The 461,373-nt window shown below is 53.4% G+C and carries 376 protein-coding genes, 3 tRNA genes, 2 other RNA genes, 14 pseudogenes and 1 riboswitch (1 of these 396 only partly in view); of the genes and pseudogenes, 252 read left to right on the top strand and 143 right to left on the bottom strand.

Going from position 1 to position 461,373, the window contains the following annotated elements; translation table 11 throughout:
- From mlaC to ABIE29_RS04735, 7 genes are all read left to right on the top strand, one after another.
- Positions 1-599, top strand: partial view of a phospholipid-binding protein MlaC gene (gene mlaC / locus ABIE29_RS04765; protein WP_429617056.1) — the 3' portion only. It extends 31 nt beyond the left edge of the window; the window shows 599 of its 630 coding nt (coding positions 32-630); its start codon lies beyond the left edge, outside the window; its stop codon occupies positions 597-599.
- A complete protein-coding gene (gene mlaB, locus ABIE29_RS04760) occupies positions 599-901 on the top strand; it encodes a lipid asymmetry maintenance protein MlaB (RefSeq protein WP_429617055.1) in 303 nt (100 codons plus the stop codon). Before mlaC ends, mlaB begins: the two co-directional genes overlap by 1 nt.
- Before the next feature lie 155 nt (positions 902-1,056).
- Entirely contained in the window at positions 1,057-1,311 is a 255-nt protein-coding gene (gene ibaG, locus ABIE29_RS04755) for a BolA family iron metabolism protein IbaG (protein ID WP_021180689.1), read from the top strand.
- A gap of 53 nt (positions 1,312-1,364) precedes the next feature.
- The gene (murA, locus tag ABIE29_RS04750) at positions 1,365-2,624 is read left to right on the top strand and encodes a UDP-N-acetylglucosamine 1-carboxyvinyltransferase (RefSeq protein ID WP_429617054.1); all 1,260 of its coding nucleotides are present in this window, start codon (positions 1,365-1,367) and stop codon (positions 2,622-2,624) included.
- 361 nt (positions 2,625-2,985) lie between these two features.
- Positions 2,986-3,702: a DUF4123 domain-containing protein gene (locus ABIE29_RS04745; RefSeq protein WP_429617053.1), complete on the top strand. Its 717-nt coding sequence runs from the start codon at positions 2,986-2,988 to the stop codon at positions 3,700-3,702.
- A 21-nt stretch (positions 3,703-3,723) separates the two neighbouring features.
- Positions 3,724-4,053: a hypothetical protein gene (locus tag ABIE29_RS04740; RefSeq protein WP_429617052.1), complete on the top strand. Its 330-nt coding sequence runs from the start codon at positions 3,724-3,726 to the stop codon at positions 4,051-4,053.
- Positions 4,002-4,490, top strand: coding sequence for a tetratricopeptide repeat protein (locus ABIE29_RS04735; RefSeq protein WP_429617051.1), 489 nt, complete (start codon positions 4,002-4,004; stop codon positions 4,488-4,490). Before ABIE29_RS04740 ends, ABIE29_RS04735 begins: the two co-directional genes overlap by 52 nt.
- A 105-nt stretch (positions 4,491-4,595) precedes the next feature.
- Here ABIE29_RS04735 and degS read toward each other — a convergent pair whose 3' ends face one another.
- From degS to zapG, 3 genes are all read right to left on the bottom strand, one after another.
- Positions 4,596-5,654: an outer membrane-stress sensor serine endopeptidase DegS gene (gene degS, locus ABIE29_RS04730; RefSeq protein ID WP_429617050.1), complete on the bottom strand. Its 1,059-nt coding sequence runs from the start codon at positions 5,652-5,654 to the stop codon at positions 4,596-4,598.
- An 89-nt stretch (positions 5,655-5,743) separates the two neighbouring features.
- On the bottom strand, positions 5,744-7,117 hold the full coding sequence (gene degQ / locus ABIE29_RS04725) for a serine endoprotease DegQ (RefSeq protein ID WP_429617049.1): 1,374 nt from the start codon (positions 7,115-7,117) through the stop codon (positions 5,744-5,746).
- Positions 7,118-7,315: 198 nt separating this feature from the next.
- On the bottom strand, positions 7,316-7,714 hold the full coding sequence (gene zapG, locus ABIE29_RS04720) for a Z-ring associated protein ZapG (protein WP_021180680.1): 399 nt from the start codon (positions 7,712-7,714) through the stop codon (positions 7,316-7,318).
- A 229-nt stretch (positions 7,715-7,943) separates the two neighbouring features.
- Between zapG and zapE the strand changes: the two genes are divergently transcribed.
- From zapE to sspB, 5 genes are all read left to right on the top strand, one after another.
- Positions 7,944-9,074 (top strand): cell division protein ZapE, encoded by a 1,131-nt coding sequence (zapE, locus tag ABIE29_RS04715; protein ID WP_429617048.1) that lies wholly within the window; start codon positions 7,944-7,946, stop codon positions 9,072-9,074.
- A 295-nt stretch (positions 9,075-9,369) separates the two neighbouring features.
- Positions 9,370-9,798 (top strand): 50S ribosomal protein L13, encoded by a 429-nt coding sequence (rplM, locus tag ABIE29_RS04710; protein WP_021180678.1) that lies wholly within the window; start codon positions 9,370-9,372, stop codon positions 9,796-9,798.
- Positions 9,799-9,813: 15 nt separating this feature from the next.
- A complete protein-coding gene (gene rpsI / locus ABIE29_RS04705) occupies positions 9,814-10,206 on the top strand; it encodes a 30S ribosomal protein S9 (protein WP_429617047.1) in 393 nt (130 codons plus the stop codon).
- A gap of 388 nt (positions 10,207-10,594) precedes the next feature.
- Complete coding sequence (sspA, locus tag ABIE29_RS04700) at positions 10,595-11,236, top strand: stringent starvation protein SspA (protein WP_024483694.1); 642 nt, start codon at positions 10,595-10,597, stop codon at positions 11,234-11,236.
- 5 nt (positions 11,237-11,241) lie between these two features.
- Positions 11,242-11,742 carry a ClpXP protease specificity-enhancing factor gene (gene sspB, locus ABIE29_RS04695; RefSeq protein ID WP_429617046.1) on the top strand — a complete coding sequence of 167 codons (501 nt, stop codon included), beginning with the start codon at positions 11,242-11,244 and terminating at the stop codon, positions 11,740-11,742.
- A gap of 484 nt (positions 11,743-12,226) precedes the next feature.
- On the opposite strand, the gene ABIE29_RS04690 is transcribed toward sspB, so the two are convergent.
- On the bottom strand, positions 12,227-13,645 hold the full coding sequence (locus ABIE29_RS04690) for a glutamate synthase small subunit (protein WP_429617045.1): 1,419 nt from the start codon (positions 13,643-13,645) through the stop codon (positions 12,227-12,229).
- Between the two features lie 11 nt (positions 13,646-13,656).
- Positions 13,657-18,117 carry a glutamate synthase large subunit gene (gene gltB, locus ABIE29_RS04685; protein WP_429617044.1) on the bottom strand — a complete coding sequence of 1,487 codons (4,461 nt, stop codon included), beginning with the start codon at positions 18,115-18,117 and terminating at the stop codon, positions 13,657-13,659.
- Positions 18,118-18,814: 697 nt separating this feature from the next.
- Here gltB and ABIE29_RS04680 point away from each other — a divergent pair.
- The 4 genes from ABIE29_RS04680 (at position 18,815) to mtgA (ending at position 23,814) form a co-directional block, all read left to right on the top strand.
- Positions 18,815-19,741 carry a TIGR01212 family radical SAM protein gene (locus ABIE29_RS04680; protein ID WP_429617043.1) on the top strand — a complete coding sequence of 309 codons (927 nt, stop codon included), beginning with the start codon at positions 18,815-18,817 and terminating at the stop codon, positions 19,739-19,741.
- Positions 19,742-19,855: 114 nt separating this feature from the next.
- Positions 19,856-22,195, top strand: a complete 2,340-nt coding sequence (arcB, locus tag ABIE29_RS04675; RefSeq protein ID WP_429617042.1) for an aerobic respiration two-component sensor histidine kinase ArcB — start codon at positions 19,856-19,858, stop codon at positions 22,193-22,195.
- Between the two features lie 237 nt (positions 22,196-22,432).
- Positions 22,433-23,086, top strand: coding sequence for an isoprenoid biosynthesis glyoxalase ElbB (elbB, locus tag ABIE29_RS04670; RefSeq protein ID WP_429617041.1), 654 nt, complete (start codon positions 22,433-22,435; stop codon positions 23,084-23,086).
- A complete protein-coding gene (mtgA, locus tag ABIE29_RS04665) occupies positions 23,083-23,814 on the top strand; it encodes a monofunctional biosynthetic peptidoglycan transglycosylase (RefSeq protein ID WP_429617040.1) in 732 nt (243 codons plus the stop codon). The genes elbB and mtgA overlap by 4 nt, the downstream gene beginning before the upstream one ends.
- A 376-nt stretch (positions 23,815-24,190) precedes the next feature.
- On the opposite strand, the gene dolP is transcribed toward mtgA, so the two are convergent.
- The 4 genes from dolP to ABIE29_RS04645 are packed head-to-tail and all read right to left on the bottom strand — an operon-like array spanning position 24,191 to position 27,780.
- The gene (gene dolP, locus ABIE29_RS04660; RefSeq protein ID WP_429617039.1) at positions 24,191-24,766 is read right to left on the bottom strand and encodes a division/outer membrane stress-associated lipid-binding lipoprotein; all 576 of its coding nucleotides are present in this window, start codon (positions 24,764-24,766) and stop codon (positions 24,191-24,193) included.
- A 10-nt stretch (positions 24,767-24,776) separates the two neighbouring features.
- Positions 24,777-25,367, bottom strand: a complete 591-nt coding sequence (diaA, locus tag ABIE29_RS04655; protein WP_021806942.1) for a DnaA initiator-associating protein DiaA — start codon at positions 25,365-25,367, stop codon at positions 24,777-24,779.
- 50 nt (positions 25,368-25,417) lie between these two features.
- A complete protein-coding gene (locus ABIE29_RS04650) occupies positions 25,418-25,771 on the bottom strand; it encodes a YraN family protein (RefSeq protein ID WP_429617086.1) in 354 nt (117 codons plus the stop codon).
- Positions 25,768-27,780 carry a penicillin-binding protein activator gene (locus tag ABIE29_RS04645; RefSeq protein WP_429617038.1) on the bottom strand — a complete coding sequence of 671 codons (2,013 nt, stop codon included), beginning with the start codon at positions 27,778-27,780 and terminating at the stop codon, positions 25,768-25,770. The genes ABIE29_RS04650 and ABIE29_RS04645 overlap by 4 nt, the downstream gene beginning before the upstream one ends.
- Positions 27,781-27,842: 62 nt before the next feature.
- Here ABIE29_RS04645 and rsmI point away from each other — a divergent pair, with 62 nt between their 5' ends.
- Together rsmI and rnpB are read left to right on the top strand one after the other, a co-directional pair.
- Positions 27,843-28,706: a 16S rRNA (cytidine(1402)-2'-O)-methyltransferase gene (rsmI, locus tag ABIE29_RS04640; RefSeq protein ID WP_429617037.1), complete on the top strand. Its 864-nt coding sequence runs from the start codon at positions 27,843-27,845 to the stop codon at positions 28,704-28,706.
- A 41-nt stretch (positions 28,707-28,747) separates the two neighbouring features.
- Positions 28,748-29,126: RNase P RNA component class A (gene rnpB / locus ABIE29_RS04635), an RNA gene on the top strand.
- A gap of 47 nt (positions 29,127-29,173) precedes the next feature.
- On the opposite strand, the gene ABIE29_RS04630 is transcribed toward rnpB, so the two are convergent.
- A complete protein-coding gene (locus ABIE29_RS04630; RefSeq protein ID WP_429617036.1) occupies positions 29,174-29,875 on the bottom strand; it encodes a pirin family protein in 702 nt (233 codons plus the stop codon).
- A gap of 107 nt (positions 29,876-29,982) precedes the next feature.
- Here ABIE29_RS04630 and ABIE29_RS04625 point away from each other — a divergent pair, with 107 nt between their 5' ends.
- Positions 29,983-30,888 carry a LysR family transcriptional regulator gene (locus ABIE29_RS04625; protein WP_429617035.1) on the top strand — a complete coding sequence of 302 codons (906 nt, stop codon included), beginning with the start codon at positions 29,983-29,985 and terminating at the stop codon, positions 30,886-30,888.
- 239 nt (positions 30,889-31,127) lie between these two features.
- On the opposite strand, the gene ABIE29_RS04620 is transcribed toward ABIE29_RS04625, so the two are convergent.
- The 11 genes from ABIE29_RS04620 to ABIE29_RS04570 form a co-directional block, all read right to left on the bottom strand.
- On the bottom strand, positions 31,128-32,114 hold the full coding sequence (locus ABIE29_RS04620; RefSeq protein WP_429617034.1) for a glutathione S-transferase family protein: 987 nt from the start codon (positions 32,112-32,114) through the stop codon (positions 31,128-31,130).
- A gap of 76 nt (positions 32,115-32,190) precedes the next feature.
- Positions 32,191-32,586: a DoxX family protein gene (locus ABIE29_RS04615; protein WP_024528174.1), complete on the bottom strand. Its 396-nt coding sequence runs from the start codon at positions 32,584-32,586 to the stop codon at positions 32,191-32,193.
- 279 nt (positions 32,587-32,865) lie between these two features.
- The gene (locus tag ABIE29_RS04610) at positions 32,866-33,153 is read right to left on the bottom strand and encodes a YqjK-like family protein (RefSeq protein ID WP_429617033.1); all 288 of its coding nucleotides are present in this window, start codon (positions 33,151-33,153) and stop codon (positions 32,866-32,868) included.
- Positions 33,131-33,550, bottom strand: coding sequence for a phage holin family protein (locus ABIE29_RS04605; protein WP_429617032.1), 420 nt, complete (start codon positions 33,548-33,550; stop codon positions 33,131-33,133). The genes ABIE29_RS04610 and ABIE29_RS04605 overlap by 23 nt, the downstream gene beginning before the upstream one ends.
- A gap of 2 nt (positions 33,551-33,552) precedes the next feature.
- Complete coding sequence (locus ABIE29_RS04600) at positions 33,553-33,858, bottom strand: DUF883 family protein (protein WP_429617031.1); 306 nt, start codon at positions 33,856-33,858, stop codon at positions 33,553-33,555.
- A 163-nt stretch (positions 33,859-34,021) separates the two neighbouring features.
- On the bottom strand, positions 34,022-34,393 hold the full coding sequence (locus ABIE29_RS04595) for a DUF1090 domain-containing protein (protein WP_429617030.1): 372 nt from the start codon (positions 34,391-34,393) through the stop codon (positions 34,022-34,024).
- A 225-nt stretch (positions 34,394-34,618) separates the two neighbouring features.
- Positions 34,619-34,990 (bottom strand): EnvZ/OmpR regulon moderator MzrA, encoded by a 372-nt coding sequence (mzrA, locus tag ABIE29_RS04590; RefSeq protein WP_429617085.1) that lies wholly within the window; start codon positions 34,988-34,990, stop codon positions 34,619-34,621.
- On the bottom strand, positions 34,990-35,664 hold the full coding sequence (locus tag ABIE29_RS04585) for a DedA family protein (RefSeq protein WP_429617029.1): 675 nt from the start codon (positions 35,662-35,664) through the stop codon (positions 34,990-34,992). Before ABIE29_RS04585 ends, mzrA begins: the two co-directional genes overlap by 1 nt.
- 207 nt (positions 35,665-35,871) lie before the next feature.
- Complete coding sequence (locus tag ABIE29_RS04580) at positions 35,872-36,321, bottom strand: hypothetical protein (protein ID WP_429617028.1); 450 nt, start codon at positions 36,319-36,321, stop codon at positions 35,872-35,874.
- 188 nt (positions 36,322-36,509) lie between these two features.
- Complete coding sequence (exuR, locus tag ABIE29_RS04575) at positions 36,510-37,286, bottom strand: transcriptional regulator ExuR (protein ID WP_429617027.1); 777 nt, start codon at positions 37,284-37,286, stop codon at positions 36,510-36,512.
- A 117-nt stretch (positions 37,287-37,403) separates the two neighbouring features.
- A complete protein-coding gene (locus ABIE29_RS04570; RefSeq protein ID WP_429617026.1) occupies positions 37,404-38,702 on the bottom strand; it encodes an MFS transporter in 1,299 nt (432 codons plus the stop codon).
- A gap of 396 nt (positions 38,703-39,098) precedes the next feature.
- Between ABIE29_RS04570 and uxaC the strand changes: the two genes are divergently transcribed.
- From uxaC to ABIE29_RS04555, 3 genes are all read left to right on the top strand, one after another.
- A complete protein-coding gene (gene uxaC, locus ABIE29_RS04565) occupies positions 39,099-40,511 on the top strand; it encodes a glucuronate isomerase (RefSeq protein WP_429617025.1) in 1,413 nt (470 codons plus the stop codon).
- Between the two features lie 20 nt (positions 40,512-40,531).
- Positions 40,532-42,022, top strand: coding sequence for a UxaA family hydrolase (locus tag ABIE29_RS04560; RefSeq protein ID WP_429617024.1), 1,491 nt, complete (start codon positions 40,532-40,534; stop codon positions 42,020-42,022).
- Between the two features lie 76 nt (positions 42,023-42,098).
- Entirely contained in the window at positions 42,099-42,710 is a 612-nt protein-coding gene (locus ABIE29_RS04555) for a YgjV family protein (RefSeq protein WP_429617023.1), read from the top strand.
- Positions 42,711-42,944: 234 nt separating this feature from the next.
- Here ABIE29_RS04555 and sstT read toward each other — a convergent pair whose 3' ends face one another.
- The 4 genes from sstT to ABIE29_RS04535 all read right to left on the bottom strand — a co-directional run bounded on the left by sstT (position 42,945) and on the right by ABIE29_RS04535 (position 46,787).
- Positions 42,945-44,180, bottom strand: coding sequence for a serine/threonine transporter SstT (gene sstT / locus ABIE29_RS04550; protein WP_429617022.1), 1,236 nt, complete (start codon positions 44,178-44,180; stop codon positions 42,945-42,947).
- 300 nt (positions 44,181-44,480) lie between these two features.
- Positions 44,481-45,209 carry a glutamine amidotransferase gene (locus tag ABIE29_RS04545; RefSeq protein WP_429617021.1) on the bottom strand — a complete coding sequence of 243 codons (729 nt, stop codon included), beginning with the start codon at positions 45,207-45,209 and terminating at the stop codon, positions 44,481-44,483.
- 1 nt (position 45,210) lies between these two features.
- The gene (locus tag ABIE29_RS04540; RefSeq protein WP_429617020.1) at positions 45,211-46,191 is read right to left on the bottom strand and encodes a Gfo/Idh/MocA family protein; all 981 of its coding nucleotides are present in this window, start codon (positions 46,189-46,191) and stop codon (positions 45,211-45,213) included.
- A gap of 89 nt (positions 46,192-46,280) precedes the next feature.
- The gene (locus ABIE29_RS04535; protein ID WP_429617019.1) at positions 46,281-46,787 is read right to left on the bottom strand and encodes a M48 metallopeptidase family protein; all 507 of its coding nucleotides are present in this window, start codon (positions 46,785-46,787) and stop codon (positions 46,281-46,283) included.
- A 149-nt stretch (positions 46,788-46,936) separates the two neighbouring features.
- On the opposite strand from ABIE29_RS04535, the gene rlmG reads away from it, so the two are divergent.
- Positions 46,937-48,076, top strand: a complete 1,140-nt coding sequence (gene rlmG, locus ABIE29_RS04530; RefSeq protein WP_021180645.1) for a 23S rRNA (guanine(1835)-N(2))-methyltransferase RlmG — start codon at positions 46,937-46,939, stop codon at positions 48,074-48,076.
- Between the two features lie 39 nt (positions 48,077-48,115).
- Here the strand turns inward: rlmG and ABIE29_RS04525 are convergent, their stop codons facing one another.
- A complete protein-coding gene (locus ABIE29_RS04525; RefSeq protein WP_429617018.1) occupies positions 48,116-50,137 on the bottom strand; it encodes an FAD-dependent oxidoreductase in 2,022 nt (673 codons plus the stop codon).
- Between the two features lie 285 nt (positions 50,138-50,422).
- Between ABIE29_RS04525 and ABIE29_RS04520 the strand changes: the two genes are divergently transcribed.
- The 3 genes from ABIE29_RS04520 to ABIE29_RS04510 all read left to right on the top strand — a co-directional run bounded on the left by ABIE29_RS04520 (position 50,423) and on the right by ABIE29_RS04510 (position 55,487).
- The gene (locus ABIE29_RS04520) at positions 50,423-52,042 is read left to right on the top strand and encodes an ABC-F family ATP-binding cassette domain-containing protein (protein WP_429617017.1); all 1,620 of its coding nucleotides are present in this window, start codon (positions 50,423-50,425) and stop codon (positions 52,040-52,042) included.
- Between the two features lie 74 nt (positions 52,043-52,116).
- Positions 52,117-53,823, top strand: a complete 1,707-nt coding sequence (locus ABIE29_RS04515) for an amidohydrolase (protein WP_429617084.1) — start codon at positions 52,117-52,119, stop codon at positions 53,821-53,823.
- Between the two features lie 323 nt (positions 53,824-54,146).
- Positions 54,147-55,487 carry an APC family permease gene (locus tag ABIE29_RS04510; protein ID WP_074031190.1) on the top strand — a complete coding sequence of 447 codons (1,341 nt, stop codon included), beginning with the start codon at positions 54,147-54,149 and terminating at the stop codon, positions 55,485-55,487.
- 144 nt (positions 55,488-55,631) lie between these two features.
- Here the strand turns inward: ABIE29_RS04510 and ABIE29_RS04505 are convergent, their stop codons facing one another.
- A complete protein-coding gene (locus ABIE29_RS04505; protein ID WP_429617016.1) occupies positions 55,632-57,146 on the bottom strand; it encodes a PLP-dependent aminotransferase family protein in 1,515 nt (504 codons plus the stop codon).
- A 120-nt stretch (positions 57,147-57,266) separates the two neighbouring features.
- On the opposite strand from ABIE29_RS04505, the gene ABIE29_RS04500 reads away from it, so the two are divergent.
- Positions 57,267-58,532, top strand: a complete 1,266-nt coding sequence (locus tag ABIE29_RS04500) for a 4-aminobutyrate--2-oxoglutarate transaminase (protein ID WP_429617015.1) — start codon at positions 57,267-57,269, stop codon at positions 58,530-58,532.
- 12 nt (positions 58,533-58,544) lie between these two features.
- A complete protein-coding gene (locus ABIE29_RS04495) occupies positions 58,545-59,999 on the top strand; it encodes an NAD-dependent succinate-semialdehyde dehydrogenase (protein ID WP_429617014.1) in 1,455 nt (484 codons plus the stop codon).
- A gap of 112 nt (positions 60,000-60,111) precedes the next feature.
- Here ABIE29_RS04495 and yfcF read toward each other — a convergent pair whose 3' ends face one another.
- Positions 60,112-60,747, bottom strand: coding sequence for a glutathione transferase (yfcF, locus tag ABIE29_RS04490; protein WP_429617013.1), 636 nt, complete (start codon positions 60,745-60,747; stop codon positions 60,112-60,114).
- A 119-nt stretch (positions 60,748-60,866) separates the two neighbouring features.
- Positions 60,867-61,520: a Qnr family pentapeptide repeat protein gene (locus tag ABIE29_RS04485; RefSeq protein WP_429617012.1), complete on the bottom strand. Its 654-nt coding sequence runs from the start codon at positions 61,518-61,520 to the stop codon at positions 60,867-60,869.
- Between the two features lie 205 nt (positions 61,521-61,725).
- On the opposite strand from ABIE29_RS04485, the gene ABIE29_RS04480 reads away from it, so the two are divergent.
- The 8 genes and pseudogenes from ABIE29_RS04480 to ABIE29_RS04445 all read left to right on the top strand — a co-directional run bounded on the left by ABIE29_RS04480 (position 61,726) and on the right by ABIE29_RS04445 (position 71,506).
- Complete coding sequence (locus ABIE29_RS04480; RefSeq protein ID WP_429617011.1) at positions 61,726-63,183, top strand: EmmdR/YeeO family multidrug/toxin efflux MATE transporter; 1,458 nt, start codon at positions 61,726-61,728, stop codon at positions 63,181-63,183.
- Positions 63,184-63,287: 104 nt separating this feature from the next.
- Positions 63,288-66,062, top strand: coding sequence for a DUF2339 domain-containing protein (locus ABIE29_RS04475; protein ID WP_429617010.1), 2,775 nt, complete (start codon positions 63,288-63,290; stop codon positions 66,060-66,062).
- Positions 66,059-67,435 (top strand): DUF3999 family protein, encoded by a 1,377-nt coding sequence (locus tag ABIE29_RS04470; RefSeq protein ID WP_429617009.1) that lies wholly within the window; start codon positions 66,059-66,061, stop codon positions 67,433-67,435. Before ABIE29_RS04475 ends, ABIE29_RS04470 begins: the two co-directional genes overlap by 4 nt.
- 356 nt (positions 67,436-67,791) lie before the next feature.
- Positions 67,792-68,759, top strand: a pseudogene (locus ABIE29_RS04465) (IS5 family transposase).
- 86 nt (positions 68,760-68,845) lie between these two features.
- Positions 68,846-69,079, top strand: a complete 234-nt coding sequence (locus ABIE29_RS04460; protein WP_429617008.1) for a hypothetical protein — start codon at positions 68,846-68,848, stop codon at positions 69,077-69,079.
- 6 nt (positions 69,080-69,085) lie between these two features.
- Positions 69,086-69,574: a hypothetical protein gene (locus tag ABIE29_RS04455; protein WP_429617007.1), complete on the top strand. Its 489-nt coding sequence runs from the start codon at positions 69,086-69,088 to the stop codon at positions 69,572-69,574.
- A gap of 39 nt (positions 69,575-69,613) precedes the next feature.
- Positions 69,614-70,642: an alpha/beta hydrolase family protein gene (locus tag ABIE29_RS04450; protein WP_429617006.1), complete on the top strand. Its 1,029-nt coding sequence runs from the start codon at positions 69,614-69,616 to the stop codon at positions 70,640-70,642.
- A 34-nt stretch (positions 70,643-70,676) separates the two neighbouring features.
- Positions 70,677-71,506, top strand: a pseudogene (locus ABIE29_RS04445) (DUF4942 domain-containing protein).
- Between the two features lie 93 nt (positions 71,507-71,599).
- Here the strand turns inward: ABIE29_RS04445 and ABIE29_RS04440 are convergent.
- A tRNA-Ile gene (locus tag ABIE29_RS04440) sits at positions 71,600-71,676 on the bottom strand.
- Positions 71,677-71,824: 148 nt separating this feature from the next.
- Between ABIE29_RS04440 and mug the strand changes: the two genes are divergently transcribed.
- A complete protein-coding gene (gene mug / locus ABIE29_RS04435) occupies positions 71,825-72,313 on the top strand; it encodes a G/U mismatch-specific DNA glycosylase (protein ID WP_429617005.1) in 489 nt (162 codons plus the stop codon).
- A gap of 49 nt (positions 72,314-72,362) precedes the next feature.
- Here mug and rpoD read toward each other — a convergent pair whose 3' ends face one another.
- The 3 genes from rpoD to rpsU all read right to left on the bottom strand — a co-directional run bounded on the left by rpoD (position 72,363) and on the right by rpsU (position 76,459).
- The gene (gene rpoD / locus ABIE29_RS04430; protein WP_024528266.1) at positions 72,363-74,201 is read right to left on the bottom strand and encodes an RNA polymerase sigma factor RpoD; all 1,839 of its coding nucleotides are present in this window, start codon (positions 74,199-74,201) and stop codon (positions 72,363-72,365) included.
- A gap of 156 nt (positions 74,202-74,357) precedes the next feature.
- Positions 74,358-76,106, bottom strand: coding sequence for a DNA primase (dnaG, locus tag ABIE29_RS04425; protein ID WP_429617004.1), 1,749 nt, complete (start codon positions 76,104-76,106; stop codon positions 74,358-74,360).
- Positions 76,107-76,243: 137 nt separating this feature from the next.
- Positions 76,244-76,459, bottom strand: coding sequence for a 30S ribosomal protein S21 (gene rpsU / locus ABIE29_RS04420; RefSeq protein ID WP_001144069.1), 216 nt, complete (start codon positions 76,457-76,459; stop codon positions 76,244-76,246).
- A 324-nt stretch (positions 76,460-76,783) separates the two neighbouring features.
- Here rpsU and tsaD point away from each other — a divergent pair, with 324 nt between their 5' ends.
- Entirely contained in the window at positions 76,784-77,797 is a 1,014-nt protein-coding gene (gene tsaD, locus ABIE29_RS04415; RefSeq protein ID WP_115159962.1) for a tRNA (adenosine(37)-N6)-threonylcarbamoyltransferase complex transferase subunit TsaD, read from the top strand.
- Between the two features lie 30 nt (positions 77,798-77,827).
- Here tsaD and plsY read toward each other — a convergent pair whose 3' ends face one another.
- Positions 77,828-78,466 (bottom strand): glycerol-3-phosphate 1-O-acyltransferase PlsY, encoded by a 639-nt coding sequence (plsY, locus tag ABIE29_RS04410; RefSeq protein ID WP_429617003.1) that lies wholly within the window; start codon positions 78,464-78,466, stop codon positions 77,828-77,830.
- Positions 78,467-78,573: 107 nt separating this feature from the next.
- Between plsY and folB the strand changes: the two genes are divergently transcribed.
- On the top strand, positions 78,574-78,933 hold the full coding sequence (gene folB, locus ABIE29_RS04405) for a bifunctional dihydroneopterin aldolase/7,8-dihydroneopterin epimerase (protein ID WP_429617002.1): 360 nt from the start codon (positions 78,574-78,576) through the stop codon (positions 78,931-78,933).
- Between the two features lie 140 nt (positions 78,934-79,073).
- Entirely contained in the window at positions 79,074-79,898 is an 825-nt protein-coding gene (gene bacA / locus ABIE29_RS04400) for an undecaprenyl-diphosphate phosphatase (protein WP_429617001.1), read from the top strand.
- A 103-nt stretch (positions 79,899-80,001) separates the two neighbouring features.
- Here bacA and ABIE29_RS04395 read toward each other — a convergent pair whose 3' ends face one another.
- Together ABIE29_RS04395 and ABIE29_RS04390 are read right to left on the bottom strand one after the other, a co-directional pair.
- A complete protein-coding gene (locus ABIE29_RS04395) occupies positions 80,002-80,316 on the bottom strand; it encodes a CcdB family protein (protein WP_429617000.1) in 315 nt (104 codons plus the stop codon).
- A 2-nt stretch (positions 80,317-80,318) separates the two neighbouring features.
- Entirely contained in the window at positions 80,319-80,555 is a 237-nt protein-coding gene (locus tag ABIE29_RS04390) for a type II toxin-antitoxin system CcdA family antitoxin (protein WP_429616999.1), read from the bottom strand.
- A gap of 295 nt (positions 80,556-80,850) precedes the next feature.
- Between ABIE29_RS04390 and ABIE29_RS04385 the strand changes: the two genes are divergently transcribed.
- The 3 genes from ABIE29_RS04385 to lldD are packed head-to-tail and all read left to right on the top strand — an operon-like array spanning position 80,851 to position 83,148.
- Entirely contained in the window at positions 80,851-81,210 is a 360-nt protein-coding gene (locus ABIE29_RS04385; protein WP_429617083.1) for an L-lactate permease, read from the top strand.
- On the top strand, positions 81,207-81,989 hold the full coding sequence (gene lldR / locus ABIE29_RS04380) for a transcriptional regulator LldR (protein WP_429616998.1): 783 nt from the start codon (positions 81,207-81,209) through the stop codon (positions 81,987-81,989). Before ABIE29_RS04385 ends, lldR begins: the two co-directional genes overlap by 4 nt.
- 16 nt (positions 81,990-82,005) lie before the next feature.
- Entirely contained in the window at positions 82,006-83,148 is a 1,143-nt protein-coding gene (gene lldD, locus ABIE29_RS04375; protein ID WP_429616997.1) for an FMN-dependent L-lactate dehydrogenase LldD, read from the top strand.
- A gap of 74 nt (positions 83,149-83,222) precedes the next feature.
- Here the strand turns inward: lldD and ABIE29_RS04370 are convergent, their stop codons facing one another.
- Both ABIE29_RS04370 and ABIE29_RS04365 read right to left on the bottom strand, forming a co-directional pair.
- Positions 83,223-84,458 (bottom strand): multifunctional CCA addition/repair protein, encoded by a 1,236-nt coding sequence (locus ABIE29_RS04370; RefSeq protein ID WP_429616996.1) that lies wholly within the window; start codon positions 84,456-84,458, stop codon positions 83,223-83,225.
- Positions 84,459-84,566: 108 nt separating this feature from the next.
- A complete protein-coding gene (locus ABIE29_RS04365) occupies positions 84,567-85,184 on the bottom strand; it encodes a TIGR04211 family SH3 domain-containing protein (RefSeq protein WP_429616995.1) in 618 nt (205 codons plus the stop codon).
- Positions 85,185-85,462: 278 nt separating this feature from the next.
- Between ABIE29_RS04365 and ABIE29_RS04360 the strand changes: the two genes are divergently transcribed.
- The 4 genes from ABIE29_RS04360 to yjeH all read left to right on the top strand — a co-directional run bounded on the left by ABIE29_RS04360 (position 85,463) and on the right by yjeH (position 92,751).
- Positions 85,463-86,770, top strand: a complete 1,308-nt coding sequence (locus ABIE29_RS04360; protein ID WP_429616994.1) for an inorganic triphosphatase — start codon at positions 85,463-85,465, stop codon at positions 86,768-86,770.
- Between the two features lie 47 nt (positions 86,771-86,817).
- Positions 86,818-89,655, top strand: a complete 2,838-nt coding sequence (gene glnE / locus ABIE29_RS04355; protein WP_429616993.1) for a bifunctional [glutamate--ammonia ligase]-adenylyl-L-tyrosine phosphorylase/[glutamate--ammonia-ligase] adenylyltransferase — start codon at positions 86,818-86,820, stop codon at positions 89,653-89,655.
- 255 nt (positions 89,656-89,910) lie between these two features.
- Positions 89,911-91,341 (top strand): bifunctional D-glycero-beta-D-manno-heptose-7-phosphate kinase/D-glycero-beta-D-manno-heptose 1-phosphate adenylyltransferase HldE, encoded by a 1,431-nt coding sequence (hldE, locus tag ABIE29_RS04350; RefSeq protein ID WP_429616992.1) that lies wholly within the window; start codon positions 89,911-89,913, stop codon positions 91,339-91,341.
- Between the two features lie 156 nt (positions 91,342-91,497).
- Positions 91,498-92,751, top strand: a complete 1,254-nt coding sequence (gene yjeH / locus ABIE29_RS04345) for an L-methionine/branched-chain amino acid transporter (RefSeq protein WP_429616991.1) — start codon at positions 91,498-91,500, stop codon at positions 92,749-92,751.
- A 29-nt stretch (positions 92,752-92,780) separates the two neighbouring features.
- Here the strand turns inward: yjeH and ubiK are convergent, their stop codons facing one another.
- Positions 92,781-93,059 (bottom strand): ubiquinone biosynthesis accessory factor UbiK, encoded by a 279-nt coding sequence (ubiK, locus tag ABIE29_RS04340; RefSeq protein ID WP_429616990.1) that lies wholly within the window; start codon positions 93,057-93,059, stop codon positions 92,781-92,783.
- A 147-nt stretch (positions 93,060-93,206) separates the two neighbouring features.
- A riboswitch (FMN riboswitch) is annotated at positions 93,207-93,368 on the top strand.
- 111 nt (positions 93,369-93,479) lie between these two features.
- Between ubiK and ribB the strand changes: the two genes are divergently transcribed.
- Complete coding sequence (ribB, locus tag ABIE29_RS04335) at positions 93,480-94,133, top strand: 3,4-dihydroxy-2-butanone-4-phosphate synthase (RefSeq protein ID WP_429616989.1); 654 nt, start codon at positions 93,480-93,482, stop codon at positions 94,131-94,133.
- A 59-nt stretch (positions 94,134-94,192) separates the two neighbouring features.
- Here ribB and zupT read toward each other — a convergent pair whose 3' ends face one another.
- Positions 94,193-94,960 (bottom strand): zinc transporter ZupT, encoded by a 768-nt coding sequence (zupT, locus tag ABIE29_RS04330; RefSeq protein ID WP_429616988.1) that lies wholly within the window; start codon positions 94,958-94,960, stop codon positions 94,193-94,195.
- A 207-nt stretch (positions 94,961-95,167) separates the two neighbouring features.
- Here zupT and ygiD point away from each other — a divergent pair, with 207 nt between their 5' ends.
- On the top strand, positions 95,168-95,950 hold the full coding sequence (gene ygiD, locus ABIE29_RS04325; RefSeq protein WP_429616987.1) for a 4,5-DOPA dioxygenase extradiol: 783 nt from the start codon (positions 95,168-95,170) through the stop codon (positions 95,948-95,950).
- 85 nt (positions 95,951-96,035) lie between these two features.
- On the opposite strand, the gene ABIE29_RS04320 is transcribed toward ygiD, so the two are convergent.
- Both ABIE29_RS04320 and ABIE29_RS04315 read right to left on the bottom strand, forming a co-directional pair.
- Complete coding sequence (locus tag ABIE29_RS04320; RefSeq protein ID WP_024483037.1) at positions 96,036-97,196, bottom strand: glutathionylspermidine synthase family protein; 1,161 nt, start codon at positions 97,194-97,196, stop codon at positions 96,036-96,038.
- Positions 97,197-97,199: 3 nt separating this feature from the next.
- A complete protein-coding gene (locus ABIE29_RS04315; protein ID WP_429616986.1) occupies positions 97,200-97,856 on the bottom strand; it encodes a DUF1190 family protein in 657 nt (218 codons plus the stop codon).
- A 339-nt stretch (positions 97,857-98,195) separates the two neighbouring features.
- On the opposite strand from ABIE29_RS04315, the gene ABIE29_RS04310 reads away from it, so the two are divergent.
- The 4 genes from ABIE29_RS04310 to dhaM are packed head-to-tail and all read left to right on the top strand — an operon-like array spanning position 98,196 to position 102,489.
- The gene (locus ABIE29_RS04310; protein WP_429616985.1) at positions 98,196-99,296 is read left to right on the top strand and encodes a glycerol dehydrogenase; all 1,101 of its coding nucleotides are present in this window, start codon (positions 98,196-98,198) and stop codon (positions 99,294-99,296) included.
- Positions 99,297-99,346: 50 nt separating this feature from the next.
- The gene (gene dhaK, locus ABIE29_RS04305) at positions 99,347-100,414 is read left to right on the top strand and encodes a dihydroxyacetone kinase subunit DhaK (RefSeq protein WP_429616984.1); all 1,068 of its coding nucleotides are present in this window, start codon (positions 99,347-99,349) and stop codon (positions 100,412-100,414) included.
- A gap of 9 nt (positions 100,415-100,423) precedes the next feature.
- Positions 100,424-101,062, top strand: a complete 639-nt coding sequence (gene dhaL, locus ABIE29_RS04300) for a dihydroxyacetone kinase subunit DhaL (RefSeq protein ID WP_429616983.1) — start codon at positions 100,424-100,426, stop codon at positions 101,060-101,062.
- The gene (gene dhaM, locus ABIE29_RS04295) at positions 101,059-102,489 is read left to right on the top strand and encodes a dihydroxyacetone kinase phosphoryl donor subunit DhaM (protein ID WP_429616982.1); all 1,431 of its coding nucleotides are present in this window, start codon (positions 101,059-101,061) and stop codon (positions 102,487-102,489) included. The genes dhaL and dhaM overlap by 4 nt, the downstream gene beginning before the upstream one ends.
- On the opposite strand, the gene dhaR is transcribed toward dhaM, so the two are convergent.
- Together dhaR and tolC are read right to left on the bottom strand one after the other, a co-directional pair.
- Entirely contained in the window at positions 102,486-104,435 is a 1,950-nt protein-coding gene (gene dhaR, locus ABIE29_RS04290) for a dihydroxyacetone kinase operon transcriptional regulator DhaR (protein ID WP_429616981.1), read from the bottom strand. The genes dhaM and dhaR overlap by 4 nt on opposite strands.
- A gap of 159 nt (positions 104,436-104,594) precedes the next feature.
- The gene (gene tolC / locus ABIE29_RS04285; protein WP_429616980.1) at positions 104,595-106,016 is read right to left on the bottom strand and encodes an outer membrane channel protein TolC; all 1,422 of its coding nucleotides are present in this window, start codon (positions 106,014-106,016) and stop codon (positions 104,595-104,597) included.
- Positions 106,017-106,299: 283 nt separating this feature from the next.
- Here tolC and nudF point away from each other — a divergent pair, with 283 nt between their 5' ends.
- The 6 genes from nudF to ABIE29_RS04255 all read left to right on the top strand — a co-directional run bounded on the left by nudF (position 106,300) and on the right by ABIE29_RS04255 (position 111,765).
- Positions 106,300-106,932: an ADP-ribose diphosphatase gene (gene nudF, locus ABIE29_RS04280; protein WP_021806860.1), complete on the top strand. Its 633-nt coding sequence runs from the start codon at positions 106,300-106,302 to the stop codon at positions 106,930-106,932.
- The gene (locus tag ABIE29_RS04275) at positions 106,933-107,358 is read left to right on the top strand and encodes a DUF1249 family protein (protein ID WP_021179514.1); all 426 of its coding nucleotides are present in this window, start codon (positions 106,933-106,935) and stop codon (positions 107,356-107,358) included.
- Positions 107,359-107,385: 27 nt separating this feature from the next.
- Positions 107,386-108,213 (top strand): 3',5'-cyclic-AMP phosphodiesterase, encoded by an 828-nt coding sequence (cpdA, locus tag ABIE29_RS04270; RefSeq protein ID WP_248945599.1) that lies wholly within the window; start codon positions 107,386-107,388, stop codon positions 108,211-108,213.
- Complete coding sequence (gene yqiA / locus ABIE29_RS04265) at positions 108,213-108,788, top strand: esterase YqiA (protein ID WP_429616979.1); 576 nt, start codon at positions 108,213-108,215, stop codon at positions 108,786-108,788. The genes cpdA and yqiA overlap by 1 nt, the downstream gene beginning before the upstream one ends.
- 89 nt (positions 108,789-108,877) lie before the next feature.
- Entirely contained in the window at positions 108,878-110,773 is a 1,896-nt protein-coding gene (parE, locus tag ABIE29_RS04260; protein ID WP_429616978.1) for a DNA topoisomerase IV subunit B, read from the top strand.
- 92 nt (positions 110,774-110,865) lie between these two features.
- Positions 110,866-111,765 (top strand): LysR substrate-binding domain-containing protein, encoded by a 900-nt coding sequence (locus ABIE29_RS04255; RefSeq protein WP_429616977.1) that lies wholly within the window; start codon positions 110,866-110,868, stop codon positions 111,763-111,765.
- Between the two features lie 155 nt (positions 111,766-111,920).
- Here the strand turns inward: ABIE29_RS04255 and ABIE29_RS04250 are convergent, their stop codons facing one another.
- Both ABIE29_RS04250 and ABIE29_RS04245 read right to left on the bottom strand, forming a co-directional pair.
- Entirely contained in the window at positions 111,921-112,232 is a 312-nt protein-coding gene (locus ABIE29_RS04250; protein ID WP_429616976.1) for a putative quinol monooxygenase, read from the bottom strand.
- Between the two features lie 45 nt (positions 112,233-112,277).
- Complete coding sequence (locus tag ABIE29_RS04245) at positions 112,278-112,859, bottom strand: NAD(P)H-dependent oxidoreductase (RefSeq protein WP_024483025.1); 582 nt, start codon at positions 112,857-112,859, stop codon at positions 112,278-112,280.
- Between the two features lie 278 nt (positions 112,860-113,137).
- Between ABIE29_RS04245 and parC the strand changes: the two genes are divergently transcribed.
- From parC to ftsP, 3 genes are all read left to right on the top strand, one after another.
- Complete coding sequence (gene parC, locus ABIE29_RS04240; protein WP_429616975.1) at positions 113,138-115,411, top strand: DNA topoisomerase IV subunit A; 2,274 nt, start codon at positions 113,138-113,140, stop codon at positions 115,409-115,411.
- A gap of 300 nt (positions 115,412-115,711) precedes the next feature.
- Positions 115,712-116,443, top strand: a complete 732-nt coding sequence (locus tag ABIE29_RS04235; RefSeq protein WP_429616974.1) for a 1-acylglycerol-3-phosphate O-acyltransferase — start codon at positions 115,712-115,714, stop codon at positions 116,441-116,443.
- Positions 116,444-116,541: 98 nt separating this feature from the next.
- Positions 116,542-117,957, top strand: coding sequence for a cell division protein FtsP (gene ftsP / locus ABIE29_RS04230; protein ID WP_429616973.1), 1,416 nt, complete (start codon positions 116,542-116,544; stop codon positions 117,955-117,957).
- Here the strand turns inward: ftsP and ABIE29_RS04225 are convergent.
- Positions 117,954-118,868 (bottom strand): LysR family transcriptional regulator, encoded by a 915-nt coding sequence (locus ABIE29_RS04225; RefSeq protein ID WP_429616972.1) that lies wholly within the window; start codon positions 118,866-118,868, stop codon positions 117,954-117,956. The genes ftsP and ABIE29_RS04225 overlap by 4 nt on opposite strands.
- Before the next feature lie 135 nt (positions 118,869-119,003).
- Here ABIE29_RS04225 and xapA point away from each other — a divergent pair, with 135 nt between their 5' ends.
- Together xapA and ABIE29_RS04215 are read left to right on the top strand one after the other, a co-directional pair.
- Positions 119,004-119,825, top strand: coding sequence for a xanthosine phosphorylase (gene xapA / locus ABIE29_RS04220; protein WP_024529143.1), 822 nt, complete (start codon positions 119,004-119,006; stop codon positions 119,823-119,825).
- Between the two features lie 73 nt (positions 119,826-119,898).
- Positions 119,899-121,158, top strand: a complete 1,260-nt coding sequence (locus ABIE29_RS04215) for a nucleoside permease (protein WP_429616971.1) — start codon at positions 119,899-119,901, stop codon at positions 121,156-121,158.
- 36 nt (positions 121,159-121,194) lie between these two features.
- On the opposite strand, the gene ABIE29_RS04210 is transcribed toward ABIE29_RS04215, so the two are convergent.
- The 3 genes from ABIE29_RS04210 to ABIE29_RS04200 are packed head-to-tail and all read right to left on the bottom strand — an operon-like array spanning position 121,195 to position 124,543.
- Positions 121,195-122,124 (bottom strand): PfkB family carbohydrate kinase, encoded by a 930-nt coding sequence (locus tag ABIE29_RS04210; protein WP_429616970.1) that lies wholly within the window; start codon positions 122,122-122,124, stop codon positions 121,195-121,197.
- Positions 122,121-123,518 carry a purine-cytosine permease family protein gene (locus ABIE29_RS04205; protein ID WP_429616969.1) on the bottom strand — a complete coding sequence of 466 codons (1,398 nt, stop codon included), beginning with the start codon at positions 123,516-123,518 and terminating at the stop codon, positions 122,121-122,123. Before ABIE29_RS04205 ends, ABIE29_RS04210 begins: the two co-directional genes overlap by 4 nt.
- A gap of 8 nt (positions 123,519-123,526) precedes the next feature.
- On the bottom strand, positions 123,527-124,543 hold the full coding sequence (locus ABIE29_RS04200; protein ID WP_429616968.1) for an ADP-ribosylglycohydrolase family protein: 1,017 nt from the start codon (positions 124,541-124,543) through the stop codon (positions 123,527-123,529).
- A 216-nt stretch (positions 124,544-124,759) separates the two neighbouring features.
- Between ABIE29_RS04200 and ABIE29_RS04195 the strand changes: the two genes are divergently transcribed.
- The 4 genes from ABIE29_RS04195 to ABIE29_RS04180 all read left to right on the top strand — a co-directional run bounded on the left by ABIE29_RS04195 (position 124,760) and on the right by ABIE29_RS04180 (position 129,571).
- Positions 124,760-125,494, top strand: a complete 735-nt coding sequence (locus ABIE29_RS04195) for a GntR family transcriptional regulator (protein ID WP_429616967.1) — start codon at positions 124,760-124,762, stop codon at positions 125,492-125,494.
- Positions 125,495-125,581: 87 nt separating this feature from the next.
- Complete coding sequence (locus ABIE29_RS04190; protein ID WP_422527696.1) at positions 125,582-127,747, top strand: YgiQ family radical SAM protein; 2,166 nt, start codon at positions 125,582-125,584, stop codon at positions 127,745-127,747.
- Between the two features lie 238 nt (positions 127,748-127,985).
- Positions 127,986-128,258, top strand: coding sequence for a type II toxin-antitoxin system antitoxin HipB (gene hipB / locus ABIE29_RS04185; RefSeq protein WP_024529137.1), 273 nt, complete (start codon positions 127,986-127,988; stop codon positions 128,256-128,258).
- Positions 128,258-129,571 carry a type II toxin-antitoxin system HipA family toxin gene (locus ABIE29_RS04180; RefSeq protein ID WP_429616966.1) on the top strand — a complete coding sequence of 438 codons (1,314 nt, stop codon included), beginning with the start codon at positions 128,258-128,260 and terminating at the stop codon, positions 129,569-129,571. Before hipB ends, ABIE29_RS04180 begins: the two co-directional genes overlap by 1 nt.
- 9 nt (positions 129,572-129,580) lie before the next feature.
- Here the strand turns inward: ABIE29_RS04180 and ABIE29_RS04175 are convergent, their stop codons facing one another.
- From ABIE29_RS04175 to yqhD, 4 genes are all read right to left on the bottom strand, one after another.
- Positions 129,581-130,186 carry a transglycosylase SLT domain-containing protein gene (locus ABIE29_RS04175; protein ID WP_429616965.1) on the bottom strand — a complete coding sequence of 202 codons (606 nt, stop codon included), beginning with the start codon at positions 130,184-130,186 and terminating at the stop codon, positions 129,581-129,583.
- A gap of 148 nt (positions 130,187-130,334) precedes the next feature.
- Complete coding sequence (gene dkgA, locus ABIE29_RS04170; protein ID WP_429616964.1) at positions 130,335-131,150, bottom strand: 2,5-didehydrogluconate reductase DkgA; 816 nt, start codon at positions 131,148-131,150, stop codon at positions 130,335-130,337.
- An 87-nt stretch (positions 131,151-131,237) separates the two neighbouring features.
- Positions 131,238-132,284 carry an NADPH-dependent aldehyde reductase Ahr gene (gene ahr / locus ABIE29_RS04165; protein ID WP_429616963.1) on the bottom strand — a complete coding sequence of 349 codons (1,047 nt, stop codon included), beginning with the start codon at positions 132,282-132,284 and terminating at the stop codon, positions 131,238-131,240.
- A 156-nt stretch (positions 132,285-132,440) separates the two neighbouring features.
- Positions 132,441-133,604 carry an alcohol dehydrogenase gene (gene yqhD, locus ABIE29_RS04160; protein WP_429616962.1) on the bottom strand — a complete coding sequence of 388 codons (1,164 nt, stop codon included), beginning with the start codon at positions 133,602-133,604 and terminating at the stop codon, positions 132,441-132,443.
- Positions 133,605-133,825: 221 nt separating this feature from the next.
- On the opposite strand from yqhD, the gene ABIE29_RS04155 reads away from it, so the two are divergent.
- Positions 133,826-134,710 (top strand): AraC family transcriptional regulator, encoded by an 885-nt coding sequence (locus tag ABIE29_RS04155; RefSeq protein WP_235166928.1) that lies wholly within the window; start codon positions 133,826-133,828, stop codon positions 134,708-134,710.
- Here the strand turns inward: ABIE29_RS04155 and ABIE29_RS04150 are convergent.
- Positions 134,707-135,729, bottom strand: a complete 1,023-nt coding sequence (locus ABIE29_RS04150) for a zinc-dependent alcohol dehydrogenase family protein (protein WP_429616961.1) — start codon at positions 135,727-135,729, stop codon at positions 134,707-134,709. The genes ABIE29_RS04155 and ABIE29_RS04150 overlap by 4 nt on opposite strands.
- Before the next feature lie 105 nt (positions 135,730-135,834).
- On the opposite strand from ABIE29_RS04150, the gene ABIE29_RS04145 reads away from it, so the two are divergent.
- Entirely contained in the window at positions 135,835-136,740 is a 906-nt protein-coding gene (locus tag ABIE29_RS04145) for a LysR substrate-binding domain-containing protein (protein ID WP_429616960.1), read from the top strand.
- Positions 136,741-136,754: 14 nt separating this feature from the next.
- Here ABIE29_RS04145 and ABIE29_RS04140 read toward each other — a convergent pair whose 3' ends face one another.
- Positions 136,755-137,411 carry a DedA family protein gene (locus ABIE29_RS04140; protein ID WP_429616959.1) on the bottom strand — a complete coding sequence of 219 codons (657 nt, stop codon included), beginning with the start codon at positions 137,409-137,411 and terminating at the stop codon, positions 136,755-136,757.
- Between the two features lie 489 nt (positions 137,412-137,900).
- Between ABIE29_RS04140 and exbB the strand changes: the two genes are divergently transcribed.
- Both exbB and exbD read left to right on the top strand, forming a co-directional pair.
- Positions 137,901-138,893 (top strand): tol-pal system-associated acyl-CoA thioesterase, encoded by a 993-nt coding sequence (gene exbB, locus ABIE29_RS04135; protein WP_429616958.1) that lies wholly within the window; start codon positions 137,901-137,903, stop codon positions 138,891-138,893.
- 3 nt (positions 138,894-138,896) lie between these two features.
- Positions 138,897-139,319 (top strand): TonB system transport protein ExbD, encoded by a 423-nt coding sequence (gene exbD, locus ABIE29_RS04130; protein WP_429616957.1) that lies wholly within the window; start codon positions 138,897-138,899, stop codon positions 139,317-139,319.
- Positions 139,320-139,375: 56 nt separating this feature from the next.
- Here exbD and ABIE29_RS04125 read toward each other — a convergent pair whose 3' ends face one another.
- The 4 genes from ABIE29_RS04125 to ABIE29_RS04110 all read right to left on the bottom strand — a co-directional run bounded on the left by ABIE29_RS04125 (position 139,376) and on the right by ABIE29_RS04110 (position 144,691).
- The gene (locus tag ABIE29_RS04125; RefSeq protein ID WP_429616956.1) at positions 139,376-140,194 is read right to left on the bottom strand and encodes a shikimate 5-dehydrogenase; all 819 of its coding nucleotides are present in this window, start codon (positions 140,192-140,194) and stop codon (positions 139,376-139,378) included.
- A 114-nt stretch (positions 140,195-140,308) separates the two neighbouring features.
- Complete coding sequence (gene abgT / locus ABIE29_RS04120) at positions 140,309-141,835, bottom strand: p-aminobenzoyl-glutamate transporter (protein ID WP_429616955.1); 1,527 nt, start codon at positions 141,833-141,835, stop codon at positions 140,309-140,311.
- Positions 141,836-141,926: 91 nt separating this feature from the next.
- Positions 141,927-143,378 (bottom strand): M20 family metallopeptidase, encoded by a 1,452-nt coding sequence (locus ABIE29_RS04115; RefSeq protein WP_429616954.1) that lies wholly within the window; start codon positions 143,376-143,378, stop codon positions 141,927-141,929.
- A complete protein-coding gene (locus tag ABIE29_RS04110; RefSeq protein ID WP_429616953.1) occupies positions 143,375-144,691 on the bottom strand; it encodes a M20 family metallo-hydrolase in 1,317 nt (438 codons plus the stop codon). The genes ABIE29_RS04115 and ABIE29_RS04110 overlap by 4 nt, the downstream gene beginning before the upstream one ends.
- 271 nt (positions 144,692-144,962) lie before the next feature.
- Between ABIE29_RS04110 and ABIE29_RS04105 the strand changes: the two genes are divergently transcribed.
- Positions 144,963-145,859, top strand: a complete 897-nt coding sequence (locus ABIE29_RS04105) for a LysR family transcriptional regulator (protein WP_429616952.1) — start codon at positions 144,963-144,965, stop codon at positions 145,857-145,859.
- Between the two features lie 17 nt (positions 145,860-145,876).
- On the opposite strand, the gene ABIE29_RS04100 is transcribed toward ABIE29_RS04105, so the two are convergent.
- Positions 145,877-146,353 carry a hypothetical protein gene (locus ABIE29_RS04100; protein ID WP_429616951.1) on the bottom strand — a complete coding sequence of 159 codons (477 nt, stop codon included), beginning with the start codon at positions 146,351-146,353 and terminating at the stop codon, positions 145,877-145,879.
- Positions 146,354-146,357: 4 nt separating this feature from the next.
- Positions 146,358-147,173: a winged helix-turn-helix domain-containing protein gene (locus ABIE29_RS04095; protein WP_429616950.1), complete on the bottom strand. Its 816-nt coding sequence runs from the start codon at positions 147,171-147,173 to the stop codon at positions 146,358-146,360.
- Positions 147,174-148,072: 899 nt separating this feature from the next.
- Here ABIE29_RS04095 and ABIE29_RS04090 point away from each other — a divergent pair.
- The 15 genes and pseudogenes from ABIE29_RS04090 (at position 148,073) to ABIE29_RS04020 (ending at position 181,743) form a co-directional block, all read left to right on the top strand.
- Positions 148,073-148,654: a response regulator transcription factor gene (locus tag ABIE29_RS04090; protein WP_429616949.1), complete on the top strand. Its 582-nt coding sequence runs from the start codon at positions 148,073-148,075 to the stop codon at positions 148,652-148,654.
- Between the two features lie 122 nt (positions 148,655-148,776).
- Positions 148,777-150,954, top strand: a complete 2,178-nt coding sequence (locus ABIE29_RS04085; RefSeq protein ID WP_429616948.1) for a hypothetical protein — start codon at positions 148,777-148,779, stop codon at positions 150,952-150,954.
- Complete coding sequence (locus tag ABIE29_RS04080; RefSeq protein WP_429616947.1) at positions 150,924-151,673, top strand: DUF3142 domain-containing protein; 750 nt, start codon at positions 150,924-150,926, stop codon at positions 151,671-151,673. The genes ABIE29_RS04085 and ABIE29_RS04080 overlap by 31 nt, the downstream gene beginning before the upstream one ends.
- Before the next feature lie 132 nt (positions 151,674-151,805).
- Entirely contained in the window at positions 151,806-152,060 is a 255-nt protein-coding gene (locus tag ABIE29_RS04075) for a type II toxin-antitoxin system Phd/YefM family antitoxin (RefSeq protein WP_021179555.1), read from the top strand.
- Entirely contained in the window at positions 152,060-152,365 is a 306-nt protein-coding gene (locus tag ABIE29_RS04070) for a type II toxin-antitoxin system RelE/ParE family toxin (RefSeq protein ID WP_429616946.1), read from the top strand. The genes ABIE29_RS04075 and ABIE29_RS04070 overlap by 1 nt, the downstream gene beginning before the upstream one ends.
- Positions 152,366-152,761: 396 nt before the next feature.
- Positions 152,762-153,808 (top strand): LacI family DNA-binding transcriptional regulator, encoded by a 1,047-nt coding sequence (locus ABIE29_RS04065; RefSeq protein ID WP_429616945.1) that lies wholly within the window; start codon positions 152,762-152,764, stop codon positions 153,806-153,808.
- Positions 153,809-153,931: 123 nt separating this feature from the next.
- Positions 153,932-155,239 carry an MFS transporter gene (locus ABIE29_RS04060; RefSeq protein WP_429616944.1) on the top strand — a complete coding sequence of 436 codons (1,308 nt, stop codon included), beginning with the start codon at positions 153,932-153,934 and terminating at the stop codon, positions 155,237-155,239.
- A 35-nt stretch (positions 155,240-155,274) separates the two neighbouring features.
- Positions 155,275-156,039: an SDR family NAD(P)-dependent oxidoreductase gene (locus ABIE29_RS04055; protein WP_429616943.1), complete on the top strand. Its 765-nt coding sequence runs from the start codon at positions 155,275-155,277 to the stop codon at positions 156,037-156,039.
- Positions 156,040-156,088: 49 nt separating this feature from the next.
- Positions 156,089-156,511, top strand: coding sequence for an RbsD/FucU domain-containing protein (locus ABIE29_RS04050; protein ID WP_429616942.1), 423 nt, complete (start codon positions 156,089-156,091; stop codon positions 156,509-156,511).
- 136 nt (positions 156,512-156,647) lie between these two features.
- Positions 156,648-157,220, top strand: a complete 573-nt coding sequence (locus ABIE29_RS04045; protein ID WP_429616941.1) for a type 1 glutamine amidotransferase family protein — start codon at positions 156,648-156,650, stop codon at positions 157,218-157,220.
- A gap of 252 nt (positions 157,221-157,472) precedes the next feature.
- Positions 157,473-157,634: pseudogene (locus ABIE29_RS04040) on the top strand (transposase); the annotation flags it as partial.
- 791 nt (positions 157,635-158,425) lie between these two features.
- On the top strand, positions 158,426-159,535 hold the full coding sequence (macA, locus tag ABIE29_RS04035; protein WP_429616940.1) for a macrolide transporter subunit MacA: 1,110 nt from the start codon (positions 158,426-158,428) through the stop codon (positions 159,533-159,535).
- Positions 159,535-161,481: a macrolide ABC transporter ATP-binding protein/permease MacB gene (macB, locus tag ABIE29_RS04030; RefSeq protein ID WP_429616939.1), complete on the top strand. Its 1,947-nt coding sequence runs from the start codon at positions 159,535-159,537 to the stop codon at positions 161,479-161,481. The genes macA and macB overlap by 1 nt, the downstream gene beginning before the upstream one ends.
- A 169-nt stretch (positions 161,482-161,650) precedes the next feature.
- Positions 161,651-181,015, top strand: coding sequence for an amino acid adenylation domain-containing protein (locus tag ABIE29_RS04025; RefSeq protein WP_429616938.1), 19,365 nt, complete (start codon positions 161,651-161,653; stop codon positions 181,013-181,015).
- A gap of 68 nt (positions 181,016-181,083) precedes the next feature.
- A complete protein-coding gene (locus tag ABIE29_RS04020; RefSeq protein WP_429616937.1) occupies positions 181,084-181,743 on the top strand; it encodes a 4'-phosphopantetheinyl transferase family protein in 660 nt (219 codons plus the stop codon).
- A gap of 1 nt (position 181,744) precedes the next feature.
- Here ABIE29_RS04020 and ABIE29_RS04015 read toward each other — a convergent pair whose 3' ends face one another.
- Together ABIE29_RS04015 and ABIE29_RS04010 are read right to left on the bottom strand one after the other, a co-directional pair.
- Positions 181,745-182,290: a hypothetical protein gene (locus ABIE29_RS04015; protein WP_429616936.1), complete on the bottom strand. Its 546-nt coding sequence runs from the start codon at positions 182,288-182,290 to the stop codon at positions 181,745-181,747.
- Between the two features lie 23 nt (positions 182,291-182,313).
- Positions 182,314-182,466 carry a hypothetical protein gene (locus tag ABIE29_RS04010; RefSeq protein WP_429616935.1) on the bottom strand — a complete coding sequence of 51 codons (153 nt, stop codon included), beginning with the start codon at positions 182,464-182,466 and terminating at the stop codon, positions 182,314-182,316.
- Between the two features lie 493 nt (positions 182,467-182,959).
- Here ABIE29_RS04010 and ABIE29_RS04005 point away from each other — a divergent pair, with 493 nt between their 5' ends.
- A complete protein-coding gene (locus tag ABIE29_RS04005) occupies positions 182,960-183,730 on the top strand; it encodes a histidine phosphatase family protein (protein WP_429616934.1) in 771 nt (256 codons plus the stop codon).
- A 209-nt stretch (positions 183,731-183,939) separates the two neighbouring features.
- On the opposite strand, the pseudogene ABIE29_RS04000 reads toward ABIE29_RS04005, so the two are convergent.
- From ABIE29_RS04000 to ABIE29_RS03980, 5 pseudogenes are all read right to left on the bottom strand, one after another.
- A pseudogene (locus tag ABIE29_RS04000) lies at positions 183,940-184,023 on the bottom strand (hypothetical protein); the annotation flags it as partial.
- Positions 184,024-184,065: 42 nt separating this feature from the next.
- Positions 184,066-184,458, bottom strand: a pseudogene (locus ABIE29_RS03995) (type VI secretion system tip protein VgrG); the annotation flags it as partial.
- A 17-nt stretch (positions 184,459-184,475) separates the two neighbouring features.
- Positions 184,476-184,652, bottom strand: a pseudogene (locus ABIE29_RS03990) (Clp protease N-terminal domain-containing protein); the annotation flags it as partial.
- A gap of 170 nt (positions 184,653-184,822) precedes the next feature.
- Positions 184,823-185,302: pseudogene (locus tag ABIE29_RS03985) on the bottom strand (Hcp family type VI secretion system effector).
- 31 nt (positions 185,303-185,333) lie between these two features.
- Positions 185,334-185,545: pseudogene (locus ABIE29_RS03980) on the bottom strand (OmpA family protein); the annotation flags it as partial.
- A gap of 66 nt (positions 185,546-185,611) precedes the next feature.
- Here ABIE29_RS03980 and ABIE29_RS03975 point away from each other — a divergent pair.
- A complete protein-coding gene (locus ABIE29_RS03975; RefSeq protein ID WP_429617082.1) occupies positions 185,612-185,872 on the top strand; it encodes a DUF2645 family protein in 261 nt (86 codons plus the stop codon).
- 216 nt (positions 185,873-186,088) lie between these two features.
- Here ABIE29_RS03975 and ABIE29_RS03970 read toward each other — a convergent pair whose 3' ends face one another.
- From ABIE29_RS03970 to ABIE29_RS03955, 4 genes and pseudogenes are all read right to left on the bottom strand, one after another.
- The gene (locus ABIE29_RS03970; protein WP_429616933.1) at positions 186,089-186,511 is read right to left on the bottom strand and encodes a SufE family protein; all 423 of its coding nucleotides are present in this window, start codon (positions 186,509-186,511) and stop codon (positions 186,089-186,091) included.
- On the bottom strand, positions 186,512-187,723 hold the full coding sequence (locus ABIE29_RS03965; RefSeq protein ID WP_429616932.1) for an aminotransferase class V-fold PLP-dependent enzyme: 1,212 nt from the start codon (positions 187,721-187,723) through the stop codon (positions 186,512-186,514).
- A gap of 85 nt (positions 187,724-187,808) precedes the next feature.
- Complete coding sequence (locus ABIE29_RS03960) at positions 187,809-188,369, bottom strand: TetR/AcrR family transcriptional regulator (RefSeq protein WP_429616931.1); 561 nt, start codon at positions 188,367-188,369, stop codon at positions 187,809-187,811.
- 1,257 nt (positions 188,370-189,626) lie between these two features.
- Positions 189,627-190,061 (bottom strand): annotated as a pseudogene (locus ABIE29_RS03955) (IS110 family transposase); the annotation flags it as partial.
- Positions 190,062-190,999: 938 nt separating this feature from the next.
- Between ABIE29_RS03955 and ABIE29_RS03950 the strand changes: the two are divergent.
- Complete coding sequence (locus tag ABIE29_RS03950; protein ID WP_429616930.1) at positions 191,000-191,245, top strand: AbrB/MazE/SpoVT family DNA-binding domain-containing protein; 246 nt, start codon at positions 191,000-191,002, stop codon at positions 191,243-191,245.
- A complete protein-coding gene (mazF, locus tag ABIE29_RS03945; RefSeq protein ID WP_429617081.1) occupies positions 191,245-191,577 on the top strand; it encodes an endoribonuclease MazF in 333 nt (110 codons plus the stop codon). The genes ABIE29_RS03950 and mazF overlap by 1 nt, the downstream gene beginning before the upstream one ends.
- A gap of 112 nt (positions 191,578-191,689) precedes the next feature.
- On the opposite strand, the gene ABIE29_RS03940 is transcribed toward mazF, so the two are convergent.
- From ABIE29_RS03940 to ABIE29_RS03930, 3 genes and pseudogenes are all read right to left on the bottom strand, one after another.
- Positions 191,690-191,959 (bottom strand): LuxR C-terminal-related transcriptional regulator, encoded by a 270-nt coding sequence (locus ABIE29_RS03940; protein ID WP_429616929.1) that lies wholly within the window; start codon positions 191,957-191,959, stop codon positions 191,690-191,692.
- Positions 191,960-195,328: 3,369 nt separating this feature from the next.
- Positions 195,329-196,241, bottom strand: a pseudogene (locus ABIE29_RS03935) (STY4528 family pathogenicity island replication protein); the annotation flags it as partial.
- A 244-nt stretch (positions 196,242-196,485) separates the two neighbouring features.
- The gene (locus ABIE29_RS03930; RefSeq protein WP_429616928.1) at positions 196,486-196,881 is read right to left on the bottom strand and encodes a transposase; all 396 of its coding nucleotides are present in this window, start codon (positions 196,879-196,881) and stop codon (positions 196,486-196,488) included.
- A 1,135-nt stretch (positions 196,882-198,016) separates the two neighbouring features.
- Between ABIE29_RS03930 and ABIE29_RS03925 the strand changes: the two genes are divergently transcribed.
- Positions 198,017-198,265, top strand: coding sequence for a hypothetical protein (locus tag ABIE29_RS03925; RefSeq protein WP_429616927.1), 249 nt, complete (start codon positions 198,017-198,019; stop codon positions 198,263-198,265).
- Positions 198,266-198,363: 98 nt separating this feature from the next.
- Positions 198,364-198,806: pseudogene (locus ABIE29_RS03920) on the top strand (ParA family protein); the annotation flags it as partial.
- A gap of 123 nt (positions 198,807-198,929) precedes the next feature.
- Here the strand turns inward: ABIE29_RS03920 and ABIE29_RS03915 are convergent.
- Positions 198,930-199,769 carry a helix-turn-helix domain-containing protein gene (locus tag ABIE29_RS03915; protein WP_429616926.1) on the bottom strand — a complete coding sequence of 280 codons (840 nt, stop codon included), beginning with the start codon at positions 199,767-199,769 and terminating at the stop codon, positions 198,930-198,932.
- 256 nt (positions 199,770-200,025) lie between these two features.
- Here ABIE29_RS03915 and ABIE29_RS03910 point away from each other — a divergent pair, with 256 nt between their 5' ends.
- From ABIE29_RS03910 to ABIE29_RS03800, 23 genes are all read left to right on the top strand, one after another.
- Positions 200,026-200,292: a phage holin family protein gene (locus tag ABIE29_RS03910; protein ID WP_429617080.1), complete on the top strand. Its 267-nt coding sequence runs from the start codon at positions 200,026-200,028 to the stop codon at positions 200,290-200,292.
- A 206-nt stretch (positions 200,293-200,498) separates the two neighbouring features.
- Positions 200,499-200,864, top strand: coding sequence for a hypothetical protein (locus tag ABIE29_RS03905; protein WP_429617087.1), 366 nt, complete (start codon positions 200,499-200,501; stop codon positions 200,862-200,864).
- Positions 200,746-201,066: an Rz1-like lysis system protein LysC gene (lysC, locus tag ABIE29_RS03900; protein WP_429616925.1), complete on the top strand. Its 321-nt coding sequence runs from the start codon at positions 200,746-200,748 to the stop codon at positions 201,064-201,066. Before ABIE29_RS03905 ends, lysC begins: the two co-directional genes overlap by 119 nt.
- Positions 201,067-201,098: 32 nt before the next feature.
- The gene (locus tag ABIE29_RS03895; protein WP_429616924.1) at positions 201,099-201,524 is read left to right on the top strand and encodes a lysozyme; all 426 of its coding nucleotides are present in this window, start codon (positions 201,099-201,101) and stop codon (positions 201,522-201,524) included.
- A 172-nt stretch (positions 201,525-201,696) separates the two neighbouring features.
- Positions 201,697-202,146 (top strand): phage tail protein, encoded by a 450-nt coding sequence (locus ABIE29_RS03890; RefSeq protein ID WP_429616923.1) that lies wholly within the window; start codon positions 201,697-201,699, stop codon positions 202,144-202,146.
- An 18-nt stretch (positions 202,147-202,164) separates the two neighbouring features.
- Positions 202,165-203,229, top strand: a complete 1,065-nt coding sequence (locus ABIE29_RS03885; protein WP_429616922.1) for a phage tail sheath family protein — start codon at positions 202,165-202,167, stop codon at positions 203,227-203,229.
- Positions 203,230-203,248: 19 nt separating this feature from the next.
- Positions 203,249-204,658 carry a phage tail sheath family protein gene (locus tag ABIE29_RS03880; protein ID WP_429616921.1) on the top strand — a complete coding sequence of 470 codons (1,410 nt, stop codon included), beginning with the start codon at positions 203,249-203,251 and terminating at the stop codon, positions 204,656-204,658.
- A gap of 41 nt (positions 204,659-204,699) precedes the next feature.
- Positions 204,700-205,968, top strand: a complete 1,269-nt coding sequence (locus ABIE29_RS03875; protein WP_429616920.1) for a phage tail sheath family protein — start codon at positions 204,700-204,702, stop codon at positions 205,966-205,968.
- Positions 205,965-206,420: a phage tail protein gene (locus ABIE29_RS03870; protein ID WP_429616919.1), complete on the top strand. Its 456-nt coding sequence runs from the start codon at positions 205,965-205,967 to the stop codon at positions 206,418-206,420. Before ABIE29_RS03875 ends, ABIE29_RS03870 begins: the two co-directional genes overlap by 4 nt.
- A complete protein-coding gene (locus ABIE29_RS03865; protein ID WP_429616918.1) occupies positions 206,417-206,584 on the top strand; it encodes a DUF5908 family protein in 168 nt (55 codons plus the stop codon). The genes ABIE29_RS03870 and ABIE29_RS03865 overlap by 4 nt, the downstream gene beginning before the upstream one ends.
- A complete protein-coding gene (locus ABIE29_RS03860) occupies positions 206,581-207,270 on the top strand; it encodes a hypothetical protein (RefSeq protein WP_429616917.1) in 690 nt (229 codons plus the stop codon). The genes ABIE29_RS03865 and ABIE29_RS03860 overlap by 4 nt, the downstream gene beginning before the upstream one ends.
- Positions 207,267-208,862 carry a phage baseplate assembly protein V gene (locus tag ABIE29_RS03855; protein ID WP_429616916.1) on the top strand — a complete coding sequence of 532 codons (1,596 nt, stop codon included), beginning with the start codon at positions 207,267-207,269 and terminating at the stop codon, positions 208,860-208,862. Before ABIE29_RS03860 ends, ABIE29_RS03855 begins: the two co-directional genes overlap by 4 nt.
- 21 nt (positions 208,863-208,883) lie before the next feature.
- Entirely contained in the window at positions 208,884-209,306 is a 423-nt protein-coding gene (locus tag ABIE29_RS03850) for a GPW/gp25 family protein (protein ID WP_429616915.1), read from the top strand.
- Positions 209,303-209,722: a hypothetical protein gene (locus ABIE29_RS03845; RefSeq protein ID WP_429616914.1), complete on the top strand. Its 420-nt coding sequence runs from the start codon at positions 209,303-209,305 to the stop codon at positions 209,720-209,722. Before ABIE29_RS03850 ends, ABIE29_RS03845 begins: the two co-directional genes overlap by 4 nt.
- Before the next feature lie 47 nt (positions 209,723-209,769).
- The gene (locus tag ABIE29_RS03840) at positions 209,770-212,409 is read left to right on the top strand and encodes a hypothetical protein (RefSeq protein ID WP_429616913.1); all 2,640 of its coding nucleotides are present in this window, start codon (positions 209,770-209,772) and stop codon (positions 212,407-212,409) included.
- A complete protein-coding gene (locus tag ABIE29_RS03835; RefSeq protein WP_429616912.1) occupies positions 212,402-215,296 on the top strand; it encodes a hypothetical protein in 2,895 nt (964 codons plus the stop codon). The genes ABIE29_RS03840 and ABIE29_RS03835 overlap by 8 nt, the downstream gene beginning before the upstream one ends.
- Positions 215,297-215,531: 235 nt before the next feature.
- On the top strand, positions 215,532-216,512 hold the full coding sequence (locus ABIE29_RS03830) for a hypothetical protein (RefSeq protein ID WP_429616911.1): 981 nt from the start codon (positions 215,532-215,534) through the stop codon (positions 216,510-216,512).
- Positions 216,513-216,588: 76 nt separating this feature from the next.
- Entirely contained in the window at positions 216,589-217,566 is a 978-nt protein-coding gene (locus tag ABIE29_RS03825) for a hypothetical protein (RefSeq protein ID WP_429616910.1), read from the top strand.
- 117 nt (positions 217,567-217,683) lie between these two features.
- Positions 217,684-218,010, top strand: a complete 327-nt coding sequence (locus ABIE29_RS03820; RefSeq protein WP_429616909.1) for a hypothetical protein — start codon at positions 217,684-217,686, stop codon at positions 218,008-218,010.
- A 559-nt stretch (positions 218,011-218,569) separates the two neighbouring features.
- Positions 218,570-219,973 carry a contractile injection system tape measure protein gene (locus ABIE29_RS03815; protein WP_429616908.1) on the top strand — a complete coding sequence of 468 codons (1,404 nt, stop codon included), beginning with the start codon at positions 218,570-218,572 and terminating at the stop codon, positions 219,971-219,973.
- A gap of 3 nt (positions 219,974-219,976) precedes the next feature.
- Positions 219,977-222,055 carry an ATP-binding protein gene (locus ABIE29_RS03810; RefSeq protein WP_429616907.1) on the top strand — a complete coding sequence of 693 codons (2,079 nt, stop codon included), beginning with the start codon at positions 219,977-219,979 and terminating at the stop codon, positions 222,053-222,055.
- Between the two features lie 37 nt (positions 222,056-222,092).
- Entirely contained in the window at positions 222,093-222,989 is an 897-nt protein-coding gene (locus tag ABIE29_RS03805; RefSeq protein WP_429616906.1) for a DUF4255 domain-containing protein, read from the top strand.
- A 473-nt stretch (positions 222,990-223,462) separates the two neighbouring features.
- Positions 223,463-230,881: a YwqJ-related putative deaminase gene (locus ABIE29_RS03800; RefSeq protein WP_429616905.1), complete on the top strand. Its 7,419-nt coding sequence runs from the start codon at positions 223,463-223,465 to the stop codon at positions 230,879-230,881.
- A gap of 227 nt (positions 230,882-231,108) precedes the next feature.
- Here the strand turns inward: ABIE29_RS03800 and ABIE29_RS03795 are convergent.
- A pseudogene (locus tag ABIE29_RS03795) lies at positions 231,109-231,243 on the bottom strand (IS5/IS1182 family transposase); the annotation flags it as partial.
- Positions 231,244-231,283: 40 nt separating this feature from the next.
- Between ABIE29_RS03795 and ABIE29_RS03790 the strand changes: the two are divergent.
- Positions 231,284-232,107 (top strand): annotated as a pseudogene (locus ABIE29_RS03790) (IS5 family transposase); the annotation flags it as partial.
- A gap of 105 nt (positions 232,108-232,212) precedes the next feature.
- Here the strand turns inward: ABIE29_RS03790 and ABIE29_RS03785 are convergent.
- Positions 232,213-232,288, bottom strand: a tRNA-Phe gene (locus ABIE29_RS03785).
- A 396-nt stretch (positions 232,289-232,684) separates the two neighbouring features.
- Here ABIE29_RS03785 and ABIE29_RS03780 point away from each other — a divergent pair.
- The 5 genes from ABIE29_RS03780 (at position 232,685) to speF (ending at position 241,358) form a co-directional block, all read left to right on the top strand.
- Positions 232,685-233,866: a NupC/NupG family nucleoside CNT transporter gene (locus ABIE29_RS03780; protein WP_429616904.1), complete on the top strand. Its 1,182-nt coding sequence runs from the start codon at positions 232,685-232,687 to the stop codon at positions 233,864-233,866.
- Positions 233,867-233,934: 68 nt separating this feature from the next.
- The gene (locus tag ABIE29_RS03775) at positions 233,935-235,878 is read left to right on the top strand and encodes a bifunctional 2',3'-cyclic-nucleotide 2'-phosphodiesterase/3'-nucleotidase (RefSeq protein WP_429617079.1); all 1,944 of its coding nucleotides are present in this window, start codon (positions 233,935-233,937) and stop codon (positions 235,876-235,878) included.
- A 17-nt stretch (positions 235,879-235,895) separates the two neighbouring features.
- On the top strand, positions 235,896-237,197 hold the full coding sequence (locus tag ABIE29_RS03770; protein WP_429616903.1) for a pyrimidine-nucleoside phosphorylase: 1,302 nt from the start codon (positions 235,896-235,898) through the stop codon (positions 237,195-237,197).
- 168 nt (positions 237,198-237,365) lie between these two features.
- Positions 237,366-238,712, top strand: a complete 1,347-nt coding sequence (locus tag ABIE29_RS03765) for an OprD family outer membrane porin (protein WP_429616902.1) — start codon at positions 237,366-237,368, stop codon at positions 238,710-238,712.
- 486 nt (positions 238,713-239,198) lie between these two features.
- The gene (gene speF, locus ABIE29_RS03760) at positions 239,199-241,358 is read left to right on the top strand and encodes an ornithine decarboxylase SpeF (protein ID WP_429617078.1); all 2,160 of its coding nucleotides are present in this window, start codon (positions 239,199-239,201) and stop codon (positions 241,356-241,358) included.
- 513 nt (positions 241,359-241,871) lie between these two features.
- Here the strand turns inward: speF and mltC are convergent.
- The 3 genes from mltC to mutY form a co-directional block, all read right to left on the bottom strand.
- A complete protein-coding gene (gene mltC / locus ABIE29_RS03755; RefSeq protein WP_429616901.1) occupies positions 241,872-242,948 on the bottom strand; it encodes a membrane-bound lytic murein transglycosylase MltC in 1,077 nt (358 codons plus the stop codon).
- 65 nt (positions 242,949-243,013) lie between these two features.
- Positions 243,014-243,286 (bottom strand): oxidative damage protection protein, encoded by a 273-nt coding sequence (locus ABIE29_RS03750; protein ID WP_024484083.1) that lies wholly within the window; start codon positions 243,284-243,286, stop codon positions 243,014-243,016.
- Positions 243,283-244,383 (bottom strand): A/G-specific adenine glycosylase, encoded by a 1,101-nt coding sequence (gene mutY / locus ABIE29_RS03745; RefSeq protein WP_429616900.1) that lies wholly within the window; start codon positions 244,381-244,383, stop codon positions 243,283-243,285. Before mutY ends, ABIE29_RS03750 begins: the two co-directional genes overlap by 4 nt.
- Before the next feature lie 180 nt (positions 244,384-244,563).
- Here mutY and trmB point away from each other — a divergent pair, with 180 nt between their 5' ends.
- From trmB to ABIE29_RS03725, 4 genes are all read left to right on the top strand, one after another.
- A complete protein-coding gene (gene trmB / locus ABIE29_RS03740; RefSeq protein WP_429616899.1) occupies positions 244,564-245,283 on the top strand; it encodes a tRNA (guanosine(46)-N7)-methyltransferase TrmB in 720 nt (239 codons plus the stop codon).
- Positions 245,283-245,609 (top strand): YggL family protein, encoded by a 327-nt coding sequence (locus ABIE29_RS03735; RefSeq protein WP_429616898.1) that lies wholly within the window; start codon positions 245,283-245,285, stop codon positions 245,607-245,609. The genes trmB and ABIE29_RS03735 overlap by 1 nt, the downstream gene beginning before the upstream one ends.
- Positions 245,610-245,689: 80 nt before the next feature.
- Complete coding sequence (glsB, locus tag ABIE29_RS03730) at positions 245,690-246,613, top strand: glutaminase B (RefSeq protein WP_429616897.1); 924 nt, start codon at positions 245,690-245,692, stop codon at positions 246,611-246,613.
- A gap of 40 nt (positions 246,614-246,653) precedes the next feature.
- On the top strand, positions 246,654-247,370 hold the full coding sequence (locus tag ABIE29_RS03725; RefSeq protein ID WP_429616896.1) for a DUF2884 domain-containing protein: 717 nt from the start codon (positions 246,654-246,656) through the stop codon (positions 247,368-247,370).
- A gap of 111 nt (positions 247,371-247,481) precedes the next feature.
- On the opposite strand, the gene hemW is transcribed toward ABIE29_RS03725, so the two are convergent.
- From hemW to ABIE29_RS03695, 6 genes are all read right to left on the bottom strand, one after another.
- Complete coding sequence (gene hemW / locus ABIE29_RS03720) at positions 247,482-248,633, bottom strand: radical SAM family heme chaperone HemW (RefSeq protein WP_429616895.1); 1,152 nt, start codon at positions 248,631-248,633, stop codon at positions 247,482-247,484.
- On the bottom strand, positions 248,623-249,219 hold the full coding sequence (rdgB, locus tag ABIE29_RS03715; protein WP_429616894.1) for an RdgB/HAM1 family non-canonical purine NTP pyrophosphatase: 597 nt from the start codon (positions 249,217-249,219) through the stop codon (positions 248,623-248,625). The genes hemW and rdgB overlap by 11 nt, the downstream gene beginning before the upstream one ends.
- An 18-nt stretch (positions 249,220-249,237) precedes the next feature.
- A complete protein-coding gene (yggU, locus tag ABIE29_RS03710; protein WP_429616893.1) occupies positions 249,238-249,528 on the bottom strand; it encodes a DUF167 family protein YggU in 291 nt (96 codons plus the stop codon).
- Positions 249,525-250,079, bottom strand: coding sequence for a YggT family protein (locus tag ABIE29_RS03705; protein ID WP_025120085.1), 555 nt, complete (start codon positions 250,077-250,079; stop codon positions 249,525-249,527). The genes yggU and ABIE29_RS03705 overlap by 4 nt, the downstream gene beginning before the upstream one ends.
- Positions 250,080-250,160: 81 nt before the next feature.
- Positions 250,161-250,982 (bottom strand): pyrroline-5-carboxylate reductase, encoded by an 822-nt coding sequence (gene proC / locus ABIE29_RS03700; RefSeq protein WP_429616892.1) that lies wholly within the window; start codon positions 250,980-250,982, stop codon positions 250,161-250,163.
- A gap of 10 nt (positions 250,983-250,992) precedes the next feature.
- Positions 250,993-251,706, bottom strand: coding sequence for a YggS family pyridoxal phosphate-dependent enzyme (locus ABIE29_RS03695; protein ID WP_429616891.1), 714 nt, complete (start codon positions 251,704-251,706; stop codon positions 250,993-250,995).
- Between the two features lie 20 nt (positions 251,707-251,726).
- Between ABIE29_RS03695 and ABIE29_RS03690 the strand changes: the two genes are divergently transcribed.
- From ABIE29_RS03690 to ABIE29_RS03670, 5 genes are all read left to right on the top strand, one after another.
- The gene (locus tag ABIE29_RS03690) at positions 251,727-252,719 is read left to right on the top strand and encodes a type IV pilus twitching motility protein PilT (RefSeq protein ID WP_429616890.1); all 993 of its coding nucleotides are present in this window, start codon (positions 251,727-251,729) and stop codon (positions 252,717-252,719) included.
- 177 nt (positions 252,720-252,896) lie between these two features.
- Entirely contained in the window at positions 252,897-253,529 is a 633-nt protein-coding gene (locus tag ABIE29_RS03685) for a response regulator (protein WP_429616889.1), read from the top strand.
- Positions 253,522-257,037 carry an ATP-binding protein gene (locus ABIE29_RS03680; RefSeq protein ID WP_429616888.1) on the top strand — a complete coding sequence of 1,172 codons (3,516 nt, stop codon included), beginning with the start codon at positions 253,522-253,524 and terminating at the stop codon, positions 257,035-257,037. Before ABIE29_RS03685 ends, ABIE29_RS03680 begins: the two co-directional genes overlap by 8 nt.
- Before the next feature lie 134 nt (positions 257,038-257,171).
- Positions 257,172-257,603, top strand: a complete 432-nt coding sequence (locus tag ABIE29_RS03675) for a DUF1090 domain-containing protein (protein WP_429616887.1) — start codon at positions 257,172-257,174, stop codon at positions 257,601-257,603.
- An 83-nt stretch (positions 257,604-257,686) separates the two neighbouring features.
- On the top strand, positions 257,687-259,855 hold the full coding sequence (locus tag ABIE29_RS03670; RefSeq protein ID WP_429616886.1) for a fimbria/pilus outer membrane usher protein: 2,169 nt from the start codon (positions 257,687-257,689) through the stop codon (positions 259,853-259,855).
- On the opposite strand, the gene ruvX is transcribed toward ABIE29_RS03670, so the two are convergent.
- The 6 genes from ruvX to ABIE29_RS03640 form a co-directional block, all read right to left on the bottom strand.
- On the bottom strand, positions 259,818-260,240 hold the full coding sequence (gene ruvX / locus ABIE29_RS03665; RefSeq protein ID WP_429616885.1) for a Holliday junction resolvase RuvX: 423 nt from the start codon (positions 260,238-260,240) through the stop codon (positions 259,818-259,820). The two genes, ABIE29_RS03670 and ruvX, sit on opposite strands and share 38 nt — an antisense overlap.
- Positions 260,240-260,803: a YqgE/AlgH family protein gene (locus tag ABIE29_RS03660; RefSeq protein ID WP_429616884.1), complete on the bottom strand. Its 564-nt coding sequence runs from the start codon at positions 260,801-260,803 to the stop codon at positions 260,240-260,242. Before ABIE29_RS03660 ends, ruvX begins: the two co-directional genes overlap by 1 nt.
- A 65-nt stretch (positions 260,804-260,868) precedes the next feature.
- Positions 260,869-261,819 carry a glutathione synthase gene (gene gshB / locus ABIE29_RS03655; protein ID WP_429616883.1) on the bottom strand — a complete coding sequence of 317 codons (951 nt, stop codon included), beginning with the start codon at positions 261,817-261,819 and terminating at the stop codon, positions 260,869-260,871.
- 32 nt (positions 261,820-261,851) lie between these two features.
- A complete protein-coding gene (gene rsmE / locus ABIE29_RS03650) occupies positions 261,852-262,583 on the bottom strand; it encodes a 16S rRNA (uracil(1498)-N(3))-methyltransferase (RefSeq protein WP_429616882.1) in 732 nt (243 codons plus the stop codon).
- 68 nt (positions 262,584-262,651) lie between these two features.
- The gene (gene endA / locus ABIE29_RS03645) at positions 262,652-263,350 is read right to left on the bottom strand and encodes a deoxyribonuclease I (RefSeq protein WP_429616881.1); all 699 of its coding nucleotides are present in this window, start codon (positions 263,348-263,350) and stop codon (positions 262,652-262,654) included.
- 114 nt (positions 263,351-263,464) lie between these two features.
- Complete coding sequence (locus ABIE29_RS03640; RefSeq protein WP_429616880.1) at positions 263,465-263,965, bottom strand: SprT family zinc-dependent metalloprotease; 501 nt, start codon at positions 263,963-263,965, stop codon at positions 263,465-263,467.
- A gap of 146 nt (positions 263,966-264,111) precedes the next feature.
- Between ABIE29_RS03640 and ABIE29_RS03635 the strand changes: the two genes are divergently transcribed.
- From ABIE29_RS03635 to ABIE29_RS03625, 3 genes are all read left to right on the top strand, one after another.
- On the top strand, positions 264,112-266,073 hold the full coding sequence (locus tag ABIE29_RS03635; protein WP_429616879.1) for a peptidase U32 family protein: 1,962 nt from the start codon (positions 264,112-264,114) through the stop codon (positions 266,071-266,073).
- 354 nt (positions 266,074-266,427) lie between these two features.
- Positions 266,428-268,074, top strand: a complete 1,647-nt coding sequence (gene fumA, locus ABIE29_RS03630; RefSeq protein WP_429616878.1) for a class I fumarate hydratase FumA — start codon at positions 266,428-266,430, stop codon at positions 268,072-268,074.
- A 197-nt stretch (positions 268,075-268,271) separates the two neighbouring features.
- Entirely contained in the window at positions 268,272-269,213 is a 942-nt protein-coding gene (locus ABIE29_RS03625; protein WP_429616877.1) for a helix-turn-helix domain-containing protein, read from the top strand.
- Between the two features lie 71 nt (positions 269,214-269,284).
- Here the strand turns inward: ABIE29_RS03625 and ABIE29_RS03620 are convergent, their stop codons facing one another.
- The gene (locus ABIE29_RS03620) at positions 269,285-270,280 is read right to left on the bottom strand and encodes an XdhC family protein (RefSeq protein ID WP_429616876.1); all 996 of its coding nucleotides are present in this window, start codon (positions 270,278-270,280) and stop codon (positions 269,285-269,287) included.
- Entirely contained in the window at positions 270,280-270,861 is a 582-nt protein-coding gene (locus ABIE29_RS03615) for a nucleotidyltransferase family protein (RefSeq protein WP_429616875.1), read from the bottom strand. Before ABIE29_RS03615 ends, ABIE29_RS03620 begins: the two co-directional genes overlap by 1 nt.
- A 255-nt stretch (positions 270,862-271,116) precedes the next feature.
- On the opposite strand from ABIE29_RS03615, the gene ABIE29_RS03610 reads away from it, so the two are divergent.
- Genes ABIE29_RS03610 through ABIE29_RS03600 form a run of 3 tightly spaced genes read left to right on the top strand, consistent with a single transcriptional unit; the run spans position 271,117 to position 275,707 of the window.
- Positions 271,117-273,906, top strand: coding sequence for a xanthine dehydrogenase family protein molybdopterin-binding subunit (locus ABIE29_RS03610; RefSeq protein ID WP_429616874.1), 2,790 nt, complete (start codon positions 271,117-271,119; stop codon positions 273,904-273,906).
- Positions 273,903-274,454, top strand: a complete 552-nt coding sequence (locus tag ABIE29_RS03605; protein ID WP_429616873.1) for a (2Fe-2S)-binding protein — start codon at positions 273,903-273,905, stop codon at positions 274,452-274,454. The genes ABIE29_RS03610 and ABIE29_RS03605 overlap by 4 nt, the downstream gene beginning before the upstream one ends.
- Positions 274,454-275,707, top strand: coding sequence for a c-type cytochrome (locus tag ABIE29_RS03600; protein WP_429616872.1), 1,254 nt, complete (start codon positions 274,454-274,456; stop codon positions 275,705-275,707). The genes ABIE29_RS03605 and ABIE29_RS03600 overlap by 1 nt, the downstream gene beginning before the upstream one ends.
- 1 nt (position 275,708) lies before the next feature.
- On the opposite strand, the gene ABIE29_RS03595 is transcribed toward ABIE29_RS03600, so the two are convergent.
- From ABIE29_RS03595 to ABIE29_RS03585, 3 genes are all read right to left on the bottom strand, one after another.
- Positions 275,709-276,659, bottom strand: coding sequence for a glycoside hydrolase family 43 protein (locus tag ABIE29_RS03595; RefSeq protein WP_429616871.1), 951 nt, complete (start codon positions 276,657-276,659; stop codon positions 275,709-275,711).
- A gap of 9 nt (positions 276,660-276,668) precedes the next feature.
- Positions 276,669-278,069: a glycoside-pentoside-hexuronide (GPH):cation symporter gene (locus ABIE29_RS03590; protein ID WP_429616870.1), complete on the bottom strand. Its 1,401-nt coding sequence runs from the start codon at positions 278,067-278,069 to the stop codon at positions 276,669-276,671.
- 193 nt (positions 278,070-278,262) lie between these two features.
- Positions 278,263-279,639, bottom strand: a complete 1,377-nt coding sequence (locus ABIE29_RS03585) for an amino acid permease (protein WP_429616869.1) — start codon at positions 279,637-279,639, stop codon at positions 278,263-278,265.
- A gap of 607 nt (positions 279,640-280,246) precedes the next feature.
- Between ABIE29_RS03585 and pdhR the strand changes: the two genes are divergently transcribed.
- From pdhR to lpdA, 4 genes are all read left to right on the top strand, one after another.
- Complete coding sequence (pdhR, locus tag ABIE29_RS03580; protein ID WP_021179689.1) at positions 280,247-281,011, top strand: pyruvate dehydrogenase complex transcriptional repressor PdhR; 765 nt, start codon at positions 280,247-280,249, stop codon at positions 281,009-281,011.
- 165 nt (positions 281,012-281,176) lie between these two features.
- The gene (aceE, locus tag ABIE29_RS03575; RefSeq protein ID WP_429616868.1) at positions 281,177-283,840 is read left to right on the top strand and encodes a pyruvate dehydrogenase (acetyl-transferring), homodimeric type; all 2,664 of its coding nucleotides are present in this window, start codon (positions 281,177-281,179) and stop codon (positions 283,838-283,840) included.
- Between the two features lie 13 nt (positions 283,841-283,853).
- The gene (aceF, locus tag ABIE29_RS03570) at positions 283,854-285,719 is read left to right on the top strand and encodes a pyruvate dehydrogenase complex dihydrolipoyllysine-residue acetyltransferase (protein WP_429616867.1); all 1,866 of its coding nucleotides are present in this window, start codon (positions 283,854-283,856) and stop codon (positions 285,717-285,719) included.
- A gap of 233 nt (positions 285,720-285,952) precedes the next feature.
- Positions 285,953-287,377: a dihydrolipoyl dehydrogenase gene (gene lpdA / locus ABIE29_RS03565; RefSeq protein ID WP_429616866.1), complete on the top strand. Its 1,425-nt coding sequence runs from the start codon at positions 285,953-285,955 to the stop codon at positions 287,375-287,377.
- Positions 287,378-287,475: 98 nt separating this feature from the next.
- On the opposite strand, the gene ABIE29_RS03560 is transcribed toward lpdA, so the two are convergent.
- Positions 287,476-287,598, bottom strand: coding sequence for a hypothetical protein (locus tag ABIE29_RS03560; protein ID WP_255518680.1), 123 nt, complete (start codon positions 287,596-287,598; stop codon positions 287,476-287,478).
- Positions 287,599-288,287: 689 nt separating this feature from the next.
- On the opposite strand from ABIE29_RS03560, the gene acnB reads away from it, so the two are divergent.
- From acnB to mdcH, 9 genes are all read left to right on the top strand, one after another.
- Positions 288,288-290,885: a bifunctional aconitate hydratase 2/2-methylisocitrate dehydratase gene (acnB, locus tag ABIE29_RS03555; protein ID WP_429616865.1), complete on the top strand. Its 2,598-nt coding sequence runs from the start codon at positions 288,288-288,290 to the stop codon at positions 290,883-290,885.
- A 220-nt stretch (positions 290,886-291,105) separates the two neighbouring features.
- On the top strand, positions 291,106-292,767 hold the full coding sequence (gene mdcA / locus ABIE29_RS03550) for a malonate decarboxylase subunit alpha (RefSeq protein ID WP_024528340.1): 1,662 nt from the start codon (positions 291,106-291,108) through the stop codon (positions 292,765-292,767).
- Positions 292,767-293,621 (top strand): triphosphoribosyl-dephospho-CoA synthase, encoded by an 855-nt coding sequence (locus tag ABIE29_RS03545; protein ID WP_429616864.1) that lies wholly within the window; start codon positions 292,767-292,769, stop codon positions 293,619-293,621. Before mdcA ends, ABIE29_RS03545 begins: the two co-directional genes overlap by 1 nt.
- A 21-nt stretch (positions 293,622-293,642) precedes the next feature.
- On the top strand, positions 293,643-293,942 hold the full coding sequence (locus ABIE29_RS03540) for a malonate decarboxylase subunit delta (protein ID WP_021806268.1): 300 nt from the start codon (positions 293,643-293,645) through the stop codon (positions 293,940-293,942).
- Entirely contained in the window at positions 293,935-294,771 is an 837-nt protein-coding gene (locus tag ABIE29_RS03535; protein ID WP_429616863.1) for a biotin-independent malonate decarboxylase subunit beta, read from the top strand. The genes ABIE29_RS03540 and ABIE29_RS03535 overlap by 8 nt, the downstream gene beginning before the upstream one ends.
- Complete coding sequence (mdcE, locus tag ABIE29_RS03530; RefSeq protein WP_429616862.1) at positions 294,768-295,574, top strand: biotin-independent malonate decarboxylase subunit gamma; 807 nt, start codon at positions 294,768-294,770, stop codon at positions 295,572-295,574. The genes ABIE29_RS03535 and mdcE overlap by 4 nt, the downstream gene beginning before the upstream one ends.
- A 167-nt stretch (positions 295,575-295,741) precedes the next feature.
- Positions 295,742-296,701, top strand: a complete 960-nt coding sequence (locus ABIE29_RS03525; protein ID WP_024484330.1) for an AEC family transporter — start codon at positions 295,742-295,744, stop codon at positions 296,699-296,701.
- 12 nt (positions 296,702-296,713) lie between these two features.
- The gene (locus ABIE29_RS03520; protein WP_429616861.1) at positions 296,714-297,337 is read left to right on the top strand and encodes a malonate decarboxylase holo-ACP synthase; all 624 of its coding nucleotides are present in this window, start codon (positions 296,714-296,716) and stop codon (positions 297,335-297,337) included.
- Positions 297,337-298,266 carry a malonate decarboxylase subunit epsilon gene (gene mdcH / locus ABIE29_RS03515; protein ID WP_429616860.1) on the top strand — a complete coding sequence of 310 codons (930 nt, stop codon included), beginning with the start codon at positions 297,337-297,339 and terminating at the stop codon, positions 298,264-298,266. Before ABIE29_RS03520 ends, mdcH begins: the two co-directional genes overlap by 1 nt.
- On the opposite strand, the gene ABIE29_RS03510 is transcribed toward mdcH, so the two are convergent.
- Positions 298,263-299,183, bottom strand: coding sequence for a LysR family transcriptional regulator (locus tag ABIE29_RS03510; protein ID WP_429616859.1), 921 nt, complete (start codon positions 299,181-299,183; stop codon positions 298,263-298,265). The genes mdcH and ABIE29_RS03510 overlap by 4 nt on opposite strands.
- Before the next feature lie 207 nt (positions 299,184-299,390).
- Between ABIE29_RS03510 and yacL the strand changes: the two genes are divergently transcribed.
- Complete coding sequence (gene yacL, locus ABIE29_RS03505) at positions 299,391-299,753, top strand: protein YacL (protein ID WP_429616858.1); 363 nt, start codon at positions 299,391-299,393, stop codon at positions 299,751-299,753.
- 75 nt (positions 299,754-299,828) lie between these two features.
- Here the strand turns inward: yacL and speD are convergent, their stop codons facing one another.
- The 3 genes from speD to ABIE29_RS03490 form a co-directional block, all read right to left on the bottom strand.
- Positions 299,829-300,623 carry an adenosylmethionine decarboxylase gene (gene speD / locus ABIE29_RS03500; RefSeq protein WP_429616857.1) on the bottom strand — a complete coding sequence of 265 codons (795 nt, stop codon included), beginning with the start codon at positions 300,621-300,623 and terminating at the stop codon, positions 299,829-299,831.
- 69 nt (positions 300,624-300,692) lie between these two features.
- The gene (gene speE, locus ABIE29_RS03495) at positions 300,693-301,556 is read right to left on the bottom strand and encodes a polyamine aminopropyltransferase (RefSeq protein ID WP_429616856.1); all 864 of its coding nucleotides are present in this window, start codon (positions 301,554-301,556) and stop codon (positions 300,693-300,695) included.
- Positions 301,557-301,710: 154 nt separating this feature from the next.
- Positions 301,711-302,058, bottom strand: coding sequence for a YacC family pilotin-like protein (locus ABIE29_RS03490; protein WP_037375824.1), 348 nt, complete (start codon positions 302,056-302,058; stop codon positions 301,711-301,713).
- A 172-nt stretch (positions 302,059-302,230) separates the two neighbouring features.
- Here ABIE29_RS03490 and cueO point away from each other — a divergent pair, with 172 nt between their 5' ends.
- Together cueO and hpt are read left to right on the top strand one after the other, a co-directional pair.
- Positions 302,231-303,847 (top strand): multicopper oxidase CueO, encoded by a 1,617-nt coding sequence (gene cueO, locus ABIE29_RS03485; protein ID WP_429616855.1) that lies wholly within the window; start codon positions 302,231-302,233, stop codon positions 303,845-303,847.
- Positions 303,848-304,033: 186 nt separating this feature from the next.
- A complete protein-coding gene (gene hpt, locus ABIE29_RS03480) occupies positions 304,034-304,570 on the top strand; it encodes a hypoxanthine phosphoribosyltransferase (protein WP_429616854.1) in 537 nt (178 codons plus the stop codon).
- A 41-nt stretch (positions 304,571-304,611) separates the two neighbouring features.
- Here hpt and can read toward each other — a convergent pair whose 3' ends face one another.
- Complete coding sequence (can, locus tag ABIE29_RS03475; RefSeq protein WP_429616853.1) at positions 304,612-305,271, bottom strand: carbonate dehydratase; 660 nt, start codon at positions 305,269-305,271, stop codon at positions 304,612-304,614.
- Positions 305,272-305,472: 201 nt separating this feature from the next.
- Here can and ABIE29_RS03470 point away from each other — a divergent pair, with 201 nt between their 5' ends.
- The 3 genes from ABIE29_RS03470 (at position 305,473) to ABIE29_RS03460 (ending at position 308,615) form a co-directional block, all read left to right on the top strand.
- Complete coding sequence (locus ABIE29_RS03470) at positions 305,473-306,396, top strand: ABC transporter ATP-binding protein (protein WP_024484343.1); 924 nt, start codon at positions 305,473-305,475, stop codon at positions 306,394-306,396.
- Positions 306,393-307,163: an ABC transporter permease gene (locus ABIE29_RS03465; protein WP_429616852.1), complete on the top strand. Its 771-nt coding sequence runs from the start codon at positions 306,393-306,395 to the stop codon at positions 307,161-307,163. Before ABIE29_RS03470 ends, ABIE29_RS03465 begins: the two co-directional genes overlap by 4 nt.
- A 159-nt stretch (positions 307,164-307,322) precedes the next feature.
- Complete coding sequence (locus ABIE29_RS03460) at positions 307,323-308,615, top strand: polysaccharide deacetylase family protein (RefSeq protein ID WP_429616851.1); 1,293 nt, start codon at positions 307,323-307,325, stop codon at positions 308,613-308,615.
- A 206-nt stretch (positions 308,616-308,821) separates the two neighbouring features.
- Here the strand turns inward: ABIE29_RS03460 and panD are convergent, their stop codons facing one another.
- From panD to panB, 3 genes are all read right to left on the bottom strand, one after another.
- On the bottom strand, positions 308,822-309,202 hold the full coding sequence (gene panD, locus ABIE29_RS03455) for an aspartate 1-decarboxylase (RefSeq protein ID WP_429616850.1): 381 nt from the start codon (positions 309,200-309,202) through the stop codon (positions 308,822-308,824).
- Between the two features lie 136 nt (positions 309,203-309,338).
- Positions 309,339-310,193 (bottom strand): pantoate--beta-alanine ligase, encoded by an 855-nt coding sequence (gene panC, locus ABIE29_RS03450; RefSeq protein WP_429616849.1) that lies wholly within the window; start codon positions 310,191-310,193, stop codon positions 309,339-309,341.
- Between the two features lie 78 nt (positions 310,194-310,271).
- Positions 310,272-311,066: a 3-methyl-2-oxobutanoate hydroxymethyltransferase gene (panB, locus tag ABIE29_RS03445; protein ID WP_429616848.1), complete on the bottom strand. Its 795-nt coding sequence runs from the start codon at positions 311,064-311,066 to the stop codon at positions 310,272-310,274.
- 162 nt (positions 311,067-311,228) lie between these two features.
- Between panB and qseB the strand changes: the two genes are divergently transcribed.
- Entirely contained in the window at positions 311,229-311,891 is a 663-nt protein-coding gene (gene qseB / locus ABIE29_RS03440) for a quorum sensing response regulator transcription factor QseB (protein WP_429616847.1), read from the top strand.
- Positions 311,888-313,273, top strand: a complete 1,386-nt coding sequence (gene qseC / locus ABIE29_RS03435) for a quorum sensing histidine kinase QseC (protein ID WP_429616846.1) — start codon at positions 311,888-311,890, stop codon at positions 313,271-313,273. The genes qseB and qseC overlap by 4 nt, the downstream gene beginning before the upstream one ends.
- Here qseC and folK read toward each other — a convergent pair.
- The 6 genes from folK to thpR form a co-directional block, all read right to left on the bottom strand.
- Complete coding sequence (gene folK / locus ABIE29_RS03430; RefSeq protein WP_429616845.1) at positions 313,258-313,752, bottom strand: 2-amino-4-hydroxy-6-hydroxymethyldihydropteridine diphosphokinase; 495 nt, start codon at positions 313,750-313,752, stop codon at positions 313,258-313,260. The genes qseC and folK overlap by 16 nt on opposite strands.
- Positions 313,752-315,068: a polynucleotide adenylyltransferase PcnB gene (gene pcnB, locus ABIE29_RS03425; RefSeq protein WP_024528317.1), complete on the bottom strand. Its 1,317-nt coding sequence runs from the start codon at positions 315,066-315,068 to the stop codon at positions 313,752-313,754. The genes folK and pcnB overlap by 1 nt, the downstream gene beginning before the upstream one ends.
- 293 nt (positions 315,069-315,361) lie before the next feature.
- The gene (gene gluQRS / locus ABIE29_RS03420) at positions 315,362-316,273 is read right to left on the bottom strand and encodes a tRNA glutamyl-Q(34) synthetase GluQRS (RefSeq protein WP_429616844.1); all 912 of its coding nucleotides are present in this window, start codon (positions 316,271-316,273) and stop codon (positions 315,362-315,364) included.
- Positions 316,274-316,346: 73 nt separating this feature from the next.
- Positions 316,347-316,802 carry an RNA polymerase-binding protein DksA gene (gene dksA / locus ABIE29_RS03415; protein ID WP_021179742.1) on the bottom strand — a complete coding sequence of 152 codons (456 nt, stop codon included), beginning with the start codon at positions 316,800-316,802 and terminating at the stop codon, positions 316,347-316,349.
- Positions 316,803-317,009: 207 nt separating this feature from the next.
- Complete coding sequence (gene sfsA / locus ABIE29_RS03410) at positions 317,010-317,717, bottom strand: DNA/RNA nuclease SfsA (protein ID WP_429616843.1); 708 nt, start codon at positions 317,715-317,717, stop codon at positions 317,010-317,012.
- A complete protein-coding gene (gene thpR, locus ABIE29_RS03405) occupies positions 317,714-318,256 on the bottom strand; it encodes an RNA 2',3'-cyclic phosphodiesterase (protein WP_429616842.1) in 543 nt (180 codons plus the stop codon). Before thpR ends, sfsA begins: the two co-directional genes overlap by 4 nt.
- Before the next feature lie 67 nt (positions 318,257-318,323).
- Here thpR and hrpB point away from each other — a divergent pair, with 67 nt between their 5' ends.
- Positions 318,324-320,774, top strand: coding sequence for an ATP-dependent helicase HrpB (gene hrpB, locus ABIE29_RS03400; protein ID WP_429617077.1), 2,451 nt, complete (start codon positions 318,324-318,326; stop codon positions 320,772-320,774).
- An 83-nt stretch (positions 320,775-320,857) separates the two neighbouring features.
- On the opposite strand, the gene ABIE29_RS03395 is transcribed toward hrpB, so the two are convergent.
- The 8 genes from ABIE29_RS03395 to ABIE29_RS03360 form a co-directional block, all read right to left on the bottom strand.
- Complete coding sequence (locus ABIE29_RS03395; protein ID WP_429616841.1) at positions 320,858-324,847, bottom strand: non-ribosomal peptide synthetase; 3,990 nt, start codon at positions 324,845-324,847, stop codon at positions 320,858-320,860.
- Positions 324,848-324,926: 79 nt separating this feature from the next.
- On the bottom strand, positions 324,927-329,894 hold the full coding sequence (locus tag ABIE29_RS03390) for a beta-ketoacyl synthase N-terminal-like domain-containing protein (RefSeq protein ID WP_429616840.1): 4,968 nt from the start codon (positions 329,892-329,894) through the stop codon (positions 324,927-324,929).
- A 95-nt stretch (positions 329,895-329,989) separates the two neighbouring features.
- Positions 329,990-331,441 carry an efflux transporter outer membrane subunit gene (locus ABIE29_RS03385; protein WP_429616839.1) on the bottom strand — a complete coding sequence of 484 codons (1,452 nt, stop codon included), beginning with the start codon at positions 331,439-331,441 and terminating at the stop codon, positions 329,990-329,992.
- A gap of 94 nt (positions 331,442-331,535) precedes the next feature.
- A complete protein-coding gene (locus ABIE29_RS03380; protein ID WP_429616838.1) occupies positions 331,536-333,110 on the bottom strand; it encodes a DHA2 family efflux MFS transporter permease subunit in 1,575 nt (524 codons plus the stop codon).
- The gene (locus ABIE29_RS03375; protein WP_429616837.1) at positions 333,110-334,231 is read right to left on the bottom strand and encodes an HlyD family secretion protein; all 1,122 of its coding nucleotides are present in this window, start codon (positions 334,229-334,231) and stop codon (positions 333,110-333,112) included. The genes ABIE29_RS03380 and ABIE29_RS03375 overlap by 1 nt, the downstream gene beginning before the upstream one ends.
- Positions 334,232-334,602: 371 nt before the next feature.
- Positions 334,603-334,800: a YgaP family membrane protein gene (locus ABIE29_RS03370; protein WP_429616836.1), complete on the bottom strand. Its 198-nt coding sequence runs from the start codon at positions 334,798-334,800 to the stop codon at positions 334,603-334,605.
- Between the two features lie 118 nt (positions 334,801-334,918).
- Positions 334,919-336,325: a hypothetical protein gene (locus ABIE29_RS03365; protein WP_429616835.1), complete on the bottom strand. Its 1,407-nt coding sequence runs from the start codon at positions 336,323-336,325 to the stop codon at positions 334,919-334,921.
- Between the two features lie 43 nt (positions 336,326-336,368).
- Positions 336,369-336,926 carry an RNA polymerase sigma factor gene (locus ABIE29_RS03360; protein ID WP_429616834.1) on the bottom strand — a complete coding sequence of 186 codons (558 nt, stop codon included), beginning with the start codon at positions 336,924-336,926 and terminating at the stop codon, positions 336,369-336,371.
- Between the two features lie 263 nt (positions 336,927-337,189).
- On the opposite strand from ABIE29_RS03360, the gene ABIE29_RS03355 reads away from it, so the two are divergent.
- From ABIE29_RS03355 to ABIE29_RS03320, 8 genes are all read left to right on the top strand, one after another.
- Positions 337,190-338,299: a hypothetical protein gene (locus ABIE29_RS03355; protein WP_429616833.1), complete on the top strand. Its 1,110-nt coding sequence runs from the start codon at positions 337,190-337,192 to the stop codon at positions 338,297-338,299.
- Between the two features lie 614 nt (positions 338,300-338,913).
- Positions 338,914-341,415, top strand: coding sequence for a bifunctional glycosyl transferase/transpeptidase (gene mrcB, locus ABIE29_RS03350; protein WP_429616832.1), 2,502 nt, complete (start codon positions 338,914-338,916; stop codon positions 341,413-341,415).
- Between the two features lie 256 nt (positions 341,416-341,671).
- Positions 341,672-343,873 (top strand): ferrichrome porin FhuA, encoded by a 2,202-nt coding sequence (fhuA, locus tag ABIE29_RS03345; protein WP_429616831.1) that lies wholly within the window; start codon positions 341,672-341,674, stop codon positions 343,871-343,873.
- 47 nt (positions 343,874-343,920) lie between these two features.
- Positions 343,921-344,718, top strand: coding sequence for a Fe3+-hydroxamate ABC transporter ATP-binding protein FhuC (gene fhuC, locus ABIE29_RS03340; protein ID WP_429616830.1), 798 nt, complete (start codon positions 343,921-343,923; stop codon positions 344,716-344,718).
- On the top strand, positions 344,718-345,623 hold the full coding sequence (fhuD, locus tag ABIE29_RS03335) for a Fe(3+)-hydroxamate ABC transporter substrate-binding protein FhuD (protein WP_429616829.1): 906 nt from the start codon (positions 344,718-344,720) through the stop codon (positions 345,621-345,623). Before fhuC ends, fhuD begins: the two co-directional genes overlap by 1 nt.
- Positions 345,620-347,608: a Fe(3+)-hydroxamate ABC transporter permease FhuB gene (gene fhuB, locus ABIE29_RS03330; RefSeq protein WP_429616828.1), complete on the top strand. Its 1,989-nt coding sequence runs from the start codon at positions 345,620-345,622 to the stop codon at positions 347,606-347,608. The genes fhuD and fhuB overlap by 4 nt, the downstream gene beginning before the upstream one ends.
- 301 nt (positions 347,609-347,909) lie before the next feature.
- Positions 347,910-348,065, top strand: a complete 156-nt coding sequence (locus ABIE29_RS03325; RefSeq protein ID WP_429616827.1) for a Hok/Gef family protein — start codon at positions 347,910-347,912, stop codon at positions 348,063-348,065.
- Positions 348,066-348,511: 446 nt separating this feature from the next.
- Positions 348,512-348,664, top strand: a complete 153-nt coding sequence (locus tag ABIE29_RS03320) for a Hok/Gef family protein (protein ID WP_429617076.1) — start codon at positions 348,512-348,514, stop codon at positions 348,662-348,664.
- 129 nt (positions 348,665-348,793) lie between these two features.
- On the opposite strand, the gene metK is transcribed toward ABIE29_RS03320, so the two are convergent.
- Complete coding sequence (gene metK, locus ABIE29_RS03315; RefSeq protein WP_429616826.1) at positions 348,794-349,948, bottom strand: methionine adenosyltransferase; 1,155 nt, start codon at positions 349,946-349,948, stop codon at positions 348,794-348,796.
- Here metK and ABIE29_RS03310 point away from each other — a divergent pair.
- From ABIE29_RS03310 to ABIE29_RS03210, 21 genes are all read left to right on the top strand, one after another.
- Complete coding sequence (locus ABIE29_RS03310) at positions 349,947-350,093, top strand: hypothetical protein (RefSeq protein ID WP_429616825.1); 147 nt, start codon at positions 349,947-349,949, stop codon at positions 350,091-350,093. The genes metK and ABIE29_RS03310 overlap by 2 nt on opposite strands.
- 368 nt (positions 350,094-350,461) lie before the next feature.
- Positions 350,462-350,605: a hypothetical protein gene (locus tag ABIE29_RS03305; protein WP_429616824.1), complete on the top strand. Its 144-nt coding sequence runs from the start codon at positions 350,462-350,464 to the stop codon at positions 350,603-350,605.
- Positions 350,606-350,841: 236 nt separating this feature from the next.
- Positions 350,842-352,818, top strand: coding sequence for a biosynthetic arginine decarboxylase (gene speA / locus ABIE29_RS03300; RefSeq protein WP_429616823.1), 1,977 nt, complete (start codon positions 350,842-350,844; stop codon positions 352,816-352,818).
- A 227-nt stretch (positions 352,819-353,045) separates the two neighbouring features.
- Complete coding sequence (msrB, locus tag ABIE29_RS03295) at positions 353,046-353,546, top strand: peptide-methionine (R)-S-oxide reductase MsrB (protein ID WP_226906451.1); 501 nt, start codon at positions 353,046-353,048, stop codon at positions 353,544-353,546.
- Between the two features lie 20 nt (positions 353,547-353,566).
- Positions 353,567-354,289 (top strand): peptide-methionine (S)-S-oxide reductase MsrA, encoded by a 723-nt coding sequence (gene msrA, locus ABIE29_RS03290; protein WP_429616822.1) that lies wholly within the window; start codon positions 353,567-353,569, stop codon positions 354,287-354,289.
- 194 nt (positions 354,290-354,483) lie between these two features.
- Entirely contained in the window at positions 354,484-355,404 is a 921-nt protein-coding gene (speB, locus tag ABIE29_RS03285; RefSeq protein WP_024484368.1) for an agmatinase, read from the top strand.
- 147 nt (positions 355,405-355,551) lie between these two features.
- Complete coding sequence (gene rluF / locus ABIE29_RS03280) at positions 355,552-356,424, top strand: 23S rRNA pseudouridine(2604) synthase RluF (protein WP_429616821.1); 873 nt, start codon at positions 355,552-355,554, stop codon at positions 356,422-356,424.
- Positions 356,425-356,670: 246 nt separating this feature from the next.
- A complete protein-coding gene (locus ABIE29_RS03275) occupies positions 356,671-356,988 on the top strand; it encodes a Rieske (2Fe-2S) protein (protein WP_025123075.1) in 318 nt (105 codons plus the stop codon).
- A 2-nt stretch (positions 356,989-356,990) separates the two neighbouring features.
- Positions 356,991-357,299, top strand: coding sequence for a recombinase-like helix-turn-helix domain-containing protein (locus ABIE29_RS03270; protein WP_429616820.1), 309 nt, complete (start codon positions 356,991-356,993; stop codon positions 357,297-357,299).
- 20 nt (positions 357,300-357,319) lie between these two features.
- Positions 357,320-358,363 carry an aromatic ring-hydroxylating oxygenase subunit alpha gene (locus ABIE29_RS03265; RefSeq protein WP_024484371.1) on the top strand — a complete coding sequence of 348 codons (1,044 nt, stop codon included), beginning with the start codon at positions 357,320-357,322 and terminating at the stop codon, positions 358,361-358,363.
- A complete protein-coding gene (locus tag ABIE29_RS03260) occupies positions 358,360-359,115 on the top strand; it encodes an SDR family oxidoreductase (protein WP_429616819.1) in 756 nt (251 codons plus the stop codon). Before ABIE29_RS03265 ends, ABIE29_RS03260 begins: the two co-directional genes overlap by 4 nt.
- A 37-nt stretch (positions 359,116-359,152) precedes the next feature.
- Positions 359,153-359,947, top strand: a complete 795-nt coding sequence (locus tag ABIE29_RS03255) for an IclR family transcriptional regulator (RefSeq protein ID WP_024528299.1) — start codon at positions 359,153-359,155, stop codon at positions 359,945-359,947.
- A 405-nt stretch (positions 359,948-360,352) separates the two neighbouring features.
- Positions 360,353-361,294 carry a VOC family protein gene (locus tag ABIE29_RS03250; protein WP_429616818.1) on the top strand — a complete coding sequence of 314 codons (942 nt, stop codon included), beginning with the start codon at positions 360,353-360,355 and terminating at the stop codon, positions 361,292-361,294.
- Entirely contained in the window at positions 361,291-362,502 is a 1,212-nt protein-coding gene (locus ABIE29_RS03245; RefSeq protein WP_429616817.1) for an NAD(P)/FAD-dependent oxidoreductase, read from the top strand. The genes ABIE29_RS03250 and ABIE29_RS03245 overlap by 4 nt, the downstream gene beginning before the upstream one ends.
- Positions 362,503-362,526: 24 nt before the next feature.
- Positions 362,527-363,789, top strand: a complete 1,263-nt coding sequence (locus ABIE29_RS03240; protein WP_429616816.1) for an MFS transporter — start codon at positions 362,527-362,529, stop codon at positions 363,787-363,789.
- 20 nt (positions 363,790-363,809) lie between these two features.
- Positions 363,810-364,334: a cupin domain-containing protein gene (locus ABIE29_RS03235; RefSeq protein WP_021179767.1), complete on the top strand. Its 525-nt coding sequence runs from the start codon at positions 363,810-363,812 to the stop codon at positions 364,332-364,334.
- Positions 364,334-365,152 carry an alpha/beta fold hydrolase gene (locus tag ABIE29_RS03230; protein WP_429616815.1) on the top strand — a complete coding sequence of 273 codons (819 nt, stop codon included), beginning with the start codon at positions 364,334-364,336 and terminating at the stop codon, positions 365,150-365,152. Before ABIE29_RS03235 ends, ABIE29_RS03230 begins: the two co-directional genes overlap by 1 nt.
- Positions 365,149-365,943: an SDR family oxidoreductase gene (locus ABIE29_RS03225; protein ID WP_429616814.1), complete on the top strand. Its 795-nt coding sequence runs from the start codon at positions 365,149-365,151 to the stop codon at positions 365,941-365,943. Before ABIE29_RS03230 ends, ABIE29_RS03225 begins: the two co-directional genes overlap by 4 nt.
- Positions 365,944-365,956: 13 nt before the next feature.
- On the top strand, positions 365,957-366,751 hold the full coding sequence (locus ABIE29_RS03220; RefSeq protein WP_429616813.1) for an aspartate dehydrogenase: 795 nt from the start codon (positions 365,957-365,959) through the stop codon (positions 366,749-366,751).
- Between the two features lie 16 nt (positions 366,752-366,767).
- Positions 366,768-368,237: an aldehyde dehydrogenase gene (locus ABIE29_RS03215; RefSeq protein WP_429616812.1), complete on the top strand. Its 1,470-nt coding sequence runs from the start codon at positions 366,768-366,770 to the stop codon at positions 368,235-368,237.
- Positions 368,238-368,273: 36 nt separating this feature from the next.
- Entirely contained in the window at positions 368,274-369,911 is a 1,638-nt protein-coding gene (locus ABIE29_RS03210) for a thiamine pyrophosphate-binding protein (protein ID WP_429617075.1), read from the top strand.
- A gap of 56 nt (positions 369,912-369,967) precedes the next feature.
- Here ABIE29_RS03210 and ABIE29_RS03205 read toward each other — a convergent pair whose 3' ends face one another.
- Complete coding sequence (locus ABIE29_RS03205; protein WP_429616811.1) at positions 369,968-370,720, bottom strand: M48 family metallopeptidase; 753 nt, start codon at positions 370,718-370,720, stop codon at positions 369,968-369,970.
- Between the two features lie 237 nt (positions 370,721-370,957).
- Here ABIE29_RS03205 and tkt point away from each other — a divergent pair, with 237 nt between their 5' ends.
- The 4 genes from tkt (at position 370,958) to ABIE29_RS03185 (ending at position 377,438) form a co-directional block, all read left to right on the top strand.
- Positions 370,958-372,952 (top strand): transketolase, encoded by a 1,995-nt coding sequence (gene tkt / locus ABIE29_RS03200; protein WP_429616810.1) that lies wholly within the window; start codon positions 370,958-370,960, stop codon positions 372,950-372,952.
- Positions 372,953-373,232: 280 nt separating this feature from the next.
- Positions 373,233-374,297: an ABC transporter substrate-binding protein gene (locus tag ABIE29_RS03195; RefSeq protein WP_429617074.1), complete on the top strand. Its 1,065-nt coding sequence runs from the start codon at positions 373,233-373,235 to the stop codon at positions 374,295-374,297.
- Between the two features lie 308 nt (positions 374,298-374,605).
- Positions 374,606-376,375, top strand: a complete 1,770-nt coding sequence (locus ABIE29_RS03190) for an ABC transporter permease (RefSeq protein ID WP_429616809.1) — start codon at positions 374,606-374,608, stop codon at positions 376,373-376,375.
- Positions 376,368-377,438, top strand: coding sequence for an ABC transporter ATP-binding protein (locus tag ABIE29_RS03185; RefSeq protein ID WP_429616808.1), 1,071 nt, complete (start codon positions 376,368-376,370; stop codon positions 377,436-377,438). The genes ABIE29_RS03190 and ABIE29_RS03185 overlap by 8 nt, the downstream gene beginning before the upstream one ends.
- A gap of 85 nt (positions 377,439-377,523) precedes the next feature.
- Here the strand turns inward: ABIE29_RS03185 and ABIE29_RS03180 are convergent, their stop codons facing one another.
- The 3 genes from ABIE29_RS03180 to ABIE29_RS03170 form a co-directional block, all read right to left on the bottom strand.
- On the bottom strand, positions 377,524-378,129 hold the full coding sequence (locus tag ABIE29_RS03180) for a response regulator transcription factor (RefSeq protein ID WP_429616807.1): 606 nt from the start codon (positions 378,127-378,129) through the stop codon (positions 377,524-377,526).
- Between the two features lie 305 nt (positions 378,130-378,434).
- Complete coding sequence (locus ABIE29_RS03175; RefSeq protein ID WP_429616806.1) at positions 378,435-378,914, bottom strand: hypothetical protein; 480 nt, start codon at positions 378,912-378,914, stop codon at positions 378,435-378,437.
- A 6-nt stretch (positions 378,915-378,920) separates the two neighbouring features.
- Positions 378,921-379,721, bottom strand: a complete 801-nt coding sequence (locus ABIE29_RS03170; RefSeq protein ID WP_429616805.1) for a winged helix-turn-helix domain-containing protein — start codon at positions 379,719-379,721, stop codon at positions 378,921-378,923.
- A 590-nt stretch (positions 379,722-380,311) separates the two neighbouring features.
- On the opposite strand from ABIE29_RS03170, the gene ABIE29_RS03165 reads away from it, so the two are divergent.
- The 7 genes from ABIE29_RS03165 to ABIE29_RS03135 all read left to right on the top strand — a co-directional run bounded on the left by ABIE29_RS03165 (position 380,312) and on the right by ABIE29_RS03135 (position 387,274).
- Entirely contained in the window at positions 380,312-380,557 is a 246-nt protein-coding gene (locus ABIE29_RS03165) for a hypothetical protein (protein WP_429616804.1), read from the top strand.
- Positions 380,558-381,033: 476 nt separating this feature from the next.
- Positions 381,034-381,555, top strand: a complete 522-nt coding sequence (locus tag ABIE29_RS03160) for a fimbrial protein (RefSeq protein ID WP_429616803.1) — start codon at positions 381,034-381,036, stop codon at positions 381,553-381,555.
- A 276-nt stretch (positions 381,556-381,831) separates the two neighbouring features.
- The gene (locus tag ABIE29_RS03155) at positions 381,832-382,503 is read left to right on the top strand and encodes a fimbrial biogenesis chaperone (RefSeq protein ID WP_429616802.1); all 672 of its coding nucleotides are present in this window, start codon (positions 381,832-381,834) and stop codon (positions 382,501-382,503) included.
- Positions 382,504-382,659: 156 nt separating this feature from the next.
- Complete coding sequence (locus tag ABIE29_RS03150; protein ID WP_429616801.1) at positions 382,660-385,143, top strand: fimbria/pilus outer membrane usher protein; 2,484 nt, start codon at positions 382,660-382,662, stop codon at positions 385,141-385,143.
- 13 nt (positions 385,144-385,156) lie between these two features.
- Complete coding sequence (locus ABIE29_RS03145; RefSeq protein WP_429616800.1) at positions 385,157-386,164, top strand: fimbrial protein; 1,008 nt, start codon at positions 385,157-385,159, stop codon at positions 386,162-386,164.
- Positions 386,165-386,196: 32 nt separating this feature from the next.
- Complete coding sequence (locus ABIE29_RS03140) at positions 386,197-386,715, top strand: fimbrial protein (protein ID WP_429616799.1); 519 nt, start codon at positions 386,197-386,199, stop codon at positions 386,713-386,715.
- A gap of 100 nt (positions 386,716-386,815) precedes the next feature.
- Positions 386,816-387,274 carry a fimbrial protein gene (locus tag ABIE29_RS03135; RefSeq protein ID WP_429616798.1) on the top strand — a complete coding sequence of 153 codons (459 nt, stop codon included), beginning with the start codon at positions 386,816-386,818 and terminating at the stop codon, positions 387,272-387,274.
- A 323-nt stretch (positions 387,275-387,597) separates the two neighbouring features.
- Here ABIE29_RS03135 and ABIE29_RS03130 read toward each other — a convergent pair whose 3' ends face one another.
- From ABIE29_RS03130 to ABIE29_RS03120, 3 genes are all read right to left on the bottom strand, one after another.
- Positions 387,598-388,194 carry a helix-turn-helix transcriptional regulator gene (locus ABIE29_RS03130; protein ID WP_429616797.1) on the bottom strand — a complete coding sequence of 199 codons (597 nt, stop codon included), beginning with the start codon at positions 388,192-388,194 and terminating at the stop codon, positions 387,598-387,600.
- A 304-nt stretch (positions 388,195-388,498) separates the two neighbouring features.
- A complete protein-coding gene (locus ABIE29_RS03125; protein WP_429616796.1) occupies positions 388,499-388,978 on the bottom strand; it encodes a hypothetical protein in 480 nt (159 codons plus the stop codon).
- A 6-nt stretch (positions 388,979-388,984) separates the two neighbouring features.
- Positions 388,985-389,785, bottom strand: coding sequence for a winged helix-turn-helix domain-containing protein (locus ABIE29_RS03120; RefSeq protein WP_429616795.1), 801 nt, complete (start codon positions 389,783-389,785; stop codon positions 388,985-388,987).
- 418 nt (positions 389,786-390,203) lie between these two features.
- Between ABIE29_RS03120 and ABIE29_RS03115 the strand changes: the two genes are divergently transcribed.
- From ABIE29_RS03115 to ABIE29_RS03095, 5 genes are all read left to right on the top strand, one after another.
- Positions 390,204-390,761 (top strand): fimbrial protein, encoded by a 558-nt coding sequence (locus ABIE29_RS03115; RefSeq protein ID WP_429616794.1) that lies wholly within the window; start codon positions 390,204-390,206, stop codon positions 390,759-390,761.
- A 135-nt stretch (positions 390,762-390,896) separates the two neighbouring features.
- Positions 390,897-393,428 carry a fimbria/pilus outer membrane usher protein gene (locus tag ABIE29_RS03110; RefSeq protein ID WP_429616793.1) on the top strand — a complete coding sequence of 844 codons (2,532 nt, stop codon included), beginning with the start codon at positions 390,897-390,899 and terminating at the stop codon, positions 393,426-393,428.
- Positions 393,425-394,150, top strand: a complete 726-nt coding sequence (locus ABIE29_RS03105) for a fimbrial biogenesis chaperone (protein ID WP_429616792.1) — start codon at positions 393,425-393,427, stop codon at positions 394,148-394,150. The genes ABIE29_RS03110 and ABIE29_RS03105 overlap by 4 nt, the downstream gene beginning before the upstream one ends.
- Complete coding sequence (locus tag ABIE29_RS03100; RefSeq protein WP_429616791.1) at positions 394,147-395,400, top strand: hypothetical protein; 1,254 nt, start codon at positions 394,147-394,149, stop codon at positions 395,398-395,400. The genes ABIE29_RS03105 and ABIE29_RS03100 overlap by 4 nt, the downstream gene beginning before the upstream one ends.
- Positions 395,401-395,445: 45 nt before the next feature.
- Positions 395,446-395,949, top strand: coding sequence for a fimbrial protein (locus tag ABIE29_RS03095; RefSeq protein WP_429616790.1), 504 nt, complete (start codon positions 395,446-395,448; stop codon positions 395,947-395,949).
- Positions 395,950-396,001: 52 nt separating this feature from the next.
- On the opposite strand, the gene ABIE29_RS03090 is transcribed toward ABIE29_RS03095, so the two are convergent.
- The gene (locus ABIE29_RS03090; RefSeq protein ID WP_021806219.1) at positions 396,002-396,289 is read right to left on the bottom strand and encodes a putative quinol monooxygenase; all 288 of its coding nucleotides are present in this window, start codon (positions 396,287-396,289) and stop codon (positions 396,002-396,004) included.
- Positions 396,290-396,989: 700 nt separating this feature from the next.
- Between ABIE29_RS03090 and epd the strand changes: the two genes are divergently transcribed.
- From epd to fbaA, 3 genes are all read left to right on the top strand, one after another.
- On the top strand, positions 396,990-398,006 hold the full coding sequence (gene epd, locus ABIE29_RS03085; protein ID WP_429616789.1) for an erythrose-4-phosphate dehydrogenase: 1,017 nt from the start codon (positions 396,990-396,992) through the stop codon (positions 398,004-398,006).
- Positions 398,007-398,079: 73 nt separating this feature from the next.
- Positions 398,080-399,243: a phosphoglycerate kinase gene (gene pgk / locus ABIE29_RS03080; RefSeq protein WP_429616788.1), complete on the top strand. Its 1,164-nt coding sequence runs from the start codon at positions 398,080-398,082 to the stop codon at positions 399,241-399,243.
- Between the two features lie 155 nt (positions 399,244-399,398).
- Entirely contained in the window at positions 399,399-400,478 is a 1,080-nt protein-coding gene (gene fbaA, locus ABIE29_RS03075; protein ID WP_411751915.1) for a class II fructose-bisphosphate aldolase, read from the top strand.
- Between the two features lie 106 nt (positions 400,479-400,584).
- Here the strand turns inward: fbaA and ABIE29_RS03070 are convergent.
- Positions 400,585-400,698: pseudogene (locus tag ABIE29_RS03070) on the bottom strand (DUF1345 domain-containing protein); the annotation flags it as partial.
- A gap of 170 nt (positions 400,699-400,868) precedes the next feature.
- Here ABIE29_RS03070 and mscS (ABIE29_RS03065) point away from each other — a divergent pair.
- Together mscS (ABIE29_RS03065) and mscS (ABIE29_RS03060) are read left to right on the top strand one after the other, a co-directional pair.
- A complete protein-coding gene (mscS, locus tag ABIE29_RS03065; protein WP_429616787.1) occupies positions 400,869-401,735 on the top strand; it encodes a small-conductance mechanosensitive channel MscS in 867 nt (288 codons plus the stop codon).
- Between the two features lie 328 nt (positions 401,736-402,063).
- Positions 402,064-402,930, top strand: a complete 867-nt coding sequence (mscS, locus tag ABIE29_RS03060; protein WP_429616786.1) for a small-conductance mechanosensitive channel MscS — start codon at positions 402,064-402,066, stop codon at positions 402,928-402,930.
- Between the two features lie 191 nt (positions 402,931-403,121).
- Here the strand turns inward: mscS (ABIE29_RS03060) and ABIE29_RS03055 are convergent, their stop codons facing one another.
- Positions 403,122-404,321: an NAD(P)/FAD-dependent oxidoreductase gene (locus tag ABIE29_RS03055; protein ID WP_429616785.1), complete on the bottom strand. Its 1,200-nt coding sequence runs from the start codon at positions 404,319-404,321 to the stop codon at positions 403,122-403,124.
- Positions 404,322-404,550: 229 nt separating this feature from the next.
- Here ABIE29_RS03055 and ABIE29_RS03050 point away from each other — a divergent pair, with 229 nt between their 5' ends.
- From ABIE29_RS03050 to ABIE29_RS03040, 3 genes are all read left to right on the top strand, one after another.
- Positions 404,551-405,057, top strand: coding sequence for an RrF2 family transcriptional regulator (locus tag ABIE29_RS03050; protein ID WP_261461075.1), 507 nt, complete (start codon positions 404,551-404,553; stop codon positions 405,055-405,057).
- A 124-nt stretch (positions 405,058-405,181) separates the two neighbouring features.
- On the top strand, positions 405,182-405,805 hold the full coding sequence (argO, locus tag ABIE29_RS03045) for an arginine exporter ArgO (RefSeq protein ID WP_429616784.1): 624 nt from the start codon (positions 405,182-405,184) through the stop codon (positions 405,803-405,805).
- Positions 405,806-405,949: 144 nt separating this feature from the next.
- Positions 405,950-406,681 (top strand): oxidative stress defense protein, encoded by a 732-nt coding sequence (locus ABIE29_RS03040; protein ID WP_429616783.1) that lies wholly within the window; start codon positions 405,950-405,952, stop codon positions 406,679-406,681.
- A gap of 112 nt (positions 406,682-406,793) precedes the next feature.
- Here ABIE29_RS03040 and ABIE29_RS03035 read toward each other — a convergent pair whose 3' ends face one another.
- Positions 406,794-407,687, bottom strand: a complete 894-nt coding sequence (locus ABIE29_RS03035; protein ID WP_429616782.1) for a LysR family transcriptional regulator ArgP — start codon at positions 407,685-407,687, stop codon at positions 406,794-406,796.
- Between the two features lie 216 nt (positions 407,688-407,903).
- Here ABIE29_RS03035 and rpiA point away from each other — a divergent pair, with 216 nt between their 5' ends.
- Both rpiA and serA read left to right on the top strand, forming a co-directional pair.
- The gene (gene rpiA, locus ABIE29_RS03030; protein WP_429616781.1) at positions 407,904-408,563 is read left to right on the top strand and encodes a ribose-5-phosphate isomerase RpiA; all 660 of its coding nucleotides are present in this window, start codon (positions 407,904-407,906) and stop codon (positions 408,561-408,563) included.
- A gap of 382 nt (positions 408,564-408,945) precedes the next feature.
- Positions 408,946-410,184, top strand: a complete 1,239-nt coding sequence (gene serA, locus ABIE29_RS03025) for a phosphoglycerate dehydrogenase (protein ID WP_429616780.1) — start codon at positions 408,946-408,948, stop codon at positions 410,182-410,184.
- Between the two features lie 47 nt (positions 410,185-410,231).
- On the opposite strand, the gene ABIE29_RS03020 is transcribed toward serA, so the two are convergent.
- The 3 genes from ABIE29_RS03020 to zapA form a co-directional block, all read right to left on the bottom strand.
- Complete coding sequence (locus tag ABIE29_RS03020; RefSeq protein WP_429616779.1) at positions 410,232-410,840, bottom strand: 5-formyltetrahydrofolate cyclo-ligase; 609 nt, start codon at positions 410,838-410,840, stop codon at positions 410,232-410,234.
- Between the two features lie 52 nt (positions 410,841-410,892).
- Positions 410,893-411,076: non-coding RNA, 6S RNA (ssrS, locus tag ABIE29_RS03015), on the bottom strand.
- 41 nt (positions 411,077-411,117) lie between these two features.
- Positions 411,118-411,447 carry a cell division protein ZapA gene (zapA, locus tag ABIE29_RS03010; RefSeq protein WP_021179791.1) on the bottom strand — a complete coding sequence of 110 codons (330 nt, stop codon included), beginning with the start codon at positions 411,445-411,447 and terminating at the stop codon, positions 411,118-411,120.
- Positions 411,448-411,742: 295 nt separating this feature from the next.
- Between zapA and ABIE29_RS03005 the strand changes: the two genes are divergently transcribed.
- From ABIE29_RS03005 to ABIE29_RS02970, 8 genes are all read left to right on the top strand, one after another.
- Positions 411,743-412,321: a YecA family protein gene (locus ABIE29_RS03005; protein WP_024486381.1), complete on the top strand. Its 579-nt coding sequence runs from the start codon at positions 411,743-411,745 to the stop codon at positions 412,319-412,321.
- Positions 412,322-412,411: 90 nt separating this feature from the next.
- Positions 412,412-413,725, top strand: a complete 1,314-nt coding sequence (gene pepP, locus ABIE29_RS03000) for a Xaa-Pro aminopeptidase (protein WP_429616778.1) — start codon at positions 412,412-412,414, stop codon at positions 413,723-413,725.
- Position 413,726: 1 nt separating this feature from the next.
- Positions 413,727-414,905, top strand: a complete 1,179-nt coding sequence (gene ubiH / locus ABIE29_RS02995) for a 2-octaprenyl-6-methoxyphenyl hydroxylase (RefSeq protein WP_429616777.1) — start codon at positions 413,727-413,729, stop codon at positions 414,903-414,905.
- A 671-nt stretch (positions 414,906-415,576) separates the two neighbouring features.
- Entirely contained in the window at positions 415,577-416,779 is a 1,203-nt protein-coding gene (gene ubiI, locus ABIE29_RS02990) for an FAD-dependent 2-octaprenylphenol hydroxylase (RefSeq protein WP_429616776.1), read from the top strand.
- 517 nt (positions 416,780-417,296) lie between these two features.
- On the top strand, positions 417,297-418,394 hold the full coding sequence (gene gcvT, locus ABIE29_RS02985) for a glycine cleavage system aminomethyltransferase GcvT (RefSeq protein ID WP_429616775.1): 1,098 nt from the start codon (positions 417,297-417,299) through the stop codon (positions 418,392-418,394).
- A 29-nt stretch (positions 418,395-418,423) separates the two neighbouring features.
- On the top strand, positions 418,424-418,810 hold the full coding sequence (gcvH, locus tag ABIE29_RS02980) for a glycine cleavage system protein GcvH (RefSeq protein ID WP_429616774.1): 387 nt from the start codon (positions 418,424-418,426) through the stop codon (positions 418,808-418,810).
- Positions 418,811-418,895: 85 nt separating this feature from the next.
- The gene (gcvP, locus tag ABIE29_RS02975) at positions 418,896-421,775 is read left to right on the top strand and encodes an aminomethyl-transferring glycine dehydrogenase (protein WP_429616773.1); all 2,880 of its coding nucleotides are present in this window, start codon (positions 418,896-418,898) and stop codon (positions 421,773-421,775) included.
- Between the two features lie 174 nt (positions 421,776-421,949).
- The gene (locus ABIE29_RS02970; RefSeq protein ID WP_429616772.1) at positions 421,950-422,696 is read left to right on the top strand and encodes an SDR family oxidoreductase; all 747 of its coding nucleotides are present in this window, start codon (positions 421,950-421,952) and stop codon (positions 422,694-422,696) included.
- A gap of 543 nt (positions 422,697-423,239) precedes the next feature.
- Here the strand turns inward: ABIE29_RS02970 and ABIE29_RS02965 are convergent.
- Entirely contained in the window at positions 423,240-423,848 is a 609-nt protein-coding gene (locus ABIE29_RS02965; protein ID WP_429616771.1) for an HD domain-containing protein, read from the bottom strand.
- 245 nt (positions 423,849-424,093) lie between these two features.
- Between ABIE29_RS02965 and trhA the strand changes: the two genes are divergently transcribed.
- Both trhA and ABIE29_RS02955 read left to right on the top strand, forming a co-directional pair.
- Positions 424,094-424,768: a PAQR family membrane homeostasis protein TrhA gene (gene trhA, locus ABIE29_RS02960; RefSeq protein ID WP_429616770.1), complete on the top strand. Its 675-nt coding sequence runs from the start codon at positions 424,094-424,096 to the stop codon at positions 424,766-424,768.
- 231 nt (positions 424,769-424,999) lie between these two features.
- Entirely contained in the window at positions 425,000-425,497 is a 498-nt protein-coding gene (locus ABIE29_RS02955; RefSeq protein ID WP_429616769.1) for a DUF2165 family protein, read from the top strand.
- Positions 425,498-425,536: 39 nt separating this feature from the next.
- Here the strand turns inward: ABIE29_RS02955 and ygfZ are convergent, their stop codons facing one another.
- The gene (ygfZ, locus tag ABIE29_RS02950; RefSeq protein WP_429617073.1) at positions 425,537-426,529 is read right to left on the bottom strand and encodes a tRNA-modifying protein YgfZ; all 993 of its coding nucleotides are present in this window, start codon (positions 426,527-426,529) and stop codon (positions 425,537-425,539) included.
- Positions 426,530-426,829: 300 nt separating this feature from the next.
- On the opposite strand from ygfZ, the gene sdhE reads away from it, so the two are divergent.
- The 5 genes from sdhE (at position 426,830) to creD (ending at position 431,101) form a co-directional block, all read left to right on the top strand.
- The gene (sdhE, locus tag ABIE29_RS02945) at positions 426,830-427,096 is read left to right on the top strand and encodes an FAD assembly factor SdhE (protein ID WP_429616768.1); all 267 of its coding nucleotides are present in this window, start codon (positions 426,830-426,832) and stop codon (positions 427,094-427,096) included.
- Positions 427,077-427,499, top strand: coding sequence for a protein YgfX (locus ABIE29_RS02940; RefSeq protein ID WP_429616767.1), 423 nt, complete (start codon positions 427,077-427,079; stop codon positions 427,497-427,499). Before sdhE ends, ABIE29_RS02940 begins: the two co-directional genes overlap by 20 nt.
- A complete protein-coding gene (gene creB / locus ABIE29_RS02935; protein ID WP_429616766.1) occupies positions 427,499-428,194 on the top strand; it encodes a two-component system response regulator CreB in 696 nt (231 codons plus the stop codon). Before ABIE29_RS02940 ends, creB begins: the two co-directional genes overlap by 1 nt.
- Entirely contained in the window at positions 428,191-429,609 is a 1,419-nt protein-coding gene (creC, locus tag ABIE29_RS02930) for a two-component system sensor histidine kinase CreC (RefSeq protein ID WP_429616765.1), read from the top strand. The genes creB and creC overlap by 4 nt, the downstream gene beginning before the upstream one ends.
- A 103-nt stretch (positions 429,610-429,712) precedes the next feature.
- Complete coding sequence (gene creD, locus ABIE29_RS02925) at positions 429,713-431,101, top strand: cell envelope integrity protein CreD (protein WP_429616764.1); 1,389 nt, start codon at positions 429,713-429,715, stop codon at positions 431,099-431,101.
- Positions 431,102-431,136: 35 nt separating this feature from the next.
- Here creD and fldB read toward each other — a convergent pair whose 3' ends face one another.
- Positions 431,137-431,655, bottom strand: a complete 519-nt coding sequence (gene fldB, locus ABIE29_RS02920) for a flavodoxin FldB (protein WP_429616763.1) — start codon at positions 431,653-431,655, stop codon at positions 431,137-431,139.
- Between the two features lie 105 nt (positions 431,656-431,760).
- On the opposite strand from fldB, the gene xerD reads away from it, so the two are divergent.
- From xerD to ABIE29_RS02880, 8 genes are all read left to right on the top strand, one after another.
- A complete protein-coding gene (gene xerD / locus ABIE29_RS02915) occupies positions 431,761-432,660 on the top strand; it encodes a site-specific tyrosine recombinase XerD (RefSeq protein WP_021179811.1) in 900 nt (299 codons plus the stop codon).
- A 27-nt stretch (positions 432,661-432,687) separates the two neighbouring features.
- The gene (gene dsbC / locus ABIE29_RS02910) at positions 432,688-433,401 is read left to right on the top strand and encodes a bifunctional protein-disulfide isomerase/oxidoreductase DsbC (protein ID WP_429616762.1); all 714 of its coding nucleotides are present in this window, start codon (positions 432,688-432,690) and stop codon (positions 433,399-433,401) included.
- Positions 433,402-433,407: 6 nt separating this feature from the next.
- Positions 433,408-435,141, top strand: a complete 1,734-nt coding sequence (gene recJ, locus ABIE29_RS02905; RefSeq protein WP_429616761.1) for a single-stranded-DNA-specific exonuclease RecJ — start codon at positions 433,408-433,410, stop codon at positions 435,139-435,141.
- 150 nt (positions 435,142-435,291) lie between these two features.
- A protein-coding gene (gene prfB / locus ABIE29_RS02900) for a peptide chain release factor 2 (RefSeq protein WP_098929871.1) occupies positions 435,292-436,390 on the top strand; the annotation gives its coding sequence in 2 pieces (ribosomal slippage) (positions 435,292-435,366 and positions 435,368-436,390; 1,098 coding nt in all).
- Positions 436,391-436,399: 9 nt separating this feature from the next.
- Positions 436,400-437,917, top strand: a complete 1,518-nt coding sequence (gene lysS, locus ABIE29_RS02895) for a lysine--tRNA ligase (RefSeq protein ID WP_429616760.1) — start codon at positions 436,400-436,402, stop codon at positions 437,915-437,917.
- 157 nt (positions 437,918-438,074) lie between these two features.
- Positions 438,075-438,148 (top strand) — tRNA-Gly (locus ABIE29_RS02890).
- Positions 438,149-438,409: 261 nt separating this feature from the next.
- The gene (locus ABIE29_RS02885; RefSeq protein ID WP_429616759.1) at positions 438,410-439,810 is read left to right on the top strand and encodes an HdeD family acid-resistance protein; all 1,401 of its coding nucleotides are present in this window, start codon (positions 438,410-438,412) and stop codon (positions 439,808-439,810) included.
- Between the two features lie 396 nt (positions 439,811-440,206).
- On the top strand, positions 440,207-440,428 hold the full coding sequence (locus ABIE29_RS02880) for a hypothetical protein (RefSeq protein ID WP_021179822.1): 222 nt from the start codon (positions 440,207-440,209) through the stop codon (positions 440,426-440,428).
- A gap of 41 nt (positions 440,429-440,469) precedes the next feature.
- On the opposite strand, the gene ABIE29_RS02875 is transcribed toward ABIE29_RS02880, so the two are convergent.
- The 3 genes from ABIE29_RS02875 to ABIE29_RS02865 form a co-directional block, all read right to left on the bottom strand.
- Positions 440,470-440,844, bottom strand: coding sequence for a lysozyme inhibitor LprI family protein (locus ABIE29_RS02875; protein ID WP_429616758.1), 375 nt, complete (start codon positions 440,842-440,844; stop codon positions 440,470-440,472).
- Between the two features lie 119 nt (positions 440,845-440,963).
- Complete coding sequence (locus tag ABIE29_RS02870; RefSeq protein WP_429616757.1) at positions 440,964-444,044, bottom strand: efflux RND transporter permease subunit; 3,081 nt, start codon at positions 444,042-444,044, stop codon at positions 440,964-440,966.
- Positions 444,044-445,129: an efflux RND transporter periplasmic adaptor subunit gene (locus ABIE29_RS02865; RefSeq protein ID WP_429616756.1), complete on the bottom strand. Its 1,086-nt coding sequence runs from the start codon at positions 445,127-445,129 to the stop codon at positions 444,044-444,046. The genes ABIE29_RS02870 and ABIE29_RS02865 overlap by 1 nt, the downstream gene beginning before the upstream one ends.
- 1,241 nt (positions 445,130-446,370) lie before the next feature.
- Here ABIE29_RS02865 and ABIE29_RS02860 point away from each other — a divergent pair.
- From ABIE29_RS02860 to ABIE29_RS02795, 14 genes are all read left to right on the top strand, one after another.
- Positions 446,371-447,039, top strand: a complete 669-nt coding sequence (locus tag ABIE29_RS02860; protein ID WP_429616755.1) for a DsbA family protein — start codon at positions 446,371-446,373, stop codon at positions 447,037-447,039.
- Entirely contained in the window at positions 447,039-447,986 is a 948-nt protein-coding gene (locus tag ABIE29_RS02855; protein ID WP_429616754.1) for an ABC transporter, read from the top strand. The genes ABIE29_RS02860 and ABIE29_RS02855 overlap by 1 nt, the downstream gene beginning before the upstream one ends.
- Positions 447,987-448,010: 24 nt before the next feature.
- Positions 448,011-450,158 carry a peptidase domain-containing ABC transporter gene (locus ABIE29_RS02850; protein WP_429616753.1) on the top strand — a complete coding sequence of 716 codons (2,148 nt, stop codon included), beginning with the start codon at positions 448,011-448,013 and terminating at the stop codon, positions 450,156-450,158.
- Positions 450,158-451,333, top strand: coding sequence for an efflux RND transporter periplasmic adaptor subunit (locus tag ABIE29_RS02845; protein ID WP_429616752.1), 1,176 nt, complete (start codon positions 450,158-450,160; stop codon positions 451,331-451,333). Before ABIE29_RS02850 ends, ABIE29_RS02845 begins: the two co-directional genes overlap by 1 nt.
- Entirely contained in the window at positions 451,326-453,281 is a 1,956-nt protein-coding gene (locus ABIE29_RS02840) for an ABC transporter permease (RefSeq protein WP_429616751.1), read from the top strand. The genes ABIE29_RS02845 and ABIE29_RS02840 overlap by 8 nt, the downstream gene beginning before the upstream one ends.
- Positions 453,278-454,669, top strand: a complete 1,392-nt coding sequence (locus ABIE29_RS02835; RefSeq protein ID WP_429616750.1) for an efflux transporter outer membrane subunit — start codon at positions 453,278-453,280, stop codon at positions 454,667-454,669. Before ABIE29_RS02840 ends, ABIE29_RS02835 begins: the two co-directional genes overlap by 4 nt.
- A gap of 4 nt (positions 454,670-454,673) precedes the next feature.
- Entirely contained in the window at positions 454,674-455,924 is a 1,251-nt protein-coding gene (locus ABIE29_RS02830) for a beta-ketoacyl-[acyl-carrier-protein] synthase family protein (RefSeq protein ID WP_429616749.1), read from the top strand.
- 2 nt (positions 455,925-455,926) lie between these two features.
- Positions 455,927-456,730 (top strand): hypothetical protein, encoded by an 804-nt coding sequence (locus ABIE29_RS02825; RefSeq protein ID WP_429616748.1) that lies wholly within the window; start codon positions 455,927-455,929, stop codon positions 456,728-456,730.
- A 15-nt stretch (positions 456,731-456,745) separates the two neighbouring features.
- Positions 456,746-456,994, top strand: coding sequence for an acyl carrier protein (locus ABIE29_RS02820; protein ID WP_429616747.1), 249 nt, complete (start codon positions 456,746-456,748; stop codon positions 456,992-456,994).
- Between the two features lie 4 nt (positions 456,995-456,998).
- Entirely contained in the window at positions 456,999-457,733 is a 735-nt protein-coding gene (locus ABIE29_RS02815) for an SDR family NAD(P)-dependent oxidoreductase (protein ID WP_429616746.1), read from the top strand.
- 602 nt (positions 457,734-458,335) lie between these two features.
- Positions 458,336-458,884: a tyrosine-type DNA invertase gene (locus tag ABIE29_RS02810; protein ID WP_429616745.1), complete on the top strand. Its 549-nt coding sequence runs from the start codon at positions 458,336-458,338 to the stop codon at positions 458,882-458,884.
- 499 nt (positions 458,885-459,383) lie between these two features.
- Positions 459,384-459,908 carry a fimbrial protein gene (locus tag ABIE29_RS02805; protein ID WP_429616744.1) on the top strand — a complete coding sequence of 175 codons (525 nt, stop codon included), beginning with the start codon at positions 459,384-459,386 and terminating at the stop codon, positions 459,906-459,908.
- A gap of 99 nt (positions 459,909-460,007) precedes the next feature.
- Positions 460,008-460,682, top strand: a complete 675-nt coding sequence (locus tag ABIE29_RS02800; protein WP_429616742.1) for a fimbrial biogenesis chaperone — start codon at positions 460,008-460,010, stop codon at positions 460,680-460,682.
- 104 nt (positions 460,683-460,786) lie between these two features.
- Positions 460,787-461,373: FimD/PapC N-terminal domain-containing protein (locus ABIE29_RS02795; RefSeq protein WP_429616741.1), on the top strand; the 587-nt coding region annotated here is incomplete at its 3' end.

Here is a 461,373-nt window from a genome sequence, read left to right as displayed (position 1 = left end):
TGGTGGTTGCTCCGCTAGCTAATGCGGTCGATCAGACTAACCCCTACAGCCTGATGCAAGACGCAGCGCAGAAAACCTTCACCCGCCTGAAAAGCGAGCAGCCAAAAATCAAGCAGGATCCCAACTACCTGCGCGCCATCGTGCATGAAGAACTGATGCCGTTCGTGCAGGTGAAATATGCCGGTGCGCTGGTATTGGGCCGTTACTACAAAGACGCCACGCCAGCCCAGCGCGAAGCTTACTTCACCGCCTTCCAGGCCTATCTGGAGCAGGCGTATGGCCAGGCGTTAGCCATGTACCAAGGCCAGACCTATCAGATCGAACCGGAACAGCCGTTAGGCAATGCCGATATCATCGCGATCCGCGTGACCATCATCGATAAAGGTGGCCGCCCACCGGTGCGTCTGGATTTCCAATGGCGCAAGAACAGCAAAACCGGCCACTGGCAGGCGTATGACATGATTGCCGAAGGCGTGAGCATGATCACCACCAAGCAGAATGAATGGGCATCAACCCTGCGCCTCAAAGGCGTAGACGGTTTGACCCAGCAGCTGCAAGCGGCCGCCAAACAGCCGATCACCCTGGATCAGAAAAATTGATGGCCGCAGCGCTGAGCTGGGTATCACAACAGCAAACGCTGGTGCTGAGCGGCGAGCTGGATCGTGAGACGTTATTGCCGCTGTGGCAGCAGCGTGAGATGTTGTTGGCGGATAAAACCGTGATTGATGTGGCTCAGTTGCAGCGTGTGGACTCTTCCGGTCTGGCCCTGCTGCTGCATTTACGTGAGCAACGGCACCAGCAGGGAATTGAGATAAAAATTTCCGGCATCACCGAACGGCTGCAAACGCTGATCACGCTCTACAATTTGTCAGCAATAATACCTGTCGAAACCGCTAGTTAGCCGCATTTCTGGCTGTTAGACCGGGAAAAATCAGTTAAAGGCCCCTGTTGCTCAGGGGCTTTTTCTTTGGTTTAAGAAAGCGGCGGATTCTACTAAGATAGACGTCAAGAAGTCGCCCCGGGTGACTATGATCCTTCGATGCAGAATTGGATACTATGGAAAATAGCGAAATTAAAGACGTGCTGATGAAGGCGTTGGCACTGGAAGAAGCGCATGTGACCGGCGATGGCAGCCATTTTCAGGTGATTGCCGTGGGGGAACTGTTCGCCACCATGAGCCGCGTCAAGAAACAGCAAGCCGTCTATGCGCCGCTGATGGAATACATCGCGGACAACCGCATTCATGCTTTGTCGATCAAGGCATATACCCCAGAAGAGTGGCAGCGGGATCGCAAACTCAACGGATTTTAAGGCTGTTTGCCCAGCGGGCAGGCAGCTCAGAACAGATAACAGAGAGTAGTTAAATGGATAAATTTCGTGTGCATGGCCGTACCCGTCTCAGCGGTGAAGTGACCATTTCCGGGGCGAAAAACGCCGCCCTGCCGATCCTGTTTGCCGCCTTGCTGGCGGAAGAGCCTGTTGAACTGCAAAACGTCCCGAAGCTCAAGGACATTGACACCACCATCAAACTGCTCAGCCAGTTGGGCACCAAGATCGAGCGTAACGGTTCGGTCTATGTTGATGCCAGTGGCGTGAACGAGTTTTGTGCTCCCTACGATCTGGTGAAAACCATGCGTGCCTCCATTTGGGCATTGGGGCCGCTGGTAGCACGTTTTGGCCGTGGTCAGGTCTCGCTGCCCGGTGGCTGTGCCATTGGCGCACGTCCGGTTGACCTGCACATTACCGGCCTGGAGCAGCTGGGTGCGGAAATCAAACTGGAAGAGGGTTACGTTAAAGCCTCTGTGGAAGGGCGCCTGAAGGGCGCACATATCGTGATGGATAAGGTCAGCGTAGGCGCGACCGTCACCATCATGAGTGCCGCAACCCTGGCGACCGGTACCACCATCATCGAGAACGCGGCGCGTGAGCCGGAAATCGTTGATACCGCCAACTTCCTCAACACGCTGGGTGCCAAAATCAGCGGCGCTGGCACGGACAGGATCACCATTGAAGGCGTTGAACGCCTGGGTGGCGGAGTTTACCGTGTGCTGCCAGACCGTATCGAAACCGGTACCTTCCTGGTTGCCGCTGCCGTTTCTGGTGGCAAGGTGATGTGCCGCAATACTCGCCCAGATACGCTGGATGCGGTGTTGGCCAAACTGCGTGAAGCAGGGGCCGATATCGAAGTGGGTGAAGATTGGATCAGCCTGGACATGCATGGCAAACGCCCGAAAGCGGTAACCGTGCGCACGGCTCCACACCCTGGTTTCCCAACCGATATGCAGGCGCAGTTCAGCCTGTTGAACCTGGTAGCGGAAGGGACCGGCGTGATCACCGAGACGATCTTCGAAAACCGCTTTATGCACGTGCCTGAGCTGATCCGTATGGGTGCACACGCAGAAATCGAAAGCAACACCGTGATTTGCCACGGCGTAGAGCAGCTTTCTGGTGCACAGGTGATGGCGACCGATCTGCGTGCCTCTGCCAGCCTGGTATTGGCGGGTTGTATTGCCGAAGGCGTAACGGTGGTGGATCGTATTTATCACATCGACCGTGGCTACGAACGCATTGAAGACAAACTACGTGCGCTGGGTGCCAATATCGAACGTGTGAAAGGCGAGTAATCGTAACAGCTAATAACCTATGCCCCTTCTGGGGGGCGTAGGTGCTTCAATATCTTAGTGCCTCTCCCTGCTCCCTCCTTGATTGATCGATTAAAACCATTAGCCAGGTTTACGGTTAAGATTTTACTATAAAAAATTTCAATGTTTACAACGACATTTTTGCTATTAAGTGTCTGGAAACATTGATATCAGCTTTTATCCTCATTACTCTACGTATGCGGTAGATACTCCATACTCCAGTCATGCTAATGATATTCCCGCTAAAAGCGCCAGTTCGGTCGTGTTTCAATCGGGAAAGGCGCGTCATTGCCATTTGCGCGATCGCCACACTCATTATTTGCGTCGTCAAGGAAGAAGAGCCATGCAACAGACCTTACCGGACTGGCTGAGGAACACGGTTGGCACGCCGTTATACGCCGTTCTGGCCAATACCAACGGTGCTGAAGGCATCAAAGCCTATTACCGTGAGGACGGTAGCCGCACGCCTTTCGGGCTTTATGCCAACACACAATATGCCAACTGGTTTGAAGTGATGCCGGTGTTGGTGCAAATCAATGAAGGTAGTCCATTCCTGCGCTGGGTGGCAGAGACGCCCCTGCGCAATTGGGGCTGGCTGGCACGTTCGCCGCTGTCTCAGACAACCATTACGGACCATCTTCGTGGCCTGACCCAGGTGATCATGCCTTCAGGTAAAGAGGTGTTTTTCCGTTATTGGGATGGCCGGTTCCTCCCTACCTACTTTGACTATTACGGCGACCACTGGGGCGAGATCCTGCCGGTCTTTTCCGCTTATTGGGTTAATGGCCGAGCTTTCACCTGCCCGGTAATACCTGATGCGCCGTTACAGGTGTTCCCTTGGTGGCGAGTCCCTCAAGGTGTAGTGGATGCACAGCTGGATAAGGACGTATTGCCTCTGGTGCTCAATATCTGCCAGATCCTGCGGCGGGACTACGCCGATGTGGTTGCCCGTTGGCCTGACGCGATATTGGAGAAAAAAATACGCCGCCTGCTTACTCCGCAGCGCCGTCGCGATCCCCAGATCCTGGCCGAGATCCTGCGCACCCTCGCACACGCTTAATTATCATGGAGAGCCGATGTCATGGATTACTATCAGGGAAGAATCAGAACGCTTGAAGATTATACTCGCGTGTTGGAAGGGAAGTCTCCGCTCCCACAGTCAAAGTTGACCTTAGCCGATAAAGATGAGGATGTTAAGCAAATCCTGTCGGAGTTCAGCCAGGTGATGGCGAGCTACAAGAAGACCAATGCAGACTGGTGGTATGGCTCGCTGCTGAACATGAAACAGCAATTCATGCTTGGTGATATGGAGCGTGAGTCCGCCCCTCTGGAGGACAAATCGGTAGATATTGCTATGAGTTGCAGCATTCAGCCCCAGAGCAAGGTTATTCTTATGCCCAATTTAATCTAGGGTTAATGTATAGCCATGGTAATGGTATAGCAGCAGATCCAGAGCAGGCAATATTTTGGTACCGTAAAGCAGCAGATCAAGGCTTGGTTTATGCCCAATTTAATTTAGGCGTTATGTATGAGAATGGCAAGAAAGTAGTCTTCAACGACCAAGCCGAATATGAAGCAGTCAGTGGCGATGCATTTTCTTGTTTTTGCGAAATAAGAAATCATTATTCTGATGTTGTGTTTATGTGCAAAGGTGCTAAACGTAATGTCTATCCTTCCAGTATGTGCAGAGATATGTCTGGCGGGTTGATTGCCTATGAATTCCATGAGGGCAAGCACGCGAAATCAGAGGATATAGTTCCTATTTTCAATTTTGACGATGAAGATATAGTGTCTCCGGAAGAGCAAAAGCAGCATTTTTTATCTTGGGCACAATCTGAGCGATGTTGAATTCTATATCATAACTGCGTTTAATACCGCTTCACCTGTAGCGCCATTAGACGCAGCCGTTAAGAAAGTAATAAACCATCGCCTTGCTACGGATGATCTCTGCTGTTAGTTATTATCCTCCGGGAACTCACCCACCGCCATATGCAGCGTAATGCGTTGCCCATCGCGCAGCACCACCACCGGGATCTCCGTCCCAGGGCGGATCTCCGCCACCTGATCCATAGTCTCCAATACCGAAACCGCCGGTTTGTTATCGACGTTAATGATGATGTCATTAATATGGAACGCCGCATTGGCGGCCGGGCCGTTAGGGGTAATTTCGGTCACGATGATCCCCTGGAGGCGGTCGATGCCGGTCGCCGAGGTGCGCACCGGGATAATCTCTTTACCCTGAATACCAAAGTAGCCGCGGATCACCCGGCCATCACGGATCAGCTTATCCATGATCTTGGTTGCCAACTCTACCGGGATGGCAAAGCCTAGCCCCTCTGGTGTTTCGCCATCGGTGATCTTGTCATAGGTCAGCGTGTTGATGCCCATCAGCTCACCCAGGGAGTTAACCAGCGCACCGCCGGAGTTACCCCGGTTGATTGAAGCATCGGTTTGCAGGAAGGTTTGTCGCCCGGTGGTGCTCAGGCTGATACGCCCGGTAGCGCTGATAATGCCCTGGGTAACGGTTTGCCCAAGGTTGTACGGGTTACCGATCGCCAGCGCCACATCACCGATGCGTGCAGGGCGTGCGGTATTGATTGGGATCACTGGCAAGTTGCCAGGATCGATTTTCAGTACTGCCAGGTCGGTCAGGCTATCGGAACCGACCAATAACGCCTCGTAGCGGCGGCCATCTTGCAGTACGGCGGTGATCTGCTGGGCGTCTTTGATTACGTGGCGGTTGGTAATGATATAGCCGCGATCGTTCATGATCACACCGGAGCCCAGAGAGAGCACGTTGGCCGCGCCGCTGATGTTGCGGTTGTAGATGTTGACGACGGCAGGAGCAGCCCGGCGCACGCCGGTATTATAGCTGGCCGGAGTTTGATCGCTGGTATTCTCAGATTTGCTGGCGAATATGTTATTGGCGGAACGCAATACGGGCAGGGCGGCCAGCAGTATACCGGCGACGACCAAACCAATAACAATAGAACGCAAGAGCTTAGCAAACATAGAGTTTTAGTTAGTGTTGGGGAAGATGAAGGGAGGATAGCACGAGTTAACCGGGCGCAATATGCTGGCGCGCCCGGTTTCGCAACAAATTAACGCAGCAACAGATAAATGTTTTCGTCGCCACGTACGATGTTCAGCGCCATCACCGCCGGTTTAGCCTCGAGCAGCTTACGCAGTGCGTTGATGTTTTCAACGCGCTGACGGTTGACGCCGATAATCACATCCCCTTTCTGCAGGCCAAACTGTGCCGCCGGAGTGCCTTTATCCACCTTGTCGATCTTCACGCCTTTATCACCGTTTGGCAGCGCACCGTTGGTGAGTGCGGCACCTTGCAGCGCAGGCGACAACGTTTCGGCGTTGGTTGATACACTTTCGCTGTTATCCAGGGTGACGGCAACGTCCATGGGTTTGCCTTCACGCAGCAGGCCCACTTTAACTGTGGTGCCCGGTGCGGTGGTGCCCACTTTGGCTCTCAGCTCGGCAAAGCTGCTGATCGGCTTGCCGTCCAGGGAAATCAGAATATCACCGGCTTTGATCCCGGCTTTGGCTGCGGCGGATTTTGGCATTACTTCGCTGACAAAGGCCCCGCGTTGGGCGTCCGTATTGAACGCTTTCGCCATATCGGCGGTCATTTCACTGCCTTTGATGCCCAGCAGGCCGCGCTTCACTTCACCAAATTCAATCAGCTGCTTGCTCAGGCTCTGCGCCATGTTGCTTGGAATGGCGAAGCCGATGCCGATGTTACCGCCGCCCGGAGCCAGGATCGCGGTGTTAATGCCGATCAGTTCACCGTTCAGGTTCACCAGCGCGCCGCCGGAGTTGCCACGGTTGATGGAGGCATCGGTCTGGATGAAGTTTTCCAACCCTTCCAGGCTCAGACCGCTACGGCCCAAAGCGGAGATGATACCGGAGGTCGCCGTCTGGCCAAGGCCGAACGGGTTACCAACGGCCACGGCAAAATCACCAACGCGCAGTTTGTCGGAGTCGGCGATTTTTACCGCCGTCAGGTTTTTGACATCGCTGACCTGCAGCAAGGCAATGTCCGACTGTTCGTCGCGGCCAATCAGCTTGGCGTCATATTCGCGGCCATCATTGAGCTGTACGCTGATCTTGTCGGCGTTATTGATGACGTGGTTGTTGGTGAGGATGTAACCCTTCGTCGCGTCGATAATCACACCGGAACCCAGCCCTTCAAACGGGCGAGTGCTTTCTTTCGGTGTAGGCATGTTCGGGCCAAAGAAGAATTTAAACTGCTCTGGCAGCTGTGGCTGGCGTTGTACCTGAGTGCCTTCTACACGCACGCTAACCACGGCGGGTAGCACTTTTTCCAGCATTGGTGCCAGGCTTGGCAGCGACTCACCCGCAACGGCGGCAGGCATGGCTGCGTTGGCTGCCGGGACGGAGGCGAACGCCAGGCTAATACTCATTGCTAATGCATTAAGAATTAAAGTTCTTTTCTTCATTGGTTGTAGCTCTCTCAAAATCTGCCGGTGAATTTTTTTACGATACTGCCATGGCAATATCATTTGTGAAGTCTAGGACAATGAATTTACGCGAAAAGTTCACTTAATCGTCAAGAGTAAGCATAGTCAGGGCGGGGAGTTAGGACGAACAAAGTGAACAACCCGTGGGATCACCCCACGGGTCAGTATAACGGGGAATCAATTACCGCGTGGTGCGCCGCGCAGCAGGCCGGAGGCCCCTTCGGAGTAGTCACGTGGCATTTCTACTGGCGCCTGATCGTTATCCGCTTCCGCTTCGGTCAGGCGATAGCGGAATGGGTTGTCCTGCATCGGCAGATCCGGCAGCAGGTTATTGGAGCTTTTCGCCATATGCTGATACAACTGGCGATAGTCGCGTGCCATGTTATCCAGCAGTTCGGCACTGCGGGCAAAATGGCCAACCAACTCCTGACGGTACTCTTCAAGTTCGGTTTTGCTTTTATCCAGTTCGTTTTGCAGCACCTGTTGCTGACGTAATTTACTGTTACCAAAACGCATCGCTACCGCACCGATCACGATACCGACCACCAAACCAATCAGCGCATACTCCCAGGTCATGATGACTCCTATTTGACTTCGTTGTTCCGCAGGGATTTTTCACTTAATAATATCCACTATAACCGTTAACCTTGTCCGAGTGGAATCCTGATAAGCCAATACCTGCAGTTTGCAGGGGTTTTCTAGGGGCAAGACGCCGATAAATGTGGCGATCAGGGTGCGAAGCGGCCGCCATCCGCCGCGAAAATTGGATAAATAAATTCTCAGCGTTGTTAGGGATTGCGAATACATGCAGGCACAGTCACCGTTATCACGCTACCAGCAGGCGCTGGATGCGGGGGAATATCAGGCCGATGCGGTTCAGCGCCAGGCCGTTACGCAGTTGGATCAGATCTATCAGGCGTTGCAACAGCTACCGGCTCCCGCCGCCGCTAACGCTGGCAAGCGCCGCACGCTGCTCAACCGTTGGTTGGGTAAGCGTGAGGAAACCCCTGCTCAGCGCCCGGTGCAGGGGCTATATATGTGGGGAGGCGTTGGCCGGGGCAAGACCTGGTTGATGGATCTGTTCTTCCACAGCCTACCCGGCGATCGCAAACTGCGGTTGCACTTTCACCGCTTTATGCTGCGGGTACATGAAGAGCTGACGGAGCTGCAAGGGCAGGAAAACCCGCTGGAGATCGTCGCCGACGGCTTCAAGGCGCAAACGGACGTGCTGTGTTTTGACGAGTTCTTTGTCTCCGATATCACCGATGCCATGTTGTTGGCAACGCTGTTGCAGGCGCTGTTCGCTCGCGGTATTACACTGGTGGCTACCTCTAACATCATTCCGGACAACCTGTATCGCAACGGGCTGCAACGCGCACGTTTCCTGCCGGCGATCGATTTGATCAACGAGTATTGCAACGTGATGAACGTGGATGCAGGCATCGATTACCGGTTGCGTACCCTGACGCAGGCCCATCTGTATCTGACCCCGCTCAATCAGCAAACACAGGACACGATGGATCGCATCTTCCTCAAGCTGGCGGGCCACGCCGGGGAAGAGGCTCCGGTGCTGCAAATCAATCACCGGCCAATGCCCACCTTGCGCGCGGTGGAAGGGGTATTGGCGATCGATTTTCATACCCTGTGTGAAGAGCCGCGTAGCCAACTGGATTACATCGCGTTGTCACGCCTCTATCACAGCGTAATACTGTATAATGTGCGCATTATGGGGCCGCTGAAGGAAAATACCGCCCGCCGTTTCCTGGCGTTGGTGGACGAATTCTACGAGCGCCACGTCAAACTGGTGATTGCCGCCGAAGCTTCGATGTTCGAGATCTATCAGGGCGAACAGCTGAAGTTCGAGTTTCAGCGTTGCCTGTCCCGCCTGCAAGAGATGCAGAGCGAGGAGTATCTGAAGCTGCCTCATCTGCCGTAAACGGCGTTCGGGCCTGGCTTCCAGGCCCAGTTGCGTCCCCGATTATCGTTGCCAGATCGGCCCCCCGCGCTAAATCCGTTTTCCCGGTAAAAACAGGTCGACCTTTGTGAGCGACTTCTCTATAATCTTGCGACCCCACGTTACAACAAAGTTTTTTTCCCAAAACTTTGTATAGTGCCGGCAATGGCTATTCGAAGGGGTAGGTTTGCTGGACTTGATGGTCGTGTGAGCCTCAACTGTTTTCGAGCGTTGGGTGAACACCTACGTGTAACTAAATTATTGGGTAAGCTTTCTAATGAAAACTTTTACAGCTAAACCAGAAACCGTAAAACGTGACTGGTATGTTGTTGATGCAGACGGTAAAACTTTAGGCCGTCTCGCTACTGAACTGGCTCGTCGTCTGCGCGGCAAGCATAAAGCGGAATATACCCCGCACGTTGATACCGGTGACTACATCATCGTTCTGAACGCAGAAAAAGTTGCTGTAACCGGCAACAAGCGTACAGACAAGGTGTATTACCACCACACCGGCCACATCGGTGGTATCAAGCAAGCGACCTTTGAAGAGATGATTGCCCGCCGTCCTGAGCGCGTGATTGAAATCGCGGTTAAAGGCATGCTGCCAAAGGGTCCGTTGGGTCGTGCAATGTTCCGTAAACTGAAAGTTTACGCGGGCACCGAGCACACTCACGCGGCACAGCAACCGCAAGTTCTTGACATCTAATCGGGATTATAGGCAATGGCTGAAAATCAATACTACGGCACTGGTCGCCGCAAAAGCTCCGCCGCTCGCGTTTTTATCAAGCCGGGCAGTGGTAACATCATTATTAACCAGCGCAGCCTGGAACAGTACTTCGGTCGCGAAACTGCCCGCATGGTAGTTCGTCAACCGCTGGAACTGGTCGACATGGTTGGCAAACTGGATCTGTACATCACCGTTAAAGGTGGTGGTATTTCTGGTCAAGCTGGCGCTATCCGTCACGGTATCACCCGTGCACTGATGGAGTACGACGAGACTCTGCGTGGTGAATTGCGTAAAGCTGGCTTCGTCACTCGTGACGCGCGTAAAGTTGAGCGTAAGAAAGTCGGTCTGCGTAAAGCACGTCGCCGTCCGCAGTTCTCCAAGCGTTAATTTTTTCTGCTTCGGCAGGACGATTTACGCGAAAAACCCGCCTCTTCGGCGGGTTTTTTTATGCCTGTAATCAGATTAAAATTAATTAAAATCAGTGTGTTAGGTGATAAATTAACGCATAGTCACCACAAAACAGTCAAAATCTGGTAAACTATCACCCACTTTTGCGCCTGTTCGCCGTGCAGTGCTGTCAGTCTACCTCCGAGGCCGTTTTCCAGACCTAAGGTTTATCTGTGAGCTGCGGGCTTGCGGTCACGATTATTCAGGATAGCAGCCTGAGATACCCAATCAATTTCACGTCGCAGCCAGGCGGCAACAACGCAATGGCTCGTGGAGTGATGGGTATTTTGGCTATTCGCCGTATTTTCTAGATAACTTGGAGGTTTTCATGGCTGTCGCTGCCAACAAACGTTCGGTAATGACGCTGTTCTCTGGCCCGACCGACATCTTTAGCCATCAAGTACGTATCGTACTGGCGGAAAAAGGCGTCAGCGTCGAGATCGAGCAGGTAGAACCCGATAATCTGCCACAGGATCTGATCGACCTCAACCCATACCAAACGGTACCGACGCTGGTTGATCGCGAGCTGACGCTGTATGAATCCCGTATCATCATGGAATACCTTGATGAGCGTTTCCCTCATCCGCCGTTGATGCCGGTGTACCCGGTGGCACGTGGTGAAAGCCGTCTGATGATGCTGCGAATCGAAAGAAACTGGTACACGCTGATGTACAAAATCGAGCAGAGCAACGGCCAGGAAGCTGAATCAGCGCGCCGTCAACTGCGCGAAGAGCTGCTGGCGATTGCGCCAATCTTCGGCCAGACCCCGTATTTCATGAGTGAAGAGTTCAGCCTGGTAGACTGCTACCTGGCCCCGCTGCTGTGGCGTTTGCCGCAACTGGGTATCGAACTGAGCGGTGCCGGTTCCAAAGAGCTGAAAGGCTACATGACCCGCGTCTTTGAGCGTGATGCATTCCTGGCCTCTCTGACCGAAGCCGAGCGCGAAATGCGCCTGCAGACTCGGGGCTAAGCATCATGGATATGTCTCAGATGACCCCGCGCCGTCCTTATCTTTTGCGGGCATTCTATGACTGGCTGTTGGATAACCAACTGACTCCGCATCTGGTTGTGGACGTGATGCGCCCAGACGTGCAGGTTCCGATGGAATTTGCACGCGATGGTCAGATTGTGCTGAACATTGCTCCGCGTGCCGTCGGCAACCTGCAACTGGGTGACGACGAAGTCACCTTTAACGCACGCTTTGGTGGTGTTCCTCGTCAGGTGCTGGTGCCAATGGCGGCCGTGCTGGCAATTTATGCGCGAGAGAACGGGGCAGGTACCCTGTTTGAACCGGAAGCCAAGTACGAAGATGAAGGGGCTTTCGAGGGGCTGGAAGAGGTGTCCAGCCCAACGAGCCTGATGTCAGTGGTTGATAGCGAGCGTCAGGATAGCGTTGAAGACGATAACGGCCCTGATGATGAACCGCCACAGCCGCCACGCGGTGGTGGCCGTCCGGCGTTGCGTGTCGTGAAGTAAGCTACAGCAGGCAGGGAAAAAGGTGCAACTCAGGTTGCGCCTTTTTTATTGCCTGTAGATCGGGGGTTTGCGTAATGTTTAGGCGGTGGAGTCGTGGTTTTCCCCTCACCCCAACCCTCTCCCACAGGGCGAGGGGGCTGGCCGGAGCGCTTGGTTGGCCTGTGCAGCTTCGGGAAGTGGGGGAGTAAGTACGAAGAAAAATTAGCGAACTCGTTCGGCAAAGGGCGAGGGGGCTGGCCGAAGCGCTTGGTTGGCCTGTGCAGCTTCGGGAAGTAGGGGAGTAAGTACGAAGAAAAATTAGCGAACTCGTTCGGCAAAGGGCGAGGGGGTTGGTTGTGCAGCTTCGGGAAATGGGGAAGTAAGAAGATGGGTATTACGCAGAAAAATCAGCGGGCTCGATCGGTTCCCTCTCCCTGTGGGAGAGGGTTAGGGTGAGGGGCATCACCTGAGCATGACGCCACCTCTTGCCCTCAACCGATATAAATCACACTTCCAGATAACACATGATGCCTTCGGCAGCCTTGCGCCCTTCGGCAATCGCGGTAACCACCAGATCGGAACCGCGAACCGCATCGCCACCGGCGAAGATTTTCGGGTTGCTGGTCTGGAAGGCGTTATCGACCGATTCCGGTGCCACGATGCGGCCCTGCTTGTCCAACTGCACGTCGTGCGCAGCCAACCAGTCCATCTGGTGCGGGCGGAAGCCAAAGGCCATCACCACCGCATCGGCGTCGATCACGTGCTCAGAGCCTGGCACCTGTTCGGCAATCTGGCGGCCATTGGCATCCGGGGCACCCAACTGAGTACGCACCATCTTGACGCCAGCGACGCGCCCCGCGCTGTTAAGCTCAATGCTCAACGGCTGCAGGTTGAACTGGAACTCGACCCCTTCCTCGCGCGCATTCTTTACTTCGCGTTTGGAACCCGGCATGTTCGCTTCATCCCGGCGATAGGCACAGATGACCTGAGTCGCGCCCTGACGAATAGAGGTGCGTACGCAGTCCATGGCGGTGTCACCGCCACCCAGAACCACCACACGCTTGCCTTCCATGCTGACATACGGCTCGTGCTGTTCTGGTTGGTAGCCCATCAGTTGCTTGGTGTTGGCGATCAGGAACGGCAGCGCATCGTACACGCCCGGTGCCTCTTCGTTTTCCAATCCACCACGCATCGATTGGTAGGTACCTACGCCGAGGAACACCGCATCGTATTCGCTCAGCAGCGCATCCATGGTGATATCTTTACCGACTTCGGTATTGAGCTGGAACTCGATACCCATCTCGCTGAAGATGCCGCGGCGTTTTACCATCACCTCTTTTTCCAGCTTAAAGGCCGGAATGCCGAAGGTCAGCAGGCCGCCGATCTCTGGATGACGATCGTAAACCACCGCTTTGACGCCGTTACGGGTCAACACGTCGGCACAGGCCAGGCCCGCCGGGCCAGCGCCAATAACGGCCACCCGCTTGCCGGTTGGGTGCACGTGGGACATATCCGGCTTCCAGCCCATCTCGATGGCTTTATCGCTGATGTAACGCTCGATATTGCCGATGGTCACCGCGCCAAACTCGTCGTTCAGGGTACAGGAACCTTCGCACAGGCGATCTTGTGGGCAAACGCGGCCACACACTTCCGGCAGGCTGTTGGTCTGGTGTGCCAGATCCGCCGCCTCCATGATGCGGCCTTCATTCGCCAGCTTCAGCCAGTTGGGAATATAGTTGTGAACCGGGCATTTCCATTCGCAATAGGGGTTGCCGCAGGACAGGCAACGGTCGGCCTGCGATTTCGCCTGGGTTGCCGAAAAGGGTTCATAGATCTCTACAAACTCAATTTTGCGGATCTTCAGCGGTTTCTTTGGCGGATCAACGCGCTGCAGGTCGATAAATTGATAAACGTTCTGACTCATTCAATGACCCCTTACTGCGCCTGAACCCGCAGCTCGGCTGCGGAACGACTACGGTGACCCAACAATGCTTTGACATCACTGGACTTCGGCTTGACCAGCGCAAACTTCGGCGCCCATACCGGCCAGTTAGCCAAGATCTCTTCTGCCCGCGATGAACCGGTCAACTGCACGTGTTCGGTGATCAAACCGCGCAGGTGCTCTTCATGGATCGCCAGTTGATCGACGTCCAGCACTTCCACCAGTTCCGGGTTGACGCGTTTGCGGAACTCGCCGTCTTCGTCCAGTACATAGGCGAAGCCGCCGGTCATACCTGCACCAAAGTTGATGCCGGTCTTGCCCAATACACACACGATACCGCCGGTCATGTATTCACAGCCATTATCGCCAATGCCTTCAACCACGGTAATTGCCCCGGAGTTACGCACGGCGAAACGCTCCCCGGCACGGCCTGCGGCGAACAGCTTGCCACCGGTTGCGCCGTACAGGCAGGTGTTGCCGATGATGCTGGCCTCGTGGCTGCGGAAGGCCGAGCCCACCGGAGGACGCACGGCGATACGGCCACCGGCCATCCCTTTACCGACGTAGTCGTTGGCATCGCCGGTCAGGGTCAGCTCAACGCCACCGGCATTCCACACGCCGAAGCTCTGGCCTGCGGTACCGGAGAAATGCGCCTTGATCGGATCGGCTGCCATCCCTTGATCGCCATGCAGTGTGGCAATAGCCCCTGACAAGGTCGCGCCGACGGAACGATCGGTGTTACGGATATCGAAATAGAAGGTCTTGCTGTGCTTGGCCTCAATATGCGGCTGTGCCTGTGCCATCAGCTCCTTGTTCAGCACGCCCTGATCGAACGGCGGGTTGCTGCTTTCGGTGCAGTGTAGGGCTTTGCCCGCGTGTGGCGTGGCGGTTTTCAGCAACGGTGACAGATCCAGCTTGTTCTGCTTGGCGGAGATCCCGTCGAGTTCGGTCAGGAACTCGGTGCGGCCAATCAGATCGACCAGTTGGCTGACGCCCAGCGAGGCCATGATCTCGCGAGTTTCCCGAGCGATGAACTGGAAGTAGTTGGTCACGCGTTCTGGCAGGCCGTGATAGTGATCGCGGCGCAGTTTTTCATCTTGAGTTGCCACGCCGGTCGCGCAGTTGTTCAGGTGGCAGATACGCAGGTATTTACAACCCAGCGCTACCATCGGGCCAGTGCCGAAGCCGAAGCTCTCTGCACCCAGAATGGCTGCCTTGACAATATCGACGCCGGTTTTCAGGCCACCATCCACCTGTAGGCGGATCTTGTGGCGCAGGCCGTTGGCGACCAGGGCTTGCTGGGTTTCCACCAGACCAAGTTCCCACGGGCAACCAGCGTACTTGACCGATGACAGCGGGCTTGCACCGGTGCCGCCATCGTAACCGGCAATGGTGATCAGATCGGCATAGGCTTTCGCTACGCCGGTGGCAATGGTGCCCACGCCCGGCTCGGAAACCAGCTTCACCGAAATCATCGCCTTCGGGTTCACCTGTTTCAGATCGAAAATCAGCTGCGCCAAATCTTCTATCGAATAGATGTCGTGATGCGGCGGAGGCGAGATCAGGGTAACGCCCGGCACCGAATAACGCAGTTTGGCGATATACGGTGTGACCTTATCACCAGGCAACTGACCGCCTTCACCCGGCTTGGCACCTTGGGCGACCTTTATCTGGATCACGTCGGCGTTCACCAGATAGGCTGGGGTCACACCGAAGCGGCCAGAGGCCACCTGCTTGATACGGGAAACCTTGTTGGTGCCGTAGCGCGCCGGATCTTCACCGCCTTCACCGGAGTTGGAGAAACCGCCCAGGCTGTTCATGGCAATCGCCAGCGACTCATGGGCTTCCGGGCTGAGTGCCCCAATGGACATGGCGGCGGTATCGAAGCGTTTGAACAGCGATTCGGCCGGTTCAACCTGATCGACCGGGATCGGCGCGCCTTTCGGGGTGATCGCCAGCAGATCGCGCAGTGTGGCAATCGGGCGCTCGTTCACCAGCTTGGCATAAGTCTGGTAATCGCTGTATTCACCGCTGTGCACCGCTTTTTGCAGCGAGTTCACCACGTCTGGGTTATACGCATGGTACTCGCCGTTGTGGACGAATTTCAGCAGGCCACCTTGATCCAGCGGCTTGCGTTTCAGCCAGGCGCGTTTGGACAGGTTTTGCAGATCCTGCTGGAAATCGCTGAAGCTGGCACCGCCGATGCGGCTGACCACGCCCTGGAAGCAGAGATCGGACAGGTCACGGTGCAGGCCGACGGCTTCAAACAGTTTGGAACAGCGGTAAGAGGCGATAGTCGAGATGCCCATTTTGGACATGATCTTGTACAGCCCTTTATTGATGCCGTTGCGGTAGTTCAGCATCACGTCGCGGTATTTCTTGTCGATCGCCTGGCTGTCGACCAGCTTGGCCAGTGTCTCATAGGCCAGATACGGGTAGATGGCGGTAGCGCCAAAGCCCAGCAGCACGGCGAAGTGGTGCGGATCGCGGGCGCTGGCGGTTTCAACGATGATATTGGCGTCGCAGCGCAGGTTCTTGTCCACCAGGCGGGTCTGGATCGCCCCTACCGCCATTGGCGCCGGTACCGGCAGACGCTGGTTGCTGATGGCACGGTCGGACAGCACCAGCAACACTGCGCCGTCACGGACTTTACGTTCCGCTTCGTCGCACAGGGCATGGATGGTCTGTTCCAGATCCTGCTCAGCCGGATCGAAGGTCAGATCGAGGGTGTCGGCACGATAATATTCGCCTTCCAGCGTGGTGAGCTGTTTGAAATCCGAATACAGCAGGATTGGCGATTTGAAGCTCAGGCGGTGGGCCTGGCCTTCGGCTTCGCAGAATACGTTCATCTCGCGGCCGATGCTGGTAGCCAGAGACATCACGTGGGCTTCACGCAGCGGATCGATCGGCGGGTTGGTGACCTGAGCGAACTGCTGGCGGAAATAGTCATAAATGATGCGCGGGCGGCTGGAAAGCACGGCGAACGGGGTGTCATCACCCATTGAGCCGGTGGCTTCCTGGCCGATCTCGCCCAATACGCGGATCACCTGGTCCAGCTCTTCGCTGCTGTAGCCGAACTGCTTCTGGTAGGTTTCCAGCGTGGCGTCATCCAGCTCGCGGCTGCCCACCTGATCTTCCGGCAGGTCTTCGAACGGCACCAGACGTTTGACGTTCTTCTCCATCCACTCTTTATACGGGTGGCGGCTTTTCAGATCGTTGTCGGTTTCGGCGGAGTGCAGGATCTTGCCGCTGCGGGTGTCGATCACCATCAGCTCGCCTGGCCCGACGCGGCCTTTTTCAATGACCTCATCCGGCTGGTAATCCCAGATGCCAACTTCCGAGGCACAGGTGATCAGCTTATCTTTTGTGATGACGTAGCGCGCAGGACGCAGACCGTTACGGTCCAGGTTACAGGCGGCGTAGCGGCCATCTGACATCACGATGCCTGCCGGGCCGTCCCACGGCTCCATGTGCATCGAGTTGAAGTCAAAGAAGGCGCGCAGATCGGTGTCCATATCCGGGTTGTTCTGCCAGGCCGGTGGCACTAGCAAACGCATGGCACGGATCAGATCCATACCGCCTGCCAGCAACAGCTCCAGCATGTTATCCAGCGAACTGGAGTCGGAGCCGGTTTCGTTAACGAAAGGTGCGGCGGCTTGCAAATCCGGGATCAGCGGGGTCTGGAACTTGTAGGTACGCGCTCGTGCCCACTGGCGGTTGCCGGTGATGGTGTTGATTTCACCGTTGTGTGCCAGATAGCGGAACGGCTGTGCCAAAGGCCAGCGCGGCACGGTATTGGTTGAGAAGCGTTGGTGGAACAGGCAGATGGCCGATTCCAACCGCAGATCGGCCAGATCCAGATAGAAGCGTGGCAGGTCGGCTGGCATGCACAGACCTTTGTAGATCGTCACCAGGTTGGAGAAACTGCACACATAGAAGCTGTCGTCCTGGACGCGCTTCTCGATACGGCGACGGGCCACAAACAGGCGGCGTTCCATATCGCGTGGACGCCAGCCCGCAGGGGCGTTCACGAAAATCTGTTCAATACGCGGCAGGGAAGAGAGGGCGATTTCACCCAGCACGTCCGGGTTGGTAGGAACTTCGCGCCAGCCGACGATCGACAGCGTTTCGTTCTGCAGCTCTTCTTCAACAATGCGGCGGCTGGCACGGGCTTCCTCTTCGTTCTGGCTGAGGAACATCATGCCAACGGCGTAGTTCTTGGCTAAACGCCAGCCGCGCTCTTGTGCCACCATGCGGAAAAAGCGATCGGGCTTTTGCAATAACAGGCCGCAACCGTCGCCAGTCTTGCCGTCAGCAAGAATTGCACCACGGTGTTGCATACGGGCCAGTGCGTGAATAGCGGTCCTCACCACTTTGTGGCTAGGTTCGCCTTCTATGTGGGCGATCAGGCCGAAACCACAGTTGTCCCTCTCATGGGATTTATCGTACAGCATATCAGTGAACCTCCCCAGGCTCTGTGTGACTCTTACAACCCACTGCGAAGGGCCTGCTCAATTTCAGGCAGAAGTCCAATCAGCAAGGTTTAAATATCGCCAATCTGCTTTTCCGCCCTCCATCAATGGCCTCTCGTGACGGTTCTCACAAGTGGTAAATGACTTGTTTTAAGAGGGAGTCTTAAATTACTGCATAATTATGACGAGACGTTTGCCCGTCCAGAAAGCTTCCAGCGGACCTCCAACTTAGCGAGAAAGAATACGCAGGTCAAATATGGGCTTCACAGGGATTTCGATGGCTTGCTTGAGGTTTATGATGATGAAAAATAAGTTTTTTAAGACATTTTTGGCGCAATGGAAAGGCAAGGGAAGTGCCGCGAAAATGTGAGCTGTCTCACTATAGTGCAACGCCTGAATCTCTGCACCATGCTAGTGCTGACGGCAATGTCAGAGTTTTATTCTGGTAAATTTATATTTATTGTTGTTTATAACTATTTTTCATCGCTTTGTCATAAAGCTGTTAAGCGCGTGCTGAGGATTAGAAACTTTCATTGAGATAAAAATGATTTTATTTGCACTAATAATGAATAGTTATGCCTAAGGCGGCCTTTGGGGAAAAGCGTTGATCCCTGTCATCGCGGGAAAAGCCGTTTCTTATTAGCATAACGGCCTTCAAACACAGAGAGACACCAAGATTATGCAGTTGCCGCAATTAGTCAATATGTTTGGTAGCGATCTTCAGCGCCGTTATGGGGAGAAGATCCACAAACTCACGCTGCACGGTGGGTTTAGCTGCCCAAACCGCGACGGCACGCTGGGGCGCGGCGGCTGCACTTTCTGCAATGTGGCCTCTTTTGCCGATGAACAGATGCAGCAGCAAAGCATTGCGGAACAACTAGCCATTCAGGCGCAGAAGGTTAACCGGGCCAAGCGCTATCTGGCCTATTTCCAGGCTTATACCAGCACCTATGCTGAAGTCGAACTGTTGGCCAACATGTACCGGCAGGCGCTGACGCAGGCCGAGATGGTGGGTATCTGTGTCGGCACCCGGCCAGACTGCGTGCCGGAAGCGGCGCTCGATCTGCTGGCTGGCTACCGTGAACAGGGCTTCGAGGTGTGGCTGGAACTGGGGCTGCAAACGGCGCACGATAAAACGCTAAAGCGCATCAATCGTGGCCACAATTTCTCCTGTTATCAGCAGACCAGCCGCCTGGCGCGGGAACGCGGCCTGAAGGTATGCAGCCACCTGATCGTTGGCCTGCCCGGTGAGACTTATCAACAGCATCTGGCTACGTTGCAAGCGGTGGCTGAGTGTGGGGTGGATGGCATCAAGCTGCACCCGCTGCATATCGTCACCGGTAGCACTATGGCGCGAGCCTGGCAGGCGGGGCGTTTGCCTGAACTGTCGCTGGAGGATTACGCATTCAGCGCCGGGGAAATGATCCGCCATACGCCGAAGGAGATTATCTACCACCGCATCTCGGCCAGCGCCCGTCGTCCCACCCTGTTGGCACCATTATGGTGCGAAAACCGTTGGAACGGCATGCAGGCCGTCGGTGGCTATCTTCAGCGGCATGGTGGCCAGGGTTCGGCTTTGGCCGCAGACCAGCAATACCTGCCTTAAAACCCCGCCCTCAGGTGGCGAATTGCAACCATTCCCACAGTTCACAGTAAGGTTTCTTATCTTAACCGCATTTTACGGTATGATTTGAGAGATTATGTCTGTTGGGAATGGCTCATGAAGCAAATCCGGGTGTTAGCCCAGTACTACGTTGATTTGATGGTGAAACTGGGGCTGATGCGCTTTTCACTGTTGCTGGCTTCAGCGCTGGTGATACTGGCGATGGTGGTGCAGATGGCGGTCACCATGCTGCTGCGTGGTGAAGTGGAAAGCATCGACGTGGTGCGCTCTATCTTCTTCGGCCTGCTGATCACGCCTTGGGCGGTTTATTTCCTTTCGGTGGTGGTGGAGCAACTGGAAGAGTCGCGTCAGCGCCTGGCTCGGCTGGTGGATAAGCTTGAGGAGATGCGCAATCGCGATCTCGCGCTGAACCAGCAGATGCGGGAGAACATCAGCCAGCTCAATCAGGAAATTGCCGACCGCATCAAGGCGGAGCAAGATCGCCAACAGGTGATGGACAAGCTGACCGAAGAGATGGAGCAGCGTGAACAGGCACAGGTGGAGTTGGGCCAACAATCGGCATTGCTACGCTCCTTCCTCGATGCCTCCCCCGATCTGGTTTACTACCGCAACGAAGAAAAAGAGTTTTCCGGCTGCAACCGGGCGATGGAGCTGCTGACCGGCAAGAGTGAAAAACAGCTGATCGGCCTGACCCCCTTTGATGTCTACAGCAAAGAGATCGCCGAAAAAGTCATCGAAACCGATGAGAAAGTATTCCGCCACAACGTCTCCCTGACCTATGAACAATGGTTGGAGTATCCGGACGGTCGCAAGGCTTGTTTTGAACTGCGCAAGGTGCCGTTTTACGACCGCGTGGGCAAACGTCACGGGCTGATGGGCTTTGGCCGTGATATAACCGAGCGTAAGCGCTACCAGGACGCGCTGGAGAATGCCAGCAGGGACAAGACCACCTTTATCTCAACGATCAGCCACGAGCTTCGTACGCCGCTTAATGGCATCGTCGGCCTGAGCCGTATTCTGCTCGATACCGAACTGAACGATGAGCAACTGAAGTATTTGAAAACCATCCACGTCAGCGCCATCACCCTGGGTAATATTTTCAACGACATCATCGAGATGGATAAACTCGAGCGGCGCAAGGTCCAGTTGGACAATCAGCCGGTCGACTTTACCGGCTTCCTGGCGGATCTGGAGAACCTCTCCGGCCTGCTGGTGCAGCCGAAAGGGCTGCAGTTCGTGATGGAACCCGAGCTACCGCTGCCGCAGAAAATCATTACGGACGGCACGCGCCTGCGGCAGATCCTGTGGAACCTGATCGGCAACGCGGTGAAATTCACCCAGCAAGGCCAGATCGTGGTGCGCGTCAGGCGCGAAGAGCAGGAACAGATCGTGTTTGAGGTTGAAGACTCAGGCATGGGGATCCCACAGGATGAGCAAGACAAGATTTTCGCCATGTATTATCAGGTCAAAGACCAGAACGGCGGCCGTCCGGCGACCGGCACCGGGATCGGTCTGGCGGTCTCCAAACGGCTGGCGCAGAGTATGGGTGGGGATATCACGGTAAACAGCGCGCAAGGGCACGGTTCTTGCTTCACCTTGGCCATCAAGGCACCAGCGGTGGAGGAAGTGCTCAATGAGGTCCAGGCGGTGGAAGAAATGCCGCTGCCGGCGTTGCATATCCTGCTGGTGGAAGATATTGAACTGAACGTGATCGTGGCCCGTTCGGTGTTGGAGAAGCTGGGCAACAGCGTCGCAGTGGCGATGAACGGCCGCGATGCCTTAGCCATGTTCGACCCGGATGAGTTCGATCTGGCGCTGTTGGACATCCAACTGCCGGATATGAGCGGGCTGGATATCGCCCGTGAGCTGCGTGAGCGTTATGCGGGCCGTTCACTGCCGCCGTTGATTGCGTTGACAGCTAATGTGCTGAAAGACAAGAAAGAGTATCTTGAAGCGGGCATGGACGATGTGCTGAGCAAGCCGTTGTCGGTACCGGCCTTGACCAAGATGATCAAGCATTACTGGGATCATCAACCCCAACATACCACAAAGAAAACGGAGCAAAAGTCGATGCAGATTAATGAATCGTTATTGGATACCGCGATGCTGGAGCAGTACATGGATCTGGTGGGGCCGCAGTTGATCCATCAGAGCCTGGCGATGTTTGAACAGGTGATGCCGGGGTATCTGGCGGTGCTGGATTCCAACATGACCGCGAAGGACGAGAAAGGGATCACCGAAGAAGGGCACAAAATCAAGGGGGCCGCTGGCTCCGTCGGGTTAAAACATCTGCAACAGCTGGCTCAGCAGATCCAGACGCCAACGTTACCGGCCTGGCAAGACAACGTGCAAGAGTGGGTCGATGAGCTGAAGCAGGAATGGCGCAATGATGTGGCGGTGCTGCGAGCTTGGGTAGAGAACGCTGAAAAAAAATGACCCCAGCCGAGGCCGGGGTGCGCGAATATTGCGCCAACACCAGGGAAATCATTAACCTGCGTATTGGTTTTTAGCGTTCTGGTAGAGCAGGTGTTTCGGAATTCATGTACATCATACAGCGAACAACATACCAAATGTAAGCGCTCTTGTTAGAAGAATCATTAAAATATGTGATGTAGTTAGTATTTGTCGCCTCTGGGCCTGCCTTTGCTGGCGGTCCTGGCTAGGAGAATGTCGATGAAACAGGTCGCTGTAGTGCTGAGTGGTTGTGGTGTTTATGACGGGGCAGAAATCCATGAGGCGGTGCTCACCTTGCTGGCTTTGGATCGTGCCGGTGCGCAAGCGGTCTGCTTTGCACCGGATAAGGCACAACTGCATGTTATTAATCATTTATCCGGCGAAGAAATGCCGGAGAGCCGCAACGTTTTGCTGGAGTCGGCACGCATCGCTCGTGGTAAAATTCAGGCGCTTTCGCAGGCCGATGCCGAGCAGTTGGATGCCCTGATTGTGCCTGGTGGATTTGGTGCCGCAAAGAATTTGAGCAGCTTTGCCATGCAAGGGGCGGAATGTTCAGTAAATCCCGATTTGTCTAAGCTTATTCGAGAGATGCATAAGAGAAACAAACCAATGGGTTTTATGTGTATTGCACCAACGCTGCTGCCGAAAGTTTTCGATCAACCGTTGCGATTGACCATTGGTAACGATCCCGATCTGGGGGAAGTGATTGATGCCATGGGCGGTGAGCCGGTGATCTGCCCGGTTGATGACATCGTGGTTGATGTTGAAAACAAGGTCGTCACGACCCCGGCCTACATGTTGGCCCAGTCGATCGGCGAGGCGGCGCAGGGAATTGATAAGCTGGTGTTACGGGTGCTGGATCTGGTGGAATGATAAGGTTTTCTCGTAAATCGTGGATTGTTCGCCTGTGGTTTTGGTTTAAACGTGGCGTTGTTGCGATTATTGGCCTGTGGCTGGTGGGGATCATTGTGTTCGCTTTTCTGCCGGTGCCGTTTTCTGCGGTGATGGTGGAGCGGCAACTCGGTGCCTGGTTGAGCGGTGATTTCGGCTATGTGGCGCATTCTGACTGGGTAGCGATGGATGATATTGCCCCCTCAATGGCACTGGCGGTGATGGCGGCAGAAGATCAGAAATTCTCCGACCACTGGGGGTTCGACGTTGCGGCCATTGAAAAAGCGCTCAGCCACAATAAAAAGCGGCCAACGCGCATCCGTGGTGCTTCGACCCTTTCTCAGCAAACGGCAAAGAACCTGTTTTTGTGGGATGGACGCAGCTGGGTGCGCAAAGGGTTGGAGGCTGGGCTAACGGCGGGCATTGAGCTGGTTTGGACCAAACGGCGTATTTTGACGGTGTACCTGAATATCGTCGAGTTTGGTGACGGCATCTTCGGTGTGGAAGCGGCGGCTCAGCATTTTTTCCACAAGCCGGCAAGCCGCTTGACGGCATCTGAAGCGGCCCTGCTGGCGGCGGTGCTGCCTAATCCACATCGTTTTAAGGCCGGAGCTCCTTCGGGATATGTGCTCCAACGCCAACAGTGGATTATGCGCCAGATGCGCCAGTTAGGTGGGGAAGGGTTTCTTAAGGCGAACGATCTGAAGTGATGGCCCCTCACCCCAACCCTCTCCCACAGGGAGAGGGAGCTGTTAGCCTCTGCTCTGTGGGGAGAATGGGGTAATCTCAGGAGCCTCGATCGCTGCTCCAACCAAGATGAGTCAGTCGGTGCTCATGATGAATCACCCTACTTTCAGCCTAACTCGATCGGTCCCCTCCCTGTGGGAGAGGGAGCTGTTAGCCTCTGCTCTGTGGGGAGAATGGGGTAATCTCAGTAGCCTTGATCGCTGCTCCAACCAAGATGAGTCAGTCGGTGCTCATGATGAATCACCCTACTTACAGCCTACTCGATCGGTTCCCTCTCCCTGTGGGAGAGGGTTAGGGTGAGGGCAGCAGACAACGCCGATCTCACCCCGACTCACGAGATCATTTAACGTAGGTAAACGCCGTCGTCACATGCTTCACGCCGCTAACCTGGCTGGCGATCTGTGCCGCAGACTGGCCTTCCTGCTGTGTTACCAAACCTAACAAGAACACTTCGCCATTTTCGGTAGTCACCTTCACGTTTGAAGATTTGACGGTATCGCTGGTCAGGATCTGCGAACGTACCTTGGTGGTGATCCAGGTATCGGAAGAGGCGGTGCCCAGGCTGATTGGCGTGCCCTGGCGGATCTCGTTATACACTTCGGCGGCACCGTCGACGCCAAGTGCGATCTGTTTCGCCCGGCTGGCGAGTTCGGTGCTAGGTGCCTGGCCGGTCAGTAGCACTTTGCCCTGATAGGCCGTTGCCACGACACGGGCTTCTTTCTTCAGTTGCTGATCTTTGCCGATGGCATTTTCGACCCGGGCTTCCAACGTGCCGTCATCGACCTGCGTTCCTACCGTGCGTGGATCGGTGGCCGTCTTGGTGGCAACCGCTGCGCTGCCAACGACAACGCCTGCGATACAGCCTTGTAACAGCAGGGTGCTGCATAGCACTGCAAATGTGGCTCTTAGCTTCATCTCGGTTCCTCTAATCGTCCTGGTGGGGGAACAATGTGTTATCAATCAGGTCGCATAGGCAATTGACGGTAAGCATATGCATTTCCTGAATGCGTGCACTGCGGTGAGAGGGGATGCGTATCTCCACATCCTGCTGGCCGAGTAACCCCGCCAGCTCTCCGCCATCGTAGCCGGTAAGCGCAACAATGGTCATATCACGCGTTACCGCAGCTTCGACCGCTTTTACAATATCACGGCTATTGCCGCGGGTGGAAATCGCCAGCAGCACGTCACCGGTGTGGCCGAGTGCCCGCACCTGTTTGGCATACATTTCATCATGCAGACGATCGTTGCCGATGGCGGTCAGCACCACGTTATCGGCGTTTAGCGCGATTGCGGGCAGGCTCGGGCGCTCGGTTTCAAAGCGGTTGATCATGCAGGCGGCAAAATGCTGAGCGTTGGCCGCCGAGGTGCCGTTGCCACAGCACAGGATCTTGTTGCCGTTCAATAACGATTGAACCAGGGTCATCGCGGCACGGGATATCGCGTCAGGTAAGGCTTCCGCCGCCGCAATCTGGGTTTGGATACTCTCGGTAAAACAGACTTTGATTCTATCCAGCACGTTGTTTTAATCCACTAGGTCAAGGGCCGGCATACACCGGTCAACAGGGTTTAATCCGCATTGAAGGCATTGGGTATCCATTCTAACTGGCTACCGGTAATGGCTAAAACATCAAAACGGCAAGATGATGTGTCAAAACTGGCGCCTCGCCCCGCCAGCCAAACGCTGGCGGCATGCAGCAATCGCCGTTGCTTACGGTAAGTCACGCTGGCCGCTGCGTCACCAAAGGCGGCGCTGCGCCGGTAGCGGACTTCGACGAACACCCAGGTTTGACCATCACGCATGATGAGATCGAGCTCACCTCCACGTACCGCCACGTTGGCGGCGGTGAAGGTAAGCCCGGCGCGCTCCAGGTATTGGCGGGCCTGGTTCTCATAGCCCGCTCCCTTGGCGCGTTGGTTCAGGAGACCGGAACGACCGAGCCCTGGCGGTATTGCAGCCAAGTCAGTTTCCTGGTGATCACACAGTTAGGTGAAGAGGTCAGTACACCGGTGGTTCCTGAAATCTGGAATCCTGGCAACTGGCGCATTTGAGCAAAGTGGTTGGCCAATGTCCAGGCATCCATCCCCATGGCGTAGAGGCGCACCAGGGAATAGTCGTTACGGAATTTGGCGCTGGCTTGCTGCTGCAACTGTGGATTGGCCCCTGCCAGCAGAGGAATATCACTGAATTGCAGACCTTCCATTTCCAGACGGAAGTCCGGGCCAGCACCGGCCTGATAGCTGCGTGAGCTGGCAAACATGGCGGGTTTGCTACGTGAGCTGGTGGTCATGTCGATCATCGGTTTGATCAGCGTCAGCTGGCTCTGCGTGGCGACGATATACACCGAGTCCACGTTGCCGGTGGTAGAAGCCGGAATATCGCTTGGTGGTGCTGGAATCGTCAGACCAGCGATAGTCACCGACTGTGGCGCTGGAGCCTGCGAGGCCACCGGGATGCCGTTCATGCGGATCCCGCCGCTGTTGACCATCTGGCGTAACTCACCGGCAGAGCCAATCCCTTGTTGCAACACGGTCTGGCCACCGAGTTTCTGCCACTCTTCGGTGAAGGCTTTGGCAATGCGATCGCCAAATGCGCCGCGTGGCAGCAGCAGTAACGGCTGGCGCTTTTGCTGTTCCCAGATATGGCGGGCGGCGTCGCGGGCTTCATCTTCCGGCGACAGGGCGAAGTAACAGATGTTCGGAATGTCCTTCGGTTGCTCAGGCTGGTTGAGTGCCAGCACGTTCAGCGTCGTCGAGGTGGTGGCGAGCTGATCGACGTCGGTCTTCAATAACGGGCCCACGATCAGGGTTGCGCCATCCTGCTGGGCTTGAGCCAATAACGCTGGCAGAGGCTGGCTGGAGGTATCGTAAACTTTCACCTGCCCGCCGGTTGCCGGGGCTGGAGTGACGGGGACTGGAGCTGGGGTAGCGGGTGGTACTGCGGCTACCTGAGTTTCATCCGCAGCAGGGGCTGAAGTACTTACGGCACCATTGGCATTGTCTGGCGTCACCGCCACGGTCTGGTCGGGATTATTGGTCGGTTGTATTGCTTGAACAGGCGCGGCGAGTGCGATGCCACTTTGTGCTGCGTTAAAGCCCTGCTGGATCGCATCGGCAAACACCTTGGCCTGGCCGTTCAGCGGCAGCAGCAGGGCGATATGCGAAGTCGAAGCCTGAGTGAAATTCAGCACCTGATTCAACTGGGTTGGCAAGTTTTTCGCCGCCGGATTCTGCGGGTAGCGGTTCTGCCAGTCTTTGATACCTGCCTTCAGCAGATCGGGATCCTGACGGTTGTCCTGATAGACACGTAACAGATCCAGCCAGCCCTGCAACACGTTTTCGTTGGCGTTGATGACCAGGCTGTTCATGTCGGCGGGTTTCAGGCCAAGCAGCGTTTGCCAGGTTTTGTCCAGATTATCCTGATGAGCCTGGCCGCTAAGTAACGGCTCCTGGGCGATATAGGCGCGGATCAGCGGCAGTGAGGCTTGGCCCTGGTTCGCCGCGATTTGCGCCTGATACAGGCGAACCAGTTGATTCGGTGACAGCGCGCTGCTGTCGATATTGTTCAGCGCATCGCGGGCTGCGCCTGAATTCTTGTTGGCCACCTGCAGTTCTGCGCTCAATAGCTGGCGCTCAAGCTGTTGGGTAGCCGTCAGGTTTTGCGGCAAGGTGCTCAGTTGCTCGGTGGCCTGTGGCAGCTTGCCTTCACGAGTTAATGCGCGAATCGCAAGTAATTGCCAGTCAGCCTTGTTATCATCGCTGCTTTGCTGCAACTGCTGTAGATAGTAATCAGAGTTGGCACGGGCTTCGTCCTGGATATTTGAGGGCGGAGTCTGTGGAACCTGACTTGGACAACCAGCTAACAGCAGGGCTGCCAGTACAACAGGCACTAATCGCCCTGCTTTGGTACGAAGGAATGTTGAGGAAAGCATACTGTATCCAGTGATGTTTTTTTCAAGATGCTCAATATTAAATCGGCAATCCGGATGAAACAATGAATCAACACCAACAATCAGCCATTTCTGCATCGACACTGTACGTGGTGCCCACCCCCATCGGCAACCTGGGGGATATGACTCATCGGGCAGTAGAGGTACTGAAAAGCGTCGATCTGATTGCGGCGGAAGATACGCGCCATACCGGGTTGCTGCTGCAACACTTTGCTATTAGCGCGCGGTTGTTTGCGCTGCACGACCATAACGAACAGCAGAAGGCGGACCAACTGCTGGCAAAACTGCAGGAAGGCCAAAGCATAGCACTGGTGAGTGACGCAGGCACGCCACTGATTAACGATCCGGGTTATCACCTGGTACGCCGTTGCCGTGAAGCGGGGATCCGCGTCGTGCCGCTGCCGGGCGCCTGTGCTGCCACCACCGCACTGTGTGCCGCCGGTGTGGCTTCCGATCGTTTCTGCTACGAAGGCTTCCTGCCAGCCAAAACCAAAGGCCGTAAGGATACCCTGCTGGCGCTGGCAGAGGAACCGCGAACGCTGATTTTCTACGAATCTACCCATCGTTTGTTGGAAAGTTTGCAGGACATGGTCACCGTGTGGGGGCCACAGCGCTATGTGGTGCTGGCGCGTGAACTGACCAAAACCTGGGAATCTATCCACGGTGCCCCGGTGGGGGAACTGCTCGCCTGGGTGCTGGAAGATGAGATGCGCCGCCGGGGGGAGATGGTGCTGATTGTGGAAGGTCACAAGGCGCAGGAAGACGATTTGCCGCTTGAGGCACTGCGTACCCTGGCTCTGCTGCAAAAAGAGCTGCCGCTGAAAAAGGCAGCGGCGTTAACCGCAGAGATCCATGGCGTGAAGAAAAATGCGCTGTATAAACATGCGCTGGAGCAGCAGGAAGAGTAAAGCGGTTGACCTGCTGGCGCAGCAACGCTACTATCCGCGCCGGAGTTGACCAGACAGTCGCCGCTTCATTGCCGTCCTCTTCGGGGGAGACAGATGGAGGGGAGGAAAGTCCGGGCTCCATAGGGCAGGGTGCCAGGTAACGCCTGGGAGGCGCAAGCCTACGACTAGTGCAACAGAGAGCAAACCGCCGATGGCCCGCGCAAGCGGGATCAGGTAAGGGTGAAAGGGTGCGGTAAGAGCGCACCGCGCGGCTGGCAACAGTCCGTGGCACGGTAAACTCCACCCGGAGCAAGGCCAAATAGGGGTTCACATGGTACGGCCCGTACTGAACCCGGGTAGGCTGCTTGAGCCAGTGAGCGATTGCTGGCCTAGAGGAATGACTGTCCACGACAGAACCCGGCTTACCGGTCAGCTCCCTCTATACAGATAACCCCGCGTGACGAGAGTCGCGCGGGGTTTTTCTTTTCCTATACCGGCAAATCAATCAGCAGCGCACGTAGCGGCGCTTCGGCCTGGATGGTGAGGCGGTTTTCCTCGCGGATAAACGCACCGTCTCCACAGGTCAGGCGCTGGCTCTGGTGATGGTCGCCATTGACCTCAACGGTGCCGTGGATCGATTGCAGGTAGGCGCGTGGCCCATGCAGGGTAAGCGTCTGCTGCGCTCCCGCCGGTAAGTTCAAATGATGTATCCAGACCTGTTGGCGCAGTTGCAGGCTGCCTTGGGCCCCATCCGGTGAGGCTAGCAGCGTATAGGGCTGATCTGCCAGGCTCAAACGCTGCACACGCTCATTGCTACGCTCCGGGCAGGCATCCAGCCACAGCTGCATCCGGGTCAGTGGCGTACTGCTGCTGACGTTCTGTTCGCTGTAGCTAAGCCCCGTGTGCGTAGCCAGCAATAGCGCCTCTCCTGCCGCCGCGCGAACGGTATTGCCATCGCTGTCTCGATATTCGGCTTCACCCTGCAGGATCAGATTCAGGATATCTACGTTGGGATAGGTGCGCGGTTGGAAGGCGGCACCTGGTGCCAACACCTCTTGGTTCAATACCCGCAGCGAGGCATAGCCCATCAGTTTGGGATCGAAGTAGTGGCCAAAGGAAAAGGTATAACGAGCCTGTAGCCAACCAAAGTCAGCTTGCCCGCATTGTTGTGCTGTTCTGCATGTGATCATGGCAATCGGCTCTCTAAATTCATTCTCTTGATGGTAAGCATCTGGACGGCGGATTGTTAGCCAGTTAATCTGGTCGGTATATTCAAATTTCCTGAAAGAGAGTTTCGATGGCCAGAGATCGGGCGTTAACGCTTGAAGCGCTTAGGGTAATGGATGCGATCGATCGCCGTGGCAGCTTTGCCGCCGCCGCCGATGAGTTGGGGCGAGTACCTTCGGCACTCAGCTACACCATGCAAAAATTGGAAGAAGAACTGGATGTAGTGCTGTTTGACCGCTCCGGGCATCGTACCAAATTTACCAACGTTGGGCGCATGCTGCTTGAGCGTGGCCGTGTACTGCTCGAGGCGGCAGACAAGCTGACGACCGATGCAGAGGCATTGGCGCGGGGGTGGGAAACCCATCTCACCATCGTCAGCGAAGCGCTATCCCCTGCCTACAAGCTGTTCCCTTTGGTCGATAAGCTGGCGTTGAAGGCCAATACTCAGGTTTCGATCTTTACCGAAGTGTTGGCCGGGGCGTGGGAACGGCTGGAGCAAGGGCGGGCCGATATCGTTATTGCGCCGGATATGCACTTTCGCGCCTCTTCTGAAATCAACACCCGCAAGCTGTATAAGGTGATGAGCGTGTACGTTGCCGCACCGGAACATCCGATCCATCTGGAGCCGGAGCCGCTGTCGGAGCTGACTCGGGTAAAATACCGTGGTATTGCGGTGGCGGATACCGCGCGCGAGCGGCCAGTCTTGACGGTGCAATTGCTGGATAAACAGCAGCGCCTGACGGTAAGCACCATCGAAGATAAGCGCCGTGCTTTGCTGGCCGGGCTGGGGGTTGCCACCATGCCTTATCCGATGGTGGAGAAAGATATCGAGCAAGGGCGTTTACGCGTAGTGGGGCCGGAATACAGCCGTGAGGCGGATATCATCATGGCCTGGCGGCGCGACAGCATGGGCGAGGCTAAATCCTGGTTCCTGCGTGAGATCCCGCGCCTGTTTGCACGCGAGGAGAACCAGTAACTTCTTCGCATTTTCGCATTGTGTAAGTCCCCTCACCCTAACCCTCTCCCACAGGGAGAGGGGACCGATCGAGTTCGTTAATTGCTCTGCGTAATACTTTTATTTGCTTGTTTTTACTCCCGATCCCCGGGGTTGTACGGGCTAATTACGCACTCCGGGCAGCTCCCTCTCCCTGTGGGAGAGGGTTGGGGTGAGGGGCAAATGGCGGCTACGGACACACTATTTTCTCGCCCAGCCTATCAACCAAAACGCACATCGCGCCCGTGGGGTTCATCCAGATCCTGCGCGGGGCCGATCGAAATGATCCCGTGCGGGTTGATGGTTGCATGGCTGCGATAATAGTGGTTGCGGATATGCGCCATATCGACCGTTTCGCCAATCCCCGGCATCTGGTAGATATCACGCAGGAAGCCGTACAGGTTGAGATAGTCGCTGATGCGGCGCTGGTCGCATTTGAAATGCGTAACGTAGACTGGATCGAAACGGATCAGCGTGGTCCACAGGCGTAGATCGGCCTCGGTGAGCCGATCGCCTGTCAGATAACGGTGCTGGGCGAGGATCTGCTCAAGCCGCTCCAATGAGGCAAACACGCCGTTCACTGCTTCGTCATAGGCTTCCTGGCTGGTAGCAAAACCGGCCTTGTACACCCCGTTGTTCACCGAATCGTAAATCCAGCCGTTGAGCGAATCGATCTTCTCACGCAGTGCTGCCGGGTAGTAATCTCCAGCCCGTGCGCCGACGGCGTCGAAAGCGCTGTTGAACATGCGAATGATATCGGCAGACTCATTGCTGACGATGGTCTGTTGCTGTTTATCCCACAGCACTGGCACGGTAACGCGGCCACTGTACTGCGGATCGGCCCGTAGATAGAGCTGGTAAAGAAAATCGGAGTGATACAGAGCATCGCCGGTTGCTGCCGGGAAATCCTGGCCGAAGGTCCAGCCGTTTTCCAACATCAGCGGATGCACCACGGAAACCGGGATAGTTTGCTCCAACCCCTTCAGCTTGCGCATCAGCAGGGTACGGTGTGCCCAAGGGCAAGCCAGGGAGACATACAGATGGTAGCGATCTTGCTCGGCCTTAAAGCCCGCTTTGCCATGTTCTCCCGCAGCGCCGTCCGGGGTGATCCAATTGCGAAACTGAGAGGTTGAACGCTTGAAACGGCCCCCGGTGGATTTGGTGTCATACCAGGTGTCTTGCCAAACGCCATCAACGAGTTGTCCCATGAGATCCTCCAATGTGTCTGAGAGAGAAAGTCAAAAGGCCCGGCATAGAGCCGAGCCTGTTGGCGATATTATAAGCTTACCACTTTTTGTTCAAAATGCGGTCAATGCTGAAGCCGCCAGGGCCTGCAACCGCCAGCACGATGAAGCCACCGGCAATGGTCAGGTTTTTCATAAACATCAGCTGGTTCACGCCTTCGGCAAAGTTGGTGTGGAACAGCAGCGCGGTCAGGATGGTGAAACCGGCGGTGAACAGCGCTACGGTACGGGTCAGGAAGCCGAACAGGATTGCCAGGCCACCGCCGAACTCCAGCAGGATGGTCAGTGGCAGCAAGAAGCCAGGTACGCCCATCGACTGCATGTATTGTTGGGTGCCAGCATAGGCATCACCCATTTTGCCGTAACCTGCAACGATAAACAGGATTGGCATCAGAATACGAGCAACCAGCAAACCTGCATCTTCTAATTTCTTCATCATTAACTCCAAAAAGTGTTGTTGCTTGCCAATCTTGGCATTGGTACCGCCAGGGGGGCCTGTAGCCGCCATGTCCGGTTGATGGAGTGAATGTTAGACGGGAATGCTGCGGGTTGTTAGCAAGTAAAACTGTCGTAATTTTTCAAAAAATCTGAATATTGAAAATTTGATTAAAGTGGTTATAAATCATTTAATTAGAGATTAATAAGACGTGCTTGGATAAAAGCCACGCAAATAAAAGGGATTACCAACGGGATAATTGAACTTGTTGCAGCGTGGTTATTTTTTGGGAAGAGCGTTACGGATCAGACGAACGGTACCCCAGGCGCTGAGCGCCCGCCGTGACCAGCGGATCAACTTGCCAGGATGGCGTATACCGTACAACGCAATCACGCTGGAACCGATAGCCATAAATTTACGCAGCCCATACAAGGTTTGCCAACTGCGATCGAAGGATTCGGTTTTTTGCAGCCACTGGCTTTTGTTGGCGGCCAGATCCAGGCGTTGTTGCTGGATCTGCCGGATGAGTTGCTCTTTTCTGCGTTCACGGTACTGGCGGCGATTCATGTTTCTCCTCCAGTTCAGCACGATCGAGTGCCAATTGCTGACGTGTTGCCCCTAACAGTGTTGAACGGCGAGCCTTGGACAGTGTCCAGACGATCCCCACAACGGCCAGGAACAGCAGAACGGCGGTAGTCGTGCCCAACGCCATCAGGCGATAAGCGGGGTCGATGGCCCAGAAGATGAGGATTAACAGGCTCATCAGGCCGAATGCGGTAAACAGCAGGGTAAGCCCCGCCATCATCAGCAACTGAATGAGGTTGGCTTTCTCCTCTTCCAGCTCGATAACGGCCAGACGCACCCGGGTTTCCACCATGCCGACCATAATGGTGACAATCCGTTGGGCGATATCCAGGACCCCTTTACCAGGGCCCTGTGCGCGCGTTTGCGGCTGCTCTGCCATAATCAGCGGCGCGCGAGCAGAACGCCTAACACCACGCCAACTGCGGCGCCGATACCGATACCGGTCCACGGATTTTCGCGCACGTAATCATCGGCCTGGCCAGCCATCTGCTTGGTTTGGTGAGCCAGTTTGTCACCGGCATCGCTCAGACGGGCACGGGTTTCTTTCAGTGCGCCTTCTGCTTTGGAGCGCAGTTTGTCCAGTTCAGCTTTAGGTTTATCGGTGGAAGAGTTCAGCACTTCCTCCAGCGTATCGGCCAGGGACTTCAGTTCAGCGCGTAAGTGTTCTGCATTTGAATCATGTGCCATTTCGATAACTCCTTAACATTAACTTCGACAGACTTTTAACATAGCGGATTTATTCACTTAAGCAAAGGGCTTATCCCTGGTGGATATCACTAACCAATGTCATTATTGGCTGGTAAAATCCCGCCAGATGGGCCTCTTAGCGATAAATCCGCTAATATAAAAATTATTTGGCCTGCGCGGCTTTCAGCTCAGCCTGGGCTTCTGCCAGCTTTTTCTGCTTCTTGGCGATTTTATCTGCCTTGCCGGTTTCCTGAGCCTCTTTCAGTTCCTGTTCACGCTCGGCAACTTTCTCTTGCTTATCAGCGATCTTCTTCTCGCGATCGGCCTGTAAACCGGCCTCGGTGCAGTGGCTTTGTACTTCGCTCAGGGCTTTCTGCAGGCCTGCCACGCGGTAGCTGTTGTCATGCTTGGTGGCGTAGTCGATCTGGGTCTGGATCTCCTGGGCTTTGCTGGCACAAGTCTCGACCGCTGCCTGTGAAAGCGCAGAAAAAGTGAACAGGGGGATGGCCAGTAACAAAGTATGGCGTAATTTCATGATTTCAATTCCTTTAATGCTGGGAGCTAACGAGGATGCTCCCGGTTTCCTGCTGCCCAAAGGGCAGTACGACGGGGGCCCTGCGCGGCTGACTATGCTGGCATCAGCATAGTCACAAATTGCGTAGAACCCCAAAGTTGGGACTGCAGACATTCCTCAATCGACTCAATGTAAAGGGGCGCTGCATGCTGCGCTCGCCAAGGTATTCCCTGCAATGAGTGTGGATTATCCCAGATTAAGTGGCGTGCGTGCAAATTTACGCACCCAGTGGCCAGTGAGAGAGGGATCATTCAGGGCAATGACATAGCCTGGGGGCAAGATGTTTTTCAGAGCTTCACGGGCCAGCAGCTGCTGCTCAGGGGAATCCAGGCGGATCACCAGGCCATCGCCCTCCGGCGTAATGCTTTTGATACGGATACCGCGTTCATCCAGACGCTGATAGACATAAAAACCATCCGGCAACGTCAAGCCCTGCTGAACCGCGTGAATGCGCAGCTCGTTTTCCGTACGCACGATGTACGGTACCAGCACGGCGGCCAATGTCAGCAATAGCAATGAAAGCACCAGCGCGTATTGCCAGCGTGGGCGTTTGGCTATCACGCGTTCTTCCCTGCACGGTCGGCGCGCTTTTTGCGCCACAGTACCACCAGAGAACCAACCAGCCCGGCGACCAGTAGCACCAGTGGCAGCATCATCAGGCCGAACATCAACTGGTCTTCATACTTGCGGAACATCGGGGTTTTCCCGAGGGCAAAACCGACCGAAACCAGGATCAGTACCCACAGCAAACCGCTCATCCAGTTAAAGAACTGGAAGCGTGCGTTGCTCAAACCGGACAGGCCGGCAATGGTCGGCAACAGCGTACGGACGAAAGCCAGGAAACGGCCAACCAGCAGGGCCGACAGGCCATGGCGATGGAACAACTGGTGGGCACGCTGATGATAATGGGCCGGTAGATGAGCTAGCCAACCCTGTACCGTGGGCGTATTGCCTAGCCATCGGCCTTGTATGTAGCTAACCCAGCACCCCAGGCTGGCTGCGGTGGTCAGGATAAGAATGGTCACCGGGAAATTCATGGTGCCTTTGGCGACCAGAACGCCGACCAGGATCAACAGGCTATCGCCCGGTAGGAAGGCGGCGGGCAGCAGGCCATTTTCCAGAAATAAAATCATAAACAGCAAGACGTACAGCGTCCAGACCAACGAGGGGTTGGCCAGCGTTTCAAAGTCTTGCTGCCATAAGGCATCCAACAGTTGCTTAATGATGTCCATCTGGTGTTCCTAAAAACGTCATTGTTATTTTCGTTCAGCGGCTGGGGGGCGGTAAGCTCGCGGAGGCCCTGGCTGCTGAAGATGATGATCGGTGTTGCTTTATTCTTTGGTTCTATACCCGTCGTCTTTCAAGTTGCAGCGTTGTTATCTGCACTTGCTCACCTGGCTGCAACTTGAAATCCATAGGTATAACGGGGCGACACCGGATCATGAGTGATACGTTAGCGAACCGCGGTAAAGTATGTTGCTTTCTTTCCAACCCCCGAGCCTGCTTTGCCGCTGCGGGAAGTTCAGCGTCCAATTGACCTGCCGCAACCGGTTAGGGGCTGGGTTATCTGCTTGCGGCTGAGGCCACAGGCGGTAGCCCAGATCCGTTGCTAAAGTATAGGCCGGAACCAACTGGGACGGGGCCTGCAACGAGCTGGGATAGGAATGCATCCGGGGCAAGGACAGCAGTAGTTTGCTGAGGGGCTTGCGGCGGAGTTCACTGTGCGGACGGTAATCCTGATCGTAGGGGGAAACCACATGCTCATCAAATAATGCCTGAGCACTTAACGCGGAGGCTAAGGCTGCGGTTTGTGCTGCATAGAGCTTTGGGCCGGAGACCGAACCGGTCCAGCAGGAAAGAGCAATAAGCATGGCAAACAACCAGCGCATGTATTCGCGTTCCGCCCCCAAAGCCAGTCGATAAAAATGTGGCCTAACTCTACCAAAATAGCACGATTGGCAACAGGGAAATCTACGTGGTCGCTGGGGAAATATCGCGCAGTGGGCGGCTGTACCGGGCTCGATTCAGCCGTTTTTACAATACCTGACATTCGGCGCTATTGCTCGACGCCAAAACCCTATTTGGTGCTGGTGGCCATGTTATCCAAATGGATCACCGGATTCTCGGCAAACAGGTAGCGATCGGCGTTGTATTCGAAATCATCGGTGGTGGCATTGAACAGCATCTGCTTGGTGTTTTCCAGATGTTGCCACATGGCCAGTTTGGCACCGTGAGGATCTTTACGTATCAAAGCCTTAAGGATCTCATCGTGATCGTCGCACCAGCTGGCAATGGAGCGCTCATCGATATGCTCATGCAGTTTGATCCAGTAAGGGTTGCTGACACGCTGAACCCACATTTTCTCCACTATGGTGGCCATGGCGGTATTCTGGGTCGCTAGCGCGACCTGCACGTGGAATTTGAGATCCCACTGCGAATCGCGGAAGCGATCCTCTTTGCGCGCCTGCTCCTGGATCTCCATCAGTTGGACGATATCCTGCTTGGTGACCTGAGTGGCCGCAAATTCGGCGATGTTACTTTCGATCAACTGGCGCGCCTGTAGCAGCTCAAAAGGACCTGAGGTGGCGAACTCGAGGCTTTCACCCGGCACTACCAGGTGTTTTTGTTGGTTGGAGATCACATGGATGCCCGAGCCTTTGCGCACTTCTACGTAGCCTTCCACCTCCAGCATGATGATCGCCTCACGCACCACGGTGCGGCTAACGTTCATCTCTTCTGCGATATAACGCTCGGCTGGCAGTTTCTCACCGACCGGGTAGACCCCGCTCTCAATGCGCCGTTTTAGCTCGGCGGCCAATTGCTGATAAAGGCGTCTGGTTTCAGTGAATTCCATAGTGAATACTCGGTGGTAGAAGGGCGTGATGCCATAGGACCTGTTATACCACTTATCCGTTGTAGCTGCTAGCGAGTCAGATGCGAAAAGCCCGGCACAAAGGCCGGGCTGTGGGGGTTAGCTGCTGGCATCTGCCGTTTGTAATCGCTCCTGTTCCAGCTCGGAAACCGGCTTGTTTTGCAGCACGGTCCAGATCACGATGGCGGCCAGGATATCGAACACCGAGAGGGCGGCGAACAGCGGGCTGAAGCCCATGGTGTCAGCCAATGCGCCGACCACCAGAGCGAACATGGTGCTCGCCGTCCAGGCGGCCATCCCAGTCAGCCCATTGGCGGTAGCGACTTCGTTGCGGCCAAAGACGTCTGACGACAGAGTAATCAGCGCACCGGACAGCGCCTGGTGGGCAAAGCCCCCTACGCACAACAAGGCGATGGCGACATAAGGGCTGGTGAACAAGCCGATCATGCCTGGGCCAATCATTAGCACTGCGCCCAGGGTGACCACCAGTTTGCGTGAAACGATCAGGTTGACACCGAAATGCTTTTGGAAGAATGGCGGCAGATAACCTCCCAGGATGCAGCCGAAATCGGCGAACAGCATCGGCATCCAGGCAAACATGGCAATTTCTTTCAGGTTAAAGCCGTAAGCCTTGAACATGAACAGTGGGATCCAGGCGTTGAAGGTCCCCCAGGCGGGCTCTGCCAGGAAACGCGGTAGCGCAATACCCCAGAACTGGCGGTTACGCAGGATCTGCCAGGCGGACATTTTCTTGGCATTGCTGGTCTGGTGGTGTGCTTCCTGGCCATCCAGAATGTAGCTGCGTTCCTCGGAACTGAGTTTCTTCTGGTCTTTCGGGTGTTTATAGAAGATCAGCCAGCAGATGGCCCAAATCAGGCTCAAGACACCGGTAATGATAAACGCCATTTCCCAGCTGTGCGCCACAATCGCCCAGACCACCAAGGGGGGAGCGAGCATCGCGCCCACCGAGGAGCCGACGTTAAAGTAGCCTACGGCAATGGAGCGCTCTTTGGCCGGGAACCATTCGCTACTGGCTTTCAGCCCGGCAGGGATCATGGCCGCTTCGGCCATACCGACCGCACCACGGGCCATAGCCAGACCGACCCAGCTGTTGGCCAGCGCGGTGCCCATACAGAAGATGGCCCACAGGATGGCAAACATCGCATAGCCGATTTTAGTGCCGAGCACGTCGAGAATATAGCCTGCAACGGGCTGCATCAGGGTATAGCAGGCTGAATAGGCGGCAACAATATAGGAATACTGCTGGGTCGTGATCCCCAGCGAGCCTTCCAGCGTAGGGGCTGCGACGGACATCGCATTGCGGGTCAGATAACCGAGCACGGTGCCGATAGTCACCAGGCCGATCATATACCAGCGTAAGCCTTTAATTTTACGCATCCCAAATCTCTCCCAGTCTAAAAATTTCGGCCACCGGCAAGCCCGTGGCGGTCATGGTGGTGATTCCCTTTTATCTGGTTGCCGGTATCCGCTTACCGACGCCGCCCTGCGCGTTGCCATTTACCCGTGGTTATAAACCAGTAGCAGGGTGGCGAGAAGATAACTTGTCATACAGATTTAAAAGTTGAGTGATATCACAAAAACCATTATTTTTTTAAGTGATAATACTTGTCATCATAAGGCATTGGTTTAATGGGAGTCGTCTGGATAGGCGCTTGGAAGCCGTAATGATGGGTTAACCAAGGTGAAATTTAGCTAGACTCTACGGTAAATTGGTGTGATAACTTTCCAAAAGTTGACAGCAAGGCTAGCCAGGAAAAAGGTGAGGAACCCATTATGGCCACGTTTTTGAGCGATGATTTCTTGTTAGACAGTGAATTTGCCCGCCGCCTGTATCACGACTATGCAGCGGATCAGCCTATTTTCGACTATCACTGCCATCTGCCACCGCAGCAGATCGCCGAAAATTACCGTTTTAAAAACATGTACGATATTTGGCTGAAGGGCGATCACTATAAGTGGCGTGCGATGCGCACCAACGGCGTGGCTGAACGCTTGTGTACCGGCGATGCCTCTGACCGGGAAAAATTTGATGCCTGGGCGGCAACGGTGCCGCATACCATCGGCAACCCGCTGTATCACTGGACGCACCTGGAACTGCGCCGTCCGTTTGGCATCACCGGTAAGCTGCTCTCCCCGACCACTGCAGATGAAATCTGGCTGCGAGGCAATGAACTGCTGTCGCAGGAGGCTTTCAGCGCTCGCGGCATCATGAAACAGATGAAGGTGAAAATGGTGGGTACCACCGACGATCCGATCGACGATCTACGCCACCATCAGGCCATCGCAGCCGACAGCAGCTTCGATATCAAAGTATTGCCAAGCTGGCGCCCAGACAAGGCCTTCAATATTGAAGCCGCTGGGTTTAATGACTATATGCAACAGCTGGAAGCCGCAGCAGACACGTCCATCAGCCGCTTCAGCGATTTGTGCGCTGCGCTGAAAAAACGCCTGGATCACTTTGCCGCTCACGGCTGTAAGGTTTCCGATCACGCGTTAGACGTGGTGATGTACGGCGAGGCCGATGAGGCCACGTTAGATAAAATCCTGGCCCAGCGCCTCGGCGGAGAGCTGCCAACGCCACAGCAGGTTGCCCAGTTCAAGACCGCCGTCCTGCTGTTCCTGGCTGCTGAATATCAGCGCCGCGAATGGGTGCAGCAATACCACATCGGCGCACTACGTAATAACAATAGCCGGATGTTCACGACTATCGGCCCGGACATTGGTTTCGACTCCATTAACGATCAGCCGGTAGCCGAATCACTGTCTCGCCTGCTGGATGCTCAGGCCAGGCAGGGGGCACTGCCGAAGACCATTCTTTACTGCCTCAACCCACGGGATAACGAAGTGATCGGCACCATGGTCGGCAATTTCCAGGGCGAAGGTACGCCGGGCAAGATCCAGTTTGGCTCAGGCTGGTGGTTTAACGATCAGAAAGACGGTATGCAGCGCCAGATGACACAGTTGGCCCAGCTTGGGCTACTTAGCCGTTTTGTGGGCATGCTGACCGACAGCCGCAGCTTCCTTTCCTACACGCGTCACGAATACTTCCGCCGCATCCTGTGCCAGATGATTGGCCGTTGGGTGGAAGATGGCGAAGCACCGGCGGATATTGCGTTGCTGGGTGAGATGGTGAAAAACATCTGCTTCGACAATGCCAAACACTATTTTGCTATCGAATTAGCGTAGTTACAGCTCGAGGCTGGTTTATGCAAAGCATCATTAAGATCCATGCAAAAGATAATGTGGCGGTCGCGCTGTGTGATTTGGCTGCTGGTGACCAGCCTGCTTGGGAAGGGCAGGCGATCACACTGGCGCAAGACGTTGCCCGGGGGCACAAGTTTGCTCTTGGGCCGATCGCTGCCGGTGAGATGATCGTCAAGTACGGCTTGCCGATCGGCCATGCGCTGGTTGCCATCGCCGCGGGCGAACACATTCATTCGCACAATGCCAAAACCAACCTGAGCGATCTCGACAGCTATCAGTATCAACCGGAGTTCCAGACCCTACCGGCGCAGGTGGCAGATCGTGACGTACAGATTTACCGACGCAGCAACGGTGAGGTTGGGATCCGCAACGAATTATGGATCATCCCGACCGTGGGCTGTGTGAACGGCATCGCGCGTCAGATCCTGCAACGTTTTCTGAAGGAAACCGGGGAAGCAGCAGGGATCGACGGCGTGCATCTGTTCAGTCACCCCTTCGGCTGTTCGCAGCTCGGCCAGGATCATGAAAATACCCGTACCATGCTGCAAAACATGGTGCGTCATCCCAATGCCGGTGCGGTGTTGGTGATTGGCCTGGGTTGTGAGAATAACCAGGTGGATGCCTTCCGTACTACGCTGGGTGAATTTGATGAGCAGCGCGTGCGTTTTATGGTCTGCCAGCAACAGGATGATGAAGTTACCGACGGATTGACACATTTGCATGCGCTATACCAGATTATGCGCGACGATCGCCGCCAACCGGGTAAACTCAGCGAGCTGAAGTTTGGCCTGGAATGCGGGGGATCGGACGGTTTATCGGGGATCACGGCCAACCCGTTGCTGGGCTGCTTCTCGGATTATGTGATTGCCAATGGCGGCACCACGGTGCTGACCGAAGTGCCGGAGATGTTTGGTGCCGAGCGCATTCTGATGAGCCGCTGCCGTGATGAAGACACCTTTGAAAAAACCGTCAGCATGGTCAACGACTTCAAACAGTATTTTATTGCCCACAACCAACCGATTTACGAGAACCCTTCGCCGGGCAACAAGGCTGGAGGCATTACCACGTTAGAAGAGAAATCCCTGGGTTGTACCCAAAAAGCCGGGCAGAGCCAGGTGGTGGACGTGTTGAAATACGGTGAGCGCCTGCGTCTGCCTGGCCTGAACCTGCTGAGTGCGCCGGGCAATGATGCGGTCGCCACCAGCGCGCTGGCGGGAGCCGGGTGCCATATGGTGCTGTTCAGCACCGGGCGGGGGACGCCTTATGGTGGCTTTGTGCCAACGGTGAAGCTGGCGACCAACTCGGAGCTGGCGGCGAAGAAACCGCACTGGATCGATTTTGATGCAGGCCGCCTGATCCACGGCTTGCCGATGGCGCGGATGCTGGAGCAGTTCGTCGATCTGATCGTGGACATTGCCGATGGCGTACCTGCGCGTAATGAAGTGAATGATTTCCGCGAGTTGGCGATCTTTAAAAGCGGTGTCACGTTGTAAAGCCTAGCCAGCGGGAGTAGCATAAAACGGCGTTTTGTTTTAAACGCCTTGCTACTTCCGCCCCAGGATCTCCCTAATGACGTTTTATTGGTTTGCGCAGTCCGTTGGCGTGCTGGCTTTTTTGGTCGGCATCACCAGCTTTTTTAATCGCGATGACCAGCGTTTCAAACTACAACTGTCGGGCTACAGCCTGATTATCGGCATCCACTTTATCCTGATGGGGGCGAATGCTGCAGGGAGTAGCGCTCTGCTTAGCGCCTGCCGCAACCTGGTCTCGATGAAGACTCGCAGCCTATGGGTGATGTGGATCTTTATCTGCCTCACGCTCATCATCGGTTTATCCCGCTTTCACCACTGGATCGAAATACTCCCGATCTGCGGTACAACCGTCAGCACCTGGGCGTTGTTCCGCACCCGCGGTTTGACCACCCGCTGCGTAATGTGGTGCTCAACGGCCTGTTGGGTCACTCACAACATCTGGCTTGGCTCGATCGGTGGTTCGCTGATTGAAGGCAGTTTCCTGCTGATGAATGGTTTCAACATTATCCGCTTCCGCCGCCTGCAACTGCGCGGCATCGATCCTTTTGCGGTCGAAAAAAAGGCGCCCGTTTCAGAGGGGCGCCAGACCCCTCACCCTAACCCTCTCCCACAGGGAGAGGGAACCGATCGAGCAGATTTGAAATTGTAGTGGCTCACCTTGGATGAGGAGATGATCGAATTGTCGAGATTGTCTTTTTTATTCCAACAGAGCAGAGGCTATCAGCCCCCTTTTGCACAAGGGGACCGTTAGAGTGGGTCTGAAAGTGTAGTGACTCACCTTGGATGAGGAGATGATCGAATTGTCGAGGTTGTCTTTCAACTTCCAACAGAGCAGAGACTCTCAGCTCCCTCTCCCTGTGGGAGAGGGTTGGGGTGAGGGGACTTAACGAATTTTCAGCGGGTCTTCATTGGCCAAACGCTGGTCTTCCGCCTGACAGGCCGCTGCGGTAAACAGCACGTCGGTAGAGGAGTTGAGCGCGGTTTCTGCCGAGTCCTGCAGTACGCCGATGATAAAGCCGACGGCAACCACCTGCATTGCAATTTCGTTAGGAATGCCGAACATGTTGCAAGCCAGCGGGATCAACAGCAGTGAACCACCGGCTACGCCGGAAGCCCCACAGGCGCAGATCGCAGCCACCACGCTCAACAGCAGTGCAGTCGGCACATCCACCGGAATGCCCAGCGTATGAACCGCAGCCAGCGTCAGCACGGTGATGGTGATTGCGGCACCAGCCATGTTGATGGTCGCCCCTAACGGGATAGAAACCGAATAAGTATCTTCGTTCAGATTCAGCTTTCTGCTCAGTTCCATATTCACCGGAATGTTGGCTGCGGAGCTGCGGGTAAAGAAGGCGGTAACGCCGCTTTCGCGCAGGCAGGTGAACACCAGTGGATAAGGATTACGGCGGATCTTCCAGTAAACGATCAGCGGGTTCAGCACCAGCGCTACCAGCAGCATACAGCCGATCAGCACGAACAGCAGTTGGGCATAGCCCCACAGTGCGCTAAAGCCGGTATCGGCCAGGGTCGATGCCACCAGGCCAAAGATACCCAGCGGTGCACAGCGGATCACCGCACGTACCACTAAGGTCACTGCATGTGACATGTCATTGATCAGCGATTTGGTGGTTTCAGCGGCATGGCGCAGCGCCAGCCCCAGACCCACGGCCCAGGCCAGGATGCCGATATAGTTGGCGTTGATCAGCGCATGGAATGGGTTCGCCACCACACTCATCAGCAAGCCTTTGAGCACTTCAACGATGCCACCCGGTGGGTTGATGTCGGTGGTGCCTACGGCCAATGCCAGCGTGGAAGGGAAAATAAAGCTGATCACCACGGCGGTAAGCGCTGCGGCAAAGGTGCCTAACAGGTAGAGGAACAGGATTGGGCGGATATTGGTTTTTTGGCCCTGTTTATGGTTGGCAATGGAGGCCATGACCAATATCAATACCAGTAACGGTGCCACTGCCTTCAGCGCGCCAACGAACAGCGAGCCGAGCAGGCCAACGGCGGCTGCGGCGGCTGGCGAAACCAGTGCCACTACAATGCCTGCGACCAGGCCGATCAATATTTGCTTAACCAGGCTGCCCTGAGTGATGCGTAGTAATAGTTTATTCATGATGCTGTGCGTTTCCGCTCCCTGAGAATGTGACGTACAGATTGCTGCGCCTCGGCAGAACGTGGCCGGGCAACTTATCGTCATATCTGTAACCAAGTGTGTTTGCTGTGTCAGTATTCAGTAAATGGGGGATCTTGGAAAGGGGAGAAGATGAAATTACCTGCATGGATCAATGATTGATAACATACTGTTTACATTTGTGTGATCGCCATAACATTTGGCGTTTATGGCTATTTGCCAAATAATCGCGGGGCGTCTAGCGCCCCGGATAACAGATTATGGTGGCTAACCTCAACCTACCTAGGCCAATGGTTGCTGGACACCTAAGCTGGCGACAAAGTCTTGCAGCAACAGCTGGCTGAACGGTGTATCACTAACCTGTTGTTGTTTAAGCTGATAAATTTGTTGTTTGGCCGGTTCCAACTCGCTGAGCCAGCTCAGGTAGCGCTGCATGATCGCCCCGTTAAATTCCGGGTGGAACTGGGTGGTCAGGGCGTTATCGCCATAGCGCAGGATTTGGCAGGCGTCCTGTTGCGAGCGGGCCAGCACTTCGGCCCCTGGCGGCGGTGTTAGTACGCTTTGCGCATGGATCAGGTTCACGTTGAAGCGCGCAGGCAGGCTGGTCAGACGCTTATCTGAGCGGGCAGCGGGTAATAACTCGATCTCCAGAGTCCCAACCTCCATACCTTGCGGGTGATAGCCCACCTCACCGCCCAGCGCATAAGCCAAAAGCTGGTGGCCGTAGCACACGCCAAAGATCGGCAGACTAATTTGCATCGCCTGGCGCAACCACTCTGCCGCCCGTTCGCTCCAGGGAAGTCGTTCAGTCACCATTGCGGCTGAGCCGGTGATCACCACGCCGCAATAATCTTCCGGGGGCAACGGCGTTTCGCCAGCGAGGACATGCACGATATGTACTCGATCGGCGTCGATATTTCCCTGTTGCAGGAACATCTGCTCAAAGTTGGCCAGATCCTGCCGGATCCTCTGCGGAGCGTCACCGGTTTGCATCAACAACAGCGGTTTCATTTTATTCTCCGTCAGCGGGGAACACGACGCCGGTCTGGCGACGGATTTCCGTCAGCAGGCTGGCGACGATCAGGGAATTCTCCAGGCCCAGATGCTCGACCTGCCGTTTTTCCACCAGTTCGGCAAACACTTGCGCTTCATACAGCATGGTATTGATGTGTTGCGGCTGGGTCAGTACCTGGCTATTTTCACCACGCGGTGTCAGCACCACTCCTTGGGCTTCGGAGATTTTTTCGATCACCAGCGTGCCTTCTTCGCCCTGGATCTCACTCGGAATGTCCGAGTTGCTGACCTTGGAATGGCTGATCACCACGTCAAAGTCACCATAGTTCAGGCACACGCTACCATGGGCATCCACCCCGGTATCGAGCAATGTTGCACTAGCCAATACCGACTGCGGCGCACCAAACAGCGCCACGGTGCTGGCCACGCAGTAATAGCCGATGTCCATGATCGAGCCGTTGGAAAACTGCGGGTTGAAGGTGTTCGGGTTTTCACCGGCCAGATAACGGGGATAGCGAGAGGAGTATTGGCAATAGTTGATAAATGCCTTACGCAGTTTGCCAATCTTCGGCAATGCCTGTTGCAGGATAAGAAAATTGGGCAAGTGGGCGCTTTTGAACGCTTCAAACAGCACCACCTGATGTTCCCGTGCGCAGGCCACCAGTTGTTCCACTTCGCGCAGATTTGACGCCAGCGGCTTCTCGCAAATCACATGCTTTTTATGGCTGAGGAATAGCAGAGATTGTTGGCAGTGCAGAGAGTTGGGGCTGGCAATATACACCGCATCAATAACGTCGGATTGCGCCAGCGCTTCCAGTGAGTCAAAGAAGTGTTCGACCGGATAGTTGGCGCCAAAGGCCTGCGCCTGTTCGAGCTTACGCGAATAGATGGCGGTCAGCCTCATCTTGCCGCTTTCGTGAGCTGCATCGATAAAACGTTCGGTGATCCAGTTGGTGCCGACAACAGCAAAGCGAATCATGGGTGACTCCGGTTTCCACAGGAAGATAGCTCAAGGAACCAGATTATCACGCCGCAGAGATTAGGCGAATATTTGCTTAAAAAGTCTGATTATTCATAGAGTTCGCCGAACAAGGAGAGATGGGTCAGATACAGGCGGGTATCAAACTCCAACTGGTGATAGCTGGGTTCCATATGGCAGCACAGGCTGTAAAACGCCTTGTTGTGATCTTTCTCTTTCAGGTGCGCCAGCTCGTGGACCACGATCATGCGCAGGAAAGGTTCCGGGGCGTTTTTGAACACCGTCGCCACGCGGATCTCGGCTTTGGCTTTCAGCTTGCCACCTTGCACCCGGGAAATGGCGGTATGCAGCCCCAGGGCGTGCTTCATCACCTGGATTTTGCTGTCGTAGGCCACCTTGCTCAGCGGTTGGGCGTTACGCAGATACTGATTTTTCAGATCGACGGTAAACTGATAGAGCGACTTGTCGGTGGTGCAGTCATGAACCTGCGGGTAGCGCTGTAACAAAACCTCGCCCAGCCGCTGTTGCTGGATGAGTTGTTGCACCTGCATTTGCAGATGTTCGGGGTAGCCTTGCAGGTAGTTCAGTTCGGACATGTTATTCAGTATTCAGTGGTAAACCGGGGCGAGCATTGTATGACGTTTTCTTGCTCAAATCCCCTAATGGGCAATTAATCCCAAAAAACATTTTACTGCTGAGCGTTTTTAGGGGATAAACAGCCCAAATTTATCATTCAGGAGGGGCAATGAGCCAACTCGATCTGGGAACACAGCAACTTGAGCTGGAGCGTTATCCCCAACAGGAAGAAGCCACCCAGTTACAGGCGTGGGAAGCGGCGGACGAATATCTGCTGCAACAGTTGGAAAATGTCGACATCGGTGAACGCCCGGTACTGATTTTCAACGACAACTTTGGCACGTTGGCCTGCGCCCTGCATGGCTATAAGCCTTACAGCATCAGCGACTCATACATGAGCCAGTTGGCGACGCGCCATAACCTCAAGCTCAATGAGCTCGATGTTGAACAGGTCACCTTGCAAGACAGCCTGGCCGAACTGCCTGCCAACCCGGCGGTGGTGTTGATCCGCATCCCGAAAGCGCTGGCGCTTCTGGAGCAGCAATTACGTGCCCTGCGTGATGTGGTGGCACCCGATACGCTGATCGTGGCCGGTGCCAAAGCGCGTGACGTGCATACCTCGACCATGCAAGTGTTTGAGCGGGTGCTTGGCCCAACCCGCACCAGCCTGGCCTGGAAAAAGGCCCGTCTGATTTATTGCCAGGTAGCTGACATCGTGCCACCGGCAGCACCGGCAACCACCGACTGGCTGCTCGACGGCACGGACTGGCTGATCCACAACCACGCCAACGTGTTCTCACGCGGTAGCCTGGATATTGGCGCACGCCTGTTCCTGGAAAATCTGCCGAAGGATTTGCAGGGTCATATTGTCGATCTCGGCTGTGGCAACGGCATTATCGGGATGCGTGCCTTGGTGCAGAACCCGCAAGCGCAGATGACCTTCGTCGATGAGTCTTACATGGCGGTGGCTTCCAGTGAACTGAACGTGGCGCACAACCTTCCGCAGGAGATGGATCGCTGTCAGTTTGAGGTGAACAACTCGCTGGCGGGCATTGAGCGTGAAAGCCTGCAGGCGGTACTGTGCAACCCACCGTTCCACCAGCAGCATGCGATCACCGATCACACCGCCTGGCAGATGTTCTGCGATGCCAAGCGCTGCCTGCAAGTGGGGGGGGAGCTGTGGATCGTGGGCAACCGCCATCTGGATTACTACCAGAAGCTGAGGCGTTTGTTCGGCAACTGCACCACCGTGGCCTCCAACCAGAAGTTCTTGATCCTCAAAGCGGTCAAGTCTGGCGCGCGTTATTGATGTAGGGGCGCAGCATGCTGCGCCCGTCAAATCAATGGATTACAGTGCCATGGCCAGCCGCGTGCCCTGATCGATAGCGCGGCGGGCATCCAGCTCGGCAGCCACGTCGGCACCGCCAATCAGATGCACCGTTTTCCCCATCTCCAGCAGCGGCTGCTGCAATTCGCGGCGCGGCTCCTGCCCGGCACAAATCACCACCGTATCTACCGGCAAGCAGCTTTCCTGCTCGGCACGCAATATGTGCAGACCTTCGTCGTCAATACGTTGATAGTTCACGCTATTGAGCATTTTCACGCCGCGTACCGCCAGGCTGGTGCGATGGATCCACCCGGTGGTTTTACCCAGGCCTTCACCTACCTTGCTGGTTTTGCGTTGCAATAGGAATATCTGGCGTGGCGAGGATGGCACTTCCGGCCCTTGGGCGCTCAGCCCCCCGCGTTGCTCCAGTTGTGAATCGATCCCCCATTCGCGGTTAAACGCTGCCAGATCCAGGCTACTGGAGGTGCCGTGCTGGCTGAGATATTCGGCGACGTCGAAGCCAATTCCCCCGGCCCCAATGATGGCGACCCGTTGCCCAACCGGCTTTTTATCCCGCAAAACATCGAGATAGTTCATTACCTTGGCGTGTTCGATGCCCGCAATGGCAGGCATACGCGGCACGATGCCGCAGGCGAGGATCACCTCATCGAAATCCGCCAGATCCTGCGCTTGCACCAGTTGCCCCAGCTTCAGTTCTACTTCATTGAGCGCCAACTGACGGCGGAAATAACGCAGCGTCTGATGGAATTCTTCCTTGCCGGGGATTTGCTTGGCGATATTGAACTGGCCACCGATCTGCTCGGCGGCGTCAAACAGGGTTACCTGATGCCCACGGCTGGCGGCGGTGGTGGCAAATGCCAATCCGGCAGGCCCTGCGCCCACCACGGCCAGTCTTTTAGGCGTTGCCGTGGCGATGAGTGGCATTTCAGTTTCGCGGCAGGCGCGAGGGTTCACCAGGCACGAGGTGAGCTTGTGGTCGAAAATCTGATCCAGGCAGGCCTGGTTGCAGCCGATGCAGGTGTTGATTTCGTCTGCTCGTCCTTCAGCGGCCTTCTGCACGAACGCCGCATCTGCCAGGAACGGGCGTGCCATGGAAACCATGTCGGCACAGCCATCGGCCAAAACCTGTTCCGCCACCGCTGGATCGTTGATGCGGTTGGTGGTGATCAGCGGGATCTTCACTTTGCCCATCAGCTTGCGCGTCACCCAACTGAACCCGGCGCGCGGCACCATGGTGGCGATGGTGGGAATACGGGCTTCGTGCCAGCCGATACCGGTGTTGATCAGCGTTGCGCCAGCCTGTTCTATTGCTACGGCAAGCTGTTCGATCTCCTGCCAACTGGAACCATCCTCCACCAGATCGAGCATCGACAGGCGGTAGATCAGAATAAATTCCGGCCCGGTCGCTTCGCGCACGGCCCGCACAATCTCGACGGCGAAACGCATGCGGTTGCTGAAGCTGCCGCCCCATTGGTCGGTGCGCTGGTTGGTGCGCGAGACCAGGAACTGGTTAATCAGGTAACCCTCAGACCCCATGACTTCCACGCCGTCATAGCCAGCCTGCTGTGCCAATGCTGCGCAGTTGGCGAAATCGGCAATGGTTTGTTCAACTTCTTGGGTAGTCAGCGCCGCTGGGCTGAATGGGTTGATCGGCGCTTGCAGTGCTGAAGGGGCGACTGGCTGTGGCTGATAGCTGTAGCGCCCGGTATGCAGGATTTGCAGGGCAATCTTGCCCCCAGCCTGATGGACAGCCTCGGTCACGATCCGGTGATCGGCAACCTGCTGTGGCTGGTTCAGGACCGATGCTCCGCGATACACCACGCCTTGTTCATTGGGGGCGATACCGCCGGTTACGATCAGGGCGACACCGGCAGCGGCCCGCTCGGCATAGAATGCCGCCATACGCTCGGGGCCATTAGGCAGTTCTTCCAGGCCGGTATGCATCGATCCCATCAGCACCCGATTTTTCAGGGTGGTGAAGCCGAGATCCAGCGGCGCAAGCAGGTTGGGGTAAGCGCTCATTGCAGTCTCCAAAATATTTATCGTTATAGTTTTGACGACCACGCAAGTGGTCGGATGAGATAAATCTAGCCGTTGTCGGCGCACTTGGGAAACGCGGATGTGCTGAATGTGATAGACCTCATGTTTGCAATCGGTATAAAAGATCGGCTAACATCGGCTCGCTTTATCCCTTTTCTCTCTGCGGAGCCATTACTGAAAATGAACAACCACACCTGCTGATATCTGGCCCTATACCGAGCACGCCCGTGCCGTATGGGGATGTTTTGATTTCATTCAGGAGTGCTTATGGCTCATTTTGCGCAGTCCCCTTATTTCGTTTTACATCAATTAACCTGTCAGTTTGCCAACGGCGAAACGCTGTTTGGCCCGCTTAACCTGGCCGTTGAACAGCAGCACTGTGGCCTGGTGGGGCGTAACGGCGTGGGGAAAACTCGCCTGCTGCGTCTGATTGCCGGGCTGGATCAACCCGCTTCAGGCCATATTGAGACGCAGGCAACCTTTGCCTATGTGGCGCAGCAGCCGCATTTCACCGAACAGACGACCCTGACAACGCTGCTGGGCTACGGCGAAGTGTTTGCCGCTCAGGCCCGTATCGAGCAAGGTTGCCCACGGCTGGACGATATCGATTGTCTTGAGGGCCAGTGGGATCTGGCGGATCGCCTCAGCACGGCTTTTGCGGCGGCGGGATTGCCTGATTTTGACCCGCAACGGCCAGCCAGTGAGCTGAGTGGCGGCGAACGTATGCGTGCGGCCCTGTGTGGCGCGTTAATGTCGGGGGCCGATTTCCTGTTGCTGGACGAACCGACCAATCACCTCGATAGCACGGGCCGTGAATGGTTGTATCAGCAATTGGCACAGTGGCGTGGCGGTCTGTTGATTGCCAGCCACGATCGGCAACTGTTGGCGCGGATGCAGCGGATCGTTGAACTGACTCCCGATGCATTGCGCAGCTACGGCGGCAATTATCACGATTACCATCGGCTGCGGGAGCAAGAGCAACAGGCGGCGCGTGCCCAACTGGAACATGCCGCGTTGGAAAGACGGCGTGTCCGCGCCCGCCAGCAGAAAGAACATGACAATTTCCAGCGTCACTCCGCCCGTACGCTGAGAACCGTGGACTCGCTGAATATCGCCTCTTTTGAAAAAGCGGCCCTCAAGGGGGCTGCCCGCGACACCATGGGCACCTTGCGTAAGCAACATCAGGGGCAAAAGAACGTGCTGGATGAAGCGGTGCGTGAGGCCAGGGAACGGGTTGAAGAAGATCATCCGGTGATGCTGACCTTACCGGGCAGCGCGGTGGCTGCGGGTAAGCAGGTGTTGGTACTGGAACAATTACAACTGCCGTTTGTCACCTTGCCGCCGCTCGACTGGCGGATGGATGGCCCGATGCGCGTCGCCATCACCGGCCCGAACGGCTGTGGCAAATCCACGCTGCTGAAGGTGATCCTGGGGCAACTGACTGCCCGCGCTGGCCATTGCCATTGCTCGGTATCGTTGGCCTACCTCGATCAAAACCTGTCCCAGCTCGATCTGACGCGTTCGGTGGTCGATCATCTGGGTTTAGAGAATACCCCGCTGGCTGAAGGGGCGTTGCGTAGCCAACTGGCGCAGCTGCAACTGAATGCCGACCGGGTCACGCTGCCGTTGGCTGCATTGAGTGGTGGAGAACGGTTGAAGGCCGCGCTGGCCTGCGTACTGTGGCGGCGTGAACCTGCGCAACTTCTGCTGCTGGATGAACCGACCAACCATTTGGATCTGGCCTCATCACAAGCGATTGAAGCGGCATTGGCGGAGTTCCCCGGTGCAATGTTGGTGGTGTCGCACGATGAGGATTTCTTGCGGGCGTTGCGACTGACCCATCGTTTGTCCTGGTCGGCAGCGGGTTGGTGCTTTCAGGCAATGTAGCCCTGCCTGAGGGGCCAAGTTGGAGAGTTTTTGGTATACTTAAGGCCATTTTGTGAGGTTTCGAGACAATGACTATGACTCCAGTGGCAACAGCAGCCGAGGTAATTTATTACAACGGCACTATCTTCACCGCAGATGCGGAAAATCGTGTTTGCAGTGCGTTGGCGATAGGGCAGGGATACATTCTTGCGGTAGGGACTGATGAGCAGGTGCTTGCGCTGGCGACACCCACCACCGAACGTATCGATCTGCACGGCAAAATGATGATGCCGGGCCTGATCGACAGCCATATGCACCCATTCTGGGGTGGCAAACAGCTCAAGGGTTGCAGCCTGCACTATGCGGCGCTGACGGCAGAGCAAACCCTGCAACATATTCAGGCGCATCTGGATAAGTATCCGGCTGGCGATGACGAATGGCTGACGGTACGTGCCTGGCAGCGTCAGGCGATGATCCCGGTTGGCGCGGACATGAGCCGTAGCTTGCTGGACACCCTCAACACTCGCCGCCCGGTGGCGCTGTTCTCTAACGATTGCCACACGCTAGCGGCTAACAGCCGTGCGCTGGAGATGTTGGGCATTGATGAAAATACGCCAGTGCCGCCAGATGGCAAGATCGCCCGCGATGCCGATGGTCAACTGACCGGGATCCTGGAAGATGCTCCGGCCATGCGCGCCTTTGACAGCATTCCTTCCGGCACGGCGGAACAGAACGTGCAGGTGGCGGCTCATGTACAGCAGGTACTGCATGAACAGGGCGTAACCACGGTGATGGACACCCGCGTGTTTGCGGAACAGCTGGAAGCTTTCGCCGTATTGCGCGATCGCGGTGAGCTGACCTTACGTGTGCTGGGGGCTAAAGAAGTTACGCCAGACAGCGTACAAGGGCCGGAAGACGCTGCCCGTGCGGTGCAAGAGGTTGTCGCCTTTGCCGAACGGTGGAGTAGCCAGCCTTGGACGCCGCAGGCCGGGATCTCTGTTGGCCATCTCAAGCTGTTCGTCGACGGCGTGTTGCAGCCACCGACTATGACGGCGGCGCTGCTAGAGCCTTACCGCGAACATCACGGGGAAACCAAGAGTGAGCGTTATGGCGATCTCTACTTCACCACACCGGTGCTGAACGCGCTGATCGTCGAGTGTGGCCGCGCTGGCCTGCATCCGCATACCCACACGGTAGGCGATGGGGCGATCGAGCAGGTGCTGGATGCGGTTGAGCTAATGCGTGCTGCCTGCCCAGGCAAGGATATCCGCCCAGGGTTGGCCCATAACGAACTGGTTGCGCCGCATCAGTATGCGCGCTTCGCCTCTTTGGCGGCAACGGCGGTACTTTCGTTCCAGTGGGCCGGTTTACCGGGCGTGCTGATCGATGAAGAGCGCGAGATGCTGGGTGAAGCCCGTTTCCCTCACCTGGAGCCAGCGGCACGCTTCCTGGATGCCGGTGCGCGGCTGGCCTATGGCAGCGACTGGCCAATCGATCGCCTGGATGAGTGGTATAACCTGCAGGTGGGGATGACCCGCCGCGCCTGGGATAGCGAAGGTAATCCCGCCGGGCCACGCCTGGACAACGATCGCGATCTGACCCTGATCGAGACGTTGCGCGCAGCCACCATCGATGCGGCCTACATGATCGCCAAAGAGCAGTACATTGGCTCGCTGGAAGTGGGCAAATTTGCCGATGCGATCGTCCTGCACCATAATCTGTTTGAGCAACCGGCAGAGAAACTGTACCAAACCCGCATCGAGCGGACGTTGGTTGGCGGGAAGATCAGCTATCAATCCTGATAGCAATGTGAATTAAGCGGTCATTTTACCTTGAGGCGTTGCATGCTGTTGAGCGGGGCAACATGCAGCGGCCTTACAAATTCGGCAACATTGCCATGCAGGGTAATTTTTACCGCTTTTCCTCATCCTGCAAACAATAAATCAACGGGGTGTGCCCCAGTTCTTTACCTATTGCCGCCTGGTTTTCTGAAAGCGGATTGTTAGCTTCCCCGGCAGCCTAACTTGTGCCAGAATCCGTCCCCTTGTTTTTACCGCAGCGAATCAAATAGCCTATTGGGATTGGCCCTGAATAGCGCTGAGCTGCGCCAGGAGATGATACGGTAATGCCGCAAAACATTCGGTTGCAACGAGTTCTTAAAACCCCCGCCCTGGTTGCGTTTGGCCTTGCCTATATGGTGCCACTGGGCGTGTTTACCACCTACGGTCAGGTTACCGTGTTAAGCCAGGGCCACTTACCCGTCGCTTATCTGGTTACCATCGTGACCATCCTGTTTACCGCCCTGAGCTATTGTCGGATGACCAATGCCATGCCGCTGGCAGGTTCGGCCTATTCCTACGTACAGCGCAGTTTTGGTGGTAAAACCGGTTTCCTGGTAGGTTGGGCGCAGATCCTCGATTATCTGTTCCTGCCGATGCTTAACTATCTGGTTTTAGGTATCTTCTTGCACGAGGCATTCCCATCGATCCCTGCTTACGTGTTTATTCTTGGCTCCATTGCCAGCGTCAGCGCGCTGAATATTCTCGGCGTGCGCCTGCTTAGCTCGGTGAATTTCACGCTGATTGCCTTGCAAATGGTGTTTATCGTGCTGTTTATCGTGTTGGCGTTCAGCGAGGCCGATCTCAGCCCGGCGTCATTGATGAAGCCGCTGCTGGTGGATGCCGGTGACTTCTCTGGCCTGATTGCCGGGGCGGCGGTGCTGTGCCTGGCCTTCCTGGGCTTTGATGCCATTGCCACCATGGCCGAAGAGGCCGCCGATGCCAAGCGCACGCTGCCGCGTGCGATACTGATCACCGTGATCTGTGCCGGTGGCATCTTTGTTGCCGTCTCCTATGCGGCGCATCTGGCCTATCCCGACTGGCAATCGCTGATCCCGCATCAGGACACCGCCAGCCTGATTATTTCGGAGCACGTGGGCGGCAAGTGGATGTACAACTTCTTTATGGCCACTTACCTCACCGGGGTGTATGCCTCTTCCATGTCTGCACAAACCGGTGTCTCACGTATTTTCTACGCCATGGGGCGTGAAGGCGTGTTGCCGCGCAAAGTGTTCTACCACCTTCATCCTCGTTTCCGCACTCCGTGGCGCGCAATTGTGTTTGTTGCCATTATCTCGCTGCTGGCGCTGTGGATGGATTTGAGCATGGTGGTGTCGATGATCAGCTTTGGCGCACTGGGGGCATTTACCTTCGTCAACCTCAGCGTGATCAAACACTTCCTGATAAACCAGAAACGCCGTGGGCTGAACGCGATGTTCAAATATGGCTTGCTGCCGCTGGTTGGCTTCGGTATGTCGGTATGGCTGTGGGTCAACCTGGATCCCGAAGCGTTGAAAGTGGGCTTCACCTGGCTGTTTGCCGGCTTTATTTATCTGTTGTGGCTGACCAAGGGGATGCGCCAGGATCCTCCGTCCACCCAGGATGATATCAACCACCTGCTGGATTGATGCCCCTCACCCCAACCCTCTCCCACAGGGAGAGGGAGTTGTTAGTCTCTGCTCTTTTGGCAGTAAATAGGCAATCTCAGCAAACGCGAATGCCCCCTTCAACCAAGGCGAATCAGCCGGTGCTCATGAAGAATCACGATACTTTCAGCCCACTCGATCGGTTCCCTCTCCCTGTGGGAGAGGGTTAGGGTGAGGGGAGCCTATACACTCCAACAACACGTCAAACGCCGCTGCCATCTGCTCTTCGGGCACACAAGCAAAGCCCATCAACAGCCCGCGCCGCGCGTTTGGCAGCATGTAATACCGTGATAACGCCCTTACCAGCACGCCACGTTCATTGGCCGCCGCAGCGATGGCGACATCGTCGGCATCATCCGGCAGGTTGAGCACCAGGTGCAACCCGGCGTTGCTGTTGAACTCGCTTAACGCCTGCTTACCCAGATGCTGTTCAATCAATGCGGTGAGGAACCCACGGCGTTTAGCATACAGCAGCCGCATACGGCGGATATGCGCCGTATAGTGGCCTTCCTGAATAAACTGCGCCAGCGCCGCCTGGATGATCAGATGACCGCCACGATAAAGCTCGGCGTGGGCCGTTTTTAACTCGTCCATCAATGGCATGGGGAGCACCACATAGCCCAGCCGCAGGGCAGGATAGAGCGTTTTGCTGAAGGTGCCGATGTAGATCACCGGCGCATCGGCTTCCAACCCCTGTAGGGCCGGGATCGGTTGGCCGGAGAAGCGGAATTCGCTGTCATAATCATCCTCCACGATCCAGCCGCCAGCGGCACGGGCTAAAGCCAACAGCCGTTGCCGACGCGCCAGGCTCATCACCGATCCCAACGGGTATTGATGCGAAGGGGTGACAAAAATCAGCCGGGGCAAGGCCGCTGGTTGTTCGGGTGGCACCATCCCGGCCTCATCCACCATCCAGGGGCAGATATTGACACCGTTGATGCGCAGGATATTGCGGATCCCCCAATAGCCTGGCTCCTCGATCCAGGCGTCATCTCCCGGGTCACACAGCATGCGTGTGACCAGATCGATCGCCTGGTGAATGCCTTCGGTGATCAGGATCTGCTCCGGAGAACAGCGCACCGAACGCGATACCCGCAGATAGTCCACCAGCGCATGCCGCAGCTCTGAGCTGCCGCCCTGGTTGCTGTAGGTTAAGCGCTGCGAGGTTGGACGGCGGCTGATGCGTGCCTGGAGCCTGCTGAAGATGTGATGCGGGAAAGCATTCACGTCGGGGACGCCGGGGATAAAGGCTCCCCACTGTTTCGGGCTGGCGCTGGCGTGTTGCAGTAGCGTGGTGCCACGTTGTGACAGCTCGGCACGCCGTGGCACGCCGTCACCGCTAATCGGCTGGCTGGCGGTGGATAAACAGCTGTCGGGTACCGTTTCTGCGACAAAGGTTCCACTTCCCTGGCGCGAAAATACATATCCTTCCGCCAGCAATTGTTCATAAACGGTTAAAACCGTATTACGTGAGAGACCCAGCTCGTGTGCCAGATCGCGTGATGCCAGCAGGCGGCTGGAAGGGGGCAGGCTGCCGTCCAGAATACTGGTACGAATGGCATTGTATAACCGCTTGTGCAGTTTATCATCGGGCTGCTCGCCGAGGCGTTGCAGCAGCAGGTCACCACTCAATGAGCGCAATTGGATCCCTCAATTAATCGTAACTGGCACTCGATTATAGGGCCACATCCGGTGTAAATAAACGCAATGTTTCACGTTTGTGAACAAAACCGATAACGGGTCACGTCCGGAGAGAACAGCATGAAAAACGCAGAACTGAATCAACGTCGTTTGGCCGCTACCCCAAGAGGGATTGGCGTGATGTGTGGTTTTTACGCCGAGCGTGCAGAAAATGCCACTCTGTGGGATGTGGAAGGCAATGAGGTGATCGACTTTGCCTCGGGCATTGCCGTGCTCAATACCGGTCACCGTCATCCCAAGGTGATCGCCGCCATTGAAAAGCAACTCCAGGCGTTTACCCATACGGCATACCAGATCGTTCCTTATGAAAGCTATATCTCGCTGGCAGAGCGCATCAATCAGCGTGCTCCGATCGAAGGCACCTGTAAAACCGCCTTCTTCACCACCGGTGCAGAAGCGGTAGAGAACGCGGTGAAGATCGCCCGCGCATACACCGGGCGCCCTGGTTTGATCACCTTCGGCGGAGGATTCCATGGCCGTACCTATATGACCATGGCGCTGACTGGTAAAGTGGCCCCTTACAAGCTGGGCTTTGGCCCATTCCCTGGCTCGGTGTTCCATGGTCAGTATCCGAATGCGCTGTATGGCGTCAGCACCGCAGATGCCATGAATAGCCTGGAACGCATCTTTAAGGCCGATATCGATCCCAAGCAGGTTGCAGCGATCGTACTGGAGCCGGTGCAGGGTGAAGGGGGCTTTAACGTAGCTCCGGCAGAATTCATGCAGGCGCTGCGTACACTGTGTGACCAACACGGTATCCTGCTGATCGCCGATGAGGTGCAGACCGGCTTTGCCCGTACCGGCAAGCTGTTTGCGATGGATCACTATGCGGTGAAACCGGACCTGATCACCATGGCGAAGAGCCTGGCTGGCGGTATGCCGTTGTCTGCCGTGGCGGGCCGTGCCGAAGTGATGGATGCCCCAGCCCCCGGTGGCCTTGGTGGTACCTACGCCGGAAACCCATTAGCCGTTGCCGCCGCGCTGGCGGTATTGGATGTGATTGAAGAAGAGCAACTCTGCCAACGCTCCCAGCGTTTGGGGCAACATTTGGTGGAGGTGCTGCAACAGGCACGTAGCCACTGCCCGGCGATTGCGGATATCCGCGCGCTGGGTTCCATGGTGGCCGTAGAGTTCAACGACCCGGCAACCGGTAAACCGTCGCCGGAGTTTACCCGTCAGGTACAGCAAAAAGCCCAGGAAGAAGGACTGTTGCTACTCAGCTGTGGGGTGAACGGTAACGTGATCCGTTTCCTGTACCCGCTGACCATTCCTGATGCCCAGTTTAACCAGGCGCTGGCAATCCTTTCCCGCGCGCTGGCCCAATAAGGAGCAATAGCCATGAAACTGCAAAACCCCGATCTGCTGCGTAGCCAATGCCTGATTAACGGCGAGTGGTGCGATGCCCGCAGCGGCAAGCGTGAAGCCGTGATCAACCCGGCCAACGGTGTGGAGCTGACAACGGTGCCTCTGGTGAGCGCAGAGGAAACCCAGCAGGCAATTAATGCTGCGCAACAGGCACAAATCGGCTGGAAGCAACAGACCGCCAAGCAGCGTTCCGTCTTGCTGCTGGCCTGGGCCGATAAAATCATGGCGGCCCAGGAAGATCTGGCGCAACTGATGACCGCCGAACAGGGGAAATCGCTGGCGGAAGCGCGTGGCGAAGTGGCCTATGCCGCCTCGTTTATCACCTGGTTCGCCGAAGAAGCCAAACGCGTCGACGGTGCTGTGTTACAGGCTCCTCAGGCTTCGCAACGTCTGGTGGTGGTGAAACAACCGATCGGCGTCTGTGCGGCGATCACGCCGTGGAACTTCCCGGCAGCGATGATCACCCGTAAGGCGGCCCCTGCGCTGGCCGCAGGCTGCACCATGATAGTCAAACCGGCTGAGCAAACGCCGCTGACCGCATTGGCACTGGCCAAACTGGCGCAGGATGCCGGTATTCCCGCAGGCGTATTGCAGGTGGTAACCGGCGAAGCGGCACAGGTGGGTAAAGTGCTGTGTGACAGCCCGGTAGTGCGCAAGCTGAGCTTTACCGGATCGACCGAGGTTGGGCGCATCCTGATGGCCCAATGTGCGCCAACCATTAAAAAGCTTTCGCTGGAACTGGGCGGCAACGCGCCGGTGATCGTGTTTGACGACGCCAATCTGGACGCGGCAGTTGCCGGGATCATGGCCTCCAAATTCCGCAACAGCGGGCAGACCTGCGTTTGCGCCAACCGCATCTACGTGCAGGACGGCATCTACGATCGCCTGGTGGATAAACTGGTGGCCGCGGTTGAACAGTTGAAAGTGGGTGACGGTACACAGGAAGGGACGACGCAGGGGCCGCTGATCGATGAGGCCGCAATAGAGAAAGTGCAGAGCCATATTGACGATGCGCTGATCAAAGGGGCGCAGATCGCCACCGGCGGGCAGCCGCATGCGCTGGGCCGTACCTTCTTCCAGCCGACGGTAGTTACCGGTGTGACCCAGCAGATGCGCTTTGCCAAAGAAGAAACCTTTGGCCCGGTTGCGCCGTTGTTCCGTTTCCATGACGAAGCGGAAGCTATTGCGATGGCCAACGATACCGAATTTGGTCTGGCTGCTTACCTGTTTACGCAAAATGCCGCCCGTCAATGGCGGGTACCAGAGGCGTTGGAATACGGTATGGTGGGCATCAATACCGGTTTGATCTCCAACGAGGTGGCACCTTTCGGCGGTGTCAAACAGTCTGGGCTGGGGCGCGAAGGCTCTCGCTATGGCATTGAAGAGTATCTGGAACTGAAATATCTGTGTATTGACGTGAGCTGTTAACCCCAAGACTTGAACGCTCCCCGGTGGCCTACGCTGGCGGGGAGTGCTTCCTCCAGGCAAGAAGTGATGTTTCTCACCGTTGAGAACGGCGGCGTCGTGGCCGCCGGTTTTTTTAACCGTGCATTTTCTCTGGTAATGCCAACCACGCCTGCACCGATGGGCGCTGCCACTGTTTTTGTGCATAGTGGCGCAGCGGCTCCGGTACTTGCTCGCCATGCATCACCAGTCGGTTGAGCATCAGGGCCAGATCGGTATCGGCGATGCACCATTCGTGGAACAGATGATCCTGGCCGTGGCTCAGCAACTTTTGCGCCGCAGTCAGCAGTTTGTTGGCTGCTCGTTGGGCATCCGCACTCAGTGGGGGAAATTTACCCGCGCTGAAAATTACCTCGGTTGGACGTTCGGCCCGCAACGGCAACAGATCGCTACGCAACCATGCCTGGATCTCACGGGCTTTGGCACGCTGTTTGATGTTACGTGGGTAGAGCGGATGGACGGGATGAAACTCTTCCAAATATTCCTCAATGGCGGAAGACTCGGAAAGCTGGAAGCTGCCCATCACCAACGTCGGCACCCGCAGCGTTAACGACAGGCTACCGTAGGCCTGGCTTTGCTGTTCCCCCAGTGAGAGATCCACCCGCTTGACGATAAACGGCATGCCTTTCTCCGTGAGCGCCACAAAGGTCGACATGGCATAGGGGCTGAAAAAGTCGCTATCAGTGTAGAGAACAGTGGCCGATGGGTTCATACGGATCCTTGAGGATGGGAAAGGTATTTGGAATCATTGGCGAAGGACGCAATAAAATCAAGGCGATGGCCGATGATTAATCGTAATGGCGTATTAGGCACCGTGATGGCGGCTGGCAATCAGGAGTCACTGACCAGAATTATCCCCAGCCGATCGATTAACCCAACGACCTGCTGGCTATCCAACTGGACTCCCTCCAGATCCACCTGGCGGATATCCATTTCCCCCAACTCAGCGCCGGTCAGATTGCAGTGGTTGAAGGTGGCGGCCCGCCAGTCAAACTGGTTGAACTCCCCACCGGACAGATCGGAGCCAATAAAGCTGGCACCCAGCACGTTAGCGCCACTCCAGCGGTTTTCCCATAGCTCGCATTTTTCCAGCACCACCTTGGAGAAGTTACTGTAGCTCAGATTGCTTTTAATGATGAAGGCGCTGCAAAAATAGCTACGCTGCGAAATCATATTCATAAAGCTGGCGCCACGAAAATCGGCGCCCTGTGCCTTGCACTCGCGGATCTCCAGGCCGAGGGCCTGGGTGTTTCGGAAGTCGGCCAGCGAGAGATCGCAGCTTTTAAAGCTGGCATCTTTCAATACTGCGCGGCTGAAGTTGCAGCCGAGCTGGGTCTCTTCGTCATAGAAAACGCAGCCGATAAACTGGGTATCGGTCAGATCGGTGCCGGAGAAATCACAGTTCAGGAACTTACCGTTGGTGATGGTTTCACCACGGAATTGCTCGTGTGAGATCCTGGCGGATTGCAGCAGTGAGGGTTGCATGTTTTTACCTGTTTTTTTATACAGTCTGTGGCGATAGTACCTGAGGTGGATGGGGAAGGGAATGACGGGGTGAGGATTTTGGCACCTGGGTGGGTAAATACTTTGTTGCCATTGTATTGATATGTCGGGAAATAAAACCTTGCAGAATCAGCGCTAATAAATCATTATTTGAAACGATGTTTCACTTCCTTGCTACAGGCCAACCTTGAACTTACACGGGCTACTGCGCCAGCGCGTTGCCAAAACGCATTGGTATGCCAAGCGAAAAAGCTATCGGGTGCTTTTTTGGCGCGAGATCACGCCACTGGCGGTACCGATCTTTCTGGAAAACACCTGCGTACTGCTGATGGGGGTGCTCAGCACCTTCCTGGTGAGCTGGCTCGGCAAAGAGTCGATGGCGGGTGTTGGTCTGGCAGACAGTTTCAATATGGTCATCATGGCCTTTTTCGCGGCGGTGGATCTGGGTACTACGGTGGTGGTGGCCTTTAGCCTTGGCACTCGCGATCGCAAACGGGCGCGGGCGGCGGCACGCCAGTCGCTGGTATTAATGACCGTGCTGGCGTTGCTACTGGCGGTTGGGATTCATTTGGCCGGGCAACAGATCATTAACGTGATCGCCGGTGAAGCCACGCCCGAAGTCAAAGCGTTGGCGCTTTCTTATCTGCAAACCACCGTCTGGAGCTACCCGGCAGCTGCCATTGCCCTGATTGGTAGCGGTGCCCTGCGTGGGGCTGGCAATACCAAGATCCCGCTGCTGATCAATGGCGGCATGAATATCCTCAATATCCTCATCAGCAGTACGCTGATTTATGGGGTATTTAGCTGGTCAGGGCTGGGTTTTGTTGGTGCGGGGCTGGGGTTGACCATTGCCCGCTATATTGGCGCGATCGCCATTATTGCTGTCCTGGCGGTGGGCTTTAACCCAGCGCTGCGTATTACGCTCAAAAGCTATTTTACGCCACTCAACAGCAGCATCCTGCGTGAGGTGCTGGGGATTGGTATTCCCGCCAGTATCGAATCGGTGCTGTTCAACGCTGGCAAACTGCTGACACAAATGTTTGTGGCAGGGATGGGGACCAACGTCATCGCCGGTAACTTTATCGCTTTCTCTATTGCAGCGCTGATTAACCTGCCGGGGAATGCCTTGGGATCTGCGTCGACCATTATCGTCGGCAGGCGTCTGGGGAAAGGGCAAATTGCTCAGGCCGAGCGGCAGATGAAGTATGTTTTCTGGTTGGCGACGATGGGTCTGACGGCGCTTGCCTGGGGAACCGCTCCTTTTGCCGGGTTGTTTGCCTCATTTTATACCCAGGAAGACGATGTGAAAGAAGTGGTAAAAATCCTGATTTGGCTCAATGCCGCGTTTATGCCGATCTGGGCCGCGTCCTGGGTGTTACCCGCTGGGCTGAAGGGTGCGCGCGATGTCCGGTTTGCCATGTGGGTGACGATGTTGGGCATGTGGGGCTGCCGGGTGGTCGCCGGTTATATTCTGGGCATCGTACTGGGCATGGGCGTGGTGGGCGTCTGGCTGGGGATGTTCCTGGACTGGGCCGTTCGCGGCGTCTTCTTTTATTGGCGTATGGTGAGTGGGCGCTGGCTATGGAAGTATCCACGCCTCAGAAAAAACCAGACAGCGTCAGCCGAAGAACGGCCGCCAAGCTAGTGGTAGTTTATCAGCCTGAACCAGGTTGGCAGTATCAATTCATTGTCGGCGGTTATGTTTTTGTGTAAGACTGATGCCACGATAAATGATCGAAAGGCAACACCATGGACGGATTACTATTTATCGCTGGCTTGGCATTGTTCCTATGCCTGGTGGTATTACCCATTTCAGTGGTGGTATCGCTCGGGCGTGGCAACCGTAACCAGCAGGAAATTGCCCAACTGACACTGACCATTACCCAGTTGCAAAAACAGGTTGACGACCTTCGGTTCGAGGGAACCGGGAGATCGCGTCCGACGCCAACGCCCGTTCCCCAGGCGCAACCTGTGGCGGCGAAGACAACGCATGACTTTGCGGCGCACGCGACACAACAGACTACCGTTAAGCCCGCTGTTGACATAGCCGAACCCTCTCCGGTTATATCGCCATGGGATCCAAAACCAGCCACACCAGTAGCAACCATCCCTCGCCCACCGGTGGCTAAACCCGTTGCTGATAAACCCGCCATTGATAAACCGCTGCAACCGAAAAACGATCTGCTCAGCGGGCTGGTTGGCTGGTTTATGCAGGGCAACCCGTTGGCGAAGCTGGGGGTATTGTTACTGTTCTTCGGTTTGGCTTACCTGATGAAATACACCGTTGAACACGACATGCTGCCTATTGAGTTCAGGTTAATGGGCGCGGCGGTGGCGAGCGGTGTTTTACTGTGGTTTGGCTGGCGTCTGCGTGTTAAACAGACGATGTATGCCCTGATCCTGCAGGGGGGCGCAGTTGGTGCGCTCTATATCACCGTATTTGGTGCCTTCCGGCTTTATCAACTGTTGCCACATATGCTGGCATTTGGCCTGATGCTGGTGATCTGCGCCGCCAGCGTGGGGCTGGCCGTATTGCAGCGCGCCCTCAGCCTGGCGATGCTTGCCAGCATTGGCGGCTATCTTTCACCGTTGCTGCTGTCTACCGGGGGGGGTAGTTATGTCGCGCTATTCTCCTATTACCTATTGCTCTCGCTGGGCATTTTGGCGATCAGTGTCTGGCAGCCGTGGCGGCCACTTAACCTGCTGGGTTTTGTTTTTTCCTTTGGCGTCGCCGGGCTGTGGGGAGTAAACAATTATCTGCCGGAATACTACCTGGGTTGCCAGCTGTTCCTGATTGCCAATATCGTGATTTTTGGCGTGCTATGCCTGGCTTTGACTCTGCGCGCACAGTTGCCTGGTGAGAAGATTATTGATGGTGCGTTGCTGTTTGGCCCACCGTTAATCGGTTTTGGCATGCAGTATCTGATCGTTCGCCAGTGGGAGTTTGGCCCGGCGTTCTCGGCGCTGGGCTTCGGTTTGGCTTACCTGTTACTGGCCTGGGCCGCAATGAAGCGTTATCCATCCCTGGGCCGAATGTTGGCGGTCTCATGTTTGGCGCTGGGCGGAGTGTTCACTACGTTGGCGATCCCATTGGCGCTGTCCGCTGAGTGGACATCCATGGCTTGGGCGCTGGAAGGGCTGGGCATTCTTTGGCTTGGTCGTGAACAAAAGCAAATCCGCATGAGCCTTAGCGGTTCTGGTCTAGTGGTGTCGGCCCTGGTTTTTGCCTTGGTAGCTCTTGGTGCTGGAATGACGACGCTCTCCTTCACGCTTGTGTTCGCCGTACTGGCATTAACCTGGCTCGTGGCGGCATTCCTTTGGCGCGATCTGGGGAGCGAAGCCGCATTTAGACAGGATGTCAGCCATTCCTTCCTGGCTGGCGGGATCCTGCTCTGGTTGATTTGTCTGCTCGGTTTTGCCGGGCGATTGCCGCTTAGCTATGACTACGGGGCTTTCCTGGCGTTGGCCTTGTTGACGCTATCCGTGGTGCTGTGGCGCTGGTTGGCACAAAGGCTGGCCTGGCTCGAACTGCGTTATAGCATTTGTCTGCTGTGGCCAGGCATGTTGGCCATGCTGTTGTTCCAACTGGTCGGCCTTGATTCTTTATTGTCCTTCGGCTGGCCAAACCTGGTCTGGCTGCTGGCCTTGCCTGTGGCGTACTGGCTGCTGAAGCGTGAAGTGGGCACTCTGCCGTTACCGCGCCTGCAGCAAGGATTACACCTGTCGTTGTTCTGGATGGTGGTGTTCGCGCTGGGCTATGAAGTCTTTTGGCGCACGATGCGCTTGCCGTGGGGCATGGATGAGTGGCGGCTGGGGCTGCAAATGGGCTTCATCTCCCTGATCATTTTGGCAACTCATGGCGCACTGCGCAAAGGTTGCTGGCCGTTTGCCGAACATCGTCAGCTATATGGCGCAATTGCGCTGGCCCCATTGGCGGCGTTGGCTCTGCTGCTGTTGCTGGTAGGCAACGTGTTTGATGGGGTCAGTCTAGGCTGGCGTTATTTGCCGCTGTTGAACCCGTTGGAAGAGGGCGCTGGTTTTGCACTCTTGGCGCTGGTGACTCTGGGGCTGTTTGTCCGGCGGGAATACCCGCAATTTTCTACATTGCTGAAACAGGCGCTGCCGCTGTTTACTATCGCGGTGCTGTTCTGGTGGGGCAATGGGATGGTCCTGCGTGTGCTGGCCTATTACGCCGATATTACCTGGCGGGCCGATACGCTCTGGAACTCCCGTCTGGTGCAGACCACCTTCGCTTTGCTGTGGATGCTGATGGCGCTGATCGTCATGGTGTGGTCAACCCGCCGTGGACAGCGTGAGGTATGGTTCGGCGGTGCGGCGTTACTGGGTATTGTCATGGTTAAACTGATGTTGGTTGATAGCGTCCGGGGCGGTGGATTAGCTCGCGCCATCGCGTTTATCGGCGTGGCGATACTGGTGTTGATCGTGGGATATTTTTCCCCATTGCCACCCAAAGCGGTGCGCGGTAAGGAACCCAATGTGGCAAGCGAACGAGGGAATGTATGAAAGTAAAATTGAATAACTGGCTGCTGCTGGGGTCACTTTGCCTGGCCAGCGCGGCCAATGCGGAGCCAGTGACAGAAAAACCGCAAGGTTTCGCCTACGGCATGCCGCTCACCACTGAAGGTAGCGCGCCGTTTTTCCGTATCGAACTGCCTGAGGTGATATATACCGAGAGCGTATGGCCGGATATGCGCGATGTGCGGGTGTTCAACAATCAGGGGCAGGCCGTACCCTTTGCGCTGACCGCGAACGTCACCACGCAGGAAAATAGTCAGACTTTCCCTTTGCGCCTGTTCCCGATGAATGGCGAAAGGGTCACCGATCGGGAACAACAGGTCATTTCGCTTAAATCCGCGGGTGGTGTCGAAGTCACCATGCCGTTGTATAACGACAAGCCAATGGGAAGTACCTATCTGCTGGAGGTCCCACGGCATGAGGGGGGCTATCCCCATTTGACTCAGTTGAAACTGGCTTGGGAGCGTCTGCCCGAGAACTGGCAAACCCGCGTTAATGTGTTTTATAGCAGCGATCTAAAAGACTGGTCGCGCAGCGCTGTAGATGTGCCGTTGATGGATCTGCTTTCCGGCAGCGATCGTTTGCTGTTGGATACCCTCGATCTGGAGGGTTTTGCCAATCCTCGTTATCTGTTATTGGTGTTCAAAGATGCCAAAGCCGTTCCTAATCTGAAGATCCAGTCTGCGCAGGGAATTGTCATCTCCAGCCACACCGAGCAGCAAAGGATTAACCTGTTGTTCAAGCAGAAAGCCATTTCCGCCAGTGAGGCTGAATATACCTGGCCGAATCCTCAATCCTTGAACAATATCAGCATTCGCCCAACGCAAGGTAATACGGTATTGCCACTTGAGATCGATTACCGCAGCGCAGTCAGTGACAGTTGGCACCCTCTGACCAAGCAGGTGGTGTTCTCGGTGAATGGGCGCACCGCAGAGGCAATTCCGCTGAACGGTTTGCTGGTGCAGGGTATTCGCTTGAAAGGCATCAACCAGCAATGGGGCGATTCGCTGCCGGAAGTCTCGGCGCAGCGCGACAGGCAAACCTTGATATTCAATGCCCAGGGAACCACGCCATTCCTGCTGGCGTGGGGAAATAAATCGGCCCAGTCTCAGGCGATCCCTCTAGATAGCCTGATCCCGGCGGAGCTGCGTAAAACGATAGATGCCGATGTGTTGCCACAGGCCGGGTTACAATCCCAAGTGACTCTGGGTGGCCCCGAACGCTTGAGCGCGGTAGATGCCGCAGAAGAGGCCAGCATGTGGAAGAAAGGTCTGCTCTGGCTTCTATTGGTGCTGGGGGCCGGTGGGCTGGTGTTGCTGGCCTTGAAGCTGTGGAAAGAGGTTCAGCAGAAGCCAGAATGAGCTGGTGATTGCTGGCTGGTGGGAGGGAAAACAAGGGGGGACGCGGTTGGCGTTGCCCCTTGTGTATTGCAGGAAAAAGCACGAAGTGATGTTAATTAATTGATATTAATCTATAAAGTATACTTATCTTTATATTATGTTGGCCACTAGAACCACCGAGCCACTGTACGAACCCGCCGTTACCCCGCCGCTATTACCTTGCAATACAGAACTCACAGTAACGGCTTTTGCTGGTGTTCACATATATTGTGCGACCCACATCGGCACGTTCGCCGTCAATATACACCTGCGACTTCAGCGTACCAGGCCCGTTAAGTGTGACACGGCTTTGTTGAATAAATCGAACTTTTGCTGAGTTGAAGGATCAGATCACGCATCCTCTGACAACACAGGCAGTCCCGTGGCAAAGCAGAAGTTCAGGATCACCAACTGGCGCACTTACAACCAAGCCCTTATCAATCGAGGCTCCATGACTTTCTGGCTGGATGACGAGGCTATTCAGACCTGGTATGAGTCAGTAATACCTTCATCACGGGGGAGACCTCAGCGCTATTCTGAGCTTGCCATCACGACTGTCCTGGTGATTAAACGCGTATTCCGGCTGACCCTGCGGGCCGCACAGGGCTTTATTGATTCCATTTTTGCCCTGATGGGTGTTCCGTTGCGCAGCCCGGATTACACCAGTGTCAGCAAGCGGGCCAAGTCGGTTAACGTCAGTTTTAAAACACCTACTCGGGGTGAAATCGCACACCTGGTGATTGATTCTACCGGGCTGAAGGACTTCGGTGAAGGTGAGTGGAAAGTCAAAAAGCACGGTAAAGAACGCCGTCGTATCTGGCGGAAGCTGCATCTGGCCGTTGACAGCAAAACACATGAAGTCATCTGTACGGAGCTGTCACTGAACAATGTGACCGATGCAGAAGCCTTCCCGGGCCTGATCAGGCAGACCCACCGAAAAATCAGGTCAGCGGCAGCGGACGGGGCTTATGACACCCGGTTATGTCACGATGAACTGCGCAGTAAGAAAATCAGCGCTCTCATCCCTCCTCGAAAGGGAGCAGGTTACTGGCCGGGCGAGTATGCAGACCGTAACCGAGCGGTTGCTAATCAGCGGCTGAGCGGGAGCAATGCGCGGTGGAAATGGACAACGGAGTATAACCGTCGCTCGATAGCGGAAACGGCGATGTACAGGGTAAAACAGTTGTTCGGTGGTTCACTGACGCTGCGTGATGACGATAGTCAGGTGGCGGAGGCTATGGCCATGGTGCGTGCGCTGAACAAAATGACGAAGACTGGTATGCCTGAAAGTGTGCGTATCGCCTGACTGGCACCAACCTGCTACGGGATGCTTATTCCAAATAGGATTTATTCAACAAAGCCGATTACAACCTCAATTCGTCCGGTATGAAAATGGGCGGTGGGCCGCGCCAGTTCGGCATGGATGTGTCCTGTGTGCAGGAAGCTATGATGGTGATCCGTGACAATTCTGAACAACTGCATTTCGAAGGATTTCAGATCTTCCCCGGTTCACAAAACTTACGGGCTGATTTCCTGATCGAAGCACAGAGTAAGGCGTTGGATCTGGTGATTGAGCTGGCGAAAATCGCACCTGGCCCAGTACGCCGTTTTAATCTCGGTGGTTGATTTGGAGTGCCTTACTTCCAGGGGGATAAAGAGCTGGATGTGGCATCCGTAGGCGAAGCCATGCATACCTTGGTTGCTAAAGCAGAACAGTATCTGCCGGAGGCGGAAATCATTCTGGAACTAGGGCGTTTTCTCGTTGCCCCAGGGGGTATCTATGTAGCGAAAATTATTGACCGCAAGGTCTCGCATGGCGTGACCTATCTGGTCGCTGATGGTGGCATGAACCATCATCTTGCCGCTTCGGGTAACCTAGGCCAGCTTATCCGCCGCAACTATCCTGCTGTCATAGGTAACAAAGTACAGGGGCAACAGCGCGAAGTAGCCAACGTGGTCGGCCCACTATGCACACCGCTGGATATTCTGTTGAATCAGGGGGATGTCGCTGTAGCAGAGCCGGGGGATTATATTGTCATTTTCCAGTCCGGAGCTTACGGTCTGACCGCCAGCCCGAACGGTTTTCTCAGCCAGAAAAGCGCGGCAGAAGTGTTAGTCTGAATCAGGACAAATTTGATTGAATAAAAGGTGATGATTTTAATGAGTAAGTTACTCAGCGGTGTACTTCAGTTTATTCGCCATATCGCACTATATACCCTCTGTTCGGGCTGTCTGGTTTCTGCATGGGCCCAACCCGCTGATGAAGCGGGTTTCCGGCGGTTAGTAGTGATAGATCCTGTTGCGCGGAAGCCAATGGAAGCGGTCTATTTCTACCCTAGCAACATGGTGGGCAATACGCTGAGCAGGTTTGGCCCCTACCATGTTTCAGCACGCAATGCAGTGAAAATTGAGCCGGGACGCTATCCGCTGATAGTAATTTCGCATGGCAACGCGGGCAGTCTGTGGAGTCACCATGATCTGGCAACCTCACTTGCCCGTCAGGGTAATATCGTGATCACCCTCAGTCATCCCGGTGATAATTACAAGGATCAGTCAGGCGCGGGCGCTGCCAGCACTATATACGGTCGCCCCCTGCAAATCTCTGCCGCCATCACGGCAGCGCTGAATAACCCGGATCTTAGCCAGTATATTGACGCTGACAAAATTGCTTTTATCGGCTTCTCATCTGGTGGCGAAACGGGATTACTGCTGGCTGGCGGCAGGATTGAACCGTCGCGCTACGTCATTTACTGCGAAAATCATCAGGTAGAAGCCATGTGCCTGGCAAAGGGGCATATCAAAAACGACAGTCCCTCTCTCGCACCTCAATCAGATCCACGCATTAAAGCGTGGGTGCTGATGGCACCGGTGAGCGCGCCTTTCTCTCCTGAGTCCCTTAAAATGCTCACTAAACCTACGCTAATCTTCACCGGTGACAAAGATGAAGAGCTTTCCTGGCAGCAGAATGCTGGCGAGCTGGCGAGCACACTGCCTTCAAAACCGCAGCTGAGAGTTATTCCGGGTGCTGGCCATTTTGTCTTCCTTGCTCCCTGCTCATCTGAACTGCGGGCAGCTACGCCGGCACTGTGCGTGGATTCTGCAGGTGTTGATCGAACGGCTGTGCACAGCATGATAGGTGAGGATATCTCCCATTTTCTTAACGGAGTCTGGCAGGACAATGGAGCTTAAGAATGTATCGTTCAGGCTGACGTACACCTTTGGGCTGGCGAAAGATGTCGGCTGGCAGTACTACACCGAAGTGATTTGCTCCACCAGTATTGAACGTATCGTCACCAGACGTAACACCACGCTGACGCAGATTGAAGCCCTTATTTACCAGCTAGAAGATATTTCGGTCATCACTAACAGCATTGGTGGAGGAATAGCAAGAGATTGGGCAATGAGACAAGACTTCCGCTGCGACTGCTGGCTTATGGAGAAAGCAGAAACAGCCATGCCAGTGATCACCCGCAATCTTGATCGCGATATATGGCGAGATCTGATGAAGCGCTCCGGTATGCTCGCGATCATGGATGCTCAGGTCCGTGACCAGTGGTACAGAAACCTGGAAGAGAATGCTATTCCAGCTATCAGCGAAGAAAGCATTTACAGCACGTTCGAGTAGCTGCACCGTGATAAGGGCGAGGTGTTTGAACGGGGGGGATCAACGTCTTCAAGTCGCTCTCTTGGGACTACAAATCGAACCATCCCTGTAAATTTGGCAAGAAAGTGATCGTCAATGGTCTGGTGAGTTATAACCAATGGGGATTTACACTGAACCACAGTTACCGGAGGGACCAACTGGCCGACCTGGAGCGAATGCTGTTCCTGCTGGATGGTAAACCGATCCCTGACAACCGTGGCGATGTTACTACCCGATTTATGGAGCATATTCGGGACAACCCTTTGAAGGAAGTTTACGAAGATGAGTTCTTCAGTATTCGTTACTTTCAGAAGGGAACCGCACATATCACTTTTAAGCGGAGCGAGCTGACAGAAAAGATGAATGATATTGTGGCGAAGCACTATCCGGGGATGCTGGCCGCGAGATGATGAAGAGAGCAGGGAAGCAATTCCTTACCTGACCCGATTCCAATAAAACGAAAAAGGAGTCAGACGATTTCTCATCTAACTCCTTGTTTTATTTGGTGGCCCCTACTGGACTTGAACCAGTGACCAAGCGATTATGAGTCGCCTGCTCTAACCAACTGAGCTAAGGGGCCAGGCGGCGTGATTATACGGTAATCATGGGATGCAGGTCTACACCCATAAAACCATATGATGTTTTTATGCACAGTTCTAGCCTGTTGTAATTGCAGGCAGATTTTGCGATAACCGCTGTTAATTCCTTTTAACGGACTGGTGATACTCATGGAACTCTTGGCACCAAACCTACAGGTGGTGTTCTGCGGCATCAATCCTGGCCTTTCCTCTGCCCATCAGGGCTATCCCTTCGCCAATGGTAGCAACCGCTTCTGGAAGGTGATCCATCAGGCGGGTTTCACCGATCGCCAGTTGGCACCGGAACAGTGGCTACAACTGCAAGATAATGGCTGCGGGATCACAGCTCTGGTCGCGCGCCCAACGGTGGCTGCCAGCGAACTTTCACGTGATGAGCTGCGCGGTGGTGGAGAGGTGCTCAAAGAAAAAATTCTGCGTTACCAACCGCGTGCTTTGGCGATCCTGGGGAAACAGGCGTTCAGCAGTGCATTTGGCGTGCGTAATGCGCCTTGGGGGCGTCAGGAGATGATGTTAGGTAAAACCGAGGTGTGGGTATTGCCTAATCCCAGCGGATTGAACCGTGCCACGCTGGAGCAGCTTACCGAGAGTTACCGCGAGCTATTCCTGGCGCTGAAATAAGGCATAAAAAAACCCCGGCGAGCCGGGGTTCTTACCAGGTCGTTAAACCTTAGTCATCCAGGAAGCTACGCAGCACTTCTGAACGGCTTGGGTGGCGCAGTTTACGCAACGCTTTGGCTTCGATCTGACGAATACGCTCACGGGTAACGTCGAACTGTTTGCCCACTTCTTCCAGCGTGTGGTCAGTGTTCATATCGATACCGAAACGCATACGCAACACCTTCGCTTCACGTGCGGTCAGGCCAGCCAGTACGTCGTGCGTGGCAGAACGCAGGCTTTCAGAGGTGGCAGAATCCAGTGGCAGCTCGAGGGTGGTATCCTCGATGAAATCGCCCAGATGTGAATCTTCATCATCACCAATCGGCGTTTCCATGGAGATCGGCTCTTTGGCGATCTTCAGCACCTTACGGATTTTGTCTTCTGGCATCAGCATACGTTCGGCCAGCTCTTCCGGCGTTGGCTCACGGCCCATCTCTTGCAGCATCTGGCGCGAAATACGGTTGAGCTTGTTGATAGTCTCAATCATATGCACCGGAATACGGATGGTACGTGCCTGGTCGGCGATAGAGCGGGTGATAGCCTGACGGATCCACCAGGTGGCGTAAGTTGAGAACTTGTAGCCACGACGGTATTCAAACTTGTCTACCGCTTTCATCAAGCCGATGTTGCCTTCCTGGATCAGATCCAGGAACTGCAGGCCACGGTTGGTGTATTTTTTGGCGATCGAGATAACCAGACGCAAGTTGGCTTCAACCATCTCTTTCTTCGCGCGGCGGGCTTTCGCTTCACCAATCGACATACGACGGTTGATGTCTTTCACCTGCTCGATGGTCAGGCCGGTTTCTTCTTCGATCTGACGCAGTTTTTGCAGGCTGCGCTGAACATCTTCATTAACGTCTTTCAGCTTCTCTGACCATGGTTTACCCATTGCCAGTGCCGCTGCGAACCAGGTATCGCTGGTTTCGTTGCCGGCGAACAGGGTGACGAAGTTTTTCTTCGGCATTTTGCACTGCTCAACGCACAGCTTCATGATGATACGTTCTTGCGTACGAACGCGATCCATCATGGTACGCATGCTGTTGACCAGGAAGTCGAACTGTTTTGGCACCAGGCGGAACTGCTTGAACACTTCAGACAGCTTCAGGATCTCTTCTGCTGCGCTGGCGTGGCTACGGCCGTTCTTTTTGATAACCAGACGAGTGGCTTCGTACTGATCGCGCAGATCGGTAAACTTCTGGCGCGCCAGTTCAGGGTCGATGCTGTTGTCATCTTCAGCTTCGTCTTCTTCGTCTTCGTCTTTTTCGTCGTCGTCCTGCTCTTCGGTGGTTAATTCAGAACCGATGTGCGTTGCGGTAGGTGCGATGTCCTCTTCCGCGTTAGGATCGACGAAGCCGGTGATCAGATCGGACAGGCGTGCTTCGCCAGCCTCGACACGATCGTACTGCTCCAGCAGATAGGTGATGGCTTCAGGGTACTCGGCAACCGAGCATTGCACCTGGTTGATGCCGTCTTCGATACGCTTGGCGATGTCGATTTCGCCTTCACGCGTCAGCAACTCAACGGTACCCATTTCGCGCATGTACATGCGCACCGGGTCAGTGGTACGCCCGATTTCAGATTCTACGCTGGACAGCACCTGAGCGGCAGCTTCTTCCGCATCTTCGTCTGTGCTGTTGGTGTTTTCAGCCAGCAGCAGGTCATCGGCGTCCGGTGCTTCTTCCATCACCTGGATGCCCATGTCGTTAATCATCTGGATGATGTCTTCGATCTGATCGGAGTCGACGATATCTTCCGGCAGATGGTCATTGACCTCAGCATAGGTCAGATAGCCTTGCTCCTTACCACGTTGGACAAGAAGTTTAAGCTGTGACTGCGGGTTTTGCTCCATAAGACGGTATCCACACTTCAGAGTATTGGGTTGGTGTCGGTCGGCGAAACCGCCAACAATAGCATTTGGGGCGTTTTTGTTGTTGCCGCGGCCCACTGTGGCGGCATATTGCAGGGCTCAGCCCTCGCATTTATCGGCACTTAAGCCGTTTGGTATTCAGTCTTTCTTCGCTAATGCCAGCTGTAATGACCAGAGTTCCTTGCGTTCGTCTGCACTCAGGCCATGCGTTCTGTCACGAGCGATCAAATCTTCCTGACGTTTTTCCAGCACCGAGTCATAGAGATTCGTCAGAGTATCTAAAAAGTGTTGCTCAACTTGTTCTTCAACGATCATATGGTTCCATGTCGCCAAGGTTTCAAGCTGCTGGCTCAATTTGTTATCGCGGTACAGTTCCAGCAACTGGCCGGTAGTCAGGCCCGGCTGCGCTAAACAGGTCTGCACCAGTTCAACAAATAGCGGTAAGCCCGCCTGCTTAGTCTGCTCAAGCCCTTCCAGGGAAGGGATAAGTGTAGCCAAACGCGGATTTTGCACCAGTAGCCCTATCAGTATACGCATGGTTGTGCGTTTTAGCTGGGGCGCCTGATAAGTATTCGCATTTTCCGCCTGCTTGGGCATCAGCTTGTCGAGCTGGCTATCGTCCAGCAGGCCCAGTTTGCTGCCTAGCTGTTGGCGCAGGTAGAGACGTAATGTCTCGCCCGGCACCTGAGTGATCAGCGGTAGCGCCAAGGTACTCAGTTTGGCACGGCCATCCGGGCTGCTCAGATCGACCTGTGGCATCAACGTTTCGAACAGGAAAGTGGAAAGCGGCTGCGCCTGCTCCATTCGCTGTTCGAAGGCATCTTTGCCTTCTTTCCGGACCAGGGTGTCCGGGTCTTCGCCGTCTGGCAAAAACATAAACCGTAACTGACGCCCGTCGTTCAGATAGGGCAGTGCGGTTTCCAACGCGCGCCAGGCGGCTTCACGGCCAGCCCTGTCGCCGTCGTAACAGCAGACAACGTTATCGGTGGCGCGGAACAGCAACTGAATATGTTCAGCCGTTGTCGAGGTTCCGAGTGAGGCAACGGCATAATCAATGCCATATTGCGCTAACGCCACCACGTCCATATAGCCTTCGACCACCAGCAAACGTTGCGGGTTGGCGTGGCTCTGCTGTGCTTCATACAGGCCGTACAACTGACGGCCCTTGTGGAATACTTCGGTTTCCGGTGAGTTCAGGTACTTGGGCATACCGTCGCCCAGAACGCGCCCACCAAAAGCGATTACCCGCCCGCGTTTGTCGCGGATGGGGAACATCACCCGTTCGCGGAAGCGATCGTAAGTGCGCCCTTGATCGTTAGTCACCAACATTCCGGCATCGTTCAGTGCTGCCCGGCTGTCGGTATCACGCCCGAAACGCTTTAATGCATTATCCCAACCGGCAGGTGCAAAGCCGATGGCAAAATGGCGGATAACGTCGTCACTCAATCCGCGCTGTTGCAGGTAATTACGCGCCTGCGTACCGTTGGATTGATGCAGTGACTGTTGATAGAACGCGCTGAGCTGTTCCATCAGTTGATATAGGCTTTGACGCTGATGGCGTTCGATTGGCGTCGGTCCGGTGCCTGCCTCGTAAGGCACTTCCAGCCCGTGCATGGTGGCCAGTTCCTCGATGGTTTCGACAAACTCGAGCCTGTCGTAATTCATCAGGAAGTCGACGGCGTTACCGTGCGCTCCACAACCAAAACAGTGATAAAACTGTTTGTCGCCATTAACGGTGAATGAAGGCGTTTTTTCGTGGTGGAACGGGCAGCACGCGTGATAGTTCTTGCCCTGCTTTTTAAGCTTTACCCGAGCGTCGATCAGATCGACGATGTCGGTGCGAGCCAGCAAGTCATTGATAAATACACGCGGAATTCGTCCAGCCATAAGCCCCTGTTACGATTGCCTATAAACGAGAACAAGCCGCGCATTCCTTTCGGAAAGCACGGCCTTCGTATGCAACTACTCGGTCTGCGTGTTCTTGAAAAAGAAAAAAATCACGCGGTGGGGTTACCCCCGAAGGATTAATACAGACGAGTGCGGCGTGCGTTTTCGCGAGCCAGTTTCTTCGCGTGGCGTTTTACTGCAGAAGCTTTAGCGCGTTTACGTTCGGTAGTCGGTTTTTCATAGAACTCACGACGACGAACTTCAGCTAAAACACCCGCTTTTTCGCAGGAACGCTTGAAACGACGCAGTGCAACGTCAAATGGCTCGTTTTCACGTACTTTAATTACCGGCATGTGCCTCTCACCTCAATAGAATTCGGTTTGCTGCTGGCCAAGCGCCAGCCTTTTCAAAATGGTGCGGAATTTTACTTCAATGGATGCTGCTTTGTAAAGCACCATAGCAAATTGAAACACGCCGCGTTCCGGCAAACTCGCGCAATTATGCATCGGCCGCCGATTATAGACTAATCAGAAAAAATTGCTCGTTTTTAATCACCCGGCGGGCAACCTTGTGAATCATCGACATAGCGCACCATCGTGGCCAGGGTGCTGCAGGCAGGCGGTAAATGGCGTTGATTGTGATAAACTGGCGGCCGCACGTGAATGATGGGAAATGTAATGCGCGTATTGGGTATAGAAACGTCCTGCGATGAAACCGGTATTGCAGTGTATGACGATCAAGCCGGTTTGTTAGCCAATCAACTCTACAGCCAGGTGAAACTGCATGCCGATTACGGCGGCGTGGTGCCGGAGCTGGCTTCTCGCGACCACGTGCGCAAGACCGTGCCGCTGATCCAGGCCGCACTGAAAGAGGCGAACCTGAAGCCTACCGATATTGACGGCGTAGCGTATACCGCCGGGCCGGGTCTGGTGGGGGCCTTGTTGGTCGGGGCAACCATTGGCCGCGCGTTGGCGTTTGCCTGGGGCGTGCCTGCGGTGCCGGTGCATCATATGGAAGGCCACTTGCTGGCACCGATGCTGGAAGATAATCCTCCGGAGTTTCCGTTTGTGGCGCTGTTGGTGTCTGGCGGCCATACCCAACTGATCAGCGTGACCGGGATTGGTGAATATACCTTGCTGGGGGAGTCGGTCGATGACGCCGCTGGCGAAGCGTTCGATAAAACGGCCAAGCTGTTGGGGCTGGATTATCCCGGCGGGCCAATGCTGTCGAAAATGGCACAGCAGGGCACGGAAGGGCGCTTTACCTTCCCACGCCCAATGACCGACCGCCCAGGGCTGGACTTCAGTTTCTCCGGCCTGAAGACCTTTGCCGCCAACACCATCCGCTCCAACGGCAATGACGATCAAACCCGTGCCGACATTGCCCGTGCTTTTGAGGATGCGGTGGTGGATACGCTGGCGATCAAATGCAAACGCGCGCTGGAGCAGACCGGATTTAAACGCCTGGTGATGGCCGGTGGTGTCAGTGCCAACCGCACATTGCGCAGCAAGCTGGCTGAATTGATGAAAAAACGCGGTGGCGAAGTGTTCTATGCCCGCCCGGAATTCTGCACCGACAATGGGGCGATGATCGCCTATGCCGGGATGGTTCGAATGAAAAACGGGGGTAACCCGGAGTTGGGCGTTACCGTACGCCCACGTTGGCCGCTGGCAGAGCTGCCTGCGGTGTAAAAGCCAAGGGCCGGAATCTCCGGCCCTCGATCACTCTTCTTTGTTTTCTTCCTGCTTCACAACACCGTCTTTCTTCTTGCGGAACTTACCCCAGATCTTCCCTTCCTGGCCGCGCCACAGGCGCTGGATATTGTCGTGGTGGCGCATCAGGATCAGGCAGGAAAGCATCGCCACCGGGAAGGTAAACTGCGGTTTGAACCACCAGACGTAGAACGGCGCAATCAGCGCGCTGACGATTGCCCCAAGCGAAGAATAGCCGCTCAGCAGTACGGTCAGCAGCCAGGTGCCGGTCATCAGGCCGGTGAGATCCCAGCCGATCGGCGCAATGGCACCGAATGCCGTCGCCACGCCTTTTCCCCCACGGAAGTGGAAGAACACCGGGTAGATATGCCCAAGACAGGCGGCGATCGCCGTCAGACCCAGATACAACGGTGGAACGTTGAACGCATAGGCCAACCAGACTGGCAACATCCCTTTGAGAATATCGAACACCAACACCGTAGCCGCCGCCAGGCGGCCACCGATACGCAGGACGTTGGTCGCCCCTGGATTTCCCGATCCATGTTCACGCGGATCCGGTAGCCTGGCGATCCGGCAAACCAGGATCGCACTGGAAATTGAGCCACACAGATACGCGAAGATAATCATGCCAAGCGCGGTAGCACTCATAGCGCGGTTCCGTTTAATAATGGTCGTTTTACTCGCAACATCTATGGATAATACGCATATTCCGTCGGAAGTGGTATCCGACAAGGCCAAAAACTGAGAATGACGTGATGGATATCGTATTTATTGAAGAGCTTAGCGTGATCACCACCATTGGCGTTTATGATTGGGAACAAACCATTCAGCAAAAATTGGTGTTCGATATCGAAATGGCATGGGACAACCGCCAGGCGGCTGCCAGCGATGATGTGAATGATTGCCTGAGCTATGCCGATATCAGCGATGCGGTCATCCAGCATGTGCAGCCCAATCGTTTTGCGTTGGTGGAGCGTGTCGCAGAGGAGGTTTCCGAAATTTTGCTACGGCGCTTTAAATCTCCCTGGGTCCGTATCAAGGTCAGCAAGCCAGGTGCGGTCGCGCATGCCAGCCGGGTTGGCGTGATCATCGAACGCGGCCAGCGCCCAGCCTGACAAGTTGTCACTGTTATGCAACTAAAGACCGATATGCTGGTCTGAAACTAGAATTGTTTAAGCGGCAAGGTATTGAACGTTGCCGCTTTTTTGTGCTTGTACCTTTAATAGCGTTAAATTTGAAATGGGGTAGTGGTCTGATGGCGGACATGCATTCATTGTTTGTGGCATTTGTGCTTGGGGTAGTTGAAGGGCTGACAGAGTTCCTGCCGGTTTCCTCTACTGGGCATATGATTATCGTTGGTGAGTTACTGGGTTTTACCGGTGATAAAGCAAAAACCTTCGAAGTTATTATCCAACTGGGTTCGATCCTGGCGGTGGTAGTGGTGTTCTGGCGCCGTCTGTTTGGCCTGATCGGCATTCACTTTGGCGGCAAACCGGTGCCTCATGAAGGGCACACGGCAGGGCGGCTGAAACTGGGCCATATCTTGCTGGCGATGATCCCGGCGGTTGTTCTGGGGCTGATCTTCCACGATGTGATCAAATCCCTGTTTGCACCGAGAAACGTGATGTATGCCTTGGTCGTTGGGGGCCTGTTGCTGCTGGCCGCCGAATGGTTGAAACCGAGAAAGCCGCGTGCGGTCGGGCTGGACGATATTACCTACCGGCAGGCATTTTTGATCGGTTGCTTCCAGTGCCTGGCGCTGTGGCCTGGCTTTTCCCGTTCCGGCTCTACCATTTCGGGCGGTATGCTGGTGGGCGTGAGCCGCTATGCGGCCTCAGAGTTCTCCTTCATTCTGGCGGTGCCGATGATGCTCGGAGCCAGCGGTCTGGATCTGTACAAGAGCCTGCACTTCCTGACACTCAATGACTTGCCGATGTTTGCCGTCGGTTTCGCCACCGCATTTGTGGTGGCGCTGATTGCGATAAAAACCTTCCTGCAACTGATCAAGCGTATTTCGTTTGTGCCGTTTGCCATCTACCGCTTTGTGGTCGCGGCGGCGGTCTACATGGTGTTTATGTAGTATCACCACCTGACTCGAACGTTTTCTCTCCAATAGTGGGCGCTCTGCCCACTATGTTCACATTACTTGTATTGGCGCACTCGATTGGTCGCTGGCAGTGGTTTCAAATTCCATCAATGAGAAAATCTATTGCCGCTTTTATCTGCGGGCGGTATTGCGCCGCATTGCACAACTCAGCACCCAAAGCACGAACAGGAATACTTGCAAGTTCATGAGCCATGACGGCGTATTCTTTGCCGTCCGTCAGCATGATTACCGGATTCATCCGGTCTGGGCGACTGCTGCCCGGATATTTTTCAACAGGCAACAGCGGGATCACAATACGACGGTTTAACTGGCTGATAATATCGCTTGTTACATCAAGTAGCAGGGGATAAACGACGCTTTTTCCGGGATTGTAGTAGACGGTGAATTGCATCGTTAAAAAGTCCTGTACTCATCGCTAAAGCAGTCGTGTTCATCATGGAAACGATTTAACGCCTCAATAGCCCCTCTGTTTTCTTCCTGCCATTTTTTCGTTGCGTGATGACGTAGTTCGGCATCTAGTGCGGCAGCCAAAGTGGCACTAAGGTTGATTCCGGCATCACGTGCCCGGTTAAGCAGGCCCCGTTCTACAGTCATTGTGACGCTTTGTGTATTGCGTACTTTTGCCGTCATGGTGCGTTCTCCTATGATGGGGTTACGTGTAACCTACACGACATCATGCACGCATTATAGCAGGCTATAGCGTGAGGGATCCCCCAAATAATGGTGCTGCTTAATCTTGCTCATTTAGCTCCCCTTCTCCCCCTTTTGGTCCGACCAATGCCGGAAAAATGTGAATCTCTGGCACATAAACAGCAAAAAGCCAAACAGACACATTGCATGTTTTTAACGGCGGGTTAACTATCGATTATCAATTATACGACTTCGCCCGGTTGGTACGACCCATTAAGCGGAGGCGTAAATGTGAATAATCGCGGGGGTCAACTACTCTATCACCCCCGACCAACGTTTACAGATGCTGATCGTCGGCTTCTGTTTTGGTGCCTTGCTGGAAGGAGCCGCCGGGTTTGGCGCACTGGTAGCAATTACCACCGCCCAGCAAATTGGCGTTTCGGATGTCTTGTTGGTTGCGGCTAACACCACCGGCGGAGTAACAGGCAAAATGATTTCACCACAGTCTATCGCGATTGCCTGTGCCGCTGTGGGGTTGGTGGGGAAAGAGTCCGACCTGTTCCGCTTTACGGTCAAGCACAGCCTGATCTTCACCTGTATGGTGGGGGGTATTACCACGCTTCAGGCTTACTGGCTGAACTGGATGATCCCATGACTGTAAATCTTCAACCCACTGATCCACTACGCTCGGCCGATCGTTTGGTTGAGCGTATCAAGATGATGATCCGCGAACGCCAATTGGAAATGGGGATGCGCTTACCCGCCGAACGCCAACTGGCCAACGAGTTGAGTGTCTCGCGTTCCTCATTACGTGAAGCGATTCAAAAACTGATTGGTGAAAAAGTACTTATCAGTCGACGTGGCGGCGGGACCTATGTCTGCGACGAGCTTTCTCCCTGGTCGGAGCAATGCATCGTGGAGCCGCTGAGAAGCCTGGTTGCCGACGATCCTGATTATCGATATGACATTCTGGAAGCTCGCCACGCCATTGAGGCCAGCACCGCCTGGCACGCGGCAATGCGCGCCACTGCCGCAGACAAAGAGAAGCTACAGGCTTGCTTTGACGCCACATTAGCGCTTCAGGAGAGCGATCATCCTGAACTTGCCGCTCAGGCCGATGCGCGTTTCCATTTGGCGATTGCCGAAGCTTCACACAACGTGGTGTTGCTGCAAACCATGCGCGGCTTTTTCGATTTAATGCGGTCCTCCGTCATGCATAGCCGCCAGCGTATGTACACCCTGCCGACGATCTTCACCCGGCTGACTGAGCAGCACGAGGAACTGCTGCTGGCGATCCTGGCAGGCGATCCTGAACGGGCGGGTAAAGCGGCAAAATCCCACCTGGGATTCGTTCATTCCACCATTAAAAATCTGCATGAAGATGAGGCCAGGCAGGCGCGTATTACCCGCCTTCCTGATGACAATTCACTGTAATAAGGGAGAGCCTTTGATGATTATCTCAGCAGCTACGGATTATCGTGCTGCGGCGCAACGTAAATTACCGCCGTTTCTGTTTCACTACATCGATGGTGGCGCTTATGCCGAACACACTTTGCGGCGCAACGTGGAAGATCTGGCGCAGGTCGCATTGAGACAGCGTGTATTGAAGGACATGTCGGCGCTCAGCCTGGAAACCAAACTGTTCAACGAAACCTTATCCATGCCTGTCGCCCTTGGTCCGGTAGGGTTGTGTGGTATGTATGCCCGCCGTGGCGAGGTGCAGGCCGCGCGGGCCGCAGAACAACAAGGCATTCCTTTTACGCTTTCCAGCGTATCGGTGTGCCCAATCGAAGAGGTGGCACCGGCCATCAAGCGGCCCATGTGGTTCCAGCTGTATGTGTTGAAAGATCGTGGATTCATGCGTAATGCCTTGGAGCGGGCGAAAGCCGCGGGCTGCACCACCTTGGTATTCACCGTGGATATGCCGACACCAGGCGCTCGTTACCGCGATGCTCATTCGGCAATGAGCGGCCCGCATGCCGCACTACGGCGGTATTGGCAAGCCGTTACCCATCTTGCCTGGGCGTGGGATGTTGGCCTGAACGGGCGTCCACACGATCTGGGGAATATCTCGACCTATCTCGGCCAGCCCACGGGATTAGAAGACTATATTGGGTGGTTAGGGGCCAACTTTGACCCTTCGATTTCATGGCGTGATTTGGAGTGGATCCGCGATTTATGGCAGGGTCCGATGGTATTAAAGGGCATTCTCGACGTTGACGATGCGCGTGATGCCGTACGCTTTGGTGCCGACGGAATTGTGGTTTCCAACCACGGAGGCCGTCAGTTGGATGGGGTGCTCTCTTCAGCCCGTGCGCTGCCGATGATTGCCGACGCGGTAAAAGGTGATATTACTATCCTCGCAGACAGTGGGGTACGCAGCGGGTTAGACGTGGTACGCATGATCGCGCTCGGGGCGGATAGCGTGTTGCTGGGGCGAGCCTATGTTTATGCTCTAGCCACCGCGGGCCAGGTGGGAGTAGAAAACCTGCTCGCGTTGATCAAAAAAGAGATGTGCGTAGCGATGACACTCACGGGGGCGAAAAGTATCGCTGAAATCAGCCGTGAATCACTGGTGCTGGAGGGTATTTGAACCGGTCAAACCTACAGATTGACGACAAAATTACAGGTTCGGACAACGGGCGCCGCATGTGGCGCCCGTTTAACTTAAGGCTGGGGCTCCTGCTGTTTCTTCCATTCGGCGAGCGCCTGCTGACGGCGGCGTTTGACCTCGTCGCGGATCGCCAGCCCTTGCAGGCCACTTTCTACCACCTCTTTGACCGAAACCGCGTTGGCGACCTGATAGGCCTGGCGCAGGTAATCGCCCTGCGGATAAGGGGTGTTTTCAAAACCGGTACGACCGCGAGCATCGGCTTCGCTGGTGAGGATCATCTGCTCTAGCCGCTGCGGTTTACGCCAGACATCGATGGCATCAAACAGTTTTAACAACGTTTCTGGCCGCAGTTTGTTGACCGTGTGGATCAGGTCGTGATACTCCGCCACCAGCTTCGCCAGTTCACGGACTGGATTAGGCACTCGCAGCCGTTGGCAAAGCTTCTCAACCAGCCTGACACCCGCAGGGCCATGGCCATAGTGGTGTGGCCAGAGCTCTTGCGGCGTGATGCCTTTGCCGAGATCGTGGCACAGCGCCGAGAAGCGGATATCCACCTCGGGGCTGAGCTGGGTGGCAATCGCCAGCGTCATCAGCGTGTGTACGCCAGTATCAATTTCCGGGTGCCATTTCTCTGGGGCTGGCACGCCAAACAGGGCGTCGATTTCCGGGAACAGCACTTTCAACGCTCCGCAGTCGCGTAGCACCTGGAAATACACCTGCGGGCTCTGGCTTTGTAACGCCTTCTCGGTCTCTTTCCACACGCGCTCCGCCGTCAGGGAGGCCAGTTCACCACTTTCGGCCATCTGCTGCATCAGCGCGCTGGTTTCAGGGGCGACGGTAAAGCCCAGGGAGGCAAAGCGGGCGGCAAAACGCGCCACGCGTAATACTCGCAGCGGATCTTCGCCAAAAGCGTCGGAGACATGGCGCAACAGGCGGGCGTCGAGATCGGCCTTGCCGTTATAGGGGTCAACCAGGACTCCATCATCACCCCGCGCCATGGCGTTGATGGTGAGATCGCGCCGCAGCAGATCCTCTTCCAGCGTCACGTCCGGCGCGGCGTAGCAGGTAAATCCGGTGTAACCCTGGCCGGATTTGCGCTCGGTGCGGGCCAGCGCATACTCCTCATGAGTTTGCGGATTGAGGAATACCGGGAAGTCTTTACCCACCTGCTGATAGCCAAGAGCCAACAGATCGGCCGGGGTTGCGCCGACCACCACCCAGTCGTGATCCACTACCGGTAAGTTGAGCAGGGTGTCACGGACGGCACCGCCGACCAGGTAAATTTTCACGGTTTAACTCCTATCAATAGCTCTTTTGATCAGATTACATCAATTGGGCAGCGGATGCGTCAGGCAATAAAAAAGCGCCCGTAGGCGCTTAAACTGGTGGAACAGTAATCAGTTCATCCAGCGATTATTCTTGCGGCGCGGGATCAGGTGCGGTAACAGCAGACCGAGCAGCAAACCAACGCCGGCAACGCCGCCGCCGTACATAAACCATTGCAGGATAATGGTGCGCTGTTTGTCATCAAGTTGCAGATTCACCGCATTCACCTTCTTCTGCGCCACAACCAGCTGATTTTTCAGATCCTGGTTTTCCTGTTGCAGGCCGCTGATGGTGCTGTCGCTGGCGGCCACCTTCTGCTGCATTTCGGCGGTGCGCTGGTTCCAGCTATTATCAATATTGGCCAGTTTGTCGGTCAGGGTTTTCACCTGCTGTTCCAGCTCTGGCACTTGAGTGCGCAGGCTTGGCGTCTGGCTAAGCTGATCCAGCGGGATCCAGACGCTGCGTCCTTTGGAATCGCGGATCTGGCCGTAGCGGGTGCTGTCGTTGACGCTCAACAGCGTGACTTCTTCACCGGCATTCAAGGTGCCGACGATACGGTATTGGTTACCTGGGCCGCTATGGACATAAGTATTTAATTCATCGGAGATATAGCGTTTATCTTCGGCATGTGCGCCCCAAGTGATGCTAAAACTTAGCACGGCAAGGCAAATCAGGCGTAATTTCTGCATTATGTCATCGTTTCTGCGTGGATTTATGGAACGATAGTAGAGCGTTCAGTCTGACGGCGCAACGCCAAAACAGGAATGGGAACTATCTTACTATGGTGAATCCCGTCGGTTGCGCAGCATTCTATAACGTAACAGGTTTTTTCTGCAGTTGGCAGAGTCAAGTAAGGGGGAATCGCGGTAAGATACTCTCACTGTGCGTCGTCGGGCTGAGTGCGGCCGGCAGACTCCGCCGCCGTGAAGACTCACGCGAATGCCTAACCTATTGGTGCAAAAGAACTATGAGCGTTGAAATAGAACTGAAGTTTATTGTTTCCCCCACGGCGATTGCCACCCTCCCGGCGCGGATTGCCGCCTGGCCCAATCAGCATTCTGCGCCCCAGAAGCTGACCAATATCTACTATGAAACCGCCGACAACTTCCTGCGCAACCATGATATGGGCCTGCGTATCCGCGGTTTTGACGATAGCTATGAAATGACCATCAAAACCGCCGGTTCGGTGGTGGGTGGGCTGCACCAGCGGCCGGAATATAACGTCGCCATCGCCAAGCCCGCGTTGGCGCTGAAAAAATTCCCGGCGGATATCTGGCCGGAAGGCTGCAAGTTGGCCCCGCTACAAAAGGCGTTGCAGCCGCTGTTTCGCACCGACTTTGTGCGTGAAAAGTGGGTGGTCACTTACGGCGCAAGCGAGATCGAGATTGGTCTCGACCAGGGCGAAGTGCGCGCGGGTGAACTGGCCGAACCGTTATGCGAGCTGGAGCTGGAGCTGAAAAGCGGTGAGACTGCTGATTTGCTGGCATTGGCAGCCGCATTGGCGGAACAGGGTGGTTTACGCCAGGGCAGCCTCAGCAAAGCGGCTCGGGGCTATCATCTGGCGCAGGGCAATGCCGAACGTGAGTTACGCCCATTAAGCGTGCTGAAGCCGGCACCTAAATCCACGGTAGAACAGGGCATGGTGGCCGCTTTCGAGCTGGCGCTGAGCCATTGGCAGTATCACGAAGAACTGTGGCTGCGTGGCGACAAGCAGGCACGCCGCGCGGTAATGGAAGCGATCGGTCTGATCCGCCAGGCACTGGTGATCTTTGGCGGATTGGTTCCGCGCAAGGCAAGCACCGATCTGCGCGCTCGGTTGACGGCTTTGGAGCCTTTGCTGGTGGATAAAACTACCCAGCCGCAGGAGCTGTGCTACGGCACGGAGTATCTGCAATGTAAGTTGGCACTCACATCGTGGTTGATCACCGGGGCATGGCGGTCGTTTATCGATGCCAAATCGCAGGCTAAGCTGGAGGGTTCATTCAAGCGTTTCAGCGACATCATGCTGGGCCGTAGCGCCGCAGAGCTGAAAGAAGCCTTTACACGCACCCTGAATGAAGATGAATATCAAGAGCAACTGCCCCGTCTGACGCGCCAGGTGTTGGCATTTATCCTGCTTTCTGGTGCCTATCCGGATAGCGAAACCGGGCCGTATATCGACAGCTGGCGCGAGCTGCAATCAGCCATTGCCGAACGTCGTCAGGGTTGGTATGAAGCCAGCCGTAAACAGGCATTATCCCATGCGCCATTCTGGTTAAACGGCGCGGTTCGTTAACTCCAGCGGGCCTGCCGGGCTGCAGGCCACAGAACGGGTCATTCACTATGTTGCCACTCTCTGCTGCGTTACAGCTTCAGGCACAGAACATCGTGCAGCGATTTCAGGAAACTCAGGGCGCGGAGTTGATGCTCAGCGCCGCAGAACAAAGCGTTCTGGCGTCGAGTGATTTTGTCAGCGACATGTTGCTCGGCCATCCTGAATGGTTGGTAACGTTACGCCAGCAGCCACCGGTGGCTGATGAGTGGCAGCACTATGCCGCCTGGTTGCAGGATGAGCTTGAAGAGGTGCAGGACGAAGCGCAACTGATGCGTGTGCTCCGTCTGTTCCGCCGTGAGAGCCTGGCGCGCATTGCCTGGGCGCAGGCTCAGCAGCTATGTACCACGCAAGAAACGCTACAACAGCTGAGTGCCCTGGCAGAAACGCTAATCGTTAGCGCCCGTGACTGGCTCTATCAAACCTGTTGCCGCGAGTGGGGCACGCCTTGCAATGCCGATGGCGTGCCGCAGCCTTTGCTGATCCTGGGGATGGGCAAACTCGGCGGTGGCGAACTGAATTTCTCCTCTGATATCGATCTGATCTTTGCCTATCCGGAAAACGGCCATACGCAGGGTGGGCGGCGTGAGCTGGATAACGCCCAATTCTTTACCCGCCTGGGGCAACGGCTGATCAAAGCGTTGGATCAGCAAACCATTGACGGCTTTGTCTACCGCGTCGATATGCGTCTGCGGCCGTTTGGTGATAGCGGCCCGCTGGTGATGAGCTTTGCCGCGCTGGAAGATTATTACCAGGAGCAGGGGCGAGACTGGGAACGTTACGCGATGGTCAAGGCGCGCCTGATGGGGGGGCATGAAGATGCCTACAGCCAGGAACTGCGCAAGACATTGCGGCCATTCGTGTTCCGTCGCTATATCGATTTCAGCGTGATCCAGTCACTGCGTAATATGAAGGGCATGATTGCCCGTGAAGTGCGGCGGCGGGGGCTGAAGGATAACATCAAGCTGGGTGCCGGTGGCATCCGCGAAATTGAATTTATCACTCAGGTGTTCCAACTGATCCGTGGCGGGCGTGAGCCCAGTTTGCAGGGGCGCTCACTGCTGCCGACGTTGCAGGCGGTTGGCGAACTGGGGCTGTTGACCGCACAGCAGGTCGCTGAGTTGAGTAACGGCTATCTGTTCCTGCGGCGGCTGGAGAATTTGTTGCAGGCGATTGCCGACCAGCAGACCCAGACCCTGCCGCAGGACGAGCTGGATCAGGCGCGTCTGGCCTGGGGAATGGACCAGCCAGACTGGCCTTCGTTGATGACGGTGCTGGAAGAGCATATGCGCCAGGTCCGTGCGGTATTTGATGACCTGATCGGCGACGATAGCCCTGATGTTGGCGAAGATCCCAACTATCAGCATTATCACAGCCTGTGGCAGGATGCGCTGGACGAGAACGAGTTGGCACCATTGACGCCCCATCTGGACGAAGAGGCTCGGCGGCAGATGCTGCGTTCCATCGCCGACTTCCGTCACGACGTGGACAAACGCACCATTGGCCCGCGTGGGCGTGACGTGCTGGATCAACTGATGCCACGCTTGCTGGCCGAAGTGTGTTCGCGCGTGGACGCGGCCACGGCTCTGACACGCCTGACACAGCTGTTGCTGAGCATCGTGACCCGCACCACCTACCTCGAGCTGCTGGTGGAATACCATGCAGCTCTCAGCCACCTGATCCGCCTTTGTGCCGCATCACCGATGGTGGCCAGCCAACTGGCGCGTTATCCGCTGTTGCTCGATGAGCTGTTGGACCCGGCCACGCTGTACCAACCGGTGGCCCCGGATGCCTATCGTAGCGAACTGCGCCAATACCGCCTGCGGGTGCCGGAAGACGATGAAGAGCAGCAGTTGGAAGCCTTGCGGCAGTTCAAGCAGGCGCAACACTTGCGCATTGCCGCTGCGGATATCGCCGAGGCGCTGCCGGTGATGAAAGTGAGCGATCACTTAACCTATCTGGCCGAGGCGATCATTGATGCGGTGGTGCAGCAGGCGTGGAAAGACATGGTCGCGCGCTACGGCCAGCCAACCCATCTGCATGAACGGGAGGGGTTAGGGTTCGCGGTGATCGGCTACGGTAAGCTGGGGGGCTGGGAACTGGGCTATAGCTCGGATCTCGACCTGGTGTTCCTGCTGGATTGTCCACCAGACGTCATGACGGATGGCGATCGTTGCATCGATGGTCGCCAGTTCTATTTGCGCCTGGCACAGCGGGTGATGCATCTGTTCAGCACCCGTACCTCTTCCGGCATTCTCTATGAGGTGGATGCCCGTCTGCGTCCTTCCGGTGCTGCCGGGATGCTGGTCAGCACCGTCGAAGCTTTTGCCGATTATCAGCGTAACGAAGCCTGGACCTGGGAGCATCAGGCCCTGGTGCGGGCGCGCATCGTGTATGGCGATCCGGCGCTGCACCAGCAGTTCGATGCGATCCGCCGCGAAATCTTGTGCAAACCGCGTGAAGTGAACAAGTTGCAGCAGGAGGTGCGTGAAATGCGCGAGAAAATGCGCAACCATCTGGGCAGCAAACAGCGCGATCTGTTTGATATCAAAGCGGACGAAGGCGGGATCACCGATATCGAATTTATTGCCCAATACCTGGTCTTAGGTTATGCCGCGGGCGAACCGCGCTTGACGCGTTGGTCGGATAACGTGCGTATCTTTGAGCTGATGGCCAATTACGACATCATGCCGGAAGACGAAGCCCGGGCGTTGACCCAGGCCTATGTCACCATGCGTGATGAGATCCACCATCTGGCGTTGCAGGAACACTCCAGCAAAGTCAGCAGCGATCTGTTTGCTGCCGAGCGTGAGCAGGTGCGTGTCAGTTGGAGTAAATGGCTGGGCTGAGGAGGCATGGGTTCCCTCACCCTAACCCTCTCCCAAAGGGAGAGGGTACCGTTCGAGTGTGTTTGAAATTAAAGTGACTCACCTTGGCTGAGGAGGCGATTGAGATTATCGCTTTACTGTCAAACGAGCAGGGGGCTATCAACTCCCTCTCCCTGTGGGAGAGGGTTGGGGTGAGGGGGCAGTTTTTACGGGTATTGCAGGCTATTATGCTAATATCTGCCGAATTTATTTTTATGACTTGTTTGGAGTTATCGGATGAAAGTTACACTGCCTGATTTTCGCCGCGCCGGTGTGTTGGTGGTTGGTGACGTCATGTTGGATCGCTATTGGTATGGGCCGACCAGCCGTATTTCACCGGAAGCGCCGGTGCCGGTGGTCAAGGTTGAAACCATCGAAGAGCGTCCCGGTGGTGCGGCTAACGTCGCGATGAACATCGCTTCGTTGGGTGCCAATTCACGCCTGGTGGGCCTGACGGGGATCGACGACGCGGCGCGTGCGCTGAGCGCCAAGCTCAATGAAGTTAACGTGCGTTGCGACTTTGTCTCGGTGCCGACGCACCCGACCATCACCAAGCTGCGCGTACTTTCCCGTAACCAACAGCTGATCCGCCTGGACTTCGAGGAAGGTTTCTCCAACGTCGATCCGCAGCCGATCATGGAGCGTATCCAGCAGGCATTGCCGCAGATTGGCGCATTGGTACTGTCGGATTACGCCAAGGGTGCGCTGAGCAAGGTGCAAGGCATGATCGCACTGGCGCGCGCTGCGAAGGTTCCGGTACTGATCGACCCGAAAGGCACCGATTTTGAACGTTATCGTGGCGCCACGCTGCTGACCCCAAACCTGTCCGAATTTGAAGCCGTGGTCGGTCATTGTCAAAGCGAAGAAGAGCTGGTGACGCGTGGGATGAAGCTGGTGGCGGATTTTGAACTGTCTGCGCTGCTGATCACCCGTTCCGAGCAGGGGATGACGCTGTTGCAGCTGGGCCGTGAGCCGCTGCATCTGCCAACCCAGGCGCAGGAAGTGTTCGACGTGACCGGTGCCGGTGATACGGTGATCGGTGTGCTGGCCACCGCCCTGGCTGCGGGTAATACGCTGGAAGAGTCCTGCTTCCTGGCCAACGCCGCCGCCGGTGTGGTGGTGGGTAAGTTGGGCACCTCGACCGTCTCGCCAGTCGAACTGGAAAACGCCATTCGTGGCCGCGCCGAAACCGGCTTTGGCGTTATGACCGAGGCCGAGTTGAAAAAAGCGGTAGCGCAGGCGCGCCAACGCGGCGAGAAAGTGGTGATGACTAATGGCATCTTCGACATTCTGCACGCAGGCCATGTCTCGTATCTGGCAAATGCGCGCAAATTGGGCGATCGCCTGATCGTGGCGGTGAACAGCGATGCATCAACCAAACGCCTGAAAGGGGAAACCCGCCCGGTTAACCTGTTGGAAAACCGTATGGTGGTGCTGGGTGCGCTGGGTGCCGTGGATTGGGTGGTACCGTTCGAGGAAGATACGCCGCAACGCCTGATCGCCGAAGTTCTGCCGGATCTACTGGTGAAGGGTGGCGACTACCAGCCGCATGAGATTGCCGGCAGTGCCGAAGTCTGGGCCAACGGTGGCGATGTGCGGGTACTGAACTTTGAAGATGGGTTATCCACCACCAACATCATCAAGGCCATCAAGGATGGGCGTGGTTAACTTTATCTACATATCTATACCCGATGGATTTCAAGCTGTAGCTAGGCGACAAACTTACCCATCCCCAGGAGCTTACTTTTGTAAGTGACTGGGATGGGGAAGCACAGGTAACAACGCTGTAGCTTGAAAGACGACGGGTAAACAGGGTGGTTTGCAGTGAGTGGACTGAAGCAGGAGCTGAGTTTAGCGCAGGGCGTTGGGCTATTGTCCACTTCACTGCTGGGTACCGGGGTCTTTGCCGTCCCGGCATTGGCAGCGCAGGTGGCGGGTGGCGATAGCCTATGGGCCTGGCCAATACTGATTGTGCTGGTATTCCCGATCGCCATCGCTTTTGCGGCGTTGGGCCGCCATTTCCCCAGCGCCGGTGGTGCCGCGCATTTTGTCGGCCTGGCCTTTGGGCCACGCATGGCAAAGGTAACCGCCTGGCTGTTCCTCTCTGTGATCCCCGTGGGTTTGCCCGCCGCATTACAAATCGCCGCAGGGTTCTGGCAGGCTACCTTTGGTTGGGATGCCAACGGCCTGTTGCTGGTGCAAATTGTCACGCTGGTGGTGATTTGGCTGCTTGGCACTCGCAGCGCCGGTTCCAGTGCCAATATTCAGACCTTGATTGCCCTTCTGGTGATCGCGCTGGTGGGGGCTATCTGGTGGCAAGGCGGCATTACTCCATCGCAAATCCCATGGCCTGCGGTCAGCGATATTTCTCCTCCTGATATGTTCCACGCGTTGGCGGTGATGTTCTGGTGCTTTGTCGGGCTGGAGGCTTTTGCTCATCTGGCGACCGAGTTTCGCCATCCAGAGCGGGACTTTCCGCGTGCGTTAATGCTCGGGCTGTTGGTGGCAGGGGCGGTCTATTGGGGTTGTACCGTGGCGGTGCTGCACTTCCATGCTTACGGTGAACATCAGGCGGCGGCTGCTTCGTTGCCGGGGATCGTGGTGCAACTGTTTGGCGAACATGCGCTGTGGATTGCCTGCATCATTGGCTATCTGGCCTGTTTTGCCAGCGTGAATATTTACACCCAGAGCTTTGCCCGTCTGGTCTGGTCACAGGCCCAGGAAAAGCCTGCTAGCGGGCTGGCTAAACTCTCTGCGGGCCAAGTACCGGTCAATGCATTGAGCGCGGTGGTGGGGTGCTGCCTGCTGTTCACATTGCTGATCTATACCCTGAAGCTGCCGCTGGATACGCTGCTGGTGTACGCCAATGGCATTTTCGTGCTGATTTATCTGCTGTGTATGTTGGCGGGTTGGCGGATCTTGCAGGGGCGTTCGCGGCTGATGGCAATCGTTGGCTCCGCGTTGTGCTTGTTATTGCTGGTGATTATCGGCTGGAAAAGCCTGTATGCGTTGGCGATGTTGGTGCTGATTTGGCTGGTGCTGCCGCGTAAAGTGCAGACGGTGGTCTCCAGGCACTAAGGGCGCACTGGTGCGCCCCTTACAACAACTTATTCGTCTGCTGGCTTGTTGGCTACCGGCGCGATATTCAGCTTGCTTTCCAGTTCAGTCAGACGCTGTTCCAGCAATGCCAGCTTTTCACGGGTGCGCAGCAGTACCTGGGTCTGCACGTCAAACTCTTCGCGGTTAACCAGATCCAGACGGGTCAACTGCGCTTGCAGCACCTGACGGATTTTTTTCTCAACGTCTTCCCCGAATTCACGTACGCCTTTAGGCATCGACTCTTGGACCTGGCGTGCGATCTGTTCAATTTTTTTCGGGTCAATCATGGCGTTTCCCTTTCTGATATTTGGTGGCTGATGCTTAGTGTAATGCGAGTTGCTCGCCGGATAAACCATTACCGTGTTTGCTGCGCGATCCCTCATTACCTGGCCGGATGGCTTGAAACACTAAAGCGATGGGGTTATAGTCGAGAAGCTTATTCTCAGGGCGGGGTGCAAGTCCCCACCGGCGGTAAATCACCATTCACGGTGAAAGCCCGCGAGCGCTCAACCTATCTCTCAGGAGTGGGTTAGAGGTCAGCAGATCCGGTGTAATTCCGGGGCCGACGGTTATAGTCCGGATGGGAGAGAGTAACGACACCTGTCGGGCGTATGCCCCGCTTGCGTTATTTTTTTGGCTATTGGCATAGCCACTCCTCAAGATCGCCCTGGTTCTGGTAATCCATAATTTTAATGAGGTTTTTTACCATGAATCAGACTCTACTTTCAGATTTCGGCACGCCGGAAGAACGCGTTGAACGCGCTCTTGATGCATTGCGCAACGGGCGCGGTGTGATGGTGCTTGATGATGAAAACCGTGAAAACGAAGGTGACATGATCTTCGCCGCAGAAACCATGACCGTTGAACAGATGGCGCTGACCATTCGCCACGGTAGCGGCATTGTTTGCCTGTGTATCACCGAAGATCGTCGCCAGCAGCTTGAGCTGCCGATGATGGTCACCAATAACTCCAGCCAGTTCCAGACCGCCTTTACCGTGACGATTGAAGCGGCGCAGGGCGTGACCACTGGCGTATCGGCTGGCGATCGCCTGACAACCATCCGTGCGGCCATTGCAGACGCTGCCAAGCCAAGCGATTTGAACCGCCCAGGTCATGTGTTCCCGCTGCGTGCTCAGCCTGGTGGCGTGTTGAACCGCCGTGGCCACACCGAAGCAACCATCGATCTGGTCTCAATGGCCGGTTTCAAACCCGCAGGCGTGCTGTGCGAACTGACTAACGATGATGGCAGCATGGCGCATGCGCCAGAAGTGATCACCTTTGCCAAGCAGCATGACATGGTGGTGCTGACTATCGAAGATCTGGTGGCTTACCGCCAGTCGCACGAAAAGAAAGCCAGCTAAGTCGCTGACTGAGATGAAAAAGCCGCTGATGAAGCGGCTTTTTTTGTGCTTAAAATTCTTTAGCCGATGCCGCCGCTTTGCAACAGCGTCAGGCTAAACCCCATCACCGCCATACCGCACAGCACGCCGTAGCTTGGATTATTGTGTGGGTCGATCTCTTTGGCCAGTGGCATCAGTTCATCTACCGACAGCGCCACCATAATCCCGGCCACCGCAGCCATAATCGACGCCATCACCACCGGTGAAACCATGGGGCCGAGCATCAGGAAGGCCAGTACGCCACCCAGAATTTCTGCCATCCCGGAAATGCCAGACCACAGCAGCGCTTTGGTTTTGGAGCCGGTTGCCGCATACACCGGTCCGGCGACCGCCAACCCTTCCGGAATATTATGGATGGCTACCGCGAGCGCAATGCCCATTCCCAGTTCCAGATCGGCGCTGGCAGTGACAAAGGTGGCAATCCCTTCCGGGAAGTTGTGCAGGCTGATGCCTAGCGTCAGCAGCATGGCGGTGCGTTTCAGGTTATGGGGCTTGATGGGCTTTTGCACCAGGTCTTGCGGGTGCTGGTGTGGCAGCATGCGATCCAGCGCAAAGTAGCCTAACAGCCCGATCATAAACATGCCGTAGCCAAGCATTGGCGACATGCCGACGGTGTGCAGCGCTGCGGGCAATATTTCCATCAATGAAATTAACAGCATAATCCCTGCGGCAAAGCCGAGCGCAAACGCCAGCAGGCGGTTGGAGGGCTTCTGGCCAATAATACCGAGCAGGGCACCGGCAAAGGTAGCCCCCCCGGCTAGCAAGGTCAGGATCAGCGGTACTGACATGCATTTTCCTTGTATGCTAATAATATTTATCAGTTTCTGATACTAACAGAGCCAAGCCATAAATCGAGTGGATTTGGCTGATGGTTTCAATCGTTCCAGCCATTCAAATTTCTTGAAGATCACCATCAGGGTTATCCGGCTGCCTTGGTAAGGCAAACAGCGTAATGTAGTCAGCAGAACACTTGTCACGCTAACCAAGGATATTTTATGACCACCTCTCGTATGCCTGCACTCTTTCTTGGCCACGGAAGCCCGATGAACGTGCTGGAAGAAAACCGCTATACCCAGGCCTGGCGTGCGTTGGGTGAGCAATTGCCACGGCCAGAGGCTATCGTTGCTGTGTCTGCCCACTGGTACACTCGTGGGATGGCAGTGACGGCGATGGAACATCCAAAAACCATTCACGATTTTGGCGGCTTTCCGCAGGCGCTGTTTGATACACAGTATCCGGCACCAGGTTCACCAGAGCTGGCGGCAGAGCTGCAAAGCCTGTTGGCTCCGGCGCAGGTGATTGCCGATACCAGCGAGTGGGGTTTGGATCACGGCAGCTGGGGCGTGCTGATCAAGATGTACCCGCAAGCCGATATCCCGGTGGTGCAGTTGAGCATCGATGGGACTCAACCAGCGGAATACCATTTTGAGCTGGGCCGTAAGCTGGCGGCGCTGCGCGATCGGGGGATAATGATCGTGGCCAGCGGCAACGTGGTGCATAACCTGCGCATGGTGAAATGGCAGGGTGACACCAGCCCGTATCCTTGGGCGGAGTCATTCAACCAGTACGTACGTGATAACCTGGATTATCAGGGCGAACATCACCCGCTGGTGAATTATATGCAGCATGAAGGCGCAGCATTGTCGAACCCGACGCCAGAGCATTATCTGCCGTTGCTGTATGTATTGGGCGGCTGGGATGGTAAAGAGCCGATCTCGGTACCGATCGATGGGATCGAAATGGCCGCGCTGAGCATGCTTTCGGTGCAGATTGGTTGATTGGTGGGAGACTGCTGATAAAACTCAATCGACTCACTATGTAGGGGTGCTGCACATGCGGCGCCCCTATGTTTGACCCTACGGATTAACCAAGAATAATATGCGGGTAGAAGCGAGACAGATCCTGGGTGATCAATTCGCGATCTTCACGCAGGCCGATGCCGCAAGGCTGATCGTTGACCAGCCAGCTGCCGATCAGCGTATAGCTGCCTTCAAACTGTGGCAACTGATGGAACTGCTGCACAATCATGCCTTCTTCGCCGTATGGCCCATCTACGCGCGCCACTTCCTGACCGTTCTGGACGATCTGGATGTTGGCACCCTCGCGTGAGAACAGCGGCTTGGTGACGTAGTGATCCATCTGCGGATGATCGTCCTCAGCAAAGTAGGCTGGCAGCAGGTTGGGATGGTCCGGGAACATTTCCCATAACAACGGCAACAGGGCCTTGTTGGAGATAATGCTCTTCCAGGCCGGTTCCAGCCAGCGTACGCCAGCGTCTTCCAGCTTGGTGGAGAACATCTCGCGCAGCATAAATTCCCACGGATAGAGCTTGAACAGGTTACTGATAACCTGATTTTGCAGATCGGTGAACTGGCCTTTCTCGCCCAGGCCAATCTCTTCCATAAACAGGAATTCGGTCGGCAGGCCCGCTTCCAGCGCGCAATCTTGCAGATATTGCACCGTACCGCGATCTTCCTCGCTGTCCTGGCAGCAGGCCAGATGCAGCAGGCTAAAGCCGTGGTTGGCTTGCAGATCGGCGAAACGCTCGATCAGTTTTTCCTGCAGGCTGTTGTACTGGTCAGCCGCGGGATCCAGCTTGCCAGCGTTGATCTGATCTTCCAGCCACAGCCATTGGAAGAACGCTGCCTCATACAGTGAGGTTGGCGTATCGGCGTTGTTTTCCAACAGCTTGGGTGGGTTGATACCGTCATAGGCCAGATCGAGGCGTGAATACAGCGAAGGCTGATTAGTGCGCCAGGAGCTGCGAACGAATTCCCAGGTGTGCTTGGGTATACAGAATTTGGTCATCAGTTGATCGCTGTTGACCACCTTATCTACCACCTTGAGGCACATTTGGTGCAGTTCGGCGGTGGCATCTTCAATCTCTTCGATCTGCGCCAACGTGAATTGGTAATAGGCATCTTCACACCAGTAGGGTTCGCCGTACATGGTGTGAAAGGCGAAACCAAATTCGGTGGCCTTTTCGCGCCAGTCTGGGCGCTCGCTAATCGCAACGCGTTTCATGCCTTAACCGCCCATGCTGCGTGAGCCAGAGGTGGCGCTGCTGCGCTGCATGCTAGTCTGTTTGGCCACGGACTCACCGAAACCACCACGGGTAATGGTATTGGTCATCGCGGGTTTGGGTGCCATTGCGGTTTTGGGTACCGTCATGGAGCGGCCACCAGCGGTTGCCGGGCCATAACTTTTACCGCTGGCGTCAACAAACTTGCCGTTTGCCGGGCTGGCGGCGTTTTTAGAGGTAAACAGCGGCTGTTGAGCGTAGCCCCCGCCACCCATCATGCGGCCCATCATGTAGCCCGCCATCAGCGGCATCCACATGCTGCCACTGCTTTGTGATTCGGCGGCCATGCCAGCCTGTGCTGGAGCCTGAGTACATTGTGCCTCACCGAATTCGGCAACGCAGTCTTCACGAGTGGCGTATTTAGGCGCGGTTTTTTCCGCTTCTTTCAGCGCGTTGTTATACGCGGTGGTGCACTGCTCGCTCATCGACGGGTTGGAAGTTGAACAATCATCGGCATTTTTATATAGGGAAACCGTCTCATCCGCCTGTTCGCAGCCGGCCAGCATAAACACTGCGCTGATCGCCAAAGCCACGGGGGCAACACGGTAGGTGCGCCAGGATTTGCGGAAGGTGTCTTTGTTGATGTTTTTGGTCCGTTTCATCGATATCTATCCCATCATGCGGGCTGTATTCGCCCTTGCCCAGTAGTGGTCGATAGGATAGGGGAAAGATGCTCAAAATTAAAGCTGAAACACCCGCAGGATCCACTCTTTACGCACTTATACGTTACGGTGTGCGCCAGTTCGCTTTACGGCGCATAACTGCAGCAAAAGCGTTGCATAATGGAACGTTTTGCCCGAAGCCATGTTCCATTATGCAACGTTTTTTTCCTTGCTCGCCAAGCGGCTGGCAGGTCGTATAGTCAGCAACAGAACAATACGTCGATATCACCCTCTGAAATCTGAACGTTACCTGGTTAACGTCTCTACAAGGAGTCAGTTATGTTGAGAATCATTCAATCCCCGAGCAAATACATTCAGGGAGCCAATGCGTTGGCCTCCGTGGGCGTTTATGCCAAAGCCCTTGCCGATCATTACTTTGTGATCGCCGACGATTTCGTCATGAAACTGGCGGGCGATACTGTGATGGGCAGCCTGCATCAGCACGGGGTGAAGTATCACGCTGGTAAATTTAATGGCGAATGCTGCCGCAAGGAAATCGACCGCCTTGGCCAGGAACTGAAAAGTCACGGCTGCAAAGGGGTGATCGGCATCGGTGGCGGCAAGACGTTGGATACCGCCAAGGCGATTGCCTATTACCAGCACGTGCCGGTGGTGTTGATGCCGACCATTGCTTCGACGGATGCACCTACCAGCGCGTTGTCGGTGATCTACAGTGAAAGCGGTGAGTTTGAAGAGTACCTGATCTACCCCGCCAACCCGAATATGGTGGTGATGGACAGCGCCATTATCGCCAAAGCGCCGGTACGCCTGCTGGTGGCGGGCATGGGCGACGCGCTCTCCACCTATTTTGAAGCTCAGGCCTGTTTCGATGCCCAGGCTACCAGCATGGCTGGCGGCAAATCTACGCTGGCGGCGCTCAATCTGGCGCGTCTATGTTATGAAACGCTGTTGGCCGAAGGGGTTAAGGCCAAGCTGGCTGCGGAGTCTGGTGTGGTCACCGAAGCGGTAGAGCGTATCATCGAAGCCAACACCTATCTGAGCGGTATTGGTTTTGAAAGCAGCGGCCTGGCGGCGGCGCACGCCATCCACAACGGCTTTACCGTGTTGGAAGAGTGCCATCATCTGTATCACGGGGAAAAAGTGGCGTTCGGTACCCTGTCGCAGTTGGTGCTGCAAAACAGCCCAATGGCACAGATTGAAACGGTGCTGAACTTCTGCCAGCAGGTCGGGCTGCCGATCACCCTGGCGCAAATGGGCATTACCGGTGAACTGACAGAAAAAATCGGCAAAGTGGCAGAGGCCAGCTGTGCCAAGGGGGAAACCATCCACAATATGCCGTTTAGCGTGACGCCGGAAAGCGTACTGGCGGCCATCCTGACGGCGGACAAACTGGGCAGCGCCTGGTTGCAACGCGCATAATTCATCGGGCGCGCTCAACGCGCCCGCAGTTCCCTACAGAGGAATTAACCGTGAAAAAGCTAATCAATCAGGTCGATTCGGTACTTAATGAACAGTTACTCGGTATGGCCGCCGCTCACCCGGAGCTGCGGGTACATCAGGAGCCGGTATTTGTGACCCGTACGGCGGGGCCGATCCCAGGCAAAGTGGCGATCCTGTCTGGCGGTGGCAGCGGCCATGAGCCGATGCACTGCGGTTTCGTGGGCGAGGGAATGTTGGACGGCGCTTGCCCAGGGGAGATTTTCACCTCGCCAACGCCGGATAAAATGTACGACTGCGGCCAGGCCATTGATGGCGGTGCCGGGGTATTGCTGATCGTCAAGAACTACACCGGTGACATCCTCAACTTTGAAACGGCGACCGAGTTGCTGCATGACAGCGGTGTGCCAGTGGCAACGGTGCTGGTGGATGACGACGTGGCGGTCAAAGACAGCCTGTTCACCGCTGGCCGACGTGGAGTTGCCAATACGGTGCTGATGGAAAAACTGCTCGGTGCGGCGGCGGTACGGGGTGATGATCTGGACGCGCTGGTCACGCTGGGGCACAAAATCAACAACCAGGGTCACTCACTGGGGATTGCGCTGGGCGCTTGCACCGTGCCTGCGGCAGGTAAACCGTCGTTTACTTTGGCGGATAACGAGATGGAGTTTGGTGTTGGCATCCACGGCGAACCGGGGATCGAACGGCGGGCGTTCACTACCCTCGATAAGACGGTGGATGACATGTTCGATACCCTGATCGATCATGGTGATTACCAGCGCTCGATCCGCGTTTGGGATCGCCAGCAGGGGGAATGGCGTGAAGAGAGCCAGAGCAAGCGAGCTGTGACGCAGGGGGACCGGGTGATTGTGCTGGTCAATAACCTGGGGGCCACGCCGCTTTCCGAACTGTACGGGGTTTACCACCGTTTGGCGCAGCGTTGCGCCGCAGCCGGGATCGTGATCGAGCGTAACCTGGTGGGATCATACTGCACCGCATTGGATATGCAGGGGGTTTCCATCACCTTGCTGCAAGTGGATGACGAGCTGTTATCGCTGTGGGATGCGCCGGTGAACACGCCAGCGCTGCGCTGGGGCTGAGGAGGCATCATGACATTAGGCAAACAGCAGGTGGTTGAGTGGTTGATGCGTTGTGGTGAGGTTTTTACCCGCGAACGCGATTTCTTGACTCAGTTGGATAGCGACATCGGCGATGGCGATCACGGCCTGAATATGAACCGTGGCTTTAACAAGGTGGTAGAAAAGCTGCCTTCGGTGGCGGACAAGGACATCGGCTTTATTCTCAAAAACACCGGTATGACGCTGCTATCCAGCGTTGGCGGTGCCAGTGGTCCGCTGTTCGGTACCTTCTTCATCCGTGCGGCGCAGGCGGCCAACGCCAAGCAGAGTCTGGATCTGGCGGAGCTGAAGCAGGTGATCCAGGAAGGCGCGGAAGGCGTAGCGATGCGCGGCAAGGCAGAGCCGGGCGATAAAACCATGTGTGATGTCTGGGGGCCGGTTGTCACAAGCCTGGGAGAGTCGCTACAACAGCAGCTCAGCGTGACCCAAGCGATACAACAGGCCGCGGTTCGGGCGGAGCAGGCCGCACAGGCCACCATCGTCATGCAGGCCCGTAAAGGGCGCGCCAGCTATTTGGGAGAACGTAGTATTGGCCATCAGGACCCGGGCGCAACTTCCGTCATGTTGATGATAAAAACGTTGGCCCAGGTGGTCGAGGAGGCGGGATGATCAATATCGTCGTGGTTTCGCACAGTGCACAACTGGCGCAGGGGGTTGAACAACTAGCCCGCCAGATGATGCGCGGCGACGGTTGCAAACTGGCGCTGGCAGCGGGGGTCGATGATGAGCTACACCCGATCGGCACCGATGCGGTGAAAGTGATGGAAGCGATCGAGTCTGTCGCTGACGGAGTGGGGATCGTGGTGCTGATGGATCTCGGCAGCGCATTATTGAGTGCGGAAACCGCGCTTGAGCTGCTCGATCCAGAGGTGGCGGCCAAGGTGGTGCTGTGTGCGGCACCGCTGGTGGAAGGCACGCTGGCAGCGGTTGTAGCGGCTAACTCGGGCGGTAGCCTGGAGCAGGTGCTGGCGGAAGCGAAAGGGGCCTTGCAGGCCAAGCAGGTGCAGCTTGGTGAGGAGGTATCTGCCAGCAAACCACTGAATTTACCGCTGGATCAGGGAAAAAGCCTGAGTTGGACGGTACAGAATCCACACGGGTTGCACGCTCGTCCGGCGGCGCGTCTGGCAGAGGTTCTGGCTCCTTTTGCCGCGGAACTGGTGCTGGAAAAGCATGGCCAATGTGCCAACCCGCGCAGCCTGAATCAGCTGGCTTTGTTGCAGGTTCGCCACGGTGACACTATCCGCCTGATTGCCGATGGCGCACAGGCCGATGAGGCGCTGGCGGCTTTCAAGGCGTTGGCTGAGCAGCATTTTGGTGAAACCGTATCTGAGCAGCAGTTGCCTTCACTGCACGGTATCCCCGTGGAGGAAAGCGTCAGCAGTGGTCCAATATTCCAGGTGTCGAGTTTCTGGCCGCAAACGGAAGAACACCAACCAGGGGTCGATGATGTGCTTAGTGAGCAGCAACGCCTGCGTACCGCATTGCAGCAGACGTTAGACGATCTGAACAAGCTGGCGGTTCGCACTGGCACCTTGATCGGCAAACCGCAGGCGGCGATCTTCGGAGCACACAGCATGTTGTTGGACGATCCCGATCTGCAACAGGCTGCCTTCACCCGTATTGCCCAACAGCAGTGCAGCGCGGAACAGGCGTGGCGGCAGGAGCTGGAGCAGATTGCCGCCGATTATCGGGCGTTGGATGATGAGTATTTGCAGGCGCGGGAGCTGGACGTGCGTGACATGCTGCGCCGTACGCTGAGCCATCTGGCACGGCAACCTATTCCGGCGATCGTGCTCGCAGAGCCAGCGATCCTGGTGATGGATGAACTGATGCCTTCCGACGTCGTGATGCTCGATCGGCGTATGGTACTCGGTATTTGCCTGAGCGGCGGCAACGCCTTGTCACACACCGCGATCCTGGCCAAAGCGATGGGGATCCCGATGGTGGTCGGCATGAGCGAATGTATGAGCAAGACCCGCAGCGGCCAGAAAGCGATGCTGGATGCGGCGCGCGGTACCTTACAGCTCAGTCATTAACCCCGCAGCTTGAACTGGCTGATATCGATATTCAACAGTTTGATTTTACGCCACAGAGTGGTGCGGCTGATACCCAGCAGTTGCGCCATTTCGTTAAGCTGCCCATGGCTGACGTTGGCCACGCGGATAATCGCCTGCAACTCCATTTCCGCCAGCGTCATCAGTGGCATAGCCGGTTGAGAGTCGCTTTCCACTAGCGGCTGATGGCTGAGCAAGTGAGCGGGTAGATCAGCCAACTGAATATGGTGGCTGTGGCAAATCATCGCGGCGCGCTCTATCACCCCTTTCAGTTCCAGATCGTTGCCTGGCCAGAGGTACAGACCAAGCTGGGCCATTACCTCGTCGTCCACCCGGAAGCGGCACTGGAAGCGCTGCTCCAGGGCGCGCAGATGGTGTTGGACCAGCAAAGGGATGTCACTCAGACGCTGGCGTAGCGGCGGGATTTGGATCTCGAAGGCTTGCAGGCTATAAAACAGCTGGCGGCGGAAGCGGTTCTGTTGCACCAACACCGGCAGGTTGGCGGCGCTGGTGGCGATCACCCGCACGTTCACCGGGATCACGCGGCTGGAATTCATACGCATCACCACGCCGGTTTTTAGCACCTGCAACAGGGCGGACTGCATGGCCAGCGGCAGGTATTCGACCTGTTCAAGATGCAGCGTGCCGCCGTTGGCCAGTTCGAACTTGCTGAGTTGGCCCGCTTCTTCTTCGTTGGCATCACTGCCAAGCAACTCCTTCAACCCTTGTGCTTCTGGCAGTAACTGGCAGTTCAAGGCGATATAAGGCCCGGCGGCACGTTCGCTGGCATTGTGGATGGCCTGGCTGACCAGCTCCTTCCCCACTCCTTCTTCACCGCACAGCAAAATCGGGTGATGGCCCTTCGCTGCTTGCTGGCCATAGCGGATCAGGCGACGCATTTCCTGAGTGCCCGAGGGCATCTGCTCGAAGGTGTGGCTGACCCGGCCAATCTGGCTGCTGACGTATTGATGCAGCCTTTCCAGGGGATGCAGCAAGGCGATAAAGCTACAGTGATCACCGTCCAGGATCGGTTTGAGGGTGAGTAGCGCGGCGATAAACTGGCCCTGACTTTCAAAGGTGACTTCCACATGCTGTAACGGCTGGCGTTGGCTGATGGCGCGGTTGAGCAACGCCGGTAACGTCAGCAATTGCGCCAGCGGTTTGCCCTGGCTCTGCTGCTCGTGCAGTTTCAGCATGGCGGCGGCGCGCGGGTTGATATATTGCAGATAGCCCCGGTGATCCCAGGCCATGACGCCGTCGTCTACGCTGTCCAGTAGCCCGTTGAGCTGATTGAGATGGCGGTTGGATTCAGCCAGCAGGCCGTCGGCATTCAGCGCATTGCCGATCTCCCGGGCGATCGCCAGGATCAGGGAAAGATCGCCCGCATTGCAATCGGCCAACTGGCAGCCCAAAGCCAACATACCGCGCTGGCGGCCGCTATTGTCATGCACCGGTGCGGCGCAGAATGACCAGCCATGCAGCGCCTGGCGTACGTGCTCATCGCCATGGATCTGCACCGGATGGCCCTCGGATGCGGCCAGGGAAGGGGCATTGGTGCCGATATCGCCTTCCGCCCAATAAGCACCGGGCGCAAAACCCAGTTCGAGCAGTTGTTCGCCGGTCGTCTTGTCGCCGCATTGCCACAGCGTGCAGCCGCTTTCGTCGAGGATCAGCAACACGCAGTGGCGCTGTTCCATATATTCCCAGGCATCTTCCAACGCCGCCTGGCCGAGTGTAATGAAATCATCCTTACGCCGGCAGATCGAGTCGAAGGTGGTGCCCAGTGCACGATGTGGGGCCTTCCACACGGCGGGCTGCATCAGGTGGCAGCAGCGTAGCCAGGAGGCATAAATGGCCGGGGAGGGGCGCAGCTGTGGCGGTAACGCGCCTTCGGTGCTCAACCGTTGCCAGAGTGAAGCGTTGTCCATCAGATCCCGTTCAGCAGATAAACCTAAATAGGGCGCTAATCATAACATTAACCTATAGAGAGGCTGTGAGGCGATGGGCAGAAGCGGGATTATTGGATAAAAAAACGGAGCGCGGCAAATGCCGGGCTCCGTTATTCGGTAGCTCAACGCTGTAGCAGGTTATCTGCTGGCCGTTGGCCGGGTGGTGCTGGAACCGTCAACATAGGCATCTTGCGCCGCTGTTGGTGGTGCTACCACATCTGGCGCGGTGGAGATTGGCTTGCCTAGTGTTCCGTTCAACATCATCAGATCGTTTTCGTTCAGCGTGCCGAGCGCCGATTTGATGTTCAACTGGTTGATCAGGTAAGAATAACGCGCATTGGAAAGCTGTTGCTTGGCGTTATACAGCGTGGTCGTCGCATTTAACACGTCGACGATGGTACGGGTACCCACTTCGTAACCAGCTTCGGTAGCGTCCAAAGAGCTCTGGGCGGAAACCACCGCTTGTTTATAAGCGTTGATGCTGCTGATGGACGCAGAAACGTTGTTGAAGGAGGAACGCACGGTTTGCACCACGCTGCGGTGGGCGCTTTCCAACTGCTCGCTGGCACCGACGAAGTTGTACTGCGCCTGTTCTACCCGCGAGTTGGTTACGCCGCCGTTGTACAGCGGCACGCTAACGCTGATGCCGACCTGGTTCTGGCCATTAATCGAGTCGCTGCCACCAGCACCAGTATTAGCTCTGGAACCACTGTATTTGGAATTAGTGATCCCGGTAGAGGCGTTCAGGTCGACGGTTGGCATATAGCCGGTTTGTGCCGATTTGATCTGCTCACGGGCCAGATCCTGGCTCAGGCGGGCAGACAGCAGGCTCAGGTTACGGCTTTCCGCCTCCTTCAACAGGCTGTTGACGGCATCTGGGCGCTTGGTGCTGAACTTGTTGGTATCCAGTGAGGCCAGTTCCGGGTAGAAGGTGCCGGTGATCTGGCGTAACACTTCCACTGCGTTATCCAGGTTGTTACGAGCGGTCACTTCGTTGGCCAGCACGGTATCGTAGTTGGCACGGGCGTTCTGCACGTCGGTAATGGCAACCAGGCCCACGTTAAAGCGCTGGGTGGTCTGATCCAGGGTACGGTAGACCGCTTGTTTATTCGCCTGGGTGTAGGACAGGGCATCGATCGCCTGTAGTACGTTGAAATAGGCGGTGGCCGTATCCAGGATCAATTTCTGGGATGAAGTCTGGAAAGTGACATCGGTAATACCGGCGGCCTTTTCCTGCAGCGTCAGCGCGCGCCATTTGGACATATCAAAGATAGTTTGAGTCAGCGCCAGTGAGCCTTGGGTGGTATTGCTGTTGAGACCATTAGCATCACGGAAACCATTACCGTAGGTATAACCGGCAGATAAGCCAAGCTGCGGCAGCAACGGGCTGCGTGCTTCGTTGATTTTTTCAAACGCCGCATCACGGTCAGCAGCGGTTTTACGTAGATCCGGGTTACTTTCCCTGGCCTGTTTGTAAACCTGCAACAGGTTCTCTGCCTGGCTCATGGTGCTGAAGCCTGCGAGGCTCAGACCAATAAGAAGGGGGAGCAGTTTCTTCATTTGCATTCCTTGTTGTGCAGCAATATTGCTATGTTAGCGCTGACGATAGACGAATAGTTGCCAATTCTAGCAGAGTCTGCCGAGCGCTGAGGGTGGCTTAATGTGCCATCTCACAGAACTTTTACCTTGGTTTACGCTACGTTGACTGACACTTGGCTACTGGCATCGGCGCTACCTGATATCATGATTCACAATCTAACACAAAGCGGGTGAAGATAACCCCGCCGTTTCTGTCATCAAATCCCTTTATTTTACCGGCATAATCGCACAGGAGACTCCGTAGATGAACCGTTCGCAACCTTCACCCGTTACTTTCGACAAAAATGATGTAGAAATTATTGCACGGGAGACGCGATACCGTGGTTTTTTTTCACTCGATTTATATCGCTTTCGCCATCGTCTGTTCAACGGTGAGATGAGCGGTGAGGTCACTCGCGAAGTTTTTGAGCGCGGCCATGCGGCGGTGTTGCTACCCTATGATCCCATCAGGGACGAAGTGGTGCTGGTTGAACAGCTGCGGATCCCGGCCATCGATAGCTCAGCTTCCCCTTGGCTGCTGGAAATGGTTGCAGGTATGATCGAAACGGGAGAAAGCGTTGAGGACGTGTGCCGTCGCGAAGCGTTGGAAGAGGCTGGCGTGGTGGTGGGGCGCTGCAAGCCGGTGCTGAGCTATCTGGCCAGCCCTGGTGGCACCAGCGAACGCCTGTCGATAATGGTTGGCGAGGTTGACGCCCTGACGGCCGAAGGGATCCACGGATTACCCGAAGAGCATGAAGATATCCGTGTCCACGTGGTCAGCCGCGAACAGGCTTACCGCTGGGTTGAAGAAGGCGCGATTGATAATGCCGCATCAGTGATTGCATTGCAGTGGCTGGCGTTGCACCATGAATCGCTTAAAGCAGAATGGGCCAACTAAATGCAAAAGCGCTATACCCCTGACTTCCCCGAAATGATGAGATTGTGTGAAACCAACTTCGCGCAATTGCGGCGTTTGATGCCGCGTAACGATGAAGTCGATGAAACCGTCACTTATCAGGTGAATGGCGCTCATTATCGTCTGACTATTGTTGAATCTACCCGTTACACCACGCTGGTGCAGATTGAGCAGACTGCGCCTGCGGTCAGCTACTGGAGCCTGCCCGCGATGACGGTGCGGCTCTATCACGACGCGATGGTTGCGGAAGTGTGTTCCAGTCAGCAGATCTATCGGTTTAAAGCGCGTTATGATTATCCGAACAAAAAGTTGCATCAACGCGACGAAAAGCATCAAATTAACCAGTTTCTTGCTGATTGGTTGCGCTACTGTTTAGCGCATGGAGCAATGGCGGTTCCGGCTTGTTAGGTAGACGGAGATAACAAAGGACACCATTTGGAAAGCCTGTTTAGACTGCCCGTGGCGAGTGGGGCCAAGGTCAGGATCCTACAAATAACGGATACCCACCTGTTTGCTGGCAAGAGTGAGACCTTGCTCGGCATAAATACCTATGCCAGCTATCACGCGGTGCTGGATGCGGTGATCGCGCAACAGCGTGAGTGCGACCTGATCGTGGCAACCGGCGATCTGGCGCAGGATCATTCCCAGGCGGCATACCGGCACTTTGCCGATGGTATCACCCGCTTGCCGGCACCCTGTGTCTGGCTGCCGGGGAACCACGATTTTCAGCCTGCGATGGTGGACGCGCTGGCCGCAGCCGGTATCTCGCCTTCCAAGCAGGTGCTGCTGGGGGACAACTGGCAGGTGCTACTGCTGGATAGCCAGGTGTTTGGCGTGCCGCACGGCGAGCTGAGCGAATATCAGCTGGAGTGGATGGAGCGTTGCCTCGAGGCTCATCCAGAGCGCTACACGCTGCTGTTACTGCATCACCATCCGTTGCCTTCCGGCTGTACCTGGCTCGATCAACACAGTTTGCGCAACCCGCATACGCTGGCGGCCATGCTGTGGCGCTATCCGAAGGTGAATACCTTACTGTGCGGACATATCCATCAGGAACTGGATCTGGGCTGGCACGGGCGTCGGCTGTTGGCTACGCCGTCCACCTGCGTGCAATTCAAGCCGCACTGCACCAATTTTACGATCGACGACGTTTCCCCAGGTTGGCGCTACCTCGACCTGTTGCCGGATGGCCGGGTGGAAACCCAGGTATTCCGGCTGGAAAACGATGACTTCCGCCCCGACATGGATTCGGATGGCTACTGATGCCCTCAACCTTACTTTACCTGCACGGTTTTAACAGTTCGCCGCTTTCGGCCAAGGCCACGGCTTTCAAAGCCTGGCTGGCGCAACATCATCCCCATATCGACATGCTGGTACCGCAGTTGCCGCCCTACCCGGCAGAGGCGGCGGAAATGCTGGAAGATATGGTGATGGCGCGGGCAGGCCAGACGATGGGCGTCGTAGGCTCCTCGTTGGGCGGCTATTATGCCACCTGGTTATCGCAGTGTTTCGCGTTGCCAGCGGTAGTGGTAAACCCGGCGGTGAAGCCGTATGAACTGCTGATCGACTATCTTGGACGCAACGAGAACCCCTACACCGGGCAGCAATATGTGTTAGAGTCACGCCACGTTTATGATCTGAAAGTGATGCAGGTCGACCCCTTGGAGTCGCCGGATTTAATCTGGTTGCTACAGCAAACGGGCGATGAAATTCTCGATTACGGCCAGGCAGTGGCTTATTACGCCGCCTGTCGGCAAACGGTGGAGTCGGGCGGAAACCACGCTTTCGTCGGTTTTGAGCACTACTTCCCCCAGATTGTGGATTTTTTAGGGCTATGACGCCGCAGCAACTTCAGCGATCACAGATATACTGAACAGGCAGTGGGCGATTTCGGCACCTTCCCTCAACCACGAAAAAATAATCAACGATGACTCAATCCAGCTATAACGCTGATGCCATTGAAGTACTCAGCGGTCTAGAACCAGTGCGCCGTCGTCCCGGTATGTATACCGACACGACGCGTCCGAACCACCTCGGCCAAGAGGTGATAGATAACAGCGTCGATGAAGCGTTGGCGGGCCATGCCAAGCGTATCGATGTGATCCTGCACGCCGATCAGTCACTGGAAGTGATCGACGACGGCCGCGGCATGCCGGTGGATATCCACCCTGAAGAAGGCGTACCGGCGGTTGAGTTGATCATGTGTCGTCTGCACGCGGGCGGTAAATTCTCCAATAAAAACTACCAGTTCTCCGGCGGCCTGCACGGCGTGGGGATTTCGGTGGTTAACGCCCTGTCCAAACGGGTGGAAGTCAACGTCAAGCGCGACGGTAACGTCTATAGCATCGCTTTTGAGAACGGCGACAAGGTGCAGGAATTGGCGGTGACCGGTAGCTGCGGCAAACGCAACACCGGCACCAGCATTCACTTCTGGCCTGACGAGCAGTTCTTTGACAGCCCACGCTTCTCGGTTTCCCGCCTGTCGCACCTGCTGAAAGCCAAAGCGGTGCTGTGCCCTGGCGTTGAAATCTACTTTATCGACAAGCTGAATAATACCGAGCAGCGCTGGTGCTACCAGGACGGCCTGACCGACTACCTGATGGAAGCGGTGAACGGCCTGATCACCCTGCCGGAAAAGGCGTTTGTCGGCAATTTTGCCGGTGATACCGAAGCGGTGGACTGGGCGTTGCTATGGCTGCCGGAGGGCGGGGAACTGCTGACGGAAAGCTACGTCAACCTGATCCCTACCATGCAGGGCGGGACGCACGTCAACGGCCTGCGCCAAGGGCTGCTGGATGCGATGCGCGAGTTCTGTGAATTCCGCAATATTCTGCCGCGCGGCGTGAAACTGTCTGCGGAAGATATCTGGGATCGCTGTGCCTACGTGCTGTCGGTGAAAATGCAGGATCCGCAATTTGCGGGCCAGACCAAAGAGCGGCTCTCTTCCCGCCAGTGCGCGGCGTTTGTTTCCGGCGTGGTGAAGGATGCCTTCAGCCTGTGGCTGAATCAGAACGTTCAGGCGGCCGAGCAGTTGGCCGAACTGGCGATCTCCAGCGCTCAACGCCGTCTGCGTGCGGCGAAGAAGGTGGTGCGTAAGAAGCTGACCAGCGGGCCTGCGTTACCGGGCAAACTGGCGGACTGCACCTCGCAGGATCTGAGCATGACCGAACTGTTCCTGGTGGAAGGGGACTCGGCGGGCGGCTCGGCCAAGCAGGCGCGCGATCGCGAATACCAGGCGATCATGCCGCTGAAGGGCAAGATCCTCAACACTTGGGAAGTTTCCTCAGACGAAGTGTTGGCCTCGCAAGAGGTCCATGATATCTCCGTGGCGATCGGCATCGATCCCGACAGCGACGATCTCAGCCAACTGCGCTACGGCAAAATCTGTATCCTGGCGGATGCGGACTCAGACGGCCTGCACATCGCCACGCTGCTGTGTGCGCTGTTTGTCCGCCACTTCCGGACGCTGGTGAAGGGCGGCCATGTGTACGTTGCGATGCCGCCGTTATACCGTATCGACCTGGGCAAAGAAGTTTATTACGCCCTCGACGAGGAAGAGAAAGCCGGCGTGCTGGAGCAGTTGAAGCGTAAAAAGGGCAAGCCGAACGTACAGCGTTTTAAAGGGCTGGGTGAGATGAACCCGCTGCAACTGCGTGAAACGACGCTCGATCCCAACACTCGCCGTCTGGTACAGTTGACCATCGATGATGAGAATACCGATCAGACCATGGCCATTATGGACATGCTGTTGGCGAAGAAGCGTTCGGAAGACCGTCGCAACTGGCTGCAAGACAAGGGCGATACCGCCGAGCTTTCCGTCTGATGCCTGTGGGGCCGCAACCGCGGCCCCAAGTTTTTATACTGTGCCATCCCTGGCGCACTGCGTGCTGCGCCCGATAACCCAGGGCGGAATGCATGAAAATCACCCTCGAAGAACTCTTGGCCTATACCTCCGTGGTCGACAGCGGTTCGATTACCGCCGCCGCCGAACAGCTTGGCCAAACTACCTCTGGTATCAGCCGGGCGCTGAGCCGTCTGGAAAAAAAACTCGATACCACGTTACTGCGCCGCACTACACGTCGTCTGGAACTGACCGAAGAGGGGCAGAGCTTTTTGGCCCATGCGAGGGAAATTATCAACTCGGTGGAACATGCCGAGGAACAGATGGCGTTGCGCCGCCTGAACCCGGCTGGCAGGCTGCGGGTCAACGCTGCCGCACCCTTTATGGAACATGTGATCGTGCCGCTGATCGCCGGTTTCCGCCAACGTTTCCCACAGATTGAGCTGGAGCTGAACACCGATAACCTGATTATCGATCTGCTGGAGAAACGCACCGATATCGCCATTCGTATTGGCGCATTGCGAGACTCCACCATCCACGCGCGCCTGCTGGGGGCCAGCCGGTTACGCATCCTTGCCAGCCCGGACTATATTGCCCGCTATGGAGCACCGCAGAGTGTCGAAGAACTAAACCACCACAGCCTGCTGGGCTTTACGCAGCCTGAGTCGCTCAATCTGTGGCCGCTGCGTCATCGGCAGGCGGAGCGCTTTGCCATTACCCCAACGTTGTCGGCTTCCAGCGGCGAAACGCTGCGGCAACTGGCGCTACGTGGGGAAGGGATTGCCCAATTGGCCGATTTTATGACGCGGGAAGATCAGCGGGAAGGGCGTCTGGTTCAACTGCTGGCGGCTGAAACGTTGGATGTCCGCCAGCCGATCAATGCGGTGTATTATCGCAATGCTCAACTGGCCGCACGGATCACCTGCTTTCTGGACTTTGTCAGCGCGCATATCACCGATGCGCAGAGCTTGTAGAGCGGAGATGTCTGATGCCCTCACCCCAGCCCTCTCCCACAGGGAGAGGGGGCTAGTACAGCGTCGTCTTCAGAGGCAGAAGTAGGGTTGAAGCAGAGGAAGTGTGCTGTAATCAAGCTGTGGCACGGACTGTCCCCTCTCCTTGCGGGAGAGGGTTAGGGTAAGGGGGTATCCAGTACGTAAATGGTCGTATCCAGCACGCTGTCCTTGATGGTTTCACGGTGCTTGAGCATGTGATCCATCTGCAGGTGCTGTTCCAGATGCGCCTGGCTTTGCCATTTCTCCATCATAAAGATGGAATCCGGGGAACGCTTCTGCCACGGTGCCTGGGTATCGGCATCGATCATCGGCTGATAGCCGCCACAGCCTTCTTCCGCCAATACCGCTGGCAACAGTTTCTCAATCGCTTTCAGTACGCTTTCACGATGACCCGGTCTGGTTCTGATTTCTGCAATTACGGTGATCATTACGGCCTCATTGGTTAAAGGTATGATTGATAAAACCCATCACAGTTAAGCAAACACTTCGCCCAGATGTGCGCGCAAACGTGCGATATCGTTGGCAATATCCGGCTGTTTAATCACATCGTTGCAGATAAAGGTCGGCAGTGCTTCCATCCCCAGGAACTGGTTGGCCTTGTGGAAGTGCAGATAAACGCCGTCTACGCCCACGCCGTGGAAGAATTGGTCAGGGTCGGTAAAGGCTTCCAATGGGGCATTCCAGGTCAGGCTCAGCATATAGGTCTTACCCTGGATCAGCCCGCCGGAACCGTATTTTTTACTGGCATCGGAACGGGTACGGCCATCGCTGGCATACAGGCTGCCGTGGCCGGCGGTGAACACTTCGTCGAGGTATTTTTTCAGGATCCAGGGTTCGCCCATCCACCAGCCTGGCATCTGGTAAATCACCGTATCGGCCCACAGGTATTTCTGTACTTCGGCTTCGATATCATAGCCGTCATCGACTACGGTGACCTGTACATCGTGCTTGGCATCGCGCAGGAAACTTTCTGCTACGTCGCTCAGGGTCTGGTTCAACTCACCGTTGGAGTGGCCGAATTGCTTCTTGGCGTTAATAATCAGGATATTGCTCATGGATGCTGGGTTCCTGTCAGAATGTAGAATGTGATGGCCATAAGCCATATCGCTGAAACGGAGTGTAATCCTTCCTGAAACAGGGAAAAATGCGATCTAACGCACAACAGTATTGACTAAAAGTCAATAAAGGCAGCCATTGATGGCAAAATTTCGCATAAACCGGGGAGATCGCCAGCATCAATGGCCGATCGATGCAGCATCTGTGACAGCCACCCTGCAGATGAGTTACTATCGCGAGCAGAATCGACCCTTTGTCGTCTGAGGATATCTGAGTAATGAGCGAACTGACTCATGACGGTGTTGAGCGTCTACCGCTGCACACATTCACTGAAAACGCCTATCTGAACTATTCCATGTACGTCATCATGGATCGGGCGCTGCCGTATATCGGCGATGGTTTAAAACCGGTACAGCGCCGCATCATCTATGCCATGTCGGAGCTGGGGCTTAGCAATAGCGCCAAATTCAAAAAATCTGCCCGTACGGTCGGTGACGTGTTGGGTAAGTATCATCCTCATGGTGATAGCGCCTGTTATGAAGCGATGGTACTGATGGCACAGCCGTTCTCTTACCGCTACCCGCTGGTAGATGGGCAAGGGAACTGGGGGGCACCGGATGACCCCAAATCTTTCGCCGCGATGCGTTATACCGAATCGCGTCTGTCGAAATATGCCGAAGTGCTGCTGGGCGAGCTGGGCCAGGGCACCACGGACTGGGTGCCCAACTTCGACGGCACCATGCAAGAGCCGAAGATGCTGCCGGCACGCCTGCCGAACATCCTGCTCAACGGGACGACCGGTATCGCGGTAGGGATGGCAACGGATATTCCACCGCATAACGTGCGTGAAATTGCTGCCGCGGCGGTAGCCCTGATCGACAAACCAGGCTCATCGCTCGACGATCTGCTGGAGTTTGTGCAGGGGCCGGACTTCCCGACGGAAGCGGAAATTATTACCCCGCGCGAAGAGATCCGCAAAATTTACCAGAATGGCCGTGGCTCGGTACGCATGCGTGCCATCTGGAAGAAAGAAGACGGTAGTGCGGTGATCACCGCCTTGCCGCACCAGGTTTCAGGTGCCAAAGTGCTGGAGCAGATCGCCAGCCAGATGCGCGCCAAAAAGCTGCCGATGGTGGAAGACCTGCGCGATGAATCCGACCACGAGAACCCGACCCGTCTGGTGATTGTGCCGCGCTCGAACCGTATCGATCTGGAGCAGGTGATGAACCACCTGTTTGCCACTACCGATCTGGAGCGTAGCTACCGCATCAACATGAACATGATCGGTCTGGATAACCGCCCGCAGGTCAAAGGGCTGGTGGAGATCCTCTCCGAATGGCTGGTCTTCCGCCGTGATACGGTGCGCCGCCGCCTGAATTACCGCCTGGAAAAAGTGCTCAAACGGCTGCACATCCTGGAAGGTTTGCTGGTTGCGTTCCTCAATATCGACGAAGTGATCCATATCATTCGCAGCGAAGATGAGCCGAAGCCGGTGTTGATGCAGCGGTTTGGTCTCTCCGATACCCAGGCTGAAGCGATCCTCGAGCTGAAGCTGCGCCATTTGGCCAAGCTGGAAGAGGTGAAGATCCGCGGCGAGCAGGATGAGCTGGCAAAAGAGCGCGATCATCTGCAGGCGCTGCTGGCTTCCGAGCGCAAGCTGAATAACCTGATCAAGAAAGAAATCCAGGCCGATGCGCAAGCTTATGGCGACGAACGTCGTTCACCGCTGACCGAACGTGAAGAAGCCAAGGCCATGAGCGAGCACGATTTTGTGCCTTCAGAGCCGGTGACGATTGTGCTGTCGCAAATGGGGTGGGTGCGTAGCGCCAAGGGACACGATATCGATCCGAGCGGCCTGAGCTACAAGGCCGGGGACAGCTTCCTTGCCGCCGCGCGCGGCAAGACTAATCAGCCGGTGGTGTTCATCGACTCGACTGGTCGCAGCTATGCGCTCGATCCGTTGACGTTGCCTTCGGCACGTGGCCAGGGTGAACCGTTAACCGGTAAGCTGACGCCACCGCCAGGTGCCACTATCGAGCAGGTGCTGATGGCTGCCGACGATCAGAAACTGCTGATGGCTTCCGATGCTGGCTACGGCTTCGTGTGTACCTTCAACGATCTGGTTGCACGCAACCGCGCCGGTAAGGTGATGATCACCCTGCCGGACAACGCCAAGGCGCTGCCGCCGATGGAAATTCACGGCAGCGACGATATGCTGCTGTCTATCAGCACCGCTGGCCGTATGTTGATGTTCCCGGTCGCCGATCTGCCACAGCTGTCTAAGGGCAAGGGCAACAAGATTATCTCGATACCGTCGGCGCAGGCTGCCAGCGGGGAAGATAAACTGGCCTGGCTGTTCGTTCTGCCACCACAAACCTCGATCACCCTGCACGTGGGCAAACGCAAGCTGAAACTGCGCCCGGAAGATCTGCAGAAATTCCGCGCCGAGCGTGGCCGTAAAGGTACGTTGTTGCCACGTGGCCTGCAGCGTATCGATCGGGTTGAGGTGGATATGCCAGAACGTGAATCGTTGGGCGACAGCGAAGAGTAAAGCGGAGATTTACCCAGCATGGGCGCAGTTTACTGCGCCCATGCGATTGCAGACATTCCTACATAGGGGCCATGCTGCGCCCGCTTAACTGCATGTTGTACTCGTTCAGGCTTTTTTATCTTGGTTTATTTTTTAAGTTAGTTAATTTTTCCGGCTATAAATTTATTGTGCCGATTGCTGGCTGGCGGGAAAATAGAGAACTTAGAAGCGCCGTGCGTTCTCCTGCCTGCGCTCCTCATACAAAAAGAAATCTTCCTGGCTGCTCAACGGCTGGGTTGGCAGTGTGCTAATGAGGTTGTTATGTTATTGATATTACGTGCGATTGTCGTCACGGTTTATTGCCTGTTAGTGAGTTTTTTCGGTTCGCTTTACTGCTTGTTCAGCCCGCGTAACCCCCGCCATGTAGCGACCTTTGGCCACCTGTTTGGTCGCCTGTCGACAGTGTTTGGCATCAAGGTGGAACTCCGTAAGCCTGCTAGCGCGGACAATAACGGCAAATGTATTTACATTGCCAACCATCAGAACAACTACGACATGGTGACGGCCTCTAATGCGGTACAGCCACGCACCGTGACCGTAGGTAAAAAAAGTCTGGTGTGGATCCCGTTTTTCGGCCCGCTTTACTGGTTGGCCGGTAACCTGCTGATTGACCGGGATAACCGCGCCAAAGCCCATGGCACCATTGCCCAGGTGGTTGATGCCCTCAAGGAACAAGATATTTCGATATGGATGTTCCCGGAAGGAACCCGCAGCCGTGGCCGTGGCCTGATGCCGTTTAAAACCGGTGCGTTCCACGCGGCGATCGCGGCTGGTGTGCCGATTGTGCCGATCTGTGTTTCCTCTACCGATAAGGTCAAGCTGAACCGTTGGAACAACGGCCACGTGATTGTGGAGATGCTGGACCCGGTCGATACCAGTAACTACAGTAAAGAACAGGTGCGTGATCTGGCGGCCCATTGCCGCGAGCTGATGAAGGCGAAGATTGATCAGTTGGATGCGGAAGTTACCCAGTTGAACGCCGCCAAAAAATAATAGAACGCAGTAAGCTATTTTCATACGGCGTCATGCCGTTTATGCCCCGTGTTAGCGGGGCTTTGCACAAGGTTCAGCTTTGTTTTCATGGAGAAGATATGTCACTCAGTCGACGTCAGTTTATTCAAGCATCGGGCTTGGCGCTATGCGCGGGAACGGTGCCGCTGAGGGCTGAAGCGAGCGGGATGCCAACTCCGTTACCGATCCCGCCACTGTTGGAATCCCGCCGTGGCCAGCCGTTGTTTTTAACCCTGCAACGTGCCCATTGGGCCTTTATGGACAACCGCAAAGCGGCCGTCTGGGGCGTCAACGGCATGTATCTGGGGCCGACGGTGCGGGTCTACAGCGGTGACGACGTCAAACTGATCTACAGCAACCGCCTGCCCGAGCCGGTATCTATGACCATCAGCGGGCTGCAGGTGCCGGGTACCCTGATGGGCGGTGCGCCGCGCATGATGTCGCCCAACGTTGACTGGTCGCCGGTCATTCCTGTTCGTCAGGCGGCAGCTACCTGTTGGTATCACGCCAACACGCCGAACCGCATGGCACCACACGTTTACAACGGCCTGGCCGGCCTATGGCTGGTCGAGGATGAAATCAGTAAAAATCTGCCGCTGCCGAACCATTACGGCGTCGATGATTTCCCGCTGATTATTCAGGACAAGCGCCTGGATAACTTCGGTACGCCGGAATACGATCCCCCGGCGCAGGGGGGCTTTATTGGCGATACGCTGTTGGTCAACGGCGTACAGAACCCGTTTATCGAGGTCTCACGTGGCTGGGTTCGCCTGCGCCTGTTGAACGCCTCAAACTCACGTCGCTATTCGTTGCAGTTGAGCGATGGGCGGCCGATCAATGTGATCGCCAGCGATCAGGGGTTCCTGCCTGCACCGGTCGCGGTACAGCAACTTTCTCTGGCTCCAGGTGAGCGTCGCGAAGTGCTGATCGACATGTCGCAGGGGGCCGAAGTTACCCTTACCGCTGGTGAAGCAGCAGGGATCATGGATCGTCTGCGCGGCCTGTTTGAACCTTCCAGCATGCTGGTTTCCACCCAGGTACTGACGTTGAAACCGACGGGTCTGTTGCCGCTGGTTACCGACAATCTACCGATGCGCCTGCTGGCAGATCAACTGCTGGATGGTAACGTCAGCCGCTCGCGTGAATTCCGCTTGGGGGACAAGATGGCCGGCATCAACGGGGCCATTTGGGACATGAACCGCATCGACGTACAAACGATGCAGGGCACCTGGGAGCGTTGGACCATTCATGCCGATACGCCGCAGGCGTTCCATATTCAGGGCGTGCAGTTCCTGGTGAAACGCGTCAATGGCGCGCAGCCGATGGCGGAAGATCGCGGCTGGAAGGATACCGTCTGGGTCGACGGCGACGTGGAGCTACTGGTGTACTTCAACCAGATTTCCTCGGAGCACTTCCCGTTCCTGTTCTACAGCCAGACGTTGGAAATGGCCGATCGCGGATCGACCGGCCAGTTTGTGGTACAGGCTTCCGCTTAAGCGGCCTCGGGCGTTCGCAGCATTTTCAGGAACGCCTGCACCACCGGTGTGGCACTTTCGGCGTGGTAGATCGCGTAGAGATCCGCCGAAGGGGCCGCCTGCAACGGGCAGAACCGTACACCGGGCCATGGTATGCGCCCGTAGCTGTCCGGCAATAACGTAATACCAAAGCCTTCTGCCACCAGCGCCATCAAGGTTTGCGGTTCATTGACCTGATGGACGATGTCCGGCGCAAAGCCATGTTGCAGACACAGGTTGTGCAGATACAGCCCCAGGCTGGCCTCGTTGGGCGGCAGCACGATAAATTTGTCATGCTCCAGGGTTTGTAGTTGGATTTCTTCCCCCGTTGCCAGTGGATGCCCCGTTGGCAGCACCACCGAGATCTTCTCCCGCGCCAATAATTGACAGGCCAGCCCCGGCAGCGCCTGTTGTTTTGCCTCGCGCCAGACCCCGATATCGATATGTCGCTTCTGCAATGAGACGATCTGCTGGCTGGGCGTTTGTTCATTCAGCGTCCAGGTGACTTTCTCTTCCTGCCCGGTAAAGCGTTTCAGGGCCGGGATCAAACCGCCCCAGACCGAGGTGCCTACCATGCCAATCACCATATGGCCGGCCTCGCCACGGCCCAGTTGCTGCACCTGGTTAAGCGCGTTGCCCGCCTGATCCAGCAATGTTTCGACGTTATGGAACAGCGTGCGGCCAGCCTGCGTCAGCGCCATGGAGCGGGTGGTGCGTTTAAACAACTCCACCCCCAGCTGGTTTTCCAGCTCTTTGATATGTTTGCTGAGCGGCGGTTGGGACATGTTCAGCCGCTGTGCGGCCTGGGTAAAGTTCATCTCCTCTGCCACCACGCGGAAATAGTGCAGCAGACGAAAGTTGATCCGGCTAGGGTCGGGTAGTGGCTTTTTCATGGTTTTTTTCGGGCCTCCCGATGCAGGGTATTTATAGGTAAACAGAATAAATCAGCGGGCAACAATGTATTGGTCGCCACCCGCTGTCGCTCTCTACTATGGGGATTAAATTATCCCCCTACAGAAGAGAATACTATGTTTAATCAAGACGATGCTTTTTCTTGTGCCGACGTGCTGCGGACCAGACTACCCGGCTTTCAACCTCGCGCTGCATTGATTTTGGGATCGGGGCTGGGGGCGCTGGCAGACGTAATGACCGACGCCGTGACCATCGACTATACCGAACTACCGGGTTTCCCGGTGAGCGGCGTAGTGGGCCACGCAGGGCAACTGGTGGCGGGTTGGCTGGAAGGCGTGCCGGTGCTGTGCATGAAAGGGCGCGGACATTTCTATGAGGGCCGTGGCATGCAGGTGATGACCACCGCCGTGCGCACCTTCAAACTGCTGGGCTGTGAATTCCTGCTGGCGACCAATGCTGCTGGTTCACTGCGTAAATCGGTCGCCCCGGGTAGCCTGGTGGCGCTGACCGACCACATCAACTTTATGCCGGAATCCCCGCTGGTGGGTGCTAACGACGAGCGTTTTGGTCCACGCTTCTTCAGCCTGGCTAATGCCTACGATCGAGACCTGCGTGCGCAACTGGCGGCGGTAGCGGCCAAGGCCGGTATCCCACTGGCAGAAGGGGTGTTTGCCGCCTACACCGGCCCGAACTTTGAAACCCCGGCCGAGATCCGCATGATGCAGACGCTGGGCTGCGATGTGGTGGGGATGTCGATCGTGCCCGAAGTGCTTTCGGCTCGTCACTGTGGCCTGAAAGTGCTGGTGGTCTCGGCGATGACCAACTATGCCGAAGGGTTATCTGATACGCCACTTTCCCACGAACAAACGCTGAGTTGCGCTGCGCTGGCGGCAGACGACTTTATGCGCCTGATCCGTGAGTTCTTCAAAACGCTGTAATTCTTATTTCCATCCGACTACCCCGCGGCAAGCCCTACCTTGCCGCGTAAATCACAACAATAAGGTGATGGTAATGGCAATAAAAACACGATTGAAGGTGATGATCTTTCTCCAGTTCTTTATCTGGGGCGCCTGGTTGGTGACGTTGGGATCCTACATGATCAACACCCTGCACTTCAGCGGGGCGCAGGTAGGCATGGTGTACAGTTCGAAGGGGCTCGCCGCGCTGATCATGCCAAGTCTGGCGGGGATCATTGCCGATCGCTGGATCAAGGCCAACCGTCTGTATGGCCTGTGTCATCTGCTGGGAGCGGTGGCGTTGTACTACGCTGCACAGGTCGATCAGCCGATGGTGATGTTCTGGGTCATGCTGTTTAACGCGATGGTCTATATGCCCACCATGGCGCTTTCCAACGCTATCTCTTACTTCTGTCTGGAAAAGCACGGTTTTGATACGGTCAAGGATTTCCCGCCGGTGCGGGTTTATGGCACCGTGGGCTTTATTCTGGCGATGTGGCTAATCAGCTTTAGCCGCATTGAATTGAGCAATATGCAACTGTATCTGGCTTCTGCGGTGTCGCTGCTGTTGGCAGTCTACTCCCTGACGCTGCCAAATTGCCCGACCAACAAGGTGAAGCGCTCGCAAAGCTGGGTCAGCATGTTGGGGCTGGATGCGTTTGTGCTGTTCAAGCAAAAGCGCATGGCGGTGTTCTTCCTGTTTGCCATGCTGCTGGGGGCGGCACTGCAAATCACCAATACCTTCGGCAACCCGTTCCTGCACGATTTCTCTCTTGACCCGCTGTATCAGGACAGCCTCAGCGTGCGCTATCCTTCGGTGCTGCTCTCCCTGTCGCAAATCTCTGAGGTGTTTTTCATCCTCACCATCCCGTTCTTCCTGCGGAGATATGGCATCAAGCAGGTGATGCTGATCAGCATGGCGGCCTGGACGTTGCGTTTCCTGTTCCTGGCCTACGGTACGCCTGCCGGGTTCGGCTTCCTACTGCTCTTGCTTTCAATGATCGTTTACGGTTGCGCGTTTGATTTCTTCAATATTTCCGGCGCCATCTTTGTGGAGAAAGAAACCGACCACCGCATTCGTGCCAGCGCTCAGGGGCTGTTTATGACCATGGTCAACGGTGCCGGGGCTTACGTTGGAGCCATTGCCAGCGGCGAGGTTGTGGACTTCTTTACCCACAACGGGGTGAAAGACTGGCAGAGTATCTGGCTGGTGTTTGCCGCCTATACGCTGGTGCTGGGGGTGATTTTTGCCTTGTCTTTCAACTACCAACATCGGCCGGAAGAGATGAACGGCGAGCTGCAGAAAGCGCATTAAAGGTAAACACAGGGGCTGAGTTCAGCCCCTGTGATATCAGGCAGGGAAACGCTGTTGCAGCTGTTGCCAGTCCGGTGCGCCAGCGGCACCACGGCTGGCCACCACACAGGCGGCTACGCGGTTGGCAAGATCGACGGCTTGCACCAGTGGCAGACCCGCGGAAAGCCCGGCTAGCAAACCTGCGCAGTGGGCATCCCCCGCACCGATGGTATCGACGACGTCAACCGGGTAAACGGGCACATGCTGCGGTTCATTGCGGCCATCACAGACCCAGGCACCGTCACGATCCAACCGGCAGATCAGGGTAATGTTATGCGCTGTGGCATAACGTTGTGCGGCGCTGACGGCGTCACCTTCCCCACACAAGATCGCGACTTCGTCACGATTGAGGGTGAGTAAGGTGTGGCTATCGCTAAGCATGGCGAAAAACTCTTCACCTAATTGATCGACGCGCGGGCCGGGATCCAGCAGCCGCCACTGATCGAACGGCAGGCGGGTAAGCCAGTCTCGCAGTGCTTCACCGGGTTCTCCCACCAGTTCATAGCCGTTGGCATACACCACCGTTTCCGGCGTTAGCGGTAGGGTAGCCAGCTGCGCCTTATTCCAATGGGCTTCACAACCGGTCACGGTAACAAAGGTACGTTCACCGTTGGGTTCCACCAATGCCAGACACCAGCCATTATCCATCTGACCATGGCGTAGCAGCACCGGCAGATCCAGCTCCTGCATGGCGGCTTCGATGGCCGCTCCCCAGTCTCCGTTGCCAACCGGCATACCGTTAATCACGGGAACATCCAGGCGGCGTAGCGCACGTGCTACGTTGAAGGCACAACCGCCAATCTGCCGCTCTTGCGGCTGCGCTTCGATATCTTCACCGCTGGCTGGCAGCTTTGGCAGTGTGAGTACTACATCACCCACGGCACCGCCTACCACCAGGATCGGTTTTACTGCGACAAACTCACTCATTGATGTCCTTTGTTACTTGCCAGATACAGGCCATAGGCAATCAGGCTGACCAGGAAGGAAACGAACAGCCCCAGGCTGGAATCAGCGAACAGACCTTTGGCTAATGGGCCATCGATAAACCCGGTTTTGGTCACCAGCAGCCCACACAAGGCGCCGAGGAACCAGCAGAATAATGGCACCTTACGTACGCCGCGGTTCTGGCCGTTCAGGCCGTACAGGGCATTACCGTCGTAACCATGATGACGGCGCACTTTAGCATAATCGAGAATGAAAATGGCTTCCCAGGCGGCAAGGAACACCCCGCAGAACACCAGGAAAGAGATGAATGGCCCCATAAAGTCGCCAGAGACAAACAGCACATAGATGGCGATGCCAAGGATCACCACGGCATCAATGGAGACCGCCAGCGACTGTTTCACCTTCACGCCTAGCGTTAGCAGGTTAAGGCTGGCGGAGTAGAGGCTGAGCACGGCAATGGTGACGATACCGGCTGTCGCGGCCAACAGATAAGGAATGGCCATCCATTTCGGCAGCACCGAGCCGATTAACGCAATCGGGTTGGCGGCGCTGGCCAGATCCGGCAGTTGTACCGAAAGCAGAATGCCGGTGAACATCAGCAGGATCAGGGGCAGGCAGGCCCCTCCTACCACGGCGGCGAAGATGCTTTTGTCTGAAGAGACTGGGCTTTGATAACGGCTGTAATCGGCTCCGGCGATGGCCCAACTGATACCTGTACCGGCGGCGATCACCGAAACGGCGGGCAGGAAGCCGGTCAACCAACTGCCGGAAGGCAGTGACAGCACTTTGCCCCATTCGGTGGTGAAGACGATATACAGCACCACAATCAGCGTCATGGTGCCGAATATCCGGCTGAACCAGCTCTGCATCCAGACTACCGTGTTCTGGCCCAGCAGGCTGACTACGATGGTCAAGCCGCCAAACAGCAACAGGCTGAAAGCGGTAAGGGAGTGGCTTTCACCCAGGCCAGCGGCCTGGAACAGGGCAGCCAGGGTAAGCGTGCCGGTAATGACGTTCACCGCTTCCCAACCCATCAGGTTGATCCAACTGAAGGTGGTGGGGGCGATGTTGCCCTTCAGGCCAAAAATCACCCGCGATAAGGTCAAAGTAGAGGTACGGCCACGTTTCCCGGCGAAGCTGGTGTAACCAACCAAAGCAAAACTGGCTACGCCGACCAATGCGGCCAGGATTGACTGGATAAAGGACAGGCCGAACGCGACGATAATCGCCCCGTAAACCACGCCGAGAATGCCGATGTTGGCGGCAGACCATATCCAGAACAGCTCGAGCGGTTTACCGGTCTGCTCGGCATCCGGTACGCGATCGATCCCCGTGCTTTCTACTTTCCATGTCTCACTGCGGTTGATTTCACTCATGGTGCGATTTATTCCTGTTTGCGCAGCCTGAGGAGAGCGGCCGCGTAGGGCTCAAAATCTATTTGATTGACGCTATTGATCGTGGCAATCCACTCCGCCGGAAAAGCGGCTACGCCGCGCAAGGCTCCGCAGATTGCCGTTGCCATGGCACCAATGGTATCGGTATCGCCACCCAGATTGGCTGCCAGGATCGCACAACGTTGTGGATCGGTGTCTGCCAGCTCAACCAGCGCCAATGCCATCGGGATCGACTCTATGGTGTCCATCCCGGCTCCGACGGTGTGGTAAAGCTCCGCTAATGCTTCACTATCCTGCCGATGGCCCAGGTTGGCAGTGAACTCCAGCGCCCAAACCAGACGGCGACTGAGCGAAGGGCTGAAGGTGGTGATTTGTTGCTGTTGCACCAGCTCCACATGTGCGGGCAGTTCTTGCTTGATGGTGGCCCATTCAGCGCCTTCGATAGCCCGGCTAACGGCCCAGGCAATGGCAAAAGCACCGGCCACGGCGATATCCGATTTGTGGGTCAGGCTGCAAGACTGCCGTACCGCTCCGATAAATGCAGGTAAATCGCCGCTTGGCAGCAGGCAGCCTAACGGAGCTACACGCATGGCTGCGCCATTGGTCACGCCGTTAGCGGCGATCTCTGCTACCGGCGTACCGGCGCGGAACGCCAGCAGCGCGGCTTTGGAGCTGGGGCCGAGGATGTTTTTCTCAAAGGCACCGATCCGTTCCGCCCACCGCATGATATGGTGAGCAATACGTTCCGGCTCGACCCGGCCCTCCGCGGCCAACAGCGCATCCATCAAGGCCACCGCCTGTTGGGTATCATCCGTGTATTCCCCGGCGATAAAGCCGTTTGCTGCACTATTTTCTGCCGGGCCTGGCAGGAAGCTGGTGATCCAACCAAAATAATCACCGACCTGTTGTAATGGCCACAGTTCTGACGGCATCCCCATCGCATCGCCCACGGCTTGCCCATAGAGCGCCCCAAGTATGGCGTGGTGAGGATTTTTTATATTTTTCATTTATATGGGTATTCCCTGGTGTTGGTGCATACCGATGTAAAACATCAGTTCTGCTAATGTTACCTGCAAAATGGATCCAATTAAAGTCCAATGCTTAAAAATGTGACTCCAATCTAAGTCCAATGCAAGCTTGCATGATGTTGTTATCCTGAATGTGACAAATATGGTAAAAAACGAGGCGGTTGAGAAATGCGAACAGATCAGAAGGCGGGCCTGATGAATGATTTTATTGCCTGGTTGCGTCAGCAGTTTTCACAGGCATCGGCGGCACCACGTTACATCCAACTGGCGAATACCCTTGAAATTGCCATCAAGCAGCATGTGCTGGGCGTTGGCGATTTTTTACCGCCGGAACGTATGCTGGCTGAAGCATTGGATTTGTCACGGGTTACCGTCAGTAAGGCGATGAGGCTGCTGGAGGAAAAAGCGCTGGTCTCTCGCCAGCAGGGCATAGGCACGCGAGTGGCAATGCACATCGGTTATTCCCTCAATCAGGATAACGGCTTTACCGCGCAGGTGTTGCGCAGTGGCAGCAGCGTCAGTAACCAATGGTTGTTGCGCACCCGCATGACAGCACCCATAGAGGTAGCCAAAGCGCTGGAACTGGCAAGCGACAGTATCGTGGCCAAGCTTCATCGCCTGCGGTTGGTGGATGGCAATCCGGTGTCGTTGGAAACCACCTATATTCCGACCCGTTTTCTGCCCGATCCCGAAGAGCTGGAACACTCGCTGTATGCCCTATGGAAGTCGCGAGGTATTGTGCCAGAGGGCAGGCATTTTTTATTGAAGGCGGTTGCCAGCAGTGACGAAAACGCCGGCTTGCTCAATGTGCAAAGTGGCACACCGCTGTTACGCATTGTCCAGACCAGCCGCAACGCCCAGGGCGAAGTGCTGGAGTTCTGCGAAACGCTGTGCCGCAGTGATGTGTACGAGTTTGAGGTCAAAAGCTGAGTAATCTGAGAAATAACCATGCTCTTTTGGCGGCGAGTGCGTATAATCGCCGCCCGGCGATAAATTAACCTGCACAAGAGCACCCGAATGAGCACTACCAGCCTGATCCAACCCGAACGTGAATTGTTCTCCTACGAGCCTTATTGGGCCGAATGTTTTGGCCCCGCGCCGTTTTTACCGATGTCGCGTGAGGAGATGGACCAATTGGGCTGGGATAGCTGCGATGTGATCGTGATCAGCGGGGACGCATACGTCGATCACCCAAGCTTTGGCATGGCGATTGTTGGCCGCATGCTGGAAGCTCAGGGCTTCCGCGTGGGGATCATTGCTCAGCCGGACTGGAGTAACAAAGAAGACTTTATGCGTTTGGGTAAACCGAACCTGTTCTTCGGCGTGACCGCTGGCAATATGGACTCGATGATCAACCGTTATACCGCCGATCGTAAGCTGCGTCATGACGATGCCTACACTGCCGGTAACGTGGGTGGCAAACGTCCGGATCGCGCCACGCTGGTCTATAGCCAACGCTGTAGGGAAGCCTATAAAGATGTGCCCGTCATTCTGGGCGGTATCGAAGCCAGCCTGCGTCGCATTGCCCATTATGATTACTGGTCGGATACCGTGCGCCGCTCGGTGCTGGTGGATTCCAAGGCCGATATGCTGATCTACGGCAACGGCGAACGCCCGCTGGTGGAGTTGGCGCATCGCCTGGCGGCGGGTGAAAAAATTCAGGATATCCACGATATCCGTAACACCGCAGTGATGCGTAAAGGGGCCATGCCGGGCTGGAGCGGGGTAGATTCTACTCGTCTGGACAAGCCGGGGCGTATCGAGCCAATCCCTAATCCTTACGGTGAAGATTTACCCTGTGCCGATGGCAGCACGCCAGAGCCAGAGGCCAAGCCGGTCACCGTGCGTGCCGCCAAGCCCAAGCCGTGGGAAAAAACCTACGTGCTGTTGCCTTCCTTCGAGAAGGTGAAGGCGGACAAGGTGCTGTATGCCCACACTTCACGCATCCTGCACCATGAAACCAACCCTGGCTGCGCCCGTGCGTTAATGCAAAAACATGGCGACCGCTACGTGTGGATCAACCCACCGGCGATCCCGCTCACCACACCGGAAATGGACAGCGTGTTTGCCCTGCCTTACCAGCGTGTGCCGCACCCATCTTATGGCGAAGAGCGTATCCCGGCCTACGACATGATCCGCTTCTCGGTGAATATCATGCGCGGCTGCTACGGTGGCTGTTCGTTCTGCTCAATCACCGAGCATGAAGGACGCATTATCCAGAGCCGTTCGGAAGATTCGATCGTGCGTGAAATCGAAGAGATCCGCGACAAGGTGCCAGGCTTTACCGGGGTGATCTCCGATCTGGGTGGCCCAACGGCCAACATGTATATGCTGCGCTGCACCAACCCGCGTGCCGAGCAAACCTGCCGCCGTGCCTCCTGTGTGTATCCGGAAATCTGTACCTATATGGATACCAACCATGAGCCGACCATCAAGCTTTACCGCCGCGCCCGTGAGCTGGAAGGGATCAAGAAGATCCTGATCGCCTCCGGGGTGCGTTACGATCTGGCCGTTGAAGATCCGCGCTATATCAAGGAGCTGGCGACCCATCACGTGGGTGGCTATCTGAAGATCGCACCTGAGCATACCGAAACCGGGCCATTGTCCAAGATGATGAAGCCGGGGATGGGCAGCTACGATCGCTTCAAGCAACTGTTCGATCAGTATTCCAAGCAGGCGGGTAAAGAGCAGTATCTGATCCCTTATTTCATTTCCTCGCATCCGGGCACCCGCGATGAGGATATGGTGAATCTGGCGCTGTGGCTGAAGAAAAACCGCTTCCGTCTCGATCAGGTACAGAACTTCTACCCGTCGCCAATGGCGAACTCCACCACCATGTATTACAGCGGCAAGAACCCGTTGGGTAAGGTGGGGTATAAGAGCGAAGACGTGTTTATTCCGAAGGGCGATCGCCAGCGCCGCCTGCATAAGGCGCTGTTGCGTTATCACGATCCGCTCAACTGGCCGCTGATCCGCACCGCGTTGGAAGAGATGGGAATGAAGCACCTGATTGGTGGTCGTCGCGAATGTCTGGTGCCAGCACCGAGCATTGACGAACAGCGCGAGGCCAAGCGCCTACAGCGGCATACCCGCCCGGCGTTGACCAAGCACACGGACATTACCCGCCAGCGCACGCCGTCCAACAAGCCATCGCGCAAGCCTATCCGCAACGGTAAGGCCTGATAGAGCAGGGAGCCCAAGTGGCTCCCTCGTACTAGCCCTCTCCCTGAGGGCATAGCTTTCTATACATCACTCTATACATCACTTAAAAACTTTCAATAGCCGCTGGATCCAGAATCGTGATTTATCCCCTTATGGGGATATACTTATCATTATCCCTTTGTGAGGATATTTATTCCTTTATCCTCATTAGAGGATATACTGATAATTATCCTTTAGTGCGGATACCTAGGAGGTCAGTGTGATGAGTCCACCAAAAATTTATAGCCCGGCCCAACTGGCAAACTATCTAAAACTAGTGCGGCAGAGAAACCATTGGACGCAAAGCGATCTTGCCGGTCGGATCGGTATTAAGCAGGCAACCATTTCCAACTTCGAAAACAACCCCGAAAAAACAACGCTAACTACGCTGTTTAAAATATTGCAATCACTTGAAATGTCTATGGTTGTATGCGAAAAAAATGATATGACAGCCGTCTGTGATAAGGAAAATCAACAGGAGCTTGACTGGTAATGGCAACGCTTATTACGTGGATGAACAACGAACTAGTCGGTGAGTTGACGAAGCAGACAACCGGTGCGCATACGTTCAGATATGATGATAGTTGGATGCGCAATCCGCGCGCTAGGCCTCTTTCTCTATCTCTGCCTTTAGAGGTAGGCAACATCACATCTGATGCGGTGATTAACTACTTTGATAACCTGTTGCCGGACAGCCCAAAGGTTCGGGAGCGAATTGTTAAAAGGTATCACGCCAAATCGACACAACCCTTTGATCTTCTTGCCGAGATAGGGAGAGATAGTGTGGGAGCTGTGACGTTACTTCCGCCAGGGAAAACTGTCACCGAACTGACATTAACATGGCAGCCACTGGATAAAATCCGACTGGAAACGTTACTCACCGCATACCAATCAGATATTCCGCTTGGCATGATTAATGAAGAAGACGATTTCAGAATATCGGTTGCAGGTGCCCAGGAAAAGACGGCGCTGCTGAAGATTAATGAGGATTGGTGTCTCCCGAGTGGAATGACGCCAACTACCCACATCATTAAGCTGCCGATAGGCGAAATAAAACAGCCTAATGCCACGCTGGATCTGCGTGAGAGTGTTGATAATGAATATTTATGTCTGGCATTAGCACGTGAACTTGGATTTGCTGTGCCTGATACCGAGATCATCAGGACTGAGACCATCAGGGCTCTGGCAGTTGAACGGTTTGATCGTCGCTGGGTGAAGAACAGAACCGAGTTGCTTCGCTTGCCGCAAGAAGATCTCTGCCAAGTTTTCGGTCTGCCCTCATCAGTGAAGTATGAATCAGACGGGGGGCCAGGAATTGCCAAGATCATGGATTTTTTGCTTGGTTCCAGCACCGCGTTAAAAGACCGATATGACTTTATGAAATTTCAGGTTTTTCAATGGCTGCTTGGTGCAACGGATGGGCATGCGAAAAATTTCTCCATTTTTATTCAGGCAGGCGGTAGCTTTAGATTAACTCCCTTCTACGACATTATTTCTGCCTTTCCCGTGCTCGGTGGGCAAGGTTTACATATGAGCGATCTTAAGTTGGCAATGAGCCTGAAAGCCAGCAAGGGAAGGAAAAACGAGATTGGCAAGATCTATCCCCGTCACTTTGTGGCGACAGCAAAGGAGGTGAATTTCCCCGCAGAGCAAATGATGGAGATCCTGCATTATTTCGCGGAGAACGTTCCGAGAGCCATCGATGCGGTAACAAAAACTTTACCTGGCGATTTTTCAACCCATGTCTACCGCTCCATCGTGTCAAATTTGCAGAAATTCCACGGTAGGTTATCAGGGATAGCCTGAGTATTCTGGCTACAAACGGTTATACGCCGCCTCGACCTTCAGCATATAACGCGGTGCCTGCGGTGAGGGATGGTACTGGCGCACATGCCAGTGAAAGGCTTCCGGTGACAGGCTGTTGATCATTCTGATGGCTTTTTGGCGATCGCTGGAGAAGGTACGTAGCAAGGCTCCTGCGCCGTTGGCATAGGCCACCTCAGTGGCATAGCGGCGGGTCACCGGATCGTCAATCCACTTCAGTTGCTGCTGTTGCAGCGCCCCGATATAGGCCGCCCCCAGATCGATATTGGTTTCTGGATCCAACAGATCGTCATCATCCGGGCAGCCGCGTTTGCCTTTAAAACGGTAGGCATCACAACCGGCGGTATTCGCCTTGAGCTGCATCAGGCCGATGGCGTTGGAGGGGCTGACAGCTTTTGGGTTAAAGCCAGACTCTACCTGGATAATGGCGGCGATCAGTTTTTCATCAACATCATACTCGTCGGCCGCGTCTTCGATTTCATCGTCATAGGCGTGAGGATCGTGGCTGGTACGTTGGTGCTTGCTGGAACAGCCCGCCAGCACCAACAGCATTAACACCATGGTCAGGCGCGGCAAAGATGAGAAAGAGAAAGTCATGAAACTCCAAGCTGCTGTGATCGGATCGCTGCGCCATATCATAGCGCCAGCGACCGATAAGATCTTGGGTTAAAAGCCAATTAACGCGATCATAACCTGAGGCTACCAACAATAAGGCAACGGGGCCGACAGTGCGGCCCCGTTATGTTTACAGAGAGTCCGGATCTGGCCCCAGGCGGTTGCCGATATCCAGCTTGGTGATTTCGCCCAGTTCGTCCTTATCCAGTTTGAAATCAAACACCTCAAAGTTTTCGCGAATGCGTGCTGGCGTAACCGATTTCGGGATCACGATCAGGCCGCTGTCCAGATGCCAGCGCACGACGATCTGTGCAGGCGTCTTGTTGTACTTCTCCGCCAGCTTCTTGATCAGGGGTTGATCAAAGACGCCTTCACCCCCTTGCGCCAACGGGCTCCAGGATTCGGTGGCGATATGGTGGGTGGCATTCCAGGCGCGCAGCTGGCGCTGTTGCAGCAGCGGGTGCAGTTCTATCTGGTTGATCACCGGCGCGACGCTGGTTTCATCCAGCAGGCGTTGTAGATGTGGCGTGTGGAAGTTACAGACGCCGATGCTTTTCACCAGCCCTTGCTCACGCAGTTTGATCAAGCCGCGCCAGGCTTCGACATACCGATCCTGTGCCGGTTTCGGCCAGTGGATCAGGTAGAGATCGACGTAATCCAGCTTCAGCTTTTTCAGGCTGGTTTCCAGCGCTGCCTGCGGATTGCCCTGATCGTCGTTCCACAGCTTGGTGGTGATAAATAGCTCTTCACGTGGGATCGAGGTAGCTTGCAGCGCGGCACCCACCCCTTCCTCGTTTTTGTAAATCGCGGCGGTATCGATGGAGCGATAGCCGACTTCCAGCGCCTTGGTGACGGCCTGCGTGGTTTCTTCAATGCTGGCTTGCCATACGCCGAGTCCCAACTGCGGCATCAGATTACCATCGTGGAGTTTGATGATGGGTTGCATGCGCTATCTCCTTATGACTGCTTTCAGGCCAAAGCCTGCTTACATGAATTTTAGTTCGCCACCTCAGCGCTTGCCGAGTTTGCGACCTCAAGCGTGCATATCCAGTACGATACGGTAACGGGCCTTGCCCGCTTCCAGATGCGCGATGGCATCGTTGACCTTGCTCAGTGGGAAATGCTCCACCTGCGGCTCAATGCCATGCCGGGCGCAGAACGCCAGCATGTCGGCAAGGCGTGAAGGAGCACCGGTAGGTGAAGCGGAAAGTTCAGCCTGTTTGCTGATAAACGAAAACACCTGAACCGGCACTGGGTCAGGGATCGCGCCAACGAAGTGCAGGCGGCCTTTCGGGGCCAGGGTGCCGATGAAGGCGTCCCAATCTAAAGAGGCGCTGGCGGTGACCAGAATAAAGTCGAGTTGATTGGCAATGGCCTGTAATGCGGCACTGTCATTGCTGGCCACTACGCGGTGAGCTCCCAACGAAAGCGCTTCGTCACGTTTGCTGTTGGACGAGGTGAAGGCGGTGACTTCACTGCCCCAGGCATGCATAAAGCGGATCGCCATGTGGCCCAGGCCGCCAATACCGACCACGCCAACGCGCTGTGTCGGGCGGACATCGTATTGCAATAGTGGGTTGAACACTGTGATCCCACCGCAGAACAGCGGCCCGGCGCTGGTCACGTCAACGCCTTCCGGCAATGGGATCGCCCAGGCCCAGTGGCTGCGGATGCGATCGGCAAAACCACCGTGACGACCAATAATGGTAGGTTGTACCTCGTTGCACAGATGCTGATCCCCAGACATACAGGGGTGACAGTGCATACAGCTGCCGCGATTCCAGCCAACGCCTACCACCTGGCCAACCTTCAGCCCTTTGTTCTGCGCATGGGCACCCAGCTTGGTGACTTTTCCCACCACCTCATGGCCGGGCACGAACGGGTAGTGGGTCATGCCCCATTCATTGTTCAGCATGGAGAGGTCGGAGTGGCAGACGCCACAGTAATCGATAGCAACTTCAATTTCATCGTCGCCTAATGCACCGGCGTCGAAGGTAAAAGGTTCAAGCGGCTGTCCCTTGCCCGGCGCGGCCCAGGCACGAATGCTATTGTCAGATACGGAGCTGGATTGGTTCGCCATAAAATTCTCCCATGGGTTAACGAGACGATGTTATGCGACGCGATCGAAAGCGCGGACAAGGCGCACAACCGTGCCCGATGATCGGTCGGGCACGGTAAGTAGAAACTAAAGCCTAGCAGGAAACTGTGATGTTGCGATGAAATCGTGTGCCAGCAATTAGCGTGCCGCTTGATAAATGCGTTGGCTGACTTCCAGCGTAATGTCCCCATGCTCGCCCAGTGCGGTCATGCCGTGCTGGTGCAATTTGTCGAGCAGCGCAGGAATGGAGCTACCGTCGAGTTGATAATCAGACAGGCGGGTTGGCACGCCCATTTGCTCAAAGAAGGCACGGGTGGCGGTAATCGCGCCGTCGATACGGCTTTCTTCGGAACCCTCACGCAGGCCCCAGACGCGATCGGCGTACTGCAGCAGTTTTTCGCGTTTCTGGGCTTTTTTCTCTACCAGCAAGGCAGGCAGGACGACGGCCAGGGTTTGCGCATGATCCAGGCCGTGCATGGCGGTCAGTTCATGGCCGAGCATATGCGTTGCCCAGTCTTGCGGCACACCGGCACCGATCAGGCCGTTCAGCGCCATGGTGGCACTCCACATCACGTTGGCACGTACCGCATAGTTTTCCGGTTCGGCCAGCGCACGTGGGCCATCTTCGAGCAACGTTAACAGCAGGCCTTCGGCAAAGCGATCCTGCACCTTGGCATCGACCGGGTAAGTCAGGTACTGCTCAATGGTGTGGACAAAGGCGTCCACTATGCCGTTGGCGATTTGGCGTGGAGGCAACGAATAGGTCACCACCGGATCGAGCACGGCGAACAGAGGCTGCACCAGCGGGGAGAAGAAGTGCTGTTTGTCGCCGCTGCTTTTACGGGTGATCACCGCGCCGCTGTTGGACTCGGAGCCGGTCGCTGGCAAGGTCAGCACACAGCCCATCGGTACTGCGCTGACGATCTCGCTGCCCACGGTTTTCAGGATATGCCAAGGATCGCGATCGGCCTGGTAGTCGGCCGCCGCCGCGATGAATTTGGTGCCATCAACCACCGAGCCGCCGCCGACCGCCAGCAGGAAGTCGATCTTTTCTGCCCGCACGATTTCTACCGCTTTCATCAGGGTTTCATAAGTCGGGTTAGGCTCGATACCGGAGAACTCCTGCACGTTACGGCCAGCCAGCGCAGCATAGACCTGATCCAGCACGCCGTTGTTCTTCACGCTGCCACCGCCGTAGGTGATCAGGATGCGGGCGTCTGCCGGGATTTGTTTGCCTAATTCGGCAATCTGGCCTTTACCGAACAGGATTTTGGTTGGGGTATGGAGGATGAAGTTTTGCATTATCGTATTCTCTTTTCGTGTCAGGGAAGCGCCAGCGGCGCAAAATAACTGGAGTCTATTGTCGGTAACCTGGCCCGATCGCACAATGCACATTCCTGTCGGTGTCTTGCCTATTTCTACACTACACTGTAGAAAATGCATGTTTATGGTTATTATCCGTGTCGAATTATTCAGGCGATTAGAGGGGCTTGCTGATGGAGAACGTTGAACTACGTAGCCGTATGGCGCGCCAGGCGATGCGCTTTGCCGCCGCCAAAGGCTATAGCCCAACGCCCGTACCTATGGTGAAGGTGTTGTATAGCGATGAGTATTACCCGCGTCAGCCGGTGATGTATGAGCCTGGCATCGTCATCATCTTTCAGGGCCACAAGGTGGGCTACTGTGGCAGCAAGGTGTTTCAGTACGATCCGCGCAATTACCTGCTGATGACGGTATCACTACCGTTTGAGTGTGAAACCTTTGCCAGCCCGGAACAGCCGCTGGTGGGGCTGGCGGTCAATATTGACACCCAGATGCTACAGGATCTGCTGATCGATATCGGTGATGATGATTATCTGATGCAACCCAGGGGGGAAAGTTGCGGCGTTAACCTCTCAGTGCTTAGCGATGAAATGTTATGCGCCACCGAACGCCTGTTGGACGTGATGGAGAAACCGCTGGATGCTCGGGTGCTGGGGCCACAGATCGTGCGTGAGCTGCTTTATTACGTGCTGCGTGGCAGTTGCGGTGCTTCGTTGCAGGAACTGGTTAACCGGCATACCCATTTCAGCCAGATCGCCAAGGCGTTACGGCGGATTGAGAATCAATATGCCGAGAACCTCAACGTCGAACAGTTGGCGTACGAAGTGAACATGAGCGTGTCGGCGTTTCACCATAACTTCAAGGCGGTGACCAACACCTCGCCGCTGCAGTATGTGAAGTCGTATCGCCTGCACAAGGCGCGTTTGCTGATGGTGCATGACGGCCTGAAGGCCAGCACGGCGGCGATCCGCGTGGGCTACGAGAGTGCTTCGCAGTTCAGCCGCGAGTTTAAGCGGCTGTTTGGCATTACGCCGAGCGATGAGATCGCCCGGCTGCGGGACAATAGCGCCATCATGCAAGGTTAACGCGTCAGTACGATTTTGCCGAACGGGCCGCGATCGAGGTGATCGAGCGCCGCGGGTAGCTGATCGAAACGGTAACGCTGGTCGATGACAGGCTTGATGCCGTTGGCGTCGACGGCGCGTACCAAATCTTCCAATGCGCGGCGGTGGCCTACACCGATGCCCTGGATCTGCGGCGATTTCAGCAGCAATAGGCTAGCTGGAATGGCAATATCAAAACCCTCCAGCACGCCAATGACCGAGATACGGCCATGTATCGCCACGGCGCGTAGTGAATTGGCCAGATTGCTGCCGCCAACGGTTTCGACAATATGATCGATACCGCGATCTTGAGTCAGTTGATAGATCGACTCCACCCAATCCTCTCCCAGGCGGTGAATGCCGTGATCGGCCCCTAACGCCTTGGCACGTAGCAGCTTCTCTTCGCTGCCGGAGGTGACAAAGACCTGTGCTCCGTGGGCTTTGGCAATCTGTAGCGCGAATAAGGCAACGCCACCGGTGCCTTGTACCAATACCGATTCCCCGGCACGCAAATGCCCGCGTTCTACCAAGGCAAACCAGGCCGTCAGCCCAGCGCAGGGTAAGGTACTGGCTTCGGCATCGTCTAGCGTGCCGGGAGCTGCGCTCAGCCAGTTTTCATCGACCACCACGTATTCGGCCAGCATCCCTTGATAGGTACCGCCTGATGCACGATAAGGCGGAATGCGGGCATCACCGTCAGGTTTACCGTCGATCCAGTCTGGGCTAAAGGTAGAGATCACCCGATCGCCAGGGCGAAAACGCGTGCTGCCGCCTCCCACCGCGTCTACCACGCCAGCCATATCCGAGGCTGGGGTAAACGGCAGCGGCAGATCCAACGGCATGGTGCCTTCTATCACCATTTTATCGCGGTAATTCAGCGCCACGGCGTTCACTTTCACCCGAATCTGATGTGGGCCGGGCTGTGGAATGGCGCTCTCGGTTAATTGCAGATGTTCACGCCCTACGGCGTTCATCGTCCAGCGTTGCATGGTTTCGGTCATGAGGTGCTCCTGATGGGTTGAAGATATTCACAGATAATAGCGTTGATTTAAAATCACCAGTGGCGATAAAATTTCACAAGATTGTTTCCTAAAAGGCTACAAGTGATGAGTGACCGATTAAGCGGCATTTCGGTATTGGTCAGCGTGGTGGAGGCGGGCAGTTTTGCGCTGGCGGCCAACAGGTTGCATCTCTCCCGCTCGGCGGTGGGCAAAACTATCGCCCGGTTGGAGCAACGGTTGGGCGTACGCCTGTTTCACCGCACCACCCGCAGCCTGAACCTGACTGACGATGGCGCGCTGTTCTATGAGCGTTGTTTACGGGCGTTGGAAGAGATCCGCGTCGCAGAGAACCTGCTGGAAAGCGGTAAGCGGCAGGTCAGTGGCCGGTTACGGGTCTCGATGCCAGTGCTGATTGGCCGCCTGTGTATCGCGCCGGTGCTTACCGCATTGTCGCGTGAGCATCCAGGATTGGAACTCGATCTGTCATTCAGCGATCGGGTGGTGGATTTGGTCGAGGAAGGATTCGATCTTGCGGTGCGTAACGGCCCATTGCCGGACAGCGCCGGGTTGGTGGCGAGAAGGCTAGGGGATAACCGCATGACCCTGTGTGCCTCGCCGGATTATCTGGCTCGCTGTAGTACGCCAGGAAGCGTTGAGGAACTACCTCTGCACGATGCCATCGCTTATCGCCACGCCGCAATGACACGTAGCTGGTTGATCCCGCAGGCAGACGGAACAACGCGAGAAGTGATGCCGAAGCCCCGCTTGTTGATGGACGATCTGCAGGCGATTGCCGACGCGGCGGTGGCCGGGTTTGGCATCGCCTGGCTACCATGTTGGTTAATCCGTGATGCCTTGCAAGAAGGCCGATTGCAGCAGGTGTTGGGGGACGTACCGGGGAAAGATTTTGAGGTGCATGCCGTCTGGCCGCTCACGCCACATTTACCCTTGAAAGTACGGCTGGCGGTGGATGCGCTGGTCAGCCACCTGCCCGCCAGGATGACGCTATAGTCGCGCCACCCGGTTCAGGAGGCGCGTTTTTTCCGCCAAACGACCAGCATCACGCCCAGCAGCCCAACGACCAACAGCACCATTGGCAGGATCATCAGCCCCGCCATCACCTGATCTTCGTGGCGTTTAACCAGCGGGATTTGGCTAAAGGCATAGCCCAGCGTGACCACCGAACTTACCCACAGCAAGCCGCTGAGCCAGTTAAAAATTTGAAAACGGGCACTATTGAGGCCCGAGATACCGGCCATGGTAGGCAACAGGGTGCGTACAAACGCCAGGAAACGGCCAATCAGCAGAGCGACCAGGCCGTGGCGGTTAAACAGCATGTACGCGCGTTGGTGGTATTGGGCCGGTAGCTGTAACAACCAGCCTTTCACCACCGAGGTATGGCCAAGCCATCGCCCTTGCAGATAGCTGAGCCAACAGCCAAGGCTGGCGGCGACCGTCAGAATAATCAGCGTGGGGATAAAGTTCATCACGCCTTTGGCGATCAAGGCACCGGCCAACAGCAGTAAGCTATCTCCAGGCAGGAAGGAGGCGGGCAACAAACCGTTTTCCAAAAACAAGGTGGTAAAAAGGACGGCATAAACCACCCAAATCACGCTGGGATCGGCAAGTGCAGTAAAGTCTTGCGTCCACAGTGCGTGAACAATCTCTCTTAATACATCCATTCTTTATCCTGGGGTGCCTGGGCTGACTTTCTATAGGCTACCGTGCTGTTATAGCCATGCTCGCCGGTAAATTTAGGCCACACACGGCAGTGAGGCCCTAGAGCACCATGTAGTGTACCGCTATTAGCTTAAGCGGACATTAAACAGAGCATGGAAAATGTGGCAAAGGCTGTAAAACTCGGAAAAAGTATAGGCGACCGTCGGTATGGCCAAGTAAAAACGCCGTAAAACCTCCTGCCTTACTGTGTGATTTTATGGCCTGTTGGGGTAAAAATCAGCAGTTTGAGTGATGGTTTTGTTAGCATCATGGGTAGGTAATGTTATGCCAGACGACGCGCAAACCCTGATAGTGACTGGGGTTGTATCATTTTTTGCTCATCGATGCGTAATTCTTCAAATAATAATGATAACTACTATCAATCCCTGATTGGTTTGATATGATCGCACGCTGAATTCTTCCTTAAATGTTGAAATGGGTGGAGGCACAGCGTGAAAACGGCTGGCAAAATGACAAATCTAAGTGCTCAGGGCGCAGGCCGTGGGCAATGGGGCGCATTAGGGCGCAGTGTGATCGCCTCACTGGTATTGGTAGTGGGGTTGGTGGGCAACGCTCAGGCGGCTCCGGCTACTGCACCAGCCGTTGCGCAAAGCGTTGCTGCGGCGACGACACCGGCCGCACCAGCAGCAGTAACTCCAGTGGTGGGTACCCCGGAGAATATCGCCCCGGTTAATCCTGAACCGACCATCCAACCGCCCGAAACGCGTGGCATGGACCTTTCCGTCTGGGGCATGTATCAACACGCTGATATCGTGGTGAAAATCGTGATGATTGGCCTGGTGCTGGCGTCTATCGTCACCTGGACCATTCTGTTTGCCAAAGGCAGTGAGCTGTTTCGTTCCAAGCGCCGTCTGCGTCGTGAGCAGTTGGCACTGGCCGACGTGCGTTCGCTGGACGATGCCTCCGAACTGGCGCAAAGCTTCTCGCAAGAGAGCATCAGTGCGGTACTGCTGCAAGATGCGCAGAACGAACTGGAGTTGTCGGCGGCCTCTAATGACAACAACGGCATTAAAGAGCGTACCGGTTTCCGTCTGGAACGCCGCGTAGCGGCCTACGGGCGTCAGTTGGGGCGCGGCAATGGCTTCCTGGCCACCATCGGTGCCATTTCACCGTTTGTCGGCCTGTTCGGCACCGTATGGGGCATCATGAACAGCTTTATCGGCATTGCCCATTCGCAAACCACCAACCTGGCGGTCGTTGCCCCGGGCATTGCGGAAGCCCTGTTGGCCACCGCTCTTGGTCTGGTTGCGGCCATCCCGGCGGTAGTGATCTACAACATTTTTGCTCGCGTTATTGGCGGCCACCGTGCTCAGGTGGGTGATGTGGCGGCACAGGTGCTGCTGCTGTTGGGCCGCGATCTGGATCTGGCGGCCTCGGCCGATGCCAAACGTTCGCAGCATGCGCACCAGCTGCGGGTGGGGTGAGTTATGGCGATGCGCTTAAATGAAGATCTGGACGACAGCGGCGAACTGCATGAAATCAACGTGACGCCGTTTATCGACGTCATGCTGGTGCTGTTGATCATCTTTATGGTGGCTGCGCCGCTGGCAACGGTAGATATTCGTGTCGATCTGCCCGCTTCTTCCGCTAAACCGCAGCCGCGTCCGGAAAAACCGGTGTTCCTGTCGGTGAAGGCAGACAAGCAGCTGTACGTGGGTGATGAGCCGGTGACGGCGGAACAACTGACGTCGGTGCTGGATCAACGTACGCAGGCGAATAAAGAAACCACCATCTTCTTCCAGGCGGACAAGACCGTAGATTATGAAACGCTGATGAGCGTGATGGATACGCTACGCAAAGCCGGCTACCTGAAAGTAGGGCTGGTGGGTATGGAAGGCGTGGCCAAGTAATCCACCCGGCCATTTCCTCTTCTTCGGGTTGTCTAACTCGAAGAAGAGGGCGCTATTTAGCCACGTGCATGTGCCGCAGCGCGGGTGATTTGCTCATCGGTGGGGCGCACGCCGGTGTACAACACAAACTGTTCCAATGCCTGTAGAGCGATCACTTCGGCTCCAGTTACTACCTGCAAACCCTGTTCACGGGCATGGCGGATCAGCGGGGTTTCTGCCGGTAAAGCCACCACGTCGAAGGCGATCTTGGCAGCCTTGATGGTGGCCGGTTCAAAGGACAACTGCTCGGCTTCGCTTCCGCCCGCCATGCCGATTGGCGTGACGTTAATCACCATCTCAACCTGTAAATCTCCGACCTCTGGTTGCCACTGATAGCCATACTGTGCTGCCAGCGCCTGGCCCGTCTGTGGGTTGCGCGCAATGATATAACCCTTCTTGAACCCGGCATCGCGCAGGGCGGCGGTCACCGCTTTGGCCATACCGCCGCTGCCACGCAGGGCAAACGAGGTGGCAGGGGGGATCTGGTATTTCGCCAGCAGTTTGGCGATGGCGATATAGTCGGTGTTATAGGCCCGCAAGAAGCCGTCGTCGTTGACGATGGTATTGACCGACTCAATCGCCGTGGCAGATGCATCCAGCTCATCAAGGAACGGAATACAGCTTTCCTTGAACGGCATGGAAACCGCACAACCGCGAATGCCCAAAGCGCGCACGCCGCCGACCGCTGCCTGAATATCTTTGGTAGTGAATGCCTTATAGATGTAGTTCAGATCCAGTTCCTGATACAGATAGTTGTGGAAACGGGTGCCGAAATTACCTGGCCGACCGGCCAGTGACATACACAGCTGAGTATCTTTGTTGATTTCACGACTCATGACGGCCCTTAGCTCATTGAAAGAAATGTCCCCACTGGCTGACAAGCACCCGGCGGGGATAATCGGTTCAGCTTACGTCAAAAGGCAGGTTATCCAGTACAAAACATTTTCCCCTTACCCCATTTTCGGGTAGACCCCTGGCCCGATAGGCAGCCCCAGCACGTACCACACCACCAGCAGCAGAGTCCAGACGGCGAAGAACACCAGCGGATAGGGCATGATCAGCACGTAGTAGGTGCCGAGTTTGGCGTTTTTCAGGTAGCGTTGCAGAAAACCAAGGAATAACGGCAGGAATGGCGACATCGGTGCCAGCGGCAGCACGGATGAATCGGCGATGCGGAAGATCATCTGGGCGAAGGCCGGGTGAAAGCCCAACAGCATAAACATTGGCACGAAGATCGGTGCCAGGATCGACCAGATGGCGGAGCCGCTGGCAATAAACATGCAGAGGAAAGCAGACAGGAACATCAGACCGAGGAACGCCGGTGCGCCGCTCATTCCGGCCGCCTCCAGCAGATCCGTCAGGCCGATGGCCATAAACTTGCCCATGTTGCTCCAGTTGAAGAACGCCACAAACTGCGACAGCGGGAACACCATGACGATAAAGCCCGCCATATTCTTCATCGGCTCGACTAGCTGGTTGGGGATATCGTCCGGGCGTCGGATGGTCTTGGTGACGACGCCGTAAGTGATGGCGACGGTGAAGAAGAACAGGATGATGATCGGCACAATGCCTTTAATAAAGGGGGAAGGGATCACCGAGCCGGTTTGTGGATCGCGCAGTGGGGCACCTTCCGGCACTACCAGCGCGGCCATCACGGCGATAAACACCAGCGCGGCAATACCGCTCATCATCAGGCCACGGTTTTGTAATGGGGTGAGTACCTCGAGCTTGTCTCCGGCGGTGCCTTGCCATTTTGGCAGCCGTGGCTCAATGTACTTATCCGTTAGTAACGCGCCGGTAATGGTCAACACGATCACCGAGGTGGCCATAAAGTACCAGTTGTCGATCACGCTGACGTGGATCGCGCCATCAACCGCTTTGGCCGCTTCGGTACTGATACCGGAAAGCAGCACGTCGGTGGTGACAATCAGCAGGTTGGCGGTAAAACCCGAGCCGACACCGGCGATCGCCGCTAGTAGTCCGGCAATGGGGTTACGCCCGACAGCCAGAAAGATCAACGCCCCCAGCGGTGGCATCACCACCAGTGCGGCATCGGAGGAGATATGGCTGAAGAAGGCGATAAACAGCACCATATAGCTGGCATAGCCAGCGCTGACGTGCGAGGCCATTTTGTACATCAGTGCCTGCAACAGGCCGACCTTTTCCGCCAGACCGGCACCGATCACCAGCGCCAGGATCGCCCCCAATGGCGCAAAGCCGCTGAAGTTGTGGATGATGTTGGGGAGGATCCACTGTATTCCCTCTACGCTCAGCAGATTCTTTACCTGGATCATTTCCCCGCTAGCCGGGTTTTTCACCGCCAGACCTAACCAGGAAATGAGCGCGGTGGCGAGCATTAACACCGCGATTAAATACACAAATAACAGGAAGGGGTTGGGAATTTTATTGCCGATGCGTTCTACCCAGTACAAAATACGCCCGGGGCTTTTATTGGCGGATGAAGCTATCTCACTCATGATGTTACCCTCTTGTCCGTAATCAGATTTTTATAGTTTTATGGATCGCTATGGGGTTCTGGCTCGGAACGGGAACCAGAACGGCCGGGATTTACTTCAATGGGGAAGGTTTCACTCCCGCAGGGATGGGGCATTGATACGGCTGTTCGGCACGTTGTTGACGAAATTCCTCGCGGCAAGCGTTCAGCAAGGTGTTATCGCTCAGTAAGGCGACGGCGGTAGCGGCCATCACTTTACCTGCCAGGCACATGCCCTTGTGGGCTATCGAGGTGCGGCCCTGGGCGACCAACTGCCAGGTATGCAGAGGTGTGCCAAGCGCAAAGCAGGGGCTGAAGCACTGGGCCGTCGGTGTGACCCAACTGACGTCGCCGACATCGGTAGAGCCGTACAGGATTTCTTGTGACTCCACGTAGGGAGCGACCTCGTCCATCAGCACCTTGTCACCCAACTGCCGTACCCATTCCTGCCCGGCGTCCCCGCCGGTACGTGAAATGTTCAGCTTGGCATTGCGCAGGTCGTCCCTGCTGAGTGTTTGGCGGATCTCCGTGGCAAAACGCCGCTCTTCGTCGCTGTAATCCGGCAAACCGAAATCGCACACGTACTGATACATCGCCTTTTCCAGGCGGCGATTGGGGACGTAGTTGGAGCAGGCTTTTTCAAAGTGCACCGTCATCTGGGTGTCGGTCATCAGCGCCGCGCCTTTGGCAACGTTGACCAGGCGTTGGTAAATATCCTGCACCTGATCGAGCTGTGGAGCGCGCACCAGGTATAGCACTTCGGCATCGGCCTGCACCACGTTGGGGGAGCTGCCGCCGGTATTGGTGACGGCATAATGCAGCCGGGCTTCCTGCACGATATGTTCACGCAGGAAGTTGGCTCCGGTGTTCATCAGTGTCACGGCATCCAGCGCGCTGCGGCCGAGATGTGGCGAGTTGGCAGCGTGAGCGGCGATCCCCTTGAAACGGAATGCGGCCTGAATATTGGCGAGGCTGCTGGTGTTGAACATACCGCTGAAGCCTTCTGGGTGCCAGGTGAGGGCGGCATCCACATCGGCGAACAACCCTTCGCGCACCATAAAGGTTTTACCAGAGCCACCTTCTTCCCCCGGGCAGCCGTAAAAGCGTACCGTGCCGGTTAACTGTTGCTGTTCCATCCAGGCTTTAACCGCAAAGGCTCCGGCCAGTGCGGCGGTGCCGAGCAGGTTATGCCCGCAGCCATGACCATTGCCGTTTTCCACCAGCGGGGCCGGGGTGGCACAGCCCGCGTGCTGGCTTAGACCGGCCAGTGCATCGTATTCGCCCAATAAGGCGATCACCGGATGGCCGTTACCGAAGCTGGCGATAAACGCCGTTTCGATGCCGCCGACGCCGCGTTCAACCTGAAAGCCCTCCTGCTCCAGCGCGTTCGCCAGTAGCTCGGCGGAATAGGTTTCGGTAAAGCGGGTTTCCGGATGATCCCAGATCTCATCGCTTAGGGTACTGAAACGGGCCTGGTGGCTATCGATGTATTGGTGGATAAAAGAGACCAGTTCGGGCTGTTTCATGCTGCGCTCCCAAAAGTCGGTAGGTTCAGTGCCAGGGTGGCCAGCGTTTTTACCGCCACCGTGAGTATCTGTTCGTCAAAATCAAATTTCTCGTTGTGATGCCCGGCGCTGAGTTCGCAGCCGAAGATCACATAGGTTGCTTGTCCGCCGTGAGATTTCACCCGTTCCATCATGTAGGTGGCATCCTCTGACCCAGCCGCCTGCTCACGGCGATCGACCACCGAATCAAGCTCGCTGATGTTGAGCGCCTGGCGATGGACGTAATCCACCCAAGGTTGCGTTGGCTGGCTGCTTTGCGCCGCGCCCATCAGGGTGATGTCGTATTCCACTCCCTGCATAGTGGCGGCCCCTTGGATGACGTTGAGCGCCTGTTGGTAGACAAATTCGTTGATCTCATTGGTCGCGCCGCGCGTCTCGACCTTCATAAAGGCACGGTCTGCGATGACGTTACGGCCAGTGCCTGCCTGCAACACGCCAACGTTAATACGTGAGCTGCCTTCGCTGTGGCGGGGGATGGCATACAACCCTATGCTGGCCTGAGCCGCCGCCAGCAGGGCATTGCGGCCATCCTCCGGTTTGGCACCGGCATGGGAGGCCATGCCACGGAAAGTGACGTCCAGCTTGGTGGTGGCCATAAAGCTGTTGCTGCCGCACACCAGTTCTCCGGCCGGTACGCCGGTGCCGATATGCACGGCGGTAAAGAAATCGACGTCATCCACCACGCCGGCTTCCACCATCGATTTGGCCCCGCGGGTACCTTCCTCGGCCGGTTGGAAGATCAGCTTGATGCGGCCATGCAGCTGTGGCTCCAGGCTCTTGAATACCCGCGCCAACCCCAGGCCAATGGTGGTATGTCCATCGTGCCCACAGGCGTGCATCATGCCGCTATTGCAGGAGGCGAAGCCTTCACGGAATGGCAGATGGTCGGGATGCAGCAGTTCGTTGAGATCGAGCGCGTCCATATCGACGCGAAAAGCGATGGTGGGACCAGGGCGGCCGGTGTCCAGCGTGGCGACAATGCCGGTAAAACCGCCGGAAAAGAAGGGCAGCCACTTCGCCAGGGCACCCTGTTCGAGAGCGCGTTGCTCTTGCGCCGCCAGGATTTGTGCAGAGGGTAGCCCCATGCGGACTTCGGCGTTGATCACCTCGCGGCCAAGCTGTAACTGATAACCTAATCGATCCAACTCTTCCGCTACCAGTGAAGCGGTACGAAATTCAAGCCAGCCGGATTCGGCATAGCGATGGAAATCACGGCGCCAGGCTTGCAGCTGCGGATACAGTTCGGTCACCAACGTTGAAAGCGGAGTGTTCATAGCAGTTTTCCATTAGTTATCACGCCTTGAATAAAATTCAGGCAGGAACGACGCACTGACGCAGGTCAGCAATTAAATTAAAATTGATTATTTACGTAATTAGTTGCTTAAAAGCCGCGAATGGCGCTTATTAACGGCGATAATGCGTTTAAATAAGCGAAATAACGATTGGGTTATTTTTTATGTTTTTTTCGAATGTACACAATGGCATCGGGTTAAATAAGATGCCAATATCTTGCTACTGATAAACAATGGTTATCGTAAATCGCCTATGCCAGCCTCGATAAAATTGCACCAGTTACGCGCCTTTGTGGAGGTCAGCCGCCAGGGCAGTATCCGCGCCGCCAGCCGTACCTGTAACCTTTCCCAGCCTGCGTTGACCAAGTCGATTCAGGAGCTGGAGGAGGTGCTCGGTGCCAAGCTGTTTGTCCGCCGTAGTAAAGGGGTGGTATTAACCGACTGCGGTGATAACTTTTTTCAGCATGCCAGCCTGATCCTCGAAGAGCTGCGGGTGGCGCAGGAGGATATTCAGCAGCGGTTGGGGCTAGCAGGCGGCTCGGTCAATATCGGCGTCGGTGGCAGCGTAGCCCGCACGGTGATGCCGAAAGTGATCACCCAGTTTCACCGTGAATATCCCAATGTGAAGGTGCGTATTGTGGAAGGGCAACTGGTCTCGATGATCCCGGAGCTACGTCAGGGGGAACTGGATTTTACCATTAATACCTATTATCCCAGCAGTATGGACCATGAGTTGAGCTTTGAGCGGCTGATGGAAAGAGAATACAAGGTGGTGGTACGCAAGGGGCACCCGTGTGAGAACGCCCGCACGCTCAAGGAACTGCAACATTGTGATTGGACTATGCCAACCCCCAATGGCAGCTACTACCGCCTGTTACATGAACTGTTTGGTGATATGGGAATGGCACCGGCGATCAGTGTCACCTGCGAGACCTTTATGGCCTGTACCAGCTTGGTCGCGCAGAGTGACTTTGTCAGTATTCTGTCGGTCGATGTGATCTCCGATCCCATTTTGGGCCGCCATCTGGTGGCGCTGGAGTTGGAGGAGGTATTACCGCAAGCCACTTTCTACCTGATCCAGCGTAAGGATACGACGCTGACGCCGATGGGGGCCTATCTGGCCCGTCTGTTCAGGCAGCATTGCCGATAGCGTCTTTGGGCCTGGGATTACTGGCGAATGCAGACAACCAGCGGATTAGTAAACCCTTTGATAATGATCGCGTTATTATTTAATTCCTTGATCTTTGAGTAAAACCCGATGCCTGGGGTTTGTGGTAACACTCTGTTATGCCAAAGGTTTTCTGGCGTATTATCCAAGGGGTGGCTCTCTGTACGGGTGAAGACGATTTCGTTCACGTTTTCCAGCTCCGAAGGGGTGACGGTAAAGTAGACGGTTCTTCTCAGGTTATAGCTATTTCCCTTATTCTTGATTGAGCCAGAAAATTTCATAATCCCATCATGTGGCGACCGAAATATGATGTCGACATGGGTGTTGACCTCAACGGCGTCAGCTTCATCGATTTTGAGGTGCGCGAACACCTGGGCATTACAATGGAACGGCTTGAGGGACTGCCACTGATACAGGTAAAAAAGAATTGAACTTAAGCTAATAATCAACAGCAGTGTTACGACGATCTTTTTCATATTATCACTCTATCGTCTTGTAGTTTAAGCAATTTTTATAGCTTGCCGCATCAATTTTACTGCAGGCAGCGAGCAGTCGGATTCTGAAACGTTCATTATTAGGGTGTGCCTCTGCATAAAAAACATCCATATCCTCTCGTGTACAGTCTATGCCTTCTGCTGCCATTTCCTTGAGGATTTTAGCCGTAAAATCTTTATTTGGCTTGTCATCATTTAAGTTATAGATACTGCATTTTTCATGAGTCACCACGAAGTTCACGCTCTCTTTTTGGGAGTGTCTCAGCATGGTTGTGCCAGTTACCGTGGTCAGTAACAGTAAAAGAGCAAGTATGTAGATTATCATCTTGTGTTTTTTTAACGATAAATAGATAGATTGATGCTCTCCTTGCTCGGTCATTACAGGTGGTATGGCGCCTGAAGAGGTGTTGGATTCTTCAGTGACAGGAACCCCGCTGACCGCTGCTTCTTCTGTTATTCCCTGTTCCGATTTTTGTATTGGATGGATTTCCGCATCCATTCGAAAACCGACGCGGGGAACGGTGGAAATTATATCTTTACTCACACCGAGATTAGTGAAGGCTTTGCGTAGTTCACTAATATGGTTATTCAGGCTGGCATTAGACGGCGAAAAACCATAGTCCGCCCAGACATTTTTTAGCAGATCATCGCGAGCAAGGTTGACCCTATTGTTGTTGATCAACTCACTGAGTAACCGGGTCGCTGGCTTTGATAATTCAACAGATTGTTGAATGTCGTTTTTAACCGTCAATATTCTATTGTCAGGATCAAAGATAATATTAAGGTTTATTATGTATTTCATGGCGATAACCGAGCATCCTTGGTGTTAGTGTTGAACTGCGTCCAGTGATAAGAATAGTCTTAATGGGGTGACTGTGCGTAGGAATTTAGTTGTAACCTGCTATCGTAGTCAACCCTGATTTGAACTATTTTTTCAGCAATAATAACTAGTTGAATTCAAGGCAGTATTACCTACTTGGTTGCTGGTTTTTTACTGCCCAAAACGACATTAAATATATTAAAGCCAATAATATTTAGTTATTAATTCTAATTTTTGTGTATTAAGCAGGTTATTTTGCTTGTTCGCTGTCTGATCATTAAGATTTATCGCAATACCAAACCTACTGGCGAAAGTGTCCAAAAAGTGTACGTAACGGTGAAGTCGGTAACGAGCCAAACGCCAAGAACAAAGTGACTGTGTCCTTTAATGGTAACGTCGGTGCCGTCGCAGACCCTTGGGTATTGGGGGCTAGTCTCGTCATCGCGGATGCTAGTGGTCCTATTAAGCAGACTGAGCCAACCACCATCCAAAAACTGCATACCCTGAACCTCAGTGCCTACCAGCAGGGGGACGGGTTACCGAAGGGAAATTCAAGACGGTTGCCGGTTGCACTTTAGCTGACCAGTAATCGGCTACTCCATTATGGGTATAACCTATATTGGGCATACGAAGGTATCCGCATCCCTTGTCTGGAGGCGATAGCATCAAGGATGACTTGCCATATGAACGTAACCCATATTATCACCGTATTTTCTAGCCGATTTATTATGGCGTCTTTTTCCTCTTTGATTGCACATTCTGTCTTGGGATGGGGACATATAAATAGGCAAGGATCCATTGTTGATATTACCTGAATGCGCCAAGAACAAGCCCACGTCTGAAGTAACCCCCGTTTCTGTTTCAAATCATGAGGAACTAAAATGACACCACATATTGTTATCGCTATTCAGGATAGCAACCGTTATTTTGCTCTGGGCATTCAACATATTTTGCAGGACTACTTTCTGGCTAAAGGTTGTACATGGAGTTTTGTGCCGGTTGCGCCTGGGGTAGCGATCGACCTGATGGTTTGTGTCAATCCCTTTGGCTGGTCGTCGCGGTTCAATTCTCGCCGGGAAAATCCAGTAAACCGGCGGCTTGGGACGATTATCATACAGGATACGGCTGCTGAGAATATAATACGTCAGCATGAACTCGCACTATTAGGTCGCAAAGAACGGCCTGATGCCTTGGTGCGTCTGGTTGAGGAGATGTTTGAGCAGGCAAGCCAGTCGTCTTTGGCTGCCGATACGGTAAGTGTGTGTCGCCATTTGCATCTGACACCGCGCGAGCGTGACGTTCTGCAAGGGATCTCACAGGAATTAACGCCTGACGAGATCGCGAGCAAACTTTCGCTTAACGTCAAGACCGTCAGCACCCATAAACTCACGGCGATGCGCAAGCTGGGCTTCAAGCGTAATGGCGAATTATATTACTGGCTGCGGCAAGGTGGCCTGTGGTAGGGGAATAGCCCGCGTATGCCGGTTGGTTTTCGCCGTATTGTTTTTTCTCAATGTTTACGACACTATCTCAGGCAAAATTCACTCGGGATGAGAGTGAGCACTGGAGATAAGTAAGGACACCGATGAAAAAACTCATAGTAGCCGCGATGGTCTCAACCATCGCTGGTACCAGCCAGTTCGCACAGGCCTCTTCCGATGAAACCGGGTGCCGTTGGAGCGATTATTGCGCAATGGGCGGTGTGCCCTACCTGGCCGCCGATAATGATACCCGCGTCAATCTGCTGATGCTGGCAGCGGGAATGCGCAATTTACCCGTGGCACTGTCGTCGTTGCCGCAGGATATTAGCCGTAGCAGAGGATACACGTTTGGCCTGTTCCCTGGTGAGGCCGCTACTGAAACCGATCAGGCCACTGCACCAGCTCAAACCGCCGTGCCGCAGGATAACCCTCTTGATGCGCTAGCAGTAAGCCTGGGCATTAAACCGTCGGGGTTAACCGGGGTTTCAACAGAAAATGAAGGCCGCTGGGTGTCCAATAATTCAGATTCACTCAGCCAATTCTTCCAGGTCCTGCTGGCCGACCAACGGCTAGATCAGGCCGAACGCGATTTGCTGGCGTTGCGCCGGGCCAAAATTTACCGCAGTGAAGTGCAGCCGGAGCAATTTTTACCGCTGATGGCAAATTATGCCGAGGGTTCTCATGCGGCGGCGTTCAGAGATTACCTCACCAGCGCAGAACAGTTTTATCAGGGGCAGTTTGCCGATGCGGATACTGGGTTCCAACGGTTAAAACAGTCGGATCAACCATGGGTAGCCGAAACCGCCGCGTATATGCTGTTCCGCGTGGCCTTAAACCAGATCACTGAAAATGCCACGGATCAGTACGGCATGTTCGATCCACAGCGGGCTAATAAAGAGGCGGGGGCCCTGGCATTGCAACGTGCGCAGGCTTATCTGGCCGCTTATCCCAAAGGCGAATATGTGGATTCCGTGCAGGGATTACAGCGCCGGGTGAATTGGTATCTGTCCGACTGGCCGCGTTTGGCACAGCTGTATGAAAGCGAGATAACCGCGACCACCGATATCAATACGCTTGGCGCGATGATTGATGAAGGGGACCAAATTCTGCTGAGCCGCAACATTCCTTATGACAGCGCAGAACAGCCTTTTGTCAGCAGTGCCGATGCCCCGTTGTTGACCTTCACCCAAACCATGAAGTGGCTGCGCAAATACAATCTCGATAACCAGTCGATGCCGAAAGTGAGCGATGAGATGCTGCAGGGGTACAAACCAATGTTTGTTGCCGCCAATCAGTTGCCGCTCTGGGAATATATGCATAATGCCTGGCTGTTCTATCAGCAAAAGGATTATGCCGCGGTCACCAAGGCGATCCAGCCTGCGGCACCGCTGGCAGCGAACGATCTCATCGCGTTCAGCCAACAGGTCCTCTACGGCGATGCTCTGGTGATGCAGGAAAATTGGCAGGGTGCCGAAGCCCATTGGCGTCATCTGCTTGGCATGAAGCTTGCCCCTTACCAGCAACAGTATCTGCAGCTGATGTTGGCCACCGCCTTGGTGCAGGAAAATAAAACGGCGGCTATTTTTGCCCCGGACAGCCCAATCAATAACCTGCGTTATCGCTCAGTGGTGCTCAAAAGCCTGGCCAATAAAGCGTTGCTGCAACAGCAGGCCGTGGGCGCACCCAATGATGAAGAAAAGACCATTGCTCTGCATACGCTGCTGTTTAAGGATTTGATGGTGGGCGACTATCAGGGGTTTATTGACGACAACCAGCTGAAAAAAAATATCAAACAAACGCCTGACCCGCAGGTATTTGGCGATGTCGCACTCAGCGTTTTTGATTGGGATGGCAGCCAGACCGAGCCTGGCTATTTCTGTGCTTCTTTAGACGCTAACGTTGTCGTATTGGCGAAGAACAAGACTGATGCGCACGCCATGAACTGCGTGGCCGAGTTCCTGCGTACCACCTTTGCCGATATCAGCACCGAAGCGGAAATGGGGGCCAATGAACAGCTGGATGACTTGGCCAGAACCGAACTTTATCAAGATAAAGCGCACGGCAGATTAAAATATTATCAGCAAGTGATCGCCGATCCCAAAGCCGAGCCGGAAGATAAAACCTATGCGCTGTACCGGGCGGTGATGTGTTTCTCACCTTCCGGCTATAACAGCTGTGATCGGCAGGAGATCTCGCAGAAAACCCGCCAACGTTGGTTTAACCTGTTGAAGAGCCAATATAAAGGGAACCAGTGGGAACAGAAGCTCAAATACTATTGGTAATGCGGTTATTGCTGCTGCTGTGGTTGCCGATCTCTGCAACAACAGTAGCGGCGGATAACGAGGCTGGCCGATATGTGAATGCGCATGATTACCGTGCATTTTGGCTTTGGTCTGGCGTCTGGCCGCAGCCTGCATTGCAGCAGGCCGATCTGCTCTATCTCCATCAGGGGGAAATCGTGAACGGCCGCCAGGGCGCTCGTTTTCTGAAGTTGGGGCTGCCGCTGAGCAAGCTCCAGGCTCCCGCCGTCTGGATCACCGTACGCGTCGCAACCCTGGACATGTCCGACGAGGTATTGGCCTCGGCGGTGCGTCTGCCTGCCCGTTGGGCTGCGGCAGGCAATCGGGTGGTAGGGCTACAGATCGACTTCGACGCGGCAACCTATCAGCTGGATAAGTACGCGGAGTTTCTCGACAAGCTGCGCGGCCGATTACCCAAAGAATATGCTTTGGGGGTTACTGGCCTGCTCGATTGGGCAAAGACCGGTAACGTCAGCCAGTTGAATGCGTTGCCAATTGATGAGTTGGTGATCCAAACCTATCAGGGGCGGCGCACGGTCACGGAATATGAACGCTATCTCCCCGCGCTGCTTAAGCTACACATTCCCTTCAAAATCGGTCTGGTGCAGCAGGGCGACTGGAACTCCGAGTGGCAACGGCGGCTGGCCACATCGCCTTATTATCGCGGTGAGGTGGTTTTTCTGTTGAATATCAACCTATAGTTTTTCATTTTATTTAAGTATATCAACTGGATAATCATATTATTTGCTTATGCTAGTATGCATAACTTAACTGGTCTAAAATAGGTGCGAATCGAACGATTTATACCTATTTGAACGACTGAGGAGATTGCCATGATTAGCTTTACGGCCAACCAGGCCAAAACCCAGTTTGGTGAGATGATAACTAAAGCTCAGCGTGAGCCGATCAGCATTACCAAAAACGGTAAACCTTCTGTAGTGGTTATGTCTGTTGAGGATTACAACGAGTTTGAAGCGTTGAAACTGCAAAGCTTGCGCGCCAAGCTTGCGCGTTCCATTACTCAGGCAGAGGCTGGCCAGTTGCATGAGGGTGATCAGGTATTTGATGAGTTGATGAAGGATCTCTAATGGCTAGTTACAAACTGACTGACGATGCGCGAGAGGATTTGCGCGAATTAAAGGCATTTTCTCTAAGGCAGTTTGGAACGTTGACAACAAGGGAATACTTGGCTGGTATGCGTGCCACTATGCAGCATCTGGCTAATATACCGGGGATGGGCAGCAATGAAGTTGAAAGTTTAGGGTTGGATATATGGAGTTTTCCGTATATGAGCCATACGATCTATTATCAACGTGCCGATGATGGAATTTCTATCATCGGCGTTGTTCACCAGAGTCGCCTGCCAACGTTGTTATTAAATCGTCGGATATGAACATAGGATGAAGGAACTCTCTTTGGCTGTTTTTTCGCGCTCCTGTGTTGCAAACTATTTATGTAGGAGCGCTGCATGCAGTACCCATCCAAACCCCATTCCAGCCTTTAATCCCACCACTAAACACTGACTAAACAGCCGGGGATTTTACCCGTGTTTAGTAATGCCATGGCGCTGGGTTTGATAGCTTTCACAAAAGCATCACGCAATCGCTGCGCGGCCGATAAAGTCGCTTGATTGAAAAATATCTCCGCTATAAATTGATCTGCATCGTTTCACTAAAACGATACAGATAATGTCAGTTTGCGTATTTAACGCATTGATTAAGCGGTAATTTAGTGGGTTTTTGTCCCTAAAGTCACCGATTAACGTCAGCACCGGAAGGGGAGCGAAAACATGGCTAATATTCGTGATGTCGCACATCTCGCCGGTGTTTCCGTGAGCAGCGTTTCCAACGTTTTAAACGGTCGGGTCGATCAGATGCGCCCGGAAACCAGGCTGCGTATCGAACGGGTGATGCGCGAATTGAACTATCAGCCCAACAGAGTGGCGCAGCAGTTGAAAACCGGGCATGCCCGGATGATTGGCCTGCTGGTCCCCTCGATCGTCAATCCCAGCTTTTCTGCCCTGGCTCGCGAGGTCGACCTGGCGGCTAAAGAGCACCGCTATCGGGTGCTGTTGGGCAATACCTACCGGCAGGAAGACGAAGAGCGTACCTTTATCGAAGATATGTTCGCCCATGGGGTGCGTGGCATTATTGTCGCCGCGAGTGATACCCGTAAGATCCATTTCGCACAGGCTGCCGAAATGGGGATGATGATTGTCAACTACGACAACCGGATGGCGGGGAGCCTCACCGCTGACGCCCGGCTATTCGACAGCGTCTCAATGGACAACGTAGAGGCCGGGCGGCTGGCGGCTCAACACCTGATCGAACGTGGTTGCCGCAATATCGTCTTTGCCACCGAGGCCAGTCTGACCATGAGCCGCAGCCATAAGATTGAAGGGTTTCTGACCGTGGTGCGTAATCATCGCCTGCCCGCTCAGCAGCGGGTGATAGAGGGTAAAGCCAGTGGTGAGTATGGCGATACCGAGATGGCCGAGCTGGGCTTTGCCCTGGCCGCTCAGGTGCTTGCACTTTCTCCGCGCCCGGATGGTGTGGTGGCTATCAACGATGCTTTGGGCATTGGTCTGCTAGCGGGGCTGCGGGAGGCAGGAGTGGCTGTGCCTGGTGAGATCTCGGTGGTGGGGATCGACAATATTCCGCTCTCGGGGCTGGTCTGGCCCGCGCTGACTTCCGTCATGCCACCGCTTGCCGAGATGGCCAATGTGATGGTAGAGCGCTTATTGCAGCGCATAGGGGAGCCTACATTAGCCCCAGAGGAGTTTATTTTCCCGCCGACATTAGTCAGCCGCCAGTCGGTAATAACCGTCACGCCATAATACGCATAGAGTAACGAGAACGATTAAATAGCATTATTGATTATCAGGTAAATACACCTGCGCCCATCAGGCAAGCCTGTAGCAGATTATTATTCCGATTAACGACATTGGAAGTATTCTATTATGCAAAAGAGAACGCCTCAGGAAATTGAACGCAGTGCCATTAGAAAAATGACGCTGAATATTGTCCCGTTAATGATCTTATTATACTTTCTGGCTTTTCTGGATCGTAATAATATGGCCTATGCGGCTATTGCTCTGGAAGATAGCCTGGGGTTAACCGCTTCGGCCTTTGGCTTTGCCTCCGGGATATTCTTTATCGGCTATTTTATGTTTGAAATTCCCAGCAATGCGGGAACCATCAAGTTTGGCCCGCGTATCTGGTTTGCCAGGATCCTCATCACCTGGGGGATATTTGCCGTGTTGATGGGCTTTGTCCGCACGCCGATGGAGTTGTATATCTGTCGGTTTATGCTGGGCGTCTGCGAAGCGGGGTTTTTCCCCTCGGTAGTTTATTACTTTACCGTGTTTTTCCCGGAGAAGTACCGTACCAAGATCCTCGGTATGTTTATCATCGTCCAACCGTTATCGAACGCCATCGGCTCACCGATTTCCGGGCTGATCCTTAACGTTGAGCATGGCTGGTTTGGCTTGGAGCCGTGGCAGTGGCTGTTTATCCTCGAAGGCGTTCCTCCGGTGATTATTGGCCTGTTTATCCCATTTATTATCAAGAACTCACCGAAAGACGTGGGCTATCTCGATGTGGAAGAAAAAGCCTGGCTGATGAACAACGCCACGCGCAGTAAATCGGGTTCCAAGGTCAAGCTGTCTGATTTTGTGCAAGGCATAAAAAATAAAAAGTATCTGTTATACGCCATGTTGAATTTTGGCATGGTGTGTGGGATCTACGGTTTCGGGATGTGGCTGCCTTCCATCATCACAGCCATCTCTGGCGATGATATTTTCCGCGTGAGCCTGATTGCTTTTATCCCCTATGGGTTGGCCGCCTTGCTGGTTTATCCGTGGAGCCTATGGGCCAGTAAAAGTAAAAAAATCGGCGTGTTTGCCGGCATCAGCATGATTGTCGCTGCCCTTGGCCTGATGGGGGCAGTGGTGTTCTTCAACTACAACGTGTTGGTCGCGCTGATGTTCCTGAGCGTTGCTTCGATAGGTATCTATACTGCGGTTCCTTCATTCCTTTCCATGCCTGCCAACATCTCTACCGGTGCGGCAGCGGCGGCCGGGCTGGCGGTGGTGAGCTGTATCGGCAATATCGGGGGTTTTGCCGCGCCTTATGTGGTCGGGTTATTAAAGGATGTCACTAACAGCAATATTCCGGGGCTGGTTTTCCTGTCGCTGTGTTTATTGGTTACCGGATTGATCTGCATTTTTTACTGCGCCAAACAGCGTGAAGGTGTTATTCGCTCATAACTGGCTTTATCTACAGATAATCGAGAGGCAATAAAATGGGAAATCTAACGGGTAAAAAAGTGTTTATTACCGGTGCCGAGCAGGGGATCGGCAAAGCTACCGCAGAGCAGTTGATTAATGCCGGGTGTGACATCTACATCCACTATTTCAGTGGCGAAGAAGGGCCAAAGGAACTGGTTGAGTTAGCCCATTCACGCGGTCAACGCGCCGCCTATGGTTATGCGGATTTAACCGATACCGCAGATACCCAGCGATGCGTCGCTGCCGCCGCCGAGTTTTTGGGGGGGATAGACATACTGATCAATAACGTGGGCGGCATTATCGCCCGTAAATGGCTCGGTGAGATCGACCGTCAATTCTGGCAGACGGTGATTGATGTCAATATGACGACCATGCTGAACGTCACGCAAAGCGCGCTACCTTACTTAAAAAGTGCCAAGGGCGGAACCAGCATTGTCAACCTGGCCTCACTGGCTGGCCGTTCCGGCGGGCATTCTGGTTCGCTGGTTTACTCTACTACCAAAGGGGCGGTATTAACCTGGACCCGCTCCCTGGCGGCGGAACTGGGTGAACATGGCATTAGGGTCAACGCCGTTGCGCCGGGGCTTATTCTTGGCACTCGCTTCCATAACCTGCATACCAGCAAGGAATCTGCCGATGAAACCATCCATGGCATTCCCCTTGGCCGCGCGGGGAACCCGGAAGACGTCGCTCGGGTGATTAAATTCCTCGCCTCGGAATATGACGGCTTCGTTTCTGGCGCCACCATCGATATTAACGGCGGTATTTACCGTATGTGATCCTACCCAGGCAGGCACAACCTGCCTGTCCTCCTTGCTGGAAAACACCATGATCAAAGCCGATATTATTCATCCGCAACTGTTGGGTGCCTTGGCGCTGTGCGGGCATAAGACCCAGATCCTCATCGCCGATGGCAACTATTCGTTCGTCACCAACTCGTCGAAAGAGGCCACCATTGTCTATCTGAACCTGGCCCCCGGTATGATCGCCAGCAGCGTGATATTAGCAAAGGTGCTCAAGCACATTAACGTAGAACACGCCTCGATGATGGCCTGGCCGCAAGACTTCACCAACACCATCGCTGCCGAATATCAGCAACTGCTGCCCGACGGTTGCCCCATCGATTATCTCAACCGCGAGGCTTTCTATCATGCGGCAAAATCACAGGAGACATTACTGGTTATCGCCAGTGGTGAGATGCGGCGCTTTGCCAACCTGCTGCTGACCGTAGCGCCGGTTGTCGTTGACTGATTGAATGCGGGTTATCTTTGTGGCAGGTGCATCTGTGGGCTACTGACAGAAACTGTCAACAGTGCAGGTTACGCTTGGTTTTTATGGGTAGGAAAATCCTGGAAAATTGCTCCCCATCACCGACGAGGAAACCCCGATGATACGTGCTATTACCCTCCTGACTGAAAATTTTTCCGATTGGGAAACCGCTTTGATCAATTCGACGGGGCGTGGGTACTACGGTTTTGACTGCCGTTTTGCCACTCCTGGCGGAGCCCAGGTCACCTCTTCTGGTGGCATGCTGGTTTCCCCCCATCTGGCGATAGAAGCCATTCAGCCTGATGACGTCGATCTGCTGATTGTCTGTGGGGGCACTCTCTGGCAAACCGCACAGGCACCGGATATCACCGCCTTGGTTGCTGCGGCTTATCAAAGCAACGCCATCGTCGCGGGGATTTGCGATGGTACTCGCGTATTAGCGCAGGCGGGCGTGCTTGATGTGGTTCGCCATACTTCTAATTCGGCAGAAAACCTGTTGAGCCTGAACTATGGCGGTGCGCAATACTATCAGGATGTGCCTTATGCTATCGCCGATCGGCGCGTTATCACGGCACCGGGTACCGCACCGGTCAGCTTTATGGCCGCAATCTTGCGTACTTTGGGGCTGGGGGATGAAAACCTCAATGCCTACCTTGCGATGCATGCTGCAGAGCACCGCAAGTCAGATTAACCCACGGTTATAAATAGCTTCCGAGAGCCACCTCACGTGGAGACAGGCTCTCTCTGGCCGAGAGGAGCTGGCTGTTTGTGCGCAGACAAGGCTGCATAAGCGTGGTTTTTTCTTTGCAGCCCCACTAATTGTGCCGGAGAGATGAGATTGGTTTCTGCCGGCAACGTTGGTGGTAGCGGCAAGCACGCTAGATTGATTGACGACCGTTCGTGCAGATAGTGTCCTCCCCCGGCTTTGTTGAATAAATCGAACTCCACTGTACTGATGCTCAAACGCGTCTTTCGACTTACACTACGTGCCGTTCAGGGATTCACTGATTCTATTTTTACGTTAATGAAACTCCCGCTTCGTTGCTCGGATTATTCCTGCGTCAGCAGGCAGGCCAAGTCCGTCTGCATTCCCGAGTCTTATCCGGCAGACCCACCGGAAAATCAAGGTGGCTTCAGCAGACGGGGGTTATGACACCTCAAATGCTTGGTTGAGGTCTGCATCGTGTTGGCATCAATGGTGCCAGCACGATGGTGCTATGAATAATCTGTCTGAATAACTCAATTTTGCGGTTACGCGACATTTGGTCATATTGTCTTAAATTAAATCAAATTAAATTAACTTAAGATATTTCTTGTTTTTGCTAAGTTATATCTTAATCACTAAGGGTGCACATCAATAAATAATCTGTGTGAATAACTCAATTCTCCAGCCATGCGATAGATGGTCATGCTATCTTAAATTTAGTTGGGATTATTCTTGTTTTTTGTTTGGTGATATCTTAATTAATAAGAATATTCATTAAGAAATGCAGAGATATTTTGGTGTTTGTGGGGGGAATCCCATTTGAACTATCAGAAAAATTACTCAATAATGGTTGTCATTCAAAATTTCAATCAGTTATATTATAGCTCATGTCAATTTAAACGTATTGGCCCACTACAGGTTTGGCACGCGATTAGGGGGCAGCGGTTTTTGCTATCCAGCTTGCGCCATTATGTCTTGATAAAGTCTATTCCAGAAGGATGGGTAAATGGCTTTATTTATAGCTTAGGCATTATGAAATAGAAGTAAGTTATAAATAATATCAATAATAGGCTCGCTGCACATATTGGCTTTGGTGGGGGTTATGGATTCACATGATGGTTTAATTCGATGGCAGCTTTGCGGCTAGAAATTGGCAGGAATAGACGAAATAGCTAGGGAAAAATATTCATATGTTAAAAGGACGAACAAAACGTAGGCTGCTAGGGGGCGGCGCTTTAGTGGCAATTGCTATGCTGGTCTATTGGTATTTCAGCCAACCGCTACCTACGGAGTTTAAAACGGTTAAAGTTACCCAACGTGATTTTCAACAGATCGTTTTGGCGACCGGCCAGTTGGATGCGGTACGTAAGGTTGATGTGGGGGCTCAGGTCAGCGGACAACTAGAGAGCCTGAAGGTCGAGATTGGCGATAAGGTACACAAAGGCCAACTGCTCGGCGTTATCGATCCCCAACAGGCCCAAAACAGCATTCGCGAAGGCGAGGCCACGCTACAGCAACTGCAAGCTCAGCTGCAACAGGCGCAGGCGGAGCAGCAACTGGCAGAGGTCACCTTGCAGCGTAACCGCGAATTGGCCAAGGTGCAGGCGGTATCGCGCCAGGATCTGGATAAATTGACCACCGAGATGGCGGTGAAAAAGGCGCAGGTGGCAAATACCCGGGCGCAGATCGCCAAAAATCAGGCCAGCCTGGATACCGCCAAGATCAATCTGGCCTATACCCGCATTGAAGCGCCGATGGACGGTGATGTGGTGCAGATCACCACCTTACAGGGCCAAACGGTGATCGCCGCACAGCAGGCACCCAACATTCTGACTCTGGCAGATATGAGCACCATGCTGGTGAAGGCCCAGGTTTCCGAGGCGGACGTGATCCACCTCAAGCCGGGGCTGAAAGCCTGGTTTACCGTGTTGGGCGATCCGAACAAACGCTTTGAGGGTGTGCTGAAAGACATCCAACCCACCCCAGAGAAGGTCAATAACGCCATCTTTTATTACGCGCGTTTCGAAGTGCCAAATCCGCAGGGGTTGCTGCGCCTGCAAATGACCGCGCAGGTGCATATTCAACTGGCTGGCGCCAGCGATGCGCTGGTTATTCCGCTGACAGCGTTAGGGGAGCAGATCGCTGATAACCGTTACCACGTTGCGGTGCTGCAACAGGGCCAGAAACAGCTGCGGGAGGTGACGATCGGCATGCGTAACAATGTGGATGTGCAGATTGTCAGTGGATTGATAGCCGGTGAAGAGGTGATTGTCAGCCGCGGCGGCGTGGAGGACAACTGATGGCCGCACTGTTGGAACTGAGTGATATCCAGCGTAGTTATCAATCCGGCGAGCAAACCCTGGAGGTATTGAAAAGCGTCAGCCTGCGGATAGATGCCGGTGAGATGGTGGCGATCATCGGGGCTTCCGGTTCCGGTAAATCGACGCTGATGAACATTCTCGGCTGTCTGGACAAACCCAACGGCGGCATTTACCGCGTGGCCGGGCAGGACGTAGCCACGCTCAATGGCGATGCATTAGCCCAGCTGCGGCGCGAGCATTTCGGCTTTATCTTCCAGCGTTATCATTTGCTGCCACATCTGAGTGCGGCGCATAACGTGGAGGTGCCTGCCGTTTACGCTGGGATGAGTAACTCGGCACGGCATGCCAGGGCGGCGGCCTTGCTGCAACGCCTGGGGTTGGGGGAACGTATCGCCTATCGGCCAAGCCAGCTGTCCGGTGGGCAGCAGCAGCGTGTCAGCATTGCGCGGGCATTGATGAACGGTGGCCAGGTGATCCTGGCGGATGAGCCAACCGGTGCGCTCGATAGCCACTCAGGTAAAGAGGTGATGACGATCCTCAAGCAGCTGTGCGAGCAGGGACACACCGTGATCATCGTTACCCACGATCCGGCGGTAGCGCAGCAAGCCGAGCGGATTATCGAAATCCACGATGGCGAAATCATTGGCGATTCTCGGCCACGGACGCAGGGCAAGCCACAGGCCAAAGCGTTGGAACTGGCCACGCCAGCCCCTTCCTGGCGGCAGATGGCCGACCGTTTCCGGGAGGCGTTGTCGATGGCCTGGTGGGCGATGGCGGCCAACAAGATGCGTACCTTGTTGACCATGCTGGGGATCGTCATCGGCATTGCCTCGGTGATCTCGATCCTGGTGATAGGCGATGCAGTCCAACAACAGGTATTGGCCGAGATCAAATCCATCGGCACCAACACCGTGGATGTCTATCCCGGCAAAGACTTCGGAGACGATGACCCAACTCTCCGCCAAGCGTTGAAATATGACGATCTGAACGCATTGCGTGCACAACCTTATATCAGCGCGCTTTCCCCCATGACTCGCAGCAGCATGCGTCTGCGCTTTGGCAATATCGATGTGGCGGCTAATGTGGCGGGCGTCAGCGAGCAGTTTTTCCGGGTGTACGGCATGGAGTTTTCTCAGGGAACGGCTATTGATGTCAGGCAGGTGGAGTCCCAGACGCAGACGGTGGTGATCGATACCAACACCCAGCGCCGACTATTCCCGCAACAAAAAAACGTGCTGGGTGAGGTGATCCTGATTGGCAATATGCCTGCGACCGTGGTGGGGGTGGCGAAGGAAAAGCAAACCATGTTTGGCAGCAGCAAGATGCTCAGCGTCTGGGTGCCCTATACCACGATGGCCAATCGCCTGATGGGCAACGACTACTTCGATTCGATCACCGTGCGTATTCGCGATGGCTATAACAGCCAGGAGGCGGAACAGCAACTGACGCGGCTATTGACGCTGCGCCACGGCAAAAAAGACTTCTTTACCTACAACATGGACAGCCTGGTGCAAACGGCGGAGAAAACTACTCGTACGCTGCAACTGTTCCTGATCTTGGTGGCGGTGATTTCGTTGGTGGTGGGTGGGATTGGCGTGATGAATATCATGCTGGTCTCGGTCACCGAAAGAACGCGAGAAATCGGCATCCGCATGGCCGTAGGTGCTCGTTCCGGCGACGTTCTGCAACAGTTCCTGATTGAGGCGGTGCTGGTCTGCCTGGTGGGGGGGATTTTAGGGATCGCGCTGTCGGTCACCATCGGCTTGCTGGTGCAGTTGGCGATGCCGGGCTGGCAGATCAACTTCCCGCCGGTGGCTCTGCTGAGTGCGTTCCTGTGTTCCACCGGTATTGGTGTCGTGTTCGGTTATCTCCCTGCGCGCAGCGCTGCGCGATTGGATCCCATTGACGCATTGGCACGGGAATAATCAGCCAAACCATAATTTCACCCTGATCCGCGAGCACTGCTGAACCCTCGGCACAATAACGTTCAGGTGATACCTATTGCTGTGAGTCGATACTTACGGTATTGGCCGTGCTATGACTCAAACCAGCCAAAATATTTATAAATAAAATATCTCAAGGAGTAAAAAAATTATGGAGAATAATATGGAAAAAATAACGCTCACCCCCTACCAGACAATTTTTTATTATGAGTGGCTACAAGATCCCGATCGCAGTGATTACAATATTGTGATCGACAATACTATTGTCGGCGCAATAGACAAAAAAAAGTATAACGATAGTTTTGAGCAAATGCTTAACGAGCATTTTATTACCCGTCATAACATTGATGACGGGCCTGATGGCGCCTTTTGGGTACCGAGAGAACCCATTTTCAATTTAGTCACCTATCACGACACCCCGTTAACTGATGAAGAAATTTATGCGTTAGTCTCTGCTCCTTTTGACTTGAGAAAGGATTCACTGGTACGGATACATTTAATTTCTCTTGGGGCAGAACGATACCGTACATTGTTTATTTTTCACCATATTGTTGTCGATGGCATCAGTACCGAAGAGATCTGGGACAAGTGGCGTAAACGCTATAATGGCATCGACTATCAGGTGCCATCGCTGCAGGACCAGGGGGCTATGCACCAGCAACTTTGCCATAATTTCGCCACGCTTTTGCAAGAAAAAGGCGAACAAATGCGTGAGTTCTGGCGCGAGCGTCTGGGCGATCTTGAAGGCGTTGATTTACGCTTTTTACAAACGGGCTGCCCGCTTGCAACCGCTGCAACCCGGCGTCAGATCGGCGAGTTACTGTTTGGTTTTGATGAAGATATCAGCCGACGTGTAAAGCGGTTACTGCGCAAGTATAAGTTGACCACTTACCTGTTCGGGCAAATGATCATGGCCCTGCTGTTACACAAAATGTCTGGGCAAAAAGCCGTTGCGCTCGCTTACCCGGTGGCGATCTCTGAAGGTAAGGAGCTGTTGTATGGCGCGCATATCAATACCTTGGCTATCGATTATCGCTTTGCGGATGATGCGACGCTCCGTAGCGTGATTGACAGTGTTCATCGTTATTACAAAGCATTAAAACAGACAAAAGCCAAATATTTACCTGTCCATGAGATCCTGGCTTGTGGTGAAGCCACGGGTGTATTGGATGTCGCTTTTGCCCAAACTTTCCTGCGTGATCATCACACCCATTTTAGCGGTATTATGGATGAGTCGGCCAATCACGATTTTCATATTGACCTGGTGAATCAACTGCTGTTTGAACAGGAGGCATTAGAGAGTGGTATTAACTATCGCGTCAGGTTTGATAGCAACGTCCTTGATGTCTCATTGGTTGAGAATTTTATCGAACTCTATAAAGATCTGTTTATTAATACGCTTGATAAGCTGCTTGCAGGTGAAGTTGACACACCAATAAATACCATCACGCTTATTGCGCAGCTGCCACACCACACCCAGCATGTATGCGCTGGCGCTAAAGTCCCTCAACATTCGATTGTCGAACAATTTGAGCGTATGGCCGCGACTTACCCAGCCCGCATCGCCGTTGTCTTTGGTAATCAAACACTGACCTATCAACAGCTAAATCAACAGGCCAACCGTCTGGCTGATTACCTGAGGTGTGAACTGCGAATTAAGAGCGACGATTTCGTCGCCCTGTGCCTTGAAAAATCTGCAGCAATGCCCGTATGTATTCTTGCCATACTCAAAACTGGGGCCGCCTATGTCCCGCTTAACCCTGGCGAGGCCGGGAACAGATTAAGTTTTATTCTGCAGGACACACAAGCTAAAGCAATTTTGGGCGATAGCGCCAGCGTGAGCTATTTGAATGAGATTGCAGAGCTGCCGCAGGTGCCGATTATTGCCGTTGATAATCCGCAGTTTCAGCGCGATCTGGTTGCTCAGCGGCAGTCAGAGAACCTTGATGTCGCCATAAATTTGCACCAGTTAGCCTATATTATTTATACCAGCGGCACGACAGGTAAGCCAAAAGGCGTCATGATTGAACACGCGGGGTTAATCAATCTGGCGCGGGTTCAGGGCGAAGCGTTTGGCTTGGCACCTGGCGAGGAGTCGGTAAAGCAATGTCTTTGGTATGCCGCCTATGTCTTTGATGCCCATGTTTCTGAGCTCTTTACGGCGCTTGCCAATGGCCATGTGATACATATTTTGCCGGAAAATAAGCGCAAGGATTTTGACGCGTTAGCGGAATATATTGCCGATGCTTGCATTGATATTGCCACCATTCCCCCGGCATTATTGGATAAAAACGCCCTTTTAGCGCTTTCTACTCTGGTCGTTGCTGGTGAACCTTGTAATCGTGAGATTATGCAACGCTATCGTGCGCAGGGAACCACGGTCATCAATGCCTATGGCCCGACTGAAAGCAGTGTCTGTGCGACGTTGCATTATTACGAAAATGGCGATGGCAACCTCAATATCGGCCTGCCGCTACAGAATCTTGATGTACATGTTTTAGATGAACACCTGACACCTGTCCCCGTCGGTGTGATCGGCGAGCTTTATATCAGTGGCGTTGGCCTGGCCCGGGGTTATCTGAATGATACGCAGCAGACTGAGCGTGCCTTTATCGCCAATCCCTTCCAGAGCGACAGGCAAAAGCAGCGCAATGAAGCGGCACGGCTGTATAAAACCGGCGATCTTGCCCGCCGCTTGGCCGACGGTCACATTGAGTATGTTGGCAGGCGAGACTCCCAACTGAAGATCCGCGGTTTCAGAATTGAATTAAGCGAAATTGAAATGCAACTGGTGCAAATTCCGCAGATTATCCAATCGGCGGTCATTGCACATAAGCTCCCGACGGGAGCCCTGTCGTTGGTTGCCTACTATGTTGCGGATGTTGCCTTGGACAAAGAGCAGATCATTGGGCACCTGGCGGATGCTTTGCCTGACTATATGATCCCGCTGGCCTATGTTCATTTAACGGCGTTCCCGATGACGGTTAACGGTAAATTAAACCGTACGGCATTACCGCTGCCCGATCTGAGCGGGCAGGATGACTATGTCGCTCCTGCCGATGAGATGGAAATGGCGCTATGCCAGATCTATGGTGAGATATTAGGCCAGGCGCCGGGTCATGTCGGCGTTAATGACGATTTCTTTAAGCTGGGCGGCGACAGTATCAGCGCTATTCAGATGGTGAGAATGATCCGTCAAAGGTTGAGGGGGGCGGCCAGCGTCAAAGATATTTTTGACTGTAAAACCGTTCGTTTACTTGCCCGGAATATCGTGCTGGACGGCGATGAACATCACATCAAACATCTCTCCGAGTCGGGGATGCTGAGCGGCCCTGCGCAGTTGCTGCCGATCCAGCAGTGGTTCTTCGATCGGGTCAAGCTGGGCACTTTTTCTGCTTATCAGCACTGGAACCAATCCTTTGTCCTGGATGTTCCCCAGTTGGATATTGGCATACTCAACAAGAGCCTGGCGTTGTTATTTGCCTATCATGATGCCCTGAGGCTGGTCTTTGCGCATGACAGTGATGGTGGTTACAGCCAGCACTACCAACCAGAAGTCGGCGAAATACCGCTGTCGGTTATTGATAGACCCGTGAGTGCCGAGCAACAAATCGCGCTATTTGATCGGTGGCAAAGTGAGTTTGATATCTTTGGCGGCAAGCTGTGCCATATTGGCTATATAACAAGCGAAAATGTGCCACGGGCGAAGCTGCACTTTGCTTTTCATCACCTGATTATGGACGCGGTAAGCTGGCATATCATCAAACAGGATCTGGAAAGGATTTATCGCGCGCTGGAAGGAAACGCGGCGGGTATTAGCGATCCCGTTGAGATTTTAGGTGATAAACCCACCAGTTATCGTCAGTGGGCTGCCCAGGTACAGGATTATGCCAACCATCAGGGAGCCAATGAGGAAACTCTTTATTGGCGTACTGTGATTGGCGGTCTTGGTGACTATCGCCAACGGATAGCGCCGCTTTTCACCTCGCCATCGTTGAGCCAACGCGAGTTATCGTTAAACAAAACCTTAACGCAGCATCTGTTGGGCGGGGTGCATCATGTGTTCAATACCCAGGTTAACGATCTTCTGTTAGCGAGCTTCGTTGAGATCCTCAATGAGTTTACCGGGCTGCATACCCAGTACCTGACGTTGGAAGGCCATGGCCGAGAAGCACTCGATATCAACGTCGATATCAACCGTACGGTAGGCTGGCTGACCACTATGTACCCGGTACGCTTAACCAGCGAGGGAGACTGGCGTCAACGGATCGTGACCGTCAAAGAGACCGTTGGCGGGATCCCGCGCCGGGGCGTTGGATTTGCGCCGTTGATGGGGTATGACGCCGACCTGCTGCCACCGGTTAGCTTTAACTATTTAGGGCGCTTTGATGAGGTGCAGCAGGAGGGATGGTGCTTCAGCCCTACAAACAGCGGACAAACCGTTGCGCATGAGAATGGTGAAGCGCATCTGCTCAGCGTCAACTGTGGTGTAGTTGGAGGGGAACTGAGAATACGCTTCTCCGGTTACCTGGCAGACGAAGTATTGCAATACCTGGCGAGCCGTTACCAGGGGGCGATTGCAGGCGTTATTGAGCGCCTGATGGCGGAAAGCCGCACTTATCTGACCGCGCGAGATATTGACGGGGTAATACCTCAAGCAACACTTGACGCTCTGCAGCGTGATACCGAGCTGGAGTCGGTGTATCTGGCCAATAGTTTGCAGGAAGGCTTTATTTACCACGCGCTATCGCAGGGTGAAGTCGACGATGCCTACCATACCCAGATGTTCTGGGACTATGACAATGCGCTCGATATCACCTGTCTGAAGCAGGCATGGTTACATGCTCAGCAGCATTATCCAACGCTCCGCCTGCGGTTTAATTGGGATGAAGAGTTGCTGCAGATTGTTGATGCCCATGCCGCACTGAACTGGCATTTCTTTGATCTCAGTGAAAAAAGCGAGCACCAACAGCAAGCCTTCTTCTCTGATTTATCTGCCCGGGATCGAGCACGGCCTTACGATTTGTCTATCAGCGGGATCTTCCGTGTCTATGTGGTCAAAAATGCGGATGATCGTTATCGCTGCATTTTCAGCTGCCACCACGCCATCATGGATGGCTGGAGTAACCCGCTACTGATTGAAGCGGTGCATAAATTCTATCTGGCGCTGTTGCGTGGTGAAACGTTGAAGCAGGAAGGTGACCACGGTTTCCACCAGGTACAGCGCTATATACAGTCGCACAAAAGCGAGCATTTACCGTACTGGCGGGACTATCTGGCACCACAGGATGAACCCGAAGATTTAAATATCTTGCTGTGCGGGCAGGCGAAGCACGTTCAGTTAAATGAATATAAACACATTAAAACGTCGAAAACACAGCAGCTGATGTTTGATGAACCTTGTTACCAACAGCTGAAATCGTTCACCGCCGAGAACGCGATAACCCTTAATGCGCTATTGCAATATTGCTGGCACAAAGTGCTCAGTATTTATTCTGGCAATGCGGCCAGCATCGTTGGCACGGTGGTTTCAGGCCGTAACCTGCCCGTGGATGGCGTGGATCAAACGGTAGGATTATTGATCAACACACTGCCGCTGATCGTCGATCATCAGGCTTCTGTGTCGATCCTCACGGCTATTCAAAACCTGCAGGACGCGATCAACGAGGCGAATACCCGCAGCCATGTCAATCTGGCTGAGCTACAACCGGCAGGAAAACGCCTGTTCAACTCTTTGTTTGTCTTTGAAAACTACCCAATGCCCACTGGGGACATCGATAGCGATTTACGGCTACGTTTCGGCAGTGCTAACGAGAAGCAAGATTATCCGTTGGTGGTGACCGTGTTGGAACAGCAACATCTGGCGTTGAGCCTGCATTATGCCGGTGAACTGTTTGACGACGTGTTGATCGAACAACTGCTGAACACGATGAGGACGCTGGTAGAAAATATTGTTCAGGGTGCCTCTCAGTCTCAAACCGAGTTGCCTTATCTACAGGCGGCGCAGTATCAAACGATGATCCACCAGTGGAATGATACCCGCAGGCCCTACGAGCATGATAAAACCCTCGCCGCACTGTTTGAAGCTCGCGTGGCCGCCTCACCAGACAGCGTCGCCGTAGAATTTAACGACGTGGTGTTAACGTATGCACAGTTAAATCAACAGGCGAACCAGCTAGCGCACTATTTGCAGCAATGTTGCCAGCTGCGCGCCAACGATCTCGTGGGTCTCTATCTTGAGCGCAGTGAGCAGTTGGTCATTGGCATTCTGGCCATACTGAAAGCGGGCGCTGCCTATGTGCCGATGGATCCGGATTCCCCCGATGAGCGCAATGGCTATATTATTGCGGATGCCAAGGTAAAAGCGGTGCTTTGCCAACGGCAGGCTTTGCAAAGGCTAGACCAGATGGCACCCGGCGCCATGCTTATCCCTCTTGACGCACCGGAAACCACCGCGCGTTTGGCGCGCTGTGCAACAGATAACCCATGCAGCAATACCGGCCCCCACGATCTGGCGTATGTCATTTATACCAGTGGCACGACGGGATATCCTAAAGGGACGTTGATAGAGCAACGCTGTGTGAACCGGCTGGTGATTAATCCCAATTATGTTGAGATCGGTGAACAGGATCGCATTCTTGGTATTTCTGGCTATCAGTTTGATGCCTCCATTTATGACATCTTTGGCGCGTTGTTAAATGGCGCCGTGTTGGTGATTGCCGATAAGCCAAATATCCTGGACTTAGACCGTCTCTCTCAGCTTATTGTCGATCGTCAGATCAGCAATTTCTTTGCCACGACCGCCTTCTTTAATACGCTGGTGGATGCTGAACTGCCTGGTTTGCAGCAATTGAACTACCTGCTGTTCGGCGGTGAGCAGGTGTCCGTTAACCATGTTAATCGTTTTAGAACGCTTTATCCGCAGGTCAAGTTGGTGCATGTTTACGGGCCGACGGAAACGACAACCTACGCCACGGCCTATTTGACTAATACGGCGTCGCAGGCGTTTGATTACACCGTACCCATCGGTCAGCCAATCAGTAATACCCAGCTGTATATACTCGACGAACAGCTGCGCCCCGTCCCACAGGGGGCAATCGGTGAGCTGTATATCGGTGGCGCTGGCGTTGGGCGCGGCTATCTGAACAATCCGCAGGCGACAGCGGACGCGTTTATTGCCAATCCGTTCCGCAGTGATGCCGAGCGCAGCCGTGGTGAAAATGCCCGCCTTTATAAAACCGGGGACCAGGGCCGTTACCTGCCGGACGGTAATATCGAATATTTGGGCCGCAATGACTTCCAGGTCAAGATCCGTGGCTTCCGTATTGAGCCGGGGGAGATCGAAGCCCGGCTGATCGAGCATCCTGCCATCCAGCAGGCACTGGTCCTGGCGAGCGAGAATCCGGCGGGGCATACCCATCTGACGGCGTACTACGTCGCGCAGGCCCCCTTGGAACAGGAGACGTTGCGCGCCCATCTGCAACAGGTTCTGCCGGACTACATGGTACCGTCTGCCCTGGTTCACCTGCTGTCGCTACCGATGACCGTCAACGGCAAGGTCGATCGTGCCGCCTTGCCGGTCCCGACGTTTGAGGCGCAGGCAGATCGGGTAGCACCAGAGACGGCGACCGAGCAGCAACTGGCCGAGGTTTTCGCCGAGCTGCTCGCCATCCCGCAGGACAGCCTCAGCGTGCTGGACGACTTCTATCGCCTGGGGGGCAACAGCATTTTGGCGATCAAGCTGGTGAGCCGTTTGACCCGCGCGTTAGAAAAAAGTGTGCATGTCACTGACCTGTTCCGCCTGAGATCCATCCGGGCACTGGCGGCATTTATTGATAATACCGCGCAGGGTAGCCAGATCATCCAGGCACCGTCGATCGCCCGGCCTGAGGAGCAGCGGCTGTCGTTTGCCCAGGAGCGCCTGTGGTTTATCGACCGTTATGAAGAAGGCAGCAACGCCTACAACATCCCGCTTACGCTCAAGCTGCAGGCCGGTACCGATCCGCAGAAAGTGGCACAGGCCCTGATGAAGGTGATCGCGCGTCATGAAGCGCTGCGTACCCTGATCCTGTGTGATGACGACGGGCAGGGGTATCAACATATTCTGCCAGCAGAGACATTCTCACTGACCCTACCGCACGAAACATGCGACAGCGTGCAAGCGCTGCATGCGCGGCTGCATGAGCATCAGCATCGGGTATTTGATCTGGCGCAGGAGTGCCCGATTGCAGCCAGCAGTTATACGCTGGCGGGGAGCCACTACTTCAGCATCGTCATTCACCACATCGCGTTTGACGGCTGGTCGGTAGATCTGCTGTTAAAAGAGTTGCTGCACTATTACCGCGTGTTCACCGGAGAAGCCAGCAATGAACTCCCGGCCCCGCCGGTGCAGTATCGGGAATTTGCGCTGTGGCAGCGCCAACACCTGCAAGGTGCCACGCTGGACAAGCAACTGGCCTACTGGCATGGGCAACTGGCGGACCATGAACCGCTCAATCTGCCGACGGACCATGTGCGTCCACTGCAATTGGATTATCGCGGCGAAGATATCACCTTCCAGCTGGATGCAGAGACCAGTACCGAACTGCGGGCGTTGGCCGCCTCGTTGAACGTCAGCCTGTACACGGTACTGCTGAGCGGTTATTACCTGCTGCTGGGGGTTTACAGTAACCAGCAGGATATCGTGTTGGGGACGCCAATAGCGGGCAGGCATTACCCGGGGGTGGAAGACACCCTGGGGCTGTTCGTCAATACGCTGGTCCTCAGACGGCAGATAGACGTCAGCCAAACGGTCAGAGAATTTATTGGCGAAACGGGGCAGCAGGTCAGTGAAGCGCATAACCACCAGGATCTGCCTTTCGAAAAGCTGGTTGAAGTGCTGAAAACGGAAAAAGACAGTTCAAGGCACCCGATCTTCCAGGTGATGTTCAGTCTCCAATCGTTTGGGGCAGCGGGGCGTACCGAAGGAGAAAGCCTGTTTGAGCAGTATGACGCGCAAGAAGGGGCGTATCGGGCGGCGAAGTTCGATTTGACCGTGATGATGGACGACAGTGAAGAGGCGATCGGTGGCGTCTTCAACTATGCGACGGCCCTGTTCAACGGGCAAACGATGCGGAACTACATTGCGACCTACCAGCATATCCTGCGCCAACTGGGTTCGCTGTGCCGCCAGGGGCGTTCCCTTGCGGAGCTTCAGTACCTGGATACGACGCAATACGAGCAAATCATCGGCCAGGGGAACCGCACCGAATGCGACTACCCACGAGATATGACGATCCACGAAATGTTCGAGGCGCAGGTCGCAAGAACCCCAGAGAATATCGCGCTGGTGTTTGAGGGCGTGAGCCTGACCTATCGGCAGTTGAATGAACGCGCCAACCGGTTGGCGGCTTACTTGAGAGCACAGTTTGTTTTACAACCGGACGATCTGATCGGGCTTTGCCTGGAAAGATCGGAACGCATGATCGTGAGTATCCTGGCGGTGTTGAAAGCTGGGGCCGCCTATGTACCTCTTAGCCCCGATATGCCCGCGGAGAGAATGCTCTGGACGATAGAAAATATTGATTCCCGCGTTATTCTGACGGAGTTGGGCATGCAAGAGACGCTGGCCAAGCTGATTGATCCACAGAAGACGGCGCTGCTGTGCGTGGACGATCCTGAGTTGATAGCGCAGGCTGCCAGCCACCAGGTGGCTAACGTGGCAACCCAAACCAAACCTGACAATCTGATTTATGTCATCTATACCAGCGGGACGACGGGAACCCCTAAAGGGGTGATGATTGAGCATCATTCTGTCGCCAATTTTGTGGAGGCGCAACGGAGTATCTTTGGCACTGAGATCTGTCAGGTTGGCGAGCCGACAAAAAATTACCTTTTCTATTCAAATTATACCTTTGACGCGCATGTCCTGGATGTGTTCAGCCCGTTGCTGACCGGCCATTGCTTACATGTCTTGTCTAAAGAGATACGTTTGAATTTCGGTGCGCTTGCTGCCTACATTAAACAACATGCTATTGATATCGGCTTTGTACCTCCTGCGCTGCTAAATAACAATGAAACACTGGGGCTTTCCACGCTAATCCTGGGAGGAGAGGTGGCCAGTAGCAGCGTGATAGAGCGCTATAGCGCTCAGGGGGTAAAAATAGTTAACTGCTATGGCCCAACGGAAACCACAGTCTTTGTCACCAGGAACGTTTACCAAACGGGCGATAGCAATACCATCATTGGCCGGCCGATAGGCAATGCTGACGCTTATATTCTGGACGGTTGTCTACGGCCGCTCCCTGCGGGTGCCGTGGGTGAACTCTATATCAGTGGTGACTGTGTAGGTCGTGGCTATTTAAATAACCCTGAGGCGACTCATCAGGCGTTTATCGTCAATCCATTGCAAAGTGATGAAGATAAAGCGCGAGGGCGTCACGATCGGCTGTATAAAACGGGCGATTTAGTCCGTTACCTGAACGACGGTAAGATTGACTATATTGGGCGTAATGATGCCCAGGTGAAGATCCGTGGCTTCAGGATCGAATTGGCCGAAATCGAAAGTTGTCTGACCCAATATCCACAGATTGAACAGGTAGTGGTCCTGGCGCTGGAGCATGACTCGGGGCAAAAGTACCTGGTGGCCTATTATGTTGCGCCAGACGCATTGCCAGCAGATGTGCTGTCTGAGCATCTGCAACAGCGTTTACCTGCCTATATGATCCCTACGGCGTTTGTTCATTTAACGGCATTGCCGATGAACATGAACAATAAGTTGGATCGCAAAGCCTTACCTCTGCCGATATTAACGGATGAGGCGAACTACGTGGCCCCAGCCAACGAGAGTGAAATGCTGATCTGTCGCGTATTTGCGGAGGTATTACAGCTTAAGGATTATGCGGTAGGGATCACCGATGATTTCTTCCGTTTAGGCGGGGACAGTATCAGCAGTATCCAGCTGGCGAATAAACTCAAAAAGTTATCTGGCCACCATCTCACGGTGAAAGATATCTTTGCCCACAGAACGGCCAAAGCATTGAGCACTTACCTGCTGCAACGTCAGGGTGACAATATGCCGGTTATCCAGTCAGAGGCGGGTATGCTGGCGGATGAGCTACCCTTGGCGCCGATCCAGCGCTGGTTCTTCCAGGCCGTAGAGTCGGGGAAATTGCCTGATGCTGGGCATTGGAACCAGGCATTTATGGTCAAAGTGCCAACGTTAAATGTCGAGTTACTGCGTTTGAGCGTGGCTAAACTGGTTGAATATCATGATATTTTGCGTGCCGTTTACCCGAAAGATGCCGCTGTCGGCCACTACCGTCAAACGATAGCGACGTTGCCATTTGATGCGATCAATCAACAGGATTTCACAGCCGTTCAGCTCGATGCGCAGTTGACGGCCTGGCAGAACCGTTTTTGCCTGGCAGAAGGGCCACTGTTCCATATCGGTTATATTGCAGGCTACGCTGACGAGACTGCGCGTATCCATGTGGCGGTACACCATCTCAATATTGATGCGGTCAGCTGGCGGATTATTAACCACGACTTACGCACGCTTTACCAGTTCTTTGCAGCACAAGGCGATAACCTTGATGCGACAGTTGATGCGCAAACTATCCTGGGCCAGAAAGGCACGAGTTACCGCCAATGGGTCAACTCACTGCAAAACTACCCAGCCGTTGCCGTGAACAACCATGGGGATGAGAGGCATTACTGGGAGAACCTGACCACGGATTTGGACGCCTGGCACCAGCGTTTGGACGCCCATCGTGTGGGGACGCTCAATCGTAAGATGATAAGCCTGTCGCAACAGCAAACCGGTTGTCTGTTGCGAGACCTTCATCATGTTTATCACACCGAGGTGAACGATATTCTGCTGACCGTACTGGCGGATGCGTTGTCGCAAGTGGTTGGCGGTGACAGCCAGTATGTCCTGCTGGAAGGGCATGGCAGAGAGGCGATGTTTGACGATGTGGATATCAACAATACCGTCGGTTGGTTTACCTGCATGTATCCGGTCAATCTGCGTGTTGAGCATCGTGATCTTGTACGCAATTTACCGCTGATTAAAGACAGGCTGCGAACCCCTCCTCACCATGGCTTAGGCTATGGCGTGTTGGTTGGCTATGATGCGCAGGCATTGCCGGCAGTGACCTTCAACTACCTTGGCCAGTTTGATGGTGATGAACGGGATGGCGAGTGGGCGTTTGTTCAGGAATCTACGGGGTCGGCATTATCAGCGAATAACCGCACAACGGACTTTTTAGCGCTGAACGGCGGTGTGCTCAATGGCCAATTACAGTTCCTGGTCGAGGGTGATCTCAGCCCGGAGCAGCTCGAACTGTTCGCCACGACTTATCGCCAGCGGTTAATCCAGTTGATCGATGAGCTTAAGCGGTCATCTCGCTCTTATCTCACCGAGTCTGATGTTAATGGCGTGGTCTCCGGTGAATTGTTAGCGCACCTCCAGCAGGATGAAGAGGTGGTGGCGATTTATCCGGCTAACAGCCTGCAACAAGGGTTTATTTATCATTACGTACTGCAAGGCGATATCGACAACGCCTATCGTACTCAAATGGTCTGGCACTATCGCAATACGTTGGATGTCGAGCTGTTAAAACGGGCGTGGCAATGCAGCCAGGCGAAATATCCGGCGCTGCGGCTAAGATTCTCCTGGCAGGAAGAGTTTGTGCAGATTGTCGATAAGCACGGCACCTTTGGTTGGCAGTTTATCGATATCAGTGATCAGGACGAACGTGCACGAGCAAGCACCGTGGCTGAACTCATCAAGCAGGATCAGCAAACCCATTTCGATTTGTCTGCTAAAGGGTTATTCCGACTGTATCTCGTTAAGTGCGCGGTCGATCACTACATTTGTCTGTTTAATAACCATCACGCGATTCTGGACGGCTGGAGCCTGCCGATCTTGCTCAATGACGTGCACCAGAATTATCTGGCCCTGCAACAGGGAAGCGCGCCGGAGCAAGCCGCAGACCAAAGCTATCTGGAGGCGCAGGCATTGCTACAGACGGTTAGCCAGGAAACCGAGCAGTTCTGGCAAAACTATCTGGGTGGTTTGGAGGTGCAAGAGAATCTCACCGGCCTGCTAAAGCCGGAGATGAAACACGTCAATTTAAGTGAATATAAACACCTGCAAGACCCCCAGAGCGTGTCGACCGCATTGGCCGGTGAGCTTTACCACGGGTTGAAGGCGCTCTCGCGGCAGCATGGCGTGACGTTGAATGCGCTGATGCAGTATTGCTGGCACCAACAGCTCAGCCTTTATAGCCATGCGGACGTGACGATCGTGGGTATGACGGTGTCTGGCCGTAACCTGCCGGTGGAGGAGATAGAGCGCTCTGTTGGGTTATATATCAATACGTTGCCTGTCGTTCTGGCACACACCGATGAGGCGATCATCGAGAATGTCAAACGCCTGCAGGCCCATATTAATGACATCAATAGCTACAGCAATATCAGCCTGATCACACTGCAAAAGGCGGGGGTCCGTCTGTTCAACTCGCTATTCGTGTTTGAAAACTATCCGGTGCCTGCCGATAACGGCGAGAGCCTGTTCAAACTCGAGTTTGAGGACAGTGATGAAAAACTGGATTACCCGCTGGGCATCATGGTGTATGAACAGGATGGACGGATTGAGTTCAAGATCAACTATGCAGGCGAGCTGTTCAGCCGTTCGGCCATTGAAGGCGTGCTGCAAGGAATACGGCTCACCGTACAGCAACTGATCGCGGACCCTGCCATGGGGCCCCAGGCGTTATCGCTGCTGACGAAGGACGACTATACGCAGCTGGTAGCAAACCAGCCGCGGGTTCAGGTTGCCGTGGAGCGAAATAAACTGGTCGGTCAGATGTTTGAAGCGCAGGCCGCCAGAACGCCGGATGCTTTGGCGTTGGTGTATCAGGATACGCGGTTGACGTATCGCGAGTTAAATCAGCGGGTGAACCAGTTGGCGGCTTACCTGCAGGCGAACTTTGCGATACAGCCTGACAGCGCGATTGCCCTTTATTTTGATAAGTCGGCCCATATGGTCATTGCCATGCTGGCCGTGCTCAAGGCCGGGGCGGCCTATGTCCCGATTAGCCCTCAGGCACCGTTGGAGCGCTTGAGTCTGCTGGTCGACGACGTTAAACCGGTGTTGATCCTGACGCAGCAGCATTATGGTGCACGCATCGCTGGCTGTGGTTTTCCTCTGCTGGATATTGATAACCCGCAACTGGCCAACAGGCTGGCGCAGCTCGACGACAGCAATGTACCGTCACGCACGCAGCCAGACGATTTGGCTTATATCATCTATACCAGCGGCACCACTGGCCGGCCAAAAGGGGTGATGATTGAACATCACTCGTTAATCAACCTGGCGCAAGGGCAGTCAGACCTGTTAGGTATGCCTACGGGCCATGAGCAGGCTGCCAGGCTAAACACGCTGTGGTACTCGGAATATGTTTTCGATGCCCATGCGCTGGATGTCTTCTGTGCCTTGTTGAATGGCCATTGCCTGCATATTCTGGCAGAACACCAACGTCTCGACTTTATCGCGCTCTCTGCCTATATCAGGGATCACGCTATCGATTTCGCCTTTATTCCTCCGGCGTTACTGGCACAAAATGAACTTCTGGAACTGTCCACGCTGGTCGTTGGCGGGGAGTGTATCGATGCGGCGATGATTGACCGCTACTGTGAGGCCGGAGTCCGTTTGATCAACGGTTACGGGCCTAGCGAAACCACCGTTTGGGCGACGGCGCGGATCTATCAACCTGGTGATGCCAATACCAATATCGGCAAGGCGATCAACAACGTTTGCGTCTATCTGCTGGATCGCCACCTGCGCCCCGTCCCACAAGGTGCGATTGGTGAGCTGTATATCGGTGGTGCTGGCGTTGGGCGCGGCTATCTGAATAACCCGCAGGCGACAGCGGATGCGTTTATTGCCAATCCGTTCCGCAGTGACGCCGAGCGCAACCGTGGTGAAAACGCCCGCCTTTACAAAACCGGGGACCGGGGCCGTTACCTGCCGGACGGTAATATCGAATATTTGGGCCGCAATGACTTCCAGGTCAAGATCCGTGGCTTCCGTATTGAGCCGGGGGAGATCGAAGCCCGGCTGATCGAGCATCCTGCCATCCAGCAGGCACTGGTCCTGGCGAGCGAGAATCCGGCGGGGCATACCCATCTGACGGCGTACTACGTCGCGCAGGCCCCCTTGGAACAGGAGACGTTGCGCGCCCATCTGCAACAGGTTCTGCCGGACTACATGGTACCGTCTGCCCTGGTTCACCTGCTGTCGCTACCGATGACCGTCAACGGCAAGGTCGATCGTGCCGCCTTGCCGGTCCCGACGTTTGAGGTGCAGGCAGACCGGGTGGCACCAGAGACGGCGACCGAGCAGCAACTGGCCGAGGTCTTCGCCGAGCTGCTCGCCATTCCGCAGGACAGCCTCAGCGTGCTGGACGACTTCTATCGCCTGGGGGGCAACAGTATCCTGGCGATCAAGCTGGTGAGCCGTTTGACCCGCGCGTTAGAAAAAAGCGTGCATGTCTCTGACCTGTTCCGCCTGAGATCCATCCGTGCGCTGGCGGCATTTATTGATAATACCGCACAGGGTAGCCAGATCATCCAGGCACCGTCGATCGCCCGGCCTGAGGAGCAGCGGCTGTCGTTTGCCCAGGAGCGCCTGTGGTTTATCGACCGTTATGAAGAAGGCAGCAACGCCTACAACATCCCGCTTACGCTCAAGCTGCAGGCCGGTACCGATCCGCAGAAAGTGGCACAGGCCCTGATGAAGGTGATCGCGCGTCATGAAGCGCTACGTACCCTGATCCTGTGTGATGACGACGGGCAGGGGTATCAACAGATACTGCCAGCAGAGACATTCTCACTGACCCTACCGCACGAAACATGCGACAGCGTGCAAGCGCTGCATGCGCGGCTGCATGAGCATCAGCACCGGGTATTTGATCTGGCGCAGGAGTGCCCGATTGCAGCCAGCAGTTATACGCTGGCGGGGAGCCACTACTTCAGCATCGTCATTCACCACATCGCGTTTGACGGCTGGTCGGTAGATCTGCTGTTGAAAGAGTTGCTGCACTATTACCGCGTGTTCATCGGAGAGGCGAGCAATGAACTCCCGGCCCCGCCGGTGCAGTACCGGGAATTTGCGCTGTGGCAGCGCCAACACCTGCAAGGTGCCACGCTGGACAAGCAACTGGCCTACTGGCATGGGCAACTGGCGGATCATGAACCGCTCAATCTGCCGACGGACCATGTGCGTCCACTGCAATTGGATTATCGCGGCGACGATATCACCTTCCAGCTGGATGCAGAGACCAGTGCCGAGCTGCGGGCGTTGGCCGCCTCGTTGAACGTCAGCCTGTACACGGTACTGCTGAGTGGTTATTACCTGCTGCTGGGGGTTTACAGTAACCAGCAGGATATCGTGTTGGGGACGCCAATAGCGGGCAGGCATTACCCGGGGGTGGAAGACACCCTGGGGCTGTTCGTCAATACGCTGGTCCTCAGACGGCAGATAGACGTCAGCCAAACGGTCAGAGAATTTATTGGCGAAACGGGGCAGCAGGTCAGTGAAGCGCATAACCACCAGGATCTGCCTTTCGAAAAGCTGGTTGAAGTACTGAAAACGGAAAAAGACAGTTCAAGGCACCCGATATTCCAGGTGATGTTCAGTCTCCAATCGTTTGGGGCAGCGGGGCGTACCGAAGGAGAAAGCCTGTTTGAGCAATATGACGCGCAAGAAGGGGCGTATCGGGCGGCGAAGTTCGATTTGACCGTGATGCTGGACGACAGTGAAGAGGCGATCGGTGGCGTCTTCAACTATGCGACGGCCCTGTTCAACGGGCAAACGATGCGGAACTACATTGCCACTTACCAGCATATCCTGCGCCAACTGGGTACGCTGTGCAGGCAGGGGCGTTCCCTTGCGGAGCTTCAGTATCTGGATACGGTGCAATACGAGCAAATCATCGGCCAGGGGAACCGCACCGAATGCGATTACCCACGGGATATGACGATCCACGAAATGTTCGAGGCGCAGGTCGCAAGGACTCCAGAGAATATCGCGCTGGTGTTTGAGGGCGTGAGCCTGACCTATCGGCAGCTGAATGAACGGGCTAACCGCTTGTCGGTTTACTTGAGAGAACGCTTTGCTGTCCGCACTGGCGATCTGGTGGCGTTGTGTTTAAACCGCTCTGAGCATATGCAGGTCGCGATACTGGCCATTCTCAAGGCTGGGGGCGCTTATGTACCACTGGATCCGCTGGCACCGGATGACCGGGTGAGCTACATGCTGGAAAACGCCGGTATCGATATCATCTTGACGGCACATCCCGGCGATGAGAAAGCCGCTGCACTAGCGGCAACCGGCCGAACCGTTATTGATGTCGCCGATCGGGAAACGTCAGCTGAAATTGCCCGCTACCCAGGCGAAAACCAGCCTTCATCGGTGCGGTCTACCGATTTGGCTTACATCATCTATACCAGCGGGACCACGGGCAATCCTAAAGGCGTCATGCTAGAGCATCACAGTGTGATCAACCGTATTGTCTGGATGCACAAACAATATCCGATCACGGCGCAGGATCGTATCTTGCAAAAGACTAACTACACCTTCGATGTTTCAGTGTGGGAGCTTTTCTGGGCTAACTGGTTCGGGGCCTGTACCGTTTTTGCCTCGCAGGAGGCCTATAAAGATAATGTCTATCTGGCAGAACTGATTGAACAGCAACAGGTAACGACGCTCCATTTCGTCCCTTCAATGCTATCGGCATTCCTTGAAACCCTGGAGGGGCAGAGCGCATTGCAGGCAAAACTGGGCAGCCTTAACTATCTCTTTTGCAGCGGAGAGGCGTTAAACGTGGGTGAAGTCAGAAAATGCCAGCGCTTACTGCCACATTGCCAGATCCATAATCTCTATGGCCCAACGGAAGCAACGGTGGATGTGTTGTTCTACGACTGTAACGCACCCTCCATCAAGGATGTGTTAATCGGTAAGCCGATAGACAATACTTCCGCCTACGTGCTGAATGCACAAATGCAACCCATTCCACCGGGGGCTATTGGCGAGTTATTCATTGGTGGCGTTGGTGTTGCTAGAGGTTATGTGAATAATAAGCCATTGACGGATAAGGTTTTCCTGAGTAATCCATTCCAGGGCAGTGAGGAAAAGCGACGGGGTTACAATGGCCGGATGTATAAAACCGGCGACGTGGTACGCTATTTAGCCGATGGCAATATCCAATATCTGGGCCGTAATGATTTCCAGGTTAAAGTGCGCGGTTACCGTATTGAACTGGGCGAAATCGAGACGCGCCTGGCCAGCTATCCGGACGTGAATCATGCGGTGGTGATCGCCAGTGAGCGTGGCAGCAGCGATAAATATCTGGTCGCTTATTATGTTGCCGCGCAGGAAATTTCCACCGAAAAGCTATGCGCTCATCTGCGGGAAACCCTGCCAGATTATATGGTGCCTGGCGTATTCGTTCATTTGACGGCTCTGCCAGTGACCTCAAACGGTAAGTTAAACAGAAGGTTGTTACCTGAGCCGCAAATAACCCATTCCGTGACCTACGTGGCGCCGGAAAACAAGGTTGAAAAAACGCTATGTGAGTTACTCGCCGATACGCTGCAAGTTTCATTTGAGGCAATCAGCATGGAGGATAACTTCTTTGCGTTGGGCGGCAACAGCATCCTGGCGATGAGGCTGAACAACCGGATTAACCAGGTGCTGAGGGTTAAAATACGTCTGCTTGATATTATCAATGCGCGCACCCTAAGCGAGTTATCGCAAGCCATTGTACAGGCTCAAGGGAAGTCCTTTGAGGTGATAGTGCCATTTAGTACGGTAACGCAAAAACCACAGATGTTTATGGTTCACCCTGGGATGGGGAACAGTTCGGTCTACCAATCCTTGGCCAATAGGTTGAGTGAGCGCTACTGTTGTTATGGGGTTGACTCATATAACTTCTATCATGAGCAGAAGGTCGAGCGGCTTGATGAATTGGCACGTTTCTATCTGGAGCATATCGATCGCGTTCTTGATATCACCCAACCGGTCACTTTATTAGGCTGGTCGTTGGGCGGGAAGATTGCACTGGAGATCGCGGCTAATTTAGAAGCGCGTGGGGTTAAGGCGATCACTGTCTATCTGCTGGATACCTGGTTGTTAAGCGAAGATCATTATCTGCGTAATGATTCATCCTTTAACCTGGACTCTATGATGGAGCGGTTACAAATCCCACATTATTTAAGACATAATGTCGAATCGGTTGCCATAAGCGATAAGATGTTGAATGCACAGCCACTTTCTGCCGTGTTAAAACATACGCAGCTCGTGTTGTTTAAGGCGACAGAGGAGATAGATAATGAGGAATACCAGCAATATCGGTTTAACAACATTGATACTGGTGTTGAAAATATCGACCAACTTCAGCTGTTTGAAATAGCAGCCAGTCACTTTACCTTGCTAGAAAGGGAGGATGAGTTGATTAGCCATATCCGCTAATTCTTTCTTGGCGCTGGGCAGGGGTTCTATTACCTGCCCAGCATGTTGTCGGTGAAGGGCTAAAGAACATGACCAATTATATCTACTGCTCTCGTATTGACGAGCTAAGCAGCGAACTGCTTTATTCGCAGCGGGATTATCTTGATAGAGACCAACGGATCCTATTCGATCAGTTTAGATTTGATGACGATAAACGCCGGTCATTATTAGGGAGAATGCTGCTACGTTATGCATTAAAAAAACATGAAGGGTATCAGGGAAGTCATTTTCCCAGGCTGCACTATAACCGCTATGGCAAGCCTGCTGTTATGGGAATGAAAGGGGGGTTTAATCTTTCCCATGCGGGGGCCTGGGTCGTATGTGCCTATACCACGCAGGGGGATATCGGCGTTGATGTGGAAAAAAGAGTCCCCATTGACATACGTGACTACCAGGATGTGCTCACCCCTGAGGAGTTTACACAACTCGTTCAGGGGGAAAACGTTGATTTCTTTCGTCTGTGGTCGTTGAAAGAAGCCATCATAAAAGCGGATGGTCGGGGTTTTGCTTTATCTCCGACCACGTTTACCTTACCTCACCCTTTTGCCAACGGCTTAACCGTCGATGTTGCTGAAAAACGGTGGTACTTGTACTCACAGGACATTGGGGGGGAATATGTATTATCCAGCGCCTCAACATCCTATGACACCGCACTGTTTTCGTTAGCCTTTGACACTTTGTTGGCCTGACTTAATCGTTACCGTTCTCTGCCAAAGCCATACGCGATGTGGATATGGCTGGTCGCTCAGCTCTGGCAGACAAAAGCGCTGTCCTTTTTTGCTGAGAGCCTTGATAAATGGGCGAAGACATCCACTCTTCTTCAGTGGTCAAGTGCCCTGGGCAAAGCGACCAACCGTACTTTGAGCGCGGTAAGACCGCTTCCACGTGATCAAACAGATCGCCGCCACGCATGCCAACGCTAATCACCTCAAGCCAGTGGGCATAGGCCGAGAAGTAGGGCTTGGCGACTGCATCCAGATAGTTTTTCGCCTCTGTTGATAACTCACCATCAGCATTTACCGCATAGCCTGCCCGGCTGGAGGCCCCGCCGCGATAGCCTACGGTTAAAGAGCTCGTATAACCGTACTTCACGGTGTTGTCGGTTGGGAACAGGTTACCTTTAATAAAGCGTGGGCCGCTGGAAGCAATGGTGACGATACTCGGGTGCTGGCCAAAGCGGCGCACCAGGCAATCTCCTAAAGCTTGTTCTGTGACGCCCGGGGCCAGCTTATTCATGGCATCCAGAATGCAATTGGAGGCTAATGCAGTTGATCAGGCCCACGCTGTTTCATTCTGCTGAGGATGTTGGTTTTTCTTTGTTGGATGGTTTCATCCGTTAGTGCAACGGGCACGCCAGTGCAGTCCTTTTGCGGCTCTGGGATGGTTTTTAAGCTTACTTGCTGGTTTTTCATGTGATCCTCTCTGCCTGGTGGGAGCTTTTGCAGCCTATGGCTAAGACTTATCGGCCCGTTTAAAACAGCCAAAAAACAGCTTAGCGTTAATTTGATCACAGTTTCTACTTTTATAGGTTTGAGTTCTTGCATTCATTTATCAAACTGTTAGCGTATTGGACTGTAAATTAGGATTGTTACTGTTTAACAGGCAAAACCTAAACCTCTGGTGGTGTTGGCTATTAGTTAGCACGCCACCAGAGGTTTAGGTTTTTTTTTGCCTCAAGACCGGCTTATACAACAGGCTGGCACCCCGGCAACGCGACAGAGAGTGATGAGGTATGAACGACCAGCAAAAGAAATTATTGATGGAGTGAGTGACCATAAAACGTGGCTAGCCTGGTGTACGGCATAACCCGCTTGCGTTTAAAACTATTCGTCTGATGTGGGGGATATATGATCCATCTACGGAAGACCAACAATAACACAAACTAAAACCATTGAGGAAATAACCATGAAACGGTTTTCACTATTACTTGCTCTATTGTCTTCACTTATTTTTAGTCCGCTCTTGGCTTACGCTGAAACAGTAGGTGATAATACAGTCACCATTTATGTAACCCGCCATGGGAAAACCATGTTTAATACCGTACATCGGGTTCAGGGTTGGGCAGATACCCCGTTGACTGCCGCAGGCGTTACGGTTGCTGAACAACTTGGCAAGGGGCTGAAAGATGTTGAATTCAAAAAGGTGTATGCCAGCGATCTGGGGCGGGCACGTCAAACTGCACGTATTATTTTAGCCGCAAAAGGGCAGCAGTTGAACATCGTCGAAAGCGAGAAACTGCGCGAGTTCTGCTTCGGTATTTACGAAGGCGATCTCGATGCCAATATGTGGGGAGCAATCGCCACCAAGCTTGGCTATGAGTCGGAAAAAGCGCTATTCGGTGATTTTGCCAAAGGGAAATTGCCATTTGCCAAGATGTTCGGCGGTGTTGCTCTGGTCGATACCAGCGGTGAAGCTGAAACGTTTGCCACCGTCAAAGCACGTATGCAATCAGAGCTAAAAGCTATCGCTGAGGAAACGGCAGCTCAAGGGGGCGGTAACATACTCCTGGTTTCACATGGAGCAGCTATTCTGGCCATGGTAGCGGATATGAGCTCTACACCCATTGTCGCGCCACTGTCTAATGCTAGCGTTACGCAGATTACTTATAAAAACCGTGAATTTACCGTAGGTAAACTGGGCGATATGAGCTATGTAGAAAAAGGTGCAAAGCTCTGATTGGGCGGTGAGCTAAAGGAAATTAAATAGAATACTATGTATCCATAATCCTCAATATCTAACCAGTATCAGCGGCAATCTTGTCACATCATCATATAGATAAGATCATTTAGTCCCTGGTGCTGGTTTTCGGCTTTTTTTCTGCGCAGGAACGGTTTTGTTGAATAAATCAGATTTGGGCAAAAGAACCCCTTGAATGTGCATATACCTCAGGCAATGCGCACACTTTTTGGCATACCCACGAGCGTCATCTTGTTCAATGCACGGATCATCGCCATAGTCTCACCGACCTGCTACGGGGATGCTTATTCCAAATATGATTTATTCAACAAAGCCTCAAACAGCATGTTGACGCGATAGCGACCGTCTTTATCGATATGCCCGTAGGTGTCATTTTCGGTGGTACTGGTGACGCGGGCCGGTAATGTGCCGGCCATCACCGGACGTGAACCGGGCTCAGGACGGAAACTAAAATCAGGGCTGTCCGGGATCCCGTCAAACCTGACGCCAAAGTCCTCATCACGCCGCGCATGGCTGTGCATTGCCGTGATGACCACACCATGAGCAAACACGTCTGCCACTTCGTAACCGCCGGTGACTTTCAGAACCTGACCCGGAGAGAGGGTCGGGCAACTGGTGATGGCATGGGTCTCAGTCTGGCCATTCAGATAGCGCTCATGACGAATGCGGGCATAAAACGCTCCGGACTCCGGTGCCGGATTGTGGTCAGCGCATCCATATCCTACTCGTAACGACGGGCCAGCACCGTCAGGTCACCTTCCCCTTGTTCGAGAAGCTTCAGCAGCCAGTGCTCCGGCAAAATTTCAGCATGGGCGCGGGTCTGGCAGAGCGAAGCCGAGCCTTCCATAGCACGTGCACAGTAAGGGTTCAGACGTCGCAACAGGATGGCTGGATTTTCCATGAATCTATCTCTTTGTCGGTTCCTGGACACGCTACCGCCCCTCGCTGTTTCCCGTGAAGGGGACCAAAGCGCATACGGTCAGACTGGTAGTTTGTGGGTTTCTTTGCTGAAAGCCCGTAATGACAGACGTTCAGCAAAAAGCGGACAGAGAAGCTCTGCCCGCTAGTGACTTACGCGGTCGCGCGTTCGCTCCAGGAATCGGAATGAATAATGTTGTCGTCCTTGTAGGTCCAGGTGATTTTTTCGTAACGCAGTTCAATGCGCTCAAGGTGGTTGTGCTTCTCTTTAGAAGGATCCTTGATGTCATACATTTCCGGATTGACTTTCACCACTTTCACGTTTTCCAGTTTGGTGTTGAAGTACTCCACTTCCTAGCCCGCGTCGTTGATTTTGTACCACTTGAATTCCGCAGACTTGAGGGTCTGACCGGTGGTCACAGCCTTGTACAGGTACGGGCTGGAAGAGTTGATTTCCTTGGTGAACAGGAACGGGGTGTGGATACGGGGGCTGGTCAGTTTGCCGGTGTTGTTATCGGTCGTAAGTTCCTGAGCGACAACTTCGATGCTGCCTTCACGATCCTGAACGTCCACAGAACCTTTAATGTCCGCGCCGCCGTCGTCTTTCAGCCAAAGATAAGCAGGAATTGCCATGGAATTACTCTCCATTTGATTGTGATGTGCCATCATCGTCGGCGTGTTTCTGTGGAATCACCGACAGCTGGCGACCCCAGTCAGGTCGCAACCACAGTACCTGCCGGGCTGCCTGCTCCAGATCCTGATGATCTTCCACAAGGATCCAGCATCCCTGTGTGACCGTGAGCACCGGTGACTGCTGCGGCCAGCCAGCGGCAGATCGCCACAGACCAGCACCACGGGCTGGCGGTAAGTGGCTTTCCGGCTCCAGATCAAAAGGCTGATGGAAATAAACTGGTGAAGACATACCAAAAAAGGCTGGTCTAAATCCTCTCCCTGGGTGGATATTTTATCCTCGTTTATCTCTGCATGCAGGTTTTTAGCATAGGCGAATATGACTGGATGCGGGGACTAGGCGATAGCGTGTGCAGCGTGCCTCTTGGCCCGGATGACACAAGAGACATCACTGCGCCACTGTTCCTGTTCTTCCTGGGAACTCCGCTCCTATTTGTCGTTCGCTTACGGCGATGCTGCATTTTGCTTGCAGCATCACTGTCTGAAATGAAATCCATTTGGGATAGGTTCTAAGCGCAATTTTCCGTATTTTAAATACACTTTAATTAAAACATGTATGCTTTTTAATTACGTTTATTATAAACATAGAACTAACTCCGTAATGAAAACTAATATCACGCAAGAAGCACCCATTTTTATGAGCAAGCAAAATACTCTTTTTTAGCGTTTCGTCACATAATAAATCAACCCGTTTTTTTCTTTCACAATCAACAGAGGTTATATAACTGGTCACACTACAGCCTCACTCTTTGTGCTGATAATTTTCAACACTTCATCTACTATTAACCCCATCCCCATCGGTAGTGATTCTAAGAATTGCTTTTGGATACCTAGTATTGTAAAAATTGAATAGATATCTTCTTTAGTAAAAGAAGTATTCGCATTTCCATTTAAGCACAATAGCAAAATAGCCATTAATCCTTCAATCAATCTACTATCGCTACTGCCATAAAAATAGACGGTTTTTTCATCTAATATCTTAAATGAAAGATACGCTGTATTTTGGCAATTTGAAAGTTTAATTGCATCACTTCCCAAAGGGACGCCTGGCAAAGAAGATGCGCAGGAGATAATGAATAAATATTTTTCCTTTAATGTGTTTTTGTTTTTTGCTTTTTCCATCAAAAAATCTGGAACTATAGATGCATTCATTCAGCCAAAATCCTTATTTATATCAATAATTGCGGACACTAATTTTTCAACATCACTTTCGTTATTGTAAGGAGAAAATGAAGCTCTAAGCGTACCTGAAATTGAAAAGTGTTTCATTAGCGGGATGGCGCAATGCTTTCCAGAGCGTAACAATAGGCCATATTCAGATAAAAGCGTTGCAAAATCAACATGATGTATATTTTTTATGTTAAATGACAATATGCTGCTATCGTCATCTGAAAAACATATAAAACCGGGGATTTTTTCTTCTAACTCGCTTCTAGCCAGCCTTGATAAATATGAAGAATATTTACTCATATCATCAAAATTATATGTTTTCAGCCACTCTAACGTAGCTCCAAAACCTAATATCCCCATAATATTTGGAGTGCCAGGTTCAAAGCAAAATGGTGACTTTTTAAAAGAAATTTCATTTCCACTTATATCAGAGAGCATCTGCCCACCTCCATAAAATGGAGAGAAGTCACGAGAAACAGCAGGAGAGTAATATAAAACACCAACTCCATTTGGACCATATAGTTTATGCGCTGAAAATGAATAAAAATCAACCTTTGTCTTTTGAACATCGATAGGATTGTGAACAATTCCTTGAGCCCCATCAACAGATACCTTCACTCCATATCTGTGAGCGACACTAATTATATAATCAATATCAGGCATAAACCCAGTAACGTTAGACATCTGAGTTATGGCGATAAATTTAGTTTTTTTATTAATTAAACTTTCTAATGCATCGATTTTTATAGAGCCATTTTTATTCAGTGGTATTCTGACTAACGTTGCATTCATTTCATTAGCAATCTGAATCCATGGGACTATATTTGAATGATGTTCAGAATCGTTAATAAGTATTTCATCACCTGGATTTAATACATTTCTCAGATAACCATGAGCAATGATATTCATTGAAGCTGTAGTTCCGTCAGTCCATATGACATTATCAATAGAAGCGCCATTGATAAGCGAGCAAACATTATACCTCGCCTGCTCATACAGTTCTGTCGTGCTTTTCCCTACAGAATGCAAACTTCGATGTACAGTGGCACCGTTTTCTATTGTGTAACGACTGATAGCCTCTATCATTTTTAACGGCTTTAATGCTGTAGCTGCACTATCGAGATAAATCATTCCTAATTTATCAATAGCAGGAAATTGCGCCCGAAACGATTGGTTATCAAAATTATTGAGCATATGCTTTGCCTATTTACCTATATCTTCCCATTTACCTATCTCCAAGTAGATAGATTAATTGGTAATCTACATGTAACAGACTCTATCATTCTTTGACATAGATCAAAGATTTGACAATTAACTCAACATTCTTTACTCTTTTCGGTTCGTTGAAAACTCGCGTAGTCAAAAGAGCGCCTTCATATGAGCTCATGATTAGAGCAGCTATTTCATATGCCACTTTTTTAGATGCGCATCGGTTGATAGATAAGATGAGGCCAGCAATGAACTCTTCTAAACAAGAGAAAAAGTCTTTTATTCCTTGTTTCATTTCCTCACCAAATGTATTAAATTCAGAAAGAAGCTGCCCAATAAGGCAGGACTGTTCATCGCTAGTTGATTTTTTTTCAAAATACCCCATAAATGCGTTCAATTTATCATCATCAGAAATCTCACCTAACGAATTAAAATAGGCAATTATCTCATTGGTGTAATGCAATATTATTGCACAACCGAGATTTTCTTTGGTAGGAAAATAATAATGAATACTGGATGTCTTTATATTCACCACTTCAGCCAAGTCTCTGAAACTAAAAGAATTAAACCCTTTATGTTCAACCAATTTTATAGCAACATCAATAATTTCTTGTTTTTTAGATGGCTTCATTATGATTATTCTCACTAATTATTTAACATAAATTTACTAATTGTGATTAATTTAATTGCCATGCCATTTTATTTCCATCAAAATGACACTTACAAATAAAATTACTTTGATTAAGATCATCAGATTCTTATTATTATACACTATTTTAAAACAATTGCTCAATTTAATTTATGATAATTCTCGGATTGGATTAAGAACGGTTGAATACCACAAAAAAGGGAAAGGTACCTGCGTCGGTACTGGCAGATGTACGTGCAAAGGCAAAAACCTTAATTGGGTAAGTGAGGGGTATTTGAAAGATAAAAGGTATGGAACTATGAACAAGCCGTCGAATCTGGGTGTTATTGAACTGATGATTATTATCAGTCTGCTTATCGCGGGAATAAATATGCTCAAGTACCTGTATGGCTGATCCAACTTGCGACCTGGGTTGGGCGATCCGCTTTCTCTGTTCCACGATCGTCCTTTCCGATGTCTGCTGAAGTAGGAAACACCTGTATAAAAATAAATCCCAATCTGCCCGGCGCCCAGGTTCGACATTTTTTCCGATGGGGCTTATTTATCCAGGTATGCGGGGCGGCCACCGGCGAACGGGTCAGGGGCAAAGAAGACGACTAGCCCGACACACTACATGTTGATGGCCAGGAACGCCGGAAGGGCCCTTGGACAGAATGAGCGGTATGTCCAGGTGGGCGAGGAATTAAATGAGGGATAAAGAAAAGACCGCGTACACAGCCTTATTATTTATTGATATTATTAGAGCGGATGCGCATCACAACTATGGCGTTGGGCAGTTATATAAGCCACTTGTTGTTCTATACACCCACTGAGTTGTGCAGAATCTAGTATGGAATGGGCGCTTCCATTTACAGGTTTTATTTCCGAAATCTACACCGCTCTTTGATATTAATTGCCAATTACCCCATCTTTCAGTGCATCCTGGGTCATAAGCATTTGCCGATAGCGGTGAAATTAAAAATATAGTCAACACCATAAACAATAATTTAATTTTCATCTTTCTTTTCCTTTTTATTAACACCCTAACCAAGCTGGGCTGGTGATTTAATAATAAACAGAACGGTCAATAAGATAAAGCTGTAAAGAAATAAAACAAGACTAATATCACACTAAACAGGAATTAATGAGCATACTCCTAGTTATTATTGGGTGATTAATAGTTTTAATGATAAATATATTGGATGTTAATATATTGATAATTCGCCAGATATGTCGGTAAAAGAAGGTGCGCACCCGTTATTCAGCCAATAGCCCCCGAATTTGATTCGCCTGAGCGGTCCGTTGCTTGATGAAACTCTGACGACTCCGGTGAAGTGCCAATACAGCTTGCTGCTCAGGGGTCTTGACCGGCACGAACCGCATGTTGGGTCGTGTGACGGCTTCGCAAATAGCCTCTGCGTCTGCAGCATCATGCTTATTGGTTTTGACATAGGGCTTGACGAACTGAGGGGCCATCAGCTTGACGTTATGGCCCATCGACATGAGTTTGCCGGCCCAAAAGTGGGCAGAAGCACAGGCTTCCATGCCGATCAAACAGGGAGGGATGTTGGCAAAAAAGGAAAGCATTTTTGCTCGTTTGAGTTGCTTGTTGAACAACCGCTTGCCGTGTTCGTCAATTCCGTGGACCTGGAAAACCTCTTTTGCCAAATCGATGCCGATAGTCTTAACGTTCATGATGGCCGCTCCGCTCAAGTAGTGACGATTTATCGTCCCACTGTGGCACAAGATGTAGGGGGCGACCATTCCATTAACAAAGCCGCTGTACGTTTACCCAAGTGTACAAGGTGACGAGAGAATTTAAATCATGTTTGCGATGATGACTAATGAACTGAAAGTAGGCCCTCACGAGCCTACCTCGGATTATTATTTAATCACCCAAATGCAATATTTTTTAAAGCATAGTCGTTCTAATCTAAAGTTGTGTTCATTTGAGTCAATAGTTGAGTCCTTTTTCTGCATTAATAATGGCGATGATTTATTATTGAGTGATGTATTGGTATCCATACTGGCAGAGACAATACACGGAACTGATAACGTAACTATTAATGCTATTTTTGATAATAATCTCATTGCAATATCCATCCTTTTATTGAAATCCACCACAAATGTGAAGGATTTTTCAATGTACCTCAAACTACAATGAGAAAGTGATTAATAAATGTAAATAATGACAGAAATCACACTAAATAGGAAGTTGCAAGTAAACTCCTAGGTATTATTTTACGGCTAATTATTGGAATGACCTTATTTCTGAATGTGAATTTCAGGTCTGGATTGGGTAGCCGTAATCATTACAATATGCGGCAAAAAGGCAGGTACTACTTCAGGTGGTAAAAGAGGGTGCGCACCTGATAATGTTTTTACATCACGGCGCTGTGTACGCCGCCAGTGAACGTTAGGAGGAATATCTTTGCGTGGGAAGTCCCTTGATCGGTTTTTGGAATCCGACTCGTAAAAAGAGTCCTCAGAAGCTATGGGGCTCGGATAAAAAAGGGCCCCTTTCCGTTCTCTGTGAAAGTCGGAAAGCAATGTATCAACATTGTTGACATTTCGCAGTGATTTGACTAATGTTTCTACAGTGTAGATACATTACGACTGATAAGGAGGGGAACATGTCTCAAGTTGTGGTTAAAAAATGGGGCAACAGCCCGTCAGTCAGGCTTCCTGTAGCCATCATGAAAGCGGCATCACTCAACGTGGATGATACTGTTGAGGTCAGCGTCGAAGAAGGACGTATCGTCATTGTACCGGTGCGGGCAAGGGTCTATTCGCTTGACGGCCTGTTGGCAGGCGTGACGGACGAGAACATTCACCAGGTCGTGTCGTTTGGTGAGCCTGTTGGCAAAGAGGCACTATGATGGTTAAGGGTTACGTTCCTGACGCCGGTGATATTGTCTGGCTAGAGTTTGATCCCCAGGCGGGGCATGAACAAGCTGGCCATCGCCCTGCATTAGTGCTAAGCCCAGCCGTATACAACGGGCGGATTGGGTTAATGCTGTGCTGCCCGATGACGACCAAAATTAAAGGGTACCCTTTTGAAGTCATTGTCCCTGGTGAACGTGAGAGTGCAGTCCTTGCCGATCAAGTTAAGAGCCTGGATTGGAAAGAACGTAATGCCATAAAAAAGGGAACGGTACCTGCGTCGGTACTATCAGATGTACGTGCAAAGGCAAAAGCCTTAATTGGGTAAACATGGGGGTATTATGAAAGATAAAATTACAGTATTTTCTCTACCCAGAGAGAGCCTCATTTTATCAGAAAATACTATTGGTTGATTGTCTCCCACACTGTTGTGCGGCTGACTACCTTATCCACATCATTTGTTTGTTTTTTTCAAAAATAAGATCCTTTAAATGTAGAATATCTTGAATTTTTCTAACGCCAATTTTCTTAAAAGCATTTGTTTTATGCGCATAAATAGTTTTTGTAGATAGCTTTAATCGATGTGCGGTCACATTGACGTTTGTTCCATTCAATGTGTCAATTAAAACATCTCGTTCTCTAGCTGTCAGCAGTCTATATCGTTCTTGATAATAGTATTCATTATTGGCGGTGTTTTCAATGGCAGACAAAAATTGTTCTACTGATGCGTGTTCATTTATTGATTCATTAATATCACATATTGCTCCTAGGTTTATACTATTTTGACTTACTAACAGAAGTTTAACCTTTCCACTAAGATTTAATATCCTTTGAAATATGTTTATTGTTGCTTTAGTTACGTGAATAATAACCAGATCGTTAATTCTTAAATCATCAAGGTAATTTCTCTTGCAAAGGGGAAGTAGAGTTTGCTGATTCGAAACGAAATTACTCTGTGCATGTCAAATACACGTTTGATGGCGGAACTGGAGAGGTTATAACCTTGGGTGAATACAGTGAGTCAGGAAAGCGGATCCGGCGCGTATCCCAACAGCTATTGTTTAGTTATAGCCGTCATGACGATGAGTTGTTCATGGTATCCACCCATTCTGCATTGAATGATGCACAGGCCAGAATGTTGGATGCGATTATACCGGATTTTTACTTATATAAAGACCGAGGTTTCCGAATTCGTATATTTAACCAAGGTGATTCCGGATATGTGTTTACGACCTACGGTGTCCCCATTTTTATTTGCACAAAAATATAATATCCCTACGTTACTTGATGGTTAGGAGATGGATGTTCCTAACCATGAACGCTGCAGTGAACAGAAAGTACCTAGCCGGCGTCCGAAAGTGAGCTCGACCAAGCAAGAAGCGTCAACGACACCCAGTCGTTCAAGGATACTAATCAGCTGATGGGATGCTCCAAACTAAGGCGTGGTTGTCTTCCCCCTGATTTGAATCACCCTTTCCGTTCTCTGTAGAAGTCGGAAACCCAACTACCTTTGCTCAACCATCTGTTCCTCCTGGTTTCGTCCACCGCTGGGAAGCAATATCTACTTTATTTGATTTGCTACAGTGGTTACATGTATAACTTTCTTTATTCGTTGGATGCACCGACAGCTATCTTGACGATAATGGGATAATCGAGAGTTTCCATGTTAGATCATCTACTGGCAGCGAGTTAGCAAACTTGGAGCGACCTTTCCGTTCTCTGTTATTTTCGGAAACAAGAAAGGCCGCATGTGATGAGGAAATTACTTATCTAACAGTTCCAGGACAGTTCCATCCATAACCTTGAAATTTACGCTGTGTATAAACCATATGTCCAACATCATTTACATACCCGCGTTGATATTGACACATTATCTTTCCATTTACATTTACAGACCCTATATATATCCAAGAGGACCAGTGAGGGAAGCCTACGGCATGTACAGATGAAGTTGCTAAAATTGATAAGCCAAAGAGTGTCGCAGTCAGGAATTTCTTCATAATTCACCTATGTTAATTTACTTTTCAATGTTTTTTGTTGAATACACCATGTGATCAGTGATGTCATCTGAACTTATCCCAATCATCAATAAGAAAAAACACTAATAAACAAAAATACGGACACGCATCACATTAAATAGGCCAACTCTTAGTAACTATTATATATAGTAATCATGAGCAGTAATATTAATGAAAATGTATGTTTTCCATAATTTCATTATTGAGTGCAGTGTGACAGATAATGAGATGTTCACTAGTTGACTGATCAGCTCGGCGCCTAGGTTGGACATTTTTTCCGATAGGGCAGATTTGTCCAGGTACGTGATGTAGCCACCGGCGCTGAGCGGGGTAGGGGAGAAGAAGACGGCCAACCTGACACACTACATGTTGTGCGCCGGTCAGCTGCGAACGATACCAGATGCTGATTTTTGGGGATAGCTTGGGCGACTGGACAGAATTGGCCTGATCTATTCAACAAAGCCGCTGTACGTTTACCCAAGTGTACAAGGTGACGAGAGAATTTAAATCATGTTTGCGATGATGACTAATGAACTGAAAGTAGGCCCTCACGAGCCTACCTCGGATTATTATTTAATCACCCAAATGCAATATTTTTTAAAGCATAGTCGTTCTAATCTAAAGTTGTGTTCATTTGAGTCAATAGTTGAGTCCTTTTTCTGCATTAATAATGGCGATGTTTTATTATTGAGTGATGTATTGGTATCCATACTGGCAGAGGCAATACACGGAACTGATAACGTAACTATTAATGCTATTTTTGATAATAATCTCATTGCAATATCCATCCTTTTATTGAAATCCACCACAAATGTGAAGGATTTTTCAATGTACCTCAAACTACAATGAGAAAGTGATTAATAAATGTAAATAATGACAGGAATCACACTAAATAGGAAGTTGCAAGCAAACTCCTAGGTATTATTTCACAGCTAATTATTGGAATGATCTTATTTCTGAATGTGAATTTCAGATCTGGATTGGGTAGCCGTAATAATTACAATATGCGGCAAAAAGGCAGGTACTACTTCAGGTGGTAAAAGAGGATGCGCACCCGATAATGTTTTTACATCACGGCGCTGTGTACGCCGCCAGTGAACGTTAGGATGAATATCTTTGCGTGGGAAGTCCCTTGATCGGTTTTTGGAATCCGACTCGTAAAAAGAGTCCTCAGAAGCTATGGGGCTCGGATAAAAAAGGGCCCCTTTCCGATGTCAGCCTTCTCGGAAAGGAATGCGAGTGATAGTTCTAACTTAGTTGGAAGAGTGTGCCGGTTCGAACTGGTGCTCTTTGTCTGTCGTGAGATCGGCCTTTCCGTTCTCTGTACTTTCCGGCAAGTCGGCACCTTGCCCCACCAACTACCACATGTAGTGGTTCTACCAGCTGGATAAGCAACTAAATATGGTGTTTAACCCTGAATGTGGTCGATGGAAAATCCGCTGTAAAAATCACCAGGGATGCTTTTTGATGGTAAAATGCCAGAAGTCGGAAACGATCCAGCCCCTCAAAAGGATCCTCACGACGAATTTTAAAAATGCAGGCTGACAGCATTTTGGGGATAATTTGGGGGACCGGCGATCATCACTGGCGTCCAGGATGGAAAAGTGGACGTTTTAGGACAAGATTGCGCTACGTGAAATCTGAACGTTGACGTGGAGTCATAATGAGCAGATTTTACGTAGCGCCCCTATGCTATATGCAGTTACCAGAAGAATTTTTCCAACAAGCAGATCCTATGACAAAGTTCGTCGCTCCCCACAGCTTCATTTTTGTAGGAATGTTGACCCAAGATTTGATCACTGCTCTGAGGGGCGGCCCGTTTTCTTGGCCAGCTATCCTCAATATCACCTGCAAGTTTCGTTGCAACTCTCAAACACTCAAAACATGTACAAAAACGAAATGCTCGTGCACCCACAAGGCAACGAAAAAATAACGATCCACAAATGCAAACCAATGTTGCGCCCCGCAACACCGTATGATTTTCAATTACCACCTGTAAGCAGCACGTATTTTCGCCATCACACGAGCAATGCTTTCCGCTGATGTTCTCTGATTTTTCCCTTATCCCTGTACTTGAAAGCTAACAGATTCTACAGCCTGAGGTTTTCGCTGCTGCACTCGTTTAGCCGCGCCAGCCGTTGAATTGAATTGTCCATTCTTGGCCCGTTTCCATGTGCCAAGCAGGTAAGCAGGTCATCACATTTTTGATCTCACCAGTGCCAACATGATCCGCAATCTCATCCAGGATCTGCTGCCCAGAGGCTCCGGCAGTACCTGCAATTGCGGCTCCACGTTATCACGATCAGACGTGCTCAGATTTTCAATCAGCACTGACGAGCCATCGAAGCCTATTGCCATTTTTTCCTGAAGACCCTACGTACGTATCTTTTACACCCTGTGTAAAACTACGTAAGTAACAGTTCGGATTCCAAACTCGGTGATCGGCGCGTAACAAGAGACTTTTTTTGGCTGAGTTTGGTTTCCGAACCCAACAAAGAGGCCTGCTGTCGCAATGTTAGTTTCTGAGGAGACTGAGGTGAGGATAAACGCGCTTCGATCAATGCAATGCACGAATGGCGGTGACGCATAGACGTATCCCGTTTGATTTCTCCAAGTACAGAAAGCGCGGTTAACCGGATAGTCTTGTTGCCGTGCTGACACGTTTGTGCCACCGTATCCAGCCAGCCGGGGTCAAAATACTCGGCATCACGTAACCCTAAAGGCTCATCATGCTGTGCATAGATGTTGCCACGGACACCGTCATCCCTGACTCGCTTACACAAACTCAACCAGCCGGTGAGTCGTAACATCATCAAGGTGCGGCTGACAGTTTCTCGGGAGGCTTTACCTGAATGGGGGCAAGTTGAAGTTGCAGCTCTTCGTTGGTGGGGAGCACCGCTCCGTCGTTTTGCTGAGCATAAAGGCGGATCATTACCCAGGCGGTTTTACCCAGCGGGGATAACCGGTTATACAATGGTTTTTCCAGATAAGTTTATCGAACGCGTAAACGAGAAAGGCGAAAAAACACGCTAGACGCTAACGATGGATATTATCCGCTAGGGAAGTTGCGGAATGTATGAGCGCGGTTTTGCCATTGGCGGCCTTTATTACCAGAACGTAACCGCCACCAATGCAATAGTGGGTTAAATACAATGATACATAACCAGTTAATTTATGACAGCATAAGCAAGAATAAAAACAAAGCAAATAACAAACAGTCAGCTAAATCTATAAAATGCATTACTTTCTCCTCGGCCTGATCGAGAAAGAAATACATATTCACTTATAATAAATCCAGATGATTTTTTCCGAAATCGTATGATATAAAAAATGCAATGACCTAATATTAATGGAATGCACAGGCCTCCTACAGCCTTAGATAACACTCCTGTAAGAATTAAGTTAATGAGAATTAAACACAAAAAAATCGTTGCAGATGTAGACTCCATTTTCTTTAATTCATTTCTAATGGATTCATCATGTAGTTCTTTCCAGCGTCGAAGCGTACTGGTGCTGAAATTATATTTTTCACATAGGACTTTATTTGACACGCCATCTTTGGCCTGTGAAAGGAAATCCGCAATCTGCTCATCTGTAAAATGCTTTGCTCCCAACTATTATCCTCCTGCCTTTTTTTATTGCACTTACATGACGTAACACCTCCGATAGCCTCGAAGGCGATCATAACATAAACCGTGTAAAAATAAAATTAACAAAGGTATTTCGTATTCAACTTAAAGAACCATAAAAAAACTTCAAACACTGCTACTGAATCTTTACGAACATTCCTTAGACGACGTAAATAACATAACAAAAAAGAAAAAAATCAATCCAGTATCGATCGCAATGAATATAAGGTTCATACCAACAAGCCATGAAAATGTTGAGGAAACACAACCCAGTACTGTCAGAAATATGGATATGATAGTAGTGTGTTGGTAATTCACTGAAGAGAGGACGCCGCCGCAGACTGTCCTGTAGCTTATTCATAACACAGAGGGTTATAGCCCTGTCGGGATAAATGACCGTCTTTACCATAGCAGAGTCGCTTCCAAGGGCCGGTAATTATCACCATTGGTGCATCATCAATATGCTGCCTTCCGGGTTGACCGTCGTATAGCCTCCAGCGTGGTTTCACCTGCTGGAGCGGCGCTTAATTCAATATTTTCCAGCAAACAGGGAAGAAAGCGGCGGACTCCCCCATACTGTTCCACCATTTCATCGTGAAAACTGGCGTCAGGAGACCGGGCAATAGCATTTATAAATGTGATGGTATCGGCCAGCCGGCTGGAGGGAATTTTTCAAATATTGTCGCTTACTGTCGACATTTTCATCCAGAAGCACTGAGCAGATATGCGCCAGTTCTAATGCTGATTTATCAAGGTCCTTCAGCGTTCTCAGGCGTTTTTTCTGCCCAGTTTTTTTCGCCTCCCGACCGATATCAGCGATAACCCCATCCAGAACGTCCAGAGCGTCATCTAGTGCCGATATTTCGCAGGAACGAACAAGGCAATCAGCATTGCTGTTCGTCTTGCGGGCGGCATTCGGGCTATTTTGTACACTGAAATCATTTCAGCATACCGGGCGAATGAATTGAAACGCACCGGAGGAATACCGGTGAAGTCGAGATCCTGCATACCAAATGCTTTAAGTTTCAGGTATCCAACGTGTAAGGAGTGGTGGAGTGCATCCAGTACAGGGTTGAAAAGTCGGCTAGCAGGGGCCTATAACACGAAAGTAGCTAACAGAATGAAGTTCGTAGACGGTGAAAACTGGGAGGAAAACCTACTGCGTTGGATGGTTAGCCCGCAAAATACTCTGATATCAGGCGGTAAAGAAACTTACATGGCAGCCAGCGGGGGGACGACAACAGGGATAGACCTTGATACTACTTTCAAACAGATGATAAGCGGTCTGGGCGCATTTTCGGCACAAGCAACCCAGTTACCGGCGTTTGATGCGCTGTGGCAGGCACTACCAATGGTGCTGGTATCTTGATGAAGGCGATGGTTGTGATGCTGTTTTGGTGCCTATGACCCCAAGGTAGTGGTCACGCTGACCTTTGTCATGTTTGTGCTGATGCCGGTCTCAGGACCTTGTTGATTGACGGTGACTATGCCCAGCCCACGGCCTCCAGTTACTACCGCCTGCAATATGAAGCGCCTAACGGTTTGTATGAACTATTGATGCAGACGGTAGATCTCGGCCAACCCCAACAGATTATTTCCCATACCAGTATTATCAATCTCGATCTGATTATTTCTAATGATCCCCACGAGTTGCTGAAAACGACCATGATGCATGCACCTGATGGTCGTTTTCGCCCGCGTAACTTACTGCAGCATCCTCTATTTACTGGTTATGATGTGGCTATCATTGATTCACAGGGGGCCGTTCTATCATGTTGGAGCTGGTCATGCTGGAAAAAAACCATACGGTGCTAGCCATGATCAAGCCGGTACTACCTGATGTGCGTGAGTTTTTACGCGGTACTATCCCGAGGATGGGAGGGTTATTACCCTATATAGACTTTGGTATGTCTGCATTATAAATTCCTATGCGTAATTAGGAGTGTTTAATCGACATGTTCGATTTTAAATGGCTTTGGCTAAGAGTTGTGTTCGCATAAAACATCACCAAGAACCTATATTAATGGTAAGCCTCATGAAAGCAGTCCTGTATGGGGAAGTTTGTTCTTCATGTGTGTGAGATCTTCAAACATTAATTCAATTTTTTCATTGCCCGTTCTTTTATGTGCGTAAATATAAATTGGAATGTTTTTTTCTATCTTTTTAATTTCCAGATCTGATTTTTCAAGGCATGATAGTAGTGGGCATAAATGATGGAGTATTGTGAAGCCAAAAGAGAAAAGGAGCATTTCGACAATAGATGTAAGATTATCTGAAAACTTAACCTTGAACTCTCCATTAATTTCATCTTCTATGTTAGCTATGATTTCTGACGTGAGATTTTTTTTAAGTAATTGGGAATAATCTTTGTGGATGAAGATATCTTTGCATGTTGTATTTTTATCCTTGACAAGGTATAGGTTCAGGCTGGAGAAAATCGTTTCATAATTATCATGGGAAATGCTTATGTTGGGCATGTCACTTATAACATAATCAACTGAGTCATCAATAATATTTGTAATCATAATATCTATTGATTTTTTCTTAAAATTATTAATAATGAACGAGGAAATAAATGATATATCCTCACTAATAAAAATTTTTATTATTTTTTTATTTTCCTTTATGTTTTTTTCGAGTGACTTCAAAGCATGGAAATGACTTTTCGTTAAAACATATATTCTTTCTCCGTATTGTGTTAGCATCATTTCATTTTTTTCAAAAATGAAAAGCTTACTATTTATTCTGCCCTCGAGCTTTTTAATCATTGAACAAACAGCTGGTGAGGATATGTTTAATTCCTCGGCTGCCAGTTTGATTGACTTTTTTTCTGAAACACAGATGAAAGTATTTAGCTCTCTAGATGTGAACATTATATTTCCTTTTTTTGGTTGATTTTATTTCCCCTGGAAATATGTGTTTTTATTGTATTTTTCATGGATTATTGCAGTTTATAAAATATTAGTGAATGAGTAAATTCTTAACCCCTATTAAGTTTTTCTGATTTTACATCATGCGATTATGTTTGTAATCTATTTATAATACAATTTAATGGTCAGGGTTATTAAAGTGCATTTGGAGGGGCGGGTGATAATTAAAGATCCTAACGAAACCCAGTTAATAACTTGGATGCTGATCGGGCTAGTATCTACGTGGGGAGGGGTGGTTAGATACATCATGGATGTTAAAAATGACAAAGCGGAATGGCGATGGGTTGGCGTTGTGTTTCAAATAATCGTATCGGGTTTTACCGGGATACTCGGTGGGTTACTGAGCTTCGAAATAGGCAGCAGCATATATATGACTTGTGCCATCGCTGGTTTGTTTGGTGCCATGGGAAGTGGAGCCATAGATGTTATTGCCAGCAGAATACTAGTTCGTAACATGGTCAAGTGATGCCGTATTAACTATTTCATAATCCGCGTTTAACTTTACTGAGTTGACTGAGGGAAATGAAAGGTTATAACTAATGGCACGCACTGTTTAATATGATTATGCGTATGATGAAATCCTTTTAAATGTGACAGTTTAATATTGTGATGTAGGGGTGGTTATCTCCAATCATTTCCGGTCATAAATTTAATAAAAATCAAGAGGGCAATATGAACATATTAACCATTTTCCGCAGTTCTCTGTTCATTTTGTCTTTTTTAGGGATGATTGCTGGTGCCCAGTGGCTACGTATGCAACATCGTCAACTGAACAACTTGCGGCAACAGAATACGCGCTTGAATATGCAAACAGAACAGCTTACGGAGCGTCTTTTACAGGTTAAAGTCCAGGCGGCCACGCTGGCAGCTGCTATTTCAGCACAGCAGAGAGCACAGCAACAATTGGAGGAAAATAACCATGCTGTCCGTGAGAAACTCGGCCATGCTTTGGCGAAGAACCGTTGTGCCAGTGAGTTTGTGCCTGCTGATGTTATCAGCTTGCAGCGAGAGGCCATCAGTCGTACCGCTCGCCCCTGAAATTCTGGTGCCACGCAACTTACTGACGCCTTGTTTGGCTCCGGATTTTAATGTGAAGACCTGGGGAGATTACCCGGATTACGTGGCCAGGCTTCATTTAGTTTTGGCGAAGTGTAATTCCACTATAACGGTAATTACCGAGCTATTGTACCCATTTAACGAAACCTCGTCTGAAAAAAGTAACATCAGGGAAAGTAAATAGTTAAGTCTGGTAATGAAAAGGAAATATATCCTATGAATATTAGTACTCACGGCTCGAATTTAATAAAAGATTTTGAGGGGCTGAGACTTCAGGCTTATCAGTGTTCGGCTGACGTCTGGACAATTGGTTATGGACATACAAGAGGTGTGCGACCTGATGATGTTATCACCCTGGAGGAAGCCGATAATTTCTTACAACTAGACATTGTTGATAGTGAGCGAGTTGTAAATAAACTTGTCAATGCTCCTCTTACTCAAAATCAATTTGATGCACTTGTATCTTTTGTTTTTAATGTAGGTGAAGGTAATTTTTCCAAATCAACATTGCTAAAAAAAATCAATCTTAATGATTATCATGGCTGCGCACAAGAACTACTGCGTTGGATTCACTCTGGTGGGGAAGGAATCGCCGGATTGATTAAAAGAAGAGAAGCGGAAAAAACACTTTTCTTAAAATAACAAGATAAAATAATATAACGAAATTTTAACTTACATAAAGGTACTGGCGAAAGTTAGGGGCGGTAGCGTGCCTTTTTATCAGTAAGTGAAAATATTTTTAATTATTTATCTTTGTACGAAAATAATGTTTTAACGTTATTTGTTTCTTAACTGAAAAAGAAGGGTTAATACTATGGCTGTTACCACAGATGAAATTGCAGTGCAGTATCCTATTCCAACCTATAGATTCATCGTCTCTCTGGGAGATGAACAGGTTCCATTTACCAATGCATCGGGACTGGATATCAATTTTGATACGGTTGAATATCGTGATGGTACGGGTAACTGGTTTAAAATGCCGGGTCAACGTCAGGCCCCAAATATTACGTTGAGTAAAGGCGTCTTTCCGGGGAAAAATATGCTTTATGAATGGGTTAATTCAATTCAGCTTAATCAGGTTGAAAAGAAAGATATTATGATTAGTTTGACTAATGAAGCAGGTACGGAGGTTCTCGTCAGCTGGAACATTACCAATGCTTTTCCTACTTCTCTGACATCTCCTTCTTTTGATGCCACGAGTAATGAAATCGCCGTGCAGCAAGTCAAACTCATGGCTGACCGCGTGACTATTCAAACTGCCTAATAAAGAGGAAATGTTGCCATGAGTGTAACAACCAGTTACCCCGGCGTTTATCTGAGTGAAGATGCGGTATCGAGCTTTTCGGTAAACAGTGCCGCGACAGCGGTACCCATCTTTGCTTACCCCCCTGAGGAAGGTCTGGCGGCGGGTGAAAAGATCCAGATCTTCCATAATTGGGCGGAATTCGTTGCAGTGTATAACACGCCAAATGCAGGACATTTTTATACCAGTATTAAATTATGGTTTATGCACGGCGGTGGTAAGTGTTATTTGGTCGACGAGGCTCATATCGCAGAAGCAGTCGCGCAATATGATGATATTACGCTGATTGTCTCAGCGGGAACCGACACCGCCTCCTTTGACGCGTTTAGCGAACTGGTGAATAAAGGCTACCGCATTTTTGGTCTTTTTGACGGTCCTTTAAAGCAAATCAGCGCTGCTGATAAGCCGGATGTGGTGATGAAAGATTACCCCACATCCCCTTATGGCGCGGTATTTTACCCGTGGGGAACATTGACCTCAGGTGAAGATGTTCCGCCAAGTGCTATTGCTGCTGCCGCTATTGCACAAACCGATCGGAGTCGTGGTGTCTGGAAAGCTCCAGCGAACCAGGCCATCAATGGGGTCACGCCAAAATATCCGGTCAGTGATGATTTTCAGGGGCGATTTAATCAGGGTAAGGCCCTGAATATGATCCGTACGTTTACGGGCGGTGGCACCGTCGTATGGGGCGCGCGAACTCTGGAAGATAACGATAACTGGCGCTATATCCCGGTACGTCGTCTGTTTAACACGGTCGAGCGGGATATTCAGAACTCGTTGAACAAACTGGTATTTGAGCCCAACAGCCAGCCAACCTGGCAACGCGTCAAAGCCGCAGTAGATAGCTATCTGCATTCTCTATGGCAACAGGGTGCATTGGCGGGCGACTCTCCGAATGAAGCTTGGTTTGTTCAGGTCGACAAAGATATCACCATGACTCAGGAACAAATTAATCAGGGTCAGATGATCATCAAAATTGGCCTTGCCGCCGTACGTCCGGCCGAATTTATTATCCTGCAGTTCAGCCAGGATATTGCACAGTAATTCACTGAAGGAAAATAGTATGCCTACCGTCACATCTGTACCTGGTGTGTATATTGAGGAAGAGGCTTCTCCGTCTATGTCGGTCAGCCTGGGAGCAACGGCAGTTCCGTTATTTATTGGCCGTTTTACCCCTCTCAAAGCCAAACAAAAGGGTGTTATCACCCGAATCAGCAGTTGGCTTGACTATTCAACCCTGTTTGACGCAACCACGGTTTTTTCAGCAAAAGTCGTGCTGACGTCAACGCTTGCTGAGCCAGAGCCAGAAACTAAAGTAAAAGCGTCCCTTGCGACTAAATCTACATCGTCCAAAGCGGTAAAAAAACCGGCCAAAGCCGCGGCTGATGTGAAGAAACAAGCGTATACCTACACCATTGATAGCGTTGAGGTTTTAGTACCGACCGTCTCGGTTGCCTTGCAGCTCTATTTCCAGAACGGTGGTGGTCCTTGCTACATCTATCCTATTGAAAATCAAGATGACACTACTCAACTGAGTGCGTTGCCGGGGTTACTCGATGAAGTGGGTGATATTACGCTGCTTGCCTGCCCGGAAACGGAGAAAGCGTATCGTACGGCGGTGTATGGCGCGTTAATGGTCTCGCTGGACCAGCAGAAAGGGTATTTCTTACTGGCAGACAGCAGTGACGGTGGCAAACCTGACGGGTTAAACAGCTCTGCTCATGCTGCGGTGTATTACCCAGACCTGATGAGTGCGTCACAAGTCACGAAGTTTGACGATGAACGTGTCGCGATTGAAGGGTTTGTCGACGAGGCCGGCACTACCGTTGCCACGCTGGCCGATCTGCAAAAAATTAACGCGGAACTGGCCAAAGACATCAGCCAGCAACTTGTCAAAAAGCGTCCTGCTCAGTTGGTGATCCCGCCGTCTGCGATTATGGCGGGTGTGTATTGCAAAACAGACCGCGAGCGTGGGGTGTGGAAAGCCCCCGCGAATGTGGTTCTCAATGGTGTCAGCGATGTTAGCGTGCGGGTGACGGATGACGCTCAGGGGGGCATGAATCTGGCTGGTATCAATGTTATTCGTCATTTCAGCGATCGCGGGCTCGTCGTTTGGGGAGGCAGAACGCTGCAGGATGATGATAACTGGCGTTATATCCCGGTTCGTCGCCTGTTTGATACGGCGCAACGAGACATCAAAAAAGCTCTGCGTCCGATGCTTTTTGAACCGAATAGCCAACCGACCTGGAAACGGGTGCAGGCGGCGATTGAAAACTACCTTTACGGCCTGTGGCTGCAGGGTGGACTGGCTGGAAATAAAGCCAAAGAGGCGTATTCGGTGCGTATCGGTAAAGGTATCACCATGACGCAAGATGATATTAATCAAGGGAAAATGATTATCCAGGTGGGGATGGCGGCGGTACGTCCGGCAGAATTCATCATCCTTCAATTCACTCAGGATATGGCTCAGTAAGCGGCGCAAGCCCTTAACTGACCCTTTATAAGGATAACGTAATGGCGATGATTCTTCCCGGAGTTTTGCATAATGAAACTCTGTTAACGCAAGCGTCGAATGATGATCCGGTGACGATGCCACTGTTTATTGGTTACGCTCTCCCCGATGAGGCTGTTGCTACTCCTGTAGCAGCGATGCAGCCGATCGGCGTGGGATCGTTGACGCAGGCTATCACCCACTTTGGACAGAGTGGAACGCTGGCTTATTCCCTGCGCCACTTTTTTGAGAACGGCGGGCAGCACTGCTTCGTTCTCTCTCTTGGGCCGTGGGAGGGAGAATCCACCGATCGTCTGAAGTCACTGATTAGTACATTACAGTCTCCGCTCATGATGGAAACCATTTTAGCGGATAACCAAACCGGCCTGTTGTTGGTACCAGAGATGAGCGAGTTAAATGACGTATCTCCTTCCTCTCTCAAGCAGGATAATAGGCAAGATGAAGCGGAGTTTGATGCGGCTTTGCTTTGGTATCAGGGATGGGAAGCCTTACTGACATTGTGTCGTCATGGCCAGCAGCGCTTTGCGCTGCTGGAATTACCGGAATCACCGGAAAAGGCTATTGCACTGACGAAAAGTTCTTTTTCGGCTGAGCTATCTGCGTGTGGTGCCGCTTGGTGGCCTCGATTGCAAACCAGCTACGTTGATGAGGAGCAGACAACGGCAGGGTACCTTTTATTATCCCCTCTTCCTGCTGTGGCTGCCGCCATCCAGCGTAGTGCAAATGAAAAGGGGATCTGGAAAGCGCCAGCCAATATTCCGCTGGCACAAACCCTCCGACCGACGGGAAACATCCTGACGGCTCAAGCACTACTGAATAATAAAGGTGTTTATTGCAATCTGATCCGCAGTTTTGTCGGGAAAGGTGTTCGTCTGTGGGGATGTCGGACATTGGTCAATGATGAGGCTTCTCCCTGGCGTTATATCCAGACGCGTTTACTGGTCAACAGTGTGGAGCATTATTTGAGCAAATTGGCACGTTCCTATCTATTTGAACCGAATAACGCACAGACCTGGATGAAATTAAAGGGGCAGGTCTGGACATGGCTGCGTCAGAAATGGCTTGCTGGCGCTTTTTTCGGCACGGTAGAGGAGGAGGCTTTTTCGCTCAGTATTGGATTAAATGAAACCATGTCTGAGGACGATATTCGCCGTGGAAAAATGATCCTCCACGTTCAGTTGGCGTTGTTGGCACCGGCAGAATTTATTGATGTTAGCTTAACGCTGGATCTGCGTGAAAGCTCAGCAATCGCACAATCTGGAGATCAATGATGATGAATACACCGGCTGTTTCTCATCGTTTTATCGTGAATTTTTTATTTAATAACATTCCTAATCCATTTGATATTGCCTTCCAGCGCGTATCAGGCCTGTCTCGTACGCTGGAGGTGAGTCAGCATCGGGAAGGCGGCGAAAACGCCCGCAATATCTGGCTGGCTGAAAAGGTTAACCACGGAAGTTTGGTGCTGGAACGTGGCGTAATGAATGCGTCATTCCTCACGTGGCAGTTTGACCGCGTATTGCGTCGGGAAAGCACGCAATGGGCGAACGTGGTGATTATGTTGCTGAACGAGTCTTCAATACCGGTGACCACCTGGACATTAAGTCATGCGCTGCCAGTACGTTGGCAAATGGGAGATTTGGATGCCAGTAGTAACACGGTGTTAATCAATACGCTTGAGCTGCGTTATCAGGATATGCGTATGCTGGGGGTGAAATTATGACAGTCGAAATTCGGGAACTGATTATTCAGGCTGAAGTGACGGAATCTTCGCAACCCGTGTTGCCCATACCTTCCGGGAATTATGCCGATCTGGATGAACAACGCTGGATAGAAAAAATGAAAAAAGAGGTGCTTGAGCACCTGCTTGAAAGGGGGTATCTGTGAGCTTGCTTGAGCGTGGTTTAGCAAAGTTGACCATTCATGCCTGGAAAGACAGGGAAGGAAAAATCCCGGCGGGCACCATGAGCGTGATGTATAACCCGGAAAGTATCCAGCTGGATTATCAGACGCATTTTAAAACAGAAGACACCATTAATAAGGTTTCCCAAAGTAACCGTTATATTATTTCTGAACCAGTTGGGCTCAATCTCAGTCTGCTGTTTGATAGCCAGATGCCAGGGAATACCACACCAGTTGAAGCCCAGTTGGCGATGTTAAAAACACTCTGCGCGGTGGATTCGTCCACCGAGTCGCCCTACTTTTTGCGTATTACCTGGGGGAAAATGCGCTGGGAGAATAAAGGCTGGTTTGCTGGCCGGGCGAGTAATTTATCGGTCACCTATACGCTTTTCGATCGTGATGCTACGCCGTTGCGGGCTACGGTAAGCCTGAGCTTGGTAGCAGATGAAAGTTTTATTATCCAGCAGTCCCTCAAAGATCGAAACACCCCTGCTCATGCATTAGTCAGTGTTAACGATATGGTCTCATTACCGCTCTTGGCTATTAGTGCGGCGGGAGCACTTGCCAGCAGCATCGACTGTCTGTCGTTAGCGTGGGATAACGATATGGATAATCTGGATGACTTCCAGGCCGGTGATAATCTGCAGGCGACGAAAGGGGATAACACATGAATAACCTCACCCTGGAAATTGCTGGTCAGGCGTGTTCACTGGGGATCGGCTGGATACGTATACGACAACAGATTAATGAAATACCCACCGCGCGCATTGAACTGCGCATACCGACCGACAATAACGGCGCTAAGAATAGTGCAGTCAAACAAGAAGTTAACCGTTTTAGTATGGGGGCCGCTGTCGTTATCTCTCAGGATAAAAAAACGCTATTTACTGGCTATCTCGTGCAAAAAAAAATGCAGTTGGAAGGCTCGCACTGGTCAGTACGCTTAGACGCGTACCATATAATGCAAAAATTGACATTTGTACCGCGTAGTCGGGTTTTTCTGGAACAGAATGATGGCGCCATACTGAAGGGATTATTTCAGCCTGCTGGAGTGAAACTATCCCTGAATGTGGCTAAGGAGCTTAATGACAAGCATGACCAAATGGTCCAGTTTCGTCTCAGTGACTGGCAGTTTATTCGCAGTCGCCTGTTATCGACCAACTGCTGGCTATTGCCTGATGCTGCCAGTAACCAGGTAGTAATCAGCCCGCTAGCCGAGCCTGCTAACGCCTCACAAACGCTCGAATGTGACGGTAAAAATCAGGGTCATAGCCTGTACAACATTAATCTGAACTTCGACAACCGGTTTACGCTGGATAGCCTGTCGTTGCAAGGGTGGGATATTAACGAACAAAAACTCACGTCTGCACAGAAGAGTCAGGCCAAAAGCTTTCGTCCGTGGAAATCAGCTACTGAAGCGACGTTATCCACTACTTGGCAGCAAGATTATGCCCTGGCGTTCAGCGACATGCCTGAAACGGCATTGCACACACTCTCGAAATCCTGGCTGAACCATCAGCAGTTGACCGGCGTGCAGGGTAATATTCTGTTATCGGGGACGCGAGACTTTAAGCTGGGAGAAAGCATTAAACTCAACCGATTCGGTGCAGGACTGGATGGTACGGTAATACTGACTGGGGTGAATCAGCAGTTTGATATTGATCAGGGTTGGCGCACTGAATTATTGATAGGTATGGCTCTTCATATGCTGGAACCCATCCCGCCGACGCAATCGTTGCATATTGCTAAGGTGGCACAATTTAAGGCCGATACAAAACATCAGGATCGTATTGCTATTCATCTTCCTGCGCTAGGGCTTCCTGAGGAAATTATTTTTGCGCGCCTGGGTAAACCCTGGGCTAGTAAAAAAAGCGGATTTTGTTTTTATCCTGAACCTGGTGATGAGGTTGTCGTGGGGTTTATTGAAGGCGATCCGCGATATCCAATTATTCTAGGGGCAATGCATAATCCAAAAAATAGCGCACCGTTTCCACCGCATGAAAAAAATAATCGCAAGGGACTGGTGGTGGATAAAGATGGTAAAAAAGAAGCGCTATTGATAGATACCGAAAAGAAAACCGTGGAGCTTTCGGTTGGTGATAATACGCTCACGTTAACCGATGAAGACGGCATTACGCTGGATACACCAAAAACACTACGATCTAACGCAGAGATATTAATTCAACAGGCAAAAAACAATGTGTCAATTTCCGGTAAACAGCAGGTGGAAATTACCAGTGCAAATATCAATATGAAAAAATAATATATTAACAATGAGGCAGAGATGAATAATGACAAGTTAATAAATACGCTAGGGCGGTGTTGGTCATTTCCGCTACAGCTTTCGCCTGATATCGGTGTGCAAATGACCGAAGGTATTGAAGCTGTATTACAGAGCCTTCGCGTGCTCTTTATGACGGAGCCAGGTGAGCGGATTATGCGCGAGAACTGGGGAGGAGGCATGCATGATTTTATTTTCGAAAATGTGACGGATGAGTTGCTGGCAAAAATTAACAACCGTATTGAAGAAAGTATTCTGCGTAATGAACCTCGCGCAGTTCTCAAGGATGTGATTATTCAACCCGCGAAGACTGAAGCCAGCCGTCTGCGGGTGCAAATTTCCGTTTATCTCTCCGGTAGTGATATGACCGAAACGGTGGAAGGAACGCTGGATATAAATAAAGGACAAACATTGAGGTTATTATGAGTAATCTGGTAATAACAGACGGTGATTCGCTGATATTTGAAACCCAGTTTGGCATTAATACGGTTACACCCACTGAGCCTTGTCTGATTCGCGGCACGGGAGAAGCAAGTATCTTGAATAATAAAATATGTATTCTGGGTGATGAAAAAAATGTTTCTATTTCGGCGGAGTACACGAAACCTAATTATCTAGTTAAGGGGACGGGAACGATCACCATCACCCAGTTGGCGGCCGATCAGCAGGCTGAATTTGTCACAACAACCACCCCGGTCATTGTGGCCGGCAGTCAATTTACCGCGCTCTTTACGCCTGGAGCACCCGCGTCTGATCCTCAACTCGGCCCGGACTCAAGCCCCGTGCCCACGCCCGGGACAGGAAAACTGATCAATAGTCAATCGTTTGTCACGGCGGGATAACTCTCAGGGTACCTCCTTTTATTATCAAATATCGAATGGGTTACATCATGTCTGACCTGGAACAACTGCAACAAAAATTGGCCAGTGCGTTGACAGAAAACGAGTTTTTACTGGACTCGCGGACGGTAGGCGATCTGCTAACGAATGTGGCGGAATATAGCCGACACGTACCGTTTGCAGGCCATGCCGATGCTTTCTGGGAATCCTTCTGGATGGCGAATGACACCACACCAGCCGCACTGGGTAACATTTACCACAATCCGGCACTTGCTGCTAAAACATTGCCGGTACAACAGGCTTTTTTGCTGGCACTGCTGCGGATTTTTGAGACACCTAAGGCCTTATTGAATACGCTGCCCGCACGCCATCGGTCACTTTACTATCGCGATTTATTGGGTTTTACCCCCAGGGAGAATCAGCCGGATAGCGTTGCGGTGAGTTTTACGCTACAGAAAAACACCCCCTTTTATCACTTACCCGCTGGTAGCCTGTTAGATGCCGGGCAGGATAGTGCTGGCAATAACGTGACTTACCAGACCGATGCCAGCCTGCTGGTAACCGGGCAAGAATTGAAGCAACTATGCTGGACCAGGAAAGACGCAGAAGAGGCGTGGCAATTTTGTACGGCGCTGGATCTGGATAATGATATCGCGTTGCCGGATGAGGGGATTCGGTTGTTCGCAGAGACGCAAAATGAAACGCCGTGGACAACAAAAATGCGTCTCGACACACCGCTGGCATCATTGCACGGTGAGAAAACGGTCACAGTGAACTGGGAAGCGGAAAATGCCCATTCATCCGCTATACCGGAGGTAGTCTGGCATGGCGGCGATCGGCATTTTGTGCTTCGTGCCGACAAGCTCAGCCCGCATCAGCATCTTTTTCGGCTTCCTGCTCATGTCTCGGTGGATGCAAAAGCACACCTTACGGCGGAGAAATGCGCTTCACTGGCATTACACTATCCCGTAGGGCAGCCCGTAGCATGGCCCGCCACCTTAAGTATGGCACTCAATAATTGTCAGGAGATCGGCTACCTTGCGCAAGGCGGGCATGGGCATCTGAATGCCTTTAGCTATCCGTTTGGCACGTCACCGCGTTCAGGTTATGCCTTTGAGCTTAGGCTACCCGCTTTAATGTTGCAGGTGGGGGGGGAGTTGACCATTGAACCTCAATGGAGCTCTCTGCCACAGGAGAATTTCGCTCAATGGTATGCGAATTATCCTGTTCCTCCAGCCGGAAATGAGGCATTTAAAGTACAGCTATATCTGACAACGCCGAAAGGGTGCTCCCCCTTGGGTGAGGAGCAAGCGCTATTTTGTGGAGAAGACGCTCCGCAAATGTTACCACTTAACGTCATGCTGCCTGCGGATAGCACGTTGCCTCTGGATGCGGAAGTTACCGTCAGTGTGGTGCTAAGCGGTACGGACTTTTTCCACGCCAATTGGCAGCAAAACCCTGCCGCTAAAAATGCCCCGTGGACGCCTCAGGTGAGCCGTATTGACACGCGTTTTCAACAGCCTTTATCCCTGCCTGTCCTGGAGGCACCTGCGGATAAGGAGACGAAAACACAGATATTATATCTCGGGTTCAGTGGCGTTACTGCACAGGAAACCCTGTCGGTTTACTGGTCTCTTCGTGCTTCCTCAGTGCTTGAACTCTCATGGCAGTACTACAAAACAGGTGGTAAGTGGGCAGCGTTAGACGCGGTAGTGCAAGACGACACCGCAGGGTTATCCGTCAGTAACCTGTGGCGGGCAACGTTACCGGATGATATTCAGTTGGGAGGGGACGACCTGACACCAGCGTACTACTGGATAAAGGCGATACCGACGGTTGGCGAGACGTTCTCAGCCGATGATATGCCCAAATTACAGGGCATTATGGCCAATGCGATGACCGCCACCCTGAATAATATTGCGGAAGTTGATGATCAACATTTTACCCAACCGTTGCCTGCCGACACCATCAGCCAGTTAGTCTCTCCGGTTGCGGCCATCAGTCGCGTTAGCCAGCCTTTACTCTCTACGGGAGGCCGCGCACGGGAAACGGAGAAGGCGTTGACTGAACGCGCAACCACGCGGATCGCCCACCGACAGCGTGCGATCACCTGGGGCAATATGCGCAGTTTATTAATGGAACAGTATCCACAGATTTTTGATGTGCGCTTTCCCGATGTGGAGAAACTGAATCATATTCCGGCGCTTGAGGTTCAACCGTTGATGGTGATCCCTGACAGCCGTTATTGCGATAACGATGACGTGTTGCGTCCGGTGCTGAGTAGCGGGCGCCTGGCGATGATGACGCAGTGGCTGAGTCAGTACATCTCCCCGTGGGCCGAACCACAGCTGCTCAACCCAACCTATATCGAGGTGACGGCTCACTATCAGGTTGTTTTTATGTCGGGGATTCACCCTGACTATGGTTATCGCCAACTGGAAACGCAATTACGACAACAATATATGCCGTGGGGTGACGATCGGCGTCTGGCGGTCACGCCGGGGAATCAGGTGGATTACTATCAGCTGCTCGCCACGCTGCAACAGTCGCCGCTGGTTCAGCGTGTGGTCGCGCTGACGCTGAGCCGCAGCAAGGACGAGGAAACGCAGCAAACCATCATCGCCAAAGACAACGAAGTCCTTATTTTGTACTCAAACACCTCCCTCTCGACAGGAGAAGCACATGTCTAAAGAAAACGCCTTGTTCCCGGTGGTGAAAGACGCGATTGCGTTTGAGGCCCTTTGGCAACAAGCCGCCGAAAAGGTGAAAACACTCAGTGGGGATGTCTGGACAGATACCGGTGAGCACGATCCCGGCGTGACCTTGCTACAGTCTGTCACCTGGAACTGCTCTGATCTCAGTTACCGCACTGCGTTGCCACTACACGATCTGCTCACGGCTAAAGGGCAGGAGACGCTATTTCCGGCAGAGTTCGGTCCTGACCGTGTGCTCACCTGTAATGCGGTAACGGCGGAAGATTATCGCCGCGCATTGCTGGATTTGCACAGCAGTGACACCAAACTTGCGACTACGGAGCGGGATTTTTTATTCAGCGATGTGCGTCTGATCAAAGAGCCCGAAGAGAGTCGCTTCCACTGGTGGTACAACGCCGAACGGCGAGAATACTGTTTCAGTGATCCAACAAGTTCAAAGGACAAGAAAAAAATAACCCTGCGTGGGAACATCTGGTTATCGGTGATTCCGACCCGCTTTACCCAGTCGTTATCGGCGAAGGAACAGACGGTCGTCGCGCAATATTTGACCGACTTTCTGGTGGGGCACCGTAATCTGGGCGAAAGAATTTCGCGGATTACCTGGCTGAAACCGGTTACGTTTAGCCCGAGCCTCACGATTGAACTGACCGAGAACGTGAGTGATATCAACCAGGTTGCGGCACAAATTTATCAGACCACTGAAGCGTTTCTACAGCTAACGACCACGCGTTATACCACGGAACAGCGGCGTGCACTTGGTGATGCCGATGAGGTGATTTTTGAGGGGCCGCTGCTGCGACATGGCTGGCAGCAAACGATGCCATCACTGATATGCCCAGAGGGAATTACCATCAACCTCAGCCCATTGGTGAACCAGTTGTTGGCTATCCCTGGAGTGGCCAGCCTCGATCAATTGTCGGTTGACTCTCTGCCTGAGCACATTACGGCGATTAAAGCGGATCGCTGGTCATGGCAGGTTGCCAGTGGTTATTTTCCCTTGTTGTGGGGGGACGATCCGTTGACACTGCTGGCAAGTGAAAACAGCCCGCTAGTGTTGATTGCCAAAGGCGGTATTTATAGCCAGCCGACCCGACAGGGAATGGCGAATTATCTGACGGTACCAGAACTGATTCAGACGGAGCCGACGGTGCTACCCGTCGGGCGCTTACGTGATCTGACCACCTATATTCCGGTGGGGCAGCGCCTGCCTGAATGCTATTTGCTACAACAGCCGGATGCGGTGATTGACGATTCGACGCGCGCACTGCATCAGTTTTTGCTCTCTGCTGACCAGTTGCTGGCTGACGGCAGCGCAGAACTGGCGTTGTTGCCGGAGCTGCTGGCATTTAAACAGCGTGGCAATGCCATTCGCGGCACCCGTTGGCCCTATACCAATACCTCGGTACAGCAGGATGTCCATCAATCCTATGCCGAGACGTTGACTGAGGTGCAGCAACGGGATGCGGCGATCTTTACGGATAATGGCCGTACGCTAAATCAGGCTAATTTTGCCCGTGAACTGAATTTTCTGGACTATTTGCTGGGTTATTTTGGTACCCACCGTGCGGCGTTGCCGCTGACGCTGGATATGTCTGACTTTCTTGCTACCCAGCGTGCGTATTTGGCACAACAGCCCGATCTTGGCTATGACCGGGTTAATATCCGTATTGACCAGGTCTCTGCGTTGCAAAAGCGTATTGCGGCCCGTATCGGTTTAGACAGTAGCTGCTTTGCCGATGATCCGGATCTCAGCCACCTGCCATTTTATTTGATTGAGCATCGTCAACTGCTACCGCTGACACCGGACAGCAGCTTTAATAGCGAGCAAACGCCGACGGATTTCACCGTGGCTGGGTCTCTGATTAGCCTGACACAGGCCGGGATCGCGGGCAAAATTGTCCAGGGGCAACTCATTGATTTGATTTTGGTTGATGGGGGAAATCGACATCATATCAGTCGCTTACTGGTGACCATCACCGAGGGAGAGCGTTTTACGTTAAGCGTCGATAACAGCCAGCAATTGAAGAATAATCTGCAACGCCTGCAGGATGCCTGGAAGGCGGGTAATTTACGCTGGCAGAACAGCAACGTCTGGCTGCAAGATATGGACTATCGGCTCAATTATGCCGCCGCTGCGCAGCAGCCGACCAATCAGCAGCAGCGTTTGTTGGCAAGCAACGCGCAAACGCCGTACCCCAGCATGGTCAGCGTCGGCGATGCGATAATGCTCAGTCTTACCGGCCTTCAGTTTTCCAGGTCAGATGACAGCAAAGCGCATCGGTCTGTGGCAGATGGCGAATGGCAGCTTGAGGCGACCATTAAAGCCGTCGATCCGGTCACGGGTACTCTGCTTATTGAAAAGGCAGCCGATAGTACGGAAGATTTTCCGACCGCAGAGGAAAGCTTTCGCTACCAGTGGAATTTCAGCCATGCCAACTATGCCACCACCGACCGTTTCTCATTTGTGGTGAGTGCCGTGCATAACCGCCGCTTAATCGAAAACAAAAATATTGTGCCCGATAAGCTGATAGCCTGGATGCAGGAAACCATCATGGCGGAGTTCCCAGCTCACATATCGCTGATTAACCACTGGTTAGATGACGCGGCGTTTAAAAACTTTGGTGCCACTTATAAGCGCTGGCAAAATAATGGCATCCCGCTGGGTGATGATGCCTTTGCCATTATGCAAATGCTGACCTTAGGCCACCTGCCGGTCACACAACTGGATATTGGTTTGATGCGTATTGCCACCGAAGCACAGCGCACTCAGGTTATCGGCAGTGACGGCAGCGAGTGGCATTCCGATATTATTCTCAGTGAAGAGCTTTTTTATTTACCGCAGGAGATACCGTCTGATAGTTAACTGTTTTCTTTTGTGCTTATCATTTGTTTTACCTACATGCGCGGTGATTTTTTCCACGCATGAAATACGGTGATGTATCTCTTGTTATTAAATGCACTTAGAGTCTTCCCCACCAGGTGGGATAGACTCTTAATTCGTGAAAATAAATCCACCAGGATAATGAATGACAGGTGTAATACATGTCGATTAATTTTTTAATTAACCTCCATTTATAATAACCGCTCAGGATATTTTTATGACTATCGATAAAAAAGAATTACGTGATGCCCAGGAAGGACCGACAGCCGAAGAATTAAAGGAACGATTCAAGGCGGGAAGTATTCCCTTGCAAACTGATTTTTCGAATTTAATTGATGTGGCCGATCATGGCCGTAAGGCGGTAGGGAAATCAGCAGGGCAGACTGGCCCTGCTGAGGGTTTTACTCTCTCAGAGACGGGCCGTTTGGAATTAAAGTTAAACGCGGACGGGGGGATAAAAGCCGATGCTAATGGCATTGGGGTCAAAGCAGGAAAGGGAATTAAGGTTGATAAGAGTGGCGTATCGCTGCCGTTGGGGTGGGGGTTGAGGCATGGTGGTTTGGGACTGGATGTTAATCCCCGGGTAAATGGTGGATTAGGCACATCAAGTGAAGGCATCTGGGTTATCCCCGGTAATGGCCTTCAGGTAAATGAAAGTGGTGTTGGCATTATACCTGAGCAAACCTTCCAAAAAGGCATGGTGATGATGTTTGCCGGCACAGAGGCTGAAATGCCGAAGGGGTGGGCATTATGTGATGGTAAAGACGGGCGGCCGGATTTACAGGACAGGTTTGTGCTGGGTTCTGCGGGTTTTGCCAATATCAATAAAACCAATGGCAAGAAGGTAACAGGGGGGAATGAAGACAAGCAGTTTACTGTTACATCTGAAGCACAAGCGACAAATATTAGCGTTACGGTAGAAAATACCACTCTTGGAATAGAACATATCCCTGCTCATACTCATAGTGCTATAGATTATAATGTTCTTAGTTCGGGTTATTCATGTATCTGTTTATATGATATGGCTCCACAGATTAATTATCCGCATTATAAAGAACCCGTACATGGAAGGGTAACTGGGAATACTGGTGGTGGACAAGGACATAGTCATCAAACGAAAATAAGTGAAACGCCGCATAAACACGATATTAATATCAGGCCACCATATTATACTCTTGCTTTTATTATTAAAACTTGATTTCTGACTCCACACTGCTTGAGATGATGTTTTTATATTTTTAATTATTGTGAATGAAATTTTTCTGGAGGTTAAAATGACTATCGATAAAAAAGGATTACGTGATACCCAGGAAGAGGCGACCGCCGAAGAATTAAAAGACCGATTCAAGGCGGGAAGTATTCCCTTGCAAACCGATTTTGCGAATTTAATTGATATGGCCGAGCATGGCCGTAAGGCGGTAGGGAGATCAGCAGGGCAGACTGGCCCTGCTGAGGGTTTTACACTCTCAGAGACGGGGCGTTTGGAATTAAAGTTAAACGCGGATGGGGGGATAAAAGTCGATGCTAATGGCATTGGGGTCAAAGCAGGAAAGGGAATTAAGGTTGATAATAGTGGCGTATCGCTGCCGTTGGGGTGGGGGTTGAGATTTGGTGATGGTTTGGATGTTAAGGCCAAAGAAAAAGGTGGGGTAGGCGTAGGAAGTGATGGCGTTTGGGTTATCGCCGGTAATGGCCTTCAGGTAAATGAAAGTGGTGTTGGCATTATACCTGAGCAAACCTTCCAAAAAGGCATGGTGATGATGTTTGCCGGCACAGAGGCTGAAATGCCGAAGGGGTGGGCATTATGTGATGGTAAAGACGGGCGGCCGGATTTACAGGACAGGTTTGTGCTGGGTTCTGCGGGTTTTGCCAATATCAATAAAACCAATAACAAGAAGGTAACTGGGGGGAATGAAGACAAGCAGTTTACTGTTACATCTGAAGCACAAGCGATAAATATTAGCGTTACGGTAGAAAATACCACTCTTGGAATAGAACATATCCCTGCTCATACTCATAGTGCTATAGATTATAATGTTCTTAGTTCGGGTTATTCATGTATCTGTTTATATGATATGGCTCCACAGATTAATTATCCGCATTATAAAGAACCCGTATCTGGAAGGGTAACTGGAAATACTGGTGGTGGACAAGGACACAGTCATCAAACGAAAATAAGTGAAACGCCGCATAAACACGATGTTAATATCAGGCCACCATATTATACTCTTGCTTTTATTATTAAGACTTGATTTCTGACTCCACGCTGCTTGAGATGATGTTTTTATATTTTTAATTATTGTGAATGAAATTTTTCTGGAGGTTAAATGATTGTCTATAAAAAATGATCACGTAATACCCAGGAAGGGGTGACCGCAGAAGAATTAAAAGACCGATTCAAGGTGGGAAGTATTCCCTTGCAAACTGATTTTTCGAATTTAATTGATGTGGCCGAGCATGGCCGTAAGGCGGTAGGGAAATCAGCAGGGCAGACTGGCCCTGCTGAGGGTTTCACACTCTCAGAGACGGGACGTTTGGAATTAAAGTTAAACGCGGGTGGGGGCATTAAGGTTGATAAGGACGGTATTGGTCTGAAACCAGAACAAACCTTCCCAAAAGGCATGGTAATGATGTTTGCTGGCACAGAGACTGAAATGCCAGCGGGGTGGGCATTATGTGATGGCCAAGAGGGCTGACCGGATTTATGCGACAGGTTTGTACTGGGGGGCGCCGCATTTAGCGATGTCAATAAAACCAATAACCAGCAGGTGACAGGGAGTCATGCAGATAAGCAATTTAGTGTTAAATCCAATGCGCAAACACCCAACATTAGCGTGGCGGTGAATGAACATGCCTTATCTTTAGCACAAATTCCGGCGCATAACCACTTCGATGGGATGCGATGCGTTCGAGTTATTATTATGAGGTTGTAGATTATGGTGTATCTAAAACAGAAGAATACGGTTATAAACTTTCAAATAAATCACCCGATGAGGGTTACCATTTTGCCAATATTGAAACTTTAAAAAAATGAATTAATTTTCAGGAACTCAGCTTTATACTTCTACAGAGGGGAATTAAAAAGCGCATAAGCATGACGCCAATGCGACACAAGATGCTCATCAGCATAATATAAATGCCATTCCTCCCTATTATATACTGGCGTTTATTATTAAGCTGTAATTACAAGGATTTGCGTGTATATCGGCTGGACTTTATTGGTCTTTTTTAGCGTAAACTATAAAGGATAGGTTTATGATACCCGTCAATATCAATAAGATGATATGTAATATCAGATCGCCACGCAAAAATGTGGGGAAGGAAATATTGTCATCATCCGTACTAAATGCCGGAAGTATTAAAAATACGCTAAGGCAGGTGATGCAAGAAATAACATTTTTGGACGAAATAAGCAGGGATAAAGGGGTGATTAATCTGGGGGCGATTCCGGCTAACCAGTTCGACACGTTATTTATCCCGCGACTGGCGCAGGCGTTTGCCGACTATCTTGCTGGTGAACAGACATCTGCCGACTCTCAGCCTGCTGTCAGCAGGCTGGAGCCCGACTCGGCGGGAGAACTTAGCGTGCTTAATCATGAAGGCGAGAGCCTGTATCAGCTGGCGGTGGGCTGTTTGCAGCCCGGCATTTTGCAGCAACGGCTACGGAATACCCCGTCGGAGCGGCTTCAACAGTGGCTTAAGCTATTGTTGAAGCCCCCCCGGCAACACCTGCCGGTAACCTGGTTCAGCCGGGTGACGGCCAGCCGGTTGTCGATGGCTGCCGTGTGGTACTTGCTGAATAGCCAACAGGGGCTGGTCTGGCTGAGTCTTCAGATGCCCACTGCCAGCCAGGTGACAGCCTGGAGCGAAGCGATTGCTCAGGGCGAAATCCCGCCCGAACAGGTAGTGCAGTTCCTGACCGGCGGTCGGCTTTCTGGCAATGTACAGCCTGTACATCCGCCGTTGGTGGCGATGCGCTGGTTACTGCCCTTATGGCAACAAAGCGCGGTGCGTCGTGCTATTCGAAAACGGAAAGGGGCAGAGTATGAACAGCAGATTGCTGTTTATTTGCACCGTTGTTTACAGCCGCTGGGCAAAGATGCGCGGCGGGAAAGTAATGGAACTAACGGTTCTGTTTCTCCGGGCCAGCACATCAGCAATGCCGGGCTGCTGCTGCTCTGGCCTTTGCTGTCTCAGCTCTTTGCGCAGCTTGGATTCTGTGAAGAGCAGCAGTTTATCAGTGATAGCACACGCTGGCAGGCACTGTATTGCCTGGACTGGCTGGTATGGGGCAACCTTGATTCAGACGAAGATCGGTTAATTCTAAATCAGCTACTTTGCGGCATTTCATTGGCTACCCCGCTACCTGCACCAGCGTACCTGAGCGAACCGCAGCAGCAGCAGATTGATCGCTGGTTAACCGCTATCGGTCAGCAACTCCACGGCTGGCAAGCATTGAGCCTGACGGATATCCGCCAGTTGTTTTTACAGCGTGCGGGAGAAATCAGCACAGAAGGGGCTCTCCCTCAGATTCTCGTAAAATCGGAACCCTATGACTATTTACTCAGAAACTGGCCGTGGCCGATGACGTTAGCGTCATTCCCCTGGTCTGAACAACCTCTGACCGTGGTATGGCCAATCAATAGCCTGACAGGATAAGCGATGACTTTATCAATTGATTACGCGGCTGTGTCGCCGCAATACGAAGAACACGAAGATAACGATTTTTGTCGCTGTCTTGAGCGTATTGACCTGCGGTTTCAGCAGGAATATTTACAGCAGCGGGGAGAACTTCCGGCCAGTCTGCATCCTTATTTTTTGCCCGAAGTCAAGATTACGCAACGGCTCCGTTTCCCGTATGGCAGACCCGCCTGGTCAGAGATGCCGGAAGGGCGCCTGCCAGGCTGCGATGAGGCGCTGACCCAGCGTTTGCAGATGCTGATGACGGCGTTCGATTTAACGTCTCTTGAGCGTGACATCCTGTTGGCCGCTTTGCTGCCGAGGTTGAGTGACCACTATGCACTGCTGCCCGAAAGTGGATTTGCAGACGGGGTGAGCCAGCCGTTGCTGGGCCGTCTTTTTTCGACCTCGCAACTGGAGTATCGGTTCTTGCTGTCAGCGCTGCATCCTGCTTCGAGACTGTTTCAGTTTCAGCTGTTATCAGAGGGAAAACTGGGACTAAACGGGAAATCATCGCCAATTTATACCGTCAACGAATCTGTATGGCACTTTTTCTGCGGTAACGGCTCGTCGGTGATGTATCGTCATCCGTATGTCCGGCGTGCAGAAACGGATAATTTGGCATGGTATCCGGCCTCCTTCGGTGAAAAAATTTCCAGTTTGTGTCTGCACCCTGATGGCGACACGTTGCCGGTGGTGATGCTGGAGGGGCAGGAGCTGGGCGGTCGCAAACAAGCGCTGGCCAACATTCTGGCTGATGATAACCGCCCGGTGTTGTGCGTTGATGCAGAAAGCCTGCTTAGCCAGCCTGACGTGCAGCAGCAAAACAGCATGATCGGGATTATCCGTGATGCTCTGCTCGATAATGCGGCACTAGTGCTGGAGAAAGGGGGGGAACTGGCGACGGAAAAAAACGCGGTGATTGGCGTATTGGACAGATTGTTGCCGTTGGTCCGGCTACCGGTTTTTGTTTTACACGATGCCAGCGCAAGCGCACCGGTATTTTCCCATTTGGCTAGTGTGCATCTTTCCATGCCACAGATCACGACCTCTGAAAGGATGTCGATGCTACAGATGGCCTGGCCTGGCGATCTTGATGCGGATGATAAGTCAGCATTGCAGAATCTGGTTGCTCGCTATGCCTTCGATCCTGCCGATCTTTCGCTGTTGATGCGGGAGGCGGATTATTACCGCCAGATTAGGGAGCAAAACGCCCCGTTCAGCGTGGGAGATCTGCAGCAGACGCTGGCACGCCGCTCGCGTAAAAACTTTGGCAAACTGGCGCAGCGTATTACCCCGGTTCGTACGTTCGACGATATTGTTCTTTCCACTGTGCTAAAAAAACAGCTGGGCGAATTGCTAGCGACTATTCGGTTGCGGGAAAGCGTGACGGAAAAACATTTTGGCCACAAAACTGGCGGGAAAACCGGGCTCAGTGCGCTGTTTTATGGTGACTCTGGTACAGGGAAAACGCTGGCGGCAGAAGTGTTGGCTCATCATCTTGGCGTGGATTTAATCAAGGTGGATCTCTCCGCCGTGGTGAATAAATACATTGGTGAAACCGAGAAGAACCTGTCGCGTATTTTTGATCTGGCGCAGGCAGACAGCGGCGTGCTGTTCTTTGATGAGGCGGATGCGCTGTTTGGTAAGCGCAGTGAAACCAAAGATTCAAAGGACCGCCACGCCAATATTGAAGTGTCCTATCTGCTACAGCGGCTGGAAAGTTATCCCGGCCTGGTCATCCTGGCCACTAATAACCGTAGCCATCTCGACAGCGCTTTTAACCGGCGCTTCACCTTTATCACGCGTTTTACTTATCCGGACGTCGAACTGCGGACGCAGATGTGGCAGTCAATATGGCCGTCAACGTTGACACTGGCGGAAGATGTGGACTTCGCCGCACTGGCAGCTGGCAGCGAACTGACCGGGGCGAATATCCGCAATGTTGCACTACTGGCCGCTGTGCTGGCGGCAGAAGAAGGCAGTGGCAAGATACGGCTGCATCACATTGAGCGTGCCGTCAGCCGTGAACTCGGCAAGCTGGGCCGCCTGCCACGCTGATTTATCCTATTTTCTCTTTGTGTATCGTGAGGTTTTTATGAGTTCTATCACTACATCTGCCAATGCGATTGTGCAAGTCAATAAGGCGTTGCAAACCATTCTGCAACAGTATCTCAACCCTGAAGAGTCAGCAGGCGTTGATATCCGTTTTGATCTGCCGGAGCTGGGCAGTATGCAGCCATCCCCGACGGTCAGTGTATTTCTTTATGACGTACATGAGGATTTACAACTGCGGCAGAGTGAACCCGCCAGACTGAATGCCAGCGCTGGCCACCTGCGTGCAGGTTGGATTAATCTGAGCTGTAATTATCTCATTACCTACTGGGAGGCCCAGAGTGCCGGCAGTGACGGTAACGGACCAGATAGCCGCCCGGATAATCAGGCCATCCAGGTTATGACCCGGACGTTGCAAGCGCTGCTCAATAACCGTGAGCTCAGCGGTATTGCCGGGGCTTACACGCGGATTATTCCACCACAGGAAAATTTAAACAGCCTGGGTAACTTTTGGCAGGCGCTGGGTAATCGGCCACGCCTTTCGCTGATGTATTCGGTCACGGTTCCGATTCTGTTGGATAACAGCGTGCCGCAGACGTTGGTGAAAACGGTCAGCAGCGAATTTATTCAGACGGCAGCGGTGGATAACAAAGCGCTTAACCGGCAATTATGGCAAACGTTGTGCAAACAGATGGGCGTGGGCGCACAAGAAAAGCTGGCGCGGGTGGTGCTGGAATGCCTGCCGGCAGCAGGTGCTGAGGATCAGCATACTGCGGTGACCATTAATATGACGGTAGCCGGTATAGTCGATAAAACGTATCAGGCGTCTCTGGAGACTCATTTAAGCCAGTGGCGTGAGGGGAAAGATGCTGTGAGCGAAATAAATGGACGGGACATTTATGTTGAAAATATTGACTCTGAGGCGCTGGTGTTTATTTAAATCTGCCCGTCAGGCAGTAAGCTGTCGGCATACGAGCTTCTCATCCGAACGTTGACGGGTGACCGATTCTCTCAATAAAACCCGGTATGTTGATCAATATATTACGCTGAAGTCACTTTCCTATCGTGGCTTCATTTTATTTTCGCGTTAAATTTGTCTGGATGCTGCAGAGGACGGATTGAGCAGCATAACCTGGGATACCGCCAGACAAGTTTAGGAAGACGAACTGCTGTCGTTATTAACATCATCGGAGATAAGGCCCGGGCTATGACATACTGCCGATTAAATGAGATTATTACTCATTTTTTGCTACCCGGACTCGTTAGGGTATGTGATGTAATAAAGTAAGGCCTCCAATTTCCATGAGCCAAACACAAAATCATTCCCAGTGCGATGCACCTAAACGACTGCTTTTCAGCGGGCTATTGGGTGCTTTTGGCGTGTTTTACTAAAATAAATTTTCGAGGTGTTAAATGACATACGTCAGAGATGAAAAAAAAACAAAACATAAAAAAAATAACCTGGTTCTTCCATTATCAAGTTCAGCAGAGGAATCAATAGGGTTATCGGTTGAATATATCAATGATAACGCAGGAGGGGATTTAAATCAGCAAGATAATGTGGCGATATTGCTAGGTAAATTACATGAGAAGGAAAAAACAGGTGTGTCAGAAGGAATTGTTGATAGCTTACACTCAGGCGCGGAGAGTGATAATTACGCGCGTGATATGATTATGGATATATTTTATAGGTTGGCTACTGATGTAACAAACCAAGTTTTTTCAAGTATGTTTAGCGAGCTAAAATCCTTTAAATCTGTATATGAGGAAATAGAATGTATATATAAAGGGAACTTTACACTAAAGGGAAAGTTCAATCAGGTGGTTATAGTTCTTGAAGATTTTGTTCAAAAAGGGAAAAGAGGAGAGGCAGGGGAAGCGTATAATCACGTGCGTGATTACTTAAATAGCCTAGTGCCTATACTTAGAAAAATCAGTGATTATCTTAATAAGATTCAAAGCATTTACGATAATATTTTAGGTGACGAGCCAGTATTAGTTAAGCTAATCGCCTTGTTTGGACTCTTTGAGCAAATAATATCCATCCCTAAAGTTTCTGAAATGGGTGTAGAGAGAGTCAAACCACTATTGGTTAAACTTAAACAGCTGTTTATTCTTATTCAGACAGTACAGAACCTTCCGGAAGATGCCGGAATAAAAGATTATATGTCAGCGTTTAAATACGATGATTTTATTCTCGACATGGTTGGTAAATCTACGATTGAACTGGGAGAGGCTTTAGGGGCAATGCATCAATTGGCAAAACGGAACACGCCATTTCCGCGAGGGCAAGATGTCATTACACAGATTCAGTGGTTGGCTAAAATACTCTCCGACCCACAGAACCACGATGAGATTCGGCTGCATCTTATGGCGAGAGATGTTGATGAGGAAAAGGTTAATCAGATTTTTTCTCTGTTTCAGGCCGTTAGTCATCCCGGCGAGGTTATTATCAGAGAGTTTAAGAGCTTTATTCCACTCCATTTCATTGAGAATACCGAAGGAGTGGCATTTTTTGAGCGGCTAATAAATCTGGATTGGAGCTCAAAACCAAGTGTGTCCACCATTTTTAGTTTATTAACTGATATTTTTAAGATATCGGCCCCCATGGCCTTGCCGAAAATTGCCATTGTCGCTGGTAATCATTATTTACCTCAACAGGTATCGGAAGAGATAATTAAGATCTGTAATGATTATAATAGAAAAGATAGCTGGGGAGATGCATGGCGTAAAGTAGGTGAGCGATTTTTAAACATGTTTGTCGGTGAAGATCGTGAGTTAGGCAATATTTTACTAAATGGTAGATGGATACCTTTATTGGGTTTGTTCAGTATTGATCCTATCTCGAGTCTTACAATAAAGTATGCAAATGATATTTCGAAATGTACCAATATTGACATGACATTAAGATGGTTTCTTGAACATGATACAAGTAAAGACCAGCAAATTAATTATTATTACACACTATATTTACAGGCTATGTTAAGTAAGGAAATTTATCAGTACCTTAATGCTGATAGTGATGAAGAAATGGAGGAGGGGTTACGTAATTTGGCGGCAAAGTTAAAAAACAGCCATATTGTGCAGGCCTATCCACAGTTAGAAATTTTTCTCGAGTTATTACCATTATTACCCGCCCTGCGGAAAGCAAAAAACATCGTGGGGAAACAGGAGCCAGCAAATAATTTACTGGACTGGATTAACCGGTGGCTTAATGCGTTAGCAAACAGTGATAGCCTCGCGATGGCTGAGTTACGAGAAAAACTGTACAAAAACACTGTTTCTTTGTTGTCCGCGGCGATTAGCTCTTCAATTTCCGCTCTACCCTCTATTTTAACATTCCCTTCTGCGGCAGCTGCTCCGGTCCCTGTAGCAGGAAGGCGTCCAGTGAGCCAGGAAGTTACAGAGGCCGATTTTAATGCAATGGGTCAACAGGAGGATGAGAACGCGCAACCAGCGTCTGTAGCCGATGAAAACTCCGGTGCGGATGAGATAATGGAAATCACCACCAGGGATTTGGAGTTTCTGTACCGGGATACGACGGGAAATACTTCTAAAAATAACGTGGCAACTACTTATGTCCTCGGCCCACTGTCTGGAATTATTGTTGCGGCTGCACTAGCCGATTTTCTGAAGATCAAACAAAGCCGCCGCTACGCCAGAATAAGACAGAATGATGATGAGGCTACTAATGAGGATGGTATTAGGCCACTTGCTCCTGACGGTAATAAATCCCTTTACCAATATTGGCGGCCGGCACTGCTCCTTTTTATTGGCAGTGCCGGGTTAACCACCAGTGCCTATAAATATTATTTTTCAGGCAATGGTGAGGCGCTAACGGAGGAAGAGAGGAACCGCATTGACGACATAGTGGCAAAAATTGACAATGCGGATGATGAGGCAAGCGATCCTGCTGACAGTGCTCACAGCAGGCGGAGAAGGAGCACCGGAGAGGCTTCGGTACCGACATCCACAGACAGCCCGGTAACGGATATCCCAGTCGAGCTATTGGAACGATTGGATTTCAACAGTTACTCTGCAGAAGTAAGTTATATTGTAATAGAAATCATAAAAAAAATCATAAGAAGGATTATAAAAAAGAACCAAAATACAAATTTGGAAGGCAAGATAGAAATCTCGTATTGGAATTTTTACTCCAGAGTATACAAAAATATCCTTGCCTATTTAAAAAAGGAGAAAGAAAGTCAGCAGCCGTATAAAGATGATGAGGGGTTGCTGGACGTGGCGAGAGAGTGTGTTGCGAACATGTTAAATATATCTCAGAGGAACTCATCCAAAGAGCTCAGGTGGGAGGCAAGTGATTCAGAAAAAACGTTATTTGATGAGGCTGTTGATGATTTAAATTTCTCCAACCTCACCGCTGGGATGGAGAGTTATTTCTCTTCATTGAGTGAAAATGAGTGGCGTCAGCTTTATAACGGTGTTGTACCGGATGACGGTTTTCGAGCGATTTCTTTCAGCACAACGGGGAATATTCATGCTTATGATCTATTTACCTATGCCCTTGGTCTGGCGGTTAATGCAAAACACTCTAATCTTGATAGTATAAAAACCAATTGGCATGTGGCTTTTTCATATTATGAAAAGCTTAATTTAAAATCAAATGAGGATAGTCGTAGCATCGGTTTGTCGCCAGGAGATGTGGAGGATATGAGCGAGGTTTATTCAGATCTTATCTGCTTCCGTTTTATATTCGAAAGTATTCTTCGTATTCCACAATTTGTTTCAGGGGGGGCAGATGAGTTTAGGATAGCTTTTTCAAAAGACAACTTTATTGAAAAAATGAAGTCTCCGCTGCATGAATCATTTAAATCTATCAAATGGGAGGTGGCAGAGGATAATCAAATTGAGGTGGAAAGTAACCTGGCAGACTACTATATGATTGATGCGGGTATCTTAAAGGATAGCGGTAGCAACAGCCAGTTTCAACGAGCAATGAATATTTTTAAAATAGAAGAGGAGGTAAAGCTAAAAGAACCGACTTCAACATCAGATTTACTGGAGCGTTATAATTATTGTATTAATGCTATTCGTGTAAAACATTGTAGTGCAGCCCGCAGACTTAAAGAGAAGGCAAGTCAATCTATTATATTTAACCCGATATTGAAACAGGATGTTGAGATCGCCAAGACGGTGGAAGATATTTGTAATTACTATGTTGGTAAGCAGGATGATTTAGTTCGCGTGACATCTAGAAAGGAAAATTATAATACTGACGATCTGTTAAATCTGGGGGCTGTAAATAGAGATAACTACTTTAAGCTTATCGCTATTGCTTTGGCCTATACTTATGATAAAGCACTTATTGAGTATATTAACGATCGTGTTTCAGTTAATGTTTTATATTTAAATCCAGATGACGCGAAGGAGAGAGAAACAAATTATTACGCTGAATTATATCGTAAGTTTACCCAAGAGACGGCGATCTTTTCTAAGCCCGGCGCTCAGTCAGGAGATAATGATAAACTTCTTTCTTTTCAATATGCTATGTTTGTTCTTGCCTCTGGATCTAGTATTTCTATGATATCCTGGGATATGCTCGTCCGCAACGCATATAATAATAAAAGTTTGATGGAGAATAACGTTACTTTATTGGATAAGGCAAAAGAGGTTAAGGGGTTTAATAAGAGTAAGAAATATAATACTATAAAGGATATATTGCCATATTCTGATTTTGACCCTCAGGCTGAAGATAGAGAAAAGCAAAATATTGAAAGACATAAATTTCTTAAGGATCATTGTAGGCGCGTTAATCTTTCTCCCCCAAGAATGCGTGGAGGACCAGTGATTTCAGCATGCATGTCGTCTATTTCTGAATTATTAGACAGCATAAGCCATAAGGAAGAAAGTGGTGATAGTACCATCAGGGGGTGCACGTCAATTCCAATTCAACACCTGATGAAAAAACGCCAGATTGATCTTGAGGAAAATTTTAACCCGATCAGTGACCCGACGGGTAATGAAAATGACTCACCTGAGTTTAAGTATAACAAACAATTTTATCAATATAAAGAAGATGGCAGTATTGATGTAGAGGCTATTGATAGTGCCAATAAAATCATTCTGCAATATTACAATAATGACCCATGGTTATTTGAACTTAAACTTAAAAAGCCGCTCGTGATTATCTATAAAATGGAGTATTTTGTAGAAGGGAAAACAAAAGGAAAAGGAGAATGGAAACCATTACCTGGGCGTGTATATGTGTTTCACGATTATAAGGACCAGACGAAAGCATTCAGTACAGTGATGGGGATGTATCAACTACTTAACGATAATGAAACGTTTGATTATTTATATAAAAATGTTGGTGACTTTGAGCCTTGTGGTGTTTTGGAAATTGAGTCAGGAAGAACCAGAAGGGTGGAATCTTCTTCATCGGAATTAGGATTTGCATTTTCTGCTCCCAATAACAGTAAGGTCGGTTTTGTTTACGATAAAGAGATTACTGAACATAGTAAACTGAATTCATTACTATGGTTTGGCATTAAAGAGGACCTGACTGAGCGTGTTGATATATTAAAGAAAATTCACCAACCGCCAGAGGATATGAGTTTTAGCTCGTTGTTTACCTCGCTTATTCCATTTTATGATATCATACAAAATATGCGTAACGATCCGGGTTACACCCCTGATTTTGGGGATATATTGTTGGAGTCTATTAATCTGGCTTTGTTGGCGGTCAGCGGTTTTGGTATGGCGAATGTCCTTACCAAATCTGCTACATCGCTGTTTGACATTGTGAAAGCGATGACACGAGCCGGTGTTCCAAGACGTAAAATCATTCAGACACTCACGAATAAAATTGCTGTTGCAACGGTTGAGGCTAGCGGGCAAATTTTACAGGAGATTATTGAAAATATTATCCTTGATGGTGTTCCATTTACTGATATTTCCAAGCGTGCTTTTTTTAAGATGACTAAAGCTAATAAACCAGTAAAAAACCAGCTGAAAAGACTTAAAGTATCAAACATTCTTGATGATGTTTCTACCATATCTTCTACTTATTCAGACTTCGCTGATATAATTAAGACCGAGACGCTCTCCTCAGAGATGGCTCAGGCATTATTTACAACGACTCCGTTCACAATCAGTGAACTGTCTGGTGAGTCTAGTGGTCCAAAACGTATCGTTTATAATCTGCTGGAGGTCACTGTTACAGGCGAAGGTGATAAAAAGGGACGTGAAGTTGTATCGATAAAACCAGCCGCGTGTGATGATGAAAATACTACGATGATTTATTTTATTAAGCGTGGTGATGATTTAGTGATCCCTAAACAACCCGAAATATTATCACCTTCTAATATTTACTTTGAAGATAGCGAAAAGCAATATGTTCATATTGAAAATATTGATGAGCATTCAATAAGGATTTATAATTCCGTTTCAGAAAATATTGAATACGACATTACCGGTGAGTTACTGAAGACGGAGCCGCTGAATACGGGTCATGCTATTGACAAACGTGCGATAGAACGTAGAAATAGCTTTAGCCGTATGAGCTATCACCAGGGGGGGTGGCAGATTGATACCCAAAAAACAACAGGTAGCCTGAGAATTAGTCAGTCTAAATTAAAAAATGCAGGGCATGGGCTAGGGGTGACGCATATTGAAAGTAAGACTATCCCAAATCTGTTGCCGCGTGAATATACGGTAAATGTAGATGCGAGCTGGCGAGTGATCGACCGCAATAATACGTTTACCCTGAGCAATAAAGGAAATCAAGATCAAGGTATTTACTCCGATGGGAGCAATAATCATTACCTGAAGGTAGAAACAGCCTACTACAGAGTGATCAGGGATGATGCTTTGGATTCCTGGGTGATGGTTGGCCCGGAAAAACAGGGGAAATCACTGAGCATCAAAGGGACAGGCAAGAAATCTGTCCCAGTTGAAAAACGATATACTTACTATGAGGGCCGTTCAATTCCGGTTCGGTATAATAACGGAACATGGTATTATAATGATAAAGTACCTGATGGCAGGTTTGGTTATGATAATTACAAAATGAAAAAATTGGAATGGCTGGGTATTGAAGCGAATCGGGCATTCGATAATTTTAAAGCTATATCTAAGGTTGATAGTATTGCCAGAAATAAAAGTATTAGCATAGAAAATCTTACTAAGGAATTGATTGAGAATAGCATGCCTAGCTTACTTAAAAAACAGGCGGCGCACGCCGGTGTGATAAATATCTCTGATGAAGTCAATATTAAGTTGCTGAAGGGATTCGTTAATATTGAGGGTAGCCTAAGTCAGAAAAAATTATTTCCGGGAATAGAGCTGTCAGATGCAACGACCTTAAAAAACTTTACCTTTGAGAAAGCGCTAGGGAAAAACTTTAAAGATCTTAGTGTGCAAGCAAGAAAACAAAAACTTGAGGAGATTAGGTATTCTCCTGATAAGGTTGGTGGTGAAAAATTACGTTATAAAGTGAGCGATGTAGAGGCATACATGAAAGAAGTTCACAGACTTTATACGAAAAGCGAAAACCCAATGCATGCAGAGATTGATAAAAGGATAAGGGACTTTTTAAAAAATAATGATTATGAATTATCTGTTTTTGATGGGCTCCCTGGGTTACATGCGGAAGTTCAGGCACTCAATGCTATGATTAATGAGTTAAATAAATCAAAAGGAGGATCGTTTAATCTATCCGATGCCCTCAGTAATACCCATATATTTACCCGCAGGCTGGTTGGTAAACTCAACCAAGAGTTCCCGGCCTGTTATAATTGCAGCGGTATTCTTTCTGGCCTTGAGAAAGTACCTACGCGCAAAGTTGATGTTAATTTAAAATTTTCTAAATAGAATGTCCTGTATGCGGTCAATCCACTATGAGGAGCTATTATAAATTTAATGGTTCAACCCTTAATTAAAAATCATTGTTGACTTAGAGGATGTAAACAGAAACGGTATAATTGCCTGTTTCCTGACAATGGCGGCAGGCAAATTATAGTCGAAAATAAAATTAAGACGCTGGGGGGTTTGTTGAATAAATCGAATTTAGATAAAATATCAGCTTGTCAGCCTCTTCCTCAGGTAATTCGTACACTTTCTGGTATATTTGCACGCGTCATTTTGTTTAAGCCACGGATCATGGCCATAGCCTCTCCGACCTGGGCACCGTAATTCCGCAGGGTCAGATGACCTCCGAACAATTGTTTTACATACAGATACAGGTTTTGTTGAATAAATCGAACTTTTGCTGAGTTGAAGGATCAGATCACGCATCCTCTGACAACACAGGCAGTCCCGTGGCAAAGCAGAAGTTCAGGATCACCAACTGGCGCACTTACAACCAAGCCCTTATCAATCGAGGCTCCATGACTTTCTGGCTGGATGACGAGGCTATTCAGACCTGGTATGAGTCAGCAATATCTTCATCACGGGGGAGACCTCAGCGCTATTCTGAGCTTGCCATCACGACTGTCCTGGTGATTAAACGCGTATTCCGGCTGACCCTGCGGGCCGCACAGGGCTTTATTGATTCCATTTTTGCCCTGATGGGTGTTCCGTTGCGCAGCCCGGATTACACCAGTGTCAGTAAGCGGGCCAAGTCGGTTAACGTCAGTTTTAAAACGCCCACTCGGGGTGAAATTGCACACCTGGTGATTGATTCTACCGGGCTGAAGGTCTTCGGTGCAGGTGAGTGGAAAGTCAAAAAGCACGGTAAAGAACGCCGTCGTATCTGGCGGAAGCTGCATCTGGCCGTTGACAGCAAAACGCATGAAGTCATCTGTGCGGACCTGTCACTGAACAATGTGACCGATGCAGAAGCCTTCCCGGGTCTCATCAGGCAGACCCACCGAAAAATCAGGTCAGCGGCAGCGGACGGGGCTTATGACACCCGATTATGTCACGATGAACTGCGCAGTAAGAAAATCAGCGCACTCATCCCTCCCCGAAAGGGAGCAGGTTACTGGCCGGGTGAGTACGCAGACCGTAACCGAGCGGTTGCTAATCAGCGGCTGAGCGGGAGCAATGCGCGGTGGAAATGGACAACGGAGTATAACCGTCGCTCAGCCTGTACCACCGGGAAGCGGGGCCGGTAGCGGGAGAAAAGGGATAATCACTGATAAACCAACAAGTTATTGAGCTATAAAGCAAAAAACCCGCCATAGGCGGGTTCTTCTAAATAGTGGTGCCCGGACTCGGAATCGAACCAAGGACACGGGGATTTTCAATCCCCTGCTCTACCGACTGAGCTATCCGGGCAACGGGGCGCATTAAACCGTATTTGGCCCAGTGTCGTCAATGGGTTTCTATCACAAAGCCGAGCGATTGCTCTAATTTCAAGCAGGGCATTGCTACCTTCCTGTGCCAGCATTCTCCCTTTCCCCCCCCCAAATATCCGATGCCAGAGATCAAAAAACTCACCCCAATAATGTTCACTCCTGACCATTCTATAACCAAGATAATGTTAGTGATAAGTACAACATGTTACATATATGTATTATAAGGGGATTGTCGTTTTTAAATGTGATCTCTGTAACTTTAATAACATATTATCTGTGTTATGTTTTAATAATAACATCATTAGTTCCCGGCATACGCCAGGGTACAAGACAGGATAACGGAACGTAAAAGTTCGTAGATAATTTTGGGGAAAAGATGAAATATATCATAGGGATAGTTTGTATTTTTGCTATCTGTGTTTTGGCACTGTTAGTGAGCAACGATCGCAAAAACATACGCTATCGTCCGATTTTCGTCATGCTGGCCTGCCAGTTTTTGATGACCGCACTGCTGCTTAAGACCGACGTAGGCAATAAAGTGATTGGCGTGATCGCTGAAGTATTTGGCAATTTACTCTCCTATGCTAACGAAGGGGTGAACTTCGTCTTTGGTGGTTTGGTGAATCACGGCGAGATCTCTTTCTTCCTGTCCGTTTTGCTGCCCATCGTGTTTATCTCTGCGCTGATCGGCATTCTGCAACACTGGCGCATTCTGGGCTTTATCATCAAGTACATCGGCCTGGCTTTGAGCAAGGTCAACGGCATGGGGCGCTTGGAGTCCTATAACGCTGTGGCTTCGGCGATCCTCGGCCAGTCTGAAGTGTTCATCTCGGTGAAAAAGCAGCTCGGCCTGCTGCCGGAGCACCGCCTGTATACGCTGTGTACCTCGGCTATGTCGACGGTCTCAATGGCGATTGTGGGTGCGTACATGGTGATGCTAGACCCGCGCTATGTGGTGACAGCCTTGGTGCTGAACCTGTTTGGCGGTTTTATCATGGCGTCGTTGATCAACCCTTATCAGGTCAAGCCGGAGGAAGACATTCTTGACGTCGTCGAAGGGGAGAAACAGAGCTTCTTCGAAGTCCTGAGCGAATACATTCTCGATGGTTTTAAGGTCGCCATTATCGTTGGCGCGATGCTGATCGGCTTTATTGCGCTGATCACCATGGCTAACGCGCTATTTACCGCTGCATTTGGCATTTCCTTCCAAGGCGTGTTGGGTTACGTGTTCTCACCACTGGCTTTCCTGGTGGGGGTGCCGTGGCACGAGGCAGTGCAGGCCGGTGGCCTGATGGCAACCAAGATCGTCAGCAACGAATTTGTTGCCATGCTCAATCTGTCACAGGGCAACTACAACTTCTCTGAACGTACCATGGCGATTATTTCGGTGTTCCTGGTGTCGTTCGCCAACTTCTCCTCTATCGGCATTATTGTCGGTGCCATCAAGGCGTTGGACTCCAAGCAAGGTAACGCCGCAGCCCGCTTTGGCCTGAAGCTGCTTTACGGTTCCACGCTGGTTAGCTTCCTGAACGCCGCCGTCGTAGGTTTCTTCTTTTAATTAGCAAAAGGCTACATCTAGAGGCTGTGGCCTGATAACGCTATAACAATAGGGAATATGAGATGAAAATGACTTCTCCGCTCAAGATATCGTTATTGGCCCTGCTGGTTGCAGGTGCTGCGCATGCCGCAACGGTGGATCTCCGTATCATGGAAACCACCGACGTTCACGGCAACATGATGGATTATGACTATTACAAAGATAAAGCCACCGCTCAGTACGGCTTGGTAAGAGCGGCTACGTTGATTGATAAGGCCCGCGCAGAAGCTACCAACAGCGTGCTGGTAGATAATGGCGATATCATCCAGGGTAGCCCGATGGCGGACTATGCCGCAGCCAACCTGAAAAAGGGCGATGTGCACCCGGTTTATCAGGCGATGAACACCCTGGATTATGCGGTCGGCAGCCTCGGTAACCACGAGTTCAACTACGGGCTGGATTACCTGAAAATGGCGATTAGCGGTGCCAAATTCCCGTACATCAATGCCAACGTCTATGATGCCAAAACCAACAAGCCTTATTTCAAACAGTATCTGATCGTGGACACGCCGGTAAAAGATACCGAGGGTAAAGAGCATAAGTTGCGCATTGGTTATATCGGTTTTGTACCGCCACAGATCGTGTTGTGGGACAAGGACAAGTTGTCGGGCAAGGTGATCACCAAAGATATTACCGAAACCGCCAAGGAGCTGGTGCCACAGATGCGTAAAGAAGGGGCGGATATCGTGATTGCTATCGCCCACTCCGGCATCTCTGCCGACCCTTACAAGGCGCTGGCAGAAAACTCGGTCTACTACCTCACGCAGGTTCCAGGCATCGATGCCATTACCTTTGGCCACTCGCACGGTATTTTCCCAGGCAAGGATTTCGCCGCTATTCCTGGAGTAGATCTTGAAAAGGGTACGGTCAACGGTATACCTGCGGTCATGCCGGGCCACTGGGCGGATAACCTGGGGGTGATCGATCTGGTGCTGGAAGGAGAAACCAATAATTGGAAGGTGGTCTCCAGCCGTGCAGAAGCTCGGCCAATCTTTGATAAGAAGAATGACAAATCCCTGGTAGATGCCAAAGCCACGCTGGTGAAAACGCTGGAGCAGGCACACAACGACACCCGTGAGTTCGTTAACAAGCCGATTGGCACCATTGCCGAAGATACCAATACCTATCTGTCATTAGTGCAGGACTCCTCGGCCATCCAGATCATCCGTGCGGCGCAGAAAGCCTATGTTGAGCACTTTGTTCAGGGCGATCCCGATCTGGCGGATATTCCGGTACTGTCGGCTGCGGCACCGTTCAAGGCGGGTGGCAGGAAGAACGATCCGGCAGCCTTCGTTGATATGCGTAAAGGGCCTTTGAGCTTCCGTAATGCCGCCGATCTTTACCAGTATTCCAATACGCTGGCGGCCGTGAAAGTGAAAGGCAGCGATCTGAAAGAGTGGTTGGAGTGCTCTGCGGGCATGTACAACCAGATCGATGTGAAAAGCGATAAGCCACAGTCGCTGCTTAACTGGAACGGCTTCCGGGCATACAACTTCGATATGTTTGACGACCTGAGCTATCAGATCGACGTGACCCAGCCAGCGCGTTATGACGTTGATTGTAACGTGATTAATCCACAGGCCCAGCGTATCAAGTCGCTGACCTATAAAGGTAAAGCGGTGGTGGCAGACGCGCCATTCCTGGTTGCTGTGAACAACTACCGGGCATTTACCGGCAAGTTCGCCGGTACGGGTGAAAAAAATATCGTTATCTCCTCACCGGATGAAGTGCGCACTATCGTGGCCAATTACATCTCTGAGCAGACCAAACTGCATGGCGAATATAAGCCAGAGGTAAAAAACAGCTGGCGGATCGCGCAGATTACTTCGGATAAACCATTGGATATCCGCATGGAAACCTCACCAAGCCAGAATGCGGCTGATTACATTAAACAGTCCGCACAGCACCCAATGACGCTGGTAGGAAAAGACGACATCGGCTTTGCCGTTTACAAGATCGATTTACAGAAATAAAGATCTGGGGAAAGGCAATGAGAATGGTTGATATCATCGCCAAAAAGCGCGATGGAAAAGAGTTGAGCACGCAAGAAATTGAGTTTTTTGTTAACGGCTATACCCGGGGAGATATACCGGATTACCAGGCCAGTGCGCTGGCGATGGCGATCTTCTTCCAGGATATGAACGACCGTGAGCGTGCCGATCTGACGATGTCGATGGTGAATTCGGGTGATGTGATCGATCTCTCGGCGATCGAAGGCGTTAAGGTGGACAAACACTCCACTGGCGGCGTAGGTGATACCACCACGCTGGTGCTGGCACCGCTGGTAGCGGCGTTGGATATCCCGGTGGCGAAGATGTCGGGCCGTGGCCTGGGGCATACCGGTGGCACTATCGATAAGCTGGAAGCGGTGGCCGGCTTCCACGTGGAAATCTCCAGCAAACAGTTTATCGAGTTGGTTAACCGTGACAAAGTGGCGGTGATTGGCCAGACCGGTAATCTGACCCCGGCGGATAAGAAGCTGTATGCGCTGCGTGATGTGACCGGCACGGTGAACTCTATCCCGCTGATCGCCGGTTCGATCATGAGCAAAAAGATCGCTGCGGGTGCCGATGCCATCGTACTGGACGTGAAAACCGGTGCCGGTGCGTTTATGAAAACCACCGAAGATGCTGTCGAGCTGGCAACGGCGATGGTGCGCATTGGGAACCACGTGGGCCGTAATACCATGGCGGTGATCTCCGATATGTCGCAGCCCTTGGGCTACGCCATCGGTAATGCGCTGGAAGTGAAAGAAGCCATTGATACGCTGCGTGGCGAAGGCCCGGAAGATCTTACCGAGCTGGTAATGCAGTTGGGTAGCCAGATGGTAGTGCTGGCGAAGAAGGCCGACACGTTACCGGCTGCGCGCGCCATGCTGCAAGAGGCCATCGATAACGGCAAGGCGTTGGCCAAGTTCCGTGACTTCCTGGCTAATCAGGGCGGCGATGCTTCAATGGTGGATCATCCGGAGAAGCTGCCGCAGGCTAAATACCTGATTGAAGTACCGGCCAAGCAGGCTGGTGTGGTCGCCAACATTGTGGCTGACGAAATCGGTGTGGCAGCCATGTTACTGGGTGCCGGCCGCGCCACCAAGGAAGACGACATCGATCTGGCCGTGGGCCTGATGATGCATAAAAAAGTCGGCGATCGGGTCGCCATCGGTGACTCACTGGTGACGATCCATGCCAACCGCCCGGATGTGGCGAACGTCATGGCGAAAATCTATGACTGCATCACTATTGCCGATAAGGCGCAAGTACCAAAACTGATCCACACCATTATTACAGAATAACGCTATTAGCCGTGTTTCACCCTGGTTGCAGGGTGAAACATTCTCATTATTATCTAGAAATAACTTGATCGAATTAAAATAACTCTGGGTTAGTAAATACCTAACGGATTTCAAGTTGCCTTACGGCGTTTTGAAAGACGGAGGGTAAATAGAAAACGGGACTTTTCTATGAATAAATTAAGGCAATTTAAAATAAATAAACCTCTGGCACTGTTTGCGCTGATGTTTTCTTTACCGCTCTCGGCTGAAGAAATTAAGCTAAATAATCATCTTTTCTCCAGCTTTATTAATGATAGTCATGCGGACCTCTCTTTCCGTAACGTGTTTAAAAACTTAAGCACCGAGGACTATGGGCAGCGTTCAAACCAAACGGCTTGGGGGCAAGGGATCACCCTTGATTATCAGTCCGGTTATTTTGCGGATATGTTGGGGGTAGATGCATCTTATTATGGCGTGATTAAACTGGCCGCCAGCGATGATTTCTGGGGCCGTAGCGTGTTATATAACGACAACGGTCAGGCCAAAGGCTTCAACAAGATTGGTCAGCTCTACCTGAAAGGGCGTTTGGGTGATGATGATACCTATCTGCACCTTTATTCCGGTTGGCAGCAGATTAAAAAATGGGGCGCACTCAACAACTCCACGCGCGCCATTCCAAGTACCTATCTGGGCCTGCGTGGTGAAGCGGCGACCGGGCCAGTAAGGGTACGCGGTGCCTACGTGACCCGTTACAGCGACAGGGATTCTCCGGATAAGATCCATTTCCTCACTGCGGATAAAAAGGAGGTCAGCAGTATTGCGACCGGTGAAGTGAGCTATAGCGATCACGGCTATAGCGCGCTCTATTTCCTGGGTGAAAGCCATAATTATATGCAACGCCACGGGGTAGAGCTGGGGTGGCAACCGGCTTCCTGGGCGGAAAATCGCCTCAAGTTTGCCAGCCAGCTGTATTACAACCATGGTTTGCAGGACTGGACCCGCATGTCCATCCGTCACAAAACTTTCGATGATGATGCCTACCATTATGCGATGTATGCCGAATGGCGTGCCGAGCGTTGGAAGCACAAGGTTGGGGCTTCATATACCCGGGCCTCACTCGACAATGGCAACGGGTTAGGGCGCTTTGAGTGGCACCTGGCCAAACACAGCCGCGGCACCTTTAACTCAATGGCCGACAGTTGGGGTAACGACTATGTGGGCGATAAGGAAAAGATGCTGGCCTGGACCTTTGGCTATGCCGTTACGCCAGAGGTTGAGCTGGGGATGGTCACCAACTATGGCTGGGGGATGAAGTACCGTGGCCATAGCATTGAGCGTGGTGAAACCCTGGTTTACTCCCGTTGGACGCCGTCACAGCTGGCGCTGAAAAATCTGGCGTTCCAACTGTCCGGTGGCCCATCCTGGAACTACCAGAGCCAGAGCAACCAGCCGAAACTGACCTCGGATGGCAAGCCGATGCGCGCTCAGAACCACTCGATTGAGTTCCAGGTGGATTACAAGTTCAACCTATTCTAAGCAAAGCCTGCCTGGCCGTGTGGGGAAACCCACACGGCATCAATAAATAATTATGCATTAATAGTAACTATTAACCGGCTTGAACCCTCGAAAAAAACGTGTAATCATTGCGCGGATCCCCCACTTCATCACAGAGGAGTACAGGCATGACGGGTTTAACCACCTCAGCGCAGCTGCGCTCCAGAAGTCTGATGACGCCCTCACTCCGTGTATCCTTAACGCCATTTATGCGAACGCCGCTGCCCGTTATGCGGTAAAGCTAGCCAATGCTCGCTGTTAGGCATGATTAAAAATAGAGCTGCGGTTCTGATTTTACTGATGTCTATCGGACGCTGCCGATCCCAGTCCCCGATAGTTGTCTGATGCCTACCCGCATCGGCCGGTCATGGTTGCGCCTTGGCTCATCACTTTGCCGGGATAACCAGGGTTATCTCATTATGTGCCCAGTGGCACACCCTCATCCTTAACCGTTTGAGACTCAGCATGATGAAAGAATTGAAGATAGCAACCAGCGCCAGCCTGGTAGCCAGCATTGAAACCCTGCGTGAAATCGTGCTCGTGGGGCAGACTGACTATACCGATGTGGCGGCGGCCGTGGTCTCCGTTAGCGATGTGGATGACGGTATTCTGGCAACGCTCAAAGCGACCGGCTTTGAGATCCCGATCTTTGTTGCCGTTGAGGGGGATGAACAGCTTTCCCCGGATCATCTGCCGTTGATTACCGGCGTATTTGCCTTGGCTGCCGCGACCAAAGTGTTTTACATGGCGCAATTGGAGGCCGCCGCCGATGCCTACGAGCAGGCGCTGTTACCGCCGTTTTTCAAAACGCTGAAAACCTACGTGGAGATGGAGAACTCAACCTTTGCCTGCCCGGGCCATCAGGGCGGCGAGTTTTTCCGCAAACACCCGGCAGGGCGCAAGTTTTTCGAGTTTTACGGTGAAACGATTTTTCGTTCGGACATGTGCAACGCCGATGTGAAGTTGGGCGATCTGCTGATCCACGAAGGCTCCGCCAAAGATGCGCAAAAACACGCGGCGAAAGTGTTCAACGCCGATAAAACCTACTTCGTGCTGAACGGCACTTCGGCATCCAATAAAGTGGTGACCAACGCGCTGCTGACGCGTGGCGATCTGGTGCTGTTTGATCGTAATAACCATAAATCCAATCACCACGGCGCGTTGATCCAGGCCGGAGCGACGCCGGTGTATCTGGAAACCGCACGTAATCCGTTTGGTTTTATCGGCGGCATCGATTCTAAATGCTTTAATGAGGCTTACCTGCGCGAGCAGATCCGCCATGTTGCCCCGGAAAAAGCCGCGGCGGCACGGCCTTTCCGCCTGGCGATCATTCAGCTCGGCACCTATGACGGCACGATTTACAACGCCCGTCAGGTGATCGATACCATCGGCCATCTGTGCGATTACATCCTGTTTGATTCGGCCTGGGTGGGGTATGAAGGCTTTATCCCGATGCTGAAAGAGTGCTCGCCGCTGCTGTTGGAACTGGATGAGCACGATCCAGGTATTTTCGTCACGCAATCGGTGCATAAGCAGCAGGCCGGGTTCTCGCAGACTTCGCAGATCCACAAGAAAGACGATCATATCAAAGGCCAGAAGCGCCACTGCAACCATAAGCATCTCAACAATGCGTTTATGCTGCATGCCTCAACCAGCCCGTTTTATCCGCTGTTTGCCGCGTTGGACGTCAACGCCAAGATGCATGCCGGTGCCGCTGGTCGCCGTATGTGGATGGAGTGTGTCAAGCTGGGGATCGACACGCGTAAACAGCTGCTGGCACGCTGCTCGCTGCTGCGGCCCTTTATTCCGCCGCAGGTGGCAGGCAAGAACTGGCAGGATTACGATACCGACCTGATCGCCAACGACGCACGCTTCTTTAACTTTGTACCGGGCGAGCAATGGCACGGTTTTGCAGGCTATGCGCAGGGGCAGTATCTGGTCGATCCTTGCAAGCTGTTGCTGACCACGCCGGGGATTGATGCGGCCACCGGTCAGTACACCGAGTTCGGTATCCCGGCGACCATTCTGGCCAACTTCCTGCGTGAGAATGGCATCGTGCCGGAGAAGTGCGATCTCAACTCGATCCTGTTCCTGCTCACCCCGGCGGAGAACCCGGCGAAAATGGATCATCTGGTGGATATGCTGGTGCAGTTCGAACGTTATGTCGAAGCAGATGCGCCATTGAGTGAGGTTTTGCCGACGGTCTATCGCAAGAATCAGCAGCGTTATGCAGGCTACACCCTTCGTCAGCTGTGCCAGGAGATGCACGATTTGTACGTCAGCTTCGACGTGAAGCAGTTGCAAAAGGAGATGTTCCGTCAGGATCATTTCCCGCCGGTGATGATGGGTCCGCAGGATGCCAACGTCGAGTTTATCCGCGATAACGTGGAGCTGGTGCCGATCGCTCAGGCTGCCGGGCGCATCGCGGCGGAAGGTGCCTTGCCTTATCCACCGGGCGTGCTGTGTGTGGTTCCGGGTGAGGTGTGGGGCGGTTCGGTACAGCGTTACTTCCTGGCGCTGGAGGAGGGTATTAACCGCTTGCCTGGTTTCTCACCGGAGCTGCAGGGCGTGTATATCGAGAAGAAAGATCACGGCTGGAAACGGATATTTGGCTATATGATCAAGTAGGACAGCCCCCTTTATCCGGCCCAAGTGCGGCGAGCGCCATTTCCCCTCACCCCAACCCTCTCCCACAGGGAGAGGGAGCTGATTTGGCGTTGTCGTCGAGTGCTGCGCTCAATCTGTTTCACCGCAAAAAGGGAGCTGGTTAGTGTCGTGGTCAGGTAAGTTTCTGCAACTGATAACGAACTCGACCACAGGGAGAGGGAGCTGACTTGGCGTTGTCGTCGAGTGCCGCGCTCAATCTGTTTCACCGCAAAAAGGGAGCTGGTTAGTGTCGTGGTCAGGTAAGTTTCTGCAACTGATAACGAACTCGACCACAGGGAGAGGGAGCTGATTTGGCGTTGTTGTCGAGTGCCGCGCTCAATCTGTTTCACTGCAAAAAGGGAGCTGGTTAGTGTCGTGGCCAGGTAAGTTTCGGCAACTGATAGTGAACTCGGTCGGTTCCCTCTCCCTGTGGGAGAGGGTTAGGGTGAGGGGACGAATTATCGCTCCCCAGCCCTGTATTTTCCCCACCAACAATTACCTTCGCCGGTAGTTTTTCTGCGCGTTGTTAACCTTCACCAGATAACGACGTGATTCACCCGCCGGATGCTTGGTGGTCAGAGTCTGATAAATATCACCAGGCTGCATGCTGTTGATGATGGTGACTGCCTTGGCCTTGTCACTATTGAACACCCGTAGCACGCTGCCAGCCCCACCGTTGTAAGCGGTGATCACCGCATAGCGGCGTGAGGTCGGGTTCTGAATGCCGCCCAGGTAGTTGTTCTGCAAGATGGCCAGATAGGCAGTACCGGTATCGATGTTGTTCTCCGGATCGAACAGGTAGCTGCGGCTTGGCGTACCCCATTTACCTTTGCTCTGGAACACGTCTTTACCGGCGGTATGCTGCACCACCTGCATCAGGCCCAGCGCGTCGGAACCGCTTACCGCATACGGGTTAAAGCTGGATTCGGTCTGCATAATCGCCAGGATCAGCGATTCTTCGACGCCGTATTTCTCGGACGCCTGGCGAACCATCGGCAGATATTTGTGTGCACGTTTATCCAGGTGGTTAGGCACCAGTTGCATAGTCACCGAGTAGATCACGTGCAGGCCCGAGGTGCGCCTTTTTAGTTTGTTTTGCAACAGATAGTCGGCGAAATGCGCCGCCCGCCATTCCCAGCGGATGGGTTGGCCCTTGTTATCCAGCACCTGGCCGTACAGGAACGGTTCTTTGCTGATCTGGATATCATTGGCGTCGGAATAGAGGTCGATCGAGCCTGGATCGTCACCCATCAACAGGGTGCTGATCACCGCCTGGCGCAGATGAGCCGCAGGATCGGTGCTGGCGATGGTTTCGATAGTGATGGTGCCCGAATCAAAGTTGATGTGGCTACGGGTCTGATATTGGTCGGTATATTTGACGTAATCTTTTGGCCCGGCGATCAGAACTTCGCTCAGCCCCCAGATGTTCTCGATGTTGTGGGCAAATTGGCCCATCAGAATATCAAAGGCGTTGGTGTCTTTGACATAGGCTTCCGTGACCACGTCGTTTTTTTTGCCGGAACAGGAGATCAGCAAAGGCGCTATCACTAGCAAAGCTAACATTTTCTTCATCTTGTCAAAGCCGTATACGCGAAGAATTAAACTGGGGAAAAGGGCCAGCGCTGGCCCGGAAAACATTATTCGCTCGGTGGCGTATAGCCTTCGATGTGGACCTCATGTCCTTCGAACAGGAAGCGGACCATCTCTTGTTCCAGCAGTTTGCGGTCATCCACGTTCATCATGTTGAGCTTTTTCTCGTTGATCAGCATGGTCTGCTTCTTCATCCATTCTCCCCAGGCTTCCTTGGAGATTTCGTTGTAGATGCGCTTGCCGACTTCCCCTGGATAGAGCTGGAAGTCTTGCCCATCGGCGTCACGCTGCAGGAAGGTACAAAAAATGGTTCTGCTCATGCTAATTCCTCGTCAATGGCGCTGTTGCCAAATAAACCGGGTTGGGTCGGGGACTGTTTGGCCAACTGCTGAAGCAGGCGCTCAACCGGCGCGGCCAGCCCGACCGAAGGGGGCTGCGTTAAGTTATACCAGAGACCGGCACCCTCATCCATGGCGCTACCCGCTTTGTCGATGTTCAGCCACATAGGCACAATATCCAGATGGAAATGGCTGAAGGTGTGGCGGAAGGCGGTCATTTGCTCTAAACGGCTATCTTGGAGGCCGCGTTGTTGCAGCCAGAGTTCAAGATCGATCCGCGCGCTAAACTGCGGGAAGCAGAATAGCCCGCCCCATAGGCCGGCACCTGGGCGCTGTTCCAGCCAGACGCCATCGTCCTGTTGCAGCATCAGGAAGTAGGCGGTTTTTTCCGGCAGGGTTTGCTTGGGTTTTTTGCCTGGATAGTTGGCCCAACTGCTGTTGCCGTTGGCAAGGCAGCCGATATTGAGCGGGCATATCTCGCATTTGGGTTTGCTACGGGTGCAGACCATCGCTCCCAGATCCATCATCGCCTGATTGAACTGGCCAACCCCTTCTGCCGGTGTGACCTCTTCGCTGATTTCCCACAGGCGATTTTCCACCTCTTTCTTGCCCGGCCAGCCAGCTATGGCGTAGCAACGGGCCAGGACGCGCTTGACGTTACCGTCGAGGATCGGATAGTGCTGCCCCTGGGACAGAGAGAGAATGGCACCGGCGGTTGAACGGCCTACGCCAGGCAGCGCGACAATTTCTTCAAAGGTTGTCGGGAACTCACCGCCGTGCTGTGCGACAATGGTCTGCGCCGCTTTATGCAGGTTTCTGGCGCGGGCATAATAGCCAAGCCCGGTCCACAGATGCAGGACTTCATCCTGCGGCGCTTCGGCCAGGGCTCGCACGTTCGGAAAACGTGCCATAAAGCGCTGAAAATAAGGAATAACGGTGGCAACCTGAGTTTGTTGCAGCATCACCTCAGAGAGCCATACTTGATAAGGCGTTTTATCGAGTTGCCACGGCAGCGTTTTGCGGCCATAGCGTTGGTACCAGTCAAGCACTACGTGCGAGAACTGTTGCGCTTGCATCATGAGCGAGTTCGCTATCCGGCAGATAAATAATGATGCGCGATTGCAGCATAGAGTGATGGTGCTGTAAACCGGAACTTTCCGCAGTAGCACATCCGGTATGATGATGAACGCTTGCTAAAGCAAAGTATCTTTGCATAATGCGCGTTCCCCTAATTGGCAGCCAAATAGACAGAAAGCACTATGATTAATGACGTCATCTCTCCAGAATTTGATGAGAACGGCCGCGCGATGCGCCGTATCCGCAGTTTTGTGCGCCGCCAGGGGCGGTTGACCAAAGGCCAGCAGCAGGCGCTGGACAACTATTGGCCGGTGATGGGCGTGGAATATCAGGCTGAACCTGTCGATATCGCCGCGCTGTTTGGCCGTGCAGCGCCAACCGTGCTGGAGATTGGTTTTGGCATGGGGGCTTCGCTAGTCACCATGGCGGGCAACAACCCGCAGCAGAACTTCCTGGGGATCGAGGTTCATTCGCCGGGCGTGGGTGCCTGTCTGGCCGATGCCCATGAGGCTGAGTTGGCCAACCTGCGGGTGATGTGCCACGATGCGGTGGAAGTCTTGCAGAATATGATCCCGGATGCTTCGCTGGATATGGTGCAGCTGTTCTTCCCGGATCCGTGGCACAAGGCGCGCCACAACAAACGCCGTATCGTACAGACGCCGTTTGTTGAACTGGTGCTGCGCAAATTAAAAGTGGGTGGCGTTTTCCATATGGCCACCGACTGGCAACCCTATGCGGAACACATGCTGGAAGTCATGAACAGCAGCGCAGGCTACCGTAATCTCTCCGAGAGCAATGATTACGTACCGCGCCCGGACTCGCGTCCGCTGACAAAATTTGAATTACGTGGCCAGCGTCTGGGACATGGCGTTTGGGATTTGATGTTTGAGAGGATGGAATAATGGCTAAGAACCGTAGTCGTCGTTTACGTAAAAAGTTGCATATCGAAGAGTTTCAGGAACTGGGCTTTTCCGTCGCCTGGCGTTTTGCTGAAGGGACTGCCGTTGAAGATATCGACAGCACCCTGGACGCGTTTATCGATGAAGTGATCGAGCCAAATGGCCTGGCGTTTGACGGCAGTGGCTATCTGCAGTGGGAAGGCTTGATCTGCCTGCAGAAGATTGGTCATTGCACCGAACAACACCGTGAGCTGATCAAAAACTGGCTGGAAGCACGCAAGTTGAGCGATGTGAAAACCAGCGATCTGTTCGACATCTGGTGGGATTGATCCGGTCCGATTAGCATTGCCGAAGGTGCCTTAATGGCACCTTTGTTCTATCTGGTGTTCTTTCTGGAGTAGTGAGCGCGGTGGTAACAACTTTAGATAACGCGTTGCTGGACGAGATCCTGCAACAGGTACGCCCACTGATTGGGCAAGGCAAGGTGGCAGATTACATTCCTGCATTGGCGGAAGTCGCCGCCGATCGGCTGGCAATCGCCGTCTGTACCGTTGACGGTGAACTGTTTCAGGCCGGGGATGCGACGGAGCGTTTTTCGATCCAGTCGATCTCCAAAGTATTGAGCCTGACGCTGGCGCTAACGCGTTATCAGGAAGGTGAAATCTGGCAGCGGGTGGGGAAAGAACCCTCTGGCCTGCCGTTTAATTCGTTGCTGCAGTTGGAAATGGAACAGGGCAAACCGCGCAACCCGTTTATCAACCCTGGTGCGCTGGTGGTCTGCGATATGCTGCAAACCCGGCTTAGTGCTCCCAAGCAGCGGATGCTGGAAGTGGTGCGCCAACTGGCAGGCGTTGATGACCTATCCTATGACATCCGCGTGGCGCGATCCGAATTTGAGCATTCCGACCGTAATGCCGCCATCGCCTATCTGATGAAGTCGTTCGGTAACTTCGACAATGACGTGCTGACCGTGCTGCAAACCTATTTTCACTACTGCGCGTTACGGATGAGCTGCGTTGAGCTGGCACGCAGCTTTGTCTACCTGGCTAACCAGGGCCGGACGCTTGATGGTGAAGAGGTGATCAGCCCGTTGCAGGCCCGGCAGATTAACGCCCTGATGATGACCAGCGGTATGTATGATGGTGCAGGTGAATTTGCTTACCGGGTTGGCATGCCGGGCAAGTCTGGAGTGGGCGGCGGTATTGTCGCCATCGTCCCTGATGAGCTGTCGATTGTCGTCTGGTCGCCGGAGCTGGATGCATCCGGTAACTCATTGGCGGGAACTGCGGCACTGGAACTGTTGTCTCAACGCATTAGCCGTTCGATTTTTTAACTCCATCGCATATGCGGTTGGAAGGGAGTCAGGAGAAACTATGTTAAAGAGAACCGGATTGGCCTTGCTGTTGTTAACGGCTTCACAGGCGCATGCCGAGTATCAGTGCAGCGTCAGGCCACAGGACGACGTGATTATCAGCTCACAGACCGTGCAGGTGGTGGGGACCAGCGGTAACCTGCAAATCACCGCCGACGGCGATGTCACTCGTGATGGCAAAGCATTGAGCCTGAATGATAACCAGCGCCAGAAGGCGTTCAGTTACCAGAACGCATTGCGTAAAGATTTACCCTGGATCGATCAGGGCGCGCAGCAGCATCTGGAAAAGGCGCGTGTAGCGCTGGATAAAGTCATCGTTCAGCAGTTGGGCACTGACAGCAACGTGCGTAACCGTCTGACCACGCTCAACGACCAGTTGAAGCAGCAGATGAACCGTATCATCGAACATCGCAGCGACGGCCTCACGTTCCACCACAAGGCGATCGCTCAGGTGGAGCAGGATGGCCGTAATATCGTACAGCAAAGCATGGGCGGCGTATTGCAGGACAGCCTGAACGAAATGGGCGTCAAGCAGGTCGCCAACAGCAATGGCAACCCGTTGCAGGCGATCATGGGCAACCTGGGTGGGCTACAGCAGGCCATCAAGAACGAATGGAACAATCAGGAGCAGGACTTCCAGAACTTTGGTCGCGACGTGTGTAAGCGCGTCACGGCTCTGGAAACCCAGCGTAAGGATCTGGTCAAGGCGCTGAACTAAGGTTTGACGTTAACAGGTTCCGTTGTTTTAAGAGCTGCGCTCCTAACTCGACGGAACCTATTACCCCTGCCAGATAAGCGTGTGACAGTTGAGCCTGCAATTCTACCTAAGCTATTCTTCCGGCAAGAAAAGTTCCAACAGCGAATTAAGGAACAGTTTGCCATGCTCGGTGATCTGCCAATACTCTGGCGTCTCTTGCAGATAGCCTTTGGCTAGCGCTTCGTCCAATGGTGCGCGGATCACGCTCTCATCCAGCCCGGTATATTGGGCGAACTCGGCGCGTGGCGCAGCTTCCAGCAGGCGGAAACGGTTCATAAAGAACTCGAATGGCCGATCGTGCGCCTCGACTTCATGCAGCTTGTCCCGATAGTCACCCCGCATAAAGCCGCGCGGATGCTTGGTTTTGGCGGTGCGCAGAATACGGCCATCGGCAAAGGTCAGCTTGCCGTGTGCGCCGCAACCAATCCCCAGATAGTCGCCAAAGCGCCAGTAGTTGAGGTTGTGCTGACACTGATAACCCGGTTTGGCATAGGCCGAGGTTTCATACTGCTGATAACCGGCAGCACTCAACAGTTCATGCCCTTGCTCAAAGATATTCCACAGCGCGTCATCATCCGGTAATACCGGTGGGCGTGAGCTGAACAGGGTATTTGGCTCGATGGTGAGTTGGTACCAGGACAGATGCGGCGGATTAAGAGCGATAGCCTGACGCAGGTCGTCCAGCGCTTCTTCCAGCGACTGATCCGGCAGGCCATGCATCAGGTCCAGATTGAAACTGCGCAGGCCCAGGCCGGTTGCCAGATGCGCCGCGCGCTTGGCCTCATCCGGGCCATGAATGCGCCCCAGACGGGTTAACTTTTCGGTGCTAAAGCTTTGTACGCCAATCGAGATGCGGTTCACCCCGGCGCGCTGATAGCCACTGAAGCGATCGGCCTCCACGGTGCCAGGGTTGGCTTCCATGGTGATCTCGGCGTCATCCACGACGTGAATGCGCGCCCGCACGCCATCTAGCAGTGCCTGCATGGCTTCGGCACTTAACAGACTCGGTGTTCCACCACCGATAAAGATGGTGCTGATTGCACGACCGCTGGTGAGCGGCAAATCGGCATCCAGATCTGCCAGCAGATGATCGACATATTCCTGATGCGGCACTTCGCCCTTCAAGGCATGCGAGTTGAAATCGCAGTATGGGCACTTTTGTACGCACCAGGGAATATGGATGTACAGGCTGAGCGGTGGCAGTGGTACGCTGTTAGCTGGCATTACGCATCGCTTCCAACATCAACTTCAACGCCTTGCCACGGTGGGAAATGGCAATTTTCTCTTCCCGTGTCAGCTCTGCTGCGGTGCAGCCCAAATCTGGTACATAGAAGATCGGATCGTAACCGAAGCCGCCAACGCCGGCCGGTTCAAAGGTGATCTCACCGGCCCAGCAGCCGTGGAACACCAGTGGGGTAGGATCTTCCGCATGACGCATATATACCAGCACACAATGGAATTGAGCACCGCGCTTGCCAGCAGGCACGTCTTTCAGCGTCACCAACAGCTTGTCCAGATTTTGCTGGTCGCTGGCCTCTAAACCGGCGTAGCGGGCAGAGTAAATCCCCGGAGCGCCGCCCAAGGCATCGACCGCCAGGCCAGAGTCGTCGGCCATCGCTGGCAGACCGGTGATCTGCGCGGCATGGCGGGCTTTGAGAATAGCGTTTTCAATAAACGTCAGGCCGGTTTCTTCGGCGGAGTCTACGCCAAGCTCGGTTTGCGCTATCACGTCGAAGCCGAAATCGGCCAGCAGTTCGGCGAGTTCACGCACTTTGCCGGGGTTGCCGGTGGCTAGAACGATTTTTTGCATATAATAGATACCTTGAAATTATTCGATCAGCGCCGCGATGACGTCAGGGATCTGTTGCGGGTTGTGGATGCGCAATTGCTTGTGCCGCCCGAGTTCGCCTTTCTCGATGATTACGTTGCTTTTCGCCACCTTAAACTGCTTGGCGATAAACTTGATGAGATGGGCATTGGCCTGGCCATCGACCGGTGGTGCGGTGATGGCGACTTTTATCTCGTCGCCATGCAGGCCAATAATCTGATCGCGGCTGGCTTTGGGCTGAATATATAGCCTGACCACCAGCCCGTCCAGCTGTGGGGTGACTGCACTCACAGCAGGAACCAGAGCTCGCCAAACAGATCCATCCCCAGGTAGTTGATCAGATACAGGATCAGGATCACTACCATTGCAGAGAAATCAATGCCGCCCATCGCCGGGATCACGCGGCGGATAGGGGCCATCAACGGCTCGGTAAGCTGGAACATCACATAATCAATCGGGCTGCGGCCCTGGCTGATCCAACTCATCAAGGCGCGAATGATCATCACCCAGAAGATCAGGTAGCCGACGGATTTGATCAGAGAAATCAGGCCAAACAGCAAGTTGTACAGGCTGAGTGACAGGGTACCGCTCTGGATCAGCAGCAGTAATGGATATTTGACGGTCATCAACAGGAAAGCCAACAGTAATGAGGCGCTGTCTACCGGCCCCATTGAAGGAACGATGCGGCGCAACGGGCCGACGATCGGCTGGGTGATTTTCACCACAAACTGCGAAAACGGGTTATAAAAGTCAGTGCGCGTCAGTTGCATCCAGATGCGCAACAGCAGCACCATCACGTAAATATCAACGACGGTTTTGACCAGGAAAGTCAGCGTTAGCATGTAAGTTACCCTTCTCCTTAACTTCTGGGTTATCCCCTTGGTTGCCGATTGCCTTGGCGGCCTGCAACTCATCGGGCATAGTTAAAATGATTTTTCCATTTCCTGCGCACGGGAAACCGCGGCCTGCATGGCTTTAGCAACGGTCTCTGGCAACCGTTGTTCGTTGAATACCCGCAACGCCTCGGCGGTGGTGCCCCCTTTGGAGGTCACTTGCTCACGCAGCGTGGCTAGCGAGATCTCCGGGTTGGCGGCGGCCAATGCCGCAGCACCGATAGCGGCCTGTTGCACCAGATCGCGTGCGGCCTGGCTGCTGAATCCCATACGCTCGGCCTCCTGTTGCATGGCATCCATAAACAGGAAGAAATAGGCCGGTGCGCTGCCTGCGGCGGCGATCACGCCATTGATGCCGTTTTCGTCATCGACCCAGCAGACTTTACCCACCGAGCTCATCAGATCGCTAGTGTAATCACGATCCTGTTGGCTAACCTGCTCGGGAGCATACAGCCCGCTCATTCCTTTACCGACCAGCGAAGGGGTATTGGGCATGATGCGCACGATATTCAAACCTTCACCGAGCATTTGATAGAAACGGCTCACCAGAATACCGGCGGCGATCGACAGCACCAGTTTACCGGAGAAATCGACCTGTTCCTGTAAAGGTAAGCAAACCTGCGCCATTATTTGCGGTTTTACCGCCAGAACCACGACGTCGGCCTGTTTTGCACAAGTGATGTTGTCTGCGCTGCTGTTGATGCCATATTCGGTGGCCAGGGCGTCACGGTTTTTTGCTGACGGCGCACAAACGCTGATGGCGGCTGCCGGATAGCCACCGGCGACCAGGCCCGCAATGATAGCGCGAGCCATATTACCGGCACCAATAAAGGTAATTTTGCGATGTTGCATCAAATCCTCGTTATACGGTGGTGTGCGAGTAGTCACGGGCACCAAAAATTGCGGTGCCGATACGAACCATCGTGCTGCCGGCGGCGATCGCTGCCTGCATATCATCTGTCATGCCCATCGACAGCGTATCCACCTGCGGATAGCGCAGCTTGAGCTGCTGGAAAGCGTCATTCATCTGGCCGAATGTCGCCAACTGGCGCTGATAGTCGTGTTCCGGGGCCGGGATGGCCATCAGCCCACGCAAGCACAGGTTAGGCAATGCGGCTACCGCCTCGGCCAGCGCTGGCAGCTCACTCAATACAATGCCAGATTTACTCTGTTCGTCACTGATATTTATCTGGATCAGCACGTTTAACGGCGGCATTCCTGCGGGGCGCTGATCGTTCAGACGCAGGGCAATACGCAAGCGGTCAACGGTGTGGCACCAGGCAAAGTGCTCTGCCACCAGCCTGCTTTTATTGGATTGCAGCGGGCCGATAAAGTGCCATTCCAATCCAGCCCCTTCTGGCCGCTGGGCAAAATACTGGATCTTGTCTACCCCTTCCTGCACGTAATTCTCGCCAAACGCGTGCTGGCCTGCGGTAATGGCTTGTGCGATCGCCTCCGCAGGTTTGGTTTTGCTGACTGCAAGCAATGTCACTTCTTCTGGAATGCGTGCGCAGTCTTGAACGGCCGCTGCAATACGGCTCCTGACATCCTGCAGATTCTGTTGGATAGTGCTCATGATTAACCCGGGAGATTGATATGGATATCGATGAATTTGTGGCCCTTAGTGTAAAGCATAATGCCTCCGATCTGCACCTTTGTACCGGCCATCTGCCAATGTTACGTATCGATGGTGAACTCCAGGCCGTGGAAAGTGGGGAAATCCTTACCCAACAGCAGATGGCGGCATGGTGCCAAACGCAGTTGTCGCAGACGATGTGGCAGCAACTACAGCTGATGGGGCAGCTCGATCTGGCGTTAGCCCTGGCTGGCGGTACCCGGCTGCGTGCCAATTTCTTTTTGCAAAACGATGGGGTCTCCGTGGCGCTGCGCAGGATCGCCAGCCAGTGCCCAACGTTGGCTGAACTGACCACCCCGGAAATTATTCCGGCGCTGCTGCAGCGCGAAGATGGTTTGATACTCGTCACCGGCGCTACCGGCAGCGGCAAGTCGACCACGCTGGCGGCGATGATCGACTTTATTAATCGGCATCAGCGCCGCCACATTCTCACGCTGGAAGATCCGATCGAGTTTATCCATCGTAGCCAGCGTTCTCTAATCCAGCAGCGGGAGTTAGGGCGTGATACCCACAGCTTTGACGATGCGCTGCGGGCCGCACTGCGTGAGGATCCAGACGTGATCCTGCTGGGGGAGCTGCGTGACACCACCACCGTTCGGTTGGCGCTGACCGCGGCAGAAACCGGCCATTTGGTCCTGGCTACCCTGCATACCCGCAGCGCGCCACAGGCGGTGGAACGGCTGGTGGATGTATTCCCGGCGGAAGAGAAAGCCTATGTTCGGGCCCAGTTGGCCAGCTGCCTGCAGGCGGTGATCGCACAAAAGCTGCTGAGCAAACCCGGGGGAGGGCGTGTTGCCATTTACGAGATCCTCACGGCCACGGCGGCGGTGAGCAGCATGATCCGCGAAGGTAAAACCCATCAGTTGGTCAGCGTATTGCAAACAGGTGCGCAGTCAGGAATGCAAACTTTTGAGCAGGGTTTGCAACAGCGTGTTGCGCAGGGAATATTATAATGCCACAATCGATTAACTATTTTTCCCCTTATTTTTAATTGCAATCAATCGCACCGAGGCTTCGTGCGAGAGAGATGTATATTGGTAACTCAGGAGCGAACCGTGTTGCAGTATAAGTAGCTATCTTTTGGTTGCTATTATTAGGATTATTGTTGGTATTAGGATAAGGATATTCTTATGGGTTCCTGGTTGATTGTTGACGATCACCCCGCAATTTGTTTCGCGGTGAAAGCAATTTTATCTTCATTAGGTAATGACTCGATCCAGACCGCAACTAACGGCCTGGATGCCATGGCGCGAATAAGGGAAAATACGCCGCAGTTGGTGATCCTTGACATCATGCTGAATAAAATGGATGGGCTGCAGATCCTACAGCATATTCGCCAGGTGGACAGCGCTATTAAAGTGGTGGTATATACCAGCCTGCCCACGGGGAGCTACGCAGAAAGAGCGCTACGTGCCGGAGCTAGCGGGTTTTTCAATAAAGATCAGGATATCAGCCAATTGGCTCCATTGTGCCAGCTGGTGCTGCAAGGATATGCCTGTTTTCCACAGACAACTCTGATGCCTTTGCTTAATGTACCGCTAAAAAGCAAGAATCTTCTTACGCTGCTTTCTGATCGTGAACTGACCGTATTGCGTTATTTATCAGAGGGACTTAGCAATAAGGAAATAGCCGATCGCCTGATTTTGAGTAATAAAACCATCAGCACTTATAAGACACGTCTTATGGAAAAGCTAAAAATTAACAGCACGGAAGATTTGGTGGCTTTTTTTCATCATCAGAGCGAACGACCTGACGATGAATAAATTACTTTTGATGCTTATTTTTTTTTGCTGTGGTGCTTTCGCAGGGGAAGGGCCAACTTTTCGTGAAACCAATCTGCTTAGCCGTAGCCAGGTTCAATTATCCGAACCCGAGCTAACCAGTGATGATTGGCAATGGTTGCGCCGTAAACGAGTGCTGATTTTCGGCATTGCGGCCCCCAATTATTCGCCTTTTGATATCATCAGTGGCACCCGGGATTATGGTGGTATCAATGCCGATTACCTGGGGATCGTTGGTTATAATCTTAACGTACAGATAAAAGTACGTTACTACGAAGATGCTTCAGCCCTGCGGCGAAGTCTGGATAAGGGAGAAGTGGATTTGATCGGCAATGTCGCAGCAAGAAGCGTAGCCGATCCCACCATGCTGCTTTCTACACCTTATGTCTCTGCCTCACCGGCATTGGTGGTGCGCACCGACAGCCTGCTGCAACAGAATCCCCCACAGCGCATTGCTATCGAGCGTCTATACAGCGGTAATCAGAGCTTGGTAGCACGCTTTCCGGCGGATTATCAGGTTTTTGACATACCACGCCGGGCGCTGGAGGCATTGTCGTTTAAGAAGCTGGACGCTTTTATTGGTGATGCCACGGTGGCTCGCTATTTAATCAATCAGGGCAACCTGAACAATTTGCGTTTGCAACTGCTGCCACAGCAGGACATCAAAGGATTCTCCTTTGGCATGGCCTGCGGGAATGTACGTTTACAGCGAATATTGAACGCTGTTTTAGCGAGGATCCCGGAAAGCGCTCAAGCGGAGATCCAAAGCCGCTGGAATGGGGGGATCCCCATGTCACAAAGCGATGAACACCTGTTGCTGACCTCGCTGGAAAGAAAATGGGTGGAAGAACATCCCAGAGTGCGTCTGGCCGTTAATGGCGATTTCGCCCCTTTGGGCTTCTTCGACGTTCAGGGGGAGTTCCGTGGTTTGACGGCTGATGTGATGGAGGCTATCTCTAGCCGTATAGGGCTCAAGTTTGACATTATCCGCGCACAATCACTACAAGACTCCCTGGAGGCGGTCAAAACTGGCCGGGCCGACATTGTCGCTGGTGTGACGCTAGATGCAATCTGGCCTAACGGGTTGCTGACGACTCGATCTTATTTATTCAACTCTTGGGTATTACTGGGGATCCAGGAGCAGATTAGCCATGATCCTCCGCAGTTGATTGCTCTGGTCGCTGGGCACCCTCTGCAGGCTCTCTTGCGGGAACAGTACCCCGATAGCCGGATAATTACCGTGCCGTCACCCCAAGCCGGCATTGAGGCGGTAAAGGCGGGAAAGGTTGAAGCATTGGTGTTGCCGATGATTAGCGCTGATTATTTCCTGGCTCGGGAGCCCTCCTCGGGGCTAAGTATTCTGAGCGCTCTGGATATAGAACCGGCGCGTTTTGTGATTGGTATCTCTGGCAATGAATACCCCCTGGCAACCATCCTCGACAAGGCATTGCTGAATATCCCTCCAGAGGATATCCATGCGATGACCAGCAATTGGTATAACAATACCTATCTGCTTGAAGGGACTCAGGGTGATGGAAAATTGTCTGCCCACTGCTATTCCACAACGTGGTTACTGATAACGCTGTTGCTGGCAGTACTAGTGATAACTTTGTTTATCAGTAGGTTACGCAGTAAACGCTATCTGGTGCAGCGCTGCCAGGCGGTAATCGATAGCGTGCCCTTGCCGATTTACATCACCAATCTGAAAGACCAGATAGTGATGGCTAACGCGCCATTTTTTAATGCCATCAATGTTCCTGCAGAGACGGCGATCGGCAGCTCGCTGGAAAACTACCAACTGCAACTACCGGTCACGCTGGATATCGGACGGAGCGGTGAGCAGGAGCAGGTTTTATCTGTTATGCAGTTGGGAGGCCAGTCGCGCACTTTGCAGCAGTGGGGCCACTTGCTGATCACTGAAGATCAGCGTGCAGAAGGCAAAATCGGAGGGTGGTTCGACGTGACCGAACGCGATCGCCTGATTGCGCAGTTACAGCAGGCGAAAGAGCGTGCGGACAGTGCCAACCGGGCTAAAACCACCTTCCTGGCCACCATGAGTCATGAGATCCGTACTCCGCTTAATGCCATTATCGGCATGTTGGAACTGTTGCTGAACCGCCCGCAGCGCGAGGAAGCTGTAGATCGAGAACTGCTGAGCGTTGCACATGAGTCAGCCCATTCTCTGCTGGCCTTGATTGGTGACATTCTTGATATCTCACGCATTGAGGCGGACCGTCTGATCCTGCATCCACAACGTGCAGATATCCGTCACCTGATTGAAGCCGTGGCGATGCTATTTGACGGTGTGGCAAGACAAAAAGGGTTAGCGTTCAGGTTGGATATTGACGCGGAGATCACCGGCGATGTGTTGGTTGATCCCATGCGTTTCAAGCAGGTGCTATCCAATCTGGTGAGTAATGCCATCAAGTTTACCGAGCAAGGGCAGGTCACGCTCAGTGTCGTGGTCGATCAGATTAGCGAAGAACGAGCGGATCTGCGGCTACGTGTTTCTGATACTGGCAAGGGGATTGATGCAGCCACTCAAGAGCGCCTTTTCCAACCCTTTACTCAGGGCAATGGGGAGACTGGCGGGACGGGGCTTGGGCTGTATATTTGCCGCAAGCTGGTGGAGATGATGGGGGGGACCATCGTATTGAACAGTGAGGTTGGTATTGGCAGCGACGTCACCGTGCTACTTTCAGTGCCGAGATTGCTGACATTCTCCCCTCAAACACCGCAGGAGGAAGCAACCCCGGCATTATCATCCCAGCTGCGGGTACTGATCGTTGAAGATCATCCTGCGGGCAGAATGTTGTTGGCCCAACAGTTGCAGTTTCTTGGCCATCAGTCCATTGCGGTTGGGGATGGGGAGCAGGCGCTGAAGTTGCTGGAACAGGAGAGCTTCAACCTGATCATCACCGACTGCCAGATGCCTGAACGTGATGGTTACAGCCTGAGTCGCCAAATCAGGCGCATTGAGCGTGAACAGCAGTCCGTTCCTAGGGTGATCTGGGGGCTGACGGCCAATGCACAAGAAAGTGCCCGTGAGGCTTGCCTGCAGGCCGGAATGGATGATTGCCTGTTTAAGCCGGTGAACCTGAGCATATTAAAAACGAAATTGTCTACGTTGCCACTGACTGCTACGGGGGACGCTGAAGAGGAGCCAGCGTTTGCCGTGGAAGATTTGCCAGCGGAATTGCGTCAGCCAAAGGTATTGCAAGAGTTTATCCAAACCCTGCTGGATTGCTTGCATGAAGACTGTACGCAGCTTGCCATGGACATTCAGCAGCAACCGATGGATCCGCTAAACATACAGGCATTGGCCCATAAATTGGCCGGCGCGGCCCGGTTGGTGAATGCTGAAAGTCTGAATCAAGCTTGTCAGTCATTGCATGACAACCCCGTTCAGGCAACCGCAACGGTGGTGCTGGGAGAAGCGCAACGGCTGCTCAGCACCTTAAGGAAAGTACAACGGACTACAGGTGAATAGTCCCTTCCTACAGGGCGATTAAGGCTTCTGTAGATTTTAAGGTAACTGGGATCGCTTTATTCTTTGTCGCACAGGAAGGGGAGCTTTTGGGTTCCTCATGTGTAATAGCGTTTAAGGATAAAATGATGAAAAACATGACTAAATTAGCGATTCTGCCACTGGTTATGGTTCTGGGTGCAAGCTTCTCTACCATGGCTAATGCGGCTTACGACTGTAACGCCAAACGTGCTGCGCTCGAATATCAGATCCAGCAGGCTGAGAAGTACGGTAACTACAACCGTGTAGCTGGCTTGAAGCGTGCTCTGAGCGAAGTTAATGCCCATTGCACCAACGGTAGCGTGCTGCAGGACGCTCAGAAGAAAGTCACCAAGCTGGAACAGAAACTGGCTGACAAGCAGCAGGACGTACAGGAAATTAAAGCCGACCTGCGTGAAGCTCAGGCCAAAGGTGACGCCAAGAAAGTGGCTAAGTACCAGAAAAAACTGCAAGAAAAGCAGGCTGACGTAAAAGAAATCAAACAAGAGCTGAAGCAGGCTCGCGCTGAGCTGGCAGCAGCACAGAAATAAGCAGCCATGATTTGGTAATTAAGGGGCGCAGATGCGCCTCTTTTTGTGTTGGGTAAATATTGTGGTTAGCACTCAGGGAACGAATGAAATCCACTTTTCAGATTGCCGTTGTATCGCTGGGCCTGTTGGTTAACGGAGTCAGGGCTGAAATAAACAGCGTTTATCTCATTATTAACGATAACTTTCAGGGCGAGGTGGCCGTTAATCTGGGGCGGGATGAGCAGCCGTGTATTAATGCCCTCTTGCTACGTGAGTGGGGGATACGTGATGCCGCGATGGTGATGGAAACGACCCCAGAGGGCTGTATTCTGCCCGACGTATTGAGTGCCAGAAAAATTGGGGTGTCCTTTGATCCGATAGCACAACTGCTGACGGTAGATATCCCGGCTGGGATGCTGGGTGACAACAAGCTGGCAAACCGCTGGGATGATGGTATCAATGCGGCATTTTTTAACTACCAGCTTAATTATGGTCATTATGCGGGTGAAAATTATCGCGCTGCGCAACGCCATGACAGCCTGTATGCTGATGTTACCGCTGGGGCCAACATCGGCCCTTGGCGACTGCGTTATCAGCCCGTCTATCAGAAAGATACCTGGGGGGAGCCGACCTGGCATACCGAAAGGGCGCTAGCCTATCGGGATCTCAAAGCCTGGCGCGCCACGCTGACCTTGGGCGACAGCGTAACGCCGTCGGCGTTGTTCGACAATGTCCGCTTTCGTGGCATCAGCCTGGTGTCAGATAGCCGGATGCTACCGGATGGCCTACGGCAATTCTCGCCCTGGGTCCGAGGTTTCGCCCGCAGCAATGCGGAAGTGAGAGTGCGGCAGAACGGCGAAGTTATCTACCAGACGTTTGTTTCCCCTGGCGCTTTTGTGTTGAAAGATGTCTATCCGCCCGCGCTCGAAGGGGATCTTACCGTCACAATACGGGAAAGCGACAGTACCGAAACTGAACGAAAAATACCCTACTCCTCCATGCCTAACCTGGTTTACGCCGGCCAGTGGCGTTACGACGCTACGGTGGGTAAGTACCAGCCCTATTATGGCATGGAAGAGGAACAGCCGAGCTTTGCGCAGGCGTCACTCAGCTACGGGCTACCGGGAAAGGTTACGCTGTACGGTGGTTTTCAGGGGGCCGATATTTATCGCAGCGCGGCGATCGGGATTGGCAAGAGCCTTAACCAGTGGGGAGCGATTTCGGCGGATTACACGTTTTCATCGGCCCGTCAGCCAAGGCGTTCAGCGCCGGATACCGGTGGTATGGTGCGTGTGCGCTACGCAAAGGCTTTCCCTGCCTGGGAGTCCTCCCTCAGCCTGATGGCGCAATATTATTCGCGGCAGCGCTATCGTACGTTTGGCGAGGCGATAGACCAGCAGAGCACCTATTGGTGGGACTGGGAAGACGGCATTTTTGTCGGTGACTTTGACGAGGAAAAGAAGTATCGCCTGGAAGCGCGCTATAACCAGTATCTGTCCGATTCAGACAGCCTATACCTGACATTGGTTCGAGAGGCCACGCGGGGTAATCAAAGAGGCGAAACCAGCATCGAGATGGGCTTCAGCACCAGCCTGAGTAAGGTAGACGTTTCGCTGTATGCGGAATATAACCGCCCCTCCTATGGCAAAGAGCAGGCGCAGTTGGGGCTCTCTGTCTCGCTGCCGTTGAACGCGCTGGGCGCACCACGTATGAAACTGAACTACGATCATACGCTGGCTAACGACCGGACCGACAGCCGGCGGATAGGCGTCAGTGGAACTTTGCTTTCCGACTATAGCCTGAGCTACAACGCCAGTACCAGTCAGAGCCAACGCTATGGCAGCAGCCAGGATGTGAGCAGCAATTATCAATATAACGCTGGCGAGTTGCGGGCCGGTTATTCTCAAGGTAAAGGGTATCGCCAGCAGAATCTGGAGCTTTCCGGTAGCCTGATGGCGCATCAGGAAGGGATCACGCTGGGGCAGCCGTTAGGAGATACTATGGCTATCGTCAGCGTACCGGGTACGCCGGGGATCGGGGTCGATAATCAGTATGGTGTAACTACCGACCGGCGGGGTTATGCGCTGATAAGCAATCTGACGCCATACCGCATAAACAGCCTTACCTTGGATAGCCTTGAGCTACCGGATACGCTTGAGTTGCCTGAATCTGAACAGGAAGTGGTGCCTACCGCTGGTGCAATCATGTTCAGCCGCTTTGCTCCGGCACGGAAAATCAGCCCGGATGCTGCTCAAACCAGCTCTCCAGAATAACCACGGCGGAGGCAGAATCGACGCTGCCTTTATCCAATGAGCGAAATCCCCCACTCTCAAACAGAGTTGCCCGTGCCTCAACGGTGCTCAGACGTTCATCATGCAGGGCAATCTGTACGCCAAAGCGGCCATGCAGCCGGTTGGCAAATTTACGCGCTCGTTCGGTCAGCGGCTGTTCGGTGCCATCCATGTTCAGCGGTAAGCCAACCACCACCAGGTCTGGCTGCCACTCTTTCAGCAGACGTTCGATCTTCTGCCAGTCAGGAATACCGTCCTGGGCTTTAAAGGCCGCCAGCGCCCGGGCGGTGCCGGTAATTTCCTGGCCGATAGCTGCGCCGATGCTTTTGGTTCCGAAATCGAAGGCGATAATGGTGCGGTTAGTCATCAGGCGTGTCCTGCGTGGCTGGCAATGTTGCGAATATCGATACCAAGGCGGTTGGCTGCCTCGCGCCAGCGGTTGGCGATCGGCGTGTGGAACAGAATGTCGATATTGGCTTCGGCGGTCAGCCAGGCATTGTCCAACAGCTCTTGTTCCAACTGGCCCTTTTCCCAGCCCGCATAGCCAAGCGCCACCAGCACATCGGCGGGTTGATCTGGCGTGCCGAGCGTTTCCAGTACGTCTTTTGAGGTGGTGATCATGGTGGCCGGTGAGATCTGAATGCTGGAGCCAAAGCCTTTGCGAGGGGTATGCAGAATAAAGCCGCGATCGTCGGCCAGCGGGCCGCCAGCGAACACTGGCTTATCCAGGCTGATCGCCGGATCGCGCGGCGAAGGATTGATGTCGAGTTTATCCAGCACCGTCTCCACGGTGAAATGTTCCACGGGTTTGTTGATCACTAATCCCATGGCACCGTCGTCATTGTGTTCGCAAACGTATATCACCGAACGTTTGAAGCGCGGATCTTGCATTGCGGGCATGGCAATCAGGAAATGGTGCTGTAAATTCATGGCGTTAATTCAATTGGGAAGTAAAATGCATACCCTCTCCCAACGAGAGAGGGCGCGTCGTCTGCCTACTTCGTGGCCAGACGTTTTTCAATGGCGTCCATCAGCATGCCGGTGACGGAAACCGGGAATGCGGCTTCAATCTCACGGGCGCAGGTTGGGCTGGTGACGTTAATCTCGGTAAGGCGATCGCCGATCACGTCCAGGCCAACAAAGATCAGCCCTTTCTCTTTGAGCGTTGGGGCAACCGCACGGGCAATTTTCCAGTCGCTTTCGCTCAGTGGGCGCGCTTCGCCACGGCCACCGGCGGCCAGATTACCACGAGTTTCGCCCTGGGCAGGGATACGCGCCAGGCAGTAAGGCACCGGTTCGCCATCTACCACCAGGATGCGTTTGTCCCCATCCTTGATGGCTGGCAGGAAGTTTTGCGCCATGCAGAAGCGGCTGCCGTGTTCGGTCAGGGTTTCGATAATTACCGACAGGTTGGGGTCGTCCTGCTTCACGCGGAAGATTGAGGCTCCGCCCATACCATCCAGCGGCTTGAGGATGATGTCGCCGTGCTGCTGGTGGAATTTGCGAATATGGGCAGCGCTGCGGCTGACCAGGGTGTCTGGCGTCAGTTCCGGGAACCAGGCGGTGAACAGCTTTTCGTTACAGTCACGCAGGCTCTGTGGCTTGTTGACCACCAGCGTGCCTTTCACTTCGGCCCGTTCCAGGATGTAGGTCGCATAGATGTATTCAGTGTCGAACGGTGGATCTTTACGCATCAGGATCACGTCCAGCTCCTGCAACGCCAGATCCTGCTCGCTGCCAAAGCTGAACCAGCTCTCTTGGTCTTCTTTCACGTTCAGCAGGCGCGTGCGGGCACGGCCATCACCGGCATGCAGATAGAGATCGTTCATCTCCATATAATGCAGTTCCCAGCCGCGGCGCTGCGCTTCGAGCAGCATGGCAAAGCTGGTGTCTTTTTTGATATTGATGGATGCGATAGGGTCCATCACGATGCCGAGCTTGATCATCTCTTCTCCTTACGAACCTGTGAGACAGGTCCTTAGCCCAGGTCGCCGAAACGGACCTGCAAAGCGGTAATTGCGGTGAGCGCGGTGGTTTCTGTACGCAAAACGCGTGGCCCCAGCAGGATATCAGTAAATCCATACTCTGTGGTCATGGCAATTTCTTCGGCGGATAATCCGCCCTCCGGCCCAATGAGCAGACGTACGCTTACTACCGGCAGCGGTAGGGTGTTGATACTTTGGCTGGCGCGTGGATGCAGGTTCAGCTTGAGGCTATCGTCCTGCTCGGCGCACCAGTGTTCCAGAGACATCGCTGGGCGGATTTCCGGAATGCGATTGCGGCCACATTGCTCGCAGGCGGCGATGGCGATTTTTTGCCACTGCTGGAGCTTTTTCTCCAGGCGTTCGCCGTCGAGTTTAACGCCGCAGCGTTCGGAAAATAGCGGAGTGATCACGTTCACTCCCAACTCAATGGATTTCTGGATGGTGAATTCCATCTTTTCGCCACGGGAGATCACCTGGCCAAGATGTAAGTTGAGCGGTGATTCGCGATCTTCCCGTTGTCCGGCGTTGATCTGAACCAGCACGTTCTTTTTATCCACCCGGGTGATTTCTGCCTCAAACACCTGGTTGCTGCCATCGAACAGTTGCAGTGCCTGCCCGGCGCTCATCCGCAGCACGCGGCCGACATGATTGGCGGCATCCTCGCTCAATGCAATTTCTGCACTGGCGCTCAAGGGCTCTGGATGGTAAATGCGGGGTTTACGCATAATGATTGTCAGATCCTGGCTCAATGAAACGGCGCTGCCGGTGAGCAGCGCGAAAACACTATAGTAGGTCAGCCTTTTTGTTGCTGACAAGCCTGTTGAATATAAGGGTTGCGATTCCCTTGTACTATGGCGATGCGTGCTTCACGTCGACATTCCCAGGCGCTGACCGGATACAGGCGGTTCCAGGCTTCAAACAGCTGGGTTTGCTGGCGTGAAAGCGGCAACTGGTAGCGATCGCGCATGTAGAAGTAGGTGCGGGCGATAGCACCTCGCGCACGGGCCGGTGGCTCGGCCTGCTTGTTTTTGAAGTCTACCTTCATTTGGCACTGCCCGTATTGTCCTTCGCCACCCCGCCACTGGCTATACATAAAGTTATTACGGTCACCGTTCACTTCACCAATGGCGGGTTGCAGGTTGTGCAGATCGATCTCTATCTGACGATAAACCGGATCCTTGTTGCAGTTTTTACGCCCACCCTGTTGCCAGCACTGCAGCTGATGACCGAACTGCCAGGCTGGAACCACATGTTCCCACTCGATACGCTCGGCACGTTGAGCATTTTTACGTACCTGATAGCCGCAGCTACCGAGGTCGGGAATGCCTTTCTTACCTTGCCAGTCGATCTTGCAGCCACAATAAAAGCTGCCTGGGGCGTCCTGGTTGATTTTGGCAGCGGCAGCCTTGGCCTGGGTAAAATTATTAATCCCCTTGGCTAGCGTGCCGCTGGAGGCCATCAATACGACCAAAAATAAAATTTTGCGATGCATATTCCAAAACAGCTCAAAATTGGAAAGGCAGGCAGGGTAGCGGAAGTCGCTGATAGGTGCAAATAGAGATAATAGATTGTTTTAACTTATAAATATTATTGTTAACGGTTTTGGTTAACCGGAAAATGTCAGCTTTTCGCCGCACTGGCGGCAGCGGTATTCGCTTTCGCCGCGCATCACCCGATTGTGGCGGCGCAGGGTCAACTGATGCTGCTGGCAATGGCAGCGGTAGGGAAAGGTTTTGCTCTGTACCGAGCGGGTCTCAAACTGGTGGGTACGGCTGGCGGGAACCTGCAATACGTTTTCCATCATCCAGCGCCATTCCCGGCCATGCGGCGGCACACGGCCAAACTGGCGGAAGACCAGCAGATGAGCCAATTCATGGGGGACCACTTCGTCGATAAACGGCTGTTGGTTTTCCATCAGCAGCACCGGGTTGAGGCGGATTTCCCAGGCTTGCAGCCAGGCGGTGCCCGCGCTGGTGCCGCGTTGCTGATACAGGATCTTGGGCTCTGGGAACTCGACGGAAAAATGCTGCCGCGCCAGCTGCAACTTGTCTCGCAGGCAGCGCATTACCGCCTGTTGCAGCGCAATGGGGATTCTTACTCTGTTCATAGTGGCGCTAGCTTAAGCAATGATGCGGCGGCTGGCAACGGGAGCAGTAAGGAAAAGTATATGGTCTACCGTTATGCAAAGCTTGTATGTACGATGTTTGTGTCTAAAATAGCGGCGATTTCACCCTTACCCTAACGGCGATAGTCATGCTTTTATCTAACCAGATTGAATTACTCAGCCCCGCCCGCGATGCTGGTATCGCCCGTGAGGCTATTTTGCACGGGGCCGATGCGGTCTATATTGGTGGCCCAGGCTTCGGCGCCCGTCATAATGCTGGCAACAGCTTGAGCGATATCGCCGGGCTGGTTGAATTTGCCCACCGTTACCGGGCCAAAGTGTTCATCGCCCTCAATACCATTTTGCATGACGACGAGCTGGAGCCGGCACGCCGTTTGATCCACCAACTGTATGACGCCGGAGTTGATGCGCTTATCGTGCAAGATATGGGGATCCTGGAGCTGGATATTCCGCCATTTGAGCTGCATGCCAGCACCCAGACCGACATCCGTAGCGTAGAGAAGGCTCGTTTCCTGTCCGATGCCGGTTTCTCCCAGTTGGTATTGGCGCGTGAGCTGAATCTCAGTCAGATAAAAGCTATCAGTGACAACGTCGACGCTGCCGTCGAATTTTTCATCCATGGCGCGTTGTGCGTGGCCTTCTCCGGCCAGTGTTACATTTCCCATGCTCAGACCGGACGCAGTGCCAACCGTGGCGATTGTTCGCAGGCGTGCCGGCTTCCCTACACCCTGAAAGATGATCAGGGGCGAGTAGTAGCGTATGAAAAGCATCTGCTGTCGATGAAAGATAACGATCAAAGCCGCAACCTGACGGCGCTGATCGACGCCGGTGTTCGCTCATTCAAGATTGAAGGGCGCTATAAGGACATGAGCTATGTGAAAAACATCACCGCGTACTATCGTCAGCATCTGGATGCCATTCTCAACGAGCGTTCCGATCTGACGCCAGCATCGTCAGGCCGCACGGAACACTTCTTTATTCCATCGCCGGATAAAACCTTCCACCGTGGCAGTACCGATTACTTCGTCAACCAACGCCAGGTGGATATTGGCGCCTTCGATTCACCCAAGTTCATCGGCCTGCCGGTAGGAGAAGTGCTAAAGGTGGGTAAAGATCATCTGGACGTAGAAGTAAAAGAATCGCTGACCAATGGCGATGGACTTAACGTGCTGATCAAGCGTGATATCGTCGGCTTCCGTGCCAATAAGACAGAGAAAATTGCCGAAGGGCGTTACCGGGTTTGGCCTAACGAAATGCCGGCAGATCTGCATAAGCTGCGTCCACAGCATCCGCTTAATCGTAACCTCGATCACAACTGGCAACAGGCGTTGCTAAAAACCTCGGCGGAACGCCGCATCGCCGTCGATATTCTGCTGACACAAAGCAACGACGGGGTGACGCTGACCCTGATCAGCGAAGAGGGCATCAGCGTCAGCCATACTCTGCAGGGCGAATTCGCCGCCGCCAACCAGCCGGAAAAAGCGCTTGTAACACTGCGTGACGGATTGAGCAAACTGGGGCAAACCCTTTATTACCCGCGTGACGTTCATCTTGAGCTGCCGGTGGTTTGCTTCATACCCAACAGTCAGGTCAATCAACTGCGCCGCGATGCGGTGGAAGCACTGGACGCCGCACGCCTGGCGCTAAACGAACGCGGTAACCGCAAACCGGTTTCCGTGCCGCCGCCGGTTTATCCGGAAACGCACCTGACGTTTCTTGCCAATGTTTATAACCAGAAGGCGCGTGAGTTTTACCAGCGTTATGGTGTCACGTTGATTGATGCCGCCTACGAGGCGCACCAAGAAAAAGGGGATGTGCCGGTGATGATCACTAAGCACTGCCTGCGCTTCGCCTTCAACCTCTGCCCTAAACAGGCCAAGGGTGTACAGGGCGTGAAGGGGCGGGCATCGCCGATGCAGTTGGTGCATCAGGGTGAGGCGTTGACGTTGAAGTTTGACTGCAAGCCGTGTGAGATGCATGTGATTGGGAAGATCAAAAATCCTATTTTGCGGATGCCGGTGCCGGGGAGTGTGGCAGGGGGGATCTCGGTAGAGGAGCTAATGGCGACGTTACCGGGGAAGAAAAAATAGCCTAGGTCATGAATGAAAACGGCTTGGTGTGGAAACGGGGCCGTAAGGAAATCGTTGCAACGCTATTTTCCCACAATGATAAGCCGATCGACTCACATCGATTGTAATCATTGTGTTAACTGCGGGATAATAATCCGTGCATGATGAGTCTGTACCCGCAGTTCTCACCGGATGAGGTCAGAAAAACATCGCCAGCGTTAAGTCCCTACGTTAATACAGGTTATTTTGCGATTTGGCGCAATAACTGACTACCTAAAAATACGTAAGGTGTGGGGAGTTTTTTTGACGCAACGCGCCCCGAGCACGTTGGGTAAGTGTGAATTTAACGCAGCTGATGTTGCAAGTGAGAGATCAATGTCGAATAAACCGTTCCATTATCAAGATCCGTTCCCGCTGAAGAAAGACGATACCGAATACTATCTGCTAAGCCGTGACCACGTTTCCGTCGGCGAATTTGCCGGCCAGGAAGTCCTCAAGGTTGACCCGCAAGCCCTGACTCTGCTCGCCCAGCACGCTTTCCACGACGCCTCGTTCATGTTGCGCCCTGCGCATCAGCAGCAGGTGGCGGATATCCTCAATGACCCCGATGCCAGTGAAAACGACAAGTACGTTGCGCTGCAATTTTTGCGTAACTCAGAAATCGCCGCCAAGGGTATTTTGCCAACCTGCCAGGATACCGGCACGGCGATCATCATGGGTAAAAAGGGTCAGCGCGTCTGGACCGGTGGCGGGGACGAAGAGGCTCTGTCACGTGGGGTGTACAACACCTTTATCGAAGACAACCTGCGCTATTCGCAAAACGCTGCGCTGGATATGTACCGGGAGGTCAATACCGGCAGCAACCTGCCTGCGCAAATCGATCTCTACAGCGTGGATGGTGACGAGTATAAATTCCTGTGTATCGCCAAGGGCGGTGGTTCGGCCAACAAAACCTATCTGTATCAGGAAACCAAGGCGCTGCTGTCGCCAGGTAAGCTGAAAGACTATCTGGTCGACAAGATGCGTACTCTGGGCACCGCGGCTTGCCCACCGTACCACGTGGCCTTTGTGATTGGCGGCACTTCGGCGGAAGCCACGTTGAAGACCGTGAAGCTGGCTTCAACCAAATACTATGATGCGCTGCCGACCGAAGGCAACGAACACGGCCAGGCGTTCCGCGATGTGGCACTGGAGCAGGAACTGCTGAAAGAAGCCCAGAATTTGGGCCTGGGTGCACAGTTTGGCGGCAAATACTTTGCCCACGACGTGCGCGTAGTGCGTCTGCCGCGCCATGGCGCTTCTTGCCCGGTGGGGATGGGGGTTTCTTGCTCCGCCGACCGTAATATCAAAGGCAAGATCAACCGTGAGGGGATCTGGCTGGAGAAACTGGAGCATAACCCCGGTAAATTTATTCCACAGGAACTGCGCCGCGCGGGTGAAGGGGAAGCGATCAAGGTGGATCTGAACCGCCCGATGGCCGATATCCTCAAGCAACTGTCACAGTATCCGGTGTCTACCCGCCTCTCCCTGAGTGGCACCATCATCGTTGGGCGCGATATTGCCCACGCCAAGCTGAAAGAGCGCCTGGATCGTGGCGAAGGTTTGCCGCAGTACGTGAAAGATCACCCGATCTATTACGCGGGCCCGGCCAAAACGCCAGAAGGCTATGCTTCTGGTTCTCTGGGGCCAACCACGGCAGGGCGCATGGACTCCTATGTCGATCTGTTGCAGTCACACGGCGGCAGCATGATCATGCTGGCCAAAGGTAACCGCAGCCAGCAGGTGACGGATGCCTGCCACAAGCACGGTGGATTCTATCTTGGCAGTATTGGTGGCCCGGCGGCGGTGTTGGCACAGCAGAGCATCAAGAGCCTGGAGTGCGTGGAATACCCTGAACTGGGTATGGAAGCGATCTGGAAAATCGAAGTGGAAGATTTCCCGGCCTTTATTCTGGTGGATGACAAAGGTAATGATTTCTTCCAGAAGATCCAGGGATCTCAATGTACGCGCTGTGTGAAGTAATCTGATTGACCGGCTCACAACGGGCGCAGCATGTTGCGCCCGTCTGGATAATGCCAGGGTCAAACATGTTCGACCCTGGCAATCAGCTGTCATGTTTGTGAGGAATTCGTCAGCCTTTGTAAAATAGTGTCGTCGCTTTGGACGCTATAAATAAATCTGTATACCATTGCCGTGGGCATTTTTGGCTAGGAAAAGTAATGGTGACGCAGGCAACGCATATCAAAGAATTACTGGTCTGGATTGAAAATAACTTACGCAATCCACTCTCTCTGGACATTGTTTGCGAGAAATCCGGCTACTCAAAATGGTATCTGCAGCGCATGTTCCGCCAACAGACCAACCTGCCACTTGCTGCTTATATTCGCGCTCGTCGCCTCTATCTGGCAGCTTTCTCATTACGCTTTACGCAGAAAAGCATTCTGGATATTTCGTTGGAATATCAGTTCGATTCCCAACAGACATTCTCACGCTGTTTCAAAAAACACTTTGCCCAAACGCCCAGCAGCTATCGCAAGGCACGGAATTGTGATTTCAGCCATCTGGTGCAATCGCTGTCGCTGAATCAACCTAGCGATATCTCGATTGATTATGTTGAGGTTAAACCGGACAGCTACTCGTTGGTCGGGCAGCATTATTCTTATCACATCGATATTGAACAGTTGGGTGAGTCCCACGCTGTAATTCGTGATGAAATAAAGGATCGTTTTTGTGATGAGTTTAATTTACATCCAGACAAACTTTATGCGCTAACCAATTTTACGCCGGATGGTGAGCGGGTGAAGGTTGACTATTTTGTTGCGGTTGATAAAGCGATTGCCAAAGGTAAATTGTTGCCGGAACTACCGGAAATCAGCGGCGGTTTTTGCCGATTTCACTATGCTGGCAAACCGGTGGCCCTTCACGAATATATTGCCAGCGTTTATACCAAACTGCTGCCGCAGTTTAATCTGGTACGCCGGGAAGGGTTCGATATCGCGCAGCATAGCTACTCGCTCGATGGTGACGAAGAGTTGCACCTGGAATACGAATACCTGATCCCTATCCTGCCAGATAAAGCCTTCGCAGAAAAAACGGGCCCTCACGCTAACCCTCTCCCACAAGGAGAGGGGACCGATCGGGTTGGGCTGAAAGTGTCGTGATTCATCATGAACCCCGACTGTTTCACCCTGGTTGTAAGATTATCTGATCGCTTCCAAAAGAGCAGGGGCTATCAGCTCCCTCTCCCTGTGGGAGAGGGTTGGGGTGAGGGGTGATTCTTCTGCTGCACGATATCAGCCATCACGGCCAAAGCGATCTCCGCCGGGGTTTTACTGCCGAGTGGCAGGCCGATCGGCGCATGGATACGGTCGAGTTCCTGCGGGCTGAATTCGGCGATCTGTTGCAGCCGCTGGCGGCGGCGATCGCTGTTCCGTTGGGAACCCATCGCGCCGATGTAAAACGCCGGGGTGTGGATCGCCTCCATCAGGGTTAAATCATCCATGCGCGGATCGTGGGTCAGTGCCACAATCGCGGTGTTGGCGTGGCAGCCACCTTCCTCAATGAATTTGGCCGGGAACTGGCGTAGCAGGGTGATATGCGGTTTGAGCTGCGTAGCGAAGTTCTCCAGCGCTTCCGGGCGGCTTTCGCATACCAACACTTCAAAGCCGAGTGCGCTGGCAAAGTCGGCGCAATACAGCGCGACGCTGGAAAGCCCGGCAATCAGCAGCCGAGGAGCGGCGGCGATGTGCAACTGGATCTCCTGTTGGTTGCGCACGACCTGGGTGGCGCTAGCAAAGCTGGTGGTTTCCAGCGCGCTACAGGCATTGGGCAAGGTCAGGTGTTTGACCAGAGCATAATGGCCAGCCAGCGCCTCGGCGATATTGCGCAAGTAGCTAATGCTGGCAGGGCCTGCGGGCAGATGCTCGATCAATACGTCCAGCACGCCACCACAGGGCAGTGCCACGCTGGGGGTTAGCCCGCCAGCACCGTAACGGATCACCTGGCTGGCGGCTTGATATTCCCCCTCTGCCAGACGGTGCAAAAAATCCTCCTCCACGCAGCCACCGGATAACGATCCACAATAGTGTCCGTCACGGGTAGCGACCATCAACGCGCCAGGAGAACGTGGTGATGAGCCATAAGTGTTCAATACGGTACACAGCCATACCGGCTGCTGTTCCAGCCAGTTCATTGCCTGGCTGACTACGGTGATATCAAGGTGTTGCATTAATTATTGGACTCGCTGGCCACTAACTGAGAGGGGAGATCGATATCTTGCACGATGCTCGGTTTATCGAGATGGAGCAGGTAGACCTGCCCGTGACTGCGTAGCAGTTCCCGCGCACCATTATCGCCACGCAACACACATAGTTGTTTGCGCATAATGGCGGTGAAGCCCACCGGGTGGCCGGGTTGTTGCTGGAAGCTGGGGCGGACGATGCTGTGTTGGCTCAGGGCTGCGGCTACCTGTACAAAGATCTGCGACGAAACAAATGGCATATCCGCCAAATGGATCAGCCAGCCGTCCCAGTCGGCCGTTGCGGCTACCCCGGCGGCAATTGACTCACCCAGCCCACCGCTGGCCAGTAAGGTGCAAGGAACCTGATGTGTGGCACAAACCTGTTGTACCGGCAGGTTTTCTGGCCGGGTGACGACCTGCACCGGCAAGCCGGAGGCCAGCGCCTGTTGCAGCGTATGTTCAAACACTGTTTTACCCTGCAATAGGGCGTTAAGTTTGTTGCCACTGCCACCGGCCTGAATAAAACGCTCACCCCGCCCTGCGGCGGTAATCACGATACCTGTCGTCATCTCTTCTGCCCGCGTTTGCGCAAATCAGCCACACTATAGAGGCATTATATGTTTCCAAGTGTTTCGTTTTATGAAAACAGAATGTTAATGCTCACATAATTTGGGTTATAAGCTTATGATTATAACGTCTTCGGCAAGGTTATTAGTGTTTGCGCAACAAAACCGATAAAAAACGACTTACCTCCAACCTTCGGGTGGCGGCGCTAATGCCTGCATCCGGATGCCAGGGGTAGATAAGAACGTAAAGGATATTTTATGAGCAATTTCAACCCGTCACGACGCCGCTTTATCAAGGGTGCCGTGATAGCGGGGGTGTCTGTTTACCTCGCGCCTCTTTACAGCCGCGCCTATGCCGCGCTGTTTGAGCAGAAGATCCTGCAATCGCCCAACTGGGATGCACGGACTCAACGTATTCGCTACCGTATTGATGGCCGCTCCAAGGTCATGGGCCAGAAAGTGTTTGCCCGCGATATTCGTGCCGTTGATATGCCGCACTGGCCGCAGCAGCAGGCTCATGCCTTTATTCTGCGCGCCACTAAAGCCGATCGTCTGTTTAGCGGTATCGATCTCTCCTTGCTGGGTGACGATCTGCAACCGGATCGGATAGTGACGGCGGCCGATCTTGAGCGAGACGGTTTGGCCTTCCCGGCGTTTTATGGTGATGACATGTTGCTGCCTACCGGGAAAACCCCAGCTTATCTCGGTCATGCGGTGGCAATTCTGATTTATCATGATTTTGCTCGTTTCCGCTTTGCCAAAGACAAGCTGAAATTCCACGACGAAGTGATCCAGTATGGCAATGAAACCGGCCCATTACAGCGCGATCCTTGGGGCAGTTTCCGCTACGTGCGCGTCGGGGGCGAAAAGCCATTCGATGACGATCGCTTCTCCAGCCTGAAAGACACGCCGATCTTCCCGCTGTCGATGCGCAGACATTTGCCGGTGTGGCCTGAAGGGCGTGAAGGCGGCAAGCTGGATCAGGAAGGCATGTATTACGCCGGGATGATAGCCGATCAGCTGCAAACCCCGCCGCAAGACTGGCTGGTGATGTCACGCCGCTATACCACGCAATCCATTGATACTTCGGCCCTGGAGCCGGACAACGCCAACGGTTGGTTTGATACCGCTAGCCAAACCCTGCATCTGGTGATCCCGACCCAGTCCCCGCAGGAGGTGGCGGACGAAATGCCACGCATGTTGGCCAAACGTCATCAGCCGGTCAAACAACTGATCCTGCACCCTTGTTACACCGTGGGCTATGGCTCGAAAGATCACTATAACTTCCCTTATTACGGCGCGGTTGCTGCGCTGTATGGCGACGGGCTGCCGGTGCGGCTGGCTAATGACCGTTTTGAGCAGTTCCAGACCTCGATCAAGCGTCATGCCTTCGATATGGATTACCGCATTGCGGTAGATAAGAAGACTGGCGTATTGCAGGCATTCCAAGGAGCAATGACCGCCGACGGTGGTGGGCGCTGTAACTTTACGCCATCGGTGGTGATGGTTGGCGCGACGGCAGCCCAGTCGATTTACTACTTCCCGAAAAGCGATCTTTCCTCGGTCGGGCTGGCCTCTCGTGCCATCGATGCGGGTTCCGCACGCGGTTACGGTACTTTGCAAAGCATGGCCGCCACCGAGATGATGATGGACGAACTGGCTCAGGAGCTGAAGCTCGATCCGATCGAGTTTCGTTTGCGCAATGTGCTCAAGTCCGGCATGAAAAACACCCAGGGGGCGATCCCGGCAGGGGCTATTCGCGCCGATGAGGTGCTGGTAAAAGCCTCACAACATGAGATGTGGCGTAAACGCGCCGAACGCAAGGTGGAGTTTGAGAGCAAGAACCCTGGCAAACGCTATGGCGTAGGTTTTGGCTGCGTGCAGAAAGACTTTGGTACCGGGGCCGAAACCTCCTTTGCTCGCGTGGAGTTCAGTGAGGACGGGCGTATCTCCCTGTATCACAGCGGGGCCGAAATGGGCACCGGCATGTCCACGTCGCAGTCGGTGCTATGTGCACAATGGCTGGGGAAACCGGCAGATGAGGCTCATTTCTCGGTGACCGATTGGTCTCTGTTGCCGATGGAGACCAGCGGCGATCCCTATCTGATGTCGCAGGATGAGCAGGACAAGCTGCAAACCAATCCAAACTGGACGCCAAGCTACTGCTCACCTTCCAGCGCCAGCAACTCCGCTTACTATTTCTCGCACAGCACACGCGAGGCGGCCAGATTGGTGTTTGAACAGGGGCTGTGGCCTGCCGCGCTGTCTATCTGGCAGTCTGGTATTGGCGGCGGCCAGGCGGCGCCGCTGGTGGTACGTAAAGAAGATGCTCGCTGGGTCGAAGGTGGCCTGACGGCGGCCGGTATGCAGATATTGCCGTTTGAGCTGTTGGCGAAGAAAGCCTATCAGATGGGCAACCTGACCGGCGCGGTAGTGCATGTATTCAACCGCTGGCAGTGGGCGGAAGCGGACTTCAAGCTGAATGATCACAGCGAGCGCCTGCCTGTCGACGGCTTGTCGGTACGCATTGGCAATGGCGAATTCAGCACTCTGGCACGTGAGCAGGTTTATTACCCGCCAACCCAACGTAATAACGCGGCGGTGACCTATTACAGCGCCGTGGGTACGCTGGTGGAAGTGGCGGTGGATATCGCTACCGGCAAGGTTGAACTGCTGAATCATCATTCGATTATGGAGTGTGGCAATCTGATCGTGCCTGAGCTGGTTTCCGGCCAGTTACAGGGCGGTCTGGCGATGGGTATCGGCCATGCCCTGCATGAATATTTGCCGTTGTACGAAGATGGGCCGGGTAACGGCACCTGGAACTTTAACCGTTACCATTTGCCGCGTGCCAGCGATGTGGCGATCTGGAAACAGACCGGTGACATCCTGCCTGCGCTGTCGGAAACCGATCCGCCGAAGGGGATGGCGGAGGTAGTCATGATCCCAGTGGTCGCCGCATTGGTTAACGCCATTGCCCATGCTACCGGTCATCGTTTCCGTGATTTGCCTGTCCGTGCCGAAAATATTCTTGAGGTCTTACCATGAGCATTAAAACCCAACCCATTACCCTGACCGTTAACGGCAAACAATATGGTCCCATCGAGGTACCGGAAGGGCTGATGATGATCGATTTTCTGCATGAATATCTCGATCTGACCGGCTCACGTCTCGGCTGCGGCCAGGGTATCTGCCACGCCTGCGTGGCGATCCTCGACCATCCAAGCGGCACCAGCGAAGAAATTCGTACCTGTATCACCGGTGCTCACTTTTTCAATGGCAAACAGGTGCGTACCATCGAAGGCCATGCGGAGGTGGATAATCAGGGCGAAGTGGTTGAGCTCTCGCCGATCCAGCAGTCGTTCCTCGATCACTACAGCTTCCAGTGCGGCTATTGCACGCCGGGTTTTGTTAATGCCGCGACCATCTTTGTCGAGAAGCTCAAGCGTGAGCCAATCTTGCGTGACCAGTTGGAAGGCGCGATTGAACAAGCGCTGGAGAACCATATCTGCCGTTGCACCGGCTATGTCCGTTATTACGAGGCGGTGCGTGACGTGGTGTTGAACACCCCTGGCCTGTTGAAGGAGACGGCGTGATGAAAAAACGTCTCGCATTGTTGATTGTGCTGATTGCGGCGATTGTCATCGCCGTGCTGTGGTGGCGGGAAAACCGCAGCTACGACGGCCCAGTCCAGCAGGTTACGGCCAGCAGTGAACAGATTGCCCGTGGGCGTTACCTGACGCAGGCTGCCGACTGCGCCGCCTGCCATACCGCCGCTGGTGGGGCACCGCTGGCGGGAGGCTATCCGCTGGATACCCCATTCGGCACCATTTATGGCAGCAACCTGACGCCTTCCGCCGATCAGGGTATTGGCCGCTGGACCAAGGATGACTTCTTCCTGGCGTTGACACAGGGGGTTGCCCCAGGTGGCCGCCATCTGTACCCGGCGATGCCTTATACCTCCTACAAAGGCATTTCGCGTGAGGATGCGGATGCGATTTATGCCTATCTGATGTCGCGCCCGGCGGTGGATGTGGCCATTCCAGCCAACGATATGCCATTCCCGTTCAACCAGCGGATGGCGCTGATCGGTTGGAATTTGCTGTTCCGCAACAATGACCCGTTACCAGCCAGCTCGCAGGGGAACTCCGCCGAATGGCAGCGTGGCCGTTATCTGTCTGACGTGCTTGGCCACTGTGGTGAATGTCATACACCAAGGGGGATGCTGGGGCAGATGGAATTGAGCAAGCCAATGCAGGGCGGCGATCTGGGGCGGTTTATCGCACCGGATATCACGCCACAGGCTTTGGCACAGCGTGGCTGGACGCCAGAGGATCTGAGCCGTTTCCTCAGCACCGGGTTAGCGCCGCAAGGCTCGGCGTTTAGCGAAATGCACATGGTGGTCGATCTCAGCACTCGTCATTTGACGCCGCAAGATCACCAGGCGTTGGTGACCTATCTGATGGGCGACAAGCCACCACAGCCGGTGGCCGCCAAAATCGGGCAGGGCAGCGATGCCGGGCGTACCACCTATCTCGATCAGTGTTCCGCCTGCCATGAGCGCGATGGTGCAGGCAAACCGCACGTGGCGGTAGCGATGCGTGATAATGCCACACTGCGCCAACCGGACGGCAAGAACCTGATCGTTTCGGTGCTGGATGGCTTACCGGCGCAGCAGTTCCCCGGCAACGAAAGTATGCAGAGCATGCCGGGCTTTGCCGATCGTCTGGACGATGCGCAAATTGCTGAGCTGGTGAATTACCTGCGTGTCACCTGGGGGGGACTGCCGGCGGATATCACCGCCGAGCAGGTGAAGGCACTGCGCAAAGCCCACGAACCCCGTCCGTAGATTAGTGATTATCTGCCGGGGGAATGCCAAACAGCGGCATTCCTTCGGCATCCCACTCCAGAGCTTTAATTCGCGTATGGCGATTCGGATCGTATAACGGATCGCCTTCAATTTCGGTGTAATTGCGGGCGTGGTAGACCAGTAGGTCATTACCCTGTTCATCCACGGTAAAACTGTTGTGCCCAGGGCCGAATTGGCGGTTGGCATAGCTGGTGTGAAACACCGGTTCGCTGGCCTTATGCCATTGTGTCGGATCGAGAAGATCGGCATCGATGTCTGCCCACAGCAGGCCGATGCAATAATTCTCGTCGGTGGCGCTGGCCGAGTAGCTGATGAAGATCCGCTTACCGTGTTTAATCACCGCCGGGCCTTCGTTCACCCAAAACCCGATGGTTTCCCAAGGCAACTCCGGCTTGCTCAGCATCACCGGGGCCCCTTTTAGCGCCCAGGGATTGGCCATTTCTGCCAGATACAGGTTGGAGTTCCCCCGGATCTGCGGGTCTTGCTGCGCCCAGAGATAATAGTGTTTCCCCCTATGTTCAAAGTGAGTGGCATCGAGCGAGAAGCTGTCGATCGGGGTTTCAATACGTCCTTTCTCTACCCATTCTCCCTCCAGCGGGTTAGCGGCGCTGCACTCCAGTGCGAACATGCGATGTTGGAACAGGCCATCGGCAATCTCCGGGCTATGGGCTGCCGCAAAGTAGACATACCACTTACCGTCGATAACGTGTAGCTCGGGTGCCCAGATCAGGTTGCTCATCGGCCCAGACGCGGGTTTACGCCAGATGACCTGCGCTGGAGTCTGTGCCAGCTCCGTCAGTTGGCGGGCGCGGCGCAGTTCCAGGCGATCGTACTCCGGCACCGAAGCGATAAAATAGTAATAGCCGTCGCTATGGCGATAGATAAAGGGATCGGCACGCTGTTCAATCAGCGGGTTGGGATAAATAGACATCTGTTCCTCTCAAGAATGTTTGGCTTCGAGTTGTTGTTCGCGGTATTCCGCCAGTTCCTGATAATTGACGCGGCGTTTTTCCAGATCGCTCTGGATCTGTGACATCAGGTTGCGATCCACTTTCAGCAAACGCACCACGCCAGCGGTGATCAGATAGCCCACGCCAGGGATCACGGTAAACAGCAAGACGATACTTTGCAGTGCTCCAGCGCTTTGAGCTCCCGCATCGGCCTGATAGCCGGAGTAGGACATCACGAAACCCACCATCGCCCCGGCTACCGCCAGTCCGACCTTCAGGAAGAACAGGTTACCGGAGAAGCTGATGCCGGTTATGCGCTTGCCGGTTTTCCACTCGCCGTAGTCGTCCACGTCGGCCATCAGCGACCAGTGCAGCGGGGAAGGGATCTGATGCAGGATATTCAGCAGGAAATAGGCCACCACGATCAGCGAGGTCAACTGCGGGTTGAGGAAGTAGAAGCCGCTGGAGAAGAGGGCCAGCACGATGTTGGTCCAGAAGAACACCTTCAGCTTGCAGAAACGGTCGGTTAACGGTTTGGCCAGGGCGCTGCCGATCATCATGCCCACCACGCCCAGGCCGATAAACAGGCTGGCGAATGAGGTGGATTGCTGCATGACGTAGGTGACGTAATACATGGTGGCGGCCATGCGGATAAAGCCAGGGCAAACGTTGCAGAAGGTCAGCAGCAGAATGCGTACCCACTGATCGTTTTTCCACACGTCTTTCAGATCGGCCTTCAGCGCATCGTGAGTAGGCACCGCCGGGCGGATACGTTCCTTAACCGTCGCAAAACAGAACAGGAACATGGCCAGTGCGATCAACGCCATGACACCCATGGACATCTGGTAGCCCTTGGCCTTGTCAGCCCCGCCGAACCATTCTGCCATCGGTAACAGGGTCAGGGAGAGGATGAGCGTCGCGATGCCGACCATGATGAAACGGTACGACTGGCAGGAAACCCGTTCGTGCGGGTCGGCGGTGATCACGCCCCCCAGCGAGCAGTAAGGAATGTTGATGGCGGTGTAAGTCAGCGACATCAGGAAATAGGTGGCAAAGGCGTAAATTACCTTGCTGTTATAGCTCCACTCCGGGGTGGTAAACATCAACACGCTAAACAGCACGTAGGGCAGGGAAACCCATAATAACCACGGGCGGAAGCGGCCGAAGCGGCTTTGCGTTCTATCGGCAATGGCTCCCATGATGGGATCGGTCACGGCATCCAGCACGCGTACTGACAGCAGTAAAATCCCCACCAGCGCCGGGGTAAGGCCAAAGATATCGGTATAGAAGTAGTTGAGGAACAGCATGATTGCGCCGCCGATCATGTTGCAACCGGCATCTCCCATGCCGTAGCCGATCTTTTCTTTTATCGATAGGGCATTGCTCTTCATGGACATTTTCTCCGCGGTGACAGGATCGGACTGTTGGATAACGATTATTGCCCTGTGTGGCGGCGAACTATCAGAAATTAATGGTTGTAGAGATGGACAAATCAGCCACTGCGGAAGAAGTGTGAGCCAGTTGGCAAAATACGCAGGGTAAAAAAAGGCCCGCGCTGGCGGGCCTGAGAAAACGTTTTCAAAATTAACGATTTGTGGCACTGGCTGGCTGTTGGCCACGCTGCTTGATGAAGTAGCCGATGCCGAGAATGGCGATCCACACCGGGATCAGCAGTACGGAAATCTGGATCCCCGGTGTCAGATACATGATCACCAGAATGCCGGCCATAAAGGCCAGGCACAGATAGTTGCTGAACGGATACCAGAACGCCTTGAATTTCGGCTCGACGCCTTCATGGTTTTTCGCCTTGCGGAATTTCAGGTGTGCCAGGCTGATCATCGCCCAGTTGATCACCAGGGCAGACACTACCAGCGCCATCAGCAGCTCAAAGGCACGGCCTGGGATCAGGTAGTTAATCAGCACACACAGCGCGGTTGCCAACGCAGAGAAACCGATGGCAACTACCGGCACACCGCGGCTATCCACTTTCAGCAGGGCTTTCGGGCCATTGCCCTGTTTGGCCAAACCGTACAGCATGCGGCTGTTGCAATAGACGCAGCTGTTGTAGACCGACAGCGCGGCCGTCAGCACCACGATATTGAGCACCGTTGCGACCATATTGCTGTTCAGTGCATGGAAGATCAGCACGAACGGGCTGCCGCCTTCGACCACTTTGCCCCACGGATAGAGTGACAGCAGAATAGTCAGCGAACCGATATAGAACAGCAGGATGCGGTAGATCACCTGGTTGGTGGCTTTCGGGATACTTTTTTCCGGGTTATCGGCTTCGGCGGCGGTAATGCCCACCAGCTCCAATCCCCCGAAGGAGAACATGATCACCGCCATCGCCATGAGCAGTCCCATGGTGCCATTCGGGAAGAACCCGCCCTGGGCCCACAGGTTGGTGACGCTGGCTTCCGGGCCGCCCAGGCCGCTGAACAGCAGGTAGGCACCAAAGACGATCATGCCGATGATGGCGACCACTTTGATAATGGCGAACCAGAACTCCATTTCACCATAGACCTTCACACTTGACAGGTTGATGGCGTTAATGGCCAGGAAGAACACGGCAGCGGAGATCCAGGTGGGGATCTCCGGCCACCAGTACTGCACGTAAATGCCCACCGCGGTCAGTTCCGCCATGGCAACCAGCACGTACAGCACCCAGTAGTTCCAGCCGGACGCGAAACCGGCGAAGTTCCCCCAGTATTTATAGGCGAAGTGGCTAAACGATCCGGCTACCGGCTCTTCTACCACCATTTCACCCAGTTGACGCATGATCAGGAAGGCAATAAAACCGCCAATTGCATAACCAAGGATGACCGACGGACCGGCCATTTTTATTGTTTGAGCGATACCGAGGAACAGGCCGGTACCTATTGCGCCACCTAAGGCGATCAGCTGGATATGGCGGTTTTTCAGGCCGCGTTTCAACTGGTCGCCATGTTGTTGACCATCCATCAATGAACCCCTCTGTGCTGACATAATGCTCATTACAGTAAAGTAATGATTACGATGTGTGTTGTTTTTTGTTTACGACGTTATAGCTATAAATTCCACGGCGTCGCTACCGTTTGGCAGAGAATAATGGTATGTGCGAAAGTTTGCACCTGCTTTGTGGTTCGAATGATGAAGATTGCAGCAGTTTAGGCAACAAAATGCGGGTTGTGTGACGAGCGGGGGAATTGTGTGCACGAAATAAGCAATAACTCACAGAATTCGCAAAAATAATCGCCATTGTTGTTGATTATTTTGTTAACGGATGGTGATCGGTAAACGCGAGTAAAGCAAAAATAACCCTTAATCTCCTTGCCATATAACCCCGGCATTCTAGCTAACCAGAGGTTTCACAAAAGTTAAATTTGGCGGCTACCTCGTAAATGGTATTACCAACGCCGAGTTACTGGTTTGCAAAGGCTTATGGATTGAAGTGTTAAAATGTGCGGCATTCATGATTTCGATCAAGGCCCATATGGACAGGAGGTGAATACTTTGTTACTTTACCGTCACGTTTTTGAAATTGGTATTACCAATTGACTCCGGGCACTTCGCAGAGAAGAAATCACCCATGGCCTACAGCAAAATCCGCCAACCCAAGTTGTCAGATGTTATCGAGCAACAGCTCGAATACCTGATCCTCGAGGGTACGCTACGTCCAGGCGAAAAGTTGCCTCCAGAGCGCGAGTTGGCGAAACAGTTTGATGTTTCCCGTCCTTCTCTGAGAGAGGCCATTCAGCGTCTGGAAGCTAAAGGGCTGCTCCTGCGTCGCCAGGGTGGCGGCACCTTTGTACAAACTAATCTGTGGCAGAGCTTCAGCGATCCGCTGGCTGAACTGTTGGCCGACCATCCTGAATCACAATTCGATCTGCTCGAAACCCGTCATGCCCTCGAAGGTATCGCTGCCTACTATGCGGCGTTGCGTGGGACTGACGAAGATCTGGCGCGCATCCGCGACTGCCATCATGTGATCCAGCAAGCTCAGGACAGCGGCGATCTAGACGCCGAAGCCGACGCGGTCATGCAGTATCAAATAGCCGTGACCGAGGCTGCCCACAACGTTGTGTTACTCCATCTGCTGCGCTGTATGGGCCCGATGCTGGAACAGAACGTTCGTCAGAACTTTGAATTGCTCTACTCGCGCCGTGAGATGTTGGCAACAGTGAGTAGCCATCGCGCCGGGATCTTTGAGGCGATTGTGGCACGCGAACCTGAAAAGGCCCGTGAAGCCTCGCACCGCCATTTGGCGTTTATCGAGGAAATTTTGCTGGATCTCAGCAGGGAACACACCCGGCGTGATCGATCGCTGCGGCGTCTCCAGCAACGCAAGGATTAAGAGTGGTTCTCCTCAAGGCACACCAGCTTGTGGAGATAAAGCTCGGAGTGCTTAGTTAAGTACTTAAGCGGCAACCAAACTGATGAGCCTGTCTTCGTGCGTTTTACGACAGAACGCAGGAAGACAGGCTCCAAACAAACCATTAGACAGATAAGGAATACCACCATGTCAGAACGTTTAAACAATGACGTGGATCCGATCGAAACCCGCGACTGGCTGCAGGCGATCGAATCGGTCATCCGTGAAGAGGGTGTTGAACGCGCTCAGTTCCTGATTGATCAGGTGCTGGGAGAAGCCCGCAAGGGCGGTGTTAGCGTTGCAGCTGGTGCTGCGGCTAACAACTACGTCAACACCATCGCGGTAGAAGACGAACCGGCATACCCGGGCAACCTGGATCTGGAGCGTCGTATTCGTTCTGCCATCCGTTGGAACGCCGTGATGACCGTGTTGCGTGCTTCCAAGAAAGATCTGGATCTGGGCGGCCACATGGCTTCCTTCCAATCTTCCGCGACCTTCTATGAAGTCTGCTTTAACCACTTCTTCCGTGCTCGCAACGAGAAAGACGGCGGCGATCTGGTTTACTTCCAGGGCCACATCTCTCCGGGCGTTTATGCACGTGCCTTCCTTGAAGGCCGCCTGACCGAAGATCAAATGAACAACTTCCGTCAGGAAGTGCACGGTAAAGGCCTGTCCTCTTACCCGCATCCAAAACTGATGCCTGAATTCTGGCAGTTCCCGACCGTTTCTATGGGTCTGGGTCCTATCAGCGCCATCTATCAGGCCAAGTTCCTCAAGTATCTGGAACACCGTGGTCTGAAAGACACCTCTGGCCAGACCGTTTATGCCTTCCTGGGCGACGGCGAGATGGACGAACCAGAATCCAAAGGTGCGATCACCATCGCAACCCGTGAGAAGCTGGACAACCTGGTCTTCGTCATCAACTGTAACCTGCAGCGTCTGGACGGCCCGGTCACCGGTAACGGCAAGATCATCAACGAGCTGGAAGGCATCTTCTCCGGTGCTGGCTGGCAGGTGCTGAAAGTGATCTGGGGCGGTCGTTGGGATGAATTGCTGCGTAAAGACACTAGCGGCAAGCTGATCCAGCTGATGAACGAAACCCTGGACGGCGACTACCAGACCTTCAAATCCAAAGACGGCGCTTACGTGCGTGAGCACTTCTTCGGCCGCTTCCCGGAAACCGCTGCGCTGGTCAAAGATATGACCGACGACGAAATCTGGGCGCTGAACCGTGGTGGTCACGATCCGAAGAAAGTCTTTGCAGCACTGAAAAAAGCGCAGGACACTCAAGGCAAACCAACCGTCATCCTGGCCCATACCATCAAAGGTTACGGCATGGGTGAAACGGCGGAAGGTAAAAACATCGCTCACCAGGTGAAGAAAATGAACATGGAAGGGGTTCATCACTTCCGCGATCGTTTCAATGTGCCAGTGGCCGATGCCGACATCGAAAAACTGCCATATATCACCTTCGAGAAAGAGTCCGAAGAGTACAAATATCTGCACGAACGTCGTCAGGCGCTGCAAGGCTATGTGCCAACCCGCCTGCCGAACTTCACCGAGAAGCTGGAAATGCCAGCTCTGGAAGATTTCAGCTCACTGCTGGAAGAGCAGAACAAAGAAATTTCTACCACCATCGCCTTTGTGCGCGCCCTGAACGTGATGCTGAAGAACAAGTCGATCAAAGATCGCCTGGTGCCAATCATCGCCGACGAAGCGCGTACCTTCGGTATGGAAGGTCTGTTCCGTCAGATCGGTATCTACAGCCCGAACGGCCAGCAGTACACCCCGCAGGACCGCGAGCAGGTGGCGTACTACAAAGAAGACGAGAAAGGCCAGATCCTGCAGGAAGGTATCAACGAACTGGGCGCAGCCTCTTCCTGGCTGGCCGCAGCGACTTCCTACAGCACCAACAATCTGCCAATGATCCCGTTCTACATCTACTACTCGATGTTCGGTTTCCAACGTATCGGCGACCTGTGCTGGGCAGCGGGTGACCAGCAGGCGCGTGGCTTCCTGATCGGCGGGACTTCAGGGCGTACTACCCTGAACGGCGAAGGTCTGCAGCACGAAGATGGCCACAGCCACATTCAGTCTCTGACCATCCCTAACTGCATCTCTTACGATCCGGCTTACGCGTATGAAGTCGCGGTGATCATGCATGACGGCCTGGTGCGTATGTACGGTGACGCGCAAGAAAACGTTTACTACTACCTGACCACGCTGAACGAAAACTACCATATGCCAGCCATGCCACAGGGCGCAGAAGAGGGTATCCGTAAAGGTATCTACAAGCTGGAAACTCTGGAAGGTAGCAAAGGTAAAGTACAGCTGTTGGGCTCAGGTGCGATCCTGCGTCATGTGCGTGAAGCTGCGCAGATCCTGGCGAAAGACTACGGCGTGGGTTCCGACACCTATAGCGTAACCTCCTTCACCGAACTGGCGCGTGATGGTCAGGACTGTGAGCGTTGGAACATGCTGCACCCAACCGAAACCCCACGTGTGCCTTACATCGCTCAGGTGATGAACGAAGCGCCAGCGGTGGCTTCTACCGACTACATGAAGCTGTTCGCAGAGCAGGTTCGTACTTTCGTACCAGCCAGCGATTATCGCGTACTGGGTACTGACGGCTTCGGTCGTTCAGACAGCCGCGAAAACCTGCGTCACCACTTCGAAGTTGATGCTTCCTACGTGGTGGTTGCTGCTCTGGGTGAACTGGCTAAACGCGGTGATATTGAAGCTTCTGTGGTCGCTGATGCGATTAAGAAATTCGACATCAACCCAGAAAAAGTTAACCCGCGTCTGGCATAAGAGGTACTGAACAATGTCTATCGAAATCAAAGTGCCGGACATCGGTGCAGATGAAGTTGAAATCACCGAGATCCTGGTGAAGGTTGGCGATAAGGTTGAAGCTGAACAATCGCTGATCACCGTGGAAGGCGACAAAGCCTCCATGGAAGTGCCTTCGCCGCAGGCTGGCGTGGTGAAAGAGATCAAAGTGGCCGTCGGTGACAAAACCGAGACGGGCAAACTGCTGATGATCTTTGAAGCAGAAGGTGCGGCCGCTGCCGCACCAGCCGCCAAGGCAGAAGAAAAACCGGCCGCGGCTCCTGCTGCCGCAGCCAAAGACGTTGAAGTGCCAGACATCGGGGCGGACGAAGTTGAAGTCACCGAGATCCTGGTGAAAGTTGGCGATACCGTGACTGCCGAGCAGTCGCTGATCACCGTAGAAGGCGACAAGGCTTCTATGGAAGTGCCTGCACCATTCGCCGGTACCGTGAAAGAGATCAAAATCAACACCGGTGACAAAGTGAAAACCGGTTCCCTGATTATGGTCTTCGAAGTGGCTGGCGCGGCTTCTGCTGCCCCTGCTGCTGCGGCTACCCAGGCGGCTCCGGCTGCTGCCCCTGCGGCAAGCGCGGCGAAAAACGTCGCAGTGCCAGACATTGGCGGCGACGAAGTAGAAGTGACCGAAGTGATGGTGAAAGTGGGCGATAAAGTTGCCGCTGAGCAGTCACTGATCACTGTTGAAGGTGACAAGGCTTCGATGGAAGTTCCGGCTCCGTTCGCGGGCACTGTGAAAGAAATTAAAATCGCTACCGGCGACAAAGTGAAAACCGGTTCTCTGATCATGGTGTTCGAAGTGGAAGGTGCTGCACCTGCCGCTGCTCCGGCCCAGAAAGCAGAAGCAGCTCCGGCTCCGGCCAAGCAGGAAGCCAAAGCGGCTGCACCTGCTGCTGCTGGTAAAGGCGAGTTCGCTGAAAACGACGCGTACGTTCACGCTACCCCAGTCATCCGCCGCTTGGCGCGTGAGTTTGGTGTTAACCTGGCGAAAGTGAAGGGCACCGGTCGTAAAGGCCGTATCCTGCGCGAAGACGTTCAGGCTTACGTGAAAGACGCGGTCAAACGCGCCGAAGCTGCTCCTGCCGCTACCGGTGGTGGCCTGCCAGGTATGCTGCCGTGGCCGAAAGTGGACTTCAGCAAGTTTGGTGAGATCGAAGAAGTTGAACTGGGCCGCATCCAGAAAATCTCTGGTGCCAACCTGAGCCGTAACTGGGTCATGATCCCGCACGTGACTCACTTCGACAAGACCGATATCACCGATCTGGAAGCGTTCCGCAAACAGCAGAACGACGAAGCTGCCAAGCGTAAGCTGGACGTGAAGTTCACCCCGGTGGTGTTCATCATGAAAGCCGTTGCCGCTGCCCTGGAGCAGATGCCACGCTTCAACAGCTCACTGTCCGAAGATGGCCAGAAGCTGACGCTGAAGAAATACATTAACATCGGCGTGGCGGTAGATACGCCAAATGGCCTGGTGGTTCCGGTATTCAAGGATGTGAACAAGAAGAGCATCACTGAGCTGTCCCGCGAACTGATGGCGATCTCCAAAAAAGCGCGTGACGGTAAGTTGACCGCAGGCGAAATGCAGGGCGGTTGCTTCACCATCTCCAGCCTGGGCGGTATCGGGACAACTCACTTCGCGCCGATCGTTAACGCGCCGGAAGTGGCTATCCTGGGTGTCTCCAAGTCTGCGATGGAGCCAGTCTGGAACGGTAAAGAGTTCACACCGCGTCTGATGATGCCAATGTCGCTGTCCTTCGACCACCGGGTGATTGACGGTGCTGATGGTGCGCGCTTTATCACCATCATCAACAACATGCTGGCCGACATTCGCCGTCTGGTGATGTAATGAAAAAAGGGCGCAGCATGCTGCGCCCTTAGTAATTCAGTAGCAGTTTTGTCGGGTTTTGCATGACTCGGCAGAATTGTTGGGACACGGGTCACTCGAACGCGCTTTGCAGATTATTAACAATTCTGTAAACTGCTCGCGGTGTATGCGTCCCGGTGGATGAAGGGCGTTATGAGATCGACTAGCAATAAAAATGACGTCTGACCCGCCGGACAACTAATTAAGAGGTCATGATGAGTACTGAAATTAAAACTCAGGTCGTGGTACTTGGGGCGGGCCCTGCAGGTTACTCTGCTGCTTTTCGTTGCGCTGACTTAGGTCTTGAAACCGTTCTGGTTGAGCGTTACTCCACTCTGGGCGGTGTTTGCCTGAACGTAGGTTGTATCCCTTCCAAAGCGCTGTTGCACGTTGCCAAAGTGATCGAAGAAGCCAAGGCGTTGGCCGAGCACGGCATCGTTTTCGGCGAGCCGAAAACCGACATCGACAAAGTGCGTGTCTGGAAAGAGAAAGTCATCAATCAGCTGACCGGTGGTCTGGCTGGCATGGCTAAAGGCCGCAAAGTGAAAGTGGTCAACGGCCTGGGTAAATTCACCGGTGCCAACACGCTAGTGGTTGAAGGCGAGAATGGTGCCACCACCATCAACTTCGACAATGCCATCATCGCTGCGGGTTCCCGTCCGATCCAACTGCCATTTATTCCTCATGAAGATCCACGTGTGTGGGACTCCACCGATGCACTGGCGCTGAAAACCGTTCCAGAGCGCTTGCTGGTCATGGGCGGCGGTATCATCGGCCTGGAAATGGGCACCGTATACCATGCACTGGGTTCACAGATCGACGTGGTTGAAATGTTCGACCAGGTGATCCCGGCAGCAGACAAAGATGTGGTGAAAGTCTTTACCAAGCGTATCAGCAAGCAGTTCAACCTGATGCTGGAAACCAAAGTGACCGCGGTAGAAGCCAAAGAAGACGGCATCTACGTCACGATGGAAGGTAAAAAAGCCCCTGCAGAACCACAGCGCTACGACGCGGTGCTGGTAGCGATCGGTCGTGTGCCGAACGGTAAACTGCTGGATGCTGGCCAAGCCGGTGTAGAAGTTGACGAGCGTGGCTTTATCCACGTCGACAAACAGCTGCGTACCAACGTGCCGCACATCTTCGCGATTGGTGACATCGTCGGTCAACCGATGCTGGCACACAAAGGCGTGCATGAAGGCCACGTGGCGGCTGAAGTTATCGCCGGTCTGAAGCACTACTTCGACCCGAAAGTGATCCCATCCATCGCCTACACCGAGCCAGAAGTGGCATGGGTAGGGCTGACCGAGAAAGAAGCCAAAGAGAAAGGCATCAGCTACGAAACGTCCACCTTCCCGTGGGCAGCTTCAGGCCGTGCTATCGCTTCTGACTGTGCAGACGGTATGACCAAACTGATCTTCGACAAAGAAACTCACCGTATCATCGGTGGCGCGATTGTCGGCACCAACGGCGGCGAGCTGTTGGGTGAAATCGGTCTGGCTATCGAGATGGGTTGTGACGCAGAAGATATCGCGTTGACCATCCACGCTCACCCAACCCTGCACGAATCCGTGGGCCTGGCAGCAGAGATCTACGAAGGCAGCATCACCGATCTGCCAAACCCGAAAGCCAAGAAGAAGTAATTTCTGCGGTTGATCAGGTTGATAAGCGGCTCCTGTAAAGGGGCCGTTTTTATTTGGTGAGTAGCGGATAAAAGGCCGCTCAAAGAGCGGCCAGTAGCTTACTTGTTCTGGAGTACGACGTTGAAGATCAGTTGGTTGCCGGAAACTGACCAGCCACCTTTACTGACGCCAAACACCGATCCCAGTACAATGAGCAGGATAATGAGTGATCTCCCTTTCATTGCGCGTTCCTTGTGGAACCACGACCACCGCGACTTCACCGGGAAAGCCCCGGTGGAACAAGCACTTGGTAATGCTTGTATCGCAGTAGTTGCAGCACTGTTCTCAAGCCCGATGACCGGCTGCTAAACCGGTAGAACAGACCCAAAATCAGAGTACATAAAACAGCGTTTTTTTGCATCAAATTGGTTGATTTTTTAACCATATTTACGCAGAATGGTGGAACTTGGTAGTGCTTGTATCGTTCTTTAACGATGTAAAAAATCCGTTCGGTGCCTGCTAACACCGCGCGGATACAAAAGAACCGTCTTTATGGCGGTTTTTTTGTGCCCAATGCCCGCCAATTTCCCCCAACTCTATCAATAACCATTGTAAAAATATGGATGTTATGTTGTGCTCATTGGGCTGAGATTGCTGTTGTGCCGTAACGAACCCAAGCCCGTCCCGCCTGCTTTGCAGCCGATTACGCTGCGGTCAACGATTCAGCAAAGATTTAATGTTGCTTTTATGTGAACGAATTAACAACCGATTCAAATCCTGATATGCTGGCTGGGCGGAACCGGGCACTGTACCTTACTTACAGTCCAGGATATCGACAGCAAGTGCCCCGTCAAATATCGCCGTGCGCTAAACCCGGTTTGAATATAAAACGCCAGGCACAATAAATGACAATGAGAGCGAGGAGAAAGTCGTGCTAGAAGAATACCGTAAGCACGTGGCCGAGCGTGCTGCAGAGGGCATCGCCCCTAAGCCATTAGATGCGACACAAATGGCAGCGCTGGTTGAATCATTAAAAAATCCGCCAAAAGGCGAAGAAGAATTTCTGTTGGACCTGCTGATTAACCGTGTACCACCGGGCGTCGATGAAGCCGCCTATGTCAAAGCAGGTTTTCTGGCAGCCGTCGCCAAAGGCGAAGCCACTTCCCCCCTGGTTACCCCCGAAAAAGCCATTGAACTGCTAGGCACCATGCAGGGCGGTTACAACATTCATCCGCTGATCGACGCGTTGGATAACGAAAAGCTGGCACCGATTGCTGCCAAGGCGCTTTCCCATACGCTGCTGATGTTTGATAACTTCTACGATGTAGAAGAGAAAGCCAAAGCCGGTAACCCGCACGCTAAACAGATCATGCAGTCCTGGGCCGATGCCGAATGGTATCTGTCACGCTCACCGTTGGCGGAAAAGATCACCGTGACCGTGTTCAAGGTGACTGGCGAAACCAACACCGACGATCTGTCACCTGCTCCGGATGCCTGGTCACGTCCAGATATCCCATTGCATGCGTTGGCAATGCTCAAGAGCGAACGTGAAGGTATTTTCCCGGATCAGCCGGGCAGCGTTGGCCCGATCAAACAGATCGAACAGCTGAACAAGAAAGGTTTCCCGCTGGCCTACGTCGGTGACGTGGTCGGTACCGGCTCTTCCCGTAAATCTGCCACCAACTCGGTGCTGTGGTTTATGGGTGACGACATCCCTTACGTGCCGAACAAGCGCGGTGGCGGTGTGGTGCTGGGCGGCAAGATTGCGCCAATCTTCTTTAACACTATGGAAGATGCTGGCGCGTTGCCAATTGAAGTGGACGTCTCCAACCTGAACATGGGCGATGTGATCGACATCTTCCCGTATAAGGGCGAAGTGCGTAATCATGAAACCGGCGAACTGGTTGCCAGCTTCGAGCTGAAAACCGATGTGTTGCTGGATGAAGTGCGTGCCGGTGGCCGTATCCCACTGATTATCGGCCGTGGCCTGACCACCAAGGCGCGTGAAGCGCTGGGTCTGCCGCACAGCGAAGTGTTCCGCATTGCCAAGCCGATTGCGGCTAGCAGCAAGGGCTTCTCGTTGGCGCAGAAAATGGTTGGCCGTGCCTGTGGCGTTGCTGGTGTTCGCCCTGGCGAATACTGCGAACCCAAGATGACCTCGGTAGGTTCACAGGATACCACCGGTCCGATGACCCGTGACGAGTTGAAAGATCTGGCTTGCCTGGGCTTCTCTGCCGATCTGGTAATGCAGTCGTTCTGTCATACCGCCGCATATCCGAAACCGGTGGACGTCACGACTCACCATACGCTGCCGGACTTCATCATGAACCGTGGTGGCGTTTCGTTGCGCCCTGGCGATGGTGTGATCCACTCCTGGCTGAACCGCATGTTACTGCCGGATACCGTCGGTACCGGTGGCGACTCCCACACCCGCTTCCCGATCGGCATTTCCTTCCCGGCCGGTTCTGGTCTGGTGGCCTTTGCTGCCGCGACCGGTGTGATGCCGCTGGATATGCCTGAGTCGGTGCTGGTGCGCTTCAAAGGTAAAATGCAGCCGGGTATTACCCTGCGTGACCTGGTGCACGCCATTCCTTACTACGCGATCCAGCAGGGCCTGTTGACCGTAGAGAAGAAGGGTAAGAAGAATATCTTCTCTGGCCGCATTCTGGAGATCGAAGGTCTGCCGGAACTGAAGGTCGAGCAGGCGTTTGAGCTGACCGATGCCTCGGCAGAACGTTCCGCCGCCGGTTGTACCATCAAGCTGGATAAGGCACCGATTGCCGAATATCTGAGCTCCAACATCGTGCTGCTGAAGTGGATGATCTCGGAAGGTTATGGCGATCGCCGTACCCTGGAACGCCGTATTCAGGGGATGGAAAAATGGCTGGCGGATCCGCAGTTGCTGGAAGGCGATGCGGATGCAGAATATGCCGCCGTGATCGAAATCGATCTGGCCGATATCAAACAGCCAATCCTGTGTGCGCCGAACGATCCGGACGACGCGCGCCTGCTGTCCGACGTGGCCAACAGCAAGATCGACGAAGTGTTTATCGGTTCCTGCATGACCAACATCGGCCACTTCCGTGCGGCGGGTAAACTGTTGGATCAGCATAAAGGCCAACTGCCAACCCGTCTGTGGGTGGCTCCGCCAACCAAGATGGACGCAGCGCAATTGACTGAAGAAGGCTACTACAGCGTCTTTGGCAAGAGCGGGGCGCGTATCGAGATCCCTGGCTGTTCACTGTGTATGGGTAACCAGGCACGCGTGGCGGACGGTGCGACCGTGGTTTCCACCTCGACCCGTAACTTCCCGAACCGTCTGGGTACCGGAGCCAATGTTTATCTGGCTTCCGCGGAACTGGCTGCAGTGGCTTCACTGCTGGGCCGTCTGCCAACGCCTGATGAGTATCAGACCTATATGGCACAGGTCGACAAGACGGCGGCGGATACCTACCGCTACCTGAACTTCGACCAGTTGACCCAGTACACGGAAAAAGCCGACGGTGTGATCTTCCAAACCGCGGTGTAATTCGGTACCGAGTTAGCATCATTACGGGGAGCCTTTGGGTTCCCCGTTTTTTTGTGATCGTCTCCCGCCTATGTTGATTTTAACTAATTGATTAATATTTATTTTATTAAATCATTACTCTCAGGCTAACAAACCATCCCCCTGCTTGATTGATGGCGCTCTCCTAGACTCTTACTCTAACCGTACTGAACAGAACCAAGTAAACCCAGGAGGTTGAGGTATGTCGCTTCATCAAAGCCCCACGCGCGTTTGGGATACCCGGCGGCAGGAAAAAAAACGCCGTATCGCGAGTGTGCAAGGGCAGTCGCAGGGCAAAGTGATCCCCACCGCCGATCTGACCAGCGTGCTGGAAAAACTGCTGGTTTCTGGCGATCGGGTGGTGCTGGAAGGCAATAACCAGAAACAGGCCGATTTTCTCTCCCGTATGCTCGCCGAGGTCAACCCCACCAAGGTCCACGATTTGCATATGATCATGCCAAGCGTTGGCCGCGCCGAGCATCTGGATATTTTTGAAAAGGGCATCGCCCGCAAGCTCGATTTTGCCTTTTCTGGTACCCAGAGCCTGCGCATTTCCCAATTGCTGGAAGATGGGCAGCTCGAAATCGGTGCCATCCACACCTATATCGAACTCTATTCCCGCCTGTATGTGGATCTGGTGCCGAACGTGGCGCTAGTGGCCGGGTTCAAGGCCGATCGTCATGGCAATCTGTACACCGGACCAAGTACCGAAGATACCCCGGCACTGGTGGAGGCCACTGCGTTTAAAGACGGCATCGTCATCGCTCAGGTTAACGAACTGGTCGACGATGAAACGGACCTGCCAAGGGTCGATATTCCCGGTTCCTGGATCGATTTTGTGGTGGTGGCAGACAAGCCGTTCTTTATTGAACCGCTGTTTACTCGTGACCCACGCCTGATCAAACCGGTGCATGTGTTGATGGGGATGATGGCCATCAAAGGCATCTACGCCAAACATCAGGTGCAATCGCTGAACCACGGTATCGGTTTTAACACCGCCGCCATCGAACTGCTGTTACCTACCTACGGTGAGCAACTGGGCCTGAAGGGCAAAATCTGTAAACACTGGACCCTGAACCCGCATCCCACCCTAATCCCGGCGATTGAAAGCGGCTGGGTGGAGACCGTGCACTGCTTTGGCGGTGAGCTGGGGATGGAGAATTATATCGCCGCCCGCCCGGATATTTTCTTTACCGGTAGCGACGGTTCCATGCGCTCCAACCGCGCGTTTTGCCAGATGGCCGGTCAGTACGCCGTAGATATGTTTATCGGCTCTACCTTACAGATCGACGGTATGGCCCACTCTTCTACCGTGACGCGTGGCCGCCTCTCTGGTTTTGGCGGCGCACCGAACATGGGGCACGATCCACACGGTCGTCGCCACGCTACGCCTGCCTGGTTGGATATGATCGAAGAGCCGGATCCGTTGGCCCGTGGCCGCAAGCTGGTGGTGCAGATGGTGGAAACCTTCCAGGCAGGTGCCAAACCGACCTTCGTAGAAAAACTCGATGCCGTCGATGTGGCGCAAGAGTCTGGCATGCCGTTGGCGCCGGTGATGATTTACGGCGATGACGTGACCCACGTGCTGACCGAAGAGGGTATTGCATATCTGTATCGTGCACGCTCGTTGGAAGAACGCCGCGCCATGGTGGCTGCGGTGGCTGGTATTACCGATATCGGGCTGGGTGTGGATGCCAAACGCGTGGCCGAACTGCGCCGTGAAGGCAAAGTGGTGTTCCCGGAAGATCTCGATATTCGTCGTACCGATGCGTCGCGTTCTTTGCTGGCCGCGGGCAGCGTAGCGGATCTGGTCGAGTGGTCCGGCGGCCTGTATAACCCGCCAGCTAAATTCCGGAGCTGGTAATGAAACTTTCCCCCTGTTTGAGCGCCTCTGACGCGGATGTTGTTGCCGCGCGGTTGGCGGAGCTTGCCACGCAGGCGCTAGTGGATGAGGCGCGCCTCAGCCCGAAACCGGGGCTGGTGGATGCCCGAGGCTCCGGCGCGCATCAGGATCTGACGCTGGCGTTGATGGAACGTTCGGCCAGCAGCCTGACGCCGGTCTTCCATCGGCTGGCGATTGCCGGTTGGCAGCGTCGGGCAGATAGCGCGTTACGCCAGGAAGTGGGCCGGATTGGCCGGGAAGGCGAACAACGGATGATGACAGTCACCGCCGGTGTTAATACACATCGCGGGGCGATCTGGGCGATGGGCCTGCTGGTGACGGCGGTAGCTATGCAAGGCGGTAACGCAACGCCATCCAGCAGTTGCGCATTAGCCGCCCAACTGGCGCAGTTGCCGGATCACGCCAGCCCGAAGGTGTTCAGCAAGGGCTTGCGAGCTACTCAACGTTATCAGGTACCCGGCGCGCGGGAAGAGGCCCAGCAAGGTTTTCCGCATGTGATGCAACGGGCGCTGCCGCAGCTGTGGCACAGCAGGAGCCAGGGGGCCAGTGAACCAGCAGCGCAGATTGATGCACTGATGGCCATCATGACCACCCTGAGCGATACCTGCGTGTTGTCGCGTGGTGGATTAACGGCGCTGAAAACGATGCAGCAGGGGGCTGCCGAGGTACTGCATGCCGGAGGATATCAACATCCGGCAGGGCAGGCAGCGTTGGCCAAACTGGAGCAACGGCTATTGGCGAGCAATGCTTCACCCGGTGGCGCGGCCGATTTGTTGGCTGCGGCGCTGTTCCTCGATCGGGCTACGGCCCGCTGAATAATCAATCCAGAGGATGTTATGGAACATATCGATTTGAGTTATCCGGCCAGCATTACGCTGCCGGGTAAGGCACTGACCGGAGTCGTGGGCTCCGGTGACATGGAGGCTCTGTTTGAGCCTGCGGCTGACGGCACGCTGACGGTGGCGATCAAAACCTCCGTAGACGGTAGCCGCCAACGGTGGCAACACCTGTTTGAACGCCTGGCGTCATTGCGCGATTTACCCGCCGGGCGGCTAGAGATTAACGACTTCGGCGCTACGCCGGGGGTGGCACGGCTGCGCATCGAACAGGTATTTGAGGAGGCCGCCCATGCGTGATGATCTCAGCTTTATTGAACTCAGCGCCCGGGAGCGCGCCCGCAATCTGCTGGACAGCGGCAGTTTCCGTGAACTATTGGGGCCATTTGAGCGCATAACTTCACCCTGGTTGGAGCCACAGGGCATCGTCACCCAGGCCGATGACGGCATGGTGGTTGCCAAAGGCACCATTGACGGTAAACCGGCGGTGGTGGTGGCGGTAGAAGGGGCGTTTCAGGGCGGCAGTATGGGGGAAGTTTCCGGTGCCAAGATGGCTGCGGCTCTGGAACTGGCGGCGGAAGATAACCGCAACGGCATTGCGACCCAGGCCGTATTGCTGCTGGAAACCGGTGGTGTGCGTTTGCAGGAAGCCAACCTGGGGCTGGCAGCGATCGCGGATATTCATGCGGCGATTGTCGATCTGCGCCGATATACCCCGGTGGTGGGCATTATTGCCGGTACCGTGGGCTGCTTTGGCGGGATGTCGATTGCAGCAGCATTATGCAGTTACCTGATCGTCACCCGTGAAGCGCGCCTGGGCTTGAACGGCCCACAGGTCATTGAACAGGAAGCCGGTATCGAGGAATACGATTCCCGCGATCGGCCTTTTATCTGGAGCATGACCGGTGGTGATGTGCGCTATCGCAGCGGTTTTGTCGATGAAGAAGTCCCGGATGCGCTGCATGCGGTCAAGACGGCGATGACCGGTTGTCTGCAACGCGGCGTGCCTGCTCAGCACCGCTCCGACAATTATCACTACTACTTGCCGAAACTGTCGCAGTTTGACACCCGCCAGCAGGCGGACTCGGCGGTCATTGCTCAACTGTTTGCTGCGGAGGATCGGGTATGAGTACGTCATCATCAAGCCGTGGAGAATATTGGTTCTCTTTGCTGACGGCAGGTGCCGAACAGCGCCAGGGGCAGTGCGCCTCGATCCGGGTAGCGGACGCTGAATTAGAGGGCCATCCGGTGCGTTTTATCGCCGTGGTGCCGGATGCCAATAACCATTACCCACGCGCCGCACGCGGTGAGGTGGGTTTGCTGGAAGGCTGGACGTTAGCCCAGGTAGTCAGTGAAGCGGTCGCGGCTGACGTGGGTAAAGCACAAAAGCGTGCCATCGTGGCGGTGATCGATGTGCCGAGCCAGGCCTACGGACGCCGGGAAGAAGCCTTTGGTATTCATCAGGCGTTGGCCGGTGCGGCCGGTGCTTATGCCAAGGCTCGGCTGGCTGGTCATCCGGTGATTGGATTGATCGTCGGCAAAGCCATGTCCGGCGCGTTTCTGGCGCACGGCTATCAGGCCAACCGCTTGATTGCCTTCAACGATGCGGGCGTGATGATCCATGCGATGGGCAAAGAGTCTGCGGCGCGCATCACGTTACGCTCCGTAGAGGCGCTGGAGAAGCTGGCAGCAACCATTCCACCGATGGCCTATGACATCGAGCATTACAGCTCGCTGGGCCTGCTGGAACAGTTACTGGATATCCGTGACCCGCTGCAGGCCAGTGAGCAGGAGCTTAATCTGGTGCGCCACTCGGTGGTTCAGGCGATTGCTAAAACACGCAGTGAAGGCGTTGGTTTAACTAACCGCCTGGGGGCAGACAACCGCCATAGCTCTTCGCTGGTGCGTGAACGCATGCGCGCAGAGTGGTAATGCCACGTTAGCCATTTTTACGTCAGAGTTCAGGAACCTAATACCACCCGCCGGGAGAGCGCATATGATGCGTTCTAGCCCGGCATAAAGCTTCACCTGCATATAACAATATAACTAACACCATCGCACCTGATCTGACTGATTTTTTTATTTTTAACAGGTGATTTATGACATACGTAATTATTCATGCCTTGGCACCGATTTTTGTCATTATGCTGCTGGGCTTTTTTGCCGGTAAGGCAAAAATGGTCGATAACCAGAACGTTTCATTACTCAACATCTTCGTGATGGATTTTGCACTGCCGGCGGCCCTGTTCGGTGCTACCGTACAAACGCCCTGGGCGGGGATCGTTGAGCAGTCGCCGCTGATCGTGGTGTTGGTGCTGGCGATGTGGATCACCTATGCGGCGATCTATTTTACCTGCACCGGGATCTTCCATAAGTCTCCGCAGGATGCCGCAGTGCTGACGCTCACCGTGGCGTTGCCCAACTATGCCGCGCTTGGCCTGCCGATCCTCGGTAGCGTGCTGGGGGAAACGCCGGGAACCTCGCTGTCCGTGGCGGTGGCTATCGCCTGCGGTTCGGTATTGATGACGCCGTTCTGCCTGCTGATCCTCGAGCGTGAAAAAGCCCGCGCGGCCGGTGCGGTTCAGGGATCCAGCCTGGGGATGTTGCCGGTGCTGATGTGGCGCTCGGTGAAAAAACCGATCGTCTGGGGGCCGCTGCTTGGGGTGGTGCTGTCGGCGGTAGGCGTGCATATGCCTGAAATGGTGCTGGCCGCGATCAAACCGCTTGGCCTGTCGGCCACGGCGACGGCGCTGTTCCTGACCGGGGTGATCCTGTCTGCCCGTAAGTTGCAGATCAACGGCCCGGTGCTGCTGTCGAGCGTGACCAAACTGCTGATCCAACCGTTTATTGCCTGGGGTCTGGTGCTGGCATTGGGTCTGCACGGTAGTGTGGCCATTACCGCTATTTTGATGATCGCCCTTTCCGCCGGTTTCTTCGGTATCGTCTTTGGTAACCGTTTTGGCGTGCAGTCGCCGGATGCCGAGGCCACGTTACTGATCAGTTCCGTGTTGTGTATCATTACATTACCGCTGTTTATCACCCTGACCTCAGGGATGTAACTGGAGCAACCGATGATTCGCCCGCATGACCTGATTTGGATCCGTGACCGTGCTGCCCTCAGCGCCGATGAGGCGTTGCCGGAGTGGGTTAGCCAGCAGTGGCGCACTTCATTACCGTTGGTAGTACGGCGCGATGTTCAGGATAGCGGGCGGATCCCGGTGGGGATCCGGGGTATGAAACGCAGCCAGCGCGCCGCAGCCTGGGTTAGCTCAGAGGCTATCCGGCGCGTAGTGACGCCGGAGTCTTTGGTGAGTGAGCCGTTGGCGTTACTGCACTCGAGCTTTGTTTCCCAGCCTCCGGTGCAGGCGCTCATCATGCTGGCTCAGCGGCCTTGGCCGTGGGGCTGGGGCGTGACCGGCAGCTGTGGTTATGCGCTGGCGACCGAAATCCCGGTGATGCATGCCGACAGCGATCTGGATCTGCTGGTTCGCTGCCCGCAGCCTGCCAGCCTTGATGAGTTGCAGCGGCTGGCGCAGTGGTTGCAGGCGCTGCCTTGCCGCGCCGATGCCCAAATAGAAACGCCGCTCGGCGGCTTTGCCCTGAGCGAATGGCTGCGGGATGGACGAGCGATGCTGAAAACCGCTGAGGGGCCGTTGTTGACGACGGAGCCATGGACCCGCTCTCAGGAGATCTGATGAAGATTTTATTTACCTTTCCCGGTCAGGGACCGCAGGTGCCGCAAATGCTGCACCAACTGCCGGCCAATGAAACTACCCAGCGGTTGTTAAGCGAAGCCTGCGCTGTACTTGACCAGGATGTACTGGCGTTGGACAGCGCCGAAGCCTTACAGAAAACCCGGGCGGTGCAGCTGTGCCTGCTGATAGCCGGAGTGGCCTACGCGCGGGAATTACAGCAGCACGGGGTCGAGGCTGATTTTGTCAGTGGGTTATCCATCGGCGCTTTTCCGGCTGCGGTGATCGCCGGGGCCTTGGCATTTCCCGATGCCGTCCGGCTGGTGGCGTTGCGTGGCCAGCTAATGGAGGAGGCTTACCCTGCAGGATATGGTTTGGCGGCGATTGTCGGCTTGCCGTTGCGCCAGGTGGAAAAGCTGATAGCAGAGGTCAATAGCGCTGAGTTGCCGGTCTATCTGGCCAATATCAATGCCGAAGACCAATTGGTCATCGCGGGTAGCGAAGCCGCAATGGCGCAGGTCATGGCGTTGGCAAAAACCGCCGGTGCGGCGAAAACCCAGCGTTTGGCGGTGAGCGTCCCTTCCCACTGTGCCCTGTTGGCACAACCGGCGGAAAAGCTGGCGCAGGCCATGAAGCAGGTCACCATCCATCGGCCACAGATTGCCTATCTCAGCGGCAGTACCGGGCGCGTGTTATGGCAGCCAGAGCGGATTGCCGACGATCTGGCCTATAACATGGCCCGCACCGTGCGCTGGCATGAGGCGATGGTGGCGGCCTACGAACGGGAAGTCCGTCTGGCGATCGAAATGCCGCCGGGCGCGGTATTAACCGGCTTGACCAAAAAAGTGATGGAGCAGGGGGAAGCGCTGTCCCGCTGCCAACTGGGCCTGAACGCGGTATGCGGCATTGTGGCCAAATATCGGCGCGATTAGACTGCCCTATCACCGCGAGCATACATACGGCCTTCCGCCGTTAACGCCAGCAGGTTCGGATCCTGCTGCTGGTTACGGTTGAATACCAACGCGATGGTTTGGCGCATTTGGTACTGTTCGCACAGCGGCAGTAATTTCAACGAGTGTTCATACATCTTCTTCATCCGGCCTGGCACCAGCGTGTAGCCCACTCCGGCCTGCACCAGGCTGAGCATTGAGAAAATATCATTCACCCGGGTGACGATTTCCGGTTCAAAACCGGCAATCTGAAACGCTTCGCTAAAGCCGTGATAAGTGGCGAAGCCTTCGGTCAGGGAGACAAACTTCTGGCTGCGAAAGTCTTGCAGGTCTGCCGTGCCATCGCTGTTTAGCACCGAGGCTGCCGGTGCGGCAAGATAGATATCATCTTCAAACAGCGGCAGGATCTCAAAGCGCAGCGGATCGATTTGACTGTCCGAAACCGAAATCAGGATGGCATCCAGCAATTGGTTCTCCAACTGGGCCAGCAGATCCTCATTCGATCCCATCGTCAGGCTGATCTCCATGGCCGGGCGGCGTACCTTCAGCCCCATGATCAACCGTGGAATGGTTTCCAGCGTCAGTGAATAGAGCGTGCCGATACGCATGCGTTGCTGGCCAAACCCCGCCTTCAGCCGAGTTTCTTCGATGCCTTTGTAGGTGAGATCTACGATATCGCGTGCGTATTCTGCCAGCGTTTGCGCAGCGGGCAGGGGCAGCAGGTTGCGCCCTTTATGAATAAACAGTGGGCAGCGGAAGCCCTCTTCCAGGGTATGTAACGCACGATGTACGCTAACGCTGCTCAAGCCAAGCTGTTCTGCTGCTCGGCCGATGTTTTCCTTCTCCATAAACGCCAGAAAGATTTCCAATTTTTTCAGGGTGATTTCGCTGTCGATCATTGGCTCGGTTTTGGGTAAGGGCTAAGGAATGTCATGATAACAACAATTGTCCGTCCATAGCAGGCACCGAGAGCCTTCCCAAGCCCAGGGATAAACCGTTATATTGCGCCGCAGTTTATTTGGCCCAATCGATCAACTTTGCGAGCGCCCACTGAGATAGTGGCGAATTAAGGGTTACACTTATAAAAAAGCTCAGGAGGGCATGCTATGGATTACGAATTTCTGCGTGACGTAACCGGTCAGGTAGTAGTCAGACTTTCTATGGGGCATGAGGCCATCGGCCATTGGATTAACGAAGAGCTCAAGGGTGATTTTAACCTGCTGGACCGTATCGAAGCCGGTGCGGAAGGGGTCAGGGGCAGTGAGCGTCAGTGGCAGTTGGAAGGCCATGAATACACGTTGCTGATGGACGGTGAAGAGGTGATGATCCGCGCCAACCAGTTGGAGTTCGAAGGCGACGAAATGGAAGAGGGGATGAACTACTACGACGAAGAGAGCCTCTCTTTCTGCGGCATCGAAGATTTCCTGGCGGTGTTGAAGGCTTACCGCTCGTTTATGCTTAACTACTGATTTTGCCTCTGTCTAAAGAGGTGGCAGTATTTGGTATGAGAGACAGGGCAACCTCGGCTGCCCTGTCTCTCTATATCACAGGTGCGGAATATTGCGTCCGTAGTAGATCTCCTGCATCTCTTTCCACAGCAGATCGGTGATCCTTTTCCGCTCCGCCTCGCTCAGTTCGTCCGGTTTGGCGTTGAACAGATAGTGTTTCAGATCGAAATCCTTCAGCAGCATCTTGGTGTGGAAGATGTTCTCCTGATACACATTGACATCCATCATGCGGTACAGCGCCTTCATATCCTCGGACATAAAGTTCTGGATCGAATTGATCTCATGATCGATGTAATGTTTCACTCCGTGGACATCGCGGGTGAAACCGCGTACGCGATAGTCCATGGTGACGATATCGGATTCCAACTGATGGATCAGATAGTTCAGCGCCTTGAGCGGTGAAATCACGCCGCAGGTAGAGACTTCAATATCGGCCCGGAAGGTACACAGGCCGCCTTCTGGGTGGCTTTCCGGGTAGGTGTGAACGCAGATATGGCTTTTATCCAGATGTGCCACCACCGTCTTTGGCAGCGGTCCTGGATGCTCAGAGGTATCCACGTCTTTCGGATCGACCGGCTCTTCGCTCATCAGGATGGTGACGCTGGCGCCTTGCGGATCGTAGTCCTGGCGGGCGATGTTGAGAATATTGGCGCCAATGATCGAGCAGGTTTCACTGAGGATCTCGGTCAGGCGGTTGGCATTGTACTGTTCGTCAATGTAGGCGATATAGCCATCGCGATCGTCTGCGGTTTTGGCATAACAAATATCGTAAATACAAAAACTCAGGCTTTTGGTCAGGTTATTGAAGCCGTGCAGTTTTATCTTTTGCAATTAGGTTCACCCCCTTTACCCGTCGTCTTTCAAGCTGCAGCCTGAAATCCATAGGGTATCTCTTTTTGTTTAACGCGAAACGTTCAGTGCATTGAGCAAATACTGCGGCAGAGCAAAGCTGCCAGCGTGTATTGGCGCATTGTAGTAGCGGCAGTCTAAGCCACTTTGCTGAAAGCGTTGTTGCAGCGTGGTGACATCCAACTGGCGCAAAGCCGGGTTCTGGCTGGCCCAGGCAAAGGTCATGATGCCGCCGTAATAGGTCGGGATCGCCGCCTGATAGAAGCTGACGTCGTTAAAATACTGGCTGAGCTTGGTGTGGCTGTTGACCGCTTCGTCCTGTTGCAGGAAGCAGACGCCGTTCTGGGCCACGAAGATGCCACCCTCGTTGAGGCAGCGTGCGCAACCTTCATAAAACGCCGAGGTAAACAGACTTTCACCGGGACCGATCGGATCGGTACAGTCCGAAATAATCACGTCGAATTTTTCGTCGCTCTGGTTGACGAAATTGACGCCATCGTCGATCACCAGCTTGAAGCGCGGATCGTCATAGGCACCGGCGTTGTGATTAGGTAAGTATTGGCGGCAAAATTCCACTACGCCCGCGTCGATCTCAACCATGGTGATCTGTTCAACGCCCTGATGACGGCAGACTTCACGCAGCATAGCGCCGTCGCCACCGCCGATAATCAGCACTTTCCTGGCCTGGCCATGGGCCAGCAGCGGCACGTGGGTCATCATTTCGTGATAGATAAATTCATCGCGCTCGGTGGTCTGCACCACGCCATCGAGAGCCATCACGCGGCCCAGCACCGGGTTGTCAAAGATCACCAGATCCTGATGTTCGGTCTTCTCACGGTAAAGTACCTGCTCCACCGAGAAGTACTGGCCAAAGTTGGCATGTAGCGTTTCATACCAAATCTCTTTCTGGGTCATGTGCGGGTTACTCCGTAATAACAACCATGAAAAGTGAGCGCAACATCATAAACCCTCCGGGTGGCAAATTACAGCATTGTCGGCAGGGCAAAAAATAGGCGATAGCCAACCCTGCCGGCTGTCGCTGGCAGAGTGGGTAGAAGCAGGGGAGTGATTAGTTGGCGTAGGCCAGCAGGCTCAAGGAGTCGCGCGCCAGAGATTTGCACTTATTGGGGGTAGGAATAGCGATGCCGCTGAGATCGCGATAGCTGTCTTCACCCAGGGATTTCATATTAAAGCTATTATAGTTAGTTAAATCCCAACGGTTTTGCTGGGCGAAGTACACGATGGCGCGTTTGATTTGCGCGTTAGGCAAATCGTTGTAGCCACAGTCGTTTTTTAGATAGACAAACACCGCGGTCAGATCGGCCAGATCTTCCGCTTCGGATTCGTTCAGCGCCAGGCTGGCATTGGAAAAGCCCAGCATAGTCAGCAACAGCATCAACAACGTTGTTTTTTTCATCATAAAATAGACCTGTTCAATATTTGCTGACGTTAACACACTTGGCTGTAAGGGCACCAAATTTATTATGCTGGCTTAACATTCTACAAGATGTAGCACTTGACCTTCCACTAAGGGGAGGGTTTAGGCTGCGGACATTAAGCTTTCGATCACTGAGAAAAGGGAACCAGCGATGTTACGCCGTGATTTTATCAAACTGACCGCCGCAATAGGTGCCGCAAGCGCCTTGCCATTATGGAGCCGTGCCGCCTGGGCGGCCGATCGTCCAGCCTTGCCGATCCCACCAATTTTGACGCCAGATGCACAAGGAAAGATCGCGTTGGCGCTGCAAACCGGTGAGATGAACTGGTTGCCTGACGTGGCTACCCGCACCTGGGGGATCAACGGCGCGTTGCTTGGCCCTGCGGTCCGTTTGCAACGGGGTAAGCCGGTGACGGTAGATATCAGTAATAAACTGCCAGAGGCCAGCACGGTGCACTGGCATGGGCTGGAGATCCCCGGTAATGTTGACGGAGGTCCACAAGCCTTGATCCAACCCGGCACCACCCGCACGGTGAGTTTCACTGCCGATCAGCCAGCGTCTACCTGCTGGTTCCATCCCCATACGCATGGCAAAACTGGCCAGCAGGTGATGATGGGGTTGGGCGGATTAGTGCTGCTGGAAGATGACGAAAGCAGCCAGTTGCCTCTGCCGAAGACCTGGGGAACCGACGATATTCCGGTGATCCTGCAAGATAAGCGGCTGGGCAAAGACGGCCAGATCGAATATCAGCTGGACAGCATGAGCGCGGCCGTGGGCTGGTTTGGCGACCGCATGTTCACCAATGGCGCCAGTTATCCGCAACACATCGCGCCACGCGGCTGGCTGCGTCTGCGGTTCCTGAACGGCTGTAACGCCCGCTCGCTTAACCTGTCCACCAGCGACAATCGGCCATTATACGTGATTGCCAGCGACGGTGGCTTCCTGGGCGAACCGGTTAAGCTGACCGAACTGCCGATACTGATGGGCGAGCGCTTTGAAGTGTTGGTCGATGCCTCCGATGGCAAGCCGTTTGATATCGTTACCCTGCCGGTGAAGCAAATGGGTATGACGTTGGCCCCGTTCGATCAGCCGCTGCCAGTATTGCATATTCAACCATCGTTGGCGCAGGGGGTGAAATCCATGCCGGACAGCCTGGTGAAATTACCAGCGCTGCCATCGCAGGCCGGGGTGCAGGAACGCTGGCTACAGCTGATGATGGATCCGAAACTCGATATGATGGGGATGCGGGCGCTGATGGATCGCTATGGTCACCAGGCAATGGCCGGCATGAGCATGGATCACGGCAATGCCGCTGGCAACATGGCCGGTATGGATCATGGCAAGATGCAAAGCATGGATCACGGTAACATGGCGGGAATGGACCACGGCAAGATGGATCACGGCAGCAAGCCGTTTGATTTAAGCCATGCCAATACCATCAACGGCAAAGCCTATGATATGGCCAAGCCGGCGTTTGAGGCCAAGCGCGGTAAATACGAGAAATGGACCATTTCCGGTGAAGGCGACATGATGTTGCATCCGTTCCATATCCATGGCACCCAGTTCCGCATTCTGTCGGAAAACGGCAAGCCACCGGCGGCCCACCGGGCAGGCTGGAAAGATACGGTACTGGTGGAAGGCTGGCGCAGCGAAGTGCTGGTGCGTTTCAATCATCTGGCCAGTGCCGATCAGGCCTATATGGCCCACTGCCATCTGCTGGAGCATGAAGATACCGGCATGATGTTAGGCTTTACCGTCGCCGATTGATATACCCGTTGTGGCTTATGAGACCCATTTATGGGTCTCTCATCAACCGGCTCATTACCCTAGGGGCGCAGCATGCTGCGCCCCTCTTGTCCATCAATGGTAGCCCTCAATCGCTTGGCCGCGTCGCCAGCGCCCGCCAGCTATGCTAAACTCTGCGCCCTTCTTCCGGCAACTGACCTGAAAACTATGAAACACACTGTAGAAGTAATGATTTCCGAGCAGGAAGTTAAGACCCGTATTGCTGAACTTGGCCGCCAGATCACCGAAGACTACCGCGATAGCAGCAGTGACATGGTGCTGGTCGGGCTGCTGCGCGGTTCTTTCATGTTTATGGCCGATCTGTGCCGCACCATTGAGGTGCCGCATGAGGTCGATTTTATGACCGCTTCCAGCTACGGCAGCGGCATGTCTACCACCCGCGACGTGAAAATCCTCAAAGATCTGGATGAAGACATCCGTGGTAAAGACGTATTGATCGTCGAAGACATCATCGATTCCGGCAACACTCTGAACAAGGTGCGCGAGATCCTGGCGCTGCGTGGGCCGAAGTCTTTGGCGATCTGTACGCTGCTGGATAAGCCTGAGCGCCGTGAGGTTGAAGTGCCGGTGGAATATGTCGGCTTCCCGATCCCGGACGAGTTCGTGGTGGGTTATGGCATCGATTACGCTCAGCGTTATCGCCATCTGCCTTACATCGGCAAAGTGGTGGTGCTGGACGAATAATCCGGCTGGGGTTCAGCAGGGCGCTGAACCCCGATAAGGCGCTAGAACAGGCCTTTCTCCTGCTTGAGTGTGGCTATTGCTTTGCGGTAGCCCATCTCCAGGCTTTCACGGCTGGTAGCGGTGACTTCCAGATCGTGCAGACGACCGTCCTGGATACCGTACACCCAACCGTGGATCATCACTTTCTGGCCGCGTTTCCAGGCAGACTGCATGATGGTTGAGTGGCCCAGGTTATACACCTGCTCAATCACGTTGATCTCGCACAGCACATCCAGACGTTGTTCCGGTTCCAGTTCGCCGAGCAGGGAACTGTGTTTGTACCACAGATCGCGAATATGCAGCAGCCAGTTGTTGATCAGCCCCAGTTCCGGGTTCTCTACTGCCGCTTCTACGCCACCGCAGCCCAGATGGCCACAGATGATGATATGCTCCACCTCCAGTACGTCGACGGCATACTGTACCACCGACAGGCAGTTCAAATCGGTATGGATCACCAGATTGGCGACGTTACGGTGAACGAACAGCTCACCCGGCTCCAGGCCGGTCAGGCGTTCGGCGGGGACGCGGCTGTCTGAGCAGCCGATCCATAAAAATCGCGGCTTTTGCGCTTGTGCCAAACGCTCAAAAAAGCCGGGATCTTCCTGGTTGATGTTAGCGGACCAGGCTTGGTTATTGGCGATAAGCCTTTCGATTTCTTTCATGGCGGTTATTGGCCTGTTATGAACGAATTGCGTTGATGTAATATATGGCAAGCGTCACAATTTGGAAATCGGAACAGTGCATCAATTTTCCGCCCTCTGGAATGCGCACGGATTCGACTCAGTAGTTAGACCGCTGATGATAAACTCCCTCATAGACAAGTTCGGCAGCCTACTTATCTTCACAAGGTACTCTCACAACTTATGAATTATGCACTGGAAATAGCGCAGCTGACCAAAACCTACGCTGGTGGCGTCAAGGCATTGCGCGGTATCAATCTGAACGTGGAGGCGGGGGACTTTTATGCCCTGCTGGGGCCGAACGGCGCCGGAAAATCCACCACCATCGGCATTATCAGTTCGCTGGTTAACAAGACGGCGGGCACGGTGCGAGTGTTTGGTTACGATATCGATAAGGATATCGTTAACGCCAAGCGCCAGCTCGGGCTGGTGCCGCAGGAATTCAACTTTAACCCGTTTGAAACCGTGCTGCAGATTGTGGTCAACCAGGCGGGATATTATGGCGTGGAACGCCGCGAGGCGATGGCGCGGGCAGAGAAGTATCTCAACCAGCTCGATCTCTGGGGAAAACGTAACGAGCGGGCGCGTATGCTGTCTGGCGGGATGAAACGCCGCCTGATGATTGCCCGTGCGCTGATGCATCAGCCCAAACTGCTGATCCTCGACGAACCGACCGCCGGGGTGGATATCGAACTGCGTCGCTCGATGTGGGGGTTCCTCAAAGAGCTGAACGCCCAGGGCACCACCATTATCCTGACCACGCACTATCTGGAGGAAGCGGAAATGCTGTGCCGCAATATCGGTATCATCCAGAATGGTGAGCTGGTAGAAAATACCTCGATGAAGGGGCTGTTGGCCAAACTGAAGTCCGAAACCTTCATCCTCGATCTGGCGGCGAAAAGCCCATTGCCGCATCTTGAGGGTTATCACAGCCGTTTGACGGACACCTCCACGCTGGAAGTGGAAGTGATGCGTGAGCAAGGTCTGAACGGCCTGTTCACCCAACTGAGCGCGCAGGGGATCCAGGTCCTGAGTATGCGTAACAAGGCCAACCGGCTGGAAGAGCTGTTCGTCAACCTGGTGAATGGCAATGGAGAACAAGCATGATGCATTTGTATTGGGTGGCCTTGAAAAGCATCTGGGCCAAAGAGATCAATCGCTTCGCCCGCATCTGGATCCAGACGCTGGTACCGCCAGTGATCACCATGACCCTGTATTTCATCATCTTTGGCAACCTGATTGGGTCGCGTATTGGTGAGATGCACGGTTTTGATTATATGCAGTTTATCGTGCCGGGCCTGATCATGATGGCGGTGATCACCAACTCCTATGCCAACGTGGCGGCGTCGTTTTTCAGTGCCAAGTTCCAGCGCAATATTGAAGAGCTGCTGGTGGCACCGGTGCCGACACACGTGGTGATTGCCGGTTATGTTGGCGGTGGCGTAGCGCGTGGTATCTGTGTGGGGATCCTGGTGACGGTGATCTCGCTGTTCTTCGTTCCCCTGGTGGTCCATTCCTGGTGGGTGATCGCGGTGACGCTGCTGCTGACAGCGATCCTGTTCTCGCTAGGCGGTTTGCTCAATGCCGTCTTTGCCAACACCTTTGACGATATCAGCCTGATCCCGACCTTTGTGCTGACGCCGCTGACCTATCTGGGCGGGGTATTTTACTCGCTGACGCTGTTACCACCGTTCTGGCAGGCGGTCTCCAAACTGAACCCTATCGTCTACATGATCAGCGGTTTCCGCTTCGGCTTCCTGGGCATTTCCGACGTGCCGTTAGCGCTGACCATGCTGGTCCTGGTGGCGTTCATTGCGGTGTTCTACGTGCTGGCCTGGTATCTGATTGAGCGTGGCCGCGGCTTGCGTTCCTGATGTGATGCCCCTCATCCTAACCCTCTCCCACAGGGAGGGGGGACCGATCGTGCCACAACCTGACTACAAAGCCCTTTCTCCCGGCGATTTAAATCGTGCTATGCTGGCACCCCACATTTTCTTCATTTTTTCATGACGCACTCGTAAGCAGAACAAACCATGCAGCCTCAACACAAGATAGCAGCAGGGCTACTCGGCATTGTTATGTCGTTGTTGGCACCGGCGGCGTTGGCGGATTTGCTGTCAGAAGACAGCGCTGTTCAAGCCCAATACATGGAAATCCAGCGTAACAGCGAGGTTTATTCGTTGATCGGTGAGCACGTGATCCCGGTCGGTGAAGTAAAAAAAGGGCAACTGATCCAGATGCTCCCGGCGGATGCGGAATATTACGAGCTTAAGTTTGGCTACGGCACTGGCTTTATCGATAAAAACGACGTTCGCGCCATCAGTAAAACCCGTAAGGTGCAGGACGATCTGGGGGATCTGAACAAACCGCTGACCAATCAGAATCTGATCACCCAGCGTGCAATTAACGTCTACACGGCGGCGGATAACAAAAGTGAAATCTTTGGCGTACTGGAAGAGAACCTGCGCTATCCGATTATCGGCAAGCTGAAAGATCGGCTGAATAATACCTGGTATGAGGTCAATATCGGCGATCGCCTGGGATTTGTCAGTGAGTTGGACTGCGAAGTCGACAACGGCATTCCGGTGCTGACCTATCACCACCTGCTGAAAAACGAAGAGAACAAACGTTTCCGTAATACCTCAACCACCACCTCGGACGTGGCCTTCAGCAACCAGATGACCTATTTGAAGCAGACGGGTTATGACACCATCTCGATGTATCAGCTGGAAGCCTACCTGAAAAATCAAATCAACCTGCCGGGCAAAGTGGTGCTGCTGACCTTTGATGACGGGTTGAAGTCGGTTTATCGCTATGCTTATCCGGTACTGAAGGATTATGGTTTTCGCGCTACGGCGTTTATCATCTCTTCACGCATCAAACGTCATCCGCAGAAATGGAACCCGGATTCGCTGCAGTTTATGAGTATTTCGGAGCTGAAAGCGAGCCAGGATGTGTTTGATATTCAGTCGCATACCCATTTTCTGCATCGCACCGATGGCAACCGTCGGCCGATCCTGCTCAGCCGTTCACTGCACAATATCGAATTCGATTTTGAGCACTCAAGACGGGCATTAGAGCAGTTTAACCCGCATGTGCTGTACCTTTCCTACCCGTTTGGTGGCTATAACCAAAAGGCGATCCAGGCGGCAAAAGATGCCGGGCTGCATTTGGCCGTGACTACGGTGCAGGGCAAAGTGAAACCGGGTGATAATCCCTATACCCTGAAACGGCTGTATATCCTGCGTACCGATTCCATCCCCACCATGGCGGAGCGGATAGCCAACAAACCTGGTACGTTACCGGGTGTGACGGTAACAGAATAGAGAAGATGGCCCCTCACCCCAACCCTCTCCCAAAGGGAGAGGGAGCTGAAAAGCCCCTGCTCTGTTGTAAGAAAGCTGCAAATCTCAGCAAAACTAACGCTCCTTGACCCAAAGTGAGTCAACGAATGCACATGATGGATCGCTGTACTTTCAGAGCATCTCGATCGGTTCCCTCTCCCTTTGGGAGAGGGCTAGGGTGAGGGGCATCAGGCAACCTGAACGGGGACGGCTTTTGCCTTGCGTTGCAGGTAGTTGTCACCTTCGAAGTAGGCGACTTTGGGATGGTGCTGGCGGGCATCGGCATCGCTCATCTGCACGTAAGAACAGATGATCAGTTTGTCCCCCACGCAGGCACAGCGGGCGGCTGCACCGTTGACCGAGATAATGCGCGAACCGCGTTCGGCGGCGATGGCATAGGTGGAGAAACGCTGGCCGTTATCCACGTTATAAATATCGATCGCTTCATATTCCAGGATCCCGGCGGCTTCCAGAAAATCCTGGTCAATGGCGCAGGAGCCTTCGTAGTGCAGGTCAGCCTGAGTCACTTTCACCCGATGCAGCTTGCCTTGCAACATAGTACGTATCATAGCATTACCTAACTGAATATCGGCCTTTTCAGGCGGCTGAGGAAGAGCAGCTCCCTTGCAATAATTATCGTCACCGAAAACCCGATCAGTCTACCGCCAACCGGGTAAAAACGGCAATGACTGTACAACAAATGGCTTATTGCGTCAGGTCGACCTGCTGATTATCGATCAGGCGGGCTTTGCCCAACCAGGCGGCCATCAGCACCACGGCACGGCGGCTTTCTACGCCTAGCGGTTGCAGCGTGTCGGCATCGCGAATAAACAGCTCGTCTGGGGTGAAACCTGCCGCGCGCAGCTTCTCGGCTGTCTGTGCCAGGAGTTCTTCGACGTGGCGTTCACCGTTGCCGAGCTGCTCTGCCAAGGCGTTCATGATTTTGTTCAACTGTGGCGCGATCTTGCGTTCTTCTGCGGTGAGATAGCCGTTGCGGGAGCTTAGCGCCAGCCCGTCTTTGGCCCGCACCGTCGGTACCCCAACGATATCAATGTCATAGCCCATATCCGCCACCATCTTGCGGATCAGCGCCAACTGTTGATAATCCTTCTCGCCAAAGCAGGCCAGATCCGGCTGGATCAGATTGAACAGTTTGCTGACGATGGTGGAGACACCGCGGAAGTGGCCCGGGCGGCTAGCACCTTCCAGCATAGTGGAGATCACCGGTACGTCGACGCTAGTGTGTTCTTCCAGCCCTTTGGGGTAAATTTCTGCCGGGGCAGGGGCGAAGATCAACTCGACATTACGGCGATTGAGCTTTTCACAGTCTTCCTGCAAGGTGCGCGGATAGCGCTCCAGATCGTCTGCACGTTCGAACTGCAGCGGGTTAACGAAAATGCTCACTACTACCACGTCGGCACGGGCGCGGGCTTCTTCGACCAGCGTCATATGGCCTTCATGCAGATTGCCCATGGTGGGCACCAGCGCAACGCGTTTGCCTTCTTGCCGCCAGCGGCGGATCTGCTGGCGCAGCAGTGGCAGGGTTTCGATAATTACCATTCCATAACTCCTCGGTGTCTCCCCCGGTGTTTAGGTTCCGGGGGATAAGCTAGTCAGCTATCAATCTTGGCCGATCACTCAGTTGAACGAGTGCTCTTCGTCGGGATAAATACCTTGCTCGACTTCCCGAATATACAACTGCACGGCGCCGCGAATATCGCCGCCCTGTGCCAGGAAATTTTTGGCAAATTTAGGGGTATGGCCGCCGGTGATCCCCAAGGCGTCGTGCATTACCAGGATCTGGCCATCGGTTGCATTCCCTGCACCAATACCGATCACCGGGATCGACAAGGCTTCGGTGACCTGGCGGGCCAGCTCGGTCGGTACGCACTCCAGCACCAGCAACTGCATACCGGCCAGCTCCAGATTTTGGGCGTCGATCAACAGTTGCTTGGCCGCCAACTCATCGCGCCCCTGCACCTTGTAGCCGCCAAACACGTTGACGGATTGTGGCGTGAGGCCAAGATGGCCGCAGACGGGGACGGAGCGCTCCGCGAGCATTTTCACCGTTTCGCAGAGCCAACTGCCACCTTCCAGTTTGACCATGTTGGCCCCGGCGCGCATCAGCTCGGCCGCGCTCTGGCAGGCCTGCTCTGGCGTGGCGTAACTCATGAAAGGCAGGTCGGCCAACAGCAGGCTGGCTGGTGCCCCACGGCGTACCGCGCGGGTATGGTAAGCCACGTCGGCCACGGTTACCGGCAGCGTTGAGTCATGCCCTTGCAGCGTCATTCCCAGCGAGTCTCCGACCAGCAATACTTTAATACCTTGTTCTTCAAACAGCTGGGCAAAGCTGGCATCGTAGGCGGTAATAGTCGCAAACTTGCGCTGCTCCTGCTTCCACTGGCGTAAATGGCTCAGGGTGGTAGGTTTCATCACAATGTCTCCTGCAGTAACCGCGCGGCCTGGATTTGTAGCACGGTGGTAAAAAGTGTTGTCATTCTACTGTAACCCTTCAGGGGTGGGTAGCTCCGATGCTGATGGTTAAGATGTTCTTAAGAAGCTTATGCTGTAATGGTCTGTCTAGAGGGAGAGCGCATGAGAATTCTGTTGATTGAAGACGACAAACTGATCGGTGATGGTATCAAGGCGGGCTTGACCAAGCTGGGGTTTAACCTCGACTGGTTCACCGATGGTATCGTCGGTAAGAACGCCCTGGACAGTGCCCCCTATGATGCGGTGATCCTCGATCTCAGCTTGCCGGGGTTGGACGGGTTGGATCTGTTGCGCCAGTGGCGTCAGGCCGGGCAGGATGTGCCGGTGCTGATCCTGACCGCGCGTGATGCGCTGGAACAGCGTGTCAGCGGGTTGCAAAACGGAGCCGACGATTACCTGTGCAAGCCTTTTGCCCTGACGGAGGTCGCCGCGCGTTTACAGGCGTTGATCCGCCGCCGCCATGGGCAACTGACACCTCAGCTGGTCCACGGCAAGCTGGTGTTTGATGCAGCGTCCCGCAGCGTGAGCTGCAACGGTGAGCCCGTGACGCTGACCCCGCGCGAACTGGCGGTGCTGGAACTGTTTCTGCACAACAAGGGGCGCGTACTGGCGCGGCCGCTGATCCAGGAAAAACTGTATAACTGGGATGACGACGTGAGCAGTAACGCGGTTGAGGTCCATATCCATCATCTGCGGCGCAAATTGGGTAACGGCTTTATCCGCACCGTACATGGCGTGGGCTACACGCTGGGGGATGAACCGTGAGGTCATTAAGTTTGCGACTGCGGCTGATCCTGATCTTCAGCCTGCTGGCATTGCTGACCTGGTGTTCCGCCAGCGTGGTGGCGTGGATGATGACGCGCCACAATATCAACGAAGTGTTCGACACCCAACAGATGCTGTTTGCCAAACGGCTGGCGACTGCCGATCTGGGGGATTTGCTGGCGACTCAGCAAGTGCGCAGCCTGCCAAAGACCAAGAAGTTGCTGAACCACGGTAAACGCGGTGAGCAGGATGATGATGCGTTGGCGTTCGCCATCTTTTCCCACGATGGGCGCATGCTGCTCAACGACGGTGAGAACGGCGAAGATTTCCTGTTTGACGGCGAGCGGCAAGGTTTTGTCGATGGTCGGCGCAAAGGAGATAGCGACAGCTGGCGGTTGCTATGGCTCACCAGCCCGGATGGACGTTACCGCATTGTGGTCGGCCAGGAATGGGATTATCGGCATGATATGGCGTTGGGGTTGGTGATGGGACAGTTGCTACCCTGGCTGGTGACGTTGCCGATCCTGATGTTGCTGATCGCCCTGATGGTTGGCCGCGAGCTAAAACCGCTGCGTGAGGTGGCCGCTAGCCTGCGTAAACGAGCCCCAGATGACGCTACGCCGCTGAATGTACACCGGGTACCCAGTGAGGTGCGTCCGCTGGTGGAGGCGCTGAATACGCTGTTTACGCGCATTAATAGCCTGCTGGTGCGTGAGCGCCGGTTTACTTCGGATGCTGCCCATGAGTTGCGCAGTCCATTGGCCGCATTGCGGGTGCAGGCCGAGGTGGTGCAACTGGCGGGGGACGATGTACCCATGCGTGAACATGCGGTGAATAACCTGACGGTCGGTATCGATCGAGCCACACGCCTGGTGGATCAACTGCTCACCTTGTCCCGGCTGGACTCGCTTGCCGATTTGCACGATCTGGCCTCGGTAAATTGGTGCCAACTGGTGCCGATGACCCTGGCGGAGCTGGATCGACAGGCACATACCTCCGGGATCACGCTGCGTTATCAGCAGCAAGGCAAACCTCCTGCACTATCGGGCCAGCCGCTGCTGCTATCGCTGTTGGTGCGCAATCTGGTGGACAATGCGGTTCGTTACACACCGGCCGGTGGCACGGTAACGGTCACGCTCAGCCAGCGGCAACTGACGGTGGAGGACGACGGCCCTGGCGTCACGGCTGAGCATCTGGACAGGTTGGGGGAGCGCTTTTATCGCCCACCGGGGCAGGAACAGACGGGAAGCGGGCTGGGCTTGTCCATTGTGCAGCGGATTGCCAGCCTGCACGGACTGCGGGTGAGATTTGCCAATCGGCCGGAAGGCGGGTTTATCGCGACGCTAACGCTGTCGGGGAGTGGTATTCAGGCTTTGGGTTGATGCCACAGCGTCATGCCGTTTTTTGGCACACGTTGCAGGCATTCCGCCAGGGTTTCACCGTCTGGGAACACCAGATCCGGAGCGATATCGGCCAACGGGTAGAGCATAAATTCACGTTGTTTCAGGCCGTAATGGGGCACGGTCAGACGCTCGGTGTCGATCACCTGATCGCCGTACAGCATCATATCCAGATCCAGCGTGCGGGGGCCCCAGCGTTCATCTTTGCGCACTCGGCCCTGATTACGTTCTATCGCCTGGGTGTGATCGAGCAACTGTTCCGGTGGCAACTGGGTATCCAGTGCCACCACCGCGTTGAGGTAATCCGGCTGGTTCCGTGGCCCCAGCGGTTTGGAGCGGTACAGCGGTGAACAAACGATCAGACGGGTGCGTGGAATATGCTCCAACGCCTCCAGCGCGGTATTCACCTGTTGCAAAGGTTGCGCCAGATTGCTACCCAGCGCGATATAAACGCGGATCATTATGCTCCTTCGTTATTCGGCGTTCTGCGGCGTGGGCGGCGCTGACGTGCCCGACGCGGTGCCGGATCTTCGCCTAGCGTGCTCAACATGTTTTTCTGGCGGGCCGCGGTGGCCACCTGGAACTCATCCCACCATTCGGCAAGACGCAGCATCTCCGGGTTGTTTTCCACTTCGGCACGCAGTGCCAGCAAATCATACGCCGCACGGAATTTAGGGTGTTCCATCAGCTTGTGCGCACGCTTGCCCTGACGACGGGACAGGCGTAACTGCAGTTGCCAGATGTCACGTACCAGTGTAGTGATTCGTTTGGGGATTGCCAGTGAACGACACTCTTCGTCCAGCACGTCGTTCATGGCCAGCGCAAAGGCGTCGTAATAGGCCAGGCCGCTTTCCTGCGCCAGTTTCTGTGCATGCTCCAGCAGCGGGTACCACAGCATGGCGGCAAACAGGAACGCCGGGTTGACGCGCTTGTCGTTTTGCAGGCGGTGATCGGTATTTTTCAGTACCTGCTCCAGAATGCGTTCCATCGGCGTGTCGTGATTCGGCGTGAAGTTGCGCGCGATCAGGGGGAACAACGGCTGGAACAGCTGATATTCACACAGCTTCAGGTAGGTCTGGTAGCCGTAACCCGTTTGCAGCAGCTTCAGCGCCTCTTCAAACAGGCGAGCCGGTGGGATTTCGTGCAGCAGCGAGGCCAGGCGTGGAATAGGCTCGGCGGTTTCTTCGCTGATGGTCATATCCAGCTTGGCGGCAAAGCGCACGGCGCGCAGCATCCGCACCGGATCTTCGCGGTAGCGGGTTTCCGGATCGCCGATCAGGCGGATCACACCCTGTTGCAGATCGCGCATGCCACCAACGTAATCACGCAGGGCAAAGTCGGCTACGCCGTAATACAGGCTGTTGATGGTGAAATCGCGGCGCTGGGCATCGTCTTCGATGGTACCGAAGATATTATCGCGCAGCAGCATACCGTTCTGGGCCTGCTGGGAAGAGTTCTTGTCAGATTCCTGACTCTGTTCGTGATGGCCACGGAAGGTGGCGACTTCGATGATTTCCGGCCCGAACATCACGTGCGCCAGCCTGAAACGGCGGCCGACCAGGCGACAGTTGCGGAACAACTTGCGCACCTGTTCTGGGGTGGCGTTGGTGGTAATGTCGAAATCCTTCGGCTTTTTGCCGAGCAACAGGTCGCGTACACCGCCGCCGACCAGATAGGCTTCGTAGCCGGATTTATTCAGGCGATACAGCACTTTCAGCGCATTTTCGCTGATATCTTTGCGCGAAATCGCATGTTGATCGCGGGGGATAACGGTCATTGAGCGCGTTCCCTCAGCGGCTGCAAATGGTGGGCGTTTACGCGGCGCCGGACGGCGGGCAGGTGCCTCCCTGCCGCTCTCGGTAGAGCGCGGTGGCGTTGTTGCTAACGGTTCCGCAGGCGCGCTTTCTTCGCGGACTTGGTTTTTATCGCTGGCCGGCGCATCTTCGCGGGTCAACTTGTCATCGCGGATTAGTACCTTACGGCAGAAATTGGCTACTCGGGTAAAAATGGTACACCTCGATAGTGACGGATAAAAATGGCGCTAACAAAAAAATAGCGGCTAATCATAGCTTACCCCAGCTGTTTTGAGAATGCCGTTGTGTTTTCACACTGCGGGATTGCTTGCTGACGTGGCACATTTGCCAACTGCCAATGCTTAACCGCCCAGCTCAATAATAACGGCAGATCAAGATCTTGCCAGTTTTCCGGCAGCGGTTGACGCAGAAATTTCAGGGCGGCAACCAGTACCGGTCGCGGATCGCCAGTGGGCAGCGCGGGGGCATGATTTTGCTTCGACAGTTTAATACCGTTGTTCCCCAGCGCCAGTGGCAAATGCACATAGGTGGGAACCGGTGCCTGCAATTGCTGATACAGCGCAATCTGGCGCACCGTGGGTTCGATCAGATCGGCACCGCGGACAATTTCGGTCACGCCTTGAAAATGGTCGTCGATCACTACGGCCAGATTGTAGGCAAACAGGCCATCGCGGCGGCGGATGATGAAATCTTCCTGTGCCAGCGCCGGATCGGCCCGTAGCTCGCCCTGCAACCGATCGTGGAAGCCATATACCGGGTTTGATTGACGTAAGCGGATCGCGGCACCTTGCGGGCCGAGCCGAAGCTGACGGCAGTGGCCATCGTACAAACCGCCGATCTGCTGGATGCGGCTGCGGGTACAGGTGCAGTAATAGCTGAGATCCTGGCATTGCAGCCAATCGAGGGTCGCGCGGTAAGCTTCAGATCGTTGGGATTGATAGATGACCTGGCCGTCCCAGTGGAGACCATAGTGTTCAAGCGCGGATAAGATACGCCCGGCAGCTCCGGCGACTTCGCGCGGAGGGTCGATATCTTCAATACGTACCAGCCATTGCCCGCGTTGGGCACGAGCCTGGAGGTAGCTTCCCAGAGCGGCAATCAGCGAACCGAAATGCAGATCCCCGGAAGGCGATGGGGCAAAGCGCCCCACATAGTGACTTGCTAGCATATCTGAAGGGATTGCTTCCCTTAACTCTGTGCGGCGCGCGTTATTGGCACGCGCCGCAGGAGGTAACAACTGCTTAGCCGGCCATCTGCTTTTCGCGGATTTCGGCCAACGTCTTGCAGTCGATGCACAAATCGGCAGTCGGACGCGCTTCCAGGCGACGAATGCCAATCTCCACGCCGCAAGACTCGCAGAAACCGAAATCATCGTCTTCTACTTTCTTCAGCGTTTTCTCGATCTTTTTGATCAGTTTGCGCTCACGGTCACGGTTACGCAGTTCAAGGCTGAACTCTTCTTCCTGAGTGGCACGGTCTGCCGGATCGGGGAAGTTGGCTGCCTCTTCTTGCATATGCGACACGGTACGATCGACTTCGTCCCTGAGTTGGTTGCGCCATGCTTCAAGGATGCGCCTGAAATGCGTCAACTGGGCGTCGTTCATGTACTCTTCGCCCGGTTTCTCTTGATACGGCTCCACCCCAGCGATGGCGAGAATGCTCAAGGACGAGGTTTTACGGGTTTGCCCTTCTTGCATATTGCTTCTCCTACATACACACGCACTATACCCTTTAATGCTAGTAGGGTATGTCGAATCCCCAATACGGGGGAAAAACAGGCCGCTATAAATAACAGAAGGGAAGAGGGATGGCAATTATTCCTGTCGCCTGCTTGACAATGGTGTGAAGGAAGGCGTATTTGGCGAAGCAATATCCGGTTGTCGATTTATTTGTGCCCGGCACGGCTAACCAATAAAAAACGGTAACTTAGCGCTTAGCGAGATACCGTCAGGTGATAATTTTGCCCCATAACAAACAACTTCCACTCCCAACTGCTGAACCTGCGCTAGTAGTACCGCATAATGCTCATCAATGTGATTTGCCGGGGTGACCCGATCGATGCCGCTGTGTAACACGGCAAAGAACAGCACCGCCCGCTGCCCTTGTTCAACCACGTTTTGCAACTCACGAAGGTGCTTCTGCCCTCTGAGCGTTACGGCATCAGGGAAGTAGCCCTGCTGATGTTGCAATAGTGTGACTGACTTGACTTCAATATAGCAGTCAACCCGGTTTTCTGCCTGTAATAACAAATCGATACGGCTATTTTCTCCGCCATATTTCACTTCGCCGGTGATTTTACTGTAACCGGATAATTCACTGATTATATTCTGCTCAATGGCTTCACGAACCAGAGTGTTGGCACGCAGGGTGTTGACACAGATCCAGTCGCCGGCCTGGGTATGCGTCAGCTCCCAACTGTGGGCATATTTGCGTTTGGCGTTATCCGAAGTGGAGTACCAAACGGTATCCCTTGGCGTAGCACAGCCGGTCATTGCGCCGGTGTTGGCGCAGTGCAGGGTAAAGGTTTCGCCTTCAGGGGTGATCACATCGGCCAGAAAGCGTTTGTAGCGCTTGATGAGCGTGGCTGGTTTTAGCGGTGGGTCAAAGATCATGATTTATCCTGTGGGTCGAGTGGCCACTGCGCTAATTCGTGATAGCGGGTGCGGCCCTGTTCAAACGACGATTGGTAGAGAGAGAAATGGCTGGCGTTGAACGGCCACCCCGGCGTGCCAGGAGGAATAGCGACCGGTTGGGTTGCTGCCCGCAATAACGTGATATGGGGATGAAATGGCAACGGGCTTTGATAACAGCCGCTGCGGGCCGCTTGCGAACGCAGCAACTCCGCCAACTGCAACAGCGCCCGTGGGGGGCGTTTGCTGCCCAACCACACCACTCCGGGGCGCGGCCAGTGGCCAAGATCGTCCAGATTGAGGCTAAAACCCGTCTGTGCGATACGCCCTGCCTGCGTTTTTAGTGCCCGTTCTTTCTGTGCGCTGACCTCGCCGAGAAAGGCCAGCGTCAGATGCAGATTGGCGGCGGCTACCGGGCGGCCATCTTCGGGTTTAAATGCCTCGGCACGCCAGCGGATCACCTGCTGCTGCAAGGCATCGGGTAGCGACAAGGCGAAGAACAGGCGGCGCGAGCTGGACATGAAACTCCGGTAAATGAATGAAATGTTGAGCCTAATGCTACAATGTGCGCTGTCCATTAACTACCCCATGGAGAGTTTTGTGTCCTCACTGCCCGTCAGCGCGGTTCTTGATGAGCTGCTTGCCGCACTGCAATCTGCCCCGCAGGTGTTGTTGCATGCCCCTACCGGTGCCGGGAAATCCACCTGGCTGCCGTTGCAGATCCTGGCAAAAGCCGGGCTGCCGGGGCGTATCATCATGCTGGAGCCACGGCGGCTGGCGGCAAAAAACGTCGCTTATCGCTTGGCGCAACAACTGGGTGAAGAACCGGGCCAGACTGTGGGCTATCGTATGCGTGCCGAGAGCAAAAGCGGGCCGCAGACGCGACTGGAGGTGGTGACCGAGGGTATTCTCACCCGCATGTTGCAGCAGGACGCTGAACTACAGGGTGTCTCGCTGATTATTCTTGATGAATTCCACGAGCGCAGTTTACAGGCCGATCTGGCCTTGGCCCTGCTGCTGGATGTGCAACAGGGCCTGCGTGACGATCTGAAACTGTTGATCATGTCGGCGACGCTGGATAATGCGCGCCTGTCGCAACTGCTGCCGCAAGCGCCGGTGGTGGTGTCGGAAGGGCGCAGCTACCCGGTTGAGCGGCAGTACCAGCCGCTGCCTGCTCACCAGCGGCTGGAGGATGGCGTTGCCTCGGCGGTGAAGCGCCTGTTGGCTGAGCAATCAGGTTCGCTGTTGTTATTCCTGCCCGGCGTGGCGGAGATTAACCGCGTGCAGGAACGGCTCATTGGCGAGGTGCCAGCGGATACCGATCTCTGCCCGCTGTATGGTGCATTGCCATTGGCACAACAGCAAAAGGCGATCCAACCGGCGCAGCACGGGCGGCGTAAAGTGGTATTGGCGACCAATATCGCCGAAACCAGTTTGACCATTGAAGGTATCCGTCTGGTGGTCGATAGCGGTCTGGAACGTGTGGCACGTTATGAAGTACGAAATGGCCTGACGCGATTGGTCACCCAGCGCATCAGCCAGGCTTCGATGATCCAGCGCGCCGGGCGTGCCGGGCGTTTGGAACCCGGAATTTGCTGGCATCTGTTTGCCAAAGAGCAGGCGGAGCGCGCTGCGGAACATGCCGAACCGGAGATCCTGCAAAGCGATCTGGCCAGTTTCTGGCTGGAGCTGCTGCAATGGGGCTGCGTGGATGTGGATCAACTTACCTGGCTCGATCGGCCGCCGTTGGCCGCATTAGCCGCTGCCCGCCGTTTATTACATACCCTGAAGGCTATCGATGACGGTGAGAAGCTCACCGCCATTGGTCGCCAAATGGCCGGATTGGGTTGCGATCCCAGGCTGGCGGCCATGCTGTGTGCCGGAGCCAGGATGGGGGCCGATGGATTAGCCACGGCGGCGATGTTGGCCGCTTTGCTGGAGGAGCCACCCCGTAGTGGGCAGATGGATATCGGCTATTGGCTGAGCCGCCCCCAGCCGCATTGGCAGCGCCGGGCCGCCCAACTGAGCAAGCGCTTACCGCAAAAAAGCGGGCAGATTGATGCCGATCTGGCCGCTCCTCTGTTGGCGCAGGCATTTGCCGATCGTATTGCCCAACGGCGCGGGCAGGATGGACGCTATCTGTTGGCCAATGGCCTGGGCGCGGCGATGGATCAGGACGAAGCGCTCTCCAGGGCTCCCTGGTTGATTATTCCCAGCCTGTTGCAAGGCCATAACAGCCCGGATGCCCGTATCCTGCTGGCATTACCGATCGAAATTGATGCGTTGGTGGCTCGGTTGCCCGAGATTGTCAGTAGCCAGACCGCCGTCGAGTGGGATGAAGAGAAGGGCACCTTGCGAGCCTGGAAGCGCCAACAGATTGGTCGCTTAACGCTGCGGGCTCAGCCGCTGGCCAAACCGGCGGAGGAAGAGCTGCAACAGGCGCTGATAAACTGGGTGAGAGCCCAAGGATTGGCGGTACTTAATTGGGACACCCCTGCCGAACAGTTACGTCTGCGTTTACACTGTGCCCAGCGTTGGTTGCCAGAGGCGGCCTGGCCGCTGGTGGATGACGAGACGTTGCTCGACACCCTGGAAAGTTGGTTGCTACCGTCATTGAGCGGCGTACGCGATCTGCGCGGATTAAAGCAGGTCAATATCGCCGAAGCCTTGGCCCGCCGGTTGGACTGGCAGCAAAAGCAACGGCTGGATAATGCCTTGCCCACTCATTATGCTGTACCGACCGGTAGCCGTTTACCCATCCGCTACGATGCCGATAAACCGCCGGTATTGGCGGTGCGTTTACAGGAGATGTTTGGTGAACAGCGTAGCCCAATGTTGGCTGAGGGGCGCATCCCGGTGGTGCTTGAGTTACTCTCTCCAGCGCACCGGCCATTGCAGATCACTGGCGATCTGGCTACCTTCTGGCAAGGCGCGTACCGCGAGGTGCAAAAGGAGATGAAGGGGCGCTATCCCAAGCACGTATGGCCAGACGACCCGGCCAATACCGCCCCCACCAGGCGCACCAAAAAATACCAGTAATGGGCCTCGATAATCTGCGACCAAGCCATTGCATATCTCGATCCGTTACTTGCAAGGGCTACAGCAGTAGCCCTTATGGTGGTTCAAAGCTGTTCTTCGTATTGCGCTGAGAAATCGCCCAACGCTGTGATGATCTGCTGCAGGCTATTGTTGTTGATGATGGAAAAGTGATCTCCTGTGATCCTCGTTACCTTGATGAGGTCTGTTGAGCCAAATGACTCTGGGGGCGAGAACGGTTCAAGCCCGGGGAACCTGATCGTGGCGTCACTGGCGCGAACCAAGTGTAGGGGGATTTCCGCCAGAATAGGCTGGTGGTGTAATAGTGCCAAATAGTTCTCGCGATATTCTTGGAAAAGCTGAACCAACTCTTCCTCCAGGAAATTATCTGGGACAATTTTCTTCGCCTTGAGCTGCGTAATAGCCACCTGGCTATTATCGTCGGCAGTATGGAAAGATGGAAACACCCACTCGTCTGGAAGATATTTTCCATCTGAAAAATCGCTCATAAAACCGCGCATTAGCAGTTCATCGTCAAGTTTCTCAACGGCTCGTCCTGGGGCAGCACTTACCCAGCTATCCAGCAGCGTAACCGAGTTTACGTGGTGATGCTTCAAGCCCAACAAGCGTGCCATTTCAAGGGCGATAACGCCACCCATTGACCACCCTAGCAAGTGAATGGGGCGGTTACTAGCGAGCCTGTCAAGGCTGAGGTTATAGTTCATTGCCAACTGGGTTATCGTCCTGGGGGAGCTATCTCCAGGTGATTGCATACCGTAAAGTGCGGTGCCGGCCGGAAGGATTTTAGCCAAACTACGATAGCATAGGATATTGCCTCCTACGGGATGTACTGCGACTACGATGGGGCCTACACCGTCACGGATCATGACAAGCGGTGCTCTGGAGTCTGTCTCTACCTGACGCTTTTCCGTGAGCAGTTGTGCCTGTTTTTCAACCGAACCATGATTAAGCAGAGAAGCCAAGGGTAAACGAATATCGAAGGTGAGGGAGATCTCCGTCAAAAGCCTTACGGCTAGTAGAGATGAGCCTCCTGACGCAAAGAAATCGCTCGTTACGCTGGGTACCCGTGTTTGCAGCAACTTTTCCCATATAGTGACTAACAACCGCTCGGTCTCATTTCGTGGGGCAATAAGATGCGTTACCTCATCAGCAAATGTCGTTTCTACGGGAAGGGCAGCGAGTTGTTTCCGATCAACCTTGCCATTGCTGGTCACTGGGAAGTGTTCGATGGGGACGATGAATGTCGGTACCATGTAGGATGGCAACTGTTGAACAAGTGCATTCCTGATAGTTATCGGTGTTGTGCTGTTGCTATCCGCGATGTAATAGCCGACCAGTTGCTGTTCTCCTGATCCCGTTGTACGGATCACTACCACGCTATCGTGGACGTTGGCGCAGTCGGTAAGTGCCGCCTCTATTTCTCCAAGTTCGATGCGAAAACCACGAATTTTAACCTGCGAGTCATTCCGGCCGAGAAACTCCAGGCATCCGTTGGGGCGATAACGCCCCAGGTCACCGGTCTTATACAGACGTTCACCACTTTCTGGATGAATGATAAAACTTTCTGCCGTTCGTTCTTCATCTCTATAATAGCCGTTGGCCAGACCTAACCCACCGATGTACAAATGCCCCGTCACCCAAGTGGGTGAATGTTGTAGATTACTGTTCAGCACATGGAAATATTGATTGGCTAGCGGCCAACCATAAGGGATGCTATTCCATTTTTCCTGTTCTTCCTTTATGTCATAGTAGTTCGACCAAATTGCCGCTTCCGTAGCCCCTCCCAGACTGACCAGGCGCGTGTCAGGTAGGATTTTCTTTAGTCGTTCTGGTAATCGCAATGGTATCCAGTCTCCACTCATCATTATCAGCCGTAGGGATTGTAGAAGTATGCCAGCTTGACAGCCTGCAAATTCGGTTAGCATATCCACCAGTGCAGGCACCGAGTTCCAAACTGTCACCTGATATTTGCTGATAATTCGCACCCATTCGTCTGGTTCAGGTAGGGTGCTGGCGCGGGGGAGAATCAGTGTCGCACCACAGCTTAACGTAGCGAAAATATCGAAGACGGAGAGGTCGAAATTGAATGCGGAAACACCAAGAACGCGATCGCGACTTTCCAGTGTAAAACGGGCAATGGTATCTTGCAGAGTATTAACGACAGCCTGATGGGAGATGGCGACTCCTTTCGGGGTTCCTGTTGATCCTGAAGTAAATATGACGTAAGCCAGATTTTCAGGTTGTTGATCATGTGAATCGAGTTGCTCGGCGGGAATCTGATTAAGGGAAAGCTCGTCTTTTAATGATAATACAGGTAATTGAGTGCCTTCGGGAGGAGCAGGGGCCGTTTGTTCCAGATCGATAAGCGCCACTTTCACGCCATGCTGGCTCAGCAGGAATCGTTTACGTTCATGTGGAAGTTCGGTGGCGATAGGTAAATAGGCTCCCCCTGCACGAACTACGGCAAGCAGTGCGGCGACTTGGCGCCAACTCCGATCCGCCACCACAGCAACCAGATCGTTTGGCTTAACACCGTAGTGCTGTAGCTTTAGCGCCAGACAAGTTGAGGTATTCCACAACTGTTCATAGGTGAGTTTCGTTTCACCGTCGATAAGTGCTGTGTGTGTCGCAAAGCGGGTGACCGCAGGGCAAATAAAATCATGTAATAATCCCCGGGGTAAGGTTTTAAAGGTGGTGTTTGCCGCCTTGCGTGAGGCAAGGTATCTTTCAGGCAGACGAGGGTGCATCGGTGAGTTGATATCGGCGTCGCTGCGGCAAAGCTGTTCGATAGCACTTGAATAAGCGGCGAACATCTCTTCGACGACACCGGGAAGAAAGACTTCGTCTACCGAGTCCCAGTTGAGTATGAGGTGGTTATCTTCCATATAGACCTGATGGTCCAGGTACACCTGTGGAGTGCTCATATCTCCACCCAAGACTTTCCAATCGATATCGGTGGGCGTGATGGCAGCTTCTTGAGTTTCCGTGCCCAGCAGACTAGCGAAAACAACGGGCATCACGGGTAAAAACCCTGCTGGTTGCTGCATTGCGCGGATGACTTCGACGCCGGAGATACGGGAGTGCGCCATATCTCGATAGAGCTGGCCCTGAAGCATTTGAGCGCGTTGTTTAAAAGTGGTGGCTCCTTTGGCTGTTATCTCTACAAGCAGGGTACTGGTAAAGTTCCCTAGCACCTGTTCGAACTCCGGTCCTTCCGACAGACGCTGGGAGTAGAGTAGATTAAGAGTGAATGAGGGATCCTTCGCCCACATTCGCAGTATGTCTGCATAAACTGTGCACAGTACGGCGTTGAGTGTTGTTTCACACCTGCGAGCGACATTACGCAATTCAGCACTCAATGTTGGTGATAATTGATATGTCCGACGCTTGAAGCTGGAGCGTTCAGGGAAATCCTCTGGATCAACAATGGGTAATTCTGGCGCGGCAGGAAGTGTCTTGATACGTTGCTGCCACCAGTTCATTGATGTTTGATATGTGGCACTATTACGTTGTGCCAACTGTTTTAATACAAAATCATGGTGACTCAGAGTTGGTGCTTCTGGAAGCACTTCATCAGCATATAGAGCGGCTACTTCATTAATGAATTGTAGAATAGATTTACCATCAAGCGCGATTAGACGAAAAGCAAAGTGAATACTGCACCCTTGCTCATTGCGTATCACGTGACAGGAAAAGGATTCACTCTCTGGAATGTGTGGGTGGTGTATTTCATGTGTCACCCTGTTATGATTTTTAGCCCGTATATCGCTATATTGAATGCGATAATATTCCTGCGAATTTATTTTGATGCGTTGAGTACAGTCTGAAAGAAATTCAGTGCGTAGTGCCGGGTGGCGGTTAACGACCTGTGTCAGAGCATATTCCAAACGGTCAATGTCGATATCCGCCATAAAATAGCTGCGGTAGACCAATGCGGGGGCTTGTAAATAATATCCATCTTGCTCGCCGATCCAATATGCCTGTTGTAAATCTGTAAGTGGAAAGTGCGAATGTTGAATTTCTTGCGGCTGAAAGTTCTGTGGTGAGTTCATCATGATAAACATCCAAAATAGAGAGCGGCAAGGAGATGCCATTGATGAGATGGCATCTCTTGTCCACTATTACCAGAGATCGTTAGAATTGTGCCGACAGGCTTGCCTCTGTAACCTGGGCTTCCACATATCTAGAAATTGCTGCGATACTTTGGTAGGTTTCAAAAATCTCAAGCGGTGTGATCTCAACGCCAAATTCTTTTTTCAGCGCACGGGAAAACTCCAGCAGTATGATTGAGTCTATCCCCAACCCCATTAGTGAGGTTGATGTCGACAGACGTGAGGGAGATTCTCGGAGTAGCCGCCCTAGAATAGTTTTTACGCTTTCTGTAACATCCGTATCGCTACAATGTGCTATCTGTTGTTCTGAGAGTATGGCGGAGTCACTATCTGATGTTGGGTGCTTGAATCTGTTCACCGCATCAGCAAATTGTTCTTGCTGTTTTCTGGGCGTGAACCAGTGTTTATCTTGACCGAAGCTATATGGGGGAAGGGAAACAACAGCGCGATCCTCTGGAGGGAAATAACCTTCCCATTCAACTGGATGCCCATGAGCCCAGACCTGTGTCAAACATTGGAGTAATGCCGACCAATCATCACTTTTGCCGCGGCGCAGGATTGTCACCCAGTCGGGACCATGTTCACCCACATGTATCTGAGCCATATCTGCCAAAGTGGCAGAGGATCCGATTTCAATCACTATATCGATATTGGTAGTTGCCAAGGTATCAAAGGATTTTGCAAACTGGACGGTCTGACGCATATGGTTTCGCAGATAGGCTCGATCTATTGGTTGGTCGTGTGGCCAGAGCTCTCCGGTAACATTGCTGATGAAAGGAATACGCGGCACGGAGAGTTCACAACCGCCAAGGAGGGGGTCCAAATGCTCGATGACGGGCTCAATTAATGTTGAATGGTAAGCACGTTCTATAGGCAGTATTTTGCAACCGATGCTTTCATGTTTGAGCAGATATTTACCAAGAGTACAGATATTCTCTTTCGAACCAGCGACTACACAGTGTCGATAGCTATTGATTACAGCAATATCAATGGGTAGCTTTATTTTCTTAATAATGCTGGCGACAACGCGCTCATTTTCCGACACTGCCATCATTGCACCTGCTGGGGCATACTTTTGTGTCAGGTTCCCTCTTGCTGCAACCAGCTTCAATGCGTCTTCAATGGTTAGACTGCCAGCTACTACCAGAGCCATGTATTCTCCTAGACTGTGTCCCAGAACCAGCTGTGGCTTGATGCCGCTAGCAGTCAATGTGCACGTCAAGGCGTATTGCAATGCAAAATGCAGGGGTTGTACCTGTTCAGGGGATGTGATCTCCTTAACTGCCTCGTTTCGATACAGTAGTGTTTCGATATCCATTCCCATCATAGGGTTTAGCACTGTGCCACACTGTCGGATAGCCTCGCGAAATACTGGCAGGTTCTCCATCAGGTGATGACCAACCTGTAGCAGAGGCATTCCTTGGCCGGTATAGGCGAAGGCTATCCGTGGTGGAGTTGCCGATGGGCTCAGCGTTGTCACATCAGCAATATTTTGCAGGCTGGCGATCAGATGCTGCCGCGAGTTGATCACGGTCGCAAATCGTGTCTTAAAGTGAGGACGTCGACAGGCTGCCGTGTGGAGGAACTGTCTCCACCCGAGAGTACCGTCATTTTCCAGCATTTTAAGGCAATCGGTACTCCAACGGCATAAGGCTGTTGGGTCCTGCGCACTTACAAGCAATGGAAGGGAGTCGGGGTTGTATGGCACAAGCTCATTTTTGGGGGGCTGCAACGGTGTATCGGCAGCGATGATGTTGACATTGGTCCCGGCGAACCCGAAGGCACTGATGCTGGCATAGCGGGGCCGCGTAGTTTTGCGCCAGGGTTGATTCACTTGTGGGATCCGCAGGGTATGAGGTATCTGGATATCTGGATTAAGTCGGGTAAAGTTGATTTGCTGAGGGATCGTCTCGTGATGTAAAGCGAGCAGCACCTTGATCAGCCCTGCAATACCCGCCGCGGCCTCTAGATGCCCTATATTTGCCTTTACGGAACCGAGGTAACAAGGCTCGTTTAACTCGTTCAGCACGCGTGCCAGTGCGTTACATTCAATAGGATCTCCTAACGGTGTGCCGGTACCATGAGCTTCAATGTACTGAAGCTCCGTAGAATGAATACCGGCACGATGCAGTGACTCTTTGAATAACTCTTCCTGTGCCAGGCCATTCGGTGCCGTCAACCCATTACTTCGACCATCTTGAACCATCGTGGAGCTTAGTAAGGTACCGTAAATCCGATCGCCATTGGCGAGGGCATCGTCAGGGCGTTTTAATACCAGAATGCCGCAGCCTTCGGCACGAACGTAGCCATTGGCGCTGGCGTCGAACGTTTTACATAAACCATCTGGCGAGAGCATGCCAGCTTTGTCGAGGGCACGGTCCAACTCGGTCGCCAACAGGGCATTGACGCCGCCAACCAAAGCGATGTCACATTCTCCTTCCGAGAGACTTCTACGGGCCAGGTGTACCGCTGTCAGGGCAGAGGAACATGCGGTGTCTACCACTAGACTGGGGCCACGGAAATCAAACTGGTAAGCTAAACGATTGGCAATAACGGCTAATAGTGATCCTTGAGCACTGTAGGCATCTAACTGGCCTGAGCTAAGCTGCATAGCACCATAATCAAATGCCGATGCGCCAATAAACACCCCGACTTTCTTGCCTGCTAATATTTTGGGGTCTATCCCCGCATCCTCCATAGCCTGCCATGCTACCTGCAATGTTATCCGTTGTTGTGGATCCATACAGGTAGCTTCACGTTTGGTAATGCCAAAGAACTTATGGTCAAAGCTGTCCATATTTTCAATAAAGCCACCGTAGCTATTTTGCCCATTATGGTATGCACGCTGGATAATGCCTGACTTTCCTTTTTCTAACAAAGACCAATAGTCAGCCAGATTTGGGGCTCCAGGGAAACGACATGCCATGCCTACGACGGCGATGGGACACACCTGAACTTCTGGACGTGATTTTGATTGTTCCTGGACAGTGCCGATATCGAGCAACGAGGCGATATGACAGGCCAGCGCTTTGATATGCGGGAAGTCATAGAATGCTGTAGGCAAGAGGGAGATATTATAATGTTTAGCTAGTTCCCCTGATAGCATTGTTGCACCCAGCGACCCCAAACCTAAATCGGCAAAAGGACTGGTTAAATCGAGGCGTTCGGCAGGAAGCTTTGCCTGTAATGCAATACGAGTAATCAACTCTGCCTCAATGTGTGCTATATCAATGAGTTCAGGCGTGGCAATCTGTTTAATTGTCGCATTGCGATCCCAGCGTGAAATGATAGACAGTGTGTCATTCTGATACGCCAGCTTTGATGAGCCACGTTGGATTTTTCCGCTGGAGGTTTTGCTGGTCGTGCCCGGGCGGATCAGAACTATGGACTCAACGGGTAAATCATGGGTTAAACTGACTGAGCGACGAATAGCTTGAAACATCTCATCGACGGGCCAGCGTTCGTGGTGCCGGATAAGTTCCTGGATCACGACGATACGTTCTTCTTTCTCTCGTTCGATGCCGAATATTGCGCAACAGCTTTCTTTAAACGCTGGATGAGAAACTTCGACAACGCGTTCAATATCCTGTGGGTAGTAATTTTCTCCACGAATAATGATCATGTCCTTAATACGGCCACAAATAAAGAGTTCTCCATTATTCATAAACCCAAGGTCGCCAGTACGCATGTAAGCATCGTTGTCTTTGCCCCCCTTAAGGCGGGCGCCAAACGTTTTTTCGGTTTCGGATTGTCGATTCCAGTATCCCTTTGCAACAGTTGGCCCCTTGAGCCAGACTTCACCTGCCTCCCCTGGTAGGCACTCTGTTAACGTTTCATGATTGACGATTCTTATTTCCATCCCGCTAGCAGGCTCGCCGCAAGATACGAGCTCAGAAGAAGATTCATTTCCTTCTGGAGGGATAATCTGGTTGTTCGATAATGCCTTGGTGGAAAGACTGATTGACCGCGCTGGTTCATCCCATGCCTGTCCTGTTACCAGACAAGCCGATTCTGCTAAACCCCATGCCCCGGTAAGCGTGGTTTTCGGCAGGCCATATTTCCCGAACCGTGATGTGAAATTACGTACGGTTTCCATACGTATCGGTTCGGCAGCATTGAGCGCCATGCGCCAACTGGACAGATCTAGCCCGATACAGTCTTCGTCAGAAATTCGTTTGAGGCAGAGATCGTAGATAAAATTTGGCCCCATACTGTGGGTACCCTTAGTTTCAGATATCGCTTTCAACCAGCGAACGGGTTGTTGTACAACGGCTGCAGGAGGTAATATAACGCCATTAATTCCCTTATAAATAGGGAACAACGTTCCATAGATCAACCCCAAATCATGGAAGTGAGGGAGCCATGAAACCAGAGTACTGTCTGGGGAGTGATTCCAATCTTCGTCGAAATGCGCCAAGTTGAAAAGCAAATTGCGGTGACTCAGCATAACGCCTTTTGGCATGGCCGTTGAGCCTGATGTGTATTGAAGGAGCGCAAGGTCGTCGCCATCGGGTGCCGAAACCTGGAAGTTCCCCAGGGAGAGCGGCAGATCTAAGTCCTCCAGGATTGACCAGCGCAGCGTCGAGAACTCGGGGTAGTTAGCTATGAACTGTGCCGAGCAACCCACAGTGCGTTGTGTTCCCAAAACCAGTGCAGGTTGGCAATCTTTGAGAATGGCAACCAGCCGGCCAACTTTGTTTTCTTTGCCGGTAAGTGGGCTTGGGACCACTGGCACGGCGACAGCATTGGCAAACTGGCAGGCAAGAAAAGCCTCAATAAACTCTAGGCCAGGCCCAAAAATAAGTAGGACACGCTGCTTAGCCAAGCCGTTATCAACCATCCATTTTGCCAGTCGCTTCGCTCGAGAACATAACTCTCTGCTGCTCATCGGCTCGTCGGGACTATCACCGTTACGATAATAGGAATAGGTTGCCAATTGTGAGTTTGAAGAGTCGTCGATTAATGATTCTACCAGAGAATTATATTTCATAATTATCACTCTATTTTATATATTGGAATGGCATTTAATAAAAAATTAATAATATTTCTTTAAGTGATGTGGGCGTTGGATGTTATTTAATATAACTATCCGGCATTATTTTTCTCATGCCAGCCACCACCTAGAGATTTCACCAGTAATACATTGGAGTAGAGCAGTTGTGCCTTGCTTTGTATCAGGCCACGTTCTGCCGTAACAGCGGCTTGCTGGGCATCTATAACTTCGAGATAGCTGGTAAGGCCTCGCTTATAGCGGGATAGAGCAATATGTTCTGCTCGCTTGGCTGCCAGCAGGGCTTCCTCATTAGAAGAGGTCTGCTTTTGCCAGGATTGTATATTTACCAATGCATCATCCACTTCACGCATTGCTTTTAAGAGCAGTAGTTTGTGTGTGGCAATGGCTTCATCATATTGGGCATTCGCTTGTGCTAGTTGTGCATGTCTGAGGCCGCCATCGAAAATGGGTAGGGTAATCTCTAGCGGCCCGAGCGAAAGTTGTCTCGAATTGCGCTGGAGTAAGCGACTTAATGAACTTGAGGCGACGCCAAAATTGCCTACCAGACGAATGCTAGGGTAAAAATCAGCCTCGGCAACAGAAATGTTGGAAGCATGCCGTAATATATTGTGAGTCGATGCGGCAAGGTCTGGTCGGCGTACCAACATGTTTGCTGGCACTCCGGGTTCAATCTCTGGTGACGTGGGCAGCACGTCGCTATGCATCTGAGAACGCGGCACCGAAAAGCCAACGATGGGGTGGCCAAGTAATTCAGCAATTGCCTGTTCCGTAATAATACGCCGACGGTTAGCCTCTTCCATGGCCGTTTCTGCATTTATCCGCTCAACGCGAACCCGAGTGACGTCGAGTTCACTCACAAAGCCTCCTCGATAACGGGAGGTCATCAATTTCTCAGCCTCCAGACGAAATTGATGAGCGGATTGCATCATCGCGAAATCAGCTTCCGCTGCTCTCAGTTGCCAGTAGGCTATGGCAACTTCTGTACTTATGGAAAGCTTTATAGCCTCCCGATCCGCAAGGGCAATCGACACTTCCTCACTGGCTGATTTGACTGAATTATCGATTCGTCCCCATAAATCGGCTTCCCATGCCACACTTGTACCTGCCTGGTAGGTCGGATCCCGAAGGGCGGTACCGCCACGAGCGATACCTTCTTTCGTTGTTGGCGATGTTCGCGCATAGTCTGTTGTCGTATAAATATCAAGCGTTGGGAACCGGGCTGCAGATGCCTGCCGCATCACCGCTCGGGCTGCTTCCAGACGTGCCGCATATATCTGCAACGAGGGATTACCTACCAGAGCAGTTTCTATTAATGCCTTCAACGCCTCGTCGTCGTAGATTTCCCACCACTTTTGGGGAATAAATGTGCTCTGCATTGAACTTGCATTTTTAAACACGGATAGAGCACCATTTAAACTTTCAGCTGTTTCTTTTGGATTAGAGGCGACAGTACACCCAGATAAAAATAGAACGGCGAAAGTGATCGGAATAACCTTACTGTTAGAGTGTTGGAAAATAGGCATGGCTGTGTTTTTCCTGTTTGCCAAATCGATACATACCATAGAATTGGTGGCGTCTCATGTACCGAATATCATGGTTGATTTTTTCATTTAATATTTATTTCCCTCTGGCAATAACTGGGTCAGCTAACCATATCAGGAGGATAGATGCGAGAAGCACCACTCCTAGTATGAGAAAACAGTCATTATAAGCCATAATATAAGACTCTCTCCGTATGATTGCATCCATGGTCAATAGGGCCTGTTGCGTAGCATCATGTGAACTGCCCTGTGTGGATAAAAATACGTTATCAGAAAATAATCTTAGGCGTTCCACCGTAGCCTGTGAGAATAACGTCACTGATTCGCCTAACCTCAGTGAATGTACTTGCTCACGGATCGTTAAGCCAGTTGCGAGCAGGGCGGTACCAATAGCTCCGCCAAGATTGCGTGACATATTGAACAGACCGGAGGCAGATCCCATATTCGCTAACTCGAGTCGTGCGGTGGCAAAATTGGAGAGTGTCAGGATAATGAGGGGTTGCCCAAGGGCACGAAAAACCTGTGATACAACTAACTCGGAACCCGTTGTTAGAGATGTCAGGGTAGAGTTGAGAAAACAGGAGATTGAGAATAGCAGTAATCCTATCGAACAGATAATACGATTATCAAATCGAGTTGATAGTTTGGCTGCTATTGGCATCATGATAATTTGTGGTAACCCCATCCACATAATTACGGCTCCAATTTGGGCTGAGTTGTATCCGGCGATCTGCGAAAGGAATAGGGGTAATAAATAAGTAGAACCATATAGACCAGCACCGGTAATACTTGCTACAACGGATGAAATGATAAAATTACGTCGCGCAAATAATCGTAGATTGATAAATGGTTTTTCCGTTCTGAGCGACAGTCCAATCCAAAGAGCAATGCCAATCGCGGAAAGTGCAAATAAACTGCGGATCAGTGTGGACTCTAGCCAGTCGTTAACGTTTCCCTCTTCTAGTGCTACGATCAATGAGCCCAATCCCACGACCATAGCTGACAATGCCAGCCAGTCAACTTCACGGCTCAGGCTGAGGTTGCCTGGCTCGGCATTTAGCCCCCAAGCCAAACCTGCAATGAGAAATACACCTGGAAACCAGTTCATATAAAAGATGGCAGGCCAGCTATATAGATCTGTGAGATAGCCACCAATCACTGGGCCGAAAGCAGGCGCCAAGGTTGTCGAGAGCATGAATATTGCCAGACCCATGGCTCTTTTGGCAGGTGGCAGATGCGTTAGCGTTAGCGTCATTGCCGTAGGGATAAGAGCTCCCCCAGTAAAGCCCTGGAATATTCGAAAAATAATCATGCTGGGAAGATTCCAGGCCATCCCGCAAAGGGTAGAGAAAATCATAAACAGTAGTGCATTGGTTAACATAAAACGGCGTAGGCCAAATAGTCGGCATAACAATGGCGTCATCGGGATGATAACAATCTCAGCGGCAAGATAACTGGTAGTTATCCAAGCACCTTCCTCTTGGGTGGCGGATAGGGTGCCAAGAATGTCTCTGAGTGAAGCGTTGGTGATTTGGACATCCAAAATTGCCATAAATACACCGAGAATGGCGGCAAGTACGGCAACCCATGTTCTGGTCTCTACCTTATCTGCTGCCTCGACAGGTGTGCTGGTGGTTCTCAGGGCTGGCATTACAGTTTGTCCTCACTTAACCACTGTACGGCCATCTCGCTATCGAGGTTTTTTTTCTGACGCTTATCGACCTCAACGATCACGGACATTCCAGGAGAGACCCGTTCTGTAATATCTTTGATATCTCGCGGGTCAAAAACGATCTTGACGGGAACCCGTTGTACGATCTTGGTGAAGTTGCCAGTAGCGTTATCCGGTGGAAGTAATGAAAACTGGGCACCGGATGCCGGAGAAATACTGTCGATGATACCAATGAACTTTTTATCGGGTAGGGCATCAATACGAATGCTCGCCTTCTGCCCCCTTGTGAGACCGCTTAACTGTGTCTCCTTAAAATTAGCGGTTACCCATCTTTCTTGTTGTACCACTGCGAGCAGCTGTTGGCCTGGTTGCACGCGGCTACCAATCTCCAGAGACTTTCTGCCAATGTATCCATCAACTGGTGAGATTATCGTATGGTATCCAAGTTGAGTCTCAGCATCCTTAAGCTGGGCAACTAACAGTTTTTTCTGCTCTAATTGGGCTTTTTTGGCATACTCGCTGGCGATGACATTTGCGCGGGCTGCGTGCTCTCGTTCAATCGCCGCCCGCAGATCCGCTATGGCGATATCGTTGGTTGCAATAGCGGAGTTCAACTCATTTTTTGATACGGCTTTCATATCTTCCCGATATAAATTCCGATAGCGTAATGCTTCTGATTCCGAGCGTTTTTTCTCAGCCTTGGCGCGAATCACCTGAGATAATAAGGCCTCGGCTTCCGCTCGGTCTGCACTGATTTTGGCATCAATTTGTTTGTCTTGGGCTTCGATAAGGGAAATCTTAGCTCGAATTTGCTCGATTTTTATATGCTGATCCAACGGATCAAGAGTAGCAAGAATATCTCCAGCTTTTACTCTCTGGTTATCCGTTACTATCACATTGGTTACAACACCGGGAACGCGTGTGGATATAATGCTTACGTGCCCAGTCACGTAAGCATTATTTGTTTCCTCAAAATAGTAGCCGTGCCAAACCATCCTGCCAATGACAGCTATACCAACAATGAGTCCACACAAAAACAGATATCTCACTCGATTGTTGCGCACGCTATTATTGGCTAGGACGATATCCTTTTCTTCCATCTCCTATTACCCCTATTCTTTACCCACCAGGTTGTTATTCCGTTGTACTATTCTCTGGAATCGGAGGAGGAAGTCAGCAGGTTTTTCTCTTCACATGGTTTGCAGACAATACGGCGGTTGCGAATAGTCGCAATAAGCCCCATCGTCCAGCAAGCAGGGCATCCGCGCAGCATGACAAAGCCTATAACTAACAGAGGAATACTCCATAAAGGAGAGTGTGTTAACTGAAAAATTGCCAAACCGAGACAACCAAACCCAATACATCCTCTGAGCAGATGTATAGATACAGAGCGACTACTGAACATAATGACAACCTCCAGGCTACTGTTTTCCGGAATAACTTCCAAGGATATTTCGGCCTCTGGCCTCGGTTAATTTAACTTCCGTCCACCAACCGCACACATCGGACAAAAACCAAGCACTCCGGTACAGGCCAGAACCCCCCCTGCGACGATAGCGATCCACATCACCACCACCGAGGGGGCAAAAGCGAAACCGAGGCCAGCAATACAAGCACCAACACATACTCGGCACAGACGTTCAAACCCAGGGACATTTTTCTTGAACATTCCTCATTCCTTGTCATTATTGAAGATACTTATAAGAGTCTGCACAGATTAAAAAGGATTCGTGATTTATTCGTTAATAACTAAAATTTTGGTTATTTTATTTAAAATGTATTAATTATCAGTCGGATAGGCTATCTATCTTTGTTGAGTGCCCGACGAAAACCACGGGTTTCTGCCCAGTGAAATTGATTGTCATCCTGGTTCTATCTTCAGCAAAATCATAAACTATGACGCCATGTAGGCTGCTGAGGTACAAAAAAGGCGTTCCAGGGATGGTATCAACAGTGTAGGGAGTGGTGTCGATCTGCTGTGGTAGGTAACGCACAGGGCCGTCAGCGAATCCGAGTTGGTGATCATGAGTGTCTGTTAGCAAAATGCGTTTATAAAGCTGCATAGTTGCACAATCGACCAAGTCTATCCTATCCCGGTATCCGGGGATTACGAGTAACTCGTGGCCGGAATAATACGTTTTCCTGTGTGATTGCCCACGCAACAACTCCGCTGAGTCATACCCTGCCTCCCGTTCTATCTCGCCTTTGTTTAAGCGGTATTTATCTACTCGTGCATTGCCAAAAGTATAAAGATAGCGATCATTGGTGACCAGATTATGTGATGACAAATAGAATACATCCGCCTGTTCTTGATCCCACTCGATATGCGCTGGGCCAATAGGAAGATGATAACGACGTGTTTTCCCTCCGTTATTTGATATCAGGATCATCTCCGAGAGGGTGATGCCGGCATCGATAAGACTTTGCTTCTCATTGAGAGATAATTGCTCAAAGTTTTCATCCAACGGCATCGATTTTTTTGGATGTTGTGACATTTCGACCAGAAAAATCGTGTCCCCATCGGGAGATATGTCTGTGTAGTGTATTGCGTCTGGCCCGTTTAATGAGTGTAATACAACGAAAGTTTGCTGATGAAGGTCGTAATATCCGCACTCAATAGCTACAGTTCGATTACGGTCTTGCGCGCGAAGAAAGGTATCAGCCGCTGGCCAACGGCTGAAGTATATCCTGCCATTCTGTATTTTGTTAGTCGATGAATACATTGGGTGATAGTCAATCGCGGTATCGTAGATGATTTTATATGCATCTGTCTGCATATCTACACCAAGAATGAAACCACCATGGAAGAAACTCATATAAATCCAGCCATTATATATTTCTGCTGAATGTATAAAGTGTGAAACTTCGATATAATTATGGGGAGAGCGATTCCAGGGGGCGCTAGTGCCATCCAGGCCCGACATGTTGGCACAGATAGTGGTAAGGTAGTCTTGTAGGTCAATCGTCCAACATATGACCTCCGCATTGGCAATGTCGACAAGGTAGCAATAATGTTTCCCATCCTGTCCTGAACCGGGAATAAATAACTTATCGGAGAGGTTTTCAGGAACGGCCCCACAATATGGGGCCTGGTAAGTCTTACGGGATATGCTAACCAGTTGTTGGACAGAAGTTCCTAGATTGGCAACAGAGGCTTGGCAGCCAGAACTCTTGCAGTTTTTTGAAAAGAACATTTATATCAAAATCTCCTAAGGTTATTATCCTAATAGTTAGTGATTAATGCATGTCCTTGGCTATTTTATGGCCTATGTAGCCATTGGCTTCCAGTCTCTTGCGTACAATGGTTCTGGCACGATGGAGGCGGCTTTTCACGGCTTCAATACTGAGCCCCAGCTTATCGGCAACCTCAGGAGCAGTTAACTCGTTAATATCGCGTAGGATCAACACTGTACGGTAGGAATAGGGAAGCGAGATAATTGCTTTGCTCAAATCAATGTGGAGATCTACCTGTGCTTCAGGGCTACTGGGTTCCAGAAATTGAGGTTCATCAAGAAAATTCGAATCCTTTTTTTTTCGAAAAATACGATAACACTCGCGTTCAACGATTCGAAATAACCACGATGAAAGCGTCGCTGCCGTACGTAGGGCTCCGATTCTTCGATATAACACCCAGAGAGCTACCTGTACAGCCTCTTCTGCATCTTCACTCGTGGAACACATCTTGCGAGAGAAGCGATGTAAGTCAGGCTGGCATTTTTCAAGCAAAGCAACAATAGCCTCTTCATTCCCATTACGGGCTGACTCCACAAGGTTTTGTTCAATATTTTTTATCATTCTCACCCACCATTATCATTACGTGAAGTGTTTTTGTATCATAGTGTTCCTAAAAATAAAAAAGGATTCAAAATTTTTTTACTTTCTTATAATCCTGAGCGATAGATCACGAGTGAATATTTTTCATCGACAATTCCCTTGCAAATGATTCTCTCTTTGAGTTCTTTTATATCATTAAGGGATTGATGGAGCACTAGCGTGCTAGTCAGGCCCTTTTATAATGTTAGTAATTTAGGATAAATGAGATTATGCATGGCAATAATATGATCAAAAAAACTACGGAAGTTGAAAGTGGGCCTGCGAAGTTCGTGCTGGATGGTGTTGTTCATTCATTCAGAACTTTTTCAGCCTTATCTTGGGAGGCTCTTAAGATAAAAATCTCTGAGGAAGCGGAAAGATGTGCTATAGCAAGGCTATCGATATATTGCGCAGAGCAGGGGGATTTTGTCAATTATCATGAGGAACTGGCTTCGTTATTCCCATCTACGCCTCCGGCAATTGAATTCTTGACACAAATGCCACTAAACGAAGCATGCTTTGTTGCAATATCGTGGGGGTATGAGGCGTGCTCTGACAGTAGGATTTCGCCGTATTGTAATACGGAAAACTGGAGAATTGTCTCGGCGACGGTTCCCAATGGAGTTGATAATTGCCACCAGAGTATGCAGGAGGCATTACATCATGTTGAGCAGAAACTTGGGGAACATGGTTTCATCTATCAGGATGTTGTTCGAACATGGATCTATGTGGGGGGAATAACGCATTTCAGCAATGGTGTCGAGCATTACGAATCGATCAATCATTCAAGAAAAGAATATTACGACAGGGTCTTTGGCGAAAATGCGGCGGTGAAGTATCCGGCTAGTACGGGTATTGGCATGGATAACCGCGATATTGTGATCACCGCTCTGGCTTATAGAAAGCGCCCGTTTGAAGATATCTCCCCTGTCGAGAATCTGGCGCAAACTGAAGCGTGGCATTATCCATCTCATTTGGCGAAAGTACCTCCTACTTTTTCGCGGGCCTACCGCATTAGCACCCCGTCGGGAACGCTCTCTTTAATCTCAGGAACGGCAAGTATCATTGGAGCCGAGACTGTGCATATCGGCGACGTTCAGGCACAGACTGAAGTAACGATTGACAATCTTGAACGTGTTGTTGCCAGTTGCGTCCAGCAGACTGGTATCGTTGAACCGCTTTCATTCGTTATTCACTATGTTTGCTATGTCAAAAATCCGGAGGACCTGGAAACGGTTCGACAGGTATGCAATAGGAGATTGCCGATTTCGGCGAATCGGATCTTTGTCAAGGCCGATGTCTGCAGAGACAACTTGCTGGTAGAAATTGAAGCTGTGACCTACGAGGCTCAATAAGGCACGTAGCTGAGGCGCATTGGTTTCATACGGTGCGCCAAACTTCATATTTGAAATAATCCTGACCCTGAAATGCCTGCAATTAGACTATGTACGGATTTATTGCTTCGCTTGAATAAATCGTTCTAGCGGTGGCAACTCCTCCTCCTCCAACCGCAGTGTTGGTGACTCCACTCCATATGCGGCTCGTCTATGGGCCTCACTCGCTAGGGTACCGATATACTCTGCATTGAGATCTGTTCCTGACAGATTTGTCACCCAGTCACTTATTTAGTATAAGCTCCAAGGGATCCTTAGGTGAGCGCCTGGCTACAACTTGCAAGCCATGGGGTATAGGGTGGAGAATTCAGATGTTTCTTCTGTTCAGCCCGGTAACATAGGCACAGATTAAGCGACAAGATAACGAACCCGTCGTCTTTCAAGCTGCAGCGTTGTTACCTGCGCTATCACACCCCAGTCACTTACCCAAAAGTAAGCTCCTGGGGATGAGATAGCTTGTCGCGCTGTGCTGTACAGGGATGTATAAATGCTGCAAGCGCATGGATGTGCTGGAGCGGTCAGCTTGAAATCCATAGGGTATAGATAGAGTGCAGCAAGCGTGGAGAAGAACCGCAATGGCTGGGGATGACCGCGAGCCCATCGGGCGCAAAGGCAAACAATCAAAACGTAATCAGCCGCGTAAAGCGGCGCGTCGTCAACGTGACGACGATTACGAAGAAGACGAGTATCAGGATGAGTATGACGATGATGAGTACGATGACGACGAAGAGGAACAACGCATGCCGCCCAAGGTAAAAGCGAAGTCGCCGCGTAAAAAGCGCCGTTGGCTCGGCCTGCTGATAAAACTGTTCCTGGTGATTGCGGTGTTGCTGGCAATCTACGGTGTATATCTGGACTCCCAGATCCGTAGCCGCATCGATGGCAAGGTCTGGCAGTTACCGGCGGCGGTGTATGGCCGTATGGTTAACCTTGAGCCGGGAATGCCCTATAGCAAAAAGGAAATGGTCGCTCTGCTGGAAGGGATGCAATATCGCCAGGTCAGCCGCATGACCCGGCCAGGAGAGTTTACCGTGCAGGCCAACAGCATCGAGATGCTGCGCCGCCCGTTTGATTTCCCTGATGGCAAAGAAGGCCAGATCCACGCTCGTCTCGATTTCCAGAACAATGGCCTGACGAAAATCGTCAACATGGAAAATCAGCGTAACTTTGGCTTCTTCCGCCTCGATCCGCGCCTGATCACCATGCTGCAATCGCCGAATGGCGAGCAACGCCTGTTTGTGCCGCGCTCTGGTTTCCCGGATCTGCTGGTCGACACGCTGATCGCTACCGAAGACCGTCATTTCTACGAGCATGATGGTATCAGCTTCTACTCCATTGGCCGTGCGGTAGTGGCCAACCTGACCGCCGGGCGTGCGGTGCAGGGCGGCAGTACCTTGACTCAGCAACTGGTAAAAAACCTGTTCCTGACCAACGAGCGTTCGCTGTGGCGTAAGCTCAACGAAGCCTACATGGCCTTGCTGGTGGATTACCGTTATAGCAAAGACCGTATTCTGGAGCTGTATCTGAACGAGGTGTATCTCGGCCAGAGCGGCAGCGATCAGATCCGCGGTTTCCCGTTGGCCAGCCTGTACTACTTTGGTCGCCCGGTCGATGAACTGAGCCTGGATCAGCAGGCGCTGCTGGTGGGCATGGTGAAAGGGGCCTCGCTGTATAACCCTTGGCGTAACCCAACGTTGGCGCTGGAGCGTCGTAACCTGGTGCTCAAGCTGTTACAGAACCAGGGGGTGATCGACGCAGAGCTGTATAACATGTTGAGCGCTCGTCCGCTGGGCGTACAACCGAAAGGTGGGGTGATTTCACCACAGCCTGCGTTTATGCAACTGGTGCGTCAGGAGTTGCAGGCCAAGCTGGGTGACAAGGTTAACGATCTGTCCGGTGTGAAGATCTTCACTACGCTGGATCCGGTTTCACAGGATGCGGCCGAGAAGGCGGTGGAAGACGGTATCCCGGCGCTGCGTGCCGCGCGCCATCTCAAAGATCTGGAAGCGGCGATGGTGATTGTCGATCGCTTTACCGGTGAAGTACGTGCCATGGTGGGCGGTGCCGATCCTCAGTTTGCCGGCTTTAACCGTGCGTTGCAGGCGCGCCGTCTGGTGGGGTCATTGGCCAAGCCGCCAACCTATCTGACCGCGTTGTCGGAACCGGATAAGTATCGGCTCAATACCTGGCTGGCCGATCAGCCACTGTCGATCAAACTGTCTAATGGCAGTTCGTGGCAACCAAACAACTACGATCGCCAGTTCCGTGGCCGGGTGATGCTGGTGGATGCGTTGGCCAATTCGCTCAACGTGCCAACGGTCAACCTGGGGATGTCGGTGGGGCTGGATCAGATCAGCGCTACCCTGCAAAAGTTGGGTATTCCTAAATCGGCGATCACCCCGGTGCCTTCCATGTTGCTGGGGGCCATCGGCCTGACGCCAATGGAAGTGGCGCAGGAATACCAGACCATCGCCAGCGGGGGCAACCGTGCGCCACTGTCTGCGGTGCGTTCGGTGATTGCCGAAGATGGCACCGCGTTGTATCAGAGCTTCCCTCAGGCGGAGCGTATGGTGCCAGCACAGGCGGCTTACCTGACCTTGTATGCCATGCAGCAGGGTGTGGCACGCGGGACTTCCCGTTCGCTGTCGGTCAAGTTCCCCAATTACAATCTGGCCGCTAAAACCGGTACCACTAACGATCTGCGTGACAGTTGGTTTGCCGGTATCGACGGCAAGGAAGTGGCGATTGCCTGGGTAGGGCGTGACAATAACGGCCCAGCCAAGCTGACCGGTGCCAACGGTGCCTTGACGCTGTATCGTCGCTATCTGGAAAACCAGACGCCGCTGGTACTGAAGCTGCAACAACCTGAAGGCATTAGCCAGATGGGCATTGATTCTGCCGGTAACTTTATCTGTGGAGGCAGCAGTTGGCGCACCATCCCGGTTTGGACGGAGAACCCGCAGGGGCTATGCCAGGCGAGCCAGGCAGCACAGCAGCAAACTCAACAGCAGCAGGCTGGTGAGCAGAAAGATGCCGATGGCGTTGCTGGCTGGATAAAAGATATGTTTGGCAAATAAATCCCAGCCGTTATGTTAAGCATATTTATCATTTGATTTTACTGTGTTATCAAGCCCGTAGCGTTCTGTTACGGGCTTTACTTTCTTTAACGTCTATTTTATTTCCACTCGGTTAACCTGGTTACCAGGCCAATCCCATAGCCTTTTTACGGCTGAAATACGCTTGCAGTTCAGTTAGCCTTCTGCATAAAATGCCGCGCTTATAATAATTATTCTCGTTCACATTCGTTATCACACCACACCAGAGAAATCAGACATGCCGACCAAGCGTCACTCCCCATCACCGGCCAAATCAGGCTTGTTCCCCGTAAGCGTTTTGGCTGCCACGATTGCGGCTACGCTAACCTTGCCCGCGGTTGCAGCTCAGACGACTGCTGCCGCGGATGCCGATACCATAACGGTGGTAGGGGGCGGTAGCGGAGGTACTTCACAGGAAAGCGCCTGGGGCCCGGTTGGCACCATCGTGGCGAAACGCAGCGCGACCGGCACCAAAACCGATACGCCGTTGGTGAAGACTCCTCAATCGGTGTCGGTGGTCACGCGTGAACAGATGGACGTGATGCAGCCTTCCTCGGTGAAAGAGGCGTTAGGCTTCACTCCTGGTGTGATGGTGGGCAGCCGTGGCAGCTCCAACGTCTATGATGCGGTTTATATTCGTGGTTTTGGCTCGGTCAACCAGAATATCTATCTGGACGGTTTGAAGCTGCAAGGCGACTATTTTAACGAAGCCGTGATCGATCCTTATTTCCTTGAGCGGGCCGAAGTGCTGCGCGGGCCTTCTTCCGTGCTTTACGGTAAAAGCAGCCCGGGTGGGATTGTCTCGCTGATCAGCAAGCGCCCAACCACGGAGCCGCTGAAAGAAATCCAATTTAAAATGGGCACAGATAATCTGTTCCAGACCGGTTTTGATTTCAGCAATGCATTGGATGATGACGGCAAGTATTCCTTCCGCCTGACCGGGTTGGTGAAAGATGCTGACGCTCAGCAGGAGATGGCCAAGGAAAAACGCTATACCATTGCGCCTTCATTCAGCTGGCAGCCCGATGAGCATACCAACCTGACGCTGTATTCTTACCTGCAAAACGATCCTAACCTCGGCTACTACGGTTGGTTGCCGATGCAGGGAACGGTGGTCAACGCGCCTTATGGCAAGCTACCAACCAGCTTCAACGAAGGTGAAAAGAGTAACTTCTATTCGCGCCAGACGCGCATGTTTGGTTACAGCTTCTCTCATGATTTCGATGATACCTGGACTGTGCGCCAGAACCTGCGTTATATGCAACTGCATACCAACCAGAACAATATCTATGGCACCGGGGTCAACGCCGACAACACCACTCTCAACCGCAACTATATCGCTTCGGATGAGCGCCTGAATAACTTCAGCGTTGATACTCAGGGCCAGGCCAGGTTTGCTACTGGCCGTGTAGATCATACGCTGCTGGCTGGCGTAGATTTTATGCGCATGAGTAACGATATTCAGGGCGGCTGGGGCGTTGCGGCTCCTCTGGATCTGGCTAACCCGCAGTTCGGCAATGACAGCAGAGGATCGTTAAACCCAACCAGTAAGGTCAATGGCCAACGGCAGGTGGGTATTTATCTGCAGGAACAGGCCGAGTGGAACCAATGGATCCTGACTGCCGGTACGCGCTATGACTGGGCTAAGAGCACCGTTGAGGATCGCACCGACATGGCTACGATCCCCTTCAGCGAGCAGAAAGACCACCAGTCTACCAATCGCATCGGCCTGAACTATCTGTTCGATAACGGCATCTCGCCGTATGTCAGCTACGCGCAGTCCTTCGAGCCGAACGTGGGCGCAGGTTATGACGGCAAAGCCTTCGTTCCTTCCAAAGGCGAACAGTATGAAGCTGGCGTGAAATACATGCCGAAAGATCGCCCCGTCTCTGCCACCATTGCCATCTACCAACTGACCAAGTCAAATAACCTGGTCACGGATGTTGAGCATGCCGATAAAGGTTGGTTCCAGCAGCAAACCGGGGAGATCCGCTCTCGCGGCGTAGAGTTGGAAGGCAAAGCGGCGCTGACGGCTAACGTCAACCTGCTGGCGTCCTACACCTATACCGATGCCGAATACACCGCAGACACCACCAACCAGGGCAATACACCGGCGATCATTCCCAAGCATATGGCCTCGCTGTGGGGGGATTATACCTTCCATGAGACGGCGTTGAGTGGCCTGACGCTGGGCGCGGGTGTGCGCTATACCGGTTCAACCTATGGTGATGAAGCCAACACCTTCAAAGTGCCGGACTACACCGTGTGGAATACTGTGATCAAGTATGATTTGGCGCGCTTCGATCTGCCAGGCTCTTCCGTGGCACTTAACGTCAACAACCTGTTTGATAAAGAGTATGTGTCCAGCTGTTTCGCCACCTATGGCTGTTTCTGGGGTGCAGAACGTCAAGTGGTCGCCACGGCAACCTTCAGTTTCTAATCGGCTAACGGGAGCGGCCTTTGGTCGCTCCCCGGCAAGCAGGGCCTATGCAGGATAAACACCTTAATCGCGATGCTACGTTCCAGCTCGACGGCGTGAGCTTTGCCGTGCCAGGGCGGGTGCTGTTACAACCGCTGTCACTGGCTTTTCCTCAAGGCAAAGTCTGTGGATTGATTGGTCATAATGGCTCCGGCAAATCCACGCTGCTGAAAATCCTTGGCCGTCACCAAAACCCTACCGCTGGCCAGGCATTGCTTGATGGGCAACCGCTGGGCCAATGGGACAGCAAAGCCTTTGCTCGCCAAGTGGCCTACTTGCCGCAGCAATTACCCGCAGCGGAAGGGATGACGGTGCGCGAACTGGTCGCCATCGGCCGCTATCCTTGGCACGGCGCGTTAGGGCGTTTCAAAGCTGGCGATCGCGAGCTGGTGGAAGAGGCTATCGGGCTGGTGGGGCTGAAACCCTTTGCCAACCGCCTGGTAGACAGCCTCTCAGGCGGTGAACGTCAACGGGCCTGGCTGGCGATGATGGTCGCACAGGATAGCCGTTGTCTGCTGCTGGATGAACCGACCTCGGCGTTGGATATCGCCCATCAGGTTGAAGTGCTGGCGTTGATCCAGCGCCTGAGCCATGAGCGTGGCCTGACGGTGATTGCAGTGCTGCATGACATCAACATGGCGGCCCGTTATTGCGACCATCTGGTGGCGTTACGCGGCGGCGAAATGATTGCCCAGGGGTCATCGCTCGAGTTGATGCAAGGGCCGGTGCTGGAACAGATCTACGGCATCCCGATGGGCATATTGCCGCACCCGAGTGGTGGTGCACCTGTGAGCTTCGTTTATTAATGCCTACCTCTGCCGATTTTCATCATGACCCGCTGCGCCGGCGTTTATTAACGGCGATGGCCTTATCGCCTCTGTTGTTCTCTTTACCGTCGCGTGCGAGGGGTTTGCCCGATATCACCCGTATCGCGGCATTGGAGTGGCTACCGGTCGAGCTGCTGATCGCACTGGGCGTGATGCCGCAGGCGGTTGCCGATATCCACAACTACAACCTGTGGGTACAAGATCCTCGGTTGCCGGATTCGGTGATCGACGTCGGTCAACGTACCGAACCCAATCTGGAGCTGTTGCAACAGCTCAAACCTTCTCTGATCCTGCTTTCCAAAGGCTATGGCCCTTCGCCACAAAAACTGCAGCCTATCGGCCCGACCATGGAGTTTGGCTTTAACGACGGCAGCGGTAAACCGCTCACCGTGGGCAAAAACTCGCTGCTGCAATTGGCACAGCGGCTAGGTCTGGAGGCGCGGGCTACCCAGCATCTGCAACAGTTTGATGCTTTCATGCTGGAGGCGCGTAACCGCCTGGCGGGGTATCGGCAACAGCCGTTGCTGCTGTTTTCTTTGCTCGATCCTCGGCACGTGTTGGTGATTGGCCAGAAGAGCCTGTTTCAGGAAGTGATGGATCAGCTAGGCATCGAGAATGCCTGGCAGGGGGAAACCAACTTCTGGGGGACCTCGGTGGTGGGGATCGAACGTCTGGCGACAATAAAAAATGCGCGAGCGATTTATCTCGATCACGGTAATCAAGCCATGATGGATAAGGTCAGCAAGACGCCACTGTGGCAGGCCTTGCCGTTTATCCGTCAGGGCCAACTGCGGCAGGTTCCAGCGGTGTGGTTCTACGGTGCCACGCTGTCGGCCATGCGTTTTTGCCGCTTGCTGGAGCAGGCACAGGAGACCCGCTCATGAGTGCACGCCTGCGTATCTTGCCGATAGCGCTGATCCTGCTATTGCTGGCTGCGGCGGGTGGCCTGACGCTCTTCAACCTGCTGCATCAACTGCCGTGGGGCCAGTGGTCGCAGGCGTTGGTTCAGCCCGACATCGACAATGTCGATCAGATGTTGTTTCACTACAGCCTGTTGCCACGCCTGTCGGTATCGTTATTGGTGGGGGCCGGACTGGGATTGGTCGGCGTACTGTTCCAGCAGGTATTACGCAATCCCCTGGCGGAACCCGCCACGCTTGGCGTGGCTGCCGGGGCTCAGCTTGGCTTGACGATTGCCATCCTGTGGATGCTGCCTGGGGGCGAATTGACCCGACAACTGGCGGCGATGGTCGGTGCCATTGTGGTCGGCGGGCTGGTGTTCGGCGTTGCCTGGGGCAAACGGATGTCGCCCGTGACGTTGATTCTGGCCGGTCTGGTACTTGGGCTGTACTGCGGGGCGGTCAATAGCCTGCTGGCGTTGTTCAATTACGATCGGCTGCAAGGTTTGTTCCTGTGGAGCACCGGTGCGCTTAATCAGCAGGATTGGGGCACGGTGCAGTTTATCCTGCCACGCTTGCTGGTGGTTGCCGTGCTGGCCGCGTTATTGATCCGCCCGTTAACGCTGTTAGGGCTGGACGACGGTGTGGCGCGTAATCTGGGCCTGGGCCTGGCAATGTCGCGCTTTGCCGCCTTGGCGGTGGCGATTGTGTTCAGCGCCATGTTGGTCAATGCGGTCGGTGTGATCGGTTTTATCGGCCTATTTGCCCCGTTGATGGCCAAGATGCTAGGAGCCCGTCGTCTGGCGCACCGCATGATGTTGGCTCCACTATTGGGGGCATTGCTGCTCTGGTTGACCGATCAGGTGATGATCTGGCTGACGCTGGTGTGGCGTGAAATCCCGACCGGTGCGGCGACGGCACTGATTGGTGCGCCGTTGCTGCTTTGGTTGTTACCACGCTTACGCAGCAGCGCAACTCCGCCGCCGATGGATTTGGGCGACAAAGTGCCTGTCGAACGTGGCCGCTTGCCGATATGGATCCTGCTGGGGAGCGTTTTATTATTGGTTGGGATCACGGTGGCGCTGATGTTTGGGCACAACGCCGATGGTTGGCACTGGAGCCTAGGCAGTGAGTTACGGGCGCTGATGCCTTGGCGCTGGCCACGAGTGGTTTCAGCCCTGGCCGCTGGCATGATGCTGGCGGTCGCCGGGACGTTGATCCAGAAACTGACCGGTAACCCGATGTCCAGCCCGGAAGTGCTGGGGATCAGTTCCGGCGCGGCTTTCGGCGTGGTGATGATGCTGTTTATCGTCCCTGGTGATGCTTTTATGTGGTTGTTACCCGCCGGGAGTCTGGGGGCGGCGGCTACGCTGTTGATCATCATGATTGCGGCTGGGCGTGGCGGATTCTCTACCGAACGCATGTTGTTGGCGGGTATCGCCCTCAGCACCGCCTTTAGCACGACCATTTTCCTGCTGTTGGCCAGTGGCGATCCCCGCATGGGAGGGCTGTTGGTGTGGCTCTCCGGCTCTACCTACTCGGTGGATGCTCCGCAGGCAATACGTACGGCGGCGATTGCTGGCGTGTTGATAGTCTTGGCCCCGCTGTGTAGACGTTGGCTGACAATTCTGCCGTTGGGCGGCGCTACAGCACGCTCCGTAGGGATTGCCCTGACGCCGACCAGGCTGAGCATTTTGCTGCTGGCGGCAACGCTGACGGCGATGGCGACGCTAACCGTCGGGCCGCTGAGCTTTATTGGCCTGATGGCACCGCATATGGCCCGGATGTTGGGATTCCGCCGGGCGCTGCCGCAGATGGTGATTGCTGCGCTGCTAGGCGGCCTGCTGATGGTGTTTGCGGACTGGTGTGGCCGGATGGTGATGTTCCCTTACCAAATCCCCGCAGGGCTGCTGGCGACCTTTATTGGCGCGCCGTACTTTGTCTATCTGCTGCGTAAGCAAACTTCGTAGACTATCTCGGGTTACCCCATTGCCACCAAGGGCTCAGCATTGCTGGGCCCTTGGTTTTTCAGGCAGTTGCAAAGCATTGCGTGGCACTGCGCAAAGTTGAAAATTAGGGGTAAAACGGCCGCTGGTCGGGCTGAAGAGGTGAATATACTGCGGGTGGGTGCTCTGGATCTTTGTATCTGGAGCCTGAGCGAAAGGTACAAAGAGAAAAGCCCCGAGTCGATAATATCAACCCGAGGCCAACTCTAACGCCGAACAACGTTAGGTTAGCTTCTTATCTGCCGCGAGGCAAGGATAAGGAGGCATGATGCCAAACAGAGGAGATATCGTAAAAATGGTCATTATCTGTACCACGGTTATCTTGTTGGTATGGATAACGCGCAGCAAACTTTGCGAGCTGCGTATTCGATCGGGCAACACGGAGGTTGCGGCCATTTTGGCCTACGAATCAGAACGGTAAGGCAACCCAACGGCGGGGGCCTGCTCCCGCCCGTTGGTTGTAAGCGTGCAGATCTATGAGCGCCCATCTCTTACAAATTCAAACGGCGGGCTGACGGTTCGTTGTTTGAGTCTGCTCACACATTCATCCTGCTACGCCCGTTCAGGTTAGTTCGGCCTACACATTCAGCAATATTGCCACGGTCATTGAGCGCTGTTTTTTCAGGCCGTTACAATGCATTGCGTGGCACTGCGCAAAGTTGAAAATTAGGGGTAAAACGGCCGCTGGTCGGGCTGGAGAGGTGAATATACTGCGGGTGGGTGCTCTGGATCTTTGTATCTGGAGCCTGAGCGAAAGGTACAAAGAGAAAAGCCCCGAGTCGATAATATCAACCCGAGGCCAACTCTAACGCACGACAACGTTAGGTTAGCTTCTTATCTGCCGAGAGGCAAGGAGAAGGAGGCATGATGCCAAGCAAATGGAATGTCGTAAAACTGGTCGTTATCTGTACCACGGTAATCTTGTTGGTATGGATAACGCGCAGCAAACTTTGTGAGCTGCGTATACGATCGGGCAACACGGAGGTTGCGGCCATTTTGGCCTACGAATCCAAACGGTAAGGCAACTCAACCCAATGGGCGGGGGCTTGCTCCCGCCCATTGGTTGTAGGTGCGTAGATCCATGAGCACCCATCTACCAACGAAAACGGCGAGCCTCAGGCTCGCCGTTGTTAGGTCTAACGCTCAGGCTTACTTCAAACCAGCCGCTTCACGCAGCAGGGCTGCCTTGTCGGTCGCTTCCCATGGGAAGTGTTCGCGGCCAAAGTGGCCGTAAGCTGCGGTTTCGCGGTAGATCGGTTGCAGCAGATCCATCATCTGGATCAGGCCGTATGGGCGCAGATCGAAGAACTCGCGCACCAGCAGGGTCAGCTGCTCGGTCGAGATCTTCTCGGTACCGAAGGTTTCCACCATGATGGAAGTAGGTTCCGCTACGCCGATAGCGTAGGACACCTGGATCTCACAACGATCTGCCAGACCCGCAGCCACGATGTTTTTTGCCACGTAACGCGCCGCATAAGCTGCAGAGCGGTCAACCTTGGAAGGATCCTTGCCGGAGAATGCGCCGCCACCGTGACGGGCCATGCCGCCGTAGGTATCAACGATGATTTTACGGCCGGTCAGGCCACAGTCACCCATTGGGCCACCGATAACAAAACGGCCGGTCGGGTTGATGTGGTATTTGGTGCCTGCGGTTAGCCACTCGGCTGGCAGTACCGGCTTGATGATCTCTTCCATCACCGCTTCTTGCAGATCTTTCAGCGCGATATCATCGGAATGCTGGGTGGAAAGTACCACGGCATCGATGCCGACGATTTTGCCATCGTCATACTGGAATGTGACCTGGCTTTTAGCGTCAGGGCGCAGCCAGGGCAGGGTGCCATTTTTACGCACTTCGGCCTGGCGTTGAACCAGACGGTGGGCATAAGTGATTGGCGCAGGCATCAACACGTCGGTTTCATTAGAGGCATAACCAAACATCAGGCCCTGATCGCCAGCACCTTGCTCCAGCGGATCGCTACGGTCAACACCCTGGTTGATATCCGGCGATTGTTTACCGATGGCACTCAATACGGCACAGGAGTTGGCATCAAAGCCCATATCGGAATGGATATAGCCAATCTCGCGCACGGTTTTGCGGGTGATTTCTTCGATATCAACCCAGGCGCTGGTGGTGATCTCGCCGCCAACCAGCACCATGCCGGTTTTCACGTAGGTTTCGCAGGCTACGCGGGCTTTTGGATCCTGTTCCAGGATGGCATCAAGAACGGCATCCGAGATCTGATCGGCAATTTTGTCCGGATGTCCTTCGGAAACGGATTCGGACGTGAAGAGGTGTTTAGCCATGATGTTCTTTACCTTGCAAAAGACGGGTTGGAAATTACTGCACAGCGCTGGAGATCCGGGCATCAAAGCGAAGGGTCTTCCGCTGATGGCGAGATGCATCCTGCAACGCCCCTCAGGCAAAGCCGTTAAGCAGTTTATCAGTTAATCGGTATAGATGGATTAACATCTGGACGTCTATTTTAGGTCAGCCTTTAGCCGGATTGCCAGCAATTTTTTGCTCTAGCGCTCTTTTGGGCAAACCGCTTGCCACCATTTTCATCGCTTGAAACAGTTTCTGGCGAATTTTCATTTTGCATTTTCCCCAGGGGTCCGGTATAAACTGCGCGCGCGGTTCATTTGGTGCACAGCGTATTGCAGAGAATTGAAACTTTCTGTAAACCCGGCAACGCCGCGCCATGATCTACCGTAGGTACCCACTAATGGGGCCGCCGCTTCATTGAACGTTCACGTTCTTAACACTTATAGAGGCTTTGTCGTTCATCGCGAGCGGCATGCGTGGAGGTGGTTGGATTAATGATCCGTTGTCTACTGGTTGTTGGTTCTCAACAGCAGTGCCGTTCTGGCGCGCATCCTTGTGCTATTTCCCGTCTTGTCTCTACACCATTAACCCGATGTTACACACATCTGGGCGCTACTCAGGATCCTCGGGCCGGTTAACGGCTGTCTGAAGCACTGAACAAGGGTAGCCTGCAGCCAACTGTGGGATGATTCTTTACCCGATTCACGAGGTTTGAACAGGGTGTCTTACAATAAATCTATTGGGTATAAACCGATCGCTGACCACGAACGGCAGGTGAATTCACTGCTAAAATGGGGTGTTTCTGGGTTGTTCTCGCGGGTTGTAGCTGCGATAGTGGCTGACTATATCGTCAGTATGCAAGGTGAGGCGAGTAATGTCTGATGATATGCAGATCCAACACCCGTCAGTAGCGGGTGAACATTTATCTTTACGCTCCATGCAGGAGGTTGCCATGAATGATCGTAATGCCAGCAAGATGCTGCGCACTTATAACGTCGCCTACTGGGGCAACAATTACTTTGACGTCAATGAGCTGGGCCACATCAGCGTGTGCCCGGACCCAGACGTCCCGCATGCGCGCGTCGATCTCGCCGAGTTGGTGAAAGAGCGCCAAAAAGATGGCCAGCGCCTGCCTGCCTTGTTCTGCTTCCCGCAGATCTTGCAGCATCGCCTGCGTTCCATTAATGCCGCGTTCAAACGTGCGCGTGAATCCTTCGGTTATGAAGGTGGCTACTTCCTGGTTTACCCGATCAAGGTTAACCAGCACCGTCGCGTGATTGAATCACTGGTCAACTCTGGTGAACCACTGGGACTGGAAGCCGGCTCCAAGGCGGAACTGATGGCGGTGCTGGCCCATGCCGGTATGACCCGCTCGGTGATCGTCTGTAACGGCTACAAAGACCGTGAATATGTTCGTCTGGCGCTGATCGGTGAAAAGCTGGGGCACAAAGTGTACCTGGTGATCGAGAAGATGTCGGAAATCCAGATGGTGCTGGAAGAAGCAGAACGCCTGAATGTCATACCACGCCTGGGCGTGCGAGCCCGTCTGGCGTCACAGGGGGCAGGTAAATGGCAGTCGAGCGGTGGCGAAAAATCCAAGTTCGGTCTGGCAGCCATTCAGGTATTGAAGCTGGTGGAAACCCTGCGCGAAGCGGGCCGCCTGGATAGCCTGCAACTGCTGCATTTCCACCTGGGTTCTCAGTTGGCCAACATTCGCGATATCGCCACTGGCGTCCGTGAGTCTGCGCGTTTCTATGTAGAGCTGCATAAACTGGGCGTAAACATTCAATGTTTCGACGTGGGTGGCGGTTTGGGTGTGGATTATGAAGGCACCCGTTCGCAGTCCGACTGTTCGGTCAACTACGGCCTGAATGAATATGCCAACAACGTGATTTGGGGGATCGGTGATGCCTGTAATGAGCATGGCCTGCCGCATCCAACGGTGATCACCGAGTCTGGCCGTGCCGTAACCGCCCACCATACGGTGCTGGTTTCCAACGTCATTGGCGTTGAGCGCAACGAATTCTGTGAGCCGGTTCCTCCGGTCGAAGATGCACCTCGCGCGCTGGAAAGCATGTGGGAAACCTGGCAGGAAATGAACGAGCCGGAGAACCGTCGTTCGCTGCGTGAATGGTTGCACGATAGCCAGATGGATCTGCACGATGTACATACCCAGTATGCCCATGGCATGTTGGATCTGACCAAGCGTGCCTATGCCGAGCAGTTGTATCTGAACATCTGCAACAAGATCCAGCAGCAGCTCGATCCGAGCAATCGCGCACACCGGCCAATCATTGATGAATTACAGGAGCGGATGGCGGACAAGTTCTACGTCAACTTCTCACTGTTCCAGTCGATGCCGGATGCCTGGGGTATCGACCAACTGTTCCCGGTCTTGCCGTTGGAAGGCTTGGACAAGCCGCCGGAAGGCCGTGCGGTATTGCTGGATATCACCTGTGACTCCGATGGCACCATCGATCACTATATTGATGGTGACGGCGTAGCCACCACCATGCCGATGCCGCCGTACGATCCGGAAAACCCACCTCTGCTGGGGTTCTTCATGGTTGGTGCCTATCAGGAAATCCTGGGCAATATGCACAACCTGTTTGGCGATACGGCTTCGGTAGACGTGTTTGTGTTCCCTGATGGCAGCGTAGAAACCGAGCTGTCTGATGAAGGCGATAGCGTAGCCGACATGCTGGAATACGTGCAGCTCGATCCGATCGCGCTGTTGGCGAAATTCCGCGATCAGGTGAAAGAAACCGATCTTGACGCGGAGTTGCAGGCGCAATTTGTCGAAGAGTTTGAGGCCGGTCTGTATGGCTATACTTATCTCGAAGATGAGTAAACTATCCCGATAAGCTGACATACTTTCTATCTAGGGGCGCGGCAGAGGCTGCGCCCCTTCATTTTACTCTCTTAGCCCGAACCCCGCCAAATTAGAAAATCCATTTAAACTTTCAACGTCTTAATGCCGTGTTCTCAGTTATCACAAATTTGTGAACTCTCCGTGAGGATTTGGTCACGACTTTCTCTGTAGTTTGTCATTGTCGGTGAATAGCACCAGAGGTAACGATGATGATCAACAGACGGTATTTTATTCTGGGTGGTGGAGCACTCTCTGTGGCCTATGCCGTGGGCCTGCTGCCTGCACTTTTCTCTCGTTCGGCGATGGCGGAGTCGTTTGCCGTCAACTATACCGCAGAACAATGGCGGCAACGGCTCTCTGCCAGCCAATATGCGGTTTTGCGCGAGGAAGGTACGGAACCCCCTTACAGCAGCCCGCTTAACGATGAGCACCGCGATGGTCAGTTTGCCTGTGCGGGTTGCCAGCAGGCGCTGTTTTCTTCCCACACCAAGTTTGACAGCCATACCGGCTGGCCCAGTTTCTGGCAACCCCTCGAACAGGCGGTGGCGACGCGTAAGGATCGAACGCTGGGCATGGTCCGCGAAGAGGTGCATTGCAGCCGCTGCGGCGGGCATTTGGGGCACGTATTTGACGATGGCCCACAACCCACCGGTTTGCGCTACTGCATGAATGGCATCGCCATGCTGTTCACGCCAAGCTCGGCCTAACCAGAATAGTGAGGAATAACATGAGAAACGTAGACAAAACGCTGCCATCGCTAGGTAAATACGGTATATGGGGCGCGATATTGGTTGCTGCCGGGTTCTGTTTGCAAAGCGTTGCCTGGCCACTGGGTGATGCTGAGGCGGCGGTAGCGATCCCTGCGCCGGTAAAAGACGAAGCGCCGACGACATCGCGTACGGAAACCGCGATCTTTGCCGGCGGTTGTTTCTGGGGCGTGCAAGGGGTGTTCCAGCATGTTAAGGGCGTGACCAATGCCGTATCGGGTTATACCGGGGGAGCAGCGCAAACGGCTAATTATGAGGCCGTCAGCGGAGGGGATACCGGCCATGCGGAGTCGGTGCAGGTCACCTTTGATCCACAGCAGATTTCTTATGGCCAGTTGCTGCAAATCTATTTTTCGGTAGCACACAACCCAACCGAACTCGATCGCCAGGGGCCTGACAGCGGCACGCAATATCGCTCAGCCGTTTTCCCACTGACGGCGTCACAACAGCAGGTTGCCAAGGCTTATATTGCACAGCTGGATGCCAGTAAACGCTTTGCTAAACCGTTGGTGACCCGCATTGAGGACCATGGTCATTTTTATCCTGCCGAGGCTTACCACCAAAACTATCTCACTCTGAACCCGGATCAGCCCTATATCGTGGTGAATGATTTGCCAAAGGTAAAACAGCTACAGCAGTTGTTCCCGAAGCAATATCGTACGGAGCCAGTATTGGTACACTGATCGCTGACTGGTCTCTCCTATACTTGGTAATAACGGGCACCTTGAAGAGTGAACCAAATACGGCGATAATCTACTCATTGAAACAGACATCGAATAAATCCCTTTCTCGTCGGGCTAACGACGCGGGAGGGATTTTTTTTTGCTACCGCCCAAGCGTCCGGCTACGGGCGAACCGTTGAAAAATGAGGGTAAATATGAGTACCTTAGGCCATCAGCCCGATAATTCCTTAGTGTCCAACGCCTTTGGTTTCCTGCGCTTTCCGCTGAACTTTATGCCTTACGATAGCGATGCAGAGTGGGTGATCACCGGTGTTCCTTTTGATATGGCTACCTCCGGCCGTGCCGGTGGGCGTCATGGCCCTGCAGCGATCCGCCAGGTTTCTACCAATCTGGCATGGGAAGGGGCGCGCTGGCCGTGGAACTTTGATCTGCGCGATCGTCTGAACGTGGTCGATTGTGGTGACGTGGTCTTCAACTTTGGTGATGCTCAGGATATGAGCGACAAGCTGCAGGCGCACGCAGAAAAACTGCTGGCAGCCGGCAAGCGCATGCTCTCTTTCGGCGGCGACCACTTCGTTACGCTGCCGCTGCTGCGCGCGCATGCCAAGCATTTTGGCAAAATGGCGTTGGTGCATTTCGATGCCCATACCGATACCTACGCTAACGGCAGCAAGTTTGACCACGGTACCATGTTCTTCCATGCACCGAACGAAGGTCTGATCGATCCCAATCACTCCGTGCAGATCGGTATCCGTACCGAGTTCGATCGTGACAACGGCTTCACCGTACTGGATGCTGCTCAGGTCAACGATCGTGGCGTGGACGATCTGCTGGCGCAGATCAAACAGATCGTCGGTGATATGCCGGTTTATCTGACCTTTGATATCGACTGCCTGGATCCGGCTTTCGCACCTGGCACCGGCACCCCGGTGATCGGCGGCCTGACCTCGGATCGCGCTCTGAAACTGGTGCGTGGTATGCAGTCGCTGAACATTGTCGGCATGGATGTGGTAGAAGTGGCTCCGGCTTACGACCAGTCTGAGATCACTGCACTGGCAGCGGCAACGCTGGGTCTGGAAATGTTGTATCTGCAAGCGGCCAAAAAGCAGGGCTAAATCAGTTTGCTGAATGGGTAGGGGTCGTACATAGTCGACCGTAGGGGCGCTGCATGCTGCGCCCGCTTGGCAGCGGCCCTTACCCGTCACCCTATCATGAAAATATTGCCGTGAAGATAAAGTGTATTTCGCGTTTACGGAGGAACCGTGCTGACTAAACCATCTATACGCCTCAACAAATATATCAGTGAGAGCGGCATCTGCTCGCGTCGCGATGCCGATCGTTACATCGAACAGGGCAATGTTTTTATCAACGGTAAGCGCGTAGCGCTCGGCGATCGGGTATTCGCTGGCGACGTGGTCAAGGTTAACGGGCAGCTTATTGAACCCCGTAACGAAGACAACCTGATCTTTATTGCGCTGAACAAGCCGGTGGGTATCGTCAGTACCACCGAAGACGGTGAGAAAGACAATATTGTCGATTTCGTCAACCACAGCACCCGTGTTTTCCCGATCGGACGTTTGGATAAAGACTCGCAGGGGCTGATTTTCCTCACCAACCACGGCGATCTGGTGAACAAGATCCTGCGTGCGGGTAACGACCACGAGAAGGAATATCTGGTCACGGTCAACAAACCGGTGACCGACGATTTTATTCGTGGTTTGGGTGCCGGAGTGCCGATGTTAGGCACGGTGACCAAAAAATGTAAGGTGAAGAAAGAAGCTCCCTTTGTGTTCCGTATCGTGCTGGTACAGGGGCTTAACCGTCAGATCCGCCGCATGTGTGAACATTTCGGTTATGAGGTGACCAAGCTGGAGCGCACCCGCATCATGAACGTCGGCCTGTCCGGGCTGCCGTTAGGGGAATGGCGCGATTTGACGGACGACGAACTGGTTGAGCTGTTTAAGTTGATTGAGGACTCGTCCTCAGAGGCTAAACCCGCGAAGAAAGCGGCCAAACCCAAGCCTGCGGTGAAAAAACCGGCGGGCGGCGGGCAGAAAACTGCGGATAAAGCGGGCAGTCACGCACCGGCGCGTAAGCGTTTTGCTCAGCCTGGGCGCAAAAAGAAAGGGCGCTAAGTCGGCGGTTTCTGCCAATCACTGCTGATTAAACGGCCTCAGTCTTGATGACTGGGGCCGTTTTGCTTTGTTTTCACCTCTGATGCATTTTTTCGTGATCCACTCCGCAGTTGTTACTTTAAAATAACCAATCATTAACATTCTTCCCTTTGCTGACTTGACGAAAGAATCGCCATACCTATAGTGACTGTATTAAATAAGAAACTGAGTTTCATATATGAAACAATCAGATAGAGGACAGAAGCAATGAGCTGGAAGAACGTGTGCGAAGTGTCTCAGGTTAAAGAAGATTTTCCTTTCTCCGCCAACGTTGAGGGAAAAGAGGTCGGCGTCTATTTGATCGACGGTCAATATTACGCGCTGGAAGACGTTTGCCCGCATGCCTATGCCTTGCTCAGCCAAGGGTTTGTCGATGACGGAAAAGTGGAGTGTCCACTGCACGAAGCGGTGTTCGATGTGCGTAGCGGCCAATGCCTGCGCGAACCTGGTGGCCGTGATCTGCAAACCTACCCTACCCGGGTGATCGATAATCAAATCCAAATCACCTTTATCGCGGAGGAATAAGCATGCAGCACATTACCGATTTCAACCCTTGGCTGCCGGATACCCAACAGGTGAGCCCGGCGCGTGAGGGCGGCAACGGCCAAATCCATCAACCCGGCCAGTTTCAGAATGTGATCTGGCAAACCCGGGCGCGCGTGCCAGACGGCTTTGAAACCGCGCTGGTGGCTGCGCTGGAAGAGATCTTCGAGCAAGGGGCGGAGGAGCTGGAGCAGATCGTCAGTGCGCTCAATCAGCGTCGCCTGTTCGATCGCAGTGGTCAGCCATGGAATGAAGCCACGTTCCGCGAATTCCTACACGTCAACGGTTTCTGAGCCGCACAGGGAGAAGGACAATGACAGCAAACACAACATCCTCCGCGCAGACGGTACAAGACTATCTGGATCAGGGCCTGCGCGGTATGTGGTACCCGGTATTGGCCAGTTGGGAAGTGGGCAATAACCCGGTGGGCATCACCCGTCTTGAACAACAGATCGTGGTGTGGCGCGATAAACAAGGGGCGATCCACGCGCTGGAAGATCGTTGCCCGCATCGTGGCGCTCGCCTGTCAATGGGCTGGAACCTTGGCGATCGCATTGCCTGCTGGTATCACGGCGTTGAAGTCGGTGGCGATGGCGAGGTTAAAGATGTGCCAGCGGTAGACCGCTGCCCGTTGGTAGGGCAGAAATGCCTGAAATCCTACCCGGCGAAAGAGGCTTACGGCGCGGTGTTCCTGTATTTCGGCGTCACTGCCGATGAACAGCCTGCCGAACTGAGCTTCCCGCAAGAGCTGGCGGATGAGGCCAACTACAGCAACTTCCTGTGTACCGCCAGCTGGGACTGCAACTATCAATACGCATTGGAAAACGTGATGGATCCGATGCATGGCACCTACCTGCACTCCTCATCGCATTCGATGGCGGAAGGGGATCGCAAGGCCGATATGGCGCTGGAACCCACCGACAGCGGTTTCATCTTTAAAAAGAACGGCCAGATTGGTGTGAACTTCGACTGGGTCGAATTCGGCAGCAGCGGGGCCTACTGGATGCGCCTGTCGATCCCTTACAAAAAGCGTTTTGGGCCGGGCGGCCACTTCTGGATCATCGGCATGGTGGTACCGGAAGATAAAGATCACTGCCGGGTATTCTTCTGGCGTATCCGCAAAGTGAAAGACTGGCAGCGTGACGCGTGGCGCTTTATGTACCGCAATCGTCTGGAAGAACTGCACTGGGACGTTCTGGAGCAGGATCGCATCGTGCTGGAGAACATGGCACCGAACGCGCGCGGTCGTGAATACCTGTATCAGCATGACGTGGGCCTCTCTCGCCTGCGTCGTATGATGCAGAAAGAGGCGCAAAAGCAGCTGGCAACGCTCAGCGAGCTGGAGGCGGCACAGTGAGCGGCTTGCTGGCAGGAAAACGTATCGTAGTCACTGGAGCGGCGCGTGGGCTGGGGCGCAGCTTTGCCGCTGCGGTGGCTCAGGCCGGGGCCAGCGTGGTGATGTGCGATATCCTGGCGCAGGAGTTGCAGGACAGCGCAGCCAGCCTGAGTGAGCAGGGGGCACAGGTTGAAGCTCAGGTTATCGATCTGGCGTCACCGCAATCCATCACTGCGGCGTTCAGCGCGATAGCCCAGGGCGGTGCCATCGACGGGCTGGTGAACAACGCCGCGATGGCAACCGGTGTCGGTGGCAAAACCATGATGGAATACGACATTGAGCTGTGGGACAAGGTCATGCAGGTCAACGTGCGGGGGACCTGGTTGGTGAGCCAGGCGGCGGTGCCATTATTGGCCCAAACGCCACACGCCAAAATCGTCAATGTTGCCTCGGATACCGCTTTGTGGGGTGCGCCGAAACTGATGGCCTATGTGGCGAGCAAAGGTGCGATCATCTCGATGACCCGCTCCATGGCACGTGAGCTGGGGCCGCAGGGGATCTGCGTCAACGCCATAGCACCGGGCTTGACGCGCGTTGAAGCGACCGAATACGTCCCTGCCGAACGGCATCAGCTGTATGAGCAAGGCCGGGCACTGGCAGGTGCACAGCATCCGGGCGATGTGACCGGTAGCGTGCTTTATCTGCTGTCGCCGCTGGCGGATTTTGTCACCGGCCAACTGATACCGGTCAACGGTGGTTTCGTGTTTAACTGACCGCCTGACGGACAGGCAAACATTTTAGGAGCAGCACATGGCAGACGACCAAGCGTGTAAGTATCTGATCCCGGGGCTGGATCGCGGGTTACAACTGCTGCTGGCCTTCGGCGAGCAGCATAAGGAAATGACCTTTGCAGAATTACATCGCCTGGTCGATATGCCAAAGGCTACCGCCTACCGTGTGGTGCAAACGCTGGAGCACCTGGGCTTTTTGGAACGTAACCCGCGCACCAACACCTTTGCGTTGGGGATCAAAGTGCTGCGTCTGGGCTTTGAGTATATCGCCTCGTTGGATGTGGCCCAGGCTGGCCAACCGGTGATCGAGCAACTGCGCGATCGCAGCCAATGCAGCAGCCATCTGGCGATCCGCGATGGGCATGACGTGATCTATATTGCCCGCGTCAGCGCCGCTGGTTCGCAGATCAACCAGGTCAGCGTCGGCACCCGTTTACCGGCACACCGTACCTCTCTTGGCCGTATGCTGCTGACCAGCACCAGCCGGGAAGAGTTTGAACGTCTATACCCACATGACGCCTTGCCCGATGCGGCGCCGGGGACACCGGCCAATCGCGAAGCGCTGTGGCAGATGGTGCAGCAGGATAAGGCCCGTGGCTATGTGATTGGCGAATCCTTCTACCGCCACGGCATTTCCTCGATCGTCTATCCGATCTTTAACCGCGAACAGCGGGTGGAAGCGGTGGTCAGCATTATGGTGCCGTCCGATGAGATCCCAAAGGCGGATCGCGAGCGGTTGCGTATGGAAGTTCGGGATGCCGCAGTGAAAATATCGGGCCTGTTAGGCGCGCCACCGCAGGCTAACGTCGGCTAACCGGCCAAACGCTTTGTTATCTGGGCGAAGCTATTCGCCCACTAATAGGCTGTGTCCCTCAATTGCACGTGAGCGCCGCTGGAGGTCATTTGGACGCGTAGCAAGGCACGAGCCGTGCAGTTTGGTGGGCCCAAATAAGCGGGGAGAAACGCAGATACGCGTTCAAATGGCCCCAGCCCGAAGGGTCGCGCCCCAAAAGCCCGTACTCAGCGTTGTCGGGCTTGAACTTGGTCCACCAGGCCCTGCACCCTCCGCCTTGATTACGGGCTTTTGGGACTGCGACGGCACCACGGTCAATTGAGGGACACAGCCTTATAACTCAGGCAGGGATAAGACTCATGAGCTTTATGGGCCGGGGTCGATCATGCCTGAAAAACGCATTCAGCGAGAACGTGAGGCACAATAATGAGCATAACCGGAATCGAAAAGCTGGAATTTGGCGTTGAAGATCTGCCAACGTGCGAAAAATTCATGCAGGACTTCGGTCTGCAACCGACGCTACAGCATTGGGGCGAACCGCGCCGTGAATTTACCACGTTGAGTGGGGCCAGTGTGGTGCTATACCCGCAGAATAGCGAGGTCCTACCGGCCGCGTTTGAAGCCGGATCGACTCTGCGCCGCATGACTTGGGCGGTTGAAAGCCCGGCCGCGCTGGCTGCGTTGCAACCGCGATTGGCGCAAATGCCTGGTTTCCGCCAGGTGGGCGAAGAGTTGGAATGCCGCGATCCCAACGGCATGACGCTGCGTTTTGCCGTTACGGCGCAGCAACCGGTGGAGCTGCCCGTTTCGCCGATCAACCAATGGGGCGATGTACGCCGCATCGACCAGCCAAGCCCGGTTTATGCCAAAGCCGAGCCGGTCAATATCGGCCACGTGGTGTTCTTCGTTGAGGATCTGGCCGCTACCGAGCGCTTCTACTGCGATCTGCTTGGCTTCCAGGTTTCCGACCGCTATATCGATCGCGCCGTCTTCCTGCGCACCCAGGCACGCGGTGGCCATCACAACCTGTTCCTGCTGAAACTGCCTAACCGCCCACGGGGCCTGAACCACGTCGCCTTCACCGTACGCGATATCCATGAAGTGATCGGCGGCGGCATCGCGATGAATAAAGAGCAGTGGAGCACCTTTATTGGCCCAGGCCGCCACCCGATCTCCTCGGCCTATTTTTGGTATGTCAACAGCCCGACCGGCGGTGCCTTCGAGTATTACACCAATGATGACTACCTGACGGAAAACTGGCAGCCGCGTGAGCTGGAGCATTCACTGGTGTCGTTTACCGAATGGGCGGTCGAAGGCGGTATCGATCACGATACCCGCCGCCAACATAAGAAGCCGGGGGTGGTATGAATCAACCAACCCGTGCAGGCATTGTCATTATCGGCGGCGGTCAGGCCGGTGGTTGGGCTGCGAAAACGCTGCGCGATCGCGGTTACAGCGGCAGATTGTCGGTGATCGGTGACGAGCCTTATGATTTTTACGAACGCCCACCGCTCTCCAAGGCGGCACTGTTGGATGGCAATGCACCACTCAGCCGCCTGTTCAGTGAAGAAGTGGTGGCCGGGATGAATATCGATTGGCATCGTCCGCTACGTGCCAAAGCTATCGACGGGCAGCAGCAGATCGTCACGCTCAGCGACGGCAGCCAGCTGCAATTTGATCAACTGCTGATTGCGACCGGTGGCCGGCCACGTCTGCCGGATGCCAACTGGGCCAAGCACCCACGAGTGATGACCCTGCGTTCCTGGGATGATGCGGCACGTCTGCGCCAGGGCTTACTGCAATGCCAAAAGTTGGCGATTGTCGGTGGTGGCTGGATCGGGCTGGAGATTGCCGCCTCGGCCCGCAAGCTGGGCGTTGACGTGACGGTGTTTGAGCGCCAACCCGCGTTGTGTATGCGCAGCGTAGGGGCCAGCGTTTCCCAGGCGTTGTTGGAACTGCATCAACAGCAAGGCGTCACCGTGCATTGCGACTGCGGCGACATCACGCTTGAAGATCGCGATGGTGAAGCCTGGATTGGCAGTGCCAGCAGTGCCGCACAGCCTTTCGACCTGGTGGTGGTCGGCATTGGCGTTGAACTGAATCTGGAACTGGCCCACAGCGCTGGGCTGAAGCTTGAAGGCGGGATCGTCGTAGATGGACAAGGGCGTACCAGCCACCCGGCCATTTTTGCCGCAGGCGATGTTGCGCGCCATCCAACCCTCGGCCTGTGTCTGCAATCCTGGGCCTATGCACAGAATCAGGCGATCAGCACCGCTTGCGCCATGTTGGATGCGTTTGCCGCACCTTACGATGACGTTGCCTGGCTGTGGTCGGATCAATACGACGCCAATATCCAAATCCTGGGCGTTCCTACCGGCGGCGTTCACCAGATAGTGCGCCGCACGCCGCAGTCACAACTGTTCTTCACCCTGAATGCCGATCGTCAACTGGTGCAACTGGTCGCGTTTAACGACGCACGCACCATCAAGTTGGGTAAACGCTGGCTGGCCAGCGGTAGGGTACTGGATCCGCAGCAACTGGCGGATGTGGAGTTTTCTCTGATGGCGTTGAAATAACGCCCGACCTGAAGGGAGCGTTTTATGACTACGCAAGATATCGACGCCCGCAGCGGTCGGGTGGGGGATGCTGTTGCCGAAAATTCACCAACCCGCATACGTTGGTCGGTGCCCGCAGCCCTGTTTGCCTGCGTGCTGTTGGCGTTTTTCGACAAGATCAGCATTGCCGCGCTGTTTTCCGACCACGAGTTTCAGCAGGCGATGGGCATCGGCTTTGATCCCACCCGGCTCGGGCTGTTGATGAGTGCCTTTTTGTTCTCCTACGGCTTCTCTTCGATGCTGCTGAGCGGCATTGGCGATCGGCTCAATCCGGTCAAAGTGCTGATTGGCATGATGGTGACCTGGGGCGTACTGATGGTGCTGATGGGGATGACGCGCTCTTATCACACCATGATGACGCTGCGTATCCTGCTGGGCATCGCTGAAGGGCCGTTGTTGCCGATGGCCTATGCCATCGTACGCCAGGCTTTTCCGCAGCGCCTCCAGGCGCGTGCCACCATGCTGTGGCTGTTGGGGACGCCGATTGGCGCGGCACTGGGCTTCCCGGTCACGCTGTTTATTCTCAGCCGCTTTAACTGGGAAACCACCTTCTTCTTTATGGCGTTTCTGACCGTGCCGGTGATGTTGCTGGTGCTGTTTGGCATGCGTCACCTTAACGTGGCGCGCCCGGCGGCCAGCACCACCAGTAAACCGGCCGTTGCCGAGCGTAAACAACTGCGCCGCGAACTGTTCAGCACGCCACATTTCTGGATGATTTGCCTGTTTAACATCGCATTTCTCACCTACCTGTGGGGTATGAATGGTTGGTTGCCGAGCTATCTGATCGAAGGCAAAGGCATTCATCTGGAGCACGCTGGATACCTGTCGTCACTGCCGTTTATTGCCATGTTGCTTGGCGAGGTGGTGGGGGCCTGGCTGTCGGACAAGATGGATCGCCGCGCGTTGGCCTGTTTCATCTCGCTGTGCGGTGCCGGGATCGGTTTGGGTGTCGTTCTGCATATGCAAGGCACCTACAGCGTGATCGCCGCCATGTCCTTCAGCACCTTTATGTGGGGAGCCGGCGCGCCAAACATCTTCGCGCTATTGGCCAAGGCCACCAGCAGCCGGGTGAGCGCTACCGCTGGTGGGGTATTTAACGGATTGGGTAATTTTGCCGGCGCATTGGCACCGGTGCTGATGGGGGCGCTGATCGCCGCCACCGGCAATATGGATAACGGTTTGCTGTTCCTGGTGGTGATGGCCTTTGTCGGCTGCGCCATTCTGCTGCCGTTACTGAAGAAGTATTGATGCAACGAAGGAGAGACAACATGTCCCAGGTTGAGAATAAAGCTGGCATCAAGCCGCAGGATCTGACGATGGAAAAGTGGGTGGAATCGCGTATCGCCCGTTTTGAAGGCCGTAAATATGACTGGAACGCGCTGAAGTTTCAGGCCGATTACGATCCGAAATACCGCCGGGCGCAGATGCGCTATATCGGCACCGGTGCCACCGGCGTAGTGAGCGACACCAACACCATTCCGGCGGGGAACTTTACCTTCTCCACCATGGTGCTGCCATCGAAATGTGAGGGGCCATTACACCTGCATGACGACGTTGAAGAAGTGTTCTTTATGCTCAAAGGCAAGATCACGCTGATGATCCAGGACGGCGAAGAGTATTACGAAACCATCCTGAAAGAGCGCGATCTGATTTCTGTTCCGGCAGGGGTTTATCGCGGCCTGTTCAATCACGGCGAAGAAGAAGCTCTGATGTGCGTGATGCTCGGTACTGCCAAGCCGGAAACCCCGACTTACCCGGCCGATCATCCGTTGTCGAAAGTGAAACGCAACTGATGAACGGCTTACCGGAACGCCAGCAGGCGGATTGTGGAGGCCAGCGGCTAAGTTGGCGCGAAGCCGGGCATGGCCGGGCCGTGGTGCTGCTGCATGGCATCAGTTCCGGTTCCGCTTCCTGGGTGAAGCAGTTCAGCGATCGCGCCCTGACCGACGGCCATCGCCTGATCGCCTGGGATGCCCCGGGTTATGGTGGCAGCGCAGCGCTGGCACAGCCAGAGCCAGATGCTGCCGCTTATGCCAACGTGCTGGCGGCGCTGATCGCCGGGTTGCAGTTACAACAGCCACTGATCGTGGGGCATTCGCTCGGGGCGTTGATCGGCAGTGCCTTTGCCGCTGCCAACCCGGATGGGCTGAGTGGACTGGTCCTGGCCGATCCGGCTCAGGGCTATGCCACCGCACCGCTGGAAAAGCGCCAACAGGTGTATGGCCAACGCAAACAGATGATCGAAACGCTTGGCCCACAGGGCTACGGCGAACAGCGTGCGGCAGCACTGCTACGTGAAGATGCGGATCCGCAGGATATTGCCTGGGTACGCAGCGGCATGCAGCAACTTAATCCGGCCGGTTTTCTCAGCGCCGCCTGGATGCTGGCCAATGACGATATCAACCGTTACCTGCTGCGCTATCGCGGCCCGTTACAGGTGTGGTGTGGCAGTGTCGATCGCATCACTCCACCGCAGGGGGCTGCAACGTTGGCGCAACAGCAGGATGCGACGATGCGTCTGATTGATGCGGCGGGGCATGCCAGCTATCTCGATGCGCCAGCGCTGTTTAACCGCTATTTGCAGGACTTTACGGGGGCAATCCAACCATGAATTTTCAGATTGAGCGGCGAGTGGCGGTGGTCACCGGAGGATCCTCGGGGATCGGTTTTGAGACGCTGCGTTTACTGCTGGCCGAAGGAGCGAAGGTGGCCTTCTGTGGCCGCAATCAGGACAAACTGGCCAGCGCCGAGGCCAGCCTGCGTGAAGAGTTCCCGCAGGCGGAGATCCTGGCGTTATGCTGCGACGTGCTCGACGCCGAGCAGGTTGCCAAGTTTGCCAAGCAGGTCAGCACGCATTTTGGCGCAGTAGATATGTTGATCAACAACGCCGGGCAGGGGTTTGTGGCGCATTTCGATCAGACGCCGCGCGAAGCCTGGTTACATGAGGCAGAGCTGAAACTGTTCGGGGTGATCAACCCGGTGCAGGCTTTTTTACCGGCGTTGGAGCGTTCGGATATTGCCTCCATTACCTGCGTTAACTCGCTGCTGGCCCTGCAGCCGGAAGAGCACATGATTGCCACCTCGGCGGCCCGTGCCGCGTTGCTCAACATGACGCTGACCTTATCCAAAGAGCTGGTGGGCAAAGGGGTCCGCGTCAATTCCATCCTGTTGGGCATGGTGGAGTCGGGCCAATGGCGGCGGCGTTTCGCCGAACGCCAGGACCAACAACAAAGCTGGGAACAGTGGACGGCAGCGATTGCCGAGCGGCGTGGCATCCCGATGGGGCGTTTGGGTAAACCGCAGGAACCGGCACGGGCGCTGCTGTTTTTAGCCTCCCCCATGTCCTCCTTTACCACCGGCGCGGCGCTGGACGTTTCCGGCGGTTTCAATCGCCATCTCTGACGGGACTGAAAAGATGAAGAAGATCATGATGATTGGCTATGGCGCGATGGCAAAAGAGGTGCTGGCGCGCCTGCCGGAGGGCGTGGCAGTCGGTTGGATCGTGGCACGGGAAGCGCATTATGCCGAGATCGACGCCGCGTTTGCCGGACAGGTGCAGGCGTTGACCCATCCTGACCAGTGTACCGGGCAACCTGATTTGGTGCTGGAGTGTGCCAGCCAGCAGGCGGTCGCCGAGTTTGGTGAGGCCATCGTTAAACGTGGCTGGCGGCTGGCAGTAATCTCTACTGGCGCCCTGGCAGATGCCGCATTGCAACTGCGTTTGCAGCAGGCTTGTACACGCTACCACGGGCGGCTGATCGTGCTGTCTGGTGCTGTGGCGGGTATGGATGGCCTGGCTTCGGCGCGGGAAGGTGGGTTGGACAGCGTGACCTATCAGTCCAGCAAAAGCCCGGCCAGTTGGCGCGGCAGTCCGGCGGAAAAACTGATTAATCTGGATGCTGTCAGCGAAGCCAAGGTGTTCTTTGAGGGGTCGGCGCGGGAAGCCGCAAGCATGTTCCCAGCCAACGCCAACGTAGCGGCCACCATTGCGCTCCATGGCTTGGGGATGGATGCCACGCGGGTACGCTTACAGGTGGATCCTCATACTCAACGTAATACCCACCGCCTACAGGTATGTGGTCAGTTTGGCGAGTTCCAGATTGAGCTGTGCGGCAACCCGCTGGCCAGCAACCCGAAAACGTCAACGCTGGCGGCGCTGAGCGCGGTACAAGCCTGCCGCAGTCTGGTGGACGGCGGTTTTATTGCCTGAATGGCAGGAGCAAAGCATGGAAATGTTAAAGATTTTTCTTGCCGGCCGCTGGTGCGAAGGGCGCGGCGAAGAGATGAGTTCGGTTTTCCCGGCTGATGGCAGCGTGAATGCTCGCCTGCGAGCGGCCAACGTCGAGGATGTGAATGAGGCGGTTGCGGCGGCGGAAAAAGCTTGGCGCGAGCCGAGCTGGCGTGGACTGGTGCCGCATCAGCGTGCAGCGATCCTGCATCGCGTTAGCGATTTGATTACTGAACAAGTGGAAGCCCTGGCGCAGTTGCAAACCCGTGACAATGGCAAACCACTGGCGGAAACCCGTGGTCTGGTCATGAGTGCGGCGGCCACGGCTCGCTATTTTGCTGCCGCCTGCGAGGTGTTGGAGGGGGAGCTTCCTACCCAGCGTAACCGTGATGCGATGACGCTGAGCCAGTATCAGCCGCTGGGCGTGATAGCGGCGATCACGCCGTGGAACTCACCGATTGCCAGTGAGATGCAGAAGGTGGCTCCGGCGTTGGCGGCAGGAAATGCGGTGGTATTGAAACCGGCAGAGGCCACGCCGTTAATGGCGCTGAAACTGGCCGAACTGTTTGAACAGGCAGGTTTGCCCGCCGGGTTGCTCAGCGTATTGCCGGGCAAAGGCTCGGTGATTGGTGAAGCCCTGGCTCGCCATCCGTTGGTGAAAAAGATCTCCTTCACCGGTGGGACCTCCACGGGTCGTCACTTGGCGCATATTGCCGCAGAAAAACTGATCCCTACTTCGTTAGAGCTGGGAGGCAAGTCGCCCACCATCGTGCTGGAAGATGCGGATCTGGAACAGGCGGCGCGTGGCATCTGCTACGGCATTTTCAGCTCGGCCGGGCAGGCATGTATCGCCGGTTCACGGCTGTTTGTGCACCGCTCGCTGTATCAGCCGCTGTTGGCCCGTTTATGTGAGCTGACCGCCGGGCTGCGTATTGGTAACCCGCTGCAAGCCGGTGTCCACCTCGGCCCACTGATCAGCCACAAGCATCGCCAGAGCGTGGCGGACTACGTGGCCTTGGCTCAGCAGGAAGGGGGCCGGGTGCTTATTGGCGGTGAAGCCCCTGCCGATCCGCAGTTGGCCCAGGGTAGTTATTACCTGCCGACCATTATTGAAGGGCTGAGCAACAGTGCCCGCACCTGCCAGGAAGAGATCTTTGGCCCGGTGCTGGTGGTGTTGCCGTTTGATGATGAACAGCAACTGATCGAACAGGCCAACGACTCGATCTATGGCCTGGCTGCCGGGATCTGGAGCCGTGATTTTGCCCGTACGATGGCGCTGGCGGAACAGCTGGAAACCGGCACCGTCTGGATCAATACCTACAAGACATTCTCGATTTCCACACCGTTTGGCGGCTTTAAACAAAGCGGCCTGGGGCGCGAAAAGGGCCTGCATGGCATCCAGGCCTATATGCAGCAAAAGAGTTTGTATCTCTCCCTCAGCAATCAGCCTAACCGCTGGAGCGACTGACGTACCCTACGATCAAAGACAATAAGAAGGCAGATGATGAGCGAAAAAATTACGGTTGGTGAGGCGATAGCCCGAACGTTGGAACAGTACGAGGTGGCGGCAATGTACGGCATCATCTCGATCCATAATTTGCCGATTGCCGATGCCGTTGGGCAGCGTGGCGCGATCCGTTTTGTTCCGGCACGCGGTGAGGCAGGTGCTGTAACTATGGCCGATGCCCACGGGCGCTTTTCTGGTTTAGGGGTGGCGCTGACCAGTACCGGTGCCGGAGCCGGTAACGCGGTCGGTGCGATGATTGAAGCGTTGAATGCCAATACGCCGCTGTTGCATATCACCGGCCAGGTAGAGAAAGCCTATCTGGATGCCGATGCCGGGTTTATCCACGAGACCAAGGATCAACTGGGCTTCCTGCGCGCCTGTTCGAAACAGGCTTACCGGGTGAACTCGCCGGAGCAGGCGGTCGCGGTGATCCAGCGCGCCATTCTGGATGCGCAGACCGTGCCTTGTGGCCCGGTGGCGGTAGAGATCCCCATCGATATTCAGAACAGCCTGGTTCCCGCCAGCCTGGTAGGGAAAGTGGTACTGCCTCCTGCTCTGCCTGCTGCGGATGACGCGGCGGTTGAACGCCTTTACCAACAGGTGAAACGTGCCAAACGTCCATTGCTGTGGGTGGGTGGCGGAGCGTTGGCCTGTCGTGAGGCAGTGAAGCAGTTGGCGGATGCTGGTGTGGTGGTGATCTCCAGCACCCATGGGCGTGGGATTTTACCGGATAGCCATCCGCGCAGCCTGCGGGCCTTCCACAACTCGCCAAGCGTTGAGGCGATCCTGACGCAGTGTGATTTGACGCTGGTGGCCGGTTCCCGCCTGCGGAGTAACGAAACTCGTACCTGGTCACTCCCACTGCCGCGCCCGTTGGTACAGATTGATATCGATCCAGCGGCGGCCAACCGTAATTATCTGGCGGATGAGCAGGTTTATGGCGATTGTTCCGCTTTGCTAAGTGCGCTGGCAGCACGCCTGGCACCAGGCGAGAAGGTGAATGCCGAGTGGGATGCCGAGATTGGCCGTGCGGTTGAGTTGGCCGAAACGGCGCTGCGCCAGCAGTCTGGTGAATATGCCAAACTGAACGATGCCATCGCCGCTGCGCTGCCGCAGGATGGCCTGCTGGTACGTGATATCACCGTTTCCGGCAGCGTATGGGGTAGCCGCCTGTTCCGCGCCATCTCGCCTTTATGCAACATTCACTCGCTGGCCGGGGCGATCGGTATGGGGTTACCGATGGCGATCGGCACGTCCATTGCCAATCCGCAGCGTAAGGTGGTTGGCTTGGTCGGGGACGGCGGTTTGGCGCTGGGCCTGGGGGAACTGGCAACCATGGCGCAGGAACAGACCAATATCACCTTGCTGATCATGAACGACGGCGGCTATGGCGTAATGCGTGGCATTCAGGACAAGTATTTCTCCGGACGCCAGTATTATAACGAACTGCATACTCCGGCATTCTGCCAGGTAGCGGAAGCGATGGGGCTGAAAGCCTGGAAAGTGAGTGATGCCGCGCAGTTTGGCGGCGTGCTGGCAGAGGCGATTAATTACCCAGGGCCATCGGTGGTAGAGGTTGATATGAAAAGCGTAGGGCCGTTGACCTTCGCTGGCCCACCACAGAAGCTGTACTGACCGCTTACTCGGTTCCCTCTCTCCAGAGGCGTACTCCCAAGAGAGGGAACATAGAGTTACTTCCCTGCGGCGATGCGATCGCGAATGTGCTGAGCACGGGCTTCGGAAGCCGGATGGTCGTCAAACATGCTGCTTTGACGGCCTGCTTCCATCTTCGCCAGCTTCTCGAAACTGGTGACCAGACCGTTAGGATCGATACCGCGTTTTTTCAACAGATCGAACGAGTAATCGTCCGCTTCGCTTTCCTGTTTCTGCGAGAACTGAGCATTAACCAGTTTTTCGCCCAGATCGGCCAACTGCGACTGAGACAGTGAAGCCGCTATGCCACCAGCAGAAGAGGCCGCGGTACGCAGCGCCACGGTACCATAGGCTACCTGCATGGCTTTACGAGTATGGCCCAACGCAACGTGGCCCATTTCGTGGCCCAACACGCCTTCAACTTCGTTATCATCCATCATATCCATCAGGCCGCTGTAAACGCGGATACAGCCGTTGGCCATCGCCCAGGCATTGACGTCTTTTGTTACGTAGACCTTGTAGTTTGCAGGGGTACCGTTGATATTATCCCCCAATGCTGCGGCAATCTTGTCCAGACGCTGAGTGTAGGTGCTATTTGCCGGTGCGATTTGTGCCTGGCTGTCCATCTCGGCGCAGGACTTATTACTGAGAGCCTTGACGTCGTCATTGCTCAGCGTGGCCGCCTGGAATGCCTGTGCCCCTGACTGCATCAGGGTATCGGTGTTAAGGTTTTGGCAGCCGCTCAAAAGAGTAGTAATACTAAGTGCAATCAACGAAGTTCGGATCTTCATAACGCTATCTTCCTGTGATAGTAAAGGGGGAATTGTGCCATAGTCTGTTGCCATTGTTTCTGCGCACAGCCTAGTGTACGACAGGTCTGGCCGAAATAGTGTTATTCCGAAATGTGCTTTGAACCCGCTCATTAGTGATGAACTCGCTCTCATTTGGTATTAGGGATTGCTGTTTCAATGCCGAGTCTGAGAAAATGGAAATCTTGATCGCTTTTTTAATCCGACCTGGAGTAAAACATGTCCTCTCGTAAAGAGCTTGCCAACGCCATCCGCGCACTCAGTATGGACGCCGTTCAAAAAGCAAATTCCGGCCACCCGGGCGCCCCTATGGGCATGGCAGATATCGCCGAAGTCCTGTGGCGTGACTACCTGAACCACAACCCTACCAACCCGCACTGGGCTGACCGTGACCGCTTCGTGCTGTCTAACGGCCATGGCTCAATGCTGATCTATAGCCTGCTGCACCTCACTGGTTACGATCTGCCGATGAGCGAGCTGGAAAACTTCCGCCAGCTGCATTCCAAAACTCCGGGTCACCCAGAATATGGTTATACCCCAGGCGTAGAAACCACCACCGGTCCGCTGGGGCAGGGGATCGCCAATGCGATCGGTTTCGCCATTGCCGAACGTACGCTGGCCGCGCAGTTCAACCGCCCGGGCCACGAGATTGTTGACCACCACACCTATGCCTTTATGGGCGATGGTTGCATGATGGAAGGCATCTCTCACGAAGTCTGTTCCCTGGCTGGTACCATGAAGCTTGGCAAACTGACTGCGTTCTATGATGACAACGGCATCTCCATCGACGGCCACGTAGAAGGCTGGTTCACCGACGATACCGCCAAGCGTTTCGAAGCCTATGGCTGGCACGTGGTGCGTGGCGTTGACGGCCACAACAGCGACTCTATCAAAGCGGCGATCGAAGAAGCTCATAAGGTCACCGACAAACCTTCCCTGCTGATGTGCAAAACCGTGATTGGCTTCGGTTCACCACACAAAGCGGGCACCCATGATTCCCACGGTGCTCCACTGGGCGCAGCCGAAGTTGCGGCCACCCGTGAAGCTCTGGGCTGGAAATACGCCGCCTTCGAAATCCCGCAGGACATCTATGCCCAGTGGGACGCCAAAGAAGCTGGCAAGGCTAAAGAAGCCGCCTGGAACGAGAAACTGGCCGCCTACACCAAAGCCTTCCCGGAATTGGCCGCAGAGTTCAAACGCCGCACCAGCGGTGAACTGCCAGCCAACTGGAAAGCGGAAGCGAAGAAATTCGTTGAGCAGTTGCAGGCTAATCCGGCCAACATCGCCAGCCGTAAGGCATCACAGAACTCACTGGAAGCCTTCGGCAAACTGCTGCCTGAGTTCCTCGGTGGTTCTGCGGATCTGGCACCAAGCAACTTGACCATGTGGTCTGGCTCCAAATCTCTGGGTGACGATCTGGCGGGTAACTATATCCATTACGGCGTGCGCGAATTCGGCATGACTGCCATCACCAACGGTATTGCGCTGCACGGTGGTTTCCTGCCGTACTCCGCAACCTTCCTGATGTTCGTGGAATACGCCCGTAACGCGGTGCGTATGGCTGCGCTGATGAAAATCCGCAACGTGTTCGTCTACACCCACGACTCTATCGGTCTGGGCGAAGATGGCCCGACGCACCAGCCGGTTGAGCAGTTGGCCAGCCTGCGTGTGACCCCGAACATGAGCACCTGGCGTCCTTGTGACCAGGTTGAATCGGCTATCGCCTGGCAGTACGGCATCGAGCGCAATGACGGCCCGACCACGCTGGTGTTCTCCCGTCAGAACCTGACCCAGCAGCCACGTACCGCCGAGCAGTTGGCGAACGTTTATCGCGGTGGTTATGTGCTGAAAGACTGTACAGGTACTCCGGACGTGATCCTGATTGCCACCGGTTCTGAAGTGGGCATCACCGTTGAAGCTGCCGACAAGCTGACCGCCGAAGGGCGTAAAGTGCGAGTGGTATCCATGCCGTCTACCGACGCCTTCGACAAGCAGGACGCGGCCTACCGTGAATCTGTGCTGCCAGCGGCAGTCTCTGCTCGCGTAGCGGTGGAAGCGGGTATCGCGGATTACTGGTACAAGTATGTTGGCCTGAACGGCGCTATCGTGGGCATGACCACCTTCGGTGAGTCAGCTCCGGCAGAGCAATTGTTCAAAGAGTTCGGCTTCACCGTCGACAACGTGGTAGCCAAGGCTAACGCGCTAGTGAAATAAGTTCACAACTCAGCTTTAACAACAAAGGGGCGAATATTCGCCCCTTATTTTTTACTCCTCGGCAACCAACCTCTCTCCGTCCACAGCCCAAGCAACATTAAGAAATCCTTAATGATTGGATAATCATGGCTATTGCTGTCCAAAAATCGCCCAGCATCACAAAACAGCAACATAGCGAATTAACGGCGTTGCTTAACCACCGTTATTCGCTATATGTTAATTTCTGGTTTTGTAAATGTAACCAGGAGTTAATGATATGTTTTTGAAGATTGGCGTATCTATGGCGACAGCGGCCATCTTAATCTCTGCTCCGGCCTTCGCGCAGTTCCCGGCTGGCTACCCGGCCGATTATCAAAAGATTGTCGATGCGGCGAAAAAAGAAGGCAAGGTAGTGGTGTATTCCACCACGGATATCAAAGCCGCAGGGCCACTGATCCAGGGGTTTGAAACGCTGTATCCTGGCATCAAAGTCGAATACAACGACATGAACAGCACCGAGTTGTATAACCGTTATATCAGCGAGCAGGCGGCTGGGGGCACCAGTGGTGACGTGGTGTGGAGCTCTTCCATGGATACCGCGCTGAAGCTGGCTACCGACTATGCGCTGGAATATACCTCCCCAGAGCAGGGGCAACTGCCTAAATGGGCCGTGTGGAAAGATAGGGCCTATGGCACGACTTATGAGCCGGTGGTGTTTATCTACAACAAGCGTTTGATCCCGCAGGGTGAGGTACCAGACTCCCATGCTGCGTTGGCTAAGCTGATTGCCAGCCAGCCGGATAAATTCAACAAGAAAGTGACCACCTATGACATCGAGAAGTCGGGCCTGGGCTTCATGCTCTCGGTGCAAGACTTCAAGGCCGATCCAAACTACTTCGCTACCTTGGCCGATATCGCCAAGGGCGGGTTGGCGGTGCAATCTTCCACCGGCACCATGATGGAAAGGGTCTCCTCAGGCGAAAACCTGATTGGTTTTAATATCCTGGGATCCTATGCCGAGGCGCGAGCCAAAACCGACCCTTCACTCGGTATCTCGTATCCCAAAGATTACACGCTGGTGTTGTCACGCGTGACCTTTATCAGCCAGGAAGCGGTCAACAGCAATGCGGCCAAACTGTGGGTCAACTACGTGCTTTCTGAGCAAGGGCAGAACATCCTGGCCAACAAGGCGGATATCCCCTCCATCCGCAACGATATCGAAGGCAAGAACGACATCGATGGTATGACGCAGATGTTGGGCAAGGCGTTGAAACCAATCCCGGTGGACGAAAGCCTGCTGGAATATCTGGAACCCGCCAAACGCCTGGACTACATCAAACAGTGGCGCACTGCCGCCGCGAAGTGATGACGGAATAGGGCACGCCAATCATTGTTACCCCTCACCCCAACCCTCTCCCACAGGGAGAGGGAGCTGATACTGGGGTGGGGGCAGGTGCAGAAGTTAATCTGTAACAGGATTAATGTTTGGGGCGGGTGTCGTGATTAAGTCGTGGCACATTCAGTCCCCTCTCCCTGTGGGAGAGGGTTAGGGTGAGGGGAACAGCACAGAATCTTTCCTGCGTTCTCCCTCAGCATGAAGCCTGTATTGCTTAAACAGGGAACTCTACCCCGGTGCATCTCAGGATGCAGGGGATATCACCATCGGGACAGTCTATGAAAGCATTGCGCAACAAGTGGCAGAGTCTGCCACGCGGCTTGGTGGTGCTGATAACCGCGCTGGTTATCTATGTACCACTGTCGTTTATCGTGATCCAAAGCTTCCTTTCCGCGCCGTTTTTCTCGCCTTCCAAGGTGTTCAGCCTTGAGGCCTTCCGGTTTATCTTTACCGACCCCGATTTCTACAAGGCGCTGAAAAGCGGATTTATTCTGGCATTTGGCCTGGTTATCATCTCCATTCCGTTAGGTGGCGTACTGGCGTTTTTAATGGTGAGAACCGATTTGCCGGGCCGCCGCTTTATTGAACCGCTGATCCTGGTGCCGATCTTCGTTTCGCCGATGGTGTTGGGCTTTGGCTACGTAGTGGCAGCCGGGCCGGTCGGTTTCTTCTCGCTGTGGGCAGAATCCTTGCTGGGTTTTGTGCCCTGGAATATCTATGCGATGGGTAGCATCGTGGTGATCGCCGGGCTGACGCATGTTCCCCACGCTTATCTCTATATTTCATCGGCGCTGCGCAGCGTCGGTTCAGATGTTGAAGAGGCCGCCCGCACCGCCGGGGCTTCTCCGTTGCAGGTGATGACCGCCGTCAGCTTGCCTATGGTGCGCCCGTCGATCCTGTATGCCAGCGTGTTGCTGTTCTTCCTGGGGCTGGAAGTGTTTGGGCTGATGCTGGTGCTGGGCGATCCGGAAGGCAACCTGGTGCTGGCGACTTACCTGTATCAACTGACCAACAAGCTGGGGACGCCGTCTTACCATCTGATGGCGGCGGTGGCGGTGGTGTTGATCTGCATTACCATTCCGCTGGTGATGCTGCAACGGCGTCTGATGCGTACCGCCAACCGCTTTGTCACGGTCAAGGGAAAAGCCTCACAGGCCCGCGCATTGCCGTTGGGTAAATGGCGCTGGGTCGCCGGTGGCGTGGTGGTCTTGTGGCTTACCGTTACCATCGGTGTTCCGCTGGTGGGCGTGGTGCTGCGCGCCTTTATTTCCAACTGGGGCGTCGGGGTCTCCATTTGGGATGAGCTGTCGCTCAACACCTTCCGCACCATCTGGCAGCAACCTAACCTGCTGCGGGCGATTGTCAACTCGATGGCGATCGGGGTGTTCGGTGGTGCGCTGGCGGTGGTGTGTTATCTGTTTATCGGCATTGCGATGCACCGTAAACCTGACGGCGTGACCCGCTTTCTGGATTACAGCGTACTGGTGCCGCGTGCGGTGCCTGGCTTACTGGCAGGCTTGGCTTTCCTGTGGGTATTCTTGTTCCTGCCGATGTGGCTGGATAAATCGCTAAAAGCCGGTTGGCTCTCCGCGCTGCCAATCGCCGAATGGCTGCGTGAAAACCTGGTGGTGTGGCTACGCTCCCTGCGCAGTACCATCTTCAGCGTCTGGCTGGCTTATACCGTGGTGTGGATGGCTTATGGCTTGCGGCTGATCTCATCGACGCTGTTGCAGGTTGCTCCCGAGTTGGAGGAGGCTGCACGCAGCACCGGAGCCTCTCGTGGGCAGATCACGCGTCATGTGACGATCCCGCTCTCCCGCTATGGCCTGATTGGCTCCTGGTTACTGATGTTCCTGATCTTCGAACGCGAATATTCCACCGGGGTCTATCTGCTGTCACCGGGTACGGAAACCATAGGTTCCATGCTGGTTTCCCTGTGGGCGGCGGGGGCGATTGATATTGTCGCCGCTCTCTCTTTTATTAACATCCTTCTGGTCGTGTTAGGACTAGGGATTGCCCTGCGATTTGGAGTGAAAATACATGATTGAGCTTTCGGTAGATAACTTGCACCTGACCTACGGCGATAACCCGGTATTGAAGGGCGTTTCGATGCAGCTCCAACGGGGGGAGGTGGTTTCACTCCTCGGGCCATCAGGCAGTGGCAAAACCACCTTGCTGCGCGCGGTGGCCGGGTTGGAAAAACCCACGCAGGGGAAAATCGTCATTGGCAACAATACCGTCTATGACGGCACGGCGCGCAGCGAGATCCCGGCGGAAGAACGCAATCTGGGCCTGGTGTTTCAGTCCTATGCATTATGGCCCCACAAGACCGTGTTTGATAACGTGGCCTATCCGCTGAAATTACGCAAAACGCCTACGGGGGAAATTACTCAGCGCGTACAAGCGGTACTCGAACAGCTCGGTCTGGGACAGTTGGGTAAGCGTCATCCCCATCAACTCTCCGGTGGTCAGCAGCAGCGTGTGGCGATTGGCCGTGCGCTAGTCTATAACCCGCCGGTGATCTTGCTGGATGAGCCGCTATCTAACCTGGATGCCAAGCTGCGCGAGGAAGCACGGGTATTCCTGCGAGAGCTGATCATCAAACTGGGCCTTTCTGCGCTGATGGTAACCCACGATCAGAACGAGGCGATGGCGATTTCCGATCGGATCCTGCTGCTCAATAACGGCAAGATTGAACAGCAGGGTACGCCGCAGGAAATGTACGGCTCGCCTGCCACGTTGTTCACCGCCGAATTTATGGGCAGCAACAACCGTCTGTTTGGCAAGGTGACGGAGATCCGTGAAGGCAACGCGCGGATCGAAGGTAAAGACTGGGGGCTGTGGGGCAAGGCCGGGGCTGGGTTGACCACCGGGCAGGAAGCAACGGCGGTGATCCGCGTTGAGCGCGTACGCTTGGGGGAAGATCCGCAAGGCAATCAGATCGCGTTACCCCTGCTGACCAGCATGTACCTGGGCGACCGTTGGGAATATCTGTTCCGCACGGTGGCAGAGGACTTTGCGGTTCGCGCCTATGGTAGCGAAGTTCGTGGTCAAGAAATGTGTACGCTGTCTCTGCCCGCCGAGCATCTGTGGATTTTCCCCAAGATATAGCGAGGGGATGATAACGCAGGGCGCAGAGATCGCCCTGCGGACTATGAGATGCACTTAGCGGCCCTGTTGCGTGAGCCGGTGGTAATTACCGATTCAGATTTAAAGTTAATCCCCCCTGCAGCAGCCAGTAAAACAATTCACTGGTGCGAGTAAAGTTCAGTTTCTTCATCGCAGAGCGTTTATGGGAGTGCACTGTTTTGACTTTCAGTTGCAGAATATTTGCCGTCTGCGACTGGTTGGCCCCTTGCCTAAGGTAATGCAGAACCTGGTGTTCGCGTTCGCTCAGACTCTGGTGATGGCAGGCAGGGCAATGGTGCGTCCTTTTTTGTGGTAGAGAGTTGAACTGCAAGGCCAGTTTTACCATCCCCAGTATGTCACCGAGGCTTTGGTTACGGTATAGCGTACTACTCTTGGCGATACAGCGGATAGGAGGAGTAAACCGCCTTTCAGCTTTATCACGTATCACAAAATAGAGCGGTTGAGGTTCGTCAGCAGGAAAGCGCCGACAGATGTCGGTTTTTTCGCCCTGACACAACGCCTGAAAAATGATGTCTGGTTTCTCGGTACTGTAACCGCTAATAAAATCAACCTGAGTGCGTATATCGGTAAAGTATTCAATCAGTGCGTACTGCAGACCTGCTAAGAAGTAACTATTATGATCGTTTAATGAGATGGATACCTTGTTCTTCATGGTCAAATTCCATTTAGTGTTGTGTCTATTTCAGCAACTACCGCGAAGATCGTTTGGGGAGATATAAAAGCAATGCGTTAGCCATAGGAGATAACTTATCTGTATAACATGTTATACAAACGTTTTTAATATGCCAAACTAACTCACTTAACCTCATTACATTGGTTTTTAATCTTGAGGGTTTAATCTTTGCGGGGCAGTTGTTGGTGTGGTGTGGTTTTTCATGGCATAGCATTAGACTTTTATACTATGCCATTTACCACTAAAGCATGGTAGCAGCTCTGTGGCGGGGTTAATATGCACTCTTAGTCCTGCTTTATGCAGACCAGGAACGGATTGCTAAACCCCCGAATTAATAATGCATTGTGGAATAAGGGGACTACCTCCGTATAAATATCTACGAGTTCAACCTCCGGCATGACATATTTTCGCCAGATGTAGTCCGGGGTGTTGTCGGCGGGGTGGACTTGTTCATGAGTGAATTGGACATTGTTACCCCCTTTTATTTCTGATGGCGTGATGGAGAAGGCAGTGTTGCGATCCAGCAGATAGCGGGTGTCATTTTCCTTGATCGAGCCGGTGATGTAAAACATGCCTGATTTTGATGAGGAAACTATAATGGTTGCACTTGCCTTAAGCACAATATCACTTTTTGTTTTTACCTGTAATGACACTTGCTGAGTGTCGCAGCGGAAAGGTTTTCTACCCTGATGATGAAAGTTGAAGTACCACAGGCACATCAGTAGGAGGGTAAGAAGTAACGCTGCGCCAATAATTTTTTTCATTTCAGTTTACTCAATGGTTTTAAAGATTTTGCAATGCTGATAATCGCCTTCAGCCGGGTCTTTTTGACATGCGGCCAGAAAGGTTATCTTCAATAGTTCGTTACCGGGGCGCTCTTCAGTATAAAAAATGTCTTGCCTGACCAGTTCGCAATCCAGTTTTTCTGACTCCAGTATTTGTTTTGCCCTGAACTCTGAGCCAGGAACGGGGTCTTTTCTGATGGAATAAATATCACATTGTTTATAGGAGCCAATCAACTTGAACTGGGTTGCCGGTGCCCAAAGTCGTAAAGCCAGGCCGATAATACCCAATACCGCCACCAGTGCCAGGATAGACATTATCATGGTTTTTTTTGTCAGTTTTTCTGGCATGGCCAGTGGGAGAGGGCTAACGGTATCCTCCTGTTCGAGAGCCACCACCTTCTCTGGCATCGTTGCTACTTGTTCGACTTTCTGTATCTTGGTGTCGGTTTTTTGTTTTGGTGTAGGGTGAATATCTGCTTCCATTCTAAACCCTATCTTAGGAAGGGTTATTATGATGGGTTTCTCTATCCCCAGGCTAACAAATGATTTTCTTAAATCACTGATGCAATTGTTCAAGCCAGCGTTGGAAGCAGGAAAACCATAATCCTCCCACGCATTTTTCAGTAACGAGTCTCGGGATAAATTAACCCCATTGTTTTTGATAAACTCATTAAGTACTCGGCAAGAGGGTTTTGAGAGTTCAAGAGTCGTCTGGTTATCATTGTTTAACGCGAGTGTCCGATGCTCCGGATCAAATACAATGATTAAGTTTATGGTATATTTCATTTTGTAATCAAAGACCTAGGTGCTGTTAATGAGATGATTTTTCTGGTTGGGAATAATCTTTATTTATGCATTTAGGATAAATCTAGGTTAAGTGTGCATAGATAGTCAAGCGTGACTTTTGAATTTATTGTTCACCAATGTTTACGTTGGTTTCTAATGAGTTAGAAATGCTGGGTATTGGTGCTTATTTAGCCATTATCGGAGTTTAATGTTAATTGGATTTGTTTTTTCAGAATAAAAAAATAATATTTTACTTTAATGTAGATTAATTTGCTGTTTTTTGAGGCTAGCTATAATATTTGTCGAGTCGTAGAAAGCTATGTGTATAGGCGCTCAACGTAATGTATTTCGACATGTAAAAACGGTGACTACCAATAATTTGGAGGCACAGGCTCGACCCGTGCTGTTTTTGATTGGAAAAATGGCAAGATGATGAAGTTGACGCAAATTGCCATGGCCATTTACTGGCTAGCGGTATCTCATTCTGCAGCCCAAGCTGCTACCGGAAACAGCGGTGCTGTGACGTTCACTGAAAAATCAGGCATTCGCCATGCGATCTGGCTGCGAGTCAGGATGGAGCGGATATCAAGGTGAATTTTAGTCAGCTTTCCATGCCAGGGTTGAACTCAAGCCATAGCGTCACCAAAGACTTCAATACCAAATTGGAGAACGGTGTGATGGATAAGAAAACGGCACAAATTACCTTCAATAGTCCTAATCAGATTATTGGTAAAAACTTGCTGAGAACCATCGGTAGTGCGACCGGTTTGGGTATCAAGAAACAATATCACCTTTGGTACAGCGTTGACACTGACTGGTCTGGCAGACGGCAATAATACCCTGACGTAAATGTACTTCTGTTTGTCGTGGTAAAGAATATGAGTGTCATCCAAATGATTGATGGAAACACGCCATCCGATATGTGGGTTGAAGGTGTTCTGTCAAAAAAAATGGCGACACATAAGTTTCTCGCATCATAAAATATAGATTGAATATGACGGAGTGTTTGAAATATTTGACGCTTCGTGAGGTGGAAGTCATGGATAGATAAAAGGATTTTTAAATTACTGCGAAAGATATCTGTTGCTAGATCAGTTTCCGGCAATTGCAATAAAGTGATTTTATAAATGCTGTCATTGACTAAAATAAGATGACGCTATTTTTACCAACCTGACGCAATGATTGCTCGAAAAGTATAGCCTCGTTACATGGGCGAAATACTGGTGCGCGATTAATGGTGAGGTTGTTTACACCACTCGGCAAAAATATGTTTGCCAATATGTACTTATCACATACTTTAATGGATTTAAATATGAAAAAGACTTTAATTACGCTCGCCTTGGTTGCTTCCGGTGTTCTGGCAACGTCTGTTTATGCTACCGATGGCACGGTAAATTTTGCCGGTGAAATCACGGACTCTGCCTGTATCGTCGACAGCACTGCACAAAACCTGCAGGTAGTACTCGGTAAAATTGCCGCAACATCGTTTAGCGGAGCAGGCAGTTATGCTTCCGCGACCCAATTCAAGCTGGTGCTGAAAGACTGCCCTGCGGGGGCAACAACGGCTACCGTCAAGTTTGACGGGACCAGCGTTGACAATGACAACAGCGTGCTGGCCTTGACCCCTGGCGGCGCAAGCGGGGTAGGCATTGAGTTGTCTGACGCCAGCCAGAAGGTGGTTAATTTATTCACCAACTCTGCACCTTATAAACTGACCGCGGGCATAGGTACTGAAACCGACCTGAATTTCACCGCACGTTATAAAGCGTTGAGCTCCGATATCAAACCCGGTGTTGCGAACGCGTCGGTGCAGTTCTCTATTATTTACAATTAACCCGGGTTTTCTTTGCCTGGCAAAGATGTTTTTCTGCAAGCAGGTCGGTATAAATACCGACCTGTTTAACCAGTATCGCCAACCAGGTTTTACAGCGCTTAGCAACAGGATTGAAAAATCCACATTGTTCGCATTCTTCTTTAATACTAAAGCGTCATTTTATGTGCTGTGTCATCACGCACAATGAGTGTTAACTAAAGTATAAGCCAGTCTGTCCCTTTCTCTGTGCTTATATTTTATTTAACTCTTATTTATATTCACAGATAGGAAGTACACATGAAGTTATTGTCAGTAGTCTTGGTGGCTGGATTGTTTGCCACCACATTTAGTGTAACCGCCGGTGTGGTGGTAGGAGGGACTCGCCTGGTTTATGACGGTGCCAAAAAAGAAGCGGCATTAAATGTCAGCAATCCCGATGAAGCGCCTTATTTGATCCAGTCCTGGGTTGATACTCAAGAAGGCGGCGAGGCTAAAGCTCCCTTTATTATCACGCCTCCCTTATTTCGCCTTGATGGTAAGCAGAATAACGTATTACGTGTCGTTCGCACAGGAGGAAACCTGCCAGAAGATAAAGAGTCCCTGTTTTGGTTGAACATAAAGTCTATTCCATCCAGTGAAAAACGGGACAACACGTTACAAATCGCGGTGAAGACGCGCATCAAGCTGATTTATCGCCCGAAAGGGATTAAAGGCACGCTGGAGCAGTCCGCAAAGGACATCAAATGGCAGCGAAGTGGCAATACCCTGAAAGCCACCAACAACTCCGCCCATTACGTGACCTTCTTTTCGGTGAAAGTCGGTGGAAAAGATATTCCCGACTTTCCGATGGTTGCCCCCGGCGCCACACAAACCATGACGCTGCCTGCTGTCAGTGCCGGGAGTCAAGTCAGTTGGGAAATCATCAATGACTACGGTGGTACCAGTGAAGCTTACCTAGCCTCACTGTAAAGCCAACTGATGGGTAAATTTCAAGATCCGCTGCGTCAACATATTGGAAACGAGTAAATGGAAAAGCTGCTGAACAAGGGGGATGTAAACAGAACCCGGCACTGCGTTCATTTGACGCGGCTAAGTTATTTGATCCTTTGTCAGTTAGGGTTACTGATGACGGATATGGGGTGCGTTCAGGCTCGGGAATATTTTGACCCCGTCTTGTTAGAACTGGGTAACGCACCTCAAGCCAGAGCTGATTTATCTGTCTTTGAAGACAGTAATACCCAGGCGCCGGGAAAATACCGTGTCGATATCTTGCTGAATAACCAATTCATTGAAACCCGTGAAGTGGACTTTACCTTGGTGAAAGATGCCAGTGGCAACCAAAGCCTGCAGCCTTGCCTTAATCAGGGGGAGCTGGAACAGTTGGGTGTCAAGGTGGCGGCATTCCCAGGGTTGGCCAAGGAAGGTTGCTCCGACATATCAGCGGCAATTCCTCAGGCCTCGACAGAGTTTCGCTTTGGTCAACAGCAGCTTAACTTCAGCATTCCACAGGCCGCGCTGGCCCGGCATGCGCGCGGATATGTGCCACCAGAACAGTGGGACCAGGGTATTCACGCCTTGTTGGCTAACTACAGTTTTAGCGGTTCTAACAGCCGGGCAACCCATGGCGATGCTAACAGCAACAACAGTTACTTTTTAAATTTGCGCAGTGGATTGAATATCGGCCCCTGGCGGTTACGCAACTACTCAACCTGGGCTCGAGACAATGAAGGTAGCGACAAATGGAGCTCCATCAACACGTATTTGCAACGTGACATTGTTGCCCTGCGTAGCCAACTCACACTAGGTGACAGTGCCTCTCCCAGCGAAGTGTTTGACAGCGTGCCGTTCCGCGGTGGTCAGTTGGTTTCGGACGAGGAGATGCTGCCGGACAGCATGAAAGGTTATTCACCCGTCGTGCGTGGCATTGCCAAAAGCAACGCTCAGGTTACCGTGCGGCAAAATGGCTATGCCATTTACCAAAGCTATGTCTCACCCGGGGCATTTGAAATTAATGACCTGTATTCTACCTCCGGCAGCGGCGATTTGGCCGTAACGGTCAGCGAAGCCGATGGCGGTGAGCAAAATTTTATTGTGCCATTTGCCTCTGTACCTGTGTTGCAGCGTGAAGGTGCCTTGAAGTACAGCCTGACAGGCGGTCACTACCGTTCTTCAGACAGCAGCGTGGATGAGACGGCGTTTGCGCAGGGGACCGCTATTTATGGCCTGCCCTGGGGGCTGACGGTCTACGGAGGTGTGCAGGGCGCAGCGCATTACCTGTCGGTTGCTGGCGGTATAGGTAAGAACATGGGCCGTATCGGAGCCATCTCACTGGATATTACCGAGGCGCAGTCAATCTTATCCGATGACAGCACCCGCAGTGGCCAATCATGGCGTTTTCGTTACGGCAAGAGTTTTGTTGAAACCGGCACCAACTTTAGTCTGGCCGGATACCGCTACTCCACACGAGGGTTCTATACCTTGCAGGAAACACTGGATACCTACAGCAGCCATATCTCTCCGCTCGGCGAACAGCATAAACGCAGCCGTGCGGAGATGGTTATCGGCCAAAGCCTGGGGGAGTCAGCAGGCTCCCTTTCATTGAGCCTGATTGATGAAGGGTATTGGGACAATGGCCAGAAGACGCAATCCCTGAGTGTCGGCTATAGCAACAATTGGCAAGGGGTGAGCTATGGCATCAACTACAGCCAGAATAAAAATGCGGCCAGCAGTAATGGCACACGCAGTGAAACCACCGACAGGGTATTGGCGCTGAACGTTAATATCCCGCTCAATCGCTGGATGGGTAACACCTGGGCGAATTACGCCATGAGTAATACCAAAGGGCGCGCGACCACGCATAACGTCGGTCTCAGCGGCACGGCATTGGCCAATAACACCCTGAGTTGGGGAGTCAATCAGGGATATGCCACGCAGGGCGGCCGGGGTAATGGCAATCTGACGGCCAGCTACGAGGGCGGTAGCGGCCAGATTAATGGCGGCTATAGCTATGACAGTCATCAGCAGCGCATCAACTATGGCGTTGCGGGCGGTGTCATTGCTCACGCAGGAGGCGTAACACTATCCCAGTCGCTGGGTGAAACGGTCGCGTTGGTTAAGGCACCGGGAGCAAAAGGCATCGATATCAATAATAACCGTGGCGTGAAAACCGATAGTCGCGGTTATGCGGTGGTGCCGTATATCAGCCCTTATCGCAATAATGCCATCAGTCTGGATACCACCTCGCTGCCTGATGATGTTGAGCTGGAGCTCACCAGCCAAACGGTCACCCCGACGCGCGGAGCGGTGGTGGTTGCCCACTATCAGACCAAGATTGGTCAGCGGGTCTTGATGACGCTGTTCCGTGTCAATGGCGAACCGGTGCCGTTTGGTGCCACGGTCAGCGACGCCACCAACCCTGGTGAAAACGGCTTTATCGTCGGAGACCGTGGTCAGGTTTATCTGACCGGTTTGGCCGAGAGCGGCAAACTAGGGGTGCAATGGGGTAAAGGTGGTGATAGTCAATGTCAGGTCAGCTATCAATTAGACAGGCAAAAACCTCAGGATATAACGGCCACCGGCATTCAGATAATGAATGGCCGCTGCTTATAAAGGAACTCAAGAAATGAAGAATACCGTCAAGATGATGGGGGGGCTGTTGTTTTTATACTGCACTCACTCCTGGTCTTACTCCGGTTGTAACACCGAATCTACCGGTGTCACGATCAATGCACCGACGCTGGTTGTTCAGCGCGATGTGCCCGTCGGTGCCCGGTTGGTTGCGTCGGAGTTTGCCTCTCCTGTCACGCTGTTATTCAGCTGCCCGGCGGGGAATACCTACCCCACGGGGTGGCAAGTTTTAGGCGTCAAGGCGACGACAGTCTATTCCGGAATGACGGCTGGCGGCGGGATCCGTATCTATAAAACCAATATTCCCGGGCTGGGGATACAGTTGGCAGGGCTGTCAAGAGCCGGAGGCTCTGGAAGTGGCTGGGTTGGGCGTGGTGATAAAATAGACGGCAATGTGAACCAGGCGGCATTTTCGAGCATAAATGGCGTATTTAGGAAAGCGACAGGCGGCGCGGTGGTCGCTTTTTATAAAATAGGGGAAATGTCGTCAGGCGTTCTTACCCAAAAAGTCGGGTCACTGATCCTTGGTCATGCGGGCGATTGGGCCACACCCGAAGTCCCGGTCAATATTACCGGAATGAGTGTGACGGTTCTGGCCTGTTCACTGACCACGCCGACGGTGGCAGCCCCGCTGGGCAATGTCTATGCCACCGCCTTTACCGGGGTCGGTTCTACAACGGGTAACGTTGATTTTAACCTGGGGCTCAATTGTGCCCCAGGTACCAAAGTCAATGTGACCATGAACGGGACACAAAACACGGATACTGCCAATACCAGCGTGCTGGCATTAACCGGCGCCGGGAGTGCGGGGGTAGCAAAAGGTGTAGGTGCGCAAATTTTGTATAACAATACGCCCCTAAACATTGGCACTCGCCTGTTGTTGAAAACCACTGCCGGTGGTATTGAGACCTTCCCTTTTAAAGCGCGTTATTATCAAACCCTGAATAATGTTTTACCGGGTTCCGCCAATGCAACGGCAACACTGAATATTACTTACCTTTAAATCAACGTTAATAGAATAGTTTGTGAGGATTAATGAAGCTATCAAAATCAAGAATGGTGCTGACCAGCTTATATTTGCTTGCCAGCCCGTTGGTGATGGCTACGGATAACAGCACCATTAATATTACCGGCAATGTCATTGCCTCGCCTTGCGTTGTTGATGCGACCAACTCGGTCATGAATATTAAATTGGGTGATATTCAGGCGACCGCTTTGAGTACCGCGGGTTCATACAGCCCCTGGAAAACCTTTTCGATTACGTTAGCCAGTTGCCCCGCATCAACTACCAATGTTGATATGACCCTGTCCGGCACCCAAGATCCCCAGGATGCAACACGCTATAAGAATACCGGCGAGGCAACCAATCTTTCTATTGAACTTACGGACAACGCAGGGACCAATCTCGGCAATGGAAAAAAATCATCCGTCGCGGTGAATGCCACCACCAAGCAGGCCGTTTTCACCCTGAAAACACGTGCCTATTCGGCTAAAGGCAGTGTGATGCCGGGGAGTATCGAGGGCACTGTTTTGGCCACCTTTACCTATAGATAATGCCTGGCAGTAAAGCACAGGTTGGTGATAAAAGGACTGTAAAATGAAACTGAGTACCCTTGGCCTATTACTTGTATCTGGACTGTCGGGTTGGGGATGTTTGGCAGAGGATTCAAATCTCACTATCAGTGGCAACGTGATGGCTAGCCCTTGCGTTGTTGACACTGACAGTGCCAATCAGACCATAGATTTTGGTCAAGGCCGCAGCCGTGACTTTTTGGTTGCGGGCAGCGTGGGAGAATGGCAGCCTTTCTCGGTCTTACTCACCCAGTGCCCGATAACCACGCGCCAAGCGACCGTGTTACTGACGGGGGTCGCGACCTCAGGGCCAGATGGCGTGCCACTTTATGCCAATTTGGGTTCGGCTCCCTACGTCGGGATACAAATTGCGGATGGCAATACTCAGCAAACCCTAGGGCCAGGCAGCCGGGTCACCCTGACCGTGGATAATACCAGTAAGACTGCGACCCTCTCTCTGGTCAGCAGGTTGTACAGCACAGGCCAAATGGGTGCAGGCCAAATCAGGGGAGCCATGCAGCTCGACTTTACTTATCAATGACAATCTGTAGGTTTGTTATAAAAGACGTTTGGATTACATTCAGGTGCCTGCTAAAACCCTAGTCAAGGTCGGGATAGCAGAACAGTGCTATCCTTAAATAGCTGTTCCAAATAGTCGATCACCAGAGGGAACTCAGTCCGATTTAAGCGTTCTGATCCTAGTCTCTCTTTTTCGTCCTTTGCCTCCCAATTGAACATCTGTGGATTTTCCCAAGTATTAACCTGATGCCTGACCACGTCCCATTACGGACGCGGTATCCAATTCCAATCGATTCCACCATACCAGTATGGTTTACTCCGTACTCCGCTCTTTATCATATTTCCCTAGAGTGAAGCTAAACCATCATGCAGCAGCCAGTGGATCAATTCACTATTGCGGGTGAAGTTCAGTTTCTGCATTGCTGAGCGTTTATGTGAGTGCACAGTTTTAACTTTCAGTTGCAGAATACTCGCCGTCTGCGACTGGCTTATCCCATGCCGCAGATAATACAGAACCTGGCATTCTCGTTCGGTCAGGCTTTGCCGATGGCAGGCTGGGCAATAGGGCGCCTTTTCTTGAGATAGGGAGCGGGGCTGCATGGCCATTTTTACCATCCCCAGCATGTCGTCGATGCTTTGGTTACGGTATAGCGTATTACTCTTCGCGATACAGTGGATGGGTGGAGTAAACTGCCTTTCAGTTTTATCACGTATCACAAAATAGAGCGGTTGAGGTGCGTCAGCAGGAAAGCGCCGACAGATGTCGGTTCTTTCACCCTGATACAGCGCCTGAAAAATGATGTCTGGCTTATCGCTGGAGTAACCGCTAGAAAAATCAACCTGTGTGCGTATATCGGTAAAGTATTCAATCAGTGCGTACTGCAGACCTGCTAAGAAGTAACTATTGTGATCGTTTAATGAGATGGATACCTTGTTCTTCATGGTCAAATTCCATTTAGTGTTGTGTCTATTTCAGCAACTACCGCGAAGATCGTTTGGGGTGCTATAAATGCAATGCGTTAGTTATGGTAGATAACTTTTCAGATAACATGTTATACAAAAACCTTTAATATTCCAAATTAACTCGCTTAACCTCATTATGTTGGTTTTTAATTTTGAGGGTTTAATCTTTATGAGGTGGTTGTTGGATTAGTGTGGTTTTTCATGGCATAGCATTAGGCTTTTATACTATGCCATTTGCCACTAAAGCATGGTAGCAAGCCAATAGCGGGATTAATAGACCGTGTTAGTCTTGCTTTATGCAGACCAGGAACGGGTTGCTAAACCCACGAATTAATAATGCGTTGTGGAGTAAAGGGACAACTTCCGTGTAAATATCAACGAGTTCAACCTCCGGCATGACATATTTTCGCCAGATGTAGTCCGGCGTGTTATCGGCGGGATGAACTTGTTCATGAGTGAATTGGACATTGTTACCACTTTTTATCTCTGATGGCGTGGTGGAGAAGGAGATGTTGCGATCCAGCAGATAGCGGGTGTCATTTTCTTTGATCGAACCGCTGATGTAAAACATACCGGATTGTGATGAAGAAAAAATGATGGTAGCACTTGCCTTAAGCACAATATTACTTTTCGCTTTAACCTGCAACGATACTTGCTGAGTATCGCAGCGGAAAGGTTTTCTACCTTTATGATGAACGTTGAAGTACCACAGGCACATCAGTAGGACGGTAAGGAGTAACGTTGCGCTAATATTTTTTTTCATTTAAGTTTACTCAACGGTTTTAAATGTTTTGCAATGCTGATAATCGCCTTCAGTCGGGTCTTTTAGACAGGCGGCCAGAAAAGTTATCTTCAATAGTTCGTTATCGGGGCGTTCTTCAGTATAAAAGATATCTTGCCTGACTAGGTCGCAATCCAGTTTTTCTGACTCCAATATCTTTTTTGCCCTGAACTCTGAGCCGGGGACGGGGTCTTTTCTGATGGAATAAATATCACATTGTTTATAGTAGCCAATCAACTTGAACGGAATTGCTGGTGGCCAAAGAAGTAAAGCCAGGCCCATGATACCCAATACGGCCATCAGAGCCAGAATAGGCATCCCCATGGTTTTTTTTGTCAATTTTTTTGGCATGACCAGTGGGAAAGGACTAACGGTTTCTTCCTGTTTAAGTGTCACCACTTTCTCAGGTTTCGCCGCCACCGGCCCCACTTTTTTTATCTTGGCATCGACCTCTTGTTTTGGAGTCGGATGAATATCTGCCTCCATTCTAAACCCTACTCTAGGCAGGGTTATAATAATGGGTTTCTCTATCCCCAGGCTAACAAAAGATTTCCTCAAGTCACTGATGCAGTTGTTCAAGCTGGCGTTAGAAGGGGGAAAACCATAATCCTCCCACGCATTTTTCAATAACGAGTCACGTGATAAGTTATCCCCACTTTTTTTGATAAATTCATTAAGCACGCGGCAAGAGGGTTTTGAGAGTTCAATCGCCGTCTGATTGTTATTATTTAACGCGAGTGTTCGATGCTCTGGATCGAAGACAACGATTAAGTTTATGGTGTATTTCATTTGGTAATCAACGCCCTGACTGCTGTTTTTGAGATGATTATTTTATTAGGAATAATCTTGATTTTTAAATTTCCAAGAAATCTAAGTTAAGTGTACATAGCGAGTCAAGTGCGAATTAAGAATTAATTTTTCACTAATGATTCTGTTGATTCTGAGTAAGTTATAAATGTTATCCGGTGGTTCTTATTTGTCTTAACTTGGTTTTTAATGTTAATGTGGTTGTTTTTTTAGATTTAAAATCTAACATTCTTGTTTTCTTTAGATTAATTTGCTGCTTGTGAGATTTATCCATAGTATTTATCGGGTCGCCGACAGAGATACATCAGCCGTTAGGTTATGCCCTCAACGTATTAGGTAATGCGATATTCAAGAGCGGCGGCAACTATAGTATAGGAAAACTTCTCAAGGAATTTATACAATGAAAATGAAACTTCGCACACTCGCTCTGACCACGCTGGCAACTGCAATGTTATCAGGTTACGCCTTCGCTGATGTTCCTCCGGGTTCTCAAGGGAACGGTGAAATCATGTTTAAAGGTTCTGTTATCAAAGCGCCTTGCGGATTGGCTCCTGGCCTGGATGGTGACAACCAGAGCATCAATCTGGGCCAAATTGCCGATGCACAGTTGAAGACCGTGGGTTACAGCGCGCCGAAAGAGTTCAAAATCAAACTGGTTGGCTGCAACTTTGATCCTGCTGCAACGGCAGAAAGTAAAGTTAATGTACGCTTTGACGGTATGTCTGTCGGGGCTGCCAATGGCTTCCTGGGCGTAAGCGGTGATGCAAAAGGTGTGGCAATTCGCCTGTTGGATGCGGCCAATAAGCACGTGAAAATCGGTGCTACCTCAGACAACTACAGCCTGCGTTCTGGGGATAACACCCTGCAATTCTCCGCTCAGGTTGTGGCGTTGGACGGGCAGGATATTGTTGCTGGTACCTACGATGCGATGACTAACTTTTCTCTGACTTATCTCTAATCCATAACGCTTTAGAGTAGTACCTCAGTACCAAATTACCTCAGAGAAAGGTAATTTGGTACTGTTTCCTATTTAGAGAGGGCATTTACTGACAGGCCCCGCTCCACGTTGTTGCCTTAATGGGTTAATTTAATTATGGATGATAAGAAGAAATACTCATTTATTTCTACCGTTATTCTTTGCCTCATCGCTGTGGACTCGGCCAGAGCCGATGGTGATAATATTGAGTTTGAAACCAGAGCACTTGAGTTGCGTGATAATAACAATATTAATCTGAGTAACTTTTATCGCCCTGATTATATTCCTGAAGGGATTTATCCCCTGACTTTAAAAGTCAACGATCGGGTTATCACCAGTGATAACTTTAACATCATCACTCTGGATGGCAAGAGCCAGATCTGTTTTACTCCCCAAACCGTAGAACAATTCGGCTTTAAAGAAACGCCATTGGCAGAACTGATAAAACGTGCTGCGCCTGGCAAAGCGAATTGCCTATTGATTGCGGATTATAAAGGGATCACTGCTCGTATCGATCGTGCCAAGAGTGAGCTGTTGGTGAGTATTCCCCAGGCGTTGCTCAAATACAGCGATCCAGATTGGACACCCCCCGCACAGTGGGATGATGGTGTTCCCGGTATATTGCTTGACTACACGTTGAGCGGCAATAAGTACCAAGGTCGTAATACCAGCAATAGTGCGTTTTCCAGTTATGGCACCCTTGGCGCGAATTATCATGGCTGGCGTTTACGTAGTAACTACCAGGCGTCACTGTACAGCAGTGGTTATGGCAACGATCAACGCCAGCTCACCACCACCACAGCTTATGTAGCTCGTGCGCTTAAAGAGGCAGGGGCGAATCTGACGATCGGTAAAAACTACCTGCAATCCGATGTTTTTGATTCGATCAATTACAGTGGTGTGGCGATCGCCAGCGATGACCGCATGTTACCCCAGGCGCTACGTGGTTATGCCCCGCAATTGACCGGGGTAGCTAACAGTAATGCCCGAGTTACCGTGACCCGTGGTGACAGCATTATCTATGAAAAGATGGTTCCTCCCGGTGAGTTTGTGATCCAGGATCTCACTGACGCGGCTTCTGGTCAGCTAAAAATGACTATCCGTGAGGAGAACGGTGAAGAACGGGTTTCTACCATAGAAACCTCGAACGTGCCTTTCCTGACCCGCCCAGGTCATATTCGCTACAAGGCCATGGTCGGCCAAATGAACCAGAGCAACGGTTCAATCAAACCGTTACTGGCTATCGGTGAGGCTTCTGTGGGGGTATTCTCCGGTGGATCGGTGTTTGGTGGCGCAGTGTTAACGGATGAGAAGTATTATGCCTTCAACGGGGGTATTGGCTATGACATGAATACCCTGGGGGCAATGTCCGTCGATGTGACGCACTCTAGTTCTCAATTGGAACATCAAACCCTGAAGGGAGAGAGTTACCGTTTTAACTATTCTAAGGTATTCGACAGTATCGATAGTCAGATAACTTTTGCCGGTTACCGTTTCTCGGAGAAGAACTATCTGTCGTTAGACAACTTTGTGGCGATGAAGGTATCGCCTGATTTCACCTCTACCAATAAAGAAAGTTATAACCTGGTTGCCAGTAAGAACTTCCGTGATTTGGGGTTATCGATTAATGCCATTTATAATCGCCAAACCTATTGGCAGGATGTCTCTGATAGCAACAGCTATGGCCTGAGTGTCTCAAAATCCTTTGATTTCGGTAGCCTGAAAAATGTTAACGCCTATGTTTCAATTAACCGTACAGAATATAAAACCAGCTTTATTTCGCAGGCGCAAAAGAATAACAACACCGTGTATTTTAGTTTGAGCATACCGTTAAATTCACAATCTTATCTCAGTACTGCGATGCGGCTAAACAATGGCAACCTTTCACCTAGTGCCACTTACACCAATAATTCAGACCCTCGCAATGCATGGTCAATCGGTAGTAACTCGTCGGGTTCGTTCAGCAACAGTAATCTGAATGGTAACCTGAATATGAACCGTGATGCCTATACTGCGACGCTCAATACCTCCATGAGCAGCGATGATTACTATCTGGGTGGTAGTATTAAATCCGGCATTACTGCTACCGAGTACGGTATTGCCGCACACCGTGATGGTTATGCTGGTAATACCCGCCTGATGGTTGATACCGGGGGGATTGAGGGCGTTTATGTTGGTGGCCGGGGTAATAACAACGCGATGCCAACCAATACCAGCGGCATTGCGGTGATCAACAACGTACCTGACTATTATCGCACCAACTACAGTATCGACACCAACCTGTTACCTGATGATGTTGAGAGCACTAATCCCAATATTCAGATGGTATTGACTGAGGGAGCTATTGGTTACCGCAAGCTCAATGTTTATCGTGGTATCAAGGCATTGATTAAATTGACTGACCCGCAAGGCCGAGCCATTCCTTTTGGCAGCTCAGTGGAAGAAATCCAGGAGAGACGTCAGGTCGGTGTGGTCGGTGAAAATGGTGAAACCTATATTTCGGGTGTTGGGGGGCAGGCCCATCTCAGCGTGCTGACCAACGATGGCCAGCGTTGCCAGTTCCAACTTCCAAGCCAGGGGCTCTCCTTATCTTCTGCTCTACCGGTTGTTTGCCGTATTGATTCATCCTCTCAAGGAATTTCACAATGATGCGTAAATCACTTTCCGTTGGCTTGGCCAGCGGGCTACTTATTTTGTTTGTTGCTTCGGCACAGGCGGCGATTTCTATCGACCGGACCCGGGTTATTTTGTTGGGCGATGAAAAGTCGTCTCCAGTGAACGTGATCAATCACAGTAAAACCTTGCCCTATCTGGCTCAGGCCTGGATGGAAAATGAAGCCGGCGAGAAAATCAGTTCGCCGCTGACCTCGCTGCCACCATTACAACGGGTAGAAAAAGACAGTACCGTGCAGATACGCGTAACGCCATTGGCGGACGCCGCACGTCTGCCACAGGATCGGGAATCGCTGTTTTACTTTGTATTGCAAGAGATCCCGCCCAAGTCGGATAAGGCCAATGCCATTCAACTGGCGCTGCGTATCAAGGTGAAAACTTTTTATCGTCCCGCTTCCCTGAAGCCATTGGCCGAGAAAATCTGGCAGGAACAGATCCGCCTGGAACCTGGCAATCAGGGGCTGAAACTGGTGAATCCGACGCCGTTTTTTGTCATTTTGCCAGAGGTGATGGTGGGGAAAAAGACCTTGTTGGCAGATGATGAAGCGGTAACGCTGCGGCCAAAAGGTGAAGTCACTCTGCCTGGCGTCAAGCCACAAGCGCAGAAAATCGTACTCAAATATATCAATGACTATGGTGCCTATCAGCCACTGAATTACAGCTGTACGGCAACAGCCTGTGTGCGGGATCAATCATGATGGAAGCGGTAAAGAGATCTGGCTCTTCAATCTTGCAACGTAAGAGAAAATATCTGTCGGCAGTCATCGCGTTGGCGCTTTGCTGCTTTGCCAAAACGGCATTGGCTGATGATTTGATTGGGGATATGATGGTCTGCGACTGGGGAGAACTCAGTGGCAGGTTTATCAAGCCCGGTAGTACCCTCAATGATGTTATAGAGCCAGTGATACAGGAAAAATCTGAAAAGTACGACTGTGACAAAAATGGGGAAAACTGTAGTTATCGCTCCTATTGGATTATACCTAACCGTACTTATACGGTAACGGCATCCGCCACCGTAACCTGTCTTAATGTGGGAGATAAAACCGGACCAATCAGGTTTTCATTTTGGCAAAACTACAACTATAAACCGACATTTTTCCGCAATTTTACAATGCGTATTACAGGTGCGGGTTCGCTATCCTTATCCGGTCTGGAGAATCCGTCTCAGTTAACCAGAAGTTGGTCGGATGGAACTTTGGCACCTTGTAAGACTGATTGCTATAGCCTGACTGAGGGGCGGCCGCAGTATAGCAAGAAGATGACGTTCACGTTTAGCGTTCAACCGATCAAGAGCAGAGTTGATGGAAGAGTCATACCTCACTTTGATAATATTAATAGTTTAGGTGATGTCTGGGTACATACAAGCTCTAGCGATCCAAGCGCAAGTTTTACAGTTTTTAGCACCTCTATTCCGACTATCTGTGGGCTTGAGTTTTCGAATCTGGGGGGGTGCAATCCGTCTAGCGGTAACGGTGGGTCGGGAGCGATTAAGCCGCCTGTCCCGCAGTGTACCTTAACCGTTATTACTCCGGGCGTGGTTGAATTTCAGCCGATATCGTCTGATGACTTGAGCCGCAACAGGGTGAGGATGGAAGACTTTACCCTCACCGTCACCAAAGGGCCGGTGCAGTCGCAGACCTGTCTCGGCAGCACCTATAATCTGCCTGGCACCATTAAGACTGAGGGAGGGTATTCCATTAACAGTACCTTCTGGGGGATTAATCATTCCAGCGGCTCGCCTCAAGGGATTGGTTTGAAACTTTTTGATCTGGGTAAAGGAAGTTATCTGCAATTTAATCATACCTATCCGGCTTTTATCGCCAATATCTCCAGTGTTAGCGAAACTAAAAGGATACGTGCTGAGATAGCGGCTACCACCAACGATCTGAAAAAAATCATGGGTGGCGATTACAGCCAGATATTGACCTTTGAGGTCAAGATGCCTTGATTGCTAACGGGGAGCCGGCTGGTTTCCCGTTATTTGGAGTGGATAATGAACAAGCTGATTTACTTATTACTGCTTGTTGTGTCATTGGTTAATATGGCGAGGGCAGAGGTAGTGGCAAGCAGCAAAACGGTGTTTAAGGGGCGTATCACCATTGCCACCTGTAATATTGTGGTGGGTGATGATAACCAGACAGTTTATCTGGGGGAGATTTCTACGGCAGAGTTGGATAGCAAAGGGCAATCTACCCCGGTGCCTTTCACTATCCGTTTGTATGGTTGCAATACCACAGATAAAGTAGTCAAAACCATGTTTGATAAAACCGGCAGGGGGGCGAGTGGGACAGTGATCCCGGTTGATGGCGTTAGCGGGGTGGGACTAAGCCTGCTCGATGGTGCAGGCAATCGACTGAATTTCGGCCAAAATTCTGGCGGGCAGAAGATCCAGGGGGGGGATAACGTGCTGCTCTATTCTGCCTATATGGTAAAAACCGGTACGGTTCAGCCAGGGAATTTTGCGCGTTTATTGCATTACACGCTGTCTTATGAATAGAGGGTGAGGCAACGTAAAGGGGCGCATCAGGCAGCGCCCCTCATCGATACGATTACAACTGAGTCAGTTTTTTCACTTCCAGACTGACCAGCTTCCCTTCCAATTCGGCCAGGAAGGCATCGTGGTAAGACATTGCCATATGCTCTTTCAGCGCCTGCTCAGAAGTCCAGCGCTCGATAAAGACGAAAGCGCCCGGATGGCCCTGCTCTTCATGCAAATCATATTGGATGCAACCCGGCTCGGAACGGCTCGGGGCGACCATGGCGCGTACCGCTTTATCTACCGCAGCACGGTGTTCTGGCATGGCTTTAATCAGCGCGACGACTTTGATTTCACTCATTTTGGCTCCTTGTAAATTATACCCGTCGTCTTTCAAGCCGCAGCGTTGTTACCTGCACATCGTTATTTGGCCCATCCGTAGGCCTCACCCCTTCGGGGCCGCTGTGTACAGCGTTCAAATCTGTTCCTGACAGATTTGTCACCCCAGTCACTTACAAAAGTAAGCTCCTGGGGATGAGTGAGCTTGGTGCCTGGCTGCGACTCGAAATCCATAGGGTATAAAGGTTGGTATTTATATTTACCAGTATTCAAGATGTTGCTGGTTATCCCTGTTGTCAGCCGCAAGACAACAGTAAGTAAACTGCTTCACCCACAAACGCTGGGTCTATTATGGTGGAGTTGGCGTCACCGGCAAGTCATTTGCGCATTCGAACTCAATTCGGCTAGCGGGAGCGGAGGGTAAAAATGTGCGCTAGATCATTTTATTTTCGCAAAGTCCCTCCGACATGACAGGCATCGCATTGCACCTGTTCCTTTTGGCAAAACTTTGGTTTATGCTCGGCTGAAGCGTTTCAGTTATCACTGCGGTCAATGGAAACGCCGAGTGAGTGGTTGCGATGAGCAACGAGGTTTGACGAATAATGCAAAGCAGCGATTCACAGCAGGCGGTACGCTAAAGTACTCTAGGCGAGATAATCAGTCTGCGCCATCCTTACAAGCGGAACACCACCGCCAGGGAGCGCCCTTTTTCAGGGAGTAGCATGACCATCCGCATAGCGATAAACGGCTTTGGCCGTATCGGTCGCAGCGTTTTACGCGCACTGTACGAATCGGGACGACGCGCCGAAATTTCTGTCGTCGCCATCAACGAACTGGCAGATGCCGAGGGGATGGCCCACCTGCTGAAATATGATTCCAGCCACGGTCGCTTTGCCTGGGATGTGCGCCAGGAATGTGACGTGCTGAGCGTGGGGGATGACAGCATCCGGCTGTTACATCAACCCGAGCTGGCCCAGTTGCCCTGGGGGGAACTGGGTGTGGATGTGGTGCTGGATTGCAGCGGTGTGTACGGCAGCAGGGCCGATGGGGAAGCTCATCTGGCGGCTGGGGCAAAAAAGGTGCTGTTTGCCCATCCGGGCGGTAACGATCTGGATGCGACCATCGTGTTTGGGGTTAACCACCAAACATTGCGTGGCGAGCATCGCATCGTGTCCAATGCCTCCTGTACCACCAACTGTATTATTCCGATTATCAAGCTGCTGGACGATGCCTACAGCATTGAGTCCGGCACGGTAACCACCATCCACTCCTCAATGAACGATCAGCCGGTGATAGACGCCTATCATCAGGATTTGCGGCGTACCCGTGCGGCGAGCCAGTCGATTATTCCAGTCGACACCAAGCTGGCGGCAGGCATTACGCGCATCTTCCCGCAGTTTTGCGATCGTTTTGAAGCGATCTCCGTGCGGGTGCCGACGATCAACGTAACGGCCATCGATCTTAGCGTCAGCGTGAGCTCGAAGGTGTTGGTCACAGAGGTAAACCAGCTGTTGCAAAAGGCGGCACAGGGATCATTTCGTGGTATAGTTGACTACACAGAACTACCATTAGTCTCGATTGATTTTAACCATGACCCGCACAGCGCCATCGTTGATGGTACGCAAACCCGGGTCAGTGGACAGCACCTGATCAAGACCTTGGTCTGGTGTGACAACGAATGGGGCTTTGCCAACCGGATGTTGGATACAACACGGGCAATGGCCGCAAGCGGTTTCTAGTAAGGCGCTATCAACGTGGTGTTGATGCGTCGCTCAGGCAATTTTATAGAGAATCAACAAAGAGGGTTCACCAATGTCTGTAATTAAGATGTCCGATCTGGATCTGGCGGGTAAACGCGTTCTGATCCGTTCCGATCTGAACGTACCAGTGAAAGACGGTAAAGTGACTTCCGATGCGCGTATCCGTGCTTCCCTGCCGACTATCGAAGCTGCGCTGAAACAAGGCGCCCGCGTGATGGTAACTTCCCACCTGGGTCGCCCTACCGAAGGCGAGTACAACGAAGAATTCTCCCTGCTGCCAGTAGTCAACTACCTGAAAGATCATCTGAAATCCCCAGTCCGTCTGGCGAAGGATTATCTGGAAGGCGTTGACGTTGCAGAAGGTGAACTGGTTGTTCTGGAAAACGTTCGCTTCAACAAAGGCGAGAAGAAAGACGACGAAGTGCTGTCCAAGAAATATGCTGCGCTGTGCGACGTGTATGTGATGGACGCCTTTGGTACTGCACACCGTGCGCAGGCTTCTACACATGGCGTGGGCAAGTTTGCTCCGGTTGCCTGTGCAGGCCCGCTGCTGTCTGCGGAACTGGAAGCCCTGGGCAAGGCGCTGGGTAACCCGGCTCGCCCAATGGTGGCTATCGTTGGTGGTTCTAAAGTTTCTACCAAACTGACCGTGCTGGATTCTCTGTCCAAGATCGCCGATCAGCTGATCGTTGGTGGCGGCATTGCTAACACCTTCGTGGCGGCGCAAGGGAATAATGTGGGGCAGTCCCTGTACGAACCCGATCTGATCCCGAACGCGCAAAAGCTGTTGGAAACCTGCGATATTCCGGTGCCAACCGACGTACGCGTTGCGACCGAGTTTTCTGAAACCGCTGTGGCCACGGTGAAGCAGGCCAACGAGATCAAAGACAACGAGCAAATTCTGGATATGGGCGACGTCTCTGCCGAGCGTCTGGCCGTTATCCTGAAGAACGCCAAAACCATTCTGTGGAATGGCCCGGTTGGCGTATTCGAGTTCCCTAACTTCCGTCGGGGCACCGAAATCGTTGCACGCGCTATCGCAGATAGCGAAGCCTTCTCCATTGCAGGCGGCGGCGACACACTGGCAGCTATCGATCTGTTCGGTATCGCTGACAAAATCTCCTACATCTCTACCGGCGGCGGCGCCTTCCTGGAATTCGTTGAAGGGAAACCACTGCCAGCCGTAGTAATGTTGCAAGAGCGCGCTAAGCAGTAATTCAGATAACGGGGGGCGCAAGCCGCCCGTTTGTTTATGCCCCCAGCCTAGCTGTGGGGGATAAAAAATCGCTATTTATCCATCGCTACCACTAGCTTGCAGGTTGTAGCTTGCAAGACGACGGGTATACGGCCAACGAAACAGGACAACGTCTAATGTCTAAAATTTTTGATTTCGTAAAACCAGGTGTCATCACAGGTGATGACGTGCAGAAAGTCTTCGCAGTTGCCAAAGAGAACAACTTTGCGCTGCCAGCGGTAAACTGCGTGGGTACCGACTCCATCAACGCAGTGCTGGAAACAGCGGCCAAAGTGCGTGCTCCAGTGATCGTTCAGTTCTCTAACGGCGGTGCCGGCTTTATCGCGGGTAAAGGTATCAAAACTGATGTGCCACAAGGTGCTGCGATCCTGGGTGCCATCTCTGGCGCACACCATGTGCATCAGATGGCTGAACATTACGGCGTGCCAGTGATCCTGCATACCGACCACTGCGCGAAGAAACTGCTGCCATGGTTAGATGGCCTGTTGGACGCGGGTGAGAAGCACTTCGCGGCGACCGGTAAGCCACTGTTCTCTTCACACATGATCGACCTGTCTGAAGAGTCACTGGAAGAAAACATCGAAATTTGCAGCAAGTATCTGACCCGCATGGCGAAGATCGGTATGACCCTGGAAATCGAACTGGGTTGCACCGGCGGTGAAGAAGATGGCGTAGACAACAGCCACATGGACGCTTCCTCCCTGTACACTCAGCCGCAAGACGTTGATTACGCGTACGAAAAACTGAACGCTATCAGCCCGCGCTTCACCATCGCTGCCTCTTTCGGCAACGTACACGGTGTTTACAAGCCAGGCAACGTGAAACTGACCCCAACCATTCTGCGTGATTCTCAGGACTATGTTTCCAAGAAACACAACCTGCCGCACAATGCGTTGAACTTCGTGTTCCATGGTGGTTCAGGTTCTACCGCAGCAGAAATCAAAGAAGCGGTCAGCTACGGCGTAGTGAAAATGAACATCGATACCGACACCCAGTGGGCAACATGGGAAGGTATCCTGAACTACTACAAAAAGAACGAAGGCTATCTGCAGGGCCAGCTGGGTAACCCAGAAGGTGCCGACAAGCCGAACAAGAAATACTACGATCCACGCGTATGGACTCGTGCTGCCCAGTCTTCCATGATCACCCGTCTGGAACTGGCATTCAAAGAACTGAACGCGGTAGACGTGCTGTAATATCGTCCCTCCGTTCAGATTGACGCTAAAAGGCTCCCTCGGGAGCCTTTTCTTATTTGGTGACAATGTGGCAGTGTTGCTGAATTTGTCGGCGACCATGTTCGTCCTACCTCAATAACCCCGCCCCGACGTTAATCGACAGCCCCAGGATCAAGATATTGAAGACAAAAGAGATCACCGATTGCAGCAGGGTGATTTTACGCACGTCTGCGGTGCTCAATTATTAATGGGAATTGCTATCTGGTTATATCAAGGGAGGTTTTTACTATGACGATTGGCGTCGGGCTGAAATGTTGCATACTCTTAAGCTGCGGTTTCCTGACTGGCATTAAGTGTCAGTTTATTTCGACTATTCCCGCTATTTGGGGGAAATAAAGTAGGAATACATGAATGGAAGATCTCAACGTTGTAGAAGGCATTAATCATGCCAGCAGTTGGTTGATAGATCATCAGGATCTGTTGATTCGTTATGCGGTTAACATCGTTACTGCGCTTGTTATTTTCATTATTGGTTCGATCATAGCCCGTGCTGTCAGCAATATGCTCACTCGTGTAATGAGGCTGCGCGGTATTGATGCTACCGTTTCTGGCTTCTTGGCAGCAATGGTGCGTTACTGCATTCTGGTTTTCACCTTCATTGCCGTATTAGGGCGTGTGGGAGTGCAGACCACCTCATTGATTGCGGTACTGGGGGCCGCTGGTTTGGCGATTGGCTTGGCGCTACAGGGGTCATTGTCCAACTTTGCCGCAGGGGTGGTGCTAGTGGTCTTTCGCCCGATGCGTGCAGGTGAGTATGTCGATCTGGGAAGTGTAGCCGGTACGGTCGATCAGGTGCATATTTTCTCTACCACTCTGCGTACTTCCGATAACAAAACCATTATGGTGCCCAATGGAAAAATCATCGCGGGCAATATCATCAACTATTCCCGTGAGCCCAACCGCCGCGTGGATATTGTGGTCGGTGTGGCTTATGACGCCGATATTGATGTAGTGAAAAAAGTGCTGGGTGACGTGATTGCGGGCGATAAACGCATCATACACGACAAAGGAGTCACCGTACGTTTAAACGAAATGGCTCCGTCCTCGCTGAATTTTGTGACTCGCTCCTGGACCACCAATGCCGAGTACTGGAATGTCTATTTTGACCTGATGGAAAACTTCAAACGTCAGTTAGATGCCCACAAGATTGGTATCCCCTACCCGCAAATGGATGTGCATGTGCGCCACATGGCGAAATCGCCCGAACAACCGGAATAATGGTAGCCTGTATCGGTATCATGGCTTACTTATGCTCGCGTGATATGAATGCTGGTGACTTAAGGTTACTGGCATTTTTTTTAGGATATTTCTGTGCATTGCCGTAACATCTCCTTGTTAAAGTAACTCTCGTTGGCAGTCCGCTGTATATTTCGCTGTATCTAAGAGCTTTCTAGCGACTTTTTTCGGTGGCGCAGGTTTTTTCCTGTGGCAGTTGGCACGGCGTTAAAATGTTGGTTACCCTTAGCCGGTGGTTTTCTTACTGATATTGTTTCGTCAGTATATTTTGCTCATTTCTCCCTTAGGGGATTTCAAGTAGGACGTCAGAATGGAAGAACTTAACGTAGTAGAAGGTATTAACAATGCCAGCAGTTGGTTAGTCAACCATCAGGATATGTTGATCCAGTATGCGGTGAATATTGTTGCCGCGATCGTGATTTTCATTATTGGTTCGATCATTGCGCGTATCGTCGGTAATACGCTTACCCGATTGATGAAACTACGTGGCATTGATGACACGGTGGCGCATTTTCTGGCCGCGATGGCGCGTTACAGCATCCTGGCGTTTACCTTTATTGCTGTGCTGGGGCGTGTGGGCGTCCAGACTACCTCGGTGATTGCCGTTCTGGGTGCCGCCGGTCTGGCCGTGGGGCTGGCACTACAAGGTTCGCTTTCCAACTTTGCGGCCGGTGTGCTGCTGGTGGCTTTCCGTCCGCTGCGGGCCGGGGAGTTTGTCGATCTGGGTGGCGTTTCTGGTACGGTAGATCAGGTGCAGATCTTCTCCACCACGCTGCGTACTTCAGATAACAAAACCATTGTGGTGCCGAATGGTAAAATCATCGCGGGCAATATCATCAACTATTCCCGTGAGCCAAACCGCCGCGTGGATATCGTGGTCGGTGTGGCCTATGACGCTGATATCGATCTGGTGAAGAAAGTGTTGGGCGACGTGATCGCGGCAGACAAGCGCATCATGCACGATAAAGGCGTGACGGTTCGCCTCAATGAAATGGCACCTTCTTCACTGAACTTTGTGACCCGCTCCTGGACTACCAACGCAGAATACTGGAACGTGTACTTTGATCTGATGGAAAACTTCAAGCGACAGTTGGATGCTCACCAGATCGGTATTCCGTTCCCGCAGATGGATGTGCATGTCCGCCATGTAGCCAAAGCGGCTGAACAGCCGGAGTAATAACTGCCCCTCACCCTAACCCTCTCCCACAGGGAGAGGGAACCGATCGAGTGGGTTTGAAAACTTGGTGATGTACCTTGATTAGGGAGTGGTCGAGTGGGTGATCGAGTTTGCTGAAATGACCTCTTTACTTCCAAAAGAGCAGGGCCTAACAGCTCCCTCTCCCTGTGGGAGAGGGTTGGGGTGAGGGCTCAAACAAACGGCGCTAACGGATCGGCGGCGGCAAAGGCCACTTCACGTTCTGCCTGCGGGGGATAGATCAGTTCGTTGGTAATGGCGATTTTGATTTTCTTTCCTTCTTCCCGGGTGTGTTTCACCACCTGATCCCAACCTTCGCTGTAGACCGCACCCCATGCCCCCAGATCCAGACAGGTAACGTAATTCACCTGGCGGTAGGGCAAGGGTTCAATACCGATCAGATCGGCGGCGACGTTATGGCCGACAAAGCGTCCTAACATAATGGCGTGCTGGCAGGTCATCAGGGCGTGATTGCCTTGATCGTCAGTGCGGGCATAGGCGACATCACCGGTCGCATAAACCGCGTTTTGCCCAATCACTCTTAACTGCTGATCGACGTGCAGCCTGCCTTGCGGATCGCGCTCACCCAGGATTTGCCGGGTTAACGGGCTGGCTTGTACGCCCAAGGTTAAAATCACCGTGCTGGAGGCGATATGTTCGCCGTTTTTCAGCGTCAGCCCATTCTCGTCAATGGCCTTAATCTCACTATTCAGTCGCCATTCCACGCCCAATTCTTCCGAGGCTTGGCTAATCACGTCGCGCAACTGCTCGCTGTAACGGCCGCCTGCTACCGGGCTGCGATCGACGATAATCACGCGAATTGCAGCAGAGTCACCGAGGATGGCCCGTAAGCGTGCAGGCAATTCGGTGGCCAGCTCAATGCCGGTAAAGCCGCCGCCACAAACGATGACGGTATTACGCGCGGCGCTCTCAGGCTGCTCTGCCAATGCAGCAAGATGCCGCTCCAGACGGGCTGCACTCTCCATTTGATCGACGTCGAAGGCGTACTGCTGTGCTCCTGGCAGGGCAGGGGCGAGGCGGCTACCGGTTGCCATGATCAGGCGATCGTAACGTACGGCAGTCAGCTGGTCCTGCTCGTTGTGGTACCAAACCTGCTGGCTGGCGCTATCAATCTCACTGGCAGCCCCGGCGATGAATTTTACCCCGGTTACCGCGAATAATGGCAACAGCGGAGCGGCGTAGTTTTCCACCCCGGCCTCATAGAAACGGGGGCGAATACGCAGCTCTGGCTGAGGCGCCAGCACGGTGATCTCGATATTGTCACGACCGTGGAGATCGGTTAATCGTGCGGCGCTCAATGCTGCCCACATCCCTGCAAAACCGGCACCCAGGATCAGTATTTGTTGTTTCATGCTGTCACTCCGCTGTTGTTTCATTTGCACATGGGTTCAATCTTTAACTACGACTATATTGATCGCAGTTAAGATCATCAAGCCTTTTACCTTCAATCGTCGGCAGAATTTATTCAATTGTTTGAATTTTATATTATTTTATTTTTATTAAGTGTAAGCATCTGTCGACATTGCATCGGTAACGGGAAGAAATTACTATTTAACTCAGAGTTAATCGTGCGGAGAAAACATGGCATTCTACAGTTCCGGGGTGGAGTATGGCATCCATAGCCTGATGTGTATGGTCGATAGCAAAGGCGAAGGGCGTGAGATGAGCGTGCGCGAAATCGCCGAATTGCAGGGCGTGCCTTATGACTACCTGGCCAAGATATTCACCAAGTTTTCCAAGGCTAAACTGGTTGAAAGCACCGAGGGGAAAGGCGGCGGCTTCCGGTTGGCCAAACCGGCCGATCAGATCACCGTGCTGGATATCGTTGCGGCCATCGATGGTGAAAAGGCGATCTTCGATTGCAAAGAGATCCGCCAACGCTTGGCCGTGTTTGATGCACCTGCGCCCGACTGGGCCTGTGAAGGTATCTGTGGCGTGCGTCAGGTGATGAATATTGCCCAGCAACGTATGGAAGAGGCGCTGTCGCAACATACCGTGCTGGATCTGGTACGGCGGATGTTAAGAAAGGCACCGGACGTCTTCCCGATCCAGATTGAAGAGTGGATCGATCATCGCCGTAACGATTGAACATTAGCATTACTGATGTCCGATTAGAAATATCCATTTCCCCTAATAATTTTCGCTTCGTATGATGCGCGTGTTGAACAGCACGCGCCGCTTTCCCGGCGTTGATATTTCCAGAAGGAACACCATGTTAGCCATCTATCTGCAAGGCTTTGCCTTGAGCGCCGCGATGATCCTGCCGCTTGGGCCACAAAACGTGTTTGTGATGAACCAGGGGATCCGCCGCCATTATCATCTGATGACCGCCTCGCTGTGCGCGTTGAGCGACATCGTTCTGATTTGCGCCGGTATTTTTGGCGGTAGCGCCTTGCTCAGCAGTTCGCCCACATTATTGGCGCTGGTGACCTGGGGCGGCGTCGCTTTCCTGCTGTGGTACGGCTGGGGCGCTTTCCGCACCGCGTTTAGCCAACATCTGGAGCTGGCAGCGGCGCAAGAGATGAAGCAAAACCGCTGGCGCATTGTGGTGACCATGTTGGCCGTTACCTGGCTGAACCCGCACGTGTACCTCGATACCTTTGTGGTGCTTGGCAGCCTGGGAGGGCAACTGACGCCAGATATTCGCTCCTGGTTTGCCTTTGGCGCGGTCAGCGCTTCGGTCGTCTGGTTCTTTGCCTTGGCATTGCTGGCCTCATGGTTGGCACCGTGGCTGAAAACCATGACGGCACAACGGATTATCAACGTTCTGGTCGGGTTGGTGATGTGGGGCATCGCACTGCAATTGGCCTGGCATGGGATAACCGCTAATTGGTAGCAATCGACCTTGTTTGACCCGCTGCGCCTTACATGTCGAGACGATTGAAGTTCATCAGCCGTCAATTTGTCACTAATCTGAATTCCAAGGGCGGCAGGATGTGTTAGTTTTGAGACTAGGCAACTAGTCATTCAAGGAGACACTGTGAAGCTTAAAACATTGGCCATGGCCGCAATGATTGGATTAGGCACGTTACCTCTGGCGCTGCAGGCAGCAGAAGTCCCGGAAGGGCCGCATGTGGTCACTTCCGGCACGGCCAGCGTGGATGCCACCCCGGATATTGCCACGCTGGCGATCGAAGTCAGCGTCTCTGCCAAAGATGCCGCCCAGGCGAAAAAACAGGTTGATGAACGCGTAGCGCAGTATTTCGACTTCCTGCAAAAAAACGGCATTGAAAAGAAAGATATCAATGCGGCCAACCTGCGCACTCAGCCGGAATATGATTATCTGAAAACCGGTGAATCGCAGCTGAAAGGCTACCAGGCCGTGCGCCAGGTGCAGGTGACTTTACGCCAGTTGGATAAACTCAACGAGCTGTTGGACGGAGCGCTGAAATCGGGTTTGAACGAAATTCGTGCGGTTGAACTCGGGGTGGCCAAGCCAGAGGTGTATCGCGAGCAGGCGCGTCAGAAAGCGATTGAAAATGCCACTCAGCAAGCCGCCTCGCTGGCGCAGGGCTTTAAGGCCAAGCTGGGGCCGGTGTACAGCATTCGCTATCACGTTGCCAACTACCAACCGATGCCGGTCGCGCGCATGTTTAAAGCCGCTTCTGCGGCACCGGAAAGTGATGCTGCCCAGACTTACGAACAGCAAAGCATTCACTTTGACGATCAGGTGGATGTGGTGTTTGAGCTGCAACGTAACGCTGCGCAGTAATAGCCCTTTGCTGGAGATTGGTTTAATACGTCATTTGTACCTGCCATGCGTATAACCCAATGGATTTCAAGTTGCAGCTAGTCGCCTAGCTGCGGCTTGAAAGACGAAGGGTTCAATCCTGCCTTAACACCTGATGCCCATGAGACAGCAGTGCATCGGTAACCTTACGCATCATGCGGCTCTCCGGTGCAAAACGGTGCCAGAACAGCATACGGCGCTGGAACAGGCCCGGTGTCAGGTCGATCAGCTCTCCGCTCGCCAACTCTCGCTCAATCTGCAGATGTGGGATCATACAGCAGGTGGTGCCTTGCCGTGCCAACTGAACAAACGCCTCTGACGAGTTAACGATATGGCAGGGAACGCTACCCGGCGAAAGATCGAAGTTCTGCTGTAAAAACGCCTGATGCATATCGTCGAGATGATCGAATGCCACCGCCGGTGCCTTCAGCAGGGCGGAACGGGTCACCCCGTTGGGGAAATAGCGTTCGGCAAAGGCTTTCGACGCGACGAACAGATAGTCCAGCGCGCCCAACCGATCGACCAGGCAGCTTGGCAGCGGCTGCGGCTGGATACTGACCGCGCCTACCACTTCCCCTCGGCGCAGACGTTCCTGCGTACGGGTTTCGTCTTCCACCTGCAAATTCAGGCGCACCGGGGAATCGGCCAGCACCGGTTTTAGCGCCGGTAGCAGCCAGGTTGCCAGGCTGTCGGCGTTGACCGCCAGTGACAGCAACAGCGGCGTATCGACCCCATGGTCATTCCCTAACCACTCCTCTTCCAGCAGCTCGACCTGATGCAGCAAGGCCAGCAGTTTTTGACCCTGCTCGGTTGGGCGTGGTGGCACGGTGCGTACCAGCAGCGGTTGGCCGAACAGGTTTTCCAACTGTTTGATGCGCTGGGATACCGCCGATTGGGTGATGCAAAGTTTTTGTGCCGCGCGCTCAAAGCCACGCTCACGGATCACCGCGTCCAGCGCTTGCAGCGTTCTATAGTCTGGGCGTTTCATCGGAGAGAAGATCCCTTTTAGTAAATTGATTCAGGCACTATGCCACATTTTTACACTTTCTCAGGTGAAAAAATCCCGGTCAGCTTTACAGACCGAGCATCATTGGCAGGGCAATAAATGTGCGGCAGGTTAAATAAGTGTGTTTTAGCCTAAGTTGCTGTCGGTGATTTACCCTATAATACGCACACGTTTTCGTACATAGGCAATGAACACATCATGACTCAGGATGAACTGAAAAAAGCGGTAGGCTGGGCGGCATTGGAATACGTGAAGCCAGGCACTATCGTGGGCGTGGGCACCGGCTCTACTGCGGCTCACTTTATCGATGCGCTGGGTTCGATCAAACACCAGATCGAAGGCGCGGTATCCAGCTCAGACGCATCGACCGCCAAGCTGAAAAGCCTGGGGATCCACGTTTTCGATAGCAATGAAGTGGATTCGTTGGATATCTACGTTGACGGTGCCGATGAAATCAACGGCCACATGCAGATGATCAAAGGCGGCGGCGCAGCCCTGACCCGTGAGAAGATCATTGCGGCTATTGCCCGTCAGTTTATCTGCATTGTCGACTCCACCAAGCAGGTTGATGTGTTAGGTAAATTCCCCTTGCCGGTAGAAGTGATCCCGATGGCCCGCTCCTACGTGGCACGTGAGCTGGTCAAGTTGGGCGGCCTGCCGGAATACCGCCAGAACGTAGTGACCGATAACGGCAACGTGATCCTGGATGTGTACAACCTGGAAATCCTCGATGCCATCGAGTTGGAAAACAAGATCAATGGCATTGCTGGTGTGGTGACCGTCGGCCTGTTTGCCAACCGTGGTGCGGATGTCGCGCTGGTCGGCACGCCGGATGGCGTTAAGAAAGTGGTCAGATAATCGGGCCGTGAAACCGGCGAGCCTGCTGACAAAGCCTCAGCCGGTTCGCGGTTTTTTACTGGCTAACGGTTCGCCACGCATAATTCTTGTCTTAAAATATCTTTTCTTAAAATCGGTAAATTTGGTGACATATGTCACATTACGATAATAACCTCCGTTAAGCTTCTGTCTAAATCTTTCCCAATGGTATTTTCCACCAGAAACCACCGACATCGCTGAGCCTTGTGCTAACGGGCAGGCAATCGTTTGTATTGCCGGGCGCGTTATTTTTGTTATGTTGGGGGGACATGCTGTTGATTTTGAGTTGCTGCCGGTCTGGCGGCCACTGAAAGCTAATGGGGAAACAGCTGCTCTTCTGAAGTCTGAACATAGGGTCGGGTAAATGGCAAAAGTATCATTGGAGAAAGACAGGATTAAGTTCCTGTTGGTAGAAGGGGTTCACCAGAGCACCGTAGATAACCTGCGTGCTGCCGGATATAGCAACATCGAATATCACAAAGGTGCGTTAGACACCGAAGCGCTGAAGGCATCGATCCGTGATGCACACTTCGTGGGTATCCGATCGCGTACGCATCTGTCCGAGGAAGTCTTCGCGGCCGCAGAGAAACTGGTCGCGGTGGGCTGTTTCTGTATCGGCACCAACCAGGTTGATTTGAAAGCGGCGACCAAACGCGGCATTCCGGTGTTTAACGCGCCTTTCTCCAATACTCGATCCGTGGCCGAAATGGTGCTGGGTGAGCTGCTGTTGATGCTGCGTGGTATCCCGAAGGCCAATGCCAAGGCACACCGTGGCCAGTGGGAAAAGCTGGCTGTCGGCTCGTATGAAGCGCGGGGCAAGAAGCTGGGGATCATCGGCTACGGCCATATCGGGACTCAGCTCGGCATCCTGGCGGAAGGTCTGGGGATGAAGGTGTTCTTCTACGATATCGAGAACAAGCTGCCGCTGGGTAATGCCCAACAGGTGCGCCATCTGTCAGATCTGCTCAATATGAGCGACGTGGTCACGCTGCACGTGCCGGAAACGCTGTCGACCAAGAACATGATCGGCACCGAAGAGCTGGCGCTGATGAAGCCAGGGGCGATCCTGATCAACGCCTCACGCGGCACCGTGGTGGATATCCCGGCACTGTGTAACGCCTTGGCGAGCGACCATCTGGCCGGTGCGGCAATCGACGTGTTCCCGGAAGAGCCGGCAACCAACAGCGATCCGTTCAATTCTCCACTGTGCGAGTTTGATAACGTGCTGTTGACGCCGCATATCGGCGGTTCGACCCAGGAAGCGCAGGAAAATATCGGTGATGAAGTGGCTGGCAAGCTGGCGAAGTATTCCGATAACGGCTCAACGCTGTCTGCGGTCAATTTCCCGGAGGTGTCGCTGCCAGCTCATGGCCCGAACGCCAGCCGTTTGCTGCATATTCATGAAAACCGCCCAGGTATCCTGACGCAGATTAACCAGATCTTCGCTGAAGAAGGGGTGAACATCGCGGCCCAGTATCTGCAGACCAGCTCGGAAATCGGCTACGTGGTTATCGATATCGAAGCGGAAACCGAACGTGCTGATGCCGCATTGCAACGTATGAAAGCAATTGAAGGGACCATCCGCGCCCGCTTACTGCTGTAATCGGTAACCGACGGAAAACAGCAAGGCCGGAGCAATCCGGCCTTTTGCTATGCGGAAATTGGCCAGGACCAGGTGTGTGACGGGGTAATAATCTCTGGCAGAGGGATATCCCATTGCTCCACTGGCAAAGCACTAACCTGTTGGCAATCATGTGCAATCCCCATCGGATAGGGACCTGCGTGCTGCCAGTTTTGTAAGGTGCGATCGTAAAACCCGCCGCCCATCCCCAGACGTTGCCCTGCAGAATCGAAGGCGACCAGCGGCGTCAACACCACATCCAGCAGTGACACCGGCAAGACATGGCGGACATCGAGTGCTGGCTCAAGGATTTTGAAGCGGTTGCTAACCAGTTTTGTTTGCGCGGTGTAATGCAGGAACAGCAAGTTACCAGGGCTGAACGGATGCAAAACCGGCAGATAAACCTGTTTACCCAGCTGCCACAGCCGCTCGATCAGCGGGCCTGTATCCAGTTCGCCATCAAAAGAAAGAAATGCTGCAATGTGTCTGGCCGCCTGAATGCGTGGATGTTGCGCAATATTGCAGGCCATTTGCTGGGCGAAATCATGCTGTTGAGCGGGCGTTAAGGCACGGCGTCGTTGGCGTATTTCGTTACGGATGAGTTGGCGTTGCTGAGCGAACTGAGGTTGCAAAGACATAGTGTTAGATTCGCCAGTCGTGGTGAGTTAACACACTGAAAACGCAGATGAAGGGATCTCCGAGATGCCGTCGCAGGCTGTAACCCTTGAACCCATGGTTCAAGGTGAACGTGCTGTCACAATCTTAAGGCTTCTCGGACGGGCCGAGCATGCACACCGATCATGGATCATCACATTCTGTTGGTACTAAATATCGGCTCAGGGGACTGGCCCGCTGGCAAACATCTCAGAGAAATTTTTCACTCATTGCCGGAGCCTTCAACTCCAGCAACTTAAGTTATTCGAATTGTGCATCCTGACGTTCAGAGATGCGACCCTGTTCAAGCAGCGCTTGTTCAATGGTCTGTTGCAGCATACGAATTCGTTGTTCCATATTGGCCGCATAGTCACGCGTTTTCAAGCGTTCTTGAGCAAGTTCGTGACAGACATTCAATGCTGCGATAAAAACGAGTTGCTCTGTATTTGTGACTCTAGTGCGAACTTTAAGATCTTGCAACCGTTGGTTAAGATCTTCTGCTGCCATATTCAACGCATCTTGTTGTTCTGGCGGGCAATTGACTCTTAACGAGCGGCCAAAAATTTGAATATCTACCGGTTGTGCAGACATGCCACCTTCCTGCCTAAATTTCGCGCCAGCACCGGTCAGCCATTGCCGGGCTGCCGAAGCGGGCGTCACTATATACACCTGGGTACCAAGATTCAACACTTTTTCAGTACCTGGTTGTAATCTACCGCGCCTAACATTACCAGACAAAAAACGGTTGCAAAATGCGTATTTACCGTATGTTTATCCGATCTGAGCTGATTATAACTAGCCACTGAGGTGTTGCCTCAACTGGTATACCAACGGACCTTGGTGGTAGCATAACACGAACTTATCCTGCCAACGATGACGAATGCGCATGTCTATACAGAATACATTTCCAAGTTACCAATCTTTGACCGTGGCTCTGAACCAGCAGGCGGTTGCTTTGACCGCAGCCGAGATGCACGGTTTGATCAGTGGCCTGCTGTGCGGTGGCAACCGCGATGCCAGCTGGCAGACGCTGGTGTTTGACTTGACCAACGAGGGCATTGCCTTCCCGCAGGCGTTGAGCCAACCGTTACAGCAACTGCATGAAATCACCCGTGATACGCTGGAAGATGACGAATTCATGTTCCAACTGATGATGCCGGAAGGCGAAACCGTCAGCGTGTTTGACCGTGCGGATGCCTTGGCGGGTTGGGTAAACCACTTCCTGTTGGGGCTGGGCATGATGCAGCCGAAGCTGGCGCAGGTGAAAGATGAAGTGGGCGAGGCGATCGACGATCTGCGTAATATCGCTCAACTGGGTTATGACGAAGGCGAAGACCAGGAAGAACTGGAACAGTCGCTGGAAGAAGTGGTGGAGTACGTGCGCGTTGCTGCGCTGCTTTGCCATACTGAATTTACCCGCCAGAAACCGACGGCCCCGGAAAATAAAAGACCGACGTTGCACTGACCGGCGGATCCCGCGTCCGTTGGCCGAGAGCGCTGATAACCCCTACTGACTGCGTTCAGCAGGTGGCATAAACCGATTTCAGGAGATGTGATGACCCAGCAGGAATTTCATAAACGCCGTCAGGCTTTGTTGGCACAGATGGCTCCGGCCAGCGCGGCAGTGATTTTCGCCGCACCGGAAGCGACGCGTAGTGCAGACTCTGAATATCCCTATCGTCAGAACAGTGATTTCTGGTATCTCACCGGTTTCAACGAGCCGGAAGCGGTGCTGATCCTGGTGAAGAGTGATGAAACTCATAACCACAGCGTGCTGTTCAACCGCGTACGCGATCTGACGGCAGAAATCTGGTTTGGCCGCCGTTTGGGTCAGGACGCGGCTCCGGCCAAGCTGGGGGTAGACCGTGCGCTGGCCTTTGACGAAATCAACGATCAGTTGCACCTGCTGCTCAACGGCCTGGACGTGGTGTATCACGCGCAGGGGCAATATGCCTATGCCGATGAAATCCTGTTCGGCGCGTTGGATAAGCTGCGTAAAGGCTTCCGTCAGAATCTGGAAGCCCCTGCAACCCTGACGGATTACCGCCCGTGGCTGCATGACATGCGCCTGTTCAAGTCGGCGGAAGAAGTAGCGGTAATGCGCCGCGCCGGTGAGATCAGCGCCCTGGCGCATACCCGTGCGATGGAGAAGTGCCGTCCGGGCATGTTCGAATATCAGCTCGAAGGGGAGATCCTGCACGAGTTTACCCGCTTGGGTGCCCGTTTCCCGTCTTACAACACCATCGTCGGCAGCGGTGAAAATGGCTGTATCCTGCATTACACCGAAAACGAGTGTGAAATGCGTGACGGCGATTTGGTGCTGATTGATGCCGGTTGCGAATACCGTGGCTATGCCGGTGATATCACCCGTACCTTCCCGGTTAACGGCAAGTTCAGCAAGCCGCAACGTGAGGTCTATGACATCGTGCTGGCGTCGATCAACAAGGCGCTGGAACTGTTTAAACCGGGTATCAGCATTCGCGAAGTGAACGATCAGGTGGTACGCATCATGATCGCCGGGTTGGTTGAACTGGGCGTGATGAAGGGCGACGTGGAACAGCTGTTTGCCGAGCAGGCGCACCGCCAGTTCTTTATGCACGGCCTGAGCCATTGGTTGGGGCTGGATGTACATGACGTGGGCCACTATGGTTCAGCGAGCCGCGATCGCGTGCTGGAACCAGGCATGGTGTTGACGGTAGAGCCTGGCCTGTATATCGCGCCGGATGCCGATGTACCGCAGGAGTATCGTGGTATCGGTATCCGCATCGAGGATGACATCCTGATCACCCAAGACGGCAATGAGAATTTGACCGCCAGCGTGGTGAAGGATGCCGATGCGATTGAAGCCTTGATGGCGGCGGCCAGATAACATGAGTGTAATCATTGTGGGCGGTGGGATGGCGGGCGCCACGTTGGCGCTGGCGGTTTCATCACTGACTCAGGGTAAGGTGGTCGTCGATCTGGTGGAGGCAACCCTGCCAGACGATCGTGCACATCCAGGCTTTGATGCTCGGGCTATCGCTCTGGCGCAGGGAACCTGCCAACAGCTGGCGCGCATCGGCGTTTGGGCTGCGCTGCGGGACTGTGCCACGGCGATCGCTCACGTCCACGTCAGCGATCGCGGGCATGCCGGTTTTGTGAACCTGCATGCGCGGGACTATCAGGTGGAGGCGTTGGGGCAGGTGATTGAACTGCACGATGCCGGGCAGCGGCTGTTTGCCCTGCTGGCGAAAGCCCCTGGGGTCACTCTGCATTGCCCGGCCAAAGTGGTCGACGTGCTACGCACCGCCGATCGCGCGCAAGTGCAGTTGGATAACGGGCAGTGCCTGACTGGCCAGTTGCTGGTGGCGGCGGACGGTTCACGTTCGGCGCTGGCACAGGCCTGCAATATCCAGTGGCAGCAGAGTGATTACCCGCAGTTTGCCACCATTGCCAACGTTTCGACGGCCGAGGCTCCGCAAGGGCGGGCGTTCGAGCGTTTTACCCGCTACGGGCCGTTGGCGCTGTTGCCGATGTCTGGCGGGCGTAGTTCCCTGGTGTGGTGCCACGCACGGGAAACTCGTCAGCAGGTCGATAGCTGGAGTGACGAGCGTTTTCTCAGCGAGCTGCAACAGGCGTTCGGCTGGCGCTTGGGCAAGATGCTGAAGGCGGGTAAGCGCCACAGTTACCCTCTTAGCCTGTTGAGGGCCAATCAGCACGTTAGCCACCGCTTGGCGCTGGTTGGCAACGCGGCGCAAACGCTGCACCCGATCGCCGGTCAGGGCTTCAACCTGGGCCTGCGTGACGTGATGTCGCTGGCGGAAACCCTGGCAGAAGCCGCGCAGGCTGGCACCGATCTAGGTGCCTATACGCTATTGAGTCAGTACCAGCAGCGACGCCAGCAAGATCAGCAGGCAACCATTGGCGTCACCGACGGTTTGATCCGCCTGTTTGCCAATAGCTATGCGCCGCTGGTCGCCGGGCGTAATCTGGGGCTGATGGCAATGGAGCAGCTACCGGTCATGCGCGATGCCTTTGCCAAACGCACGTTAGGTTGGGTTGAACGCTAATTTATTCCCTCATACTTGCTTGCCGAAGTGGGGCAATATGTTGATAAAAGTCGCTGAATCAGCTCCCTCTCCCTGTGGGAGAGGGTTGGGCCGAAGTAGGGATGAACACTAATTTTTTGCCCTACCTGCCTTGCCGAAGTGGGGCAATATGTTGATAAAAGTCACTGAATCAGCTCCCTCTCCCTGTGGGAGAGGGTTGGGCCGAAGTAGGGATGAACACTAATTTTTGCCCTACCTGCCTTGCCGAAGTGGGGCAATATGTTGATAAAAGTCACCGAATCAGCTCCCTCTCCCTGTGGGAGAGGGTTGGGTCGAAGTTGGGATGAACACTAATTTTTGCCCTACCAGCCTTGCCGAAGTGGGGCAATATTTTGATAAAAGTCACCGAATCAGCTCCCTCTCCCTGTGGGAGAGGGTTGGGCCGAAGTAGGGATGAACACTAATTTTTGCCCTACCTGCCTTGCCGAAGTGGGGCAATATTTTGATAAAGTCACCGAATCAGCTCCCTCTCCCTGTGGGAGAGGGTTGGGCCGAAGTTGGGATGAACACTAATTTTTTGCCCTACCTGCCTTGCCGAAGTGGGGCAATATTTTGATAAAGTCACCGAATCAGCTCCCTCTCCCTGTGGGAGAGGGTTGGGGTGAGGGGCAAATTCAAGGAACTCAAGCAGCATGCAATCATTTGATGTGATTATCGCCGGTGGCGGTATGGTGGGATTGGTACTGGCCTGCGGTTTGCAGGGCAGTGGCCTGCGCATAGCGGTGCTGGAACATCGGCAGCCAGATTTATCACCGCTGCCAGAACAGCCAGCGTTGCGCGTATCTGCCATTAACGCCGCCAGCGAGCGCTTGCTGCAAAGCATTGGCGTGTGGGATGAGATCCGCAATCTGCGTGCCAGCCCGTATAACGCGATGGAAGTCTGGGATCGTGACAGCTTCGGCAAGATCGCGTTTCGCGGCGACGAATGTGGTTTCAGCCATCTCGGCCATATCATAGAAAACGAGGTGATCCAGCAGGCGTTGTGGCACAAGGCGGCCACGTTGGCCGACGTGACGCTGCTCGCTCCGGCCGCGCTGAAACAGGTGGCATGGGGGGAAAACGACGCCTTCGTCACGCTGGAAGATGGCCGCATGTTAACCGCCCGGTTGGTGATCGGTGCCGACGGTGCCAACTCCTGGCTGCGCCAGCACGCCGATATCCCGTTGACCTTCTGGGATTACCGCCACAGCGCGCTAGTGGCGACCATTCGTACCGAAGAGCCCCATTTGGCCACGGCCCGCCAGGTGTTTCATGGCGAAGGGATCCTGGCCTTCCTGCCGTTTAGCGATCCGCATTTGAGTTCGATCGTCTGGTCGGTCGCGCCAGAAGAGGCAGAACGGCTGCAACAGCTGGAACCGGGTGCCTTTAACCGCGAACTGGCGATGACCTTCGATATGCGTTTGGGCAACTGCCAACTCGAAAGCGAGCGGCTGACCTTCCCACTTACTGGGCGCTATGCTCGCAGCTTTGCTGCCCATCGTCTGGCTTTGGTGGGGGATGCGGCACATACCGTGCATCCGCTGGCCGGGCAGGGTGTGAACCTGGGCTTTATGGACGCCGCCGAGCTGATTTCCGAACTGAAACGGCTGCAACGTCAGGGCAAGGATATCGGTCAGCATCTGTATCTGCGCCGTTATGAGCGCCGCCGCAAGCACGGTGCTGCGGTGATGTTGGCGAGCATGCAAGGGTTCCGCGAACTGTTTGCAGGCCATAACCCGGCGAAGAAACTGCTGCGTGACGTGGGCTTAAGGCTGGCCGACAGCCTGCCGGGCGTGAAGCCGAAACTGGTGCGGCAGGCGATGGGGCTTAACGATCTGCCGGACTGGCTTGTCTAAAACCTTACTAGGTAGGGGGCAGTGTAGTTGTTAAATGGGCGCTGCATACGGCGCCCGCTAATCTGCATGTTTACCCGTCATCGATTTCCCTTATACCGCCCTTCGTTTGAGAAATTCTAATTTCAGACAAAATTTTCCATTACTTTTTCTAATTCCATGGTCGGTTATCAAAAACCGATATTCTTCATCCCAGCATCGGTTTGTTATATAACTTCGGATTTTTGCCGCTTTAATTGTTAATTTTGTGCCTTAAAGCGCATTTTTCCAGTGAAAAACTCTGCAAACTAACGCGGCATTTTACCGACCCTGAACCCGCTCGAGCCTATTTTAACTTATGGTTAATAGGGGCGTTCGGTGTTAACGTCAGGGCAAAGGTATCGTTTGCGTCGTTGACCATTAACGAGGCAATTTGTGTTGAGCAGCCAGCGTGTTTCGCGTAATCAGGCCCGCGAGCTACACCCGCCTTATTGCGTAATAACACCCTGTCTTCGGCTACTTGAGTGAAAAGAGGGAAAAGATGGCAAAGCAAACCCCACTGTACGACCAGCACGTGGCGTGCGGTGCGCGCATGGTTGATTTTCATGGCTGGATGATGCCGCTGCACTATGGCTCCCAGATTGATGAACACCACGCCGTGCGTCAGGATGCCGGTATGTTCGATGTCTCCCATATGACCATCGTGGATCTGCGCGGTGCCCGTACCCGTGAATTCCTTCGTTACCTGCTGGCGAACGATGTCGCCAAACTCACTCAATCTGGTAAGGCGCTGTATACCGGCATGCTGAATGCGTCCGGCGGCGTGATCGACGATCTGATCGTCTATTTCTTTACCGAAGACTATTTCCGTCTGGTGGTGAACTCCGCCACCCGCGAAAAGGATCTGGCCTGGATCGAACAGCATGCGGCTCCGTACAACGTTGAGCTGACGGTGCGCGACGATCTGGCGCTGGTTGCGGTGCAAGGCCCACAGGCTAAAGAGCGCGCCGCCACCTTATTTACCCCAGAACAGAAGCAGGCTGTGGACGGCATGAAGCCTTTCTTCGGCGTGCAGGCGGGGGATCTGTTTATTGCTACTACCGGCTATACCGGCGAAGCGGGCTATGAAATTGCCTTGCCGAAAGAGCTGGTAGTGGATTTCTGGCAGAAACTGCTGGCAGCAGGGGTAAAACCTGCCGGACTTGGTGCCCGCGACACCCTGCGTCTGGAAGCCGGCATGAACCTCTACGGCCAGGAAATGGACGAAGGCGTTTCACCGTTAGCCGCCAATATGGGCTGGACCGTTGCCTGGGAACCGCAGGAGCGTCAGTTTATCGGCCGTGAAGCGTTGGAACAGCAACGCGAAAAAGGCACCGAACAACAGGTCGGCTTGATCATGACGGAAAAAGGCGTATTACGTAATGAGCTGCCGGTGCATTTCACCGATGCGAACGGTCAGCCGCAGGTTGGGGTGATTACCAGCGGTTCTTTCTCACCGACCTTGGGCTTCAGCATTGCGCTGGCAAGGGTTCCGACTGGTATCGGTGAACAGGCTATCGTACAGATCCGTAACCGTGAAATGCCGGTGAAAGTCTGTAAGCCAGGCTTTGTGCGTGCAGGTAAGTCACTGATCAATTAGTTTTTATTCTTCGAAGGAGTAGCAGGCCAATGAGCAATGTGCCAACAGAATTGAAATACGCCACCTCCCATGAGTGGGTGCGTGACGCAGGCAACGGCGAATTCGTTGTCGGTATCACCGAACACGCGCAGGAACTGCTGGGCGATATGGTCTTTGTCGATCTGCCGGAAGTCGGCGCCACGGTTTCCGCGGGTGATGACTGTGCCGTTGCGGAGTCGGTCAAGGCCGCTTCCGATATTTATGCGCCAATCAGCGGTGAGATCATTGCCGTTAACGGCGAACTGGAAAGCTCCCCGGAGCTGGTCAACAGTGAGCCGTACGGTGAAGGTTGGTTGTTCCGCATCAAGGCATCCGATGTGGCAGAGCTAGACAAGCTGCTGGATGCTGGCGCTTATCAGGCCTCCATCGACGAGTAATCACTACCACGCCCCACCAACCTGTGGGGCGTTTTGCAGTTCAGGCTATATCCCGTACCCCGCAAGCATTCAGGAATTTGTAGCAATGACTCAGACACTCAGCCAACTTGAACACAGCGAAGCGTTCATCGAGCGCCACATCGGCTCTTCCGCAGAGCAACAGCAGCAGATGCTGGAAGCCGTGGGCGCTCGCTCGCTCAGCGCGCTGATCCAACAGATTGTGCCAGCCGATATCCAACTGCCAGGACCACCGCCGGTAGGCGATGCGGCTACGGAACATCAGGCGCTGGCCGAACTGAAGGCGATTGCCTCACAGAATCAGCGCTACAAATCCTATATCGGTATGGGTTACAGCGCGGTGCTGACGCCGCCGGTGATCCTGCGCAACATGCTGGAAAACCCAGGCTGGTATACCGCTTATACCCCTTATCAGCCGGAAGTGTCGCAAGGCCGCCTTGAGGCGCTGCTCAACTTCCAGACGCTGACTCTCGATCTGACCGGGCTGGATCTGGCCTCTGCCTCCTTGCTGGATGAAGCTACCGCTGCCGCAGAAGCGATGGCGTTGGCCAAGCGAGCCAGCAAACTGAAAGACGCCAACCGCTTCTTTGTGGCCGACGATGTGCACCCACAAACGCTGGATGTGGTACGTACCCGCGCCGAAACCTTTGGCTTTGACGTGATCGTCGACAAAGCGGCGAAGGTGCTGGAACTGCAAGGCGTGTTTGGTGTGCTGCTGCAACAGGTTGGCACCACCGGTGAACTGCACGATTACAGCGCCCTGTTGGCAGAGCTGAAAACGCGCAAAATCATCACCAGCATGGCGGCCGACATTATGGCGCTGGTGCTGCTGACGGCACCGGGCAAGCAAGGGGCCGACGTGGTATTCGGCTCTGCGCAACGTTTCGGCGTACCTATGGGTTACGGTGGTCCACACGCGGCGTTCTTCGCCTGCCGTGACGAATTCAAACGCTCGATGCCAGGCCGTATTATCGGGGTATCCCGTGACGCTGCCGGCAATACCGCGCTGCGCATGGCGATGCAAACCCGTGAACAACATATCCGCCGCGAAAAGGCCAACTCGAATATCTGTACCTCGCAGGTGCTGCTGGCCAACATCGCCAGCCTGTATGCGGTGTACCATGGCCCACAAGGTCTGCAACGTATTGCCGGGCGTATCCATCGCCTGACCGATATCCTGGCCGTTGGCCTGCAACAAGCGGGTCTGACACTGCGCCATCAAACCTGGTTCGACACGCTGACCGTGGAAGTGAAAGACAAGGCGGCAGTGCTGGAGCGCGCGCTGGGCTTTGGCATCAACCTGCGTACCGATATCCACGGAGCAGTCGGCATCACGCTGGATGAAGCCACTTCCCGTGAAGATGTGCAGACGCTGTTTGCCCTGTTGGCTGGCGATAACCACGGTTTGGATATCGATGCGCTGGATGCCGCCGTGAGCAAAAACAGCCAGTCGATCCCGGCGGCCATGCTGCGTAAAGATCCGATCCTTACGCATCCGGTGTTTAACCGCTATCACAGCGAAACCGAGATGATGCGCTATATGCACCGTCTGGAGCGTAAAGATCTGGCGTTGAACCAGGCGATGATCCCGCTGGGCTCCTGCACCATGAAGTTGAACGCCGCTGCGGAAATGATCCCGATCACCTGGCCGGAATTCTCTGAACTGCACCCGTTCTGCCCACCAGAGCAGGCAGCAGGCTATCAACTGATGATTGGGCAGCTTTCTCAATGGTTGGTGCAACTGACCGGTTACGATGCGGTTTGCATGCAGCCGAACTCGGGCGCACAGGGTGAATATGCCGGTCTGCTGGCGATCCGTCGCTACCATGAAAGCCGCAATGAGGCTGGGCGTAATATCTGCCTGATCCCAAGCTCGGCGCACGGTACCAACCCGGCTTCTGCCCAGATGGCGGGCATGGGCGTGGTGGTCGTGGCCTGTGACAAGAATGGCAACATCGATCTGCACGATCTGCGGGTGAAGGCCGAGCAGGCCGGGGAAGCCCTGTCCTGCATCATGGTGACCTACCCGTCAACCCATGGCGTGTATGAAGAAACCATCCGCGAAGTGTGCCAGATCGTGCATCAGTTTGGCGGCCAGGTTTACCTCGACGGTGCCAACATGAACGCGCAGGTGGGGATCACCACGCCGGGCTATATCGGCGCGGACGTATCGCACCTCAACCTGCATAAAACCTTCTGTATCCCTCACGGCGGTGGCGGCCCAGGTATGGGACCTATCGGTGTGAAATCTCATCTGGCACCGTTCGTGCCGGGCCACAGCGTGGTGCAGATTGATGGTGTTACCACCCAGCAAGGGGCAGTTTCTGCTGCACCGTTCGGCAGCGCCTCTATCTTGCCGATCAGCTGGATGTATATCCGTATGATGGGCGCGGAAGGGCTGAAGCAGGCCAGCCAGGTGGCGATCCTGAATGCCAACTACATCGCAACCCGCCTGAAAGACGCTTATCCGGTGTTGTATACCGGCCGCGATCACCGCGTAGCGCACGAATGTATTCTGGATATTCGCCCGCTGAAAGAACAGACAGGCATTAGCGAGATGGATATCGCCAAGCGCCTGATCGACTACGGTTTCCATGCGCCGACCATGTCGTTCCCGGTGGCAGGCACGCTGATGGTTGAACCGACCGAGTCGGAAAACAAGGTGGAACTGGATCGCTTTATCGATGCGATGCTAGCTATCCGCAGCGAGATTGACCGAGTGCAACAAGGCGAATGGCCTCTGGAAGACAACCCATTGGTTAACGCACCGCACGTGCAGGCGGAACTGGTTAACGACTGGCAGCATGCTTACAGCCGCGAGCTGGCAGTGTTCCCGATAGCGGGTGTGCGTGATAACAAATACTGGCCGAGCGTGAAGCGCCTGGATGATGTCTACGGCGATCGTAATCTGTTCTGCTCTTGCGTACCGATGAGCGACTACGAATAACACTATTTTGCCAAAATGATGATCGAGGGATACGGCATAAAGCCGTGTCCCTTTTTTATTGCAGCACCGTAGCAATTGCGGTTCACTGATTAATCTACCGTCGAGCAGCAAGTTGCCTGACTTGCTTGCGTAAATACCCGCTATCGTTTCTGATCTCAATAGCAAGGAACAATAATGACAAAAGTAGTGTTAGTGACCGGTGCCAGCCGGGGCATAGGCCGCGCGACGGCATTATTATTGGCCCAGCAGGGCTATGCGGTGGGCGTCAATTATCTGCGTGATAGCGCTGCTGCTGAATTAGTGGTGGCGCAGATCCGCCAACAGGGTGGCAAGGCACTGGCTTTGCAGGCAGATATCGCCGAGGAAGCAGAGGTAGTGGCGATGTTTGCCGAACTGGAAACCACGTTGGGGCCAATTGATGCACTGGTCAATAACGCAGGCATTCTGTTCCAACAGGCGAGCATTGAGCAACTCACCGCCGAGCGGATCAATAAGGTGCTGACGACCAACGTCACCGGGTATTTTCTCTGCTGCCGCGAAGCGGTAAAACGTATGGCGTTACGCCATGGTGGGCAGGGAGGAGCGATCGTCAACGTGTCTTCCGCTGCGTCGCGTCTGGGGGCTCCGTGGGAGTATATCGACTATGCGGCGTCAAAGGGGGCTGTGGATACGTTGACTACCGGTCTGGCGTTGGAAGTGGCGGCACAGGGGATACGCGTCAACTGTGTAAGGCCAGGTTGTATTTACACCGAGATGCATGCCAGTGGAGGAGAACCTGGGCGGGTAGAGCGGGTGAAGTCTGCGTTGCCAATGCAGCGGGGTGGTCAGCCAGAGGAGGTGGCGCAAGCTGTGGCCTGGCTGCTTTCCGATGCGGCGTCCTACGTCACCGGCAGCTTTATCGAAGCCGCTGGTGGACGTTAAGTACGACAATCGCGGTGTCCCCTCACCCCAACCCTCTCCCACAGGGAGAGGGAGCCAGTTCAGTGTGGTGGTCAGGTGCCGTGATCACTCTGCTTCCCGGTGCAAAGGGAAACTGATTCAGGAAGTTGGTCGGGTGGGTTTCTGCAACTGATAGCAACTCGATCGGTCAGGGCTAAGGAATCCCCAGAAAAATTGAGGCGAGAAATAGGCTGCTTTTCACATAGAAACGGGATGAAAAACAGCCTTAAGCAGACGAGAAGAGGTCGTTTGTAATTCTCTCACTGCCAATTTACGAACAAAATGGAACAGATTGTTCGTAAAACACGCGTTCTAATTCTCTGAAATCAGTAACAAAAAATTAGTGGGGATTCCTCAGCCCACAGGGAGAGGGAGCCAGTTCAGTGTGGTGGTCAGGTGTCGTGATCACTCTGCTTCCCGGTGCAAAAGGAAACTGATTCAGGAAGTTGGTCGGGTGGGTTTCTGCAACTGATAGCAACTCGATCGGTCCCCTCTCCCTGTGGGAGAGGGTTAGGGTGAGGGGCATTACTTCAGCCAGCCTTTACGCTGTGCATCCCGCAAATGCTGCTCCAAATGTTGCCACAGCTCGGGATGGATCTCGGCAATCATCGTATTACGGTCCAAGACCTGTTGCAGGCTGATATCATTCTCTACCCAGCTCTGACCGCCGTTGTGCAGGTTCATCAGCATTGGCATACAGCGATCCAGCACCAACGCAAAGCGGGCATCGGCACTTTCGCCTGCTTCATACTCCTGCCACAACGCGGTGAAAACCTCACGTTGTGGTTCCGGCAATATCCCGAACAGCCGTTTTGCCGCCGCTACTTCCTGGTCGTGGATCGCCGCTCGTGCTGCCAGATCGTAAACCATGACGTCACCGGCATCGATCTCGACGATATCGTGCAGTAGAGCCATCTGGATCACACGCTGAATATCCACCTCATCGCTGGCATAAGGGGCCAGGCTCAAGGCCGCAATGGCAAAGTGCCAACTATGCTCGGCCGAATTTTCCTGACGCTGGGTGCCCATCACCTTGGTACGGCGTTGCACGCTTTTAAGTTTGTCGATTTCCATCAGAAACTGGATGGTTTGAGTCATGGAGCCAAAGTCTAAGGCGGGTACAGCGGATGACATGATACGAACCTCGAGGTGAATGGTGGGATACCCGATGTTTTTCAGCCGCACTGACGCCAACTGAAATCCATAGGGTGCAAAGCATATCGATTGTAGCCCAGCGGGCTGAGGATTTCGATGCTGGCATGGTGTTACAAGCACTCACATTTTTATTTTAGCTTACACGTGTACACTGGAATCGTTCTCAGTTAATCTCATTTGCAGTGAATTCGCACAATATGCGTTGTTTTGAGGGGTTGCGCGTTATGGGGAAAAAGGACGAAGTGAAAGTCGGGGCAGACCAGTTGTCCGCCACGGCTTATCCATGGGCAGAGGAAATTGCCAACAGCATCAGCCACGGTATCGGTTTGGTGTTTGGGATTGTCGGCCTGGTGCTGCTGTTGGTTCAGGCGGTAAACGACGGCGCTGGGGTAACGGCTATCACCAGTTATAGCCTGTATGGCGGCAGTATGATCCTGCTGTTCCTGGCTTCAACGTTGTATCATGCCATTCCACATCAGAGAGCCAAGCATTGGCTGAAAAAATTTGACCACTGCGCCATCTACCTGCTGATCGCCGGAACCTATACGCCATTCCTGCTGGTGGGTCTGGACTCACCGTTGGCGCGTGGGCTGATGGTGGTGATCTGGGGGCTGGCGCTGTTCGGCGTGATTTTCAAACTGGCATTTGCGCACCGTTTTGAGGTGCTGTCGCTGGTGACCTATCTGACCATGGGCTGGCTGTCGCTGATCGTAATCTATCAGTTGGCGATGCGCCTGGAAGCCGGTGGGGTCACTTTGCTGGCGGTTGGGGGCGTGGTGTATACGCTAGGGGTGATTTTCTATGCCTCGAAACGCTTCCGTTTTGGCCATGCGATCTGGCATGGTTTTGTGCTCGGCGGCAGCGTGTGCCACTTTATGGCGATCTACCTTTACGTATAACCCATCGATCTGTTGTCGATATATTGCCAAAGCGTTTCTTTTGGGTTAAAAAGAGGCGCTTGTTTCTTTCGGGTATCCAGCAAGCCTTGGTTTTATTTCTGAGCCCGCCAAACCTCTCGCTTTCAAGCCGCAGGGGGTTGGCTGCGCTGGCTGCTGGCTGACCTGCATCTTGAGATCTGAGGGGTAGTTTGCACCTCCCGGTGCCTTTAATCATTACCCAGGACTCAATTTATGATCGTTCGTTTATCCAAAGCGCTGCTGGTTTGCGCTATCGCGCTATTTGCCTCATTGGTAGCCTTTGGCAATATCACCGATTACGGCACCAACTTTGCTTTCGTACGCCATGTTTTTATGATGGATACGATCTTCCCTGATGCCACTATCACCTATCGTTCCATCCAGTCGCCATGGCTGCATCAGGTGGGATATATCGGCATTATTGCGTTGGAAACCCTCACCGCTATTTTGTGCTGGATTGGAGGGATCCGTCTGCTGTGCGGTCTGAAATTGCCAGCGGCCAGCTTTAACCGGGCCAAGACCTTTGCCATCGCGGGGTTGACGTTAGGCTTCCTCACCTGGCAGGTGGCCTTTATGTCGGTTGGCGGCGAGTGGTTTGGCATGTGGATGTCAAAACAGTGGAACGGTGTACCTGATGCTTTCCGCTTCTTTGTCACCATTTTGCTGGTGCTGATTTATCTGGTGCCGCGTGATGGGGAATTGGACGAATAACTCGTCTGGCCGCAGGCGCGATGCCTGCGGCCAAACCACTTACTTTTCTTCCGCCAGTGAGTAAGGCAGAGGCTTGATGGTGAGCTGGCTGCTGGCATCATCGCGTACGCGCAGCACGCTGTCCGCTTCCAGATCGTTATTCATCACCACCTGCACCCACAGCGTCCCGTCAGCCAGCGCGCTTGCCGCCAGCACGGTGCCGGTACGGCGCCAGTTTTCGCCCAGCCGCAATTCCAGATCGTCACCCGCCTGTGGAACCTGGCTGGCTTTACCTTCCAGCCAGTACAGGGCACGTTTGTTGGCTCCCCGGAACTTGGCTCGAGCCACCATTTCCTGCCCGGTGTAGCAGCCTTTGCTGAAGCTGATCCCGTCCAGCGCTTGCAGATTGGTCGCCTGAGGGATCAGTTGCGCGCTGTTTGCTGCATCAATCACCGGATAACCGGCCTCGATATCCAGGGCCAGCCATTGGCGGCTGTCGTTCAGCTCAGCCTGCCCTTCCAGCTTGGAAGCTAGCAGAGCTGCGGTTTCTGGCGTGGTGATCAAGGCAAAACGTTCTGCTGGCAGCGCAAAGTGCAGCAAGGTGGTATCACCGTCTTGCACCACTTGATGTTCTGCATCTGGCAGGGTGCTAAACACCTTCGCCAATGCGGCCCGCGCCTCAAGGCCAGCGAGGCCCAGCAGCACCGCATCGCTGTCTGCCGCAATGGTGATCTTGGAGAACACCGCGTATTTCTTTATTTCCGCCAGTTGGCTTTCCAGCACGCTGCGGCGCTCAAGATAGGCAAAGCCTTCACCGCGGTGGAATAAACGCAGGTTGCTCCACATTTTGCCTTTGGCATCGCAATGGCCGCACAGCACGTGTTGATCGGCCACCAGCTTGTCGATATCAGCCGTTACCTGGCCCTGAAGATATTTTACCGTGTCTGGCCCACTCAACTGCACCATGGCCCAATCTTCCAGTGAGATCAGCGTCAGTGGCAGATGGGAGGAGGCGGAAGGTTGACGGGGTGGAAAAGGAATATTGAACGCCATAATCGGTTCCTGCTGCATGTTTAGCATACCTGTTGGGGTTGCTACCATGGTAAAAGAGGTGGCTGGCTTTGCAAACAGTTATTACCAGGCAGCGCTTTTTTTGACATTTTACGTTTTGTTTGGTGAACGCCCTTCCCGGCGAGTATGTCAAATTGTTACTCTAGGCGCTTACGGTCAACGAGACCCAATTGTGCCCAAATCGTTGGCTGACGGAATTAAATTGTGCGTGTGTTGCCATACCTAGTGTCGGTTGCCCAAGAGCATGGTAAGCCATGCCGAACAGAGGTTAGTCATAACAACATGGATATTAACAATAAAGCACGTATTCACTGGGCCTGCCGTCGCGGCATGCGCGAGTTGGATATCTCGATCATGCCGTTTTTCGAACATGAATACGATACGCTGAGTGACGCAGACAAGGCCGTATTCATCCGCTTGCTCGAATGTGACGACCCCGATTTGTTCAACTGGCTGATGAATCATGGTGCTCCGCAGGATCAAGATCTGCAGAGAATGGTGTCTCTGATCCAAACTCGAAATAAAGCCCGTGGCCCAGTGGCGATGTGATGTCCGCGTTTCCTGGCGTACCCAGTTAGTCTCGTTGCTGACTCACGGCCTGCTGATTTTGCTGATCCTGATCGCCCCGTGGCCGGAAGGCTATGGCCCGATCTGGTTGGTGCTGTTGACGTTGGTGGTGTTTGAGTGCATTCGCAGCCAAAAGCGCATTGCATCCAGGCAGGGAGAACTGCGGTTGCTGGCTGAACGCCGGATTGAGTGGTATGGCCAGGAATGGCTGATGGTGAAAAAACCCTGGATGCCTGGTTTCGGTATTTTACTGTCGCTTCAGCAGGCCAACGGCAAAAAACGCCATCGGCTGTGGTTGGCTTCGGATTCCATGAGCAAAGCGGATTGGCGCCAACTGTGTCAGCGGTTGTTGTTTGAACCCTCCGCCAGCGACGAGGACGCATAATGAAACCGCTGCTTTGGCTGGTAGAAGATGAGCCCAGCATTGCGGATACGCTGATTTATACCCTGGAGAGTGAAGGCTTTCAGGTGCGTTGGTTTGAACGTGGCGAGCCTGCTTTGCAGGCTTTGCAACAGGGCTTACCGGCGTTGGTGATCCTCGACGTCGGCCTGCCCGACATCAACGGTTTTGAACTTTGCCGCCGGCTGTTGGCGCAGGAGGCAGATTTACCGATCCTGTTTCTTACCGCCCGCAGTGGTGAAGTCGATCGCCTGATCGGGCTGGAAATCGGCGCCGATGACTACGTCGCCAAACCCTTTTCCCCGCGTGAGGTCAGTGCTCGCGTGCGCACTATTCTGCGGCGTCTACACAAACAGCAGCGTTTGCAGCAACCGGCTCTCTATCATTTTGGTGCCTTTAGCCTGGATGAAGAGGGGGCCACGATCTGCTATCACCAGCAGCCGCTGCCGCTGACCCGCTATGAATTCCTGTTGTTGAAAACCCTGTTGCAAGCGCCTGGCCGGGTGTTCTCCCGCCAGCAGTTGATGGACATCGTCTGGGCCCAGGCGGAAGAGAGCCTGGATCGAACCGTCGATACCCATATCAAAACGCTGCGTGCCAAACTGCGGGCGATCGACGCCGCAGAGCCCCCGATCCATACCCATCGTGGCTTAGGCTACAGCGTGAGCCGACAGCCATGAGGATTGGCCTGCGCCTGCTGTTGGGCTATTTCCTGATTGTGGCGGTGGCGGGTTATTTCGTGCTGAGCATTTTTGTGCAGGAGGTCAAACCTGGCGTACGGCGCGCCACCGAAGGCACGCTGGTGGATACTGCCAACCTGCTGGCGCAGGTGGCGCGGTTGGATATGAGACATGGGGATGCGGCAAAGGGTCAGTTGGCGCAGGCTATCGCCCAACTTAATCAACGGCCGATCGGGGCCAATATTGCCGGGATCCGCAAAGATCGTAACGAGTATCGCGTCTATGTTACCGATGGGCGTGGCAAGGTGATTTTCGATTCATCAGGCCAGGCGCTGGGGCAGGATTACTCCCGCTGGAACGATGTTTATCTGACATTACGTGGTCAATACGGTGCGCGCAGCACCCGGACGATTGCCGAAGATGAGAACAGTTCGGTGATGTACGTGGCCGCACCGGTGGTAGAGCAAGGGCAGATTATCGGCGTGTTGAGCGTCGGCAAGCCTAACAGCACCATGGCACCGGTGATCCGCCGCAGCGAGCGGCGGATTTTGCTGGCGGGTGCGGTGCTGCTGGGGATTGCGCTGGCGATCGGGTTGGGCTTCGTCTGGTGGATTAACCGCTCGATCAACCGTCTGGTGCACTATGCCGACGGGGTCGCTCACGGCGAGGCGGTGCCGTTGCCACGCATGGGCAGCGTTGAGCTGACCCAACTGGCGCAAGCGCTGGAAAGCATGCGCATGAAGCTGGAGGGCAAAGCCTACATTGAGCAGTATGTGCATACCCTGACTCACGAGTTGAAAAGCCCGCTGGCGGCGATCCGTGGCGCAGCAGAACTTCTCCAGGAATCACCGCCTCCGGCGACGGCGAAACGCTTTTTGACCAACATCGAACAGCAGAGCGCCCGCATTCAACAATTGGTCGATAAGCTGCTGGTGCAGGCGCAGTTAGAAAGCCGACCCGGTTTGGAACTGGCTACGGTAGCGCTGGCGCCGTTAGTGCGGCAGATTGTCGCGGGCAAAGAAGCACAGGCGGCGCAGCGTGGTGTCACGATTAAACTGGGGCAACTGGCGGAAGCTGCGCTGACCGGAGATGCCTTTTTACTCGGGCAGGCACTGAGCAATCTGCTGGATAACGCTCTGGATTTCACCCCGGAGGGTGGTTCGGTCAGCATTGATGGCGAGCGGTTGGAGCATCATTACCAAATCACCCTTTGCGATACCGGCAGCGGCATTCCCGACTATGCGCTGGACAAGGTGTTTGAACGTTTCTATTCGCTGGCGCGGGAAGATAAACCCAAGAGCAGCGGCCTGGGCCTGAATTTCGTGCAGGAAGTGGCGCGCCTGCATCGTGGCACTATCCGTTTGCAAAACCTGCAACCCACCGGCGCGAAGGCCACCCTCACTTTACCGCTTTAATGGCAACTTATTGCCTGCACTTCACCTTCTCTTCACATAACCACATTCTGATTTCACTTGCCGACTTTATCGTAGCGACATTACCTACAAGGAGTCAGCCACGATGTTTAAATCGGTACTGTTTTGGAAAATTACCACCCTGCTGGGATTGATGATCCTGATGATGATCCCGGTGGGGATGCTTATGGATGTGGTACAGGAGCGCAGCGGCTATCGCCAGAGCGTGGTGGGGCAAGTGAGTGAAAGCACCAGCCGAGCGCAGCGCATTCTTGGGCCAGTGATCGTGATCCCGTACACCTTCCGGGAAGAGAAGAAGAACGAAAAAGGCGAAATCAAGATAGAGACCACCCGCTATCAACGTTTTGTATTGCCCGAATCTTTGGTGGTCAATGGCAAGCCCAACGTTGAGATCCGCAAGCTGGGTATTTACCAGACTCAGGTGTATCAGGGGCCATTGGATTTCCAGGTGAAATTCGCCCAACCCGATCTGGAAGATTTGCAACACGACAACATCACGGTCGGCCAACCCTTCCTGATGGTGTCATTAAGCGATTCTCGCGGTATCAAGAGCATTTCTGCCCTCGACGGCATTCAACAGCAGGCCAAGTTTGAGCCGGGCACTTTGGTTAGCGGACTTTCTCAGGGGATCCATGCACCGCTGGCCTTGGCCTCGTTGCAGAAAGAAGGGCTGACGGCAGATTTCACACTGCACCTGGCAGGGACCAGCAGCTTATCCTTGGTGCCGGTAGGGCGCAGTTCCGAACTGCTATTGCAAAGCAACTGGCCGCACCCGAACTTCCTGGGCAACTTCCTGCCGGATGAGCGCAAGGTGACCGATAAAGGCTTCTCTGCCCGCTGGCGCAGCACCTGGTTTGCCAACAACATCAATAGTGCTTTCATGTATGACAACGGCATTATGGAAGAGGAAAAGCTGCCGACTTTCACCACCAGCCTGATCGAACCGGTCGATCACTATCAGCTGACTGAACGGGCGGTGAAGTATGCAGTGCTGTTCCTGGGGCTGACGTTTATGGCGTTCTTCCTGTTCGAAACCCTGACCGGGCTGCGGGTGCACCCGATCCAGTATCTATTGGTGGGGGCGGCGCTGGTGCTGTTCTATCTGATCCTGCTGGCTTTCTCGGAACATCTGGGGTTCGACGTGGCGTACTTGCTGGCGAGCGTGGCCTGTAGTGGGCTGATTGCCTTCTACCTTAGCGCCGTGCTGCGCGGAATGCGGCGTGGGATGCTGTTCGCTGCCAGCCTGCTACTGCTGTATGGCATTCTGTATATGCTGTTACAGTCGGAAGATAACGCGCTGGTATTGGGTTCTGTGCTGCTGTTCGGGGTGTTGGCAGGCATTATGCTGCTGACACGTAAGCTGGACTGGTATCAGGTGGCCGACCCGGCTCGCTTGAAGGGCAACACTGCTGAACCAGAAATCGCTGAGGCGCTGGCCAGTAATGGCGAGAACCGTTTCAGACTGTGGAAATAAGGACCTTGTTGGGCGCGATATCGCGCCCAATTTCGTTACAGCAGCGGTTCCATTTCCAGCAGGATCTGTTCACACCACTGTTGCAGGCGTTCTTCGCTCAGGTCGTACTGGTTCACCTCATCCAGCGCCAGGCCAACAAAGTGTTTGCCGTCGGCGCTGAGCGGTTTGGGGCTGGTGAATTCAAAGCCGTCAATCGGCCAGAAACCGATAAACTGCACGCCCTGTGGGGCTAGCTGGTCGTGCAACATTCCCAGGGCATCCAGGAACCATTCACCATAGCCCAACTGATCGCCCATCCCGTACATGGCGACGATCTTGCCTTTCAGATCCAGCTCGCTCAGCTGCGGCCAGATCGCTTCCCAATCTTCTTGTAGTTCACCAAAATCCCAGGTTGGGATCCCCAGGATCAGGATGGCGTAGTCTTCCATCAGTTTGGGAGAAACGTCTTTCAGGTTGTGCAGGTCGACCAGGTCTTCACCCAGAATCTCACGGATTTTTTCTGCTGCCATCTCGGTGTAGCAGGTGCTGGAGCCGTAAAACAGACCAATCTTCATAGTTAACCGTTTATAATGCCGTGTGGAGAATTGCAACGAGTATACCTTAAGGCATAATGCCTGTGGCATAAACCCGTTGTCTTAACGTTACCAAGAGAGGACCGCGTGCAACAGCAAGACAGTGCGCTGATTGAGCAATTCCTGGATGCGTTGTGGATCGAACGCAATCTGGCAGAGAATACGCTGGCCTCTTATCGGCTCGATTTACAGGCGCTGGCCGGTTGGCTGGCTCTCAATAACCGCAGCCTGTTGCAGGCTGAAGCGCTGGATCTACAGGCCTTTCTCGCCGAACGGGTGGAGGGCGGATATAAAGCCACCAGTTCAGCCCGGTTGTTAAGCGCGATGCGCCGCCTGTTCCAATATCTCAACCGTGAAAAAATGCGGGCGGATGACCCCACCGCGTTGCTGGCCTCGCCCAAATTACCGCAGCGGTTACCCAAGGATCTGAGCGAAGCGCAGGTTGAGGCCTTGCTACAGGCACCTTGCGTCGATCAGCCTTTGGAGCTGCGTGACAAGGCTATGCTCGAGGTGTTGTATGCCACCGGATTGCGCGTGTCGGAACTGGTGGGGTTGACCATCAGCGATGTCAGCCTGCGCCAGGGCGTGGTGCGGGTGATCGGTAAAGGCAACAAAGAGCGCCTGGTGCCGTTGGGGGAAGAAGCGGTGTACTGGATCGAAAATTATCTGGAGCATGGCAGGCCATGGATGCTGAACGGCCAGACGCTGGATGTGCTGTTCCCCAGCAACCGCAGCCAGCAAATGACCCGACAGACGTTCTGGCATCGGATTAAACACTATGCGATCCTAGCCGGTATCGACAGCGAACGGCTGTCTCCGCATGTGCTGCGCCACGCTTTCGCCACCCATTTACTGAACCATGGTGCCGATCTTCGTGTCGTACAGATGTTATTGGGGCATAGTGACCTCTCAACCACACAAATTTATACTCATGTAGCCACTGAAAGATTGAAGCAGCTACATCAACAGCATCACCCGCGCGCCTGACGCGCAGGGATCGAAAGGATTGGAAGAATGAAAAAAGGTTTAATGCTGCTCTCCCTGCTGGTGGCTTCGGTTACCGGTGCGGCCCATGCTGACGATGCAGCTATTCAGAAAGCACTAGGTAGCCTGGGCATTAAGCAGGCAGACGTGCAACCCTCGCCGGTCGCCGGTTTGAAAACCGTATTGACCGAAGGCGGCACGCTGTATGTGACGGAAGATGGCAAACACGTGTTGCAAGGGCCGCTGTTTGACGTCAGCGGCGGTGAGCCGGTCAACGTGACTAACCAACTGTTGATGACCCGTCTGGAAGCGCTGAAAGATCAGATGATCGTCTACAAAGCGGCGAAAGAGAAACACGTGATCACCGTGTTTACCGATATCACCTGTGGCTATTGCCACAAGCTGCACGAGCAGATGAAAGAATACAACGATCTGGGGATCACCGTGCGCTATCTGGCCTTCCCACGCCAGGGGCTGGAATCTCAGGCAGAGAAAGATATGCGTTCCATCTGGTGTACTGCAGACCGGGCTAAAGCCTTCGATGCCGCCATGAAGGGCGACGCGGTGTCTCCGGCAACCTGCAAAACCGATATCAGCCAGCATTATGCGCTGGGCGTACAGTTTGGTATCAACGGCACCCCGGCTATCGTGCTGAAAAACGGCATGGTTGTCCCTGGCTACCAAGGACCGAAAGAGATGGCCGCGATGTTGGATGCACATGCAGCCTCCGTAGCCACGAAATAAGTCACGGTGAGTATCAAAACCCAATTACGCCGCCGCGAGGCGGCAGATGTCAGCCATTTACCCGCCAGCTTGCCCCCGCTGTTGCGTCGCTTATACGCGTTGCGTGGAGTTAAGGGCGAGCAGGAGCTGGAGCGTAGCGTCAAGGGTATGTTGCCTTGGCAACAGTTGAACGGTATTGATGCTGCGGTAGCGATATTGCAGCAGGCGTTGGCCGATGGCCGCCGCATCATGGTGGTCGGCGACTTTGACGCCGACGGTGCCACCAGTACCGCACTGACGGTGCTGGCCTTGCGTAGCATGGGCTGTAGCTCCATCGAATATCTGGTGCCCAACCGTTTTGAAGATGGCTATGGCCTGAGCCCCGAAGTGGTGGAACAGGCGGCGGCTCGGGGTGCCGAGCTGATCGTCACGGTCGATAACGGCATTTCCTCGCATGCGGGCGTTGACGTTGCGCACGGCTTGGGAATACAGGTGCTGGTCACCGATCACCATCTGCCGGGGGATACCTTGCCTGCGGCAGAGGCGATCGTTAACCCGAACCTGCGTGACTGCGATTTTCCCTCCAAATCCCTGGCTGGTGTTGGCGTTGCCTTCTATCTGATGTTGGCGTTGCGGGCCAAGCTGCGTGACAGCGGCTGGTTCGAACAGCGTGCGCTGGCTATGCCTAATCTGGCCGAACTGCTGGATCTGGTGGCGTTGGGCACGGTGGCGGACGTGGTGCCGCTGGATGCCAACAACCGTATTCTGGTGTATCAGGGGCTGAACCGCATCCGGGCTGGCAAGTGTCGGCCAGGTATTCGCGCTCTGCTGGAAGTGGCCAACCGCGACGCGCGGCAATTGGCCGCCAGCGATCTCGGCTTTGCCCTTGGGCCACGATTAAACGCGGCAGGACGGCTGGACGATATGTCGATCGGCGTAGCCATGCTGTTGAGCGACGATATTGCCCAGGCGCGTATGCTGGCCAACGATCTCGACGCGCTCAACCAGACCCGGCGTGAGATTGAGCAGGGGATGCAGGTGGAAGCGCTGGAGCTGTGCGATCAACTGGAACGCACTACCACTGAACTGCCTTACGGGTTGGCGATGTATCACCCGGAGTGGCATCAAGGCGTGGTGGGCATTCTTGCGTCGCGCATCAAAGAGCGTTTCCATCGCCCGGTGATTGCCTTTGCCCCTGCGGGCGACGGCATTCTGAAAGGCTCTGGCCGCTCGGTGGCCGGATTGCATATGCGTGATGCGCTGGAGCGGCTCGATACCCTGAACCCAGGGCTGATGATGAAGTTCGGCGGCCATGCGATGGCGGCGGGCTTGTCGTTGGAGGAGGCCAAGTTTGACGAGTTTCGCCAGCGTTTTGGCGAACTGGTCGGCGAATGGCTAGATCCCGCCATGCTGGAAGGCGTGATCTGGTCGGACGGCGAACTGATGATGCAAGAACTGACCCTGACCACCGCAGAACTTCTGCGTGAGGGCGGGCCGTGGGGGCAGGCGTTTCCTGAGCCAACCTTTGACGGCAAGTTCCGCATTCTGCAACAGCGGCTGGTGGGCGAAAAACACCTGAAGCTGATGATCGAACCGCTCGGTGGTGGCCCATTGCTGGACGGCATCGCCTTCAATGTCGATACCACGCAGTGGCCGGACAGCAGCATCAAAGAAGTGGAACTGGCGTATAAGTTGGACGTGAATGAGTTCCGTGGCAACCGTAATGTGCAGTTGCTAATTCAACACCTCTGGCCGCGTTAACCGGTTTATCAGGGCACCTGCGGGTGCCCTAATCTCAATCCCCCACAAAAACTGACCAACTCGCTATAAACTGGCGACTGGATCCGCTAGAATTACCGGTTCCAATGGCATTTCGCCATCGACGACATCAACGTAAGAACGCAAAAAATCATGTTTGAAATTAATCCGGTAAAAAACCGCATTCAGGATGTGTCCGAGCGGACAGCCGTTCTCAGGGGGTATCTTTGACTATGATGCCAAGAAAGAACGCTTAGAAGAAGTTAACGCCGAGCTGGAACAGCCGGACGTTTGGAACGAACCTGAACGCGCACAGGCATTAGGCAAAGAGCGCTCGTCGCTGGAAGCCATTGTCGAAACCATCGATCAGCTGGAACAAGGCTGTGAAGACGTCACGGGCCTGCTGGAACTGGCGGTTGAGGCGGAAGACGAAGACACCTTTAACGAGACCGTGGTTGAGCTCGATCAACTGAGCGCCAAGCTGGAACAACTAGAATTCCGTCGTATGTTCTCGGGTGAATATGACAGCGCGGACTGCTACCTGGATATCCAGGCAGGTTCCGGCGGCACCGAAGCGCAGGACTGGGCCAGCATGCTGCTGCGCATGTACCTGCGTTGGGCGGAATCCAAAGGCTTTAAAACGGAAGTGATTGAAGAGTCCGACGGCGACGTCGCGGGCCTGAAATCGGCAACCATCAAGATTATCGGCGACTACGCGTTTGGCTGGTTACGTACTGAAACCGGCGTGCATCGCCTGGTACGCAAGAGCCCATTCGATTCCGGCGGCCGCCGCCATACCTCCTTCAGTTCCGTATTTATCTATCCGGAAGTGGATGACGATATCGATATCGAAATCAACCCGGCCGATCTGCGCATTGACGTTTACCGCGCCTCCGGTGCCGGTGGTCAGCACGTTAACAAAACCGAGTCGGCGGTGCGTATTACCCACTTGCCAACCAACATTGTGGTGCAGTGCCAGAACGATCGCTCTCAGCATAAGAACAAGGATCAGGCATTCAAACAGCTGCGCGCCAAGCTGTATGAATACGAGATGCAAAAGAAAAATGCTGACAAGCAGATGCTGGAAGACAACAAGTCCGATATCGGCTGGGGCAGCCAAATCCGTTCTTACGTGCTGGATGATTCCCGCATCAAGGATTTGCGCACCAACGTCGAAACGCGTAATACGCAGGCCGTACTGGATGGCGACCTGGATAAATTCATTGAGGCAAGTTTGAAAGCCGGGTTATGAGGAACAGAAATGTCTGAGCAACAAGCACAAGGCGCCGAACAGGCGTTGGATCTCAACAACGAGCTGCAGTCACGCCGTGAAAAACTGGCCGCGCTGCGCGAGAACGGCATTGCGTTCCCGAACGACTTCCGTCGTGATACCACCTCCGACAAGCTGCATGTCGAATACGGCAGCAAAGAAAACGAAGAGCTGGAGTCACTGGGTATCGAAGTGACCGTGGCTGGTCGTATGATGACCCGCCGTATCATGGGTAAAGCCTCCTTCGTGACGCTGCAGGACGTGGGTGGCCGTATTCAGCTCTACGTCGCGCGTGACGATCTGCCTGAAGGCGTTTACAACGAGCAGTTCAAGAAATGGGATCTGGGCGATATCCTCGGCGCACGCGGTAAGCTGTTCAAGACCAAAACTGGCGAACTGTCCATCCACTGCACCGAGCTGCGTCTGCTGACCAAAGCACTGCGCCCGTTGCCAGACAAGTTCCACGGCCTGGCCGATCAGGAAACCCGTTATCGCCAGCGCTATCTGGATCTGATTGCCAACGAAGAATCGCGTAACACCTTCAAGATCCGTTCGCAGGTGATGGCGGCGATCCGTAACTTCATGGTGGGTAGAGGCTTTATGGAAGTCGAAACCCCGATGATGCAGGTGATCCCTGGCGGCGCGTCTGCTCGTCCGTTCGTTACTCACCACAACGCGCTGGACATCGATATGTACCTGCGTATCGCGCCAGAGCTTTATCTGAAGCGTCTGGTGGTGGGTGGCTTCGAGCGTGTGTTCGAGATCAACCGTAACTTCCGTAACGAAGGCGTTTCCCCGCGTCATAACCCAGAGTTCACCATGATGGAGCTCTATATGGCGTATGCGGATTACAAAGACCTGATCGAACTGACTGAGTCGCTGTTCCGCACGCTGGCGCAGGACGTGCTAGGTGACACCAAGGTGCCTTATGGCGATGAGGTGTTCGACTTCGGCAAGCCGTTTGACAAGCTGACCATGCGTGAAGCGATCAAGAAATACCGTCCGGAAACCAATCTCGACGATCTGAACGATATGGCGAAATCCGTGGCGATTGCCGAATCGATCGGCATCAAGGTTGAGAAGAGCTGGGGTCTGGGCCGCGTGGTTACCGAGATCTTTGAAGAGACAGCGGAAAGCCATCTGATCCAGCCAACTTTCATCACCGAATACCCGGCAGAAGTTTCCCCGCTGGCACGTCGTAACGACGAGAACCCGGAAATCACCGACCGTTTCGAATTCTTCATCGGCGGGCGTGAAATCGGTAACGGCTTCTCGGAGCTGAACGACGCAGAAGATCAGGCGCAGCGTTTTGCCGATCAGGTTACCGCTAAGGATGCTGGTGACGACGAAGCGATGTTCTACGACGAAGACTACGTCACCGCGCTGGAGCACGGCCTGCCGCCAACGGCGGGCCTGGGCATCGGTATCGACCGTATGGTGATGCTGTTGACCAACAGCCACACCATCCGCGACGTGATCCTGTTCCCGGCCATGCGCCCGAGCAAGTAACCTTCGCCCAGTGATTAAACCGGTGCAGGCGACTGTGCCGGTTTTTTTTCGCCTGAAGAGAGCAAGTTGTTGCTAACCGCTTAAAACATCGGCAGTTATGCGCTTTCTTCTCTTGCCCGGCGCGCATAACCGGTTATAATGCCAGTCGCACACCTAAGCGGGTGTAGTTCAATGGTAGAACGGCAGCTTCCCAAGCTGCATACGAGGGTTCGATTCCCTTCACCCGCTCCAATCTCCAGTCTCCCCGAGCTCCACCAAAATCAACTACTCTCTGATTTAACAGCGTTTTTATCATTTTCCATATCAACTTGGTTCACCCGTGTTTCCCCAATCAACCCACTATCTTGTACAGAAATGTGTGTAGTGCACCTATGCAGTTTGAAACTACACAAATTGCGTGATTTCAGAGGTGGAAACTATACTCATGCCATCTTGGAAAACCACTTCTGCGTAGATCTGACAAGCCGCCTTACAATTAGAGGGGAATAAGGCATGGTTCGGTTGGTAATGATTTTACTTGGGGTTGATTATTTGCGTAACCGCTGGCGAGGATTGATGATTGCCGGTTGGTTAGGCGTGTTAGCGGGTTTAATCGTTTTCATCGATGCGTTGGATAACGCGATTTATTTCCCTTTGCATCCCTTCGCTTTCCTGTTGTTGGTAGAGGGACTGGCAACGTTGATGGTCGCGCATACCGGTATCGGCGGGCAACGGACCTTGCGTTACGTAAAAGGAGGCGCATTTTCCCTGGCTGCGATATTGATCTTGAGTGGGCAACACCATGGCCATTTTATTTTATCGATGATTTTTGGCACTTTGTTTTTGGCCGATGGGCTATTGCAAATTGTCTCCGCTGGGGTCGTGCGCTATAAAAACTGGAAGTTGGTGGTGGCTGGCGGTGTATTGGAAGTCATGTTAGCTATTTTCTTCTTTCAGCCCTATCCGACCCATTATGTCGGCACCGTGCCTTATTGTTTAGGGCTGGGATTGATGTTTGGTGGGTGGAATATGGTTATGCTGGCGATGCGCGTCAAAAAGCTGGAGGTCAACCCCGCGGTTTTGGGCAATAAGGCCGCTGAGGAAGCCAGTAGCGCAGTAACCACGCCTTTGGTGACTGAATGGGAAGGCCCTCCGGCTGATGATGAACCTGCACTGACCATACATGTCTGGACTCCAGTGGGATCCTCGAAGAGTGCAACGGTGCCTCACCCTGTTATTGATCGTTATATTGCTGCGGTGGATAAAAATGGAGTGATTTCCACTGGCCATGCTGCCCTTGAATCTCCGGAAGGTATTTATATCAGTTTGTATCCAGCGGTCGATATTGACCGGTCGCCAGATCAATTTACCCGCTTGCTACGGGCAACCGCAGACAATAATGTTGAAGGGAAATTCCAACCGGATTATGTGACTGAGTCAGGTGCATGGTGTCCTTCAACCCAGCGTGTACGGATCAGAAACTACGATGCTGAACGTCTGAAACGGTTCTGGGAAGTTTATCGTGAAGACAATACGTATAATCTCACGCATCGCAACTGCTCAAGCAGTGTGGCGCGGGGTATTGAAGCGGCGCTGGAAGGTGTAGTGAGCAAAATATGGGGACAACGTGGCCACTGGTGGGTGTTGAGTAAAATTCTCACGACGCCGGAATTATGGGTGGCGGTACAAATACGTAAACGCGCAAAAACGATGGCCTGGACACCAGGGCTGGTGCTTGACTATGCACGTGCATTAAGCATGTTGGCGGATCCCCGGCCGGCCGGTTGGATAACTACCATACGACGTGCCCTGGAGAAAATGTTTTCTTTGCGCAAGCAATGGCGCGATGAAAAAGCGCAGGGCACGATAGCGTCAGGCGTTCGCAGTGAGCCCTCAAATGACAAAGGCAACTAGCGATTTTAAGCTGTTTCAGTTTGCCATTCCTGTGTTGATGGTGCTCGGTGCCGGGATTGTGAGCTTCTATAATCCCCTCTCTGCGAATAGGTCAAGTGAGTTACCCACCTGTGAGAGTATGCGGAAAGTATTCGGTAAGCTGTCAAAATCGCAAACAGAAGCGCTGATCGATGACATGCGGCGAAAAAATACCTGCAAGCCTTAACTTATGCGATCGATATCCTTGTTCAGTAAATTCAGATGTGCAAGCAGAAACAGCGATCCTAGCGCCTTAATTGTTTCACCCCCACACATTTTGCGACTATTCCGGATCCATCGCTATAGGCATTAGTGGTACAGTGACGCGATTTTCATTCATTTTGATGTTTTTTGGCTGTTAAACGCCGAGGTGTGAGTATGAGTAAGTTTATTGCAGCGGGCCTGCTGGCCGTTTTACTGTCCGGGTGTGCTACCGAATCGCCTTGCGTACCGGTCTATGATGACCAAGGCCGTCTGGTTCATACCAATACCTGTATGAAAGGCACCACCCAGGATAACTGGGAAACTGCCGGGGCGATTGCAGGCGGGGCGGCAGCGGTCGCTGGCCTGACATTGGGTATTATCGCGTTAACCAAATAGTGATTTTTTAGTCGGGGCGCAGCATACGCGCCCCGATCCTGTTACTGCTGTTGAGCCAGTTTTTTGCTGTCACAGCCGGTACTTTTGCATTCCCGCTCTACGCTTTTCAGAAAATCGATACGGCTTTGCATGGTCTTGTTTGAGCAGGCGACATTGATCATGGAGTCGTCGCTACATTGACTGTCCCGATTTTTAAGCCATTCGATCTGCGACTGCTTCAGCGTCTGTTTTTGCGGCTGAGTCAGCAGCCCCATCACCTTTTTGTATTGCACATTGATCTCTTGATCCAGCTGCACCATCTCCAATGCCGCGCAGTAGGTCACGTCATAAGGGGTACGCGGGCTGTCACAACCACCAGCCAACGCAGTGGCAGAGAGCAACAGCAGCGAACATCCCAAGATTGTTTCTTTAATCACTTTGCACTTCTCCGTGTTTGGTTTTGAACTGGCTACACAGTAAACCAATGCCCGCGTTTGCAATAGCCCGATTGAGGATAAATATTCAACCGGGCGCATGCGGTGTCCTTACTTAAGTCTCAAGCCTCGGTTTGCGGCGTGATCTTTTGCTTATCGGAGTTCATACAGCTGTAGATCACCGGCAGCACCAACAACGTCAGTACGGTAGCAAAGCCCAGGCCGAACATGATCACCACCGCCATGCTCTGGAAGAAAGCATCGCTAAGCAGCGGGGCCAGACCGAGTACGGTGGTAAAGGCCGTCAGCAGGATAGGGCGCAAACGCGAGGTAGAGGCGTCGATAATGGCCTCCAGGATCGGTTTTTCCTGCCGCTGTAAGCCGATTTCCTCTACCAGCACAATGCCGTTACGGATCAACATGCCGCTTAAACTCAACAGACCAATCAGCGCCATAAAGCCAAACGGAATACCGGTTAGCAGGAAGCCCACTGTTACCCCAATCAAGGCCAGTGGAATGGTCAGCCAGATGGCGACGGCATTTTTCAGCGAACTGAACATCAGCACGGTGATGATGAACATGATCACAAAGGCCACCGGCAGGCTGGTGAACAACCCAGTCTGGGCTTCCTTGGTACTTTCATAGTCGCCGCCCCAATTCAGTTCATAGCCGCGTGGTAACTGGATGGCATCGATACCCGGTTTGATGCGTTGCAACAGTTCGGCAGAGGTTTCACCGCTCTGTGAGCTAGGATCGGCCTGAACCGTCAGGGTGCGTTTGCGATCCCGGCGCATGATCAGCGGATCTTCCCATTCGGTAGTAAAGCCGTTGACCACATTATCGATGGGAATAAACGCCTGCCGTGCCTGGCTCCAAATCATCACGTCGTTCAGTCGTTCCGCATTCAGCCGTTCCGAGTCCGGCGTTCTTAGCACAATCGGCATTAACCGGGTGCCATCACGGTACAGGCCGACGGCGATCCCGCCAAAACTCATGCGCAGCGCACTGTCGATTTCGCGTTTATCAACCCCCAATTCGCGGCCAAGATAATCCGAGAACTGCGGACGAATGACTTTGCTACGCCGTTGCCAATCGTGCATCACGCCATCGGCATTGGGATCGGTGCTGGCGATGGCTTCTGCCTTGGCCGCCAGTGAGCGCAGCACGTTGGGATCCGGGCCGATAAAGCGTGCTTCGATGGAGCTGTTATTCGAAGGCCCGAACATGATGCGTTTAGCCTGGGCGTTCACCTGGGGGAAATTGCTGCGTACGTAATCCTCTATTTGGCCGATCATGCCGGGGATCTGGTTGAGCTGTTTGGCTCGCACCATTATCTGTGCATAGTTGGAATATTGCCGCTGCGCGTTGTAGGTAAGCATAAAGCGCATCGCCCCCTGGCCGATGGTGACCATGGTGTCGCCGACGTCCTCTTGCGCCTGGATGTGCTGCTCGATCTGAGCAGCAATCTTTTCGGTGTAGGCGATATCAGTACCGTAGGGCAACCAGAGATCGACAAAGAAGATCGGCGTATTGGACGGCGGGAAGAAGCTTTGGCGCACGTTGCCAAAGCCGATCACCGAGGCGACCATCAACGCGGCCAGCACCCCCAGCGTCATGGTGCGCTGGCGCAGCAGTTTGCCCAACAGATTGCGATAGACGCGGAACAGCCAACCATCATAAGGCGATTTGACCGGCTCATAGGCTTTTGGCTCGGCCACTTTCTGTTTTTCAAACGCCCATTTGGTAAATACCGGCGTCAGGGTCAAGGCGGTGAACCAGCTCAGCATCAGGGAGATCAGCAGCACCTGGAACAGAGACTTACAGTATTCCCCGGTGGCATCGTTGGATAAGCCGATCGGCGCAAATGCCAGAATGGCAATCACCGTCGCTCCCAGTAGCGGGAACATAGTGCGTTTGACCACGTTATTAATGGCCTGCAGGGTCTTCTCACCCTGTTGCCGCCCAACCAGTACGCCCTCGACGATCACAATGGCGTTATCCACCAACATGCTTAAGGCGATCACCAGCGCCCCGAGCGAAACGCGTTGTAGTTCAATGTTGAACAGCTTCATGATCAGCAGGGTGCCAAGCACGTTCAGCGCCAGCGAGGCGGCGATCACCAGCCCGCTGCGTACCCCCATAAAGATCAGCAGGGTGCCGACCACGATCAGCAGCGCCAGCAGGAAGTTCATGATAAAGCCGTTCACCGCGCCTTCTACTTCATGGGACTGATCGTAGAATACGCTGATGTCCATCCCCGCAGGTCGTTCGGCTTGCAGCTGGGCCAATCGAGCCTTGACCGCTTCGCCCACTACAATCACGTTTACATTTGGGGCAAAGGATACGCCGATGGAGAGCGCAGGCCGTCCGTTGGCTCGGTAGATATTATTGGGGGAGTGGGTTACGCCCTGGCTGATAGTGGCGATATCGCGAAGGTAAACGCTGCGCGGGCTGCCTGGCTCGCTAATCAGCAGGTTCCCCAATTCTTGCACGCTGGCAAATTCCCCGGTGGGATGCAGCCTGATCGACTCGCTGCCCACCAACAGATCCCCGGCGTTGGATACCACGTTCTGCCGGCTCAACAGATCGTAAAGCCGCTGTGGGATAATATTGGCGGCGGTCATCTGGGCGCGGGAAATCTCAATCTGCACCTCTTCCGGGATCACCCCGACAATCCCCACCTTGCCCACGCCGGGCACCACCACCAGTTCACGGCGTAACAGCTCGGCAAAGTTGCGCAGCTCCTGATTGCTAAAGCCATCGCCATATAGCGAGAAGAAGAAGCCGTACACATCGCCAAAATCATCGTTCACTATCGGAGGGCTGGCACCGGGCGGTAACCGTATCGCGGCATCGCCAATGCGCCGGCGCAACACATCCCAGATTTGCGGCAGTTCAGCGGCACCGTATTCGGCACGGATATTAATGGTGATCTGCGACAGCCCCACGCTGGAGATGGAGGTAACGTTGTCGATATAAGGCAGTTGCTGAATGGCATTTTCCAGCGGCAGGGTGACTTCTTCCTCCACCTGCTGGGCCGAAGCGCCGTCATAGCGGGTGACCACTACCGCAGTCTTGATGGTAAAGGCCGGATCCTCCAGCCTGCCGATGTTGAGAAACGCCAGCACGCCGCCAATACCTAGCAGCAGGATCGCCAGCCAGATTCGGGTGCCGTTGTTGATAAAGTTCTCTGTCAGTTTCATTACAGACCTCGCTCACGGACCCAGGCGCGCACTTCCTGATTGGGGCGCAATTCACGGGTACCGGCGGCGACGATCCGTTCACCATCGGCCAGACCGGAGGCGATCTGAATGCCATTGGCAGTTAATTGCCCGGTTTCAACCTGACGAGATTCCACAAACAGTTTGCCATCACGTTCTTTGATCACCCACACATGAGGCTGATTGCGTGGGCTGTTATCCGGGTTAAATACCGCCTCGGTGGGCACAATGACATTGGCCTGCTGCGAAGTTCCAGCCAAATTACCAAGGTTGATTTTCACGCTGCCACTCATCCCCGAGAGCAGTGGCAGATCCTTCGGGCGCGGCATGGTCAGGGTCATTTGATAGGTTAATGATCCAGCGGTGGTATTGGTGGTGTGTTCTTTATAGCGGGCGGTAAACTCGCGTCCTGGTATGTTATTCAACTGAACAATAGGTTGGTACTGCGCATTGTTCTCATCAATAATAATGAACAGATTCTCGGGGATGCTGAATACCACATCCAGCGAATCCAGCGAGTTCAAGGTCGCTATCGGCTGGCCTGCCGGGATCACCTGATAGTTGCGGGCAGTGAGCGTGGCAATCACGCCGGCAAAGGGGGCGCGGATTTGCATATCACTGACTTCTTCTCTGGCCAGCTTCAAGGCGGCCTGTGCCGAGTCACGCGCTGCGCGATGAACATCCAGTTCGGCACGGGGAACGACATTGCGGGCACTCAAGGTGGCGAAACGGTTGAATTGAGCCTGCGCCAGGTCGAACGTGGCCTGCCGGTCACGTAACCTTAGCCGTGCGTCATTGCTGTTTAGCTCGGCAATCACTTGCCCCTGGTTGACTTGTTCCCCTTCGCGTACCCGCAGTTGCTCCAGTTGCCCAGGGCGCTTAAAGGCCAGCTCGGTACGGTCGCCCGCGACAATCCTGGCAGGGAAGATGCGCACTCCTTGCTGGGCACTGTTGCTAACTTCAAAGATATTCACCGGACGGACGCTTGCGGGTTCTTTAGGCGTTTCTCTGTCACAGGCGGTAAGAAAAAGTATGCAAAGCACAACGGCAGCCAGTTTTATATTCACGATGCAATCTCTTAGGATCGGATTTTAGGGGAGCGATGAGTTAATTCGTTGATCACATGCATCACGTTTTACCGCTCGTCTAGGCCAGCTCCGGCCTTTGTTCACGCTGCTGCGGGAACTTAATCTTGCTACTGCGACCGTAGGACACAACCACCCCGGGTTTCACGCATTCCCGGCGCCATTCCCCTTGCCTGCTAACGGGCGTGCGCTACTCATATTGTTTCCTTTTCAGTTTCAACCACTCGTAGACTCTTCAAGCTTAGTATGCCGTTTGCCAACGTGAACAAATTATCTTCATTTCATGCCGTTGGCCCGGTTTTGGCTATGGCTAATCAATCAACGCTAATAATTTTCTGGCTAAGATAATGAAAACCAGAGAAGCCCAGTGCCGGACACTTTGCGTTATCAACATTGCAAGTTGTTCTGATCTCCCCCTCTGATTATCGCTTCGTAATACCGTTTAGATGTTCTTTAATATCTTTCATGATGTGGGGCTATATTTACGTTCAGGGAATTATCCTTTATTGTCTGCTGTTATTTGGTGCGATATATCTAGAGGTATTTTTTTTATTGGAATCAATCTTAGTTTTTAATAAGAAACATCCTGCGGCATCGGCGTTATGATTTAATGGCAATGAGTAAGTTACCACTAAAATTATTATTGATCTGCTTTAAGTGTCGGGCTATCCTTAGGTTGGAACTCTTTGATGGGGCGAAATAATGCCAGTTTAACTCTGTGCTTTAATAAAGGCATAGATGTGCCTTTATATCGAGTGTAGAATTGCTCTATCACTGATGATAGACGTTACTCGGGCTGTTTTGTTTCATTTTTATAAAAAGGACGATATTGTGAAAAAAATTAACACCTTCAAAGCTGGTGCAATTGTTGGCGGCAGATGTGTAAAAGTCTGTACTCTTGAGTATGTTGCTGGCGCTGGTGGTGCTTGCTCTCAAGTCAGAACTTGCTACGATAAATATGGCCGAGTTGTTGGTCAGACTAGCACCGCTACTGCAGCGGCCAACTGCCCGGCTGGCCGGCCGTAAACTCTTCCTGAGTTTCAGGATATAAGTTTGGGCTGATGCGACAGGATGTTCGCATCAGCCTGTTTGAAAATTGTGCTTATTGATGGACAGGGATGTGATGGCTGTTGGCTCTCCAGCGGCGCTACGTGCTAAATAAAAATGGCTATCCCTCCGTTATTAAGATCTCATTGGTATGCCTTTTTTAGGATGTGCGGTTTATGTTCAAAAGACCCTTGCTTCTTCTCATTTACACCTTGGCAGTCATCATTATTTCCTCGTTGTTCACGACGGCCTACTTCCACTATTTTGTATTGAATCAGGGCATCGAACAGCAAGCTCTGGTTGCCGTCAGCGATGACGAGTTCAAGAATAGCCCAATCAAAGAGGGTAATGCCATTATCGAGATATTCTCTTACGGTTGCCATTACTGTGCCATAAACGAAGAGAATATTGCCAAGCTGGACGCACGTATGCCAGTAGGTACAAAACTGATCCGTCTGCATCTCAATAATGCGCAAAGTGAGGGTCTGGCAAGTTTCGCCCCATTGTTTGCCACTCTGACGGTGATGGGCATTGAACCTCAGTATCGTGAAAGCGCCTATAATGCCGTTATCAAACAAAAAGTCGATCTGAGTAACCCCCAAAACCGTGATAACTGGTTGGCGGAGAATGGTATCGATCTCGTGGCTTATCACGCTGCCAGCCAAACTCCGCAAGTCGCAGAGTTGTTGAGCTATATGACCACCGTGTCCGAACACTACAAAATCAACGCGACTCCAACCTTTATCGTCAACAAGAAGTGGCTGGCACTGCAGGATCGCGATTTCCCAGAATTTGCCGATCACCTGCTGTCGCTGCTACAGCATGATAAACCGCTGGAGCAATAATGCGTTTCTTTGCCGTGTGGGTGTATCTGGCATGGAGAGATGCCCTTGCAAAAATCGCGCGGAGTTTTTTGCCGTTGCGCAGAGCACAGGACAAGGTCGTTTGCTGGTTGCTGCGGCATGGCGATTATCGTTGGTTTCTTGGGCTGGCGGCGCTTGGCCGCCGGTTGCGGTTGAGTAACCGTGGGGAGCGCAGGCGTGCTTTTGTGGCCGCAGCCAATAAGCAATGCCTGATTGACGATGACCGTAAGGTGGACTTTGTCAAGATCAACCAGCGTCGTCGCTTGCTGGATCTGGGCGCTACCTATGCCGCTAACGCCCAGCTTCAGGCCCAGTTGGCGGACTGTCAGGTACAGCTCAACGCGATCGTGGAGCCCTTGCACCAAGCAGGGCAACCGGTGGTGCTTGCTCCGCTGCATATGGTCTCTGACGTGCTAGCCGGCATTGTGGGGGCCGGAGTTTTTCCGGGGAAGGCGACGGTGGTGGTTTCCGTCAGTGCGGAGACCTACCAGGCAAGATCGCGGCAGCAAGCGGGGATTAATCTGTCTTACTGCTCGATCCATGATGATAACCGGTCGATTGCCGGCAATTTGGCTAGCGCGATTATGGAGGCGGCCGATCATCAGCGCAATATCATGATTTTCCCCGATATCTCGCCGGACTACACCGTCAATACCAATGAGGCGAAAACGGCGAAGCTCAGTTGTCGCCTGTTTGATCGCCCGGCCAACTTGCACAGCGGCGTTATTCGTATCGCCAGAGCCTTGTCAGCGCAGGTGGTCTCTTATTACCTGTATTACGACCAGGGAATAAAGATCTACATTCATCCGCCGATACCGGCCAGCGACCTGAAAGCCAAACTACCGGAACTTATTGAAACGTCAATCGTCAGGCATCCTGAAGATTGGTTGTTATGGCACTCACATTCGTTATTTTTTATCAATGAATAACCTGGAAATTAAAGAAATCAGATCATGGAAAAGATAATCCCGGCGCTGGTGTTTCAAGGCGAAACGAATGAATGTGGACTGGCCTGTATCGCCATGATGGCGGAAACACAGGGCATCAGTGCGCCATTGGAGAGCTTGCGTGAGCGTTATCCCGCCTCGCAGCATGGCACCTCGCTGGCCACATTGTGCGACATTATGACGGAACTGGCGATGCCCGCTTATCCCGTTGCCTTTGAGCATGATGAACTGGCGGAAATACCGCTGCCTGCCATTTTACATTATGGGGCGAGTCATTATGTGGTGTTGGCCTACCGCAAAGGGAATCACGTTTGCGTGATGAACCCGGGCATAGGTCAGCAACTGTTGCCTATTGATGCGTTAAAAATGGACATCAGTGGTTATGCGTTGGTGCTGGATCGTGAAACCCAGCCTGACCCTCAGGCGCTGGCCAATGTTCAGCCCAGTAAACGCTCCAGTGCATCCGACACCATGAGCCTGAAAGAAACCGCGCGTATCCCCGGTATTTACCGGCTGATGATACTGGCGTTTCTGATCTCTTTAACGCTGTTTATTATGCCGACGATGGTCAGCAGCGCCATCAATCAGGTGTTTTCCAGTGCTGGGGAAACCGACTTCCCTTACTTCTACTTCCTGTTGGCATTTGTCGTTTCGACCACGCTGGCCTTCGGCGTGCGTTGGATCACCGAGCGCTTTATCAAACGCTTTGTGGTGATCAACAGCGTGGCTGGATTCTCACGCCTGCTCAGCAATTCGCTGAATTTCTTTGATAAACGCGCACCGGGCGAAGTCTTCAGCCGTTTTTCCAACTGGCAGATGGCGTCGGGCGTCAAGATTGAGCTGGATAACGGCCTGCGTACCGATTGGATCATCGGTGTTATCGCACTGGCGGTGATGTGCTACATGAGTCCACTGTTGGCAATGGTGTCTGGTGTGGGGGTTACTCTGATGGGGTTGGTCAGCGTCTGGGCCATCTATCGTGACCGTTTTTACACCCAGCAGTTGCAGGTAAAAACTGCCGAGCAGAGCGACTTTATCCTGGAGAGTATTCAAGGTTTCTCCACTATCAAGTCCGCCGGGTTGGACAGCCAGCGCAAGGGGATGTTCGCCAAGTTTGCTCTGTCCCTGTTTACCTGTCGCCAGCAGCAGAAGATGTACGAGCAGGTCAAAAGCAGCATGTATCAGCTGATTGGCAGCCTGGAGATGGTGTTCTTTATGTTGCTGGCGCTGCCGTTGCTGAAAAGCGGCACTATCACGCTGGGTGAGTTCTTCGCCTATAGCTTTGTGCGTGAAATTTTCACCTCCTATATCACCAAGATTTTCTACGCCGTCCTGCAAAAGAACCAGCTGCACGTGATAGATACCCGCGCCAGGGACTTGTTTCCATCACGGCCTGAACAGGATAGTGGGGATGATGGGGTACCTGCACCCATCCCTAAATTCACTTCGCAGTTGCGTTATAAAAATATCGCTTTTGCCTATGACGCCCAGCAGCCGATATTGCACGACCTTTCCCTGTCGCTCAAGCCGGGGCAAAGCATTGCCATTGTGGGGGAGTCTGGCGCGGGTAAAAGCACCTTGCTGAAGGTGATGACCGGCCTGATGCCACCACAGCAAGGGGATGTAATGGTAGATGGCCAGCCGCTCGATTATCAGCAGGTGCACGCGCTGTTCTTCCTGCAAAGCCAGGAAGACATCCTGTTCAATGCCTCGGTGCTGCAAAATATCACCCTGTTTGATGAGGGGTTCGATGAGCGTAAACATCGGCAGATCGAGCGCTCGCTTGCAGGGCTGAATCTGAGCTCGGTGATAGAAAAACTGCCGGGGGGCTTGAACGCCCTGATCCGTGAAAGTCATGCCGGGTTATCTCTGGGGCAACGCCAGCGTCTGCTGCTGGCGCGGGCCATGTATAGCGATCGTCCGGTGCTGGTGCTCGATGAGCCTACGGCCAACCTGGATGAGGAAACGGCGCACCAGGTGATGACCACCTTGCTGACTCATTGCCGCGAGCAGCATAAAACGTTGATCACCGTGACGCACAGCGAAAGCGTCTTGCCGATGTTCGATCGGGTTTACCGTGTGAGCAACGGCCATGTGGTGAGCGTTGCGACGGAACTTGAAGTGCCAGCGGCGTTAACCACGGCGGTGAGTTAATGAAGTTGAAAATGGTCGGAATGGATAAACGCAGGTTAGTGCCGATTGCCTTGCTGTGTCTGGTGGTGTTGATCGGTACGATTGTCTGGTTCCTCGTTGCGTCTACGCAGAATAATGTTTTTGATACCGAAGAGATCACCCGTGGTGATATCGAGAAAACCGTGTTGGCCACCGGTATCCTCAAACCGGCGCTGCAGGTCAGCGTTGGTGCGCAGGTTAATGGACAATTGCAAAAGCTGTATGTGAAGCAGGGCGATCGTGTCACCCGTGGGCAACTGCTGGCGGAAATCGATCCGACCTTGCAACAGAATGCGTTGCGTAAATCGGAGGCTGCCTTGCAAAGCGCCCAGGCGCAAAAACAAGTCACCCAGGCAACGCTCAAGCAGTATCAGCAGGAATTGAAGCGTCAGATGAAGCTGGATCGCGATGGTTCAGGTGTGAAAAGCGATCTGGAGAAGGCGCAGGCGCAGTTTCAGACCCAGGTTGCCCAGTTGAAGGTCAACGACGCACAGATCGTTCAGGCGCAGATGGAACTGGAAACGGCCAAGGCCAATCTGGGTTTCACCCGAATCGTCGCGCCGATCGACGGCGAAGTGTTGGGGATCGTCACCAAGGAAGGGCAGACCATTGTGTCGTCACAAACCGTGCCGACCATTCTGGTGCTGGCGGATGTGGATACCATGACGGTGCATACCCGTATTTCGGAGACCGATATCCTGAAAGTACGCGTCGGGCAACCGCTGTGGTTCTACGTCGTCGCAGATCCCAAACAGCGTTACGAAAGCGTGATGGGGTCGATCCAGGAAGCCCCGAACGAAGCCTTGCAGGAAGATAACTCGTCAGGTTCTTCCAATCAGCAAGCCTCGGCGGTGTATTACAGCGGCGTGTTTGCCATTGCCAACAGTAAGCGCCTGCTGCGCACCTCAATGACCGCTCAGGTGTTTATCATTACCGAACAGGTGAAGAACGCCCTGCGTGTGCCGGTTGCCGCCTTTGGTGAGCAGCAGGGCAAAGATCGTTATCAGGTACAGGTGATGAACGGCAAACAGCTTGAATCACGCTGGATCCGCATCGGCCTGAACGATCGCCAGTTTGCCGAAGTGAAAGAGGGGCTGAAAGAGGGCGATCGCGTGGTGTTGGCGCAGCATGCCGCCGGGAGTGCTAACAATGGTTAAGCCATCTCATCCCTTGATCGCGCTGCGCGGTATTTCCCGCCATTTTGTCTCTGGATTACAGACGGTGGCGGTGCTGAAAAATATCACCCTCTCCATTCAGCGTGGCGAAATGGTAGCGATCATTGGCGCGTCTGGCTCGGGGAAATCCACGCTGATGAATATCATCGGCTGCCTGGACAAGCCCACGCAGGGAGAGATGCAGATCAAGGGCATTTCCACCCAGCTCGCCAGCAGTGAACAGTTGGCGCAGCTACGCAGCCAGTACATCGGTTTTATTTTCCAGCGTTATCACTTGATGCCCTATCTAAGTGCTGCGGAAAACGTCGCCATTCCCGCCCTGTATACCGCGATGCCAGCGGCGGAACGCCAGATGCGTGCCGAATACCTGCTCACCCGGCTCGGGTTGCAGCACCGAATGAATTACAAACCGGCGCAGCTCTCCGGTGGGCAACAGCAGCGGGTGAGTATCGCCCGGGCGTTGATGAACGGGGCGGAAATTATTCTGGCCGATGAACCGACCGGTGCGCTCGATCGCGCCAGTGGTCAGGAACTGATGGGGATCCTGCACTCCCTGCACCGGTCGGGGCATACCATCATTATCGTCACCCACGATCGGGATGTGGCCAATCAGGCACAGCGCATTATCGAAATCAGCGACGGCGAGATCGTGGCCGACCAGCGTAATGAGGCGGTAGCCTTACAGGAAACCAAACCTGCGCTGCCGGTTGCTGCGACTACCGGGCGTAACTCGTTCTGGCCAAGCGTGAAAGAGGCGGTCAAGATGGCCTGGCGTGCGTTGCTGGGGCACCGTGCCAGGGCTTTCCTGTCGATGTTGGGCATCATTATCGGCGTCTCTTCCGTGGTTTCGTCAATGGCCGTTGGTGAGGGCGCACGTCAAGATATACTCAATGAAATTAGCCAATTGGGCAGCAGCACGTTAGATGTTCGCCCCGGCTTGGGGTGGGATAAACCGCGTCCGGACCTCGCCCGCTCGCTGACGGTGGCTGATGTTGAGCTGTTGGAGCGCCAACCTTATGTCGATAGCGTTTCGCCGGTGGTCAGCAATACCGTGGTCGCGGTGCGCGGCGGTAAAGAGGCGAGGGTTTCGATTTCCGGTATCAGCAACGCCTATTTTCGCGTGCAGGGGCTGCATTTTATCTCGGGCAATGGCTTTACCCAGCGCGATCTGGATGAGCGTGAGCCGGTGGTGATTATCGATCCGGAATTACGCGACACACTATTTGAGCCGGATGAAGTGGCTGAGGGCGGGATCGTCCAGCTTGCGGGGACCCCTTACCGGGTGATCGGCGTTGCCGAACGCAAAGGCGGCAAGTACAGCGGCATGATGTTGGGGGCCTGGATGCCTTACACCGCAGTGCTGGAGCGCATGTCCGGCGATATGCCGATCGAGTCGATTATGCTGCGTGTACGCGAAGGGACCTCTCTTATCGAAGCTCAGGGGCGCGTCGAATGGCTGCTGGAACAGGTGCATGGTCGACGCGACTTTTTCACCCAGACCAATGACCAGATGACCAAGGCCATCCGTAAAGCCTCGGATTCCATGACGCTACTGATCACCGCCATTGCCGGGATTTCACTGCTGGTGGGGGGGGTTGGCGTGATGAACATCATGCTGGTTTCGGTCACCGAGCGTACCCACGAGATCGGCATCCGCCTTTCGGTCGGCGCGCGGCCTGCGGACATCATGCGTCAGTTCCTGATTGAGGCGATGGTGATCTGCTCGCTGGGCGGGTTGATTGGCATTATTGGCTCCGGGCTGGCCGGGGTGATTTTCACCCTGATGACACAGGAGTTCACCATGATCTTTACCTGGCCGCCGTTGGTACTGGCCTGCGGGTTCTCGGCGTTTATCGGCCTGGGTTTTGGTTTTTTCCCTGCGCGCAACGCGGCGCGTCTGCATCCTACGGAGGCGTTGGCGCGCGAATGATGAAGAGCAAACTCCCCCTACTACTGTTGCCCCTGCTGCTGAGCGGCTGTGGTGCCTTGACGAAAAGCGACTATCAGCGGCCAATGCTGTCAGTGCCGACCGAATGGCGGGTGCAGGAGACCGGGAGCGGTTTTCTGCAACGCACCGACCATTGGTGGGATAACTTCGACGATCCGCAGCTCTCCGTGCTGATTGGGAGGGCGCTGACCAGCAACAACGATCTGGCCATTGCCGGGTTGCAACTCCAGCAGGCGAGGCTGGCAGCCGGGTTGAAGAATACCAACCTGATGCCAACCGCGACGGCAAACGGTGGGGTCAGCAATAACAAGAATCTGCGTCAGAATACGAACTCCACAGAGTCTTACAACAGCGGGCTGGAGCTAAGCTATGAAGTAGATTTGTGGGGCAAACTGGCACGGACCAGGGAGCAGGCGCAGTGGCAGGCGCAAGCCAAGGAACAGGATCGGCAAAACACCGCACTGACGCTGATCGGCAACACGGCGCAGTATTATTGGCAGATCGCCAACCTTAATCAGCAAATCAAGCAACAGCAGGCGGCTCTGGAAATCAGTAAACAGACGCTGGCGATGGTGCAATCCCGTTATGACGCCGGTGCCGCCGGGCAACTCGATCTGCTACAGGCGCAGCAATCGCTGATCAATCGTGAAAACACCTACCGCACATTGCAACAGCAGCGGGAAGAGAATCGTAATGCACTGGCGATCCTGTTCAACCGTTCGCCTACCGATCGTCAGGCCGAACGCAGCTCTCTGGATATCAATCAGGATGTGCCGGTAGCGAGTGCTTTGCCGGTAGAGGTTATTGCCCGTCGGCCTGATGTGCAGGCGGCAGAAAAGAATTTACGTGCTGCGCTGGCAGGCTCGGATGTGGAGCGTCTGAACTTCTATCCTACGCTTTCGCTGAGTGCTTCGCTCAATGCGGGCAGCACGATTTTCCAGCAGTGGTTCAGCAACCCGAGTAGAAGCTTGGGGAGCAGCGTTTCATTACCCTTCCTGAACTGGAATACCGTGCAACTGACCATCGAAATATCCGAGTTGGACGTCAAGCGGGCGGCGATCGCCTTCCGCAGCCAGGTCTACAACGCGCTTGCCGACGTGGATAACGCCATGTCGCAACGGCTCAGCTATCAACAGCAAAAAATCAATCAGCAACGCAACCTGCAGCTTAGTCAGCAGCGTTTGGCGCTGGCCAACAGCCAGTATCAGGCCGGTGCGGTCTCTCTCCAGAGCTTGTTGGATGCCGAGGATGCGTTGTTGACCATTGAAAGCAACCTGTCGGAGTTACAGTACAACTACCTCAATTCCACCATGAAACTGTGGCTGGCGTTGGGCGGCGGTGTGGAAAAAGACGGTGATATAACAGGATGAGATCATGAATAAAGATGCTTTGCCACGTCGTGTGGTGGTTACAGGTTTCGGTGCGGTTACGCCATTAGGGATGAATGCCGAGCAAAGCTGGGCGGCGATTATGGATTACCGCTTGGGTTATCGCTATTACGATAAATCTGCTGTGGGGGTCCAGTCGCGTTTCTTGGGAGTAATCGACGATGAGCCTAACTTGAAAGGGGTGCCTGCCGCGATCCGCCGTCGTCTGCCACGCTTTGCCCGCCTGGCGCTGGGGGCGGCCCGCGAAGCGATGTATATGGCCTTCCACGGGGAGAGCCCGGCGGCCTATTACGATCTGCTGGACTGCGGTACCATCATCGGCAGCGGCTGGGCGGGCCAGGATGAAATACAAAACAATCATGAGGACTTTTTGCGTGCGGGGTTGGGTTCACCCTTTGGGTGTTTCCTGTCCATGCCGAATGTCGCGACGGCCGCCTGTAGCCTGTTTTGGGGGCTGCGCGGCTATCAGAATAGCCCGATTGCTGCCTGTGCCACCGGGACGATCGCCATCGGTGATGCGTTTGAGGTGATCCGCAGTGGCCGTGCTTCGATGATGCTGGCCGGGGCAGGTGAGTCGTTAAGCAGCGACACTGCCATTTGGAATATTGATGTGCTGCGCGCCTTGGCGAGTGAGCAGGACGACATCAGCAAGGCCTGCTGCCCGTTCAGTCTCGATCGTAACGGCTTTGTCCTTTCCGAAGGTGCCGCCGTGCTTTGCCTGGAAGAACGCGAAGCCGCACTGGCGCGTGGCGCAACGATCCTGGGGGAAATCAAGGGCTACGGCAATTACTCCGATGCCTTCGACTTTACTGCGCCAGCGGAAGACAAGATTGCCCGGGTGAAAACCATCCAGCACGCCTTGCGTCAGGCTGGGGTGACGGCGGAGGAGATTGACTACATCAATGCGCATGGCACTTCTACGCCCCTCAACGATCTGAATGAAACCCAGGCGATCAAGCTGGCCTTTGGCGACGCAGCCTACAGCACGCCGCTTTCCAGCACCAAGTCTTACTCCGGGCATCTGATTGCGGCGGCCGGCAGTTTTGAATCCATTATCTGCCTGCAAGCGTTGCAGCATCAACTGATGCCCGCCACCTGTCACCTGAAAAACGCCGATCCGGAGTGCGATCTGGACTACATCAGCGAAGGGCATCGCCCGGCCCGGTTACAGAACATCTTGAATCTGAGCTTCGGCTTCGGCGGCGCGAATGCGGCGTTGGTTATCGGGCAGGCATGAGCATGATCTTCAACTACACCCTGAGCGATGCCGAGGAGTGGGCCGCCTTTTCCGGCGACTACAATCCGATCCACTTTGATTTGCAGCACGTGCGCAGAATGGGGGCCGACCAGCTAAGCGTCCACGGGATGCGTGCGATGCTGGATATGAAACGCCATCTGAGTGCGGTGTTGCTTGCAACTCCGCTGGAGCATGACTTTTATGTTTTCAGCACCCGCATGCGCCGACCGGTGCTGTGCCAGACGCCGTATCACCTGCAGATAGCGGGCAATGGCAAGCAGATCACCGGTGAGTTGCGGGATTGCGCCACGCAGGAAAGCTGTTTCAGCAGCAAGCTGGCTCCGGCCAGGTCACTAGACTTGGTGGCTTCTGAGCACGAGCATGTGCTGACCGTTAACGAGGTGATGGCACTTTGCCAGCCGTTCCCGGGGCAGGCAGCGGAGGCCACCCAGGCGTGGAGCTTCTTTGACGCCCTGCTGTTCCAACTGTTGTTGAAATCCCCGGAAACCTTGGCGACGCTGACGACGGTGCTGCCGGAACTGCAGGCGGCCACGCTGATTGAGGTGTTTGCCCAGAGTCCGGTGGTACAGACACATCATGAGACCCACTTCAGCGCCCGATTGTTTAACCCCGCAACGCTTTTTGCACCCGAAGATCGGCTGTACTACCGCATTCAGCCGATGCTGGTTATTGGGAATAAAAGCAGCGGATTGGTGTTACGCACGGTGATCGAGGCCAGAACGCAGTGGCATCCGCTGCTCGTGACTTCCGTCACCTTAAAAACATGGCCAATGGCCGATCATTAACATAGGGATATAACCATGGAAAACTACCAACAGGTTTACGATACCGTCACTGAAATGATTTGTGATGCCAAAGATCTCGATATGGCCGATCTGGCGCCGGAAATGCCATTGCATCAGTTGAAGCTGGACAGTTTGGACTATGTGGAGCTGATGGTATTGGCCAAACGTGAGTTCGGAGTCACGCTCAACGCCGAAATGTTCATCAATCAGCCGAATATGACGCTGGGTGAACTCTGTCAGAACCTGGCTGATGCGCAAAAATAACCCTATGACTAAACAATGGGTGTTAGTAACCGGAGGGAGCCGGGGGATTGGCCGTGCATTGGTGGAGGAGTTGGCCAGGCAGTGGAACGTGGTGTTCACCTACCGTAACGGCCAGTCGGCCAGCGCGGCGGTGATTGAAGCCTGCACGGGTTTGCCGGGCTGGGTGGAAAGCTGCGTCTGTGACGGCAGTGACGAGCAGGCGGTGGACCTAGTGGCACCACAGCTGCTGGCACGCCTCGGTGCGCCTTTTGCAGTGATCCATAACGCCGGGATCACGCAGGATGATTTGCACATCCAGCAAACCGGTGAGCGCTGGCGGCAGGTGCTCGACACCAACCTCAACGCCATTTTCTACTGGAACCGGCATCTGTTGCCAGCCATGATGGCGCAGGGGGAGGGAGCCATAGTGTTGATGTCTTCGGTGACGGGCATCAAGGGCAACACCGGGCAAACGGCCTATGGGGCCAGTAAGGCGGCGATGATCGGCCTGGGGAAATCCCTGGCGTTGGAAGTGGCGCGCTTTGGTATCCGGGTGAACAGCCTGCTGCCAGGGTTTATCGAAAGCGAGATGACGCAGGCTATTCCGCCGGAAGCGCTGAAGGCGCTGCGCAAGCAAATTCCTCTGCGCCGCCTGGGTAAAGCCAGCGAGGTAGCGCGTACCACCGCGTTTCTCATCGGTGATGACAGCCGTTATATGACGGGGCAAATTTTGGTGCTTGACGGTGGTTTGACTGTCTGAATGCGTTAATCCCTCCTTTATCATGTCGGGGCACTATCTATCATGTGCCCCTTTTTTATGCTCGTCTGGCCAACCTTTTACTTACTTTTTTACCGTACGTTCCCGCGAATTTATTTTTATCCACTTGATCGTTAACCTGCTATTTTTGCGTATTTTCTGATAGGTATGCTTTTTTGGATAGTTTTGGCTTATGTTTTGTGTTTGTTTTATATTTTTTTGTTTTGGGATCATTCTCTGGTAAATGCTTTCCAGGACGCCTCTACGTTTAGCCTTTCATCCGGTTACAGGGGGCATTAAATTTTTCAATAAGGTGTTTACGCATTGTATTTCCTGCTTTTCTAATGTTGTTGTTATGTTGCCATAAATTTACCTTGTTGTTCTATTCACCTACTGTTGGGTTGCCGATTTTAATCTAAATATCAGCTAAGTTGCGCTGGATCATGAGTAATTAGCATAGTTCGATACGTGAACGCTTATCGGCTATACTCCACTTAGGATTCAGGATGTTATCCGAAGGCAGGGGCTAATGCTCCTGAGCTATGTTGTGGAAATAAAAAGGAGGAAAAACCCACATATTTTTGGTGAAAAGTCAAAGAGGTACTATGACCAGTCGTAAACATTTAACCCCTTCCGAAGTAGAAAGACTGCTTGAGGCGACCCTGAAAGGTAAAAACCCTGAGCGTGACTACTGTTTGATTTATATGTGTTTTATTCATGGTTGCCGGGTGAGTGAAATCAACAGTTGGCGGCTTGCCGATATCGATCTGGAAGGCGGTAATATCTATATCCATCGGTTGAAGAACGGCTTCTCAACAGTTCATCCTCTGTATGTCCGCGAGCGGAAGTGTTTACAGCGTTGGATGGCCAAGAGAAAACATTACCGTGGCGCGGATAGTGAGTGGTTGTTTCTTTCTAATCGAGGATCTCGTTTATCGCGCCAACGTATTTATTGGCTAATTCGTAATTACAGCGAGGCGGCCAATCTGGAGGTCAATGCGCATCCCCATATGCTGCGGCATGGCTGCGGTTTCGCCCTGGCGGACCGTGGGATTGATACGCGTTTGATTCAGGATTTTCTTGGCCATAGGAATATTCAGAATACGGTGTTATATACGGCAAGTAATGCTAGAAGGTTTAAGGAAGTATGGTGATTGAAGTATTTAAATATATACCTAACGAGTCACTTTGAACTAAATTGCATCTTACTCTAAGGATACTCAAAAATAATGTCAATACTAACTATTCAATATTTCACCTCGGTAGATAAAACTAATAAATTACAACGGGTTAAATAATTAACACCATAAAAAAAACCTCACCCAGTCTTAAGTGCCTTCTTATTTATCCACCGAAAAAAACCAAACGCGAACCCTGCCTACTTTATAACCAGCTTATAACTCTTCCATTAGCACACCCCACAGAGTATTGATCTGCACATTTTCTTTTTTGAGGCCGTCCATGGCATTTTAAACCAAAATGGTCACTTTAGTTCAAAATGAATCGTTTGGCTGGAAAGGCATTACCGCCTCATCGCTATTTGCGGAGGGGGCTTTCAGTCGATGAACTAAATAAAAAGGAATGACATAGGGTTATGTCGAAATTAAACGAGTGCGCGCATTTGGAGTGCATTTTTAAAAGGAAAAGTAGTATATGAACAAGAATCTGATCGCCATGGCTGTTCTGGCCGCTTCCGCATTTTCCACCGCTGCGTTTGCTGAAGACGGCAAAGTAAACTTCTCTGGTGAGATCATCGATCAAGCCTGTACCGTGCATTCTGACTCAGAAAACCAGACCGTTACTCTGGGTAAAGTTTTTGTCGGCGCATTCAAGGGTGGCGCTGGCACCACTGCTGCCTCCAAGGATTTCTCCCTGATCCTGCAAAACTGCCCAGATACGGTTAAAACTGCGACAGTACGTTTTGATGGTACCCAGGTAGAAGGTAACGATGCCGTTCTGGCGCTGACCGATGAGCCAGATGTCGCCACTGGTGTGGGTGTTCAGATTGCTGACAACAACAACAAGGTGATTAACCTGCACTCGGATTCAAAGGCTTATCCGCTGAGCAGCACCGAAGATAACGTGCTTGGTTTTGTTGCACGTTACTACGCGACTTCAGCCACCGTCACTGCGGGTAAGGCTAACGCAGTGAGCAACTTTACCATTATCTATCAGTAAGTTTTATCCGCTCGGCTGATACGGGCGGTATAAGGCTGGTCAGGGGCGCGAAAGCCACCCCCTGGCCTTTATCTCAATGGCTGAAGTGGTGAACAAGAAATGAAAGTCTGGCGGAGCACAATAGTCGCAGCGCTATTACTAACCTTTGGTGCGCAGGTACAGGCAGGCATTATTGTCGGCGGAACGCGTCTGGTTTATGACGGCGGTAAAAAAGAAGCCTCCCTGGGGATCAATAACCCGGATAAGGTGCCCTATCTCATCCAATCCTGGGTCGATACGCACGAAGGGGACACCTCCAAGGCGCCATTTATCATTACCCCTCCTTTATTCCGCCTGGATGGTGAGCAGAATAATATTCTACGCGTAGTGCGTGCCGGGGGGAATTTACCGACCGATAAAGAATCTCTCTATTGGCTGAACATCAAATCTATTCCTTCGGCCAAGAAGCAGGAAAACAGTTTGCAGATTGCGGTCAAGACACGCATCAAGCTGATTTATCGCCCACAGGGGTTACCTGGTACGTTAGAGGACGCCGCCAAGGCATTGACCTGGCAGCGTAGCGGTAATGCGGTTCAGGTGACCAATGCATCGCCCTATTTTATCACGCTATTCTCAGTCAAGATTAATGGCAGCCCGCTGAAAAATGTCAGCATGGTGGCGCCGAAGTCCAGTGCACGCTTCGAACTCCCAGCCGATAGTGCGGGAGGGGCATTGAGTTGGGAAATCATTAACGATTACGGCGGTATTACCAAACCGTTTATCGGGAACCTATAAGGCATTCACCAGATTAAATACAGCTAATCTCTGCACAGGTAGTACAGGGAAGGGACGCGGCTTGCCGGAATTTGCTGGCGCTGCTGATAAATGGAGTTAAATGGATGAAAAACCCGAAGCGTATAGGCTTGCGAGGATTTAACCGCACCCCGTTGGCGTGGTTGATCTCATGCCAGGTTGCCATGTTAATGGGCATGTCCGGTAGCGCACAGGCTCGCGATTATTTTAACCCGGCACTGCTGGAGCTGGACAATCCGTCCCAGCGAGGGGCTGATCTGACGGTTTTTGAAGATGGCCGAACTCAGGCCCCAGGTACGTACCGGGTTGATATCTATCTGAATGGGGCGATGGTCGATACCCAGGAGCTTGATTTCTCCCTGCAGCGAAGCCCGACAGGTGAGGATAGCCTGCAGCCTTGCCTGAGCAGCGACATGCTGGAGGGCATGGGCGTGAAGATCGCTTCCTTCCCTGCTATCCCGGCCACTGGGCAGTGCGTTAATCTGGCGCAGATCATTCCCCAGGCATCGGCCTCGTTCCGTTTTAATCAACAGCGGTTGGACATCAGTATCCCCCAGGCGGCATTGCACTCGACCGTCCGTGGCTATGTTTCGCCAGACCAGTGGGATCAGGGGATACCGGCGCTGTTGGTCAACTATAACTTTAGCGGTGCCAACAGTTGGGCACGCAGCAG

Origin of the sequence: Serratia sp. 2723 (assembly GCF_050434425.1) — a bacterium.
GTDB lineage: Bacteria > Pseudomonadota > Gammaproteobacteria > Enterobacterales > Enterobacteriaceae > Chania.
The sequence above is the reverse complement of the archived record's forward strand: the minus strand, read 5'-3'. Positions and strand labels throughout refer to the sequence as shown.

Bases quoted from the DNA above. Each gene is read 5' to 3' on its own strand.
- ABIE29_RS04630 (WP_429617036.1), bottom strand. From the start codon at position 29,875: ATGATCACATGCAGAACAGCACAACAATGCGGGCAAGCTGACTTTGGT.
- pdhR (WP_021179689.1), top strand. From the start codon at position 280,247: ATGGCCTACAGCAAAATCCGCCAACCCAAGTTGTCAGATGTTATCGAG.
- ABIE29_RS04540 (WP_429617020.1), bottom strand. From the start codon at position 46,191: ATGATTCGCTTTGCTGTTGTCGGCACCAACTGGATCACCGAACGTTTT.
- aceF (WP_429616867.1), top strand. From the start codon at position 283,854: ATGTCTATCGAAATCAAAGTGCCGGACATCGGTGCAGATGAAGTTGAA.
- ABIE29_RS03965 (WP_429616932.1), bottom strand. From the start codon at position 187,723: ATGCTCAATAATTTTGATAACCAATCGTTTCGGGCGCAATTTCCTGCT.
- ABIE29_RS03325 (WP_429616827.1), top strand. From the start codon at position 347,910: ATGATGCCAAACAGAGGAGATATCGTAAAAATGGTCATTATCTGTACC.
- ABIE29_RS04500 (WP_429617015.1), top strand. From the start codon at position 57,267: ATGAAAAACGCAGAACTGAATCAACGTCGTTTGGCCGCTACCCCAAGA.
- ABIE29_RS04060 (WP_429616944.1), top strand. From the start codon at position 153,932: ATGCAAAAGAGAACGCCTCAGGAAATTGAACGCAGTGCCATTAGAAAA.
- ABIE29_RS04395 (WP_429617000.1), bottom strand. From the start codon at position 80,316: ATGCAATTCACCGTCTACTACAATCCCGGAAAAAGCGTCGTTTATCCC.
- sdhE (WP_429616768.1), top strand. From the start codon at position 426,830: ATGGATATTAACAATAAAGCACGTATTCACTGGGCCTGCCGTCGCGGC.
- ABIE29_RS02870 (WP_429616757.1), bottom strand. From the start codon at position 444,044: ATGAAACTGACAGAGAACTTTATCAACAACGGCACCCGAATCTGGCTG.
- ABIE29_RS04125 (WP_429616956.1), bottom strand. From the start codon at position 140,194: ATGAGTCGTGAAATCAACAAAGATACTCAGCTGTGTATGTCACTGGCC.
- mug (WP_429617005.1), top strand. From the start codon at position 71,825: ATGGAACTCTTGGCACCAAACCTACAGGTGGTGTTCTGCGGCATCAAT.
- aceE (WP_429616868.1), top strand. From the start codon at position 281,177: ATGTCAGAACGTTTAAACAATGACGTGGATCCGATCGAAACCCGCGAC.
- dsbC (WP_429616762.1), top strand. From the start codon at position 432,688: ATGAAAAAAGGTTTAATGCTGCTCTCCCTGCTGGTGGCTTCGGTTACC.
- zapG (WP_021180680.1), bottom strand. From the start codon at position 7,714: ATGACCTGGGAGTATGCGCTGATTGGTTTGGTGGTCGGTATCGTGATC.
- ahr (WP_429616963.1), bottom strand. From the start codon at position 132,284: ATGGCGAACCAATCCAGCTCCGTATCTGACAATAGCATTCGTGCCTGG.
- msrB (WP_226906451.1), top strand. From the start codon at position 353,046: ATGATGATCAACAGACGGTATTTTATTCTGGGTGGTGGAGCACTCTCT.
- ABIE29_RS03605 (WP_429616873.1), top strand. From the start codon at position 273,903: ATGAGCATTAAAACCCAACCCATTACCCTGACCGTTAACGGCAAACAA.
- ABIE29_RS03470 (WP_024484343.1), top strand. From the start codon at position 305,473: ATGAATTATGCACTGGAAATAGCGCAGCTGACCAAAACCTACGCTGGT.
- ABIE29_RS04140 (WP_429616959.1), bottom strand. From the start codon at position 137,411: ATGGATGTATTAAGAGAGATTGTTCACGCACTGTGGACGCAAGACTTT.
- ABIE29_RS04195 (WP_429616967.1), top strand. From the start codon at position 124,760: ATGAATGATTTTATTGCCTGGTTGCGTCAGCAGTTTTCACAGGCATCG.
- mdcE (WP_429616862.1), top strand. From the start codon at position 294,768: ATGAGTACGTCATCATCAAGCCGTGGAGAATATTGGTTCTCTTTGCTG.
- ABIE29_RS04495 (WP_429617014.1), top strand. From the start codon at position 58,545: ATGAAACTGCAAAACCCCGATCTGCTGCGTAGCCAATGCCTGATTAAC.
- rsmI (WP_429617037.1), top strand. From the start codon at position 27,843: ATGAATCAACACCAACAATCAGCCATTTCTGCATCGACACTGTACGTG.
- ABIE29_RS03895 (WP_429616924.1), top strand. From the start codon at position 201,099: ATGAATATTAGTACTCACGGCTCGAATTTAATAAAAGATTTTGAGGGG.
- ABIE29_RS04610 (WP_429617033.1), bottom strand. From the start codon at position 33,153: ATGAATCGCCGCCAGTACCGTGAACGCAGAAAAGAGCAACTCATCCGG.
- ABIE29_RS04105 (WP_429616952.1), top strand. From the start codon at position 144,963: ATGCCAGCCTCGATAAAATTGCACCAGTTACGCGCCTTTGTGGAGGTC.
- mltC (WP_429616901.1), bottom strand. From the start codon at position 242,948: ATGAAGAAAATGTTAGCTTTGCTAGTGATAGCGCCTTTGCTGATCTCC.
- rplM (WP_021180678.1), top strand. From the start codon at position 9,370: ATGAAAACTTTTACAGCTAAACCAGAAACCGTAAAACGTGACTGGTAT.
- ABIE29_RS04365 (WP_429616995.1), bottom strand. From the start codon at position 85,184: ATGCAGAAATTACGCCTGATTTGCCTTGCCGTGCTAAGTTTTAGCATC.
- ABIE29_RS04470 (WP_429617009.1), top strand. From the start codon at position 66,059: ATGAAAGTAAAATTGAATAACTGGCTGCTGCTGGGGTCACTTTGCCTG.
- ABIE29_RS02840 (WP_429616751.1), top strand. From the start codon at position 451,326: ATGGTTAAGCCATCTCATCCCTTGATCGCGCTGCGCGGTATTTCCCGC.
- panC (WP_429616849.1), bottom strand. From the start codon at position 310,193: ATGGTAATTATCGAAACCCTGCCACTGCTGCGCCAGCAGATCCGCCGC.
- ABIE29_RS03770 (WP_429616903.1), top strand. From the start codon at position 235,896: ATGAGAATGGTTGATATCATCGCCAAAAAGCGCGATGGAAAAGAGTTG.
- ABIE29_RS02885 (WP_429616759.1), top strand. From the start codon at position 438,410: ATGGTTCGGTTGGTAATGATTTTACTTGGGGTTGATTATTTGCGTAAC.
- ABIE29_RS03805 (WP_429616906.1), top strand. From the start codon at position 222,093: ATGAGTTCTATCACTACATCTGCCAATGCGATTGTGCAAGTCAATAAG.
- hldE (WP_429616992.1), top strand. From the start codon at position 89,911: ATGAAAGTTACACTGCCTGATTTTCGCCGCGCCGGTGTGTTGGTGGTT.
- ABIE29_RS03395 (WP_429616841.1), bottom strand. From the start codon at position 324,847: ATGATGAACTCACCACAGAACTTTCAGCCGCAAGAAATTCAACATTCG.
- ABIE29_RS04450 (WP_429617006.1), top strand. From the start codon at position 69,614: ATGAGTAAGTTACTCAGCGGTGTACTTCAGTTTATTCGCCATATCGCA.
- ubiI (WP_429616776.1), top strand. From the start codon at position 415,577: ATGCAATCATTTGATGTGATTATCGCCGGTGGCGGTATGGTGGGATTG.
- sfsA (WP_429616843.1), bottom strand. From the start codon at position 317,717: ATGATCTTTGACCCACCGCTAAAACCAGCCACGCTCATCAAGCGCTAC.
- ABIE29_RS03595 (WP_429616871.1), bottom strand. From the start codon at position 276,659: ATGTCTATTTATCCCAACCCGCTGATTGAACAGCGTGCCGATCCCTTT.
- folK (WP_429616845.1), bottom strand. From the start codon at position 313,752: ATGATCCGCGTTTATATCGCGCTGGGTAGCAATCTGGCGCAACCTTTG.
- yacL (WP_429616858.1), top strand. From the start codon at position 299,391: ATGGATTACGAATTTCTGCGTGACGTAACCGGTCAGGTAGTAGTCAGA.
- ABIE29_RS02850 (WP_429616753.1), top strand. From the start codon at position 448,011: ATGGAAAAGATAATCCCGGCGCTGGTGTTTCAAGGCGAAACGAATGAA.
- glnE (WP_429616993.1), top strand. From the start codon at position 86,818: ATGTTGCCACTCTCTGCTGCGTTACAGCTTCAGGCACAGAACATCGTG.
- ABIE29_RS03390 (WP_429616840.1), bottom strand. From the start codon at position 329,894: ATGAAATATAATTCTCTGGTAGAATCATTAATCGACGACTCTTCAAAC.
- ABIE29_RS04320 (WP_024483037.1), bottom strand. From the start codon at position 97,196: ATGAAACGCGTTGCGATTAGCGAGCGCCCAGACTGGCGCGAAAAGGCC.
- endA (WP_429616881.1), bottom strand. From the start codon at position 263,350: ATGCATCGCAAAATTTTATTTTTGGTCGTATTGATGGCCTCCAGCGGC.
- ABIE29_RS02880 (WP_021179822.1), top strand. From the start codon at position 440,207: ATGAGTAAGTTTATTGCAGCGGGCCTGCTGGCCGTTTTACTGTCCGGG.
- lysC (WP_429616925.1), top strand. From the start codon at position 200,746: ATGCTGTCCGTGAGAAACTCGGCCATGCTTTGGCGAAGAACCGTTGTG.
- ABIE29_RS03120 (WP_429616795.1), bottom strand. From the start codon at position 389,785: ATGAAATACACCATAAACTTAATCGTTGTCTTCGATCCAGAGCATCGA.
- fldB (WP_429616763.1), bottom strand. From the start codon at position 431,655: ATGAAGATTGGTCTGTTTTACGGCTCCAGCACCTGCTACACCGAGATG.
- ABIE29_RS03130 (WP_429616797.1), bottom strand. From the start codon at position 388,194: ATGAAGAACAAGGTATCCATCTCATTAAACGATCACAATAGTTACTTC.
- pgk (WP_429616788.1), top strand. From the start codon at position 398,080: ATGTCTGTAATTAAGATGTCCGATCTGGATCTGGCGGGTAAACGCGTT.
- ABIE29_RS02965 (WP_429616771.1), bottom strand. From the start codon at position 423,848: ATGTCATCCGCTGTACCCGCCTTAGACTTTGGCTCCATGACTCAAACC.
- ABIE29_RS03145 (WP_429616800.1), top strand. From the start codon at position 385,157: ATGAAGAATACCGTCAAGATGATGGGGGGGCTGTTGTTTTTATACTGC.
- rpoD (WP_024528266.1), bottom strand. From the start codon at position 74,201: ATGGAGCAAAACCCGCAGTCACAGCTTAAACTTCTTGTCCAACGTGGT.
- ABIE29_RS03910 (WP_429617080.1), top strand. From the start codon at position 200,026: ATGCTGATCGGGCTAGTATCTACGTGGGGAGGGGTGGTTAGATACATC.
- ABIE29_RS03140 (WP_429616799.1), top strand. From the start codon at position 386,197: ATGAAGCTATCAAAATCAAGAATGGTGCTGACCAGCTTATATTTGCTT.
- uxaC (WP_429617025.1), top strand. From the start codon at position 39,099: ATGGCCACGTTTTTGAGCGATGATTTCTTGTTAGACAGTGAATTTGCC.
- ABIE29_RS03220 (WP_429616813.1), top strand. From the start codon at position 365,957: ATGAAGAAGATCATGATGATTGGCTATGGCGCGATGGCAAAAGAGGTG.
- ABIE29_RS03660 (WP_429616884.1), bottom strand. From the start codon at position 260,803: ATGAATTTACAGCACCATTTCCTGATTGCCATGCCCGCAATGCAAGAT.
- mdcA (WP_024528340.1), top strand. From the start codon at position 291,106: ATGTCGCTTCATCAAAGCCCCACGCGCGTTTGGGATACCCGGCGGCAG.
- ABIE29_RS03105 (WP_429616792.1), top strand. From the start codon at position 393,425: ATGATGCGTAAATCACTTTCCGTTGGCTTGGCCAGCGGGCTACTTATT.
- ABIE29_RS03855 (WP_429616916.1), top strand. From the start codon at position 207,267: ATGAATAACCTCACCCTGGAAATTGCTGGTCAGGCGTGTTCACTGGGG.
- ABIE29_RS03150 (WP_429616801.1), top strand. From the start codon at position 382,660: ATGACGGATATGGGGTGCGTTCAGGCTCGGGAATATTTTGACCCCGTC.
- ABIE29_RS04535 (WP_429617019.1), bottom strand. From the start codon at position 46,787: ATGTCCGAACTGAACTACCTGCAAGGCTACCCCGAACATCTGCAAATG.
- arcB (WP_429617042.1), top strand. From the start codon at position 19,856: ATGAAGCAAATCCGGGTGTTAGCCCAGTACTACGTTGATTTGATGGTG.
- ABIE29_RS02830 (WP_429616749.1), top strand. From the start codon at position 454,674: ATGAATAAAGATGCTTTGCCACGTCGTGTGGTGGTTACAGGTTTCGGT.
- fumA (WP_429616878.1), top strand. From the start codon at position 266,428: ATGTCGAATAAACCGTTCCATTATCAAGATCCGTTCCCGCTGAAGAAA.
- ABIE29_RS03380 (WP_429616838.1), bottom strand. From the start codon at position 333,110: ATGCCAGCCCTGAGAACCACCAGCACACCTGTCGAGGCAGCAGATAAG.
- ABIE29_RS03125 (WP_429616796.1), bottom strand. From the start codon at position 388,978: ATGAAAAAAAATATTAGCGCAACGTTACTCCTTACCGTCCTACTGATG.
- degS (WP_429617050.1), bottom strand. From the start codon at position 5,654: ATGTTTGCTAAGCTCTTGCGTTCTATTGTTATTGGTTTGGTCGTCGCC.
- mutY (WP_429616900.1), bottom strand. From the start codon at position 244,383: ATGATGCAAGCGCAACAGTTCTCGCACGTAGTGCTTGACTGGTACCAA.
- tsaD (WP_115159962.1), top strand. From the start codon at position 76,784: ATGCGCGTATTGGGTATAGAAACGTCCTGCGATGAAACCGGTATTGCA.
- ABIE29_RS03090 (WP_021806219.1), bottom strand. From the start codon at position 396,289: ATGAGTGAAATCAAAGTCGTCGCGCTGATTAAAGCCATGCCAGAACAC.
- ABIE29_RS03600 (WP_429616872.1), top strand. From the start codon at position 274,454: ATGAAAAAACGTCTCGCATTGTTGATTGTGCTGATTGCGGCGATTGTC.
- ABIE29_RS03320 (WP_429617076.1), top strand. From the start codon at position 348,512: ATGCCAAGCAAATGGAATGTCGTAAAACTGGTCGTTATCTGTACCACG.
- ABIE29_RS04255 (WP_429616977.1), top strand. From the start codon at position 110,866: ATGAAAATCACCCTCGAAGAACTCTTGGCCTATACCTCCGTGGTCGAC.
- folB (WP_429617002.1), top strand. From the start codon at position 78,574: ATGGATATCGTATTTATTGAAGAGCTTAGCGTGATCACCACCATTGGC.
- ABIE29_RS03845 (WP_429616914.1), top strand. From the start codon at position 209,303: ATGAGTAATCTGGTAATAACAGACGGTGATTCGCTGATATTTGAAACC.
- ABIE29_RS04200 (WP_429616968.1), bottom strand. From the start codon at position 124,543: ATGAAAAATATAAAAAATCCTCACCACGCCATACTTGGGGCGCTCTAT.
- ABIE29_RS02835 (WP_429616750.1), top strand. From the start codon at position 453,278: ATGATGAAGAGCAAACTCCCCCTACTACTGTTGCCCCTGCTGCTGAGC.
- parC (WP_429616975.1), top strand. From the start codon at position 113,138: ATGAGCGAACTGACTCATGACGGTGTTGAGCGTCTACCGCTGCACACA.
- tkt (WP_429616810.1), top strand. From the start codon at position 370,958: ATGTCCTCTCGTAAAGAGCTTGCCAACGCCATCCGCGCACTCAGTATG.
- ABIE29_RS03780 (WP_429616904.1), top strand. From the start codon at position 232,685: ATGAAATATATCATAGGGATAGTTTGTATTTTTGCTATCTGTGTTTTG.
- ABIE29_RS03875 (WP_429616920.1), top strand. From the start codon at position 204,700: ATGGCGATGATTCTTCCCGGAGTTTTGCATAATGAAACTCTGTTAACG.
- ABIE29_RS04015 (WP_429616936.1), bottom strand. From the start codon at position 182,290: ATGAATAAGCTGGCCCCGGGCGTCACAGAACAAGCTTTAGGAGATTGC.
- proC (WP_429616892.1), bottom strand. From the start codon at position 250,982: ATGCAACATCGCAAAATTACCTTTATTGGTGCCGGTAATATGGCTCGC.
- ABIE29_RS03235 (WP_021179767.1), top strand. From the start codon at position 363,810: ATGTCCCAGGTTGAGAATAAAGCTGGCATCAAGCCGCAGGATCTGACG.
- fhuB (WP_429616828.1), top strand. From the start codon at position 345,620: ATGAGTGCACGCCTGCGTATCTTGCCGATAGCGCTGATCCTGCTATTG.
- ABIE29_RS03095 (WP_429616790.1), top strand. From the start codon at position 395,446: ATGAACAAGCTGATTTACTTATTACTGCTTGTTGTGTCATTGGTTAAT.
- ABIE29_RS03155 (WP_429616802.1), top strand. From the start codon at position 381,832: ATGAAGTTATTGTCAGTAGTCTTGGTGGCTGGATTGTTTGCCACCACA.
- ABIE29_RS03005 (WP_024486381.1), top strand. From the start codon at position 411,743: ATGTCTATACAGAATACATTTCCAAGTTACCAATCTTTGACCGTGGCT.
- trhA (WP_429616770.1), top strand. From the start codon at position 424,094: ATGGGGAAAAAGGACGAAGTGAAAGTCGGGGCAGACCAGTTGTCCGCC.
- pepP (WP_429616778.1), top strand. From the start codon at position 412,412: ATGACCCAGCAGGAATTTCATAAACGCCGTCAGGCTTTGTTGGCACAG.
- ABIE29_RS04580 (WP_429617028.1), bottom strand. From the start codon at position 36,321: ATGCGCTGGTTGTTTGCCATGCTTATTGCTCTTTCCTGCTGGACCGGT.
- exuR (WP_429617027.1), bottom strand. From the start codon at position 37,286: ATGGAATTCACTGAAACCAGACGCCTTTATCAGCAATTGGCCGCCGAG.
- ABIE29_RS04570 (WP_429617026.1), bottom strand. From the start codon at position 38,702: ATGCGTAAAATTAAAGGCTTACGCTGGTATATGATCGGCCTGGTGACT.
- ABIE29_RS04150 (WP_429616961.1), bottom strand. From the start codon at position 135,729: ATGACCGAAACCATGCAACGCTGGACGATGAACGCCGTAGGGCGTGAA.
- ubiK (WP_429616990.1), bottom strand. From the start codon at position 93,059: ATGATTGACCCGAAAAAAATTGAACAGATCGCACGCCAGGTCCAAGAG.
- ABIE29_RS03195 (WP_429617074.1), top strand. From the start codon at position 373,233: ATGGCGACAGCGGCCATCTTAATCTCTGCTCCGGCCTTCGCGCAGTTC.
- ABIE29_RS04545 (WP_429617021.1), bottom strand. From the start codon at position 45,209: ATGAAACCGCTGTTGTTGATGCAAACCGGTGACGCTCCGCAGAGGATC.
- rpsU (WP_001144069.1), bottom strand. From the start codon at position 76,459: ATGCCGGTAATTAAAGTACGTGAAAACGAGCCATTTGACGTTGCACTG.
- fhuD (WP_429616829.1), top strand. From the start codon at position 344,718: ATGCCTACCTCTGCCGATTTTCATCATGACCCGCTGCGCCGGCGTTTA.
- gcvH (WP_429616774.1), top strand. From the start codon at position 418,424: ATGAGCAATGTGCCAACAGAATTGAAATACGCCACCTCCCATGAGTGG.
- dksA (WP_021179742.1), bottom strand. From the start codon at position 316,802: ATGCAAGAAGGGCAAACCCGTAAAACCTCGTCCTTGAGCATTCTCGCC.
- ABIE29_RS03695 (WP_429616891.1), bottom strand. From the start codon at position 251,706: ATGAGCACTATCCAACAGAATCTGCAGGATGTCAGGAGCCGTATTGCA.
- ABIE29_RS04090 (WP_429616949.1), top strand. From the start codon at position 148,073: ATGACACCACATATTGTTATCGCTATTCAGGATAGCAACCGTTATTTT.
- ABIE29_RS03100 (WP_429616791.1), top strand. From the start codon at position 394,147: ATGATGGAAGCGGTAAAGAGATCTGGCTCTTCAATCTTGCAACGTAAG.
- ABIE29_RS03465 (WP_429616852.1), top strand. From the start codon at position 306,393: ATGATGCATTTGTATTGGGTGGCCTTGAAAAGCATCTGGGCCAAAGAG.
- ABIE29_RS04460 (WP_429617008.1), top strand. From the start codon at position 68,846: ATGGGCGGTGGGCCGCGCCAGTTCGGCATGGATGTGTCCTGTGTGCAG.
- ABIE29_RS02845 (WP_429616752.1), top strand. From the start codon at position 450,158: ATGAAGTTGAAAATGGTCGGAATGGATAAACGCAGGTTAGTGCCGATT.
- ABIE29_RS03835 (WP_429616912.1), top strand. From the start codon at position 212,402: ATGTCTAAAGAAAACGCCTTGTTCCCGGTGGTGAAAGACGCGATTGCG.
- ubiH (WP_429616777.1), top strand. From the start codon at position 413,727: ATGAGTGTAATCATTGTGGGCGGTGGGATGGCGGGCGCCACGTTGGCG.
- ABIE29_RS03185 (WP_429616808.1), top strand. From the start codon at position 376,368: ATGATTGAGCTTTCGGTAGATAACTTGCACCTGACCTACGGCGATAAC.
- ABIE29_RS03270 (WP_429616820.1), top strand. From the start codon at position 356,991: ATGCAGCACATTACCGATTTCAACCCTTGGCTGCCGGATACCCAACAG.
- ABIE29_RS03870 (WP_429616919.1), top strand. From the start codon at position 205,965: ATGATGATGAATACACCGGCTGTTTCTCATCGTTTTATCGTGAATTTT.
- ABIE29_RS04110 (WP_429616953.1), bottom strand. From the start codon at position 144,691: ATGAACACTCCGCTTTCAACGTTGGTGACCGAACTGTATCCGCAGCTG.
- gcvT (WP_429616775.1), top strand. From the start codon at position 417,297: ATGGCAAAGCAAACCCCACTGTACGACCAGCACGTGGCGTGCGGTGCG.
- ygiD (WP_429616987.1), top strand. From the start codon at position 95,168: ATGACCACCTCTCGTATGCCTGCACTCTTTCTTGGCCACGGAAGCCCG.
- qseB (WP_429616847.1), top strand. From the start codon at position 311,229: ATGAGAATTCTGTTGATTGAAGACGACAAACTGATCGGTGATGGTATC.
- parE (WP_429616978.1), top strand. From the start codon at position 108,878: ATGACTCAATCCAGCTATAACGCTGATGCCATTGAAGTACTCAGCGGT.
- ABIE29_RS02800 (WP_429616742.1), top strand. From the start codon at position 460,008: ATGAAAGTCTGGCGGAGCACAATAGTCGCAGCGCTATTACTAACCTTT.
- dhaL (WP_429616983.1), top strand. From the start codon at position 100,424: ATGACATTAGGCAAACAGCAGGTGGTTGAGTGGTTGATGCGTTGTGGT.
- hrpB (WP_429617077.1), top strand. From the start codon at position 318,324: ATGGAGAGTTTTGTGTCCTCACTGCCCGTCAGCGCGGTTCTTGATGAG.
- ABIE29_RS03540 (WP_021806268.1), top strand. From the start codon at position 293,643: ATGGAACATATCGATTTGAGTTATCCGGCCAGCATTACGCTGCCGGGT.
- ABIE29_RS03355 (WP_429616833.1), top strand. From the start codon at position 337,190: ATGATCAAAAAAACTACGGAAGTTGAAAGTGGGCCTGCGAAGTTCGTG.
- panD (WP_429616850.1), bottom strand. From the start codon at position 309,202: ATGATACGTACTATGTTGCAAGGCAAGCTGCATCGGGTGAAAGTGACT.
- speA (WP_429616823.1), top strand. From the start codon at position 350,842: ATGTCTGATGATATGCAGATCCAACACCCGTCAGTAGCGGGTGAACAT.
- ABIE29_RS03255 (WP_024528299.1), top strand. From the start codon at position 359,153: ATGGCAGACGACCAAGCGTGTAAGTATCTGATCCCGGGGCTGGATCGC.
- ABIE29_RS03310 (WP_429616825.1), top strand. From the start codon at position 349,947: ATGATGTTCTTTACCTTGCAAAAGACGGGTTGGAAATTACTGCACAGC.
- ABIE29_RS04250 (WP_429616976.1), bottom strand. From the start codon at position 112,232: ATGATCACCGTAATTGCAGAAATCAGAACCAGACCGGGTCATCGTGAA.
- mlaB (WP_429617055.1), top strand. From the start codon at position 599: ATGGCCGCAGCGCTGAGCTGGGTATCACAACAGCAAACGCTGGTGCTG.
- mtgA (WP_429617040.1), top strand. From the start codon at position 23,083: ATGATAAGGTTTTCTCGTAAATCGTGGATTGTTCGCCTGTGGTTTTGG.
- ABIE29_RS04600 (WP_429617031.1), bottom strand. From the start codon at position 33,858: ATGGCACATGATTCAAATGCAGAACACTTACGCGCTGAACTGAAGTCC.
- serA (WP_429616780.1), top strand. From the start codon at position 408,946: ATGGCAAAAGTATCATTGGAGAAAGACAGGATTAAGTTCCTGTTGGTA.
- zapE (WP_429617048.1), top strand. From the start codon at position 7,944: ATGCAGGCACAGTCACCGTTATCACGCTACCAGCAGGCGCTGGATGCG.
- ABIE29_RS03365 (WP_429616835.1), bottom strand. From the start codon at position 336,325: ATGTTCTTTTCAAAAAACTGCAAGAGTTCTGGCTGCCAAGCCTCTGTT.
- ABIE29_RS03275 (WP_025123075.1), top strand. From the start codon at position 356,671: ATGAGCTGGAAGAACGTGTGCGAAGTGTCTCAGGTTAAAGAAGATTTT.
- ABIE29_RS03160 (WP_429616803.1), top strand. From the start codon at position 381,034: ATGAAAAAGACTTTAATTACGCTCGCCTTGGTTGCTTCCGGTGTTCTG.
- ftsP (WP_429616973.1), top strand. From the start codon at position 116,542: ATGTCACTCAGTCGACGTCAGTTTATTCAAGCATCGGGCTTGGCGCTA.
- ABIE29_RS03245 (WP_429616817.1), top strand. From the start codon at position 361,291: ATGAATCAACCAACCCGTGCAGGCATTGTCATTATCGGCGGCGGTCAG.
- ABIE29_RS03115 (WP_429616794.1), top strand. From the start codon at position 390,204: ATGAAAATGAAACTTCGCACACTCGCTCTGACCACGCTGGCAACTGCA.
- ABIE29_RS04235 (WP_429616974.1), top strand. From the start codon at position 115,712: ATGTTATTGATATTACGTGCGATTGTCGTCACGGTTTATTGCCTGTTA.
- ABIE29_RS03385 (WP_429616839.1), bottom strand. From the start codon at position 331,441: ATGCCTATTTTCCAACACTCTAACAGTAAGGTTATTCCGATCACTTTC.
- ABIE29_RS03205 (WP_429616811.1), bottom strand. From the start codon at position 370,720: ATGAAGATCCGAACTTCGTTGATTGCACTTAGTATTACTACTCTTTTG.
- ABIE29_RS03590 (WP_429616870.1), bottom strand. From the start codon at position 278,069: ATGAAGAGCAATGCCCTATCGATAAAAGAAAAGATCGGCTACGGCATG.
- ABIE29_RS04585 (WP_429617029.1), bottom strand. From the start codon at position 35,664: ATGGACATCATTAAGCAACTGTTGGATGCCTTATGGCAGCAAGACTTT.
- ABIE29_RS04245 (WP_024483025.1), bottom strand. From the start codon at position 112,859: ATGAGCAATATCCTGATTATTAACGCCAAGAAGCAATTCGGCCACTCC.
- xapA (WP_024529143.1), top strand. From the start codon at position 119,004: ATGTTTAATCAAGACGATGCTTTTTCTTGTGCCGACGTGCTGCGGACC.
- gluQRS (WP_429616844.1), bottom strand. From the start codon at position 316,273: ATGCTAGCAAGTCACTATGTGGGGCGCTTTGCCCCATCGCCTTCCGGG.
- bacA (WP_429617001.1), top strand. From the start codon at position 79,074: ATGGCGGACATGCATTCATTGTTTGTGGCATTTGTGCTTGGGGTAGTT.
- pcnB (WP_024528317.1), bottom strand. From the start codon at position 315,068: ATGACCGTTATCCCCCGCGATCAACATGCGATTTCGCGCAAAGATATC.
- ABIE29_RS04690 (WP_429617045.1), bottom strand. From the start codon at position 13,645: ATGAGTCAGAACGTTTATCAATTTATCGACCTGCAGCGCGTTGATCCG.
- rlmG (WP_021180645.1), top strand. From the start codon at position 46,937: ATGAGCCAACTCGATCTGGGAACACAGCAACTTGAGCTGGAGCGTTAT.
- ygfZ (WP_429617073.1), bottom strand. From the start codon at position 426,529: ATGGCGTTCAATATTCCTTTTCCACCCCGTCAACCTTCCGCCTCCTCC.
- ABIE29_RS03250 (WP_429616818.1), top strand. From the start codon at position 360,353: ATGAGCATAACCGGAATCGAAAAGCTGGAATTTGGCGTTGAAGATCTG.
- ABIE29_RS03535 (WP_429616863.1), top strand. From the start codon at position 293,935: ATGCGTGATGATCTCAGCTTTATTGAACTCAGCGCCCGGGAGCGCGCC.
- ABIE29_RS04595 (WP_429617030.1), bottom strand. From the start codon at position 34,393: ATGAAATTACGCCATACTTTGTTACTGGCCATCCCCCTGTTCACTTTT.
- mdcH (WP_429616860.1), top strand. From the start codon at position 297,337: ATGAAGATTTTATTTACCTTTCCCGGTCAGGGACCGCAGGTGCCGCAA.
- ABIE29_RS04045 (WP_429616941.1), top strand. From the start codon at position 156,648: ATGATACGTGCTATTACCCTCCTGACTGAAAATTTTTCCGATTGGGAA.
- ABIE29_RS03180 (WP_429616807.1), bottom strand. From the start codon at position 378,129: ATGAAGAACAAGGTATCCATCTCATTAAACGATCATAATAGTTACTTC.
- ABIE29_RS04095 (WP_429616950.1), bottom strand. From the start codon at position 147,173: ATGAAATACATAATAAACCTTAATATTATCTTTGATCCTGACAATAGA.
- creC (WP_429616765.1), top strand. From the start codon at position 428,191: ATGAGGATTGGCCTGCGCCTGCTGTTGGGCTATTTCCTGATTGTGGCG.
- ABIE29_RS03035 (WP_429616782.1), bottom strand. From the start codon at position 407,687: ATGAAACGCCCAGACTATAGAACGCTGCAAGCGCTGGACGCGGTGATC.
- ABIE29_RS02805 (WP_429616744.1), top strand. From the start codon at position 459,384: ATGAACAAGAATCTGATCGCCATGGCTGTTCTGGCCGCTTCCGCATTT.
- ABIE29_RS03225 (WP_429616814.1), top strand. From the start codon at position 365,149: ATGAATTTTCAGATTGAGCGGCGAGTGGCGGTGGTCACCGGAGGATCC.
- msrA (WP_429616822.1), top strand. From the start codon at position 353,567: ATGAGAAACGTAGACAAAACGCTGCCATCGCTAGGTAAATACGGTATA.
- ABIE29_RS03800 (WP_429616905.1), top strand. From the start codon at position 223,463: ATGACATACGTCAGAGATGAAAAAAAAACAAAACATAAAAAAAATAAC.
- mazF (WP_429617081.1), top strand. From the start codon at position 191,245: ATGGTTAAGGGTTACGTTCCTGACGCCGGTGATATTGTCTGGCTAGAG.
- gltB (WP_429617044.1), bottom strand. From the start codon at position 18,117: ATGCTGTACGATAAATCCCATGAGAGGGACAACTGTGGTTTCGGCCTG.
- ABIE29_RS04010 (WP_429616935.1), bottom strand. From the start codon at position 182,466: ATGAAAAACCAGCAAGTAAGCTTAAAAACCATCCCAGAGCCGCAAAAG.
- ABIE29_RS03020 (WP_429616779.1), bottom strand. From the start codon at position 410,840: ATGTCTTTGCAACCTCAGTTCGCTCAGCAACGCCAACTCATCCGTAAC.
- ABIE29_RS03050 (WP_261461075.1), top strand. From the start codon at position 404,551: ATGGCATTCTACAGTTCCGGGGTGGAGTATGGCATCCATAGCCTGATG.
- ABIE29_RS04680 (WP_429617043.1), top strand. From the start codon at position 18,815: ATGCAGTTGCCGCAATTAGTCAATATGTTTGGTAGCGATCTTCAGCGC.
- ABIE29_RS03670 (WP_429616886.1), top strand. From the start codon at position 257,687: ATGAAATCCACTTTTCAGATTGCCGTTGTATCGCTGGGCCTGTTGGTT.
- ABIE29_RS04315 (WP_429616986.1), bottom strand. From the start codon at position 97,856: ATGAAACGGACCAAAAACATCAACAAAGACACCTTCCGCAAATCCTGG.
- yqiA (WP_429616979.1), top strand. From the start codon at position 108,213: ATGCCCTCAACCTTACTTTACCTGCACGGTTTTAACAGTTCGCCGCTT.
- ABIE29_RS03210 (WP_429617075.1), top strand. From the start codon at position 368,274: ATGAGCGAAAAAATTACGGTTGGTGAGGCGATAGCCCGAACGTTGGAA.
- ABIE29_RS03610 (WP_429616874.1), top strand. From the start codon at position 271,117: ATGAGCAATTTCAACCCGTCACGACGCCGCTTTATCAAGGGTGCCGTG.
- ABIE29_RS03685 (WP_429616889.1), top strand. From the start codon at position 252,897: ATGGGTTCCTGGTTGATTGTTGACGATCACCCCGCAATTTGTTTCGCG.
- ABIE29_RS03890 (WP_429616923.1), top strand. From the start codon at position 201,697: ATGGCTGTTACCACAGATGAAATTGCAGTGCAGTATCCTATTCCAACC.
- ABIE29_RS03765 (WP_429616902.1), top strand. From the start codon at position 237,366: ATGAATAAATTAAGGCAATTTAAAATAAATAAACCTCTGGCACTGTTT.
- ABIE29_RS04190 (WP_422527696.1), top strand. From the start codon at position 125,582: ATGAGCACTACCAGCCTGATCCAACCCGAACGTGAATTGTTCTCCTAC.
- ABIE29_RS04275 (WP_021179514.1), top strand. From the start codon at position 106,933: ATGCAAAAGCGCTATACCCCTGACTTCCCCGAAATGATGAGATTGTGT.
- fhuA (WP_429616831.1), top strand. From the start codon at position 341,672: ATGCCGACCAAGCGTCACTCCCCATCACCGGCCAAATCAGGCTTGTTC.
- ABIE29_RS04100 (WP_429616951.1), bottom strand. From the start codon at position 146,353: ATGAAAAAGATCGTCGTAACACTGCTGTTGATTATTAGCTTAAGTTCA.
- gcvP (WP_429616773.1), top strand. From the start codon at position 418,896: ATGACTCAGACACTCAGCCAACTTGAACACAGCGAAGCGTTCATCGAG.
- ABIE29_RS04620 (WP_429617034.1), bottom strand. From the start codon at position 32,114: ATGGGACAACTCGTTGATGGCGTTTGGCAAGACACCTGGTATGACACC.
- ABIE29_RS03215 (WP_429616812.1), top strand. From the start codon at position 366,768: ATGGAAATGTTAAAGATTTTTCTTGCCGGCCGCTGGTGCGAAGGGCGC.
- ABIE29_RS03810 (WP_429616907.1), top strand. From the start codon at position 219,977: ATGACTTTATCAATTGATTACGCGGCTGTGTCGCCGCAATACGAAGAA.
- lldD (WP_429616997.1), top strand. From the start codon at position 82,006: ATGATTATCTCAGCAGCTACGGATTATCGTGCTGCGGCGCAACGTAAA.
- ABIE29_RS03545 (WP_429616864.1), top strand. From the start codon at position 292,767: ATGAAACTTTCCCCCTGTTTGAGCGCCTCTGACGCGGATGTTGTTGCC.
- ABIE29_RS03240 (WP_429616816.1), top strand. From the start codon at position 362,527: ATGACTACGCAAGATATCGACGCCCGCAGCGGTCGGGTGGGGGATGCT.
- ABIE29_RS03640 (WP_429616880.1), bottom strand. From the start codon at position 263,965: ATGAACAGAGTAAGAATCCCCATTGCGCTGCAACAGGCGGTAATGCGC.
- ABIE29_RS03970 (WP_429616933.1), bottom strand. From the start codon at position 186,511: ATGAATGCATCTATAGTTCCAGATTTTTTGATGGAAAAAGCAAAAAAC.
- ABIE29_RS04740 (WP_429617052.1), top strand. From the start codon at position 3,724: ATGGATTACTATCAGGGAAGAATCAGAACGCTTGAAGATTATACTCGC.
- ABIE29_RS03865 (WP_429616918.1), top strand. From the start codon at position 206,417: ATGACAGTCGAAATTCGGGAACTGATTATTCAGGCTGAAGTGACGGAA.
- ABIE29_RS03370 (WP_429616836.1), bottom strand. From the start codon at position 334,800: ATGTTCAAGAAAAATGTCCCTGGGTTTGAACGTCTGTGCCGAGTATGT.
- ABIE29_RS04625 (WP_429617035.1), top strand. From the start codon at position 29,983: ATGGCCAGAGATCGGGCGTTAACGCTTGAAGCGCTTAGGGTAATGGAT.
- tolC (WP_429616980.1), bottom strand. From the start codon at position 106,016: ATGAAGAAACTGCTCCCCCTTCTTATTGGTCTGAGCCTCGCAGGCTTC.
- ABIE29_RS03585 (WP_429616869.1), bottom strand. From the start codon at position 279,639: ATGGATGGTCAACAACATGGCGACCAGTTGAAACGCGGCCTGAAAAAC.
- mscS (WP_429616787.1), top strand. From the start codon at position 400,869: ATGGAAGATCTCAACGTTGTAGAAGGCATTAATCATGCCAGCAGTTGG.
- ABIE29_RS04145 (WP_429616960.1), top strand. From the start codon at position 135,835: ATGAGTGACCGATTAAGCGGCATTTCGGTATTGGTCAGCGTGGTGGAG.
- ABIE29_RS03620 (WP_429616876.1), bottom strand. From the start codon at position 270,280: ATGCAACACCTTGATATCACCGTAGTCAGCCAGGCAATGAACTGGCTG.
- plsY (WP_429617003.1), bottom strand. From the start codon at position 78,466: ATGAGTGCTACCGCGCTTGGCATGATTATCTTCGCGTATCTGTGTGGC.
- exbD (WP_429616957.1), top strand. From the start codon at position 138,897: ATGGCGATGCGCTTAAATGAAGATCTGGACGACAGCGGCGAACTGCAT.
- metK (WP_429616826.1), bottom strand. From the start codon at position 349,948: ATGGCTAAACACCTCTTCACGTCCGAATCCGTTTCCGAAGGACATCCG.
- ABIE29_RS03815 (WP_429616908.1), top strand. From the start codon at position 218,570: ATGATACCCGTCAATATCAATAAGATGATATGTAATATCAGATCGCCA.
- ABIE29_RS03775 (WP_429617079.1), top strand. From the start codon at position 233,935: ATGACTTCTCCGCTCAAGATATCGTTATTGGCCCTGCTGGTTGCAGGT.
- ABIE29_RS04390 (WP_429616999.1), bottom strand. From the start codon at position 80,555: ATGACGGCAAAAGTACGCAATACACAAAGCGTCACAATGACTGTAGAA.
- zapA (WP_021179791.1), bottom strand. From the start codon at position 411,447: ATGTCTGCACAACCGGTAGATATTCAAATTTTTGGCCGCTCGTTAAGA.
- nudF (WP_021806860.1), top strand. From the start codon at position 106,300: ATGAACCGTTCGCAACCTTCACCCGTTACTTTCGACAAAAATGATGTA.
- ABIE29_RS02810 (WP_429616745.1), top strand. From the start codon at position 458,336: ATGACCAGTCGTAAACATTTAACCCCTTCCGAAGTAGAAAGACTGCTT.
- ABIE29_RS03305 (WP_429616824.1), top strand. From the start codon at position 350,462: ATGATCCGTTGTCTACTGGTTGTTGGTTCTCAACAGCAGTGCCGTTCT.
- yfcF (WP_429617013.1), bottom strand. From the start codon at position 60,747: ATGAACCCATCGGCCACTGTTCTCTACACTGATAGCGACTTTTTCAGC.
- argO (WP_429616784.1), top strand. From the start codon at position 405,182: ATGTTAGCCATCTATCTGCAAGGCTTTGCCTTGAGCGCCGCGATGATC.
- ABIE29_RS04485 (WP_429617012.1), bottom strand. From the start codon at position 61,520: ATGCAACCCTCACTGCTGCAATCCGCCAGGATCTCACACGAGCAATTC.
- ABIE29_RS04065 (WP_429616945.1), top strand. From the start codon at position 152,762: ATGGCTAATATTCGTGATGTCGCACATCTCGCCGGTGTTTCCGTGAGC.
- ABIE29_RS03950 (WP_429616930.1), top strand. From the start codon at position 191,000: ATGTCTCAAGTTGTGGTTAAAAAATGGGGCAACAGCCCGTCAGTCAGG.
- murA (WP_429617054.1), top strand. From the start codon at position 1,365: ATGGATAAATTTCGTGTGCATGGCCGTACCCGTCTCAGCGGTGAAGTG.
- ABIE29_RS03230 (WP_429616815.1), top strand. From the start codon at position 364,334: ATGAACGGCTTACCGGAACGCCAGCAGGCGGATTGTGGAGGCCAGCGG.
- ABIE29_RS03725 (WP_429616896.1), top strand. From the start codon at position 246,654: ATGTTAAAGAGAACCGGATTGGCCTTGCTGTTGTTAACGGCTTCACAG.
- ABIE29_RS03750 (WP_024484083.1), bottom strand. From the start codon at position 243,286: ATGAGCAGAACCATTTTTTGTACCTTCCTGCAGCGTGACGCCGATGGG.
- lldR (WP_429616998.1), top strand. From the start codon at position 81,207: ATGACTGTAAATCTTCAACCCACTGATCCACTACGCTCGGCCGATCGT.
- gshB (WP_429616883.1), bottom strand. From the start codon at position 261,819: ATGATCAAGCTCGGCATCGTGATGGACCCTATCGCATCCATCAATATC.
- speB (WP_024484368.1), top strand. From the start codon at position 354,484: ATGAGTACCTTAGGCCATCAGCCCGATAATTCCTTAGTGTCCAACGCC.
- thpR (WP_429616842.1), bottom strand. From the start codon at position 318,256: ATGTCCAGCTCGCGCCGCCTGTTCTTCGCCTTGTCGCTACCCGATGCC.
- rdgB (WP_429616894.1), bottom strand. From the start codon at position 249,219: ATGCAAAAAATCGTTCTAGCCACCGGCAACCCCGGCAAAGTGCGTGAA.
- ABIE29_RS04050 (WP_429616942.1), top strand. From the start codon at position 156,089: ATGATCAAAGCCGATATTATTCATCCGCAACTGTTGGGTGCCTTGGCG.
- sspB (WP_429617046.1), top strand. From the start codon at position 11,242: ATGGATATGTCTCAGATGACCCCGCGCCGTCCTTATCTTTTGCGGGCA.
- dkgA (WP_429616964.1), bottom strand. From the start codon at position 131,150: ATGCAACCCATCATCAAACTCCACGATGGTAATCTGATGCCGCAGTTG.
- ABIE29_RS03615 (WP_429616875.1), bottom strand. From the start codon at position 270,861: ATGACGACAGGTATCGTGATTACCGCCGCAGGGCGGGGTGAGCGTTTT.
- ABIE29_RS04510 (WP_074031190.1), top strand. From the start codon at position 54,147: ATGCCGCAAAACATTCGGTTGCAACGAGTTCTTAAAACCCCCGCCCTG.
- ribB (WP_429616989.1), top strand. From the start codon at position 93,480: ATGAATCAGACTCTACTTTCAGATTTCGGCACGCCGGAAGAACGCGTT.
- dhaM (WP_429616982.1), top strand. From the start codon at position 101,059: ATGATCAATATCGTCGTGGTTTCGCACAGTGCACAACTGGCGCAGGGG.
- hpt (WP_429616854.1), top strand. From the start codon at position 304,034: ATGAAACACACTGTAGAAGTAATGATTTCCGAGCAGGAAGTTAAGACC.
- zupT (WP_429616988.1), bottom strand. From the start codon at position 94,960: ATGTCAGTACCGCTGATCCTGACCTTGCTAGCCGGGGGGGCTACCTTT.
- ABIE29_RS04645 (WP_429617038.1), bottom strand. From the start codon at position 27,780: ATGCTTTCCTCAACATTCCTTCGTACCAAAGCAGGGCGATTAGTGCCT.
- ABIE29_RS04180 (WP_429616966.1), top strand. From the start codon at position 128,258: ATGGCAACGCTTATTACGTGGATGAACAACGAACTAGTCGGTGAGTTG.
- ABIE29_RS03625 (WP_429616877.1), top strand. From the start codon at position 268,272: ATGGTGACGCAGGCAACGCATATCAAAGAATTACTGGTCTGGATTGAA.
- ABIE29_RS03110 (WP_429616793.1), top strand. From the start codon at position 390,897: ATGGATGATAAGAAGAAATACTCATTTATTTCTACCGTTATTCTTTGC.
- ABIE29_RS04555 (WP_429617023.1), top strand. From the start codon at position 42,099: ATGACGTTTTATTGGTTTGCGCAGTCCGTTGGCGTGCTGGCTTTTTTG.
- speF (WP_429617078.1), top strand. From the start codon at position 239,199: ATGAAAGAATTGAAGATAGCAACCAGCGCCAGCCTGGTAGCCAGCATT.
- ABIE29_RS03510 (WP_429616859.1), bottom strand. From the start codon at position 299,183: ATGATCGACAGCGAAATCACCCTGAAAAAATTGGAAATCTTTCTGGCG.
- cueO (WP_429616855.1), top strand. From the start codon at position 302,231: ATGTTACGCCGTGATTTTATCAAACTGACCGCCGCAATAGGTGCCGCA.
- ABIE29_RS03885 (WP_429616922.1), top strand. From the start codon at position 202,165: ATGAGTGTAACAACCAGTTACCCCGGCGTTTATCTGAGTGAAGATGCG.
- fhuC (WP_429616830.1), top strand. From the start codon at position 343,921: ATGCAGGATAAACACCTTAATCGCGATGCTACGTTCCAGCTCGACGGC.
- ABIE29_RS03265 (WP_024484371.1), top strand. From the start codon at position 357,320: ATGACAGCAAACACAACATCCTCCGCGCAGACGGTACAAGACTATCTG.
- ABIE29_RS03490 (WP_037375824.1), bottom strand. From the start codon at position 302,058: ATGAAAAAAACAACGTTGTTGATGCTGTTGCTGACTATGCTGGGCTTT.
- ABIE29_RS03175 (WP_429616806.1), bottom strand. From the start codon at position 378,914: ATGAAAAAAATTATTGGCGCAGCGTTACTTCTTACCCTCCTACTGATG.
- ABIE29_RS02970 (WP_429616772.1), top strand. From the start codon at position 421,950: ATGACAAAAGTAGTGTTAGTGACCGGTGCCAGCCGGGGCATAGGCCGC.
- ABIE29_RS04225 (WP_429616972.1), bottom strand. From the start codon at position 118,868: ATGAAAAAGCCACTACCCGACCCTAGCCGGATCAACTTTCGTCTGCTG.
- dhaR (WP_429616981.1), bottom strand. From the start codon at position 104,435: ATGGACAACGCTTCACTCTGGCAACGGTTGAGCACCGAAGGCGCGTTA.
- panB (WP_429616848.1), bottom strand. From the start codon at position 311,066: ATGAAACCTACCACCCTGAGCCATTTACGCCAGTGGAAGCAGGAGCAG.
- can (WP_429616853.1), bottom strand. From the start codon at position 305,271: ATGAAAGAAATCGAAAGGCTTATCGCCAATAACCAAGCCTGGTCCGCT.
- ABIE29_RS03705 (WP_025120085.1), bottom strand. From the start codon at position 250,079: ATGCTAACGCTGACTTTCCTGGTCAAAACCGTCGTTGATATTTACGTG.
- ABIE29_RS02955 (WP_429616769.1), top strand. From the start codon at position 425,000: ATGATCGTTCGTTTATCCAAAGCGCTGCTGGTTTGCGCTATCGCGCTA.
- epd (WP_429616789.1), top strand. From the start codon at position 396,990: ATGACCATCCGCATAGCGATAAACGGCTTTGGCCGTATCGGTCGCAGC.
- ABIE29_RS03190 (WP_429616809.1), top strand. From the start codon at position 374,606: ATGAAAGCATTGCGCAACAAGTGGCAGAGTCTGCCACGCGGCTTGGTG.
- ABIE29_RS04520 (WP_429617017.1), top strand. From the start codon at position 50,423: ATGGCTCATTTTGCGCAGTCCCCTTATTTCGTTTTACATCAATTAACC.
- ABIE29_RS04745 (WP_429617053.1), top strand. From the start codon at position 2,986: ATGCAACAGACCTTACCGGACTGGCTGAGGAACACGGTTGGCACGCCG.
- ABIE29_RS04475 (WP_429617010.1), top strand. From the start codon at position 63,288: ATGGACGGATTACTATTTATCGCTGGCTTGGCATTGTTCCTATGCCTG.
- creB (WP_429616766.1), top strand. From the start codon at position 427,499: ATGAAACCGCTGCTTTGGCTGGTAGAAGATGAGCCCAGCATTGCGGAT.
- ABIE29_RS03680 (WP_429616888.1), top strand. From the start codon at position 253,522: ATGAATAAATTACTTTTGATGCTTATTTTTTTTTGCTGTGGTGCTTTC.
- ABIE29_RS04615 (WP_024528174.1), bottom strand. From the start codon at position 32,586: ATGAAGAAATTAGAAGATGCAGGTTTGCTGGTTGCTCGTATTCTGATG.
- ABIE29_RS03840 (WP_429616913.1), top strand. From the start codon at position 209,770: ATGTCTGACCTGGAACAACTGCAACAAAAATTGGCCAGTGCGTTGACA.
- ABIE29_RS03825 (WP_429616910.1), top strand. From the start codon at position 216,589: ATGACTATCGATAAAAAAGGATTACGTGATACCCAGGAAGAGGCGACC.
- ABIE29_RS04215 (WP_429616971.1), top strand. From the start codon at position 119,899: ATGGCAATAAAAACACGATTGAAGGTGATGATCTTTCTCCAGTTCTTT.
- mrcB (WP_429616832.1), top strand. From the start codon at position 338,914: ATGGCTGGGGATGACCGCGAGCCCATCGGGCGCAAAGGCAAACAATCA.
- ibaG (WP_021180689.1), top strand. From the start codon at position 1,057: ATGGAAAATAGCGAAATTAAAGACGTGCTGATGAAGGCGTTGGCACTG.
- ABIE29_RS02860 (WP_429616755.1), top strand. From the start codon at position 446,371: ATGTTCAAAAGACCCTTGCTTCTTCTCATTTACACCTTGGCAGTCATC.
- ABIE29_RS03925 (WP_429616927.1), top strand. From the start codon at position 198,017: ATGAAGTTCGTAGACGGTGAAAACTGGGAGGAAAACCTACTGCGTTGG.
- ABIE29_RS03360 (WP_429616834.1), bottom strand. From the start codon at position 336,926: ATGATAAAAAATATTGAACAAAACCTTGTGGAGTCAGCCCGTAATGGG.
- ABIE29_RS04025 (WP_429616938.1), top strand. From the start codon at position 161,651: ATGGAGAATAATATGGAAAAAATAACGCTCACCCCCTACCAGACAATT.
- ABIE29_RS02820 (WP_429616747.1), top strand. From the start codon at position 456,746: ATGGAAAACTACCAACAGGTTTACGATACCGTCACTGAAATGATTTGT.
- ABIE29_RS03460 (WP_429616851.1), top strand. From the start codon at position 307,323: ATGCAGCCTCAACACAAGATAGCAGCAGGGCTACTCGGCATTGTTATG.
- ABIE29_RS03560 (WP_255518680.1), bottom strand. From the start codon at position 287,598: ATGAAAGGGAGATCACTCATTATCCTGCTCATTGTACTGGGATCGGTG.
- ABIE29_RS03830 (WP_429616911.1), top strand. From the start codon at position 215,532: ATGACTATCGATAAAAAAGAATTACGTGATGCCCAGGAAGGACCGACA.
- ABIE29_RS04075 (WP_021179555.1), top strand. From the start codon at position 151,806: ATGATTAGCTTTACGGCCAACCAGGCCAAAACCCAGTTTGGTGAGATG.
- rsmE (WP_429616882.1), bottom strand. From the start codon at position 262,583: ATGCGTAAACCCCGCATTTACCATCCAGAGCCCTTGAGCGCCAGTGCA.
- hemW (WP_429616895.1), bottom strand. From the start codon at position 248,633: ATGCCAGCTAACAGCGTACCACTGCCACCGCTCAGCCTGTACATCCAT.
- ABIE29_RS03915 (WP_429616926.1), bottom strand. From the start codon at position 199,769: ATGTTCACATCTAGAGAGCTAAATACTTTCATCTGTGTTTCAGAAAAA.
- ABIE29_RS03850 (WP_429616915.1), top strand. From the start codon at position 208,884: ATGAATAATGACAAGTTAATAAATACGCTAGGGCGGTGTTGGTCATTT.
- ABIE29_RS03525 (WP_024484330.1), top strand. From the start codon at position 295,742: ATGACATACGTAATTATTCATGCCTTGGCACCGATTTTTGTCATTATG.
- ABIE29_RS02855 (WP_429616754.1), top strand. From the start codon at position 447,039: ATGCGTTTCTTTGCCGTGTGGGTGTATCTGGCATGGAGAGATGCCCTT.
- ABIE29_RS04005 (WP_429616934.1), top strand. From the start codon at position 182,960: ATGAAACGGTTTTCACTATTACTTGCTCTATTGTCTTCACTTATTTTT.
- ABIE29_RS02815 (WP_429616746.1), top strand. From the start codon at position 456,999: ATGACTAAACAATGGGTGTTAGTAACCGGAGGGAGCCGGGGGATTGGC.
- degQ (WP_429617049.1), bottom strand. From the start codon at position 7,117: ATGAAGAAAAGAACTTTAATTCTTAATGCATTAGCAATGAGTATTAGC.
- ABIE29_RS03675 (WP_429616887.1), top strand. From the start codon at position 257,172: ATGACTAAATTAGCGATTCTGCCACTGGTTATGGTTCTGGGTGCAAGC.
- ABIE29_RS03170 (WP_429616805.1), bottom strand. From the start codon at position 379,721: ATGAAATATACCATAAACTTAATCATTGTATTTGATCCGGAGCATCGG.
- elbB (WP_429617041.1), top strand. From the start codon at position 22,433: ATGAAACAGGTCGCTGTAGTGCTGAGTGGTTGTGGTGTTTATGACGGG.
- macB (WP_429616939.1), top strand. From the start codon at position 159,535: ATGGCCGCACTGTTGGAACTGAGTGATATCCAGCGTAGTTATCAATCC.
- lysS (WP_429616760.1), top strand. From the start codon at position 436,400: ATGTCTGAGCAACAAGCACAAGGCGCCGAACAGGCGTTGGATCTCAAC.
- ABIE29_RS04020 (WP_429616937.1), top strand. From the start codon at position 181,084: ATGACCAATTATATCTACTGCTCTCGTATTGACGAGCTAAGCAGCGAA.
- ABIE29_RS04055 (WP_429616943.1), top strand. From the start codon at position 155,275: ATGGGAAATCTAACGGGTAAAAAAGTGTTTATTACCGGTGCCGAGCAG.
- ABIE29_RS03635 (WP_429616879.1), top strand. From the start codon at position 264,112: ATGCTTTTATCTAACCAGATTGAATTACTCAGCCCCGCCCGCGATGCT.
- ABIE29_RS04175 (WP_429616965.1), bottom strand. From the start codon at position 130,186: ATGACTTTCTCTTTCTCATCTTTGCCGCGCCTGACCATGGTGTTAATG.
- ABIE29_RS04560 (WP_429617024.1), top strand. From the start codon at position 40,532: ATGCAAAGCATCATTAAGATCCATGCAAAAGATAATGTGGCGGTCGCG.
- dolP (WP_429617039.1), bottom strand. From the start codon at position 24,766: ATGAAGCTAAGAGCCACATTTGCAGTGCTATGCAGCACCCTGCTGTTA.
- rpiA (WP_429616781.1), top strand. From the start codon at position 407,904: ATGACTCAGGATGAACTGAAAAAAGCGGTAGGCTGGGCGGCATTGGAA.
- ABIE29_RS03690 (WP_429616890.1), top strand. From the start codon at position 251,727: ATGGATATCGATGAATTTGTGGCCCTTAGTGTAAAGCATAATGCCTCC.
- ABIE29_RS03880 (WP_429616921.1), top strand. From the start codon at position 203,249: ATGCCTACCGTCACATCTGTACCTGGTGTGTATATTGAGGAAGAGGCT.
- ABIE29_RS04525 (WP_429617018.1), bottom strand. From the start codon at position 50,137: ATGAGCGCTTACCCCAACCTGCTTGCGCCGCTGGATCTCGGCTTCACC.
- lpdA (WP_429616866.1), top strand. From the start codon at position 285,953: ATGAGTACTGAAATTAAAACTCAGGTCGTGGTACTTGGGGCGGGCCCT.
- abgT (WP_429616955.1), bottom strand. From the start codon at position 141,835: ATGAGTGAGATAGCTTCATCCGCCAATAAAAGCCCCGGGCGTATTTTG.
- ABIE29_RS03055 (WP_429616785.1), bottom strand. From the start codon at position 404,321: ATGAAACAACAAATACTGATCCTGGGTGCCGGTTTTGCAGGGATGTGG.
- sstT (WP_429617022.1), bottom strand. From the start codon at position 44,180: ATGAATAAACTATTACTACGCATCACTCAGGGCAGCCTGGTTAAGCAA.
- fbaA (WP_411751915.1), top strand. From the start codon at position 399,399: ATGTCTAAAATTTTTGATTTCGTAAAACCAGGTGTCATCACAGGTGAT.
- dnaG (WP_429617004.1), bottom strand. From the start codon at position 76,106: ATGGCTGGACGAATTCCGCGTGTATTTATCAATGACTTGCTGGCTCGC.
- ABIE29_RS02825 (WP_429616748.1), top strand. From the start codon at position 455,927: ATGATCTTCAACTACACCCTGAGCGATGCCGAGGAGTGGGCCGCCTTT.
- ABIE29_RS04515 (WP_429617084.1), top strand. From the start codon at position 52,117: ATGACTCCAGTGGCAACAGCAGCCGAGGTAATTTATTACAACGGCACT.
- ABIE29_RS03960 (WP_429616931.1), bottom strand. From the start codon at position 188,369: ATGAAGCCATCTAAAAAACAAGAAATTATTGATGTTGCTATAAAATTG.
- speE (WP_429616856.1), bottom strand. From the start codon at position 301,556: ATGACCCAGAAAGAGATTTGGTATGAAACGCTACATGCCAACTTTGGC.
- ABIE29_RS04210 (WP_429616970.1), bottom strand. From the start codon at position 122,124: ATGAGTGAGTTTGTCGCAGTAAAACCGATCCTGGTGGTAGGCGGTGCC.
- ABIE29_RS04115 (WP_429616954.1), bottom strand. From the start codon at position 143,378: ATGAAACAGCCCGAACTGGTCTCTTTTATCCACCAATACATCGATAGC.
- ABIE29_RS03735 (WP_429616898.1), top strand. From the start codon at position 245,283: ATGGCTAAGAACCGTAGTCGTCGTTTACGTAAAAAGTTGCATATCGAA.
- ABIE29_RS04605 (WP_429617032.1), bottom strand. From the start codon at position 33,550: ATGGCAGAGCAGCCGCAAACGCGCGCACAGGGCCCTGGTAAAGGGGTC.
- mscS (WP_429616786.1), top strand. From the start codon at position 402,064: ATGGAAGAACTTAACGTAGTAGAAGGTATTAACAATGCCAGCAGTTGG.
- ABIE29_RS04360 (WP_429616994.1), top strand. From the start codon at position 85,463: ATGAGCGTTGAAATAGAACTGAAGTTTATTGTTTCCCCCACGGCGATT.
- rpsI (WP_429617047.1), top strand. From the start codon at position 9,814: ATGGCTGAAAATCAATACTACGGCACTGGTCGCCGCAAAAGCTCCGCC.
- ABIE29_RS03905 (WP_429617087.1), top strand. From the start codon at position 200,499: ATGAACATATTAACCATTTTCCGCAGTTCTCTGTTCATTTTGTCTTTT.
- ABIE29_RS03520 (WP_429616861.1), top strand. From the start codon at position 296,714: ATGATTCGCCCGCATGACCTGATTTGGATCCGTGACCGTGCTGCCCTC.
- creD (WP_429616764.1), top strand. From the start codon at position 429,713: ATGTTTAAATCGGTACTGTTTTGGAAAATTACCACCCTGCTGGGATTG.
- trmB (WP_429616899.1), top strand. From the start codon at position 244,564: ATGATTAATGACGTCATCTCTCCAGAATTTGATGAGAACGGCCGCGCG.
- macA (WP_429616940.1), top strand. From the start codon at position 158,426: ATGTTAAAAGGACGAACAAAACGTAGGCTGCTAGGGGGCGGCGCTTTA.
- ABIE29_RS04085 (WP_429616948.1), top strand. From the start codon at position 148,777: ATGAAAAAACTCATAGTAGCCGCGATGGTCTCAACCATCGCTGGTACC.
- ABIE29_RS04070 (WP_429616946.1), top strand. From the start codon at position 152,060: ATGGCTAGTTACAAACTGACTGACGATGCGCGAGAGGATTTGCGCGAA.
- ruvX (WP_429616885.1), bottom strand. From the start codon at position 260,240: ATGACTAACCGCACCATTATCGCCTTCGATTTCGGAACCAAAAGCATC.
- ABIE29_RS04205 (WP_429616969.1), bottom strand. From the start codon at position 123,518: ATGAGTGAAATCAACCGCAGTGAGACATGGAAAGTAGAAAGCACGGGG.
- sspA (WP_024483694.1), top strand. From the start codon at position 10,595: ATGGCTGTCGCTGCCAACAAACGTTCGGTAATGACGCTGTTCTCTGGC.
- ABIE29_RS03375 (WP_429616837.1), bottom strand. From the start codon at position 334,231: ATGGAAGAAAAGGATATCGTCCTAGCCAATAATAGCGTGCGCAACAAT.
- ABIE29_RS04310 (WP_429616985.1), top strand. From the start codon at position 98,196: ATGTTGAGAATCATTCAATCCCCGAGCAAATACATTCAGGGAGCCAAT.
- yqhD (WP_429616962.1), bottom strand. From the start codon at position 133,604: ATGCAAAACTTCATCCTCCATACCCCAACCAAAATCCTGTTCGGTAAA.
- ABIE29_RS04155 (WP_235166928.1), top strand. From the start codon at position 133,826: ATGGCGCGCCAGGCGATGCGCTTTGCCGCCGCCAAAGGCTATAGCCCA.